This is a genomic window from Pseudobacillus sp. FSL P4-0506 (assembly GCF_038003025.1).
Classification (GTDB): Bacteria; Bacillota; Bacilli; order Bacillales; family Domibacillaceae; genus Pseudobacillus.
Genome location: NZ_JBBOOI010000001.1, coordinates 3,242,501 through 3,703,873, shown reverse-complemented (window position 1 = coordinate 3,703,873; position 461,373 = coordinate 3,242,501). Strand labels below are relative to the sequence as shown.

Annotated in this window: 440 protein-coding genes, 1 rRNA gene, 6 riboswitches and 1 other annotated feature (1 of these 448 running past the window's edge); of the genes, 373 read left to right on the top strand and 68 right to left on the bottom strand. The window is 41.9% G+C overall.

The genetic code is table 11. The annotated features are described in order from the left end of the window. On the top strand, positions 1 to 885 hold the 3' portion of the coding sequence (gene uvsE, locus MKZ02_RS18305; RefSeq protein ID WP_340855071.1) for a UV DNA damage repair endonuclease UvsE. It extends 87 nt beyond the left edge of the window; the window shows 885 of its 972 coding nt (coding positions 88-972); the start codon falls outside the window, past its left edge; the stop codon is at positions 883 to 885. A gap of 40 nt (positions 886 to 925) precedes the next feature. Here the strand turns inward: uvsE and MKZ02_RS18300 are convergent, their stop codons facing one another. Next, positions 926 to 1,117, bottom strand: a complete 192-nt coding sequence (locus MKZ02_RS18300) for a hypothetical protein (protein ID WP_120036777.1) — start codon at positions 1,115 to 1,117, stop codon at positions 926 to 928. Between the two features lie 216 nt (positions 1,118 to 1,333). Here MKZ02_RS18300 and MKZ02_RS18295 point away from each other — a divergent pair, with 216 nt between their 5' ends. The 11 genes from MKZ02_RS18295 to MKZ02_RS18245 all read left to right on the top strand — a co-directional run bounded on the left by MKZ02_RS18295 (position 1,334) and on the right by MKZ02_RS18245 (position 10,575). Beyond that, complete coding sequence (locus MKZ02_RS18295) at positions 1,334 to 2,269, top strand: cation diffusion facilitator family transporter (RefSeq protein ID WP_340855068.1); 936 nt, start codon at positions 1,334 to 1,336, stop codon at positions 2,267 to 2,269. Positions 2,270 to 2,446: 177 nt separating this feature from the next. Beyond that, a complete protein-coding gene (locus tag MKZ02_RS18290) occupies positions 2,447 to 3,220 on the top strand; it encodes a YhfC family intramembrane metalloprotease (protein ID WP_340855067.1) in 774 nt (257 codons plus the stop codon). 432 nt (positions 3,221 to 3,652) lie between these two features. After that, the gene (locus MKZ02_RS18285) at positions 3,653 to 3,919 is read left to right on the top strand and encodes a phosphocarrier protein HPr (protein WP_120036783.1); all 267 of its coding nucleotides are present in this window, start codon (positions 3,653 to 3,655) and stop codon (positions 3,917 to 3,919) included. Continuing rightward, a complete protein-coding gene (gene ptsP, locus MKZ02_RS18280; protein ID WP_340855066.1) occupies positions 3,916 to 5,631 on the top strand; it encodes a phosphoenolpyruvate--protein phosphotransferase in 1,716 nt (571 codons plus the stop codon). Before MKZ02_RS18285 ends, ptsP begins: the two co-directional genes overlap by 4 nt. Before the next feature lie 443 nt (positions 5,632 to 6,074). Continuing rightward, entirely contained in the window at positions 6,075 to 6,902 is an 828-nt protein-coding gene (locus MKZ02_RS18275) for a basic amino acid ABC transporter substrate-binding protein (RefSeq protein ID WP_120036787.1), read from the top strand. A gap of 75 nt (positions 6,903 to 6,977) precedes the next feature. Continuing rightward, positions 6,978 to 7,634 (top strand): amino acid ABC transporter permease, encoded by a 657-nt coding sequence (locus tag MKZ02_RS18270; RefSeq protein WP_120036789.1) that lies wholly within the window; start codon positions 6,978 to 6,980, stop codon positions 7,632 to 7,634. Continuing rightward, entirely contained in the window at positions 7,631 to 8,353 is a 723-nt protein-coding gene (locus MKZ02_RS18265) for an amino acid ABC transporter ATP-binding protein (RefSeq protein ID WP_120036791.1), read from the top strand. The genes MKZ02_RS18270 and MKZ02_RS18265 overlap by 4 nt, the downstream gene beginning before the upstream one ends. Before the next feature lie 170 nt (positions 8,354 to 8,523). Then, positions 8,524 to 8,946: a PaaI family thioesterase gene (locus tag MKZ02_RS18260; RefSeq protein ID WP_340855059.1), complete on the top strand. Its 423-nt coding sequence runs from the start codon at positions 8,524 to 8,526 to the stop codon at positions 8,944 to 8,946. Then, positions 8,943 to 9,707: a 3-oxoacyl-ACP reductase FabG gene (gene fabG / locus MKZ02_RS18255; RefSeq protein WP_340855057.1), complete on the top strand. Its 765-nt coding sequence runs from the start codon at positions 8,943 to 8,945 to the stop codon at positions 9,705 to 9,707. Before MKZ02_RS18260 ends, fabG (MKZ02_RS18255) begins: the two co-directional genes overlap by 4 nt. Before the next feature lie 14 nt (positions 9,708 to 9,721). After that, positions 9,722 to 10,171 carry a MaoC family dehydratase N-terminal domain-containing protein gene (locus tag MKZ02_RS18250; protein ID WP_340855053.1) on the top strand — a complete coding sequence of 150 codons (450 nt, stop codon included), beginning with the start codon at positions 9,722 to 9,724 and terminating at the stop codon, positions 10,169 to 10,171. Continuing rightward, positions 10,168 to 10,575, top strand: coding sequence for a MaoC/PaaZ C-terminal domain-containing protein (locus MKZ02_RS18245; RefSeq protein WP_340855050.1), 408 nt, complete (start codon positions 10,168 to 10,170; stop codon positions 10,573 to 10,575). The genes MKZ02_RS18250 and MKZ02_RS18245 overlap by 4 nt, the downstream gene beginning before the upstream one ends. A 58-nt stretch (positions 10,576 to 10,633) precedes the next feature. Here MKZ02_RS18245 and speD read toward each other — a convergent pair whose 3' ends face one another. The 6 genes from speD to MKZ02_RS18215 form a co-directional block, all read right to left on the bottom strand. Further along, positions 10,634 to 11,455: an adenosylmethionine decarboxylase gene (gene speD, locus MKZ02_RS18240; protein WP_120036802.1), complete on the bottom strand. Its 822-nt coding sequence runs from the start codon at positions 11,453 to 11,455 to the stop codon at positions 10,634 to 10,636. A gap of 195 nt (positions 11,456 to 11,650) precedes the next feature. Then, positions 11,651 to 12,196, bottom strand: coding sequence for a hypothetical protein (locus MKZ02_RS18235; protein WP_340855047.1), 546 nt, complete (start codon positions 12,194 to 12,196; stop codon positions 11,651 to 11,653). A 62-nt stretch (positions 12,197 to 12,258) separates the two neighbouring features. Next, positions 12,259 to 12,696, bottom strand: coding sequence for an Hsp20/alpha crystallin family protein (locus MKZ02_RS18230; protein WP_340855044.1), 438 nt, complete (start codon positions 12,694 to 12,696; stop codon positions 12,259 to 12,261). Positions 12,697 to 12,751: 55 nt separating this feature from the next. Then, complete coding sequence (locus tag MKZ02_RS18225) at positions 12,752 to 13,237, bottom strand: Hsp20/alpha crystallin family protein (protein WP_340855042.1); 486 nt, start codon at positions 13,235 to 13,237, stop codon at positions 12,752 to 12,754. Between the two features lie 21 nt (positions 13,238 to 13,258). After that, positions 13,259 to 13,501, bottom strand: coding sequence for a spore germination protein (locus MKZ02_RS18220; RefSeq protein ID WP_340855038.1), 243 nt, complete (start codon positions 13,499 to 13,501; stop codon positions 13,259 to 13,261). 176 nt (positions 13,502 to 13,677) lie between these two features. After that, a complete protein-coding gene (locus MKZ02_RS18215; protein ID WP_340855036.1) occupies positions 13,678 to 13,920 on the bottom strand; it encodes a spore germination protein in 243 nt (80 codons plus the stop codon). Positions 13,921 to 14,938: 1,018 nt separating this feature from the next. Between MKZ02_RS18215 and MKZ02_RS18210 the strand changes: the two genes are divergently transcribed. From MKZ02_RS18210 to megL, 4 genes are all read left to right on the top strand, one after another. Further along, positions 14,939 to 15,733 (top strand): NUDIX hydrolase, encoded by a 795-nt coding sequence (locus MKZ02_RS18210; protein WP_259455723.1) that lies wholly within the window; start codon positions 14,939 to 14,941, stop codon positions 15,731 to 15,733. A 30-nt stretch (positions 15,734 to 15,763) separates the two neighbouring features. Continuing rightward, the gene (locus MKZ02_RS18205; protein ID WP_340855032.1) at positions 15,764 to 16,309 is read left to right on the top strand and encodes a cysteine hydrolase family protein; all 546 of its coding nucleotides are present in this window, start codon (positions 15,764 to 15,766) and stop codon (positions 16,307 to 16,309) included. A gap of 21 nt (positions 16,310 to 16,330) precedes the next feature. After that, positions 16,331 to 17,806 carry a nicotinate phosphoribosyltransferase gene (locus MKZ02_RS18200; RefSeq protein ID WP_340855029.1) on the top strand — a complete coding sequence of 492 codons (1,476 nt, stop codon included), beginning with the start codon at positions 16,331 to 16,333 and terminating at the stop codon, positions 17,804 to 17,806. Positions 17,807 to 18,025: 219 nt separating this feature from the next. After that, a complete protein-coding gene (gene megL / locus MKZ02_RS18195) occupies positions 18,026 to 19,240 on the top strand; it encodes a methionine gamma-lyase (RefSeq protein WP_120036812.1) in 1,215 nt (404 codons plus the stop codon). Positions 19,241 to 19,371: 131 nt separating this feature from the next. Here megL and MKZ02_RS18190 read toward each other — a convergent pair whose 3' ends face one another. Together MKZ02_RS18190 and MKZ02_RS18185 are read right to left on the bottom strand one after the other, a co-directional pair. After that, positions 19,372 to 19,509, bottom strand: a complete 138-nt coding sequence (locus MKZ02_RS18190; protein WP_120036814.1) for a zinc ribbon-containing protein — start codon at positions 19,507 to 19,509, stop codon at positions 19,372 to 19,374. Between the two features lie 91 nt (positions 19,510 to 19,600). Then, entirely contained in the window at positions 19,601 to 21,160 is a 1,560-nt protein-coding gene (locus MKZ02_RS18185; protein WP_340855024.1) for a sensor domain-containing diguanylate cyclase, read from the bottom strand. A 193-nt stretch (positions 21,161 to 21,353) separates the two neighbouring features. Between MKZ02_RS18185 and MKZ02_RS18180 the strand changes: the two genes are divergently transcribed. The 3 genes from MKZ02_RS18180 (at position 21,354) to MKZ02_RS18170 (ending at position 23,877) form a co-directional block, all read left to right on the top strand. Then, positions 21,354 to 22,103: a DsbA family oxidoreductase gene (locus MKZ02_RS18180; protein ID WP_120036818.1), complete on the top strand. Its 750-nt coding sequence runs from the start codon at positions 21,354 to 21,356 to the stop codon at positions 22,101 to 22,103. Between the two features lie 220 nt (positions 22,104 to 22,323). Continuing rightward, positions 22,324 to 22,527, top strand: coding sequence for a hypothetical protein (locus tag MKZ02_RS18175; protein WP_142927243.1), 204 nt, complete (start codon positions 22,324 to 22,326; stop codon positions 22,525 to 22,527). A gap of 174 nt (positions 22,528 to 22,701) precedes the next feature. Further along, positions 22,702 to 23,877, top strand: coding sequence for a saccharopine dehydrogenase family protein (locus MKZ02_RS18170; RefSeq protein ID WP_340855017.1), 1,176 nt, complete (start codon positions 22,702 to 22,704; stop codon positions 23,875 to 23,877). A gap of 62 nt (positions 23,878 to 23,939) precedes the next feature. On the opposite strand, the gene MKZ02_RS18165 is transcribed toward MKZ02_RS18170, so the two are convergent. From MKZ02_RS18165 to MKZ02_RS18150, 4 genes are all read right to left on the bottom strand, one after another. Next, positions 23,940 to 25,106, bottom strand: a complete 1,167-nt coding sequence (locus MKZ02_RS18165) for a Ger(x)C family spore germination protein (RefSeq protein WP_340855013.1) — start codon at positions 25,104 to 25,106, stop codon at positions 23,940 to 23,942. Next, positions 25,103 to 26,620, bottom strand: a complete 1,518-nt coding sequence (locus MKZ02_RS18160) for a spore germination protein (RefSeq protein WP_340855011.1) — start codon at positions 26,618 to 26,620, stop codon at positions 25,103 to 25,105. Before MKZ02_RS18160 ends, MKZ02_RS18165 begins: the two co-directional genes overlap by 4 nt. Beyond that, the gene (locus MKZ02_RS18155; RefSeq protein WP_340855009.1) at positions 26,586 to 27,710 is read right to left on the bottom strand and encodes a GerAB/ArcD/ProY family transporter; all 1,125 of its coding nucleotides are present in this window, start codon (positions 27,708 to 27,710) and stop codon (positions 26,586 to 26,588) included. Before MKZ02_RS18155 ends, MKZ02_RS18160 begins: the two co-directional genes overlap by 35 nt. Before the next feature lie 309 nt (positions 27,711 to 28,019). Further along, positions 28,020 to 28,271, bottom strand: a complete 252-nt coding sequence (locus tag MKZ02_RS18150) for a hypothetical protein (RefSeq protein WP_340855007.1) — start codon at positions 28,269 to 28,271, stop codon at positions 28,020 to 28,022. A gap of 217 nt (positions 28,272 to 28,488) precedes the next feature. Here MKZ02_RS18150 and MKZ02_RS18145 point away from each other — a divergent pair, with 217 nt between their 5' ends. The 10 genes from MKZ02_RS18145 (at position 28,489) to thiW (ending at position 38,730) form a co-directional block, all read left to right on the top strand. Next, entirely contained in the window at positions 28,489 to 29,334 is an 846-nt protein-coding gene (locus MKZ02_RS18145; RefSeq protein ID WP_340855004.1) for a MurR/RpiR family transcriptional regulator, read from the top strand. Between the two features lie 72 nt (positions 29,335 to 29,406). Then, positions 29,407 to 30,537 carry a M20 peptidase aminoacylase family protein gene (locus tag MKZ02_RS18140; protein ID WP_340855001.1) on the top strand — a complete coding sequence of 377 codons (1,131 nt, stop codon included), beginning with the start codon at positions 29,407 to 29,409 and terminating at the stop codon, positions 30,535 to 30,537. 6 nt (positions 30,538 to 30,543) lie between these two features. After that, positions 30,544 to 31,374, top strand: coding sequence for a GNAT family N-acetyltransferase (locus tag MKZ02_RS18135; RefSeq protein WP_340854998.1), 831 nt, complete (start codon positions 30,544 to 30,546; stop codon positions 31,372 to 31,374). After that, on the top strand, positions 31,371 to 32,480 hold the full coding sequence (menC, locus tag MKZ02_RS18130; RefSeq protein ID WP_340854996.1) for an o-succinylbenzoate synthase: 1,110 nt from the start codon (positions 31,371 to 31,373) through the stop codon (positions 32,478 to 32,480). Before MKZ02_RS18135 ends, menC begins: the two co-directional genes overlap by 4 nt. Before the next feature lie 95 nt (positions 32,481 to 32,575). Continuing rightward, positions 32,576 to 33,649 carry a YkvI family membrane protein gene (locus MKZ02_RS18125; protein ID WP_340854992.1) on the top strand — a complete coding sequence of 358 codons (1,074 nt, stop codon included), beginning with the start codon at positions 32,576 to 32,578 and terminating at the stop codon, positions 33,647 to 33,649. A gap of 199 nt (positions 33,650 to 33,848) precedes the next feature. After that, positions 33,849 to 34,733 carry a superoxide dismutase gene (locus tag MKZ02_RS18120; RefSeq protein ID WP_340854988.1) on the top strand — a complete coding sequence of 295 codons (885 nt, stop codon included), beginning with the start codon at positions 33,849 to 33,851 and terminating at the stop codon, positions 34,731 to 34,733. Between the two features lie 52 nt (positions 34,734 to 34,785). Further along, positions 34,786 to 34,978: riboswitch (cobalamin riboswitch) on the top strand. A 247-nt stretch (positions 34,979 to 35,225) separates the two neighbouring features. Continuing rightward, positions 35,226 to 36,248: a FecCD family ABC transporter permease gene (locus MKZ02_RS18115; RefSeq protein WP_340856451.1), complete on the top strand. Its 1,023-nt coding sequence runs from the start codon at positions 35,226 to 35,228 to the stop codon at positions 36,246 to 36,248. Further along, on the top strand, positions 36,245 to 37,012 hold the full coding sequence (locus MKZ02_RS18110; RefSeq protein WP_340854985.1) for an ABC transporter ATP-binding protein: 768 nt from the start codon (positions 36,245 to 36,247) through the stop codon (positions 37,010 to 37,012). Before MKZ02_RS18115 ends, MKZ02_RS18110 begins: the two co-directional genes overlap by 4 nt. Before the next feature lie 15 nt (positions 37,013 to 37,027). Further along, positions 37,028 to 37,990 carry an ABC transporter substrate-binding protein gene (locus tag MKZ02_RS18105; RefSeq protein WP_340854982.1) on the top strand — a complete coding sequence of 321 codons (963 nt, stop codon included), beginning with the start codon at positions 37,028 to 37,030 and terminating at the stop codon, positions 37,988 to 37,990. A 71-nt stretch (positions 37,991 to 38,061) separates the two neighbouring features. Beyond that, positions 38,062 to 38,170: riboswitch (TPP riboswitch) on the top strand. Positions 38,171 to 38,232: 62 nt separating this feature from the next. Next, complete coding sequence (gene thiW, locus MKZ02_RS18100; protein ID WP_120036843.1) at positions 38,233 to 38,730, top strand: energy coupling factor transporter S component ThiW; 498 nt, start codon at positions 38,233 to 38,235, stop codon at positions 38,728 to 38,730. On the opposite strand, the gene MKZ02_RS18095 is transcribed toward thiW, so the two are convergent. Continuing rightward, on the bottom strand, positions 38,727 to 39,134 hold the full coding sequence (locus tag MKZ02_RS18095; protein WP_120036845.1) for a hypothetical protein: 408 nt from the start codon (positions 39,132 to 39,134) through the stop codon (positions 38,727 to 38,729). The two genes, thiW and MKZ02_RS18095, sit on opposite strands and share 4 nt — an antisense overlap. Positions 39,135 to 39,444: 310 nt before the next feature. Beyond that, positions 39,445 to 39,549: riboswitch (TPP riboswitch) on the top strand. Positions 39,550 to 39,676: 127 nt separating this feature from the next. Here MKZ02_RS18095 and MKZ02_RS18090 point away from each other — a divergent pair. The 10 genes from MKZ02_RS18090 (at position 39,677) to MKZ02_RS18045 (ending at position 49,646) form a co-directional block, all read left to right on the top strand. Then, positions 39,677 to 40,957, top strand: coding sequence for an acetylornithine deacetylase (locus tag MKZ02_RS18090; protein ID WP_340854978.1), 1,281 nt, complete (start codon positions 39,677 to 39,679; stop codon positions 40,955 to 40,957). Positions 40,958 to 41,059: 102 nt separating this feature from the next. Then, the gene (gene tenA / locus MKZ02_RS18085; protein WP_340856449.1) at positions 41,060 to 41,734 is read left to right on the top strand and encodes a thiaminase II; all 675 of its coding nucleotides are present in this window, start codon (positions 41,060 to 41,062) and stop codon (positions 41,732 to 41,734) included. Beyond that, on the top strand, positions 41,706 to 42,503 hold the full coding sequence (locus tag MKZ02_RS18080; RefSeq protein ID WP_340854975.1) for an ABC transporter ATP-binding protein: 798 nt from the start codon (positions 41,706 to 41,708) through the stop codon (positions 42,501 to 42,503). Before tenA ends, MKZ02_RS18080 begins: the two co-directional genes overlap by 29 nt. Then, complete coding sequence (locus MKZ02_RS18075) at positions 42,500 to 43,249, top strand: ABC transporter permease (RefSeq protein ID WP_340854972.1); 750 nt, start codon at positions 42,500 to 42,502, stop codon at positions 43,247 to 43,249. The genes MKZ02_RS18080 and MKZ02_RS18075 overlap by 4 nt, the downstream gene beginning before the upstream one ends. After that, positions 43,249 to 44,256 carry an ABC transporter substrate-binding protein gene (locus tag MKZ02_RS18070; RefSeq protein WP_340854969.1) on the top strand — a complete coding sequence of 336 codons (1,008 nt, stop codon included), beginning with the start codon at positions 43,249 to 43,251 and terminating at the stop codon, positions 44,254 to 44,256. The genes MKZ02_RS18075 and MKZ02_RS18070 overlap by 1 nt, the downstream gene beginning before the upstream one ends. A 90-nt stretch (positions 44,257 to 44,346) precedes the next feature. Then, positions 44,347 to 45,162 carry a uroporphyrinogen-III synthase gene (locus MKZ02_RS18065; RefSeq protein ID WP_340854967.1) on the top strand — a complete coding sequence of 272 codons (816 nt, stop codon included), beginning with the start codon at positions 44,347 to 44,349 and terminating at the stop codon, positions 45,160 to 45,162. Positions 45,163 to 45,386: 224 nt separating this feature from the next. After that, a complete protein-coding gene (thiM, locus tag MKZ02_RS18060) occupies positions 45,387 to 46,250 on the top strand; it encodes a hydroxyethylthiazole kinase (RefSeq protein ID WP_120036855.1) in 864 nt (287 codons plus the stop codon). Then, positions 46,213 to 47,034 (top strand): bifunctional hydroxymethylpyrimidine kinase/phosphomethylpyrimidine kinase, encoded by an 822-nt coding sequence (gene thiD, locus MKZ02_RS18055; RefSeq protein ID WP_340854963.1) that lies wholly within the window; start codon positions 46,213 to 46,215, stop codon positions 47,032 to 47,034. Before thiM ends, thiD begins: the two co-directional genes overlap by 38 nt. After that, entirely contained in the window at positions 47,021 to 47,677 is a 657-nt protein-coding gene (gene thiE / locus MKZ02_RS18050) for a thiamine phosphate synthase (protein WP_120036859.1), read from the top strand. The genes thiD and thiE overlap by 14 nt, the downstream gene beginning before the upstream one ends. Before the next feature lie 154 nt (positions 47,678 to 47,831). Next, positions 47,832 to 49,646, top strand: a complete 1,815-nt coding sequence (locus MKZ02_RS18045; protein WP_340854960.1) for a PAS domain S-box protein — start codon at positions 47,832 to 47,834, stop codon at positions 49,644 to 49,646. A 35-nt stretch (positions 49,647 to 49,681) separates the two neighbouring features. Here MKZ02_RS18045 and MKZ02_RS18040 read toward each other — a convergent pair whose 3' ends face one another. Further along, positions 49,682 to 50,416, bottom strand: a complete 735-nt coding sequence (locus MKZ02_RS18040) for a YqjF family protein (protein ID WP_340854958.1) — start codon at positions 50,414 to 50,416, stop codon at positions 49,682 to 49,684. 162 nt (positions 50,417 to 50,578) lie between these two features. On the opposite strand from MKZ02_RS18040, the gene MKZ02_RS18035 reads away from it, so the two are divergent. After that, positions 50,579 to 51,346 (top strand): TraR/DksA C4-type zinc finger protein, encoded by a 768-nt coding sequence (locus tag MKZ02_RS18035; RefSeq protein WP_120036865.1) that lies wholly within the window; start codon positions 50,579 to 50,581, stop codon positions 51,344 to 51,346. 2 nt (positions 51,347 to 51,348) lie between these two features. Next, positions 51,349 to 51,513, top strand: coding sequence for a hypothetical protein (locus MKZ02_RS18030; protein WP_182917114.1), 165 nt, complete (start codon positions 51,349 to 51,351; stop codon positions 51,511 to 51,513). A gap of 69 nt (positions 51,514 to 51,582) precedes the next feature. Here MKZ02_RS18030 and MKZ02_RS18025 read toward each other — a convergent pair whose 3' ends face one another. Beyond that, positions 51,583 to 53,151: a sodium/solute symporter gene (locus MKZ02_RS18025; RefSeq protein WP_120036867.1), complete on the bottom strand. Its 1,569-nt coding sequence runs from the start codon at positions 53,149 to 53,151 to the stop codon at positions 51,583 to 51,585. Beyond that, positions 53,148 to 53,519: a hypothetical protein gene (locus MKZ02_RS18020; protein ID WP_340854951.1), complete on the bottom strand. Its 372-nt coding sequence runs from the start codon at positions 53,517 to 53,519 to the stop codon at positions 53,148 to 53,150. The genes MKZ02_RS18025 and MKZ02_RS18020 overlap by 4 nt, the downstream gene beginning before the upstream one ends. 135 nt (positions 53,520 to 53,654) lie before the next feature. Here MKZ02_RS18020 and MKZ02_RS18015 point away from each other — a divergent pair, with 135 nt between their 5' ends. The 3 genes from MKZ02_RS18015 to MKZ02_RS18005 all read left to right on the top strand — a co-directional run bounded on the left by MKZ02_RS18015 (position 53,655) and on the right by MKZ02_RS18005 (position 58,212). Continuing rightward, complete coding sequence (locus MKZ02_RS18015) at positions 53,655 to 54,893, top strand: helix-turn-helix domain-containing protein (protein ID WP_120036869.1); 1,239 nt, start codon at positions 53,655 to 53,657, stop codon at positions 54,891 to 54,893. A 250-nt stretch (positions 54,894 to 55,143) separates the two neighbouring features. Then, positions 55,144 to 57,321: a malate synthase G gene (locus MKZ02_RS18010; RefSeq protein WP_340854947.1), complete on the top strand. Its 2,178-nt coding sequence runs from the start codon at positions 55,144 to 55,146 to the stop codon at positions 57,319 to 57,321. Positions 57,322 to 57,441: 120 nt separating this feature from the next. After that, positions 57,442 to 58,212, top strand: a complete 771-nt coding sequence (locus tag MKZ02_RS18005) for an IclR family transcriptional regulator (RefSeq protein ID WP_120036872.1) — start codon at positions 57,442 to 57,444, stop codon at positions 58,210 to 58,212. 76 nt (positions 58,213 to 58,288) lie between these two features. On the opposite strand, the gene MKZ02_RS18000 is transcribed toward MKZ02_RS18005, so the two are convergent. Continuing rightward, on the bottom strand, positions 58,289 to 59,785 hold the full coding sequence (locus MKZ02_RS18000; protein WP_340854943.1) for a DHA2 family efflux MFS transporter permease subunit: 1,497 nt from the start codon (positions 59,783 to 59,785) through the stop codon (positions 58,289 to 58,291). A 185-nt stretch (positions 59,786 to 59,970) separates the two neighbouring features. On the opposite strand from MKZ02_RS18000, the gene MKZ02_RS17995 reads away from it, so the two are divergent. The 3 genes from MKZ02_RS17995 (at position 59,971) to MKZ02_RS17985 (ending at position 63,757) form a co-directional block, all read left to right on the top strand. Then, positions 59,971 to 60,810, top strand: a complete 840-nt coding sequence (locus MKZ02_RS17995; RefSeq protein WP_340854941.1) for a TetR/AcrR family transcriptional regulator — start codon at positions 59,971 to 59,973, stop codon at positions 60,808 to 60,810. Positions 60,811 to 60,866: 56 nt separating this feature from the next. After that, on the top strand, positions 60,867 to 61,676 hold the full coding sequence (locus MKZ02_RS17990; protein WP_340854939.1) for a pirin family protein: 810 nt from the start codon (positions 60,867 to 60,869) through the stop codon (positions 61,674 to 61,676). A 722-nt stretch (positions 61,677 to 62,398) separates the two neighbouring features. Next, on the top strand, positions 62,399 to 63,757 hold the full coding sequence (locus MKZ02_RS17985; protein WP_340854857.1) for an IS1182 family transposase: 1,359 nt from the start codon (positions 62,399 to 62,401) through the stop codon (positions 63,755 to 63,757). 228 nt (positions 63,758 to 63,985) lie between these two features. On the opposite strand, the gene MKZ02_RS17980 is transcribed toward MKZ02_RS17985, so the two are convergent. Further along, the gene (locus MKZ02_RS17980; protein ID WP_340854937.1) at positions 63,986 to 65,242 is read right to left on the bottom strand and encodes an NAD(P)-dependent malic enzyme; all 1,257 of its coding nucleotides are present in this window, start codon (positions 65,240 to 65,242) and stop codon (positions 63,986 to 63,988) included. Positions 65,243 to 65,466: 224 nt separating this feature from the next. On the opposite strand from MKZ02_RS17980, the gene MKZ02_RS17975 reads away from it, so the two are divergent. The 5 genes from MKZ02_RS17975 (at position 65,467) to metC (ending at position 70,548) form a co-directional block, all read left to right on the top strand. Then, entirely contained in the window at positions 65,467 to 66,252 is a 786-nt protein-coding gene (locus tag MKZ02_RS17975; protein WP_340854934.1) for an ABC transporter ATP-binding protein, read from the top strand. Continuing rightward, on the top strand, positions 66,236 to 66,994 hold the full coding sequence (locus MKZ02_RS17970; protein WP_340854932.1) for an ABC transporter permease: 759 nt from the start codon (positions 66,236 to 66,238) through the stop codon (positions 66,992 to 66,994). The genes MKZ02_RS17975 and MKZ02_RS17970 overlap by 17 nt, the downstream gene beginning before the upstream one ends. A 26-nt stretch (positions 66,995 to 67,020) precedes the next feature. Next, entirely contained in the window at positions 67,021 to 68,022 is a 1,002-nt protein-coding gene (locus MKZ02_RS17965; protein ID WP_340854929.1) for an aliphatic sulfonate ABC transporter substrate-binding protein, read from the top strand. 69 nt (positions 68,023 to 68,091) lie between these two features. Beyond that, positions 68,092 to 68,195: riboswitch (SAM riboswitch) on the top strand. Between the two features lie 71 nt (positions 68,196 to 68,266). Then, the gene (locus MKZ02_RS17960; protein WP_340854928.1) at positions 68,267 to 69,373 is read left to right on the top strand and encodes a methionine biosynthesis PLP-dependent protein; all 1,107 of its coding nucleotides are present in this window, start codon (positions 68,267 to 68,269) and stop codon (positions 69,371 to 69,373) included. Between the two features lie 5 nt (positions 69,374 to 69,378). Then, positions 69,379 to 70,548 (top strand): cystathionine beta-lyase, encoded by a 1,170-nt coding sequence (gene metC / locus MKZ02_RS17955; RefSeq protein ID WP_340854926.1) that lies wholly within the window; start codon positions 69,379 to 69,381, stop codon positions 70,546 to 70,548. Positions 70,549 to 70,590: 42 nt separating this feature from the next. Here metC and MKZ02_RS17950 read toward each other — a convergent pair whose 3' ends face one another. Further along, positions 70,591 to 70,848, bottom strand: coding sequence for a GlsB/YeaQ/YmgE family stress response membrane protein (locus tag MKZ02_RS17950; protein WP_120036891.1), 258 nt, complete (start codon positions 70,846 to 70,848; stop codon positions 70,591 to 70,593). Positions 70,849 to 70,996: 148 nt separating this feature from the next. Then, positions 70,997 to 72,055 (bottom strand): FUSC family protein, encoded by a 1,059-nt coding sequence (locus MKZ02_RS17945; protein WP_340854922.1) that lies wholly within the window; start codon positions 72,053 to 72,055, stop codon positions 70,997 to 70,999. Between the two features lie 356 nt (positions 72,056 to 72,411). Here MKZ02_RS17945 and MKZ02_RS17940 point away from each other — a divergent pair, with 356 nt between their 5' ends. The 5 genes from MKZ02_RS17940 (at position 72,412) to MKZ02_RS17920 (ending at position 80,185) form a co-directional block, all read left to right on the top strand. Then, positions 72,412 to 72,654, top strand: a complete 243-nt coding sequence (locus tag MKZ02_RS17940; RefSeq protein WP_120036895.1) for a YueH family protein — start codon at positions 72,412 to 72,414, stop codon at positions 72,652 to 72,654. Positions 72,655 to 72,746: 92 nt separating this feature from the next. Continuing rightward, positions 72,747 to 74,333, top strand: a complete 1,587-nt coding sequence (locus MKZ02_RS17935) for a peptide chain release factor 3 (RefSeq protein ID WP_340854919.1) — start codon at positions 72,747 to 72,749, stop codon at positions 74,331 to 74,333. Between the two features lie 175 nt (positions 74,334 to 74,508). Beyond that, positions 74,509 to 75,885, top strand: a complete 1,377-nt coding sequence (nhaC, locus tag MKZ02_RS17930; RefSeq protein ID WP_340854917.1) for a Na+/H+ antiporter NhaC — start codon at positions 74,509 to 74,511, stop codon at positions 75,883 to 75,885. Between the two features lie 158 nt (positions 75,886 to 76,043). Continuing rightward, complete coding sequence (locus MKZ02_RS17925) at positions 76,044 to 79,133, top strand: efflux RND transporter permease subunit (protein ID WP_340854914.1); 3,090 nt, start codon at positions 76,044 to 76,046, stop codon at positions 79,131 to 79,133. A 69-nt stretch (positions 79,134 to 79,202) separates the two neighbouring features. After that, positions 79,203 to 79,305: riboswitch (yybP-ykoY riboswitch) on the top strand. A gap of 100 nt (positions 79,306 to 79,405) precedes the next feature. After that, on the top strand, positions 79,406 to 80,185 hold the full coding sequence (locus tag MKZ02_RS17920) for a TerC family protein (protein WP_340854913.1): 780 nt from the start codon (positions 79,406 to 79,408) through the stop codon (positions 80,183 to 80,185). A gap of 129 nt (positions 80,186 to 80,314) precedes the next feature. On the opposite strand, the gene MKZ02_RS17915 is transcribed toward MKZ02_RS17920, so the two are convergent. Then, complete coding sequence (locus MKZ02_RS17915) at positions 80,315 to 80,815, bottom strand: C40 family peptidase (RefSeq protein ID WP_340854911.1); 501 nt, start codon at positions 80,813 to 80,815, stop codon at positions 80,315 to 80,317. 1,238 nt (positions 80,816 to 82,053) lie between these two features. On the opposite strand from MKZ02_RS17915, the gene MKZ02_RS17910 reads away from it, so the two are divergent. From MKZ02_RS17910 to MKZ02_RS17895, 4 genes are all read left to right on the top strand, one after another. Then, positions 82,054 to 82,836, top strand: coding sequence for an extracellular solute-binding protein (locus tag MKZ02_RS17910; RefSeq protein WP_340854908.1), 783 nt, complete (start codon positions 82,054 to 82,056; stop codon positions 82,834 to 82,836). Between the two features lie 23 nt (positions 82,837 to 82,859). Continuing rightward, on the top strand, positions 82,860 to 83,324 hold the full coding sequence (locus MKZ02_RS17905; RefSeq protein WP_340854905.1) for a COG4315 family predicted lipoprotein: 465 nt from the start codon (positions 82,860 to 82,862) through the stop codon (positions 83,322 to 83,324). Positions 83,325 to 83,428: 104 nt separating this feature from the next. Then, on the top strand, positions 83,429 to 83,983 hold the full coding sequence (locus MKZ02_RS17900) for an RNA polymerase sigma factor (protein ID WP_340854903.1): 555 nt from the start codon (positions 83,429 to 83,431) through the stop codon (positions 83,981 to 83,983). Then, the gene (locus MKZ02_RS17895) at positions 83,984 to 84,730 is read left to right on the top strand and encodes an anti-sigma factor (protein ID WP_340854901.1); all 747 of its coding nucleotides are present in this window, start codon (positions 83,984 to 83,986) and stop codon (positions 84,728 to 84,730) included. 71 nt (positions 84,731 to 84,801) lie between these two features. Here the strand turns inward: MKZ02_RS17895 and MKZ02_RS17890 are convergent, their stop codons facing one another. From MKZ02_RS17890 to MKZ02_RS17875, 4 genes are all read right to left on the bottom strand, one after another. Further along, positions 84,802 to 86,553 (bottom strand): B12-binding domain-containing radical SAM protein, encoded by a 1,752-nt coding sequence (locus MKZ02_RS17890; protein WP_340854899.1) that lies wholly within the window; start codon positions 86,551 to 86,553, stop codon positions 84,802 to 84,804. A gap of 14 nt (positions 86,554 to 86,567) precedes the next feature. Further along, a complete protein-coding gene (locus tag MKZ02_RS17885) occupies positions 86,568 to 87,599 on the bottom strand; it encodes an acyltransferase family protein (RefSeq protein ID WP_340854895.1) in 1,032 nt (343 codons plus the stop codon). 197 nt (positions 87,600 to 87,796) lie between these two features. Then, entirely contained in the window at positions 87,797 to 88,228 is a 432-nt protein-coding gene (locus MKZ02_RS17880) for a hypothetical protein (RefSeq protein ID WP_120036921.1), read from the bottom strand. 154 nt (positions 88,229 to 88,382) lie between these two features. After that, entirely contained in the window at positions 88,383 to 89,903 is a 1,521-nt protein-coding gene (locus MKZ02_RS17875; protein ID WP_340854892.1) for an ATP-binding protein, read from the bottom strand. Positions 89,904 to 90,069: 166 nt separating this feature from the next. On the opposite strand from MKZ02_RS17875, the gene MKZ02_RS17870 reads away from it, so the two are divergent. Further along, positions 90,070 to 91,644: a bifunctional metallophosphatase/5'-nucleotidase gene (locus MKZ02_RS17870; protein WP_340854890.1), complete on the top strand. Its 1,575-nt coding sequence runs from the start codon at positions 90,070 to 90,072 to the stop codon at positions 91,642 to 91,644. Between the two features lie 36 nt (positions 91,645 to 91,680). Beyond that, on the top strand, positions 91,681 to 93,387 hold the full coding sequence (locus tag MKZ02_RS17865) for a M3 family oligoendopeptidase (RefSeq protein ID WP_340854889.1): 1,707 nt from the start codon (positions 91,681 to 91,683) through the stop codon (positions 93,385 to 93,387). A 44-nt stretch (positions 93,388 to 93,431) separates the two neighbouring features. Here MKZ02_RS17865 and MKZ02_RS17860 read toward each other — a convergent pair whose 3' ends face one another. Further along, positions 93,432 to 95,582, bottom strand: a complete 2,151-nt coding sequence (locus tag MKZ02_RS17860; RefSeq protein ID WP_340854887.1) for an ATP-dependent Clp protease ATP-binding subunit — start codon at positions 95,580 to 95,582, stop codon at positions 93,432 to 93,434. Positions 95,583 to 95,760: 178 nt separating this feature from the next. On the opposite strand from MKZ02_RS17860, the gene MKZ02_RS17855 reads away from it, so the two are divergent. Beyond that, positions 95,761 to 96,789: a YkvI family membrane protein gene (locus tag MKZ02_RS17855; RefSeq protein WP_340854885.1), complete on the top strand. Its 1,029-nt coding sequence runs from the start codon at positions 95,761 to 95,763 to the stop codon at positions 96,787 to 96,789. A gap of 72 nt (positions 96,790 to 96,861) precedes the next feature. On the opposite strand, the gene MKZ02_RS17850 is transcribed toward MKZ02_RS17855, so the two are convergent. Then, the gene (locus MKZ02_RS17850; RefSeq protein WP_120036933.1) at positions 96,862 to 97,470 is read right to left on the bottom strand and encodes a CPBP family intramembrane glutamic endopeptidase; all 609 of its coding nucleotides are present in this window, start codon (positions 97,468 to 97,470) and stop codon (positions 96,862 to 96,864) included. Between the two features lie 220 nt (positions 97,471 to 97,690). Next, positions 97,691 to 97,882 carry a YkvS family protein gene (locus MKZ02_RS17845; protein WP_120036935.1) on the bottom strand — a complete coding sequence of 64 codons (192 nt, stop codon included), beginning with the start codon at positions 97,880 to 97,882 and terminating at the stop codon, positions 97,691 to 97,693. 220 nt (positions 97,883 to 98,102) lie between these two features. Here MKZ02_RS17845 and MKZ02_RS17840 point away from each other — a divergent pair, with 220 nt between their 5' ends. The 3 genes from MKZ02_RS17840 (at position 98,103) to MKZ02_RS17830 (ending at position 100,536) form a co-directional block, all read left to right on the top strand. Beyond that, positions 98,103 to 98,297 carry a hypothetical protein gene (locus MKZ02_RS17840; protein ID WP_340854879.1) on the top strand — a complete coding sequence of 65 codons (195 nt, stop codon included), beginning with the start codon at positions 98,103 to 98,105 and terminating at the stop codon, positions 98,295 to 98,297. 347 nt (positions 98,298 to 98,644) lie between these two features. Beyond that, a complete protein-coding gene (locus tag MKZ02_RS17835; RefSeq protein WP_120036937.1) occupies positions 98,645 to 99,430 on the top strand; it encodes an SDR family oxidoreductase in 786 nt (261 codons plus the stop codon). A gap of 239 nt (positions 99,431 to 99,669) precedes the next feature. After that, positions 99,670 to 100,536, top strand: a complete 867-nt coding sequence (locus MKZ02_RS17830; RefSeq protein ID WP_340854875.1) for an NAD(P)-dependent oxidoreductase — start codon at positions 99,670 to 99,672, stop codon at positions 100,534 to 100,536. Between the two features lie 48 nt (positions 100,537 to 100,584). On the opposite strand, the gene MKZ02_RS17825 is transcribed toward MKZ02_RS17830, so the two are convergent. After that, positions 100,585 to 101,742 carry an aminotransferase A gene (locus MKZ02_RS17825; protein WP_120036941.1) on the bottom strand — a complete coding sequence of 386 codons (1,158 nt, stop codon included), beginning with the start codon at positions 101,740 to 101,742 and terminating at the stop codon, positions 100,585 to 100,587. Positions 101,743 to 101,833: 91 nt separating this feature from the next. Between MKZ02_RS17825 and corA the strand changes: the two genes are divergently transcribed. Both corA and MKZ02_RS17815 read left to right on the top strand, forming a co-directional pair. Beyond that, entirely contained in the window at positions 101,834 to 102,814 is a 981-nt protein-coding gene (corA, locus tag MKZ02_RS17820; protein ID WP_340854872.1) for a magnesium/cobalt transporter CorA, read from the top strand. A gap of 97 nt (positions 102,815 to 102,911) precedes the next feature. Continuing rightward, positions 102,912 to 103,814, top strand: a complete 903-nt coding sequence (locus MKZ02_RS17815) for a chemotaxis protein (RefSeq protein WP_120036945.1) — start codon at positions 102,912 to 102,914, stop codon at positions 103,812 to 103,814. Positions 103,815 to 104,014: 200 nt separating this feature from the next. On the opposite strand, the gene MKZ02_RS17810 is transcribed toward MKZ02_RS17815, so the two are convergent. The 3 genes from MKZ02_RS17810 to MKZ02_RS17800 all read right to left on the bottom strand — a co-directional run bounded on the left by MKZ02_RS17810 (position 104,015) and on the right by MKZ02_RS17800 (position 105,989). Further along, entirely contained in the window at positions 104,015 to 104,476 is a 462-nt protein-coding gene (locus MKZ02_RS17810; protein WP_340854871.1) for a YkyB family protein, read from the bottom strand. Positions 104,477 to 104,601: 125 nt separating this feature from the next. Next, positions 104,602 to 105,477, bottom strand: coding sequence for a metallophosphoesterase (locus MKZ02_RS17805; protein WP_340854869.1), 876 nt, complete (start codon positions 105,475 to 105,477; stop codon positions 104,602 to 104,604). A gap of 269 nt (positions 105,478 to 105,746) precedes the next feature. Then, the gene (locus MKZ02_RS17800) at positions 105,747 to 105,989 is read right to left on the bottom strand and encodes a glutaredoxin family protein (RefSeq protein WP_340854868.1); all 243 of its coding nucleotides are present in this window, start codon (positions 105,987 to 105,989) and stop codon (positions 105,747 to 105,749) included. Between the two features lie 172 nt (positions 105,990 to 106,161). Here MKZ02_RS17800 and MKZ02_RS17795 point away from each other — a divergent pair, with 172 nt between their 5' ends. The 12 genes from MKZ02_RS17795 (at position 106,162) to MKZ02_RS17740 (ending at position 117,957) form a co-directional block, all read left to right on the top strand. Next, positions 106,162 to 106,413: a YkuJ family protein gene (locus MKZ02_RS17795; RefSeq protein ID WP_120036954.1), complete on the top strand. Its 252-nt coding sequence runs from the start codon at positions 106,162 to 106,164 to the stop codon at positions 106,411 to 106,413. Positions 106,414 to 106,581: 168 nt separating this feature from the next. Continuing rightward, complete coding sequence (gene cbpB, locus MKZ02_RS17790) at positions 106,582 to 107,022, top strand: cyclic-di-AMP-binding protein CbpB (RefSeq protein WP_120036956.1); 441 nt, start codon at positions 106,582 to 106,584, stop codon at positions 107,020 to 107,022. A 121-nt stretch (positions 107,023 to 107,143) separates the two neighbouring features. Then, entirely contained in the window at positions 107,144 to 108,634 is a 1,491-nt protein-coding gene (locus MKZ02_RS17785; protein ID WP_340854865.1) for an MDR family MFS transporter, read from the top strand. A 27-nt stretch (positions 108,635 to 108,661) separates the two neighbouring features. Continuing rightward, complete coding sequence (locus MKZ02_RS17780; RefSeq protein ID WP_120036961.1) at positions 108,662 to 109,528, top strand: LysR family transcriptional regulator; 867 nt, start codon at positions 108,662 to 108,664, stop codon at positions 109,526 to 109,528. Between the two features lie 121 nt (positions 109,529 to 109,649). After that, positions 109,650 to 110,360 (top strand): 2,3,4,5-tetrahydropyridine-2,6-dicarboxylate N-acetyltransferase, encoded by a 711-nt coding sequence (dapD, locus tag MKZ02_RS17775; protein ID WP_120036963.1) that lies wholly within the window; start codon positions 109,650 to 109,652, stop codon positions 110,358 to 110,360. 76 nt (positions 110,361 to 110,436) lie between these two features. Then, positions 110,437 to 111,558, top strand: a complete 1,122-nt coding sequence (locus tag MKZ02_RS17770) for an N-acetyldiaminopimelate deacetylase (protein WP_340854864.1) — start codon at positions 110,437 to 110,439, stop codon at positions 111,556 to 111,558. Between the two features lie 324 nt (positions 111,559 to 111,882). After that, entirely contained in the window at positions 111,883 to 112,425 is a 543-nt protein-coding gene (gene ahpA / locus MKZ02_RS17765; RefSeq protein ID WP_120036967.1) for a biofilm-specific peroxidase AhpA, read from the top strand. Positions 112,426 to 112,517: 92 nt separating this feature from the next. Continuing rightward, complete coding sequence (locus MKZ02_RS17760; protein WP_340854862.1) at positions 112,518 to 112,976, top strand: TlpA family protein disulfide reductase; 459 nt, start codon at positions 112,518 to 112,520, stop codon at positions 112,974 to 112,976. A 158-nt stretch (positions 112,977 to 113,134) separates the two neighbouring features. Then, the gene (locus MKZ02_RS17755) at positions 113,135 to 114,466 is read left to right on the top strand and encodes a cytochrome ubiquinol oxidase subunit I (protein ID WP_340854861.1); all 1,332 of its coding nucleotides are present in this window, start codon (positions 113,135 to 113,137) and stop codon (positions 114,464 to 114,466) included. A gap of 23 nt (positions 114,467 to 114,489) precedes the next feature. Further along, entirely contained in the window at positions 114,490 to 115,509 is a 1,020-nt protein-coding gene (locus tag MKZ02_RS17750) for a cytochrome d ubiquinol oxidase subunit II (RefSeq protein ID WP_340854860.1), read from the top strand. Between the two features lie 79 nt (positions 115,510 to 115,588). Next, on the top strand, positions 115,589 to 116,251 hold the full coding sequence (locus tag MKZ02_RS17745; protein WP_120036975.1) for a potassium channel family protein: 663 nt from the start codon (positions 115,589 to 115,591) through the stop codon (positions 116,249 to 116,251). A 347-nt stretch (positions 116,252 to 116,598) separates the two neighbouring features. Further along, positions 116,599 to 117,957 (top strand): IS1182 family transposase, encoded by a 1,359-nt coding sequence (locus tag MKZ02_RS17740; protein WP_340854857.1) that lies wholly within the window; start codon positions 116,599 to 116,601, stop codon positions 117,955 to 117,957. Between the two features lie 212 nt (positions 117,958 to 118,169). Here the strand turns inward: MKZ02_RS17740 and rnjA are convergent, their stop codons facing one another. Both rnjA and MKZ02_RS17730 read right to left on the bottom strand, forming a co-directional pair. After that, a complete protein-coding gene (gene rnjA, locus MKZ02_RS17735) occupies positions 118,170 to 119,837 on the bottom strand; it encodes a ribonuclease J1 (RefSeq protein WP_120036977.1) in 1,668 nt (555 codons plus the stop codon). Positions 119,838 to 119,840: 3 nt separating this feature from the next. After that, the gene (locus MKZ02_RS17730) at positions 119,841 to 120,050 is read right to left on the bottom strand and encodes a DNA-dependent RNA polymerase subunit epsilon (RefSeq protein ID WP_120036979.1); all 210 of its coding nucleotides are present in this window, start codon (positions 120,048 to 120,050) and stop codon (positions 119,841 to 119,843) included. Positions 120,051 to 120,585: 535 nt separating this feature from the next. On the opposite strand from MKZ02_RS17730, the gene MKZ02_RS17725 reads away from it, so the two are divergent. Then, complete coding sequence (locus tag MKZ02_RS17725) at positions 120,586 to 121,356, top strand: Cof-type HAD-IIB family hydrolase (protein ID WP_340854855.1); 771 nt, start codon at positions 120,586 to 120,588, stop codon at positions 121,354 to 121,356. 166 nt (positions 121,357 to 121,522) lie between these two features. Here the strand turns inward: MKZ02_RS17725 and def (MKZ02_RS17720) are convergent, their stop codons facing one another. Beyond that, entirely contained in the window at positions 121,523 to 122,077 is a 555-nt protein-coding gene (def, locus tag MKZ02_RS17720) for a peptide deformylase (protein ID WP_120036983.1), read from the bottom strand. Between the two features lie 182 nt (positions 122,078 to 122,259). Between def (MKZ02_RS17720) and MKZ02_RS17715 the strand changes: the two genes are divergently transcribed. The 7 genes from MKZ02_RS17715 (at position 122,260) to MKZ02_RS17685 (ending at position 129,570) form a co-directional block, all read left to right on the top strand. Beyond that, entirely contained in the window at positions 122,260 to 122,895 is a 636-nt protein-coding gene (locus MKZ02_RS17715) for a YkyA family protein (protein WP_182917117.1), read from the top strand. A gap of 480 nt (positions 122,896 to 123,375) precedes the next feature. Next, entirely contained in the window at positions 123,376 to 124,488 is a 1,113-nt protein-coding gene (pdhA, locus tag MKZ02_RS17710; protein WP_120036986.1) for a pyruvate dehydrogenase (acetyl-transferring) E1 component subunit alpha, read from the top strand. Positions 124,489 to 124,491: 3 nt separating this feature from the next. Beyond that, positions 124,492 to 125,469 (top strand): alpha-ketoacid dehydrogenase subunit beta, encoded by a 978-nt coding sequence (locus MKZ02_RS17705; RefSeq protein ID WP_120036988.1) that lies wholly within the window; start codon positions 124,492 to 124,494, stop codon positions 125,467 to 125,469. A 111-nt stretch (positions 125,470 to 125,580) separates the two neighbouring features. After that, the gene (locus MKZ02_RS17700) at positions 125,581 to 126,933 is read left to right on the top strand and encodes a dihydrolipoamide acetyltransferase family protein (RefSeq protein WP_120036989.1); all 1,353 of its coding nucleotides are present in this window, start codon (positions 125,581 to 125,583) and stop codon (positions 126,931 to 126,933) included. A 4-nt stretch (positions 126,934 to 126,937) separates the two neighbouring features. Further along, positions 126,938 to 128,347, top strand: coding sequence for a dihydrolipoyl dehydrogenase (lpdA, locus tag MKZ02_RS17695; RefSeq protein WP_120036991.1), 1,410 nt, complete (start codon positions 126,938 to 126,940; stop codon positions 128,345 to 128,347). Positions 128,348 to 128,463: 116 nt separating this feature from the next. After that, positions 128,464 to 128,724 (top strand): hypothetical protein, encoded by a 261-nt coding sequence (locus MKZ02_RS17690; RefSeq protein ID WP_120036993.1) that lies wholly within the window; start codon positions 128,464 to 128,466, stop codon positions 128,722 to 128,724. 42 nt (positions 128,725 to 128,766) lie between these two features. Beyond that, complete coding sequence (locus tag MKZ02_RS17685; protein WP_340854852.1) at positions 128,767 to 129,570, top strand: polysaccharide deacetylase family protein; 804 nt, start codon at positions 128,767 to 128,769, stop codon at positions 129,568 to 129,570. Between the two features lie 143 nt (positions 129,571 to 129,713). Here MKZ02_RS17685 and MKZ02_RS17680 read toward each other — a convergent pair whose 3' ends face one another. Next, positions 129,714 to 130,580, bottom strand: coding sequence for a protein-glutamine gamma-glutamyltransferase (locus tag MKZ02_RS17680; RefSeq protein WP_340854850.1), 867 nt, complete (start codon positions 130,578 to 130,580; stop codon positions 129,714 to 129,716). Positions 130,581 to 130,881: 301 nt separating this feature from the next. Between MKZ02_RS17680 and MKZ02_RS17675 the strand changes: the two genes are divergently transcribed. Next, complete coding sequence (locus tag MKZ02_RS17675; RefSeq protein ID WP_120036999.1) at positions 130,882 to 130,998, top strand: GapA-binding peptide SR1P; 117 nt, start codon at positions 130,882 to 130,884, stop codon at positions 130,996 to 130,998. A 72-nt stretch (positions 130,999 to 131,070) separates the two neighbouring features. On the opposite strand, the gene MKZ02_RS17670 is transcribed toward MKZ02_RS17675, so the two are convergent. Continuing rightward, positions 131,071 to 132,540 (bottom strand): aminotransferase class I/II-fold pyridoxal phosphate-dependent enzyme, encoded by a 1,470-nt coding sequence (locus tag MKZ02_RS17670; RefSeq protein ID WP_340854847.1) that lies wholly within the window; start codon positions 132,538 to 132,540, stop codon positions 131,071 to 131,073. 149 nt (positions 132,541 to 132,689) lie between these two features. Between MKZ02_RS17670 and MKZ02_RS17665 the strand changes: the two genes are divergently transcribed. Beyond that, positions 132,690 to 132,962 (top strand): UPF0223 family protein, encoded by a 273-nt coding sequence (locus tag MKZ02_RS17665; RefSeq protein WP_340854846.1) that lies wholly within the window; start codon positions 132,690 to 132,692, stop codon positions 132,960 to 132,962. Positions 132,963 to 133,036: 74 nt separating this feature from the next. Here MKZ02_RS17665 and MKZ02_RS17660 read toward each other — a convergent pair whose 3' ends face one another. Continuing rightward, the gene (locus MKZ02_RS17660) at positions 133,037 to 133,657 is read right to left on the bottom strand and encodes a YktB family protein (protein ID WP_340854844.1); all 621 of its coding nucleotides are present in this window, start codon (positions 133,655 to 133,657) and stop codon (positions 133,037 to 133,039) included. A gap of 159 nt (positions 133,658 to 133,816) precedes the next feature. On the opposite strand from MKZ02_RS17660, the gene MKZ02_RS17655 reads away from it, so the two are divergent. Together MKZ02_RS17655 and MKZ02_RS17650 are read left to right on the top strand one after the other, a co-directional pair. Then, complete coding sequence (locus MKZ02_RS17655; RefSeq protein WP_120037007.1) at positions 133,817 to 134,008, top strand: hypothetical protein; 192 nt, start codon at positions 133,817 to 133,819, stop codon at positions 134,006 to 134,008. Positions 134,009 to 134,176: 168 nt separating this feature from the next. Next, positions 134,177 to 134,971 carry an inositol monophosphatase family protein gene (locus MKZ02_RS17650; RefSeq protein ID WP_120037009.1) on the top strand — a complete coding sequence of 265 codons (795 nt, stop codon included), beginning with the start codon at positions 134,177 to 134,179 and terminating at the stop codon, positions 134,969 to 134,971. 85 nt (positions 134,972 to 135,056) lie between these two features. Here MKZ02_RS17650 and MKZ02_RS17645 read toward each other — a convergent pair whose 3' ends face one another. After that, positions 135,057 to 135,242: a YlaF family protein gene (locus MKZ02_RS17645; protein ID WP_120037011.1), complete on the bottom strand. Its 186-nt coding sequence runs from the start codon at positions 135,240 to 135,242 to the stop codon at positions 135,057 to 135,059. Positions 135,243 to 135,398: 156 nt separating this feature from the next. Here MKZ02_RS17645 and typA point away from each other — a divergent pair, with 156 nt between their 5' ends. Both typA and MKZ02_RS17635 read left to right on the top strand, forming a co-directional pair. After that, positions 135,399 to 137,234 (top strand): translational GTPase TypA, encoded by a 1,836-nt coding sequence (gene typA / locus MKZ02_RS17640; RefSeq protein ID WP_340854840.1) that lies wholly within the window; start codon positions 135,399 to 135,401, stop codon positions 137,232 to 137,234. 21 nt (positions 137,235 to 137,255) lie between these two features. Beyond that, positions 137,256 to 137,567, top strand: a complete 312-nt coding sequence (locus MKZ02_RS17635) for a YlaH-like family protein (RefSeq protein WP_120037015.1) — start codon at positions 137,256 to 137,258, stop codon at positions 137,565 to 137,567. 52 nt (positions 137,568 to 137,619) lie between these two features. Here the strand turns inward: MKZ02_RS17635 and MKZ02_RS17630 are convergent, their stop codons facing one another. After that, complete coding sequence (locus MKZ02_RS17630) at positions 137,620 to 137,820, bottom strand: YlaI family protein (RefSeq protein ID WP_340854838.1); 201 nt, start codon at positions 137,818 to 137,820, stop codon at positions 137,620 to 137,622. A 132-nt stretch (positions 137,821 to 137,952) separates the two neighbouring features. Here MKZ02_RS17630 and MKZ02_RS17625 point away from each other — a divergent pair, with 132 nt between their 5' ends. Together MKZ02_RS17625 and MKZ02_RS17620 are read left to right on the top strand one after the other, a co-directional pair. After that, on the top strand, positions 137,953 to 138,423 hold the full coding sequence (locus tag MKZ02_RS17625; RefSeq protein ID WP_340854836.1) for a pyridoxamine 5'-phosphate oxidase family protein: 471 nt from the start codon (positions 137,953 to 137,955) through the stop codon (positions 138,421 to 138,423). A 289-nt stretch (positions 138,424 to 138,712) separates the two neighbouring features. Continuing rightward, positions 138,713 to 140,071, top strand: coding sequence for an IS1182 family transposase (locus MKZ02_RS17620; protein WP_340851863.1), 1,359 nt, complete (start codon positions 138,713 to 138,715; stop codon positions 140,069 to 140,071). A gap of 222 nt (positions 140,072 to 140,293) precedes the next feature. On the opposite strand, the gene MKZ02_RS17615 is transcribed toward MKZ02_RS17620, so the two are convergent. Continuing rightward, a complete protein-coding gene (locus MKZ02_RS17615; protein WP_120037020.1) occupies positions 140,294 to 140,896 on the bottom strand; it encodes a YhcN/YlaJ family sporulation lipoprotein in 603 nt (200 codons plus the stop codon). Between the two features lie 169 nt (positions 140,897 to 141,065). Here MKZ02_RS17615 and MKZ02_RS17610 point away from each other — a divergent pair, with 169 nt between their 5' ends. After that, positions 141,066 to 142,394, top strand: coding sequence for a PhoH family protein (locus tag MKZ02_RS17610; RefSeq protein ID WP_340854832.1), 1,329 nt, complete (start codon positions 141,066 to 141,068; stop codon positions 142,392 to 142,394). A gap of 72 nt (positions 142,395 to 142,466) precedes the next feature. Here the strand turns inward: MKZ02_RS17610 and MKZ02_RS17605 are convergent, their stop codons facing one another. Beyond that, on the bottom strand, positions 142,467 to 142,967 hold the full coding sequence (locus MKZ02_RS17605; protein WP_120037024.1) for a peptidyl-prolyl cis-trans isomerase: 501 nt from the start codon (positions 142,965 to 142,967) through the stop codon (positions 142,467 to 142,469). Positions 142,968 to 143,126: 159 nt separating this feature from the next. On the opposite strand from MKZ02_RS17605, the gene MKZ02_RS17600 reads away from it, so the two are divergent. The 3 genes from MKZ02_RS17600 to pyc all read left to right on the top strand — a co-directional run bounded on the left by MKZ02_RS17600 (position 143,127) and on the right by pyc (position 148,182). Then, positions 143,127 to 143,408: a YlaN family protein gene (locus MKZ02_RS17600; protein WP_049661321.1), complete on the top strand. Its 282-nt coding sequence runs from the start codon at positions 143,127 to 143,129 to the stop codon at positions 143,406 to 143,408. Between the two features lie 101 nt (positions 143,409 to 143,509). Further along, positions 143,510 to 144,661 (top strand): FtsW/RodA/SpoVE family cell cycle protein, encoded by a 1,152-nt coding sequence (locus tag MKZ02_RS17595; RefSeq protein ID WP_340854829.1) that lies wholly within the window; start codon positions 143,510 to 143,512, stop codon positions 144,659 to 144,661. An 83-nt stretch (positions 144,662 to 144,744) separates the two neighbouring features. Then, positions 144,745 to 148,182 carry a pyruvate carboxylase gene (gene pyc / locus MKZ02_RS17590; protein WP_340854828.1) on the top strand — a complete coding sequence of 1,146 codons (3,438 nt, stop codon included), beginning with the start codon at positions 144,745 to 144,747 and terminating at the stop codon, positions 148,180 to 148,182. A gap of 36 nt (positions 148,183 to 148,218) precedes the next feature. Here pyc and MKZ02_RS17585 read toward each other — a convergent pair whose 3' ends face one another. Next, positions 148,219 to 149,145 (bottom strand): COX15/CtaA family protein, encoded by a 927-nt coding sequence (locus MKZ02_RS17585; protein ID WP_340854826.1) that lies wholly within the window; start codon positions 149,143 to 149,145, stop codon positions 148,219 to 148,221. 421 nt (positions 149,146 to 149,566) lie between these two features. Here MKZ02_RS17585 and cyoE point away from each other — a divergent pair, with 421 nt between their 5' ends. From cyoE to MKZ02_RS17550, 7 genes are all read left to right on the top strand, one after another. After that, a complete protein-coding gene (gene cyoE, locus MKZ02_RS17580) occupies positions 149,567 to 150,454 on the top strand; it encodes a heme o synthase (RefSeq protein ID WP_120038167.1) in 888 nt (295 codons plus the stop codon). Between the two features lie 87 nt (positions 150,455 to 150,541). Beyond that, positions 150,542 to 151,627, top strand: coding sequence for a cytochrome c oxidase subunit II (gene coxB / locus MKZ02_RS17575; protein ID WP_340854824.1), 1,086 nt, complete (start codon positions 150,542 to 150,544; stop codon positions 151,625 to 151,627). Between the two features lie 28 nt (positions 151,628 to 151,655). Continuing rightward, positions 151,656 to 153,530: a cytochrome c oxidase subunit I gene (gene ctaD, locus MKZ02_RS17570; RefSeq protein ID WP_120037034.1), complete on the top strand. Its 1,875-nt coding sequence runs from the start codon at positions 151,656 to 151,658 to the stop codon at positions 153,528 to 153,530. Next, positions 153,530 to 154,159 carry a cytochrome (ubi)quinol oxidase subunit III gene (locus tag MKZ02_RS17565; protein ID WP_120037036.1) on the top strand — a complete coding sequence of 210 codons (630 nt, stop codon included), beginning with the start codon at positions 153,530 to 153,532 and terminating at the stop codon, positions 154,157 to 154,159. The genes ctaD and MKZ02_RS17565 overlap by 1 nt, the downstream gene beginning before the upstream one ends. Before the next feature lie 3 nt (positions 154,160 to 154,162). After that, complete coding sequence (gene ctaF, locus MKZ02_RS17560; protein WP_120037038.1) at positions 154,163 to 154,495, top strand: cytochrome c oxidase subunit IVB; 333 nt, start codon at positions 154,163 to 154,165, stop codon at positions 154,493 to 154,495. A 192-nt stretch (positions 154,496 to 154,687) separates the two neighbouring features. Continuing rightward, complete coding sequence (gene ctaG, locus MKZ02_RS17555; protein ID WP_120037040.1) at positions 154,688 to 155,599, top strand: cytochrome c oxidase assembly factor CtaG; 912 nt, start codon at positions 154,688 to 154,690, stop codon at positions 155,597 to 155,599. A gap of 81 nt (positions 155,600 to 155,680) precedes the next feature. Beyond that, positions 155,681 to 156,142 (top strand): DUF420 domain-containing protein, encoded by a 462-nt coding sequence (locus MKZ02_RS17550; protein ID WP_182917118.1) that lies wholly within the window; start codon positions 155,681 to 155,683, stop codon positions 156,140 to 156,142. Between the two features lie 45 nt (positions 156,143 to 156,187). Here MKZ02_RS17550 and MKZ02_RS17545 read toward each other — a convergent pair whose 3' ends face one another. Beyond that, entirely contained in the window at positions 156,188 to 156,547 is a 360-nt protein-coding gene (locus tag MKZ02_RS17545) for a YugN family protein (RefSeq protein ID WP_120037044.1), read from the bottom strand. Positions 156,548 to 156,854: 307 nt separating this feature from the next. On the opposite strand from MKZ02_RS17545, the gene MKZ02_RS17540 reads away from it, so the two are divergent. Next, positions 156,855 to 157,886: a CAP domain-containing protein gene (locus MKZ02_RS17540; RefSeq protein ID WP_259455731.1), complete on the top strand. Its 1,032-nt coding sequence runs from the start codon at positions 156,855 to 156,857 to the stop codon at positions 157,884 to 157,886. Positions 157,887 to 157,926: 40 nt separating this feature from the next. Here MKZ02_RS17540 and MKZ02_RS17535 read toward each other — a convergent pair whose 3' ends face one another. Continuing rightward, positions 157,927 to 158,409: a PaaI family thioesterase gene (locus tag MKZ02_RS17535; protein WP_340854816.1), complete on the bottom strand. Its 483-nt coding sequence runs from the start codon at positions 158,407 to 158,409 to the stop codon at positions 157,927 to 157,929. Between the two features lie 213 nt (positions 158,410 to 158,622). On the opposite strand from MKZ02_RS17535, the gene ylbD reads away from it, so the two are divergent. The 5 genes from ylbD (at position 158,623) to MKZ02_RS17510 (ending at position 160,666) form a co-directional block, all read left to right on the top strand. Beyond that, positions 158,623 to 158,952, top strand: coding sequence for a spore coat protein YlbD (gene ylbD / locus MKZ02_RS17530; protein ID WP_340854814.1), 330 nt, complete (start codon positions 158,623 to 158,625; stop codon positions 158,950 to 158,952). 35 nt (positions 158,953 to 158,987) lie between these two features. Beyond that, entirely contained in the window at positions 158,988 to 159,326 is a 339-nt protein-coding gene (locus MKZ02_RS17525; RefSeq protein WP_340854813.1) for a YlbE-like family protein, read from the top strand. 44 nt (positions 159,327 to 159,370) lie between these two features. Continuing rightward, complete coding sequence (locus tag MKZ02_RS17520; RefSeq protein ID WP_340854811.1) at positions 159,371 to 159,766, top strand: hypothetical protein; 396 nt, start codon at positions 159,371 to 159,373, stop codon at positions 159,764 to 159,766. A gap of 52 nt (positions 159,767 to 159,818) precedes the next feature. Beyond that, entirely contained in the window at positions 159,819 to 160,268 is a 450-nt protein-coding gene (locus MKZ02_RS17515; protein WP_120037054.1) for a YlbF family regulator, read from the top strand. A 122-nt stretch (positions 160,269 to 160,390) separates the two neighbouring features. Next, positions 160,391 to 160,666 (top strand): YlbG family protein, encoded by a 276-nt coding sequence (locus MKZ02_RS17510; RefSeq protein WP_340854808.1) that lies wholly within the window; start codon positions 160,391 to 160,393, stop codon positions 160,664 to 160,666. 30 nt (positions 160,667 to 160,696) lie between these two features. On the opposite strand, the gene MKZ02_RS17505 is transcribed toward MKZ02_RS17510, so the two are convergent. Then, positions 160,697 to 161,089, bottom strand: a complete 393-nt coding sequence (locus MKZ02_RS17505) for a DUF7147 family protein (protein ID WP_340854807.1) — start codon at positions 161,087 to 161,089, stop codon at positions 160,697 to 160,699. 233 nt (positions 161,090 to 161,322) lie between these two features. Further along, positions 161,323 to 161,898 (bottom strand): hypothetical protein, encoded by a 576-nt coding sequence (locus MKZ02_RS17500; protein ID WP_340854805.1) that lies wholly within the window; start codon positions 161,896 to 161,898, stop codon positions 161,323 to 161,325. A gap of 203 nt (positions 161,899 to 162,101) precedes the next feature. Here MKZ02_RS17500 and MKZ02_RS17495 point away from each other — a divergent pair, with 203 nt between their 5' ends. The 3 genes from MKZ02_RS17495 (at position 162,102) to coaD (ending at position 164,850) form a co-directional block, all read left to right on the top strand. After that, the gene (locus MKZ02_RS17495; protein WP_340854803.1) at positions 162,102 to 163,508 is read left to right on the top strand and encodes a stalk domain-containing protein; all 1,407 of its coding nucleotides are present in this window, start codon (positions 162,102 to 162,104) and stop codon (positions 163,506 to 163,508) included. Between the two features lie 285 nt (positions 163,509 to 163,793). Continuing rightward, positions 163,794 to 164,351 (top strand): 16S rRNA (guanine(966)-N(2))-methyltransferase RsmD, encoded by a 558-nt coding sequence (gene rsmD / locus MKZ02_RS17490; RefSeq protein WP_340854801.1) that lies wholly within the window; start codon positions 163,794 to 163,796, stop codon positions 164,349 to 164,351. Between the two features lie 13 nt (positions 164,352 to 164,364). After that, positions 164,365 to 164,850 carry a pantetheine-phosphate adenylyltransferase gene (gene coaD / locus MKZ02_RS17485; protein ID WP_340854800.1) on the top strand — a complete coding sequence of 162 codons (486 nt, stop codon included), beginning with the start codon at positions 164,365 to 164,367 and terminating at the stop codon, positions 164,848 to 164,850. 68 nt (positions 164,851 to 164,918) lie between these two features. Here coaD and ylbJ read toward each other — a convergent pair whose 3' ends face one another. Next, positions 164,919 to 166,124, bottom strand: a complete 1,206-nt coding sequence (gene ylbJ, locus MKZ02_RS17480; RefSeq protein ID WP_120037068.1) for a sporulation integral membrane protein YlbJ — start codon at positions 166,122 to 166,124, stop codon at positions 164,919 to 164,921. A gap of 200 nt (positions 166,125 to 166,324) precedes the next feature. Here ylbJ and MKZ02_RS17475 point away from each other — a divergent pair, with 200 nt between their 5' ends. After that, on the top strand, positions 166,325 to 167,119 hold the full coding sequence (locus MKZ02_RS17475; RefSeq protein ID WP_340854797.1) for a patatin-like phospholipase family protein: 795 nt from the start codon (positions 166,325 to 166,327) through the stop codon (positions 167,117 to 167,119). Continuing rightward, on the top strand, positions 167,109 to 168,161 hold the full coding sequence (locus tag MKZ02_RS17470; protein WP_340854796.1) for a SepM family pheromone-processing serine protease: 1,053 nt from the start codon (positions 167,109 to 167,111) through the stop codon (positions 168,159 to 168,161). The genes MKZ02_RS17475 and MKZ02_RS17470 overlap by 11 nt, the downstream gene beginning before the upstream one ends. 47 nt (positions 168,162 to 168,208) lie before the next feature. On the opposite strand, the gene MKZ02_RS17465 is transcribed toward MKZ02_RS17470, so the two are convergent. After that, on the bottom strand, positions 168,209 to 169,420 hold the full coding sequence (locus MKZ02_RS17465; RefSeq protein WP_340854794.1) for a nucleotidyltransferase: 1,212 nt from the start codon (positions 169,418 to 169,420) through the stop codon (positions 168,209 to 168,211). 475 nt (positions 169,421 to 169,895) lie between these two features. Between MKZ02_RS17465 and MKZ02_RS17460 the strand changes: the two genes are divergently transcribed. The 3 genes from MKZ02_RS17460 (at position 169,896) to MKZ02_RS17450 (ending at position 171,539) form a co-directional block, all read left to right on the top strand. Next, positions 169,896 to 170,426 carry a YceD family protein gene (locus tag MKZ02_RS17460; protein WP_340854792.1) on the top strand — a complete coding sequence of 177 codons (531 nt, stop codon included), beginning with the start codon at positions 169,896 to 169,898 and terminating at the stop codon, positions 170,424 to 170,426. A 59-nt stretch (positions 170,427 to 170,485) separates the two neighbouring features. Then, positions 170,486 to 170,659 (top strand): 50S ribosomal protein L32, encoded by a 174-nt coding sequence (gene rpmF, locus MKZ02_RS17455; RefSeq protein WP_041099796.1) that lies wholly within the window; start codon positions 170,486 to 170,488, stop codon positions 170,657 to 170,659. Between the two features lie 121 nt (positions 170,660 to 170,780). Then, positions 170,781 to 171,539, top strand: a complete 759-nt coding sequence (locus tag MKZ02_RS17450) for an enoyl-CoA hydratase/isomerase family protein (RefSeq protein WP_340854789.1) — start codon at positions 170,781 to 170,783, stop codon at positions 171,537 to 171,539. Positions 171,540 to 171,602: 63 nt separating this feature from the next. Here the strand turns inward: MKZ02_RS17450 and MKZ02_RS17445 are convergent, their stop codons facing one another. After that, on the bottom strand, positions 171,603 to 172,061 hold the full coding sequence (locus tag MKZ02_RS17445) for a GNAT family N-acetyltransferase (protein ID WP_340854787.1): 459 nt from the start codon (positions 172,059 to 172,061) through the stop codon (positions 171,603 to 171,605). 172 nt (positions 172,062 to 172,233) lie between these two features. On the opposite strand from MKZ02_RS17445, the gene MKZ02_RS17440 reads away from it, so the two are divergent. The 37 genes from MKZ02_RS17440 to pyrE all read left to right on the top strand — a co-directional run bounded on the left by MKZ02_RS17440 (position 172,234) and on the right by pyrE (position 214,345). After that, on the top strand, positions 172,234 to 173,130 hold the full coding sequence (locus tag MKZ02_RS17440) for a 2-dehydropantoate 2-reductase (protein WP_340854786.1): 897 nt from the start codon (positions 172,234 to 172,236) through the stop codon (positions 173,128 to 173,130). A gap of 76 nt (positions 173,131 to 173,206) precedes the next feature. Next, entirely contained in the window at positions 173,207 to 174,838 is a 1,632-nt protein-coding gene (gene bshC / locus MKZ02_RS17435; RefSeq protein WP_340854785.1) for a bacillithiol biosynthesis cysteine-adding enzyme BshC, read from the top strand. A gap of 481 nt (positions 174,839 to 175,319) precedes the next feature. After that, positions 175,320 to 175,751, top strand: coding sequence for a division/cell wall cluster transcriptional repressor MraZ (gene mraZ / locus MKZ02_RS17430; protein WP_120037084.1), 432 nt, complete (start codon positions 175,320 to 175,322; stop codon positions 175,749 to 175,751). 22 nt (positions 175,752 to 175,773) lie between these two features. After that, positions 175,774 to 176,712 (top strand): 16S rRNA (cytosine(1402)-N(4))-methyltransferase RsmH, encoded by a 939-nt coding sequence (rsmH, locus tag MKZ02_RS17425; RefSeq protein ID WP_340854784.1) that lies wholly within the window; start codon positions 175,774 to 175,776, stop codon positions 176,710 to 176,712. A 14-nt stretch (positions 176,713 to 176,726) separates the two neighbouring features. Beyond that, positions 176,727 to 177,083, top strand: coding sequence for a cell division protein FtsL (gene ftsL / locus MKZ02_RS17420; protein ID WP_120037086.1), 357 nt, complete (start codon positions 176,727 to 176,729; stop codon positions 177,081 to 177,083). After that, positions 177,080 to 179,341, top strand: a complete 2,262-nt coding sequence (locus tag MKZ02_RS17415) for a penicillin-binding protein (RefSeq protein ID WP_340854782.1) — start codon at positions 177,080 to 177,082, stop codon at positions 179,339 to 179,341. The genes ftsL and MKZ02_RS17415 overlap by 4 nt, the downstream gene beginning before the upstream one ends. A 169-nt stretch (positions 179,342 to 179,510) precedes the next feature. Further along, positions 179,511 to 181,427: a stage V sporulation protein D gene (locus tag MKZ02_RS17410; RefSeq protein ID WP_340854781.1), complete on the top strand. Its 1,917-nt coding sequence runs from the start codon at positions 179,511 to 179,513 to the stop codon at positions 181,425 to 181,427. A gap of 266 nt (positions 181,428 to 181,693) precedes the next feature. Continuing rightward, positions 181,694 to 183,172, top strand: a complete 1,479-nt coding sequence (locus MKZ02_RS17405; RefSeq protein ID WP_340854780.1) for a UDP-N-acetylmuramoyl-L-alanyl-D-glutamate--2,6-diaminopimelate ligase — start codon at positions 181,694 to 181,696, stop codon at positions 183,170 to 183,172. Between the two features lies 1 nt (position 183,173). Further along, positions 183,174 to 184,148, top strand: a complete 975-nt coding sequence (gene mraY / locus MKZ02_RS17400; protein WP_340854778.1) for a phospho-N-acetylmuramoyl-pentapeptide-transferase — start codon at positions 183,174 to 183,176, stop codon at positions 184,146 to 184,148. Continuing rightward, positions 184,149 to 185,501 carry a UDP-N-acetylmuramoyl-L-alanine--D-glutamate ligase gene (gene murD / locus MKZ02_RS17395; RefSeq protein WP_340854777.1) on the top strand — a complete coding sequence of 451 codons (1,353 nt, stop codon included), beginning with the start codon at positions 184,149 to 184,151 and terminating at the stop codon, positions 185,499 to 185,501. Positions 185,502 to 185,567: 66 nt separating this feature from the next. Then, positions 185,568 to 186,668 (top strand): stage V sporulation protein E, encoded by a 1,101-nt coding sequence (gene spoVE / locus MKZ02_RS17390; protein WP_340854775.1) that lies wholly within the window; start codon positions 185,568 to 185,570, stop codon positions 186,666 to 186,668. A 411-nt stretch (positions 186,669 to 187,079) separates the two neighbouring features. Continuing rightward, positions 187,080 to 188,174: an undecaprenyldiphospho-muramoylpentapeptide beta-N-acetylglucosaminyltransferase gene (gene murG, locus MKZ02_RS17385; protein WP_340854774.1), complete on the top strand. Its 1,095-nt coding sequence runs from the start codon at positions 187,080 to 187,082 to the stop codon at positions 188,172 to 188,174. A gap of 114 nt (positions 188,175 to 188,288) precedes the next feature. Further along, positions 188,289 to 189,137 (top strand): cell division protein FtsQ/DivIB, encoded by an 849-nt coding sequence (locus MKZ02_RS17380; protein WP_340854773.1) that lies wholly within the window; start codon positions 188,289 to 188,291, stop codon positions 189,135 to 189,137. 348 nt (positions 189,138 to 189,485) lie between these two features. Continuing rightward, complete coding sequence (ftsA, locus tag MKZ02_RS17375) at positions 189,486 to 190,775, top strand: cell division protein FtsA (RefSeq protein WP_120037100.1); 1,290 nt, start codon at positions 189,486 to 189,488, stop codon at positions 190,773 to 190,775. A 40-nt stretch (positions 190,776 to 190,815) separates the two neighbouring features. Next, the gene (gene ftsZ, locus MKZ02_RS17370; protein ID WP_120037102.1) at positions 190,816 to 191,973 is read left to right on the top strand and encodes a cell division protein FtsZ; all 1,158 of its coding nucleotides are present in this window, start codon (positions 190,816 to 190,818) and stop codon (positions 191,971 to 191,973) included. 247 nt (positions 191,974 to 192,220) lie between these two features. Further along, the gene (gene spoIIGA, locus MKZ02_RS17365) at positions 192,221 to 193,147 is read left to right on the top strand and encodes a sigma-E processing peptidase SpoIIGA (RefSeq protein WP_340854771.1); all 927 of its coding nucleotides are present in this window, start codon (positions 192,221 to 192,223) and stop codon (positions 193,145 to 193,147) included. A gap of 38 nt (positions 193,148 to 193,185) precedes the next feature. Then, entirely contained in the window at positions 193,186 to 193,905 is a 720-nt protein-coding gene (gene sigE, locus MKZ02_RS17360; protein WP_041099835.1) for an RNA polymerase sporulation sigma factor SigE, read from the top strand. Between the two features lie 426 nt (positions 193,906 to 194,331). Then, positions 194,332 to 195,108, top strand: a complete 777-nt coding sequence (gene sigG, locus MKZ02_RS17355; RefSeq protein ID WP_041099837.1) for an RNA polymerase sporulation sigma factor SigG — start codon at positions 194,332 to 194,334, stop codon at positions 195,106 to 195,108. 103 nt (positions 195,109 to 195,211) lie between these two features. Beyond that, complete coding sequence (locus MKZ02_RS17350; RefSeq protein ID WP_120037104.1) at positions 195,212 to 195,484, top strand: YlmC/YmxH family sporulation protein; 273 nt, start codon at positions 195,212 to 195,214, stop codon at positions 195,482 to 195,484. 67 nt (positions 195,485 to 195,551) lie between these two features. After that, positions 195,552 to 196,385, top strand: coding sequence for a peptidoglycan editing factor PgeF (gene pgeF / locus MKZ02_RS17345; RefSeq protein ID WP_340854767.1), 834 nt, complete (start codon positions 195,552 to 195,554; stop codon positions 196,383 to 196,385). Further along, on the top strand, positions 196,382 to 197,053 hold the full coding sequence (locus MKZ02_RS17340) for a YggS family pyridoxal phosphate-dependent enzyme (RefSeq protein WP_340854766.1): 672 nt from the start codon (positions 196,382 to 196,384) through the stop codon (positions 197,051 to 197,053). Before pgeF ends, MKZ02_RS17340 begins: the two co-directional genes overlap by 4 nt. 17 nt (positions 197,054 to 197,070) lie before the next feature. Next, positions 197,071 to 197,508 carry a cell division protein SepF gene (locus tag MKZ02_RS17335; protein ID WP_120037110.1) on the top strand — a complete coding sequence of 146 codons (438 nt, stop codon included), beginning with the start codon at positions 197,071 to 197,073 and terminating at the stop codon, positions 197,506 to 197,508. A gap of 5 nt (positions 197,509 to 197,513) precedes the next feature. After that, positions 197,514 to 197,777, top strand: coding sequence for a YggT family protein (locus tag MKZ02_RS17330; protein WP_340854765.1), 264 nt, complete (start codon positions 197,514 to 197,516; stop codon positions 197,775 to 197,777). A gap of 75 nt (positions 197,778 to 197,852) precedes the next feature. After that, positions 197,853 to 198,629 (top strand): YlmH family RNA-binding protein, encoded by a 777-nt coding sequence (locus tag MKZ02_RS17325; protein WP_340854764.1) that lies wholly within the window; start codon positions 197,853 to 197,855, stop codon positions 198,627 to 198,629. A gap of 106 nt (positions 198,630 to 198,735) precedes the next feature. Then, the gene (locus tag MKZ02_RS17320; RefSeq protein ID WP_120037112.1) at positions 198,736 to 199,245 is read left to right on the top strand and encodes a DivIVA domain-containing protein; all 510 of its coding nucleotides are present in this window, start codon (positions 198,736 to 198,738) and stop codon (positions 199,243 to 199,245) included. A 55-nt stretch (positions 199,246 to 199,300) separates the two neighbouring features. Further along, positions 199,301 to 199,520, top strand: a binding site (T-box leader). A gap of 60 nt (positions 199,521 to 199,580) precedes the next feature. Next, positions 199,581 to 202,352: an isoleucine--tRNA ligase gene (gene ileS / locus MKZ02_RS17315; RefSeq protein WP_340854761.1), complete on the top strand. Its 2,772-nt coding sequence runs from the start codon at positions 199,581 to 199,583 to the stop codon at positions 202,350 to 202,352. A gap of 140 nt (positions 202,353 to 202,492) precedes the next feature. Beyond that, positions 202,493 to 202,984 (top strand): signal peptidase II, encoded by a 492-nt coding sequence (gene lspA, locus MKZ02_RS17310; protein WP_120038175.1) that lies wholly within the window; start codon positions 202,493 to 202,495, stop codon positions 202,982 to 202,984. Continuing rightward, the gene (locus tag MKZ02_RS17305) at positions 202,977 to 203,888 is read left to right on the top strand and encodes an RluA family pseudouridine synthase (RefSeq protein ID WP_340854760.1); all 912 of its coding nucleotides are present in this window, start codon (positions 202,977 to 202,979) and stop codon (positions 203,886 to 203,888) included. The genes lspA and MKZ02_RS17305 overlap by 8 nt, the downstream gene beginning before the upstream one ends. 188 nt (positions 203,889 to 204,076) lie before the next feature. Next, positions 204,077 to 204,613, top strand: coding sequence for a bifunctional pyr operon transcriptional regulator/uracil phosphoribosyltransferase PyrR (pyrR, locus tag MKZ02_RS17300; RefSeq protein ID WP_120037118.1), 537 nt, complete (start codon positions 204,077 to 204,079; stop codon positions 204,611 to 204,613). A 239-nt stretch (positions 204,614 to 204,852) separates the two neighbouring features. Continuing rightward, complete coding sequence (locus MKZ02_RS17295; RefSeq protein WP_120038179.1) at positions 204,853 to 205,782, top strand: aspartate carbamoyltransferase catalytic subunit; 930 nt, start codon at positions 204,853 to 204,855, stop codon at positions 205,780 to 205,782. Then, positions 205,745 to 207,031 (top strand): dihydroorotase, encoded by a 1,287-nt coding sequence (locus MKZ02_RS17290; protein ID WP_340854758.1) that lies wholly within the window; start codon positions 205,745 to 205,747, stop codon positions 207,029 to 207,031. Before MKZ02_RS17295 ends, MKZ02_RS17290 begins: the two co-directional genes overlap by 38 nt. Beyond that, positions 207,028 to 208,119: a carbamoyl phosphate synthase small subunit gene (locus tag MKZ02_RS17285; RefSeq protein ID WP_340856446.1), complete on the top strand. Its 1,092-nt coding sequence runs from the start codon at positions 207,028 to 207,030 to the stop codon at positions 208,117 to 208,119. Before MKZ02_RS17290 ends, MKZ02_RS17285 begins: the two co-directional genes overlap by 4 nt. Beyond that, the gene (carB, locus tag MKZ02_RS17280; RefSeq protein WP_340854756.1) at positions 208,112 to 211,330 is read left to right on the top strand and encodes a carbamoyl-phosphate synthase large subunit; all 3,219 of its coding nucleotides are present in this window, start codon (positions 208,112 to 208,114) and stop codon (positions 211,328 to 211,330) included. The genes MKZ02_RS17285 and carB overlap by 8 nt, the downstream gene beginning before the upstream one ends. After that, positions 211,327 to 212,106 carry a dihydroorotate dehydrogenase electron transfer subunit gene (locus MKZ02_RS17275; RefSeq protein WP_340854755.1) on the top strand — a complete coding sequence of 260 codons (780 nt, stop codon included), beginning with the start codon at positions 211,327 to 211,329 and terminating at the stop codon, positions 212,104 to 212,106. The genes carB and MKZ02_RS17275 overlap by 4 nt, the downstream gene beginning before the upstream one ends. Next, positions 212,103 to 213,044, top strand: a complete 942-nt coding sequence (locus MKZ02_RS17270; RefSeq protein ID WP_340854754.1) for a dihydroorotate dehydrogenase — start codon at positions 212,103 to 212,105, stop codon at positions 213,042 to 213,044. The genes MKZ02_RS17275 and MKZ02_RS17270 overlap by 4 nt, the downstream gene beginning before the upstream one ends. Continuing rightward, a complete protein-coding gene (gene pyrF, locus MKZ02_RS17265; protein ID WP_340854752.1) occupies positions 213,016 to 213,732 on the top strand; it encodes an orotidine-5'-phosphate decarboxylase in 717 nt (238 codons plus the stop codon). Before MKZ02_RS17270 ends, pyrF begins: the two co-directional genes overlap by 29 nt. Next, complete coding sequence (pyrE, locus tag MKZ02_RS17260) at positions 213,722 to 214,345, top strand: orotate phosphoribosyltransferase (RefSeq protein ID WP_120037128.1); 624 nt, start codon at positions 213,722 to 213,724, stop codon at positions 214,343 to 214,345. The genes pyrF and pyrE overlap by 11 nt, the downstream gene beginning before the upstream one ends. Positions 214,346 to 214,405: 60 nt before the next feature. Here pyrE and MKZ02_RS17255 read toward each other — a convergent pair whose 3' ends face one another. After that, on the bottom strand, positions 214,406 to 216,115 hold the full coding sequence (locus MKZ02_RS17255; protein ID WP_340854750.1) for an Rqc2 family fibronectin-binding protein: 1,710 nt from the start codon (positions 216,113 to 216,115) through the stop codon (positions 214,406 to 214,408). Between the two features lie 120 nt (positions 216,116 to 216,235). Here MKZ02_RS17255 and MKZ02_RS17250 point away from each other — a divergent pair, with 120 nt between their 5' ends. The 17 genes from MKZ02_RS17250 to spoVM all read left to right on the top strand — a co-directional run bounded on the left by MKZ02_RS17250 (position 216,236) and on the right by spoVM (position 234,046). Next, entirely contained in the window at positions 216,236 to 218,914 is a 2,679-nt protein-coding gene (locus MKZ02_RS17250) for a cation-translocating P-type ATPase (RefSeq protein WP_120037130.1), read from the top strand. A gap of 75 nt (positions 218,915 to 218,989) precedes the next feature. Continuing rightward, entirely contained in the window at positions 218,990 to 219,865 is an 876-nt protein-coding gene (locus MKZ02_RS17245) for a YicC/YloC family endoribonuclease (protein WP_120037132.1), read from the top strand. A 44-nt stretch (positions 219,866 to 219,909) separates the two neighbouring features. Next, positions 219,910 to 220,185, top strand: coding sequence for an extracellular matrix/biofilm regulator RemA (remA, locus tag MKZ02_RS17240; RefSeq protein WP_120037134.1), 276 nt, complete (start codon positions 219,910 to 219,912; stop codon positions 220,183 to 220,185). After that, positions 220,182 to 220,796, top strand: coding sequence for a guanylate kinase (gene gmk, locus MKZ02_RS17235; protein WP_120037136.1), 615 nt, complete (start codon positions 220,182 to 220,184; stop codon positions 220,794 to 220,796). The genes remA and gmk overlap by 4 nt, the downstream gene beginning before the upstream one ends. A gap of 1 nt (position 220,797) precedes the next feature. Beyond that, complete coding sequence (gene rpoZ, locus MKZ02_RS17230; RefSeq protein WP_120037138.1) at positions 220,798 to 221,025, top strand: DNA-directed RNA polymerase subunit omega; 228 nt, start codon at positions 220,798 to 220,800, stop codon at positions 221,023 to 221,025. A 291-nt stretch (positions 221,026 to 221,316) separates the two neighbouring features. Then, complete coding sequence (coaBC, locus tag MKZ02_RS17225; RefSeq protein WP_340854746.1) at positions 221,317 to 222,537, top strand: bifunctional phosphopantothenoylcysteine decarboxylase/phosphopantothenate--cysteine ligase CoaBC; 1,221 nt, start codon at positions 221,317 to 221,319, stop codon at positions 222,535 to 222,537. Continuing rightward, the gene (gene priA / locus MKZ02_RS17220; protein WP_340854745.1) at positions 222,528 to 224,939 is read left to right on the top strand and encodes a primosomal protein N'; all 2,412 of its coding nucleotides are present in this window, start codon (positions 222,528 to 222,530) and stop codon (positions 224,937 to 224,939) included. The genes coaBC and priA overlap by 10 nt, the downstream gene beginning before the upstream one ends. A 43-nt stretch (positions 224,940 to 224,982) precedes the next feature. Continuing rightward, the gene (gene def / locus MKZ02_RS17215; RefSeq protein WP_340854743.1) at positions 224,983 to 225,468 is read left to right on the top strand and encodes a peptide deformylase; all 486 of its coding nucleotides are present in this window, start codon (positions 224,983 to 224,985) and stop codon (positions 225,466 to 225,468) included. Further along, complete coding sequence (gene fmt / locus MKZ02_RS17210) at positions 225,465 to 226,409, top strand: methionyl-tRNA formyltransferase (protein WP_340854741.1); 945 nt, start codon at positions 225,465 to 225,467, stop codon at positions 226,407 to 226,409. The genes def (MKZ02_RS17215) and fmt overlap by 4 nt, the downstream gene beginning before the upstream one ends. A 3-nt stretch (positions 226,410 to 226,412) precedes the next feature. After that, on the top strand, positions 226,413 to 227,753 hold the full coding sequence (gene rsmB / locus MKZ02_RS17205; RefSeq protein ID WP_120037146.1) for a 16S rRNA (cytosine(967)-C(5))-methyltransferase RsmB: 1,341 nt from the start codon (positions 226,413 to 226,415) through the stop codon (positions 227,751 to 227,753). Continuing rightward, entirely contained in the window at positions 227,753 to 228,844 is a 1,092-nt protein-coding gene (gene rlmN / locus MKZ02_RS17200; RefSeq protein WP_120037148.1) for a 23S rRNA (adenine(2503)-C(2))-methyltransferase RlmN, read from the top strand. The genes rsmB and rlmN overlap by 1 nt, the downstream gene beginning before the upstream one ends. Positions 228,845 to 228,850: 6 nt before the next feature. Next, positions 228,851 to 229,600 (top strand): Stp1/IreP family PP2C-type Ser/Thr phosphatase, encoded by a 750-nt coding sequence (locus tag MKZ02_RS17195; protein WP_120037150.1) that lies wholly within the window; start codon positions 228,851 to 228,853, stop codon positions 229,598 to 229,600. 7 nt (positions 229,601 to 229,607) lie between these two features. Next, positions 229,608 to 231,623 (top strand): Stk1 family PASTA domain-containing Ser/Thr kinase, encoded by a 2,016-nt coding sequence (gene pknB, locus MKZ02_RS17190; protein WP_340854738.1) that lies wholly within the window; start codon positions 229,608 to 229,610, stop codon positions 231,621 to 231,623. A 45-nt stretch (positions 231,624 to 231,668) separates the two neighbouring features. After that, entirely contained in the window at positions 231,669 to 232,550 is an 882-nt protein-coding gene (rsgA, locus tag MKZ02_RS17185; RefSeq protein WP_120037153.1) for a ribosome small subunit-dependent GTPase A, read from the top strand. A 1-nt stretch (position 232,551) separates the two neighbouring features. Next, positions 232,552 to 233,208 (top strand): ribulose-phosphate 3-epimerase, encoded by a 657-nt coding sequence (rpe, locus tag MKZ02_RS17180; RefSeq protein ID WP_120038181.1) that lies wholly within the window; start codon positions 232,552 to 232,554, stop codon positions 233,206 to 233,208. Between the two features lie 78 nt (positions 233,209 to 233,286). Beyond that, complete coding sequence (locus MKZ02_RS17175) at positions 233,287 to 233,940, top strand: thiamine diphosphokinase (protein WP_340854734.1); 654 nt, start codon at positions 233,287 to 233,289, stop codon at positions 233,938 to 233,940. A gap of 28 nt (positions 233,941 to 233,968) precedes the next feature. Next, complete coding sequence (gene spoVM, locus MKZ02_RS17170; protein WP_099098601.1) at positions 233,969 to 234,046, top strand: stage V sporulation protein SpoVM; 78 nt, start codon at positions 233,969 to 233,971, stop codon at positions 234,044 to 234,046. 175 nt (positions 234,047 to 234,221) lie between these two features. On the opposite strand, the gene rpmB is transcribed toward spoVM, so the two are convergent. Continuing rightward, positions 234,222 to 234,410, bottom strand: a complete 189-nt coding sequence (rpmB, locus tag MKZ02_RS17165) for a 50S ribosomal protein L28 (RefSeq protein ID WP_041099906.1) — start codon at positions 234,408 to 234,410, stop codon at positions 234,222 to 234,224. A 250-nt stretch (positions 234,411 to 234,660) separates the two neighbouring features. On the opposite strand from rpmB, the gene MKZ02_RS17160 reads away from it, so the two are divergent. From MKZ02_RS17160 to mutL, 126 genes are all read left to right on the top strand, one after another. After that, on the top strand, positions 234,661 to 235,023 hold the full coding sequence (locus MKZ02_RS17160) for an Asp23/Gls24 family envelope stress response protein (protein WP_120037157.1): 363 nt from the start codon (positions 234,661 to 234,663) through the stop codon (positions 235,021 to 235,023). A gap of 20 nt (positions 235,024 to 235,043) precedes the next feature. Next, entirely contained in the window at positions 235,044 to 236,714 is a 1,671-nt protein-coding gene (locus MKZ02_RS17155) for a DAK2 domain-containing protein (protein ID WP_340854728.1), read from the top strand. Between the two features lie 195 nt (positions 236,715 to 236,909). Next, positions 236,910 to 237,572, top strand: coding sequence for an L-serine ammonia-lyase, iron-sulfur-dependent subunit beta (sdaAB, locus tag MKZ02_RS17150; protein WP_120037161.1), 663 nt, complete (start codon positions 236,910 to 236,912; stop codon positions 237,570 to 237,572). A 38-nt stretch (positions 237,573 to 237,610) separates the two neighbouring features. Beyond that, positions 237,611 to 238,498 (top strand): L-serine ammonia-lyase, iron-sulfur-dependent, subunit alpha, encoded by an 888-nt coding sequence (sdaAA, locus tag MKZ02_RS17145; RefSeq protein WP_340854726.1) that lies wholly within the window; start codon positions 237,611 to 237,613, stop codon positions 238,496 to 238,498. Next, a complete protein-coding gene (gene recG, locus MKZ02_RS17140; RefSeq protein WP_340854724.1) occupies positions 238,470 to 240,545 on the top strand; it encodes an ATP-dependent DNA helicase RecG in 2,076 nt (691 codons plus the stop codon). Before sdaAA ends, recG begins: the two co-directional genes overlap by 29 nt. Positions 240,546 to 240,704: 159 nt before the next feature. After that, the gene (gene fapR, locus MKZ02_RS17135) at positions 240,705 to 241,289 is read left to right on the top strand and encodes a transcription factor FapR (protein WP_340854722.1); all 585 of its coding nucleotides are present in this window, start codon (positions 240,705 to 240,707) and stop codon (positions 241,287 to 241,289) included. Beyond that, positions 241,286 to 242,287, top strand: a complete 1,002-nt coding sequence (plsX, locus tag MKZ02_RS17130) for a phosphate acyltransferase PlsX (RefSeq protein ID WP_120037169.1) — start codon at positions 241,286 to 241,288, stop codon at positions 242,285 to 242,287. The genes fapR and plsX overlap by 4 nt, the downstream gene beginning before the upstream one ends. A 13-nt stretch (positions 242,288 to 242,300) precedes the next feature. Beyond that, positions 242,301 to 243,248, top strand: coding sequence for an ACP S-malonyltransferase (fabD, locus tag MKZ02_RS17125; protein WP_120037171.1), 948 nt, complete (start codon positions 242,301 to 242,303; stop codon positions 243,246 to 243,248). After that, complete coding sequence (gene fabG / locus MKZ02_RS17120; protein ID WP_340854720.1) at positions 243,245 to 243,988, top strand: 3-oxoacyl-[acyl-carrier-protein] reductase; 744 nt, start codon at positions 243,245 to 243,247, stop codon at positions 243,986 to 243,988. The genes fabD and fabG (MKZ02_RS17120) overlap by 4 nt, the downstream gene beginning before the upstream one ends. A 508-nt stretch (positions 243,989 to 244,496) precedes the next feature. Beyond that, positions 244,497 to 244,730, top strand: a complete 234-nt coding sequence (gene acpP / locus MKZ02_RS17115) for an acyl carrier protein (RefSeq protein ID WP_120037177.1) — start codon at positions 244,497 to 244,499, stop codon at positions 244,728 to 244,730. Between the two features lie 117 nt (positions 244,731 to 244,847). Next, positions 244,848 to 245,588, top strand: coding sequence for a ribonuclease III (gene rnc, locus MKZ02_RS17110; protein ID WP_120037179.1), 741 nt, complete (start codon positions 244,848 to 244,850; stop codon positions 245,586 to 245,588). A gap of 18 nt (positions 245,589 to 245,606) precedes the next feature. Further along, complete coding sequence (gene smc, locus MKZ02_RS17105; RefSeq protein ID WP_340854716.1) at positions 245,607 to 249,170, top strand: chromosome segregation protein SMC; 3,564 nt, start codon at positions 245,607 to 245,609, stop codon at positions 249,168 to 249,170. A gap of 101 nt (positions 249,171 to 249,271) precedes the next feature. Continuing rightward, positions 249,272 to 250,282, top strand: a complete 1,011-nt coding sequence (gene ftsY, locus MKZ02_RS17100) for a signal recognition particle-docking protein FtsY (protein ID WP_120037183.1) — start codon at positions 249,272 to 249,274, stop codon at positions 250,280 to 250,282. Positions 250,283 to 250,632: 350 nt separating this feature from the next. Next, the gene (locus MKZ02_RS17095; RefSeq protein ID WP_120037185.1) at positions 250,633 to 250,947 is read left to right on the top strand and encodes a putative DNA-binding protein; all 315 of its coding nucleotides are present in this window, start codon (positions 250,633 to 250,635) and stop codon (positions 250,945 to 250,947) included. 11 nt (positions 250,948 to 250,958) lie between these two features. Next, positions 250,959 to 252,308, top strand: a complete 1,350-nt coding sequence (ffh, locus tag MKZ02_RS17090) for a signal recognition particle protein (RefSeq protein WP_120037187.1) — start codon at positions 250,959 to 250,961, stop codon at positions 252,306 to 252,308. 233 nt (positions 252,309 to 252,541) lie between these two features. Further along, the gene (gene rpsP, locus MKZ02_RS17085) at positions 252,542 to 252,814 is read left to right on the top strand and encodes a 30S ribosomal protein S16 (RefSeq protein ID WP_120037188.1); all 273 of its coding nucleotides are present in this window, start codon (positions 252,542 to 252,544) and stop codon (positions 252,812 to 252,814) included. Positions 252,815 to 252,819: 5 nt separating this feature from the next. Continuing rightward, positions 252,820 to 253,053, top strand: coding sequence for a KH domain-containing protein (locus MKZ02_RS17080; protein WP_120037190.1), 234 nt, complete (start codon positions 252,820 to 252,822; stop codon positions 253,051 to 253,053). A gap of 264 nt (positions 253,054 to 253,317) precedes the next feature. Then, a complete protein-coding gene (locus MKZ02_RS17075; protein WP_340854710.1) occupies positions 253,318 to 253,698 on the top strand; it encodes a YlqD family protein in 381 nt (126 codons plus the stop codon). A gap of 13 nt (positions 253,699 to 253,711) precedes the next feature. Next, positions 253,712 to 254,230 carry a ribosome maturation factor RimM gene (gene rimM / locus MKZ02_RS17070; protein ID WP_340854709.1) on the top strand — a complete coding sequence of 173 codons (519 nt, stop codon included), beginning with the start codon at positions 253,712 to 253,714 and terminating at the stop codon, positions 254,228 to 254,230. After that, positions 254,230 to 254,973: a tRNA (guanosine(37)-N1)-methyltransferase TrmD gene (gene trmD, locus MKZ02_RS17065; RefSeq protein ID WP_340856443.1), complete on the top strand. Its 744-nt coding sequence runs from the start codon at positions 254,230 to 254,232 to the stop codon at positions 254,971 to 254,973. The genes rimM and trmD overlap by 1 nt, the downstream gene beginning before the upstream one ends. Positions 254,974 to 255,099: 126 nt before the next feature. Further along, a complete protein-coding gene (gene rplS / locus MKZ02_RS17060; protein WP_340854708.1) occupies positions 255,100 to 255,444 on the top strand; it encodes a 50S ribosomal protein L19 in 345 nt (114 codons plus the stop codon). A 124-nt stretch (positions 255,445 to 255,568) separates the two neighbouring features. Beyond that, a complete protein-coding gene (gene lepB, locus MKZ02_RS17055) occupies positions 255,569 to 256,105 on the top strand; it encodes a signal peptidase I (protein ID WP_340854707.1) in 537 nt (178 codons plus the stop codon). Between the two features lie 33 nt (positions 256,106 to 256,138). Continuing rightward, positions 256,139 to 256,996 carry a ribosome biogenesis GTPase YlqF gene (gene ylqF, locus MKZ02_RS17050; protein ID WP_120037200.1) on the top strand — a complete coding sequence of 286 codons (858 nt, stop codon included), beginning with the start codon at positions 256,139 to 256,141 and terminating at the stop codon, positions 256,994 to 256,996. A gap of 235 nt (positions 256,997 to 257,231) precedes the next feature. Further along, positions 257,232 to 257,996, top strand: a complete 765-nt coding sequence (locus tag MKZ02_RS17045; protein ID WP_340854705.1) for a ribonuclease HII — start codon at positions 257,232 to 257,234, stop codon at positions 257,994 to 257,996. A 27-nt stretch (positions 257,997 to 258,023) separates the two neighbouring features. Then, on the top strand, positions 258,024 to 259,910 hold the full coding sequence (locus MKZ02_RS17040; RefSeq protein ID WP_340854704.1) for a hypothetical protein: 1,887 nt from the start codon (positions 258,024 to 258,026) through the stop codon (positions 259,908 to 259,910). Then, positions 259,907 to 260,179, top strand: coding sequence for an EscU/YscU/HrcU family type III secretion system export apparatus switch protein (locus tag MKZ02_RS17035; RefSeq protein WP_340854702.1), 273 nt, complete (start codon positions 259,907 to 259,909; stop codon positions 260,177 to 260,179). Before MKZ02_RS17040 ends, MKZ02_RS17035 begins: the two co-directional genes overlap by 4 nt. A gap of 225 nt (positions 260,180 to 260,404) precedes the next feature. Beyond that, on the top strand, positions 260,405 to 261,568 hold the full coding sequence (sucC, locus tag MKZ02_RS17030; protein ID WP_120037208.1) for an ADP-forming succinate--CoA ligase subunit beta: 1,164 nt from the start codon (positions 260,405 to 260,407) through the stop codon (positions 261,566 to 261,568). 34 nt (positions 261,569 to 261,602) lie between these two features. Beyond that, entirely contained in the window at positions 261,603 to 262,505 is a 903-nt protein-coding gene (gene sucD, locus MKZ02_RS17025; protein WP_120037210.1) for a succinate--CoA ligase subunit alpha, read from the top strand. Positions 262,506 to 262,544: 39 nt separating this feature from the next. Continuing rightward, positions 262,545 to 263,468 (top strand): DNA-processing protein DprA, encoded by a 924-nt coding sequence (gene dprA, locus MKZ02_RS17020; protein ID WP_340854700.1) that lies wholly within the window; start codon positions 262,545 to 262,547, stop codon positions 263,466 to 263,468. A gap of 253 nt (positions 263,469 to 263,721) precedes the next feature. After that, positions 263,722 to 265,806 (top strand): type I DNA topoisomerase, encoded by a 2,085-nt coding sequence (gene topA / locus MKZ02_RS17015; protein WP_120037214.1) that lies wholly within the window; start codon positions 263,722 to 263,724, stop codon positions 265,804 to 265,806. 126 nt (positions 265,807 to 265,932) lie between these two features. Beyond that, entirely contained in the window at positions 265,933 to 267,237 is a 1,305-nt protein-coding gene (trmFO, locus tag MKZ02_RS17010; RefSeq protein ID WP_120037216.1) for an FADH(2)-oxidizing methylenetetrahydrofolate--tRNA-(uracil(54)-C(5))-methyltransferase TrmFO, read from the top strand. A gap of 59 nt (positions 267,238 to 267,296) precedes the next feature. Then, the gene (gene xerC / locus MKZ02_RS17005; protein ID WP_340854697.1) at positions 267,297 to 268,199 is read left to right on the top strand and encodes a tyrosine recombinase XerC; all 903 of its coding nucleotides are present in this window, start codon (positions 267,297 to 267,299) and stop codon (positions 268,197 to 268,199) included. Between the two features lie 21 nt (positions 268,200 to 268,220). Next, positions 268,221 to 268,766, top strand: a complete 546-nt coding sequence (gene hslV, locus MKZ02_RS17000; RefSeq protein WP_120037220.1) for an ATP-dependent protease subunit HslV — start codon at positions 268,221 to 268,223, stop codon at positions 268,764 to 268,766. Between the two features lie 13 nt (positions 268,767 to 268,779). Further along, on the top strand, positions 268,780 to 270,189 hold the full coding sequence (gene hslU / locus MKZ02_RS16995; protein WP_120037222.1) for an HslU--HslV peptidase ATPase subunit: 1,410 nt from the start codon (positions 268,780 to 268,782) through the stop codon (positions 270,187 to 270,189). Positions 270,190 to 270,296: 107 nt separating this feature from the next. Next, positions 270,297 to 271,076, top strand: a complete 780-nt coding sequence (gene codY / locus MKZ02_RS16990) for a GTP-sensing pleiotropic transcriptional regulator CodY (RefSeq protein WP_120037223.1) — start codon at positions 270,297 to 270,299, stop codon at positions 271,074 to 271,076. 380 nt (positions 271,077 to 271,456) lie between these two features. Continuing rightward, complete coding sequence (gene flgB, locus MKZ02_RS16985) at positions 271,457 to 271,849, top strand: flagellar basal body rod protein FlgB (protein WP_120037225.1); 393 nt, start codon at positions 271,457 to 271,459, stop codon at positions 271,847 to 271,849. A 2-nt stretch (positions 271,850 to 271,851) separates the two neighbouring features. Then, on the top strand, positions 271,852 to 272,310 hold the full coding sequence (gene flgC / locus MKZ02_RS16980; protein WP_120037227.1) for a flagellar basal body rod protein FlgC: 459 nt from the start codon (positions 271,852 to 271,854) through the stop codon (positions 272,308 to 272,310). Positions 272,311 to 272,323: 13 nt separating this feature from the next. Continuing rightward, on the top strand, positions 272,324 to 272,632 hold the full coding sequence (gene fliE, locus MKZ02_RS16975; protein ID WP_120037229.1) for a flagellar hook-basal body complex protein FliE: 309 nt from the start codon (positions 272,324 to 272,326) through the stop codon (positions 272,630 to 272,632). 63 nt (positions 272,633 to 272,695) lie between these two features. Beyond that, positions 272,696 to 274,273 (top strand): flagellar basal-body MS-ring/collar protein FliF, encoded by a 1,578-nt coding sequence (gene fliF, locus MKZ02_RS16970; RefSeq protein ID WP_340854691.1) that lies wholly within the window; start codon positions 272,696 to 272,698, stop codon positions 274,271 to 274,273. Between the two features lie 48 nt (positions 274,274 to 274,321). After that, positions 274,322 to 275,335, top strand: a complete 1,014-nt coding sequence (gene fliG / locus MKZ02_RS16965; RefSeq protein ID WP_120037233.1) for a flagellar motor switch protein FliG — start codon at positions 274,322 to 274,324, stop codon at positions 275,333 to 275,335. Continuing rightward, the gene (gene fliH, locus MKZ02_RS16960; RefSeq protein ID WP_340854690.1) at positions 275,328 to 276,104 is read left to right on the top strand and encodes a flagellar assembly protein FliH; all 777 of its coding nucleotides are present in this window, start codon (positions 275,328 to 275,330) and stop codon (positions 276,102 to 276,104) included. The genes fliG and fliH overlap by 8 nt, the downstream gene beginning before the upstream one ends. After that, positions 276,101 to 277,423 carry a flagellar protein export ATPase FliI gene (gene fliI, locus MKZ02_RS16955; protein WP_120037237.1) on the top strand — a complete coding sequence of 441 codons (1,323 nt, stop codon included), beginning with the start codon at positions 276,101 to 276,103 and terminating at the stop codon, positions 277,421 to 277,423. The genes fliH and fliI overlap by 4 nt, the downstream gene beginning before the upstream one ends. Before the next feature lie 2 nt (positions 277,424 to 277,425). Further along, complete coding sequence (fliJ, locus tag MKZ02_RS16950) at positions 277,426 to 277,869, top strand: flagellar export protein FliJ (protein WP_120037239.1); 444 nt, start codon at positions 277,426 to 277,428, stop codon at positions 277,867 to 277,869. A gap of 9 nt (positions 277,870 to 277,878) precedes the next feature. Next, entirely contained in the window at positions 277,879 to 278,499 is a 621-nt protein-coding gene (locus MKZ02_RS16945) for a MotE family protein (RefSeq protein WP_340854688.1), read from the top strand. 45 nt (positions 278,500 to 278,544) lie between these two features. After that, positions 278,545 to 279,909, top strand: a complete 1,365-nt coding sequence (locus MKZ02_RS16940) for a flagellar hook-length control protein FliK (protein WP_340854687.1) — start codon at positions 278,545 to 278,547, stop codon at positions 279,907 to 279,909. A gap of 6 nt (positions 279,910 to 279,915) precedes the next feature. After that, positions 279,916 to 280,554: a flagellar hook assembly protein FlgD gene (gene flgD, locus MKZ02_RS16935; protein WP_120037246.1), complete on the top strand. Its 639-nt coding sequence runs from the start codon at positions 279,916 to 279,918 to the stop codon at positions 280,552 to 280,554. Between the two features lie 160 nt (positions 280,555 to 280,714). Beyond that, entirely contained in the window at positions 280,715 to 281,494 is a 780-nt protein-coding gene (gene flgG / locus MKZ02_RS16930; protein ID WP_120037248.1) for a flagellar basal body rod protein FlgG, read from the top strand. 34 nt (positions 281,495 to 281,528) lie between these two features. After that, a complete protein-coding gene (gene flgG / locus MKZ02_RS16925) occupies positions 281,529 to 282,371 on the top strand; it encodes a flagellar basal body rod protein FlgG (RefSeq protein WP_340854683.1) in 843 nt (280 codons plus the stop codon). A gap of 63 nt (positions 282,372 to 282,434) precedes the next feature. Beyond that, positions 282,435 to 282,656 carry a flagellar FlbD family protein gene (locus MKZ02_RS16920; protein ID WP_340854681.1) on the top strand — a complete coding sequence of 74 codons (222 nt, stop codon included), beginning with the start codon at positions 282,435 to 282,437 and terminating at the stop codon, positions 282,654 to 282,656. After that, positions 282,646 to 283,098 carry a flagellar basal body-associated protein FliL gene (gene fliL / locus MKZ02_RS16915; RefSeq protein ID WP_120037253.1) on the top strand — a complete coding sequence of 151 codons (453 nt, stop codon included), beginning with the start codon at positions 282,646 to 282,648 and terminating at the stop codon, positions 283,096 to 283,098. Before MKZ02_RS16920 ends, fliL begins: the two co-directional genes overlap by 11 nt. 32 nt (positions 283,099 to 283,130) lie before the next feature. Continuing rightward, on the top strand, positions 283,131 to 284,132 hold the full coding sequence (gene fliM / locus MKZ02_RS16910) for a flagellar motor switch protein FliM (RefSeq protein WP_120037255.1): 1,002 nt from the start codon (positions 283,131 to 283,133) through the stop codon (positions 284,130 to 284,132). After that, positions 284,125 to 285,321 (top strand): flagellar motor switch phosphatase FliY, encoded by a 1,197-nt coding sequence (fliY, locus tag MKZ02_RS16905; RefSeq protein WP_340854678.1) that lies wholly within the window; start codon positions 284,125 to 284,127, stop codon positions 285,319 to 285,321. Before fliM ends, fliY begins: the two co-directional genes overlap by 8 nt. Positions 285,322 to 285,343: 22 nt before the next feature. Beyond that, complete coding sequence (locus MKZ02_RS16900; protein ID WP_041099994.1) at positions 285,344 to 285,706, top strand: response regulator; 363 nt, start codon at positions 285,344 to 285,346, stop codon at positions 285,704 to 285,706. A gap of 19 nt (positions 285,707 to 285,725) precedes the next feature. Then, complete coding sequence (locus MKZ02_RS16895) at positions 285,726 to 286,412, top strand: flagellar biosynthetic protein FliO (protein WP_120037258.1); 687 nt, start codon at positions 285,726 to 285,728, stop codon at positions 286,410 to 286,412. After that, entirely contained in the window at positions 286,405 to 287,070 is a 666-nt protein-coding gene (gene fliP / locus MKZ02_RS16890) for a flagellar type III secretion system pore protein FliP (RefSeq protein ID WP_120037260.1), read from the top strand. Before MKZ02_RS16895 ends, fliP begins: the two co-directional genes overlap by 8 nt. A gap of 13 nt (positions 287,071 to 287,083) precedes the next feature. Then, on the top strand, positions 287,084 to 287,353 hold the full coding sequence (gene fliQ, locus MKZ02_RS16885) for a flagellar biosynthesis protein FliQ (protein WP_120037261.1): 270 nt from the start codon (positions 287,084 to 287,086) through the stop codon (positions 287,351 to 287,353). A 4-nt stretch (positions 287,354 to 287,357) separates the two neighbouring features. Continuing rightward, the gene (fliR, locus tag MKZ02_RS16880) at positions 287,358 to 288,134 is read left to right on the top strand and encodes a flagellar biosynthetic protein FliR (RefSeq protein ID WP_120037263.1); all 777 of its coding nucleotides are present in this window, start codon (positions 287,358 to 287,360) and stop codon (positions 288,132 to 288,134) included. A 1-nt stretch (position 288,135) separates the two neighbouring features. Beyond that, positions 288,136 to 289,218 (top strand): flagellar biosynthesis protein FlhB, encoded by a 1,083-nt coding sequence (gene flhB / locus MKZ02_RS16875; protein ID WP_120037265.1) that lies wholly within the window; start codon positions 288,136 to 288,138, stop codon positions 289,216 to 289,218. A 23-nt stretch (positions 289,219 to 289,241) separates the two neighbouring features. Beyond that, positions 289,242 to 291,278 carry a flagellar biosynthesis protein FlhA gene (gene flhA / locus MKZ02_RS16870; protein ID WP_340854671.1) on the top strand — a complete coding sequence of 679 codons (2,037 nt, stop codon included), beginning with the start codon at positions 289,242 to 289,244 and terminating at the stop codon, positions 291,276 to 291,278. Next, positions 291,275 to 292,411 (top strand): flagellar biosynthesis protein FlhF, encoded by a 1,137-nt coding sequence (gene flhF / locus MKZ02_RS16865; protein WP_340854669.1) that lies wholly within the window; start codon positions 291,275 to 291,277, stop codon positions 292,409 to 292,411. The genes flhA and flhF overlap by 4 nt, the downstream gene beginning before the upstream one ends. Beyond that, a complete protein-coding gene (locus tag MKZ02_RS16860) occupies positions 292,408 to 293,283 on the top strand; it encodes a MinD/ParA family protein (RefSeq protein WP_120037272.1) in 876 nt (291 codons plus the stop codon). The genes flhF and MKZ02_RS16860 overlap by 4 nt, the downstream gene beginning before the upstream one ends. Positions 293,284 to 293,285: 2 nt before the next feature. Beyond that, positions 293,286 to 294,377 carry a protein-glutamate methylesterase/protein-glutamine glutaminase gene (locus tag MKZ02_RS16855; protein ID WP_340854667.1) on the top strand — a complete coding sequence of 364 codons (1,092 nt, stop codon included), beginning with the start codon at positions 293,286 to 293,288 and terminating at the stop codon, positions 294,375 to 294,377. Positions 294,378 to 294,393: 16 nt separating this feature from the next. Further along, complete coding sequence (locus MKZ02_RS16850; protein ID WP_120037274.1) at positions 294,394 to 296,430, top strand: chemotaxis protein CheA; 2,037 nt, start codon at positions 294,394 to 294,396, stop codon at positions 296,428 to 296,430. A gap of 29 nt (positions 296,431 to 296,459) precedes the next feature. After that, the gene (locus MKZ02_RS16845; RefSeq protein WP_120037276.1) at positions 296,460 to 296,897 is read left to right on the top strand and encodes a chemotaxis protein CheW; all 438 of its coding nucleotides are present in this window, start codon (positions 296,460 to 296,462) and stop codon (positions 296,895 to 296,897) included. 15 nt (positions 296,898 to 296,912) lie between these two features. Beyond that, a complete protein-coding gene (locus MKZ02_RS16840) occupies positions 296,913 to 297,554 on the top strand; it encodes a chemotaxis protein CheC (protein ID WP_120037278.1) in 642 nt (213 codons plus the stop codon). Beyond that, complete coding sequence (locus MKZ02_RS16835) at positions 297,547 to 298,044, top strand: chemotaxis protein CheD (protein WP_120037280.1); 498 nt, start codon at positions 297,547 to 297,549, stop codon at positions 298,042 to 298,044. Before MKZ02_RS16840 ends, MKZ02_RS16835 begins: the two co-directional genes overlap by 8 nt. A gap of 313 nt (positions 298,045 to 298,357) precedes the next feature. Next, entirely contained in the window at positions 298,358 to 299,134 is a 777-nt protein-coding gene (locus MKZ02_RS16830; protein WP_120037282.1) for a FliA/WhiG family RNA polymerase sigma factor, read from the top strand. A 28-nt stretch (positions 299,135 to 299,162) separates the two neighbouring features. Further along, on the top strand, positions 299,163 to 299,720 hold the full coding sequence (locus tag MKZ02_RS16825; protein WP_340854664.1) for a hypothetical protein: 558 nt from the start codon (positions 299,163 to 299,165) through the stop codon (positions 299,718 to 299,720). 147 nt (positions 299,721 to 299,867) lie between these two features. Further along, complete coding sequence (rpsB, locus tag MKZ02_RS16820) at positions 299,868 to 300,608, top strand: 30S ribosomal protein S2 (RefSeq protein ID WP_340854662.1); 741 nt, start codon at positions 299,868 to 299,870, stop codon at positions 300,606 to 300,608. A 111-nt stretch (positions 300,609 to 300,719) separates the two neighbouring features. After that, a complete protein-coding gene (gene tsf / locus MKZ02_RS16815) occupies positions 300,720 to 301,601 on the top strand; it encodes a translation elongation factor Ts (protein WP_120037288.1) in 882 nt (293 codons plus the stop codon). Between the two features lie 151 nt (positions 301,602 to 301,752). After that, positions 301,753 to 302,478, top strand: coding sequence for a UMP kinase (pyrH, locus tag MKZ02_RS16810; RefSeq protein ID WP_120037290.1), 726 nt, complete (start codon positions 301,753 to 301,755; stop codon positions 302,476 to 302,478). Beyond that, the gene (frr, locus tag MKZ02_RS16805; RefSeq protein WP_120037292.1) at positions 302,478 to 303,035 is read left to right on the top strand and encodes a ribosome recycling factor; all 558 of its coding nucleotides are present in this window, start codon (positions 302,478 to 302,480) and stop codon (positions 303,033 to 303,035) included. Before pyrH ends, frr begins: the two co-directional genes overlap by 1 nt. Positions 303,036 to 303,192: 157 nt before the next feature. Further along, on the top strand, positions 303,193 to 303,969 hold the full coding sequence (locus tag MKZ02_RS16800; RefSeq protein WP_340854659.1) for an isoprenyl transferase: 777 nt from the start codon (positions 303,193 to 303,195) through the stop codon (positions 303,967 to 303,969). Positions 303,970 to 304,003: 34 nt separating this feature from the next. Beyond that, positions 304,004 to 304,792 carry a phosphatidate cytidylyltransferase gene (locus tag MKZ02_RS16795; RefSeq protein WP_340854657.1) on the top strand — a complete coding sequence of 263 codons (789 nt, stop codon included), beginning with the start codon at positions 304,004 to 304,006 and terminating at the stop codon, positions 304,790 to 304,792. Between the two features lie 30 nt (positions 304,793 to 304,822). Further along, a complete protein-coding gene (dxr, locus tag MKZ02_RS16790; protein ID WP_120037298.1) occupies positions 304,823 to 305,965 on the top strand; it encodes a 1-deoxy-D-xylulose-5-phosphate reductoisomerase in 1,143 nt (380 codons plus the stop codon). 18 nt (positions 305,966 to 305,983) lie between these two features. Then, positions 305,984 to 307,243: an RIP metalloprotease RseP gene (gene rseP, locus MKZ02_RS16785; RefSeq protein ID WP_340854655.1), complete on the top strand. Its 1,260-nt coding sequence runs from the start codon at positions 305,984 to 305,986 to the stop codon at positions 307,241 to 307,243. Between the two features lie 20 nt (positions 307,244 to 307,263). Continuing rightward, positions 307,264 to 308,970 carry a proline--tRNA ligase gene (locus MKZ02_RS16780; protein WP_340854653.1) on the top strand — a complete coding sequence of 569 codons (1,707 nt, stop codon included), beginning with the start codon at positions 307,264 to 307,266 and terminating at the stop codon, positions 308,968 to 308,970. Positions 308,971 to 309,152: 182 nt separating this feature from the next. Beyond that, the gene (locus MKZ02_RS16775) at positions 309,153 to 313,475 is read left to right on the top strand and encodes a PolC-type DNA polymerase III (RefSeq protein ID WP_340854652.1); all 4,323 of its coding nucleotides are present in this window, start codon (positions 309,153 to 309,155) and stop codon (positions 313,473 to 313,475) included. A 161-nt stretch (positions 313,476 to 313,636) separates the two neighbouring features. Next, positions 313,637 to 314,107, top strand: coding sequence for a ribosome maturation factor RimP (rimP, locus tag MKZ02_RS16770; protein WP_120037305.1), 471 nt, complete (start codon positions 313,637 to 313,639; stop codon positions 314,105 to 314,107). A gap of 94 nt (positions 314,108 to 314,201) precedes the next feature. Next, positions 314,202 to 315,320, top strand: coding sequence for a transcription termination factor NusA (nusA, locus tag MKZ02_RS16765; protein WP_120037307.1), 1,119 nt, complete (start codon positions 314,202 to 314,204; stop codon positions 315,318 to 315,320). A 12-nt stretch (positions 315,321 to 315,332) separates the two neighbouring features. Beyond that, complete coding sequence (gene rnpM, locus MKZ02_RS16760; protein WP_120037309.1) at positions 315,333 to 315,608, top strand: RNase P modulator RnpM; 276 nt, start codon at positions 315,333 to 315,335, stop codon at positions 315,606 to 315,608. A 3-nt stretch (positions 315,609 to 315,611) separates the two neighbouring features. After that, a complete protein-coding gene (locus MKZ02_RS16755) occupies positions 315,612 to 315,929 on the top strand; it encodes a YlxQ family RNA-binding protein (protein WP_120037311.1) in 318 nt (105 codons plus the stop codon). A 4-nt stretch (positions 315,930 to 315,933) separates the two neighbouring features. Next, positions 315,934 to 318,111 (top strand): translation initiation factor IF-2, encoded by a 2,178-nt coding sequence (gene infB, locus MKZ02_RS16750; protein ID WP_340854648.1) that lies wholly within the window; start codon positions 315,934 to 315,936, stop codon positions 318,109 to 318,111. After that, complete coding sequence (locus tag MKZ02_RS16745) at positions 318,108 to 318,386, top strand: DUF503 domain-containing protein (protein ID WP_120037315.1); 279 nt, start codon at positions 318,108 to 318,110, stop codon at positions 318,384 to 318,386. The genes infB and MKZ02_RS16745 overlap by 4 nt, the downstream gene beginning before the upstream one ends. Before the next feature lie 13 nt (positions 318,387 to 318,399). Then, the gene (gene rbfA / locus MKZ02_RS16740) at positions 318,400 to 318,753 is read left to right on the top strand and encodes a 30S ribosome-binding factor RbfA (RefSeq protein WP_120037317.1); all 354 of its coding nucleotides are present in this window, start codon (positions 318,400 to 318,402) and stop codon (positions 318,751 to 318,753) included. A 128-nt stretch (positions 318,754 to 318,881) separates the two neighbouring features. Further along, on the top strand, positions 318,882 to 319,790 hold the full coding sequence (gene truB / locus MKZ02_RS16735) for a tRNA pseudouridine(55) synthase TruB (RefSeq protein WP_120037319.1): 909 nt from the start codon (positions 318,882 to 318,884) through the stop codon (positions 319,788 to 319,790). 20 nt (positions 319,791 to 319,810) lie between these two features. Next, complete coding sequence (ribF, locus tag MKZ02_RS16730; protein ID WP_340856442.1) at positions 319,811 to 320,758, top strand: bifunctional riboflavin kinase/FAD synthetase; 948 nt, start codon at positions 319,811 to 319,813, stop codon at positions 320,756 to 320,758. A 128-nt stretch (positions 320,759 to 320,886) separates the two neighbouring features. Beyond that, complete coding sequence (rpsO, locus tag MKZ02_RS16725; RefSeq protein WP_049661588.1) at positions 320,887 to 321,156, top strand: 30S ribosomal protein S15; 270 nt, start codon at positions 320,887 to 320,889, stop codon at positions 321,154 to 321,156. A gap of 230 nt (positions 321,157 to 321,386) precedes the next feature. Further along, positions 321,387 to 323,513, top strand: a complete 2,127-nt coding sequence (gene pnp / locus MKZ02_RS16720; protein WP_340854645.1) for a polyribonucleotide nucleotidyltransferase — start codon at positions 321,387 to 321,389, stop codon at positions 323,511 to 323,513. A 93-nt stretch (positions 323,514 to 323,606) separates the two neighbouring features. Then, positions 323,607 to 324,584 (top strand): polysaccharide deacetylase family protein, encoded by a 978-nt coding sequence (locus MKZ02_RS16715; RefSeq protein ID WP_340854643.1) that lies wholly within the window; start codon positions 323,607 to 323,609, stop codon positions 324,582 to 324,584. Between the two features lie 42 nt (positions 324,585 to 324,626). Next, positions 324,627 to 325,868, top strand: a complete 1,242-nt coding sequence (locus tag MKZ02_RS16710; protein ID WP_120037325.1) for a M16 family metallopeptidase — start codon at positions 324,627 to 324,629, stop codon at positions 325,866 to 325,868. A 103-nt stretch (positions 325,869 to 325,971) separates the two neighbouring features. After that, a complete protein-coding gene (gene dpaA, locus MKZ02_RS16705) occupies positions 325,972 to 326,865 on the top strand; it encodes a dipicolinic acid synthetase subunit A (RefSeq protein ID WP_340856440.1) in 894 nt (297 codons plus the stop codon). 3 nt (positions 326,866 to 326,868) lie between these two features. Then, positions 326,869 to 327,468, top strand: coding sequence for a dipicolinate synthase subunit B (locus tag MKZ02_RS16700; protein ID WP_120037327.1), 600 nt, complete (start codon positions 326,869 to 326,871; stop codon positions 327,466 to 327,468). Between the two features lie 186 nt (positions 327,469 to 327,654). Next, on the top strand, positions 327,655 to 328,707 hold the full coding sequence (gene asd / locus MKZ02_RS16695; protein WP_340854642.1) for an aspartate-semialdehyde dehydrogenase: 1,053 nt from the start codon (positions 327,655 to 327,657) through the stop codon (positions 328,705 to 328,707). Between the two features lie 41 nt (positions 328,708 to 328,748). Beyond that, positions 328,749 to 329,987, top strand: coding sequence for an aspartate kinase (gene dapG, locus MKZ02_RS16690; RefSeq protein WP_120037331.1), 1,239 nt, complete (start codon positions 328,749 to 328,751; stop codon positions 329,985 to 329,987). Between the two features lie 28 nt (positions 329,988 to 330,015). Then, positions 330,016 to 330,879, top strand: a complete 864-nt coding sequence (dapA, locus tag MKZ02_RS16685; RefSeq protein ID WP_120037332.1) for a 4-hydroxy-tetrahydrodipicolinate synthase — start codon at positions 330,016 to 330,018, stop codon at positions 330,877 to 330,879. A 220-nt stretch (positions 330,880 to 331,099) separates the two neighbouring features. Then, positions 331,100 to 332,767 carry a ribonuclease J gene (locus MKZ02_RS16680; protein ID WP_340854639.1) on the top strand — a complete coding sequence of 556 codons (1,668 nt, stop codon included), beginning with the start codon at positions 331,100 to 331,102 and terminating at the stop codon, positions 332,765 to 332,767. Between the two features lie 363 nt (positions 332,768 to 333,130). Beyond that, entirely contained in the window at positions 333,131 to 333,850 is a 720-nt protein-coding gene (locus tag MKZ02_RS16675) for a ClpP family protease (protein ID WP_340856439.1), read from the top strand. Then, positions 333,847 to 334,050, top strand: a complete 204-nt coding sequence (locus MKZ02_RS16670) for a YlzJ-like family protein (protein ID WP_120037338.1) — start codon at positions 333,847 to 333,849, stop codon at positions 334,048 to 334,050. The genes MKZ02_RS16675 and MKZ02_RS16670 overlap by 4 nt, the downstream gene beginning before the upstream one ends. A 101-nt stretch (positions 334,051 to 334,151) precedes the next feature. After that, positions 334,152 to 336,512, top strand: coding sequence for a DNA translocase FtsK (locus tag MKZ02_RS16665; protein WP_340854638.1), 2,361 nt, complete (start codon positions 334,152 to 334,154; stop codon positions 336,510 to 336,512). A 260-nt stretch (positions 336,513 to 336,772) separates the two neighbouring features. Beyond that, complete coding sequence (locus MKZ02_RS16660) at positions 336,773 to 337,498, top strand: GntR family transcriptional regulator (protein WP_120037342.1); 726 nt, start codon at positions 336,773 to 336,775, stop codon at positions 337,496 to 337,498. A gap of 49 nt (positions 337,499 to 337,547) precedes the next feature. Continuing rightward, positions 337,548 to 338,636, top strand: coding sequence for a BMP family lipoprotein (locus MKZ02_RS16655; RefSeq protein ID WP_340854636.1), 1,089 nt, complete (start codon positions 337,548 to 337,550; stop codon positions 338,634 to 338,636). A gap of 277 nt (positions 338,637 to 338,913) precedes the next feature. Then, positions 338,914 to 340,446: an ABC transporter ATP-binding protein gene (locus MKZ02_RS16650; RefSeq protein WP_120037346.1), complete on the top strand. Its 1,533-nt coding sequence runs from the start codon at positions 338,914 to 338,916 to the stop codon at positions 340,444 to 340,446. Beyond that, positions 340,439 to 341,482, top strand: a complete 1,044-nt coding sequence (locus tag MKZ02_RS16645) for an ABC transporter permease (protein WP_120037348.1) — start codon at positions 340,439 to 340,441, stop codon at positions 341,480 to 341,482. The genes MKZ02_RS16650 and MKZ02_RS16645 overlap by 8 nt, the downstream gene beginning before the upstream one ends. Then, entirely contained in the window at positions 341,483 to 342,442 is a 960-nt protein-coding gene (locus tag MKZ02_RS16640) for an ABC transporter permease (RefSeq protein ID WP_120037349.1), read from the top strand. Between the two features lie 754 nt (positions 342,443 to 343,196). Next, entirely contained in the window at positions 343,197 to 344,477 is a 1,281-nt protein-coding gene (gene yfmF / locus MKZ02_RS16635; RefSeq protein WP_120037352.1) for an EF-P 5-aminopentanol modification-associated protein YfmF, read from the top strand. Beyond that, positions 344,477 to 345,769 (top strand): EF-P 5-aminopentanol modification-associated protein YfmH, encoded by a 1,293-nt coding sequence (gene yfmH, locus MKZ02_RS16630; RefSeq protein ID WP_340854633.1) that lies wholly within the window; start codon positions 344,477 to 344,479, stop codon positions 345,767 to 345,769. Before yfmF ends, yfmH begins: the two co-directional genes overlap by 1 nt. Positions 345,770 to 345,865: 96 nt before the next feature. Continuing rightward, positions 345,866 to 346,588, top strand: coding sequence for an elongation factor P 5-aminopentanone reductase (gene ymfI, locus MKZ02_RS16625; RefSeq protein ID WP_120037356.1), 723 nt, complete (start codon positions 345,866 to 345,868; stop codon positions 346,586 to 346,588). 68 nt (positions 346,589 to 346,656) lie between these two features. After that, on the top strand, positions 346,657 to 346,914 hold the full coding sequence (locus MKZ02_RS16620) for a DUF3243 domain-containing protein (protein ID WP_120037359.1): 258 nt from the start codon (positions 346,657 to 346,659) through the stop codon (positions 346,912 to 346,914). 114 nt (positions 346,915 to 347,028) lie between these two features. Continuing rightward, complete coding sequence (locus MKZ02_RS16615) at positions 347,029 to 347,820, top strand: YmfK family protein (RefSeq protein WP_120037362.1); 792 nt, start codon at positions 347,029 to 347,031, stop codon at positions 347,818 to 347,820. A gap of 18 nt (positions 347,821 to 347,838) precedes the next feature. Continuing rightward, positions 347,839 to 348,711, top strand: coding sequence for a helix-turn-helix domain-containing protein (locus MKZ02_RS16610; protein ID WP_340854629.1), 873 nt, complete (start codon positions 347,839 to 347,841; stop codon positions 348,709 to 348,711). A 65-nt stretch (positions 348,712 to 348,776) separates the two neighbouring features. Continuing rightward, entirely contained in the window at positions 348,777 to 349,355 is a 579-nt protein-coding gene (gene pgsA, locus MKZ02_RS16605) for a CDP-diacylglycerol--glycerol-3-phosphate 3-phosphatidyltransferase (RefSeq protein WP_340854628.1), read from the top strand. A gap of 292 nt (positions 349,356 to 349,647) precedes the next feature. After that, complete coding sequence (locus MKZ02_RS16600; protein ID WP_120037368.1) at positions 349,648 to 350,892, top strand: competence/damage-inducible protein A; 1,245 nt, start codon at positions 349,648 to 349,650, stop codon at positions 350,890 to 350,892. Between the two features lie 88 nt (positions 350,893 to 350,980). After that, positions 350,981 to 351,091: riboswitch (SAM riboswitch) on the top strand. Positions 351,092 to 351,191: 100 nt separating this feature from the next. Beyond that, entirely contained in the window at positions 351,192 to 352,490 is a 1,299-nt protein-coding gene (locus MKZ02_RS16595; protein WP_340856437.1) for an O-acetylhomoserine aminocarboxypropyltransferase/cysteine synthase family protein, read from the top strand. Between the two features lie 299 nt (positions 352,491 to 352,789). Continuing rightward, entirely contained in the window at positions 352,790 to 353,836 is a 1,047-nt protein-coding gene (gene recA, locus MKZ02_RS16590; RefSeq protein WP_340854627.1) for a recombinase RecA, read from the top strand. Between the two features lie 239 nt (positions 353,837 to 354,075). Next, entirely contained in the window at positions 354,076 to 355,635 is a 1,560-nt protein-coding gene (gene rny / locus MKZ02_RS16585) for a ribonuclease Y (RefSeq protein WP_120037374.1), read from the top strand. Positions 355,636 to 355,697: 62 nt separating this feature from the next. After that, entirely contained in the window at positions 355,698 to 356,498 is an 801-nt protein-coding gene (locus MKZ02_RS16580; protein WP_340854626.1) for a TIGR00282 family metallophosphoesterase, read from the top strand. Between the two features lie 229 nt (positions 356,499 to 356,727). Next, positions 356,728 to 356,988, top strand: coding sequence for a stage V sporulation protein SpoVS (spoVS, locus tag MKZ02_RS16575; RefSeq protein WP_041100119.1), 261 nt, complete (start codon positions 356,728 to 356,730; stop codon positions 356,986 to 356,988). A 151-nt stretch (positions 356,989 to 357,139) separates the two neighbouring features. Then, positions 357,140 to 358,057: a dipeptidase gene (locus MKZ02_RS16570; protein WP_340854623.1), complete on the top strand. Its 918-nt coding sequence runs from the start codon at positions 357,140 to 357,142 to the stop codon at positions 358,055 to 358,057. Positions 358,058 to 358,154: 97 nt separating this feature from the next. Beyond that, on the top strand, positions 358,155 to 359,924 hold the full coding sequence (locus tag MKZ02_RS16565; protein WP_340854621.1) for a 2-oxoacid:acceptor oxidoreductase subunit alpha: 1,770 nt from the start codon (positions 358,155 to 358,157) through the stop codon (positions 359,922 to 359,924). Further along, positions 359,911 to 360,777, top strand: a complete 867-nt coding sequence (locus MKZ02_RS16560) for a 2-oxoacid:ferredoxin oxidoreductase subunit beta (protein WP_340854618.1) — start codon at positions 359,911 to 359,913, stop codon at positions 360,775 to 360,777. The genes MKZ02_RS16565 and MKZ02_RS16560 overlap by 14 nt, the downstream gene beginning before the upstream one ends. Positions 360,778 to 360,993: 216 nt before the next feature. Beyond that, positions 360,994 to 362,538, top strand: coding sequence for a tRNA (N6-isopentenyl adenosine(37)-C2)-methylthiotransferase MiaB (miaB, locus tag MKZ02_RS16555; protein ID WP_340854616.1), 1,545 nt, complete (start codon positions 360,994 to 360,996; stop codon positions 362,536 to 362,538). Position 362,539: 1 nt separating this feature from the next. After that, a complete protein-coding gene (locus MKZ02_RS16550) occupies positions 362,540 to 362,971 on the top strand; it encodes a RicAFT regulatory complex protein RicA family protein (RefSeq protein ID WP_120037381.1) in 432 nt (143 codons plus the stop codon). A gap of 195 nt (positions 362,972 to 363,166) precedes the next feature. Next, positions 363,167 to 363,706 carry an outer spore coat protein CotE gene (gene cotE, locus MKZ02_RS16545; protein WP_120037383.1) on the top strand — a complete coding sequence of 180 codons (540 nt, stop codon included), beginning with the start codon at positions 363,167 to 363,169 and terminating at the stop codon, positions 363,704 to 363,706. A 126-nt stretch (positions 363,707 to 363,832) separates the two neighbouring features. Continuing rightward, positions 363,833 to 366,418, top strand: coding sequence for a DNA mismatch repair protein MutS (gene mutS, locus MKZ02_RS16540; RefSeq protein WP_340854613.1), 2,586 nt, complete (start codon positions 363,833 to 363,835; stop codon positions 366,416 to 366,418). A gap of 27 nt (positions 366,419 to 366,445) precedes the next feature. After that, positions 366,446 to 368,383 (top strand): DNA mismatch repair endonuclease MutL, encoded by a 1,938-nt coding sequence (gene mutL, locus MKZ02_RS16535; RefSeq protein ID WP_340854612.1) that lies wholly within the window; start codon positions 366,446 to 366,448, stop codon positions 368,381 to 368,383. 46 nt (positions 368,384 to 368,429) lie between these two features. Here the strand turns inward: mutL and MKZ02_RS16530 are convergent, their stop codons facing one another. Both MKZ02_RS16530 and MKZ02_RS16525 read right to left on the bottom strand, forming a co-directional pair. Continuing rightward, on the bottom strand, positions 368,430 to 370,172 hold the full coding sequence (locus MKZ02_RS16530) for an ABC transporter ATP-binding protein (RefSeq protein ID WP_340854611.1): 1,743 nt from the start codon (positions 370,170 to 370,172) through the stop codon (positions 368,430 to 368,432). A 3-nt stretch (positions 370,173 to 370,175) separates the two neighbouring features. After that, the gene (locus MKZ02_RS16525) at positions 370,176 to 370,913 is read right to left on the bottom strand and encodes a MerR family transcriptional regulator (protein WP_340854609.1); all 738 of its coding nucleotides are present in this window, start codon (positions 370,911 to 370,913) and stop codon (positions 370,176 to 370,178) included. A gap of 232 nt (positions 370,914 to 371,145) precedes the next feature. Here MKZ02_RS16525 and MKZ02_RS16520 point away from each other — a divergent pair, with 232 nt between their 5' ends. From MKZ02_RS16520 to MKZ02_RS16435, 18 genes are all read left to right on the top strand, one after another. Beyond that, complete coding sequence (locus tag MKZ02_RS16520; protein ID WP_340854608.1) at positions 371,146 to 372,333, top strand: MFS transporter; 1,188 nt, start codon at positions 371,146 to 371,148, stop codon at positions 372,331 to 372,333. A 41-nt stretch (positions 372,334 to 372,374) separates the two neighbouring features. Next, positions 372,375 to 372,929 carry a glycerol-3-phosphate responsive antiterminator gene (locus tag MKZ02_RS16515; protein WP_120037394.1) on the top strand — a complete coding sequence of 185 codons (555 nt, stop codon included), beginning with the start codon at positions 372,375 to 372,377 and terminating at the stop codon, positions 372,927 to 372,929. A gap of 221 nt (positions 372,930 to 373,150) precedes the next feature. Beyond that, positions 373,151 to 373,972 carry an MIP/aquaporin family protein gene (locus MKZ02_RS16510; protein ID WP_340854606.1) on the top strand — a complete coding sequence of 274 codons (822 nt, stop codon included), beginning with the start codon at positions 373,151 to 373,153 and terminating at the stop codon, positions 373,970 to 373,972. 14 nt (positions 373,973 to 373,986) lie between these two features. After that, on the top strand, positions 373,987 to 375,480 hold the full coding sequence (gene glpK / locus MKZ02_RS16505) for a glycerol kinase GlpK (protein WP_340854604.1): 1,494 nt from the start codon (positions 373,987 to 373,989) through the stop codon (positions 375,478 to 375,480). Positions 375,481 to 375,641: 161 nt separating this feature from the next. Continuing rightward, positions 375,642 to 377,300: a glycerol-3-phosphate dehydrogenase/oxidase gene (locus MKZ02_RS16500; RefSeq protein ID WP_340854603.1), complete on the top strand. Its 1,659-nt coding sequence runs from the start codon at positions 375,642 to 375,644 to the stop codon at positions 377,298 to 377,300. A 146-nt stretch (positions 377,301 to 377,446) separates the two neighbouring features. Next, positions 377,447 to 378,391: a tRNA (adenosine(37)-N6)-dimethylallyltransferase MiaA gene (miaA, locus tag MKZ02_RS16495; protein WP_120037402.1), complete on the top strand. Its 945-nt coding sequence runs from the start codon at positions 377,447 to 377,449 to the stop codon at positions 378,389 to 378,391. Positions 378,392 to 378,428: 37 nt separating this feature from the next. Continuing rightward, entirely contained in the window at positions 378,429 to 378,662 is a 234-nt protein-coding gene (gene hfq / locus MKZ02_RS16490; RefSeq protein ID WP_049661654.1) for an RNA chaperone Hfq, read from the top strand. A 164-nt stretch (positions 378,663 to 378,826) separates the two neighbouring features. Beyond that, positions 378,827 to 379,762, top strand: coding sequence for a stage V sporulation protein K (gene spoVK, locus MKZ02_RS16485; RefSeq protein WP_340854597.1), 936 nt, complete (start codon positions 378,827 to 378,829; stop codon positions 379,760 to 379,762). Positions 379,763 to 379,925: 163 nt separating this feature from the next. Continuing rightward, positions 379,926 to 380,558, top strand: coding sequence for a TetR/AcrR family transcriptional regulator (locus tag MKZ02_RS16480; RefSeq protein ID WP_120037406.1), 633 nt, complete (start codon positions 379,926 to 379,928; stop codon positions 380,556 to 380,558). An 82-nt stretch (positions 380,559 to 380,640) separates the two neighbouring features. After that, the gene (locus MKZ02_RS16475) at positions 380,641 to 381,783 is read left to right on the top strand and encodes an acyl-CoA dehydrogenase (RefSeq protein ID WP_340854595.1); all 1,143 of its coding nucleotides are present in this window, start codon (positions 380,641 to 380,643) and stop codon (positions 381,781 to 381,783) included. A gap of 23 nt (positions 381,784 to 381,806) precedes the next feature. After that, positions 381,807 to 383,441: an AMP-binding protein gene (locus MKZ02_RS16470; RefSeq protein WP_406910394.1), complete on the top strand. Its 1,635-nt coding sequence runs from the start codon at positions 381,807 to 381,809 to the stop codon at positions 383,439 to 383,441. A 19-nt stretch (positions 383,442 to 383,460) separates the two neighbouring features. Further along, positions 383,461 to 384,819: an acetyl-CoA carboxylase biotin carboxylase subunit gene (locus MKZ02_RS16465; protein WP_340854593.1), complete on the top strand. Its 1,359-nt coding sequence runs from the start codon at positions 383,461 to 383,463 to the stop codon at positions 384,817 to 384,819. Between the two features lie 13 nt (positions 384,820 to 384,832). Beyond that, positions 384,833 to 385,045, top strand: coding sequence for an acetyl-CoA carboxylase biotin carboxyl carrier protein subunit (locus tag MKZ02_RS16460; RefSeq protein WP_120037412.1), 213 nt, complete (start codon positions 384,833 to 384,835; stop codon positions 385,043 to 385,045). A gap of 12 nt (positions 385,046 to 385,057) precedes the next feature. Next, positions 385,058 to 385,966: a hydroxymethylglutaryl-CoA lyase gene (locus tag MKZ02_RS16455; protein ID WP_445324331.1), complete on the top strand. Its 909-nt coding sequence runs from the start codon at positions 385,058 to 385,060 to the stop codon at positions 385,964 to 385,966. A 5-nt stretch (positions 385,967 to 385,971) separates the two neighbouring features. Further along, the gene (locus tag MKZ02_RS16450; protein ID WP_340854592.1) at positions 385,972 to 386,754 is read left to right on the top strand and encodes an enoyl-CoA hydratase; all 783 of its coding nucleotides are present in this window, start codon (positions 385,972 to 385,974) and stop codon (positions 386,752 to 386,754) included. Positions 386,755 to 386,764: 10 nt separating this feature from the next. Then, the gene (locus MKZ02_RS16445) at positions 386,765 to 388,303 is read left to right on the top strand and encodes an acyl-CoA carboxylase subunit beta (protein WP_340856433.1); all 1,539 of its coding nucleotides are present in this window, start codon (positions 386,765 to 386,767) and stop codon (positions 388,301 to 388,303) included. Positions 388,304 to 388,321: 18 nt separating this feature from the next. Further along, positions 388,322 to 389,011 (top strand): CoA transferase subunit A, encoded by a 690-nt coding sequence (locus MKZ02_RS16440; RefSeq protein WP_340854591.1) that lies wholly within the window; start codon positions 388,322 to 388,324, stop codon positions 389,009 to 389,011. 13 nt (positions 389,012 to 389,024) lie between these two features. Further along, the gene (locus MKZ02_RS16435; RefSeq protein WP_340854589.1) at positions 389,025 to 389,678 is read left to right on the top strand and encodes a CoA transferase subunit B; all 654 of its coding nucleotides are present in this window, start codon (positions 389,025 to 389,027) and stop codon (positions 389,676 to 389,678) included. Positions 389,679 to 389,723: 45 nt separating this feature from the next. On the opposite strand, the gene MKZ02_RS16430 is transcribed toward MKZ02_RS16435, so the two are convergent. Further along, positions 389,724 to 390,323 (bottom strand): trimeric intracellular cation channel family protein, encoded by a 600-nt coding sequence (locus MKZ02_RS16430; RefSeq protein WP_340856431.1) that lies wholly within the window; start codon positions 390,321 to 390,323, stop codon positions 389,724 to 389,726. A 192-nt stretch (positions 390,324 to 390,515) separates the two neighbouring features. On the opposite strand from MKZ02_RS16430, the gene hflX reads away from it, so the two are divergent. The 6 genes from hflX to MKZ02_RS16400 all read left to right on the top strand — a co-directional run bounded on the left by hflX (position 390,516) and on the right by MKZ02_RS16400 (position 396,738). Next, a complete protein-coding gene (hflX, locus tag MKZ02_RS16425; RefSeq protein WP_340854587.1) occupies positions 390,516 to 391,766 on the top strand; it encodes a GTPase HflX in 1,251 nt (416 codons plus the stop codon). Between the two features lie 18 nt (positions 391,767 to 391,784). Beyond that, positions 391,785 to 393,047 (top strand): methionine gamma-lyase family protein, encoded by a 1,263-nt coding sequence (locus tag MKZ02_RS16420; protein ID WP_340854586.1) that lies wholly within the window; start codon positions 391,785 to 391,787, stop codon positions 393,045 to 393,047. Positions 393,048 to 393,183: 136 nt separating this feature from the next. Beyond that, the gene (locus MKZ02_RS16415; RefSeq protein ID WP_120037422.1) at positions 393,184 to 393,585 is read left to right on the top strand and encodes a MerR family transcriptional regulator; all 402 of its coding nucleotides are present in this window, start codon (positions 393,184 to 393,186) and stop codon (positions 393,583 to 393,585) included. A gap of 40 nt (positions 393,586 to 393,625) precedes the next feature. Next, the gene (gene glnA, locus MKZ02_RS16410) at positions 393,626 to 394,960 is read left to right on the top strand and encodes a type I glutamate--ammonia ligase (protein WP_120037423.1); all 1,335 of its coding nucleotides are present in this window, start codon (positions 393,626 to 393,628) and stop codon (positions 394,958 to 394,960) included. 248 nt (positions 394,961 to 395,208) lie between these two features. After that, positions 395,209 to 396,285, top strand: a complete 1,077-nt coding sequence (locus tag MKZ02_RS16405; RefSeq protein ID WP_340854584.1) for a GGDEF domain-containing protein — start codon at positions 395,209 to 395,211, stop codon at positions 396,283 to 396,285. 189 nt (positions 396,286 to 396,474) lie between these two features. Next, positions 396,475 to 396,738, top strand: coding sequence for a hypothetical protein (locus MKZ02_RS16400; RefSeq protein WP_340854582.1), 264 nt, complete (start codon positions 396,475 to 396,477; stop codon positions 396,736 to 396,738). Between the two features lie 385 nt (positions 396,739 to 397,123). Here MKZ02_RS16400 and MKZ02_RS16395 read toward each other — a convergent pair. Further along, positions 397,124 to 398,274, bottom strand: a protein-coding gene (locus MKZ02_RS16395) for an IS3 family transposase (RefSeq protein ID WP_340851290.1) whose coding sequence is annotated in 2 segments (ribosomal slippage) — positions 397,124 to 398,001 and positions 398,001 to 398,274 — 1,152 coding nt in all. Because the reading frame shifts where the segments join, the coding sequence is not laid out codon by codon here. Between the two features lie 230 nt (positions 398,275 to 398,504). Next, a complete protein-coding gene (locus MKZ02_RS16390) occupies positions 398,505 to 399,284 on the bottom strand; it encodes an alpha/beta fold hydrolase (RefSeq protein ID WP_340854580.1) in 780 nt (259 codons plus the stop codon). A 589-nt stretch (positions 399,285 to 399,873) separates the two neighbouring features. Here MKZ02_RS16390 and MKZ02_RS16385 point away from each other — a divergent pair. Beyond that, positions 399,874 to 399,996, top strand: coding sequence for a hypothetical protein (locus MKZ02_RS16385; RefSeq protein WP_340854578.1), 123 nt, complete (start codon positions 399,874 to 399,876; stop codon positions 399,994 to 399,996). A 303-nt stretch (positions 399,997 to 400,299) separates the two neighbouring features. Here the strand turns inward: MKZ02_RS16385 and MKZ02_RS16380 are convergent, their stop codons facing one another. Beyond that, positions 400,300 to 401,019: a CPBP family intramembrane glutamic endopeptidase gene (locus MKZ02_RS16380; RefSeq protein ID WP_340854576.1), complete on the bottom strand. Its 720-nt coding sequence runs from the start codon at positions 401,017 to 401,019 to the stop codon at positions 400,300 to 400,302. A gap of 227 nt (positions 401,020 to 401,246) precedes the next feature. On the opposite strand from MKZ02_RS16380, the gene kynU reads away from it, so the two are divergent. After that, positions 401,247 to 402,533: a kynureninase gene (gene kynU / locus MKZ02_RS16375; protein ID WP_340854574.1), complete on the top strand. Its 1,287-nt coding sequence runs from the start codon at positions 401,247 to 401,249 to the stop codon at positions 402,531 to 402,533. A 261-nt stretch (positions 402,534 to 402,794) separates the two neighbouring features. Here kynU and lexA read toward each other — a convergent pair whose 3' ends face one another. Then, positions 402,795 to 403,412 carry a transcriptional repressor LexA gene (lexA, locus tag MKZ02_RS16370; RefSeq protein ID WP_120037435.1) on the bottom strand — a complete coding sequence of 206 codons (618 nt, stop codon included), beginning with the start codon at positions 403,410 to 403,412 and terminating at the stop codon, positions 402,795 to 402,797. A gap of 155 nt (positions 403,413 to 403,567) precedes the next feature. On the opposite strand from lexA, the gene yneA reads away from it, so the two are divergent. From yneA to MKZ02_RS16340, 6 genes are all read left to right on the top strand, one after another. Further along, positions 403,568 to 403,891 carry a cell division suppressor protein YneA gene (yneA, locus tag MKZ02_RS16365; RefSeq protein WP_120037437.1) on the top strand — a complete coding sequence of 108 codons (324 nt, stop codon included), beginning with the start codon at positions 403,568 to 403,570 and terminating at the stop codon, positions 403,889 to 403,891. A gap of 6 nt (positions 403,892 to 403,897) precedes the next feature. Further along, positions 403,898 to 404,554 carry a YneB family resolvase-like protein gene (locus tag MKZ02_RS16360; protein ID WP_340854571.1) on the top strand — a complete coding sequence of 219 codons (657 nt, stop codon included), beginning with the start codon at positions 403,898 to 403,900 and terminating at the stop codon, positions 404,552 to 404,554. A gap of 111 nt (positions 404,555 to 404,665) precedes the next feature. Further along, the gene (locus MKZ02_RS16355; protein ID WP_120038197.1) at positions 404,666 to 404,899 is read left to right on the top strand and encodes a DUF896 domain-containing protein; all 234 of its coding nucleotides are present in this window, start codon (positions 404,666 to 404,668) and stop codon (positions 404,897 to 404,899) included. Positions 404,900 to 405,042: 143 nt separating this feature from the next. After that, the gene (tkt, locus tag MKZ02_RS16350) at positions 405,043 to 407,049 is read left to right on the top strand and encodes a transketolase (protein WP_340854568.1); all 2,007 of its coding nucleotides are present in this window, start codon (positions 405,043 to 405,045) and stop codon (positions 407,047 to 407,049) included. Positions 407,050 to 407,245: 196 nt separating this feature from the next. Then, entirely contained in the window at positions 407,246 to 407,692 is a 447-nt protein-coding gene (gene sirA, locus MKZ02_RS16345) for a sporulation inhibitor of replication protein SirA (protein WP_120037443.1), read from the top strand. Positions 407,693 to 407,772: 80 nt separating this feature from the next. Further along, positions 407,773 to 407,988, top strand: a complete 216-nt coding sequence (locus tag MKZ02_RS16340; RefSeq protein WP_120037445.1) for a YneF family protein — start codon at positions 407,773 to 407,775, stop codon at positions 407,986 to 407,988. A gap of 91 nt (positions 407,989 to 408,079) precedes the next feature. Here MKZ02_RS16340 and MKZ02_RS16335 read toward each other — a convergent pair whose 3' ends face one another. Next, the gene (locus MKZ02_RS16335; RefSeq protein WP_120037447.1) at positions 408,080 to 408,271 is read right to left on the bottom strand and encodes an aspartyl-phosphate phosphatase Spo0E family protein; all 192 of its coding nucleotides are present in this window, start codon (positions 408,269 to 408,271) and stop codon (positions 408,080 to 408,082) included. A gap of 209 nt (positions 408,272 to 408,480) precedes the next feature. On the opposite strand from MKZ02_RS16335, the gene MKZ02_RS16330 reads away from it, so the two are divergent. From MKZ02_RS16330 to MKZ02_RS16320, 3 genes are all read left to right on the top strand, one after another. Beyond that, on the top strand, positions 408,481 to 409,188 hold the full coding sequence (locus tag MKZ02_RS16330) for a cytochrome c biogenesis CcdA family protein (protein WP_340854564.1): 708 nt from the start codon (positions 408,481 to 408,483) through the stop codon (positions 409,186 to 409,188). A gap of 96 nt (positions 409,189 to 409,284) precedes the next feature. Next, positions 409,285 to 409,644: a response regulator gene (locus MKZ02_RS16325; RefSeq protein WP_120037451.1), complete on the top strand. Its 360-nt coding sequence runs from the start codon at positions 409,285 to 409,287 to the stop codon at positions 409,642 to 409,644. A gap of 90 nt (positions 409,645 to 409,734) precedes the next feature. Next, complete coding sequence (locus MKZ02_RS16320; RefSeq protein ID WP_340856429.1) at positions 409,735 to 410,223, top strand: CcdC family protein; 489 nt, start codon at positions 409,735 to 409,737, stop codon at positions 410,221 to 410,223. Between the two features lie 35 nt (positions 410,224 to 410,258). On the opposite strand, the gene MKZ02_RS16315 is transcribed toward MKZ02_RS16320, so the two are convergent. Then, a complete protein-coding gene (locus MKZ02_RS16315) occupies positions 410,259 to 410,684 on the bottom strand; it encodes a DUF2621 domain-containing protein (RefSeq protein WP_120037455.1) in 426 nt (141 codons plus the stop codon). A gap of 211 nt (positions 410,685 to 410,895) precedes the next feature. Here MKZ02_RS16315 and MKZ02_RS16310 point away from each other — a divergent pair, with 211 nt between their 5' ends. The 7 genes from MKZ02_RS16310 (at position 410,896) to MKZ02_RS16280 (ending at position 419,751) form a co-directional block, all read left to right on the top strand. Beyond that, the gene (locus MKZ02_RS16310) at positions 410,896 to 412,041 is read left to right on the top strand and encodes an exonuclease SbcCD subunit D (RefSeq protein WP_340854561.1); all 1,146 of its coding nucleotides are present in this window, start codon (positions 410,896 to 410,898) and stop codon (positions 412,039 to 412,041) included. Continuing rightward, entirely contained in the window at positions 412,038 to 415,178 is a 3,141-nt protein-coding gene (locus MKZ02_RS16305; protein ID WP_340854560.1) for an SMC family ATPase, read from the top strand. The genes MKZ02_RS16310 and MKZ02_RS16305 overlap by 4 nt, the downstream gene beginning before the upstream one ends. Positions 415,179 to 415,304: 126 nt before the next feature. Continuing rightward, the gene (locus tag MKZ02_RS16300; protein ID WP_120037463.1) at positions 415,305 to 415,898 is read left to right on the top strand and encodes an SCO family protein; all 594 of its coding nucleotides are present in this window, start codon (positions 415,305 to 415,307) and stop codon (positions 415,896 to 415,898) included. A gap of 241 nt (positions 415,899 to 416,139) precedes the next feature. Beyond that, positions 416,140 to 416,319 (top strand): hypothetical protein, encoded by a 180-nt coding sequence (locus MKZ02_RS16295; protein ID WP_120037466.1) that lies wholly within the window; start codon positions 416,140 to 416,142, stop codon positions 416,317 to 416,319. Positions 416,320 to 416,556: 237 nt separating this feature from the next. Then, positions 416,557 to 417,822, top strand: a complete 1,266-nt coding sequence (locus tag MKZ02_RS16290; protein ID WP_340854557.1) for a PucR family transcriptional regulator — start codon at positions 416,557 to 416,559, stop codon at positions 417,820 to 417,822. Positions 417,823 to 417,925: 103 nt separating this feature from the next. Beyond that, positions 417,926 to 419,038, top strand: a complete 1,113-nt coding sequence (gene ald, locus MKZ02_RS16285) for an alanine dehydrogenase (protein ID WP_340854555.1) — start codon at positions 417,926 to 417,928, stop codon at positions 419,036 to 419,038. A 179-nt stretch (positions 419,039 to 419,217) separates the two neighbouring features. After that, on the top strand, positions 419,218 to 419,751 hold the full coding sequence (locus tag MKZ02_RS16280; RefSeq protein WP_120037472.1) for a hypothetical protein: 534 nt from the start codon (positions 419,218 to 419,220) through the stop codon (positions 419,749 to 419,751). A 317-nt stretch (positions 419,752 to 420,068) separates the two neighbouring features. Here the strand turns inward: MKZ02_RS16280 and MKZ02_RS16275 are convergent, their stop codons facing one another. The 3 genes from MKZ02_RS16275 to MKZ02_RS16265 all read right to left on the bottom strand — a co-directional run bounded on the left by MKZ02_RS16275 (position 420,069) and on the right by MKZ02_RS16265 (position 422,787). Further along, the gene (locus MKZ02_RS16275) at positions 420,069 to 420,800 is read right to left on the bottom strand and encodes a L,D-transpeptidase family protein (protein ID WP_340854554.1); all 732 of its coding nucleotides are present in this window, start codon (positions 420,798 to 420,800) and stop codon (positions 420,069 to 420,071) included. A gap of 104 nt (positions 420,801 to 420,904) precedes the next feature. Further along, entirely contained in the window at positions 420,905 to 422,431 is a 1,527-nt protein-coding gene (locus MKZ02_RS16270) for a solute symporter family protein (protein ID WP_120037476.1), read from the bottom strand. Beyond that, positions 422,428 to 422,787: a DUF485 domain-containing protein gene (locus tag MKZ02_RS16265; RefSeq protein ID WP_120037478.1), complete on the bottom strand. Its 360-nt coding sequence runs from the start codon at positions 422,785 to 422,787 to the stop codon at positions 422,428 to 422,430. The genes MKZ02_RS16270 and MKZ02_RS16265 overlap by 4 nt, the downstream gene beginning before the upstream one ends. Before the next feature lie 251 nt (positions 422,788 to 423,038). Between MKZ02_RS16265 and MKZ02_RS16260 the strand changes: the two genes are divergently transcribed. From MKZ02_RS16260 to MKZ02_RS16210, 11 genes are all read left to right on the top strand, one after another. Next, entirely contained in the window at positions 423,039 to 424,601 is a 1,563-nt protein-coding gene (locus MKZ02_RS16260) for a hypothetical protein (protein ID WP_340854551.1), read from the top strand. Positions 424,602 to 424,805: 204 nt separating this feature from the next. Next, the gene (locus tag MKZ02_RS16255; RefSeq protein ID WP_340854549.1) at positions 424,806 to 426,314 is read left to right on the top strand and encodes a glycine betaine uptake BCCT transporter; all 1,509 of its coding nucleotides are present in this window, start codon (positions 424,806 to 424,808) and stop codon (positions 426,312 to 426,314) included. 126 nt (positions 426,315 to 426,440) lie between these two features. Then, complete coding sequence (locus MKZ02_RS16250) at positions 426,441 to 427,028, top strand: lytic transglycosylase domain-containing protein (RefSeq protein WP_120037484.1); 588 nt, start codon at positions 426,441 to 426,443, stop codon at positions 427,026 to 427,028. 22 nt (positions 427,029 to 427,050) lie between these two features. After that, entirely contained in the window at positions 427,051 to 427,842 is a 792-nt protein-coding gene (locus MKZ02_RS16245) for a thermonuclease family protein (RefSeq protein WP_340854547.1), read from the top strand. 95 nt (positions 427,843 to 427,937) lie between these two features. Next, positions 427,938 to 428,126 carry a hypothetical protein gene (locus MKZ02_RS16240; RefSeq protein ID WP_120037488.1) on the top strand — a complete coding sequence of 63 codons (189 nt, stop codon included), beginning with the start codon at positions 427,938 to 427,940 and terminating at the stop codon, positions 428,124 to 428,126. A gap of 210 nt (positions 428,127 to 428,336) precedes the next feature. Next, a complete protein-coding gene (locus tag MKZ02_RS16235) occupies positions 428,337 to 429,386 on the top strand; it encodes a YeiH family protein (RefSeq protein ID WP_406910391.1) in 1,050 nt (349 codons plus the stop codon). Between the two features lie 58 nt (positions 429,387 to 429,444). Next, on the top strand, positions 429,445 to 430,344 hold the full coding sequence (locus tag MKZ02_RS16230; protein WP_120037490.1) for a selenium metabolism-associated LysR family transcriptional regulator: 900 nt from the start codon (positions 429,445 to 429,447) through the stop codon (positions 430,342 to 430,344). Positions 430,345 to 430,497: 153 nt separating this feature from the next. Beyond that, positions 430,498 to 431,223 carry a GntR family transcriptional regulator gene (locus MKZ02_RS16225; protein ID WP_120038201.1) on the top strand — a complete coding sequence of 242 codons (726 nt, stop codon included), beginning with the start codon at positions 430,498 to 430,500 and terminating at the stop codon, positions 431,221 to 431,223. A gap of 335 nt (positions 431,224 to 431,558) precedes the next feature. Then, the gene (locus MKZ02_RS16220) at positions 431,559 to 432,923 is read left to right on the top strand and encodes an aspartate aminotransferase family protein (protein WP_340854542.1); all 1,365 of its coding nucleotides are present in this window, start codon (positions 431,559 to 431,561) and stop codon (positions 432,921 to 432,923) included. Positions 432,924 to 432,967: 44 nt separating this feature from the next. Next, entirely contained in the window at positions 432,968 to 434,737 is a 1,770-nt protein-coding gene (gene xsc / locus MKZ02_RS16215) for a sulfoacetaldehyde acetyltransferase (protein ID WP_340854540.1), read from the top strand. 242 nt (positions 434,738 to 434,979) lie between these two features. Continuing rightward, positions 434,980 to 436,401, top strand: coding sequence for an amino acid permease (locus MKZ02_RS16210; RefSeq protein ID WP_445324330.1), 1,422 nt, complete (start codon positions 434,980 to 434,982; stop codon positions 436,399 to 436,401). A gap of 93 nt (positions 436,402 to 436,494) precedes the next feature. Here the strand turns inward: MKZ02_RS16210 and MKZ02_RS16205 are convergent, their stop codons facing one another. Further along, positions 436,495 to 438,240, bottom strand: coding sequence for an AAA family ATPase (locus tag MKZ02_RS16205; RefSeq protein WP_406910388.1), 1,746 nt, complete (start codon positions 438,238 to 438,240; stop codon positions 436,495 to 436,497). A gap of 340 nt (positions 438,241 to 438,580) precedes the next feature. Here MKZ02_RS16205 and MKZ02_RS16200 point away from each other — a divergent pair, with 340 nt between their 5' ends. The 4 genes from MKZ02_RS16200 to tlp all read left to right on the top strand — a co-directional run bounded on the left by MKZ02_RS16200 (position 438,581) and on the right by tlp (position 440,832). After that, positions 438,581 to 438,850, top strand: coding sequence for a sortase (locus tag MKZ02_RS16200; protein WP_340854538.1), 270 nt, complete (start codon positions 438,581 to 438,583; stop codon positions 438,848 to 438,850). A 124-nt stretch (positions 438,851 to 438,974) separates the two neighbouring features. Then, positions 438,975 to 439,724: an ABC transporter ATP-binding protein gene (locus MKZ02_RS16195; protein WP_259455739.1), complete on the top strand. Its 750-nt coding sequence runs from the start codon at positions 438,975 to 438,977 to the stop codon at positions 439,722 to 439,724. Between the two features lies 1 nt (position 439,725). Next, on the top strand, positions 439,726 to 440,484 hold the full coding sequence (locus MKZ02_RS16190; protein ID WP_120037498.1) for an ABC transporter permease: 759 nt from the start codon (positions 439,726 to 439,728) through the stop codon (positions 440,482 to 440,484). A 111-nt stretch (positions 440,485 to 440,595) separates the two neighbouring features. After that, positions 440,596 to 440,832, top strand: a complete 237-nt coding sequence (gene tlp, locus MKZ02_RS16185; protein WP_120038209.1) for a small acid-soluble spore protein Tlp — start codon at positions 440,596 to 440,598, stop codon at positions 440,830 to 440,832. 75 nt (positions 440,833 to 440,907) lie between these two features. Here tlp and MKZ02_RS16180 read toward each other — a convergent pair whose 3' ends face one another. Further along, a complete protein-coding gene (locus tag MKZ02_RS16180) occupies positions 440,908 to 442,161 on the bottom strand; it encodes an MFS transporter (RefSeq protein WP_340854534.1) in 1,254 nt (417 codons plus the stop codon). Positions 442,162 to 442,403: 242 nt separating this feature from the next. On the opposite strand from MKZ02_RS16180, the gene MKZ02_RS16175 reads away from it, so the two are divergent. Together MKZ02_RS16175 and MKZ02_RS16170 are read left to right on the top strand one after the other, a co-directional pair. After that, positions 442,404 to 442,844, top strand: coding sequence for a ferritin-like domain-containing protein (locus MKZ02_RS16175; RefSeq protein WP_340854533.1), 441 nt, complete (start codon positions 442,404 to 442,406; stop codon positions 442,842 to 442,844). Positions 442,845 to 443,215: 371 nt separating this feature from the next. After that, complete coding sequence (locus tag MKZ02_RS16170) at positions 443,216 to 444,127, top strand: NAD(P)/FAD-dependent oxidoreductase (protein ID WP_340854532.1); 912 nt, start codon at positions 443,216 to 443,218, stop codon at positions 444,125 to 444,127. Between the two features lie 299 nt (positions 444,128 to 444,426). Here the strand turns inward: MKZ02_RS16170 and MKZ02_RS16165 are convergent, their stop codons facing one another. Beyond that, entirely contained in the window at positions 444,427 to 445,362 is a 936-nt protein-coding gene (locus MKZ02_RS16165) for a YitT family protein (protein WP_340854530.1), read from the bottom strand. A gap of 440 nt (positions 445,363 to 445,802) precedes the next feature. Here MKZ02_RS16165 and MKZ02_RS16160 point away from each other — a divergent pair, with 440 nt between their 5' ends. From MKZ02_RS16160 to MKZ02_RS16105, 12 genes are all read left to right on the top strand, one after another. Further along, positions 445,803 to 446,615: a TrmB family transcriptional regulator gene (locus MKZ02_RS16160; protein ID WP_340854529.1), complete on the top strand. Its 813-nt coding sequence runs from the start codon at positions 445,803 to 445,805 to the stop codon at positions 446,613 to 446,615. A 63-nt stretch (positions 446,616 to 446,678) separates the two neighbouring features. Next, positions 446,679 to 447,557 carry a DMT family transporter gene (locus tag MKZ02_RS16155; protein ID WP_340854527.1) on the top strand — a complete coding sequence of 293 codons (879 nt, stop codon included), beginning with the start codon at positions 446,679 to 446,681 and terminating at the stop codon, positions 447,555 to 447,557. A gap of 422 nt (positions 447,558 to 447,979) precedes the next feature. After that, on the top strand, positions 447,980 to 449,971 hold the full coding sequence (locus MKZ02_RS16150; protein ID WP_340854526.1) for an alkyl/aryl-sulfatase: 1,992 nt from the start codon (positions 447,980 to 447,982) through the stop codon (positions 449,969 to 449,971). A gap of 326 nt (positions 449,972 to 450,297) precedes the next feature. Next, entirely contained in the window at positions 450,298 to 451,536 is a 1,239-nt protein-coding gene (locus MKZ02_RS16145) for an MFS transporter (protein ID WP_340854524.1), read from the top strand. Between the two features lie 122 nt (positions 451,537 to 451,658). Further along, positions 451,659 to 452,564, top strand: a complete 906-nt coding sequence (locus MKZ02_RS16140; protein WP_120037508.1) for a LysR family transcriptional regulator — start codon at positions 451,659 to 451,661, stop codon at positions 452,562 to 452,564. 177 nt (positions 452,565 to 452,741) lie between these two features. After that, the gene (locus MKZ02_RS16135) at positions 452,742 to 453,914 is read left to right on the top strand and encodes an acyl-CoA dehydrogenase family protein (RefSeq protein WP_340854522.1); all 1,173 of its coding nucleotides are present in this window, start codon (positions 452,742 to 452,744) and stop codon (positions 453,912 to 453,914) included. Between the two features lie 26 nt (positions 453,915 to 453,940). After that, entirely contained in the window at positions 453,941 to 455,515 is a 1,575-nt protein-coding gene (locus MKZ02_RS16130; protein ID WP_340854520.1) for a class I adenylate-forming enzyme family protein, read from the top strand. Between the two features lie 102 nt (positions 455,516 to 455,617). Continuing rightward, the gene (locus tag MKZ02_RS16125) at positions 455,618 to 456,448 is read left to right on the top strand and encodes a sulfite exporter TauE/SafE family protein (RefSeq protein ID WP_340854517.1); all 831 of its coding nucleotides are present in this window, start codon (positions 455,618 to 455,620) and stop codon (positions 456,446 to 456,448) included. 196 nt (positions 456,449 to 456,644) lie between these two features. After that, complete coding sequence (locus MKZ02_RS16120; RefSeq protein WP_340854516.1) at positions 456,645 to 457,826, top strand: iron-containing alcohol dehydrogenase; 1,182 nt, start codon at positions 456,645 to 456,647, stop codon at positions 457,824 to 457,826. 131 nt (positions 457,827 to 457,957) lie between these two features. Continuing rightward, positions 457,958 to 458,734, top strand: coding sequence for an enoyl-CoA hydratase/isomerase family protein (locus MKZ02_RS16115; protein ID WP_340854515.1), 777 nt, complete (start codon positions 457,958 to 457,960; stop codon positions 458,732 to 458,734). 66 nt (positions 458,735 to 458,800) lie between these two features. Next, a complete protein-coding gene (locus MKZ02_RS16110) occupies positions 458,801 to 459,193 on the top strand; it encodes an acyl-CoA thioesterase (RefSeq protein WP_120037519.1) in 393 nt (130 codons plus the stop codon). A gap of 429 nt (positions 459,194 to 459,622) precedes the next feature. Beyond that, positions 459,623 to 461,176, top strand: a 16S ribosomal RNA gene (locus MKZ02_RS16105). Positions 461,177 to 461,373: the final 197 nt, after the last annotated feature.

The window sequence follows — 461,373 nt, the reverse complement described above, 5'->3', positions numbered from 1 at the left end:
ATCAAGATAAAGGACAGGGAAGCGGCTATTAGAAAGCTCGAAAGAATTGCGGCTTCGAATATAATGAACTGCTTGCGGCTTCTGAGGCACAATGCGGCAAATGATATCCACTTTTTTCGACTTAGCTCCAAATTAATCCCACTCGCTAATCATCCGGATTTGCCGGATTGGAATTTTATAAAGCCTTTAAAAGAAAATCTAGCAGCTATTCGTGATTATTTAGATGAACATCCGACTATGCGGATTGACTTTCATCCCGAACATTTCGTCGTCTTGAACACACAGAATACGGAAGCTTTTCAAATGGCTTTAAAAACGCTTATTATGCATAAAAAGTTATTAGAAGGAATGGGAATCGATCCTGAACATCGCTGTGTTCTTCATGTTGGCGGAGGATATAAAGATAAAGAAAAAGCACTTGAACAATTTATCCATAATTGGGCACTCATCCCTCCGTCTTTGCAAAAGATGATTATGCTGGAGAATGATGATACTACTTTTACCGTAAAGGATGCGTTATATCTTTGTGAAAAAATAGGCATTCCTTTTGTTTTTGATTACCATCATCATCGGGCGAACCATGAAGAAGGAGAAACCTGGGAAGAGGATTGGCAGCGAGTTGTTAGCACCTGGACAAGTGCCAAGCTTCCACTGAAGATGCATATTTCTAGCCCGAGGTCAGAGAAAGACTTCAAAGCCCACGCGGATTTCATTAACAAGACGGAATTACTTGAATTTTTGCGGAAAGTAAAAGGAAGCATTTCTCAAATAGATATAATGATTGAAGCAAAGAGAAAAGATGACGCTTTGTTTACGTTAATAGAAGCGGTCAGAGGTGAGCCGGATATAACAATCATGGATGGGTCCAGCTTTTATATTACCTAACAGAAAGGCCAGACACCTCTTGAAGTGTCCGGCCTTTCGCCTATTCGTTCTCACGCATAGTATCGTCAACAATGGCTCTTAAATCCTTATGAAACAGCTCATCGCTGCATACAAAGCTGTCTTCATGGCCGTTACCGACAATTCTCTTTAGCTCTCCTTCATCACCTTTAGCATTAATAATCTCAAAAATTTGATTTAATCCTTCTGATATTTGTTTATCTTCGTCCTTCAAACAGACCAACCTCCTTTTTAGTGTTTATTCTTCCCGCAAAAAGAGTGTTAAATCCTGTTTATCCAAAAAGGGGAGGGGTACTATACTTTTTTAAAACAATAAATAACCTGTTCTTGTAATAATTTTTGAATATTTTAACAAAAAGCTTGAACAAAAGAGGTATGTCTGAAATAATATAAGTATATGATCATATATTCATATAAAGGAGCGTATGTAATGGGACACTCACACAGTCACGGTCACAATCATGGCCATAGCCATGGGCACGGACATCACCATCACTCAACAAATAACAAACAAGCGTTAAAACTATCATTTATGTTAATCGCGACGTACATGGTCGTAGAAGTGGTGGGAGGAATTTTGACAAACAGCTTGGCATTGCTGTCGGATGCGGGGCACATGCTGAGCGACGCGGCAGCCTTGGGCCTCAGTTATTTGGCTTTAAAATTTGGTGAAAAAGAAGCCACACTATCGAAGACATTTGGCTACAAGCGGTTTGAAATCCTGGCTGCTTTTATTAACGGCCTCACCTTGCTTGCTATTTCGGTTTATATTTTTATTGAGGCGTACAAGAGGATTATGACTCCTCCAGAAATAATGAGCATTGGCATGCTGATTGTTTCGGTCATTGGTCTGTTAGTGAATATTGGAGCGGCTTATATTCTAATGAGAGGCGACAAAGACGAAAACTTAAATGTTCGCAGTGCTTTTTTACACGTTCTTGGAGATCTGCTCGGTTCGGTAGGAGCGATAGCCGCTGCTTTAATGATTATGTTTTTTGGCTGGAATTTGGCTGATCCAATTGCGAGTGTTATTGTTGCTATATTGATTATTATAAGCGGCATCCGGGTCACAAAGGATTCTTTCCACATTTTAATGGAAGGGGCACCGGAAAACATTAATGTTTTGCAAGTGAGGGAGGCCCTGCTTAGTTTGCCTGGGGTCAATGATGTTCATGATTTGCACGTATGGGCGATCACTTCTGACTTTCCTGCATTAAGCTGTCACGTAGTCACTAGTCCAGATATAGAAGGACAGCCGCTGCTCAAGGAAATCCAAAAGAAACTACATGATGACTTTCATATTGAACATACAACGATTCAAATTGACTTTTCTGATTATCCATGTAAAGGAGATCACTGCAACTAAGAAAGGCGGTTCCTATAGAACCGCCTTCTTAATTACAAAGAGTTTCATCGTGTATCAATAGCATATGTTCGCTTTTTTCTTACAAGATGATGAATAATTTTCTAAAAGAGGATTGATCTTTATATCAGATTATTTTATTATCATTATTAATAATGATAATAATAAGGAGTGATATATATGGTTGGATCCTATGCATTTGCGGGAATGATTTTTCAGTTACTCATTTCGATCTTACTGCCGACAGCTCTACTTATTTATTGGCGGATAAAAGGAAAGTTTTCTTGGAGAGTGTTTTGGGCGGGAGTAGGAGTATTTATCATATTTGCACAAATACTCGAAGGAGGACTGCATGCGATGATGATTGATCCTTCGGGCCCTTCCTTGAAAATGACGGATAATCCTTTTGCCTATGCTTTGTATGGAGGACTTGCAGCTGCATTGTTTGAGGAACTAGGACGCTATTTTGTTTTTTTATTGGTATTAAAACGCAGCCGTGAATTTGGCGATGGCGTGTCACTTGGCATCGGCCATGGAGGAATAGAAGCAGTGCTAATTGGTGCCGTCGGAGCAGTTAATGCACTTGTATATGCAATCATGATTAATAATGGCACATTTGAAACTAATCTTAGTGTACTGCCTTCACAGCAGATAAGCCAGTTGAAAATGCAGATAATCGAAACCAATTTTGGATCGTATTTGCTGGCTGGTATAGAGCGGGCAGGAGCCATTGTTATGCAGATTATGTTTTCGGTGATGGTACTGCTTGGAGTACGGAGCGGCAAGTTTAAGTATGTATTATATGCCATCGGCCTTCACCTTTTCATTGATTTCTTCGTTGCGCTTTACCAGGTAGGTACGATTACAAGCATTTGGATTATTGAAGGGTTAGTAGCAGCCTTTGCTTTGCTGTCTATTTATATTATTCGCCAGTTGAAGTTGCATTTTAAGTAAGAAGAAGTAAATGGACGGGGAGCTTCACCCAATCGGTGTGAGAAAATAGAACAAATAATCGTTAATGAGCCTATCAAATGAGTAAAAAGCTGCCCAATATACGCCAGGTTTGTTTTTATAGGACTTGTAAAGCCAGATTTGATCATACTAGTGGAAGAACTCTAAGTGCGTGGCACTATAAAAAATAAATGTACCCCTGAATCACCGGGAAAGAAGGCGATGATTGACAAGCGATGCTTTATAAGGAGGATGAAGGATGCTCGTATTGGATGATTTTACTGTTATCCGGTATGAGTCTGTGCCTCAGGGGGAGTACATATATAAAGTATTTATAAAATTAGAAAATTTTTTATGCGAGTGCTAATTGTTTTGACAAAATAAAAAAAATGGTATGATTTAATTTACATTAACTGTGTAAAGGAGATTGATGAGATAATGGAAAAAACATTTACAATTATAGATGAAGCAGGAATTCATGCACGTCCGGCAAGTATTTTGGTACAGGCTGTGAGCAAATTCTCGGCGGATGTCAGTCTTGAATATAACGGAAAAAGTGTAAATTTAAAGTCTATTCTCGGTATTATGTCTCTCGGTATCCCTTCTGGTGCTGAAGTGAAAATAACTACATCTGGTGCGGATGAAGCAGAAGCTATGCAAACAATCACAGAAGTATTGGAAAAAGAAGGATTAGCTAAATGAATCAATGGTTAACAGGAATCGGAGCCTCTGCAGGAATTGCGATTGCAAAGGCTTTTCGTTTGGAAGAACCTGATCTGGTCGCAGAAAAGAAGGAAGTACTTGACAAAGGATCAGAAGTTCAACGTTTTGATCGTGCAATTGAGAAATCAATAGGTGAACTGCAAAAAATTAAAGAACACGCGGCAGGAACGCTCGGCGAAGATAAGGCTGCTATTTTTGAAGCGCATACACTTGTTTTAAATGATCCTGAACTGCTTAATCCAGTAAAGGATAAAATAAACCAAGAAGGTATTAATGCTGAATTTGCCATGAAAGAAGTATCGGATATGTTCGTCTCCATGTTTGAATCCATGGACAATGAATATATGAGAGAGCGCGCGGCAGATATCCGTGATGTAACAAAGCGGGTTATCGGGCATTTGCTTGGAGTAGAGATACCGAATCCGAGTTTAATTTCTGAAGAAGTCATTATTGTAGCAGAGGACTTGACACCGTCAGATACGGCTCAATTAAACAGACAGTTTGTCAAGGGCTTTACAACTAATATTGGTGGGCGCACTTCCCATTCAGCGATTATGGCACGTTCCCTCGAAATTCCAGCCGTTGTCGGTACAAAAACAGCGCTGAATGATATTGAAAATGGCATGATGCTGATTATTGACGGTCAAGAGGGAAAGGTAATTATTGATCCAGAGTTGACTGTTATTAAAGAGTATGAAGAGAAAAAGGCGGCATATGAAGCATATAAAGCAGAGCTTGCTGAGCTTGTAAATGTGCCAACAGCTTCCGCAGATGGCTGTCGAGTGGAGTTGGCTGCTAATATTGGCACACCTGAGGATGTAGACGGTGTTCTTCAAAATGGGGGAGAAGGGATTGGCCTCTACCGTACTGAATTTCTCTATATGGGACGTGACCAGTTGCCAACGGAAGAAGAACAGTTTACAGCTTACAAAAAAGTCCTTGAACGCATGGAGGGAAAACCGGTTGTTGTCCGGACTCTTGATATTGGCGGGGACAAAAAATTGCCGTATTTAGATTTGCCGAAAGAAATGAATCCGTTTTTAGGCTTTCGGGCTATTCGCTTGTGTCTAGAGATGCAGGACATGTTCCGTACACAATTGCGTGCACTTCTTCGTGCCAGCGCCTATGGCCATTTAAAAATCATGTTTCCGATGATTGCCACGCTTCAAGAATTTCGGCAGGCGAAGGCAGTTTTGTTAGAGGAGAAAGAAAAGCTGCAACAAGAAGGAATCACTGTTTCTGATAGCATCGAAGTCGGAATGATGGTAGAGATTCCTTCATCTGCTGTAATGGCAGATATTTTTGCGAAGGAAGTTGACTTCTTCTCCATAGGCACCAATGACTTAATTCAATATACTTTGGCTGCAGATAGAATGAATGAGCGGGTAGCTTACCTATATCAGCCATATAATCCAGCTATCCTTCGTTTGATTAAAATGGTAATTGATGCTGCGCATAAAGAAGGAAAATGGGTAGGCATGTGCGGAGAAATGGCAGGAACAGAAGCGGCTATCCCAATTTTGCTTGGTCTTGGCCTTGATGAGTTCAGTATGAGTGCGTCATCTATTTTACCAGCTAGAAGCATTATCTCTCGCTTATCAAAAGCATCCATTAGTGAGAGAGTGGAAGAAGTGCTGCAAATGGATACAGCCGAAGAAGTAGAACAGTTTGTAAGAACCCATTTTTTATGAGAAAAGAAAGTTAACTAAAAAGGAGGTTGCCCTTTCCGGCAACCTCCTTTTTAGTTTGGAGGGTTTTCTCTGTTGTTTCTATTTGTGCTAATCCTATTTTCCATCTGACTGCCGCTCATTTTATCAGGAGTGAAAATTTAAAATATATAGAATATTATAAATGATGAATTATTATGCATGTATAGATTTATTTCCATTAAATTTTTCGAGAATAGAGCATAAAGAATAGATTTTCTATATTATTATTATTTAAATAATGTGCATGAAAATAAGAGAAATTGTGTTAATATAATTATCAGAAAGAGTTAAAATGTAAAAATAGATTGAAAATTGTCGTTGTAAACGCTATTATTTTACTAGATAACAAGAACAAGAACTGAGCAAATTATTATTCTTGGTTTATCAAAAAACAGAAAAAGAAAAATATTTAGGGGGTCAGCAACATGAATATTTCAATTAAAAAGTCTCTTTTGTCTGTAGCAGCTGGATGTGCACTTTTACTATCTGCCTGTAGCGGGGGACAGGAAGATTCTGCAGGAAAAGAAAAATCAGAAGACAAAAAAGTATTACAAGTGGGAACAGAAGCAACTTTTGCCCCATTTGAATTTATGGATAAAGGGAAGGTAAGCGGCTTTGATGTAGACCTTTTAAATGCTGCGGCTGAGGAAGCCGGTTATGAAGTGAATATTGAAAACACTGGTTGGGATGCCATGTTTGCCGGCCTTCAAAGCAAACAGCTTGATATTGGTATGGCGGGTGTGACGATTAATGATGAGCGTAAGAAATCCTATGATTTCTCTGTTCCTTATTTTGAGTCAACAAGCATGATTGCTTTCAAAAAAGGCACCTCTATTAAAAATGCTGATGATTTAAAAGGAAAGAAAATTGGTGTTCAAAATGGAACGACTGGACAATTTGCTGCCGAAGCAGTAGTTGGAAAGAATTCTTCTTCGATCTCTAAATATGAAACAGCAGCGCTCATGTTCCAGGCTTTGCAAAGCGGCGATGTTGAAACAGCTGTTACAGATATTGCAGTCGCGCTGGAATATGTGAAAAACAATCCGGACAGCGGTGTTGAAACAGTTGGAGATGAAAAGAAATTTAAGCCAGAATATTACGGTATCGTCTTCCCTAAAGGCAGCGAATACAAAAAAGACTTTGACAAAGCACTGAATGAGATATACGACAATGGGAAATATGCTGAGATTTATAAAAAATGGTTTGGTAAAGAGCCAAACGTAGATTCCTTAAAAGAAGCAGCGAAACAATAAGGAATGAATTGCGGCTGTCCGCTGTAGGCTTGGGCCTAAGGACAGTCGTTTTTGTCTCAGAAAGGGGGAAGTAAAATGAATTTCCGCACAGATATTATCGTGGATTATATGCCATATTTCATTAAAGGCACACTGTTAACTTTAGGACTATCATTCGCTGGAATTTTAATCGGCCTCATTCTTGGTTTGCTTATCGGGTTAGGGAAGATGTCGACAAACAAACTGGTGAAATTTCCGTTCGTCTGGTATGTGAACTTTTTTCGGGGGACTCCGTTACTCGTACAAATCTTATTGATTCACTTTGGGGTCGTGCCGCTGTTCATGTCTCCGTCTAATCCGATCGTTTCTGCCATTATTGCCCTTTCGCTGAATGCGTCTGCTTACATTGCAGAAATCTTCCGCGCAGGCATTCAGTCTATTGATAAGGGACAAATGGAAGCTGCTCGGTCGCTCGGCATGAGTCATGTCCAAGCGATGAAGCTCGTTATCTTGCCACAGGCTGTCAAACGGATGATCCCGCCGCTTGGCAATGAATTTATTGTGTTATTAAAGGATTCATCGCTGGCAGCAATTATTGCTGCCCCAGAGTTAATGTATTGGGGACGTGCAGCCCAAGGACAATACATTAGGGTGTGGGAGCCGTATATCACGGTTGCAGTCATTTACCTTATATTAACTTTGTCGCTGACCTATTTAATGAACTACATTGAAAGGAGAATGAATACACAATGATCTCCGTCAAAAGCCTTAAAAAGTCATTTGGTGACAATGAAGTATTGAAAGATATCTCCCTCGAAGTGAAGCCGCAGGAAGTAGTGGTGGTTATCGGTCCGTCCGGTTCCGGAAAATCAACCTTTATCCGCTGCTTGAATTTACTTGAGTCGGTTACTGGCGGTCATGTATATGTAACTGGAAAAGATTTAACTGATAAGAAAACAAATATTAATGAAATTCGCAAAGATGTCGGCATGGTGTTCCAGCACTTTAACTTATTTCCTCATAAAACCATTCTTGAAAACATAACACTTGCTCCAATCAACGTAAGAGGAATGAAGAAGAAGGAGGCTGAAGAAAAAGCAATCGCTCTTCTGAAAAAGGTGGGGCTTGCAGACAAAGCCAATGCTTATCCCGATTCTCTATCCGGCGGCCAAAAGCAGCGGGTGGCGATTGCCCGTGCGTTGGCAATGGAGCCGAAGGTCATGTTATTTGATGAACCAACGTCTGCCCTTGACCCCGAAATGGTCGGTGAAGTGCTTGAAGTAATGAAGCAGCTGGCCAAAGACGGAATGACGATGATTGTAGTTACACACGAAATGGGATTTGCAAGAGAAGTCGGCGATCGAGTCATTTTTATGGATAACGGCTATATCATTGAAGAGAATGAACCGGTGGAATTGTTTTCTAATCCACAGCATGAGCGTACAAAAGCATTTTTAAGTAAAGTACTGTGAGTAAAAAAGAGCATTCTGTGCATACAGAATGCTCTTTTTTACTCCTTGTTTTTAGCTTCTAGAAAAATCAGATGAGATAAGGAGGAAAAGGGTAAGAGCAAGCCAATTATTATAGAGAGAGGAGATTTAAAGTTTTCATGTAATCAGATTGATTGAAAGGAGGATATGGTTTGCTGCTTGAAGACATTTTGAAGGAATTTGAAGAATGTCCCTTTCTTCACCATTTAGGCTTAGAAATTGTGCGATTTGAAGAAGGGAATGTCCAAATTAAGCTGAGTATGAAAGACTATTTGCTGAATACGAACCATACTTTGCACGGCGGTGTATATGCCTCTATTCTTGACTTTATCCAAAGCATGCATTTACGTTCGGTAACGAAGACGCGGTGTGTGACCACGAGTTCAACGGTCCATTTTGTTGCTCCAGTAACGGGCGGAGAGATTCTCGCTGAAGCGGAGGTCATTTCCAAAGGACACAAAATGGCATTCGTTGAAGGAACCATGAAAGATAGGGAAGGAAAGCTGATAGCTAAGGGAACGGGAACATTTAAGTTGATTCAGCCTGCAAGTCTAGATAAGGGGGAGAGGGCATGACGGGAAGGTTTAAAGGAAGAACAGCCTTTGTAACAGGCGGAAGCCGGGGAATTGGTAAAGAAATCGTTAAGCGATTTGCAGAGGAAGGAGCCAACGTAGCTATTATTGATGTGAATGAACAGGCCGTCGTAGAAACGGAAAAAGAGCTTGCAGAAAAAGGATTTCCCATTTATACAAAAATAGCGAGCGTGACAGAGCAGGAGCAAATAGAGCAGGCAATGAAGGAAGTTTATGGGGCATTTGGCGCCATTGATATTCTAGTTAATAATGCAGGGGTCCTTCGGGATAATTTATTATTTAAAATGACAGATGATGATTGGCTGACCGTTATGGATGTCCATTTAAAAGGAGCTTTCTACGCATGCCGTGCCGCCCAAAAGTACATGGTAAAGCAACAATATGGAAGGGTCATCAACATTTCCTCAACATCTGCTCTTGGCAACCGTGGACAGGCAAACTATGCAACAGCTAAAGCTGGAATCCAGGGCTTAACCAAAACATTAGCTATTGAGCTTGGCCCATTCGGCGTTACAGTGAATGCTGTAGCTCCAGGATTTATTGAAACAGATATGACAAAAGCAACAGCTGAAAGAATTGGTGTCCCATTTGCGGAATTAGCGAAAGCAAAGGCCAATGAAATTCCCGTTGGGAGGATTGGAAGGCCAGAAGACATTGCTCAGGCAGTCGCCTTTTTTGCTGACGAGCGTTCCTCCTTTATTAATGGACAAGTTCTTTATGTAGCGGGCGGTCCTGAAAATTGACAGGAGGTGGAGCTGTGCTGCGTCACAGTATTGGCAAGAAATCAGGAAAAATAAAAAACGATGTGGAAAGAGGGGCAGTCAGGAAGTTTGCCGAAGCAATTAACGACCCTCACCCTCTCTATACAAATGAAGAAGTGGGAAAACAGTCAAGATACAAAGAAAACCTGGCGCCTCCCACCTTTCCTGTTACATTTAATTATGGGACCATTGCTGATTTTCAATTGCCGGATAAGGGACTTATTCATGGAGAACAAACCTTTTGCTATGAACGGCCGCTTCTTGTTGGAGAAACGGTGTATTGTTGGATGGAAGTGAAAAACTATGTAGAAAAAGCAGGAAATAATCAAAGGTTGGGCTTTTTATTTTTAACTAAATATGGAGAAGATGCTGTGGGGAATCCTCTTTTTACCGCTAAGCAAATTATCATTCTTAATGAGTCGGTCAGAAAGGGGATGCTTCCTTGAAAAGATTAACTGATTACTCAGTAGGTGAACTGCTGGCAGATGTGCAGCTTTCACCTGTCACAAGGATGGACCTCATCCAATATTCCGGTGCTTCAGGAGATTTTAATCCGATTCATACTATCGACAAAGAGGCAGAGAAAGCAGGTCTGCCGGGCATTATCGCTCACGGCATGTGGACAATGGGAAATCTGTCAAAGATATTTACCCCTTATTATGAGGAAGGATTTATTCAGGAGTATTCTATTCGATTCAAAGAAATGGTGAGGCTGGACGATATCTTGACATTGCGAGCAAAGGTAGCGAAAAAGTCTGAAAGTAGGCGATTTTTTGATACGGTAGCTGTTAATCAAAATCAAAAAGAAGTGATTAAAGGACAGGTTATTTTTCGCTTGTATCATGAGTAGGAAAAAATGATTAAATAACTAATAAGCAGCCGCTTTGTTAAGAAGAGCGGCTGCTTATTTATGGATTGTTTGGCTGCCGGATATTTTGTCCGTAAAAGATTTCATCCATCTCAATCTTTAATTTCTCCGTAATTTCCTGCACTTGCTGAGGGGAAAGTTCGTCAGGTGAGTGGCCAAACAAATAGTTGTCTAAGTCAAAATCTCTTAGTTTGCATTTTGTATGAAAAATGTTTTGCTGATAGACATTGACATCGATCATATCGTATTGCTGTTTGACTTCCTCTGGAATGTAATTTTGAATGGAATTGATATCATGGTCAATGAATAGCTTGTGACCATTTTTATCACGTGTAAATCCGCGTACCCGATAATCAATAGTCATGATATCGGTATCAAAGGAATGAATTAAATAATTGAGCGCTTTAAGCGGTGAGATTTCTCCACAGGTGGACACATCAATATCTGCACGGAACGTGCTAATCCCTTCATATGGATGAAACTCAGGATAAGTGTGAACAGTAATATGGCTTTTATCAAGATGCATTGCAACCGAATCGGGCAGCGGGCCGGGGGATTCATCCAGGGATTCAGCCGGCACTTCAACGACTGGTCCTTCAGAAACAAGTAAAGTGACGCTCGCTCCTTGCGGGACATAATCCTGTTTGGCAATATTGAGAACATGAGCCCCAATCATATTAGCTACTGTTTTTAAAATATTTGTCAAGCGTTCCGCGTTATATTGCTCATCGATATATTCAATGTAAGCATCCCGTTCTTCCTGGGTAGTCGTATAGCAAATATCATACATATTAAAGCTTAGTGTTTTTGTTAAGTTGTTAAAGCCGTGTAATTCAACGCGCTGCTCGGGTGTGAGGGACATAAGTGTAAGCTCCTTACCTATTAATAATCAATGCTAAACCGCCTAATCGGCAATTAAAGTGTACTCTCGTCCTCATTAAATTACCCTTTTTCATGTAAATAAAACAGTATTTTTCCTAAAGCCAATTGACGAGACTGTTCTTTAGGTAGAGGGACAATTTTTTTGTTTGCCTAATAGCTTAGCAAAGCGGTCAAGTTATCCCTCAGACCGGTCCTCCTCTTTCGTTGTTTTCGCCTGTTCGCTATCTTCAGCATTTTTTTCAGTCTCGAAATGAGGAGGATAAACAGCGCCAATATGTAGCTTTCCATTTAACTCTCTAATGCCTAACTGACCTAAGTTGTTTGTTTGTTCATACTTATCCAAAAAAACTCGATCAATAGAAAATTCCTGAAAAACAATAGGCTGTACAGCGGACATTGATGAATAATATTTTTGAAAGAGGGATAATTGATCTTCCAACGCCTGTATTTTACTTTGCAGGTGGGGGATTGTTATGTTTTCTAGTTCAACCAATCGCTGTTGTGTCTGTTTTAGCTGCTCGGTTAATAAAAGGTTATTCTCCAACTGTTTCTCTTTCACCTTTGCAGCAATAAGCTTTTCCCAGCTATTAGGTAGAGAGTGGGATATGATAATAGGGTCGTTTGTGCGCTGTTTGATTTTTTGCACTTGGCTTGTGACATGTTGTATTTTCTGATCAAGTTTTTGGATCATATTTAAGAGTTCATCAGATATATTTGTCACATAAAATCCCCACGCTTTTTTTGTAGTAAATTATCTCATAAAGGAGCAATTGTTAAAAAGAGCTATTCGATAAAAATTCTTTCTTGTTTGATCCGGGTACGAAAGTAGCTTAAAAACAGCAGGCCGTTGTGAAATCTGGCAGAAATATTTTTGCCTTCAACTGGTTCGGGGAGCTGAAGGGTTCTCTTAAACTCACCCTGGTAACGTTCGGTTATAGCCGGCTTCATATCAAAGGCAGGGGAGGAGGTTCCTTCAATGGTTAAAGTGTTCCCTGAAACGAGCAGACGTACTTCTTCTTGTGTGAAGCCCGGCAGTTCAATGACTAATATGACCCTCGATTCATCAATAAACATATCGACAGGCGGAAATTTTTGCGTAGGGTCAACAGGTTCTCTACTCATTATATCTGCCTTAGAGGGATCCAAGACAGAATTCCAAAACTCTCCGGTTTGATAATTCTGGGCAAACTCCATCCATTGTTTAAATTTTTCAAAGTCCAAAGTATCCTTCCTCCTTGTTTCTTATTGAGGAATAGTAAATGATCAGTAGGATTGGTCAATCCAAATGACGGACATCTATCTCTGTATATTGAAAGTCAACTTCTTTAGGAAGCATAATTTGTAAAATCCCGTCTTTGTAATTAGCGGCTGCACCTTTTTTCTTTACGATAGCTGGGAGGATAATTACTTTTTTGTTATGGGGTGCAGGCAAGCCCTCCAGAATTGTCTGATTAGATGTATGGAAAATTTTTAAATGATCAAAAATAGAAGGATCAGGAATAGAGATCTTCACATAGACCGCCTCATGAGTTTCAAAAACAGCCTCCCGAAGTGAAGGTGCTTCTGCACTTGAAGAAGAGCGATACGAATAGTTATCCTCATCTTTTCTAAAGTCCTGCATTTTTTCATTCGTTTGCCATGATGACGGTAAAGAAGATGATAAAACGTTTTGCACATACTTTTCAACGTCTTTCTCATTTAAATGATTGAGCCATTTTTGCCATTCATTCATTGCAGGAAAGGGGGATTGAAAAGGAAACATAACAGCGCTCCTTTCTTTTGGTTAAAACTGATTAGCCACTGGCATAGATGGATTAGCAATTTGGTCTTGATCGCTTAGGTCGCTATCGAGCACTCCATTGCCCATACAGGAAGAAGAAGGTGAAAAATCACCTAGTGAAATATTACCGCCAACAAATTTAGTATTCGCTGTGTGGCTGTTATGAACAGTACCGCCGACATCAATGTTTCCGTTCTGTGTCACTCCGTTTGTTTTAATGTTAAAAATATTGATTACAAAGGGCATCAATTTTCCTCCTTTGTGAGTCTACTAATCACTATATGAGAAGGGAATAAAAGAGGAACAGAAAAGAAAATACAGAATACTTACACCGAAATATGACAAACACTCCCTTTTTGTTGCTACTCGTTCTCTTATTCTCGACAGACTTCGCACTTCGAAAAATCAATAAACCAAATCTATTACATTTGAGAGGAATTGACGTTAGCTGGGTTTGCGATATCTCCCATATCGTTTACATCGGGATCGATAAACACATTTTCCATAGTGGATTCTGTAGGAGAAATATCACCAAAGGATGCATTGGATCCTTGGGATTTTGTATTGGCTGTGTGGGCGTTATGAAGAGCATCTCCAATATTGATTGATCCGTTGTTGGAAACGTTATTAATTTTTAAGCTGTAAATATTAATAATAGAGGGCATAACAACTCCTCCTATTTTTAAATTTTACTTATCTTATGCATCAGCAAGACAGAGTATGATAAACAGCCGCCTCATAAAGAAGGCCAAGCAGGAAAAATAGACGATAGAATAAAGCAATTGTTCGCTCGACCTGACAGCTTTAACAAAACGAAAAAAGCACACTCCATTCGGAGCATGCTTTTCTCGTCCCTGTGACAGGGAGTTGCACGCGGAAAATTTTATCCGTTGAACAGTCTTTAAAATTTGTTCATCCCGACGAGAAGACTCATCGCCAGATCAACTTACATTTACCGATGCAGTTTGTTCATCCGGTGAAGGTATTTGTAAACAATCGTTTACTATTCTCTTCGGTGGATTCCCATTAACCTGCATTCCACTTGCACTTTTGCAAAAAACTACACTTACTGATTGAACGCTTACCGGTGGAACCTAAATATATCGGTTCCTGACGAGTGTGCCTTTCGTCAGCAAAGCAAATTTTCCGCCAAGGCTGTGCAATTCATCCTGTGAAGTCGCTTGTAAACGCATGTTTACCAGTCCCTTCTTTCGGTAGTTCCGCCTTGTGGTTTTTATTTACCCGTCCTGTTTCTTAATAAACCTATTTTTTTGAAAAATAAATTTTTTGCGGATTTTAGTCATTTTTTGAGGAACGAATTTTGTTTTATTTTTACTGAAAAACGGTAATTATAGAATAAGAGGAGCAAACAGCCATCACATGAATAATGGATTATAAAATATTTCAACATCATATAAAGGTGGGATTCAACATGAAAATCAAAGTAAAAAGTTGGAGAATGTTAACCGCTCAAGATAAGATGTCAATATTAAAAGCTATTAGCCAACGGCCAAGGGTTAAAAAAGGAGCATAAATTACAGGCAGTATCAGGGGCATAAGAGCCTCATTTTTTTTGTCTTTTTATAAGAAATGTTGTATTAGCTGCGTATTTCGTGTATATTTTGATTAACGATTGGTTAATCATTAATAAATTGAAAGTAATTATTGAGGTGAAAAAAGAAAGTGGACAAATTTATCTCCCACAGAGAGGCGCTAAAGGAGTATGATAGTAGACAGTATCGTACTCCAGATGGTTATACGAGCGATATTGTTATTTTTACGATTAAACAAGATGAGAAAGCAGAATTTTCCGGTTCCCTTCATCTTCTCCTTATTAAGAGAGCTTTGCAAAATAGTGAAGGACGGCCTAATATTGAAGGCGGAAAGTGGGCGCTGCCTGGAGGCTTCGTAGCGCCGAATGAAACAGCCCTTGACGCAGCGATGCGAGAACTGGAAGAAGAAACAGGTCTGAACGGCATCTATTTGAAACATTATGCCGTGTATGACAAGGAAGGTCGTGATCCGAGGGGTTGGATGATTTCTAATGCTTATTATGCTGCCGTTCCGGAATATTTGTTAGAGGGGAGAAAAGCCGGTGATGATGCGATGGACGTCCAGTTATTTAATGTCCAAGAAGCGCTTAATTTACCGCTTGCTTTTGACCATAAACTCATTATTAAAGACGCCTTGGAGAAAATTCAATTAGAGATGTTGCAAACGACATTGGCGAAAGAATTTCTTCCAGCGGAATTTACCTTATCTGAGCTTCGGCACATCATTCTATGTGTATCGGGAGATCTCGTCGAAGAAGTAGTTAAATCAGAACCATTTTTTTGGCGAAAAGCACCCAAGTTTCCATTTATCGAGAAAGTGCTGAACGAAGATGGCAGTCCAAAAACGACACAGAGAAATTCTAAATTTAAAACTACACTTTATCGTTTTAATGAATATAATCCAATTAAGAGCATTTATAAGTGAAAAACATCACATAAGGAGGAATGAGGAAGGATGGGCAAAAAAGCACTAATCAATGTGGATTATACGATTGATTTTGTGAACGGAGCACTGCCAGTTGGCCAGCCGGGGATGGATATTGAAGAGGCAATTGTCTCGCTGACAGAACAATTTTTGGCAAATGAAGATTTTGTTGTGCTGGCAATTGATGTACATAAAAAGGATGACCCCTATCATCCAGAAACGAAACTGTTTCCGCCCCACAACATCGAAGGAACAGAAGGGCGAGAGCTATATGGACGACTGGAAGCTGTCTATCAGGAAAATAAGAATACGGAACAGCTTTATTATATGGACAAAACCCGCTATTCGGCTTTTGCAGGAACCGACTTGGATATTAAACTCCGGGAACGAGGAATTACTGAGATTCACTTAGTAGGTGTATGTACAGATATTTGTGTGTTGCATACAGCAGTTGATGCCTACAATAAAGGTTATTCTATTGTTGTTCACCAAAATGCAGTTGCAAGCTTCAATCAGACGGGCCACGAATGGGCATTGCGTCATTTTCAAGATTGTTTAGCGGCAAAAGTGATTTAATTGTGGAGGGAACGAGCAGACATGAACAAACATTTTGAAGATGACAGCATGGCCTTGCATACAGATTTGTATCAAATTAATATGGTAGAAACCTATTGGCATGATGGCATTCACAATAAAAAAGCCGTGTTTGAATTATACTTTAGAAAGCTTCCTTTTGGTAATGGATATGCCATTTTTGCAGGTTTGGAAAGAATTATAGAGTATTTGAAGAACTTTAGCTTTTCGGAAAGTGACATTGCCTACTTGCGGGATGAGTTGGGGTATGCAGAAGACTTTCTTGCCTACTTAAAAGAAATGACTTTTACGGGCACATTAAAAGCGATGCGTGAAGGAGAGATGGTTTTTGGCAACGAGCCGATCTTAAGATTGGAAGCTCCACTCGCAGAAGCGCAAATTATCGAAACGGCTTTATTGAATATTGTTAACTATCAAACGTTAATCGCCACGAAAGCTTCCCGTATTAAACAAGTGGTTGGCGAGGAATTAGCGATGGAATTTGGAAGCCGGAGAGCTCATGAACTAGACGCTGCTATTTGGGGAACGAGAGCGGCTTACATTGGTGGATTCGACGGAACTAGTAACGTAAGAGCTGGCAAGCTATTCGGCATTCCTGTTTCCGGTACGCACGCGCATTCACTCGTTCAGACATATAAAGATGAATATACAGCTTTTCATAAATATGCAGAGCGTCATAAAGACTGTGTTTTTCTAGTTGATACTTATGACACGCTTAGATCAGGGGTTCCGACGGCAATTAAGGTAGCGCAAGAACTGGGGGACCAAATTAATTTTGCCGGCATTCGACTGGATAGCGGGGATTTAGCTTATTTGTCTAAAAAAGCGAGAAAGATGCTGGATGATGCTGGGTTTTACGATACAAAAATTATTGCCTCAAATGATTTAGATGAGTATACGATCATGAATTTAAAAGCACAAGGCGCAAAAATTGACAGCTGGGGAGTCGGTACAAAACTAATTACTGCGTTTGATCAAGCAGCTTTAGGGGCTGTATATAAGCTGGTATCCATCGAAAACGAGGAAGGCGTAATGGAGGACACAATTAAGATTTCAGGCAATCCTGAAAAGGTAACGACGCCTGGCTTAAAACGCCTGTATCGAATTATCAATAAGCAAAACGGCAAGTCAGAAGGCGATTATTTAGCTATGGAGTATGAAAATCCATCAGAGGAAGACCATTTAAAAATGTTTCATCCGGTGCATACATTTATCAGTAAATTTGTTACTAATTTTGAAGCTCGGGAACTACATGAATGCATTTTTCAAAAGGGCCAATTAGTTTACGTTCAGCCGGATGTCCAAGAAATACGGGAGTTCGCCAGAGAAAATCTCCAATTGTTATGGAAAGAGCATAAACGATCCCTTAACCCTGAAGAATATCCTGTCGATTTAAGCCAAGCTTGTTGGGATAATAAAATGAAAAATATTGCTGAAGTACGAGAAAAAGTAAAAGCGATGAATCATAGAACTGTTTAAATAATGACAGGGCCTTGGTAGCCTGTTTAGTGAAGAAATGGAGCAAACGAAGAGTTCCGAAAAATTAGACGCAGCACTTATACAGTGCTGCTTTTTCTGTTAAATTAACTAGTTGTCATTTTTACTAAGTGGAAAACACTGTCAAAATTCTCATTTTATTATAAAATGGAAGAGAAAGAGATGATAGAAACGTATGATTAATTAAGGGAGCGTAATAAGATGGCAGAAAAGTTTAAAAATATGGAAACAGCGATCATCCATGCAGGCTATGATGCGAAAGAACATTTAGGCAGTCTCACTCCCCCTATTTTTCAAACCTCTACTTTTACATTTGACAGCGCCGAACAGGGGGAGCAGCGCTTTGCGGGAGAAGAAGAGGGATTTATTTATTCCAGACTTGGCAATCCCACAGTAAGGGCTTTGGAGGAAAGAATAGCAGAACTTGAAGAAGCGGAAGCAGGGCTTGCCTTTGGTTCGGGAATGGCAGCAGTGTCTGCTGTACTAATGGCTTTGACTAAGAGTGGCGATCACATCTTATGCTCACAGGGCGTTTATGGATGTACATTCGGTTTTCTTGAGTTGATGAAGGAAAAATATCAAATCACTCATGACTTTTGCGGGATGGAAACGGAAGAACAAATGGAGCAGCTGATTCGTGAAGAAACGGCTTGTATTTACGTAGAAACCCCCATTAACCCAACCATGAAATTAATTGACCTAGAGCTCGTTTCAAAGGTTGCCAAAAAGTATGGCATTCCGGTAGTGGTTGATAATACCTTTTCCTCTCCGTATCTGCAGCAGCCTTTACAAGCAGGGTGTGACATTGTTCTGCATAGTGCCACAAAATATATTGGTGGGCATGGAGATGTCATTGCTGGGCTTGCAGCCGGAAAAAAAGAGTTGATCCAAACGATTGCCAGAACGACATTGAAAGACGTAGGAGGAGTGATTTCACCTTTCGATGCCTGGTTGTTATTGCGAGGAATGAAAACGCTTCCGGTTCGCATGGATCGTCACTGTGAGAATGCGGAGTATATTGTCGAACAGTTAAAAGAACATCCTATCGTGAAAAAAGTATTTTATCCAGGTGATCAAGCAGGCGGAGACTATCACATTATGCAAAAACAGATGAGAAAGGGCGGAGGGTTAATTTCCTTTGAAATTAACGGCAGCAAACAACAGGCTCAGCAGTTACTTAATCATCTGTCATTTATTAAAATCGCAGTAAGTCTAGGTGACGCAGAAACATTGATTCAGCATCCAGCAACTATGACACATTCGGGTATCCCGGAACAAACGAGAAGGGAAATGGGGATTTCTGACCAGCTCATCCGCCTGTCTGTTGGTTTGGAAGCGAAGCAAGACATTTGGGAAGATTTACAGAAAGCACTTGACCAGCTCAAAGAAGCAGCAGAAATGGCTCAGTCTTCCTGAATATGACCAGGCTTTAAGAAACGAGGAGAGGTTGAGGACGGGAAGAGAACGGCAGCATAAGAAAAGTAAAAGGACAGCTTGACAAAGATAAAGCCTCACCCGCTAAAAAATAAGGAGTGAGGCTTTACCGATTACACTGCTTCAAATTCGGTGTCATGGCATTCCGGACAAGGAGGAAGGCGGTCTTTATCCTCGTCGAGCGTCAGGACCTGTCCGCATTTTTCGCATTTATACTCACCTTTTCCGGGTGTTTCTCCTGTGTGTGGCATACAAGCACCTCCTAAATAAATCGTTGCTTTGTGTATACCCGGATAATGAAGGATGAAACAATATAGACCAGCGTTGCTTCTTTTGTGACAGTTAACGTTTACCATGTGAAGCGATGACTTTATTTCTTCCGGCTTGCTTGGCTTCATAGAGGCATTGATCAGCTAAATGGATCAGTTCATTAGGGACAACCGCATCGTCCGGAAAGAGGGCTACTCCTGCAGAGAGAGTAAGGGGCTTGCCGGTAGGGCTGTTTGTTTCTGCTAAAGAGCTTCGCAATTTTTCCGCTATGTGCTTAGCTAATTTAAGATCCGCATTTGGCAGAATAATTAAAAACTCTTCTCCTCCATAGCGGCAGCAAATATCTTCTTCGCGAACTGTTCTTTTGATGAAATCGGCAAGAAAGACAAGCGCTTCATCGCCAACCATATGACCGTATACATCATTGACGACTTTAAAATGGTCAATGTCTAAAAGAATAATAGAAAAAGGAGTTTTATTTGCAGCCAATTGGACAAGATGTTCATTCATAGCTCTGCGATTATATAATCCGGTTAACGGATCCGTCGATGACTGCTGTTGGAAGTCACTGACTCTTTCATGAAGAACGTGGAAGCCACTCAATAATGCCTTTTTTAACTGAATCGCTTTATAATACCAAGCGTGAATTTTTTTGATATCTTGTGGTTGGCGGCTGTCCGAACAATTTTCTGCCAGGTAAGCAAGCTGCTGTAAAGGACGAGTTATCTTGATTAGGATCCACCAAATAATAACCAGAGAAATAAGAATAGGCGGTAGAGATGTGAGAAGCATCCGTTGTATCATCTTATTTGAAGGAGATAGAACAGCAGAAGAAGGGCGTTGTGATACCACTCCCCACTCAGCCACAGGGATGGCTGCATAGCCGGCTATCATATCTTTTCCTTGTGTATTAGTCACCCGCTGAGCCCCGCTTTGTCCGTTCATTAATTTTTGAACGACAGGGTTTTTAGAGACCATGTCGTTGATCCGGTCCGGAGATTGGTGATAAATAACCCGGCCATCGCCGTCCACCACGTAAACATAGGAGCCATCATGATAAAAGTGTTCACCAAGCAATTGATTGAGAATGCTTCTTTCTTTTAAATAAATTGTCCCGCCCACGAAACCAAGATACTCTTCACTTTCACTAAAAATAGGATAAGAAATCATAATAATTAAACGCCCGGTAATTGAGATAAATGGCTTGGAAATGAGTGGTTTCTTTTCTTTTAGCGCCTGCACAGCGCCCGATGCGCTGAATAATTTGTCTTTCAGGTTAAGGTGTTCTGGCGAGACAGCTAAAATCTTACCGGTTTGATCCACTACGGCAACAGAATTGAACATATCTGACTGGCTTTTCAGACGATTGACTTCATTTAAAAGGGCTTCCTCATTTCCCTTCATGGAAGGGGCAACCGTTTGAGCACTATTCTGTAAAACTTGCAAGGTGGATTTTAAATAATCCTCTGTTGTTCGCGCCAGCTTTTCAGCGTACACGCGATTAGTTTCCAAAGCATTCTTCACGAGCGTTTCTCTTTCGAGACGATAACCTGAATACAGACTGACAGAAAGAGTAAACAATACAGAGGCAAGAGTAACAAATAAAATTAAATGTTTGAAAGATACTTTCATAAAAATAGTTCCTTCTTTTTATAGTAAAATGCCTTGTTTTTGATGTCTAAAATAACTATAATAATGGATTACTTTTACCTTGCCAAGAGGAACTTTCTTAAAATGGGAAAATAGTCAAACAACCCCACTTTTTGTTACGAACTCTGTCGGTTATGATAAAGAAGTGAAAATTTAAAAAAAGAGGAGTAAAAAGATGGAGATTGTTATATGGTCAGATTTTGTTTGTCCATTTTGTTATATCGGTAAGCGTCGCTTGGAAGAAGCATTAGATAAGTTTCCATACAGGGAACGGGTAAACGTCCGGTTTAAAAGTTATGAGCTTACCCCCCATGCACCGAAAGAACCTTCCAAAGTCATTCATGAAATACTTGCTGAAAAATATGGAATGAGTATTGAGCAGGCAAAGGCGGCTAATGTTAGTATTGGTGAACAAGCAAAAGCAGCCGGTTTGCTATTTAATTTTGAAAATATGAAGCCGGTGAATACGCTGGATGCCCATCGCCTAGCTAAATTTGCTGCAGAAAGAGGCAAGGGAGCAGAGATAACAGAGAGACTATTGAAGGCTTATTTTACTGATTCATTGCCTATAAGTGATGGCAATGTATTAGCGGAAATTGCCAGTGAAGTGGGGTTGAACCGAGAAGAAGTGACTTTGTTCCTGAAGGGAAATTGTTTAACCGAGGAAGTAAGAGCTGATGAAGAAGAAGCACGCACACTTGGTGTGCAGGGTGTCCCATTTTTTGTGTTTAATAGCAAATATGCAGTTTCCGGTGCACAGCCGGTTGAAGTGTTTGCATCTGTTTTGCAGAAGGCATGGGAAGAAGAGCTTGAAGAAAAGCTTAGGCCGCAACAATCATCCGAAGTCATTGAAAAGGGAACGGTTTGCACAGAGGAAGGCTGTGAGGTAACAGGGAGTACTAAAAACGCACAGTCAAACAAATGAATGGAATAAAAAGAAGGGATGAAAGAAGAGCATGTGAAACCTTAATGGGTGACATGCTCTTTTTATCAGGCCAATTATGTATATTTACAACATTGTATAAGGATTCAGCATTTTTCAGTAAGATACTAAGAAAGAGTGTGTGCTATAAGCGGATGGGACAGGTGGCATAGCGATAAGTAAAGAGAAGATTTCTTTCCTTCCATCGACATTTGTAATGATCATGGTGGTAATTACGCGATGGGTATGGCTATTAAGTGAGCGGCAAGGATGGCTGACGTACTCGGAGATCACTGTTCGCCAAGAGCTGATACAACTATTCTTTCTTCAACCAGGCGAGCTGCCATCATTGTCAGCGTTGGTTCATATTGTTCTTCGACGAATAGAGAGCACGCTTCTTGGAATTGTGACTACAATGATTGAATGATCCTTATTTGTCTTTATTTTAAGAAAGAGAAAAATAAGAAAAGTAATAGCAGAGGGTCCGGCAGCGAATTCATACAGGGCTGAATAATTGTCTTGTTTATAATGTTCCAGGGCAAGAAATGGATTCTAACTCATATACTGTGGTGTAAAAAGTAAAAATGAGGAGGAACCAAACATGCGCGTCTTAGTATTAGGATCCGGACTAATGGGCAAAGAAGCCGCGAGAGACTTGGTGCATTGTAAAGAGGTGGCCGAAGTTACGCTGGCTGATTACGATATCCAAAAAGCAAAGCAGACATGTGAAATCTTACAATCTTCAAAGTTAACTGAAGCTTTCGTGGATGCCTCTAATAAAAGCCAGCTTATTCATTTAATGAAAAAGCATGATGTTGTTATTAACGCGCTTTTCTATTCGTTTAACGTATCTGTAGCAGAGGCAGCCATTGCAGCCGGTGTGCACTCAGTTGATTTAGGTGGTCACATTGGCCAGGCAACGGAACGGGTGTTGGAAATGTCAGAAGAAGCGAAGACAGCTGGTATTACACTTATTCCTGATCTTGGTGTGGCTCCAGGAATGATTAACATTTTATCAGGATACGGTGTGAGTAAACTTGATAAGACTGAATCGATCAAGCTGTATGTAGGAGGCATTCCGCTGCGGCCGGAACCACCCCTTGAATATAATCACGTATTTTCAATGGAGGGGGTATTTGATCATTATACGGATGCTTCTTTTATCATTAGGAATGGGAAGAAACAAGAAATTCCTTCTTTGTCAGAAGTGGAAACCGTTTATTTTGATAAGTTCGGTCCTTTAGAAGCATTTCATACTGCAGGGGGAACGTCGACGCTTTCCTATTCCTATCCGACCCTTGACTGTCTGGAATATAAAACGATACGTTATCCAGGGCATGCAGAAAAATTCAAATTACTTGTTGATTTGAATTTGACACGTTCAGATTACGCCGTAAATGTGAATGGTACGCAAATCAAACCACGTGATGTGTTATTGAAAGCTCTCGATCCAATTGTGAATTTGAGAGATAAAGAAGATGTGGTATTGTTAAGAGTCGAAACAAAAGGGATAAAAGGAGACCATAAGACCAGCTGTACGTATGAAATGATCACATACAAGGATACTGTTAACAATGTAACCGCCATGGCGAGAGCAACGGCCAATACAATTTCCGTTGTTGCTCAAATGATTGGAAATGGAACGATTAATAAACCGGGTGTCTATCCTCCAGAGCAAATTGTTCCTGGTGGCAAGTACATGGAGGAAATGGCAAAGCGTGGCGTTATCATTAAAGAAATGATCGAAAGACAAGAGTCATCCATACAATCGTCATGAGGAAAGAAGCTGTCATGAAGCCAACTAAATAGTCGGTTTTACGACAGCTTTTTCACTAATCTTTATTTTAAAGTAGGATACTTACGCTGTTTTTCTCCTTCGACAATCTTAACTCCGACATGTATGCTTTCAAGCGATTGTTCTGTTAATGGAATCGAGCCTTGCTGCTGCACTCTCTTCCATGCTTGCACATTTTTTCTGTATAAAACTTCCGATAAGCGCAGTACGTCTGCATCAGCCTCCAGCCCTGTCTTGAAGGTGTTCCTTATCTCCAGTGCCATCACTTTTGCTGCCTCGCGTTCCAGCTCTGCAAGGTTTGCAAGCTGATCTAATTCCCTGAGGTCTCCCTTCGCTTTCACTTTTATTGTGAAGCGAATACCTTCCTTCCTGACAATAGGCTTTATATGCACATCCAAGTGATTAATTAAAATGCTCGTATGCTTATATTTTCCTTTTCTTATTCGTAAGTCTTCTCGATTCAAATCTTTATTGACCCACTTTAGTCCTGCTGATTTTTCCAGTGGCAAAACTTTTTTTAAGGAATTTGCTGTGACGATAGCGGTTCCTTCTAACTGAATAGATTTTCGCTTCCCGCTATCTGTTCGCCAGTTATTTTCGTTTGTGCCGACTAATGGAATGATCGCTTCATGTGGAGGTTCATTTAAAAATATGAGCAGTTCCCTCATATCTACCGGTTTTAATATGGAACGTTGATCGTAGGAGGCGTATGGATCAACCAGCCTGGAAAGAGCCGTAGAGAGCTGCATGACAGGCACTGTGGTTAATAATTTGTCAAGCGGCTCTCTTGTTGCGTACATCCACATCCGATACCGGGTTTCACGATACCTGTCAAATAAGTCCACTGCATGACTTACGGCTTGCGCTCGCAGGGCTTCTTCTGTGAAAATAATGGCGGCTAAATGCCCCCAGAAAACACGGCGCTGGGAAGATTCATACAAATTAAATATCGCTTGATCTATTGTTTTGCCTGATGCCTTTCCAACCTCTACTTTTGTTTCATCACTGCCTGACCCGGACTCTTGTTTAGCGAGTATCCCTAAATTAAGAAGCTGCAGGTAAATGGTATAATAGCCATCTTTATAATCAATCCCTATGGCATGGGCATAAACCATGCGATCAGGCTCATAGGAATCCCAGCATCCTGTTAGCAAAAGAAGGAGCAGGGCCGACAATCCGGTGTACGAAAATCGTCTCATTTTTTTCTTCATCGCCGCCCATCCTTTTTAGTAGCATCGATGGGATCAAGCATGCTTGCTCGCTTATCGTCTTTTTGTGCAGGCAAACGCATCATCGCTTTAAGAATATTCTTCCAGCTTAAGCGGGTCGCGAGCTCTAAATAAGGGACACCAAAGGTGCGAATTCGTGCTGCGTAAATACCAATGAGGAAGATTGCAGCAAAGAAACCGAAAAAACCAAATAGCGCCACGAGAATAATAACGAAAAAGCGAAGAAGCGAGATAACCCCGATAAATGACTGATTAACAAGCGTAGTCATGGCCACAAAGGAACCGGCGATAACGACAAGCATAGAGGGGCTCGTTAAGCCGGCGCGAATGGCTGCATCCCCAATAATTAAGCCGCCAACAACGCTCAGTGTTTGTCCGATGGCAAGCGGCATTCTTAAGCCAGCTTCCCGGAACAGCTCAAATAACAGCATCATTAAAATGGCTTCCAACGCTGTTGGAAAGGGAACGCCGCTTCGAGATTCCACCACTGTTGCCAGCAGGGTTAAAGGAAGTTGGTTTTGATGGAAGGAAGTGAGCGCCACCCAGAAGCCGGGAAGAAAGGTTGCGATTGATATGCCTGCCACTCTTAGTAAGCGTTCAAATGAATTAAAGGCATAGGGATATTCCATATCTTCTGCGCTTTTCAGCAAAAAGAATAAATTGACGGGAGTAATATATGCGTAGGCTACACCATCAATTAAGATGATAAACCGGCCTTGCAATAAGGATTGAACAGCAAAATCTGGTCTTCCAGTATAAGAGTGGCGTGGGAAAAAGGCGTAAGGGTCATCATTCATTAATTCTCCCAGCTGTGTGCCGCTTACTAATGCATCAATGTCGATCTTCTCTATCTGCTGTCTAATTTGTTCCAAAGTCGCCTTATCGGATATATCGTCCATATACAAAACTAAAACTTTTGTCTTTGATCTTCTTCCGACTTCAAACGACTCGCTTGCCAATGAAACCGTTCTTAGCCTCTTTCTGATCAATGCGTGATTGATTGTAATATCCTCAATGAAATTATCCCGCGGACCTTTAATGCTGACTTCTGTATTTGTTTCTTCGGGTTTTCGCTGCGGCCGATCAGCAATATCTATGGAAACAACCAGCTTGTCGGCAGGAAAAACAATGAGAAGCATGCCGGAAAAAATATCCTCTGCCGCTTTTTCTTTTTCCGTTACTATTTGCAGGGAAGGGACATGCAACGAGTGAATGTTCTCTTTTGTTGCCCCGTTATGGACTGCAAAAAATTTTTCTAGCCTTTTTGGGATCGTTGATTTAAGAAGATCAGCATGGACTAATCCGCTGCAATAGACAAGCGTAATGGGATCGTCATTAAAAGCTAATTCTGTAAATTGAACGTCTTTATTTTTTTGGAACAAATCTTTTAAAGAGCTTACCGTAAGCGAAGAGTGTTGAGCTGACGGCGTTCGCTCCTTCTTTTTCTGTTTCACTAATTCTTCAACGTTTTTCAGTCGAATTTTCTTTGTTTTCATTTGTAGACCCCCGTTTTTTACTTCCGAAAAAAATGGCGAGTAAGACGAACAAAACAGTAAACGCGGAGAAAAACCAGAAACTGGCCGGCAAAGCAATAAAAATGAGCCATTTGGAAAAGGTGAAATCAGTTATCGGGATTAGAACCAGCCCTGTCACAGCAAGAGCGATGAATAGGAGCGTTATATTTTTCTTTTTTTCTGATTCTAGAGGAAGAATTTCTTTCATTAAAATAAAAATAAGTGATATTCGGATAAATGAACCGGACATCCATTGATAGATAGATAAAAAATCGACGTGTTCAATAAATGTACCAAGCGACACAAGTCCCCATTCTTCATAGGCTGGAAAGCGCTGTTTAGCCGCCTCGACCGGACCGAATTCTATGATCGCCCCGATGAGTGGCCCGGTCGTAAGCACGGTTAAAATAATGATAATGGCTGCATAGTGACGAAAACGGAGCGGGGCATTTATTTTGTGTTGCAGCAGCAAAAAGATAAAAATTTCAGCAAGCCCTGATGCTTGGAAAATGAGGCTTTTCATTATCGGATCATAGCCATGTTCCAATATCGGCAGCAATAAAGAGTAATTTTTATGTTGAATATTTGCAATGGCGACAAAGAAGCCAAAAATGACAATGAAAAACAATAGAAATATATTGAGGATATTTAATGTTCTTAAATTGGTTGTGGCCATTACCCAGCAAACGAAGCTACATAGCACAATGAGAAAAAAAGCGGGTGTTTCAGGCAAAAACATAATGTTTGCCCATGTAATCGTTTCCCGCGCAGTAACAGCTGCCATTAAAACCAAGTAACCGATAAAGATAATGGCAAGGACTACAGTCGCTTTATTGCCGATTTTTGTTCCTAGCCATTTAAATAAAGGCTGCTTATCCGTTCTTTTTTGTATGTATAAAAAAAGTGGGATCCAAATAAAAGCAAGGACCATTGTAATCACTACAGCAATCCATGCATCGCGGCCTGCTGTTTGAACTAAAGGGGAAATAGCAAATACATGGTTCTTTAAACCGATCGCCGTCATCGCCAGTAAAATAAGTTGAAAAGGAGTAATGGAATCGGCTTTGTACATAGGACCACCTTTATTTCCGTATATTAGTTGACCTCTAGGCTAGTTTTTCTTTTCTTCCCTTTTTTATACTAAGGCTCTGTTAAAGATGAATATTGTTTTTTCCATCGTTGATTGCAACGGAAGGCAGCGACTCCAGCGGGAAAAGAGCGTCCTGGTGAGAGCCCGCAAGCGCGCATGCGACGAGGAGGGTCACAGACTGCCCGCGGAAAGCGTCCGCCTGCAGTGAAAATCAACACGCAAGTATAACAGAGCCTGTACTAAAAAAGCTCTGCACCGTATTTTAGTAAAATACGGTGCAGAGCTGTTCTGTTAATTTCCGTCCATTTTTGTATCTTCCTTATCAATACCTGGATCTTCTTCTCTTTCATCTTCCTCAGAATTGCCATCATTTTCGGCATTTTTTTCAGTGGAACCACCTTGATTATCTTCATCTTCCTCAACTTTATCCGTCGGCTCCTCCATTACTGGTTTTTCTTCTTCTGATTCATTGCCGCTGCATGCTCCCAGAAGCATGACAGTAAGGAAGGGTCCAGCTGCTAGTTTTACCCACTTTGACTGCATATTTTCTCTCCTTTCTAGCGAAGTTCATTGCTTTCTCTTTTCCCTGATTGTCTAAAAATATTCTTCGTTTTTTTAGGAAGTGTGTTTTTACGAAATTATCTGAAAAAAAATCCCTTGTTAATAAACAAAAATTGTGATAATTTATATTCTATTATGAAGCATAAGCTTCACCGAAAACAAAAATGTTGTTTACGCTTCAATTTAGGGAGAAGTGGACATGGAAATATTAGCTAAAGTAAAAGAAAGATATGCTTCCTTGTCAAAAGGTCAGCAAAAGGTAGGGAAATACGTTCTTGATTTTCCTGAAAAAATTGCTTTATTGTCTGCGAGTGAAGTGGGCAAACAAATTGCTGTCAGCGAAACAACAGTTATTCGTTTTTGTTATTCGCTCGAGTTACAGGGCTATGCTCATCTGCAATCCATTATTCGCGAATACCTTATTCAGCATAAAAGCAGCTTAAACCGCTATTATTCTTCCAAGATGGAAATGGCTCAGGAGCCTCATTTCTTCGCTCAAGTGATGGAAAAGGATGCGGAGAACATCCAAAGAGCTATTGATACTATTAAGGAAGAAGACGTTCAGCTGGCTGTTAGCAGGATAATGGAAGCAGGCAAGCTTTTTTTGACAGGAATGAGAACCTCCTTTGCTCCCGCTCAATGGCTTGCTTTTACATTGGGCCTTGTACGGGATGAGGTGAAGTTAGTGCAGCCTGGGATTGATGACCTTGTAACTGTCCTACAAAGTATGAATGAACATTCGGTTTTTATTGCCATCACTTTTCATAGATATGTGAAGGAGACGGTTCAAATAGCAGAGAAGGCAAAGGAACGGGGAGCGTTTGTTATAAGCTTGACCGATTCTGGACTAGCACCGATCACTGAATTCAGCGACCTAACTTTTGCTATAGGAAGCCAGGAGCGATCGACTCTGGATGTTTTTCCTCCGCTGTTTTCCTTGCTTAATGCCATAATGGCAAGCTTGTATGTTCAATACCCAGAGGAAGTAAAGGAGCGACAGCGAAAATATGAACAGGTAAATGCCGATCATCTATTTTATTATTGATCGATCATTAATTACTTAAAATAGAAAAAACTGAATATTCATTGTTTTGTATCGGTAGAAAGGAAGTTTTTTATGAAAAAGCAGCTTGAACAACTAAAACCAGCTATACGGCAATTATATGATTATTTGCATTCTCATCCGGAAATTAGCTGGCAGGAAGTCAACACAACCGCTTTTTTAACCAATTATTTAACAAATGAAGGGTTCACGGTAAGAACGTTTGATGACTGTCCAGGTCTCATTGTAGAAATGGGCCAAGGGAAACCGGCAGTTGGACTACGCTGTGATATTGATGCTCTCTGGCAGGAAGTCAACGGCCGATTTCAAGCCAATCATTCGTGTGGCCATGATGCCCACATGACAATGGCTGTTGGTGCCTTATTATTACTGAAAAAAATAAATTATTACTTTCCTGGACGATTAGTCGTTATCTTTCAACCAGCTGAGGAAAAAGGAACCGGAGCCTTAAAAATGATAGAGAAGGGACTTATTGATGGCTTGGATTTTCTTTACGGTGTTCATCTGCGGCCCATTCAAGAGTTATCCTTTGGACAGGCTTCTCCGGGAATTCGGCATGGAGCAGCCAAGTTTATTGCTGGGGAAATTATTGGAGAAGATGCTCATGGTGCCAGGCCACATCTCGGAAAGAATGCCATTGAGATCGGTTCCTCGCTCATTCAAGCCATGCAGCAAATCCATATGGATCCGTCTATTCCTTATTCAGTGAAAATGACGAAATTTCAAAGTGGCGGTGAATCGAGTAATATTATTCCAGGAAAAGCGACCTTTTCAATTGATGTTCGCGCACAGACTAACGAAGTGATGGCAGCACTGACAGAGAAAATTGTTCAGGCATGCAAAGGAATAGAAGTTGTTCACGGAGCGTCTATTCATTTAGAAACAAAAGCCGAAACGGCAGCGGCTATCGTTTCAGAAGAAGCCTCTAATATAATGGAGAATGCGATCAGCAGAGTGCTGGGGGAAAAAAATGTCGTCCCGCCTATCGTGACAACTGGAGGAGAGGATTTTCATTTTTACACAGTGAAGCGGCCGGAAGTAAAGGCAGCGATGCTCGGATTAGGCTGTGATTTAAGCCCGGGTCTGCATCATCCTGAAATGACTTTTCAGATAGACGCTCTTTATCCAGGAATTGAGATATTGGCTGAAACAATTATACAAACGTTTGAACGGATGAAAGGGTGAAGAAACGTGCAAGATTACCATATTCGGTTATTTAATGATCGAACAGACTTTGAAAAAATGCAGCAGCTGGAAAGAGACACGTGGAATATGGAGCCGATTCCGATCCATCAAACGCTCACCGCCCATAAAAATGGCGGTTTGTTAGTAGGTGCTTTTCAAGAAGAACGATTAATTGGCTTTAGTTACAGCTTTGCTGGTTTTTCAAATGGCTCTTCTTACTTATGTTCGCATATGCTTGGCATCCATCCTGATTATCAAAAGCAAGGAATTGGTGAAGCGTTGAAAAACGCCCAAAAACAAGAGGCTTCTCGTCTTGGATATGAGCAGGTAACATGGACGTTCGATCCGCTCGAAAGCGTAAACGCTTATTTAAATTTAACGAAGCTTAAAGCTGTTTGTTCCACATATGAAGTGAATTGTTACGGTAAAATGGAGGATGGATTAAATGCCGGTCTTCCAACGGATCGATTGAAGGTGGATTGGTGGATTCAAAGTGATTACGTGAACACCTCCTTTACTTTTACAGAAGAAAAGGCAAAAGTTTTCGCAGAATATGAAAGAACAACAGAAGGATGGCCGAAAATGTCCCTCCATCATCCTGATTATTTAGAAAGAGAAGAGGCATTGCTCGTCCCGATTCCTCGAAAATTTCAAGAGATTAAAAGCCAATCATTTGATTTAGCTTTGGATTGGAGAATGAATACACGGAAAGTTTTTCTACAACTATTCGCTAACGGATATACAGCTGTAAAACTCATTCAACGTCCGCAAGAACTGGTGAACTATTATCTATTCATAAAGAATATTCAATTTGCAGGAAAGGAAGAGGAAAAATGAAATTAACAGAAATTATTTTACGTCATTTACAGATGGAAATGAAATTTCCTTTTACTACTAGCTTCGGAACCATCGAAAACAAAGAATTTATTCTCGTAGAGGTAAAAGATGAAGAGGGAGTATCCGGCTGGGGAGAATCTGTTGCTTTTGTCTCTCCTTCTTATAATGAAGAAACGCTAAAAACAAACTGGCATATGATAGAAGATTTCTTGATTCCTTTATTAAAAGGCAAAGAAATTTCTCATCCCGATGAAATTTCAGAGATATTTGAGCCGATCAGAAAAAATAACATGGCGAAATCGGCCATTGAAGGAGCGGTGTGGGATTTGCACGCTAAACGGGAAGGAATCCCGCTTTATGAGGCCCTAGGAGGAGACAATACAACGATTGATGTGGGGATTAGCATCGGTATTCAAGATACGGTGAATGATCTTTTAGCTATTATTAAAGAGCATGTTGAAGAGGGCTATAAACGAATCAAAGTGAAAATTAAGCCGGGCTGGGATGTTGATGTCATCAGAGAGATCCGTCGCTCTTTCCCAGATATCCAACTTATGGCTGATGCCAATTCAGCTTATCGTCTCGAGGACCTGCCAGAATTGAAGAAGCTAGACGAATTCAATTTAACAATGATTGAACAGCCGCTTGCATCGGATGATATCATTGACCATGCGGTTATTCAAAAAGAATTAAAAACACCGATTTGTCTGGATGAAAGCATTCATTCCTATGAAGATGCCAGAAAAGCTTTGCAGCTCGGCAGCTGTAAAATTATCAATATTAAAATTGGCCGTGTCGGTGGATTGACGGAATCTAAACGGATTCATGATTTATGCAAGGAGAACAATATTCCTGTTTGGTGCGGAGGAATGATTGAAGCGGGTGTAGGACGAGCGCATAATGTGGCATTAACTACCTTAAGTAATTTTACACTCCCGGGTGATACGGCTGCTTCTTCCCGTTATTGGGAGAAGGATATTGTCACACCAGAAGTAACAGTGCACGATGGGGTTATTCAAGTTCCGAACAAGCCAGGAATCGGCTATGATATTGATCTCGAAGCGGTGAAGCAATTTACATTGAAAGAAAAAGCCTATTCACTGTAATTTGGCGAGTATGACATTTAAGAAAACCTGGCATCAACAGGTTTTCTTGTCCACACCTAGTGAATTCAGAATATTCAAACGAAAGAGGGAGAAGAATGAAAAAAGCTTTTCAAATTGCAGGCGCATACATCGGAGTCATTGTAGGGGCAGGATTTGCTTCCGGACAGGAAATATTGCAATTTTTTACGAGCTTTGGATGGATTAGCATAGCAGGAACATGTATGGCTACTCTTCTATTTGCTTTTTTAGGCATGCAATTGCTGCAAATCGGCTCTCGTCTTAAAACCGATTCTCATAAAAATGTTATTTATTTAATTTGCGGGAAATGGATAGGGATGTTTGTTGATGCCCTTATCACCTTTTTCTTATTTGGCGTTGCGGCAGTAATGATTGCCGGCAGCGGATCGATTTTCGAACAGCAATTTGGTATCGCTCCTTTGTATGGAAGTCTTATAATGACGGTATTAACTGCTGTCACTCTATGTTTCAATTTTCAAAAAGTTATTTCGGCGATTAGTTTGATGACTCCCTTCCTATTTATCATGATTTTTATCGTTTTTATTTACTCTGTTTTCCGTTATGAAGGGAATGTTTCGGATATTTTTCAAATCAGCCAAACAGAAAATACGGCAGCCTCTCATTGGCTGATAGGAGCCATCTTATATGTATCGTACAACATTGCGGCTGGAGCAGCTATTTTGACATTGATGGGAGGAGCTGAAAAGAATGAGAGAACGGCTGGGCTTGGAGGTATTTTTGGAGGCATTGGCCTTGGCTTATTGATCTTATTAATTAATTTGACAATGCTTTTAGATTTCGGAGCCAGTCAGCAGGCCGCTATGCCGATTGTTCACATTGCCAATGATATTTCGCCAATCACAGGTTATTTTATGTCATTTGTATTGTTAGCGATGATTTATAATACGTCTGTCGGAATGATATATGCTTTTGCTGCGCGAATCGTACCGGCCCATCGTAAGTCTTTTACTCCGGCAGTAGTTATTTCTACATTGGCCGCTTTTCTGGCAAGCTTCGTCGGATTCGTTAAATTAGTAGGCACCTTGTATCCAATTGTTGGCTACCTCGGTTTGATCTTAATTATCGGTGTTATTTTCGCCTGGCTTAGATTTAAGCAACCATTTAAGAATGAAATGAAGATATCAAGCTAATAAGAAAGCTATCCACCAGTTAAGTGAACACCAACTGGTGGGCAGCTTTTTGTTTTGCCAAGGGATTGCATAGCCCCTCTTTCTTTTTTGATAACGGTCCTCTTCATTTGCTTTGTTAGGCAGAGGGAAGAGTATGAAAGAAGAACGCATATAAAAACAATGCATATGTTGAAATTACGAGCTGAAAGGAGGAGGGCAGATGGAGATATACCGCAGTTATTTAAAGGAAGCTAAAAAATGGTGTGAGGCTTTATGTGCTTTGCAGCATGAATTAATTGACCTTAATCAGGTGGAAAAGTGGAAAAACCAGGTAGAGAAGATGGATAATCGTTTATCGAATATGAAAGAAGAAGAGATTCATTTAATCCAAAGTGAGATTTTGGGATTAGATCAGGAGTGGCGCCAGCTTCATGAAGGGCTGTTTGCTGAAGAAAACGAAAAAGAGAAGGAGGAAGAGCGAGAAAGAGCTGAACAGGTTCCTATTGGCCGCCACAAACTTCCCCCTCTCCCCTATGCGTACAATGCTTTAGAGCCTTATATTGATGAAGAAACAATGAGGCTTCATCATGACCGGCATCATCAAAGCTATGTAGAAGGTTTGAATAAAGCAGAGCTGGAGCTGCAAAAGGCACGAAAAAATAATGACTTTGAGCTCGTCAAGCATTGGGAGAGAGAGCTTGCTTTCAATGGTGCCGGGCATTATTTACATTCGATCTTTTGGAGAATCATGTGCCCAAACGGAGGGGGAAAGCCTTCAAGTGAATTAAACCGAGAGATTTCCCGGTCGTTTGGCAGCTTCGATGGGTTTAAGAGACACTTCTCCAAAGCCGCCGAGAAAGTAGAGGGAGGGGGATGGGCCATTCTCGTATGGTCGCCGCAAGCTCAGCGATTAGAAATATTGCAAGCTGAAAAACATCAAAACTTAAGCCAATGGGATGTAGTTCCTTTACTTGTACTTGATGTTTGGGAACATGCTTACTACTTGAAATATAAAAATAAGCGTGCGGAGTATATTGATAATTGGTGGAACATTGTTTGTTGGGATGAAGTAGAGGGACGCATGAGAAAAGCGAGAGGGCATTGAAAAGGCATTGCCTATTCATGGAAACTATATTACACTGGTAAGCAATGAAAAACTTTATATAAGAGAACCGGGTGCCTTTGCAACAGACAGCAAAGGGTAACAGGGAATCGGGTGCAAATCCCGAGCGGTCCCGCCACTGTAATCGGAAAGTTTTTTTTTCATTGATGTCACTTGAGAAATCAGGGAAGACGAAAAAAGCGCGCAGATCCGTAAGCCAGGAGACCTACCCAGGTTTGATCCCCTATGATGCCTTCGCGGAAAGGAAAGGTGGCCGAAGACAAAGCAGTCTCTGTTGCTTTTTTGTGCTGTTTTCACACACCCAAGCCTTGTTCTTAGCGATAAGAACAGGGCTTTCTTTCTGTGCTGATAAAAAAGAGAGGAGATGGAACATTGAAGCTAGCGTTTGCAGGATGGATAAGAAAGAAAAGAGGATCATCCTTTGTTTTCTCAGCTGTTTTCCGCGCGAACAAGCAGGGTTATTTGTATTTACTCATGGGACTTGCTGTCTTCCTTTTATTTTCTATTACATGGTCTATTACTCTAGGGCCGGTTAATATGCCAGCTGTTACAGCATGGAAGATCATCCTTTCACATGCACCTTGGGTGGGCAATTACATAGAGGCAGACTGGAATAAGGCTCAGGAACACATAATTTGGAACATTCGGGTGCCGCGTGTATTGCTCGGAACTGTAACAGGAGCGGGTCTTGCAGTAGCAGGAGTTGTCATTCAGGCATTGGTACGAAATTCACTTGCCGATCCTTATATCTTAGGCGTATCTTCAGGTGCTTCAGTAGTAGCAACGCTCGTTATTTTATTTGGCGCTCTGCCTGTCTTTGGACAATATGCCTTAACTACTGGCGCTTTTACCGGTGCCATGATAGCAATGGGAGCCGTGTACATAATCGCCCAGGAAGGCGGAAAGATTCTCACGACACGCCTATTGCTGGCCGGTGTAGCTGTTTCGATGACGCTGTCCGCTGTAACCAATTTTATTGTGACATTAGCACCGAAAGAATCGGGGATTCGAGAAGTCATGTTTTGGATGATGGGTAGCCTTGCTGGAGCCAAGTGGGAACACTTAGCGATTCCGACGCTAATAATTGCTGGCAGTGTCCTCTTTTTATTATCTGCCTCTTCATCGTTGAATGCTTTGTTAATGGGGGAAGAAGCGGCAGGAACACTTGGAGTAAATACAGATGTTTTTCGAAAGATCCTTATTGTTGTTGCTTCTTTAATTACCGGTGCAGTAGTGGCAGTGAGTGGTTCTATTGGCTTTGTAGGATTAATGGTGCCTCATCTAGCCCGGCTATTGCTCGGTTCCGACCATAAGCGTGTGATTCCAGTTAGTGCACTGCTTGGCATGCTCGTTGTGATTTGGTCAGATACAGCAGCCCGCTTGCTGCTTGCGCCAGAGGAGCTGCCGATTGGTGTAGTTACCGCTTTTTGTGGAGGGCCATTTTTTATTTGGCTCTTGCGGCACAGCTCCTATTCGTTTGGGGGAGGCGGCCGATGAAACTACTCGTTGAGAATGTTAGTTATTCAGCAAACGGCAAGTTTATCATTGACGATATTTCACTACAAGCGGCTGATAAACAGTTCATTGGCGTTATTGGTCCTAATGGAAGTGGGAAATCCACTTTATTGAAGAACGCTTCTCGGATTTTAACACCAGATAGCGGAAAGGTATGGCTTAATGGCAAAGGGCTGCATGAAATGCCGGCAAAGCAAGCAGCAAAACAACTGGCTGTCGTAAGTCAAGAGGCTGCTGTGCCATTTGATTTTACCGTTGAAGAAATCGTAGCAATGGGCCGTCACCCTTATAAAAAATTTTTTCAACATGAAACAGAAGAGGACCGACAGATTATTCACGAATCTTTAGCTTATGTAGACATGGTCGAGTATGGCCAAAGTAGCTTTCAGCAGTTATCTGGGGGAGAAAAACAGCGGGTGTTTATTGCGAGAGCACTTGCTCAGAAGGCGGGCATGGTTATTCTTGATGAGCCAACCAACCATTTAGACATCAGACATCAGCTGCAACTGCTCGACCTTGTCAAAAAGCTGCCGATTACTGTTTTGGCTGCTCTGCATGATTTAAATCTGGCCGCGTTCTATTGCGACTATATATACGTTATGAATGGGGGACGCATGATTTGTTCTGGAACACCCTCAGCGGTTTTAAGCAAGGACATGCTGAAAGAAGTGTTTGGAGTAGATGGAGAGATCCAGATACATCCGCGGACAAACAAACCGCATATTACATTTTTGGCTCATGTGTGAAAAGGGGGAAACAAAATGATTAAAAAAAATATATGGATTTTAACTGGAGTTATTTGCATAGCTGCACTATGGGTCTTTGCGAGCTTCAATCATGAGAGTTCGAGTTCGGCCAGCAAAACGGCGGAGAAGATAACAGATGAATGGGGAACGGCAGCTGCACCAAAGAGAGCGGTAGCATTGAATCAGCATGCAACTGAAATCATGCTTGCGCTTGGGCTTGAAGACTCTATGGTAGGCACAGCTTATCTGGATGATCGCATTCTTCCCGAATTGGAGGAGGCGTATAGAAAAGTGCCAGTATTGGCGGCACAGTACCCGTCCAAAGAAGTGTTTTTTGCTGCTGAACCTGATTTTGCTTATGCCGGGTGGAAAAGTGCCTTCACAGAAAAGACTCTCGGCACCCCGGAAGAGCTGGAGGCCGCAGGTATTCCTGTTTATGTTCAGCAGTCTTCTAGCAAAACATCCCCGACATTGGAAGATGTATATACCGACATTAAAAATATCGGAAAGATTTTTCACATCGAAAAGCGAGCGGAAAATCTTGTTAGTTCAATGAAAAAAGAAATAGACGAAACAGTTCAGCAAATTGGGACTGTTAGTCTGCCATTAAAAGTATTTGTCTATGACAGCGGAGAAGACAAACCGCTTACTGCTGCCAATACCTATTTAACAAAATTGATTGAAAAGGCGGGGGCAAAAAACATTTTCCAGGATGTGAATAAGGGGTGGACGAGTGTGAGCTGGGAAGCGGTAATCGAGCGCAATCCAGATGTTATTGTCATTATGGATTACGGGGATCAAACGGCAGAGCAAAAGAAAAAATTTCTGCTCTCAAAAAAAGAATTGGCTGATGTAGAGGCTATTGAAAATAACCGAATTATAACTATGCCTTTGTCGGCTGGTGCGGAAGGCATACGTGCACCATTAGCACTGAAGACATTAGCAGAAGGCCTTTATCCGGAAAAGTTTTCAAAATAAAAAGAGAATCTTACTGACGCCTCTTTCCATTTTCATCATTTCCATCTATAATAAAAGAGAAGTTAATATTAAGAAGCTACTAGAGGTGCCTGTTAGAGGCTGAGAGAAAAGCACATGGCTTTTCAACTCTTTGAACCTGATCTGGTTGATACCAGCGTAGGAAAGTAGATTATTTATCACTATTTTACTTACTGCAGCCGTATCCAGATGAGGATGCGGCTTTTTCGTATGGGGGAATGCGAATGAATCGAGTACAAAAAATGGCTTATATGGCTTTATTTACTGCGATTGCCACCTTCGGCTCTTCGCTAGTCTGGTTTCCCGCCGGTGTAGCGAAGGCTTACCCTGTCCAGCATGCGGTAAATGTCATTGCCGGTGTGCTGCTTGGCCCGGGGCCGGCGGTAATGATCGCCTTTGTTACTGGTTTATTAAGAAATTTAATGGGAACCGGTTCACTTCTAGCATTTCCGGGAGGCATGATTGGTGCATTTCTCGCCGGCTATATTTATCAAAAAACAAGCCGAACATGGGCCGCTTCTATCGGAGAAATGACTGGGTCAGGAATCATTGCTCCTTTATTTGCCGTTCCCTATGCAAAGATATTGATGGGAACAGCGGCTGGTGCTTTTTTCTTCTTGCCAGCTTTTCTCGTCAGCAGCTTGTCAGGATCAATTATCGGTCTCTTGCTCGTAAGGCGACTAGTTAAATTGAACGCATGGAAATATCGGTTAGAGCCTTAACGCCACCGAAGGGCAATAGCCAACTTGCAGCATTCTAAGTTTGCTGCAGTGGTTCTGAGCTCAATTCGGAAGGAATCAGGGTTAAATGAAATATTTGTTTTTCTTGATATACCAGCTGATCGCACCAGCCGTTCCACTTCTTGCCGATTGGCAGCCTGGGCAGCAGTCATTAATCGAAGAGCAAAGTCGCTGCTATCTGTTAATTTATTTAACAGCAAATTTGTTTCATTCAGCAGCTGCTTGATTGATTGAGCGGATTGTTTAAATAAAGCAGGATTCACTTCAGGATAAGGCCTTAAGGACGGAGGATGACATGAGGCCACTGGTTGAAGGGCTCGATGGTGAGGATAAGTGCCTGCAAACGGGGCCATGTAAAGATTTTGAAACGGATAAGAATAATACAACCCGGTGTCACTCCTTCCTAAAAAGTAAGACTTCTCAGCCATTAACAAATGCTTGCTTTCTTCGTTATCTGTTTTACTGTAGAACTCATGACCCGATGGCCACTTCGTTCCGTATGAGGTGACGGTCCTTGCAAGATGATTTTTTCCAATTAGCCTGATGTGTACAGAGGAGTCTTTATCTTTAGCCTCTTCTATTAATATACGGCTATTGGGAAAAATAAATGATCAATACTATCTATTTAAATAGCATAAATTTTATTGAAAATTACTGGTGATTACGATCAAGCTAACAGCAGAATCTAATTGAATAGTTGGTCCTTGGGGGTGCTTGCAAAAGCTGAGAGAGGTAAATGGCCTCAACCCTTATTACCTGAACTGGATAATGCCAGCGGAGGGAAGAGGTCGTATCCTGATATTGAACTGCAGTCTTTCTAATCCTGCAGCAAGATAAAAAATTATACAGCCGCTTCCCTTGATGAGGAGCGGTTTTTTTACGTGTAGGTAATAATATTAGTCTACATGTCAATAGAGAGGGGATGGCTATGGAAAAAAAGCTAGATATACTCCTGGAACAAGTGGAGCGCCGTCAGGAAGAGATCGTTCATTTATTGAAGAAGCTGATCTCTTTCGAAACGCCTGCTCCTCCGGCACGAAATACTGCAGAAGCCCAGTCGTTTATAGCTGATTTTTTAAAAGGCTTAGATTTTTCGGTAGATAGATGGGACGTGCACCCAAATGACCCGAATGTTGTTGGAAGATGGCCAGGGACAGATGCTGAGAAGTACCAAAGTTTAATTATTAATGGACATATAGACGTGGCAGAAATACATGAAGATGAGGGGTGGGAAGCCGATCCATTTCAGGCTGTTGTCAAGGAGGGATCAGTGATTGGACGCGGGGCCGCTGACATGAAAGGAGGGCTTGCTGGTGCTTTATTCGCTTTACAGCTGCTCCATGATGCAGGAATGACGCTTCCGGGGGACGTGCTTTTTCAATCGGTTATCGGTGAAGAGGTAGGTGAAGCTGGTACGCTGGAGTGCTGCAAACGGGGCTATAAAGCGGACTTTGCGGTAGTTGTTGATACGAGTGATCTACATATACAAGGGCAGGGAGGCGTGATTACAGGCTGGATTACTTTAAAAAGCAACCAAACGTATCACGATGCGACTCGAAGAAATATGGTACATGCCGGCGGAAAGTTGTTTGGAGCCAGTGCTATAGAAAAAATGATGAAAATCATTGAAGGGCTGCAGGAATTGGAGCGCCACTGGGCGGTAACTAAAAGCTATCCAGGATTTTCGCCGGGGACAAATACAATTAATCCCGCTGTTATTGAAGGCGGGAGACACGCCGCTTTTATTGCCGACGAATGCCGGCTTTGGATTACTGTTCACTATTATCCCAATGAAACCTATGAACAGGTAGCTAAGGAGGTGGAAGATCATATTCGTCATGTAGCAAACGGAGATGTATGGATGAGGCATAACCCTCCTTCATTTAAGTGGGGTGGCACATCAATGATTGAAGAAAGGGGAGAAGTGTTTCCTTCTTTTGAAGTAGATGGGAGTCACGCTGCTGTACAAATTCTCACCCAGTCTCACTCAGATGTGCTTGGTAAGGCTCCGATGATTGATATTTCCCCAACTGTTACAGATGGGGGATGGCTTGCTGATTCCGGTATTCCTACCGTTATCTATGGACCGGGGGATTTAATGAATGCTCATTCGATCAATGAGCAGCTGTCGATTGAACAGCTTGTCGATTACACGAAAGTGATTTTGTCGTTTATCTACACTTGGTGTCACACACCGAAGCATGGATAGGTAAGATGAATACTCTGGGTTGTGAACAGCTATAGGCACAACAGAAATATGTATAGATGATCTTTAGAGGAGGAATCACATATGAAAGTGAGTAGCACGAATATAAAGTTCAGTGAAAGGCTTCATGAAAAACTTCAGCCGATCTGGAGAAAAAATCATCATCATCCTTTCGTGAGAGGAATTGGGGACGGCACGCTCGACCAGCGGAAGTTTCGTTTTTATATGGTTCAGGATTATTTATATTTAATTGATTATTCTAAGGTATTTGCCCTTGGAGCAGTCAAAGCAACAGATGTAGAAACGATGGGGAAATTCGCTTCATTGCTGAATGAAACACTTAATTTTGAAATGGCACTTCACCGCCAGTATGCAGCCCGTTTTGGCATTTCTGAGGAAGAGCTTGAACAGGCCAAGCCGTCTCCAATTACGCTTGCTTATACGCATTACATGCTTCATGTCAGTCAGAATGGCACGCTTGCCGAGTTGATTGCCGCTCTTCTTCCATGTGCGTGGAGCTATTGGGAGATCGGCAAAGAGCTAAATGAAATTCCAGGAGCCAGCGAGCATGAGTTATATGGTGGCTGGATCAAAATGTATTCATCTAAAGAGTTTGGTGAACTCGCCACATGGTGTATTGAGCTTTTAGATGAGCATACAGCAGGAAAGAGTGAAAGAGAGCTTGCGAGACTGGAAGAAATTTTCTTAAATACAACCCGTTATGAGTATATGTTCTGGGAGATGGCGTTTCATGAGCAAATGTGGCCGGGAGAAGAATAAAAAAGTTCTTGAATTTCAACATGTTACCTTTTCCTATAAAGACAAAAAAAACAGGCACGTTGTTCCTATTTTGCAGAGGATAAATGCGGAGGTTTATGAGGGCGAATTCATTTCTATTATCGGAGCAAGCGGATCAGGGAAAAGTACACTATTCCGGTTAATTACCGGGCTTGAAAATCAGGATGAGGGACGAATTTTAATCAATGGGGAAGAGCAGGAATCACGTCTTGGAAAGGTCGGTTACATGCCTCAGCAAGATCTGCTCATGCCGTGGCGGACAATTATCGAAAATGCCGCCCTTCCTCTTGAATTGAGAGGAATCCGGAAAGAAGAAGCACGCAGGCAAGTTCATCTTTTGCTGAAAGAATTTGGTTTAGAAGGAACAGAGGGGCGGTACCCTCATGAGCTATCTGGAGGCATGAGACAGCGCGTTTCTTTCTTGCGGACATCATTGAGCGGATCAAACATTCTTTTGCTTGATGAACCTTTCAGTGCCCTGGATGCGATTACAAGGCTGGCTATGCAGGAGTGGCTCATGGCCCAGTGGGAAAAACGAAAAGCAACCATTGTATTGATTACTCACGACGTCAGTGAAGCGCTTTTTCTGTCGGATCGCATTTTTATTTTTCAAGAAAGACCGGTTCGGGCGTTTCAGGAAGTGACTGTTCCGATTGACCGGCCAAGAAGCTTAAAAGATTTGAACAAGCCAGCCATGATTGAATGGAAGGACTATTTGCTGGAGGAGCTGAGAGGGAAGGTGATTCTATGAAAAGCAACAGGGGCACATGGCCAGCTGCTTTGACAATTTTAGCATTTTTCCTGGCTTGGGAAATCACGGCACGAATGGTCAATATGCTATTTATTCTCCCGCCTCCGACCGGCATTCTCAGTAAGCTGTGGGAATTAAGAGAACCGCTGTTCATTGAACACTTGCCAATTACGCTAGTCATTATTTTAATTGGCTTAACTATCTCCATTTTACTAGGCGCCGGAATGGCTGTTTGGATGAGTGTGAGCCCAGCCGCTGAAAAAGTGATTTACCCGCTGATCATTTCTTCACAAATGATCCCGATTATTGCTCTGGCCCCCATTTTTGTTCTTTGGTTCGGTTACTCAATTTGGAGCAAAGTAGTTGTGACTGTTTTGATCACATTTTTTCCTATCACGGTGAATACATATGATGGGCTGCAATCAGCCAGTAAAGAGTTGAAAGAGCTAATGATGACAATGGGGGCAGGGAAGAAAGAGATATTTACCAAGCTAGTTGTTCCTTCCGCCTTGCCTCATTTTTATTCAGGACTGAAGGTAGCTGTTACATTAAGCGTGATTGGAGCTGCCATCGGAGAATGGCTTGGAGCACAGGCTGGTCTCGGTTATTTCAGCCGACGAATGATGACTCAATTTGATGGGGCGGCTGTTTTTGCTCCGATTGTATTGCTGTCGGCGATCGGCATTGTTCTATTTGTCATTGTAAAATTCATTGAGCAAAAATCATTAAAATGGAGGAAGTCATAATGAGAAAATGGTTACTGGCATTGTTTGTGATAGTGCTTGCCGGCTGCAGTTCTAACGATGCAAGTGAAAAGAAAACAGCGGCAGGAGCCGGAGAGAAACAGAAAGAAAAAGTGACAATTATGCTTGACTGGTATCCCAACGCCGTTCACAGTTTCTTATACGTAGCGGAAGAAAAAGGCTACTTTAAAGAGGAAGGAGTTGACGTGGATATTCAGTTTCCAGCCAGCCCGACTGATCCCATCAATCTAGCTGCTACTGGAAAAGTAACACTTGGTATTTCTTATCAACCCGACGTTATTATGGCGCGGACAGAACAGGGAGTGAACGTAAAATCTATCGGTGCTATCGTCCGATCCCCATTAAATCGAGTGATGTTTTTAAAGGACAGCCCAATCAAGGCTCCCAAGGATTTAGAGGGAAAAACAGTCGGATTTACTGGTATTCCTCTAAATGAAGCGATCGTTGGCACAATGGTGGAAAAAGATAAAGGGGATCCAGAAAAAGTAAAAATGATTGATGTTGGTTTTGAACTAAACTCGGCTGTTGTGACGAAAAAAGCCGATGCAGTGGTCGGAGCCTATATTAACCACGAAGTGCCGCTGTTAAAGCATGAAGGATATGAAACAAGTAATTTGGACCCAACAAAGTATGGCGTACCTAATTTCTATGAGCTGGTGGCAGTTACGAGTGACGAAACGTGGGAGAAACAGCAAGATGCCATCAAAGCCTTTTGGCGGGCGGCAGAAAAAGGATTTAATTATACCGAACAGCACCCTGATGAAGCCTTGCAAATTTTATTAAGCAAGCAGGATGAGGCTAATTTTCCGCTTATAGAAGAGGTGGAAAAACAAAGTCTTAAGATTCTTCTTCCAAAAATGAAGTCAGAGAAAGGCTTTGGAAGCCAAACGAAAGAGCCGTGGATAGAAACAGCCGAATGGATGAAGAAAACGGGCTTGATTAAAAAAGAGCCTAAATTAGAAGAGCTGTTTATAAACATTGCTGAGTGATCAAACTTGCTAAAACATAAAAAGTCTAGCGATTTAGTTGGTTTTTTGTGTTAGGATGAAGAAAAGGCAAGTTTGAAAGGGGAAGCAGGCGTGGGAAAAGGACTGGAAGGAAAAAGAATTGTCATTGCGGGCTCAAGGAAAACAGAAGAAATGAGTATGATCATTGAAAAGCAAGGCGGTCTGCCTCTCGTCCGCCCCTTACAGGGAACGGTATTTTTAGCAGAGGAAGCAGTTGGACCTGAAATTAAAGAACTGATCAGCCAGCCGGCGGATTGGATTATTTTCACGACAGGTATCGGCACGGAAGCGTTAGTAAATGCTGCTGATCAGTTGGGAATAAGGAACGAATTTTTGCAGGTGGTGCAACAGGCAAAGGTAGCTACTAGAGGCTATAAAACGGTAGCCGCTTTAAAGAAAATAGACATAAGCCCTGTTGCAGTAGATGATGACGGGACTACAGCCGGATTGATTCGGGCACTCGAAAAAGAAGATTTCATAAAGAAACGTGTTGCTGTTCAACTGCACGGTGAAAAAGCACCGTCATTGACGAAGTTTTTACATGAGAAAGAGGCACACGTTCAGTACTTATTGCCTTACCGTCATCACGCACCTGATGAGGAAGTAGTAGAGAAAACACTGAATGAAATCTTAAACAAAGAAATAGAGGCCATTTGTTTTACAACGGCGATTCAAGTGCGTTCGCTGTTTGAACATGCCAAGCAAAAAGGCAAGGTAGAAGAACTGCTTGCTGCCTTTGCCTCTGGGCCATTAGCTGGCGCGGTCGGAAAAGTAACGGCTGAAGCGCTGGCAGAAGAAGGCGTTACCCGTATGATTGTGCCGGAGTTGGAAAGAATGGGAGCCCTGATTATGGAGCTGTCACGGTATTATCAGCACAGAGATCGATAAGAAAGTAAAAGCTATTAAATAAGCTAAAGAATAAATGCCATGAAAAGAATATTGGAAACCGGGAGCTGGCGGATGCCGGCTGAGAGTACAGCTATGCCGCTGCAGACCGTGTGAACCTGTTGGATAATGCCAGCGCAGGGAAGTGTGGAGATCAAAAGAGCACGGGCGCCGGTTCCGTGCTTTTTAGTTTGATTTTTACTAGTAATTTCGGAGGGAGCGAAAAAATGAATCATCGAGTCGTCAGTCAAACACTTGCACAAGTAAGAGCGCAAAGCCCGCTTGTACACAATATTACGAATGTAGTTGTTACAAATTTTACAGCCAATGGATTGCTCGCTCTCGGGGCTTCTCCTGTCATGGCGCACGCAAAAGAAGAAGCGGCAGATATGGCAAGGATCGCCGGGGCGCTCGTGATAAATATTGGTACATTAGATGAAGAAAAAGTAGCATCTATGATCATAGCAGGAAAAGCAGCCAATGAGGCAGGAGTGCCGGTTATCTTCGATCCCGTGGGAGCAGGGGCAACGGCTTACCGGACAGCAGCTGCTTCTCGAATTATCAATGAGGTAAAGGTCGATGTGTTAAGAGGGAACGCGGCGGAAGTTGCAAATGTGATCGGGAAGAAATGGGCGATTAAGGGGGTAGACGCTGGGAAAAACCAGGGGAACCTGATAGAGCTTGCTAAAGAGGCAGCGGCGAAATGGCAAATGACCACGGTTATTACAGGGGAGGCAGATATTATCGCCGGCCAGAATTCGCTTTTCGTTGTCCGTAATGGCCATCCGATGCTTACGAAAGTGACTGGCACTGGCTGTTTGTTAAGTGCGGTGATCGGTGCATTCTGTGCCGTGGAGAAAAATATAGGAATTGCGGCAGCTAGTGCCGTCGCAGTATATGGAGTAGCAGCAGAAGCGGCTATGAAGATTCGCGGTGAGGAAGGGCCCGGAAGTTTTCAAATAGAATTTTTAAACCAGCTGGCTAAGGTCGAAGAAAAGAATATTGAAGCCTTTGCCAAAATAGAAACCCTTTTAACTAATGGAGGTGGAGAAAATGGAAGTGAGCAAAGCACTGACGATCGCCGGTTCTGACAGCGGAGGGGGCGCAGGGATTCAAGCCGACTTAAAAACCTTCCAGGAACTTGGCGTATACGGCATGTCTGCACTGACCGCGGTCACGGCACAAAATACACTCGGTGTGCATGGTGTTTACCCAATGACCCCGAAAGCAGTAGAGGCACAAATTGAAGCAATCGGTGAGGACATGGGAACGGATGCTCTGAAGACCGGAATGCTATTCAGCGACGAGATTATTCAAACAGTAGCTCGCGGGATTGAGAGATTTGGCTGGAAACAGGTTGTCGTTGATCCGGTCATGATTGCTAAAGGAGGGGCTTCTCTATTGCAGACAGACGCCATCAGAGCAATGAAAGAGTATTTGATCCCGCTTGCTATGGTTGTGACTCCCAATATTCCAGAAGCAGAGGTGCTGACAAACATGATGATTCGATCTCTTGATGATCGCAAGCGGGCTGCCGAGAAGCTGCATAAGTTAGGAGCCAGACATGTAGTCATTAAAGGAGGACATGCAGAAGATGACGAGAAACTAATAGATCTTCTGTATGACGGTAAAGACTTTTTTTACTTCACAAATAATCGCATTTTAACTGAAAACACGCATGGGACGGGCTGTACATTTGCTGCAGCTATGACTGCAGAGCTTGCTCGGGGACAAGCGATAAAAAAGGCAGTTGATGTGGCTGTCAACTACGTACAAGCGGCCATTGAGATGGATTTGAAAATTGGAAAAGGACATGGCCCAACCAACCATTGGGCATTTAAAAGAAAAGGGGTGCCTACCGATGCGGCCTATTAGTGAAGAGCGCATAAAAGAATTTCTTCAAGTTTATTTTATTATGGGCAGCGCTAATTGTTTGATAGATCCGATAAGGACCCTGAGAGAGGCCATTGCCGGGGGCATTACTTTTTTTCAGTTTCGTGAAAAAGGCTCTAATGCCTTGATTGGTGAGAAAAAACTTGAATTGGCAGCTGAACTTCAGAAGGTTTGCCGTCATCATTCTGTACCCTTTATCGTGAACGATGATGTCGAGCTGGCTGTTCAACTAGAGGCCGATGGCATACATATCGGCCAGGAGGATGAATCTCTTTCAGTTGTCCGTAAAATAATGCCCGAAAAGATTATTGGAATTTCAGTCCATACAATGGAGGAAGTTGAAAAAGCCATTGAGGATGGGGCAGATTATTTAGGGGTTGGTCCAATATTTCCTACCTCTACTAAAACTGATACAAAACCGGTTCAAGGAACCAGTCTAATTGAAGAAATAAGGGCTGCGGGCATATCTATACCCATCGTAGGGATTGGCGGCATTCATGCAGGCAATGCAGCTGAAGTAGTAGCAAATGGAGCGAATGGAGTATCAGTGATCACGGCCATTAGCCAAGCGCCATCGCCGAAAGAGGCAGCAGAGCAATTAAGAAGAGCTATTTCAAGAAAGTAGATAAACGACACTCCTGCTTTGAATAAGAAAATTAATTTTCTTATTCAAAGCATTTTTTATATGAAAAATTAAAGGATTATGTATAATTTTGTCGAATAATTTTTGCTGATATCGAATAGTAACTCCTACATAATAAAGGAAAAAGGGAGCGGTGATGGATGAAATGTGTACAGAACAGGCTGCTGCGAATAAAACAGTAAAATGGTTCGCAGAGAAGGCAAGAAATATATTGCTCTTACTAGATGAACAAGGGAATATCAAGTACGCTAATCAAGCTTTTCAAAGGCTGATGGCTCTTTCTCTTTCAGACAGAACGAATCAGTCCTTTTTCCATTTCATTCATGAAGAAGATCGAGAGGAGGCAGCTAGTCGGCTTTTATTTTTAGAGAAAAGCACTTCATTTACTCCTTTCACGAGCCGTTATTCTTATAAAAATGGGAGGTATGGACATTTATTTTGGCAAGAAGCGGAGAAAACAGAGGAAGGATGGATACGAGTGATCGCTGAACCTATTGAAGAAGAGAATGAGGGCAGCTGGCTGTACTTTCTGGCCAATCATACAGAGGACCCGGGATATATCATTGATCTATACGGGCGAGTTCTTTTGATAAATGAAGCATTCGAACAGCTATATGGCTGGAAAAAAAAGGAGATCATCGGACGCCCTTCTCCAGTTATACCCAAAGACCATTGGCATGAATGGCACGAGAAAATTGAGGAAGTGCGTAAAAGTAAAAAGCCTGTTACCTTTCAAACAGTCAGAAAAAAAAGAGACGGAACTACTTTTCCGGTGTCTGCCACTATATCTCCTATTTATGAACGGACTGGCCGTGTGTTTCTCTGCTTAATTTTAACGAAAGACTTAACTGAGTATTATGAAACAAGGCGGCTTGTTGAACTGCAAAATAAAGTCATTGCTGAGCGAGAAAGATTGCTTTTAGATATTACAGAGAATATTACTGAAATGATCAGCCTTTTTGATTTGAAGTTAAATAAGTTTCTCTATATTAGTCCTTCCCACGAAAAGTTCTTTAATATTAATATAGAGACGTTGTACGAAAAGCCGGAGATCATATTGGAAAATTGTCACCCGGAAGACCTGCCAAATGTCGTTGAATTTTTTTGTAAACCGACGAACGGGACAAAGGAGCTTGAATATCGGGTACTAAAGAACAAATCAGGAGAGCCAGGGTGGATGACGACAAAAGTGACACCGATTGCGGATGAGGATGGAACTATTAACCGCTGGATTAACATTAGCAGGGATATTACCGAATTAAAGAAAAGAGAACAGATGATCCGGAAGTGGGATAAGTTAAGCGCGGTCGGCCAACTAGCGGCAGGCATTGCCCATGAGGTTAGGAATCCGCTTACATCTGTAAAAGGATTTATGCAGCTGCTCGCTCAAGAAACGAATAATAAGTATACAGATATTATTTTGTCCGAGTTAGAAAGAATTGAATTTATTATGAATGAATTTTTAATACTGGCAAAGCCTCATCAGGATGTACAGATGAAGCTCAGTAATATTAATGAAGTACTGAGTGAGGTTGTAGTCTTCATGAAACCGGAAGCGCTTTTATACAGTGTGGATATTCATCAGGATTTTGATAAGAATCTTCCTTTTGTACAGTGCGAGCCTAAACAGATCAAACAAGTCATTATAAATTTAATAAAAAATGCCATTGATGCCATGCCTTCAGGAGGAAATATCTATTTAACTACCAGCATAACGAGTGACAGCCAAGTAGCGATTGAAGTGAGAGATGAAGGGGCTGGCATGCCGATCGAGCGTCTAGAACGTTTAGGTGAACCCTTTTATTCAAACAAAGAAAAAGGAACAGGGCTGGGGCTAATGATGTGTTACAAAATTATTGAAAATCATGAAGGCACCATTCATTTTACAAGCAGGGAAGGAGATGGGACCACCGCACGTGTGCTTCTCCCTTCCACTTACAATCTTTCATAAAGAAGTGGCGAGCAAGTACATGTTTTCTTTTATCCTTACATCTTTTGCAAAGGCCAAAAAAATGCCTTTTTCTCTTTGGAAAAATGAAGAATAGGCTGCTGCTGAAAATAATGATGTGTAAGGAAAGAGGCCATCGTATTACGAAAAATTGTTGCTTCTGCTTTTTGCAAGGCCCATCTTGTATGGTGAATATCCCCCCGATACAGCTTATTTCTCCTTTCTGTAAAGAGGCAGTAGCGCTCCGATGCCCAATAATCAAATGTTTCTTTCTCTGCTGAATAAGAGGGAGACACAGGCTTGTAAAAAACATCAAGCTCTTCCCGGTTTTGTCCAACAGAATAAGAACTTTGAAAATGGCAGCTGTTATTTACAACGGCTGCCATGTTTGATTGGCGAAAAGGCAGTGAATAAAAAAGACGGGCCCCAATAACAGAAGGCAAATGATTTACGTCCAAATTAAAAAAATAAACTCCTGGAACGCCTTTGTGCATGACATATGTGCGAACATTTAGTTGCAAAAAAGAACGCAGCAACGGAATGGGGGGCAATCCATGAAAACGCATGCTGGATACTTGGAATGGAACGATACCCAGCCATGCCATGCCTCCATATAAGTCAACCTGAAGAAAAGGAGGGAGCAGGTTTTTCATAGTGACTGGATGAATAGGCCAGTGCATAAATAATACGTTGGACCACGTTTGCGTCATCACCCAATGGGAAGGAGGCAGAGGGAGCGGCCGGTGTTTTAAATGCAGGAAGGCTTCATTCAAATTAAGCTCTCCTTTCATTGAATGGTGTTTTACTTTATTATTTCCTTATTTTTATTGTTCAAACGCTACTTCTCCTTTACGCTCTCTTCAGCTTTTTGATTAAGTTATTTGTTTTTACTCATACTACATAATGAGTCGACATTTTAAAGAAGGGGGTGCGATATGCTAACAGCAGAACAATTATCTAAACTGCGTCTTCAGTTGGAAAAAGAAAAGCAAGAGCTGGAAGAGCGCTTTGAGGGAAATGAACATTTTGGATTGGAAAGAGCTCATTCTCATGAATCAACGGGCGAGCTGTCTTCTTATGATAATCATCCGGCTGATGAAGGAACGGAATTATTTGAAAGAGAAAAAGATATAGCGCTTAATGAACATGAAGAAAACCAATTGAAAAATGTGGTAAGAGCCCTTGAGGCAATAGAACGTGGCGAATACGGCAAATGTGAGATTTGCGGAGAAGAGATTCCGCTAGAGCGTCTTGAAGCACTCCCTGCCACGGCTTACTGTATTGATCATTCACAGAATAAAATCATATCCCATGACCGTCCAGTAGAAGAAGGGGTGCTTATGCCACCATTTGGTAAGTTTGACTTCGATGATAGTGCGGATGAATCGGTTGTTTTTGATGCAGAGGATGCGTGGCAGGACGTGGCCAGATGGGGGACATCTGAATCTCCGTCCGATTTCATCGATCCGCCTGATCATTACAATGATATGTATATCGAATCGGATGAAAATGTTGGCTACGTAGAGGATTATGAAAACTTCGTCGGTGTAGATATTAACGGAAGGGATATTATCATTTATCCCAATGAGCAACATGAAAAATATGAGGAAGATTTAGATGAGGAAGGAATCATGACGACCTTTGGTGACTTGCCAGCATTTGAACATGATCCTTACGTAGAAGAAAGAGAGGAGAGGGAATAACGGTGAACTGGGATTTTGAATCATTTAGAAAGCAGCAAGCAAAACACAAATCTGTATATGTCGGTAGCACAAAGAAAAGGCCGACAATCAATGATGAAGATGCCAATGGCCAAGGAAACACAGACATGGCGCCTGGTGCTACGGGCAGAGAGATTGGAAAAGAGTAAACAATAACAGGACTGTCCAGAAAACAGTAAGATAGATGCAGGGATGGACAGTCCTTTGTGTTTTCCAATTTAAGCGACTTCACTTTCCTTTGAGTGGACTTTTTTCATAAAGGCATTCACATCGGCAGGAACTTTCCGATCGAATTTTGAAACGACGTATACTGTTAGGAAGCCAATCGGCACTGTGATAATCCCTGGTACCTTAAATTGTAAAGCCTCAGGAAGAATAGGGGAGCAGAAGATCATAATCATGGAAACAGCCAATCCAACAAGGAGACCAGCAATCGCTCCCTTTTCTGTCATGCCCCTCCACCAGATTCCAAACAAAAAAATCGGTGTAAAAGTGCTAGCTGCTACTGTGAAAGCGAGAGCAACAAGGTGGCCAATAGAGGCTTCCTTTACTAATAGGCCAAGCACCCCATATAAAACGCCAAGAATTAAAATAGCGATTTTTCCAGCTGTTACGCGCTGTTTCTGTGACAGTTCTTTCTTAGAGAAGGAAGCGTATAGATCATGGGCTAAAGCGCCAGAGCTAGCAATAAATAATCCGGAAAGATTAGAAAAAATAGCCGCAAATGCTCCTGCAATTACAAGGCCGAGCAGCCATTTGCCCCCGAGCACTTCTGCAATGGAAGGAACGACCATATTGTCTCCACCGGTGACAAGGTTTTTCATTACTTCAGCATTTAAATTTCCTTCGAGGAAAAGGGCTCGGCCGACAACCCCCAAGTAGACAGCGAATAAAAAAAAGACACTGGCAATTCCAATAGCCATTAAAGCCGATTTACGTGCTGCTTTTGCACTAGGATTTGTATAAAAGCGTAATAAAATGTGAGGAAGTCCGATGGTTCCAAGTGACAGGCCGACAATTAAGGAGACGGTATGCAGAAAATTAGGTGTTAATACTCCAGAAGTTGCCCATGCTTCTCCGTTAGCCACCACCTCTTTTCCATCTTCAGTGAAAGCAGCCGTATTGGCTACTGAGCCGCTGAAGTTTGTAATAGCAGAAAGAATTTTATCATAATGCAAACCGCCATAAATAGCTGCACCGACCATTAAAATGAAGGCACCGAGGCGGATCCAAAGCTCAAGAGCCTGATTTAAAGTAGTTCCTTTCATACCGCCGACCCCGACATACAGGATCATTACAGCACATGTGAAAATAATGCCGAATTCATAGGAAGTGCCAAAGAACATGCTTAAAATCTGTGCTGCACCGAGCAGCTGAGGAGCAGCATAAAAGCCAGAAATAGACAGAACGACGAGCACAGCTACCAACCGGGCACGTTTGCTGTGAAAACGGTAAGCCACAAAATCTGCTACCGTGTAAGCACCGAAACGTCTAAGCGGACCTGCAACAAAAATAGCGAGCAACGTTAAACCAATGGAAAAGCTGAACGTATAAAAAGCCCCGTCATAACCAATGGAGAAGGTCAAACCGGCGAGCCCGAGGAAGGTGGCTGCACTCAAATAGTCCCCTGCTATAGCTGAACCATTTGTAAACCAGCCGAACGAACGCCCACCGACGAAGAATTCGCTGGCATTAGAATTTTTCTTCGATAAATAAGTAATGTAGACAATCGTACCCATTAAGAGGAAGGTGAAAAAATACTTTGGTTCCAATAGTGCTTCCATCATGCGCTATTTCCTCCTTTATTATCTGCCTTTTCCTTCTGTAATTCTGAAGATGTATCATAGCGGGCCAGTCTTTTTTCATAGCGTTTTGTATGAACATAAGCGATCACAAAGGCCATCACCATTCCAACGATAGTAGTCAGAAACCATGTAACAGACATGCCGCCCCAAAATTTGCTGAAGGCGAAATCCTCTGCATACCAGTTAATGACCGGTATAAAAAAAATAAAAGCATAGTAAGCCGTTGAAAGTCCTATTCCTGTTTGAAGTTCAGATTTCATGATGTGTCGAGTTTCTTTATCAAGCGGCTGAAGGTTGTCTACATCAATGGTTCCCATTGAACGGTCTGTCATCTCATATTCTTTTTTCAAGAGCCATCCCTCCTTACCACTAGTATACTAAGCGAGGAAGTGTAAGCCCTTACAAAATAATGTCTGAATATTATAAAAAATTGCTTGTTTTAGCTAAATGCGGATGTTAAAATATGGGAGGAAAGGAGGTAGCGAATGAAATACACGGTTTGTCTGAAGAATGTTAAACCAACATCTTATGCCTTGTTAAAAAAGTGGATTGACGAAAAATACGAACAGCAATTTTTTATTCAGAGCCCATTCTGTAATGATGAAGAAGCCCATATCAAAGTTTGCCAAATAAGTGAATTAAGCGATTGGTTGAAAGTATCCCGTTTAATGAAGCGCCAAAACTGTTTTTACATAGTACTTTTAGATCGAAACTACTATCATACCTCACCATTAGCCCTCAAGCTGCAAGTTCATTCTCTCCTCCTGCATCCTATGAAAAAATCTGCTTTTATCCGCAGCATAGATGATGTGTTAAGGCTGTTGAAAAAAAAGCCGGCTGTGTTTTTTCAGTTGGAAGGAAAGAAAGTGATTCCTGCGTACGATGGAGAGAAGAACGAATCGCTGGAAAATTACGTGCTAAGACAACTCTTGCACCAAAACATTCAACAGGAAAACATAATGATAGATGCTCTGTCCGTTTTTAAAGAGAATACTTTCCCAAATGCCGTTTGTTATGTTGAGGGGTTTTCTCATCTAGATTGTACTCCCGCTGATGAAAACCTCTCAGCTCAGCTGATTTGCTCGTATTTTAACAAAGCGTTCGCAGGCAGAGTCTCTCGCCTGTATTTCATTCCTTTTCGTAAATCTATGCTTGTTTTGTTTCGACAGCCGGAAAGTGTTTGTTCTTTGAAGGACTGGGATGAAGGAAGGATAATATTTGAGAAGATTATAAAGAATCTGCTGATACAGCACCGAATTCAAATCTATATAGGGGTCGGTTCTCTATATAATGATCCTCATCTTCTCCATCATTCCTTTAAAGAAGCAGAACTTGCGAGAAGCCTGCCGCCCTTTCGCGAAGTTTCCCTCCGCTATTACGAAGAGATATCTACAGAGGAGGATATCAAAAAAAGCACACAATTCATTCATAATCGTTTTGGAGAAGAGATGACGGCAAGAGATGTAGCGAAGCATGTCAATTTGAGCTATTCCCACTTTATTCGGCTATTTAAAAAAGAAACAGGTAATACTTTTTCAGAGTACGTTACCTTCGTGAGACTAAGAAATGGAGTGCGAATGCTGAGGCAAACCAATTATACAATAGAAGAGATTGCTGATTTAACCGGCTTTAATACCCCTAATTATTTTAGTTCAACTTTTAAGAAGTTTGTTGGAGCTACTCCAAGAGAATTTAGAATGACGAAGGAGATTGTTTTCGTTTAAAACCAACCAGTCGGTTTATGATTTGTTGTTTAATAGAGCCTTCTAGCGGGTATTTTAGCAGTACGATAAGATTTTATGGTTGGAAGCCATCGTTAATAAAAACGATGGCTTTTTAGTGTCTTATCATCAAGCATGATTACTCACCCGATTCTGATTTTCAAAATAACTAATTGTAATTTTCAGACTTTTGTGTTAATCTTTTTTTAGATATTTAAGAAACGCTGTTGCGTAATAAGAAACAAAGGGCGGGATGAAAATGAATTATGTAAAAGCAGGGACTTTACAAGTTGATCAGCAATTGCTTCAGTTTATTAATAATGAGGTATTGCCGGGAACAGACATAGAAAAGGAGCAATTCTGGGACGGATTTAGCGCCATTGTCGCTGAATTAACACCCAAAAATCGTCAACTGTTAAAAAAACGCGATGAACTTCAGGAAAAAATTGATAAATGGCACAGGGAAAATTTATTTGATTTTAATCAATACAAATCCTTTTTACAAGAAATTGGTTACATAGAGCCGGAGGGAGAAGATTTTGAAGTATCGACAGAAAATGTGGATGAAGAAATTGCCTTGCAGGCTGGTCCTCAGCTCGTTGTACCGGTGAATAACGCCCGCTATGCAATCAACGCGGCTAATGCCCGATGGGGAAGCTTATACGATGCGCTCTATGGAACAGACGCTATTCCCGAGACAGACGGCGCTGAGAAAACCGGGGGTTACAATCCTATACGGGGAGAAAGAGTGATCGCTTTTGCACGGGATTTTCTTGATCAGGCGGTGCCGCTTGAAAAAGGTTCCCACAAAGAGAGTGTAAAATATGCCATTGAAGGTGGAGAATTAATCGTTACACTAGAGAGCGGCGGACAAACGAGGTTAAAACACAAAGAACAGCTGCAAGGCTTTTGTGGAGAAGCAGGAGCTCCTTCTGCTGTCCTTCTGAAAAATAACGGTATCCATTTGGAAATCCAAATCGACAAAAATGATCCAATTGGAAGAACGGATACAGCGGGAGTGAAAGACGTACTAATGGAGGCTGCGCTTTCAACCATTATGGATTGTGAAGATTCGGTGACTGCTGTCGATGCGGAAGATAAAGTGCTTGTTTACCGCAATTGGCTTGGATTAATCAAAGGGAATTTGAGTGCTTCATTCAAGAAAAACGGAAAAACCATCACCCGCCGGATGAATGAGGACCGCTGCTATACAGCATTGGACGGAAGTACATTAAAATTGCCTGGCCGCTCCTTGATGTTCGTTCGCAACGTCGGTCATCTAATGACCATCAATGCCGTTCTGGATGAAAATGGAGAGGAGGTATTTGAAGGCATTTTGGACGGGGTCGTTACAAGTGCTATTGCTAAGCATTCGATTTCTGGCGGTTCAAAGCTTGCCAATTCGCGCCAAGGGTCGATTTATATAGTCAAGCCAAAAATGCATGGATCGGAGGAAGTAGCGTTTGCTTGTGAATTGTTCGACCGGATCGAGAATTTATTGGGCTTACAACGAAATACATTAAAAATTGGTGTAATGGACGAAGAACGTCGGACGTCTCTTAATCTGAAAAACTGCATTCGGGCCTCTAAAGAGCGGATTGCTTTCATTAACACAGGCTTCCTTGACAGAACTGGAGACGAGATACACACGTCTATGGAAGCAGGACCTGTTATTCGCAAAGGGGATATAAAATCCTCTGTCTGGCTGACGGCTTATGAAAAGTCAAATGTTGCTGCCGGACTGGAAACAGGTTTGCAGGGGCATGCTCAAATAGGTAAAGGAATGTGGGCAATGCCGGATATGATGGCAGCTATGCTGGAGCAGAAAATTGGCCATGTCAAAGCGGGAGCTAATACGGCATGGGTGCCATCACCGACTGCTGCTGTTCTTCATGCTCTTCATTATCACCAGGTAAATGTCCAGCAGGTACAAAATGAAGTGAAACAAAATAAACAAGAGTACACAGACGAGATTTTGCAAATCCCGCTCGAAAAGAAGGCAAGCTGGAGTAAGGAAGAGATTCAGCGGGAGATGGATAACAATGCACAAGGCATCCTCGGCTATGTTGTCCGCTGGGTAGAGCAAGGCGTTGGTTGTTCAAAAGTGCCAGATATTAACAATGTTGGCCTAATGGAAGATCGGGCGACCCTTCGCATTTCCAGCCAGCACATTGCTAATTGGCTGCGCCATGGCATCTGTACGGAAGAGCAGGTGATGGAAACGATGAAGCGGATGGCAAAAGTAGTGGATGAACAGAATGCAGGAGATGAGGATTATCGTCCAATGGCACCGGATTACGAAGAGTCGGTGGCATTCCAGGCTGCATGTGAACTTGTATTTAAAGGATGTGAACAGCCGAATGGATACACAGAGCCCATTCTGCATAAACGGCGTCTTGAGGCAAAAGAGAAATACAGTGTTACTCAATAAAGTCTGTAGGGTTTATTATTTTTTTCTAATAAGAGATAATACAAAGAGGCTGGCCGATTGGAGGCTAGCCTCTTCGGCGATAAATAAAATTATTTATTTTCATTGAAAGGGGCCTGTCAATTGGAAAGGGATAATATGGTGAAGTCAGTTGCACGGGCGCTTGATATTATCAAACTTGTAGGCGATTCCAGACAAGGGCTCGGTGTAACAGAGATTTCCAGACAAATGGATATCAACAAAAGTTCAGTGTTTCGTATATTGGCTACGTTGAGTCAGTACGGTTATATTGAACAGAATGAGACCACAGGAAAATACCGGATCGGTTATATGTTTCTTGATATTAGCTCCAAATTGCTCGACTCTCTTGACGTCCGGACTGAAGCGCAGCCTGTACTGAAAGAACTTGAGTATGAAACAAATGAAGTCGTTCATCTTGTTGTTTATGACCAAGGAGAAGTAGTATATATTGAAAAGCTTGATGGCAACGAAACGTTGCGCATGCATTCAAAGGTCGGAAAACGAGCGCCTGTTCATTGCACGTCAGTCGGCAAAGCCATTCTTTCTCATTTATCTGCGGCAGATGTGCTCGCTATTATGGAAAGAAAGGGCCTGCCAGCCCATACACCTTCTACCATTGTGGAGAAGGACGCTTTTCTAGAAGAGTTGTCTAAAGTGAAAGAGAACGGCTATGCGCTGGACCTTGAGGAAAATGAGATAGGGATTCGCTGCATAGCTGCTCCTGTATTTGATCATACAGGCAGTGTAGCGGCAGCGGTAAGCATCTCTGGCCCGACGTTGCGAATGACCGATGAAAGAATGCGCTCGTTAAGTAGCCGGATGATTCAAGCAGGACAAGCCATCTCAAAACGGCTTGGTTATAAGGGCCAATAAGTTAAAAACAGGGCATCCGGAAACTTAGATTTCCAGATGCCCTGTTTGCTTTTTTATTAAACAGCTATATTTCAAATCAGCGATCTGCTGCGCCAAGCTCTTTTGCCGGTTTAACACGTTTTATAAAGAAAGAGAGAATGAGAGCAATGAGGGCAATATAAACAGATACTGAAAAAGAGAAATTAATGCCGTTAAGCATGGCTTCATTCATAATATGTGTCTTCATCTCAGCTATTTGAGCAGGGTCAGGCTGGGCACCGGCAGTTAAATTTTTCGCTGCGGCATCAGCCAATTTTTCTGCTTCCGATTCTGTGCGATTTTGCATCAAAGTGACGAGAAAAGCAGAGCCAACCGCACCTGAAACCTGTTGAAGCGTATTGTTCATCGCTGTACCGTGCGGATTCATGCTTTGAGGCAGCTGGTTTAAGCCATTTGTCATGACAGGCATCATAACCATGGACATTCCGAACATGCGCAATGTATATAGCATCATTAAATAGCCATAAGATGTTTCGAGTGTTAAGTCACTGAACAAGTGTGTTGTGTAAATCGTAACGATCAAACCAATAACAGACAGAATACGGGCGCCGAATTTGTCAAACAGCTTGCCGGTAATCGGTGACATAACACCCATAACAAGTGCCCCAGGCAACATTAATAGTCCCGAATGAAGCGGGGAAATGCCACGTAAAGATTGCACATAGATAGGCATTAACAACATAGCAGAAAACATGGCCATAGCTAAGACCACCGATATAGCCGAAGAAAGTGCGAACATCGGATAGCGATAGATTCGAAATTCTAAAAGCGGTTCATCCAAGCGAAGCTGGCGGATAATAAATAACAATAGGCTAATGAAGCCCACAGCAATCGGGATATATACATATACGGAGCCCCAGCCTTTTTCTCCTGCAGAGCTGAAACCGTACAGCAGGCCGCCAAAACCGATGCTTGATAAAATGAGTGAAAGAATATCAAGTTTGATATCACGCTGCGGTGTAATGTTTTTCAATTTAAAGATAGCAAGCAAAAGTGTAATGGCTGCGATCGGAAGAACGACATCAAATAATGTGCGCCATGAATAATGCTCAATAAGCCAACCGGATAACGTAGGTCCGATGGCCGGCGCGGTAATCATGACGAGGCCAAACAGTCCCATTGCAGCGCCGCGGCGCTCGACCGGAAAACTAAAAAGCATCACATTCATTAAAAGCGGCATCATGATAGCAGAGCCAGCTGCTTGGATCATTCGGGCAGCAAGAAGTATGCTGAGCGACGGAGAGAAAGCGGCCAGCAATGTTCCGGCTGTAAACAGGCTCATGGCCAAAATAAACAGTTTTCTATTTGTAAACTTCTGAATAAAAAAAGCACTGGCGGGAATTAACACACCGTTAATTAGCATATAACCGGTTGTCAGCCATTGTACAGCTGATGCAGATGCATCGAATTCCTTCATGATAGATGGAAGAGCTACATTTAAAAGAGTTTCATTTAAAATAGAAACAAAAGCCCCGATAAATAAAATCGCAATCATGCCATAAGGCGGCTTTTCTACAGCTCCTTGTGTATTCATATAAATTCCTCCCATACAAGGTGTATAGTTTTTGAACTCTAGTTCTAACAATTTTTAATCATATACCGATGGTATAAAAAAATCAATAAAAAAATATCGTTTTGTTCATAAGTTTGATTCTTATAACAATATGAGCTACGATTAACTTGTACAGGCAGTATAAACAATAACATTCAGGTGATGAAATGAACAATCGTAAACGCCAGGTTATGATGGCAGCGCACTCTCTTTTTGTAGAAAAAGGGTTTGCCGCTACTTCCATTCAAGATATTTTAGATGAAAGCCATATATCTAAGGGAACTTTTTACAATTATTTTTCTTCTAAAAGTGAATTATTAATTAATATTTTCGAGAACATTAAGTCAGAAATAAAAAAGCAGAGAACAGCCGTGCTTGCCGGTCGGCCAGTAGCTGATCGTGAAGGGTTCAGTGATCAGCTGGCTATGACGATGGAGGTTAATAAAAGAAATAATTTGTTTGCCTTGTTTCAGGGGGTATTTGCCTCTGAAGAAGAAGAACTCAAACAGCTTGTCAAGCAGCATTACTTAGAAGAATTGAAGTGGATGCAAGGCCGTATTATTGAGCTTTATGGCGAGCAGGCAAAGCCATACTCTTTGGATCTTACGCTTGTTTTTTTGGGGACTATTCAACAATTCATTCATTTATCAATGGTTACGGAAAAAGAAACGATAGATCTGAAAAGAATCATTGCTTATGGACTGCGCCGAATGGATACAGCGGTAGAAGATGTGCAAAGAAATAAAGATATTCTCCTTGGGGCGCGATTTCTTGAAAAATGGTTTCCTGAATCTACGTTATCCAAGGAAAAGAAGAAAAGTGCCATTATGCAAGAAATCAGCTCTTTGCAAAAAGAAGCCAGTCCTAATCAAAGTGAGCTTCTGACTTTTTTGCAGAATGAAATAAGTAGCGCAGAGCCTCGCATTGCTATTATAGAAGCTGTGGTCCGGGCAATTGATGACAGGGAAGAACTGGACGATCTGATTGCTCAATATTTAAAAAGCTAAATGTCTAGTGTGAGTAACTTTCTATATTAAAATAAAGCAAAGGAAGGGAATGTATCATGCGCAGCATACTTGACTCATGGAAGGTAAAGTTTAATGAGAGAGGATTTCCTCATATTCAGCAGGCTTTTGTTCTGCCGCCGGAGAAAATGCATGAATTAGATCCGTTTATCATGCTGGCCGAAGATTGGTTTAAACGAGGAACGTTTGCTGACCATCCCCATAAAGGCTTTCAAACTGTGACATATGTAATGGATGGCCGACTTGAACATATAGATAATAAAGGTGGAAGAGGCATTCTTGGGCCAGGTGATGTACAATATATGAACGCAGGCGCTGGAGCTCGGCATGCTGAAGAAGCAGTAGATGATGACATTGTTCACTCCCTTCAGCTATGGCTCAACTTACCGGCTAAGCTGAAAAACTCCACTCCTTTTTACCAGGACATTTACGCAGAGGATGTTCCCGTAAAAAAAGTAGGTTCTGCAATGGTGCGTGTGTTTGCCGGTGACGGAGGACCGATGAAGCCGCTCATTCCTTTTTCGATGGCTGAAATTTTGCTTCCGGCAAAGGAGACATACATTCACGAATTGCCGGTCGATGACACTGCCTTTATATACGTTCTTGCCGGACGGGCAGCATTTGGTGAAACCAGCGTCATTCTTGAGCAAGGATATGCTGCTACTTTAACAAAAGGCTCGTCCTTCCGTGTGGAGTCAGCAGAACGCACAAAAGTGCTCATTTATTCTGGCCAGGCACAAGGAGATCCTATCGTATCCTATGGGCCGTTTGTGATGAATTCCCGTGAGGAAATTCGTCAGGCTCTTCAAGATTTTCAGGAAGGAAAGTTTGGGCCTGAGGCGAAATAAAGAGGCTTGTTGATAGAGGTAATAAGTAAGCCATTATAAAAGGAAGAAACGAGAGAACGCAGTAAAAAAGTGAGTTCGGTTTTTTTGTGTACTGTAAACAGTGGAGGGGACAGAAGAAAATTAATAAATGGTATAGATTTTCATAAGGCAATATTAATGATAGTTGGTATATTCATGGAGAGCCTTATAATTAAGAGGGGATCTAAAGAGGAAAGGCCTTACCGTTGCAGGGGAAAGAACAGCCAATCATACTGTGGACCTAAAATCTTTCATTAGGGAAGATTCAGAAACACTGAAATGTAAGCGTTCAACCATTAAGCAGCAGTTAGATGAGCCACACTTTCAATAAAAAACATCGTGACAAGTAAAAGAATGACCGTATTATGGGCTGTTATCAGTATAAGGAAATAACAAAAAAGAGAAGCACCGAGGTGCTTCTCCAGACTGTAGACAAACTCAATGAAATTCTAGAGTTTGTCTACAGTCCTTTTTATTTTGCTTGTGAATGGGGGCTGTTGATTTCCATTCCAGGCGCTTCGCTTTCCGCGGGGCGGGCGGTGAGCCTCCTCGCCGCGAAAGCGCCTGCGGGGTCTCACCTGTCCCGCTGATCCCGCAGGAGTCTTTGCGCCATCCATTTCAATCAACAGGGGTTACAAAGTTAGAGTAGCCGTACAACCATACCTGTTTTAAAATAAATAGATCAAACACTTGAGGTGAGAAAGATGCTTTCGAAAAACAATCCAATCCAACGGAATCAAATAGAAATGATCGCTCTAGACCAGCTTGTACCAGAGAATCACCTGGTCCGTAAAATGGAGGCAGCGATGGATTTCTCTTTTATTTATGACTTGGTGGAAGGATTGTATGCGGAAGTGGGCCGCCCAAGCATTGATCCAATTATTTTAATTAAACTAACATTTATCCAATATGCCTTTGGCATTCGATCCATGCGCAAGACGATCGAGGAAGTGGAAACGAATATGGCCTACCGCTGGTTTCTCGGTTATGGATTCCATGATAAAGTGCCGCATTTCTCTACCTTCGGTAAGAACTACGAGCGTCGCTTTAAAGATACCGACCTGTTTGAACAGATCTTCTATCGTATCTTAAAAATAGCTGCCGAGAAAAAGCTCATTAGTGCGGAGCACGTTTTTGTGGATTCCACTCATGTAAAAGCTAGCGCGAATAAGCGTAAATTTGAAAAGAAAATGGTTCGCAAAGAAACACGCGCGTATCAGGAACGCCTCCAAGAAGAGATTAATCAGGACCGAGAGGATCATGGAAAAAAGCCGTTCCCGCCAGATAAGTTCGATAAAGAAGAAACGAAAGAAATCAAGGAAAGTACAACCGATCCGGACAGTGGCTACTACGTTAAAGACGAACGAACCAAACAATTTGCCTATTCCTTTCACGCGGCCGCAGACCGTAAGGGATTCGTAATTGGCACAATGGTCACACCAGGCAACACACATGACAGCCAAATCTTAGAGCCGTTAATGGAGAAAGTGATAGAAAAGGTAGGAAAACCTAAAGCTGTTGGTGCAGACGGAGCTTACAAAACACCTGCCATTGCCAGTTATTTAATGGAAAACGGCATGACACCTGCTTTGCCTTATACACGGCCGCGCACAAAAGAGGGCTTCTTCAGAAAGCATGACTATGTGTACGATGAACATTTTGACTGTTACCTTTGTCCGACAGGGGAAGTATTGAATTACTCAACGACGAATAAGGAAGGCTATCGTGAATACAGATCACCCAAACAGGTTTGTACCTCCTGCCCTTTTTTAGCTAAATGCACGGAAAGCAGAAATCATCAAAAAGTGGTGACACGCCATATTTGGCAGAAATATATGGAAGAGGCCGACCATCTTCGCCACCACGAAGAAGTTAAAGCGATTTATGCGGAGCGAAAAGAAACGATTGAGCGTGTATTCGCAGATGCAAAAGAAAAGCATGGCATGCGTTGGACAACGTTAAGGGGACTTAAAAAATTGTCGATGCAAGCGATGCTTACTTTCGCTGCCATGAATCTCAAGAAAATGGCCAGCTGGACTTGGCGAGAACCAGAAATGGCTTAAATGATGACCTCGGAGAGGTCTATCTTTCTCTCGAATGGCTTTAAAACTACCGAAAAATCAAAAGGGGTTCGGAATAAGACTATTCCGAACCCCTTTTGTCGACAAACTGAGAGAAGCACCGAGGTGCTTCTCTTTTTTATGCACTTTCTTAGACAAATACCATTTCTTCTTTTCAGCTTCTGCCTATATAGTGGCTCACGAATGTTTTGCCGGGTTGAGCGTATAGAGTTAAAAAACAACTTCGGCCGGCTCTACTTGAATCGCCGAAAGCTGATACGTTTTAGTGCGTAAGGAATCAATATCAATATGTTTACGGGCAATACCTGAACTGATGGCAGCTTGTGCCACAGCGGCAGCCACTTCAGGAGCGACACGTGCATCAAAAGGAGAAGGAATAATATAATCTGCTGACAGTTCTTGTTCGGAAACAAGAGAAGCAATAGCGTAGGCAGCAGCTGCTTTCATCTTTTCATTGATGTCTGAGGCTCTCGTATCAAGCGCCCCTCTGAAAATCCCTGGAAAAGCAAGAACGTTGTTTACCTGGTTAGGGAAATCTGATCGGCCTGTACCGATCACCGCTACACCGGCTGCTTTTGCTTCAGCAGGAGTAATTTCTGGATTAGGATTAGCCATCGCAAAAACAATTGGATCTCTTTCCATCGTACGAACCATTTCAGGTGTTAATACCCCAGGAGCGGAGACACCGATAAAAACATCACTATTTTTCACGATCTCTTCTAACGGTCCTTCTGCCTTTTTGGCATTTGTAAAGGAGGCGACATCCTTTTTGATCGGATTCATTCCGCATGGGCGGCCTTGATAAATAGCTCCTTTTGTATCGCACATGATGATTTCTTTTACACCGAAATTATTTAGAAGCTTTGCAATGGCGATGCCAGCTGCACCTGCCCCATTAATAACAATTTTTATTTCGTCGAAAGTCTTATTCACAAGTTTAAGGGCGTTAATCAAACCAGCTAGTGTGACGATCGCTGTACCATGCTGGTCATCGTGAAAAACAGGAATGTCCAGTTCTGCCTTTAAGCGCTGTTCGATAAAAAAGCAGTGGGGTGCTTTTATATCTTCCAGATTAATTCCTCCAAAAGATGAAGTGAGTAACTTAACAGTTTTAATGACTTCTTCGGGATCTTTCGTATCAAGGCAGAGAGGAAAAGCATCCACACCGGCAAAGTTTTTCAGCAGAATCGCTTTGCCTTCCATAACCGGCAAAGAGGCGTCTGCTCCAATATCTCCAAGCCCTAATACGGAAGTGCCGTCAGAAATGACAGCTACAGTATTCGCTTTCATTGTATAATCATAAATCTTTTCGCTGTTTGCTTGAATGGCGAGACAAGGCTCGGCGACTCCAGGAGAGTAAACCAGGCTTAAATCTTTTAAATTTTTAACATTTAATTTAGCCTTTGTTTCTAGCTTTCCTTGGTGGCTTCGGTGAATTTCCAGTGCTTCTTGTTTTAAGTTTTTCATAATCTCCTCTTCTCCTTAATTAATCACGCTCATGCTACAGTTACGCTACGAAGTAATGTTTTTAATTCTATAACATCCTAAAAAGATAATCAACAGAAGAATCAGAAAATTTAATTAACTAAAAGAAAAAATTTTTAGTAAACAATTGACTTTCCAAGCATAAAGTATATAATACAAATAAATCCGATTAGATAAATATGATTAATAAAAAAGATGGTGATTACATGTTTTTACACATAGACCATGTCAATAAACAGTTTACGAATAATAAAGTTACAAATGATGTATTAGTTGATGTGAGCGCTGTAATAAATGAGGGTGAATTTGTTTCGATACTTGGGCCTTCCGGCTGCGGAAAATCAACATTATTATCTATGGTCGCAGGATTAAGTGAAGCTTCATCCGGTGAAATTAAGCTCGAGGGAAAAACAATCAAAAAACCCGGAAAAGACAGAGGCATGGTGTTCCAGCAGGCAGCTTTATTTCCTTGGCTGAATGTTGAGGAAAATGTCATGTTCCCTCTTAAAAAAGAAATGAATAAAAAAGAAGCGAAAGAAACAGCTCGCCAGTTTTTGCAAATGGTCCAACTTTCCCATTATGCTGGCCATTATCCACATGAACTGTCGGGAGGAATGCAGCAGCGGGTAGCGATTGCCCGGGCACTTGCCATGAATCCAAAAGTATTGCTTATGGATGAGCCGTTTGGTGCATTGGATGAACAGACAAGGGCACGCATGCATGCAGAGCTTGAAAAGATTTGGACAGAAACACAAAAAACAATTCTATTTGTTACCCATAGCATCTCTGAATCTATTAAGCTATCTGACCGCATCATTGTTATGGGAACACAGCCAGGGACGATCATTGCTGACATTCCAGTGGATATACCAAGGCCACGGAAATTTGATCAGAAAGAAGTTATCCAGCTTGAAAAGCAAATTAGCCTGTTGTTGAAAAATGAAATCGATAAAGTAGTAAAAGAGGAACTGGCCTATGCAGCGAATCATTAAACAGCTTGTTTTTTTTATCGTATTGTTTATTGCCTGGGAAGGAATTGTGCGAGCTGGCGGCTGGACACCGGATGTAATGCCGAAGCCGACGGATGTTTGGCAGGCACTTGTTCGCGGCTTTGAAGATAAAACTTTGATTTTTGACTTAGTTGCCAGCTTTGAGCGCTTGTTCGTCGGCCTGCTTATTTCTTTAGTACTGGGAGTGGGCATCGGTATTTTGCTTGCCAAATCAAAAACTGCTGATGAAACACTCGGTTCACTTATTTTAGCTCTTCAAAGCGTACCGAGTATTGTCTGGCTGCCGCTTGCTATTATGTGGTTTGGATTGAATGAAAAATCCGTTATTTTCATTGTTGTTCTTGGCGGAACGCTCGTTATGACAATTAATATGCGAATGGGAATCAAAAGTGTGGCTCCGCTCTATATTCGGGCTGCACAAACAATGGGCTCAAGAGGAATCGATTTATTCATAAGAGTTATTTTTCCAGCGGCCATCCCTTATGCGGTTACAGGGGTTCGGCTAGCATGGGCGTTTGCATGGCGCGCTCTAATGGCTGCTGAAATTTTGAGCACAGGACCAGGATTAGGATACACACTAAAATATGCTTCTGATTTTGGAGACATGAGCCTGGTTATTGCTGTCATGATTTTGATTGGTATTATCGGAAGCATCGTAGATTATGCGTTTTTCCAAAGAGTAGAGAAAAATGTTATGCGGCGCTGGGGACTTGAAACAAATTAACATTCTTAGTTAGTGAGGGAGAGAATATGAAAAAGAAGCTTGGTTATTTTGGCTTCATTCTGCTTTTGTTGGCGAGTGTACTGGCCGGCTGCAACTCAGCGGAAGAAGGAAAATCTGGAGAGAAAAAGAAAGTCGTCATTGGATATTTTCCCAACCTTGACCACGTGCCGGCAATGATTGCCCGGGAAAAGGGGTATTACGAGGAAGCGCTTGGTAAGGATGTAGATGTTGAATATAAATCCTTCCCGGATGGCGGGGCATTTATGGTTGCCCTGAAAACAGGAGACGTTCAGGCAGGGCTTGTCGGGCCTGGACCGGTAATGAACAACTTTACTAATGGAGCGGACGTGAAAATTGTCGCCGGCAGTTCTTCAGGTGGCACAGTGATCGTTGCCCGGAAAGGCAGCGGAATTAATTCTGTTAAAGATTTTGCAGGCAAAACATTTATTACTCCAGGTGTTGGCTGTACACATGACGTCCAAATGGAAACATTCGTTAAAGATTTCGGTCTTGAATCAAACCGGATTGGTGGTAGCATGAAGCATACAACAGGCAAGCCGGCCCAATATGCAGGTCTGTTTGAATCAGGCAAAGTAGATCTTGCTGCTGTTCCTGAACCATGGGGTTCCTTGCTTGTTAAAGAAGAGGGAGCCAAGATTATTGTGGATAGTGATGAAATTGCCTTCGGTACGACATTGCCTAACTCCGTACTCGCCACGAGCGGTAAATTAATAAAAGAAGATCCTGAACTTGTGCAAGATATTGTAGATGCTCATAAAAAAGCGATTGATTTTATTAACAATAATCCAGAAGAAGCGAAAAAGTTAACGATTGCAGCGATTAAAAAAGATACAAAACAAGAATTGGCAAAAGATGTGGTTGATAGTGCATGGAAAAGAATTACGTACACAGCTGACGTAAATGAAAAAGTTGTGCAGGAATTTGCTGACTCTTCATATGACTTGAAATTCCTAAAAAAACAGCCTGATTTCACTGCTTTGATTGATAATCAATTTGCCAAAAAATAAAATATTGAAAAAACTCTTGTCATTTCTATCTTTTTACTGTACATTTAAAAAAAGTTAAAATTTCATAGGTTCTTATCAAGAGAAGCGGAGGGACTGGCCCGATGATGCTTCAGCAACCGGCTACGTAAAGTCAAGGTGCTAACTCCAGCGGGTTTCATCCCGGAAGATGAGAGGAAGATAATCAAAAGCCTTCTTCTTAAGAAGGCTTTTTTATTTTTCGCGCATACATAAAGGAGAGAAGAACATGTCACATACACACATTGATACATTGCTAGCACAAATTGGGAATCGCAGCGAAACAGCAACGGGAACAGTGAATGCACCTGTCTATTTTTCAACTGCTTATCGTCATGAGGGAATTGGCCGTTCAACCGGCTATGATTATACACGCACAGGAAATCCAACACGACAAATTGTCGAACAAGCGATTGCTGATTTGGAAGGCGGGGATGCAGGCTTTGCTTTTGCCTCAGGCATGGCGGCCATCCAGACACTTCTTGCATTGGCTGAACCTGGGGATGAGTGGCTCGTCTCTGCTGATCTATATGGAGGCACATATAGGTTATTTGAGAAAGGATGGAAAAAATTCGGCTTATCTTTTGTATATGACAGTTTTCAGGATATCAGTGAAGCGAAAAAGAAAATAACAGAAAAAACAAAAGTGATCTTTTTGGAGACACCGACTAATCCGCTTATGCAGGAAGTAGATATTGAACTAGTGGCAGCATTGGCAAAAGAGCATGACTTGTTGTTGATCGTTGACAATACGTTTTACACGCCGCTTTTGCAGCGTCCGCTAACTCAGGGAGCTGATATTGTCATTCATAGTGCAACGAAGTATTTAGGAGGCCATAACGATTTGCTGGCCGGCTTGATCGCAGTAAAAGGAGAGAAGCTGGCGCTTTCAGTGGAAGAGATGCAAAATGCTGCCGGAGCTGTTTTAGCCCCGCTGGATTCCTGGCTGTTAGTACGGGGGATGAAAACGCTGAGCCTGCGTATGAAACAACATGAGCAAAACGCAAAGCAAATTTCGGAATTTCTGCGATGTTGCCCGGAGGTCACTGATGTTTTATATCCGGGACGGGGGGGAATGCTCTCTTTTCGGTTAGAATCAGCAAAATGGGTGGACGACTTCTTAAGAAATCTGAAGCTTATTACATTCGCTGAAAGCCTTGGGGGAGTCGAGAGTTTCATTACTTATCCGGCAACGCAGACACATATGGATGTGCCTGAAGAGGTTCGCATTCAAAATGGTGTTTGTAACCGCCTGCTCCGCTTTTCAGTAGGAATTGAACATGCAGACGACTTAATTGATGACTTGACACAAGCTTTCAAGAACATGAAGGGGTGAAAAATATGAGTGATAATTATTCTTTCCAAACAAAACTATTGCATAACAGCCATAAATTCGATGAAGGAACCGGAGCGGTCAGTGTACCGATTCAGCATGCTTCTACATTCCATCAAAAGGACTTTGATCAATTTGGCAGTTATGATTACAGCCGTTCTGGGAATCCGACGCGAGAAGCGTTAGAAACTGCCATTGCTGAACTTGAGGGCGGCACGCGGGGCTTTGCCTTTTCATCAGGCATGGCAGCCATTTCTACGGCCTTTCTTTTGCTTTCTAAAGGAGACCATATATTAATTACAGAAGATGTATACGGCGGCACGTATCGCATGGTCACAAGTGTCTTGAACCGTTTCGGTATTGAACATACATTTGTGGACATGACGAATCTGCATGAAGTGGCCTCAAACATAAAAGAGAATACGAAATTAATTTATATGGAAACGCCGTCCAATCCATTGCTGAAAGTAACGGATATAAAGGGAATTGTTAAATTGGCTAAAGCAAATAATTGCCTGACATTTGTGGATAACACATTTCTTACACCAGCTTTGCAGCGTCCGCTTGATCTTGGTGTAGATCTTGTTCTGCACAGCGCTACTAAGTTTTTATCGGGACATAGCGATGTACTAGCTGGCCTGGCTGTAACAAAAGACAAAGAACTGGGTGATCGCTTGTATGCTTTGCAGAATTCATTTGGAGCCGTTCTTGGTGTGCAAGATGCCTGGCTTGTGCTGAGAGGCTTGAAAACTCTTCATGTCCGGCTTGAACAGTCTTCTAAATCCGCACAAAAATTAGCTGAGTTTTTACAAAAACATGAGCTTGTAGAAAAAGTTTATTATCCAGGATTATCTGATCATGAGGGACACGTCGTTCATTCTTACCAGTCAACTGGTCCGGGAGCTGTGCTCTCCTTTGAATTAAAAGATGAAGAGGCTGTGCGTAAGTTCGTTAATCAGGTGAAGATTCCCGTGTTTGCTGTCAGCCTCGGAGCAGTAGAGTCAATCTTGTCTTATCCGGCAAAAATGTCTCATGCCGCTATGCCGAGGGAGGAACGGTATAAGAGAGGGATTACAGACGGACTGTTAAGGTTGTCGGTCGGCCTGGAATCTGTGGAGGATTTAATCAATGACTTTGAAGAAGCCTTGCAAGTTGTGAAATTACCTATTTCTTTGTAAAATAAAAAACGGAAAGCGTTAGCTTTCCGTTTTTTATTAGAATTAAGCACGGCCACGACTCATGCTCTTCATAATAAAGCTTACAACGAATACAAGAATGATCGCACCAATTAAAGCTGGGATGATCGCCATACCGCCGATGTCAGGACCCCAATCTCCAAGAAGTGCACCACCAATCCAAGCGCCGATGATACCAGCAATGATGTTACCAATAATGCCACCTGGAATGTCCTTGCCTAAAATAAGTCCGGCTAACCAGCCGATGATTCCTCCAACGATTAAAAACATTATAAAGCCCATTTTGTTTCCTCCTTACTTTTTTTATGTTCCGTGCTTGCTTTATTTATTCCCGGATTCATTCATATAAAACATAAAAAGTCAACTAAAAAAAGAAAAAAAGTTTCCAAAATTGGTTTATAATTTCACAAAGTGGGAAAAAGCAACAAGCTTATTTCCTATAATCATACAAAGGAGGGGATGATTGCTTTTGCAGGAAGATAGAGTGTGACTCCAATTCTTCTGCTAATTCAAAAATAGCAAGCAATTCATAAAGAAGAGAGATTTCAATGGAAAAAAGTCTGTTCATTTCTTCAGATTCTGCACCTGCTTCCGCTTTAGCATACCAGAACTCTTCTATAATAGGCTGCATACACTCATGTAATGGGCGCTCTAACTGTTTAGATGGATCTTCAATAAAAGAGGCTAGTATCAATACAGACTGACGAATACGTTCTTTTTGCGTGTAATTCCAGAAGAGAGGCTCAGGATCAAGAGTGAGTAAATTTCCAAGATGAAAATGAATTTGCCGCAGTGTCTCTAGTTTTTTTACGTGAAAGTGAACTTTTCGGCGCTCTTCTTGTGTAGAACGGTGATAGCGCCATTCTTCTCGTTGAAAATGACAAAGTGTTTCAGTTTTCTCAAATAAATGTTGGTCTGACTGATAAATGAACTTAAAGCTATCTGCATGTTTCTCTTCTAAAAGAGCATCAACTGTATCGATTAATAACCGTGACGTTTTCGTATGAAGTACATGTAGCTTCTTTGAAATCTCGGCTGAATAATCAGGAGGCATAATAAATAAATTCACCAGTGTCGAAACAATCAGGCCAATGCTTGTGGTGCCAAGACGTGTAAAGAAAGCCTGTGCAAAGTGGGCCTCTGTTACTTCAATCATCGCTATGGCCGATAAGGTAGCAACGAGCAGACCGGCATCAAGTTTAAGTTTTGAGCAAGTAAAGATAGTCAACACGGCTGCCAGTGTAAATGTCAGTGCGCTGTGCCCAAATAAATAGGTAAACAGCATAGCGTAAGCTGCTCCAATGATAGAAGCAGGAAAACGAATAAGTCCTTTTTGAATGGAAGCAGCGACTGTCGGTTCAATTGTAACAATCGCGGTGATGACAGCAAAAACGGGAGGCCAGTTAAGGGCTTCACAAATAATAGCTGTGATAAAAACAGCCGTCCCTGTTTTTATAATACGGCTGCCGGGAAGTCGGAAAATATGCATAAAACCACCTGAATTTTTTCATTTTGTCGTACAACCGAGTATACCATATACCGTAAACGCTTTTGGAGGGAAAAAAGGCGGTATCAAAAGCTGTCTATAAAGGACTGATTGCTCAGATGAACACCATGACCATTGAAGGTTTTCATTCCTTCTAAAAGAAGGGGAAGAGAAGAATAGCAACAAAGTCGAGAACTCTCCAAAGATCATGTATACTTTTTCTCTCTTCATCTTTTCTTGTCAGCCTTGCAAGTGTATAGTTTATAATGGAATGATTAGATAGACAGCAAGAGGGTAACTCATTAAATGGATAAAATGTCTAAGTATATGTATATAGTCTTAAATAAGGGTGATTCAACGTGAAAATCAGAAAAAGCTATTCAAACGGTGAAGAAATAAAAGTATTTATTTATGAGAATAAAAAAGAGGAAACATTTGTTATCGCTGTTCCTTCTATTGAATGGTCGAATTCTTTTACTTATGAAGAGTCAGGAGAGCAATTGGTAGAGCGACTTACAGCTTCTTTGAATCGCACGTCTTTGGATGAACAGGCGGCTTTGGAAATAGCCCAGCGCATTTATCAATGGACATGCGAAATGTAATGGACGTAAAATACTTTTTCCGCTATATTAATTTCTTGTAGAAAGTGAACAACAGGCGAACGGATTTTATTTTTGAAAGGATTGGCTACCATATGGCTTCATTAAAAGAAGAAGTTCTCTCCAGGAGAACATTTGCAATTATTTCCCACCCAGATGCGGGGAAAACGACATTGACTGAGAAACTGCTGCTGTTTGGAGGCGCAATCCGCGATGCCGGGACAGTAAAAGGAAAGAAAACTGGAAAGTTTGCTACATCAGACTGGATGGAAATCGAAAAGCAACGGGGAATTTCCGTTACCTCTTCCGTTATGCAATTCCATTATCAAGATTGTCATGTGAACATTCTTGATACACCGGGGCATGAGGATTTCAGTGAAGATACGTATCGTACGCTTATGGCGGTGGATAGTGCCGTCATGATTATTGATGCGGCTAAAGGGATTGAAGCACAGACAAAGAAACTATTTAAAGTATGTAAAATGAGGGGCATCCCAATTTTTACGTTTATTAATAAATTAGACCGTCAATCGAAACCGCCACTTGAACTGCTGGCAGAGCTTGAAGAGGTGCTCGGTATTGAATCCTATCCGATGAACTGGCCAATCGGCATGGGAAAAGAGTTTTTCGGTATTTACGACCGCTTCAACGAACGGATCGAACAATTTCGTACGGAGAAAGAAGAAGACCGCTTTCTTCCTCTCAATGACGAGGGAGAATTAGCAGTGGACCATGAAATTAAAAAATCTGCTTTATATGATCAAATGCTTGAAGAAGTTATGCTGTTGGAAGAAGCGGGCAATGAATTTTCTAAAGAAAGAATCGCAGAAGGAGAACTGACACCTGTCTTTTTCGGCAGTGCCTTAACTAATTTCGGTGTTCAGACGTTTTTAGAAACATACTTGCAATTTGCTCCTCCTCCTCAGCCGCGTCAGTCCGACCAAGGGGAAATTGATCCTGCCGGCGAACAGTTTTCTGGATTTATCTTTAAAATCCAGGCTAATATGAACCCGGCCCATCGTGATCGAATTGCTTTCTTCCGTATCTGTTCAGGGAAATTTGAGCGGGGGATGAGTGTTACGCTGACAAGAACAGGCAAGACATCAAAAGTGTCACAGTCAACACAGTTTCTAGCAGATGACCGCAGTACCGTGAACGAAGCGGTTAGCGGGGACATTATTGGTTTGTACGATACAGGGAACTATCAGATTGGCGACACACTAGTGGGTGGAAAGCCACTCTTCCAATACGAAAAGCTGCCGCAGTTTGCTCCTGAGCTATTTGTCAAAGTGAGCGCTAAAAATGTAATGAAGCAAAAAAGCTTCCATAAAGGCATTGAACAGCTTGTTCAGGAAGGAGCTATTCAGCTCTATAAAACACTGCATACCGAAAACTATATTCTCGGTGCGGTCGGCCAGCTGCAGTTTGAAGTGTTTGAACATCGGATGAAAGGTGAATACAATTCCGAGGTGATCATGGAGCCGATGGGATCTAAAATTGCCCGCTGGGTGGAAAATGAAGAGGCAGTGAAAGAAAGCCTGTCCAGTTCACGAAGCTTACTCGTGAAAGACCGACAAGGAAAGCTCGTCTTTTTATTTGAGAATGAATTTGCGCTCCGCTGGTTTCAGGATAAAAATGAACAAATTAAGCTTTATCATCCACTGGAAGAAGAAACACATTAATTGCAATAGTTGTATAAAAAATAGTCTGTCCTCAGGACAGACTATTTTTTTAAAAGTTATTATTTTAAAAAAACGATTGACAGTAAAATCATCGTCGTTAATAATGAATAGAGTTACTTCAACGCATAAAAGCGTTCAAGCAAAAAAGTTAGGGACAACATTTGAGGTGGACATAATGTTTAGAATTGAATCAAAGGCAAAGCCTTCTTTGTCGGCTGCACTTATTTTAACGATAATGATCGTAGCATTGATCAGCTTCTCGATCATCAAACTTGAATCTGTGCCGCATATTCCTATTCTGCTTGCTATTTTTGTGTTGCTTACGTATGGTGCTTTTAAAAAAATCCCGTTAAGAGCAATGGAAGAGGGGATGATTGACGGGGCAAAAAGCGGAATGGGTGCTGTTTTTATTTTCTTTCTTATTGGTGTGCTAATTAGCAGTTGGATGTTGTCAGGTACAATTCCTACAATGATCTATACAGCTTTCGACCTTGTTACCCCGCACTTTTTTTATAGCATTGTTTTTATTGTGACAGCGATCGTCGGACTAGGAATTGGAAGTTCGTTAACCACTGTTGCTACGATTGGTGTTGCTTTTCTAGGGGTAAGCCAGGCTGTGGATGCTTCAGCCGCCATTACAGCTGGAGCTATTGTATCCGGCGCTTTCTTTGGAGACAAAATGTCCCCGCTTTCAGATACGACGAACCTGGCAGCATCCATTGTCGGTGTGGACTTGTTTACGCACATACGTAATATGTGCCGGACAACCGTTCCCGCTTTTTTTATCACACTTGTTTTATTCGGTGTTATTTCACCGCAAGTGGAACAGACACAATTTCCGAAAGTAGAGGCCATTAAGGTGGCATTAGAAAAAATGGATCTCATTCATTGGTATGCATGGCTGCCTCTCTTGCTGCTTTTCGTCTTATCGTTGAAGAGGGTGTCGCCAATTGTTACACTTGCCCTCAGCTCCGTATTCGGCGTGCTGCTATCTTTTTTCCATTCTGGGAAATCTTTTGCTGAAGTATGGACCATCCTATTTTCTGGCTTTGTGTCAAAGACAGGAAATGCGGATGTGGATGCTTTGCTGACAAGAGGGGGACTTGACAGCATGATGTTTACTGTTTCCCTTGTCTTGCTCTCTTTAGGATTGGGTGGACTTTTATTTTCGCTTGGCATCGTGCCTCGCTTATTTGAAGCCATTGAGCAGTATTTACGAAAAGTGGGCAGCACAGTGGCAGCCGCCGCTTTTTCTGCGATCGGCATTAACTTTATTATTGGTGAGCAATATTTATCGATTCTACTAACAGGAGAAGCTTTTAAACATCAATTCGAGAAAGTCGGATTGGCGCGAAAAAATTTATCGAGAACATTAGAAGATGCCGGCACAGTTATTAATCCACTTGTTCCTTGGGGCGTATGTGGTGTATTTATAACGAAGATGCTTGGCGTGGCGACTATCGATTATGCACCATTTGCTTTTTTCTGTCTATTAAGTCCAGTGCTTACTATTTTGTATGGGATGACTGGGTGGACATTAACAAAAAAGTAGTCACATAAAAAAGAAGAACGCACTGTGCGTTCTTCTTTTTTATGGATTTTTCTTTAGTTGTATGAATCTGCCATTAAAGTTGAACAGTATATAGCAGTGCATTATAGTTAAAAGGACAAATCATTTAAAAGTGAAAACTAGCCGAAAGGAGATTTATTTTGAGAATCAGCAACTTTTCTATCAAGAGACCTGTTTTTACGACCGTAGTTATGTTTTTAATAATCATTCTCGGCGTAGTTTCTTTATTAAAAATACCATTGAAATTGATTCCTGATATTAATCCTCCGATTGCCGTTGTTGTCACCTCTTATGAAGGGGCAAGCCCGGTAGAGGTTGTTGAAAAAGTAACAAAACCGCTGGAAGGGAGCTTATCGACCCTTCCAGGGATCAAGAACATTACATCGACAACGAGAGAAGGTTCTAATTTGATTCTCATGGAATTTTCCTGGAGCACAAACATTGATGATGTTCAATCGGATGTTCTCCAGCGAATTGATCGGACGCCTCTTCCGAAAGATGTAAGCAAGCCTCAATTTATGAAGTTTGACCCTTCTCAATTTCCTATTATTCAATTATCTCTGCAGTCCGTTGGAAATGAAAAAGAGTTGCAAGAGCTGGCTGATCAGTTGGAGAAAGATTTAATGACAGTCGAGGGGATCGCTAGTGTAAACGTTTCCGGCACGCTTGATGAGGAGATTGTCATTCAATTGGATGAGAAAAAGCTGAAACAATACCATTTAGCACAGTCTGATATTGTGCAATTAATCCAAGCGAATAATATTTCTCTTCCGGGCAGTCCTGTTGAATCAGAGGGCATGTCGCTGACCACGAGAATTGTCAGCCAACTGACAGATGTGGAAGAAGTGAAAAATCTAGTAGTGACAGTTAATCCACTTAGTGGAGAAGAGATTACGATTGGTGATGTGGCTGCTGTCCAATCAAAGAAAAAAGAAACAGGCAGCTTTACGAGAGCCAATAAGCATCCTGCTGTTCTGTTAAGCGTCTTGCAGCAAGCTGATGCCAACACAGCAGAAGTATCTAAACAATTCCAAGAGAAGCTTGACCAATTGATGGGAGAAAAGCGCTACGAAAGCATTAAAGCGGATATTTTGTTTGACCAGGGGGATTACGTTCGTCTAGCTATTGGAAACATCGGCAGTTCGCTTCTTTTGGGCGGAGTGTTAGCCATGCTTGTTTTGTTTGCTTTTTTAAGGAATGTGAAGAGCCCTCTTATTATTGGAGTAGCCATTCCTTATTCGGTGATCGTTACATTTGTACTTATGTATTTCGCCGACTTTAATTTGAATATTATGACTCTTGGAGCACTCGCCTTGGGGATCGGCATGCTTGTTGATAATGCCATTGTGGTCATTGAGAATATTTACCGTCACTTATCGATGGGGAAAGATTCCCGACAGGCGGCCCGCGATGGAGCGAAGGAAGTAGGAGCAGCCATTACGGCTTCCACATTAACAACAGTGGCTGTCTTTCTACCGGTTGTTTTCATTTCGGGAATTCTCGGTCAAATCTTTAAAGAATTTGCCTTGACCATTTCTTTTAGCCTGGCAGCCTCCCTCATCGTCGCCTTGACCGTTATTCCGATGATGGCCAGCCGGTGGCTGAAGCTTCCCGAGTCCCAGAAAAACATAAAAAAAGAACCAAAGATTGCCGAGCGGTATGAGTCGGCCATTCGCTGGTCATTGCGCCATCGGCTGCTCGTCATTCTGATATCGCTTGTTATGCTTGTTGTCGGTGGATGGGGGCTGACAACGGTTGGCTCCCAATTTCTCCCGGCAACCGATGAGGGCTTTTTTAACATTCGAATGGAAGTGGAGCAGGGAACTTCTTTACAAGAGACAAATAAAGTTGTTGAAGCGATAGAAAAAGAATTAGGAAAAGAGAAGGATGTAGACGTCTATGTTAGCCTTGTAGGCTCGACTCAGGAAGATTCCTTTAGAGGCACCGGTTCTTCCAATAAGGCCGAGCTATATGTAAAATTAAAGCCGCTTGAAAAAAGAGAACGCTCTGTTTTTGCGTTTGTTGATGACGTGAAACCGGATGTCGAGAAGGCTGCCCGTCTTGTTAACCGGACGGCGGAAGTCACATTCGAGATGCAGTCGGCATCAGGCTCCAGCCCGCAAACATTAACGTTTAACGTACGTGATATGAATCCGGAACGGCTTGATCACACAGTTAAAAAAGTAGAGAAAGCCGTTGCCAGCATCAATGACATTACAGAAGTATCAACGAATAGAGAAGAAACTGTAAAAGAAATACAAATAAAGATCAAGCGAGATCAGGCACTGGCAGCAGGGCTGGCTCCGGCGCAAATTGCTTCCATTGTTAATGATGCAACGAGAGGGGTCACTGCTACACAAATTATCAATAAAAACTCTGCCGTCCAAACGGTAGTTGTCCGCTATAATGAACAAGTAACGAAAAATGTAGATAAGCTAAAAAAATTGCTCATAAAGACTCCGGCAGGCAACTTTTACCCATTGGAGACATTGGCAGATATTAAAGTGCAACAAGGGCCGGTAGTGATTCAGCGCATTAACCAACAGGAGGCTGTACAGTTTACAACGAAGTATACAGCCGGTACGAACTTGGGAGCTGTTTCTGAAAAGGTAGATGAAAAGATAGCTGGACTTGATCTACCTGAGGACACAACGATTACATTTGGTGGCGATCGGGATTTATTGGAAAGCTCTATTAATGATATGATTCTTGCGCTTGTATTGGCCATTGTCCTAATTTACATTGTCATGGCTGCACAGTATGAATCATTTAAGTATCCATTTGTTATCATGTTTACTGTACCGCTTATGGTCGTTGGCGTCGCTCTTGCCCTGGTAATGACGAGAACACCAATAAGTATACCGGCCGTAATTGGTATACTTATTCTCGCCGGCATTGTCGTTAATAATGCCATCGTGATTGTGGATTACATTATCCAAAGAAAGAGAAGCGGGCTCAACAGTTATGAGGCGATTATAGAGTCGGCGAAAGATCGGGCGCGTCCAATTCTAATGACGGCTTTAACAACCATCCTTGGTCTTGTTCCGCTGGCAGCAGGGCTTGGAGGGGGTACGGAGATTAACCAGCCGATGGGAATTACTGTGATCGGCGGCCTATTGTCGAGTACATTGTTAACTCTATTCGTTATTCCTGTTGTCTATAGTTTCTTTGACAAAGAAACCAGAAACCTAAATAAGAAAAAAGGCAATGAAATAAAAAAAGACAATTAAAATAAAAAAATGTTTACAAGCTGCCTAGGAAGATTTATACTGAAGATACAAACAACAGAATCTTCAGTGACGCAAGTCAAAGGGGAGTAGCGTTAGGTATCTTACCTAAAACAAAGTCGTCAATTCATGGATGGTATCCATCGGCTTTGTTGACATGAGTAGAAGCATGTCCAGCAAGACCTTTGCCTATTAAAGGCAAAGGTCTTTTTTGTTGTTTAAATTTGAAGAAATTGGAGAAAAATACTAAAGGATTACAGGAGGAGATTTTATCAATGGATGCAGCAATGTTATTGGAGTACGGCTGGGTACTACTCGTACTAGTGGCGCTTGAGGGGATTCTTGCCGCTGATAATGCCGTGGTTATGGCGGTTATGGTTAAGCACTTGCCAAAAGAGAAGCAAAAGAAGGCTTTATTCTATGGGTTGGTCGGAGCTTTTATTTTCCGCTTTATCGCTTTATTTCTCATTACGTTTCTAGTGAAAGTGTGGCAAGTACAGGCCATCGGTGCCCTTTACCTGTTTTTCATCTCTTTTAACCACTTGTATAAAACATGGAAGAACAAAGGAAAGGGTGAGGAGGAAGAGCATGAAGTGAAAGAATCAAAAGGCTCTTCTTTCTGGGTGACAGTATTAAAGGTAGAAATAGCAGATATCGCTTTTGCGATTGATTCCATGCTGGCAGCTGTAGCTTTAGCCGTTACTCTGCAGCCGACTGGATGGTTCCATATTGGCGGAATTGATGCCGGACAGTTCATTGTTATGTTCCTTGGTGGATTAATTGGTGTAGTTATTATGCGTTTTGCTGCTACGTGGTTTGTTAAGTTGCTGCAAAATTATCCAACATTAGAGACAGCAGCCTTTATGATTGTAGGCTGGGTCGGTGTAAAATTAGCAGTCTTTACCTTATCCCATCCGAAAGTGCATATTCTTGATGAGCATTTCCCTGAATCTACTCCATGGAAATTAACATTCTGGATTGTTCTTGTGGCTCTTGCTCTCGGAGGTTATATCTTTGCCAGAAAAAAAGGACCAGTTAACATATCCGAGCAATAAATCATGACGTCAACACTTAAATGAATGATAGTTGAAGATAAATTCTATCTACAAACTAAAGCGCAGCCACCGGCTGCGCTTTAGTTATGTGAGTTCAGAAATAATGAAAATCATCGAATAATAGAGAGGTTATTTAATGATTCTCTTGGCACCTACATATTTTGTTTTCCAATAGCTGTTGTTCATATCGATAATAGATACTCCGTTTTTAGTGGAAACACCGATCATTTGACCCTTATCTAAATAAATGGCTACAAAGCTAATTGTGTTGCCTTTCTTTCCCGTTGTGTTATAGAAAACCAAATCGCCTTTTTTAAGCTGATCTTTAGCAACTGGACTTCCTTTTTTATAGATTTCTGCTGAGTTGCGTGGTAATTTTACCCCATATTTTCCGTAGACATGTTGAACATATCCGGAAGAATCGAAACCTTTAATTGTCGTTCCCCCCGCTTTAAAAGGCACACCTTTCAGCTTAAGAGCATAATCGGTAATATTTTTAACTTGTTGCTGGGGTGTGAGTTTTTGAGCCGTTTGTTGTGAAGGTGCAGCAGGAGATGAAGCGAATACTGAAGTACCCGCAGAACATACCATCATTGTTGCTAATCCGAAACCAACTATTTTCTTTTTCATTTTACATTCCTCCATTGTCATCATTAAAGTAATTGTAGCTTCACATGAATGGTCCAGCTAGTTTGTTAAGGAGCAGCTGTCTGCATTAGACTGGATAAGCCCCGTTCCGCTTTGCTATTCATTGCTACTGTTCTCTCTTTCTAGGCGAGTTTCATAAAAAGAGAGCCTGCTTCTATAGGTTTTCAATTTTTTCTGGATACACGCCGATAGCAAACACTATTCCTTTTTTAAAAGAGAGAGTCCTTGATAGTTCTCTGATCTTCCAGCCTGCCGGCATCCCTCTTGCACGTCTCAGCAGCTGTCATCCAGCTGATATTGTATCTATTACCCTCTTTTCCTATCTTTTCTCCCTGTTCCTTCTTTTTTACATATGAACAAATAGAGAAGAGGGGGCATTGTTTTATAAACAACGAAGAGCTTATCCATTCCACCTCTCTTAAAGACAATTGTTTAGATTGCTTGTCTCCCTACAAGTTCTATCGGCGTCACAATAACCGCCTCAGAAGACAAGAAGGGGGAGAATGGAAAAGAGCTTTCATTAGCTTCTGCTGCTTTTGTGACTTGCAGTGCCTAAATTAAAATGGCTGGGTCAGGCAAAAGGTTGCATCCGCTCAGAGAAGATATAAGAGTATAGATATCGTAAATGTTTTTCTACACCCAGTTGCCATTCACCTCCTTTTATTGGATGCCCTTCATAATTTTACTATACAAAATAAAGAGGAGAAAAGTATAATAAAAAGCTTAAAAATCATTACATAATAGCTGCACTGAAAGAAAGAGTTTAGCCTGAGTTTCGTGTGCTAGTTCGCTGTCTATTTTCAGCATCCTATCGTACCAATGAAGAATCTCTTGGAAAAGAGCAAGTCTAAGACTACTGTTTTTGAAGCCCCTGTAAGTTTATTACAGGAATTCTGGCTCTTATATTAATAAGGGGGATTAACCCTGCCTGGATAAAATTTAAAAGAATTGCGCAGTAACACGGATGTCCTCGTGAAAAACAGTTTCTTAGGTTTAGTAATATCCAATTTTTGATAAATATCAATGAGTTTTGAAGAGTCTGGTTAAGAAGTTTTTCATACCAATACAGCTGTTTCTGACGATTTATGCAATAAAAAGAATCTATTTATCGGACTATAGAAATAGCTGCATTTTTTGAAATAAGCAATGAATAAAAACCGTTCTTTGTTTTTAATCGTTATTTAATGTAAAGGAGCAAAGCGATAAGGAGGAGGGCAAAAATGAAAAAAGGTGTGTGGTTAACAGGATTGTTAGTTATGTTGCTTGCTTTATTTGGGATCATTCCCTCAGCTGTACTTAAAAAAGGAGAGGCCATGAACAAAGAAAACAGCGTAAAAGTCTATGGACCGGGTGGCCCCTTTGGTCCAATTGATGAACTTGCCACTCGATTTGCGAAAGAAACGGGAATAAAAGTAGAAGTAACGAGCGGGCCGGAAGAAAAATGGATCGATCAAGCCAAGGAAGATGCGGATATCATTTATGGCGGTTCAGAGTATATGCTCACCAATTTTATGCTGAGCTACCCTAATATAATTGACGAAAAAACAAGGACAGAGCTTTACACACGTCCGGCAGGAATTTTAGTTAGAAAAGGTAACCCTAAGAATATTCAGTCGCTGGACGACTTAACGAAAAAAGGCATTCAAATCATTGATGTAAATGGAGCAGGCCAATTTGGGCTTTGGGAAGACTTAGCGGGGAGAAAAGGATTAATTCCAGGTATCAGAAAAAACATCAGGATATCCGTTAAAACAAGTGCGGAAGCGATTGAATTATGGAAAAAGAACTCTAAGTACGATGCATGGATTACTTATGAATCGTGGCATTATCGGCTGAAAGATGCCACCGATCTAATACAACTTCCCGAGCAAGATAAGCTGTACAGAGGGACACCAATTAGCATGGCTAAGAGAGCAGATAACAGGAAAGAAGCCCGATTGTTTATTAACTATTTAAAGACTGAAGAGTCCCATCAAGTGTTTCAAAAATGGGGATGGAAATAAGCAATGAAAGGAGAGGGGAAAGAATGAATAAAAAACGATGGCTCCTATGTATATTTTCAGCCTTAGTCGTTTTGTCAGCATGTGGAAAAGCAGAAAACCCGAGTGAATCAGCAACGGTCAAAGATGCCCCGGTAAAGGAAGCACCAGAGTTAAGGCTACTTGAAGATCAATCGGTTGGTGAATATCTCGCTGATTCTAAAGGGATCACTCTTTATTATTTTAAAAAGGATAAAGAGGGGACAAGCAATTGCAGCGGTGAATGCTTAAAAAAATGGCCGCCATTTACAGAAAAGGAGTTTGAAGTGCCAACAGGATACAAGAAAGAAGATTTTGGGTCTATAACAAGAGAGGATGACGGGCAAGAGCAAGTAACATATAAAGGTTATCCGCTTTATTACTTTGCCGGAGACAAACAGGAAGGAGATAGAAAAGGACAGGGAGTAAAGGGCGTTTGGTATATTGTAAATAAAAATATTAATTTTCAGTAGGGAAAGATAGATTCATAGAACGGCCGCAGGAGCGGCGGTTCTTTATTGTATAGGGAACTTAATGAACCGGGAATAGTTGGCTACTGTAAGGAGGGTGGGATTAATTGAAGGGGAAAAGCGACGAGGAGTTAATGAGGCTGGTGATGAACAAACACCGGCCTGCCCTGGAGGAGCTGTATGACCGTTATTCAAAATTGATTTATAGCTTCGCGTTTAAATTTTCAAATAGGAATGCAGACTCGACTAAGGAAATGGTTCAGCTGGTTTTTCTCAAGCTATGGACGACAAAGAGCAGCTATAATTCTACGAAAGGAAAATTTACTAGTTGGCTTTTGACGATTACACGGAATGTGTGTGTGGATTACATTCGAAAAGATAGTCTACATATTAAAAATAATGAGCAAATTTATGAGCATACTTTTATAAAATGGACTAATCCTGTGGATGAAATAGAACAAAGATTAACTTCCAACGCGGTATCAGCTGCGAAAAACAAGCTAAATGCGGCACAACAAAGATTAATTGATTTATTTTATTGGAAAGGTTTTTCCTTAACAGAAATCGCTCAAATGGAGAATGAACCAGTCGGGACGGTGAAGAGCAGGTTGCATCAGTCTTTAAAACAATTAAAAAAGTATCTAGAAGTGGAGGATTTGTAGATGGACAGGGAATGTGACTACCTGCTTTCATTTATTGCCAATGATCTGGACAAAAGGAAAAAGAGAAGATTCAAAGAGCATTTGCAGCGCTGCCCTGACTGTTTAAAGGAGTATGAGCAAATGACCGATGTCTGGCATTCCTTATATTTAGACATAGAGGAACAAGAGGTACCGGAAACGTTAAAATCAGAAGTGATGGACTTTATTTTTGATGAGAAAGAAAAAAATGAAAAGAAAACAGGGAGGGCTTATATAAATGAATGGACAAATGCACTTTTTAAACAGTTCCCGCCCGCAGCTAGTATAACCGTTCTTTTATTAACAGGGCTTGTCATTGTTTTAGTATTTGCCAATAGTCATTTGCGCAATGAAATGGCTCAAAGCAGCCGAAACAATGAACAGCCTGCGAGAGTAGTATCTACATTCTCTCTCCAGGCTGCGGAGGTTGGAGTTAAACATCTAAACACCGATGGCTCTGCTGTTATATTGCAGCAGGGAAAGACAAGGAGCCTGGTTGTGCAAGTGAACCATTTGCCGCAGTTGGCCGGGTCAGAAGTTTACCAAGTATGGCTGCTAAATAACGGCAAGAGGGAAAGCGCTGGCATATTTAAACCGGATGAAAGTGGAGCCGGAATATTGACATATCAGCTTGCGCAGGATTTGAAGTTTGATCAGATTGGCATTACAGTCGAGCCTGATCAATACAGTATCGAGCCACGTGGGGAAAAAATTGTTGGCTCCTCCTAATTGCGAAAAAAATCAGGCTGATTTTCCTGACAAGAGGAAATCAGCCTGATGGCATGAAGGAAAGTTTATTATTAGATTGCCTTTGTTGCTGCTTCGTTTTCCATGAAGAAAATGGTTGGCTGGCCAGTTGTTGGTTCAAAATAAGCCACAAGATAATTAGGACGCTTCAACCAGCTGCCGTCTACGAAGGACATCGTTAATGGTTCAATCATCGTATGTTTATATATGTCTCTCTCTGTCAGACCGAGCTTGGCAAATTCAGGGCCGAGGAGGAGAGGATTTTGTAAGATTTTTTGATAAAGAAAAGAACGTTCCTGTTTTTTTAGTGCAGGTTCCCACCAAGGCTTTCTAGGTTTGTACCGCTGGTTCATTAAATAATCGTATTTCATCATGCTTTCAATTTCTAGATAACGCTCTGGATGGACAGCAAGCAAAAACTTTTGCAGACGTTTGAACAAGTCCTCTAACTGATGGCCAATTCTGCCCCAGCTTTGTTCTTCCCAATAAGCCCCAAAAGACTGAAAAAAGTCAAAGGGTGTATCAAAGAAATGGGTCACGAGATATTCAATTGTTTCATTCATGCGGTGATCATTCCAGTACTTTTCAAGCACATCTTCAACCTGCTTAATTTTTACAATATCTGAAAAAGATAAGAGATTATTACCTAAAATCTCATATGGTGCATGATCCATATAAACATAATCATGTTCAGCTGCCCGTATACGCAGGCCAGTGCCTCGCAGCATCTTCAGAAAGCCAAGCTGCAGTTCTTCTGGCCGGAGTGCAAAGACATCATTAAATGTTTTACGGAAAGAGTGATAGTCTTCTTCAGGCAAACCGGCAATCAAATCAAGATGCTGATCAATCTTTCCGCCTTCTTTCACCATCGTGACCGTGCGAACGAGCTTGGACCAATTTTGCTTGCGCATGACAAGCTCATTGGTTGTGTCATTCGTTGACTGTACTCCAATCTCAAACCGGAACAATCCTTTAGGTGCGTTTTCGTTAAGGAATTCAATTACTTCGGGCCGCATAATGTCAGCGGTAATTTCAAATTGAAAAACGGTTCCGGGAACATGTTCGTCAATAAGAAACTGAAACATTTCCATCGCATAGCTGCGGCTAATGTTAAATGTTCGATCGACAAACTTGATGGTTTTTGCTCCATTGGCCATTAAATAGCGAATGTCCTCTTTAATAGCCTCACGGTTAAAATAACGGACGCCCACTTCAATGGAAGAAAGGCAGAACTGGCAGCGGAACGGACAGCCGCGGCTTGTTTCTATATACGTAATTCGCTTGGATAGTTGTGATTTGTCTTCTTCAAACCGAAAGGGCGAAGGCAAGTCACGTAAATCTAACTTATTTCGTTGTGGATTAATCTTCGGTTGTCCATTTTCCAGGTAACCGATTCCGCTGACACCACTCCAATTTTGCTTCCCGTCTATTTCACTGAGCAGCTGTTTGAACGTTTCTTCCCCTTCACCAATGACGATAAAGTCGGCTTCAGGAATCCGCTCAAGCCAATAGGGCACATCATAAGTAACTTCTGGTCCTCCAAGAATAATCGTTGTTTCAGGAAGCACCTTTTTGATCATTTTAATGACAGTGAGTGTTTCTTCTATGTTCCAAATATAGCAGCTGAACCCTAATATGTCGGGTTGGCGCTTATACAGATCTGTGACAATGTTAATGGCAGGATCCTTGATTGTGTATTCAGCCAGCTCCACCTGATAGTCTGGTTCTGCGAAAGCTTTTAAATAGCGGATGGCCAAATTCGTATGAATATATTTCGCGTTTAATGTGCTGAGAACGACGTTCATTAATAAAATTCTCCTTATAGCTTTTCTGATATATTACTTTCCTCATATCGATTAGAAAATACTTTTTTTAGCTTGGACCATCTTGTTTCTATAAATGGTTGCGCCACAGTTGTCACTACTGATGAAGAGAGCAGCATAGTTAAAAATAAAGAAGCGATTAACAGCAGGACGATGGATTCAGCTGATTCTTTCACTTCACTTTCACGGAAGGTTTTGATTACAAAGCCGTGCAATAAGTAAACATACAGTGTATTTCTACCCCAGTCGGTAAAAAAGAATTTCTTTTTTGGCACAAAAGTGAAAAAAGCAGCGATCATGATAAAGCTTAACACATAAATACCGATCCGGTAGAGCATTCCAGTTGCATTGGAACTTCCTAAATCTGCAAAGGAGAAAGAACCAAGCAGCCATCTCTGGTCAAAATCTGGGAATTGAAGAGCCGTATAGAAGACGGCAAGCGCTCCGAGAAATAAAACAGCACGAACAGATTTATGAGCGAGAAGGTTGAAATGTTCCTTTTTCAAATAATACCCGATTAAAAAGAACGGGAAGAAAATAAACGTACGGGCAAAGCTTAACACGTCCAGCTGGCCGTCAATGCAGCCGATAGCAATACCAACAACGAAGGAGGCAGTAATCAGAACCGCGGGCTTTATTTTTAGCCATTTAACCGAAATGACGAGCAATAGGTTCCAAAAGAACAAGCTCAATAAAAACCATAAGGACCAATGAGGTACGAGCAAGTCGAGATGGAGCGCTTTATCCTCGTATAAGTAAAAATAAAAAAAGGAATAGATAATTTGGAAAATAAAAAAGGGCAATAGAATTTTCTGGGCCGTTTTTTTCACGTAGCCCTTTTTGTAAAAGCTTTTAGCAAAAAAACCTGATACTAAAATAAACCCTGGCATATGAAACAAGTAGATGGTTGTATACAAAGCGAAGATGACAGGATTATCACCGATATACGAGCGAATAAAATGACCGAACACGACAAAAACAATTAAAATAAATTTTGCGTTATCAAAATAATAATCTCTTTTAGACATAAATTCCACCTAATTAAAAGTATTATGTAACCATCGGCTGCCACATCATTTTAAATACAACATAGCATTATACAGGAAAACTGTTTAAATCGCCATGATGCAAAAAGGAAGCATGCAGCCAAATATAAACATCTCTATGGGAAAAGGCAAATGAATAAAACGAAAAAGTGATAAATCTTTTAAAAAAACGCCGGCTATCAAGCCCGGCGTTTTAAGCTTTCTCCTATATTAAAATAATCTTCAATTTTGATAGATAAGCGGATTGCTTCATGGTAAATATCCGTTTTTATCCCATTAATTGATTGAGATTTCTTTCCTGCTTCCAATAAATGATCAAGCAATTCTCTGGAAAATGGAGAATAGGAAAGCATTTTCTTTAATCGACGAGACTCTCTCTCAAGCTTTGCAATGAAAATCTGCGTTTCTGTATAGGTTGCGCGTACTGCTGCCATAGACAAGGCATAAATCGCAGCAGCTGTACGAATAAAAGGCTCTGAGGATTGTTTAATCAATTGTTTTGCTTCATCAAGAGAACGAATTTTTCTATATGTGTGAATAGACGGGTCATAAATTTTTAAAAAATCACTGTGCCATTCCAATGCCGCTTCATTCCATCCTATCTTAGTCATGTCTCTTTCTCCTTTATTTCTCTTAAGTGTTTTTCTGAAGGAGGTATCCCTATGCTATATAACCTGTTTCGAGAGAACATAAACATAAAAATTACATAAATAATTAAGAGACCATTGCAAGTATAGCTTGCAATGGTCTCTTATTAAAAAGCATTTATTCAGCAAGACAAGGAGGTTGAAGAGGAAGAATAATGTTTACAACAGTACCAAAACCAAATTCGCTTTCTACTTCAATGACGCCGTCAAACGATTCAATAATTCTCTTACAAACGACAAGGCCGAGTCCCGTCCCATTCTCCTTTGAAGTGAAAAATGGTTTGAAAATTAATTCCAAATCTTCTTTTGTAATACCAGACCCTGTATCGGCAATAGTAATGTAACAATTTTCTTCTCCTTTTAAGACATTTAAGCTCAATTTTCCTCCCTCTTCCATCGCTTCAAAGGCATTTTTTGTAAGATTCAGGAGGACTTGCTTCATCTGATCGGTGTTCACTCGTACCCAAAGTTCTTGCTCGGGAAGCGTTAATTCATACTCAATACAATACAAATTAGCTTCGGAACGAATTAGCGGGTTTAGGTCAAAAATAATTTCTCTCATATCAACAGTCTGGATTTTTTGGGCAGTTGGCTTACCTAAAATCAAAAATTCACTGACAATCTGGTTGATGCGTCCAATTTCTTTATTAATTACATCAAAGTAAAATTCATCTTCTGGATGGTTGTATTTTTCATTTAACAGCTGGACGAGTCCTTTAATTCCAGTTAGTGGATTGCGTATTTCATGAGCTGTACTCGCGGCTAACGTTCCAATCAACTCCAGTTTTTGTGCTTCCTGCTGCATTCTTTCAAACTTTGTTTGTCTTTTTAACATCATATACTTTACAAGTAAAAAGATGATATGAAGAAGGACAATAATGGCTACACCAAATAGTAGAGTAAGAGGAAGCAGATGATTTTCATCAGATTTATTAGTCTTGACTATTAAATTCCAAGGCAGTTGGGCGAGAGGGTACTCGACGGTCTGTTCGATCTCTTCGGAATTCAGTCTTTCGTTAACAGCAAAAATAGGTATTTGCTTTGCGTTCTCGATAGAAACGGAATACTCGGGTGTTAGCATTCTTATAATATTTTTCAAATAATCGAGCCGGATATGAGACACGAGAATCGCCTCTACATGTTCATCTTTCATTACTGGTGTGGCAATAGCAATCACAGGCTGATTATTAGACAATGTTTCCGCTTCATCGGAAACAGCTGTGTCTTTCGTTAATAGGGCTTCTTTGATATATGGTTTGTTTCTGAGGTTGTATTGTTTTAGTAAATCGTTTGTTCCGATGAGCAGATTACCTTCAAAATCCAGTATATAAATGCCTCCGTAACGCGGGTCCTTTCCAACCATTCTTTTTAATATGGTTTGCACTTTATCTGATGCTTGTATTTTTTTACCTAAAGTTTGAACTTCCTCTTCGGTACTGACGGCGAGAATATCCATGCTGACTTTTGTTTCGTTAATGAATTGGTCCAGCTGATTCCGATGAAGGGTGGCCGCCCACTCTAGTTTTTCCCGCTGCTGTTCAACAGCACGTTCAGCGAGAAAGTGATAACAGCCAATGATAGATAGAATCGCTGGGAGCACCACAATAAAGAAATATATCGATCGTTCACGTTTATTCATTCGGTTTCGTCCTTTTAAGAAAGTCATTGCTGTTTCATTATAGCAAACTATTATTATTTTCTCTTCTTTACGTGAAGGAAAAATTTTCATCAGGCGACTCTTTTAAAATGGAAGAAAAACGTGTAAGTTGAATAAAAGAATAAATAACGGTTGTAGGGGGAGAAGAATGAAAAAGATTCAGCTGAAGATCCTTGAGACAAGTGATGTACACGGAGCGATTTTTCCCATCCATTACGGAACGAATGAGCCAGCTGCTCACGGTCTGGCGCGGCTCTCCACTGCTATAAAAAAAGTACGGAAAGAAAGCGATGATGTGCTTTTAATAGACAATGGAGATTTTCTTCAGGGAACACCACTAGCTAGCTTTTATTTCCGTTCATTGCGCCGCGGTATTCATCCAATGATTAAGGCGATGAATGCTCTCCAATATGACGCAGCGGTATTAGGCAACCACGAATTTAATTACGGATTGGAAATTTTAGATAAAGCTTCACAAGACGCCAATTTTCCCTTTTTAAGTGCAAATACTTTACATAAAAAAACACATCAGCCTTATTTCGGACAGCCTTATATTATAAAAAGCTTTGCTGGCGGCATCAAGGCTGCTGTACTTGGCATTACCACAGGATATATTCCTAACTGGGAAAAGCCTGAACATATTTCTGAATTGATTTTTACCGATGCAGTTGCTGCTGCCGATAAATGGGTTCGTTATATTCGAGAAGTAGAAAAGCCGGACATGATGATTGTTTCTTATCATGGCGGCTTTGAAGTAGATCTTTCGAAGAAAGAAAGAATTGAAATGAAAGAAAAGGGAGAAAATCAGGCTTATCGTATTTGCACAGAAGTAGAGGGGATTGATGTGCTGCTCACCGGGCATCAACATCGGATAGCTGCTGAGTTCGTAAATGGCGTGGCTGTCGTTCAGCCTGGATTTAGCGGAACAGCTATTGGCCAAGTAACCGCTGAGTTTCATGTATCGCAAGAAAAAATAGAACTGGGGAACGTTTCGATTGAGATTATAGAAGCCAAGGACTTTGAAGCTGACCGAGCGATCCTTGAATTAGCCCAAGAAGAAGAAAAGCAAGCACAGCAATGGCTCGATGAGGTGATCGGCACAATAGAGGGGGACATGCAGATTGATGATCCTTTTCAAGCAAGATTGAAGGAACATCCGCTTATTGAGCTGGTTAATCGAGTACAGATGGAGGCGGCACAGACGGATATTTCTTGTACGGCGCTCTTCCATAATGAAGCCAAGGGTCTTCCATCCAAGGCTACAATGAGGGACATTGTCTCAAACTATATTTACCCTAACTCATTAGCTGTTATCGAGATTACTGGTGAGGAGATGAAGAGGGCGTTGGAGCGTTCTGCTTCTTACTTTACTATACTGCCAGACGGAAGAGCCGGGGTGAGCTCGAAATTTTCTTACCCTAAGCCGCAGCATTATAATTATGATATGTGGGAAGGAATTAATTATACGATTAATGTCCATCAGGCCCCAGGCAGCCGAATTGAGAAATTGACCTACCATGGGGAACCTGTTGAGGCAGACCGTCTCTACCGGGTAGTGATGAATAATTATCGTGCAGGCGGGGGTGGTGACTACTTTATGTTCAAAGGGAAAAAAGTAATTAAAGAAATCCAAGACGATATGGCAGAATTGCTCGCTAATTATATAAAAAGCCATGGAACAATTAAAGCAGAGGTTAATCACAATTGGAGAGTCGTTTATTAAATATAGAAGAGCAAAGAATAAAAGGAGGCAACAAGTATGAAATTTAGTGAATACACGTATGAACGTCCTGATATTGAACGAGCGGAAAAAGAGATTGATCAAAGTCTTGAACAATTTAAGGAAGCAAAGGATGTGGAAGAGCAAGTAGATGCCTTACATAAAATGAATGAGATCCGCAGCCATCTCAGCACAATGATGGATCTTTGCCATATCAGACATACAATTGATACGAATGATTCATTTTACAAGCAGGAACAAGAGTATATGGACGAAATCTCTCCAAGGATGGAAGGGATTTCCTCGCGGATAAATGAAGCCCTTTTGGCTTCCTCTTTTCGAGATGAACTTGAGAACATTTTTGGCAGACAGCTTTTTCTCTTAGCTGAAGCACAAGTGAAAACTTTTTCACAAGAGGTATTGCCGCTGCTTGAAAAAGAGAACAAGCTGTCTTCGCAATATACACAGCTTGTTGCTTCTGCTCAAATTGATTTTCAGGGAAAAACATTCACTCTTGCCCAAATCGAACCTTTTACAGAAGCTGCGGATCGTTCTGTACGAAAAGAGGCGACAAAAGCTCGCTTTGATTTTTTTGCTCGTCATGAAGCCCAATTTGATGCCATCTATGATGAATTAGTAAAAATCCGTACAGAAATTGCCCGCAAGCTGGGCTTTCAAAATTTTGTAGAGCTTGGCTATTTTCGTTTAAATCGAGTGGATTATGATGCAAAGATGGTAAAAGGCTACCGCGAGCAAATCAAGAAATATATTGTTCCGCTTGCTACAAGGCTAAGAAAGGCTCAAACAGACCGAATTGGTTTAAAGGAATTAAAGTTTTACGATGAGGGCTATCAATTCACGACGGGAAATGCCAAGCCGAAGGGGTCAGCAGAGTGGATTGTAGAAAATGGCCGTAAGATGTATCAGGAACTTTCTCAGGAAACGGACGAATTTTTCCAGTTTATGCTTGATCATGAGTTGATGGATCTTACAGCAAAAAAGGGAAAAGCAGGCGGAGGATATTGCACATATATTCCTGGATACCGCTCTCCATTTATTTTCTCTAACTTTAATGGAACTTCGGGGGATATTGATGTATTGACGCATGAAGCGGGGCATGCCTTTCAAGTCTATTCGAGCCGGGACTTTACCGTTCCAGAATATTTATGGCCAACTTATGAAGCGTGTGAAATTCACTCAATGAGCATGGAGTTTTTCACTTGGCCGTGGATGGAATTGTTTTTTAAGGAGGATACAGATAAGTATCAATATGCTCACTTAAGCGAAGCTATTTTGTTTCTTCCTTATGGAGCAGCCGTGGATGAATTTCAACATCGAGTATACGAAGAGCCAGATTTGACTCCTGAAGAGAGAAAAGCCGTGTGGAAAGAGATTGAGGAAGCATACTTGCCACACCGTGACTACGATGGCATTTCATATTTAGAGAAAGGGGGCTTCTGGCAGCGCCAGGGGCACATTTATGAAGTACCGTTTTATTATATTGATTATACTCTTGCTCAAGTGTGTGCTCTCCAATTTTGGAAGCGGATGAGAGAAGACCGCAAGGAAGCGTGGGAGGATTACGTGGAAATTTGCCGGGTTGGGGGCAGCTTGTCTTTCACAGAGATAGTCAAACTAGCTGGCTTAATCTCTCCGTTTGAAGAAGGCTGTATTGAAAGAGTCATTGAACCGATTGAAAAGTGGCTTCACCAAGCAGGGGAACAGTTAATAGCTAATCACAAATAAATATAAAAAAAGCGTCTGAAGGAGCTTCAGACGCTTTTTGAGTTTTAAGCAGCGATGATATAAATATCATTGTCTTTTAATACAGCTTTTAATTGTTTTGTTTCTGGATGGTCAAGGATAAAGTCGGTAATTCCGTCCTCAAGCTGTTCTTGAATCACACGGCGAAGCGGGCGGGCTCCGAATTCTGGATGGTAGCCTAATTCACCTAGCCGTTCTTTGACCTCTTCTGTGACTTCGAGTGTAATAGACTGTTCCTCCAAAGTAGCGTTCAATTCAGCGAGCATCAAATTAACAATTTGACGTAAATCGGCTTTTTCAAGTGATTTAAATTCGATGATATTATCGAAACGGTTCAAAAATTCTGGTTTAAAGAAGCTGCCAAGTGAATCTAAAATAGAGCTTTCTTTTACTGCATTATTTTTCTCAAAACCGACAGTAATAGTTTTTTGCGCTGTTCCAGCATTGCTTGTCATGATGATAACCGTGTCTTTAAAGCTGACTGTACGTCCTTGGCTGTCAGTAAGCCGGCCGTCTTCGAGGATTTGCAGGAACATATGTTGTACATCGGGATGAGCTTTTTCAATTTCATCCAACAAGATGATGCTGTACGGATTGCGCCGCACTTTCTCTGTCAGCTGCCCTGCTTCTTCATGGCCAACATATCCTGGAGGGGAACCAATTAATTTAGACACGCTGTGTTTTTCCATAAATTCACTCATATCAAGACGGACCATGGCCTCTTTAGAGCCAAACAATTCTTCAGCGAGCGATTTTGTTAGTTCTGTTTTCCCCACACCAGTCGGACCGACGAATAAGAAGGAACCGATGGGACGGTTTTGTGATTTCAAGCCGGCACGGCTGCGGCGGATCGCTTTGGCTACTTTCTGAACAGCTTCTGCTTGTCCAATGACTTTTTTTGCTAAGTTTTTCTCTAAGTGCTTCATAGCTTGTTGTTCGTCCTCTTGAAGCTTGCCGACAGGGATACCTGTTTTTTCTTCAATTACTTGTTGAATATGTTCAACTGTTACGACTGGACGTTCAACTGTTTCTTCCGCTCCTTGCAGTTTTTCTTCTAATTTTGTTTCTTCATCACGCAGCTTTGCTGCCTTTTCGTAGTCTTCATGTTGTAAGGCCGCTTCTTTTTCTCTTCCAATTTGAGCAAGGCGTTCATTGATTGATTCTTTATCTTGAGTATCAATCGTTAAATTCAGTTTTGAGCCAGCCTCATCGAGCAAATCAATTGCTTTGTCAGGCAAGAAGCGGTCTTGGATATATCGATGGGACAATTTTGCGCAAGCTTCCAGCGCTTCTTTTGCAAAGGTGACTTCATGGAAGTCCTCATAGCGTTTTTGCAAGCCAGTCAAGATTTGGATCGTTGCTTCTACTGTTGGTTCACTTACTTGAACTGGCTGGAAGCGGCGTTCTAACGCAGCGTCTTTTTCAATTTGACGATACTCCTTCAGAGTAGTTGCGCCGATCAATTGCAATTCGCCGCGAGCAAGAGCGGGTTTCAAAATATTGCCGGCATCCATCGAGCCTTCAGCAGAGCCGGCACCGACGATTAAGTGGATCTCGTCAATAAATAACAAAACATTTTTACGTTGCTGCAACTCCGCAATTAATTGCTTCATTCTTTCTTCAAATTGTCCGCGAATCCCTGTGTTAGCCACAAGAGAAGCTACATCTAGCAAGTACACTTCTTTTTCTTTTAATTTAGCTGGCACATCGCCCTCTGCAATTTTGACGGCTAGGCCTTCCGCAATGGCTGTTTTCCCTGTACCTGGTTCACCGATCAATACAGGGTTATTTTTATTGCGGCGGTTCAATACTTCAATAATACGGCTGATTTCTTTATCGCGACCGATCACTGGATCAATTAAACCGCTCTTGGCCATGTTTGTTAGGTTACGTCCAAACTGGTCCAGAAAACCGTTTCCGCCATTGCCACCCGTTTGTTGTGTCGGCATTTTTGGTGAAGGGGCTGCTTGACCATTCATCTGAGAAAAACCGAAACCTTTCATTAAATCGTCAAAGGGAAATCCTCCAAATTGTTGAAAGTTCATCGCACCATCTCCCATTTGTTGTTTATTTTTTTGATAACAGTTTGAGCATAAATAAAGTTGTTTTGTTTTTCCGTTAATATTCATACGGAATTGAACATTAGCTTGATGTTGATGACAATTTTGACACAACATGCACTTCATTCCTTTCCGTTTATTATTTTTATAAGTGAAGTAGCTTTTGACTTTGACTAACTTTGACTTTATTATACTCTGACCTTTTTTGACTTTCAACTATTTTGTTAAAAAATATTTTTTTCTTCTTGAAAGCTGAAGACAAGCATAAGGTGAACTAACACGTTTAAAGTGGGGGATGCTTTTGAAGTCGTGGATTGGAGCCTGCCAAATAGCGGCAGTTTACATAGGGACCATCATTGGAGCGGGGTTTGCGACTGGAAAAGAGATCGTTCAGTTTTTTTCTCAATTTGGTTTTTATGGACTGCTTGGAATCATGGTGAGTGGTGGTCTGTTTATCTTTCTGGGAGCCAAAATTATGCTGGCAGCCATTGATGTGCAGGCAAAGTCCTTTGAAGAGTTTAATGCTTATCTTTTTGGTGAGAAGCTTGGATTAGTGGCCACTTTTGTTCAATTCTTTATGCTGATTGGAGTCACAGGGGTTATGCTTTCAGGAACAGGAGCATTATTTGAGGAAAGATTCGAAATCCCGGCTAATATAGGCATCCTGTTAAGCATAGCCGCCGGTTTTTTGATTATGAAAAAGGGAATATCAGGATTGCTTGCTGTCAATGTATTCGTTGTCCCGCTTATGGTAATTTTTCATATATATGCGGCTGGAAAAGCTGTAGAGCAGCCGGACTTCTGGCAAACCATTTTTAAGGAGGGAACAGCCGATCACTCGTGGAAGCTGTGGACTTCTCCATTCAGCTACGCTGCATTTAATTTAGCCTTGGCTCAAGCTGTTCTTGTGCCGCTAGCTTTTGAGATAAAGGACAGGCAGACGATCAAAAGAGGAGCGTTTCTTGGAGGGGCAATATTAACTTGCTTAATGCTCGCAAGCCATGTGAGCTTAATTCAATTAGTCAACGTTGCCAATTATGAGATACCTATGGCACAGATTGTTGAATGGCTCATTCCAGCGTTTCATTTTGTTTATGCCTTTCTTATTTACGGAGAAATTTTTACATCTGTAATCGGAAATGTGTATGGATTGAAACAGCAGTTACAGGTCCATCTTTCATGGGCGCCGGCTATTCTATTAGTTATCATATTTTCTGCTGGCTTTTTGCTTAGTCAAATTTCATATGGTGCATTGCTTGGGTTTTTATATCCATTATTTGGGTTCATCAGTTTAGTTTTTCTTGTATTGCTCTGGAAGAAATAAAACGGACTGTTACAGTCCGTTTTATCACAGAAAGCAGCTGTTTTCCTTATTGCCTGCTGATGTGGCTATTTATTATAAAAGCGGAAACAGCACAATTAATAGCACATCAAACACAAGATGAGAGATGATAAGCATTGGAATGCTGCGTTTCCACACATACAAAGACCCCCAGAACAAGCCAGCAACAAAGGCTGCCAGAACCCAAATGAATTTATCTGAGTAGAGGAAAATGGAAGCATACAGCATGGAAGCGGCAATGATTGCTGTCAAATCATTGAAATAGACTGAAAGGCGTTTTTGAATAAATCCGCGCCAAAACAGCTCTTCACCGGGAATAAAAACTAGTATTAATACAATATAATGCCAGGAGAACTGGGGAGAGTACCACTTGTACATACTGGCTACTTGTTTTTCCCATGAAAAAGGAAGGACCGGCAGAAGGAGATGCCCCACAAAGAAGAGAGCATATAACAGCAGTCCGGATAAAACACCATATTTTAAATAACTGCGTGTCTTTTGCTTATCATCTATCTTTTCGCTAATAATGGCAAAGCTAATGAAGAAAAGATTTGCAGCTGTATATAAATACCAAAATATATCACGATCTGAGAATGTCATGTAGAGCAGCACATGCGCAAGAATGATACTCAAAAGTAGCCGCCAATCCTTAATAAGTGCCATCTTTCTGAACTCCTTTCTTTTCATACAGCACTTATTTTAACAAAAGGATGTAAAAAATAGAATGAAAATCCCTTGAAATGAAGAAAAGAGGAAGATTGATAGGGGCGGATGGAGCCCAAAAGAGAATAGCTGTACAATCAGGGCCTAGAAGATTGACAATGTGTAAGAAAAATGCAGGATGCTTAAAAAAGCAGCCGTATACTTATATACGGCTGCTTTTTTAAGCGTTTACAGAAGATTGGATAATTGTATAGTTTTTATGGTTGACCACTGTCTTTTCTTCCATTTCTAATTCTCTGAAGTTCTCCATAATCGTTAGATCAACGATCACTGAGTTTTCATTTACTTTTTCAACAATTCCTTGTAACCCATTTTTAAATTTAATCACATTCCCCACTTCTGCTTTCGTCATTTTTATCTCTCCTTCACAGATTAAATTAAAAAGCTTTCCTTGTTGTTTCTCGGTTGTATTTATATTAAGCTTTTGAAAGTAAGGCCTAACAGGAAAAGATGTCAATCATTTTTGCATTATAATAAATGGTAAAAAGAATTACTTTACAGTTTGCCTTATTTTTGTAAAAGAGTAAAGTATTTTGCCCAATAAGATGAAAAATTCAGAAAGAAGGGAAAATATGACGGCCACTGATGCAAAAAACCTGATGGATCAATTGAAAAACGGTGAAATTAATGAGTGTCACGTAAGCAACGAGCACTTTCTGATTTTTCAACGAGAGCTGGTAAAAAGAGAAGATTTTAAACACTTTAGGGGAGTGGCACAACGGGGGGGGTCTGTTATATATTATTATATGAAAGAGCCAAGAAGCTGATGAATCGCTTTTCATTAAATAAAAATATCAAAAAAATGTTTAAACCGAAGAAGACGGGTAATAATAAGTAACAGTACATGATAGGATTTACTCAAGCCTTTTCATTCTCATTTTTCCCCCCATTTTAATCCGGACAAATTACTGTCCGGATTTTTTTATTGTTCACACCCCCTTTTTTACGTGCATGAATCTTCTTAGAGAAAGTAGATCATTTTACATTTTTATAAGTGCACAACGTACTGCCCACATGATTCATTTACACTTTTTCTGATTATCTTAGGAGACAACAAATGAAGGAAAATTCGAAATATACTATAATAATAGAGAGAAGAAGGGAGGCTGTTAAGATGGATGGATCTTTTCAAGGAAAAACAGCATTAGTTCTTGCCTCAAGCCAGGGGCTTGGGAAAGCCATTGCTACAAAATTGGCGGAAGAAGGGGCAAATGTTATGCTTGCCAGCAGAAACGGCGGTAAATTGGAAGAGGTAAAACGGCAGCTGCAGAGAGAGAATGTGAGCCAGGTTGATTATAGTGTTTGCGATATTACAAAACCAGAGGAAATTAAGTCATTAGTAAACAAAACGATTGAGAAATTTGGGACGATTCATATTTTAGTTAATAATGCAGGGGGACCACCAGCCGGATCATTTGTCGACATGACAGATGAGCAATGGCAACAGGCATTTGAGTTGAATTTATTATCGTACATACGGACAATACGAGAAGCGTTGCCTTACTTGAAAAAACAAGGAGGCAAGATTATTAATATTGCTTCTTCTTCAATTAAAGAGCCGATTTCCGGATTGGTTTTATCGAATACATTTCGTACAGGAATTGTAGGCCTTTCTAAAACGCTGGCAGAAGAGCTGGCTCCTTATGGAATTTTAGTTAATACAGTGGCACCAGGACGCATTGCTACAGATCGTCTGAAATATCTAGATGAGATTAATGCTGAGAAGCAAGGAATTTCCGTTGAGCAATTGGGTGAGCAGATAAAGAAAAGAATACCGCTTGGCCGGTATGGAAAACCGGAAGAGTTTGCTAATGTAGTCGCTTTCTTAGCCTCTGATGCGAACACCTACATGACAGGCAGCAGTTTCTTGGTGGATGGCGGCATGATTCGATCCATTTAACAACAAAAAAATTTCTTTTTATGGTTTAATTCGGCAGGATAGTGGGAAGTATATAACCAAGCATGATCAATTGGAGATTCTCACTCACAACCCCCTTTTCTTGGGACCTGCTGAATGGCAGGTCTTTTTTTTGTTGTATATCCGTAGAACATATATGTTTGAAATAATTATTCGTTAGTAAAAGTTGCCTGCCTAACATTAGGTAGGTGCTGGTTTTTTAATATAAAGGTGGGAAAATGATGCAGACAATGAAAATTGGGTTTATCGGTACAGGAGTAATGGGAAAAAGCATGGCGCACCATTTGCAGGAGGCAGGACACCAATTATTTCTTTATACGCGTACAAAAGAGAAGGCGGAGGAATTGCTCACTAAAGGGGCTGTATGGTGCCAAACGCCAGCTGAAGTGTCCGGTCAAACAGATGCAGTATTTACGATTGTCGGCGAGCCTCATGATGTAGAGGAAGTATATTTAGGAGCAGAGGGGATCCTGGCAGGAGGAAGGAAAGGCCAGGTGGTGATCGACATGACCACTTCGCAGCCTAGCCTTGCTCGAAAAATCTATGAACAAGCAAAAGCAAAAGGAATAGATGCTCTGGATGCACCAGTTTCGGGCGGAGATACAGGTGCAAGAAATGGAACGCTTGCTATCATGGTCGGTGGGGACAAAGCTGCATTTGAAAAAGTGTTGCCGCTCCTTCAAACGCTCGGGAGTAATATCATCTATCAAGGAGAAGCGGGAGCAGGGCAACATACAAAGATGAGCAATCAGATAGCTATTGCAACAAATATGATTGGTGTTTGCGAAGCGCTCCTCTATGCACAAAAGGCTGGACTTGATTTGGATAGCGTGTTAAAGAGCATTTCTACAGGGGCAGCAGGCAGTTGGTCTTTATCTAATCTGGCCCCGCGAATGATCCGGGGAGACTTTGCACCGGGTTTTTATGTAAAGCACTTCATAAAGGATATGAGAATAGCGATCGAAGAATCAGAAAAAATGGGATTGGAGCTGCCGGGCCTATCGCTGGCTAAAAAGATGTATGAAGAGCTGGCTTCAAGAGGGGAGGAAGCCAGCGGAACACAAGCACTGTTTAAATATTGGGGATAGGTGGAAAAAGTGCTCGGAGGCGGCTTGACCGGCCGGCTCCAAGCGCTTTTAATTTTTTGTTTTGTTTAAAAATGCCTCGATGCGATCAAGTCCTTTACGTAATTCTTCCATTGAGCAAGCAAAAGAAAGCCGGAAATACCCTTCACCGAACTCGGAAAAGGCGCTGCCGGGAACAACAGCTACTTTTTGTTCCATTGCCAGTTTGTAACAAAAGTCGAAAGAAGAATCTTGCACCCAATCAGGAATAGCAATAAAGAAATAAAAAGCCCCGTCTGGCTTTACAATGTCCAACCCCATATTGGAAAGCCTATCGAATACATAATCCCGCCGCTTTTTATACTCAGCTTGCATCGGTAGAGCATCATTGATGCCAGTTGTCACAGCTTCTAACGCAGCCATTTGTGAGACAGAGGAAGCACAGGATACATTGTATTGATGGACTTTCAACATATGCTTGGCGATCTCTTCAGGCGCAAATAAGAAGCCGATCCGCCAGCCTGTCATTGCATGTGACTTAGACAGCCCATTTAATACGATGGTTTGCTCTCTTAAAAAAGAAGCAATAGACACATGGGAAGCGTCAAATGTTAATTCGCTATATATTTCATCTGCGATAACAAAAATATCTTTTCCTCTTAAAAGGTCAGCGATCTCTTTTAATTCCGCTTCTGTTAAACTCACACCGGTTGGATTAGACGGATAGGGCAAAATCACTGCTTTTGTTTTATCTGTTAGGGCTCCTTTTATCAACCCTGCAGTTAATTTAAATCCACTTGCCCGTGTATCAACTGTGCGTACAGTTGCTTGGCACATCTGGATAATTGGTTCATAGCCAGGATAAACGGGACCTGGTAAAATTACTTCATCACCCGGTGACAACAGCGTGCGCAGGGTAATATCGATTGCTTGGCTAGCTCCAACGGTCACAATGACTTCTGATTCGGGAGAATACGATAAATGGTATTTACTATGTACATAATCGGCTGCCGCTTTTCGCAATTCAAGGAGACCAGCATTATGAGTGTAGGTTGTAAAGTTATCAGCGATTGCTTCTTTGCCCGCTACTTTTACGTGTTCTGGCGTAAGGAAGTCAGGCTGGCCAATTGTAAGAGAGACCATGTCATCAACACCGCCGACCAGATTAAAGAACTTGCGGATTCCAGAAATCTGAATGTTTTTTACTTGTTTATTAATAAGGTGTTCCAATGAGGTTTCCGCCTTTCTGTATGGATATAATATATTGTAGCATTGAACGAGACAGACACCAGTGAAAATGAAGAAAACAATGGAGAAAAATATGATTAAAATTTGTATCTTAAAAACAGACGGTCAACTTGTCTTTGATTCCTCTCTAGAAGAGGTAAAAGCGCAAGATACAGTTTGGTATTGGGTAGACTTCTTCAATCCAGATGAAGAGGAAGCAAAAGTGCTAAAACGTTTTTTTCGTTTTCACCCTCTGGCGGTAGAGGATTGCCTTGACAATCAAAGTGGCCGGCCTAAATTAGACTTTTATAAGGATTACGCTTTTTTTCTTATCCATGCTCTTGATCAGCAAACGCTTGAGGGAAAAGAAACTGGCGTGTTCATGAATAAAGAAATGATGGTAACTGTTCATTTGCAGCCTATAGCCGAAATAAATGAAGTGTGGAAAAGTCTGTTGGAAAATGAGAGACTGCAACAGGGCCCAGTCGCTATTTTGCATAGATTGATTGACCGATTCGTGGATGAGTACTTTCCGCTGATTTATCATGTGGAGGATGCCTTAAACAGCATAGATGAAGAGCTGGATACCAATCCAGGGAATAATTTAATTGACCAATTATTTGATATCCGACATGATATGTCAAAACTGAGACGGACCATTATCCCAATGAGAGACCTTCTTTATCGGCTGCTGAACTCAACCCGGCTCGAATATATAGAGGATCGGCACATCTATTTTGGTGATATTCATGATCATTTAATGAAATTGGTGGAGATGCTGGAGTCATACCGCGAATTTTCTTCAGACGTTCGTGACAGCTATTTGTCCGTAAACTCGGATAAAATGAATAACATTATGATGACATTGACGGTCATCACAACGATTTTTATGCCTTTAACATTTATCGCGGGGATTTATGGCATGAATTTTGATCATATGCCTGAATTACACACTTCTTACGGGTATTTTATTGTTCTTGCCGTTATGGGTGTAATTGCCGTATCTATGTTTTTTATATTTGTAAAAGCAGGATGGCTTCAGTTGCATAAAAAGAAAAAGAAGCGATTTAAATAAGGATTTGTGATTGTTCTATAGGATCTGTCTAAATATTCCCCGAAAGAAACCGACATTATTAATGATAAGATAAATTGAAATATAAGGGGATAAATGAATGAATAGCGAAAATGGAATTCTATTAAAAAGTGGAACAAACGAACTGGAAATCGTTGAATTTGAAGTGCATGGCAATAAATATGGAATCAATGTTATTAAAGTAAAGGAGATTATTCAGCCGGTAGCTGTCACTTTTATTCCACATGCCCATGAGCATATTGAAGGAATTATCCAGCTGCGCGGGGAAGTGCTGCCGCTAGTAAACATGGCAAAAGTTTTGGGATTATCTGGTCAGGAATCAGGGCAGACGGATAAGTATATTGTTACTGAATTTAACAAGCAAAAAGTCGTTTTTCATGTTCAGAATGTCACCCGAATTCACCGAATCTCGTGGGAAGACATTGAAAAGCCATCTGACATGTACCAGGGAGGCGGCAACCAAGTAATCGGCGTTATTAAAATAAATGGTGAAATGGTCTTACTGCTCGACTTCGAGAAAGTCATTGTAGACATTAACCCGCAATCTGGTATTCATGTTGGGCAAATCAAGCAACTTGATAAAAGGGAGCGTTCGGGCAAAAGACTGGTTGTAGCAGAAGATTCTCCGCTATTAAGAAAACTGATCAGTGATACACTTGCTGAAGCGGGATATGATGCTGTAGAATTTTTTGAAAATGGCAAGCTAGCTTTGTCATACTTGGAGAGTCAGGCAGATGAAGTAGCTGCCGGAAAAGGGACACAGCTTTTAATTACAGACATCGAAATGCCGCAAATGGATGGTCACCATTTAACTAAACGGGTAAAGGAACATACCCAGCTGAAAGATCTTCCAATTGTGATTTTTTCTTCGTTAATTACTGAAGACTTGCGCCACAAAGGAGACGAAGTAGGGGCTGATGCCCAAGTAAGCAAACCAGAAATCGCAGAACTCATCAAGCATATTGATCGACTCGTTCTCTAAACATATAACATAAAAAACACCAGGGTCATCACGCCCGGTGTTTTTTGTTATATTCACTATATAAAGTTCTTTGGCAGCATGCTTTTCTAATGGGGAATCACAGGCATCTTTTAGGATAGAGGCTATTCTCATCCATTCAGGGTTTCCCAAAAAAGAAAGAGTTAGTTGAAAACTCTGAATGGAGAAGCTTAGACCCTATGCTAGTAAGATTGGCCGAGCGGTTTAAATACCGGTTTATGGTATTGTTTTTTGCGGGGAACAGAGGGCTCATTTTTTTCCATAAAGCCGGTATATAATTGTAAGAGTTTCTTTGCCTCTGTTAAATTCATATAAGTTTTCGGGTTCCGCTTTTTCTTATCCAAACTACCGAAATGAGGAAGAGTCGCAAAGTCTTCTTTGCAAGGCGGAATGTGAAACGTATAGTCGCCGCATACGACAAGGACATCGGACTGCTGCTGACTATTTTTTGGATTATTGGAAAAGTGAAGGCCGGCTTTCTCCGCCCGTCCTTCCTGTATCATCTTCAAAAGTGCTTTTTTCTTTAATAAATATAAATATTTAGGGTTTATAGCTGTCTTAGCATGCCGGTTGACAGTAAAGATTGCTTTAGCGAGGTTTGAAGTAGATGGAGAATGGGCAGGAGATTCTCTATGAGTACTCAATGAAAAGACTCCTTTCAGACTAATTTTAACCCATTATAACCTTTTTTTAGTTGATTGAAAAGTATCTGAATAATTTTAATTTTGTTATATAAAAGAGGAGAAAGCGGTAGAAATAGCTTTCTCCGTTACCTTATAGACTTTAACGTAAATACGGTAATCTCCGGAATAGATAAGAAACGGAAAGGAAGCCTTGTTGTACCTAAGCCGCGATTCACATAGAGAGTTAGGGGGGGATTACCTTTTATCTTGTATAGTCCTTCTTTATAAATTTCCGCATAGGGAGGAGTGTACAATGCTCCATACCAGGGCAGCTGGATTTGCCCACCGTGGGAATGGCCGCTCAATTGCAAATGAATGCCGGCATCTGCCGCCTCATCGGCAAGGTCTGGTGCGTGGGAAAGCAGAATAAGATACTGGTCTTTTTTGACTTTCTTTGTAGTTTGACTAAAGCTAGGTTGTCCCAGCGAAGCATCGTCTATGCCAAGTAGATAAATCGTTTCATTAAGATGTCTTAATTCCACCGAGTTATTTCTTAAAAGTGTAAATCCTGATTTCTCCATAATTGACTTATACAAATCAGTTCCATATCCGCCATGATCATGATTCCCGTAAACAGCAAATTTGCCTAAAGGGGCTTTTAGTTTGCGCAAAATAGAGATGACTTCCTTTGTCTTTGATGATTGATAGTCATCCGGTCTATCCAACAGGTCACCAGTAAAGAAGATGAAGTCTGGATCGAGTGAATGAATGGTTTGGACGTGCTCCTCTAATTGTTGCAACGTATATTGGAAGCCTAGGTGAGTATCACTGAATTGTACAATCCGTTTATTATGAAAAGCTCGTGGAATTAATTCGTGGGAAATATCTAATTCAATGATTTGCAGACGTTTCGGTTCAATAAATCTAGCATAGGAATAGCCGCCTCCTGCCAGTCCGAATAGAGAGAGTAAGAATGCAAGAGATTGTTTTAAAAATGACCGGCGAGAAATTTTTTTTGCCATATAGTTTCACTCTTTCAACTGAAGTTCGACCTCTTTATAGTAGTGAAAAAAAGAGATTTAATAAATTAATTTGCATTAGGCGGTTGAACAATGTCCGTTCTTTTGTTCGCTCATTGCTTGTTCTTTCATATAGGGAGACAGTGCTATTTTACATGAAATTGGTTTGTCCATCTTTATCACTTTACTATATTCCTTGATTGTCAGTGAAATAACTGCAAGAAAAAAGGATGAAACAGAGAATTATCACTGCCATCCTTTATGAAGTGTCCTTACATTCCGTGCTTTTCTAACAAATTCGTTAACTTTTCAAGGTCAAAGCCAGTCACTGCTTCGTCGTGAACGACTACCGTAGGGGTGGAGGAAGCATTCCATCTAATTTCCCACTCCTGCCTTGCCAGGTGGTCCTCAGAAATATTTTTCTCCTCATAGCCCACTCCGCGATCCTTTAGAAATAGTTTGATTATTTGACATGGCGGACAGTCAGGCTGGGTATATAAAATAATGGGCTTCATTCAGTTTCTCCTTTATTTCTTTTGAATACAATATTAAAAATAAAATAGTTGGATATAAAATAGATGTATGGTATATTTCTTTTGCCTATTTATTTTATATCAAACAGATACGGGACAGTCAAAACCAAAATAAATATCGAATAGTACAAGGTGAAAGGGGCCGATCAATTTTATGTCACAATTAACAGGCATTATTCAACGATTAAAATCATTGCAAGAGGGCGGAGAAAACGGAGAGGTGCAACAGCGTTTGTTCGAGGTAAACGGCAAGACGCTTTGCCAGGTTAAGTTTTTCCCGGGAAAAGATACATTTGAACTGGAAGTATATGATAAAGACGGAAAGGGCAATAAGTATCCTTTTGATGACATTGACATGACTGCTATTGAAATTTTTGAACTTCTCCAGGAAGAAAAACAGCAGTAATAGTCATACTCTAGCCCTGCTTACATTTAAGCGGGGCTTTTGGCAATCATGGAAATGTATGGGGAGAATTTGCTATAATTAAAGAAAGCGCCTTGAACGAATGGGAGTGCCATCAGCATGACCATAAAAAAGACATCTCTCAGAAAAGTGTAAAGGGGTAGTAATCAGATGATTTCTTTTGAAAGTAAAGATGTCCTTCATACGAACATTATGGATTATATTATTCCTGCCGAAAAAGTTGCCCATGTACAACCTGGGAATAATTTAGAGCATGCTTTGTTGATCTTAACAAAAAGCGGATATACAGCTATTCCAGTACTAGATGCTAAATATAGGCTTCAAGGGCTAATTAGCTCACCGATGATTACCGAAGCGATCCTTGGGTTGGAGAGAATTGAGTTTGAGAAGCTGGAACATATGAGAGTGGAGGAAGTGATGGCGACAGATAAGCCATGGCTTACTATTCATGATCATTTTCGAAAAGCGCTTGGACTATTAATCAATCACCCTTTTTTATGTGTAACCAATGAGGAAGGGGAATTTCAAGGCATATTGACCAGAAGAGTGATTCTCAAGCAGTTGAATTACCATGTGGATCAGCTTAAATAAATAAAACTTTATTTCTGACCGGATTCCCTTCAGGCAGAGAAGCATGAGAAATGCGAAAGCTTCTCTGCTTTTTCTCGTGAAGGCCCGGTTTTTTTGTAGGTCTGTAAGGAGGATAGGGAAGTTGGATAATGTCCTACGTAAAGAAAGAAAATTGACAAAGCGGCCCTTGGTGTTAGCGGCAGTTATACTCGCTATGTTCATGGGAGCGATTGAGGCGACAATCGTCTCTACGGCTATGCCTGATATCGTGGCGGATTTGGGTGGTTTTTCTCTCTATAGCTGGGTGTTTTCTTCCTATTTATTGATGAACGCAGCTACCGTGCTTATTTACGGGAAGCTGTCTGATATTTTTGGGCGCAAGCCGGTACTGATTATCGGTATTTTAATTTTTCTTATAGGCTCTTTTTTATGCGGCTTGGCCGATTCAATGGGACAGCTTATTTTCTTTCGTCTTGTTCAAGGAATTGGAGCCGGGGCTGTCATGCCAATTGCCACAACGATTGTTGGCGACATTTATACGAAAGAAGAGCGTGCGAAGGTGCAAGGATATCTTTCTAGTGTATGGGGAATTTCGGCAGTGACTGGTCCTGCACTTGGCGGGCTGCTCGTGGAATTTATTAGCTGGCGCTTTGTATTTTGGATTAACCTACCGTTAGGTGTATTGGCGATTGCCGGTTTATGGCTATTTTTACATGAAAACATGGAAAAGAAAAAGCCGGAAATTGATTACGCTGGTACTTTCGTATTTTTAATTTCAATTTCTGGCCTCATGTTTTTATTAGTAGAAGGCGGCTCCAAGTTTCCTTGGGTTTCAGGAAAGAGTGTTCTATTGTTTGCTATTTCAGCGCTAGCTTTTATCCTATTTATTTGGGTGGAAAGACGAGCTTCCTCCCCGATGATGCCTTTCAACCTATGGAAGGTCCGTTCAATATTAATCGCTAATATTGTCTCCTTAACGACCGGTGTGATGCTTATCGGCATTTCTAGTTTTCTGCCTACCTATGTGCAGGGAGTTATGGGGGAGAGTGCCACAGTAGCTGGCTTTACGTTGACGGCGATGTCTATTGGGTGGCCGATTGCTTCAACGCTCTCAGGGAAGATGCTTTTGACTATCGGTTATCGCCAAACAACAATTATTGGTGGCTTGTCCCTTATTTTAGGCAGCGTCTTGTTTATCTTCATGAATGCAGAAAGCGGCCCTTGGTGGGCGGCTGTTTCTTCCTTCTTTGTTGGGGTAGGGATGGGACTTACATCAACTGCTTTCATTGTCTCCATTCAAAACTCCGTAGAGTGGGATCAGCGTGGGGCAGCCACTGCTGCCAATATGTTTATGAGGAACTTAGGAAATACTGTAGGGGCTGCCTTGCTCGGTGGTGTTTTAAACAGTCGGCTGCAATCATTCTTACACAATCAGCCGGATGAAGAGATGAGGTCCCTTTCCGTTGATTCTATTAATGAACTGCTGGGCGGCAAGGAAAGCCAGCTTTCAGATAAAATGTTCCACATGCTTCAGGAAGGATTGGCGGGTTCGTTGCATGCTGTTTATGTAGTGGTATGTATCTTTGCTGTATTTTCTTTTCTCTTCCTATTATTGTTAAAAAAGGGTGAATGATTCGTTCGTTGTTCGGAGGGAGACAATATGCTATTTTCGGAATTTCAATTATTAAAGGTTTTAGCAGAGGAAATGAATATGAGAAAGGCAGCGCAACGGCTTTTTGTTTCACAGCCGGCGCTGTCCCAGCGGCTGCAAACGATTGAAAAAGAGTGGGGAGTGAAAATTTTTAATCGCTCGACGAAAGGTTTGTCTCTAACGCCGGCTGGAGAAATCATTGTTCAATTTGCTGCAGAAGTCGTAGAAAAAAGGGAGAAAGTGCTTGAAAATATTCACGCATTAGAATCGGAAGTCCACGGTACATTAAAGATTGCCTGTGCGTCCATTGTTGGTCAAAAGTGGCTGCCAAAGGTATTAAAACGCTTCGTAAAAAAATATCCCCATGCCAAAATTTCTTTAATGACAGGCTGGAGCAGTGAAATCTCCAAAGCTCTTTATGAAGGGGAAGTACATATTGGCATTATCAGAGGAACGCCCGAGTGGAAAGGGCGAAAAATTCATCTATTTGAGGATAGCCTGTTCTTAGTAGATAAAGAAATCCGTAATGTAGAGGAGATATTAACCTCGGATAAGCCTTTTATTCAATTTAAAAGCGATTCCACCTATTACCAAGAGATTCAAGAATGGTGGCATCGTCAGTTTCAAATGGCGCCGAAGCAATCGATCATTGTTGACCAGATAGAAACGTGCAAGCAGATGGCGTTTAATGGAATTGGCTATGCGATTTTACCGGCAATTACGTTGGATGAAGCTGAAGGAGATGTATATAAACTGCCTTTGCTTGATGAAGAACAGCGGCCTCTTCGCCGAGACACATGGCTTCTCGGGTATGATGCGGCTTTTGAATTAAAGCAGGTACAAGCATTTATTGAGATCGTGGAAGAGTGCAAATGAAGGGACAGCGTGTAAAAATATTCTTGTGAAATGTTCTTTACTCTGATAAATTAAGAAGAAATGCGAAGCAAAATTTTAAAATTTTTCGCAGTACATATGATTAGTAGGAGGAATACATAGCATGAAAATGATGGATGCACATGAAATTATTTCTTTTATCAGCAATAGCACAAAATCAACGCCAGTAAAAGTATATGTAAAAGGTGAACTCGAAGGCATTAACTTTGGTTCTTCTTCCAAAACATTTATCGAAGGCCGTTCAGGTGTAGTATTCGGTGAGTGGTCAGAAATTTCTGAAGCCATTCAACAAAATGAAGGCAAAATCGAAGAGTATGTAGTAGAGAATGACCGCCGCAACTCAGCGATTCCTTTGCTCGATTTAAAAGGGATCAAAGCGCGTATTGAGCCGGGAGCAATCATTCGCGATCAAGTAGAAATTGGTGACAATGTCGTAATTATGATGGGCGCTTCTATTAACATCGGCTCAGTTATTGGTGAAGGTACGATGATTGATATGAATGCGGTGCTTGGCGGACGTGCTACTGTTGGGAAAAACTGTCATGTAGGTGCTGGGGCAGTGCTGGCAGGAGTTATTGAGCCGCCTTCTGCACAACCGGTTGTTCTGGAAGACGATGTGTTAATCGGTGCAAATGCAGTAGTATTAGAAGGTGTAAGAATCGGACAAGGATCTGTTGTTGCGGCAGGAGCAATCGTTACAGAAGATATTCCGCCGTTTTCAGTAGCAGTCGGGGCACCGGCAAAAGTCATTAAACAAATTGACGATAAAACAAAGTCAAAAACAGAAATCATGCAGGAATTACGCAAACTGTAAGCAGCATGTAGGAGAAATTCAAGAGAAGCACGGGCTGCAGCCCGTGCTTCTTTATTAAAGAAAGTGAGTGAAGAAAGTGGGAAGCAGTCCGTTTATAAGTATCCGAAGAGACCTCCATCAAATTCCTGAGTTAGGGTTTAATGAGTATAAGACACAAAGCTATATCCTTCAGTATCTGAACTCTCTTCCACAAGAGCGATTAGAAGTTAAGACATGGAAAACTGGCATCCTTGTTAAAATCAAAGGCAAAACAAGCCACCGGATAATTGGTTACCGAGCGGATATGGATGGCCTGCCGATTGAAGAGCAGACAGGCCTCTCATTTCGCTCCTCACATCCGGGGATGATGCATGCTTGCGGTCATGATGTGCATATGAGCATTGCTTTAGGGGTACTTACTTATTTTGTTCATAATGAAATTGACCCTGATCTGCTGTTTGTGTTCCAGCCGGCTGAAGAAGGACCCGGAGGAGCAGAGCCGATGATAAAAAGTGAAGAGATGAAAGCGTGGATGCCAGATGAAATATATGCCTTGCATATTGCTCCTGAATACCCGGCAGGGACAATCGCGACGAAAGAGGGCTTATTATTCGCAAACACTTCTGAGTTATTTATCGATTTAACTGGAAAAGGAGGACATGCGGCGTTTCCACATGAGACAAAGGATATGGTCGTTGCAGCGGCCCATTTAATTACCCAGCTGCAAACGGTTGTGTCGAGGAATGTGAATCCACTCGACAGTGCAGTAGTTACAGTCGGAAAGCTGACTGGCGGAACCGTTCAAAACGTGATTGCGGAAACCGCACGCATCGAAGGAACAATTCGCACTTTGTCCGCGGAGTCAATGCTCAAAGTAAAAAAACGGATCGAAGCTCTTGTAAAGGGGATCGAAATGGGCTTTGAATGCACAGCTACCATCGATTATGGCAGTAACTATTATCAAGTAAATAATGACTCTCATGTCTCCGAACGTTTTATTTCCTTCATGGAACGCCAGAAGGACATTGAACTCGTTATTTGCACAGAGGCGATGACAGGCGAGGATTTCGGCTATATGCTGAAAGAGATTCCGGGATTAATGTTTTGGCTTGGGGTAGGCTCTGAACACGGACTTCATCACGCAAAGCTGAATCCGAATGAAAAAGCGATTACAGTTGGAATTGATGCGCTTACGAATTATTTTAAAACGCTTACTTAACAGCCGCTCCATTCTCCCTACTCTTGTCGATAAGGCCTCCAGGATAGCTGTAGAGGGGTTATTATTTGGTTGTAAGGAAAGAACATGATACACTGGATATAAATGATAGCGTTAAAAAAAGCGTGGCAGGGAACAACAATAGAGGGTGTTTTTTTAGAAAGCCTGCAGAATTTTTTTGTATTAATTTCTTTTTTAAAATTATTATAAACAGTTGTTGACGCCGATATTTGCATCTATTATAATAACTGTGATAAGGAAAGTAATTGAGAATAATCTTTTACTTTCTCATTTATAATTGAATTCTATTTTGGAGGGATTTTAGAAATGGCAGAACGCATGGTAGGAAAACAAGCTCCACGTTTCGAAATGGACGCAGTATTGGCTAATAAGGAGTTTGGAAAAGTAAGTCTTGAAGAAAACATGAAAAATGACAAGTGGACAGTATTATTCTTCTACCCAATGGACTTTACTTTCGTATGTCCAACAGAAATCACTGCTGTATCTGACCGCTATGATGAGTTCGAAGATTTGGATGCAGAAGTAATTGGTGTTTCTACTGATACAATTCATACTCACTTAGCATGGATTAATACAGACCGTAAAGACAATGGTCTTGGCGATCTGAAATATCCACTTGCTGCTGATACAAACCACACAGTATCCCGTGAATATGGCGTATTAATTGAAGAAGAAGGCGTAGCACTTCGCGGGTTATTCATCATCAATCCAGAAGGCGAACTTCAATACCAAGTAGTAAACCACAATAACATCGGCCGCGATGTAGATGAAACTCTTCGTGTGCTTCAAGCGCTTCAAACAGGCGGACTCTGCCCTGCAAACTGGAAGCCAGGTCAAAAAACTCTGTAAGATCTTTTACAGAGAAATAACTGAGCGTAACAAACAAAAAGGCCTAACTTATTCGTTAGGTCTTTTTTAGAAATAAGAGGGAGGCTATTTAAATGAAATTAAGAGAACCAATGCCGGAATTAAACGGTGCAACTGCCTGGTTGAATGGCGAAGTGACAAAAGATGAATTGGTTGGTGAAAAACCAACACTTATCCACTTTTGGTCTATCAGTTGTCATCTATGTAAAGAAGCAATGCCAAAAGTAAATGAATTCCGCGATGAATACAGCGACAAACTGAATGTCGTGGCTGTACATATGCCCCGCTCTGAAGATGATCTTAACCTTGAAGAAATTAAATCTGTAGCAGAAGAGCATGGAATTACACAGCCGATTTTTGTAGACAGTGAGCATAAATTAACAGAAGCATTTGAAAACCAATATGTTCCTGCTTATTATGTGTTTGATAAAGACGGCAATCTCCGCCATTTCCAAGCCGGAGGAAGCGGCATGAAAATGCTGGAAAAGCGTGTGAATCGCGTATTAGATGAAACAGAGAAAAATGCACAATAAAAAACGAACCAGCTGATGAGCTGGTTTTTATTTATATAAATTTGTGAAAAAAATCACAAAATCTTTGGTAAGATTCCTTCATTTTCTTGTGCCCGGTGTTTAGAATGAAAAGAAGAGGTAAAATAAATTCAATAGTGTAAAAATAAGGAGGTCTCTTAATGGAACTGGATAGTGTCATGCTCAGCCGGATGCTGACCTCAATGACATTAGCATTTCATATTATTTTTGCCACAATTGGTGTAGGGGTTCCTGTAATGATTGCTATTGCCGAATTTATTGGAATTAAAAGAAATGACCCCTATTATCTACTGTTGGCAAGACGTTGGGCTCGGGGATTTACCATTACAGTGGCTGTTGGTGTTGTAACAGGAACAGCGATTGGATTACAATTGTCGCTTCTTTGGCCGAGTTTTATGGAGGTAGCCGGGCAAGTGATTGCGCTGCCTTTATTTATGGAGACATTTGCCTTTTTCTTTGAAGCTATCTTCTTAGGGATTTACTTATACACATGGGATCGATTCAAAAACAGAATGACACATTGGGTATTAACCATTCCAGTTATGATTGGATCTTCCGCTTCAGCTTTGTTTATTACCACCGTTAATGCATTTATGAACACACCTCAGGGATTTGAACTTGAGGATGGAAAAGCCGTTAATATTGATCCGATCGCTGCCATGTTAAACCCGGCTACTCCTTCCAAGGTCTTCCATGTATTAACGACTTCTTATATGACGGCTGCTGCTGTGCTGGCAGCTATCGCGGCTGTTGCGATTATTAAAGGGAAAAGAGGACAGTATGAGAGAAAGGCTTTACGTTTAACACTTATTTGTACATTTATCTTTTCTATACTTACAGCGCTTGCTGGAGATGTATCGGCGAAATTCTTAGCTGAAGAGCAACCTGAGAAACTGGCGGCTGCAGAATGGCACTTTGAGACAGAGAGAGGCGCCGATCTTATTTTGTTTGGCACACTCGATGAAAACAACGAAATAAAGAATGAGATTCGCCTTCCAGGGTTTTTAAGCTTTTTAGCCGGCAGCTCATTTGACACGAAAGTAATCGGGTTGAATGAGTTTCCAGAAGATGAACGTCCGCCGTTATGGGTGCACTATATGTTTGACCTTATGGTTTCAATCGGCTTTTTTGTCCTGGGGGTTTCTGGCGTATATATATTGATGGATAGAATTAAACGGTTTAATGAACTGAATAAACCGCTGTTATGGTTGGTTACAGCCGGTGGGCCACTCTCTATGCTGGCAATTGAATTTGGCTGGATTTACGCGGAGGTAGGGCGTCAGCCATGGATATTAAACGGATATATGAAGGTGTCAGAAGCTGCGACGACAGGCGATGGGGTGGGGCTCACGTTTATCCTATTTGCTCTTCTTTATTTGGTGCTCGGAGTTATTTGTGTCTTTGTGTTAATTCGTATGTTTAAACATACACCGGCAGAAGCCGAGTTGGAACAGCGTTTCCCAAACCTTTGATCAGTTAGAGGAGGATGAGAGCCATGAATTTAGAACTTCTTGGTATTACTGTTCTATGGACATTTTTATACGGTTATTTGATCGTTGCGTCCATCGATTTCGGTGCCGGCTTTTTCGCTTATTATGGAAAAATAACGAAAAAAGATCACTTGATTAATGATTTAATTTCCAGATACTTATCGCCCGTATGGGAGGTAACGAATGTCTTTTTTGTCTTTTTCTTTGTCGGGATCGTAGGTTTTTTCCCAAGCACGGCTTATTATTTTGGAACAGCCTTGCTGATCCCCGGCAGCATAGCGATTATTTTGTTAGCAATCCGTGGATCGTTTTATGCATTCAATAATTATGGCTCCAGGAGCAGTACGGCTTATTTATTCTTATACGGAGCGACAGGGCTGTTAATTCCTGCCTCACTCTCAACGGCTTTAACCATTTCTGAAGGGGGCTTTTTAAAAGTAGAAGGGGATAAGGTTACTTTTTTGGCAAAAGAATTGTTTGCAAGTCCCTATTCCTGGAGTGTAGTAATCTTGTCTATCGTTTCTGTTTTATTCATTAGTGCTGCCTTTTTAACTTATTATGCAGACCGGGCAGATGATAGAGGGGCACGGACGATCTTGCGTAAATTTGCCTTGCTGTGGAGCCCGCCGACAATTGTGGCCAGCTTCCTTGTGTTTGTTTCGCTGCGGGAACATAACCCTGAACATTTTCATAAGGCAGTGAGTGAGTACTGGTGGATGTTTGCGTTATCGCTGCTTTGCTTTATCATTGCCTCTTGTCTGATCTATATAAGGAGAAATTTCGGCACGGCGTTTATTTTAGTTATGCTGCAATTCTTTTTTGCTTTCTTTGGTTATGGAGCATCCCATTTACCATATATTTTGTATCCGCACGTTGTCCTGCATGAAAGTGTAACGAATGAAACAATGGCTGTTGCGCTGGTTATTGTTTTTGTGCTAGGGCTGCTGCTGTTAATTCCCTCTCTCTATTTGTTAATGAAGCTATTCCTATTCGATGCGGAGTATGTAAAGGGGAAAAAACAATAAGTACACTATCGTATCGCTCTATCTTCTGTGATAGAATGGTCAGGTAATGAAACTTCGATGAACTAGTGGGGGAATTCATGTGAAAAAAGAGTTTGTGGTAATAGGCCTTGGTCGCTTTGGCGGCAGCATTTGTCGGGCGCTTTCAGAACAAGGAATGGAAGTGATGGCGATCGATGTTGACGAGGACCGCGTCAATGAATTTGCTGCTATTGCCTCACACGCTGTTGTAGCGGATACAACGGATGAGTCGGTGTTGAAAAGTCTTGGCATTCGCAATTTTGATCATGTCATTGTAGCGATTGGTGATGACATTCAGTCGAGCATTTTAACGACGTTAATGTTAAAGGAAATTGGCGTCAAGAAAGTGACAGCAAAAGCGCAAAATGACTATCATGAAAAAGTGCTTAGAAAAATCGGAGCGGATCATGTTGTTCATCCGGAGAGGGACATGGGCCGGAGAATCGCCCATAATATGATTTCTAATAATGTGCTTGATTACTTGGAATTATCTGATGAGCATTCCATCATGGAGATCGTGGCAAATAAGGTCTTGTCAGGAAATTCATTGATTGATTTAGATATCCGAGCAAGATATGGCATCAACATTGTGGCTATTAAAAGAGGAAGAGAAATCCTCGTTTCCCCCCAGGCTGACGAGAAGATAGCGGAAGGGGACATCCTGATTGTCATTGGCGCTGATTCCGATATTAATCGTTTTGAGCAGAAAGTAATGAACGCGTAACCACTACAAACATAAAAACATAAAAGAGTAAATCAAACAAAAAGATGCAGCCAATAGCTGCATCTCAGACTGTAGACAAACTCAATGAAATTCTAGAGTTTGTCTACAGTCCTTTTTATTTTGCTTGTGAATGGGGGCTGTTGATTTCCATTCCAGGCGCTTCGCTTTCCGCGGGGCGGGCGGTGAGCCTCCTCGCCGCGAAAGCGCCTGCGGGGTCTCACCTGTCCCGCTGATCCCGCAGGAGTCTTTGCGCCATCCATTTCAATCAACAGGGGTTACAAAGTTAGAGTAGCCGTACAACCATACCTGTTTTAAAATAAATAGATCAAACACTTGAGGTGAGAAAGATGCTTTCGAAAAACAATCCAATCCAACGGAATCAAATAGAAATGATCGCTCTAGACCAGCTTGTACCAGAGAATCACCTGGTCCGTAAAATGGAGGCAGCGATGGATTTCTCTTTTATTTATGACTTGGTGGAAGGATTGTATGCGGAAGTGGGCCGCCCAAGCATTGATCCAATTATTTTAATTAAACTAACATTTATCCAATATGCCTTTGGCATTCGATCCATGCGCAAGACGATCGAGGAAGTGGAAACGAATATGGCCTACCGCTGGTTTCTCGGTTATGGATTCCATGATAAAGTGCCGCATTTCTCTACCTTCGGTAAGAACTACGAGCGTCGCTTTAAAGATACCGACCTGTTTGAACAGATCTTCTATCGTATCTTAAAAATAGCTGCCGAGAAAAAGCTCATTAGTGCGGAGCACGTTTTTGTGGATTCCACTCATGTAAAAGCTAGCGCGAATAAGCGTAAATTTGAAAAGAAAATGGTTCGCAAAGAAACACGCGCGTATCAGGAACGCCTCCAAGAAGAGATTAATCAGGACCGAGAGGATCATGGAAAAAAGCCGTTCCCGCCAGATAAGTTCGATAAAGAAGAAACGAAAGAAATCAAGGAAAGTACAACCGATCCGGACAGTGGCTACTACGTTAAAGACGAACGAACCAAACAATTTGCCTATTCCTTTCACGCGGCCGCAGACCGTAAGGGATTCGTAATTGGCACAATGGTCACACCAGGCAACACACATGACAGCCAAATCTTAGAGCCGTTAATGGAGAAAGTGATAGAAAAGGTAGGAAAACCTAAAGCTGTTGGTGCAGACGGAGCTTACAAAACACCTGCCATTGCCAGTTATTTAATGGAAAACGGCATGACACCTGCTTTGCCTTATACACGGCCGCGCACAAAAGAGGGCTTCTTCAGAAAGCATGACTATGTGTACGATGAACATTTTGACTGTTACCTTTGTCCGACAGGGGAAGTATTGAATTACTCAACGACGAATAAGGAAGGCTATCGTGAATACAGATCACCCAAACAGGTTTGTACCTCCTGCCCTTTTTTAGCTAAATGCACGGAAAGCAGAAATCATCAAAAAGTGGTGACACGCCATATTTGGCAGAAATATATGGAAGAGGCCGACCATCTTCGCCACCACGAAGAAGTTAAAGCGATTTATGCGGAGCGAAAAGAAACGATTGAGCGTGTATTCGCAGATGCAAAAGAAAAGCATGGCATGCGTTGGACAACGTTAAGGGGACTTAAAAAATTGTCGATGCAAGCGATGCTTACTTTCGCTGCCATGAATCTCAAGAAAATGGCCAGCTGGACTTGGCGAGAACCAGAAATGGCTTAAATGATGACCTCGGAGAGGTCTATCTTTCTCTCGAATGGCTTTAAAACTACCGAAAAATCAAAAGGGGTTCGGAATAAGACTATTCCGAACCCCTTTTGTCGACAAACTGAGATGCAGCCAATAGCTGCATCTTTTTGTTTGATAAGAAAAAGTAAAAGGACTGGCTCCGGCGCATTCGTTTCGAGCCAGTCCTATAAGCGGGCTTTATTTCATTATACTTCCATGATAATTGGAAGTATCATCGGACGCCGTTTTGTTTTCTCATAGAGGAAAGGAGCGAGCGTATCGATAATTTCATTTTTGATCTCAGACCATTGAGTGGTTTTCTGGTTGAGCATGCGGTGAATGTGTTTGTTTAACATGCTTTGTGCTTCATAAATCAAATCACCTGATTCACGCATATAGACGAATCCGCGCGAAATAATGTCGGGGCCTGCTTCTACCTTGTACGTTTCCATATTGATACTAACCACGACAATAACGAGCCCTTCTTCAGAGAGGATGCGGCGGTCGCGCAACACGATGTTGCCAATGTCCCCAATTCCACTTCCGTCAATATAAACAGAGCCTGAAGGGATTTTTCCAGCAAGCTGGGCAGAATCTTTGCTAAGGGCAAGGACTTCCCCGTTATCCATGATAAAGCAATGATCTTCAGGAACCCCGCAGTCAACAGCTAGCTGAGCATGCATTTTCTGCATCCGGTACTCCCCATGAATCGGCATAAAGAATTTAGGTTTAATCAGGCGCAGCATCAGTTTCTGCTCTTCTTGGCTGCCGTGACCAGATGTGTGAATATTGCTTAATGAACCGTGAATAACTTCCGCTCCTGCACGGAAGAGAGCATTGATGGTCCGATTCACGCTGATCGTGTTGCCAGGAATAGGTGACGAGGAAAAAACAACTGTATCGCCTGGCTGAATTTGAATTTGGCGATGGGTGCCGTTAGCGATTCTGGATAGAGCAGCCATTGGCTCTCCCTGGCTGCCGGTACAGAGGATCGTTACCTTATCAGCCGGCAGGCGGTTAAGTTGCTGATTATCGACAAAAGTGTCTTTTGGACAACGAATATAGCCTAAGTCCTGGCCGATGTTAATTGCTGCTTCCATGCTTCTGCCAAATACAGCTACTTTTCGGCCGTTTTCTACAGCTGCCTCTACGACCTGCTGTAGACGGTGGATATTGGAAGCAAATGTAGCAAAAATAATGCGTCCCTCTACTTTTCTGAAAATGTCCTGAATGCTTTCACCGACCCGGCGTTCAGACATGGTGAAATTTGGAACTTCACTATTTGTACTGTCGGATAAGAGGCAAAGCACACCTTCTTTGCCGATCTCAGCCATTTTAGTTAAGTTAGCCGGTTCACCGACTGGTGTAAAATCAAACTTAAAATCACCTGTGTGTACAATGTTACCTGGAGGAGTCTTGACTACAATACCATAGGAATCCGGAATACTGTGAGTTGTACGGAAGAAAGTCACAGACGTTTTTCTGAACTTAATCACATCATCTTCATGGATTTCATGCATTCTCGTTTGGCGCAGCAATCCATGTTCTTCCAGCTTGTTTTTGATTAAGCCAAGGGCTAGCTTGCCGCCATAGATCGGTACATTTACTTGGCGAAGCAAATAGGGAATGCCGCCGATATGGTCTTCGTGTCCGTGGGTAATAAACAACCCTTTAATTTTATCGGCATTTTTCTCTAAATATGTGTAATCGGGAATGACGTAATCAATACCCAGTAACTCATCTTCCGGGAATTTAATTCCAGCATCAATCAAGATAATCTCATCTTGAAATTGTACCGCATAGGTGTTTTTTCCGATTTCACCCAAACCGCCAAGGGCAAAAACAGCTGTTTGATCATTTTTAACGGCTTTCATAAATTAAAGCTTCTCCAATCGGTAATTTGGCGATTGTTGTTCATAAGCTAAGTATGGTCCTTCAATCGCTTGGATGTATTCAATATTATAAGGGCGGTTTTTTAGTGACTGACGTACTTCCCGTTCCGAAGCCGCTTCTGTATAGAGGGATTTTGTATTTTCACGTATAGTCACTTCATTTCTGTTTTCTTGATAGTACACTTTAAAGATCATTTGTTTCTCTCCTTGTCCGATTAATATATCAAAACTGCACACCTGAAAAGCTTCAGGGACAGCTCCTCTCGTGTTATCATGACTGCCTTTGGCAATCAGTCCGCTTTTCGCTTTTCTTTATTATAAAGAATGTTTAATTTTTTTTCATGTTTTTCATATCTTTGCTTTTGTTTAAATAGAAATAGATGAAATTTTTGTATTTATACACAAAGACAGCCCTTCATAAAGGAAGGGCTACACCATTCTTTATTATGCGATTGATTTTCTTCTGAGCATGTCTCTCCACTGTTTGGCAAGCTTCTTCTTTAGCTTCTTTAACATAGTGGATCACTCCTTAGGGTTATTTTAACATAAGTTGATTTAAATAAAAAGAAAAATGGAAAGATACTGCCCGTCACCTGTTAGTTAGTATGGATAAAGCTATGTCTAATTAGGCGTGGTAAAAAACGCCAAAGGGCATGGTTCGTTGACTTTAACAGGGAGTTAAGGTAGCTTTGAGAGGGAAAAGATGTGAAAAGGAAAAGGGGCTGTTTGTGTGACGAAATTAGTATTTTTTGATATAGATGGAACCTTGCTGGATCATAATAAACAGTTGCCAGCAAAAACAAAAGAAGCGTTACAATTACTCAGAGATAAAGGCGTGTACACAGCGATCGCCACAGGACGGGCGCCGTTTATGTTCGCCGATTTGCGGAAAGAGCTCGATATTCATTCATTTGTCAGCTTTAACGGCCAATATGTAGTGTTTGAAGATGAGGTGATTTATATTAATCCTCTGGCGACTGACTCACTGGACAGGCTAAATAAGTATGCGAGTGAGCGAGGGCATTCACTTGTTTATATGAATGAAAAAATGATGAAGGCCAGTCGCTCCCATGATACGTATGTGGAGGAAAGCCTCGCTAGCTTAAAATTTCCTTATCCAGAAATCCATTCTGATTTTTATAAAGGCAGCGACCTATATCAAACGCTAATTTTCTGTGGGAAAGAAGAGGAGGAGAGTTACCGGGAGCAGTTCCCGGAATTTACTTTCATTCGCTGGCATCCTCATTCTCTTGATATCCTGCCGGCAGGAGGATCGAAGGCTGAAGGGATCAAAAAAATGATGGAACGGTTAAACTTTAAGATAGAGGATGTCTATGCTTTTGGTGACGGATTAAATGACATTGAAATGCTGAAGCTTGTTGGCACAGGGGTAGCTATGGGAAATGCGCTTCCGCCTGTAAAAGAAATTGCTGACATGGTGACAAGCGATGTAGCAGAAGACGGCATTTATCTTGCTCTAAAAAAATTAGAGCTTATATAGCAGACAGGGAAGCGGCTGTTTTGAAAAGGAGCTTTATTGTTAAATAGTCAGTCCGGCCTGAAAAAATTCAGGCCGGACTGACTATTTTTATGGTACTTATACGGTCCGTTTCTTTAAAGGGGACGGCTTAGTTTTTTGCTGTTAAGCGGGGCAGCCCGCTTGGTTATTAGCGTTCAATGGGAGTCGATCCTTCAATAACGGAAAAAGGATTGTTTGGATCGATATGATCGTAGAACATGACACCGTTTAAATGATCAATTTCATGCTGGACCACAATAGCGGGCATTCCTTTTAAGCGTAATTTTATTTCTTTTCCATCGAGATCAACAGCTTTTACTGTTACCCGTGCATATCTGTGCACATATCCGGGCACATCTCGATCTACTGATAAACAACCTTCCCCGGAAACTAGGTAAGCCTTTTCTACAGAGTGGCTCACAATTTTTGGATTGATTAAAGCATGGCTAATTAATTCTCCATGATCATCGTTTACTTGAATAGCAATCATGCGTTTGGATAGACCAATTTGTGGAGCAGCAAGCCCAACACCAGGCCGAAGACCGAATTTTTTTGCTGTTTCCGGATCTTGGCTGTTTTGAACGTACTCCAACAGGCTTTTAGCTATTTCTTTATCTTCCTCGCTTGGCGGCAACGCTATATCAGCCGCTTTTTCTCTTAATACTGGATGTCCTTCCCGAACAATGTCTTTCATTGTAATCATAATGTGTACCTTCTTTCTGTGGGGCGATCTTTAGGGAATAGTTTATCAAAAAAACAGCAGATTGTTAACGAAACAGCTGGATGTTTCGGCAGAAGAAAAAAAGGATATGTAAGGAAAACAGCAAGACCGCTCTGGATACATATGAAGAAAAGTGTGAACGTGATTGAATGGGGGAGGCTGAAATGAAAAAACAGCGCATGATTTCCTATGGACTAGCTATTATTTTGTTAACAGGCTGCGGGGGATCAACCGAGAAACAGATTTCTGCTGTTTTAAAAAAAACAGCAGAGGCAGAAGAAGAGTTTGTTAAGCAGCAGCAGCCATTAAAAGAGCTAGAGAAGAAAGAAATGAGCATTTACAAAAAAATGATGACTAGCAGCGGGAAAGAGAAAAAGCGGTGGTCAGCTCTGCAGGAAAAGGCAGAAAAGAATTTAAATGACCGTAAAGAAAAAGTTTTTGCTGAACAGGAAGCGATGAAAAAAGCAGCGGATGAATTTTCTAAATTGGATGAATTAAAGAAAAGACTGGAAGACAAACAAGTGAGAGGGGAGCTAGACGGATTAATTAAAACAATGAATGAAAGGTATAAAGCGCACCAGGATGTAGCGAAACGGTATAATGAAGTTTTGCGATTAGACAAGAAGCTCTATTATATACTCGGGAAAGAAACAACCACATTGTCAGATGTGGAGGAACAGCTTGACAAAATTAATAAAGAAAATGATAAGTTGAAAATGTCCAATGAGCGGTTTAACAAACTAACCCGTACATTTAATAAACAAAAAACTGCACTAGAGAAGTCTATAGAGAGTAAATAACTGTGACAGAATGAGAGGGGAGAAGGAAGGGAATACTGCCTGCTACTACTTCCATCCAATTATTGAAACAAGCCGGGATACGTAAATTTCCCGGTTTTTTTTCTTTTTCAAAGGGAAAGGATATACATGTATAAACGAAGGAAAAGATATCCCGCAAAAACTAATCTATAACAGTTTGGAGAAAAGGGTTTTTTTATAGTACAGATGATTTGGTGCAGTAATACAGTTTTGGTAGGGGGGATTAGGGGAAAACAACAACTTCCTTTTGAAAAAGGTAATTTTGTTTGACTTTCAGTTAAATGTTATTATAGACTTATGTCTGTAAACAAGTTGTTGTACTAGTGCACATTGGATTTCTACTAGTACAGAGCTGACCATAAATCACCCCATCTGAAACATTTGTGCGATACAGAAGATTGAAGGATGGCTTGTTGAACAAGAAAACTATGCACAATAAAAAAGAAAGGATAGGTGGCTTTCATGAGTGCTAAAAAGAAGGCACAATTCGATGCAAAAAAGACACTTGAAATGATTGAAGACCAATTTGAAATGGTCCAGGTTTTAAATGAAGAAGGGAAAATTGTTAATGAAGAGGCGATGCCTAAATTAACTGATGAGCAGTTGGAAGAATTAATGACGCGTATGGTCTACACGCGGATTCTTGATCAACGTTCTATTTCATTGAACCGTCAAGGGCGCCTTGGATTCTATGCACCGACTGCTGGACAAGAAGCATCACAAATTGCTTCTCACTTCGCTTTAGAGAAAGAGGACTGGATTTTACCAGGATATCGTGATGTTCCGCAAATCGTTTGGCACGGCCTTCCTTTATATCAAGCCTTCTTGTTCTCCCGCGGACATTACCACGGAAATCAAATGCCTGAAGGTCTTAACGTACTTGCTCCACAAATCATTATCGGAGCTCAATACATCCAAAATGCCGGTGTGGCACTTGGTTTGAAAAAACGAGGCAAAAAAGCGGTAGCGGTTACATATACAGGAGATGGCGGCTCTTCACAAGGTGACTTCTATGAAGGTATTAACTTTGCTGGTGCGTTTAATGCTCCTGCGATTTTTATTGTCCAAAATAACCAGTTTGCCATCTCAACTCCACGTGAAAAACAAACAGCGGCCAAAACAATCGCGCAAAAAGGGATTGCAGCAGGCCTTCCAAGCGTGCAAGTAGATGGAATGGATCCGTTAGCTGTTTATGCTGTTACCCATGAAGCCCGGGAGCGAGCTTTAAACGGAGAGGGACCAACTTTAATTGAAACGATTTGTTATCGTTACGGTCCTCATACGATGGCAGGGGACGATCCAACACGCTATCGTACGAATGATATGGATACTGAATGGGAGAAGAAAGATCCACTTGTTCGCTTCCGTAAATACCTGGAAGGTAAAGGCCTGTGGAATGAAGAAAAAGAAACGGCTGTAATTGAACGGGCAAAAGAGGAAATTAAAGCAGCCATTAAAAAAGCGGATGAAACACCAAAACAAAAAGTAACAGACTTAATGGCTCATATGTACGAAGAAATGCCTGCAAACTTAAAAGAACAATATGAAATTTATAAAGAGAAGGAGTCGAAGTAAGCCATGGCGCAAATGACAATGATCCAAGCTATTACGGACGCTCTGCGCACAGAACTAAAGAACGACGAAAATGTGTTGGTCTTTGGGGAAGACGTTGGAGTAAATGGAGGAGTTTTCCGAGCAACGGAAGGCCTTCAAAAAGAATTTGGTGAAGATCGTGTATTTGATACACCGCTTGCTGAATCAGGGATCGGCGGTCTTGCTGTTGGACTTGCTCTTGAAGGATTCCGTCCAGTACCTGAAATCCAATTTTTTGGTTTTGTCTATGAAGTAATGGATTCTATCAGCGGTCAGTTAGCCCGCCTTCGTTACCGTTCAGGCGGCAGCTATTCTGCTCCAGTTACGATCCGTTCTCCGTTTGGTGGTGGCGTGTATACACCAGAGCTTCATGCGGACAGCTTAGAAGGACTTGTTGCTCAACAACCAGGTTTAAAAGTTGTAATTCCGTCCTCACCTTACGATGCAAAAGGACTCTTGATTTCTGCGATCCGCGACAACGATCCGGTTATTTTCCTTGAGCACATGAAATTATATCGTTCTTTCCGCCAAGAAGTGCCGGAAGAAGAGTATACGATTCCTCTTGGAAAAGCGGAAGTGAAACGTGAAGGAACAGACCTTTCGATCATTACTTATGGAGCAATGGTTCATGAATCAATCAAAGCGGCGGAAGAGCTGGAAAAAGAAGGACATTCTGTAGAGGTGATTGATCTTCGCACTATTCAACCATTGGATATTGATACGATTGTAGCCTCTGTTGAGAAAACAGGACGTGCCATCGTTGTTCAGGAAGCTCAAAAACAAGCAGGAATTGCAGCTAATGTGGTAGCGGAGATCAATGAGCGCGCTATTTTAAGCTTGGATGCACCAGTGCTACGTGTAGCTGCTCCGGACACAGTTTATCCATTTTCACAAGCAGAGCCAGTCTGGCTTCCAAACTTTAAGGACGTTATTGAAACAGCGAAGAAAGTACTCGATTTTTAATAATCGGTATCGCACAGGGCAGATGATCTCAGGTCTCTTTGAGGCAGGTCTGAGATCTCTCCTAATGTAACGATTGTTGAGAGGATTAACTTAATTAGGAGGGTGAAGACTTTGGCATTTGAATTTAGATTACCTGATATCGGTGAAGGTATTCACGAAGGCGAAATTGTAAAATGGTTCGTAAAAGCGGGCGACAAAATTGAAGAGGATGACATCCTCTGTGAAGTGCAAAATGATAAAGCCGTCGTTGAAATTCCTTCTCCTGTTACAGGAACAGTAGAAGAGGTTTTAGTCAGTGAAGGAACAGTAGCGGTTGTTGGGGACGTTCTTGTCAGAATTGATGCTCCAGGCTATGAGGATTTGCAGTTTAAAGGGCACGGAGACGGAGAAGAAAAGACCGAAGCTCAAGTGCAATCGACAGCTGAAGCAGGCCAGGATGTAAAGAAGGAAGAAGTGCCTGTGCAAAAAGAAGAAGAGGCTACTGGAGCGGGAGCACAGCCAGCCGCAGCAGAAGTAGATCCGAACCGCCGTATCGTAGCGATGCCGTCTGTTCGTAAATATGCACGTGACAATGGCGTAGATATTCGTCAAGTAGCTGGCTCTGGTAAAAATGGCCGCGTATTGAAGGCAGATATCGATAGCTTTGTTGCTGGTGACCAGAAATCTGCAGAAGAACCGGCAGCTAAGCAGGAAGCGGTAGATGTAGAACAGCAAACGAATAAGCAGGAAAGCGCAGCTGCACCTGTTATTCCTGAAGGTGAATTCCCAGAAACACGTGAGAAAATGAGTGGTATTCGCAAAGCGATCGCCAAGGCGATGGTGAATTCTAAACATACAGCACCACATGTTACATTAATGGATGAAGTAGAGGTGACCAAGCTTTGGGCTCACCGCAAGAAATTCAAAGCGATCGCTGAAGAAAAAGGCATTAAGCTGACTTTCCTTCCTTACGTGGTAAAAGCCTTAACAAGTGCACTTCGTGAGTACCCGGCTTTAAACACATCGCTTGATGATAGCACAGACGAAATCGTTCATAAGCATTATTACAATATTGGTATTGCTGCTGATACGGATAAAGGCCTTCTTGTACCAGTTGTAAAAAATGCGGATCGAAAATCAATGTTTACTATCTCAAATGAGATTAATGAACTGGCAAATAAAGCACGCGATGGAAAGCTCTCTCCAGCAGAAATGAAAGGCGCAAGCTGCACAATTACGAATATCGGCTCTGCTGGCGGGCAGTGGTTTACGCCGGTCATTAACCATCCGGAAGTAGCTATTTTAGGCATTGGTCGAATTGCAGAAAAACCGATCGTAAAAAATGGTGAAATTATAGCCGCACCTGTGTTAGCATTATCATTGAGCTTTGACCACCGAATGATTGATGGCGCAACAGCTCAAAATGCGCTTAATCATATCAAGCGTTTATTAAATGATCCAGAACTTTTATTAATGGAGGCGTAATACAATGGTAGTAGGAGATTTCGCAATCGAAACTGATACGATAGTCGTCGGAGCAGGCCCTGGTGGATATGTGGCAGCTATTCGTGCTGCACAGCTTGGACAGAAAGTGACCATCGTTGAAAAAGGAGAACTGGGCGGCGTCTGCTTAAACGTCGGCTGTATCCCTTCTAAAGCGTTACTCACAGCAGCTCATCGTTTTGAGCAGGCTAAACATTCAGATGACATGGGAATTGTAGCTGAAAATGTTACAGTTAACTTTGAAAAAGTTCAAGAATGGAAAGCCAGTGTCGTTAAAAAACTGACTGGCGGAGTAGAAGGACTTTTAAAAGGCAACAAAGTAGAAATTGTCCGTGGGGAAGCTTATTTTGTTGATGCGAATACACTCCGTGTAATGGATGAAAATTCTGCCCAAACATATAAGTTTAAAAACGCAATTGTAGCAACTGGTTCTCATCCAATTGAGATCCCTAATTTCAAATTTTCTGAGCGTGTTATTAATTCAACAGGTGCTTTGGCACTGAAAGAAGTACCGGCTAAGATGGTTGTTGTCGGCGGTGGATATATTGGTGCTGAGCTTTCTACAGCTTATGCAAACCTCGGCACGGAAATAACTATTCTTGAAGGAGCTAACGAGATCTTAAACGGCTTTGAAAAGCAAATGTCTGCTCTCGTTAAACGCAACCTGAAGAAAAAAGGCGTAACGATTGTTACAAAAGCAATGGCTAAGTCAGCCGAAGAAACAGAAAACGGTGTAACCGTTACTTACGAAGTTGGCGGAAAAGAAGAAAAAGTAGAAGCTGATTATGTACTGGTTACAGTTGGCCGCAAGCCAAACACAGATGAACTTGGTCTTGAACAAGCTGGTGTTAAAATCACAGATCGCGGTTTAATCGAAATTGACAAGCAGTGCCGTACAAGCGTATCCAATATTTATGCGATCGGGGATATTGTACAAGGTCCTCCATTAGCTCATAAAGCTTCTTATGAAGGAAAAGTTGCAGCGGAAGCTATTTCAGGCGAGCCTTCTGAAATTGATTATATGGCTATTCCAGCTGTGTGCTTCACTGAGCCTGAATTGGCGACTGTTGGCTACACAGAAGCAGAAGCGAAAGAAGAGGGAATAGAAGTGATTGCAGCTAAGTTCCCATTTGCAGCTAACGGCCGTGCATTGGCGCTTAACAGCACAGACGGATTCGTGAAGCTTGTTACACGCAAGGAAGACGGATTAATTGTCGGTGCTCAAATTGCTGGGTCTGGCGCATCTGATATGATCGCTGAATTAGGACTTGCTATTGAAGCAGGCATGACAGCAGAAGATATCGCTATGACAATTCATGCACACCCAACTTTAGGGGAAATTTCTATGGAGGCAGCTGAGGTTGCTCTTGGCACACCTATCCATATTGTAAAATAAAGATAAAAAATAGAACTGCCTGTGGGCAGTTCTATTTTTTATGTCTATTTAGTTAAGAATTTGTCCCTGCAGCCATAAACTGTATTAGGAAACAATAAGAGATAGGCGGAGGGACTATGAATTACTATATTATATTTATTTTCCATTTAATGATTTGGAGCTTTTATACGTTGGCTTCTTGGCTATCCAATGGAGATTCAAAAACATTTCAAGGACTGTTGTTCATTGTTTTTTTCTATATTTGCATGTCAGCCGCCCAAAAAATATTGCATTCCCAGCGAAAAGGGTTTTTTATGACGGTTACTACTTTGCTTTGTTATTGGACAGGCAAACTTACTATTGATCAGCTGCTTCATATCTTTTCTGCTTCTTTTTAAACTTTGTTACACTGAAAGAAACAAATGGAAAGAAGGGAAAAGATGAGAAAATTAACCATTTTAATACTTCTTTTAGTTTTGTCTGGATGCAGCGGACAGAGTGATAAAGAGCAGAAGGAGGCACCACTTGTAGAAAAGAAAGTGATGGGCCAGCCGGCCGAGAAGCAGAAAGATGAAAGGGAAATGAAAGCCAAACAAGAGGCACCACTTTATCGGGTCAACCAGAACAATTGGACAATCGAACCTATCGGCTCAGCCAATCCTAAAGTTGTGCTGCTTACTATTGACGATGCACCAGACAAATACGCATTGGAAATGGCTAAAATATTTAAAAGCGAAAACGTTTCTGCTATCTTTTTTGTAAATGGACAGTTTTTGGAGAACGAGGAAAATAAAAAAATGCTGAAGGAAATAGATCAAATGGGGTTTATGATCGGCAATCATACTTATTCTCATAAAGATTTAAAAAGTTTGTCAGAGGAAGAACAGAAAGAGGAGATTTTAAAAGTGAATGAAATGGTTGAAAAAACTATTGGCAAACGCCCTGTCTTTTTCCGCGCTCCATTTGGCAGTAACACAGATTTTTCGAGACAGCTAATCCGAAAAGAAAAGATGAGTATTATGAATTGGACATATGGCTACGATTGGGAAAAGGAATACATGACCAAAGAAAGCTTATCAGATGTGATGGTGAATACACCAATGTTAACGAACGGAGCAAATATCCTGATGCATGATAGGCAATGGACCAAAGAAGCATTAAGTGTAATGGTTACGGGCCTGCAGGAAAAGGGCTATGAGATCATTGATCCTAAAATGATTGCAACAGAGCAAAATCAAGAGTAAATGGCGGCGGGGGGCCATTTTCGACTTTTATTGCCAGGACTTCCGCAGGCTAATCTGTTTCTGCGCAGAAACAGATTAGCCTGCGGAAAAAATAGATTTTCAGCCGGACAGTGGCTCACCAGTTACAGCTTTATTTATCCCCATTACATAAATGGATATATATGGGGCGCTTGCTGATAGGCCTTATTCAAATAGAGTAGATATCGTTCCATTGAAATAGAGCTTTTATTGTGAAAGATGATGAGCTGTTTTGGATGAGTATTATAGCCACGTGGCAGAAGTGATAATTTTTCTAACTGTTTAAAAGAGGGTCTTGTAGCTGATTGTTTGAGGTAGGCGGATTGACTGCTTCCTGGTTTTCTTCTTTTGTTTAGGGCATGAATGATTTGCGAGGGAGTTTCTATCCCTAAGCCGTGTCCAAAGCATGTGCCATCTTCAAGAACGACAGCATTTTCTCCTCTCCACCAGGAGGTGTTTGGATCAAAGTCAGGATTATTAAAATAAACAACATCTCCGGGCAGGAAATAGTTTGTCTTCACTGTTTCTATTCCAAGAGCAGGATTAGCATGCCAGCTGTATAAATAAATGTTTTGGAAGAAACGGTTAAAAGAATAGTCTCCGATGCTATGTAAAACGGCATGATAATAGATAATCATCTTGGCTGTAGCGCATTCAAATGCATAGAGTGAACTATTCCGATAAATGTCCCGAATAGCTTCGGAGGGCAGTGCGCCGCGCTTTAACTGAAAACCCCCGACTGCTGTCAAATACCAGTACTGAGGATTGCACCGAGATTTTTCAAAGGGCTCAAATTGTGAATCGCCGTCATTCATCTTTCGTGCGCTAGCTATGATGTTTTTTCGTAAACGGATTTCAAATAATAACTCGCTAATAGATTGATAAGAATAAACGTCCGGAGCATCGTTCATTCGTTGAAAAATAATGCTTTCAATCCGATCGGCCGGCCACATGGTGTTTTGGTAAAATGGCATTCCTGATAACTGTATCATGCTCTCCCTCCTTCCCCATTTCCCTATTACTTATACTATTACCTAATGTATTTAGGCTTTATTTTAATATGTCTGCCATTTTTTCTGCGCTGATTTTTATAGGGGAGAGCTAATTATGTATAAATAGCAAAGTTTTTTTGAATAAACGTCCTGCCATTCCCAGTGACGCTATGCCTGTTTAATAAAAGTATATAAAAGGCGAATGTGCCATACAATTTAGGCTTGAAAAATGAAATGTGTTATATTATTATTTATTTAAATTATAAAAGCGCATACAAAATATTTGAAGGGGATGTGTAACATGGGCACAATTATTTGCAAAGCGTGTATGAGCACAATAGAATATTTTGAAGACGAAAAAGTTTCTGTTGCTTATTCTTACTGCGGCTGTGACGAAGAAACTGAGCTGGAGGACTAATTGACGGACAGACCCATTTAATAGATGAAAAAACACCGAAAGCAGCTGCTTTCGGTGTTTTTTCATCTATTATTAAATAATCGCTTTTCGCTCTTTGATGACTCTTAATGTCTTTAATTCAGAATCTTCGGGTCCCTGGACTGGTAGACCTGCCTCCTGGTTTTTCTGAATATACGTGAGGTTTTCTTCTGTAATAATTTCCCCAGGAATAAAAATCGGGATTCCAGGCGGATAGACCATCACAAATTCAGCGATAATCCGGCCGGCTGACTCCTCAAACGGCACTACTTCAGTTTCGGCATAAAAGGCATCCCTCGGCGATAATGCCAGTAATGGAATATCAGGAAGAAGGACTTTTGTGCGCATCTTTTCTTCGGTTCCTTCAAATACATCAGCCATGTGAGTAAGAGCGCGAAGCAAAAGGTTTGCTTCTTTTTCCGTATCTCCCGGTGTCACAATACAAAGAATGTTATATAGATCTGAAAGCTCTACTTCAATATTATAATTTTCTCTTAGCCAATTCTCTGCTTCGTGTCCTGTAATACCTAGTTGTTTTACATAAATGATCAATTTGGTCGGGTCAAAATCATAAGTTGCTTTTGATCCGAGTATTTCAGCCCCTACACAGTATAAGTTAGGGATTTCATTGATTTGCTCACGAATCGAGTGGGCAAGTGAAAGAGCTTCATCAATCAATTTTTCTCCTTCAGTGGCAAGACGCCTCCGTGCAGCATCAAGAGAAGAAAGCAGCAAGTAAGAAGTGGAAGTTGTTGTTAACATGCTTAAGATAGTTTGAACACGCTTCGTTGGGATAAGCCCTTCTTTTACATTTAAAACAGAGCTTTGTGTTAAAGAGCCGCCAAGCTTATGCACGCTTGTTGCTGCCATATCTGCTCCCGCTTGCATAGCAGACATTGGCAGTTCGTCGTGGAAATGAATATGAACCCCATGTGCCTCATCAACAAGAACAGGTACATTAAATGAATGAGCTATTTCAACAATTTGTTTTAAATCGCCAGAAATGCCAAAGTAGGTTGGATTGATCACAAGCAATCCCTTAGCATCGGGGTGTTCGGTTAATGCTCGGAGAACTGCATCCGTTGTAATGCCGTGGGAAATTCCGAGATCCGGGTCAACTTCCGGGTGGATAAAAATTGGTACAGCGCCAGAAAAGACAATAGCTGTCATGACAGATTTATGAACGTTTCGGGGGACAATAATTTTATCTCCAGGTCCGCAAACGGTCATCACCATCGTCATAATGGCTCCGCTTGTACCTTGGACGGAGAAAAACGTATGATCCGCTCCAAATGCCTTTGCCGCCAAGTCCTGAGCCTGCTGGATCATGCCTTGAGGATGATGAAGATCGTCAAGGGGTAATATATTAATCAAATCGATAGAAAGAGCATTCTCTCCAATAAATTGGCGAAATTCAGGGTCCATTCCACTGCCTTTCTTATGGCCTGGAATATGAAACTGCACCGGGTTTTTTGCTGCGTGAGCCTTTAAGCCGGTGAACAATGGTGTATCAAATTGTGACAATTTACTTTTCACCTCATTTATTATAACGTATCTAATTGTGCAAGAGCTTTAAAAGCACAAGAAATTATAGCATGTTCATAAAGCTTTGCCTAGCGACCTGGGGAATATGCAATAAGAAATAAAAAAGAATAACGAGGAGGGAGCCGTCGATGGAATATTCATATCCATTTTCACCAGATTGGTCCACAGAGGAAGTGATTGACGTGATTAAATTTTTTGAAGCAATTGAGCGCGCGTATGAAACGGGAATTAGTAGAGAAGAGCTGATGACTGTCTACCGTCGGTTTAAAGAGATTGTGCCGAGCAAGTCAGAGGAAAAGCGGCTGTGCAATGAATTTGAAGAAATAAGTGGATATTCCTCTTACCGCACCATCCAGCAAGTGAAGTCTGCCTCTGCAGATCAAAAAATAAAAATGAGATAGAAACACGTTTTATCTAAAGAATATGTAGCAAAAAAGGCCCTTCTGAAAATGTATTTTAGAAGGGCCTTTTTTGTTTAAGACAATTTATATAGGGGTATTAATTTTACAAATACATCATGAATAAAAGCCACTAACTCGGGGCCGGTCAACTGAATGGCTTTTTCCCTTGGCAAGTGGACACCACAAAGAATTTCCGATTTCTTGATGGATTGGAGGCGCTGGAACAAATGGAGTAATTGCTCATCAGACAAATCTTTCATCTTGGTCGCTTCCGGTTTTCTGTGATCGTCGGACCAGAGAAATTCACCGGGGATGTGTTTTCGCAAATAGGATATTTTCTCCTCAAGAAGAGCACCGATATCTGCTTTATTCGGAGACTCGTCTATCACAGCATACCAAATAAATAAATGTGATTGCCACAATCCAATTTGAAAGTGAGGGTGTTTCTTGTACCCGCGTTTATTGTCAGCAAATGCAACCCATGTATCATTTGGCGGATTTACTGTTCTACGGGCATGCCTAGCGACATGTGGAAACATTTCATTTCCCACCAGGACACTTAGTTCTCCGGAGAACTGATCGCCTAAAAATTCTAGTTTAGGCCGAATCAATGCTTTCAAGGCTGTCATTCTTTCATCTAAGCCAGCGATTTGGAAAACATCAAAATCGGCCTGAGTAAAACCAGTGAAATTCATAAAATATCCTCCTAATGCTTGTTGAAGATATTTTATCATAAAAAAATAAGCAAATAGAAATACTATGCAATAGAAACAAATAAAGCAAAGTGACTTATTAGTTGAGGGAAAGGACTTACTGAAGTATAAATAACAGAAAAATAAAAGGAGTGCTTACAAATGAAACAAGTAATGAATGGGATGCAAACATACACGCAATCAAAGGAGAAATTAGCAGTTATTCGCTTGGAGCTGGACTATGAGCTGGCTGTACTTTACGAGGCGATGAAAGCAAAGAATGACGATCAAATGGAGAAATCAAAGGAGAAGCTGAACATTCTTCGTGAACAAATGCTGAAAATGGAAGCGTAATGAAAAGTAGTTTTATGGGTGAAATGATAATTGATAACGATAAATAAAGAACGGACTCGCTATAAATATTGTGCGGGGCCGTTTTTGTTTTGCAAAAGTAAAGAGATATACTATAATTCTATGTAGGTAGAGGCACGTTACATAATTTTCCACGGTGGAGGAATAGTTATGGTAAATTGGACGGAAGTGGATCAGCAGGTAAAGACGTGGATTATGGAAGCAGGCGCTTCTATACGTGAATCTTTTAAACATTCTTTAAGCATTCACACAAAATCGAATCCGAACGATCTAGTAACAAACATTGATGAAGAGACAGAACAGTTTTTTATTTCCAACATTCGCAAGGCCTATCCTGGCCATTCTATCTTAGGGGAGGAAGGGCAGGGGGATCAGCTTGCTTCCCTGCAAGGGATTGTCTGGATGATTGATCCGATCGATGGAACGATGAATTTTGTGCATCAGCAGCGTCATTTCGCCATTTCAATTGGCATCTATGAAGACGGCATTGGGCGTTTAGGCTATATTTATGATGTGGCTCATGATGAGTTGTATTATGCGGAACGTGGAAATGGAGCTTACATGAATGGAGTAAGGTTGCCTTCTCTAAAAGAGGTGCCGCTCGAGAAAGCGCTTATCGCTGTTAATGCTACCTGGCTCGTAAAGAACAGGTATTTTGACGAAAAGAAGCTTGTGGAGCTAGCGACAACGGTGAGGGGAGCACGTTCCTATGGATCCGCTGCGTTAGAGCTTGCTTATGTTGCATCAGGGAGGCTAGATAGTTATTTATCCATGAGGTTATCTCCTTGGGACTTCGCTGCCGGGAAAATCTTGGTGGAAGAAGTTGGGGGCATAGTAACGAATTTATCTGGAGACAAGTTGAATATGATGGGAACAAACAGTGTTTTTGCGGGAGCTCCGATACTTCATGGACGAATACTAAACGAGTTTTTATTAAAAAAATGAGAATCAAAAAGGATGCAGCTGAGGCTGCATCCTTTTTGATTTATAGAATATATGAGGAGGATGATAGACATCCAGTTAATTAAGGCTATAGTTTTCCGGCTCTTCTCATTTTTGCTTTTGTGGAGAAGCCAAATCCCATAACTGCAACAAGAGCTACTATGCATAAAGCCAGACCTAGTATACTTTGTTCTCCTATAGCAATTCCCATGCCGATCATGCAGGCTGCAGCAGCAACGGCAAAGAATACAAAAATCCATTTAATCTCTTTCACAACAGGAGCCTCCTTTTTCTTTATTGTACAAGATTTTTTGAGGGAGAGAAACCTTTAATATCAATTAGGATTTTAATACAACTTGTGATATAATAATCCAGTTACAAAAGCGACTTTTATGATTTGAAGGTTTTTTATTAGTCAGGAGGAACTAATTTGAATACAAGAAATGATTTAAGAAATATTGCGATCATCGCCCACGTTGACCATGGGAAAACGACTCTTGTTGATCAGCTTCTTAAACAATCGGGTAGTTTTAGAAGCAATGAGCACGTAGAGGAACGCGCGATGGATTCAGGTGATATTGAGAGAGAACGCGGAATCACAATCCTTGCAAAAAATACAGCTATACAATATAAAGATACAAAAATTAATATATTAGATACGCCTGGGCATGCCGATTTTGGTGGCGAAGTAGAGCGTATTATGAAAATGGTGGATGGTGTTTTGCTCGTTGTGGATGCTTATGAAGGGTGCATGCCGCAAACGCGTTTTGTTTTGAAAAAAGCACTTGAACAAAATCTGCGTCCGATTGTTGTAGTGAACAAAATTGACCGTGATTTTGCTCGTCCAGAAGAAGTAGTTGATGAAGTGCTTGAGCTGTTTATTGAACTTGATGCCAACGACGAACAGCTTGAGTTTCCGGTTATTTATGCTTCGGGTATTAATGGAACAGCCAGCACGTCTCCGGATAAGCAAGACGAAAATATGGAGTCTTTATTCGAAGCTATTATTGAGCACATTCCTGCACCGATTGACAACAGCAGTGAACCGCTTCAATTTCAAGTGGCTCTGCTCGATTATAATGACTATGTTGGCCGTATTGGAATTGGAAGAGTATTCCGAGGAACGATTAAAGTTGGCGAACAAGTAGCGTTAATGAAAACCGACGGAACAGTCAAGCAATTTCGTGTAACCAAGCTATTTGGCTTCATGGGGCTTAAGCGAATTGAAATTCAAGAAGCCAATGCTGGTGACTTAATTGCTGTTTCAGGAATGGAAGATATTAATGTGGGTGAAACAGTATGTCCGGTTGATTACCAGGAAGCTCTTCCTATCCTTCATATCGATGAGCCGACACTGCAAATGACCTTCCTAGTAAATAATAGTCCGTTTGCCGGCCGTGAAGGAAAGTTTGTTACTGCGCGGAAAATTCAAGAACGACTTGAAGCTCAATTGGAGACAGATGTAAGTCTTCGGGTGGAAGACACGGATTCACCTGACGCCTGGATCGTTTCCGGACGCGGAGAACTGCATTTATCGATTTTGTTGGAAAACATGCGCCGGGAAGGCTTTGAAATTCAAGTTTCTAAGCCACAGGTTATTGTGAAAGAGGTTGACGGGGTACGTTGTGAGCCGGTTGAACGAGTTCAAATTGATGTGCCTGAAGAATATACTGGTGCTGTTATTGAATCATTAGGCTCGCGCAAAGGTGAAATGCTTGATATGATTAATAATGGAAATGGCCAAGTTCGTTTAATCTTCATGGTTCCTGCCCGTGGATTAATTGGCTACACTACAGAATTTTTAACAATGACCCGCGGTTATGGAATTATCAACCATACATTTGACAGTTATCAGCCAATGCAGCCGGGACGTGTAGGCGGACGCCGTCAAGGTGTACTTGTCTCCATGGAAACCGGAAAAGCTTCTCAGTATGGAATTATGCAAGTTGAAGACCGTGGAACGATCTTCGTAGAACCTGGAACAGAAATTTATGGCGGAATGATTGTTGGCGAACATACGCGCGAAAACGACTTAACTGTAAACATTACAAAAGTGAAACAAGCAACCAACGTGCGATCTGCCACAAAAGATCAAACAACTACAATGAAAAAGCCTCGCATTATGTCGCTTGAAGAAGCACTTGAGTATTTAAACGATGATGAATATTGCGAGTTAACGCCACAATCTATTCGTTTGCGTAAAAAAATTCTGGATAAAAATGAACGGGAGCGGGCAGCGAAAAAGAAAAAATACGAAGAAATTTAACTTGTAAGGGAGAGATAGGGAGTGGAAGGATTAGAACACGTCAGCCCGCTGCTAGGAGCCTTGATTAAAGGGGTTGGAGGAACCTATTGGGCGGTAAGAATTTACTGGCTGGCTATTATATTGCTTTGTGTTCTTGTCTATAACCTCGGTTTTGCTAAGAAATTATCCTTGGCAAAAAATATTGTTGTGTATGTATCGCTCATTATCGGGTCGCTGCTGTTGCTCATCCTGTCTTACCAGCTGCCTGTTGTAGAGAGTCTAATTGTTGCCGCCCTTGTGCTCGGTATCTATAAGTTCAGACTCAAGATGCATAAGGAAGAGAACCAAAATTAAAAGGACCAGCTGATGCGGTCCTTTTTTTATTTGTCGCGACTGAAAAACCTGCTTATAAAATTTCCTGCTCCTTGCCTGAACGATAAATATGAAACTTGCCGGTAGCGATCCGTGCTCTTGTCCTCTCAGCGATCCGTTCGTTACATTCAATACACATATACGTATGAATGGGCCGGTTTCTTAACCGTTTGGCAACGGGGAGCTGATCATCAATTGTTTCAATTTTTTCGCATAAAATACATTTAACTCTCACTTCAGCTACCTCCAGCTTTTTTTGTTCATTATATCATGAGTGGCATCCGAGCGTCTCTTCAGGGGCGGAAAAGGAGAGATATAAATTCGGCAGGGAGAACCGGGTCATGTATAATAAAGAGAAAGGGAGGGGATGAATGTGGCTAATCGAGTAGAAACTTATTTAATACCGGCCTTATTTGAAGCGTTGCAGGAAGACCGGCTCGTTACTATTGCTACTATTGACGAGGAATCCGGTCATCCAGCTGTTCACGCCATTTCCTGGATTCGTGCATTAGATGAACATACTTTGCGCATTGCAGTGCACAGCCACTCACGTATGGTGAGAAACCTTAAGCATCATCCTGCTGTTGCGGTTCATTTATTAGCAAATGAATCGGCCTATGCTATATCAGGAACAGGAAAAATCCTTACCGAAAAAGCAGCAGGCATACCTGTTCAAACAGCGATAATTGAAATTTCCGTATCGGAAATCCGGGATGTAATGTTTTATGGATCAAAAGTTATCTCGGAACCAAGACATGAAAAAACATACGACGAACAAGCGGCAAAGAAGTTAGATAACCAGGTGCTGGAGGCATTACAAAAAAGAGCTGATTTATAAATCAGCTCAGACTGTAGACAAACTCAATGAAATTCTAGAGTTTGTCTACAGTCCTTTTTATTTTGCTTGTGAATGGGGGCTGTTGATTTCCATTCCAGGCGCTTCGCTTTCCGCGGGGCGGGCGGTGAGCCTCCTCGCCGCGAAAGCGCCTGCGGGGTCTCACCTGTCCCGCTGATCCCGCAGGAGTCTTTGCGCCATTCATTTCAATCAACAGGGGTTACAAAGTTAGAGTAGCCGTACAACCATACCTGTTTTAAAATAAATAGATCAAACACTTGAGGTGAGAAAGATGCTTTCGAAAAACAATCCAATCCAACGGAATCAAATAGAAATGATCGCTCTAGACCAGCTTGTACCAGAGAATCACCTGGTCCGTAAAATGGAGGCAGCGATGGATTTCTCTTTTATTTATGACTTGGTGGAAGGATTGTATGCGGAAGTGGGCCGCCCAAGCATTGATCCAATTATTTTAATTAAACTAACATTTATCCAATATGCCTTTGGCATTCGATCCATGCGCAAGACGATCGAGGAAGTGGAAACGAATATGGCCTACCGCTGGTTTCTCGGTTATGGATTCCATGATAAAGTGCCGCATTTCTCTACCTTCGGTAAGAACTACGAGCGTCGCTTTAAAGATACCGACCTGTTTGAACAGATCTTCTATCGTATCTTAAAAATAGCTGCCGAGAAAAAGCTCATTAGTGCGGAGCACGTTTTTGTGGATTCCACTCATGTAAAAGCTAGCGCGAATAAGCGTAAATTTGAAAAGAAAATGGTTCGCAAAGAAACACGCGCGTATCAGGAACGCCTCCAAGAAGAGATTAATCAGGACCGAGAGGATCATGGAAAAAAGCCGTTCCCGCCAGATAAGTTCGATAAAGAAGAAACAAAAGAAATCAAGGAAAGTACAACCGATCCGGACAGTGGCTACTACGTTAAAGACGAACGAACCAAACAATTTGCCTATTCCTTTCACGCGGCCGCAGACCGTAAGGGATTCGTAATTGGCACAATGGTCACACCAGGCAACACACATGACAGCCAAATCTTAGAGCCGTTAATGGAGAAAGTGATAGAAAAGGTAGGAAAACCTAAAGCTGTTGGTGCAGACGGAGCTTACAAAACACCTGCCATTGCCAGTTATTTAATGGAAAACGGCATGACACCTGCTTTGCCTTATACACGGCCGCGCACAAAAGAGGGCTTCTTCAGAAAGCATGACTATGTGTACGATGAACATTTTGACTGTTACCTTTGTCCGGCAGGGGAAGTATTGAATTACTCAACGACGAATAAGGAAGGCTATCGTGAATACAGATCACCCAAACAGGTTTGTACCTCCTGCCCTTTTTTAGCTAAATGCACGAAAAGCAGAAATCATCAAAAAGTGGTGACACGCCATATTTGGCAGAAATATATGGAAGAGGCCGACCATCTTCGCCACCACGAAGAAGTTAAAGCGATTTATGCGGAGCGAAAAGAAACGATTGAGCGTGTATTCGCAGATGCAAAAGAAAAGCATGGCATGCGTTGGACAACGTTAAGGGGACTTAAAAAATTGTCGATGCAAGCGATGCTTACTTTCGCTGCCATGAATCTCAAGAAAATGGCCAGCTGGACTTGGCGAGAACCAGAAATGGCTTAAATGATGACCTCGGAGAGGTCTATCTTTCTCTCGAATGGCTTTAAAACTACCGAAAAATCAAAAGGGGTTCGGAATAAGACTATTCCGAACCCCTTTTGTCGACAAACTGAGCTGATTTATAAATCAGCTCTTTTTAAAAAAGTGATAGGAAAGCCAGCGAGTGTTAGGGCTCCAAGATTAGATAACAAAAAAGTAAGAGGCGCAAATCAAATAGCCTACTCTTTATTTGTGGTGATTCGATTGTTCCTCCTGCTGCTTTTCTAACTCACGGGACTCAGAAGGGGATAATTTTTTCTTTGGTTGTTCCGTTGATTGGTCGGCCCTATCATCTACTAAATTTCCAGGCACTTCAGGCATAGCTCGTCCGGCAATGTCAGCTAACTCGTTGGCAAGACCTTGCAGAGGCCGGCCATCTTCGATATCTTGACCGATTTCTTTTAAGCGTGCATATAAGTCAGGGTCAGCGACAACAACCGACTCGGCCCCATAAGGCTGGTTTTTCAGACCTTCAGCAACTGTGTATTTAATCGAACCAACTTCTGAGCGATCCAAATTAGCGTCCACGTCAATTCCAACAATGGCATATCGTCCCCAAGCTACCGCGGTTGCGTCATTTACTCCTGGCATAGTGCGTGCGGTTGCTGCCAATCGGCGTGACGCTTCACCCATAGAAATACGATCGTTGTTATTTGCTTCACTATTATTGACCTGTGCTTTATAACGTGTTTCATCAGTTGCTTGTTCTTCCATATTTAGCCCTGCATCTTTTTGGGCGGTACATCCGAAAAGAAGAGCAATTGTCAGAAAGGGAAGAATCCATTTCATTTTTGTCACCTCTTTAATTAATGAATAAGACGGCTCTTTATATTTTGTGATCCTCTTCTATTCTTATTCATACAGACATATATTTTTATCAGCCTTTGCCTTATCGTTGAACCTGGTGCCATCTATTCTCATATAATAAAAAAAGATGAACAAAGCAGGAGGCGTATCGTTGAGTAAAATTTATGTGCTGGATACCAATGTCTTGTTACAGGACCCACATGCTATTTTCGCCTTTGAAGAAAATGAAGTTGTCATCCCGGCAGTGGTATTAGAAGAATTAGACTCCAAAAAAAGGTATATGGATGAAATAGGAAGGAACGCCAGACTTGTATCAAAGCTCATTGATAAAATGCGAGAGATCGGCAAGCTGCATGAACGGATTGAATTAGAAAATGGCGGAAGCCTAAGAATTGAATTGAATCATCGCTCTTTTCAAAAGCTTCAAGAAGTATTTGTTGAGAAGACAAATGATAACCGTATTCTGGCAGTAGCAAAGAACTTATCAATAGAAGAGGAAGAGAAAAAAGGCGGCCGATCTGTAATTTTAGTGAGTAAAGACACGCTCGTAAGGGTAAAAGCAGACGCAATTGGTTTACAAGCAGAGGACTTCTTGAGTGACCGTGTCATCGAGATGAGTGATATATATAAAGGTTTTTTAGAAATATATGTGCCCAAAGAGTTGCTTGATTTATTCTATAAAAAGGGTGAGCTGCCTCTCTCTGAAATTGCCCATCACCCTTTTTACCCTAATCAATTTCTTATACTAAAAGATGCACTTGGCAGTTCAGCGTCCGCTGTTGGCATAGTAGATGCCCAAGGAAGAATGCTAAAAAAACTTGTGCATGATGAAGATATCATCTGGGGAATTAAACCGCGCAACGTCCAGCAAATGATGGCGATTGAACTGTTAATGAGGCCTGATGTTCCATTGGTCACTATGGCAGGAAAAGCGGGAACCGGAAAGACACTCATCGCCCTTGCGGCAGGACTTCTACAGACGGAAGATTTACAGCTTTTTAAAAAATTACTTGTCGCTCGGCCGATTGTTCCTGTCGGGAAAGATCTCGGTTACCTTCCTGGTGAAAAACAGGAAAAACTGCGTCCGTGGATTCAGCCTATTTATGATAATCTGGAGTATTTGTTTAATACGAAAAAACCAGGAGAAATTGATCAAATTTTAGCAGGACTCCATTCAGTGGAAGTGGAGGCTTTAACTTATATACGCGGGAGAAGCATCCCTGAGCAATACATCATTATTGATGAGGCACAAAATTTAACGAAGCATGAAGTGAAAACAATATTAACCAGGGTCGGAGAACGAAGCAAAATCGTTTTAATGGGTGATACCGCTCAAATAGATCACCCTTATTTAGACGAATATAACAATGGATTAACATATGTAATTGAAAAATTTAAAGACCAGGCAGTTTCAGGCCATATTAAATTAATGAAAGGGGAACGGTCAGGTCTTGCACAACTGGCAGCTGATATTCTTTAGCCGTATAAAAAGCCAGGCACCCTTCAGCATGCTGAAGGGTGCCTGGCTTTTCTGTTATACCCATACTTTAGGTTAGGAGATCCGAAAGGCAGTCACTTTCCTAATAGGATTGTCCCGATTTGACCCATCCTTAAAAAGGACATGGACAGGACCATCTTCGCGGAGCGGCTTGCCCTCTTTAGAGAAAGCCAGAATGATTTCCTCTGCTCGTTCCAGCGGCAGGGTGATTTCTTCATCATCTGTTTCGATGATAAGAGACTCGGCTCCCGGCTCGGGCTCGGCATTTTTTAAAAATGGTTCGAAAGGTATAGCAAATGTGCCTGTTAATACCTTTTCCTTTTCATATTTTCTTTCGGATTTAATCGTTGGCGGAAATACAGCTCCTTCTCTGATTTCTTTATCCCAGAACTTGGATACATTCTTTGTGTACTCTTCATCTTTAAGAGCCTGACTGTCTTCTTCAGTGTCGAAATATGTATTCAAGTCGATACGCCGGTCATCAAAGATCCATACGCCTGAATCCAAAGTGATTGGAAATTTAACTTTGCCTTTAATGCTCATGATTGTATTCACAGGGGGTCCCCCTTATTTAAATTAGCGTTCTAAATAAATTATAACGCTAGAATTCTTTCTTGTCAGGGATAAATTCAAAATTCCTTGCAAATTAGTCGAATTAACGATAGAATTTTATAAGATACAGTCAATTATTGTGCTGAACAGGGGGAGTTCGATGTGGCATCTGAATTAAAAGTCAATCACAGGGAAAAGGCCTACTCTCTATTAGAAGCAGATGCGGGAAAGATCTTGCGGCTCATAAAAGTTCAAATGGACAACTTAACGATGCCCCAGTGTCCTCTTTATGAAGAGGTGCTGGATACCCAGATGTTTGGCTTATCCCGTGAAATAGATTTTGCGATTCGTTTAGGTCTGGTTGATGAGAAAGATGGGAAAGAACTGATTGATTCACTTGAACGGGAACTGTCAGCTCTCCATGAAGCATCTACTCGAAAATAAACGGCAAAAAACTCAAACACCTTATATCGATGTTTGAGTTTTTTTACATAAAAGGATGCAATTTCAGCGTGCTCCAAGATTTAAGAGATAGGAAGATTAATATGTGGAAAAAAATAATTAGATCATATGATTACTCACTCATAGTCGCGTTTTTTCTTCTCTGTTTGTTTGGGTTGATGATGGTTTATAGCGCCAGCTCAGTAACAGCAGTGCAGCGCTATGAAGTGGCAAGCGACTACTTTTATAATAAGCAAAAGATTCATATTATCATTGCCTCTTTTTTCTTCTTGGTAGCGGCTCTCTTTCCGTATAAGGCTTATAAAAACAGTAAATTTTTATTCTTTATGATAGCGGGGATTGTCGGGCTTCTAGGAATATTGAGTTTTTTTGGTACGATCTCAAACAATGCGAGAAGCTGGATACGTCTCGGGGGATTTTCACTTCAGCCCTCTGAGTTTGCCAAGCTTGTTATCATTATCTATATGTCAGCTATTTACGCTAAAAAACAAAAATATATTAACTCATTCAATAAAGGGGTTACACCACCGGTCATTTTGTTAGTCTTTTTATGCATGCTCATCGCAAGTGAGCCGGATTTTGGTACAGCGTTCATTATATTTATGATCGGTTGTACGATTATTATCTCTTCTGGGATGAGATTTAAGAGCATGTGGAAGCTTATTGTCCTCGGTATAATGGCGGCTTTAATTCTGTCACCACTTATTCTTTATAAAAAAGACGAGATTTTTACAGAAGGAAAAATGAGCCGGATCAATGGGTATCTTGATCCTTTCGAGCACCAAGAAGGAGATGGGTATCAGCTTGTTAACTCTTACTTGGCAATCGGCTCAGGCGGGGTATTAGGAAGAGGGCTTGGTCAGAGCATACAGAAGCTAGGGTATTTGCCTGAACCGCACACAGATTTTATTATCTCTGTCATTTCGGAAGAGCTTGGAGTTTTAGGCGTCTTCATTGTGTTGGGAGGACTAAGTTTCATCGTTTTGAAAGGCATTTATATCGCTATCAAATGCCGTGATCCATTTGGAACGATGATGGCTGTTGGTATCTCAAGTATGGTTGCCATTCAATCGGCTATTAACCTCGGCGGGGTAACTGGGGTCATTCCGATTACAGGCGTACCGCTTCCACTGATCAGCTATGGGGGATCTTCACTTATTTTGCTAGCAATTTCACTTGGCATTCTTGTTAACATTTCTATGTTTGCTAAGTATGAACAGCTTTATAAAAAGTAATGCTCATTTCAGTAATAAAAAGGTTCAGTTAAATGAGCCTTTTTATATATATTTTTACTCGCACAACAGGGGAGAGATGGAAAATGAGAAAAATCAGTAAAGTGCTGGTGGCAAACAGGGGAGAAATCGCTATTCGCGTATTTCGTGCTTGTACAGAACTTCACATTCGTACAGTAGCTATTTACTCAAAAGAAGACTCAGGTTCTTACCATCGTTACAAAGCGGATGAGGCTTATCTTGTCGGCAAAGGCAAAAAGCCTATTGACGCCTATCTTGATATTGAAAATATTATCGAGATTGCCAAGCAGGCAGAAGTGGATGCGATTCATCCAGGCTATGGTTTTTTGTCAGAAAATATAGAATTTGCTAGACGTTGCGAGGAAGAAGGAATTATTTTTATCGGCCCTAAATCCCAGCATTTAGATATGTTTGGTGATAAAGTAAAAGCGAGAGTTCAAGCTCAACGGGCAGATATACCTGTGATCCCGGGTACAGACGGTCCTGTCTCCGATCTTGAAGAGGTAGTAGCTTTTGGAAGAGAGCACGGCTTTCCGATTATAATTAAAGCAGCGCTTGGCGGTGGCGGGCGTGGTATGCGGATTGTCCATAGCGTTGAAGAAGTGAGAGAAGCCTATGAGCGGGCAAAGTCAGAAGCAAAAGCGGCTTTTGGCAATAGTGAAGTGTATGTAGAGAAGTTTGTTCAAAATCCGAAACATATTGAAGTGCAGATTCTTGGAGACCATCAACGAAATATCATTCATCTTTACGAGCGCGATTGTTCGGTACAGCGTCGCCATCAAAAGGTAGTAGAAGTCGCTCCATGCGTCTCACTGTCTGAAAAGTTGCGCAACGACATTTGTAACGCAGCAGTTAAGTTAATGAAAAACGTCGACTATTTGAATGCAGGTACAGTAGAATTCCTTGTTGCTGACAATCAATTTTATTTTATTGAAGTAAATCCACGTGTTCAGGTGGAACATACGATTACAGAAATGGTGACGGGAATTGATATTGTTCAATCACAAATCCTGATTGCGGAAGGCCATTCTTTACACAGTGAAAAAGTCGGCATTCCTGCACAGGAGGATATTACGATTCATGGCTATGCGATTCAATCACGAGTTACAACAGAAGATCCGCTGAATGACTTTATGCCAGATACAGGAAAAATCATGGCGTATCGTTCTGGTGGCGGCTTTGGCGTCCGGCTAGATGCAGGGAACGGCTTCCAAGGATCCATCATTACTCCGTATTATGACTCGCTGCTTGTGAAGGTATCTACACAGGCGCTCACTTTTGAGCAGGCTGCATCCAAGATGCTGCGCAACCTAAAGGAATTCCGAATTCGGGGCATTAAAACAAATATTCCATTTTTAGAAAATGTCATGCGTCATGAGAATTTCATTACAGGTAATTATGATACGTCGTTTATTGATACGACACCGGAGCTATTCATCTTCCCGAAAAGCAAAGACCGCGGAACAAAAATGCTAAACTATATCGGCAATGTGACGATTAACGGCTTTCCAGGCATTGAGAAAAAGAAGAAGCCTCTGTTTGACCAGCCACCTGTTCCCAAAGTCAACCGCCTACAATCGGCTGCCTCTGGTACTAAACAGATTTTAGATGAAAAAGGAGCAGAGGGGCTCGTTGAATGGGTGAAATCCCGGTCCGAAGTATTGCTGACAGACACAACTTTCCGAGACGCTCATCAGTCCTTGCTCGCTACTCGCGTGCGGACCAATGATTTGCTCCGCGTTGCTGAACCAACAGCAAAATTGTTGCCGGATGTGTTCTCTTTAGAAATGTGGGGCGGAGCCACCTTTGATGTTTCCTACCGCTTTCTGAAAGAAGATCCGTGGAAACGTCTGATCTCGTTAAGAGAGCAAGTACCAAATGTCTTGTTCCAAATGCTTCTCCGGGCTTCCAATGCAGTGGGCTACACAAATTATCCAGATAATGTTATCCGCGAGTTTGTTGAGCAATCTGCTGCTACCGGTATTGATGTATTCCGCATTTTTGACAGCTTAAACTGGATCAAGGGAATGGAAACAGCGATCGATGCTGTTCGTCAAACCGGAAAGATTGCAGAGGCTTCCATTTGTTATACAGGGGACATTGAAGATTCAACCCGCCCGAAATACAATATTCAGTATTACAAAGATATGGCGAAGGAACTTGAAAATCAGGGGGCACATATTCTAGGCATTAAAGATATGGCCGGATTGTTAAAGCCGCAATCCGCTTATCGATTAATTTCAGAATTAAAAGCGACCGTCGATCTTCCGATTCATTTGCATACCCATGATACGAGCGGCAACGGCATTTACATGTATGCCAAAGCGATTGAAGCCGGCGTTGATATTGTGGATGTAGCGGTCAGTACGATGGCTGGGTTAACTTCACAGCCAAGTGCCAATACGCTTTGTTACGCACTAAAAGGAACGGAGCGGGAGCCTTCCGTCAGCATCGATGCTTTGGAAGAGCTGTCCCATTATTGGGAAGGGGTCAGAAAGTATTATCAAGATTTTGAGAGTGGAATGGTCGCTCCTCATACAGAAATTTATAAGCATGAAATGCCGGGCGGTCAATACAGCAATCTCCAGCAGCAGGCAAAAGCCGTCGGGCTGGGGGAACGCTGGGAAGAAGTTAAGGATATGTACAGCCGTGTAAACCTGATGTTTGGAGATATTGTCAAAGTAACGCCTTCTTCGAAGGTCGTTGGCGATATGGCGCTCTTCATGGTACAAAACAACCTAACGGAAGAAGACGTACTGGAAAAAGGGGATAAAATTGACTTCCCGGATTCTGTTATTGAACTGTTTGAGGGATATTTAGGCCAGCCGTACGGCGGATTCCCGAAGCAATTGCAAAAGGTCATCCTAAAAGGAAAAGAGCCGCTTACCGTCCGTCCGGGCGAGCTGCTAAAGGATGTGGACTTTGAGGCTCTGCGGGAAGAGTTATCTAAGGAACTGGACCGACAAGTCACAGATCATGATGTGATCGCTTATGCTTTATATCCAAAAGTGTTTAAGGAATATGTGAGAACGATCGATCAGTTTGGCGACGTATCCGTACTGGATACACCGACATTCTTATATGGAATGAGATTAGGGGAAGAAATTGAAATTGAGATTGAAACAGGAAAAACATTGATTGTGAAGCTTGTTTCTATCGGTCAGGCGCAGGCAGATGGCACCCGCATTGTCTACTTTGAATTAAATGGTCAGCCACGTGAAGTAGTGATTAAAGATGAAAGCATCAAATCTTCCGTTGCTTCCAAGATCAAAGCAGATCCAAAAAATGAAAGCCATTTGGCAGCGACTATGCCTGGAACGGTGATTAAGGTGCTCGTCGAAAAAGGTGAAAAAGTCGTTCAGGGCGACCATTTATTGATTACGGAAGCGATGAAAATGGAAACAACAGTTCAGGCACCATTTTCAGGCATTGTAACCAATATACATGTTCAAAACGGTGAAGCGATCTCTACAGGAGACTTGTTAATAGAACTAGAAAAGTAAATAAAAAAAGAAGCAGGCCCAGACCTGCTTCTTTTTTTATGAAACTTTCGAAATATTGTCGGCATTCATTTTGCTTCTGGAAATGAGAAGAATAAAATAACATAGCAGGCCAAACAAACAAGAGATAAATAGAGCATGCGCTAATGCTATGTAGAGATTAAGCTTGGTAAAGATGATCGTGGCACCTGATAAGACCTGCAAAGAGACAAGGAAACAAGCAATGATCCATCCCCAGTAAATCACTCGCTGCTGCTTATAATATTTCACAGCAATAACCGTGATGTAGACGATCCACAAAAAGATGAGACCGGCAGCAAGACGATGCCCCATTTGAATCCATTGATAAGTATTCAGTGGCATAAAAGGATTGCTATTCAGGCAAAAGGGCCAATCGGAACAAGTTAAACTGGCGTTGGTATGCCGTACAAGAGCTCCGGTGTAGACAACTAAGTAACTATAAAGTGTTACACAAATAGTATGCCATTTCATTCGTTTGTCAATAATTAACGAAGAAGCATCGAACTTTTGATCAACTTCAAAGATCAAAAGAGTTAACAACAGAACAGCAGAAAAAGAAATGAGCGAAATGCCAAAGTGAAGAGCGAGAACAAAGTCGCTTTGCCCCCATTTTACTGCCGCTGCTCCGATCAAGGCTTGCGCAATTAAAAAGAACAGAGACATGACAGCTAAGAACTTGGTTTCCCTCTTGTGGCCTATTAGCCGCCAGGAGAGAATAGACAATGCGGCTACGAGCAAGCCGGCAACACCAGAGACAACCCGATGGGATAATTCGATAATTGTTTCTATCGTAATATCCTCAGGAATCAGTTGTCCGTGGCACAGCGGCCATTCATTCCCGCATCCAAGTCCAGAGTCGGTTTTTGTCACTAAGGCACCGCCCAGTAAGACAAGAAGCATGACGAACGTTGTCAAAACCGCTAGCCATTTCAAAGAGCGTTGCATGTTTTTCACCTACTTATATATAGTGCAAAAAGGAGATTATAAAAGAGTTCATCTTCTCGATAATACAGAAGATGAGATAAAAAGACAACTTGTAAAATTATTTGTAAATGTTATGCTTATACGTAGAAGATACGAGTAGACTGATTTCTTTGAAAACGCGAACAAATAAGCTTTTGCAGCTTTTGTTATTATTATCCTATAAAACTAAATCGATAGGAATAGCGCTTTTTCAGCGGACACAAATTCGACATAATTAGTTCATTATGTGTTCACAAAAAAACAAGCTGATATGATTTAATATGGAATGAACAGTGGTTTTTGGTGCCCTTTGGTAAAAAAGCTAAGGCCTCACCAGCTATTCAAAAGACAAACCGCTTGTTTTTAGAGAGGGGGGAAAAAGGTGTCACGTGCCACAACTACGATGGGGAATACTGAACTTCCAGAAACGACAGCCCTGAAGGATTTCCTTGCTTTAATTAAAATCGGTATCGTTAATTCTAACTTGATTACTATTTTCACAGGGCTGTGGCTGGCAATCGTTTTTAACGGCCTGCACTTTCTAACTCAGCTGGATACAGTTTTTTACACGCTTATCGGATCATCCCTGATTATTGCAGGTTCAGCCAGTTTAAATAACTTTATTGACCGGGATATTGACCCGCTTATGGAGAGAACGAAAGGGCGTCCTACAGTTACAGGGAAAATAAGCTATCCAAAAGTAATGTTAATTGGTGTCGCTTTCATTATTATTGGGACAGCTTTTTTGTTCCTCACAACATTTACAGCCGGCCTTATTGGCTTAATCGGCGTATTTAGTTATGTTGTCGTTTATTCCATGTGGTCTAAGCGTCGCCATGTTAGCAACACAGTAGTGGGCAGTATTTCTGGAGCTGTGCCGCCGCTAATTGGCTGGGCAGCTATTGACCCTAATCTGGATATTGTTGCCTGGATGTTATTTTTAATTATGTTCATTTGGCAGCCGCCGCATTTTTATGCGTTGGCTATGAGACGATGTGAAGAATATCGGGCTGCTGGCATTCCTATGCTGCCGGTAGTGAAGGGGTTTGCTGTTACAAAACGTCATACAATGATTTGGGTGCTGGCTCTCTTGCCGCTTCCATTCTTTATGACATCATTGGGCACTGCCTTTGTTGTTTTAGCAACAGTTTTGAATATAGGGTGGCTTGCTCTTGGGGTATCTGGGTATAGAATGAAGGATGATCTCAAATGGGCAAAGCTGATGTTTATTTATTCGTTGCAGTACTTAACTGTCCTGTTTGTAGCGATGGTTATTTTTACTGTTATTTAATTCACAGGAATTCTTTCTTGTTAAAGAAATCCATATATAGCTCATATCGCTGCAGAAATTCATAAGAAAGAGGGGTTTAATTAAGCTATGAAAGATAGGCTAACTAAATGGCGTCTTTTATCAGTCTTTGCCGTGTTGGCACTCGTGTTGTCAGGCTGTGGTGAACCATTCCTTTCCACGCTCAAACCTGCCGGAGAAGTGGCTAAACAGCAATATGATCTGATGATTTTAAGCACAATCATCATGATAGGGGTTATTGTTGTAGTTACTGTCATTTTCGTTCTTGCCATTACTCGCTTCCGCCGGAAAAAAGGTGACGAAAACAAAATTCCTAAGCAAGTGGAAGGAAGTCATTTGCTTGAAATCATTTGGACAGTTATTCCTATTATCCTTTTGCTGATCCTTGCTGTGCCGACTGTTGCAGCTACATTTGAACAGGCTAATGTAAAGGAAATGGATAAGAAGCCAAATAAAGACGGAGTGCGTGATGCACTTGTTGTTAACGTACGTGCAAATCTTTACTGGTGGGAGTTTGAATATCCTGACTATAAAGTGATCACGTCTCAGGAACTGGTCGTTCCAACAGATCAAAAGGTATATTTTAATTTGATTTCATCTGATGTAAAGCATTCATTCTGGATTCCTGCTGCGGGAGGAAAAATGGATACGAACACAGATAACGTGAACAAATTTTGGCTGAAATTTGATGGCGATAAAGCGCAAGAAGCCAATAACTTGTTCTATGGAAAATGTGCGGAGCTTTGCGGACCGTCCCATGCTTTGATGGACTTCAAAGTGGAAACAAAATCACAAGATGATTTCAAAAATTGGTTGAGCGCTATGCAATCTGCTAAGGCAGCTACGCCAACTGATACAGCTGCAGCGCAAGGTCAAAAACTCTTTGAACAAAATTGCTTAAGCTGTCACGCAACAAGCCCTGACGACGCACGTCCAGAGCAAGCTAGACTTGCACCGAACTTAGCTACATTCGGTGAGCGTTCACGTGTTGCCGGAATACTGGATCATAACGAAGAAGAGTTGAAAAACTGGATTCGTAATCCTGAAAAGTATAAGCCGGGCAATAAGATGTCAGGTACTTATAAACAATTGAATGAGCAAGAACTTGATCAATTAGCAGCATACTTGATGAGCTTGAAAGTAGAAGAACAATAAGGATTAGAAAAAGAAGGAGGTAAAACCGTTGAGTACCATTGCACAAAAACGAGGTTTCGCAAGTACGGTATGGGACTATTTAACAACAGTCGATCATAAGAAAATTGCGATTCTTTATTTAATCGCGGGTGGAATCTTTTTCCTAATGGGCGGTATAGAGGCAATGATGATACGGGCTCAGCTGGCTGTACCAAATAATGACTTTGTCAGCGCAGGCTTGTACAATGAATTGCTTACTATGCACGGTACAACAATGATTTTCTTAGCAGCGATGCCTTTGCTGCTCGGCTTTATGAATGCTGTTATGCCGCTGCAAATTGGAGCGCGTGACGTAGCATTCCCGTTTATTAACGCACTTGGTTTTTGGCTATTTTTCTTCGGAGGATTATTCTTAAACTTATCATGGTTTCTAGGCGGAGCTCCTGATGCAGGCTGGACTTCATACGCCTCTTTATCACTTGCTTCAGAAGGCCATGGAATTGATTTTTATGCTTTGGGGTTACAGATCTCAGGGTTTGGTACGTTAATGGGGGGGATTAACTTCCTCGTTACGATCATTAACATGCGCGCTCCTGGCATGACTTATATGAGAATGCCATTGTTTACATGGACAACATTTGTTGCTTCTGCATTAATTTTATTCGCGTTTCCTCCACTGACTGCTTCAATCTTTATGTTAACGTTCGACCGTATGTTCGGCGCTAACTTCTTTAACGTAGCAGCAGGGGGTAATACAATTATCTGGGAGCATTTCTTCTGGATCTTCGGACATCCGGAAGTATACATTTTGATTTTACCGGCTTTCGGTATTTTCTCGGAAATTTTTTCAACGTTCTCAAGAAAACGCCTGTTTGGATATTCATCCATGGTATTCGCAACCGTATTAATCGGCTTCCTAGGATTCATGGTATGGGCCCACCATATGTTTACAGTGGGACTTGGCCCGGTAGCAAACGCTATTTTCGCAGTTGCGACAATGGCTATTGCGGTACCTACAGGTATTAAGATCTTTAACTGGCTTCTCACCATTTGGGGAGGAAGCATTAAATTTACTGTACCGATGCTTTACGCTGTTGCCTTCATTCCGTCTTTCGTGGCTGGTGGGGTAACAGGAATTATGCAGGCCGTAGCGCCAGCAGATTATCAGTATCATGATACTTACTTTATCGTTGCGCATTTCCACTACGTTATCGTTGGTGGGGTAGTATTTGCTCTGTTAGCTGGAGTACATTTCTATTGGCCAAAAATGTTTGGAACCATGCTAAGTGAAAAAATCGGGAAATTTACGTTTGTCTTTTTCTTTATTGGTTTCCACTTAACATTCTTTATCCAGCACTTCCTTGGTCTAATGGGGATGCCTCGTCGCGTGTGGACGTTCCTTCCGGGTCAAGGACTTGATACTGGAAACCTAGTCAGTTCCATTGGAGCGGCTTTCATGGCAATCTCTGTTATTTCATTGTTAGTGAATGTAGTAATCACTTCTGTCAAAAATGAAAGAGTGGGCAATGATCCATGGGGAGATGGCCGTACGTTAGAATGGGCAATCCCTTCACCGCCTCCATTCTATAACTTTAAGCAATTGCCACTCGTACGTGGTCTGGATGCTTATTGGCTAGAGAAGATGGAAGGCAAACAAACGTTAACACCGGCTGAGCCAATTGGTGATATCCATATGCCAAACGGTTCATTTACACCGTTTGTGATCTCTCTTGGCTTATTCATTGCTGCTTTTGGAGCTATGTACCATGTAGATGATAAAGCATGGGCAATTCCAGTATTAATTGGTGGATTAGTGATCACTTTTGGTGCGATGATCTATCGTTCAATTAAAGACGATCATGGCTTCCATATTCATAAAGAAGATTTAATTGAGGAAAATGATGATAAGGGGGTTAAGGCGTAATGCAAGCTGAAGAAAAATACACACCCCAAACATGGCCTGAATCACCTGAAAAAGCAACCCTTGAAGGAAAAAACAAATTTTTAGGTTTCTGGTTATTCCTAGGCGGAGAGACGGTATTGTTTGCCTCTCTCTTCGCTACCTACATTGCATTGAAAGATAAGGTACCGAGCCCAGATCATATGCTGGCAAAAGATTTATTTGAACTGCCATTGGTATTCGTCATGACAATGCTCTTGTTAACAAGCTCATTAACAAGCGTATATGCCATGTACCATATGAAAAACTACAGCTTTAAGAAAATGCAGCTCTGGCTGTTAATTACGGTTATTCTTGGCCTTGGTTTCCTAGGCTGTGAACTTTACGAGTTCCATCATTACTATACTGAATACAACCATACGTTTACTAGCAGTGCATTTGGCTCCGCTTTTTATACGTTAACTGGTTTCCATGGTGCCCACGTTATCTTTGGATTAGTGTGGATCACTTTGTTAATGGTTCGGAATGCAGGCCGTGGATTGAATCTTTACAATGCGCCTAAATTTTACTTGGCAAGCCTTTATTGGCACTTTATCGACGTTGTATGGGTATTTATCTTTACGGTAGTATACTTAATGGGAATGGTGGGATAATTGATGGTAAATAATCAATCGAATTCAAACAACCCAAGACTCAGTTATGATTACCGCCGCAAAAAGAATGCAGAAGGTATGAGAATTCAGGTAGCAACATTTACCTTAATGATCTTTTTCACTGTTGTTTCTTTTGTAGCAGTAGGAGCAGATTTCTCTAAATGGTTTGTCATTCCATTTATTCTACTCTTGGCAGTAGTACAAGTGGGCTTCCAGCTTTATTATTTCATGCATATGAGTGAGAAGGGCCATGAAGCACCATCCCTGTTTATGTGGTCAGGTGTTACAGTTGCCTTCTTGACCATATTAGCTTTTATGACGATCATTTGGTGGTAATTGTTCGCAAGCGTTAAGGTTTGCAAATTCTTCTCGTTACACAAAAGCCGGCTCTTTTTAGAGCCGGCTTTTTTTGTGATCGATCAGCTTTATCGCGTTGTCATGAACTTGTCAATTCGGAACATTGCTAGGGAAAATAGGGAACGTTATAATGTAAGCAGGGCATTGAATATGATATCGAGGTGAAAGGGAATGCCGATTAGTATCTTTGGATCTCAAGCGCTATGGAGTCCTTATTTTCTCGTGCTGTTAATATTGCTAACCGTCCTTTACTTCTTAGGAACAATGAAATGGAGAAGTAAGTTCGAAGGCAAGGAGCCGTTGATGAAACATCAGGCCGCTTTATTTGTGACAGCCATGGTAGTGTTGTATGCAGTGAAGGGTTCGCCAATTGATCTGTTAGGTCATATTATGTTTACGTATCATATGATTCAGATGGCCGTTCTTTATTTGGTGGTTGTTCCTCTATTTTTAAGAGGTGTTCCTTGGTGGGTATGGAAAAAAATAATTGACCATCGTATGGTCAAGCCCGTCTTTAACTTTTTCACAAAGCCGCTGATCGCTTTAATTTTGTTTAACGGTCTATTTTCAATTTATCATTTGCCAATCGTTTTTGATTATATTAAGATGAGCATGCTTCTCCATAGTTTGTACACGATTGGATTGTTTGTTTTTGCTCTCTTTATGTGGTGGCCATTAGTAAATGACATGCCAGAAGGTAGAAAATTGAGCGGTCTTAAGAAAGTGGGCTATATTTTCGCTGATGGGATTCTATTGACACCTGCATGTGGGCTGATTATATTTGCTTCTGCTCCAGTATACGCTACTTACAGCGATGCAGGTGCTTGGCTTCAAGCAATGGAGCTTTGTGTCCCAACTTCTACTCTGCAAGGATTGAGCCTAAGTGGCCCTGAGCTTTTCTCGAGTATGCCTGTGATGGAAGACCAACAGCTTGGTGGAGTCATCATGAAAATCATTCAAGAGATTGTGTACGGCTGTATGCTTGCCTTCGTATTTTTTGAGTGGGTTCGCAAGGAGAAAGAAGAAACGGAGGAAATGAGTGCCTCTGCTTTGATGAATCATCAGGCAGATTACACAAAATAATGGTGGAAAGGAAAGGGAAACCTTCCTTTCCTTTTCCTGCATAGTTATCTGAAAGATTACAAATGGGAAAGAGGAATAAAGATGTCACTACCTATTTTGCCCACAATTAGCACAACCTTTATCGTGTTAAGCGCAATTACCGTTGCCATTGGATGGGCGCAAATAAAACAAAGAAAAATCGAGCAGCACAAAAAAACAATGCTTTTGGCCGCTGTTTTTGCTATTGTTTTTTTTGTTATTTATGCTAGCCGAACGGTTTTTATCGGCAACACAGCTTTTGGCGGTCCGGAAGATATTAAGATTTACTACACCATCTTTTTAATTTTTCATATCACATTAGCCACTGTGGGAGCTGTCTTAGGAATTATCACTATTATTTTAGGGCTGAAAAATAATCTAGAAAAACATAGAAAACTTGGACCAATTACGAGCATTATTTGGTTTTTTACAGCTATAACTGGCGTAGCCGTTTATTTGCTGCTGTATGTATTTTATAAAGGTGGAGAAACAACTTCAGTTATTAAAGCTATTCTTGGGTTTTAAAGGAAAGAAAAAGCGCATGAAATGATTCATGCGCTTTTTAGATTATTAAAAAGTGAACTGTTCCACTTCGTTTTTAAGATCACTTAGAATTTTTTCACATGTTTCCACTAGAGATGCTGGGAAGTTTTCATCTTCTCCGTATTCTACACCGTGTGGATAATAATATTTACCAAGTACAGGAGACATTAATTGGATAGTTGCATCCGAGGAACCAACATCACCTTCAACAGCATATCCAAAAACACGTAGATAGTATGTACCTTCTTTAAGATCAAACCTGCGGTCGAACGTAACCCGTTCGTAATCCCATTGTCCTGCAAGAACTAGTTTGTGTGACCGACAGATATAGTTCAATCGATCAAAATCAATCCGTAAATTCTCTAAACCCGTATTTTCAAATTTCATGAAAAATCCCTCCTGAATATCTTAGCGTACCTCTAATCTATTTCCGCGCTTTTAATCTACCGCTCCAATAATAATAATAGTCGAAAAAAGTGTTTCTTGCAATGAAATGAGGAGAAACAGACAAATCTTTTCCACCAAATAATGGAGCAATTTCATAGAAAATAGCAGAATATTTTTTAAATTATTTGCAGTGAGTGATACAAGATGAGCATAGTGTTATAATGTGAGTAATATATGGCAATAATGCCTGCACAGGAACAAAAAAGGGGGGAGTCTTCTGCGATCAGTCATCAGAATTCTGGTGGTAATGTCTATCATTTTAATAGGCGGAATTTATTTTAACCAGGCGAGAGAAGAAAATGAAGTCCTGCACAATTCCGCTACAACCAATCCTGCAAAACATGACATGAATATGCAAAAGGAATTGGAAGATAGAAATAAGCCAGTCCGAGCGGTGGAAAAGCCAGCATCCGGCGCTGGATTTTATATTGGGAAAGAGTCGGCGTTATTAAGAAAAGCCATGGGAGAACCTATTCGCAAAGATCCTTCCGCCTACGGGTATGAATGGTGGATTTATAATAGCAATCATCAATATGTACAATTTGGTGTGGAGAATAATCAAGTAGTCACAGCCTATGCCGCTGGCGACACGGACGTTTCTCCATTTAAAATGGATCAGCCTGCCAAAGATCTTTTTCAAATGTATGACCTTCGCATGGATATAGTGGTTGAGAATAATTCTGGTACTTATCGTTTTGAGTTGTCAGAAGAAGATTATAATATGAGACCAATGGTTAAGGTTGGAGATATATATGCCCAGTTGTATATGGATAAATTCTCTGGTACGTTGTCTAGCGTGCGTTACTTAACGAGGGATTACTTAATTAAACAAAGGCCCTATGAGATGGTGTATAGAGGAGAATTGCCAGCCGATCCGGAGCTCTCTGACTCTGCATGGCAGCAGATTGAAAACGGGAGTGAAAAGCAAATATTTGATCTTACCAATATTATTAGAGAGAAGCATAACTTAAATGGATTGTCATGGGATGAAGAAACAGCTAAAGTAGCAAAACAGCATAGTAAAGAAATGTATGATAAACAATATTTTGCTCATGAATCTCCTTCCTCAGGAGATCTGGGGGATCGGCTGAAAGAAGCTAAGATTGACTATGAGCTCGCTGGCGAAAATATAGCAGCGAATTATACAGATGGACCGTCTGCTGTAGAAGGATGGCTAAATTCCAAAGGGCATCGAGAAGCTTTACTACAAAAAGAATTTACATCTCTAGGCGTAGGTGTTTACCAGAAATATTATACTCAAAATTTTATTGCCAAATAATTAAAAAAGCAGCTGTTCTAGCAAACAGCTGCTTTTTTAATTATTTTTTCTTTAAGAGGAAAAAGGTACCCGTTGCATGGGCTACTTTTTTTCCATCTGCTCTCAAAGCTTCTCCCTCTACAACGATTGTTTTTGAGCCTTTGTGCAGCACGCGAGCTTTTACAGTAAGTTCATCGCCTGTTCCGGGAGCAATGTAATGAATATTTAAGTTAGACGTAACGGTTGCATAGCCTTCAGGAGTGGCGGTGTAGGCAGCTGAACCCATAGCTGAATCCAATACCGTAGCCGTCACCCCTCCATGGACAATATTGAGAGAGTTATTCGACAAGTCAGTAATTGGCATCCGGACGACACATTCATTCTCCTCGATTTCTCTCTCTAATTGAAACAGTCTTCCTATGTAAGTACCGTTTCCTTCTCTTTTCTCCAAATAGCCTTTCAGCAGTTGCTCCAATACCTCTAGATCTTTTTTGGTTGCTTTCTCCAGACTTTGTTCAATCAACGAGTAAATTTTTTCTTTCATTTAAATTTCTCCCTTTCTCCCCGGTTTATCTATCAGAAAGGCTAAAGAACGCCCCTTCAGCCGGTATGTCTTCTGCCTGCCATCCAAGGCATCCAACTCTGTTTTTATTATCATATCACTTTTTGCAAATATAAACATTTCTTCACTTTTTGGCGGTTGTTCCATAATGTATTAGTAGCAAATCAGTTGGGCGGGGATACGGAGGGGAAATAGTTGTTACATCCACGAGTAAAGGAGTTCAAAGAGTTTATGGAGGAGAGGCCGGATTTAAGGCGGATGGTGCGGAAGCGGAGTGTTACATTACAGGAGCTTTTTGAGGAGTGGCATTTATCAGGAACTGTCACCTTCAAGGAAGAAGAGGACAGTCGCAATAAATCGGAAACAAATTTTCAGTCAGCGGACTGGACAGTTAAATTAGCAAAAGTGCTGTCTTTATTTGAAGGGATGAAATGGAGCAATATTTTATCCGACGTACAAGGAATGTTAGAGATGGCACAAATTTATTTAGCTGATTTAGCAGAACAGCAAAAAGAGAAAAAATAAATAAAATGAGCTCATACGTTTACAGGAGGGATAGGATGAGACAGGAGATTATGGAAAAAATAAGAACAAATAAAGAATGGCGCAATTATTTACGAAAAGAACCGTCCTGGTACCGGCTGTTAAGTCGCAACCCTTATCAAATAGAGGAATTTGAAAGGGCCAGTCTACAATTTTACAAAAAGACTTTCCCTGATCGGTTAGGCCGTTTAAACGATGGAATACAGATGGCTTCGGCTTTAATGTATATGATGCAATCGCAATTCTTTCAACCTGCACCTCAAGCAGCCCCCCAACCTGAAGAAGCGTCCGAGACAGCGGAGCAGCCAGAAGGAGCGGCGGAACAGACGGGAGAAATGAGCGGAAACGAGCAATAAAAATCGCCGAATATGCACACACTACCTGAAAAGGAGTGTGGGCAATGAAGTGGTTAATCGTCATTTTTACAATGATTACCTTGTCAGGATGCAGAACAAATATTCCTGAACCAGAGGCAATTTCTCCCTCTGCTTCAATAGGAGAAGCAGAGGCCCAGACAACTGAGAAAACTTGGACTGTGAGGCATTTATTAAGAGGGAATAACGTATTTGTCGAATTAATTGTGCCTGGTGTTTCTTTCTCAAATAATGGGACAAATTCACAACAGAAGGGGCAGGTGTCTGTTTACGTGAATGGCCAACATTATCAAACCTATCATACTGCTGCTTTTATTGTAAAAGGGTTGCATTCAGGCAGCCATCAAATAGAGATTAAATTAACCGATGAAGCGAATCGTCCGCTCGGTTATGAAAAATCGTTTGCTGTATCCATTCCGTAAATAGTTTTATTTAACAGATAATATGTTAAAATAGGGAATGGAGGTGGGCTAAATGCTTACAGCTACAATTGAAAAGATTAAAACTGTAGAACAAGCTGAGGAGCTTGCACATATGATTCTTAAATCGGAGGTAGCTCAACATTATCAGTCATGCTACTTTCTTTTATATACAAACCCTGTCACAAAAGAAAAAATCAATCGGTTTAGCCGGCTGAAAGATCAATATGAAGAAGTACAACGATTTGGACGTTATCATCCGGATTATAGCAGGGTCATGAAAGAAGTGAGGGAAGCAAAGAGAGAAATGGATTTAGATGAAAATGTCGCTGCTTTCCGGGTGGCTGAAAATGAATTACAAGCCTTGCTTGATGAAATTAGCGTCGTAATTGGCCGGGCTGTATCAGAAGGAATTAAAGTTCCAACAGGCAATCCATTTTTCTCATCGGGCTCTAGTTGTGGTGGCGGCTGTGGTTCTGGCTCAAGCTGCGGCTGCTCCGCTTAATAGCCGGCTGTTTATCTCTATAAGCGGACTTGCTCTTAGGCAAGGGGAATGATCTATTCGCAATCGAGTGCCGACCAAGCAACCTTTTGCGTTTTTATCACATTGATTCAGAGGGAGATATTATGTTTATTGATCGACAAGCTGTCATTGTCTGGCTTCACAATACAAAGCCAGTCAAATCGTTGCGAAAATATGGGAATGTTCATTACGTATCGAAGCGCATGAAATACGCGGTAGTTTATTGTAATCAGGATGAAATTGAAGAAATGACGGAAAGATTGAATTCATTATCGTTTGTTAAGAAAGTGGAGCCATCTTTTAAGCCGTTTTTGAAAACAGAGTATGAAAACTCAAAACCCGATAAAGCAAAAGAATATGATTACAAAATCGGCGTATAAAAAAGCAGGGGACTCCCCTGCTTTTTGTTTTTATCGGCCTAGCGGTGCAAGAAGATGGTTGAGCCGCAGAATACCGATCAGGTGCTGGAAGTAAAGCTCCGTCTCTGCAAAAGCAGAGGAAGGTTTTACATCCATTTCTATAAGGGGCCGATTTAACGATTCAGCCGTCTCCTTAAATAGATCAAAGCGCTTGTTTGGCGTGCTGTGCGGGTAAGGAATCCCTTCACGGCATATGTAAATAGGCTGGAAATCCCCCGGGTCTGTTGGTGAAAGAACCACTGCCAGAGAAGTCATCTGGCGACCTTCCTCTGATGAGTGGAAAGCAATCATATGTGTAAGGCGATGGTGATTATTACGGACAATTTCAAGAAGCTCATATACATCTGAATATCCTTCTCCAAGTTCGATAAATCGCTGAACCAAGCTAAAACCTCCATTTCTGTAATAGGGACTGATGAAAGCCTTCTTATTGTACCTTTACAGGGAGAGAAGCTCAAGTTGCAAAAAGAGCGCACTAACTTATATGCTGGGCTATCTAACATTCCGATTTGAAAAAAGATTACTCCAAACGAAAGTAGTTTCTCAAGTGAAAAGGATAATTTTGTAGGTAAGTTAATCAGGTTGATGAAAAGCGAAAAGCATGCTGCTTCCTTCATTCATTGTTCATTTATATTTTTCATTAATAGGTTAAGTTCTTCTTCCAATGATGTGCCATTTCTTTTTTGAGAAATCTCGAAAGGTTTGTTGTAAAGACAGGCGTGTTTCAAAGCCAGAAATCCATCAAGCGGAAATGTATCGTTTTGCCATTCTTGGCGATACCCTAAAATACCCCGTTGTTTTATTATCCGATCTAACTCTTTTACTATACAAAAAACAAACTCATCAAAGTTACACTTTGCCTTTAACACTTTTCTAGGCAAATCTGTATTCTTTATTCTATCTACAAGTGGATTTTGAATTTCTGTAATTATAATTTCTAAGTTTTCAAAATCGCGCTTGAATTCCCAACGCAATAAAAAAGGGCCGGTCTGCCACTCAATACCGCCATTCCTTTTATGAAAAGCCCCTTCTTTCCAACTTAGTTTACACAAAGGATGAACAGAGGCTAAATATGTAACCAGATCACCAAGAGCGTCTGAATGAAAAGTAGGGTAAAACTCAAGCCTTTGATCATTAATTTCCAGTACACATGTGGCACTGCCACTTTTAATGTTTGTATAGGCAAATTTCAAGTTAGGTCACCTCATTATTTATACAGTAGTCTTACATGTATTTCTTTAACCTAATAAAGAAACCCTTCTTTCTTCTGCATGCAATGGCAAGTAAACGACTACAATATGTGCTGCGTACATAAAACTGTAGATTTTCGGCTGTTTACAGGACTAATTTGCTATTTTATAATTGGGTTGAATTAACTAGAGAAGGCGAGAATTATATGCTAAAAAAATCCATGTTGTTTATCTTTTTTTTGATAGTTATTTCCGGAACCGTACTGCTTATTCAATGGATAGGCTATGAAAAAACGTCTATGGCCTCTCAAGAAGCAAGAGTAGATCAGGAAATTCATGTAGAGCATAAAGAGGCAGGATTGTTTGTTAAACATACATTTACACGTTTAAAAGCGGAGGAACCTTTGTCTATCATCATGCCGCCTAATGCTTTAAAGGCGTCCTATAACAAGAAGGAAGGAAAATGTTCTTTTAGGGGACAAAGTGCCAATATCATTCCAGCAGGAGAAACGTTCTCGATTACTTACTCAGTGAAGCTCCCTTCCTTTGGAACGACCCTTCTATTATCCGACTGGTCGATTAAATTAAAAGAAGCAAACGCAGAGAATACAATCATCCACTTTACAGAGGAACAAATGAGAGAAGGTATGTGGTTTTCAGGCTTGGGATCTTCGAAGATGAAGAAGCTAGACTTGATTGATTATTATCTATTTCAAGGAAAAGGCCAGCCCGGAGCGTTGTATTGGCAACTAAAACCATTAAAACAATGGAAAAATGAGAAGCTCGTTGTTTATGGAGAGTCTGAAAGCGGGCTTGATCATCAGCAGCTTGATCTTATAGGAAAATCATTGGTTGATGGGGCCACCATTATTTTTACAGGTCAACATCCTTCTTATCTGTCCGACCGCTTGATCATAGTAAAGGACAATCAACAGCTTTCTCGGCTGGCAGAAAGTTTTATCACGAGCGAAGTGGGACAGAACTATCATTTTAAAGAAAGCGAGGAGTGGCTTGCATTTTTAATTGCTTCTTATAAGATTGGCCGACCAACTGGCTCTGAAAAAATAAGAAGAATGTATAATCAGTTAAATGAGCAATTGACAGAGGAGGAGGAGGCCCAGTGGAAAAAGCAACTTTTCGGTTTAACGAAAGAGCCAATTACAGCTGAGCAGCTGGATAACATTCTTTCAGAGGTGAAAGGAGCTAATACAGCTTTTTTCGTGAAAAATAAAAATGAAAACAAGCCTCTTCAATCATTATTTTTTTATGATTCCCGCTCAATCGAAGTAAATGGGTCTGAAACTGAGATGCAAGCAATTGTTCAGAACGGTCAATTGTTTTTTCCACTCACTGAAACACTTCAGTCGCTTGGATACGAGGTGAAAAATTTAACAGGTGAAAAATCGTTGCTCGTTAAACGAAAGTATAACACATACCGTTTTTATCCTAGCCAACACCGCTTTATCTTAAACGAAGAGAAGTATGGGTTATATGAAAATGCCTTGCAAACATATGAAGGTCGGCTTTACATTAATCAAAAGTGGCTGCAAAAAATATTTTTAGTAGAAGTACAAAATAAACAGAGCATCTATATTCAGGATCTTGATCTATAAAAAATGCCCTGCTGAACTGTTCAGCAGGGCCCTTCTATGTCTATAGTAGACAGAAGGCAAAGGGAGAGGAGAAACTGGAGAAAGAACTCATGGGGAATATAAGTCTTCTCCGTGATCGACAACATCCCGAGTGATGTTGTTATTAGTAGTATGAACCATTTGGGAAGGTTTTAAACGTTATTTATTAGAAAATATGCAGGATAATTATCAAAGAAACCTGCTGGATTCACCTAATGAGTTATGGTAACATGAGAAAGAAAATCTTTGTGAATGGTGAATATATATATGAGAGTCATATCAGGGACACAAAAAGGCATGCCGTTAAAAGCTGTTCCAGGGAACAGCACTCGGCCGACAACTGATAAAGTAAAAGAATCGATCTTTAATATGATCGGCCCTTATTTTTCAAGTGGCATCGGCCTTGATCTCTATGCCGGTAGCGGCGGCCTTGGAATAGAAGCATTGAGCAGGGGCTTTTCGAAAATGATCTTTGTTGATAGAGATATGAAAGCGATTCAAACTGTAAAGGCCAATTTAGCTGCTTGCCGTTTTTCCGATCAGAGCGAAGTGTACAGAAATGATGCAGAACGGGCACTGAAGGCAGTTGCCAAACGGGGTCTTGTTTTTGATGGTATTTTTTTAGACCCTCCCTATGCAAAGCAGCAATTAGAACGTTTGTTAAAGCGGATTGATGAGCAAGAACTGCTGGAGCAAAATGGTTTTATCGTATGTGAGCATGGTTCTGACCATACCTTGTCAGAGGAGATCGGCAGACTGCGACAGGTGAGAATGGAAACATATGGCATTATCCGCGTGTCAATTTTTAAATGGGGGAAAGAATAAAGGGGGAGTATCAATGGCAAGCATTGCCGTTTGTCCGGGCAGCTTTGATCCGATCACGAATGGACATTTAGATATTATTCAAAGAGGCGCTAAGATCTTTGATAAAGTATATGTAGTTGTATTAAGCAATTCATCTAAAAAACCGTTATTCTCTGTTGAGGAACGAAAAGAATTAATTAGTGAAGTGACCAAACATCTGCCAAACGTAGAAGTAGATAGCTATAACGGATTGCTGGTAGATTATGCAAAAGAAAGAGAAGCAAAGGCAATCCTGCGTGGGCTGCGAGCAGTTTCAGATTTTGAATATGAAATGCAAATCACTTCTATGAACAGGGTACTCGATGAAAGCCTGGAAACATTTTTCATGATGACTAACAGTCAATATTCCTTTCTTAGCTCCAGCATCGTAAAGGAAGTGGCGAAATACAATGCCGATATTTCCGATTTGGTGCCGCCAGCTGTGGAAGCAGCTTTAAAAGGTAAGAGAAAAAGTAAATAAACGTTATAAGACGGTTGAATATATTCAGACGGAAAAACACCCTCACTTAACAGAGGGTGTTTTTCTAATTATTTCTTAGCAGTGGCATAATAAAAGAATAGATAAGCGATCAGCATCCCAATAGTGAAAATCGGCCCAATTTGCTGTAAATAAAGCAACAGTTTCTCCCAGATTGTTTTTTCATAAAGAAAAACAGGTATAGCAGGCTGAGTAACTTCGGGATTGAAAGATTGCTCATACACCGGCTTCCATAAGAGGAAGGCAAAAATGGCTGCATATATGCCATGAAGAAAGCGAGCAAATAAAAATTGCCGAAAGCGTATATCTGTATCTGCCAGAATACTGGCTACCTGGGCATGGACACTAAGGCCACTGAAGGCGAGAACGAAGCTGACAACAATTACCTGCTCCATCAGATTAGCAGGTTGGACTTGACTGATCATTTGGCTGCCGAGGGTGATTTCGAATAAGCCGGCGATAAAAGGCACACTCAACTCAGACGGCAAGTGAAGAAAGGACAGAAGTTGAGCTGCTCCTGTTGCAAGAAAAGAAGTAATATTCATATGAAAAAGAATCTTATTGAGTACGGAAAAAAGAATAATAAATCCGCCGATCATAAGCAACGTATGAATGGAAGAGAGAACGGCATCCCCCATCAGCTTTCCAATGGGTCGTTGATCTTGGCTTCGGGCTTTGTGCATGGCAGCAAAAGCCGAAGAGACTGAAAAGGAAGAAGAGGAATCTGTTTTTTTCTCGTTTTTTGCTCCGTAAAATCTCATGGTTAGCCCTACAAAAAAGTTTCCCCCATAATGAGCAGCGGCCAGCAGAAGCCCTAAATGAGAATTATAGAAGAAGCCGACTGAAACGGCTCCGAAAATGAAAAGAGGATTGGATGAGTTGGTGAAACAAACGAGACGTTCTGCTTCAAGCTGGGACAGTTCGCCGTTTTGTCGAAGGCGTGCCGCCAACTTTGCACCGGATGGAAAGCCTGAAGCCATCGCCATCGCCCATACAAATCCGCCCGCTCCAGGCACTCTGAAAAGTGGGCGCATAAGCGGCTCCAGCAAAACACCGATAAGATTGACGACCCCGAGGCCAATCATCATTTCAGAAACGATGAAAAAGGGAAGTAGCGAAGGAAAGACGATTTCCCACCACATATTTAATCCTCGAATGGATGCTTCAAATGAAATTTCGGGAAAGATAATTAATGAACCAGCAAAAGCCGTAACGCCCATAGCTAAAAGAATGGTTTTTACCTGGGTAGACGTCAACTATTCATACCTCCTGTTCTTCAAAAGCCAGGCTCTATTCTAGGATTCGTTTGATGTTTCAGGTAAAATAGCATTAGTGAGCAGATGGATAGGAGTCTGGAAATAATAAAGAAACTTGTCCTGTTTTTAATCAATATACTCATACAATCGAGAAATAGACCATAGCTTAAAAGAGAAATCTGCACACGGGAGGGAATACATTGACTCGTCCGAAAATAGGTGTGGCTCTGGGAGCAGGAGGGGCGAGAGGCTTTGCTCACATTGGCGTATTAAAGGCACTTAAGAAAGCCGACATTCCCATTGATATGATTGCTGGTAGCAGCATGGGTTCTTTTGTGGCCGCTTTATATGGGACTGGCCACGATATGGAGCAGCTTCATAAGCTTTCTACAGCATTTCGCAGAAAATATTTTCTGGATTTTATGATTCCTAAAATGGGTTTTATCGCTGGGAAAAAGATAAAAAATTTTATCCGATTGTTTACTCATGGAAAAAATATTGAAGATTTAAAAATTCCGGTAGCCATTGTAGCAACTGACATTAAAAATGCCGAAAAAGTCGTCTTTAAAAAAGGACCGGTTGCGGATGCTGTTCGAGCCAGCATTGCCATTCCTGGTATTTTTGTCCCGGAAAAAGTAAACGGCCGTCTGCTTGTGGATGGCGGTGTTATTGATCGGGTACCCGTGTCTGTTGTTAAAGAAATGGGAGCCGATATTATTGTTGGGGTTGATGTATCATCTGTAAAAAAGAGCGCTGAAATTCAAACAATTTTCGATGTCATTATGCAAAGCATTGATATTTTGCAAATGGAGATTGTAGCCAATCGCCAGACTGCTTCTCACGTAATGATTCGCCCGCCTGTGGATATGTATAGCTCGAAAGCTTTTACTCATATTGATGAGATCATCACTGCAGGCGAAGAAGAAACCCAACGGCGAATACCGGAAATTATAGCAGAGATGGAACACTGGAAGGAGAAGCCGCATGAGAAATAAACGCACGAGAAATAAATGGCTGCCGCTTGTTTATGTTTTGGTACTTTTGTTAATTGGAGCGTCTTTTATCAATTTACCTTATTATGTGATGAAACCAGGGGAGGCCCATGAATTAAAACCAATCGTCGAGGTAGCTGGAGGGGAAAAAGATCCTGGCACCTTGATGCTCACGACGATTAAAATGGGAGAGGCAAACTACCTTTCCTACGCGATTGCTTCACTTCGTGATTATGAGGAGATCGTGCCTGTTGAAGAGGTGCGCAGTCCACATGAAACGAATGATGAATACAACGTCCGCCAGCAATATTTAATGACCAATTCACAGCAAAATGCGATTACTGTGGCGTTTGACGCAGCGAAGAAGCCCTATCATTTTCTCTATCAAGGAGTGTATGTGTTAAACGTGTTTCCGGGGATGCCAGCAGAAGGGGTACTGCAGGCGGGCGACCGTATCATTGCTATAGATGGCAAGGCGTTTAAATCTTCTCAGATGTTCACCGACTATATCCAGACGAAGCGGCCTGGCGAGAAAGTAACGATTACATTTATTCGAAATAAGGAAAAGTTGGAGAAAGATATTGCACTCAAAAAGTTTGAAGGAAATAATAAGAAAACAGGGATTGGCATTGGACTGACAGATCAAAAAAAATTAATCAGCACTCCAAAAGTAAAATTAAAAGCCGAGTCTATAGGTGGCCCGTCTGCTGGTTTAATGTTCAGTCTTGAAATATACAATCAGCTCGTAAAAGAAGACATAGCTAAAGGCAGAAAAATTGCCGGTACTGGAACGATTGCACCCGATGGAACAGTGGGAAGAATCGGAGGGATTGCTCAAAAAGTGGTTGCGGCCGATCGAGCAGGCGCAGAAATCTTCCTGGCACCAGACGATGAAATTTCACCTGAATTAAAAAAGCAAGTGCCTGGCATTGTATCTAACTATAAAGAGGCATTGCGCACCGCTAAAGATATTGGAACAAAAATGAAGATCGTACCCGTGCATACATTTGATGAGGCGTTACATTATTTGCTTACAGAAACATAAAATGAAAAGTTCCTTAAAGAAAGGTCTTTAAGGAACTTTTTATAAGCTTAAGGCAAAATTACTGGATGTTCGTTAAATTCGCTGTGAAGAAGGGAATGAGAAGAGCAGGCGGACAAGCCTAATGCATAAATTTCGGTTGCTTTTAAGTCAAGAGCAAGCATTTCTTTGAAGGCAGCTGGCTTAGTAATTAGCGGAAGAGACATACTCTTTTTTATTTTGCTCAGATAGGTGCGTCCCTGTTTGTTCATTCCGAGGAGACGAACATATCGTACTGCCTCCATAGCTGTTGCCATTTCTTCTTTTGAGACATGCAATAAAATGTGGACAAGGGCACGCTGTATTCGTGTCCAGGTATACCGTTTTGTTTTAACCGCCTGCATAAATTCAGTAAAATTAGTCGCTTGGCGAGCTGTCTCTTTTAAACGATATTCAATTCCTTCTGAGACATCATACATTTGTGCCAGTTCTTCTGTGGAGCTGGATAACAGACGATACTGAAGGAGCGGCCAGTACATGTTCCACTCATGAAAATGGCTATAGGTGTTTAAATAGCGATGTAATTCATCAAATGTAGTGGCGGGAACATACGGTTTAATCGTCTGAAGCTGGCCTTGCTGTTCAGCAATAGCCTTGCGAATGCCAGTGGCGCTCGCAATGGACTGGTTCCCCAATGTAGCCTCGTGAAAATCGGCTTGCTGGCGTTTAATGGTAAGCGGCTCCATTGGCTGCGAAAGGATTTTGTTTGCCCGCACATAATGAAACCCCAGAATGTTGTTAGGCTTCGATAAGTCGAGCGGCAGCTGCTGGCCAAAGAAGGACTCTCTTGCCAAGGTCTGCGCCTTGGGGAAGCTAAAACCCTCATTCATGTATTTATGAACGAGCGGATTAAGCTGCTCAGCAGACTCTTCCATTCGATGGATTGTCTCTACAAAAGGAGCAAGCTGCCCATTTTCACTGCCAAAGCAAAATGAATCACAAAACAGTTCATGGAGAATCGAAATGGCTCCTTTAGCGAAATATTCCGCTTTTTGAACCGAAAAAACATAGGGTAATTCGACCACGATATCTACACCGTTTTGCAGAGCCATTCGTGTCCTGGTCCATTTATTGACGAGAGCTGGTTCACCTCGTTGCAGGAAATGCCCGCTCATGACTGCAATCACTACATCTGCCTGGGCTGATTCACGCGCTTTTTGAGCATGATATAAATGTCCGTTATGAAAAGGGTTATATTCAACGACAATGCCAACTGTTTTCATTAGAATGTTCCTTTGTTATGGTTAGTGTTAGTATTATTGTTAGTTAGTACAAGGCGAATGTCAATATGTATTGTTACTAAGTTTTCTTTCTTAGCTATTAAGGGAAGAGGTGTTTTTCCAATCTGCTGTTGCACAGAGCGAGCACCTTTCGCTTTTCTCGTGTCCAGCTGTAGCGGCTAGACTCTCGGTCATAAGCCGTCACGCCGGTGTGGCAAAAAGCATCACTTTGGCGGTCCGCCTTATGTCTGCCGAGTCTAAACAGCCGCTTCCGCTTTTCGTGTCCAGCTGCAGGTGCTTGTGCGTACGGAGATTTCGCTCGCTCTGTCAGAGTTTGAAAAGGCAACTCCTCGTCGAGAGCTCCAATCTGCTATCGCACAGAACGAGCACCTTTCGCTTTTCTTTAATGTCAAGAAAATATATTGACAAACGTTTTTGTGAAAGCTATAATTACTTTTGTTGCCTTGAGGTGATAACGATGATGAAATGGTCAATTATTCAATTACAAAAATCTCGTGATACAGGCTTGCAGATTGACGAAATGGTAGATATGAGCCATTTAGAAGCCCGGAATACGGAGATTAGACATTTGCCTCCAGTTCATGTGACGGGACGAGCGGATATTGGATCAGACAAAGTAACTTTTCAATTAGATGTAAAAGGAAAGATGATCCTGCCGTGTTCACGTACACTTGTTGATGTGGAGTATCCATTTGAATTCTCTTTGTTGGAGACATTTATTTTAAAAGCTTCTTCGTTCAGTGAATATGAGGAAAACGAAGATGTTCATTTAGTAGAAGGCGATGTTGTTGACTTGAATCCGGTTCTAGAGGAGGCAATTCTTCTCGAAGTGCCGATGCAGGTGATTAGCGATGAAGCAGATGAACACACGATTTCTGCCGGAAAAGGGTGGGAATTCCAAAGCGAAGAGCAAGCTTCAGAAAAAGAAACTAAAGTGGATCCGCGATTAGCAGGGCTGGCAGACTTTTTTAAATCGGATAAAAATTGAGAAGTACCAGCTAATTCTGGCTTCACATACTTACATTTTCTTTTAAGGAGGTGGAAATAATGGCAGTACCTTTTAGAAGAACATCTACTACGAAAAAAAATAAACGCCGTACACACTTTAAATTGCAAGTACCTGGTATGACAGCATGCCCAAATTGCGGTGAAATGAAACTTGCTCACCGTGTATGCAAAAATTGTGGAACATATAAAGGAAAAGAAGTAGTAAGCAAATAATTGATTCGCCTACCTGGCGATCCTATTTGTGAAAAACGCGAAGAGACCATGGCTCTTCGCGTTTTTTATATTGAAGACAGAAGTCGGGAAAAGCTACAATAAGAAGAAAAGGAGGGGGACAATGGAGTATCTGATCGAGCAGCTACCTAGCGGGATATTGGTCTTTAAAATAACGCGTCCTGATAAAAGAAATGCTGTTAATTTTAAGGTGATGGAAGGATTGGAAGAAGCGATCGAACGTGCTAAATTAGCAGATGTTCAAGCACTCGTCATTACGGGGGAGGGAGAACAGGCCTTTTGTTCAGGTGGCGATCTGTCTGTATTTCACGCATTACGCACAGAGGAAGAAGCACATGAAATGCTGTCGAGGATGGGAGAGATCTTATATAACCTGGCTGTGCTTCCGAAGCCAACGGTTGCATTAATTAATGGCACAGCGGTAGGCGGAGGCTGTGAAATTGCTACAGCATGCGATTTTCGTATAGCAAAGATAGGGGCTAAGTTAGGGTTTATCCAGGGCAGTCTGGCGATAACGACCGGCTGGGGAGGCGGCACTCTTCTCTTTGAACGAATCGATGCCGCACATGCATTAAAGCTGCTAACCGAGGCATCTATTTACCGTGCGGAGCAGCTTGACCATATTGGGATGATTAGCCAAGTAGTTGACGAAGTAGACATCACGGTGGCAGAACGTTTTTTAAAAGAAGAACGATCTATACAAAGTGAAGTCTTATCAGCATATAAGCAGATTCAAATCCGCAAATGGCAAGCGAGTGGTTTATATGAACGGATGATGCAGGAGGTACGGCAATGTGCTGTCCTTTGGGCAAGAGAAGAGCACCATCAGGCTGTGGATGTGTTTTTGAATAGAAAAAAGTAAGAAAAAAGAAACCTGCCGCATTTTATAGAGCTAAACATGCGGCAGGTATATAGCAAAAGCTAATCAGCTGATTTTTTGGCTTGTTGTAGCAGCGGGATTCCAAATTAGCCGTGAGCTGTTTTCCGAAAGAGGAGTAAAGTCCATTTTTTCCCAAAAAGAATGCGACTTCACTTTTGGTTTTGTTAGAATAGGCAGGCTGAATGACTTGGCGAACTCTACAAGCTTTAAACCAAGCCCTTTATGCTGATATTGAGGAAGGACTTCTAGCTTCCAGATTTCCAAGTATTGTTCAGGCCCGTTTTCAAACAAGGCGGAACCATCTTTCTTTACATAAAGACACATCCGGGCAACGAGCTTGTCACCATAGTAAATACCGTAAAACGGAGAGGTGGCATTGTCTTCAACCATATATATTTGGAACTCTTCAAGCATGGAAAGTTCCTCTAGCCCATACTCTTTGAAGCTTTTAAATTCATCCATGGTCTTAAAATTCATTTTAAGGTTCTCAACTGTTATTGCCATATTTCTTACTCCTCCTCTGTCTATATAGAAAGTATAGAATTTTATTAAGCTTATAGTTACATTCATTATATAATAGAAACAGACAGAAATGAATACCCCCTCTGGGAACGCTTTCAATTTTGGGGATTTACTTAAATAATGGTTCATTTCTTGTGAAAGGGGCAAAAATGAGGTGAAAATTGGAGTAGTCGGCGGTGGAGCGGTCGGGATGTTCTTTGCAGCAAGCTTGGCCGAGTGGTTTCCTGTTACTCTTTTTACGCGAACGAAAGAGCAGGCGGATAAGGTTAATCAACAGGGGATTATCATAGAAGAGAGGGGAACTGCATCTGTTCATTTTGTTCAAGGGGCCTCTATTGATGAGCTTCCTGAATGTGGATTAGACTGTCTAGTTGTCGCTGTAAAGCAATACACGCTACCGTCCATCCTGCCGCTGTTAGAAAAAACAGGTCCATATCCTGCGCTCGTATTCTTGCAAAATGGGATGAGCCATATAGAAATGATTAAAAGCCTTCCTCAGAAGCAAATATACGTGGCTGCTGTTGAGCATGGCATCCTCAAATCTGATCTTGTGCGCATTAATGTTCGTGGGAGAGGAAAAACAAATATAGCCGTATTCCGGGGTGATCAACAAGCGGTTAAGGGCATGACAGAGCAGGCTAAAATCAGTTTTCCTTTTCAGTGGTGGGAAGATTATGAGACTATGCTGCTCGGAAAATTGGCGGCTAATACGGTAATCAATCCGCTAACAGCTATTTTAAGAGTGCCGAACGGGGAGCTCATAAGCAATCCTCACTATTTAAAAATGGCTGAAACGGTTTACCAGGAATTCACTGCTGTGTTTGGCAAGAAGCTGAACGAAGGGGCTTGGGATGAAATTATGCACATATGCCGAACGACTGCTGCAAACCATTCATCTATGTTGAAGGATATCGAGTCTAAGCGCCCTACCGAAGTTGATGCCATCCTCGGCTATGTTCTCTCACAGGCAGAAGAAAAGGAAATCGCTCTTCCGGTATCAGCGGCTTTATACCATATGATTAAGGGAATAGCTTACGGGAAGAAAGAGTGAAGCGCAACGTTGTTTCTTTTTTCGGAGAAATGATATACTCAAACAAGTAAAATGCGCGAAGAAAGGAAGTACATATATGGAGTTGGAATCACTTTCCGTTCCTGCAATCAACCGGTTTGCCTCCCTCTACTTAAAACAGGAAGCACCGGTAACGGACTTTTTTCATTATAACTTATCAGATAGAAGAAATGCTTATAAAGAAAGAGCCGTAGATTTGCAGGCACGCACTTATAGAAGGGCGTCCCTTGCTGCATGCATTGAGACGTATATGAAGCCTTTTTCCTTTTCGGAAGAAGTGAGGGTTTCGCTAGAGAAATTAAAAGATGAACGTTCCGCTGTTGTAATTGGAGGCCAGCAGGCTGGTCTTTTAACAGGCCCTCTTTACACTGTTCATAAGGTCATTTCAATTATTAAATTGGCCCAGGAAAAGGAAAAAGAATTAAATATTCCTGTCGTCCCAGTCTTCTGGATTGCCGGGGAAGACCACGATTTTCTCGAGGTTAACCACGTGTATGTTGAAAGTGAATTCTCTATGGAAAAAATGTCTTACCCTGAGCGAGTCATCGGGAAAAGAATGGTTTCAGATATTCAATATGATAAGCAACAGATGAACAGCTGGGTCCAAAAAATTTTCTCTATGTTTGGAGAAACTGATCATACGAAAGATCTATTGGAGCATGTTCGTGAAGAAGCTGAAAAAGCGGAGACAGTGACCGGTTTTTTCAGCCGGCTGATCCATTCTCTGTTTAACCGCTACGGGCTATTGCTTATCGATTCCGCTTATAAACCATTGCGGGAATTAGAAAGGCCTTTTTTCAAACAATTAATTGAACAGGCAGAGGAGGTCACTAGAGCCGTTCGCGATGGACAAAAAATTATATCTGATCAGGACTTTAATCCATTGATTGAGTTAGCTGATTCTGCTGCTAATTTATTTCTTTATGAAAATGAAGAGAGGGTTCTGTTGGAATATGATCCGCAGACACAGATTTTTTTCAGTAAAAATGGTGATACCCAATATACGAAGGCGGAGCTTCTCGCTCTTCTTGAAGAGGAACCAGAAAAATTCAGCAACAATGTCGTTACCCGCCCTCTTATGCAGGAATGGCTGTTTCCAACGCTTGCCTTTATTGCAGGTCCTGGGGAAATTGCTTACTGGGCAGAACTTAAAGGGGCGTTTGAACAGCTTCACATGAAGATGCCGCCGATTGAAGCACGCTTAAATATGACTCTCATAGAAAGAGGAATCGTCCGGAATTTAGAAGAGCTTCAGCTCTCACTCCCTTCAGTCGTTCAAAAGGGAGTGAAGGAACAAAAAGAGAAATTTTGGAATTCTGTCAGAGATGATCACTTTCATGAGTTGATCGCTGGTGTTCAACAATCTTTGATGGACCAATATGCTGAGATTGAAAATCGCGCCCGTCATCTTCATAAAGAAACAGTGCCTATTGTTTTAAAGAATCGTGACTTTCATTTAAATCAGCTTGCTTTTTTGACTCGCAAAACAGATGAAATGATTCAAAGACGACACGCTATTGTGTTGAACAAGTATGACAAATTACAAAATGCCCTTAGACCACTCGATTCTCCTCAAGAACGCATACGGAATGTATACGAGTATTTAAATAAATATGGCTTGGAGTTTATTGATGAACTAATGGCACTTGATTTTACGTTTACTGGTGATCACTATTTAGTAAAGATATGAACGCTTTGAGCCAAATGAGCTATTTCAAAAATAGAATAGATTCGTTTTAGACTGTCGACAAACGTGTGCTTTCGTTGTTGCTCGTCTGATTGTAGGGCTCGTGAACTTTCTAGTCATTTCGCTCCCTGTCAAACTGTGCACTTTGAGAGTCAAAGGCTGAGAATGTGCAGAATAGACTGTGTTTACATTTTAGAACAGCTGCCTTAGAAGGCAGCTGTTTTTTTTATTGCCCGGGAAAATCCTTCAATTTTCATAAAAACTATGTCGTTTTTGAAAGCATATGTTTAGTGGTGCAGAAATTTTTCCTCCATGTTCCCCATCCTTAAATGACTATGTAGAAATAAAGCTTTTCTCAGGAGAAAGTATCGAACGAAAATGGCTGAAGCGAAGAAGGGAATTCTTCACTTCTGGAGAAATGAAAAATAGTGGAGATAAGTGGGGGGATGTGGTACAGTTAGGATTGGAAGTGGAGGGAATAGGTATGTTCATGGGTGAATACCATCATCATATTGATGCGAAAGGCCGTTTGATCATACCTGTTAAATGGCGTGAGCGTTTAGGAGAAAATTTCGTGCTTACGCGAGGGCTTGACCAGTGTTTGTTTGGTTATCCATTAGAAGAATGGCAAGCGCTGGAAGAAAAATTGAAAGCTCTGCCATTAACAAAGAAGGATGCTCGCGCTTTTATGCGTTTTTTCTTCTCAGGGGCCAATGATTGCGAACTTGACAAACAGGGCAGAGTCAACATTCCATCGACACTCTCTAACTATGCCCGGCTTGAAAAAGAATGCGTGATTCTTGGAATATCCAACCGTATTGAGATTTGGAGCAAGCCAATATGGGAAGACTACTTTATGAAATCGGAAGAGTCATTCTCTGAAATAGCCGAAAAAATGATTGACTTCGATATTTAGAATTTGAATGGAATGGTGACAGATGAATTTCGAACATACAACGGTACTGTTGAAAGAAACAGTAGAAGGGCTGAACATTCGACCAGATGGAGTTTATGTCGATTGCACGCTGGGTGGTGCAGGCCACAGCGAGTATTTGCTGTCGCTGCTTGGAGATCAAGGGAAGCTGTACGCCTTTGACCAGGATGAAACGGCGATTCGTCATGCTGCAAAAAGACTGGACCGGTTCGGGGACAGGGTAACCTTTATCAAGAGTAATTTTAAGTATATAAAGGAAGAACTTGCGCGATTACAGGTTGATAAAGTAGACGGTATTTTATATGACCTCGGTGTTTCTTCCCCTCAGCTTGACACACCGGAAAGAGGTTTTAGCTACCATCACGATGCGCCGCTTGACATGAGAATGGATTTGACTGGCGGTCTTAGCGCTTATGAGGTAGTGAACCATTGGGAGTATGCCGACCTGGTGAGAATTTTTTTCCAGTATGGGGAAGAGAAATTCTCTAAACAAATTGCTCGTAAGATTGAAGCAGCCAGGGAGACAAAATCTATTGAGACAACTGGAGAACTGGTGGAGTTGATTAAGGAAGGAATCCCAGCTCCCGCCCGCAGAAAAGGGGGGCATCCGGCTAAGCGTGTTTTCCAGGCAATTCGCATTGCAGTAAACGATGAATTGCGCGTGTTTGAAGAGTCTTTAAAAACAGCTATCGGATTATTACGTCCCAAGGGAAGGATTAGTGTCATTACTTTTCATTCACTTGAGGATCGCATTTGCAAATCTATTTTCAAAGAAGCAAGCCAAGGGCCAGATTTACCACCTGGATTGCCAATGATACCAGAAGAGTATGAACCTGAGTTAAAACTCATTACACGCAAGCCGATCTTGCCGACAGAAGAGGAATTAGAGGATAACAATCGAGCTCGGTCCGCGAAGCTGCGTATTGCTGAAAAAATAAAATAAACAGGGGTGAAAAAATGAGCAATCTTGCGAGAAAACAACAAATTAGACACGAAGAAAAAACGCTATCCAAGAGTAAAAAACAGCAGATTAAAAAGCGCCTGTTTACACCGGGGGAAAAAGTGTTGTTCCTGCTTTTTGCCTTAATGATTTGTTTTTTAGGCGCAAAGGTGGTTTCGACACAGGCAGCTCTTTATGAGGTAAACAGGGACATTCAAGATGTCGAGCAGCAGATTAAGGAGCAGAAAAAAATTAATCACGACCTCGAAGCACAAGTCAGCGAAGAAAGTACATACGAAAGAATCTGGAAGCGTGCGAAGGAGCTAGGGTTAAATTTAAGCGAACAAAATATTAAGGTTGTGCAGCCGCAATGAATGAAAATCGAATGAATATGAAAAGAGGAGCAGCGATATTATTTGTAATATTCGCCCTGCTCTTTTTTGTCTTATTTGCCCGTTTTCTCTTTATACAAATATCGGGAAAAGCAGACGGACACTCATTAAAGAGTGAAGCTCTGCAAAAGTATTTGCGAACAGATGTGCTGGAGTCAAACAGAGGAACGATTTATGATCAGCATGGAGCAGTGATTGCCGAGGATGCCACCTCCTTTACACTTGCCGCTATTTTAGATCCTTCGATGACAACGAATCCAAAAAAGCCAAAGCACGTAACGGATCCGGAAAAGACCGCAACTGTGTTGGCCAAATATATTGATATGGACAAAAGTGAAATTGAAAAGCGTTTGGAGAAAAAAGGGGCTTTCCAAGTAGAATTCGGAAAAGAGGGCCGAGATCTGTCAAACAGTGTAAAAAAGAAAATTGAGGCAGAAAGACTACCGGGGATTATCTTCTTAAGGGATTCAAAACGTTTTTATCCGAATGGTAAATTTGCTTCTCATTTAATTGGTTTTACGCAAAAGCTTGAAGAGAAAAAAGGCAATCAAGTGATTCAGCGTACTGTTGGACAAATGGGAATTGAAAAAACTTATGAAAAATATTTAAAAGGAAAAGATGGGAAAATCCAATATAAAAGCGACTTATGGGGATACTTGCTTCAGGATAAGAAGGAGATGATTCAAGAACCCGATGATGGGGATCACATTTATTTAACGATCGACACAAAAATTCAAACCTTTTTAGAAGATGCGTTGAATGAAGTAGAGAAGGAATATAAGCCAGGAAAAGCTTTTGCGATTGTGGCCGATGCTAAAACTGGGAAGATTCTTGCTATGGGCCAGCGGCCGTCTTTTCACCCGGATACACGAGCAGGTCTTGGAGACAACTGGAGCAATGATCTTGTGGAATACTCATTTGAACCAGGTTCAACAATGAAAATCTTTACACTTGCTTCGGCCATCGAGGAAGGTGTTTTTCATCCGAATGAGCTTTACAAGTCAGGCACGTATAAAGTGGGCCGAGAGGCTATTCGTGATCATAATGGAGGAGCAGGCTGGGGGCCGATTACTTATTTAGAAGGAGTGCAGCGTTCTTCAAACGTTGCTATGGCTAACTTGTTGGAAAAAATGGGACCGGATGTTTTCAGACAGTATTTAGATGATTTTCATTTCGGGCAAAGAACAGGCATCAGGCTGCCGAACGAAGCAAAAGGACAAATTCTCTACAACTATCCGCTGGAAAAAGTAACGACAGCTTTTGGCCAAGGCACGACGGTTACAGCCTTGCAATTAATCCAGGCTGCGACTGCTGTTGCTAACGATGGAAAGATGATGCGTCCTTATGTAATTGATAGAATAGTAGATGATAAGACAAAGAAAGCTCTTGTGGAGAACAAGCCTGAAAAAGTAGGAGAACCGATTTCAAAGGAGACAGCTCAACAGGCAAGAGAAGTATTGAAAAGTGTAACAACTGCCGAACATGGCACCGGACAAATGTATCAAATTCAGGGGTACGAAGTGGCAGGAAAGACTGGAACGGCTCAAATGCCAAACCCTCAAGGCGGTTATTTACATGGAGCAAATAACTATATTTTCTCCTTTTTAGGTATGGCCCCTGCGAAAGACCCTCAGCTTGTCGTTTATGTAGGTGTTGCCCAGCCGAATCTTGATGGGGAAGCAGGCTCTGTTCCGGTCTCGAAAATATTTAATCCAGTTATGCGTAACAGCTTGCAATATTTGAACATTGAACCGAAGCAAACGCCAGCAGCCAAATCTATTAAACTGGAGAATTTTAAAAATAAGACTGTAAACCAAGTAGTTCAGGAGTTGAAACACAATAAGATTGAACCGATCGTTATGGGAACAGGAACAAAAGTAGTTGGTCAGTCCCCAGAAGCGCGGTCGACACTTTTGCAAGGCGAAAAAGTAATCTTGCAAACAGATGATACTGTTACGATGCCGGACATGGAAAACTGGTCACTGCGAGATGTAATGAAAGCAGCGAATCTTGCCGGTTTAAAAGTCAGCTATACAGGAGAAGGATATGTTGCCAGCCAGAACATTAAGCCAGGGGCGCCTTTAAAAAAGGGACAAAAACTAATTTTAAAGTTAATGAAACAAGAAGAAAAATTACAATTTGATCAGCAACAGAAAGAACAGCAAGAAGAAGAAAGCCAAAACGAACAAGAAGAGCAACAATCGGAAACATCAGAAGCAAGTGAGGAAACAACAGGCTGAGGGAGTATGCGTCAGGCTTGATGATCCTTTGTAGAAAGCTGCTACAGGCAGCTTTCTTTTTTTGTATATATCTTGCTCTGTCTCTTTAATAAGGACACTCTTGTTTTCTTATAATCATAATCCCCTCCTTATTACATATATTGAATGAGAATGGAAGGAGGGGACATGCTTGAGAAGAGTTTCAGCTGTCACGATTAGAAAACGGCTTGTGTTCGCGTTGCTCGCCGGCATTACCATATTTATGATTATCGGGCTGAGGCTTGGGTATGTACAGTTCGCTTTAGGCGATGATTTGACGGACAAGGCACAAGATTTATGGAGCCGCAATATCCCTTTTGAACCGGAGAGAGGAAAGATTATCGATCGAAATGGAACGGCTCTAGCAGAGAATAAAAGTGCACCCACTGTTTATGTTGTTCCACGACAAATAGAGAACCCGGAGGAAGCGGCCAAGAAGCTGGCATCCGTCTTAAATATTGAAGAGAAAAAAGCCTATCTTCACTTAACGAAAAAGTCATCTATTGAAAGGATCCACCCAGAAGGGAGAAAAATCTCATTTGAAAAAGCCGAGGAAATACGAAGGCTTGGCATTAAAGGGATATATATCGCGGAGGATTCGAAAAGACATTATCCCTTTGGAAAAAGCTTAGCTCACGTCCTTGGTTTTGCTGGAATTGATAACCAAGGGCTTATGGGCTTGGAAGCCTATTATGATGCGGAATTAAGTGGACAGAAAGGTTCTATGAGGTTCTTCTCAGATGCAAAAGGAAAAAGGATGCCGCAAATGCCGGATGGTTATGCAGCACCGGTGGATGGCCTGGACTTAAGATTGACCATCGATTCAAATATCCAAACAATCGTGGAAAGAGAGCTTGATATTGCTGAAGCAAAATATGAGCCGGATGGAGCCATTACCATTGCGATGAACCCAAATAATGGAGAGATTTTGGCGATGGCAAGCCGTCCTTCGTTTAACCCAGAGCAATTTCAAAACGTCTCTCCGGAAATTTATAACCGCAATTTACCGATTTGGAGCACATATGAGCCAGGATCGACCTTTAAGATTATTACGCTGGCAGCTGCTCTCGAAGAAAAGAAAGTGGATTTGTATAAGGACCATTTTCATGATTCTGGTTCGGTGGAAGTTGGTGGAGCAAGGCTACGCTGCTGGAAAAAGGGAGGCCACGGGCATCAGTCTTTCTTGGAAGTGGTGGAAAACTCTTGCAACCCAGGATTTGTAGAACTCGGCGAGCGTTTAGGAAAAGAAAAATTATTTCAGTACATCCGTAATTTCGGCTTTGGCGAGAAAACAGGTATTGATCTGCAAGGGGAAGGCAAGGGGATTCTTTTCAACATGGGGAGAGTCGGCCCAGTGGAGCAGGCTACCACTGCTTTTGGACAAGGGGTAGCAGTGACGCCGATTCAGCAGGTCACAGCTGTTTCTGCAGCCGTCAATGGAGGGATTCTCTACCAGCCATACGTAGCCAAGGAACTTATTGACCCAACGACAGGAGAAGTAGTCAAACGAAAGGCACCCGTTGTAAAAAGACGTGTAATTTCAACTGAAACGTCAGAAAAAATTCGCTTTGCACTTGAAAGTGTGGTGGCCAAAGGGACAGGAAGAAACGCATTTATCGAAGGGTATCGTGTAGGAGGGAAAACCGGGACGGCTCAGAAAGCAAAGGACGGTCGCTATCTTGAAAACAATCATATCGTTTCTTTCATCGGTGTAGCACCCGCCGATAACCCTCAAATTGTTGTTTACACAGCCATTGACAATCCGAAGGGAACTGTCCAATTCGGTGGAACTGTAGCAGCGCCGATTGTAGGGAAAATTATGGAGGATAGCTTGCAAGTGCTTGATGTCAAACCTCGCAAAAAGCAGATCGAAAAAGAAACGCAATGGAATGACCCTCAAATTGTAGCGGTGCCTGATTTTAAAGGAATGGATAAAAAAGACCTTTCCCAGCAGCTATATAATTTTAAGCTTGAGATTGAAGGAAACGGGCAAAAGATTGTTCAGCAATCTCCCGAAGCTGGCACTAAAGTGGAAGCCGGCTCGACCATTAGATTATTCATGAATTAACCGTTAGATATGGGGCTTTTCAAAGATCCAGCCGACCAAAAGTTTATTTCCCGCCGCTTTTTATCGGCGGGTCTTTCATTTATTGGGAAGGAAATAACAAAATCATGACTAAAAAATCATGCAAAAAATTTAATTTGTGATAATATGGTCGTTGTGATTTTTTCTGAAAAGAAGTCGCATCCTTCTCTCTTTTTAGTTAAAATAGTAAAAGGCTTTGCTTAAACAACAATACATATACAGAAGCTGTACGGAAAGGATTGAAAAAAGTGAATCTATCAGACTTATTAAAGTCTCTCCCTTTTTATAAATTATCTCATTCATCAAATCCGGAGATTTTATCTTTAGAGAACGACCATAGGCAAGTGCAAGAAGGGTCTTTATTTATTTGCATTAAAGGCTATACATTTGATGGTCACACGGTTGCACAGGAGGCGGTTAACAGAGGGGCACGGGCTATATTGGCGGAACAGCCGGTTAAAGTGGAAGGTGCGCCTGTTATTACCGTAACGGATACAAAAAAAGCAATGGCTATTCTCGCTGATTTTTACTATGGATCGCCAACTTCCAAAATGAAGCTTGTTGGGATTACTGGTACAAACGGCAAGACAACGACGAGCCATCTTTTAACAGAGATTTATAAAGAAGCCGGCGAAACAACCGGTTTGATCGGAACGATGTACATGAAGATTGGAGAAGAAGTGATCAACACGAAAAACACAACTCCAGAAAGCCTGACACTACAAAAAACTTTTAAGAAAATGAAAGATAACGATGTGACAGCTGCTGTGATGGAAGTTTCTTCGCATTCGTTAGTTGAAGGCCGAGTGTGGGGATGTGATTATGATGTCGCTGTTTTTACAAATCTAACGCAAGATCATCTCGATTATCATCATACAATGGAAGAGTATCGGCGGGCAAAGGGTCTGCTATTTGCTCAGCTAGGCAATACCTATTCAACTGACAAGCCGAAATTCGCTGTGTTGAATGAGGATGAAGAAGCAACTGTCTTTTACAAGAAAGAGACAGCTGCTCATATTGTGACTTACGGGATTGATCATGAAGCTATGTTTCGGGCTACGGATATCAAGTTGACATCTAAGGGAACAGAATTTCTTCTTTGTTATCCGGAAGGGAGTAGAAAGGTTGAAACGAAGCTTGCCGGAAAGTTTAACGTTTATAACGTTTTAGCTGCTCTTGCTGCTGCTTATGCGGGAGGAGTAGAGGTTGAAACGGCGGTGCGGGCGATTGAGCGGATAGAGGGAGTAGCAGGTCGATTTGAGCTGGTAACCAATGATCAGGGAATTGCTGTTATCGTTGACTACGCCCATACGCCTGATAGTCTCGTTAATGTATTAAAAACTGTTCAGCCATTAACTGAAGGGCGGATGTTTGCGATCGTGGGCTGTGGAGGCGACCGAGATCGGACAAAGCGCCCAATCATGGCTAGCGTAGCATGTAAATATGCAACGAATGCGATCTTTACATCAGACAATCCACGAAGTGAGGACCCGGCCACTATTTTAAATGATATGGAAGCTGGGGTCACAGGAGAATTATACGAAGTCATACCCGATCGGAGAGAAGCGATCTTCTATGCTATCGAACATGCCCAACCAGGGGATGCTGTTGTTATAGCCGGGAAAGGGCATGAAACCTATCAGATCATTGGCGATAAAGTTCTGGACTTTGATGACCGGGAAGTTGCCAAAGAGGCACTCAGCAGCCGAAAGAAAGAGGCGAATTAATATGCTGGAGAGAGATGTATTTTTAACAATGTTTATGGCTTTTTTCGTTACCGTTATTATAGCGCCGATGTTCATTCCGTTTTTACGGAGATTGAAGTTTGGCCAAAGTATTCGTGAGGAAGGGCCTGAATCGCACCAAAAAAAATCCGGTACACCGACGATGGGCGGCATTGTTTTCCTGCTCGCTATCATTGTGACCGTTTTGTTTATGTCCCAGGTTTATGCAAGTATTGGAGCAGAAACGATATTGCTGCTGCTTGTAACGATTGGCTTTGGCCTGCTCGGTTTTCTTGATGACTTTATCAAAGTCGTTATGAAGAGAAACTTGGGATTAACGTCCAAGCAAAAGCTTGCAGGGCAAATTGTTATCTCTGTTCTGTTTTACATTATCTACACGAAAAATAATTTATCTACAGAATTAACCATTCCTTTAACAGATATATCATTTGATGCTGGCATCTTATATGCTGTATTCGTTATTTTCTGGCTTGTTGGTTTTTCCAACGCCGTAAATTTAACTGATGGGCTTGACGGACTCGTGTCCGGAACGGCTGCTATCGCTTTTGGTGCTTTTGCTGTACTTGCATGGAATCAAGGGCTCAATGAGACTGCCATCTTTTCCTTTGCTGTAGTCGGAGCAGTGCTTGGTTTCTTAGTATTTAATGCTAACCCTGCAAAAGTATTTATGGGAGATACTGGATCGCTGGCTCTTGGTGGCGCCATCGCGGCTATTTCTATCCTGACTAAGTCTGAATTTCTCCTGCTTGTTATTGGCGCTGTTTTCGTGGCTGAAACATTGTCGGTTATCATTCAAGTTATCTCTTTTAAAACAACAGGTAAGCGTGTGTTCCGCATGAGTCCGCTCCATCATCATTTTGAACTGGGCGGATGGTCAGAATGGCGGGTAGTAGTTACATTTTGGACGGTCGGTGTACTGTGTGCGATGATCGGAATTTATATCGGAGCGTGGATCTAATTGAAAACAATAACAAACTTTCAGCATAAAAAAATTCTTGTCTTAGGGCTTGCAAAAAGTGGAGTCAGCGCGGCTTTACTTTTACATAAACTAGGTGCTTTCGTGACGGTAAACGATCGGCAGCCCTTAAATGAAAATCCGGAAGCGCAACATTTACTTGAACAGGGAATTAAAGTGATTTGTGGAAGCCATCCGATTGAATTGCTTGATGAAGGGTTCGAGATCATCGTGAAAAACCCAGGAATTCCTTATCATAATCCGCTTGTTGCCGGGGCGGCTGAGAGAGGGATTCCTGTATTGACAGAAATCGAGCTTGCTTATTTAATCTCTGAAGCGCCATTTATCGGAATTACCGGTACAAACGGAAAAACGACCACAACCACACTGATCTATGAAATGTTTAAGGCGGACAAGAAAAGTGCAGTACTTGCCGGGAATATTGGACAGGTTGCTTCAGAGGTAGTGCAGGAAGCGCAGCCGAAGGACCATGTAATCATTGAATTGTCGTCTTTTCAACTGCTTGGCATAGACAAGTTCCGCCCACATATTGCGGTTATTACTAATTTGTATGAGGCTCATCTTGATTACCATGGAACGAAGGAAGAATATGCGCAAGCAAAGTTAAATATTACGAAGAACCAGACAGAGAATGATTTTTTGATAGTGAATGCGGACCAGGAGCATTTGCTACAGCTTACAGAAAAGACGGAAGCAGCACTCGTCCCTTTTTCGACAAAGGAATTGAAAGCAACAGGTGCATGTGTGCAGGATAAGTATATAGTCTTTCGAGGCGAAAGAATTATAGCTCTTGCAGAGGTTGCCCTGCCAGGTGCTCATAATTTAGAGAATATCCTGGCAGCTGTGTCTGCAGCTAAATTGGCTGGGGTGACGAACGAAGCGATTAAGGAAGTGCTGACTACTTTTTCTGGTGTAAGACATCGAACACAATTTGTTCGCGAATGGAACGGCCGGAAATTTTATAACGATTCAAAAGCAACCAATACGCTTGCTACCAAAAGCGCGTTGGCCGCATTTGACCAGCCGATCGTGTTACTGGCAGGCGGATTGGACAGAGGGAATGGATTCGATGATTTAATTCCGTATATGAAGAATGTAAAGGCATTAATTACGTTTGGTGAAACAGCAGGAAAGCTTTCGGAAACAGCCGAAAGGGCTGGGGTAGAGAAAGTGGTAAAAACGGAAAATATGCAGCAAGCTGTGCAAGCGGCCTATGAGTCTTCCGCGGAAGGAGACATCATTTTATTGTCACCGGCTTGTGCGAGCTGGGATCAATATAAAACTTTTGAGCAGCGTGGAGATATATTTATCGAAGCTGTGCATACATTGAAATAAAGAGCTTGTCTTCTTAAGCAAATTGTCGGGGCATGCTCTGGATTCTTGAATTAGAGGTGTATGCCATTGCCGGTAAAAAAATTTGCTCCTGATTACGTCCTGCTAATTTTGATTTCAGTTCTGCTCACTATTGGAATCACCATGGTGTACAGTGCAAGCGAAATATGGGCTGAATACAAATTTCATGACGCGTTCTTTTTTGCTAAAAGGCAACTTTTATTCGCGGTTGTTGGATTTGTTGCCATGATTACCATTATGAACGTGGAGTATTGGACATGGCGCCGCTTTTCAAAATCAGCATTGATTGTCTGTTTTGTTCTGCTGATCCTTGTGTTAATACCGGGGGTTGGGATGGTAAGGAACGGCTCTCAAAGCTGGATCGGAGCAGGGGCATTTTCTATTCAGCCTTCCGAATTTATGAAGCTGGCGATGATTATCTTCTTAGCTGGGTATTTATCTGAAAACCAAAAGTATATGATTTATTTTAGAAAAGGACTGCTGCCGGCGCTTGGACTGGCCTTTACTGCTTTTGGATTAATTATGCTGCAGCCGGATCTCGGAACAGGAACGGTCATGATAGGAACGTGTCTTGTGATGATTTTTTTATCCGGTGCTCGGATTTTCCACTTTGCTCTTATGGGGTTCGCTGGAATTGCTGGTTTTGCAGCGTTGGTGTTGTCAGCGCCTTACCGAATCAAGCGGATTACCTCCTTTCTGGATCCGTGGTCGGATCCGTTAGGAAGTGGGTTTCAAATTATTCAATCGCTTTATGCCATTGGACCTGGAGGACTGTTTGGTCTTGGGATCGGTGGAAGCCGTCAGAAATATTATTATTTGCCCGAGCCGCAAACTGATTTTATTTTTGCGATATTAGCAGAGGAGCTTGGTTTTATCGGAGGGATTTTCATCCTCTTGCTCTTCTCATTGCTCTTTTGGCGGGGCATCAGGATTGCTCTTAATGCCCCTGATTTATTTGGTAGCTTCCTTGCAGCGGGGATTATTTCGATGCTGGCCATACAAGTCATCATTAATATCGGTGTAGTCACCGGCTTGATGCCTGTCACTGGTATTACTCTCCCTTTCTTGAGCTATGGAGGGTCGTCTTTAACGCTCATGCTCGCAGCGTTTGGTATTTTACTTAACATCAGCCGCTACGCCAAACGTTAAAAGCGCCTTCTGTCAGATCAGCTGCTAATTTTTTAAGATATATTATCCCTACGACAGCTTGAAACCTGATTATTCAGGTTTCTTTTTTTTTTTGAAAAACCTTGATTTTAACCTGATATCATTTGATTCTCGCTATCTATTGATTTAATATGAGATTGCATTAAGTGAAATCGACAAGAATAAGATTATTGCTTGAGTCAGAAATGTAACAATTAGGTGAGAATTGCTACATTTTTTTTGTTTCCTTTTCAAATAAGCAAAGTTATATTTATATAATGGGTGATTGTAGTATGATAAAGGACAGCGACCTATCTCTGCTTTTATGGAGAGAAGGCAAGAAACCTTTTGATTTAACTATACATACACTTATAGAAACAAGACGTGCAGTGATTAATTTGAGGTGAAAAGAAAATGAAAATAGTGGTCAGCGGCGGAGGAACTGGTGGACATATTTATCCAGCTCTCGCCCTTATAAGGACAATAAAAGAAAAATATCCTGAAACTTCATTTTTGTATATCGGTACGGAAAAGGGTTTGGAATCTAAACTCGTCACGAGAGAAGATATTCCGTTTCGCTCCATTGAGATAACGGGATTTAAACGCAGCCTTTCCATGGAGAATGTAAAAACAGTAATGCGCTTTCTAAAAGGTGTAAAAGAATGTAAAAGAATGATAAAAGAATTTAAGCCTGATGCTGTGATTGGTACGGGTGGATACGTATGCGGGCCTGTCGTCTATGCTGCTGCCAAGCTCGGCATTCCGACTGTTATTCACGAGCAAAATAGCGTACCTGGGCTGACGAATAAGTTTTTGAGCAAATATGTAGATAAGGTAGCTATCTGTTTTGAGGAGGCAGGCAGCTTTTTTCCTGAAAACAAAGTGGTGCTAACCGGAAATCCGCGCGCTTCAGAAGTCGCCAACGCCAAGCGGTCTAATGCTTTAAAAAACTTGGGTTTATCTGAGAAAGAGAAAACTGTGCTCATTTTCGGAGGCAGCAGGGGCGCGCGTCCGATTAATGAAGCCGTTGTGGAGTCGCTTGCCCAATTCGCTGACAGGCCCTATCAAGTTCTCTATATAACAGGTGAGGTCCATTTTGAGCAAGTTCAAAAAGAAGCGGAAGCTGCAGGCAAGCCTGAAAATGTAGTCGTCGTCCCATTTATTCATAACATGCCTGAGGTACTCGTTGAATGCGACCTTGTTGTTTCAAGAGCCGGAGCTACCACCTTAGCTGAACTAACCGCTCTTGGTGTTCCCAGCATACTCATACCGAGTCCGTACGTGACAAATAATCACCAGGAGAAAAACGCCCGTTCACTGACAGACCATGGGGCTGCTATCATGCTTGGAGAAAAAGAGCTGACTTCTGACTCGCTGCTAAAAAATCTTGATCATGTTTTGTTAAATGAAGATGAATGGCATCGAATGAAGGAAGCTGCGGCTCATTTAGGCATTAAAGACGCATCAGAGCGGTTGTTTGCAGTCATGCTTGAGCTAGCCAATAAATAACAAATGAACAATTTCTAAACGCAGAATTAATAGGAAGTAAATAAAAGAGTGGTTTTTTCTTTTATCCTCTTTCTCTCTGCATTACAATAAGTGTAATAGGGGGATGCGGCATAGATGTTTAGCCGCTCTTCTACTTATTATTTAATCGGACAGATCGGTGAACCTGGAGGAAAGGATATGGAAAAAGGAAAAATCGTCTCCATTGAAGAGAGAATTCCAAAGCTGAAAAAGTTGAGAAAAAGAAAAACAAACCGGCGGCTCATCTTCATTATTTCCTTGTTTTTCCTGATCGTATTGGCTGTTGGTTACCTTCAGTCGCCACTCAGCAAAGTTTCATCTATTAAAGTAGAAGGAAACGAGCTGTCCTCAAATGCTGACATCATTGCCCAAAGCGGCATTAAAGAAGGAGACAGCATCTGGAAAGTAGGAATGAACCGATCAGAGAAAAAACTTGAAAGTGATCCGAAAATTCATCAGGCCGATGTGTCAATTGTTTTTCCTAACAAATTAAAAATCTCTGTGAAAGAACAACAAAAGCTCGCTTATCTGGCAAAAGGGAAAAAACTATTCCCAGTGTTGAACAATGGAACAATACTCAGAGACGCAGCAGACGGCACACCTGAACAATTACCAGTTCTGTATGATTTCAAGTCGGGCAAAGAATTGAGTCGGCTGATGAGATCATTGGAACAGTTGCCGAGTGAAATAGTAAATTCCATCTCAGAAATTTACTATGCGCCTAAAAAAACGGACTCTCTTCATATTCAACTATTCATGAACGATGGATTTGAGGTTTCAGCTACCCTTAAAACCTTTTCTGACAAGATGGTTTATTACCCTGCGATTGTCAGCCAGCTTGATCCCAACGTCAAAGGGATTATTGATTTGGAAGTGGGCTCATACTTTAAAGCCTATGACTCAGAAAAAGGAAAAAAGGCTGAAGAACCAACCCCTCAACAGTAATTGTAACTATCTCGAATTTAAAAGGTCAATTAGTTAATGGTAAAAAATGTTTGAAACCCCTTTATTTAGAAGGAAACAATCGCTTTCTTTCAGTAAAATTGGCTTTTCTAGGGTCGCAACTTGGTGTAGACTTGTAGATAGCGGTTCTGTAACACTTTAGATATTTTTTATCTTTAACAGTTTTCCAATTAATCTATGAAAAAAGCAAAATAACAAAAAATATTAAATTTTAAAAGGGAATTATGTTGAAAATGACGAATGTTTTCTATTATATAAATAATTCGACCAAAAGAGAAAAAATTGTTGTTCGGACAATGAGTTTTTCAGAGCCAAGGGAGGTGCCACAGAATGAACAGCAATGAAGTATTAGTAAGTCTTGACATCGGTACGTCCGCTATAAAGGTAATAATTGGTGAGATGGTAAATGAATCGTTAAATATTATCGGTGTCGGGAACGTAAAATCGAAAGGAATTCGAAAGGGTTCAGTCGTAGACATTGATGAAACCGTTCATTCAATAAAAAAAGCAATTGAACAGGCAGAAAGAATGGTAGGGATAGAAATTAAACAGGTGGTTGTCGGCATCGCCGGCAATCATGCTCTTCTACAGCCATGCAGTGGGGTAGTGGCTGTCTCTAGTGAAAACCGAGAAATTACTGATGTCGATGTAGCCAGAGTCATTGATGCGTCACAGGTAATGTCTATTCCTCCAGACCGGGAGATTATCAATGTGATCCCAAAGCAATTTATCGTGGATGGTTTAGATGAAATTACTGATCCGCGCGGTATGATTGGCGTCCGGCTGGAAATGGAAGGAATCATTGTTACAGGCTCTAAGACCTTTTTACATAATACATTACGTTGTGTAGAGCGTGCTGGTCTTGAAATAATGGACATTGTTTTTCAACCGCTGGCAGCGGGAGAAGTTGCTTTATCGAAAGATGAGCAAAATTTAGGAACTGTTCTTATTGACATTGGAGGAGGTTCTACTACTGTAGCCGCATTCAGTCAAGGGAATATAAGGGCAACAGCCGTCTTTCCAATTGGCGGCGACCATATTACAAAAGATTTATCTATTGGATTACGGACGACTACTGAAGATGCAGAGCAAATTAAATTAAAGCATGGGCATGCTTTTTATGACATGGCCTCTGAAGAAGAAGTGTTTAGTGTTCCTATTATTGGCAGTGATCAGCATCAGCAATTTAGTCAATTGGAGATCTCCGATATTATCGAAGCGAGGTTAGAAGAAATATTTGAGATGATTCTTGACGAGTTAAGACATCAGGGGGTACAGGATGTGCCTGGTGGATTTGTTTTAACGGGCGGAACATCCGCTCTACCAGGAATACTGGATTTAGCTCAAGATGTTTTCCAAAACCGCGTTCGCATGGCGATTCCTGATTATATTGGAGTAAGGGAGCCGCAATATACGGCATCGGTTGGCTTAATCAAATATGCTTATAAAAACGCTAAATTGCAAGGAAGAAAAGTTAATGCTGTCCAAGAACCAATTATGGTGCCTGAATCGCGGCATGAAGAACCTTTGCCGCCTAAAAAAGCAAAGCCCGAGAAGCAGCCGGAACAGAAGCTGACTTCAAGAGTAAAGAAGTTTTTCGGATACTTTTTCGAAGAATAAGTCATCGTAGAGAAATAACGACGAATTAGGAGGATTTGTCATGTTGGAGTTTGATACTAATTTAGATTCATTAGCGACTATAAAAGTTATTGGCGTAGGCGGCGGCGGAAACAATGCTGTTAACCGTATGATTGAACACGGGGTGCAAGGGGTTGAATTTATTGCGGTTAATACCGATGCCCAAGCACTTAATCTATCAAAAGCTGAAGTGAAAATGCAGATCGGTTCAAAGCTTACACGTGGACTAGGTGCAGGTGCAAATCCGGAAGTAGGAAAGAAAGCAGCAGAAGAAAGCAAAGAACAAATTGAGGAAGCGTTGCGTGGAGCCGATATGGTATTTGTTACAGCCGGAATGGGCGGTGGAACAGGTACGGGGGCCGCTCCGGTTATTGCCCAGATTTCTAAAGATCTTGGTGCGTTAACGGTTGGCGTTGTGACCCGTCCGTTTACATTTGAAGGACGCAAACGGGCCACACAAGCAGCTAGTGGTATTGAAGCAATGAAAGCATCGGTCGATACGTTAATTGTTATTCCGAACGACCGATTGCTAGAGATCGTTGACAAAAGCACACCAATGCTTGAAGCATTCCGAGAAGCGGATAATGTTTTACGCCAAGGGGTTCAAGGGATATCGGATTTGATCGCTACTCCTGGTTTAATTAACCTGGATTTTGCCGATGTAAAAACAATTATGTCCAATAAAGGATCCGCCCTTATGGGAATCGGGATTGCTTCCGGCGAAAACCGTGCAGCGGAAGCCGCGAAAAAGGCGATTTCGAGCCCATTGCTTGAGACATCTATCGATGGAGCGCAAGGTGTAATCATGAATATCACAGGTGGAACGAATTTAAGCCTTTATGAAGTACAGGAAGCCGCTGATATTGTCGCTTCTGCTTCAGACCAGGAAGTAAATATGATTTTCGGTTCCGTGATTAATGAAAATTTAAAAGACGAAATTGTTGTAACTGTTATTGCGACTGGCTTTAAAGAGTCGGATTTACAGCAGCCGAAGCAGCCACGAGCTGGTTTTGGCCAAATGAAGCAGTCTGTTCAAGCACCTGTTTCTCCACCGAAGCGCGAACTGAGACAAGAAGAGGCACCTCCACAACAAGAGATGCCATCAAGACAGCCGTCTCAGCCAGCTGAAGAGACCTTAGACATACCGACATTCCTTAGAAATAGAAATAGACGCCGCTAATAAACAGGTAAGCGACAAAGATAAAGGCTGTTCCATTGGGACAGCCTTTATCTTTTTTTATTATAGAACATCTGTTCTTAAAGCGCAATTCTTTCCTCTCTCTAATCTGACAAAAACCGGAATTTTCCTTTAAAAATTGTTTCATTTCCCTTCTATATTGTGACACACTTCTTTTTTATTGCCCGATATACTTTTAATAAATACTCTTATTAAATGCAAGTGAACCTAAAAGGAGGATAGGGTACGTGTGGTTTTATATTTAGACGCGCTATGGCTATTGAATCTACTTGCGGACAGCTTGTTATTGTGGATGACGGCTATCTTTCTGAAAAGATCTGTAAAATGGTATCGCCTCCTAATTGGAGGAGGGATCGGTTCCATTAGTATTTTGTTGATGGTTACACCCTTTGCAGGAATTGCAGGACACCCATTTGCAAAACTCTCTTTATCAGTAGCGATGGTGTTAGCCGTATTTGGCTATCGGCGATGGAAATACTTTTTTGTTAATTTAATGGCTTTTTATTTCTCTACATTTTTAACCGGGGGCATGCTGTTGGGGGCCCATTATTTTATTCAATTTGATATGCAGATGGAGTCGGAATTTTTTCTGGCGGGATTAAAGGGATTTGGAGACCCTATCAGCTGGGTATTTGTCATGTTCGGTTTGCCAATTGCTTTCTATTTTGCCAGGAGCCGGGCAGACGATTTCGAGACAGCAAAACTTCAGCATGATCAACTGCTTGATGTAAAGATCATGATTAACGGCGCAGAATTTCTTTTAAAGGGACTTGTTGATACAGGGAACCAATTACACGACCCTCTTTCTAAAGCGCCTGTTATGTTGGTTTCTATTACTGGTTTAGAGGAACAGTTGCCTAAAGAAGTGATTAAAGCCGCAGATCAGCCAGAAATTTTGCTTTTCCAGGATGAATATTTGCCAGGAGAATGGCTTGATAAAATGAGATTAATTCCAGCTAAGTCTGTCGGAAAGGCCCATCAGCTACTACCAGCTTTTAAACCCGATTATGTAGAGATTAGCAATGGTCAGAAAAAAGCAGTCGTGTCAAAAGCGCTTGTTTCTTTTACATCTATGAGTTTATCATCTGACAATCAGTTTTCATGTATTCTGCACCCCAAAATGGCCTTGTCTTTGTCTTATGAAGAAGTATCATAACTTGCGATATTTATTCTTATTAATGAGGAGGTTGCTTTATGAGGAGTTTGCGATTAAAAATCACTTATTATTGGTACAAGCTGCTTATTAAATTGAAGCTGAAAACGGATGAAATTTATTATATTGGCGGAAGTGAGGCGCTTCCCCCACCTTTATCACGGGACGAAGAGGAAAAACTGCTTATCAAGTTGCCGAAAGGCGATCAGGCAGCCAGAGCGCTGCTGATTGAAAGAAACCTGCGGCTTGTTGTCTACATTGCAAGAAAGTTCGAAAACACGGGCATCAATATTGAAGACTTAATTAGTATCGGCACGATTGGTTTAATTAAAGCGGTGAATACGTTTAACCCGGAAAAGAAAATTAAACTAGCCACGTATGCATCCAGATGTATTGAAAATGAAATTTTAATGTACTTGCGTCGCAACAATAAAATTCGTTCAGAGGTATCATTCGATGAACCGTTGAATGTCGACTGGGATGGGAATGAATTGTTGCTTTCGGATGTTCTTGGCACAGATGACGATATCATCACAAGAGACATTGAAGCAGGAGTAGACAGAAGTCTTTTATTTAAAGCGATGGAACATCTGTCTGATAGAGAAAAACAAATCATGGAGCTGCGCTTCGGTCTAAAAGGAGAAGAGGAAAAAACACAGAAAGATGTGGCGGATTTATTAGGAATTTCGCAATCTTATATTTCCAGACTAGAAAAAAGAATTATTCAGCGGCTGCAAAAAGAATTTAATAAAATGGTTTGACTGACTCGTATTCCCCATTTGCAAATGAATGGCTAAGCGCCTAACAGAAAGCAGACAAAATGGGGAATTTTTATTATTTATGAACGAAAGTAACTGTGTGCATATTTCAAATTATACTTATAAGCTGGAACAGGGGCTCTTTAAAGTTAGAGTTTGTTTACGAATCAACATCGTTATTTATTTAGTGTAGTGCTCCTCCTGCTTCTGACTGAGCCGCTTCTGCTTTTCTTTGTCCAGCTGCAGGCGCTTGCGCGTACACGGATTTCGCTCTCTCAGTCGGAGTTTGGAAAGCAACTCCTCGTCGAGAGCCCCAATCCGCTATCGCGCAGAACGAGCGTCTTCCGCATTTCTTTTATGCATAGTTTTCTTTTTGTGGGGAGATACTGTTGGTTGTACAGCAGTTCCTGCGAGGAGGGAAATTTCATAATGGCGCGTAATAAAGTGGAGATATGCGGTGTGGATACTTCGAAGCTTCCCGTGTTAAAAAATGAAGAGATGCGAGATTTATTCCGTCGTCTTCAGGGAGGAGAACTGAGTGCACGGGAAAAGCTTGTAAATGGAAATTTGCGGCTCGTGTTAAGCGTAATTCAACGGTTTAATAATCGCGGTGAATATGTAGATGACTTATTTCAAGTCGGCTGTATTGGACTAATGAAATCGATTGATAATTTTGACTTAAGCCATAATGTCCGTTTTTCTACATATGCTGTGCCTATGATTATCGGCGAAATTCGGCGATATTTGCGTGACAACAATCCAATCAGAGTTTCTCGTTCGCTGCGGGATATTGCCTATAAAGCCCTGCAGGTGAGGGAGAGGTTGATTGCTGAAACATCAAAGGAGCCGACGGCTGAAGAGATCAGCAGGGAGCTTGATGTACCGAAGGAAGAAATTGTATTCGCCCTCGATGCGATTCAAGATCCGGTTTCTTTATTTGAGCCAATTTATAATGATGGCGGTGATCCGATTTTTGTTATGGATCAATTAAGTGATGATAGTCATAAAGATACGCAATGGATCGAGGAGATCGCTTTAAAAGAAGGATTGAAAAGGCTGAATGATCGAGAGAAAATGATTATCCGTAAACGATTTTTTCAAGGAAAGACACAAATGGAAGTTGCTGAAGAAATTGGTATTTCGCAAGCTCAAGTATCCAGGCTTGAAAAAGCAGCTATTAAACAAATGAATAAAAATATTAATTAAAAGTTGAAATAAGACTCTTCCAGGGCGGCCGCCTAAGAGTCTTATTTTTTTGTTTCTGCATATAGTAATATATCGGCAACTAAGCATTAAAGGGGGCAAGGCATTGGGAAGAATATCTGATTTTCAGCTGAAAGATATTGTCAATGTAGCCAACGGCAAGAAACTTGGAAACATTTCTGATATTCATTTGAATTTAACAGCGGGAACGATCGACTCTATTGTCATTAGTAGTTCCGGAAAAATATTTGGGCTTTTTGGAAAAGAAGAAGAAATTGTTATTCCTTGGTCACAGATTGTTAAGATTGGAGAAGATGTTATTCTTGTCCGTTATTCTGGGAACTCATTATCTGCAGAGGGCGGATCAAGAGAGGAATAATTTGTTTTTCAGTGACGTTTCCTGTTTGATTATGTTACACTAAAAGAAAATGCTCGGGAGTAGAAAAATGACGGAACCCTTTGTTTCTGCGCATGACAGCTTTTATATAATTAAAGATTGGCACGAGGCAGTACCCGGCCTCGTCGCAGGTTTTTCTACCAAAGCAGGCGGCGTGAGCACCGGGGATTTTGCCAGTTTGAATACCGGTTTTCATGTGAATGACCGCCCGGAAGATGTAAGAGCCAACCGAGTGAAGGTTGGCCGGCTTCTAGGTTTATCAGCAGAGTCATGGATTGGCGCCTGCCAGACACATGGAAACCGTATTGCTTGCGTAACCGGAGCAGACAGCGGAAAAGGTGCCCTCGATTATGAGTCAGGCTTTTCGGATACAGATGGTTTTTACACGGAGGAAAAGGGCATCCTGTTAACGCTTGTTTTTGCTGACTGTGTCCCTCTTTACTTTTTATCTAGAAAGCATAAAAGAGTGGGAACGGCTCATGCGGGCTGGAAAGGAACCGTGCTTGGCATTGGAGCCAGCATGGTAGAACAGTGGAAGAGAGATGGAATTAAGCCGGGGGAGATAGAAGCGGTGATCGGTCCGTCGATTTGCCAGAGTTGCTATAAAGTGGACAGCAGGGTGATCGATAAGGCGCGCCAGTGGCTGGACGATTGTTATCCTCTGCCGTTTTCACCGGTCGCTGGGGAAGCGGGACAGTTCTATCTTTCATTACAAGAGCTGAATAAGCTGATTTTAATGAAAGCTGGAGTTCCTCCGGAAAATATTCGATCAACGATGCAATGTACAAGCTGTGGTGCAGAGTTTTTTTCGCATCGCCGCGATAAAGGAAAAACAGGAAGAATGCTAGGGTTCATTGGATGGAAGGAAGGAGTTTCAACGTGAAAGTAGCAGAAAAGTTGCAGGGTGTACAGCTGCGAATTCAAGAAGCCTGCGAAAGAGTGGGCAGACAAACAGATGAAGTAAAAGTGATTGCTGTAACTAAGTATGTATCGGTGGAGAGAGCGCAGGAAGCACTCGAGGCCGGACTCGTTCATCTCGGTGAAAACCGTGATGAAGGGTTGCTGGAAAAGTGGGACAAGTTAAAAGGAGAGCCTATATGGCACTTCATTGGCAGCTTGCAGTCCAGAAAAGTTAAAAATATCATTGATAAAGTGTCATACATACATTCACTCGATCGTCTTTCGCTAGCTAAGGAAATTAATAAACGGGCGGAAAAGCCGATTAATTGTTTCATTCAGGTGAATGTATCAGGAGAAGAGTCAAAGCATGGATTGTCGCCTGCAGAAGTAATTACATTTGTAGAACAGCTTGCCAATTACGAGAAAATTGTCCTGTGCGGACTAATGACGATGGCGCCGTTAACAGATGATGAGAAGGTGCTGAGAACTTGCTTCAAACAGTTAAAACAGCTTCAGGAGGAAATTCAAAATAAGCAGCTGCCTTATGCCCCATGCACGGAGCTATCAATGGGAATGAGCAATGATTATCAAATTGCCATCGAAGAAGGCGCAACAATGGTGAGAATTGGAACGGCACTTGTTGGTGAATAAGCCCAGGAGGTGGAGTAATGGGAATCAAATCGAAGTTTAAAGCTTTCTTTCTGTTAGATGAGGATGACTATCAGCTAGTGGAAGAAACTGAGTCTGATGAAGAGGAAAGAACAGCAAAGAGCCCAAAATCCGCAAAGAAAAATGTAGTAAGCCTGCAAAGTGTGCAAAAGTCCTCCAAAGTGATTCTCAGTGAGCCGCGGGTATTTGCGGAAGCACAAGAAATTGCCGATCATTTGAAAAGCAGACGGGCTGTCATCGTTAATTTGCAGCGCATCCAGCATGATCAGGCAAAGCGGATCATTGACTTTTTAAGCGGAACGGTTTATGCAGTCGGTGGAGACATTCAACAGCTTGGCCAGAAAATCTTCCTTTGTACGCCGGATAATGTGGAGGTGGATGGCAACATTACACAGTTTATAACAGAAGACGATACTAATAATACGGGGTGGTCATAAGCAATATGTTAATCGTAGTCGATTTGCTCGTTAGACTGATTGAGCTCTATTCATGGGCTCTTATTATCTATATTTTAATGTCTTGGTTTCCGAATGCCCGCGAAACATCCATTGGACGCTTCCTTGCCAGAATTTGCGAGCCGTATTTAGAACCTTTTCGGAAGATTGTTCCCCCGCTTGGCATGATTGATATTTCGCCACTTGTTGCTTTCTTAGTGTTAAACCTGGCAGTGAGAGGATTGCATCAGCTTGCCATTTGGGTAATTTGATAACTTGATTGGATTGCAAGGGGAAGCGATGGCTTCCTTTTTTGCTTTTTATTTATTATGGAAGGAGAGCAGACTATGTCATCCATTTATCAGCATTTCCGCCCGGAGGAAAGAGAATTTATTGACCAGGTGCTTGAATGGAAGAGAGAAGCGGCTGAAATGTACGCGCCAAAGCTGACAGACTTCCTTGATCCGAGAGAACAGGAAATCGTTCAGTCGATTGTTGGAGGGCATGATGACACGGCTGCTTTCTTCTTCGGAGGAACGGATCAATCGGAGAGGAAAAGAGCTTATATTTGTCCCGGCTATTTTACCCCCCAAGAGAAGGACTTTGATGTTGTTCTATATGAAATTAAATATCCTGATAAATTTGTCTCTATTACCCATCCTCAAGTGCTTGGCAGTTTAATGGGACTTGGGTTGCGCCGTGGGAAGTTTGGCGATATCCTAACTGATGGAAGAAGGATTCAATTTTTAGCTGCAGAAGAAGTCAGCCATTATATTGAGCTGAATTTTAGCCAGGTTGGAAAAACAGCTATTGCACTGGATAGAAGAAGCTATGAGGAAGCTGTGGTGCAAGAGGAGAGCTGGAAGGAAATGAGCACGACTGTTAGTTCGTTGCGTCTCGATGCAATTTTATCCGCTTTTACAAAGCAGTCAAGACACAAAATACAACTTGCTATCAGAGGAGGACTTGTAAAAGTAAATTGGAAGCAGCAAGAGAATCCGGCTTTTGAATGTACAGAAGGAGATGTATTTTCTGTCAGAGGAGCAGGGCGAGCCAAGCTGTTAGCCATTGAAGGAAAAACAAAGAAAGAAAAGTGGCGAATTATACTCGGAATGGTAAAATAAATTCTCAAAATTAGAGGAATTTTACCACAAACTGTTGAAAAACCTTTATAATATTAAGCAGTGGACAAAAAAATGTGAATGAGAGATTTGCAATGGAGGTGGGCTTATGCCTTTAACGCCGTTAGATATACATAATAAGGAGTTCAGCAGAGGGTTTCGCGGATATGATGAAGATGAAGTAAATAATTTTTTGAATCAAATTATTAAAGATTACGAATTAATTATCCGAGAAAAAAAAGAGCTAGAAGAGCAGCTTAATAGCCAAAGCGAAAGACTTGGATATTTTTCGAATATCGAGGAAACACTAAATAAATCTATTGTTATTGCCCAGGAAACAGCAGAGGAAGTTAAAAGAAATGCTCACAAAGAAGCCAAGCTTCTTATTCGGGAAGCGGAAAAGAATGCAGACCGCATTGTAAATGAGTCGCTGGCAAAAGCGAGAAAGATTGCTATCGAAATCGAAGAGCTGAAAAAACAATCGAAGGTGTTTCGCACACGCTTCAAGATGTTAATGGAAGCGCAGCTTGATTTGCTTAATAATGATGATTGGGATGCACTAATGGAGTTTGAAGTAGATAATGATGAACTTGAGAAACTAAGTGAAGAAAAATTGTAAGCTTGACGAACCGCTAGACAATTTTTATAATTGAAACATTAGAAAAGCGAATAACATACATGCGATGATAGGGAGAGTACATTTTTCAATTTTTTAAGCGAGTCGGGGAACGGTGTGAGCCTGATATAAGCGAAAAATGGAAAATCACCCTGGAGCGCTCTTTTCGAACGACGGATCAAGTAGGGAAGAGCGAGTCATTCACGATACGAATGCTTGAGTGAACACATTTTTGTGTTAAGCAGGGTGGCACCGCGGGAAACCTTCTCGTCCCTTTTTTAGGGATGAGAAGGTTTTTTTGTTTAAAGCCACAGCTGTAAAAAAAGGAGGAGCTATGAATGGAGTATAAAGATACGTTATTAATGCCAAAGACAGAATTCCCAATGCGCGGCAATTTGCCAAAGCGTGAACCGGATATGCAGAAAAAATGGGAAGAAATGGATATTTATAAAAAGGTTCAAGAGCGGACGAAAGGGCGGCCGATGTTTATCCTGCATGATGGCCCTCCATATGCGAATGGTGATATTCATATGGGACATGCGCTTAATAAGATTTTGAAGGACTTTATTGTCCGTTATAAATCAATGAGCGGCTTTCAGGCACCATATGTGCCTGGTTGGGATACGCATGGACTGCCGATTGAGCAGGCGCTGACAAACAAAGGGGTAAAACGGAAAGAAATGACAATCGCGGAATTCCGTAAGCTATGTGAAGAGTATGCCTATGAACAAATAGCTAACCAGAAAGAACAATTTAAGCATTTAGGCGTACGCGGAGACTGGGACAACCCTTATATTACGTTAAAGCCAGAATATGAAGCACAGCAAATTAAAGTATTCGGTGAGATGGCGAAGAAAGGATATATTTATAAAGGATTGCGACCTGTATATTGGTCTCCATCCAGTGAGTCTGCTCTTGCTGAAGCTGAAATTGAATATAAAGATAAGCGTTCTCCATCTATTTATGTTGCTTTCGATGTGAAAGACGGAAAAGGCGTGTTGGAGGAAGGTACAAAAATTGTTATTTGGACGACAACACCGTGGACGATTCCTGCCAACCTCGGAATTTCCGTTCATCCTGAGTTAACGTATGCAGTGATCGAAGCGGACGGAGAACGATACGTCGTAGTGGAAGATTTAGTGGAAGAAGTAGCTTCTAAAGTAGGTTGGGAATCCTATCAAGTAGCGAAAACAGTAAAAGGAGCAGAGCTAGAATATATCGTAGCGAAGCATCCACTATACGGAAGGGATTCTCTCGTGATGCTTGGAGAACACGTAACGACAGATGCGGGAACAGGCTGTGTACATACAGCACCAGGCCATGGGGAAGATGACTTTATCATCGGTAAAAAATATGGGCTGGACGTTCTTTGCCCGGTTAATGATCGTGGGGTTATGACAGAAGAAGCAACAGGCTTTGCTGGTCTATTCTACGACGAGGCAAACAAACCGATTACCGAAAAACTAGAAGAGGCCGGTGCTCTTTTAAAACTAGAGTTCTTTACGCATTCTTATCCACATGATTGGCGGACGAAAAAACCGGTTATTTTCCGAGCCACAGCACAGTGGTTTGCATCGATTGACAAATTCCGCGACGAACTTCTTAAAGCAGTAAAAGAAACAAAGTGGGTACCTGCATGGGGAGAAACACGCCTATTCAATATGGTGCGTGACCGCGGAGACTGGTGTATTTCTCGTCAGCGTGCATGGGGAGTGCCGATCCCGGTTTTCTATGCTGAAAATAACGAGCCAATTATCACAGACGAAACAATTGCTCATGTATCTGAATTGTTCCGCGAGCATGGTTCAAATGTTTGGTTTGAAAGAGAAGCAAAGGACTTGCTTCCAGAAGGCTTTACGCATCCAGGCAGCCCGAACGGCCAGTTCACAAAAGAAACGGATATTATGGATGTGTGGTTTGATTCAGGCTCTTCTCATCAGGCTGTACTTGAAGAGCGCGAAGATTTGCAGCGTCCGGCTGATCTCTATCTTGAAGGATCAGACCAATATCGCGGCTGGTTTAACTCATCATTAACAACAGCGGTAGCTGTTACTGGCAAGGCTCCTTACAAAGGGGTGCTCAGCCATGGTTTTGCGCTTGATGGTGAAGGCCGCAAAATGAGTAAGTCACTAGGAAATGTTGTTGTCCCTTCCAAAGTAATGAAGCAGCTCGGAGCTGATATTTTACGCTTGTGGGTAGCATCAGTGGATTTTCAGGCAGACGTTCGTGTATCCGATGCGATTTTGAAGCAAGTAGCAGAAGTTTACCGGAAGATCCGTAATACATTCCGTTTCTTGCTTGGTAACTTGGCTGATTTTGAACCAGCTCGTGACACAGTCACGTACGAAAATCTACGAGAAGTGGATCAATTCATGCTCGTAAAACTGAATGGTCTAATTAAAGAAATTCATCATCATTATGAAAACTATGAGTTTGCGGCCATTTATCATGCGGTTAATAATTTCTGCACAGTCGACTTGAGTGCGTTCTATCTTGATTTTGCTAAAGATATTTTATATATTGAACCGGAAAGCCATAAAGATCGTCGTGCGATTCAAACGGTTCTTTATGAAACATTGCTTGCCTTAACGAAGCTTTTATCGCCAATTCTATCGCATACGGCTGATGAAGTTTGGGCACATGTACCAGGAGTATCGGAAGAAAGCGTCCAGCTGACAGATATGCCTGAGTGGAAAGAATTAACCGGCGCAGCAGAACTAACAGATAAATGGACTAAGTTTATGAATCTGCGCGATGATATTTTAAAAGCACTTGAAGCAGCACGAAATGAAAAAGTGATTGGAAAATCATTAACGGCGAAAGTCACCGTTTATACGGATAATGAAGCAGGTGCCCTGCTTGACTCTATCCAGGAAGATGTGAAACAACTGTTAATCGTTTCTGGTTTTGAACGGGAAGGAACAAAAGCCGAAGCCCCTGAAAATGCCCTTCATTTTGATCATGTAGCGGTTGTGGTTGAAAAAGCAGAAGGAGAAACGTGTGAGCGCTGCTGGATCGTTTCTACTGAAGTAGGAGAGGATTCGAAGCATCCGACACTCTGTCCACGGTGTGCGGAAGTTGTTTCAGAGCATTATTCAGAAGTAAAGTAAGATGGATAAAGGAAAGTCGGTAATATCGGCTTAAATGGGAGGTTGTCCTGCAAGTGTCGGTTCTGATAAATTATGCCTTACGGGTAATTATCGGAAACGCCTGTTGCTTGCAGGGCAGCTTTTTTAATGGATCGAAAAAGATGGGCAAGAATGGAGGAGTTTCCTTGTACTATTTATTAGCATTGCTAGTAATTTTGCTTGATCAGTGGACAAAGTGGTTGGTTGTAAAGGGTATGGAAATCGGTGAAAGCGTAGAAATTATTAAAAATTTCTTTTATATTACTTCCCATCGTAACCGGGGAGCTGCCTGGGGGATGTTGGAAGGGCAGTTTTGGCTGTTCTATGTCATTACGGTTGCTGTGGTGGCAGGAATTGTTTATTATATGCAGACAGAGGCAAAAAACAAACCGCTCATGAAGAGTGCTCTGGCTTTTTTGCTTGGAGGAGCGATTGGAAATTTTATTGATCGTGTATTCCGTAAAGAAGTTGTTGATTTTGTGAACACGTATATTTTCAACTATGATTTCCCAATATTTAATATTGCTGACGCAGCGCTGACAATCGGTGTGATTTTGCTGCTCATCGCCGTATTTATTGAGGACAAGAAAGAAAAGAGGAAGTTGAATGGATAGCATAGAATATATTGTCCGTGAAGAGGAAGAGAATGTAAGGATAGACAAAGTAGCCGCGGGCATTAATGAAGAGTGGTCACGTACCCAGGTGCAGGACTGGATTAAAGCAGGATTAATAAAAGTAAACGGCAAACCTGTCAAATCAAATTACAAATGTTTGACGGGAGATGAATTGCTCATTGAAATCCCTGACCCTGAGCCGCTCGATATTGAAGCTGAGGATTTAAATCTGGACGTTTACTATGAAGATGAGGATGTATTAGTTGTCAATAAACCGCGTGGAATGGTCGTCCACCCGGCTCCTGGGCATTTGTCGGGTACGCTTGTTAACGGGTTGATGGCTCATTGTAAGGATCTGTCGGGAATTAATGGTGTTATGCGTCCGGGAATTGTTCATCGGATTGATAAAGATACATCCGGTTTATTGATGGTCGCCAAAAATGATATGGCACACGAAAAGCTTGTTCAGCAGCTTGTAGATAAGTCGGTCACTCGAAAATATCAAGCCATTGTTCATGGAGTTATACCTCATGACCATGGGACAATTGATGCGCCAATTGGCCGTGACACAAAGGACAGGCAAAGCATGGCCGTCGTTAACGGTGGCAAGCATGCTGTTACGCATTTCCATGTGCTGGAGCGGTTCAAAGACTTTACGTTCGTTGAATGTGTGCTTGAGACAGGCCGTACTCATCAAATCAGGGTGCATATGAAATATATTGGCTACCCGCTTGCTGGTGATCCTAAATATGGACCGAAGAAGACGCTTAATATCGATGGCCAGGCACTGCACGCAGGTGTGCTCGGTTTTGTTCATCCGCGCACGGGTGAATATATGGAGTTTGAGGCACCGCTTCCCGAAGAATTTCAGCGGCTTTTGAAATTATTGTCCCAAAACAATTGACAATCACTAAAAGAAGCAGTAAGCTTAGAACAGTTGAATAAGACCTTTAAAAACAGTCCCGTGAGGCTGGGAAGGTGACGGATCATATGCAGGGAGAAGCTATGTCTTCCTCGCATATTTACACGCATCTATCCTCTCGTCTACGCGGCGGGAGGATTTTTTTATGATCAACGTCATGAGGTGATGGAATGGAAAAAGCGACAGTTATGGATGAACAGGCCATACGACGGGCACTGACACGAATTGCCCATGAAATATTGGAGAAAAATAAAGGCATTGCCAATTGTGTGTTAATCGGGATCAAGACAAGAGGGATTTATTTAGCTCAAAGGCTGGCAGAACGCATTAAACAAATAGAGGGCCAAGACATACCAGTAGGTGATCTTGATATCAGTTTGTACAGAGATGATCTGTCCATCAAGACAGATAATAATGATCCTGAAGTAAAAGGCTCTGATATCCCTGTAAGTGTAACAGATAAGGTGGTTATTCTGGTTGATGATGTGCTTTACACGGGCAGAACAGTTCGGGCTGCCATGGATGCCCTTATGGATGTTGGACGTCCGTCCCATATCCAAATGGCTGTACTAGTTGACCGTGGCCATCGCGAGCTGCCGATCCGGGCAGATTATATCGGTAAAAATATTCCTTCAGCTAGCAGTGAACGAATTGTCGTTGAACTTGAAGAAGTCGACGGAACAGACCAAGTAACTATTCATGAATAAAATCAATGCTCTTTAATCGCTGTCCAGAGAGACAGTCAAAGAGGAAGCTAGCGTTGAAGTGTATAAAATATACAATAAACATGCATAACTTCATAGGAACCTTTTAAAAATGTCCAGAGAGGCATTTAAGGGTGTAGGACAATCGTGTGCATGGCGTTGCCGCCAAAACATTGTCTAAATGCTAAACACCCTTGAAAATGGGTGTTTTTTTTATGAAAAATGGAGGCGGAAAAACAATGATGCAAAATTTAGTTTCAATTAAGGATATGAATAAAGATGAAATTCTGTTAATATTAATGCAAGCAGAAAAATTTTCTCAAGGTGAGATCTGGCATGCTGGTCAACAAACATTTGTAGCTAACTTGTTTTTCGAGGCAAGCACGCGTACGAAGACGAGTTTTGAAGTAGCTGAGAGAAAATTAGGCCTTGATGTCATCCCATTTGAAGCAGGTAGTTCCAGTGTTTTAAAAGGAGAAACACTATATGACACTGTACGCACGCTTGAGTCGATCGGCGTCAATGCGGTCGTCATCCGCCATGAAGAAGATCGATATTACGAGCAGCTTGTCAATAAAGTGAATATTCCTGTGATTAACGCAGGGGACGGCTGCGGACAGCATCCTACACAGTGCCTGCTTGATTTATTCACCATTCAGCAGGAGTTTGGACGATTTGAGGGGGTAAAAGTAGGAATCGTCGGCGATATTCGCCACAGCCGAGTAGCTCGTTCAAATGCGGAAGCTCTCCGTAAGCTTGGTGCGGATGTGCGTTTCTCTGGCCCACCTGAGTGGTTCGCTGAGGATTATTTAACGGCTGGCGACTACATGGACTTGGACCGCCTTGTCGAGGAAGTCGACGTTTTAATGCTTCTCAGAATTCAACATGAACGCCATGGCGGTAAAGCAGCTATGACAAAAGAAGAATACCATAACTTGTATGGTTTAACTCTAGAAAGAGAAAAACGCATGAAGGCAGGAAGTATCATCATGCATCCGGCTCCCGTCAATCGAGATGTCGAGATTGCAGATAGCCTCGTAGAATGCGACAGATCACGTATTTTCAAACAAATGGAGAACGGTGTATTCATCAGAATGGCTGTTTTAAAACAAGTGCTGGAAGGGAGATTATCAAATGAACTGGCTAATCAAAAATGGCAATATTCTTGCTGAGAACGGGGAACTGAAAAAACAGGATATACGGATAGAAGAAACGAAGATCGCGGAGATAGGAGAGAACTTGACGGCGAACGGAGAAAATATCCTGGACGCAGAGGGACAGCTTATTATACCGGGCCTAATTGATCTGCATGTTCATTTGCGCGAGCCGGGCGGTGAACACAAAGAAACAATTAAAACAGGCACTATGGCAGCGGCAGCAGGCGGCTTTACTACGATTGCAGCTATGCCGAATACGCGTCCTGTGCCAGATACAGTTGAAAACCTAACTAACTTAAATAACCGTATTGAAGAAACAGCACATGTTCGGGTGCTTCCATATGCTTCTATTACGATTAGAGAAGCAGGAAAAGAGTTGACAGATTTTGCAAGTTTAAAAGAAACAGGAGCATTCGCTTTCACAGATGACGGGGTCGGTGTACAGCAGGCTGGGATGATGTACGAAGCTATGAAAAAGGCCGCAGCGATTGATGCAGCAGTTGTCGCTCATTGTGAAGATAATTCGCTCATTTATGGAGGAGCGGTTCATGCCGGCGAATTTGCAGCGGAAAATGATATTCCTGGTATTCCTTCAATCTGTGAATCTGTACATATTGCACGGGATGTACTGATCGCTGAAGCGGCAGGATGTCACTATCATGTTTGTCATATTAGTACCGAGGGGTCTGTTAGAACAGTAAAAGATGCAAAAAGAGCAGGCATTCGCGTAACAGCCGAAGTAACACCGCATCATTTGCTGCTTTGTGATGAAGACATTCCAGGAATGGATACAAACTTTAAAATGAATCCACCGTTACGTGGCAAAAAAGATCAGCAAGCCTTAATCGAAGGATTGTTAGATGGAACGATTGATTTCATTGCGACTGATCATGCTCCGCATACAGCTGAGGAAAAAGCAGCTGGCATGCAGACCGCTCCATTTGGCATCGTTGGATTGGAAACGGCGTTTCCACTTCTATACACGCATCTGGTACAAAAAGGGTTGATCACGCTAAAACAATTGGTAGATTGGATGACGATTAAACCAGCACAAGCTTTCGGACTGCCTTATGGCAAGCTTGAAGAAGGAGCAGTTGCTGATATTGCCCTAATTGATTTACAGGCTGAAAAAGAAATTAATCCAGAAAAGTTTTACTCAAAAGGAAAAAACACCCCATTTGCGGGTTGGAAATGCAACGGCTGGCCAACAGCCACCATCTCAGAAGGTAAACTCGTATGGCAGGAAGGAAAGGTGCAGGCATGAAAAAACAGCTGATTTTAGAAGATGGGACAGTCTTTGCTGGCAAGGGATTTGGCAGTGACAAAGATATCATTGGAGAAGTGGTCTTTACAACAGGAATGACTGGCTATCAGGAAATATTATCTGATCCGTCCTACTGTGGCCAAATTGTTACTTTTACGTATCCTTTAGTCGGAAACTACGGGATTAATCGCGATGATTTTGAAACAATCAACCCTGCTGTAAAAGCATTAATCGTTAAGGAAGCAGCTGATTTTCCATCAAATTTTCGCAGCGAAATGTCACTTGATGAGTATTTAAAAATGAAACAAATCCCAGCTATCTCCGGAGTAGATACAAGGAAATTAACAAGAATTATTCGTCAGTACGGAACATTAAAAGGCGCTATCGTTTCCATGGAAGAAAAAGCAGAGGACGTGATTCATCGCCTGCGGGCAGCTGTCTTGCCTACAGATCAAGTGGATCAGGTGTCTACGAAATCCGCTTATCCGAATCCGGGACGTGGCTACCGCGTGGTTCTTATGGATTTCGGTATGAAGCACGGCATCTTGCGCGAATTAAACAACCGTGATTGCGATGTGATCGTCGTTCCGCACGATACAACAGCTGAGGAAATCCTGCAATTGAATCCTGATGGGATTATGCTGTCCAACGGACCTGGAGATCCGAAAGATGTACCACACGCCATTGAAACAGTAAGAAAGCTGATTGGGAAAACACCGATCTTCGGCATCTGTCTTGGCCATCAGCTGTTTGCTCTTGCATCTGGTGCAGATACGTTCAAATTGAAATTCGGGCATCGCGGTTCCAATCATCCGGTGAAAGATCTAGCTACAGGAAAAACAGCTCTTACCTCTCAAAACCACAGCTACGCAGTAGATGAGGAGACGATTGCCAATACAGAATTAGAAGTCACTCACATTGCGTTAAACGACGGAACAGTTGAAGGTCTTGCTCATAAAACATATCCGGCCTTCACGGTTCAATATCATCCGGAAGCATCGCCAGGACCAGAGGATGACAACCACTTATTTGACCGCTTTATCAACATGATGAAAGAACATGCTGGGAAGGAGCTTCAACATGCCTAAACGTACAGATATTGAAAGTATACTAGTAATAGGATCAGGTCCGATTGTGATTGGCCAAGCTGCGGAGTTTGATTATGCTGGAACACAAGCCTGTTTGGCTTTAAAAGAAGAAGGTTACCGTGTAATCCTTGTTAACTCGAATCCAGCGACGATCATGACAGATACTGAAATCGCTGATGCTGTTTATATCGAACCGATCACATTAGAGTTTGTTAGTCGGATTATTCAAAAAGAGCGCCCGGATGCGATCTTACCAACACTCGGTGGGCAAACAGGCTTAAATATGGCTGTAGAACTTGCCAAAGCAGGTGTTTTAGAAGAGTACGGCGTGAAAGTGCTTGGAACAGAATTGTCAGCGATTGAGCAGGCAGAAGACCGTGATCTATTCCGACAGCTCATGAATGAATTGAATGAGCCGGTACCGGAGAGTGAAATTATCCATACGTTGGAAGAAGCCTATACGTTTGTTGAACAAATTGGCTATCCGGTTATTGTGCGTCCGGCTTATACGCTTGGCGGTACAGGCGGCGGAATCTGTACGAACGAAGAAGAGCTGATTGAGACGGTAACGAGCGGACTTAAGTACAGCCCTGTAACACAGTGTTTATTAGAGAAAAGCATTGCTGGTTTTAAAGAAATTGAGTATGAAGTGATGCGTGACTCCAATGACAATGCAATCGTCGTTTGTAACATGGAAAATATTGATCCGGTGGGAGTTCATACAGGCGATTCCATTGTTGTGGCGCCAAGCCAGACGCTAAGCGACCGTGAGTATCAAATGTTGCGGAATTCCTCCTTGAAAATCATTCGTGCGCTTGGTATTGAAGGCGGATGTAATGTGCAGCTTGCGCTTGATCCGTACAGCTTCCAATATTACATCATTGAGGTCAATCCGCGCGTCAGCCGTTCATCTGCCCTCGCTTCAAAAGCGACAGGCTATCCAATTGCCAAGCTTGCTGCAAAAATTGCTGTCGGCTTAACGTTAGATGAAATGAAAAACCCGGTAACAGGAAAAACATACGCTTGCTTCGAGCCAGCCCTTGATTATATTGTTTCAAAAATTCCAAGATGGCCGTTTGATAAATTTGAGTCTGCGAACCGTACACTTGGCACGCAGATGAAAGCAACAGGGGAAGTGATGGCCATCGGCCGCACGCTTGAGGAATCTATTCTGAAAGCTGTTCGTTCTCTTGAGAGCGGTGTGTATCATTTGGAGCTTGAAGATGCGAAGGAAGCAAGCGATGCGTTGATTGAAAAGCGTATTAGAAAAGCAGGAGACGAAAGACTCTTCTATATTGGTGAAGCGCTGCGCCGCGGTGTAACCATTGAAGCGATTCATGAGTGGTGCCAAATCGATCTATTCTTCTTAAAGAAATTCTCAAATATTGTCGAGTTTGAGAAAGAAGTAGCAGCGAACCGATTTGATGCAGAAACAGCACAAACAGCTAAAGAAATGGGCTTTGCTGACTCTACTATTGCTGCGCTTTGGGGCGTCAGAGAAAAAGAAGTATATGACTGGCGCAAAGAAAATCAAATTATCCCAGTGTATAAGATGGTAGATACATGTGCGGCTGAGTTTGAATCTGCAACGCCATATTATTATGGAACGTATGAAGAAGAAAACGAGTCCATCGTAACGGACCGCAAAAAGGTAGTTGTACTTGGTTCTGGACCGATCCGTATCGGTCAGGGGGTTGAGTTTGACTATGCAACGGTTCACTCTGTCTGGGCGATTAAAGAAGCTGGATATGAAGCGATCATTATCAATAACAACCCAGAAACCGTATCAACAGACTTTAGTATATCTGACAAGCTGTACTTTGAACCGCTTACGATTGAAGATGTTATGCATATCATTGATTTAGAACAGCCAGAGGGCGTTGTTGTTCAATTTGGCGGCCAAACAGCGATTAATCTAGCAGAAAAATTGATAGAACACGGAGTGAAAGTTCTAGGCACAACGGTTGAGGACCTGGATCGAGCAGAGAACCGTGATAAATTCGAACAAACACTTCAATCCTTAGACATTCCACAGCCGCTTGGAAAAACAGCTTTCTCTGTAGAAGCCGCTGTAAAAATTGCTGAAGAGATTGGTTATCCGGTTCTCGTTCGTCCGTCTTATGTACTCGGCGGCCGGGCTATGGAGATTGTGTATAAAGAAGCTGAGCTGCTTCACTACATGAAAAATGCCGTGAAAGTCAATCCAGATCATCCAGTACTCATCGACCGCTACTTAACTGGAAAAGAAATTGAAGTAGATGCCATTTCTGATGGTACAGATGTTGTGATCCCAGGCATTATGGAACATATCGAGCGGGCTGGTGTTCACTCTGGTGACTCGATTGCAGTATATCCGCCGCAGCAATTGACAAAAGAACAAAAAGAAACGATTGTGGATTATACGATCCGATTGGCGAAAGGCTTGAATATTGTCGGTTTATTAAACATCCAATATGTGGTTTCTAGAGGAGAAGTATTCGTGCTGGAAGTCAATCCACGTTCAAGCCGTACGGTTCCTTTCCTTAGCAAAATTACGAACATCCCAATGGCGAACATTGCGACGAAAGCGATCCTTGGACACTCCCTGCAAAGCCAGGGGTATGAAACAGGCCTTGTAAAAGAAGAGAAAGGCGTGTTCGTGAAAGTGCCGGTGTTCTCATTCGCTAAATTGCGCCGTGTAGATACTACACTTGGACCTGAGATGAAATCAACAGGTGAAGTAATGGGGAAAGACACAACAGTTGAAAAAGCTTTGTATAAGGGGCTTGTGGCAGCTGGCATTAAGATTCCTACAAAAGGCACCGTCTTAATGACAGTAGCAGATAAAGACAAAGAAGAAGCACTAGACTTAGCAAAACGCTTCTATAATATCGGCTACAAACTACTGGCTACGCACGGCACGGCGCAATATCTTAAAGAAGCTGGAGTGCCTGCAGAAACAGTGGCTAAAATTGGCGCAAAAGGACCCGACATTCTTGACACCATCCGCTCTGGTGAAGCCCAATTTGTTATTAACACATTAACAAGAGGCAAACAGCCTGCGCGTGATGGATTCCGTATTCGCCGCGAAACAGTAGAAAACGGCATTCCATGTCTAACGTCCTTGGATACAGCAGAAGCCATTCTGCGTGTGTTAGAATCAATGATTTTCTCTGCGGAATCTATGCCGAAGGCCGAGACTTCAAAAAAGTCTGAGGCGGTGTTTATATGATTAAAAAAGAATGGATGACGGTTGTTTCGCAACAAAACATTGCTAAAAATATATATGAGCTCACTCTTCAAGGTGAGCTCGTACAAGAGATGAACGAACCTGGCCGGTTCGTTCATCTTAAAGTAAGCGGACAAACGATGCCGCTGCTTCGCCGGCCTATCAGTATTGCAAATATCGATCAGGTGAACTCACGCTTTACAATGATTTACCGGGCAGAGGGCGAAGGGACAAAACTGCTTGCTGAAAAAAAGCCAGGGGATCAAGTTGATGTACTTGGCCCGCTTGGCCATGGTTTCCCAGTGAATGAAGCACAAGCAGGAGAAACGGCTATTTTAGTCGGAGGCGGCATCGGAGTGCCACCGCTGTATGAATTATCTCAACGGTTAAACGAAAAAGGTGTAAAGACAATTCATGTGCTAGGTTTTCAATCAGCAGATGTTGCTTTTTATGAAGATAGATTTGCTGAACTAGGCGAAACATATGTCGCGACTGTTGATGGTTCACTCGGTACAAAAGGATTTGTAACAGATGCGATCCGTGAGTTTAATTTACAAGGGGATATCTTGTACTCCTGCGGTCCAGTTGTCATGTTGAGAGCACTCGAGGAGCTGCAATTAACGAAAAAAGGATTTATTTCATTAGAGGAACGGATGGGCTGCGGCATCGGCGCTTGCTTTGCCTGTGTGTGCCATACACAAAATGACCCAACTGGCACGGAATACCGCAAAGTCTGCAGTGATGGACCTGTATTTCCAATGGGAGAGGTGGCTTTATGAGTAGATTAGAAACGAAACTGCCTGGTTTAACATTAAAAAATCCTATCATGCCTGCATCGGGCTGCTTCGGTTTTGGTCGTGAATTTAGCCAACTTTATGACCTGGATGTTCTGGGGGCCATCATGATTAAAGCAACAACTGAAGAACCGCGCTTTGGCAATCCGACTCCGCGTGTAGCGGAAACACCGGCAGGAATGCTAAATGCCATTGGTTTGCAAAACCCAGGGCTAGAAAAAGTAATGGAAAGAGAACTGCCTTGGTTAGCGCAACATAATGTGCCGATCATTGCCAATGTAGCTGGTTCCCAAGTAGAAGATTATGTAGAAGTAGCCCGTACGATTTCAAGCTCTCCCCATGTTCAGGCGCTAGAGCTAAACATCTCTTGTCCAAATGTAAAAACAGGTGGAATCGCTTTTGGAACAGTGCCAGAAACAGCAAAACATTTGACGAAGAAAGTCAAGGAAGTATCTGAAGTTCCAGTTTATGTGAAACTGTCTCCAAATGTATCAAATATCGTAGAAATGGCGAAAGCTGTAGAAGACGGCGGAGCCGATGGCTTAACGATGATTAACACGCTGCTCGGCATGCGCATTGATTTAAAAACAGGCAAGCCGATACTCGCTAATCGGACAGGCGGCTTATCAGGACCAGCTATCAAGCCAGTTGCGATCCGGATGATTTACGAAGTAAGCCAGCAGACGAACCTGCCGATCATTGGTATGGGCGGTATCTCTACGGTAGAAGATATTATTGAATTTTATCTGGCTGGTGCCGATGCCGTTGCGATTGGCACAGCGAATTTTTCCAATCCATACATTTGTCCTGAGCTCATTAAGGAATTGGATGAGTATTTGAGTGTGAATCAGATTGATCATATAAGCGAATTAACAGGAAGGAGCTGGGCTGAAGATGGAAAAAGAACCTATTATTGCTCTTGATTTTCCGACATGGGAAGATACAGAACATTTTTTGCAGCTTTTCCCTAAAGAATCATTGTATGTAAAAGTGGGAATGGAGCTTTACTTGCAAAATGGCCCTGCTATTATTGAGAAGCTAAAAAAGATGAATCATCGAATTTTCTTAGATTTAAAACTTCACGATATCCCTAATACCGTACAACAAGCAATGAAGGGGCTTGCCAACCTCGGCGTCGATATGATCAATGTGCATGCAGCAGGCGGAGAGAAAATGATGGCAGCTGCCAGGGAAGGATTAGAGCAAGGAGCAGCAGGGAACAGGCCGTTGCTTTTAGCAGTTACCCAGTTAACCTCCACTTCCGAAAAACAAATGCATAGTGAACAGCTTATACCGGTTTCTTTGGAAGAATCGGTGCTTCATTATGCCAAGCTGACGAAGGCAGCTGGCTGTGATGGTGTCGTCTGTTCAGTCCATGAAGCAGCGCGTATCGGTGAAGTATGCGGAGCGGAATTCTTACGAGTGACACCGGGGATACGGCTGAAGGAAGATGAAGCGAACGACCAGCAAAGAATTGCTGCCCCAGCAGGCGCGAGAGTGCTTGGTTCTTCAATGATTGTGGTAGGACGTTCCATTACGAAGGCGACTGAGCCGCTTAAAGCTTATCAAAAAGTAAAGCAGCAGTGGGGAGAGATGACGAATGTTAAATAAAGAAATTGCAGAAAAGTTATTAGATATTCAAGCGGTCTTTTTACAACCAAGCGAGCCATTTACGTGGTCTTCCGGAATCAAATCACCAATCTATTGTGATAATCGCTTGACATTGTCTTATCCAGAAACAAGAAAAACGATCGCTAAAGGGCTCGTTTCGTTAATTGAGGAACATTATCCGGAAGCGCAGCTGATTGCTGGCACTGCGACAGCAGGTATTCCGCATGCTGCTTGGGTCAGCGACCTCATGGACTTGCCCATGTGCTATGTCCGTTCAAAAGCGAAAGGACACGGCAAAGGAAACCAAATTGAAGGCAAAGCAGAACCGGGAACAAAAGTAGTCGTCGTTGAAGATTTAATCTCTACAGGTGGAAGTGCCATTACAGCAGTGGAAGCTCTTCGTGAAGCGGGATGTGAAGTGCTCGGCGTCGTAGCAATCTTTACATATGAGCTGCAAGCAGGAAAAGACAAGCTGGAAGCAGCGAACGTGACCGCTCATAGTCTAAGCAGCTATTCTACCTTAATTGAAGTAGCAGTTGAAAAAGAGTATGTCAAAGAAAGCGAGCTGGAAACACTTCGCGAGTGGCAAAAGAATCCTGCTAACTGGAAATAAGAAGATAAAAGGGGCGGCCCGAAAAGTTAGTTGCATACTAATTTTTCGAGCCGCCCTTTATTATGATTTCTTCATTTTTATTACGAGATCTTCATTAGGTGTGACATACACCGTTTGCTGATTGTCATAAATGACGAACCCTGGCTTGGCTCCACTCGGTTTTTTTACATGCCGCACTTTCGTGAAATCGACTGGGACCGAACTGGATGATTTTGCTTTGCTGAAATAGGCTGCAAGGTTGGCAGCTTCTAAGATCGTACTTTCTGGCGGATCTTCGCTGCGAATGACCACATGAGATCCTGGAATATCTTTCGTATGAAGCCAAATTTCATCCCGTCGAGCAAATTTATTCGTTAAATAATCATTTTGCTTATTGTTTTTACCAACAAAAATAAGAGTGCCGTCACTTGCTTCATAGGTTTCCAGTTCAGGCTTGCTAGTTACAGGTTTCTTTTTCTTAGATGATTTTGCTTTCATATAGCCTTCATCTATTAATTCTTCACGAATTTCCTCAATGTCTTTCGGTGAAGCAGATTCAATCTGTTGCAGGAGGTGATCAATATAAGTAATTTCTTCTTTCGTGCTCTCAATCTGATCAGTTACAGCTAAGATGGCGTTTTTGGCTTTTTGGTATTTTGAAAATAACTTTTGCGCATTTTCTGATGGTGTTTTCTGTGGATCCAAAGGAATGGTAATTTTGCCGCCGCTTTCATCATAGTAGTTTACGACTTCTATTTCCTTCATTCCTTTTTCAACTGCATATAAATGAGCGGTTAACAATTCCCCGTATAACTGAAAGCGATCAGCATGTTCAGCTTCTTCTAACGTGTGTGCGAGTTTGAGCAGCTTGGTTTCATTTTTTTCTTTTTCATTTTTTAACAAGCGTTCAATATCATTCGCCTGCTGTTTTACCCGATCGCGGTCTGCTTTCCCAACGTAGAAGCGATCCAGCAATTCGCTTAATGATTGAAACACTTTTCGCTCGCCTGGCAAATGCTGCAGATCTTTAAAATAAAAAGCAGATTTTTGGTCATGTTCAATAAGCGTCGGGGTATAGTGATGTTCCCTTATCGGCCTCATTTCTTCCATGAACGTATGAGGCAGTGTTTCTCGGTTTGCCAGGCCGCTTTGGTAGACAATTTCCTTAGCGATTAGCGGAGAAAGCCCGGAAAATGCGGAAACGAGCTGGCGGTCGAGACGGCCGCTATTAAAATCCAGCTGTCGAAGAATATCTTCTCTGTCACAAGTAAGGGGATTCATCTTATTTTGTGCAGGAGGATAAACGTAATCATAGCCTGGCAGCACGGTCCGATAGCTGTTCACTGCCGCTGATATGTGCTTGATGCTGTCTATGATTGTTCCTTTTTGCTGATCAACGAGAACAATATTGCTGTGGCGTCCCATAATCTCAACAAACAGCTGTTTATAGGCAATATCGCCGATTTCGTTTTTTCCTCTGAAGTGAAAAATAACGAGCCGGTCGAGCTCCACCTGTTCAATAGCTTCTAACACAGCCCCTTCTAAATGCTTGCGCATCATCATACAAAAAAGAGGAGGCTCTTTTGGGTTCTCATAACTTTCTACGGTTAGCTGTACCCTTGCATAGGAGGGATGGGCGGAAAGTAAAAGTTTATGATTTTTACCTTTTGCCCGGATGATTAAAATAATTTCATTTTTATAGGGCTGGTGAATTTTGTTCACTCGTCCCCCCTGAAGACTCTCAGATAATTCTTTTGTAATCGCTCTTGTAAATAAACCGTCAAATGACATAGGCTGTCTTCCTTTTCCTTAACTTTAGTTAAAACTTAACTAAATGATAACATGTTTTGACCTGCGACTGAATAATCATGCTATGAGAAGGACAAGTTTGTCCATTAAAGGAGTGAGGAGATGAATTTTCACGAGCTGAGACAAGAGGAAGTAGAGACGAAGCTTCAGACAAGCATTCAGCGCGGGTTAACAACAGAAGAAGCCGAAAGGCGAAAAAACCAATATGGCAGCAATGAGCTGACTGAGGGAAAGCTACCTTCAGCCTGGCTGGTTTTTATTCGTCAGTTTAAGGATTTTATGGTTCTTGTGCTCATTGCAGCGACTGTCATCTCCGCTTTAATGGGAGAGTATATTGACTCCGCTGCAATCTTTGCCATTATTATTATTAATGGTGTACTTGGATTCCTGCAAGAAAGAAGAGCAGAGAAGTCCTTGCAGGCATTAAAAGAATTGTCCGCTCCGCAGTCGCTCTCTTTGCGTGATGGAGAATGGAAAAAAATACAGTCTGCCGATATTGTTGTGGGGGATGTATTGAAATTTTCCGCTGGAGATCGGATTGGGGCAGATATCAGGCTGCTTGAAGCGACTAATCTGGAAATTGAAGAATCTGCTATGACCGGAGAATCTGTTCCTGTTGAAAAGCATGCCTCTCCGCTGAAAGGAGAAAATCCGGCTCTTGCTGATATGAAAAATATGGCATTCATGGGTACGCTCGTTACACGTGGAAGCGGGATTGGTATAGTGACAGCGACGGGCATGAAAACAGCGATGGGAAATATCGCGTCTATGCTACAATCAGCCGAACGATCAGAAACACCATTGCAACGCCGATTGGAGCAGCTTGGAAAAATACTAATCGCTGCTGCCTTGTTTTTAACTGTTCTTGTGGTGGGGATTGGTATTGTTCAAGGGCATGAACTCTATACGATGCTATTGACAGGTGTGTCCCTTGCTGTTGCCGCTATACCGGAAGGGCTGCCGGCTATCGTTACCGTTGCATTGTCACTTGGTGTTCAGCGCATGATTAGGCAAAAAGCGATTGTCCGACAGCTAGCTGCTGTAGAAACACTTGGATGTACAACTGTCATTTGTTCAGATAAAACCGGTACCATGACTCAAAATCAAATGACGGTTACTGACGCATGGGGTGGCGGAAAACATTGGATGATTAGCGGGAAAGGCTATGAACCAAAGGGGAAATTTTTTGAAGAAACGACAGAAATCACTCCCTCAGCAGAGAAGAGTCTGTATCAGCTGCTCACATTTGGACTGTTATGCAACCACGCGGAATTAAAAAAGAAAGAGAAAGAATATGTGGTTCAGGGAGATCCGACAGAAGGAGCGCTTCTAACAGCAGCATTCAAAGCTGGATTGAGTCGCGAACAGCTTGCAAAGACTTTTACAGTGGAGCAGGAGTTTCCCTTTGATTCGAAAAGAAAAATGATGACCGTAATAATTAAGGATGCACAGGGCCAGCGTTTTACGGTTACAAAGGGAGCGCCGGACGTTCTAATGGGAAAGAGTGATTATATCTTATGGGAAGAAAAGAGACAGGTCTTCTCCAAATTATATAGAAAGAAAACGGAAGAAATGTTGCAAACCCTTGCAGGCAGAGCTCTGCGGGTTATCGCTGTTGCTTATAAGCCGCTGCGTGCGACAGACACAATTAATGATGCCGCACAAGCTGAGTCCGGCATGACATTTATCGGAATGCAGGGGATGATTGATCCACCGCGACCAGAGGTTAAGCAGGCAATCACAGAATGTAGACAGGCCGGCATCCGGACTATTATGATTACCGGGGATCATAAAGAAACGGCAGCAGCCATTGCCGGCGACTTAGGGCTTGCTGATCGTCAATCAGATATTCTAGACGGACAGGCGCTCAGTGAGATGACGGAGGAAGAAATGGAAAAAGCAGCGGAACATACAGCTGTGTATGCACGAGTTTCTCCGGAGGATAAGCTAAAAATTGTTAAAGCTTTGCAAAAGAAAGGGCACATTGTAGCCATGACTGGAGATGGGGTGAACGATGCTCCGGCGATTAAGGCGGCTGACATCGGGATAGCCATGGGGATAACGGGCACTGATGTCGCCAAAGAAGCTTCCTCATTAGTTTTAGCAAATGATCATTTTGCCACTATTAAAGCCGCTGTAGAAGAAGGCCGAAACATCTATGAAAATATCCGCAAGTTTATCCGGTACTTGCTGGCATCTAATGTCGGTGAAATTTTAGTGATGCTATTTGCGATGATTTTAGGTATGCCTCTGCCGCTCGTTCCGATTCAAATTTTATGGGTAAACTTAGTAACAGACGGCCTGCCAGCACTGGCTCTTGGCCTTGATAAGGCAGAGGAAGATGTGATGAAAAGACCGCCTAGGCACCCGAAAGAAGGTGTGTTTGCGAGAGGGCTTGCATGGAAAATTGTTTCCCGTGGATTTTTAATCGGTGCAGCGACACTTGTTGCTTTTATTATTGCCTATCAGCAGCACTCTCACAATTTGGTTTATGCTCAGACGGTGGCGTTTGCTACACTCGTAACGGCTCAATTGATCCACGTATTTGATTGCCGAAGTGAAAAATCGGTACTAGCGCGCAATCCATTTGGCAATATGTATTTGATCGCAGCGGTTATCTCTTCCTTCTTGCTGATGGTTGCCGTTATTTATATACCTCAGCTTCAGACAATTTTCCATACAGTTGCTCTCGCACCAAGAGAATGGCTGCTCGTCTTTGGAATTGGAGCTATCCCGACATTTTTACTTGCAGGATCATTTTTTGCAAGAAAAAGAAAATAGAATATGGTACAATATGAAAGGTAGTAGAGTAAACTCTATTGCCTTTTTATTATGTCGACAGGATGTGAGTGGCTGATGGTAACGAGCATGACAGGATTTGGCAGAAGCAAAATAAAATCAGCCGATTGTGCGGTGATTGTAGAGATGAAGTCGGTCAATCATCGGTTTAGCGAGTTTCAAATAAGAATGCCGAGACAATTAATAAAAATTGAAGATAAAATAAAGAAAGAGCTATCAAAATACATACAAAGAGGCCGGGTTGAGCTATTTGTTACCATTGAAGGAGGAGGTCTCGTTCATCGAACACTGCAGGTCGATTGGCAGCTGATGGGGGAGTTTGTCAGCTTGATGGAACAAATAACCGAAAAGCATGGGTTATCAGGAAAGCCAGATTTGAAAGATTTGCTGCAGCGCTCGGATTTTATTACAATCGAGGAAAGCGAAGAAGAAAACTCAGCATTGGAAAGTCTTGTTTTAGAAACGGTTGCTTCTGCAGCAGCACGGCTGTATGAAATGCGCCGTGTGGAGGGAGAGGAATTAAAGAAGGATCTTCTTCTTTTGTTAGCGGATTTGGAACAAAGACTGTTTCAGATCAAAAAGAGAGCGCCGATAGTCATTGAAGCATACAGTCAGCGGCTTGAGCGCCGAATGAAGGAAATAGTATCGGGTGCATTCGATCCGGACCGGCTGGCAACAGAGGTGGCGGTATTTGCCGATAAATCGGATATACATGAGGAATGCATCCGTCTTGAAAGTCATATCCAGCAATTTCGTCAGGCCCTTGAACAGGAAGGATCTGTTGGCCGCAAATTGGATTTTATGATTCAGGAAATGAACCGCGAAGTGAATACGATTGGTTCGAAAGCGAATGATTCTATGATTAGTTCAGGTGTTGTTGAGTTAAAGACAAGTCTTGAAAAAATGAGAGAACAAGTGCAAAATATCGAATAAAACAAAGCTTGCTTTATTAAAGGCTGTTATATTGGAGGAACTTTATGTCCATTCGATTAATTAATATCGGATTTGGCAATATTGTATCTGCGAATCGGATCATCTCTATTGTCAGTCCGGAGTCGGCACCGATCAAGCGCTTTGTGCAGGAGGCAAGAGAAGCAGGCACGCTGATTGACGCTACTTATGGAAGAAGAACAAGAGCGGTGCTCGTGATGGACAGCGACCATGTCATTTTATCTGCTGTCCAGCCGGAAACAGTTGCCCAGCGAATTCTCTCCAAAGAAGAAGTAACTGAAGAAGGGCAGGGAAAGGCATGAAAGAAAAAGGTTTACTGATTGTTTTATCAGGACCTTCCGGAGTGGGAAAAGGAACGGTAAGAAAAGAAATTTTCTCGCAGCCGGATGTGAAGTTTGAATATTCTATTTCAATGACCACGCGTGCTCCGCGTAAAGGAGAAGTGGACGGCGTCGATTATTTTTTCAAGTCCAGGGAAGAGTTTGAACAGTTAATTGCTGAAGGCAAGCTGCTCGAATATGCAGAATTCGTCGGCAATTATTATGGCACTCCTGTTGATTATGTACGGGAAACGCTTGATGATGGCCGTGATATTTTTCTGGAGATTGAAGTGCAGGGGGCTCGCCAAGTACGGGAAAAATTCCCGGAAGGACTATTTATTTTTCTGGCACCGCCGAGCTTGTCAGAACTTCATAGCCGAATCCTGACACGTGGAACGGAAAGCGATGAAGTAATTAAAGGCCGAATGGAAAAAGCCCGAAAAGAAATTGAAATGATGAATCTATATGATTACGTCGTGGAAAATGATGAAGTTGAAAAAGCGTGCAGCCGTATACAGGCTATTATCGTGGCTGAGCATTGCCGTCGGGAACGTGTGCAGCATCGCTATAAAAAAATGTTGGAGAGTGATTGAGATGTTATATCCGTCTATTGATAATCTGTTAACAAAAATTGATTCTAAATATTCTTTAGTCAGCATTGCGGCGAAACGTGCCCGCAGCCTTCAGGAAAATGATTCTACGCAAATGCTCGATTCTTACGTTTCTCACAAATATGTCGGTCGCGCGCTTGAAGAGATCTATGCCGATAAACTAAAAATGAAAGAAAAAGATCAAGATCAAATTTACGATGATGAAGTGTAAAACGGCTTCAGGAATAACAACCTTTGGAAGGTTGTTATTTTTTTACATGAAAAGAGATGTAAGTGAAGAAAGTCAATACTCATATAACTGAAATAGCCGTATATGCGCTTATAAAGTAGACAAAAGCTGTTTTAAACAATGTTGGCCTAAATGAAAAGCCCTTGTCTTTTAAAGAACGGAACCTGATGAGAAACAGAGTAGGCTGAGGGGATCATCACGGAGGACAAGAGTCTGTCAATCAGCTTGCAGTAGCTGGCCGCTTTGTTTGAACAAAGAATTGGAGGGTTCATTGTGTTAAGTGAAAAGAAGATTCTGCTGTGTGTAACTGGAGGAATTGCTGTTTATAAGGCAGCCGCATTAACGAGTAAAATGGTACAGGCCGGTGCAGAGGTAAAAATAATTATGACTGCCTCTGCCTGTGAATTTGTCACCCCGCTCACTTTTCAGGCACTGTCGCGCAATGAGGTATATACAAATACATTTGATGAAAAACATCCAGAAGTCATTGCGCATATCGATTTGGCGGACTGGGCGGATTTAATTCTTGTAGCCCCTGCTACGGCCAATATGATAGGGAAGCTTGCCAATGGAATTGCTGATGATATGATTTCCACTACTTTACTTGCTTCAACAGCCCCTGTTTGGGTGGCTCCAGCTATGAATGTTCATATGTATGAGCATCCAGCGGTGAAGAAAAACCTTGCAACGCTAGCTGATTTCGGCTGGCAGTTTGTTGAGCCGGGGGAAGGTTTTCTTGCCTGTGGCTACGTTGGTAAGGGACGTTTAGAAGAACCTGAAAAAATCGTCGATCTCATGGAGAAATTTTTTCGCCAGAAAGAAGAGCAGCCTTTAAAAAATAAAAAAGTGATGATCACTGCTGGCCCAACGCGGGAAATCATTGATCCAGTCCGTTTTTTGACGAATCGCTCGACTGGAAAAATGGGATATGCCTTGGCGGAAGCGGCACGTGATATGGGGGCGGATGTATATTTAATATCGGGACCCGTTTTAATCACTCCGCCGGTGGGAGTGGAAATAAAATATGTCCAAAGTGCCGAAGAGATGTATGAAGCCGTTATGGAAAGATTTGCTAATAGTGATATTGTCATTAAAGCGGCAGCCGTGGCAGATTACCGGCCAAAGCTAGTTCATAGAGAAAAATTGAAAAAGCAAGAAGGCGATTTAACCATTGAAATGGAACGCACAAGAGATATTTTAAAAACACTGGGACAAGAAAAAACACATCAAATGCTTATTGGCTTTGCTGCTGAAACAACTAATATTGAAGAATACGCGCGTAAGAAGCTGAAAACGAAGCAAGCAGACATGATTGTGGCTAACAATGTTAAACTTGATGGAGCAGGATTTGGTGCTGAAACAAATATCATTTCAATTTTTAAAAAAGACGGCACTCAAAAAGATTTTGACTTAATGACGAAGAAAGCAGCAGCGCGAGAAATCTTGTTAGAAGCAGCAGTCGATTTAAAAAAGGGTGAACATGCATGCAAGTAGCTAGCGTCATCGTAGATGTAGCGGCGATGCAGACAGATAAAGAGTTCGATTATACAATTCCAGAAAAATGGGAAGGGTTAATCCAGCCGGGAATGAGAGTCATCGTTCCATTTGGTCCACGAAAAATTCAAGGGTTTGTCACCGCACTCAAGAGCAAATCCAATGTCAAAAAAATGAAGGCTATTATTGAGCCGATGGATTTACTGCCGGTATTAAATGAAGAACTTCTCCAGCTTGCCGATTGGCTTACAGAAACAACGCTCTGCTTTAAGATATCTGCTTATCAGGCGATGCTTCCAGCTGCGATGAAAGCAAAGTATGAAAAAGTTTTTCACATAAGAGAAGTAGAGCAGCCGATGAATGAGGAGCTTGCGCGCTTATTTAACCAGCACGGTGAAATGACTTGGGAAGCAGCAGCAAAAGCAGGACTGCTCAATTCCTTGCGTCAGGAAGTAAAAGCGAACCGGGCAGAACTGGTTTATAAAGTGAAAAGCAGAGAAAAGAAAAAGAGTATTCGGATGATCAGGCTTGCTCTAGAGGAGAAGGAGCTAGCTGACCGTTTAGAGGCTCTTCCAGTCAATGCCCGCAAACAAAAGGATGTTTTACATTACTTATCAGCAGCTGAACAGTCTTTGCTTACAGCAAAAGAAGTGATGGAACAAACAGATACCTCGAATAGCACCTTGAAAAGCTTAATTGAAAAAGGTTTGATCATTGAACACTATCAGGAAGTTTACCGTGACCCTTACGAAAATAGACAATTTGAGCAAACAGAGCCGCTTCCACTTACTCATCAACAGCAAAAAGCTATCGCTCCTATTCTTGACTCGATAGAGGATATTCGTCATGAAACTTTTCTTCTTTATGGGGTAACCGGCAGTGGAAAGACGGAAATTTACCTTCAATCGATTCAGCGTGTGTTGGAGAAAGGAAAAGAGGCGATTGTGCTTGTTCCAGAAATCTCGCTAACCCCACAGATGGTTCACCGTTTTAAAGGTCGTTTTGGGGATGATGTTGCCGTTTTGCACAGCGGTTTATCGACCGGTGAGAAATATGATGAGTGGCGGAAAATTCAGCGTAAAGAAGTAAAGGTAGTCGTTGGTGCTCGTTCTGCTGTCTTCGCTCCCTTTGAAAACCTTGGTATTATTATCATTGATGAAGAGCATGAAACAAGCTATAAACAAGAAGAAAATCCTCGTTATCATGCAAGGGAAACAGCGATAAAAAGAGCGGAGTTTTATCAGTGCCCTGTTATCTTGGGCAGTGCGACGCCTTCTTTAGAAAGCTTTGCTAGAGCGCAAAAAGGTGTATACCACCTCTTAACCCTTCCAAAGAGGATGAATAATCAACAGCTTCCAGATGTAGAAATTGTTGATATGCGCGAAGAGTTACGCGGTGGCAATCGATCGATGTTTTCACGTACGCTATTCGACAAGCTGACAGACAGGCTTGAAAAGGGAGAACAAACGGTTCTTTTCCTAAATCGGCGGGGGCATTCTTCCTTTATTATGTGCCGAGACTGCGGTTATGTGGCAGGCTGTCCGCATTGTGATATTTCCTTAACGTATCATCGGCATAGTCATCGAATGAAATGCCACTATTGCGGCTTTGAAGAGCCTGTTCCTTCTAGATGTCCAGAATGTGAAAGTGAACACATTCGTTATTTTGGCACTGGTACGCAAAAGGTAGAAGATGAACTTGGCAAGCTGCTGCCGCATGCAAGAGTGGTGCGTATGGATGTCGATACGACGAGCCGAAAAGGAGCGCATGAAAAACTGCTGCAACAATTTGCAGAAGGAAAAGCCGATATTTTGCTCGGTACACAAATGATTGCTAAAGGACTTGATTTTCCTAATATTACGTTGGTTGGAGTATTGAGCGCAGATACGATGCTTCATATTCCGGATTTTCGTTCTGCTGAGAAAACGTTTCAGCTGCTTACTCAGGTTAGCGGCCGGGCTGGAAGACACCAGCTTCAGGGCGAAGTGGTTATTCAGACGTATACGCCGGAACATTACAGTATTCAGCTCGCTGGAAAGCAAGACTATGACCAATTTTATAAAGAAGAAATGATCATGAGAAAGTTAGGGAACTATCCGCCATTTTATTACTTGGCGCTCGTCACCGTCAGCCACGAGGACATCATGACGGCGTCGGGTGTAACAGAGAAAATTACCCAATATATTCAAGCTCGATTATCAAATGAAGCGATCATTCTTGGCCCTGTTGCTTCACCAATCGCCCGGATCAATGATAGATATCGTTATCAATGTTTGATAAAATACAAACGGGAACCAAAGTTAAACGAAGTTTTAAAAACAGTGATGGAACATTATACAAAGCAACAAAAAGATAAGAACTTACAAGTTGCTGTAGATGTGAATCCATTTATTATGATGTAAAATAAAGAGTTGCTTGATTTATCGACAACTAGGGAGGATTATTTTGGCACAATTACCCATTGTATATTATCCGGATGCTATTCTCGAAAAAAAATGCGAGCCGGTTACACAATTTGATAAGAAGTTAAAAAAGCTTGTAAAAGACATGCACGAAACGATGATTAAAGCGGATGGAGTTGGACTTGCAGCTCCTCAAATTGGAAAGGACATGCAGCTTGCCATTGTTGATATTGAAGATGAGCATGGCCTGATTACGCTTGTAAATCCTGTAATTGAAGAAGTAAAGGGGAGTGACACCGACGTTGAAGGATGTTTGAGTTTCCCGGGGCTGTACGGACATGTCACACGCCCTTCTTCAGTGAAAGTAAAAGCCCAGGATGTAAAGGGACGTTTTTTTACACTGAAGGCAGAAGGATTTTTGGCGCGGGCTATTCAGCATGAAATTGATCATCTGCAGGGCGTCTTATTTACGTCAAAAGTAGAGCGGTATATATCAGAGGAAGAATTAGAAGTGGAGGAGATGTCATGACCAAGGTCGTTTTTATGGGGACACCCGACTTCTCTGTCCCGGTCTTAAGAACATTGATTGAAGAAGGTTACTCTATTCAGGCAGTGGTTACACAGCCGGATCGTCCGGTTGGAAGAAAGCGGACGCTAACGCCGCCCCCAGTAAAAGTAGAAGCGCTAAAACATGATCTTCTGGTTTTGCAGCCTGAAAAATTAAGAAATTCAGAGGAACTGCAGCAAATTATTGATTTGCAGCCAGATGTGATTGTCACAGCAGCTTATGGTCAGATTCTGCCGAATGAGTTGCTTGCAGCTCCTAAATTTGGCTGCATTAATGTCCATGCCTCTTTGCTGCCGGAATTGCGCGGCGGTGCTCCTATTCATTATGCCATTTTGCAAGGCAAAGACAAAACGGGCATTACAATTATGTATATGGCGGAAAGATTAGATGCAGGGGATATCATCAGTCAAGCGGAGGTTATAATAGAAGAGACAGATCATGTCGGCAGTCTCCATGATAAATTAAGTAAAGTTGGCTCCAAGTTGTTAGCAGAGACTTTGCCAAAGCTTATCGCAGATGAAGTCTCTCCGCGTCCACAGGATGAATCACAAGCTACCTTTGCTTCCAATATTAAAAGGGAGCAGGAACAGATTGATTGGTCCAAAACAGGAGAAGAGATTTATAACCATATACGTGGCTTGCATCCATGGCCTGTTGCCTATACGACCCTTGACGGCCAGGTGATGAAAGTTTGGTGGGGAGAAAAAGTGAGAACAACCGTAGAAGCGAAGCCTGGAACAATCATTGAATTAACAACAGATGGCTTTGTTGCAGCTACAGGAAACCATACAGCTATAAAGATTACAGATGTGCAGCCTTCTGGCAAAAAACGCATGTCTGCTGAACAATATTTAAGAGGAGCCGGCTCTGGCTTAGCCATCGGCAAAACGTTAGGGGAATAGTGAATGAAGCAAAATAAGAAGCGAGTGCGTGAAATTGCCCTTGACTTACTTGAATCAGTAGAGAAGAACCAGTCCTATAGTAATTTACTGCTCCATTCAGCTATTGAAAAATATGAGTTAACGGGCAGAGACGCGGGCCTATTAACTGAGATTACGTATGGAACGATCCAAAGGAAGCTGACGTTAGATTTTTTCCTAGCTCCTTTCATTAAGAAAAAGTTAGAGCCATGGGTCCAGCAGCTGCTTCGTCTTTCCCTTTATCAAATGGTGTATCTTGATAAAGTTCCGGAACGAGCAGTCATTCATGAAGCAGTTGAAATTGCTAAGAAAAAAGGACATAAAGGAATTTCTGGCCTTGTGAATGGTATTTTACGTTCTGTACAGAGAAATGGCTTGCGCAGTTTTTCAGAAATAAAGGATGAAGCAAAACGAATTTCCATTGAAACGAGCCATCCTCTTTGGCTTGTGAAACGGTGGCTTGCGCAATTTGGCATGGAGAAAACAAAGGAAATGTGTGCTATTAACTTAACTGCTCCTATGCAGACGATTCGCGTCAATACAACAAAAGCCAGCCGGGAGGAAGTTTTGCATAGGCTGAAGGCGGAAGGATTTGAAGCGGAACCGAGCGAGGTCTTGCCGGAAGCCATCCGCATTTTAAAGGGGAATGCCGCTCGCTCATCCGTATTTGAAAGCGGGATGGCAACGATTCAGGATGAGAGCTCTATGATTGTCGGTTATGCCCTTGGAGCCGAACATAATGAAACCATTTTGGACGCTTGTGCAGCTCCAGGCGGTAAAACAACACATATCGCAGAGAAGTTAAACAATAGTGGTTCTGTTGTAGCGCTTGATTTACATGAGCATAAAATTAAGCTGATCAAACAAAATGCCGCTCGATTAGGATTAATCAACATTGAGGCGAAAGCATGGGACAGCCGCAAAGCAGGAGAGATCTTTGAAGAAGAGAGCTTTGATCGCATCTTAGTAGACGCTCCTTGCTCAGGGCTCGGTGTCTTGCGAAGAAAGCCGGATATTAAGTATACCAAGGAAGAGAAAGACCTTTCTGTCCTGCAAAACATTCAGCTGGACATCTTAGATGCTGTAGCTCCCCTTCTGAAAAAAGGGGGCGTGCTTGTTTATAGCACTTGCACGGCAGATAAAGAAGAGAATGAAGGGACAGTTAAAAAATTTATAGAAACCCACACTGATTTTGAACCGACAGCACTGACAGATTTGCCGCCCGTTGTTCAGGCATTGACAGACGATTATCTGCTTCAAGTTCTGCCGCAGGACTTCGGCGGGGATGGCTTCTTTATCAGTAAATTACGAAAGAAGGTGCAGTAATGGAGCAAGCAACAACATCAAAAGAAAAAGCAGGGGACAAGCAGCAGCTGCCATCCATTTATTCACTGCAATTGCAGGATTTAAAAGACTGGCTGAAAGAGCAAGGAGAGAAGCCGTTTCGGGCAGAACAAATTTTCGACTGGCTTTACAAAAAGCGGGTGACATCCTATGAGGGAATGTCCAACTTGTCAAAGCAGCTTCGGGAAAAGCTTGCTGCTCATTTTGCAATCACTACATTAAAAACGCTTATCCAGCAAGAGTCTTCTGATGGAACAATTAAATTCTTATTTGAGCTTCATGATGGGTATTCGATTGAAACGGTTTTGATGCGTCATGACTATGGAAACTCTGTCTGCGTAACGACGCAAGTCGGCTGCCGCATCGGCTGCACATTTTGTGCTTCGACACTTGGCGGTTTAAAGCGTCATCTGGAAGCAGGAGAAATCGTAGCTCAAGTCGTAAAAGTACAACAGGCACTTGATGAGAAAGAAGAGCGGGTTAGTTCGATTGTCATTATGGGGATTGGGGAACCATTTGATAACTATGATCAAATGATGGCTTTCCTTAAAATTGTTAATCATGAAAAGAGTTTAAATATTGGCGCCCGGCATATTACGGTATCAACAAGTGGAATTGTGCCGAAAATCTACAAATTTGCAGACGAAGAGATGCAGATTAATTTTGCTATTTCACTTCATGCTCCCAATAATGAGCTGCGTACGAAGCTCATGCCGATTAACAAAGCCTATAAGCTGCCGGACTTAATGGAGGCTGTTCGTTACTATATTAACAAAACAGGTCGCCGAGTCAGTTTTGAATATGGATTATTCGGTGGAGAGAATGATTCCGTTGAACATGCGATTGAGCTAGCTGAATTGATTAAAGACTTAAAGTGCCATGTAAATTTGATTCCGGTTAACTATGTGCCGGAGCGCAACTACGTACGTACGCCGAGGAAGAAAATTTTTGAATTTGAAAAGACGCTCAAAGACCATGGTGTAAATGTAACGATTCGACGTGAGCAAGGTCATGATATTGATGCGGCCTGTGGACAGCTGCGTGCGAAAGAACGGTCAGAAGAAACGAGGTGAGCCCTTATGGACTCTGTTTTTCGGACAGATAAAGGCCGGATTCGTCCTCATAATGAAGACAACGGCGGAGTATTTGTAAATGTGGCTGGTGATCGCCTGGCTATCGTTGCTGATGGCATGGGCGGTCACAATGCCGGTGATATTGCCAGTCGCCTCGCTATTGAGACGATGAAGTCACTGTGGATAGAAATGGAAGAAATTCGAACAGCCAGCCAGGCAGAAAGTTGGTTGAAAGCAGCTATCCTGCAAAGCAATAAAAAAGTATTAGAGCATTCTAAAGACTTCCCTGAGTGCAGCGGAATGGGAACCACGCTTGTAGCAGCTATATGCACAGCCAGCTTTTGTACGATTGCCAATATCGGAGATAGCCGAGGGTACTTATTTAGTGAGAGCGGCCTTGTGCAAGTAACAGAAGATCATTCTCTTGTAAACGAGCTTGTAAAGTCAGGGGAGATTACGAAGGAAGATGCAGAGAATCATCCTCGAAAAAATGTATTAACCCGTGCACTAGGAACAGAACGGGGAATAATAGCTGATTATTACACAGTGATGTTTGAACAAGGAGATTCGCTCCTCCTATGTTCAGACGGCTTATCCAACAAATTGGCACAGCAAGAAATGCAGCGGATTTTAGAAACCAAACTTTCCATTGAGGAAAAAGCCGAGTCTCTCATCCGAATGGCAAATGAAAATGGCGGGGAAGACAATATTACGCTTATTATTCTCGAACATTCTGCTGGCCTCGAAAGCGGGTGAGGGCAGAATGTTAATTGGAAAGCGACTGGGTGGCCGCTATAAAATCATTAAAATGATTGGCGGCGGGGGAATGGCCAATGTTTATTTGGCACAGGACATGATTTTAGAAAGAGAAGTCGCCCTGAAAGTTCTGCGTCTTGATTTTGTGAATGAAGAAGAGTTTATCAGACGTTTTCAAAGAGAAGCGCAGTCTGCCACAAGCCTTGTTCATCCTAATATTGTGAATATTTATGATGTGGGAGAAGAAGAAGGCATCAATTACATTGTGATGGAATATGTCGATGGGATGACGCTGAAACAGTACATTCAGCAATACTCCCCTATTCCTGTTGAAAAAACGATCGACATTATGAAACAACTGGCATCGGCCATTGCTTTTGCTCATCATAATTCAATCATTCATCGGGATATCAAGCCGCACAATATATTAATGGACCAGGAAGGTAATGTGAAAATTACTGACTTTGGTATTGCCATGGCGTTAAGCGCCACTTCTATCACACAAACGAATGCCGTTCTTGGATCTGTTCATTATATTTCTCCTGAACAGGCAAGAGGCGGAATGGCTACAAAGAAATCTGATATTTATGCTTTAGGTATTGTCATGTTTGAATTGCTGACGGGGCAGCTGCCGTTTTCCGGTGAGTCCGCTGTATCTATTGCTCTTAAGCACTTGCAGGCTGAAACACCGTCTGTGAAAAGGTGGAATCCAGATATCCCGCAAAGCGTGGAGAACATTGTCTTAAAGGCTACCGCTAAGGATCCATTTCACCGATATTCAAGCCTTGAAGAAATGGAGCAGGATTTGTCGACTGCTCTTGATCCAGAAAGAGCACAAGAAGAAAGGTTTTCCATTCAAGAGGACGATGAAAAAACAAAAGCGATCCCTGTCATCAAGGATAGTGAACTCTCTGAAGGATCGGATACGACAGTTGTGCATCCTGTTGACCAGCTGGAGGATACACAGCAGCCGGAGAAAGAGAAGAAAAAGAAAAAGCGAAAACGATGGCCGATTTTTGTGCTTGTCTCCATTTTATTAATTGCTTTAGCCATTGGAGCCATTACACTCCTTCCATCCTTGTTAGGACCGAAAGAGGTAAAGATCCCTGACGTTAGTGGCAAGCAGCTTGATGAAGCGGTGTCCAAGCTTGTGACTGACGGCTTTAAAGTTGGAGAAACGAAAAAACAATTTAGCGATCAAGTACCTGAGGGGATCGTCATCAAAACCGATCCGGCAGCTGGACGAACAATGCAAGAAGGCGACACGGTGAACATTTATATTAGTTCAGGAAAAGAGGCCATTGCTGTGGCGGATTACAGTGGCAAGTCTTTTGATGATGCAAAAGAAGAGCTTGAAAAAGCAGGTTTCAAGAGCGTGGAACAAAAGACCACACATGATGATAGCGAAGCAGGAACCATCATTGATCAAGATCCTGAGCCGGAAAATAAAGTGATCCCTGAGGACACAACTGTAACATTGACCGTGAGCACGGGTCCGGAAAAAATTCCGCTGATTGATTTAACTGATTACAATGAAAAAAGTTTAAAAGATTATGCGGAATCAACTGGATTAAACATTGAGGTTGCGCGGGAGAATTATTCAGATTCTGTATCAAAAGGTTTGGTAATCTCTCAATATCCAAGCAGTGGCACAGAACTTAATAAAGGAGATAAAGTACAGGTGACCATCTCCAAAGGCAAAAAGGAAATTCCGCCGAAGACTGTAACAAAAGAGATTACCATCCCTTATGAACCAGATGAAGAGGGAGCACCTCAGGAAGTGCAAATCTATATAGAAGACATGAATCACAGCATGACCGAGCCGTTTGAAGTGTTGACGATCCAAGAAGATTTAAAGAAAACCTTGGAGTTTGTTTTAACAAAGGGCAGTAAAGCAGGTTATAAAGTGATCCGAGATAAAAGAGTAATTATTGACGAAACAGTTCCGTATCCAGAGGATGGCGAAGAGGTTCAAGCAGAAACAACTAGCGATTCTGAGAATGAAGAAGAGGAAGGAACATAGAGTAACGATGAACTAAAAACAAATCTCTTAAATAGGAGGAATGGGATGCCTGAAGGAAAAATAGTGAAAGCACTGAGCGGGTTTTATTATGTCTCAACTAACGGCCAGACCTTCCAGTGTCGGGGCAGGGGCGTTTTTCGAAAGCGAAAAGTGTCTCCGCTTGTTGGTGATTTTGTTGAATTCCAGGTAGAGAATGACTTGGAGGGTTACATTTTAGCAATTGAAGAAAGAAAAAATGAACTTATCAGACCGCCGATTGCGAACGTCGATCAGGCTATTCTAGTTTTTTCTGCTGCCCGACCGGATTTTAGCACAGCGTTGCTTGACCGCTTTCTCGTTTTAATTGAATCAAAGCAGATAGAGCCGCTTATTTGCATCACAAAAATAGATCTTTTGGACGCAGAAGGAGAAGCGGCTATTAAACAGTATGCAGCTAATTATCGCTCATTCGGATACGAAGTAATTCTGACCTCTTCAGAAAATTTAGCTAATCTTGAAATATTAAAAGAGCATTTGCAAGGAAAAACATCGGTATTTGCCGGGCAATCCGGTGTCGGCAAGTCCTCCTTGTTAAATGCACTTAAACCTGAACTGGAGTTAAAAACAGACGACATTTCAGATTCTCTCGGCCGGGGGAAACATACAACGCGGCATGTCGAGCTAATTAATGTGGAAAATGGCCTCGTTGCTGATACTCCAGGCTTCAGTTCTCTTGAATTAACAGAAGTGGAAGCAGAAGAGCTGCCTCAATATTTTCCTGAAATGATGGAAAGAAGCCATGAATGCAAATTTAGAGGCTGCCTGCATATTAACGAACCGAAATGTGCCGTTAAAGCGGCGGTTGATGCTAAAGACATTCCGGCTTACCGATACGAGCATTATTTACAGTTCATGGATGAAATTAAAGAAAGAAAGCCGAGGTATTAATATGGTAAAGATTGCCCCATCGATTTTATCAGCTAATTTCGCTAAGCTAGGGGAAGAAATTCAAGAAGTAGAAGCTGGCGGTGCTGATTGGATTCACGTAGACGTTATGGACGGACACTTTGTTCCAAACATTACAATTGGACCGCTCATTGTTGAAGCTGCACGTCCTGTTACAAAGCTTCCTTTAGATGTTCATTTGATGATTGAAAATCCGGACCTCTACATCGAAGCGTTCGCCAAAGCGGGTGCCGATTATATTACTGTGCATGCTGAAGCTTGTCCGCATTTGCATAGAACAATCCAATTGATCCGTTCATTTGGAGTGAAGCCTGGAGTTGTTTTAAATCCGGCAACGCCTGCCTCCGTGTTAGAGTATATTATAGAAGATATTGATCTTGTTCTTTTGATGACAGTGAACCCCGGATTTGGGGGCCAGTCTTTTATTCATTCGGTTGTGCCTAAGATCCGGGAAGTGAAACAAATGATTACAGCTAAAGGGCTTGACGTCTTAATAGAAATCGATGGCGGCGTCAACACCGAAACGGCCAAGCTATGTACAGATGCAGGGGCAGATGTATTAGTGGCTGGTTCAGCCATATATAATAAAGATGATCGAAAGCAGGCAATCGCAGATATTAAGTTATCGACAACCATGTGAACAGGAGGAGAATGGAGCCGTGCGAAACGGCTCCATTTATTTCTAGAAACAAGTCTTTATCTAGGAGGTGACAGGGGATTGCAAATTATATTAGTCGCTGGAGGGCCAGAAAAAGAATTGCCTGATTTAAGGGGCTTTCATGAGACAGATACATACTGGATAGGCGTGGACCGGGGAACCGTGTATTTGCTGAATCGAGGGATTAAACCCCAAGCCGCATTCGGGGACTTTGACTCAGTTTCTGAAGAAGAATGGCAGTTCATCCAACAAGAAGTAAAAACTATACATACATTCCCGGCTGAAAAAGATGAGACAGACCTTGAGCTTGCTTTAAGGTGGTCGATTTCACTACAGCCTAAGCAGCTAACCATTTTAGGTGCAACAGGGGGCAGAATCGATCATTTCTTTGGCACAATCAGCTTGCTTACAAGCAATCAAATGAATTTCCGTCATATAGAAGTGGAGATCATTGACCGCTCGAATCGATTATCGGTTTGCCATGGGCCGATGAAAAGGAAAGTCAGGAAGGATTCATCTTATAAGTATTTCTCTTTTTTTCCTATTACTAAAGAAGTGAAAGGATTTACGCTTGAGGGATTTAAATACCCGCTTACAAATCATACTGTCCAATTAGGGTCTACATTATATGTAAGTAACGAATTGATAGGCGAAAGTGGTACTTTTTCCTTCACCAATGGCATATTAATGGTGGTAAGAAGTTCTGATGATTGAGCAGCTTTAAATTGGAGGGGTGGCAATCATGAAATTTTATACCATTAAACTGCCTAAATTTCTTGGCGGGCTCGTCCGAGCAATGCTTGGAACACTGAAAAAATAAAGGCAGGCCATAACAGAAGATAGATAGATACAAGCAAAGCGGGGCGCCTGTGTAACTGCAGGCGCAAGCGCATACACAAATTTTGCCTATGAGTGTCCATCATGAGGTGGCTTATAGTTTCTCAATAGAAAAAACCGGCTGGTAACCAGCCGGTTTTTTTCCGTTTGGAAAATTATTATACGCGCTCTACTTTTCCGGATTTTAACGCTCTTGCAGAAACCCAAACACGTTTAGGTTTGCCATCTACTAAAATGCGAACTTTTTGCAGGTTGGCCCCCCAAGTACGCTTATTGGCGTTCATAGCGTGGGAACGAGTGTTGCCGGAACGAGCTTTACGGCCTGTTACAACACATTTTTTTGGCATATTATTCACTCCTCACCATTGAAGCTGAAAAGATGGTTTCAATACTTCATGATATTCTGAAAGATACTTTAATAATTTACCATACAACCTTTTCAATTGCAACTGTTCTTGTAAAGTCTTTCAAGAAAAAAACCTTGACATCCTCCTCCCCCATTTGAAATGATATAATGCGGGTAAGTGTTTCTTTTAAAACAAGAGCAAGTATAGTAAAATGTCTGTAGCTTACAACCAATTTTAAGGGGGGGTCCTTGTGGCCATTGAGCTTAGAACAAAATACGGACAAATTGATATTTCAAATGATGTGATCGCTATGATTGCCGGTGGAGCAGCCATTGATTGTTATGGCATTGTCGGCATGGCATCGAAAAAACAAATAAAAGATGGACTTACCGAAATCCTGCGACGGGAAAATTTTGCCCGCGGCGTTGTAGTACGTCAGGAAGAAGACCAGGTATTTATCGATATGTACATCATTGTCAGCTATGGAACAAAAATATCGGAAGTAGCCAATAACGTGCAATCGAAAGTGAAATATACGCTTGATCAGACTGTTGGTCTATCTGTTGACGCAGTGAACATTTTTGTGCAAGGGGTTCGAGTAACGAACCCATAGTGTGTGAGGAGGAAAGATTTGTGTCTATTACTTCATTGGATGGAAAGCGGTTTACCGACATGGTTCAAGCGGGAGCCGCTCATTTGTCAGCCCATGCCGATATGGTCGATGCGCTGAACGTGTTTCCTGTTCCTGACGGAGATACGGGGACAAATATGAATTTGTCCATGACTTCTGGAGCAAAGGAAGTTCAGCAGAACGTGAGTGATCATTTTGGTAAAACAGCAGCAGCCTTATCTAAAGGGCTGCTTATGGGAGCGCGTGGAAATTCAGGTGTCATTTTGTCCCAGTTGTTCCGCGGGTTTTCTAAGGCGGTAGAACAGCAGCAGGAAGTGACGAGTAAAGAGTTGGCTCAAGCTTTCGAGGCGGGAGTGGAAACTGCCTACAAGGCGGTGATGAAACCGGTGGAAGGAACCATCTTAACCGTTGCGAAGGATGCGGCAAAAAAGGCGGTTGCTTCTGCTAAAAAACAAACAGATATTATTACGGTTATGGAGGAGCTTGTAAAAGAAGCAAGAGCTTCTTTAGCTCGGACACCGGATTATTTGCCTGTGCTTAGAGAGGTTGGCGTAGTTGATAGTGGAGGACAAGGGCTGTTGCTCGTATATGAGGGCTTCCTTGCAGAATTAAAAGGAGAGAAGCTTTCTGAGGCCGTGGGCATTGCTCCGAGTATGGACGAGCTTGTTAATGCCGCCCATCATAAAAATGTCCAAAGTTTTATGGATACGTCAGCCATTGAATTTGGTTATTGTACAGAATTTATGGTTCGTTTTGAAGAAGATAAGTTGAAGAATCATCCATTTTCTGAAGAGAAATTCCGGGCGGATTTAAGTGAGTATGGGGATTCCTTGCTTGTAATAGCAGATGAGGAATTAGCCAAGGTGCATATCCATTCTGAACAGCCGGGGAATGTATTAACTTACGGTCAGCGTTACGGCAGTCTAATCAATATGAAAATTGAAAACATGCGTCAGCAGCATAGCAATATTGTGGATGCTCCAGCTAAAGGACCTGCTGTTGCACAAAAGGAAAAGCAGGAGATCGGTATTGTCACTGTCTGTATGGGTGAGGGCATCGCTCAGTTGTTTGAAAGCATTGGCGCTTCTGTAGTAATTGAAGGCGGCCAAACGATGAACCCGAGTACAGAAGATATTGTAAAGGCGATTGAAGAGGTTAATGCTAATAAGGTCATCATTCTACCGAACAACAAAAATATCATTATGGCTGCTGAGCAGGCCGCTGAAGTAGTGGAGATGGAGGCGGTTGTTATCCCTTCAAAGACTGTTCCGCAAGGGATGTCGGCTTTGCTTGCTTATAACTCTGAAGCAAGCCTTGAGGATAACCAATCAGCTATGACAGCCGCTCTTGCCCATGTAAAGACTGGGCAAATCACTTTCGCTGTTCGCGACACGAATATCGATGGTGTTGAAATTGCTAAAGATGATTTCATGGGAATTGCTGACGGAAAGATTTTGCTAACCGATAAAAATAAAGTGGCCGCATCAAAAGAGCTGCTTCAGACAATGATTGATGAAGAGACAGAAATTATCACCGTTATTTACGGAGAAGATGCTTCTAAAACAGAGGTTGAGGAAGTAGTGGACTTTATTGAGGAGAATTTTGAAGAAGTGGAAGTAGAGGTTCATGAAGGCAAACAGCCGCTCTATTCTTTCATCTTTGCAGTAGAATAACCAGAAGGAAGGGCTCATCCCTTCCTTCTTCTTTATGTGCATTTTTAGCGGAATCATAGTAAAATAGAGAAGATAAGCTACGGTTAAAACGGCTTATAACCTTGTTTTGATTTTTACGAGAGCAAAATGGAAGAACATATAAATTAAGGCTGGGCGGCTGTCTTATAAACAATCAGTATTAAAGGAGGCGGCAGGGTGAAGTATAAAAGTGTATTTGACATTATTGGACCAATTATGATTGGCCCTTCAAGCTCCCATACAGCAGGAGCGGCAAGAATCGGCCGAGTGGCCAGAAGTTTATTTGGAAGAGAACCGCAGTGGGCGGTTATTTCTTTTTATGGATCATTTGCTGAAACATTTAAAGGGCATGCGACGGATGTAGCCATTGTCGGAGGGCTCCTTGACTTTGATACATTTGATGAGCGTATTAAACATGCGCTGGACATTGCTAAGGAACGGAAAATAGATATACAGTTTGTGAAAGAGCAAAGCATTCCGGCTCATCCAAACACGGCAAAAGTTCGCATCGGGGACGACCGATCAGAAATGGAGCTTGTTGGGATTTCCATTGGGGGCGGAAAAATCGAAATTACTGAATTAAATGGCTTTGAATTAAAGTTAACAGGGCACCATCCTGCTATTCTCGTTGTCCATGATGACCGATCCGGAGTTATTGCAACGGTTTCTAATGAGTTGGCAAAGCATGATATTAACATTGGTCATATGCAGGTTTCCCGCAAAGGGGTCGGAGAGATGGCTTTAATGACAATCGAAGTAGATCAGACAGTTAGTGAAGAAGTTCTTGATCAAATCCGGCGTTTGCCTCATATTACGCAAGTAGCAAGAGTGGCTGACTAATCGGTCTTTAAATCCAGCTAAGAAGAGGAGTGGTCGGTTTGTTTAAAAATGCAGCAGAGCTTGTAAAATTAGCTGAAGACAAACAAAAAAAGATTTCTGATATTATGATTGAACAGGAAAGTGAACTGTCAGGAAAATCCCGTGAAGAAATTATGGGGTTAATGGAAAAAAACTTAGATGTAATGGAGCAAGCGGTAGAACGCGGTTTAAAAGGAGTGCGTTCTCTCTCAGGATTGACCGGAGGAGATGCAGTGCTTTTGCAGCAATATATTCAAAAAGGGAATACATTGTCAGGTCCGCTCTTGCTCGATGCCGTCAGTAAAGCGGTAGCCACGAATGAAGTAAATGCAGCGATGGGAACAATTTGTGCAACACCGACTGCGGGCAGTGCAGGCGTTGTGCCAGGCACATTGTTTGCCATACAGGAGAAGCTTAAGCCTTCCCGGGAGGACAAAATCCGCTTTTTATTTACAGCTGGTGCATTTGGTTACATTGTTGCCAACAATGCATCCATTTCTGGTGCAGCAGGTGGTTGCCAGGCTGAGGTAGGCTCTGCATCTGGCATGGCAGCGGCAGCCATTACAGAAATGGCTGGCGGCACACCAGCACAATGTGCGGAAGCTATGGCTATTACGCTGAAAAATATGCTCGGATTAGTTTGTGATCCTGTGGCGGGGCTTGTGGAAGTGCCATGTGTAAAAAGAAATGCCATGGGAGCAGCCAATGCTATCGTAGCAGCAGATATGGCTCTTGCGGGTGTAACGAGCCGAATTCCTTGTGATGAAGTGATTGATGCTATGTATAAGATTGGTCAAACGATGCCTTCTGCCTTGAGGGAAACAGCCGGTGGTGGTTTGGCGGCCACACCTACCGGGCGAAAATTGGAGGCGAAAATTTATGGTGTACCACTCCAATCCCGGGATTGATTCATCCCCTCTCTTGCAGCCGGTAGATGTCCTGAAGGGGATCGGAAAAGAAACGGCATTAACATTAAATGAGCTTGGCATTGAAAAGATAAAAGATTTGATTGAATATTTTCCGTCCCGCTATGAGGATTACCGCCTTAAAGACTTGGCTGATGTCGGACATGAGGAGCGAGTAACAGTAGAGGGGAAAGTTCATAGCCAGCCTTCTGTTATGTTTTATTCAAAGAAAAAGTCACGCTTAACTTTTAAAGTGCTCGTTGGTCGATATTTAGTAAATGTGATTTTTTTCAATCAGCCGTACTTAAAAAGCAAGATTGACATAAATGATACGGTAACGATTACAGGGAAATGGGATAAACATAGACAAACGATTACCGGACAGCAATTTGAAGCGGGACCGCATAACCGGCAGGGAGACTTTGAAGCAGTTTATCCATTGAGGGGGGCGCTCTCGCAAAAGCTATTTCGCAAATATGTAGGACTTGCTCTATCGCAGTATGGTGAATACCTGGAAGAAACTCTACCGACAAGAACGCTTCTTCAGTATAAATTAATAAGCCGCCGGGATGCACTTCGATCTCTCCATTTTCCAGCTTCTGAAGGAGAAATGAAGCAGGCGAGACGGCGTTTTGTTTTTGAAGAGTTTCTGTATTTCCAGTTGAAGATGCAGGCTTTGCGTAAATTTGAGAGAGAACACTCGGCAGGCATTTCGCAAGCTTATGACATTCACAAGCTTAAACGTTTTATCGACTCTTTGCCGTTTACTATGACAAATGCTCAAAAAAGAGTAGTGAACGATATTTGTGCTGATATGAAATCTCCGTACCGAATGAACAGGCTCTTGCAGGGGGATGTCGGCAGCGGAAAAACAGCGGTAGCAGCTGTGTGTCTTTATGCCAGTGTTACAGCAGGGTTTCAAGGAGCATTAATGGTGCCGACGGAAATTCTTGCTGAGCAGCATGCTGAATCACTCAGCCAGCTGTTTGAACCGGTGGGCGTAAATGTAGCTTTGTTGACGAGCTCCGTCAAAGGGAAGCGTCGCAAAGAATTGCTTGCACGCTTGGAATCTGGAGAAATAGATATTATAGTTGGTACGCATGCGCTCATTCAGGAAGAAGTTAGTTTTTATCGGCTTGGTCTTGTGATTACTGATGAACAGCATCGGTTTGGCGTTAATCAACGGCGGGTTCTTCGGGAAAAAGGAGAGAGTCCGGATGTTCTTTTTATGACGGCTACACCTATTCCGCGTACGTTAGCGATCACGGTGTTTGGAGAGATGGATGTTTCCATCATCGATGAAATGCCGGCGGGAAGAAAAGAAATTGAAACATACTGGGCAAGAGAAGAAATGCTTGACCGTGTCCTCGGTTTCATGGAGAAGGAATTGGTCAAGGGGCGGCAAGCTTATGTGATCTGTCCGTTAATCGAAGAGTCTGAAAAACTTGACTTACAAAATGTGCTGGATGTTCACGCTCAGCTTGTTCAGTACTTTGATGGCCGTTACCGGGTAGGTTTAATGCATGGCCGGCTTCCATCAGAAGAGAAAGAAGGCGTGATGAAAGCTTTTACAGAACAGCAGGTCGAGGTGTTAGTGTCTACTACGGTGGTTGAAGTCGGTGTGAATGTACCGAATGCGACTATGATGGTCATTTACGACGCGGAACGATTTGGTCTTTCCCAGCTTCACCAGCTGCGCGGCCGTGTCGGGCGGGGAAGTGAGCAGTCGTACTGTATTTTGCTTGCTAATCCAAAGACAGAAATTGGCCAAGAGCGCATGAAGATCATGACCGAAACAAATGATGGTTTCGTCTTAAGTGAGAAAGATTTGGAGTTAAGGGGGCCGGGCGACTTTTTTGGGAAAAAGCAAAGCGGCCTGCCAGAATTCAAAGTAGCTGATATGGTTCATGATTACCGGGCGCTTGAAGTAGCCAGGGAAGATGCCAAACAATTGATTGAATCAGAGGCTTTCTGGAGAGAAGATGAATATGTGGCACTTCGCCGCCACCTAGAGGAATCTGGTGCCCTCTCAGGCGAGAAATTAGATTAAAGCCAAGACGTTGTTAGCAGACCGTTGTCTCAATCAGTAGAAAAGGCTTAAATTCGTTTGAGTTGTCATTTGAAGAATGCAAGTTTTTCCTTGCATTCTCTTTTTTTTGCTTTTATACTACTGTTAGTACCTAGTCCTAATATCGGATGGTGTGAAACGATGAGACGTACAAAAAAAGAGAGACAAATTCAGCTTCAGGAAACAATTGCAGATAATCCATTTGTGACGGACGAAGAATTAGCCGAACAATTTCAAGTAAGCGTGCAGACGATTCGATTGGATAGAATGGAACTGGCAATTCCCGAGCTTCGTGAAAGAATTAAGCATGTAGCAGAAAAGAAACTGACTAATGAAGTCCGGTCGCTGCCGATTGAAGAAGTGATTGGTGACATTATTGATATTGAACTGGATAAGAGTGCGATTTCTATTTTTGATGTCAAGAGGGAACACGTATTTGCAAGAAATGGAATTGCCCGTGGCCATCATTTATTTGCGCAAGCGAATTCTCTTGCGGTCGCTGTTATTAATGACGAGCTTGCTTTAACTGCCAAAGCGAATATCCGGTTTAAAAGATCGGTTCATGAAGGAGAACGAGTGGTGGCAAAAGCGAAGGTTATCGATATTAAAGCAGCGAATGAGCGGACGATCGTTGAAGTGAACAGCTATGTCGGACAAGAGCTTGTTTTTCAAGGAGACTTTACTATGTACCGTTCCAATACAACAGCAGAGGATGAAGGACAATGAAAATAGCAATAGATGCAATGGGCGGCGATCATGCCCCAAAAGAAATTATTTTAGGTGCGAATAAAGCTTTAGCAGAAATGCCTGGGTTGGAACTGCTTATTTATGGGGATGAAAAGCTGATCCAGCCATTGTTGGAGACAACTAACCGGGCGAAAGTTATACATACTGATGAAGTGATTCTTGGAACAGATGAGCCGGTGCGTGCGGTTCGCCGCAAGAAAAATGCCTCCATGGTTATGATGGCACAGGCGGTAGCTGACGGAGAGGCAGCTGCCTGTGTATCAGCTGGGAATACAGGTGCTTTAATGGCCGCTGGTTTATTCGTTGTTGGCCGCCTGGATGGAATTCAGCGCCCGGCTCTCGCTCCGACGCTGCCGACTGTTGATGGCAAAGGATTTGTTATGCTTGATCTTGGAGCTAACGTCGATGCTAAACCTGAACATTTGCTTCAATATGCAATTATGGGTTCAATTTATGCGGAAAAAGTAAGAGGAATAGAAAACCCTCGTGTTGGCCTCTTGAATATTGGCACAGAAGAGAAAAAAGGAAATGACTTAACGAAAGAAGCATTTGGGCTGCTCAGCGGACAAAAAAGTATTCATTTTGTCGGCAATGTAGAATCCCGCGATTTATTAAATGGGGTGGCAGACGTCGTAGTGACGGATGGGTTTACTGGCAATATGGTGTTAAAAACAATTGAAGGTACAGCTTTATCAGTCTTTTCAATGCTAAAGTCAGCCTTGACTTCTTCTTTAAAAGCAAAGTTGGGCGCTGGTTTGCTTAAAAATGAACTTTATAGTTTAAAAGATAAAATGGATTACACCGAATATGGAGGAGCAGGGTTATTCGGTTTAAAAGCGCCTGTTATCAAAGCGCATGGCTCATCAAATGCCAATGCCTTTTATAATGCGTTAAAGCAAGCCTATATGATGGCGGAAGCTGATGTCCCTTCCAAGATCGCAGGAGCGGCTGGGATTGTGTCATCAACAGAAAAGTAAGGAGGAATGGAAGATGGGGAAAATTGCATTTGTATTTCCGGGGCAGGGATCACAAGCAGTCGGTATGGGAAAAGCCTTGGCGGAGGAGCATCAGGAAATCCGGGAATTGTTTGAATCAGCAGATCATAAATTAGGCTTTTCATTAAGTGAGCTTATGTTTGACGGACCGGAAGAAAAGCTGACACTAACCATGAACGCCCAGCCGGCGATTTTAACAGCAAGCATGGCGGCACTAAAAATCTTTGAAAAAGAAGGCATTACACCCGACTTTGTGGCCGGTCACAGTTTAGGAGAGTATACAGCGCTTACTGCTGCGAATGCACTGACATTTGAGGATGCTGTCTATGCTGTTCATAAACGAGGACAATTCATGGAGCAAGCTGTACCAGCTGGCGAAGGAACAATGGCTGCCGTTCTCGGAATGGATCGGAGCCTTTTGCAGGAGGTAACGGAAGAGGTAACAGCATCCGGCGAAACCGTAGGCCTGGCTAATTTAAACTGTCCAGGACAAATTGTTATTTCAGGAACGAAAAATGGAGTAGCAAAAGCCGGCGAGTTGGCGAAGGAGAAAGGCGCAAAACGGGTCATTCCGTTAAATGTAAGCGGCCCCTTCCATTCTTCATTAATGAAACCGGCTACGGAGCAGCTTGAGCAAGTGCTCGACGAAGTAGAAATAAAAGACTGTGACACGCCGCTGATTGCCAATGTTGACGCAAAGGCTGTTACGAAGGCCGAAGATATTCGCGCTAAATTACTCCAGCAACTGTACTCTCCAGTTCTTTGGGAAGACAGTGTAGAAACGCTGATTGAGGCGGGAGTCGACACATTTATTGAAATAGGCCCGGGGAAAGTTTTGTCAGGTCTTATTAAGAAAGTAAATCGGAAAGTGACTACGTATGCTGTGCAGGATGGAGCATCTATTCAGGAAGCAGTAAAAGCATTAAAGGAGGCAGCACAATGAAACTAGAAGGAAAAGCCGCTTTAGTAACGGGTGCATCGCGTGGAATCGGGCGTGAGATTGCTCTTGAATTGGCCCGTGCGGGGGCGGATGTTGCTGTTAATTATTCCGGAAGTGAGGCAAAAGCAAACGAGGTTGTTCAGGAAATTCAAGCGCTTGGCCGCAAAGCTTTGGCGGTACAATGCAACGTTGCTGACAATGACTCTGTAGCAGAAATGGTAAAGCAGACGACAGAAGCATTCGGAAAAATTGATATCCTTGTTAATAACGCAGGCATCACCCGTGATAATCTGTTAATGCGCATGAAAGAGCAAGAATGGGATGATGTCATTGATACAAATTTAAAAGGTGTATTTCTTTGCACAAAGGCAGTTACTCGTCCAATGATGAAGCAGCGGAGTGGCCGTATTATTAACATCGCCTCCATTGTTGGGGTGAGTGGAAATCCTGGACAAGCGAACTATGTTGCCGCTAAAGCGGGTGTTATCGGCTTAACGAAGACTACAGCAAAAGAGCTAGCTTCCCGCGGTATTACAGTTAATGCTTTGGCTCCGGGCTTTATTACAACCGACATGACAGACGCCCTGCCAGAAGAAGCAAAAGAAGCTATGCTTAGACAAATACCGCTCGCTCAGTTTGGTGAGCCTGCTGATATTGCAAAAGCGGCTCTTTTCCTTGCATCAGAAGACGCTAAATATATTACCGGCCAAACCATTCACATCGACGGCGGCATGGTGATGTAATAAGAAAAGCGGAAGCGGCCTGATCAGCCCGATAGGAGGTTGGAGGGCCCGACAAGGAGTCGTTCTTCAGACTCCGATAGAGAGACCGAAACCGCCGTACGGGCTGGCCGCTGAAGCTAGATAACAAGAAAAGCAGAAGGCGCTCGTCCTGCGCGATAGCGGATTGGAGCTCTTGACGAGGAGTTGCTTTTTTAAACTCTGACAGAGAGAGCGAAATCTGCGTACGCGCAAGCGCCTGGAGCTAGATAACAAGAAAAGCGGGGCCGACTGTACTGCTCCGATAAGCATAAGCCGAAATGGCGAAGTGGCGTCTTTCAGCCGCATAGCCAGATCGGCTTATGACCTCGAGGGGGAAGAAGGCGAAGCTGGACAAGAAAAGCGGTAAGCGCTCGTTGGACTTCGAGAAAGGGTTGGAGGTCTACGCAAGTTTGTGCCCTGTATGAAGCAGAAAATTTATTTTATCTTTACCGAAAATCGTCTATAATGACTTGAGGGGAGGTGAATGAGTATGGCAGAGGTATTAGAGCGTGTAACAAAAATCATTGTAGATCGTCTTGGAGTAGAAGAATCCCAAGTAAACCTTGAAGCTTCTTTTAAAGAAGATCTTGGAGCAGATTCTTTAGACGTAGTTGAACTAGTAATGGAATTAGAAGATGAGTTCGACATGGAAATTTCTGACGATGATGCAGAAAAAATCGCAACAGTGGGCGACGCTGTGAATTACATAAACAGCAAAAATTAATCGTTCGAAGAATACAAGCTCCGTTCTTGAAACGGAGCTTTCTTCTTTTGCGATTTTTTTCAATTTCGACTACACTGTGTGTGGGTGCAAATTAGTTTAATTACCGGAGGAAATCCAATGAAGAAACCACATAGAGACTTCAAGAGGCCTTTAACTAAAAGAGAACAGCAATTTAATCAGCTGCAAGAAAATTTAGGCATTCATTTTCATGACGAAAATTTACTAAAGCATGCCTTTACCCATTCATCCTATGTGAATGAGCATCGGAAAAAGCCATATGAGGACAATGAACGACTTGAATTTTTAGGGGATGCGGTGTTGGAGTTAACCGTTTCTCACTACCTATTTAAAAAATACCCGCTCATGTCAGAGGGAGATTTAACGAAATTGCGGGCTGCCGTAGTCTGTGAGCCATCACTTGTCACCTTCGCTAACGAGTTGAATTTCGGGAAATATGTTCTTCTTGGAAAAGGCGAAGAAATGACTGGAGGCCGGATGAGGCCGGCTCTTTTGGCAGATGTATTTGAAGCGTTTATGGGCGCTTTGTTTTTAGATCAAGGGATGGATGCTGTCCTCCTTTTCTTGGAAAAAATGATCTTTCCTAGAATTGATTCCGGTGCTTTTTCTCATATGATGGATTATAAGAGCCAATTGCAAGAGCTTGTGCAGCGTCAGACAAAGGGATTACTTGAATATAAAATATTGCAGGAAAAAGGCCCGGCTCATAGTAAAGAGTTTGTTTCTCAAGTTTCATTAAATGGAGAAGTGCTTGGAAGTGGACAAGGAAAATCGAAAAAAGAAGCCGAGCAGCTGGCTGCTCAGATGGCTTTGACAGCTTTGAAACAACATACAGAGTAGAAGGCAGGGGAAAGGAACATGTTCCTGAAGAAACTGGAAATTGCCGGGTTTAAATCATTTGCTGAACGCGTTTCTGTCGAATTTGTTGATGGGGTAACAGCTGTAGTCGGTCCGAATGGTTCGGGGAAGAGCAACATTACGGATGGGATACGCTGGGTACTTGGAGAGCAGTCAGCAAAGAGTTTGCGCGGCGGTAAAATGGAAGATGTCATTTTTGCTGGCAGCGATAGCCGCAAGCCGCTGAATTTTGCCGAAGTAACCCTAACTTTAAACAACGAAGCACAAACACTCCCGATTGAATACAGTGAGGTCAATGTAACAAGAAGGGTCTATCGTTCCGGGGACAGTGAATACTTTATTAATAAAAGGCCGTGCCGTCTCAAAGACATCGTTGATTTATTTATGGATTCGGGTCTTGGTAAGGAGGCTTTTTCTATCATCGGCCAAGGCAAGGTAGAAGAAATATTGAATAGCAAACCAGAGGAGCGCCGGGCAATTTTTGAAGAGGCAGCTGGGGTGTTAAAGTATAAAAACCGGAAAAAGAAAGCGGAGAAAAAACTGGATGAAACACAAGAAAATCTTCTGCGTGTTCAAGACATTCTCCATGAATTAGAAGGGCAAATAGAGCCTTTGCGCATGCAGGCATCGATTGCGAGAGATTATCTTGACAAGAAAGAAGAAATGACCAGCTATGATATTGCGGTGATTGTTTATGAAATTGGCGAACTGCATACTCAATGGGAACAGTTAAAAGCAAGCCATGCTGAGCATGCACAAGAAGAAACTGCGCTTTTTTCGAACCTTCAACAGAAAGAGGCAAAAGCAGAAGAACTGCGAACGCAAATTACAGCCCTTGATGAGTCAGTGAATGATTTACAGGCGGTGCTTTTAGCTGCCAGCGAGGAACTGGAAAAGCTGGAAGGCCGTAAACAAGTGTTGCAGGAACGAAAAAAGAATGCGATCCAAAATGAGGGACAGCTGGCTGACAACTTAGCGGAAATCAAAGAAAAGATCCAACAGCTTTCTGTGCAGGCAGAGGATTTAAGGAGAAAGACGGAAGCAGATAAAAAAGAAGAAGTTGAATTAAAGCAGCTGCTAGCAGTTAAGCAAGAAGAAATGAAGCAGCTTTCCAAAAACTTAGAAGAGGAAATTGAGTCGTTAAAAGCCGATTATATTGAGAGTCTGAACGTGCAAGCCTCTGCTAAAAATGAACGCCAGCACGTAAAACAGCAGATCGAACAATTGGTGCACAGAAAAGAGCGGCTCGATGCTGAAAATAAAAAATATCTTGCCGAAAGACAGGAGATAGAGGCTAGAAAATCTGCTATTGATGAAGCACTTGCTTCTGAGCAGGAGCGTGCAGCTATCCATGTAGACGCTTTGCATCGAGAGCAACAGCTTCTTGAAACAATGAAATCGAAATATGAAAAGCAGGAATCTAGTCTTTATCAAGCTTATCAAATTCTTCAGGATGCCAAATCGCGCAAAGAGATGCTTGAATCCTTGGAAGAGGACTATTCTGGCTTTTTTCAAGGCGTGAAGGAAATATTAAAAGCGAGAGACCGACAACTTTCAGGGATTGAAGGAGCGGTTGCTGAAATTATTGATGTGCCTAAAAAATATGAAACGGCCATGGAAGTGGCTCTTGGCAGCAGCATGCAGCATATTATTACGGCTGACGAGCGGGCTGCCCGTGAAGCCATTGGTTATTTAAAGAAGCATCGATTTGGGCGGGCTACCTTTTTGCCGTTAACTTCGATAAAGGAAAAAATATTCCCAGCCACCCTTTCTGCTCAGCTGGAAAATGACGATCGTTTCATCGGCATAGCGTCCAACCTTATCAGCTTTCCAGAAGCATACAGCCCAGCTATAACCAATCTCCTTGGTCATACAGTAGTTGCTGCTCATTTAGAAGGAGCCAATGAGCTGGCTAAGCTCATGAATTATCGTTACCGGATTGTAACGCTTGATGGAGATATTGTGAACCCCGGCGGTTCCATGACTGGAGGCGCTTTGAAGCAAAAAGGAAACTCATTGATTAGCCGAAAAAACGAGCTCGAGTCCTTGAAAGTGAGACTTGCTTCAATGGAAGAAAAGACGATAGCTGCTGAACGTGAAGTGAAAAAATTAAAAGAGAGTATACTCTCCAAAGAAGCTCTCCTTAAAGAGATGAGAGAGCAGACAGAACTAATAAGAGCCAACGAGCAGGAGCGGAAAAACGAACAGCTTGAATGGCAATTTGCCTACCAAACCATTAACAGTCGCTTATCTATCTATGATTCAGAAAAGCAAGAGTTCGAAACGGAGCATCAAAGGCTTCAAGCGCTTTTAGAAAATGCGGAAAAACAATTAGCCATCAGTCAGCAGGAAATTGAGGAGCTCGATGTAAAAATCAAGAAGTTAACAGAACAAAAGGCTCATGAAAGCACGCTGAAGGAAACAATCATGCAAACAATAAGCGAGCTTAATTCCAAGCTTGCCGTCAAGCAAGAGCAGTTGACATCAAGAAAAGAACGCCTTGAACAAGTGCTTGCTGAGTTGGCTGCTTCTGAACAAAAACATAAACAGTGGCATGAAGATATGAACTGGCTAAAAACAGAAATGTCAGCAAGCGGGCAGGGAGAAGAAGAATTGGACGAGGCTGCCCGGAAAAAGCGGCAGGATAAAGAAGAAATAAGCAAGCTTATTACTATGCGTAGAAATGAACGTATGGATAAGCTAGGCCGGCTGGAGGGCGAGGAAAGGGAGCTTAAAGAAGCGAGAAGGCTTCATAAAGCAATGAGCGAAGCTGTCCAGGATGAAGAAGTGAAAATCAATCGCCTGGATGTGGAGCTTGATAACCGCCTGGAACAGTTAAATAAAGAATATGCCCTGACATATGAAGCGGCAAAAGAGAAGTACCCACTGCCTTTTCCGATCGAAGAGGTGCGTAAAAAACTTCATTTGATCAAGCTGTCTATCAAGGAATTAGGCAGCGTAAATCTAGGAGCTATCGAAGAATATGAGCGGGTATCTGAACGGTACACCTTCCTTGAAGAGCAGCGAGCTGATTTACAAGAGGCCAAAGATACACTATCTCAAGTTATACAGGAAATGGATGAAGAGATGACGAAGCGATTTAAGGAAACCTTCCAATCGGTGAGCACACAATTCCTTCCGGTTTTTCAGTCGTTATTTGGCGGTGGGAGAGCTGAATTGAGATTAACAGATCCGGACCATTTGCTTAGCACGGGGGTCGATATCGTTGCGCAGCCGCCTGGAAAAAAACTGCAGAGCCTCAGTCTTTTATCGGGAGGGGAACGAGCACTTACGGCTATTGCCCTTCTATTTGCCATTCTAAAAGTACGTCCTGTTCCTTTCTGTGTACTTGATGAAGTAGAGGCAGCTCTAGATGAAGCGAATGTTTTTCGATTTAGTCGGTACTTAAAGCAATTTAGCCAAGATACACAGTTTATCGTTATTACTCATAGAAAGGGAACAATGGAAGAAGCGGATGCTTTGTATGGCATCACTATGCAGGAGTCAGGGGTATCTCGATTGGTTTCTGTGACAATGGATAAAAAAGCAGAAACCCCTGTTTAATTCGTGTATTATTTATGAGCCGAATAGAGTGGAGGCTGTTCCTTCATCCTATTTGGCTTATCAAATATCAGTTTAGGATATTAAATATAGGAGGAAAGCGGATGAGCTTTTTTAAGAAATTAAAAGAAAAATTGACAACTTCCACAGACCAGGCAACAGAAAAATTTAAAACGGGCCTGACGAAAACACGTGATAACTTTTCCAGCAAAGTAAACGACCTCGTGGCGCGTTATCGCAAAATTGATGAGGATTTCTTCGAAGAGTTGGAAGAGATTCTGATCGGTGCCGATGTGGGATTTGATACAGTTATGGAATTAATTGATCAATTGAAACATGAAGTAAAACGGCGCAATACGAAAGATCCGGCAGAAGTACGTGATATTATCACAGAAAAACTCGTCGATATTTACCAGAACGGTGAAGAAGCACCAAATGCATTGAATATACAGGAAAACGACCTTACAGTCATTCTCTTTGTTGGCGTCAACGGAGTAGGGAAAACAACAACAATCGGTAAGATGGCTCATAAGTTTAAATCAGAAGGCAAAAACGTGTTGCTAGCCGCTGGAGACACTTTCCGTGCCGGAGCGATTGAGCAGCTTGAGGTCTGGGGAGAACGAACAGGCGTGGAAGTAATTAAGCAGGGGGAAGGCTCTGATCCGGCTGCGGTGATGTATGATGCTGTTCGGGCGGCTAAATCACGGAAAGCGGATATTTTGTTGTGTGACACAGCCGGACGACTGCAAAATAAAGTGAATTTAATGAAGGAATTGGAAAAAGTAAAGCGAGTCATTGAACGAGAAGTTCCCGGAGCCCCTCATGAAGTATTGATTGTCTTGGATGCGACCACGGGACAAAATGCCATGGTTCAGGCAAAAACCTTTAAAGAAGCAACAGACGTAAGCGGAATCGTTCTTACAAAGCTTGATGGAACAGCTAAAGGGGGCATCGTGCTCGCTATCCGCAAAGAACTCGAAATTCCGGTTAAATTTGTCGGTTTAGGTGAAAAGATGGATGATCTCCAGCAATTTGATGCGGAAAAATACGTGTACGGCTTGTTTTCTACTGCCTTCGAAGAAAAAGAGGAAGACACAGAAGAAGAGGAAGAATGATTTAATCTTCCGGCAGGGCGGAGTTTATCTTACTGTTAGAGAATAGCACTTACTTTACTGACTTGCCGAATGTGTCACTTTCTTGGCCAGTTGTCTGTATTAACTGGCCATATACTTAAATAGAAGCAGCGTCTTGCGCTTTTCTATTGGCCAGTCCGTACGGTAGAGTTTCGACCTCTCTGTCGAAGGAGTCTAAGCAACAACTCCTCGTCAGGATCTCCAGCTTCCTACCGGGCTAATCAGGCTACTTTTGCTTTTCTTAGACGTAAAGATATTTTCTTGACATTGCTATTTAAAATGAGTAGACTATTTTTATGTAAAGGTTTTTAACTTAACAAGGGGGGCTGTCCATGCTTGAAAAGACAACAAGAATGAATTTCTTGTATGATTTCTATCATTCTTTGTTAACAGATAAGCAGCGCAGTTATATGTCCCTTTATTACCTAGATGATTTCTCTCTTGGTGAAATCGCGGAAGAGTATGAAGTGAGCCGCCAGGCGGTTTACGATAATATTAAACGCACGGAAGCAATGCTCGAAGAGTATGAGAGCAAACTACTGCTATTTAAAAAATTTCAAGAGCGCAGCCGCTTGCTGAAACAGTTAAAATCACTTGTTTCGGCTGACGGACAGTCTATTATTGAATCGCTCGAGAAATTAGATTAGGAGGCGGCAACATGGCATTTGAAGGATTAGCCGACCGACTGCAAAGCACAATGCAAAAAATCCGCGGCAAAGGGAAAGTGACAGAGGCGGATGTCAAAGAAATGATGAGAGAAGTGCGTCTTGCCCTTCTTGAAGCGGATGTTAACTTCAAAGTCGTCAAAAGCTTTGTTAAAAAAGTTAGCGAACGCTCTGTCGGCCAGGAAGTAATGAAAAGCTTAACGCCTGGTCAGCAGGTCATTAAAGTGGTTAAAGAAGAACTAACCAACCTGATGGGTGGCGAACAAAGCCAAATTGCGGTAGCAAAGCGGCCACCAACAGTAATCATGATGGTTGGTCTTCAAGGGGCCGGTAAAACAACGACTACTGGCAAGCTGGCTAATTTGTTGCGGAAGCGTTATAACCGCAAGCCGCTGCTTGTAGCGGCGGATATTTACCGTCCGGCAGCTATTAAGCAGTTGGAAACACTCGGCAAACAACTAAATATGCCCGTTTTTTCTTTAGGAGACCAGGTGAGCCCGGTGGAAATTGCCAAGCAGGCGATTGAAAAAGCAAAAGCAGATCATCATGATTATGTCTTGATTGATACGGCTGGCCGTCTACACGTAGATGAAGACTTAATGGGTGAGCTAAAAGATATCAAAGAATTGACTAATCCTGACGAAATCTTCCTTGTAGTAGATGCAATGACTGGTCAAGACGCGGTGAATGTTGCAGAAAGCTTCAATGAACAGCTTGGTGTGACGGGCGTTATTTTAACGAAGCTTGATGGTGATACGCGCGGAGGGGCAGCTTTATCTATTCGTGCGGTAACTGAAAAGCCGATTAAGTTTGCTGGTATGGGTGAAAAACTCGATGCTCTTGAACCTTTTCATCCGGAGCGAATGGCTTCCCGGATTTTGGGCATGGGCGATGTATTGACGCTGATTGAAAAGGCGCAAACGAACGTGGATGAAGAAAAAGCAAAAGAGCTTGAGCAGAAAATGCGGACAATGTCCTTTACATTTGATGACTTTCTCGAACAGCTTGGCCAAGTCCGTTCCATGGGTCCATTGGATGAGATTATCAAAATGCTTCCCGGAGCTAATAAAATTAAAGGTTTAAGCAATGTTCAGGTGGATGAAAAGCAAATTTCTCACGTTGAAGCTATTATTCAGTCGATGACGAATGAGGAAAAGCAGCATCCAGAAATTATTAGCTCAGGCCGAAAAAAGCGTATTGCCAAAGGAAGCGGAACCTCTATTCAAGAGGTCAATCGTCTTCTTAAGCAATTTGAAGAGATGAAAAAGATGATGAAGCAAATGTCTGGCATGCAGCAAAAGGGCAAGAAAAAAGGAATGCCGTTTAAGTTTCCATTTATGTAAGGGAAGCGAAAGCGGCCCGATTAGCCCGATAAGAGGTTGGAGGGCTCGGCGAGGAGTCTCTGACAGAGAGGCTGAAACCGGCGTACGAGCTGGCTGCTGCAGCTAGACAAAGAAAAGCAAAATTCGCTTTTTTATAGCAATAAAATAAAATGTAAAGAAAAAAACCTTTACAAACAACCTTATTATTTGTTATTATTCTATCTTGTGTAAAACTATTCGGAGGTGCTTTAAAAATGGCAGTAAAAATTCGTTTAAAACGCATGGGTTCTAAAAGAGCTCCATTCTATCGTATTGTAGTAGCAGATTCTCGTTCTCCACGTGACGGACGCCAAATCGAAACAGTTGGAACATACAATCCAATTTCTCAACCAGCGGAAGTAAAAATCGATGAAGAGCTTGCACTAAAATGGCTTCAAAATGGTGCGAAACCATCTGATACAGTACGTAATCTTTTCTCTAAGCAAGGCATTATGGAAAAATTCCACAACGCTAAAATCAGCAAATAAGAGAAATGGAAGAGTTAATCTTAGCAATTGTTAAACCACTTGTCGACCATCCCGATCAAGTCTATGTGAAAGAGAAAGCAGAAGAAAGCAAGGTTACTTACCGCCTTTCTCTTCATCCGGAGGATATTGGGAAAGTCATCGGGAAGCACGGCCGCATTGCTAAGGCGGTTCGAACCATTGTAATGGCAGCGGCAAACGTTGCTCATCAGAAAAAAGTGTATGTAGAAATAGCCGAATAGGGAGGGATAACCTCCCTTTTTTCATATAAATTTTTAATAAGTAAAGCGGAAGCGGCCTGATCAGCCCGATAGGTGGTTGGAGGGTTCGATAAGGAGTCGTTCTTTGACCTCGACAGAGAGCGAAATTAGCGTACGTGCTAGCCGCTGGAGCTAGACAAAGAGGGAATGACGGCTAAAGGCGTGACATCGTGTCGCAGCGCCCTCACTAGCACATCATGTGCGTCGAAGCGGAAGCATATCTGGCATAGAAAGGAAGGCGGAGGCATGCAAGTTTTGCGGACAGTAATTGTTAAGCAAGTATTAACAGAGACGCTGAAACAATCGTTGCTTTCATCTTATCAGGATAAAAAAAGCCAGCTTGAAAAAGAATATGAGCAATTACGCTTTGAGTTAAAAAAAACTGAACGACAGCAAAAAGGTGTCGGCCAGCAATCGACAGCCTTTTTTCAGAAGGAGATGAAGCAGCGTCAGCAAAAAATTGAAAATATTAATTTTCAACAAAGCCAGCTGGAGCTGCTTCCTCTTGGCAGTGAGTTGAAAGAAAAAGAAATGCAGACACTAGTCGATGTAAAAATTGGAGATCGATGGGAAGAAACAGAAAAGACAATTGTCATTAAAGATGGCATTGTCGTCGAGATTCGTTAGAGGTGAGCCAACAATGGAGAAATGGTTTAACGTGGGAAAAATTGTGAATACACATGGAATTCGTGGCGAAGTAAGAGTGATTTCGAGAACGGATTTCCCTGATGAGCGATATAAAGTAGGAAACACACTTTATTTGTTCATGCCCGGTGAAACGGAAGGAAAACCTTTAATCGTCTCATCGCATCGTAAACACAAATCATTTGATTTACTCACATTTGAAGATGTGGATGGATTAAATGCCGTAGAGCCGTTCAAAGGCGGGCTTTTAAAAATAAAAGAGTCGCAGCAGGGTGAGTTAAACGAAGGAGAATACTACTTCCACGAAATCATCGGTTGTCTAGTTAAAACAGTCGATGAGGAGGAAGTTGGTAAAGTAACCGAAATTTTAACGCCGGGAGCTAATGATGTGTGGGTAGTTAAGGGGAAAAATGGCAAAGATTTTTACATTCCGTATATTGAGCAAATTGTAAAAAAGGTAGATGTGAAAGAGAAGCTCATCTTTATTGAACCGATGGAAGGGTTATTGTCATGATGAAAATTGATATTCTTTCTCTTTTTCCTGAAATGTTCGAAGGAGTTCTCCGCTCTTCCATATTGAAGAAAGCGTCTGAAAAAGGAAAAGTTGAGTACAATGTGATTAATTTCCGGGAATTCGCCGAGGGAAAGCATAAAACGGTTGATGATTATCCATATGGTGGCGGAGCGGGAATGGTGTTGAAGCCGCAACCGGTTTTTGATGCGGTCGAGCAGGCAAAGGCATCCTCTCCCTCTTCTCGTCCACGGGTGATTTTAATGTGTCCCCAAGGAGAGCGCTACTCACAGCAAAAGGCCGAAGAATTGGCTGCAGAGCAGCATCTTATTTTTATTTGTGGCCATTATGAAGGCTATGATGAGCGGATTCGTGAGCAGCTTGTAACAGACGAAATCTCGATTGGTGACTTTGTCTTAACAGGCGGTGAGCTAGCAGCTATGGTTATTACAGATAGTGTGGTCCGTCTCTTGCCGGATGTGCTTGGCAATGAGGAATCTCCTATACTCGATTCATTTTCCTCCGGGCTTCTTGAACATCCTCACTATACGAGGCCAGCTGAATTTCGGGGCTTGAAAGTGCCAGACGTTCTTCTTTCAGGGAACCACCGATTAATAGAGGAATGGAGAGAGAAAGAGTCCTTAAGACGGACATGGGAAAGGCGCCGGGACTTACTAGCGAATTATCCTTTATCAGAACAGCAGAAAATATGGTTAACAGAGTGGGAAAAAGAAAGAGATTCTTGATTTGTTATTTTAAATGTGATAAAATTTTTTCGTGGTTTGTGACAACAGTCCAAGCCCATTATAACGGTGTTCCGCTGCGACTCAATAAAAGTTGTATTGAGCATCGGTTAGAAGGAGAGGAATAATATGCACAAATTGATTGAAGAACTTACTAAGGAACAACTTCGCACAGATCTTCCGGCTTTCCGTCCTGGAGATACAGTACGCGTACACGTAAAGGTCGTTGAGGGCACACGTGAACGTATCCAGGTTTTTGAAGGGGTTGTAATCAAACGTCGCGGTGGCGGAGTAAGCGAAACATTTACTGTTCGCAAAATCTCTTATGGCGTAGGCGTTGAACGTACGTTCCCGCTTCATACACCGAAGATCGAAAAAATCGAAGTAACTCGCCGTGGTAAAGTTCGTCGTGCTAAATTGTACTACTTGCGTAACCTTCGCGGTAAAGCAGCTCGTATTAAAGAAATTCGATAATAATAGGCATTTTTGTGAGAGGAGCTTGGAAACAAGCTCCTTTTTCAAATGAAAGAGTCCTTTCTTTTCTCAATAACGCCCAAGATGATATGATGATTACATAATAAATTAGGTGGTGACGAATTTGGCAAAGGAAAAAAACGAATTCTGGGAGTGGACGAAAGCTTTTTTAATCGCAATCGGGTTGGCAGCAATTATTCGATATTTTATCATTGCCCCTATCGTTGTAGACGGAGAGTCAATGATGCCGACGCTGAATGACGGCGACTGGATGATCGTCAATAAAATGGGGGAACCTCAACGTTTCGATATTGTAGTGTTTCATGCACCGGAGCACAAAGATTATATTAAACGTGTGATCGGACTTCCGGGTGATACGGTTGAGTATAAGAATGATAAATTATATATTAACGGAAAATATTATAAAGAGCCTTACCTGGACAAGTATAAGGCGCAGGAACCTGGTCCGCTTACGCCTGACTTTACTCTAAAAGATATCACGGGAAAAGAAACAGTCCCTAAGGGTGAAATCTTCGTGCTCGGAGACAATCGGTTATACAGCAAGGACAGCCGCCACATCGGGACAATTAAAATTGATGAAGTGGTAGGCGATACGAGCCTTGTTTTCTGGCCATTAAACAAAATGCGCATAGTAGACTAAACAGGATCATTTTAATAGAACGGAGGTGAAGCCATGACAATTCAATGGTTTCCCGGCCATATGGCTAAAGCGAGAAGGGAAGTAACAGAGAAACTGAAATTAGTGGACATCATCTTTGAATTGGTTGATGCTCGCCTGCCAATTTCTTCACGTAACCCGATGATTGATGAAATCATCCAGCAAAAGCCGAGATTAGTGCTTTTAAACAAAGCCGACATGGCGGATCCAGCGGTTACTAATCGCTGGCTTGCTTACTTTAAACAGGAGGGGATTCCCGCATTAGCGATTAACTCTCATGCAGGGAACGGCTTGGCGGCTATTAATAAAGCGGCCAAGGAGATCCTAAAGGAAAAATTCGACCGAATGAAATCCAGAGGGATAAAGCCTAGGGCTATCCGGGCTATGATCGTCGGTATCCCGAACGTAGGGAAGTCTACATTAATCAACCGGCTGGCTAAAAAGAACATTGCTAAGACTGGTAACATGCCTGGTGTCACAAAAGCCCAGCAGTGGATCAAGGCAGGGAAAGAAATGGAGCTTCTGGATACCCCTGGCATTCTTTGGCCAAAATTTGAGGATGAAGAAACCGGCTTTAAGCTGGCTTTGACCGGAGCGATTAAAGACACCATCCTTAATTTGCAGGATGTGGCAATTTTTGCTCTCCGCTTTTTGGAAGATCATTATCCAGACCGTCTTAAAGAGCGCTATCAGCTCGAGGACATTCCGGAGGACGTAGTGGACCTTTTCAATAATATCGGCACGCTGCGCGGCTGTTACGCAGCACGCAACGAAATCGATTATGATAAAACAACGGAAGTTATTATCCGTGATATCCGTGGAGAAAAGCTTGGAAAGCTAACGTTTGACTTTCCGGAAGCACAAATGAAATAACAAAAAGCAAAGGCCCTTTCTTAGGGTCTTTATTTTGTTTAAACAAAGTCGATATAAAAGAAAAGAAGGCGGGAAATGAGATGGCGTTTTGACTAAGCCTTTTAAAAATGAATAAAGCATGATTAAAATAAATAAGGCTGCCAGTGGCATGAGGTTTCCGCATATATTTTACTAAAAACAACATGTGCAAAATTCAAAAAATATCTGTTAACAAGAAAGTAAACAAAAGGAGTTAATGATGGTCCAGTCAGTAAGTGAGATTAAAAAGGAACTAAAAAATATTCAAACAGAAAATCATCCGCAATTTCAGGAGTGGCTGAAAGATTCTCGAAAAGGAGTCCAGCAGGCAATTGCCCAATGGTACCGCCGACAAAATCAACGGGAGCAAGAACGATTAAACTATGAGAGAATGCTCACTTTTGAAAAGCAACTCATAGAGAAAGGAGTAACATATATTGCGGGAATCGATGAAGTGGGACGAGGACCACTCGCAGGGCCGGTTGTCGCAGCAGCAGTTGTGCTACCAGAAGATCTTGAGCTAGTAGGAATTAATGATTCTAAAAAAATCAGCAGAATGAAAAGAGACTATTTCTATGAAGAACTTATAGAAAAAGCAGACGTAGGTATCGGGATTGTTGAGGCTTCTGAAATTGATGAAATAAATATATACGAAGCCACAAAAAAAGCGATGAAAGTAGCGGTAGCAGGCCTTTCACGGGTCCCAGAGCATCTGTTGATCGATGCAATGACACTAAGCCTTCCCATTCCTCAGACATCTATTATTAAGGGGGATGCAACAAGTGTATCGATTGCAGCAGCGTCGATCGTAGCAAAAGTGACCAGAGACAGGTTAATGTGTGACTATGCTCTCGTTTATCCACAATACGGTTTTGAAAGAAATATGGGATATGGAACAGCAGAGCATTTGGAAGGTTTGAGTTCAAGCGGTCCCTGCGAGATTCACCGAAGGAGTTTTTCTCCAGTAAAGGAAATAGAATAACAGCAGAAAAAGTAAGGGGGGAAAGAGATGATTATCCAGCAAGCTGCTCTCGCGCAAGGTCTTCTCGGCAAGGAAAAAACAGCTCAGTTACGAGAAGGGGAGATGTTTCCCGCCAAAGTAGTAAAAATGTTACCGAATGGCATGGCTGAGCTATCGACTGGAACGACTACAATGGTTGCAAAGCTGGAAGTGCCGCTTCAATCAGGGGAAAGATATTGGTTCCGAGTAGCATCGAATAATGAAGGAATACACCTGCAAGTGATTACATCGCCAATGTCAGAAAATGAAAGTCTATCAAAAATGGCAAGGGATTTACTCATGCAGTTGTCTTTACCGATCACAAAAGAGAATAAAGCATTTGTCGAAATGATGATGAGAGAGAAGATGCCGCTGACGAAAGAGTTGATTATGAAGGCGGGAGAATGGCTGGCGAAGGGACCGCTGTCTGATGGGTTGCAAGCAATCAAGATGATGACCGAGCATTCTCTCCCAATAACTAAAGCTATCTTCCAACCTTTGATGACAGCTTACTCTTCAATTTCTCTTGGTCAATTAACAGAAGATCTGGCTGCAAAGCTTCAGCAGATGAATCAGCCACCGACCTCGGCCGATGCATTAATAAAATTGTTAAAAGACTGGCAGACTCCTCTGGAGAAGCATACTGTCCAGAAAATTGCAGCCGCCATAATGGAAAAGCTGTTTTCACCTGAAAAGCTATCAGCCTCTAAGTCAGCAGCTATTGATTTAGTTAAATCATGGGGAGTTATTTCAGAGTCTGGAGACAGCGTCGATGATTCGCTCGTTCAAATCATGCGCCAATGGAAAAGAGAAACAAGCTCACCTGGGGCAACGAACCAGGCGGTCTTTGAAAATAAACCGCCTTCCATAAAGCAGGCGGTCAGCCAGTTTATCCAGCAACCAGCTGATAGGGAGTCTCTGCAGCGATTAGAGCAAGCATTGATTAACAATGCCAAAGCGGCGGGGAAGAGCGCTGTAGGGCCTTTAACAGCTGAAATTAAGTCATTAATAGAGGGACTAAAGACTACAGACCTAACCAATGAGCAAATAGCGGCTGTTTTTAAAACCGCTGCAAAAGTAAGTATCCAGCATAATGAGCCATCGGAAGCGATTCGCCAATTGGCTGCTCTCTTTAATAAAGAGGCAGAAGAGTTTGTTGGCCTTATAAAAAATGAAACAGCAAAAATTCATTCTTCGTCATTGGCAGCGCTATCCAGAAAGGAATTGTTGTTTCAACAAATTGCACTTGCGGTAGAGAATGATATGCAGCTTCATTTATCTGCCAAGGAAGCTCATTCATTGATCAAGGATACGTTCCGATGGTTAGGGATTGACCTGGAAGGAATGCTCGGAACAAGTTTGCCTGAAGAGGCTGAGCTTGAGAAAATGCTAAAGCCCCAGCTGTTGCGCCTTCTTAGTGAAAACCTGCCTGTTCATATTAAAGAATCTGCAGAACAATTGCTGGGACGGATGAATGTACAGCCCCTGCTGTCTGCTGAAAATGGGCCTATTCAGCAGCTGATTATGCAAGTGCCGATTAATCTGTTCGGTTTTCATACGGAGCTGACTTTACAATGGTCAGGAAAAAAGACGGAAGATGGTCAACTAGATTCCGATTATTGCCGAGTACTATTTTATTTAGAACTCGAACATATAAAAGAAACGGTAATAGATATGCAAGTACAAAATCGGATTATCCAATTGCAAATATTTAATGAAACGCCTGGTCTAAAGTCAACCGCAGCGGCTCTTCTTCCCTCACTGAAGGCAGGGATAGAAGAAAAAGGGTATCAGTTATCGAGCATTCAGTTCAAGCAGTCCGGGAAAAGCGAGCTGCCTCCGCTTGTTCAGGTAATGGAAACACAGCCTTATGAGGGAGTGGATATCCGCATATGAATAAAGAGACAAAAAGAAAACAGGCGGCCGCTCTCTCTTACCGCGCTGAAAAGAACCAGTCCCCTCTGTTAATTGCTAAAGGGAAGGGCAAAGTGGCCGAAAACATCCTTGAAAGAGCTAAAGAGCATAATATTCCTATCCAGGAAGACCCAAGCCTGGTCGAGCTGTTGGGGAAGTTAGAAATTAATGAAACCATCCCCGAAGAACTCTATCAAGCCGTAGCGGAAGTGTTTGCCTTCATTTACCGGCTTGACCAGCTAAAAAAATAATTTGAATGAGGTTTATCATTTGAGGGTAGGGTAATTGTGTAGAAGGGGCTGCGAAAGGACATCCATTTTTTCCATAAAAAGCGCTTACGAGTGTTGGAATAATCGCAAAAATCTATAAAAAAGCCGAACAATAACAAAATTAGGTCCAATATCTAGACAGAAATTCCGACTTTATATACAATGGAAACGCAGTCTACTTTTTTGAGATTGATAGGAGGATGAAGTATGAATATCCATGAGTATCAAGGCAAAGAAATCCTCAGAAATTACGGGGTAGCCGTTCCAAACGGTAAAGTTGCTTTTTCCGTTGAAGAAGCAGTTGAAGCAGCAAAACAACTTGGCACTGACGTTTGTGTCGTAAAAGCGCAAATTCACGCAGGCGGCCGCGGAAAAGCGGGCGGAGTTAAAGTTGCAAAAAATATTGATGAAGTGCGTACATATGCTGAAGAAATTTTAGGTAAAACGCTTGTCACTCATCAAACAGGTCCAGAAGGAAAAGAAGTCAAGCGTTTATTGATTGAAGAAGGCTGCGATATTCAAAAAGAATATTACGTTGGTCTTGTTCTAGATCGCGCTACGTCTCAAGTCGTATTAATGGCTTCTGAAGAAGGCGGAACAGAAATCGAAGAGGTAGCGGCAGCTACTCCAGAAAAGATTTTCAAGGAGTACATTGATCCAGTAACAGGCTTAATGCCTTACCAAGCTCGCCGTATCGCTTTCAACATCAATATTCCGGCAGAACTTGTGAACAAAGCAGTGAAGTTTATGATGGGTCTTTATACAGTATTTATTGAGAAAGACGCTTCTATTGCTGAGATTAACCCGCTTGTTGTAACAGGTGACGGTAATGTTATGGCGCTTGATGCGAAAATCAACTTTGATTCTAACGCATTGTACCGCCATAAAGATATTATGGAATACCGCGATTTAGAAGAAGAAGATCCAAAAGAAATCGAAGCTTCTAAATATGACTTAAGCTATATCTCTCTTGATGGCAACATTGGCTGTATGGTTAATGGGGCAGGCCTCGCTATGGCAACAATGGATATCATTAAGCATTACGGCGGCGATCCGGCTAACTTCCTTGATGTTGGGGGCGGCGCGACAGCTGAAAAAGTTACAGAAGCATTTAAAATTATTCTTTCCGACAAAAATGTTAAAGGTATTTTCGTTAACATTTTCGGCGGAATTATGAAATGTGACATCATTGCAACTGGTGTGGTAGAAGCTGCGAAACAAGTCGGCTTATCTGTGCCACTTGTTGTTCGTTTAGAAGGAACAAACGTTGATTTAGGTAAGAAAATCTTAAGTGAGTCTGATATTGACATTGTTGCGGCTGAGTCTATGGCTGATGGCGCACAAAAAATCGTTGAGCTTGTAAGCAAATAATCCCAGAGTTGACCAGAGAAAGGCAGGTATAGGCATGAGTGTATTTGTTAATAAAGACACAAAAGTAATCGTTCAAGGTATCACTGGTAAAACAGCTCTTTTCCATACAAAACAAATGTTGGAATACGGTACAAAAATCGTTGGTGGTACATCACCGGGTAAAGGTGGAACAGAGGTAGAAGGCGTACCGGTATTTAATACTGTTAGTGATGCAGTAAAAGCAACAGGTGCTAACGCTTCTGTTATTTATGTTCCTGCTCCATTCGCTGCAGATGCAATCGTAGAAGCAGTAGATGCAGAGCTTGATCTTGTTATCTGTATTACTGAACATATCCCAGTATTAGATATGGTAAAAGTAAAACGCTATATGCAAGGCAAGAAAACTCGCTTAGTTGGGCCAAACTGCCCGGGTGTTATTACACCTGATGAATGTAAAATTGGTATCATGCCTGGTTACATTCATACTAAAGGCCATGTCGGTGTTGTTTCCCGCTCCGGTACATTAACTTATGAAGCGGTACACCAATTGTCACAAGCTGGCATCGGCCAATCAACAGCTGTTGGTATTGGTGGAGACCCAGTAAACGGTACGGACTTTATTGACGTATTAAAAGCGTTTAACGAAGATCCAGAAACAAAAGCTGTTATTATGATCGGTGAAATCGGCGGAACAGCTGAAGAAGAAGCAGCTCAATGGGTAAAAGCAAACATGACAAAACCTGTTGTCGGCTTCATCGGCGGCCGTACTGCACCTCCAGGAAAACGCATGGGCCATGCCGGTGCCATCATTTCTGGCGGAAAAGGGACAGCTGATGAAAAAATCCGCGTAATGAACGAATGCGGAATTAAAGTAGCTGAAACTCCATCCGTTATGGGTGAAACTTTGATCGAAGTGATCAAAGAAAAAGGCATTTACGAAGAGTGCAAAACGCATTAATCTAGTTAAATAAACAACGAAGAGGCTGCTCCGAAAGCAATGCAAAAGGCATTTCGGACAGCCTTTTTCTTTACAAAGGAGGCAGTCAAACTGGACGTGCTAACGGAAAAAATCATCCACTTGCAACATTGTCATGGCATCGGCTGGAAAGCCATTTATTCACTTTTGAGGCAAGAAAATGACCTGAAGAATTTATATAACTATTCCCCTGTCTATCTCTCCCGCATACTTGCCATTTCACCTTCCCGCTCTGCGGCTGTTGTCGAACAGCTGAAGCATCAAAAGGACCGCCCTCTACTCAAAATGTACAAAGCTCAAGGGTTTCAATCGATCCCCATTTATAGTCCCTCCTATCCGCCCCTTCTAAAAACCTTGCCGCAACCTCCATGGATCCTCTATACAGCAGGAGATGTGTCTTTGCTTACGTGTGAGCGAAAAATAGCGATTGTTGGCGCGCGAACAGCCAATGAATATGGACGGAAGGCTGTACAACTGTTGGTGCCAGAACTCGTCGAATATGGTTGTATTATCGTCAGCGGACTGGCAAAAGGAGTGGACGCTTTTGCCCACGAGGCAGCTTTGGCTGAAGAGGGGGGAACGATCGCCGTTATTGCTGGCGGATTTCATCATATATATCCGAGAGAGAATTTGTCTTTAGCTCAAAAAATCATGAAATCCGGCCTGATTGTTTCTGAATACCCGCCAAACACCCCACCTAGAAAGTGGCATTTTCCTGCTAGAAACCGAATCATTAGTGGCTTATCTCTCGGTTCTGTTATAGTACAGGCGGGAAAGAAAAGCGGCTCTTTAATTACCGCTTACTGTGCTTTAGAGCAGGGGAGAGAGGTATTTTGTGTTCCGGGAAGGATTGATGAACCGTTGTCTGAAGGAACAAATGAGCTAATTAGTGAGGGAGCCAAAATAGTGCGGACAAGTGCAGATATTTTAGAGGAAATTATGTAAAAAACGATACAAATATGGAAGAAAAATCAATTAATTTTTCCGTCTTTGATAAAAAAAGGTTGCTTTTATTCGCAAACTGTATTAAATTTTGCAAAAGAATCAATGATTTTAATGATGAAAAAAATAACTTAATGAATAGAGAAAAACAAATAGAAAAACATAATTAAAATGCAATTGATTGACAATTGTCATCAAACCGGCTAATAATGTGTGTTACATCTATTTATTTTCACCTCTAGGGGGAGGTTTATGCATGTCAGAGTACTTAGTAATAGTCGAGTCCCCTGCAAAAGCGAAAACAATTGAACGTTACTTGGGGAAAAAATATAAAGTAAAAGCATCTATGGGCCATGTGCGCGATTTGCCTAAAAGTCAAATGGGTGTTGATATAGAAAATAATTATGAACCGAAATATATTACCATCCGTGGAAAGGGACCCGTGCTGAAAGAATTAAAGACAGCCGCCAAAAAAGCGAAAAAAATCTATCTGGCGGCTGACCCCGACAGAGAAGGGGAAGCGATTGCCTGGCATTTGGCTCATAGTCTTGACCTTGATACGTCATCGGATTGCCGGGTTGTGTTTAATGAAATTACAAAAGATGCCATTAAGGAATCATTCAAGCATCCAAGGCCGATTAATACGGATCTTGTGGATGCCCAACAAGCGCGCCGTATTTTGGACCGTCTAGTCGGTTACAATATTAGCCCGCTCCTTTGGAAGAAAGTTAAAAAAGGACTGAGCGCAGGGCGCGTGCAATCAGTCGCTTTGCGACTGATTATCGATCGTGAAAAAGAGATCACTCAATTTACACCGGAAGAATATTGGACAATTGAAGCCCAGTTTTCAAAAGGAACAGATTCTTTTTCAGCCTCCTTTTATGGAAAGGGCGGGAAGAAAACGGCTTTGAAATCTGAAGAAGAAGTAAAAGCGGTTCTTTCAGCTATTAAAGGAAACAGCTTCGAGATTGCCAGTGTGACAAAAAAGGAACGCAGAAGAAATCCTGCACCGCCATTTACAACATCTTCTCTCCAGCAGGAAGCAGCCCGCAAGCTGAACTTTCGAGCAAAGAAGACGATGATGCTCGCTCAGCAGCTATACGAAGGAATCGATTTGGGCAAAGAAGGAACAGTCGGGTTAATTACGTACATGAGAACGGATTCAACGAGAGTCTCTGAGGTTGCTCAAAAAGAGGCGCATGAATTTATCGAGTCGATTCATGGCAAAGAATATACAAAAGAAGCTGAAGCCAAAGCGAGGAAAGAAAAGAAACCGTCAAATGCCCAGGATGCGCATGAAGCTATACGTCCAACAAGTGTATTCAAGGAACCGGGGATGCTAAAAGAATTTTTGTCGCGCGATCAGTTACGGCTATACAAATTGATATGGGAACGTTTCCTTGCCAGTCAAATGTCAGCAGCGGTGATAGATACGGTCAGCGCAGACCTTGTAAACGGCGAGGTGACATTTCGGGCTACCGGTTCGAAAGTGAAATTTCAAGGTTTCATGAAAGTGTATATAGAAGGATCAGATGATGGGCAAGAAGAGAAAGAAAAACAGTTGCCTAACTTGGAAAAAGGGAACAAAGTAATTTCCGAGACCATAGAGCCGAAACAGCACTTTACTCAACCGCCGCCTCGCTATACAGAAGCACGGCTTGTAAAAACGCTGGAAGAGCTGGGGATTGGTCGGCCGTCCACGTTTGCTCCTACGCTTGACACAATTCAAAAACGCGGCTATGTAGCTCTTGATAATAAGCGCTTTGTACCAACAGAATTAGGCGAAATTGTGCATGAGCTGATGATGGAATTCTTTTCAAATATTATTGATGTTGAATTTACAGCAAAGATGGAAAAAGACTTAGATAATATAGAAGACGGACAAGTAGAATGGGTCGAGGTAATCGATGAATTCTATCAGGGGTTTGAAAAACACTTAGTTAAAGCGGAAGAAGAAATGGAGAAAGTTGAAATTAAGGATGAACCTGCTGGCGAGGATTGTGAAAACTGTGGCAATCCGATGGTATTTAAAATGGGCCGTTATGGAAAGTTTATGGCTTGCAGCAACTTTCCTGATTGCCGGAATACAAAAGCGATTGTAAAGGAAATCGGCGTGAAATGTCCGAAGTGCAAGGAAGGAAATATAATAGAAAGAAAAAGTAAAAAACGCCGTATTTTTTATGGGTGCGATCGCTTTCCAGAATGTGACTTTTTATCATGGGATAAACCAATTGAGCGAAAGTGTCCAAAATGTGAACAGATGCTTGTTGAAAAGAAACTGAAAAAAGGCGTGCAAATTCAATGTACAGGCTGCGATTATAAGGAAGAAACACAGGTATAAAAGCGGGAATTTCCCGCTTTTTTGCTTGTTTTTGCACATAATACTTTTTTTATGGGAACGTCTGTTGTACAATGCTTTAGGGACATAGATGTACGTACCATTATTTATTCAGGAGGCAAAAAAACAATGGAACCAGTCGTGAATGTGATCGGAGCAGGGTTAGCCGGAAGCGAAGCAGCTTTTCAAATTGCTGAACGGGGCGTGAAAGTACATCTGTATGAAATGCGGCCCGTCAAACAAACACCGGCTCATCATACAGATAAATTCGCTGAGCTCGTTTGCAGCAATTCATTGCGGGCTAACGCACTCACCAATGCTGTCGGCGTGTTGAAAGAAGAAATGAGAGCTTTGCATTCCGTTATTATTTCTGCAGCAGACCATTGTTCTGTTCCAGCAGGAGGAGCCCTTGCCGTTGACCGCCATGAATTTGCCGGTCTAGTGACTGAACGGGTGAAAAATCATCCGAACGTTACGGTCTTTAATGAAGAGATGACAGACATCCCCGAGGGAATTACTGTCATTGCTACCGGACCGTTAACAAGCCAAGCCTTATCGCAAAAGTTGAAGGAACTAACGGGAGAAGATTATTTATACTTTTATGATGCTGCCGCTCCTATTATTGAGAAGGACAGCATAGATATGAGTAAAGCCTATTTAAAGTCCCGTTATGATAAAGGAGAAGCCGCTTATTTAAACTGTCCAATGACAGAAGAAGAATTTGACAGGTTTTATGAAGCGCTGATCTCTGCGGAAACCGTTCCCCTTAAGGAATTTGAAAAAGAGATTTTCTTTGAAGGCTGCATGCCAGTGGAAGTTCTAGCAAAGCGCGGAAAGAAAACGCTTCTGTTTGGACCGATGAAACCAGTCGGATTGGAAGATCCGCGCACAGGAAAAAGACCTCATGCGGTTGTGCAGCTGCGTCAAGATGATGCCGCCGGGACGCTCTATAACATTGTTGGTTTTCAAACGCATTTAAAATGGGGGCCTCAAAAAGAAGTCCTGCAATTAATCCCTGGACTGGAAAAGGCAGAGATTGTCCGATATGGAGTTATGCACCGTAATACGTTTATTAATTCGCCGAAAGTTTTGCAGCCGACTTATCAGTTCAAGGAACGGAGTAATTTATTCTTTGCCGGCCAAATGACGGGTGTGGAAGGATATGTAGAATCCGCAGCAAGCGGTTTGATTGCCGGGATCAATGCAGCGCGTCTAGCCCTTGGAAAAGATCCTGTGGCTGTACCGGCAGAAACAGCGATTGGTAGCATGGCTCATTATATTACTTCAACAAATGAAAAGAATTTTCAGCCAATGAATGCTAATTTTGGTTTGTTTCCTGACCTTCCGGTTAAAATAAGAAACAAGAAGGAAAGATACGAAGCCCATGCTCAGCGGGCATTAGAAACAATTCAAACTTTTGTGAAAAGTTTGTAAACTTCTTGCAAGGGCTGCTTGATTGTGATACTATTTAGTAGCCCTATGGGGGTGTTTAAATGTCTGAACCTTTTAATAAGTATTTACAATCGTTCATCGAGTTCTTGCGAGTCGAAAAACACTATTCAAATTACACGATACAATTTTATCGCTACGATATTGAAGAATTCTTTAAGTTCATTACTGAGCAAAGCATTAAGAACTTAGAAGATGTGGAATACTTGGATGCACGGTTGTATTTAACAACGCTGCACGATAAACAACTGTCCCGCTCTACTATTGCTAGAAGAGTTTCTAGCATGCGCAGTTTTTTTCGCTTCTTATCCAGAGAAAAGGTCATAACGGAAAATCCTTTTGCGCTCGTGCAGCAGTCAAAAGGGGCAAATAAGCTCCCCTCCTTTTTTTATGAAGAAGAGATGGAAGAGCTTTTTGCTGTGTGCGAAGGGGAAGAGCCTTTGAACCTCCGTAATAAAGCAATACTTGAGCTGCTCTATGCAACGGGTATCCGTGTGAGTGAATGTACAGGAATTAAAATGAAGCATATTGATTTTGATTTTTCCGTGTTACTTGTTAAAGGAAAAGGGAATAAAGAGAGATATGTGCCTTTCGGAACTTTTGCCCATGAAGCAATCGAGCGATACATAGCAACAGCGAGAAAGTTCTTAATGAAGTCTACAGACAACCACTCTTTTTTGTTTGTTAACCATCGTGGCAAACCGCTGACTTCAAGAGGCGTCCGTCACATTTTAACTACACTGATTGAGAAAGCGTCGTTAACAAGAAAAATTCATCCCCATATGCTGAGGCATACCTTTGCTACTCACTTGCTGAACAATGGGGCGGATTTGCGGACGGTCCAAGAACTGCTTGGGCATGATCATCTTTCTTCTACACAAGTATACACTCATGTGACAAAAGAACATTTAAGAAAGACGTATTTAACTCATCATCCCCGTGCGTAAGTAAAGGAGGAATCAGAATTTATGGATCAGTTTCATGCTACTACAATTTTTGCTGTTCAGCACAAAGGCGGGTGTGCAATGGCCGGAGACGGGCAAGTGACATTTGGAAATGCTGTTGTCATGAAACACACGGCCAGAAAAGTGCGCAAGCTGTTCAATGGAAAAGTACTTGCAGGCTTTGCTGGATCTGTCGCTGATGCTTTCACGTTGTTTGAGTTGTTTGAGAGTAGGCTGGAAGAGTATAACGGAAATCTGCAGCGTGCAGCAGTCGAGCTTGCGAAAGAATGGCGTTCTGATAAAGTGCTGCGCCGTTTAGAGGCCATGCTAATCGTAATGGACCGCTCGAATATTCTATTAATCTCCGGAACAGGAGAAGTCATTGAACCGGATGATGGCATTTTAGCTATTGGATCGGGGGGCAACTTCGCCTTAGCCGCAGGACGCGCTTTAAAAACTTATTCAGGCGATCATCTATCCGCGAGAGAAATTGCTAAAGCTGCTTTAGAAATCGCAGGAGAGATATGCGTCTATACGAATGACCAGATTATTTTGGAAGAACTTGAGTAAAGGAGTGAAGAGCTTGGAGAAGAAATCATTGCAGTTGACGCCGAGACAAATTGTAGAACGGCTTGACCAGTATATTGTCGGTCAGAAAGATGCTAAAAAAGCAGTAGCTGTTGCTTTACGTAATCGTTACCGACGCAGTTTGTTAAGTGATCAAATTCGGGATGAAGTCATTCCTAAAAATATATTGATGATCGGTCCGACAGGGGTTGGGAAAACGGAAATTGCCCGTCGTGTCGCAAAACTCTCGGGCGCACCCTTTATTAAAGTAGAGGCAACGAAATTTACAGAAGTAGGTTATGTCGGCCGGGATGTAGAATCTATGGTGCGCGATTTAGCTGAAACATCTGTAAGAATCATCAAAGAAGAAAAAATCCAATCTGTGCAAGAGCCGGCAAGAGAAGCAGCCAATCGGCGGCTCGTAGAATTGCTTGTTCCGACAAGAAAGAAAGCAGCCAGTATGAAGAATCCATTTGAAATGTTATTTGGCGGCAGTGGACAAGAGCAGGTGAGCCAGGAGGATTCTCATGAGGAGTCTTCTATTCGAGAGCGAAGAAAGTTGGTTGCAGATCAGCTTGCGCGCGGCGAAATGGAAGAGGAGATCGTTACAATCGAAGTGGAAGAGCAGCCGCCTTCCATGTTTGATATGTTTCAAGGGTCGGGCATGGAACAAATGGGTATGAGCATGCAGGATGCACTCGGTGGGCTTTTGCCGAAGAAAAAGAAGAAAAGGAAGTTATCGGTTAAAGAAGCACGAGAAGTATTGACCAATGAAGAAGCTCAAAAGCTAATTGATATGGATGATGTTACACAAGAGGCGATCAGACGGGCCGAGCAGACAGGTATTATCTTCATTGATGAAATTGATAAGATAGCAGCTAAAGGTGCAGCTTCTTCATCGGCCAGCGTGTCGAGAGAAGGCGTGCAACGTGACATCTTACCGATTGTAGAAGGTTCGACGGTTGTAACAAAATATGGTTCGGTAAAGACCGATCATGTTTTATTCATCGCAGCAGGCGCTTTTCATATGTCGAAACCATCCGATCTTATTCCGGAATTACAAGGGCGTTTTCCAATTCGCGTAGAACTTGGGAAACTGTCAGTGGAAGATTTTGTTCGCATTTTAGTGGAACCAGATAATGCTTTAATAAAACAATATATAGCTTTATTAGAAACGGAAGGTATAGAAATTGAATTTTCTGACGATGCTATAAAACGTATAGCAGAAATTGCCTTTGAAGTCAATCAAAGTACTGATAACATAGGTGCTCGCCGCCTTCATACCATCCTAGAAAAGCTATTGGAAGACCTATCATTTGAAGCGCCTGATATCACGATGGAGAAAATTACGATTACTCCGCAATATGTAAATGAGAAGTTGGAAGCTATTTCACGTGATAAAGATGTGAGTCAGTTTATCCTATAGAGTTTCAACTCAATGGATAAAAGGGTAGAACGGGAAGTAGAAAATAAAGTAAAAAATAATGCATTGACCGGTAACAGATAGACTAGTCATTGTAGGAGGATTTTATTATGAATTTGTTAGAGAAAACAAGAAAGATTAACAAGTTGTTGCAAGATGCAGCAGGCAAACATGTCAATTTCAAAGAAATGGCAGAGTCCCTGTCTGGATTAATTGAAGCGAATGTATATGTAGTGAGTCGTCGAGGAAAGTTACTAGGCTTCGGGGTGAATCAGCAAATCGAAAACGAGCGGATGAAACAAATGCTTGCTGAACGACGTTTCCCTGAAGAGTACACAAAAAACTTGTTTAACTTAGAAGAGACTTCTTCTAACCTGGATGTAGATAGCGAGTATACTGCTTTCCCGGTTGAGAATAAAGAGTTGTTTAAAAATGGTCATACGACGATTGTTCCAATTAAAGGGGCAGGTGAACGTCTTGGTACGCTAGTGTTGGCTCGTTTAGAAGAGAAGTTCCATGATGAAGATTTAATTTTAGCTGAGTACGGAGCAACCGTAGTAGGCATGGAAATTTTACGTGAGAAGACAGAAGAGATTGAAGAGGAAGCAAGAAGCAAAGCGGTTGTCCAAATGGCGATCAGCTCTCTTTCCTATAGTGAGCTGGAAGCGATTGAACATATCTTTGAAGAATTAGACGGAAAAGAAGGCTTACTTGTCGCCTCAAAAATTGCTGACCGTGTCGGCATTACTCGCTCTGTTATCGTGAATGCGCTGCGAAAGTTGGAGAGTGCTGGTGTCATTGAGTCTCGTTCTTTAGGGATGAAAGGCACATACATTAAAGTATTAAATGATAAATTCCTCATTGAATTAGAAAAATTAAAATCAAATTAATTTCTTTATAAGTAAAAAACCGCCTGTTTTCGACAGGTGGTTTTTTTGTTGTTTATTCCCAAAATAGGAATTTTGTCATTTGTTATGGTTGGGAAATTGTGATTAAATGTGTGGTAGTGATTTCTAGTTGTGTTATTAAGTAAGTAAAAATGCCTACGTTTGTCAATTTAGTTAAAAATGTATTATTTTTTTAGCGAAATTGTAAACTTAAGTGAAATTTAAATAAGAATTATGTTATAGTTTCTAACGTGAGATTGAAAATAAATCCAAATAGGGCAAAAGGTTCTTTCCTTTTAAAATAAAGCAAATATAGGAAAAAATGTTTCAAAACGTTTTCATTCGAGTAAATATTACTAACACATCAAGCGGAGTGGTGATAAATGAAGATATTTTCAGATTCATTCAGTAACATTGAAAAAGGATTGGATTATTCTGCGCTGAAGCAAAAAGTCATTGCTAATAATATTGCAAATGCAGACACACCAAACTATAAGTCGAAAGATGTCAGCTTTAAAAAAGTATTTGACGAAACACTAGCTAATGAATTGAATGCTTACCGAACAGATTCCCGTCATTTTTCTTTTCAGTCAAGTCAAAGCCACCCTGCGGTTGTGACGAATCGCAACCTCTCATTTAATCAAAATGGCAATAGTGTCGACACGGATAAGGAAATGTCGGACCTTGCGACCAATCAGATTTATTATAATGCCCTTGTCGATCGAATGAGCAGCAAGTTTAATTCTTTAACAAATGTCATTAAAGGAGGAAGGTAAAGGTGTCCATATTTCATAGTATGAATACGACTTCATCAGCTTTGACTGCCCAGCGTTTGCGCATGGATGTTATCTCTTCCAATATGGCTAACATGGATTCTACTCGTGCCCGTCAGGTTGACGGGAAATGGGAGCCGTATCGCCGTAAATCAGTTGTTCTTCAACCTGGACAAGGCGATTTTTCTTCCTATTTAAATCAAGCAATCGGCCGTCAAAGCGGTGGAGCGGGAGATGGAGTCAAGGTTACCAACATTGTAGAAGACGATTTGACACCTTTTAAAATGGTTTATGATCCAACGCATCCTGATGCGAATGAGGAAGGATATGTGCAGATGCCTAACGTTGATCCTTTACGGGAGATGGTAGATTTAATGGCTGCCACGCGCTCCTATGAGGCAAATGTAACAGTCTTTAACGCATCGAAGTCTATGATGACAAAAGCTTTAGAAATTGGTAAATAAAGGAGATAAATAAATGGCTATTCAATCTGTGCAAGCAGTCACACCATTTTCAAAAGCTGAAAGAGCTGAATTGAAGCCTGAAGTAACCCCTTATAAAGCTCAACAGAATTTTGCCGACTTTTTAAAAGAGTCGCTTAATCAAGTGAGTCAAGCGGATGCTACATCTAATGATATGACAAGTAAGCTCATCCGCGGGGAGAATGTAGATCTTCATCAAGTGTTGATTGCCGGACAAAAAGCAAGCGTAGCGATGCAATTAACGATGGAAGTGCGCAACAAAGCTGTAGAAGCTTATCAGGAAATTATGAGAATGCAAATGTAAATGTAAAAAGACAAACTAGTGAAACACCCTTTGAATCAGAAGCAACTTAACCGGGGGATTGTAATGAATGAAACGATACGCCAACAATTAACAAGAATACGAGAATATTGGAACAGCCGTACGAAAAGGCAAAGATGGATAGGCATAGGCGCTTTTCTGCTGTTCGTTATAGCCATTAGCGCTCTTGTTTTATTTATGACAAGAGACAAGATGGTACCACTTTACAGTGAGCTTGCTCCTACGGAGATAGGAGCTATTAAAGAAAATTTGGACGGCCGGGGAATCAAGTATGAAATTACTGAAGGAGGAACCGGTATACTCGTTCCTGAGGAAACGGTAGATTCATTGAAGGTTGATTTAGCGGCAGAAGGTCTGCCTAAATCGGGAAGCATTGATTACGGCTTTTTTAGTGAGAATGCTGGCTTCGGTATGACCGACAATGAATTTAATATTTTAAAACTGGATGCTATGCAAACAGAGCTTGCTCATTTAATGACAGGCATTGAAGGTGTAAAAGATGCTAAAGTCATGATCAATCTTCCACAAAAAGAGGTATTTGTGAAAGACGATGAAGAAAAAGCCTCTGCGTCTGTTGTGCTGAAAACAGAGTCTGGCTATCAATTTGATGAAAAGCAAATTAAATCACTTTACCATCTTGTTTCGAAAAGTGTGCCCAACTTGCCAGAAGAGAATATCGTTATTATGAATCAGAATTTTGAGTATTATGACCAGCAGGATAGCGGCTCTCTCTACGGTAATGAGATGGTTCAGCAGATGGACATTAAAAAGAAAATTGAACGGGATATTCAGCGACAAGTTCAAAGTATGCTCGGCACGCTGATGGGTCAAGACAAGGTTGTAGCATCCGTTACTGCCGATGTTGACTTTACCCAGGAGAATAGAGAAGAAAACCTCGTTACACCTGTAGATGAAGAAAAGATGGCTGGTATCCAAATCAGCGCTCAAAGAATTAATGAAACCTTTACGGGCGACGGGGCAGCTGGTGGTATTCCTCAAGGAGAAGATCCGGCCGATTCACAAGGTTCCACCTATATGGGAGGGACCGGCGGTTCCGGTGACTATGAGCGTTCCGAAGAAACAATTAATAATGAAGTAAATCGCATCCGCAAGAAAATTAAAGAAAGCCCTTATAAGATTCGAGATTTAGGGATTCAAGTGATGGTTGAGCCGCCAAAGGCTAACAATCCAGATTCTTTGCCTCAAGAACGAGTGGACGATATTCAACAAATGCTTGGTACAATCGTTCGGACATCTATTGATAAAGGATATAATCAAGAGCTAACTGACCAGGATTTAGAAGGAAAGATTTCTGTTTCTGTTCAGCCATTTAAAGGAAAAGCGACGTTTACTGAAGAAAAGCAATCCTCTATACCTTGGTGGGTATACGTAGTTGGAGCCGTATTGCTTGTCATTATCGGAGTACTAGTATTCTTGATTTTGCGCGGTCGCCGTCAAGAGGAAGAAGAGTTCGAAGAAGAGTTAGAACCAGAAGAGCCGCTTGCTGATATTAACGAAATAGAAACAGAAGGATCGGCCCGCAGAAAACAATTGGAGAAAATGGCGAAAGAAAAACCCGAAGAGTTTGCCAAACTCCTCCGGTCTTGGTTATCTGAAGAATAAAAACCGATGGCATATACAAGATAATGTGTTGAATAGGAGGAATTCAGTATGGCTGTTAGAGAGAAAAAGTTAACAGGGAAACAAAAAGCGGCCATTCTTCTTATTTCCCTTGGTCCGGATGTATCAGCTTCTGTATATAAGCATTTGTCGGAAGAAGAGATCGAACGACTGACACTGGAAATATCAGGCGTAAAAAAAGTAGATACAGAGGCAAAAGAGGAAGTATTTGAGGAGTTTCATAATATTGCTCTTGCCCAGGATTATATTGCCCAAGGCGGAATTGGTTATGCCAAGACGGTGCTTGAAAAAGCGCTTGGCAAAGATCAAGCGCAAAATATTATTAACAGGCTTACTTCGTCCTTACAAGTTAGACCTTTTGACTTTGCGCGCAGAGCAGAAGCCAGTCAAATTCTAAATTTTATCCAAAATGAGCATCCGCAGACGATCGCTTTAATTCTTTCTTATCTTGATCCACAGCAGGCAGGTCAGATTCTTTCCGAGTTGCCTCAGGATGTACAGGCAGATATTGCAAGAAGAATTGCCATTATGGATAGCACTTCTCCAGAGATTATTAATGAAGTGGAGGCAATTCTCGAGCGTAAATTAAGCGCTACAGTTACCCAGGATTACACGCAAACAGGCGGAGTGGAAGCTGTTGTGGAAGTATTGAACGGGGTAGACCGGGCAACAGAGAAGACAATCCTTGACTCTCTGGAAATTCAAGATCCCGAACTCGCTGAAGAAATTAAGAAGCGGATGTTCGTCTTTGAAGATATCGTTACATTGGATAACCGCTCGATTCAGCGGGTCATTCGAGATTGTGAAAATGAAGACTTGCTATTGTCACTGAAAGTTTCAAGCGAGGAAGTAAAAGAAGTGGTTTTCCGAAACATGTCCACACGGATGGTAGAAACTTTCAAGGAAGAAATGGAGTTTATGGGGCCTGTGCGTTTGCGTGATGTGGAAGAGGCGCAGTCACGGATTGTAAGCACAATTCGCAGATTGGAAGAAGCCGGTGAAATTATTATCGCCCGCGGTGGGGGAGATGACATTATTGTCTAGAATTATTAAATCTCACCGAACGGAAGGTAACGGCAATAAAGAAATTAAAGTGAAAGTGTTTCATTCTCGGTCGCATTCTTTGGATAATGAGGAAGAATTGCCTAACCAAGCTCTTTATTTTAAAGAAGAGAAGGAAAGGGCAATAAGAGAAGCCGAAGAAGCCGCCTATACGATTATTGAACAGGCTGAACAACGCCGACGGGAAGTACAGCAGGAAATTGAAAGTGAAAAACAATCGTGGCAAACAGAGAAACAATCGCTAACCGAGCAAGCTTACGAAGAAGGCTTTCGTGCAGGGCAGGAGCAAGGGCACAAAGCAGGCTATGATGATTACATGGAGCTGATTGAAACAGCCAAGGAAACGATTGAATGCTCAAAAAAAGAGTATGAAATGAATGTTCAGCGATCGGAAAAGCTCATGTTAGATATTGCAGTAAAAGCGGCTGAAAAAATTATTAGCCAAAAGCTCGAGGAGGATGAGCAAGCTTTTCTGGGAATGGTTCAACAAGCGTTAAAGGATATGCCAGAACAGAAGGAATTGCAGATACATGTTCACCCGGTGCACTATTCATTAGTTGTTAGTCAAAAAGAAGAAATAGACGCCATGTTTCCGATCGATACGCTCTGTTACATCTATCCGAACGAAAAATTGGAGGAAGACGGCTGTTATATTGAAACGAGCCAGGGCCGAATTGAAGTAGGCCTTGACAGTCAACTCCAGCAGCTGAGAAAACAGCTATTCGAACTTCTTGAAGGTGAGGAAAAGTGAAATTAACCCAGATTGCTCAGCAAATTAGCAGCCTTGATACGTATAAACGATATGGTCGTATAAAACGAGTAGTTGGTTTAATGATCGAGTCTCAAGGACCCAAATCGTCTATTGGCGATGTATGTGTAATTTACCCGGATGGAGCAGGGAGTGGCCGGGCCATCCGAGCAGAAGTGATTGGTTTTAAAGATGAAATGGTTGTACTTATGCCTTATAGTGACATAAGCGACATTTCGCCTGGCAGTCTTGTCGAGTCTTTAGGTCATCCGCTGGCTATTAAGGTCGGCCCTTCACTTATTGGAAAAGTAATTGATTCGATGGGAGAGCCAATGGATGGAACATCCCTTCCAAAAACGCTCACTTCTGTCGGTACCGAACAAAGTCCACCTAATCCACTCACCCGACCGCCAATTAATGACCGGCTAGAGGTAGGTGTGCGAGCGATTGATAGCATGCTTACAGTTGGCAAAGGACAACGGATCGGAATTTTTGCGGGGAGCGGCGTAGGTAAAAGTACGCTCCTCGGAATGATCGCCCGCAATACAAAAGCTGATCTAAATGTTATTGCCTTAATTGGTGAACGTGGTAGAGAAGTAAGAGAGTTTATTGAACGGGATCTCGGTCCAGAAGGGCGCTCCCGATCGATTGTCGTAGCAGCCACGTCGGATCAGCCGGCTTTAATGAGAATTAAAGGAGCATTTACAGCGACGGCCATTGCTGAGTACTTCAGAGATAAAGGTTTAAATGTCATGCTGATGATGGATTCCGTTACGCGGGTAGCCATGGCGCAGAGGGAAGTCGGCTTGGCAGTCGGAGAACCACCGGCAACGAAGGGATACACTCCTTCTGTATTTGCCATTTTGCCAAAGCTTCTAGAGCGCACAGGAACAAATGAACTGGGGAGTATCACCGCTTTTTATACAGTGCTTGTTGACGGGGATGATATGAATGAACCAATCGCTGATGCAGTGAGAGGGATACTGGACGGCCACATTGTACTTGATCGTGCATTAGCTAATAAAGGACAGTACCCTGCTATCAATGTTTTAAAAAGTGTCAGCCGCTTGATGAGCCATCTCGCATCAGAGGAACACAAGCAGGCAGCCATTCAAATTAGAGAGATGATGAGCACATACTTAAATTCAGAAGATCTTATTAATATTGGTGCTTACAAAAAAGGCTCATCCGTTGAAATTGATCGTGCCATTGAATATTACCCTAAAATTATCTCTTATTTAAAGCAGCGAACAGATGAAAAAGTTTCCTTGGAAGAAAGCGTAGCGTCTCTTATTCAGTTAGCTGAGAAGGGAGAATATTAAGCATGGCATATAACTATAAATTTCAAAAGATATTGCAGTTAAGAGAACGGGAAAAAGAAGAGACACAAACTCTTTATAATGAATCGCTAAAGCAGTTCGAGGCAGCAGCTGAAAAATTATATTCTTTATTAAAAAAGAAAGAGAGCTTAATTGATTTTCAAGAAGCAAAGATGGTTAGCGGTTTCTCCATTCATGAAATTCAGCACTACCAGCTATTCGTTTCTAACCTTGAGCAAACGATTGAATACCAGCAGCGAGTAGTTATTAATGCCCGTAATAAAATGCAATGGCATGAGCAGCAGTTGCAGGAAAAAAATATAGAAGTTAAAAAGTATGAAAAGATAAAAGAAAAAGATTTTGAGAAATTTAAAGAAAGTTTGCTGGAAGAGGAAAATAAACAAATGGATGAAATTTCAACCATTCAATTCATGAACCGTGGAAAATAGGTGAGAGTCTTGGCAAAGAAAAAGAAAAAAGAATTCGTGGAAATAGAAGAAGAAAAAGGATATGGCGTATTTCAATGGATTCTTTTTGTTCTTGTGATTCCATTGCTATTCGCAATTACTGTCGCACTCATCGTTATGACAGTTGCCGGGGTGAATGTATTTGAAAAAGTAAAAGAGGTAGGGGAGCACGTTCCTCTCATTTCAAACATGATAGACGGTGGAGCAGATGATAAAGGCGGCCAAACAGATAAAGAGAAAGTCGTTTCTTTGCAAGCGGAGATAAAAAACAAAGAAGCAAAGATCGAACAGCTTGAGAAAAAGCTAAAAGCATCCGATAAGAAAGTGGAAGAGTTATTGACAGAAAAGGACCGTCTGAAGATCGAACTAGAGAAGTTAAAGAAAGAAGAAGAGTCAGCTGTTACTACTGACAAACAAGATAATAAATTAATTAACACATATGAAACAATGGCACCAAAAAACATTGCTAATATTTTAGTGAACTTGTCAGATAGGGAAGCGGTAAAAATTCTGGCAGAAATGAGCACGGAAAAGCAAGCTGATATTTTGGAAAAACTTCCTCCGGAAACAGCTGCTAAATATACGAAACTACTTTCCGGTACTTCTCAGTAAGGATAGCCGGTGATTGATTATACAAGCAGGGGGATGGCTAGAATCATGATGCAATTGGTAAACGCGCTCTCAGCACAAAAGAATATACAGAAGGCATCTGCAAGTGAGCAGGCCGCTTCAACAGGGGATTTTAAATCAATCCTTACCGGCCAGCAAGACAGTGCTGCTGTTCAGGAAGCGGCTGTTCATCCGTCACAAACGAGACTGGCTGAGGAAAAGCAACTGGCCGGAGCAGTCAGCGTAGAAGAGCTGCTAAATATACCGGAAGCTGTTAAAGCGATCGTTAAGGAATGGATGGGAGATGGAAAGCAGCCTTCCTTTGAAGAGCTTGCTGCCTTTTTGGGAATGAGCACGGAGCAGCTGCAGAAAAGCATCAAAGATTTAACTGAACAGCTCACTGCTTTGGCTGGCACGGAAAAAACAGGTGAATTTATAGAAGCATTCACGGACCCGGATGAGAATCAGTTGCAGGAAGAAACATTAGACCGACTAACTGGAGACGAGGGGATAGCTGCTTTATTGCAAGTGATTGAATTATTAGCAGCCGTTCCTGCAAAGGAATGGATAAAACTTGACGAAAAGACTGTACAAGCGGTTCTACAGACAGGAAAGCTTTGGCAGTTGATGAGCGAACAAGCCGATGGCAATTTAAAAGCTCTGTCTTCGCAGGAGGCAATGAGAGATTTTATGAAAGAGATCGTCGGCAAGTTAGACAAACTGCTGTCGCCGCAGACAGACAATCGGACCGCCATTTTGAAAAAAGCATTTCAAAACTTTTTATATTCCCCATCGACAAATACAAAAGTAATCTCCGCCAATCAAACTAGTGCTCTCCAGCAAGGAACAGCAACTGAGTTAGTGGACGGAGAAGGAGCGCAAAAAGCGCCACTTCTGTTATCAGGAAAAGAAGGAGTCAACCACATTCAGCCGTTTTTCCATCCCCTTGGCCGAACAGAAACATTTTCTATGAGTGTTCAAACCAATCCGCGGCCGATGAATATGGAACAATTTATGGAGAAGTTTTCACAAATTCTTGGGAATTCAAATTTAGCAAAGATGCCGAATGGAACAAAGCTGCTGATCAGGTTATATCCAGAACAGCTTGGCAGTCTGCGAATTGAATTGCTGCAGCAAAACGGTGTAATGACAGCTAAAATTCTCTCCTCGACGTCTACGGTGAAGGACTTATTTGAGCAGCATGTAAGCAGCTTAAAGCACGCGTTTAATCAGCAAAATATCAATGTCGATAAAATCGAGCTGACATTCAGCCAGGCAGAACCGCAGAAATTTGACCGCCAACAACAACAGCAGCAGTCCCGCCAGCCGCAGCAACAGGACCGAGAGCTAGCGGAAACGGATGACGAGCCAACGGAGAACTTTCAAGACTTATTACTGAATATGGAGGTTTAAATATCTATGGCTAAAATTGATCCAAGTTTGTATTTGGAAAATAATAGGCAGCAGCCGAAAACAGGAAACAGCTCTCTTGGAAAAGATGAATTTTTAAAGATCTTAATGACGCAGCTGCAAAACCAGGACCCGCTTAGCCCAATGGAAGATAAGGATTTTATTGCACAAATGGCGACATTCTCTTCATTGGAGCAAATGACAAATATGGCTACTTCTTTTGACCAGTTTCTGCAAATGCAGCAGGCTTCACAAATGATCAGCTATAACTCCTTTGTCGGTAAAGAGGTTACTTGGCATAAACTTGTGGAAAGTACAGATCCAGAAGCTGAACCGGAAGTGAAAACGGGAACTGGAACTATCGTTTCCATCCAGTATAAGGGCAATGGCGTTCAATTTTTAATGGCAGACGGAACCATTCTTGAGCCTGCCAATATTTCAGAAGTGAAAGGCGGAGGGGCCTCTGGCAGCAGCCATTCGCTCGTTGATGCTAGCCATTTAATTGGGCACAAAGTCACCTGGAATAAAGACGGAGTTGATCAAACGGCGACAGTGCAGTCTGTATCGATGAAGGATGGGGCGATCTGGCTCCAGCTTGATAACGGCGAGAAAGTCAGCCCATCAGCTCTTACAAAAATCGAAAAGTAAGGAATAACTTTTTCTTTAAAATTGATAAATTTCACAAAAAAGACCTAATCATACGGACCTATGAGCCGATAATAATGAGGAAGCAAAAGGATGGTCAGTCCATAGTAAATAACGAATGGGGTCTTATTAAGTAGATCCTTTCGAAAGGGGAAAATAATTCATGTTACGTTCAATGTACTCAGGAATTAGCGGAATGAAAGGTTTTCAAAATAAATTAGACGTTATTGGCAACAATATTGCCAACGTTAATACATTTGGCTTTAAAAAAGGCCGCGTTACCTTTAAGGATATGGTAAGTCAGCAGATTTCAGGGGCCAGTGCAGCCGCTGGTGGGCTAGGCGGAACAAATCCTAAACAGGTGGGTTTAGGTTCTCAAATTAGCTCAATTGATACGATTCATACACAAGGAAGCTTGCAAACTACTGCAAGACCATTAGATCTTGGTATTTCTGGAGATGGGTTTTTTGTTCTCAAAAAGGGAAATGACACAGTATATACTCGGTCAGGAAACTTTTACCTCGATGCAACAGGAAATGTAGTGAACAGTGACGGATACTATTTACAAGGAGCGGGAGGCAATATAAATATACCTTCTACTGCTGAAAGCTTCAGTATCGGGGCAGATGGAAGTATTTCAGTTGTAGGGGGGAATGCAACTGGCGGAGCCATACAGTTAGCAAAATTCCCAAACCCTGATGGTTTAGAAAAAGTAGGAAGTAACTTGTACCGGGTTTCTAACAACTCTGGAGCGGCAACAAATTCTGCTCCAGGTTCAGGAGGAGCAGGTAAACTTGTATCGGGAACGCTAGAGATGTCCAACGTTGATCTCTCTGAAGAGTTCACAGAAATGATCGTCGCTCAGCGCGGGTTCCAGGCAAATACACGCATCATTACTACCTCTGATGAAATTTTGCAAGAGCTTGTCAATTTAAAACGATAATAGTTGGCAACTTGTTTAACAGAGGGGGAAGACGATGCTTCGGTCGATGTATGCGGGAATTAGCGGGATGAAAAACTTCCAAACCAAGCTGGATGTAATTGGGAATAATATAGCGAATGTTAATACATTTGGTTTTAAAAAAGGAAGAACAACATTTAAAGATATGGTAAATCAACAAATAGCAGGTGCCAGCGCGCCAGGAGCTTCTATAGGTGGTGCTAATCCAAAACAAATAGGCTTAGGATCACAATTATCAACTATAGATACCATTCATACGCAAGGAAGTTTGCAAACAACCGGAAGAGTATTAGATCTTGCTATTTCAGGTGATGGTTTCTTTATGACAGGTAACAAGGACAGCAGTGGAAAAATAGTTAACCAGAGATATACTAGAAACGGTAATTTTTATCTTGATAAAAATGGGGAAGTAGTAAATAGTGAAGGGGACTTTTTAGTAAAGGCTATTCCAGATCCTAATGATCCGTTTAAAGCTATTCTTTTTATCCCTATAACTATTCCACCAACTGCAAAAAGTTTCGGTATAGGAAGTGACGGCCTCATCAGTTATGTTGATTCTTCAGGAAATATTTTTAAAGAGGGATGGGTACCATTAGCTAAATTCACAAATCCAGACGGATTGCAAAAAAGTGGTTCTAATTCATTTGTAGAAACAGCTAATTCAGGAGAACCAATTTATAACTATGCAGGGCAGGGAGGAGCCGGCACAATTGTCCCCGGAACATTAGAAATGTCCAACGTCGACCTTTCCGAAGAGTTCACAGAAATGATCGTCGCTCAGCGCGGGTTCCAGGCAAATACTCGTATTATTACAACGTCGGATGAAATTCTTCAGGAACTTGTGAACTTGAAGCGGTAATAACTCATTTGTAAATGAAGGAGGTGTCAGGGTTGGAGCTGCCGCTTCAGCCCTGAAAATCTATTGATCAGTGTAACGAGATTAAATGGCAAGTCTTTTTCGCTAAATGCCCTTTATATTGAAACAATTGAGAGTTTTCCAGATACAACTATTACTCTTTCAAATGGGAAAAAGTATCTTGTACGCGAGTCGGAGGACGAAGTTAGGAAGCGGATGGAGGAGTTTTATCGCCGGGTGCACATATTGGGGAAAATGGAACAGGGAGAGATGAAAGATGGAGACTGAAGCAAAGGCTGGAAAGGGCAATAATAAGCTGCTAACAGTCATGATTGTAATGCTGACGGTTATTTTGTTGATCGGCACAGCAGCCATTGTTATTATTTTAAAGTCTTCTAAAGAAGGCAAGGCCGAAGCGCCAAGCATTGATGAAGTTATTGAATCAACTGTAGATATTCCAGAGATGACGACGAATCTTGCCTCAGATGATTATATTCGTATTTCTTTTAAAATCCAGACAGATAGCAAGGAAGCGAAAGAGGAAATGACTAAACGCGATTTCCAAGCGAAGAACATTATTATCGAGCAGCTTTCTGAAATGAAATCCCAGGATTTAAAAGGAAAAAAAGGCAAGGAACAATTGACAAATCGGCTGAAAGATCAGTTTAATGAAATTATGCAGGATGGAAAAGTGCTTGACGTTTACATCACCTCTTATATTATCCAGTAATACACGACAATTTATTTAACGGAGGTGACTTCATGGCGGGAGAGGTTTTATCGCAAAATGAAATTGATGCCCTGCTGTCCGCTCTTTCTACCGGAGAGATGGACGCTGATGAACTGAAGAAAGAAGAACAGGAAAAGAGAGTCAAAGTTTATGACTTTAAAAGGGCTCTTCGTTTTTCAAAAGATCAGATTCGTAGTTTAACACGGATGCACGATAACTTTGCTCGTATTTTAACAACTTTTTTTTCGGCTCAACTGCGGACATTCGTACAGATTTCAGTCGCATCAACGGATCAAATTCCTTATGAAGAATTTATTCGCTCGATCCCAAATATGACGGTGTTAAATGTATTTGAAGTACCGCCGCTCGACGGTCACGTGCTGATGGAGGTAAACCCTAATATTGCATATGCAGTTTTGGACAGGCTGCTCGGCGGTCGCGGGGCAAGCGTGAATAATGTCGAGGGATTGACAGAAATAGAAACGAAAATTATGTCTAGCGTATTTGAACGAGCATTTGAGAATTACCGCGAGGCTTGGTCAAATGTGGCGGACATCGATCCGCTTATGACAAATTTTGAGGTAAATCCTCAATTTTTGCAGATGGTGTCTCCGAATGAAACAGTAGTTGTGATATCATTAGATACAACAATTGGCGAAACAACAGGGATGATAAATATTTGTATTCCTCACGTTGTTCTGGAGCCGGTTATCCCAAAACTTTCTGTTCATTACTGGATGCAGAATCCAGATAAAAAGGAAAGACAACCAGGCGAGTTTGAAAACTTACAAAAACGAATTAAAAAAGCAGAGGTTCCAGTTGTGTCTGAGCTTGGCGGAACAAGCATTACGATAGAGGACTTTTTGGCTCTTTCTGTCGGAGACGTGATCGAGTTGGAAAAGCGCATTGATGAGCCTTTGCTCGTAAAAGTTAGCGGCATTCCGAAATTCACCGCACAAGCTGGAAAAGTAAAGAAAAAAATGGCAATTCAAATTCTTGACGATTTCAAGAGGGGAGATGAGGATCATGGGTGATGGCATGCTTTCTCAAGAGGAAATAGACGCCTTGTTAAAAGGCACAGCAGATGTAAATGAAGAAAGCGAAGAAATAACAGAACCGGCTGCGGCAGATACAGAAGTGTATGTAGACTCTTTTGAGCAGGATACCCTCGGCGAAATCGGTAACATCTCATTTGGAAGTTCGGCTACAGCGCTTTCTAGCTTATTAAATCAAAAGGTGGAAATTACGACTCCAACAGTTAGCGTAATTGATCGTCAAAATTTAAAAGATGAGTTTCCGCATCCTTATGTAGCGATTGAAGTGGAATACACAGAAGGGTTCAAAGGAGCGACCAACCTCCTTGTCATTAAGCAGACAGATGCGGCAATTATTGCTGACCTAATGCTGGGAGGAGATGGAAGAAACCCTGACGAAAACTTAGGCGAAATTCAATTGAGCGCGGTGCAGGAAGCGATGAACCAAATGATGGGATCGGCTGCCACGTCCATGTCGACCATTTTCAATAAGCGTGTAGATATTTCTCCACCTGCTATTGCTTTAATGGATCTTAATTTGGGAAAAGGAGAAGAGGCGTTGAAACAGCAAGAGCTGCTTGTGCGCATTTCTTTTCGCTTAACTATTGGTGATCTCATTGATTCTAATATCATGCAGCTTGTTCCATTAGAGTTTGCTAAAGACCTTGTTCATGAATTAATGAATCCTTCTGATGAAACTGCGGCAACTGCGACTGTTGAAGCACCTCCTGTTCAGCCTGAGCCCATTCAAACAGCAGAAAAAGCTGAACAGACAACGGCTTACAGTGCGCCTGTTCCATCCCAAGACAGACAACAAGCCGTTCAATCAAATAGACAAGCGCCGAATACTACTGTTCAACAGCCGCCTGTCAACGTTCAACCTGCTTCATTCACTTCATTTGAACCGGCTTCACTTCAAGAGCATGAAGCACGTAATTTAAATATGCTGTTAGATATCCCATTGCAAGTTACTGTGGAGTTGGGTCGAACAAACCGATCGGTAAAAGATATCCTGGATTTGTCTGCCGGCTCTATTATTGAATTGGATAAATTGGCAGGGGAACCTGTCGATATTCTCGTTAACAGCCGCTTAATAGCTAAAGGTGAAGTAGTCGTAATTGAAGAAAATTTCGGCGTTCGGATTACAGATATTTTAAGTCAGAGCGACCGTTTGAAAAATTTAAATTAATTTATTCTGGGGGTTAGTGACAATGGGAAATCGTATTTTAGTTGTAGATGATGCGGCATTTATGCGCATGATGATTAAAGACATTCTAACTAAAAATGGCTTTGAAGTAGTTGGAGAAGCATCCGATGGAGCACAGGCTGTTGAAAAATATAAAGAACTGAAGCCTGATTTAGTAACAATGGACATTACCATGCCCGAGAAAGATGGCATTTCCGCATTAAAAGAAATTAAGGCTGATGATCCAAATGCCAGAATTATTATGTGTTCTGCGATGGGACAGCAGTCAATGGTTATCGATGCGATTCAGGCAGGCGCAAAAGACTTTATCGTAAAGCCATTCCAGCCGGATCGTGTCATCGAGGCAATTTCCAAAACATTAGCATAAGCTTAAGAAGGTGCGTCAGTTGATTAAACAACTTTTTAAGCCTTTCGCTTTCATCCTCTTCAGTATGGCTCTGTTTGCAGGCAATGTTTCTGTTGCGCAAGCAGAGCCATTTGACAATAATGTGAAAGACTGTTTAGAAAGCCCTAAGAAATGTGGGCAAGAAACAGGAAAAACGAAGGAGGAAAAGCAGGGCAGCCAAACTCAACAGCTAGAAGCAGAAAAAACAGTCGGTGTAACGATTTGGGACTTTCTAAAAATGATCGGAGCACTTATTTTTGTTTTGGCTCTTATTTATTTTTTGCTTCGCTTCATCAATCAAAAAAGCCGCTCTTACCAGCAGACCAAGTTAATTCATCATTTAGGAGGTACTCCGCTCGGGGGAAACCGCTCAGTTCAGATGGTGAAAGTTGGCGACCGGATTCTCATTCTTGGAGTCGGTGAAAATATTGAATTGCTTAAAGAAATCGATGATGAAGAGGAACTCGCCCGTTTTATTGATCATTATGATAATCAGATGGACCAGCTGCTTCAGCCTCAGGATATCATGACAAAAATGATCGGTAAGTGGAAGGGGAAAGAACCATCAAAAAGCGAGAAGCAGGATCCTTTTAAACAAATGTTTGAGAGTAAATTAAGTGAGATGAAACAATCGCGCAAGCAAGTCATCTCCAAAATGAACAACAGGGAGAAGAGTCAAGATGAATGAGTTTATGGAGTTTTTTAACAATAGTTCTCCTGATAATGTATCTACTTCAGTAAAGCTTTTCCTGCTGCTCACTGTGTTATCGCTCGCGCCGAGCATTTTGATTTTAATGACTTGTTTTACACGCATCATTATCGTGTTGTCCTTCGTAAGATCCGCACTCGCGACTCAGCAAATGCCGCCGACACAAGTTTTAATCGGGCTTGCTTTATTCTTAACTTTCTTTATTATGGCGCCTGTATTTCAACAAATAAATGATGAAGCCCTCACGCCATTATTTAATGAAGAAATTAATCTTGAGCAGGCATATGACAAGGCAAGCGTCCCGTTAAAAGATTTTATGAGTGAACATACGAGGCAGAAAGACTTAGAGCTGTTTTTAAATTACTCAGGGGCTGAGCGTCCAAAAACGGTTGAAGACATTCCGCTAACTTCGCTCGTTCCGGCGTTCGCTTTAAGTGAAATCAAAACAGCGTTTCAAATTGGCTTTATGATTTTTATTCCTTTTCTCGTTATTGATATGGTGGTAGCCAGTATTTTAATGTCAATGGGGATGATGATGCTTCCGCCAGTTATGATATCTCTTCCTTTTAAAATCTTGCTGTTCGTTCTTGTAGATGGCTGGTATTTAGTCATTGAATCTTTGCTGAAAAGCTTTTAAGTAGGTGGAATAAATGAATTCTGAAATGGTGATCTCTCTAGCTGAAAAGGGTGTTTACACGACAATCATTGTGTGTGGTCCCCTTCTTTTGATCGCTCTTGTCGTTGGTCTTGCAGTCAGTATTTTTCAGGCAACGACGCAAATTCAAGAGCAGACACTCGCCTTCATTCCGAAGATTGTTGCTGTCCTCGTCGGGTTGATTTTCTTTGGACCGTGGATGCTGAGTAAAATGCTTTCTTATACAATTGATATATTTGCGAATTTAACAAGATTTGTAGGTTGATTGAATGGAAGAAATAGTGCCTGATTTTTCTGTCTTATTATTAATTATCGTCCGCGTTTCTACTTTTTTTATAACAGTGCCGTTACTTTCCCACAGGTCCATACCGGCGATGCATCGGATTGGGCTCGCCGTTATGCTTTCCTGGACAATGTACTACACGATAGATGTGAGTCCTCTTGAAATCGATGGCCGCTACTTCTTATTAATTTTAAAAGAAGCGCTTGTCGGTCTCCTTTTGGGGTTATCTGCTTATATGATGATAGCCGCTATACAAATTGCCGGAGGGCTAATCGACTTTCAGATGGGTTTTGCTATCGCTAATGTCATCGATCCGCAAACTGGGGCGCAGAGTCCGCTAATGGGACAATACCTTTACATGTTTGCGCTGCTATTACTGTTGTCACTGAATGGCCATCATCTAATATTGGATGGTATCTTTTACAGCTATCAGTATGTCCCTTTAGACCAGCTTTCACTGCATTTTGGCAATGGGAGCCTCGCTGGATATATGAGCCGGGCTTTTAGTTCTATGTTTTTGGTTGCTTTTCAAATGGCTATGCCGGTCGTTGCTACCTTATTCTTAGTGGATGTGGCTTTAGGGATCGTAGCAAGGACTGTTCCGCAGCTTAATATCTTTGTAGTCGGTTTTCCAATTAAAATCGGTGCAGCATTTATCGTTATGACGGTGGTCATTGGAATGATGTTTACAGTACTCCAAAAGCTGTTTGAACTTATGATTTATACAATGCGTGACGTAATGACATTATTAGGAGGGGCATAAATTGGAACATTTGCAGTTGGACCTCCAATTTTTTGCCGGAGAAAAAACCGAAAAAGCTACGCCGAAAAAAAAGCAGGACTCTCGTAAAAAAGGCCAAGTTGCGAAAAGCCAGGATGTAACTACAGCCGTCAGCCTGTTATCATTGTTTGGTTTTCTGTTTGTAGGAGCTTCCTTTATAGGGAAAGAAATTCTTCATTTATTTCAACATTCACTGCAGTATTATTTGATCATGCCGGTCACCGAAGCTAACTTGAAAGTAATTGTTCTTGAGATTATGCAACAGCTCATCTATATACTTGGGCCGGTTATGCTGGTGGCTCTTCTGGCAGGAGTGGCAGCGAATTATTTGCAAGTGGGCTTTTTACTGACGGGAGAGCCTTTGAAGCCTAAGTTAGAAAAATTGGACCCGATCAAAGGGTTTAAACGAATTTTTGCTGTTAGGGCGCTCGTGGAACTACTAAAGTCCATGTTGAAAATTTCATTTGTCGGAGCCGTTACCTTTTTTATTCTTTGGTCCAATATTGAAGAGGTATTGAAGCTTTCCTTTAAGTCAATTGCCGATGCATTAAGGACAATCGGAATGCTGACGCTACAAATGGGAGCAGCTGCTTCTGCCGCCCTTCTTTTTCTAGCCCTGCTCGATTTTTTATATCAGAAATATGATTTTGAAAAGAGTATTCGCATGTCGAAGCAAGATATCAAAGATGAATATAAAAATATAGAGGGCGATCCACTCATCAAATCAAAAATTAAGCAGCGCCAGCGGGAAATGGCGATGAGCCGGATGATGCAAGAAGTACCGCAGGCCGATGTGGTCATTACAAACCCGACCCATTATGCTATCGCTCTAAAATATGATGAAAAGCAGGCGGATGCTCCTGTGGTTGTAGCAAAGGGAGTGGATTACCTTGCCCAGAAGATTAAATATATTGCTGGTGAGAATGAAATTGAATTAGTTGAAAACCGGCCGCTGGCAAGAGCGCTTTATGATCAGGCAGAAGTTGGCCAGCCAATTCCGGAAGAGTTCTTTAAAGCGGTAGCTGAAATTTTAGCTTATGTATACCGGATAAAAAATAAATTGTAAGTTTGTTGTTAGGAGAGAGAGAAATGAAAGCAAGAGACGTCTCCGTATTGTTAAGTGTAATTCTAATAGTGGCTATGCTAATCATTCCGCTGCCGTCGTGGCTGCTGAGTGTGTTAATTATTATAAATATTTCTCTCGCGCTTTTGGTTCTGCTAATTTCAATGAACATGAGAGAAGCACTGGAGTTCTCTGTATTTCCATCCTTACTCCTATTATTAACGCTATTTCGGCTCGGGCTAAATGTTTCGACGACGCGTTCGATCTTAAGTAAAGGTGAGGCAGGCGGCGTAGTTGAGACGTTTGGAACGTTTGTTGTCGGTGGGAATATCGTTGTCGGGATGGTTGTTTTCCTTATTTTAATTATTATTCAGTTTATTGTTATTACCAAGGGGTCGGAGCGTGTGTCTGAAGTAGCTGCTCGTTTTACGCTTGATGCGATGCCAGGAAAACAAATGAGTATTGACGCCGATTTGAATGCCGGGATGATCTCTGAACAGGAAGCGAGAGAGCGGCGGGAAAAGGTAAGCCGTGAATCAGACTTTTACGGAGCAATGGACGGGGCGACTAAGTTTGTCAAAGGAGATGCCATTGCCGGTATTATTATCGTTATCATCAATCTGATTTTTGGGATGATCGTCGGTGTGGTTCAGCAAGGCCTTCCAGCGGCTGAAGCAGCTGCTCGTTATTCTTTGCTCACAGTCGGCGATGGAATTGTCTCTCAGGTTCCCGCTCTTTTGATTTCGACTGCAACGGGGATTGTTGTAACCCGTGCAGCTTCCACAGGCAATCTGGGAGAAGATATCATGTCTCAGCTTCTGGCTTTTCCGATGATGCTTTATGTGGCAGGCGGGACCATCTTTTTGCTCGGTATTGCTACCCCGATTAACGATGTACTAACCATACCGATTGCTGGAGCGCTGGCTTTGGGTGGTTATATGCTTGGGCGTACACCGGAAAAAGAAGAGATCGACATGTTCGAGGCAGAAGAAGAAATGGAGACGGAGGAATTGAAAAAGCCGGAAAGTGTCGTGAATTTATTAAATATTGATCCGATTGAATTTGAGTTTGGCTATGGCCTGATTCCGCTGGCGGACGCAAGTCAGGGAGGAGATTTACTAGATCGGGTCGTCATGATCCGTCGTCAGCTTGCTATTGAGCTTGGCCTTGTCATTCCAGTTGTCCGTATTCGAGACAATATTCAGCTTCAGCCGAATGAATACCGAATTAAAATAAAAGGAAGCGTTATGGCTTCTGGCGAATTGCTGCTCGATCATTATCTTGCCATGAGTCCGGGAGAAGACGACGATACAATTGAGGGGATTGACACAATTGAACCGTCTTTTGGATTGCCAGCGAAATGGATTACGGAGGAAATGAAAGAGCAGGCTGAAATTTTAGGGTATACGGTTGTTGATCCTCCGAGTGTTGTTTCAACTCATTTAACAGAGGTAATTAAAACGAACGCTCATGAGCTGCTTGGCCGTCAGGAAACACAGCAGCTTATTGATCATTTGAAAGAGACTTATCCAATTTTAGTAGAGGAAGTCACTCCAAATCCTTTGACAGTGGGAGAAGTTCAAAAAGTATTGGCCAAGTTATTGAAAGAAAATATTTCTATAAGAAATTTGCCGGTTATTTTTGAAACACTAGCTGACTTTGGCAAGATGACCTCCGATACGGATTTGCTGACAGAGTATGTTCGTCAGTCATTAGCAAGACAAATTACCGGCCAATACGCTGAGGCGGGAGAACCTTTACGAGTTATTACGCTGTCAGGCCAAGTTGAAAAACGGGTAGCGGACAGCGTGCAGCAGACAGAGCATGGAAACTTTTTGTCACTTGATCCGATGGATTCACAGCGCATCTTGGAAGCGATGGCTGCTCAGGTGGAACAAGTTTCTTTTATGCAGCAGGCGCCGATTATTCTATGCTCACCTGCCATCCGGATGTATATTAGGCAGCTTGCTGAGAGGTATTTTCCACAGCTGCCAATTTTATCTTACAATGAACTCGAGCCTAGCGTCGAAGTTCAAAGTGTAGGGGTGGTGAATCTAGATTGAAAGTAAAAAAGTATACAGCTGCATCTATGCCGGAAGCAATGAAAAAGATTCGTGCGGAGCTTGGAGAGCAAGCTGTCATTTTGCAATCAAAAACAGTATATACCGGGGGTTTTTTAGGTTTATTTAAAAAAAAGCTAATTGAAGTGGTAGCGGCCATTGACCCAAACCCGATGCACGAAGCAGTCCGTCCAAAAGAACTGGACCTCTCTAATTCCCGTCAAAGTCGGCCCTCTCCTTCATTGTCGGTAGAGAAAAACAGTGAGGAGTCTTTAAAAAAGGAACTAAATGAATTAAAGGAGATAGTCAAGCAATTTTCAAAGGTGGATCAGCTATCGCTCGACACTTACCCTGAGGAGTTAAAGCTGCCTATTATAAAGTTAAAGAAGCAAGAGGTGGCAGATGATTTAATTAAAGAATTAAAGCAGTTTCTCTTAGAGAAGTGGAAAGAGGAAAAGGGACAAGTCAATGAGGAAATGGCTGACCAATGGAGCAGAGGATGGTTGATAGAGAAAATCGAACCATTGCAAGCGGACCAGCTACTGCTCTCCAAAAAGTTTATTAATGTTATTGGACCAACTGGAGTAGGCAAGACAACTACCCTGGCAAAAATGGCTGCTGAAAGTGTATTGGAGAAAAATCTTAAGACCGCTTTTATTACTACTGATACGTATAGAATTGCAGCAATTGAGCAGTTGAAAACATATGCAGATTTACTGAAGGTACCGGTAGAAGTGGCCTATAAGCCGGCTGATATGAAGCGGGCAATTGAACGATTTAAAGATTACGATGTCGTTTATATCGACACAGCCGGGCGCAATTACTTGGAGGAACAGTTTGTGAATGAATTGAAAGCAATGGTTCCTTTTGAAAAGATGAAAAATTATTTAGTGCTGTCCCTTACTGCTAAAGAGCGGGACATCCATGCGGTAATTGATCAATTTTCAACTGTCCCGGTTCATCAGTTTATTTTCACAAAGATGGATGAAACAACGAGCCGAGGAACGATTGTAAATATGATGTGCCAATATAATAAGGGAGTGGCTTTTTTAGCGAATGGGCAAAATGTACCAGATGATCTAATTCAACCTGATTCGAAGGAAATGGCTGATATTATTTTGGGTGATCATCTATGACAAATAATGACCAAGCAGCGTCACTGCGGAAAAGGCTGAATCGCCTTGCGGGGAAACAAGCAAAAACTCTCGCTGTAGTGAGTGGAAAAGGCGGGGTTGGAAAATCAAATATTTCATTAAATTTTGCTATTAATCTAACCCAAAATGGGAAAAAAGTGCTAATATTTGATATGGATATCGGTATGGGGAACATTCATGTGTTAACAGGGCAGACGGCAGAGCACTCTATTGCTGATTTTTTTGAGAAAAATCTCTCGCTCGCTGACTTAGTGTATAGAGATAAGGAAGGTGTTTCCTACATTCTAGGCGGTTCGGGGCTGAACCAATTAATAGAATGGAACAGCAGCCATCTGAGCCGGTGGTTGGATGATATAGAGGAGCTTCAGCATCAATATGATTATTTATTGTTTGATATGGGGGCGGGAGCGACAAAGGAGACACTTAATATTCTCATGTCAGTAGACGATATTATTGTTGTAACCACTCCCGAGCCAACCTCTATAACAGATGCGTATTCCATGATGAAATATATTCACTTTCAAGGTGGAGAAAACGCCTTTTATCTTTTGTGTAATCGGGCCGATTCAGAGAGAGAAGGACAGGAAGCTATAAAGCGGCTCCAGCAAGCTGTCCGCAAGTTTTTAGGTAAATCAAGTTTTGAGCTTGGGGTATTGCAGGAGAGCACAGCTGTGAAAAAAGCTGTGAGCGCTCAGACTCCATTTTTGATTGCTTATCCAAATGCAAAGATATCCCGGGCGTTACGAGAAGCCGTAAGACTGTATAAAGAGGGATATGGGTATTCACCAGATCATTCAGAATCAGACAGCTTTATATTCAAGCTTCGTCACTTCTTTGTGAAAGGCAGGCACTAGTAATGAGAGAAAAAAAAGTCGTTGTGGTTGATGACTCTGCATTTATGAGAAAACTAGTTACCGAGTTTTTGTCTTCACATCCGGAACTAGAAGTTGTAGCGACCGCCCGCAATGGCAAAGACGCTATCGAGAAGATTAAACAGTTTAAGCCGGCCGTTATTACGATGGATGTAGAAATGCCCGAAATGGACGGGCTTGATGCCCTCGGATACATTATGGAACATATGCCCACTCCAATTGTTATGTTATCCAGTTTAACAGGGGCTGGCGCAGAAACGACATTTCAAGCAATGGAAAAAGGCGCAGTTGATTTTGTCAGAAAGCCTTCGGGAACCATTTCACTTGACCTCCATAAAATTAAAGATGAACTAATAGAAAAAGTACTCGCTGCCAGTAAAGCTAATCTGCGGCCTATGATTCCCACTGCTCAAGCGGCTCCTCCCAAACCGGCAAGAGTAGAACAACCACCGGGGAAGAGAGAAGTAAGGGTTAGCAGTAGGAATACAAGAAAGCCGAAAAATAGCCAGAGCATTGTTGTTATTGGCACTTCAACAGGGGGGCCGAGAGCTCTTCAAAAAGTGCTGACGAAACTACCAAAAGATTTGAAGGCACCAGTACTTATTGTCCAGCATATGCCGCCAGGATTTACAAAATCACTGGCTCAAAGATTAGATTCTTTATCTGCCATCCATGTCAAAGAAGCTGAGGATGGGGAAACTCTTCAAAAGGGAACCGCTTATATTTGCCCGGGAAGCTATCATTTAAAGATAAAAGAAAATGGGGCGCTGCTCGCCATAGATCTTGATCAATCGCCTCCAGTTAACGGACACCGTCCGGCGGTGGATGTCATGTTTGAATCTGTCAGTGAAGCAACGGGCTTTGATAAAGTAGCAGTGATTATGACTGGAATGGGAGCAGATGGGGCAAATGGACTAATCAAATTAAAAGAAACAGGGAATGTACAGGCCATTGCAGAGTCTGAGGAGTCGTGTGTAGTATTCGGAATGCCACGAGCCGCTATTGCCACTCGTCTAATCGATTGCACGGTTTCTGTAGAACATATCGCTGAAAAAATTTTAGAGTATATAGGATAGAAAGGGTGAGCGGCTGATGGAAGTGAATCAATATTTAGAAGTTTTTATTGATGAAAGCAAAGAGCATTTGCAGGCAATCAATGAAAACTTGTTAGAGCTGGAAAAAAATCCCGAGGATCTTGCAATTGTCAATGAGATTTTCCGGTCTGCCCATACATTAAAAGGAATGTCTGCTACGATGGGATATGAAGATCTGGCTAATTTAACACATAAAATGGAAAATGTTCTTGATGCCATCCGCAATCATAAACTGAAAGTTACAGCTGATATTTTGGACGTGGTCTTCGCTTCGATTGATGATCTGGAAGCAATGGTCCAAGACATTGCGGCCGGCGGTGCAGGGAAGCGGGATGTATCCGATATTGTTGATAAGCTGTTGAAAATTGAAAATGGCGAAATGGTGAGTGAAACAGCTTCTTCTGTACAAATAGAGGCTTCTCCTTCTGTCAGTCCTTCTTCAACTATCAAGTATGATGAATTTGAATACACGGTCATTCAACAGTCAAAAGAGCAAGGTTTTACTTGCTTCGAGATAGCCATTGAATTACGCAGCGACTGCGTATTGAAAGCAGCGCGTGTATTTATGGTATTTGAAGTATTAGAAAAGTGCGGAGAAGTGATTAAGTCAACTCCTTCTACGGAAGAACTGGAAGCAGAACAGTTTGATGAACGCTTTGTAGTTACTCTTATTACTCAAGAGTCTTCTGATGATATCGAAAGTAAGGTGAAAAAGGTATCAGAGGTTGAGCGCGTAACCGTTTCGGAATTTATTGTACCATCAACAGAAATTGAAGAAGCGACAAAAGAAGTAGCAGCTGCAGTTGTACCAGATTCACCAGCTCCTCCTCAGGAAAAAACAGAAAAGAAAGAGGAGCCGAAATCTAGTAATAAGCAACAATCTGTATCTAATAAAACCATTCGCGTCAATATTGAACGGCTTGATATTTTAATGAATCTTTTTGAAGAGCTCGTTATTGACCGGGGAAGACTAGAGCAAATCTCAGGCGAACTAAATAATCCTGAGCTGAATGAAACCGTTGAAAGAATGGCAAGAATCTCGGGGGACCTGCAAACTATTATTCTTAATATGCGGATGGTGCCGGTAGAGACCGTATTTAATCGCTTTCCAAGAATGGTACGTCAGTTAGCCCGTGACTTAAATAAAAAAATCAACTTAGAGATCATCGGTGCTGAAACGGAGCTGGATCGGACAGTAATCGATGAGATCGGCGACCCGCTCGTTCATTTGATTCGTAATGCACTTGACCATGGAGTGGAAACACCTGAAGAACGCAGAGCCAAGGGGAAACCTGAAGAGGGAACTGTTAAGCTAAAAGCTTATCATAGCGGAAATCACGTGTTTATCGAAATTGAAGATGATGGAGCAGGCATTAATAAGGAAAAAGTACTTAATAAGGCACTGTCAAAAGGCATAGTAACAGAAGAACAAGTAGCCTCTATGACAGATAATCAAATTTATGAGCTGATCTTAGCTTCAGGATTTTCTACTGCTGATACGATATCTGATATTTCTGGCCGCGGGGTCGGCTTGGATGTAGTAAAAACAACGATTGAATCTCTCGGAGGTTCCATCAGTATTGAGGCAACCGAGGGAGCGGGCTCAGTATTTCTTATTCAATTGCCATTAACGCTATCAATTATTTCGGTCATGTTAGTGGAAGTGGAAAAAGAAAAATATGCTATTCCTTTATCATCTATTATTGAGACAGCCATCGTGAAAAAAGAAGATGTCTTAAATGCTCATACACAACAAGTCATTGATTTCCGCGGGAAGATTGTCCCGCTTGTCTTCCTCGAAAAAATATTCGAAGTGCCAAGAGAAAGCAAGGAAGATGAGTTTTATTCCATTGTAATCGTGCGCAAAGGGGATAAAATGGCAGGATTAGTCGTAGACTCCTTCATCGGTCAGCAAGAAGTTGTGTTAAAATCACTTGGCAATTATTTATCAAATGTGTTTGCTATCTCAGGTGCTACCATTCTCGGAGATGGTCAAGTAGCTTTGATTGTAGACTGCAATGCCCTGATCAAATAATAGGCAGAGGGGAAAAGGAGGGAAAACCTATGAGTGAAATCACAGCTCCGTCAATGATTAAAGTGATTGCTTTCCAATTAATGGATAAAGAATATGCATTTCCTGTTCACCAAGTTCAGGGGATTGAAAAGTTGATTCACATAACGCGTGTGCCGGGAACGGTTTCTTTTATTAAAGGTGTGATCAATCTAAGGGGAGTGGTTACTCCAATTATTGATCTGCGTAATCGCTTTAGTCTGCCGGAAAAAGAGTACGATGAGCAGACCAGAATTATTATTGCGGCGTCTGATGATATTGAAGTCGGTTTAGTGGTAGATAGCGCCAATGATGTTCTTGATATTCCAAAAAGCATCATTGAACCTCAACCAGACATCGTCGGTGCCGTAGAAGCGGAATATATTACAGGCGTGGCTAAACTAGAAAAGAGACTGCTTATCTTATTAAATTTAGAAAGAGTTTTTAAATAATAGGGGCATATGGCCATGAATTATATCGAAAAGATTAATACGACCCATTTAGATATTTTAAAAGAATTCGGCAATATTGGTGCCGGACATGCAGCTACTGCTCTTTCTACTTTACTGAACAAACAAATTGATATGAAAGTGCCTAGTGCCCGTATCGTTTCATTTAACGATATGATGGAGATGGCGGGCGGTGCAGAAGAGGAAGTAGTGAGTGTGAGTCTTAGGATTGAAGGAGAAGTTACAGGGAATATGTTCTTTGTTCTTTCCTTAAGGCAAGCGGAAAGCTTTATTAGCAATATGACCGGGGACAGAGCTTTTTCTTTTAAGGAAGCGGGAGAGAAAAGTATCGGTCTCTCTGCCATGCAGGAACTTGGAAACATTTTATCAGGCTCTTACTTATCAGCCCTTGGGGACTTTACTCGCTTACAGATTTATCCTTCCGTTCCAGAACTGGCCATAGATATGTTTGGCGCTATTATTAGCTATGGATTGGTCGAGTCTTCTCAATATGGGGATTATGCGATTGTTATTGAAACAATATTAAAGGAAGTCCAGGCAGGATATACAGACGAAATGAAAGGGCATTTCTTTCTGCTTCCTGATCCTTTATCGTTTGGTCCAATTTTTGAGGCCCTTGGAGTCGGGTTAAATGAGTAGTATTGGACAAATCGTAAAAGTAGGGATTGCTGATTTAAATATTGTTCGTCCACCAAATGCCATTCGCACATCGGGGCTAGGATCTTGCGTTGGAGTGGTGATTTATGATGACCGGACATCTGTCGCTGGGATGGTACATGTTATGCTGCCAGACTCATCGCTTGCCAAAAATGGCCATATGAATAAAGCTAAATATGCAGATACAGGCATCAATGAATTGGTCGCTCTATTAAAAGCTGAAGGCGCACAAGTCTACAGATTGAAAGCAAAGATTGCTGGTGGCGCTCAAATGTTTCAATTTAGTTCGCAAAACAGCTCATTCAAAATTGGACCTAGGAATGTTGCAGCTGTGAAGCAAGTACTAGAGGCCCATCATATACCGCTCATAGCGGAAGACACAGGTGGAAACAGCGGCCGTACAATAGAATTTGATCCGCATACTTGCGATCTTCATATAAGAACAGTTAATAAAGGCAATCACATAATATAAAGGGGACATACAAGTGTCCCTTTCGTTATGTAACGAAGTTTACCGTTGAAGCATCAAACAATTTTTAAAAGATAAAACGCTTAAAGAGAACAGAGTAGAGAAGTGTAAATAGAAGATTATAGAGAAAGTAAATGGGTTATTGTTAGAGTGATGGAATAATATACATATTTTCCCTTTGTCGTATTTTGAAAATTTATTTGCGTTTTGGCGGTATTTTCTAATAAAATGTGGAAGATAAAGAATAAATTAGCCTGACCGTTTTTTTCAGAAAAACTTCTCTGAGAGGTCAATCCGAGGAGGAGAAACGTCAAATATGGCCAAACAGAACAGATATGATGAACAAAAGTTGTGGGCTGCCTGGAAAGAGTCAGAGGATCCAGAGGCAGGCAATCTGCTTGTAGAAAAGTACATGCCACTTGTATCCTTTCATTCTCAACGGATATCAGCAAGCTTGCCGAAAAGCGTCAATAAAGAAGATATTAAAAGTCTTGGATTGATGGGTTTGTACGATGCGTTGAAAAAATTTGATCCAACCCGCGATTTAAAGTTTGATACGTATGCTTCTTTTCGCATTCGTGGAGCGATTTTGGATGGGCTTCGAAAGGAAGACTGGCTCCCGAGAGGAACGAGAGAAAGGGCAAAAAAGATTGAAGCAAAGATTGAGGAATTGGAACAAAAATACCTTCGAAAAATCACCGCAGCGGAAGTTGCAGAACAACTTGACATTTCGGAAGAAGAAGTTCATCAGACGATGACGGAGCATTTATTTTCCAATGTCCTATCGATGGACGAACAAGTACATGATAATGAAGATTCGGAAGGAAAGAGATTTGTATTAAAAGACGAGAAGGCAGATCTGCCGGAAGATGTTCTTGTGAAGGGTGAGCTGATTCAGGAGTTGACGGAGGAAGTTTCTAAGCTGTCTGAGAAAGAACAGCTCGTGCTCAGCTTATTCTATCATGAAGAGCTGACTTTAACTGAGATCGGTGAGGTAATGAATCTTTCGACTTCAAGAATCTCCCAAATTCATTCAAAAGCATTGTTTAAGCTGAAAAATCAGCTTGTAAAAATCAACGGATCGGTACATTAAGAAAAAGTTTCATCTTTAAGGAGATCTAATGGCTACTCTATTTATTTTTATTTCATTTATACTTAATGCTGTTGCTCTATTGGCAATTATTTTATTGTTTACAAGACAAAATCGTCTGTATGAAGTAAAGAGACAACAGGAGAAGCTAGTGGCGGATATGGAAGAAATGATGGCTGCTTACTTGCTGGAAATGAAAGAAGAGAATGAGAGGTTTATTAAAGAGTTTTCATCTCATCCTACAGCGGAAGATACTTTTTCAATAAGAACACCTTCTCCGCCAAAAGCTGCCAGCGAACAGACTTCTGCGGACAACATACAGGCGGATTCGCTAACTATCTCTGCTCCTTCTATGCAACGGGTGCGGGCTGCTCAGGTATATAATGTAACAAATAAAACACCAAATGAAGATGGAAAAGAACAAATAAAAGAAAATATCGCGTTGCCGGACGAGCAGAAGGCATCAGAGGATATTTTCTCATTGAATGAGCAGGGACTTAGCATAGGAGAGATCGCTAAAAAATTAAATAAAGGAAAGACGGAAGTAGAATTAGCATTGAAATTTGCTAAGACCGGTAAAAATAGTTGATTGCATTGCCTGGCTATGGTATAGTTACTAACGGTGTTATTACACACGCTCCCTGATTTGCTCAGATGGTGCTGTCTTTTAGGACAGTTTCTGATCGAAAATGATGAGAGCGGAGGAAAAATTAAAACCATTAGGAGGAACTAAAACATGTCAGTTATTTCAATGAAGCAATTGCTTGAAGCTGGTGTTCACTTCGGTCACCAAACACGCCGTTGGAACCCAAAAATGAAAAAATATATTTTCCAGGAGCGTAATGGAATCTATATTATCGACCTTCAAAAAACAGTAAGAAAAGTTGAAGAAGCTTATAAATTCGTTAGAGAATTAGCTGAAAACGGCGGAAAAGTTCTTTTCGTTGGAACGAAAAAACAAGCTCAAGAATCTGTAAAAGAAGAAGCAGAACGTTCAGGAATGTACTATGTAAACCAACGCTGGTTAGGTGGTACATTAACAAACTTCTCAACTATCCAAAAACGTGTACAACGCTTGAAAAACATCGAGAAAATGGAAGAGGACGGCACATTTGACGTACTTCCTAAAAAAGAAGTTGTACAATTGAAAAAAGAGCATGAACGTTTAGTGAAATTCCTTGGTGGAATTAGAGATATGAAAGACCTTCCTGATGCCCTTTTCATCATCGATCCTCGTAAAGAGCGTATTGCTGTGGCGGAAGCTCGTAAATTGAATATTCCAATCGTTGGTATCGTTGATACGAACTGTGATCCGGATGAAATCGATTATGTTATTCCAGCAAATGATGATGCGATCCGCGCTGTTAAACTTTTAACAGGCAAAATGGCTGATGCTATCCTTGAAGCAAAACAAGGTGAAGAAACAGCAGAAGTTGAAGAAACAACAGAAGTTGAAGAAACAGCAGCAGCTGAGTAAAAGCTGATAAAAAGGTGATAAGTAGACCTTCTCTTATCACCTTTTTTTAAAAAGAAAAAAGTAAAACTGTGCATCGTAAAGAAGCATATGACTCAAAGGAGGAAATAAATTATGGCAATTACTGCTCAAATGGTTAAAGAACTACGTGAAAAAACTGGCGCTGGTATGATGGATTGTAAAAAAGCGCTAACAGAAACTGATGGTGATATGGAAAAAGCAATTGATTTCCTTCGCGAAAAAGGCATGGCTAAAGCTGCCAAAAAATCTGACCGCATTGCAGCGGAAGGTACGACTTTTATCAAGAGCGAAGGCAACACTGCTGTTATTTTAGAAGTAAACTCAGAAACAGACTTCGTTGCAAAGAACGAAGGTTTCCAAGTGCTTGTAAAAGAATTAGCTGATCATTTGCTTGCTAAAAAGCCTGCAAACGTAGAAGAAGCACTTGAGCAAAAAATGGATAACGGCCAAACAGTTAGTGATTTCATCAATGAAGCGATTGCGAAAATTGGTGAAAAATTAACTCTTCGCCGCTTTGAAATTAAAACAAAAAGCGACAATGCTGCCTTCGGTGAATACTTGCATATGGGCGGGCGCATTGGTGTTTTAACTGTTCTTGAAGGAACAACTGATTCAAGTGCAGCAAAAGATGTAGCCATGCACGCAGCTGCTTTAAATCCTAAATACATCTCCCGTGATGCAGTTTCTGAAGAAGAAGTGGCTCGTGAGCGTGAGGTATTAACTCAACAAGCATTGAACGAAGGCAAGCCAGAGAATATCGTAGCAAAAATGGTTGAAGGCCGTCTTGGCAAATTCTTTGAGGAAATTTGCTTAGTTGACCAGCCATTTGTTAAAAACCCTGATGAAAAAGTGGGCAAGTTCGTTCAATCTAAAGGAGCAGAAGTGACTGCACTTGTGCGCTATGAAGTGGGCGAAGGCCTTGAGAAGCGTCAAGACAATTTCGCTGAAGAAGTAATGAATCAAGTGAAAAAATAATTCTTTTCTATTGAGTGAAGATAGAAAGAAATTGTTATTGTTAGATGGGAATCCCTTGCCGGTTATTGGTGAGGGATTTCATCTAGAGTTTGGCAATTTTCCATAAGGTTAAGGCCGAGGCAAACCAATAACCATACATACGGAGGTTTACATGAGCGTTCCAAAATATAAACGGGTAGTATTAAAGTTAAGCGGGGAAGCGCTGGCAGGAGAGGCCGGATTTGGCATTAATCCAGCTGTTATTAAATCAATTGCTGAGCAAGTCAAAGAAATTGCTGAACTCGATATAGAGGTGGCAGTCGTAGTAGGCGGCGGCAACATCTGGAGAGGAAAGATCGGCAGTGAAATGGGTATGGACCGCGCAACAGCTGATTATATGGGCATGCTTGCTACTGTGATGAACTCAATGGCTCTACAGGATAGCCTAGAGCAGCTTGGGATTGAAACACGTGTTCAGACTTCTATAGAGATGCGGCAGGTAGCAGAACCTTATATCCGCCGTCGGGCAATCCGCCATCTCGAAAAGAAGCGAGTGGTTATTTTTGCTGCAGGCACAGGTAACCCTTACTTTTCTACAGATACAACAGCTGCGCTTCGGGCCGCTGAGATTGAAGCAGAAGTTATTTTGATGGCTAAAAATAATGTAGATGGCGTGTATTCAGCAGACCCACGCGTTGATAAAAATGCCGTTAAGTATGATCAATTGTCTTACCTTGATGTCATTAAAGAAGGGCTTGCTGTTATGGATTCAACGGCCTCATCATTATGTATGGACAATGACATACCGCTTATTGTTTTCTCTATTACAGAAAACGGCAATATTAAACGGGTAGTTATGGGTGAAAATATCGGAACAATTGTGAGGGGGAAGGAATAATGGCAAATCAAACAATTGAACAGATGAAAGAAAGAATGTCTAAAGCAATTCAAGCGTATACGAGAGAGCTCGCCTCCATTCGTGCTGGACGTGCGAACGCTTCATTGTTAGACCGGATAACGGTCGATTACTATGGGGCACCAACACCGATTAACCAGCTTGCTTCTGTATCTGTGCCGGAAGCACGTCTTCTCGTTATTCAGCCTTATGATAAAACAGCGATGGGTGACATTGAGAAAGCTATTTTAAAATCGGATCTTGGGCTAACGCCATCTAACGATGGATCGGTTATCCGTCTTGCATTCCCTGCTTTAACAGAAGAGCGCCGCAAGGAATTGGCTAAAGTAGTGAAAAAAGAAGCGGAAGACGCAAAGGTAGCTATTCGCAATATTCGCCGTGATGCGAATGAAGAGCTGAAAAAATTGGAGAAAGCTGGCGACATTACTGAGGATGAGCTGCGTGGCTTAACGGATGATGTGCAAAAGCAAACGGATGATTTCATTAGCAAAATCGACGGTATTTCCAAGGATAAAGAAAAAGAAATTATGGAAGTCTAATGTAAAAACCCTCTTCGCTGTAAGAGGGTTTTCTTCTTTTTTTTATTGAATAAAAAAATACATCCATTTCTACAAAGTAATCAACAAACAATTTTGGTATTATAATAGATAATGATTTGTTTATAATTTGGTGATGCTACATCGTGGAGGATATTTTATGATCAATAAGAGAAAATTATGGAAAACAGCAGATGACCATAATATCGAAGATCGAATAGAAAGAATTAAAGAGGAGTTAGTGCCGGAGCATATTGCAATCATTATGGACGGCAATGGCAGATGGGCAAAAAGAAGAGCCCTTCCCCGAATTGCTGGTCACCATGAAGGAATGAAGACGGTAAAAAAGATAACTAAACTTGCTAATAAGTTGGGTGTCAAAGTATTAACACTCTATGCCTTCTCAACAGAAAACTGGAAGCGGCCGAAACATGAAGTGGATTTTTTAATGAAATTGCCTGAAGAGTTTCTTGGCACGTTTTTACCGGAATTGATTGAAGAAAATGTCCAGGTACAAATGATGGGAGAGAGAAATCAAATACCGAAACACACGCTCAGTGCGGTAGAAAAAGCGATGGAACAAACGAGTGGCAATGATGGATTAATATTAAACTTTGCTTTAAATTACGGAAGTCGTGCGGAGATTTTAACGGCTGTAAAAAATATTATTCATGATGCAAAAAATGGTATACTATTAGAGGAAAATTTAAATGAAGAGCTTTTTTCGAGCTATCTTATGACAGAGCATTTAAAAGATCCGGACTTGCTTATCCGGACGAGCGGAGAAATTCGTTTGAGCAATTTTATGCTTTGGCAGCTGGCCTATACTGAGTTTTGGTTTACCGATACTAATTGGCCTGATTTTAAAGAAACAGATTTGCTCGAAGCAGTGGAAGCTTTTCAGCGCCGTTCCCGTCGGTTCGGTGGTTTGTCGTAATTATTCATCAGGACAAGAGTTAGGAGTTTGAGACATGAAACAACGTATTTTGACCGCTGTTATTGCGGCGGCCGCTTTTTTGCCGGTCGTGCTGTACGGCGGCTGGCCTTTTATTATATTGGCTTATTTAATGGCTATCATTGGCCTAACGGAAGCATTAAAAATGAAAAAAATTGCTCCTGCTTCGATGCCCGGGCTGCTTTCTATCATACTTCTCTGCATTGTGTTAATGCCGGAACGCCTGACTGTTGCTATCGAACAAGTGGGCTACGATAAGCTGCAGCTATCTGCCTTGTTCGTGTTATTGATGCTAGCATACACGGTTGTTTCAAAAAATAAGTTTCATTTTGAAGATGCAGGGTTTTGCGTTCTAGCTGCGCTTTATGTCGGCTTTGGTTTTTATTATTTCATAGAAACGAGAGAAGCGGGCGCTATATTCGTCTTTTTTGCCCTTCTAATTACGTGGGCGACAGACTCGGGTGCTTATTTTGTAGGCCGGTCGCTCGGAAAGCGCAAACTATGGCCGGAAATTAGTCCGAACAAAACAGTAGAAGGTTCAGTTGGTGGTATTTTTGCAGCAGTAATCGTCGCTTTGATTATTGCCCTGCTAGCGGATATGGATATACCGTTGTTTAAACTGTTAATTGCTACAGCTGTGCTGTCTGTATTTGGACAGCTTGGCGACTTGGCAGAATCAGCTCTTAAGCGCCATTACGAAGTAAAGGATTCAGGGACTTTATTGCCGGGCCATGGCGGTATTTTGGACCGTACAGACAGCTGGTTATTTGTTTTTCCGCTTGTTCATTTACTGCATCTAGTGTGACAGCAGAGTTTGTTTGAGGAGATGAAAGATGTGAAGAAATTAAGTCTTTTAGGTGCAACTGGCTCGATCGGCCGCCAGACACTGGATGTGATCCGGGAGCATCGTGATGATTTTGCGCTGGTTGCTTTTTCAGCCGGTCGAAATATTGAAGAAACACGGAACATTATTAGTGGGTTTCAACCTGAATTAGTATCTGTCGAGCTTCGGGAGGACGCGGAGAAACTAAAGTCAGAATTTCCTTTTTTAAAAGTGGTGTACGGACAAGAAGGACTTGTTGAAACGGCTGTTTATCAAAAGGCGGACATTCTTGTGAATGCTGTGCTTGGGAGTGTCGGCTTACGCCCGACACTGCAGGCGATTGAAGCAGGTAAGACAATTGCTATCGCAAATAAAGAAACACTTGTAACGGCCGGGCATTTAGTTATGGCAGCCGCTGAAAAGCATAATGTGGCTCTTTTGCCGGTAGACAGTGAGCATTCTGCGATTTTTCAATGTCTGCAAGGGGAAAAAGAGAAAAACATTGCACGCCTCATACTGACCGCTTCGGGAGGTAGCTTCCGTGACCGGACACGAGAAGAATTAAAAAATGTAACTGTACAGGAAGCGTTAAATCATCCAAATTGGTCAATGGGCGCAAAGATCACGATTGATTCGGCTACAATGATGAATAAAGGCTTGGAAGTTATTGAAGCACACTGGCTTTTTCATTTGCCATATGAGCAAATAGATGTTATTTTACATCGAGAAAGTATTATTCATTCGATGGTCGAATTTCAAGATAGTTCGGTAATCGCTCAATTAGGTACCCCTGATATGCGCGTGCCAATCCAATATGCGCTTTCTTATCCAGACCGGCTCCCTTTGCCTTCTGCTCGGCGTCTCAATTTGCTGGAAGCGGGCAAGCTTCATTTTCAGCCGATGGATCAAAAGCGTTTTCGGATGCTTGCGCTTGCTTATCAGGCGGGAAAAGCGGGCGGCACAGTTCCCACTGTGTTGAATGCTGCTAACGAGGCGGCTGTTGCTGCTTTTCTTGACGGGAAAATAACATTTTTGCAAATTGATGAAATGGTAGAGCGGGCTCTTGAAAAACATCAGTCCATTATGCAGCCCGATCTGGAAACGATACAGCAAACCGACAAAGAAACACGGAATTTCGTCCACTCACTTTTATAAAAAAGGTGGTTATCTATATTGAATACTGTTATAGCGTTTATCGTTATATTTGGCGCCCTCGTTTTTTTTCACGAGCTAGGTCACTTTATTTTTGCCAAGCGGGCGGGGATTCTCTGTCGAGAGTTTGCCATCGGTTTCGGACCAAAAGTGTTTTTTCATAAAAAAGGAGAAACCATATATACTCTTCGGCTTCTTCCTCTAGGGGGATATGTCCGCATGGCTGGGGAAGACCCAGAAATGGTAGATTTAAAAGCCGGTCATCGCATCGGTGTTCTGTTTAATGAGCATGAAGAAATTGTCAAAGTTATCGTTTCTGGCAAAGACCGTTATCCAGAAGCTCGAGTAATTGAGGTAGAGACCGCCGATCTCGAACATCAGCTTATTATTAGAGGCTATGAGGACGGAGAAGAAGAAATTAAAACGTTTCCGATCCATCGGGAGGCCGTTATTTTAGAGGATGGGGTGGAGAGCCAGATCGCGCCATGGGACCGACAGTTCGCCTCGAAAACGCTAGGACAGCGATCGATGGCTATTTTTGCAGGTCCGCTCTTTAACTTTATTTTAGCTTTTTTTGTTTTTATTCTCATTGCTATGATGCAGGGAATGCCTACAAACGAGCCCGAGCTTGGCAAGCTGACCTCCGATGGAGCAGCAAAAGAAGCGGGCTTAATGGAAGGCGACAAAGTTATTAGCATTAATGGACAAGGGGTAGCAAGCTGGAATGATATCGTTACTGTCATTCAGAAAAACCCCCAGTCTGAGATTGACTTTACAGTAGAAAGAGACAATAAAACACTAGATATTCCAGTAACACCGAAGGTCCGTGAGGTGGAAGATCAAAAGATTGGAGTAATCGGTGTACACAGTCCAGTAGAAAAATCGTTCTTCGGTTCCATCGCCTATGGCGCGAAAGAAACGTATTTTTGGACAGTAGAAATTATTCGGTTGGTCGGCAAGCTCGTCACTGGGCAATTTTCGATCGATATGCTTTCGGGTCCTGTTGGCATCTATGTATCCACTGACACAGTAGCTAAGTCAGGCATTATGAACTTGATGAAGTGGGCCGGCGTGTTAAGCATTAACCTAGGCATTATGAATTTACTGCCGCTTCCAGCATTGGACGGCGGGCGCCTATTGTTTTTCCTCGTTGAAGCGCTCAGAGGCAAGCCGATTGATCGCCAAAAAGAAGGAATGGTTCATTTTGTTGGTTTCGCCTTGTTAATGCTTTTAATGATCGTGGTAACATGGAATGATATTCAACGATTCTTTTTACAATAAAATAGTCTGAGGTGTATGTGATGAAACAAAGCCAAACGTTAATACCCACATTAAGAGAGGTACCGGCTGATGCGGACGTAAAAAGCCATCAGTTGCTGTTAAAAGCGGGATTTATCCGTCAAAACGCCAGCGGAGTATACAGTTATTTGCCGCTTGGTAAAAAAGTGCTTCGCAAGGTAGAGGAAATTGTTCGTGAGGAAATGGACAACGCTGGAGCTGCAGAACTTTTGATGCCAGCTTTACAGCAGGCTGAGCTGTGGCAGGAATCTGGACGCTGGTACACGTACGGCCCAGAGCTTATGCGCTTGAAAGATCGACATGAACGCGAGTTTGCCCTTGGAGCAACTCACGAAGAAGTGATTACAAGCCTGGTTCGTGATGAAATAAAATCGTACAAGCGTTTGCCGTTAACCTTGTATCAAATCCAAACGAAATTCCGGGATGAAAAGCGGCCGCGGTTTGGCCTGCTCCGCGGGCGGGAGTTTGTTATGAAAGATGCTTATTCTTTTCATACCTCTCATGAAAGCTTAGCGGAAGTATATGACCGGATGTACACGGCTTATTCAAATGTATTCCGTCGCTGCGGATTAGATTTTCGAGCTGTTATTGCTGACTCAGGAGCGATGGGTGGCAAGGACACACATGAATTTATGGTTCTTTCTGAGATCGGTGAAGATACCATTGCCTACTCTGATTCTTCTGATTATGCAGCTAACATTGAAATGGCTCCGGTTGTTACTGCCTATGAAAAGAGCGGGGAAGCGGAGCGCCAAATGGAAAAAGTGGAAACTCCGGATGCTAAAACAATCAGCAGTGTAGCAGAGCTCTTGAATGTTTCTGCGGAGCAATGTTTAAAAACGCTTCTCTTTAAAGTGGATGGAGAATATGTCATCGTTCTCGTTCGGGGCGATCATGAAGTGAATGAAATTAAATTGAAAAACTTATTCCAGGCAGGTGTCGTTGAGCTTGCCGAGCATGAAGAAGTGAACGAAGTGCTTGGCTGCACGATTGGTTCTCTTGGACCGGTAAACGCCAAAGAAGGTGTGAAAGTAATTGCGGACCATGCGGTGAAAGCTATTACGAATGGTGTGTGTGGAGCGAATATAGAAGGCTATCATTTTATAAATGTAAATGCGGAAAAAGATTATCGTGTAGATCAGTATGCGGACTTGCGCTTTATTCAAGAAGGAGATCTTTCTCCGGATGGAAAAGGAACCATTAAGTTTGCTAAAGGAATCGAAGTAGGCCATATATTCAAATTGGGCACACGCTACAGTGAAGCGATGAATGCCACATATTTGGATGAAAACGGCCGGACGCAACCAATGATCATGGGCTGTTACGGAATTGGGGTTTCACGGACGTTGGCTGCCGTAGCTGAACAATTTAATGATGAACAAGGATTTATTTGGCCGAAGGCCCTCTCTCCTTTCGATATTCACTTAGTGCCAATCAATATGAAGGATGAAGGTCAGCGTACACTTGCTGAAGAGCTTTACAGTCTGCTTCGAGAGAACCGTTATGATGTATTGATGGATGACCGAGCAGAGCGTCCGGGCGTGAAGTTTGCCGATAGTGATTTAATCGGTTTGCCTATCCGAGTAACAGTAGGCAAAAAGGCAGCAGAGGGAATTGTTGAAGTGAAGGTTCGCAAAACCGGTGAAATGATAGAAATTCAGCGAAATGAGCTTGTCTCTAAGCTGCATGAGATTTTTCAAGCCATCTAATTGTCAATGTTATCGGCTGATTCTCCTGCAGAGACTTAGCTAAGTTAATAATTTTAGAGCGGTAATTTTGTTGCTATCTAAGTTTGTGCAGCATAAATATTTAAAGTCACCTGAATCAGGTGGCTTTTTCTTTCTGAATTTCTGTTAAAATAGAAGAGAACAATCAATTGGGAGGCATGCAAATGAGTGAAGAATCCCAGGGAAGACGACAGCGGTTCCAGCTGCTCTTACAGCAATTGAAATTGACAGAAGATGCAGTCGTCCGCCATTTTGAGGGAGCTGAAATTGCAAAGTTAACAGTAGAAAGACAGACCAAACGTTGGCATTTTTCTTTTGTCACCGAAACTATTATTCCTTGTCAGCTTCTTGAAACTTTTACAAATGCGCTACATTATGCATTTAAAGAGATTGCGCAGGTTACTTTTTCAATAAAAGCAAAAAATACAGCTGTGACAGAAGAGTTGATCAGTGAATATTGGTCCTTTTGCGTAAGTCAGCTAGAGGGAATCTCTCCTCCGATGCTTGCGCTGTTAAATAGACGTACACCTACTGTGAAAGGAAATAAATTAATCGTTAGTGTTGGCAATGATACAGAAGGCATGACATTAAAAAATAAATATGGCGAATGGATTTGCCGTACTTATCAAAACTATGGCTTTCCACCGGTAGCATTTGATATAGCAGTTGCAGAGGCAGAAACAAATGATGAATTCCAACAGTTTTTGGAAGCCAAACAAAAGGAAGATGCGGAGAGAGCTATGCAGGCAGTAGCTGAAATGCAGAAACGGGAAGAAAATGCAGGAGACGATCAAGAGGTGGCTAGTGGTCCTCTTATGATTGGCTTAACCATCAAAGAAGATGCCGAGTTTAAAAAGCTGGAGGAAATTCAAGATGAAGAGCGCCGAATAGCGATTGAAGGATATGTTTTTGATGCGGAAACGAAAGAACTTCGAAGTGGCCGTACGCTGCTAACATTTAAAATTACTGATTATACGGACTCTATATTAGTAAAAATGTTTTCTCGTGACAAAGAGGACGCAGCTCTTTTCGGCCGTTTGAAAAAAGGCATGTGGGTAAAGGCAAGAGGGACTGTGCAAAATGATACGTTTGTCCGTGATCTTGTCATGATTGCCAATGATGTCAATGAGATCGCTCCAGTTATGCGCCAGGATACAGCTCCCGAAGAGGAAAAGCGTGTGGAGCTTCACCTGCATACACCAATGAGTCAAATGGACGCCGTCTCACCAATAGGCGATTTGGTAGCCCAAGCAGCTAAATGGGGACACAAGGCTATCGCCGTTACCGATCATGCAGTAGTTCAATCGTTTCCAGACGCCTATAGTGCCGGGAAAAAGCATGGCATAAAAGTGCTGTATGGCTTGGAAGCTAATTTGGTAGATGACGGCGTTCCGATTGCTTACAATGACGTTCATCGCTTGCTTGCGGATGAAACCTACGTGGTGTTCGACGTAGAAACGACAGGGCTTTCAGCTGTTTATGATACGATTATTGAATTGGCCGCAGTGAAAATAAAAGACGGTGAAATTGTGGACCGTTTTGAATCATTTGCTAATCCGCACCATCCTCTTTCTGCGACTACAATTAATTTAACGGGCATCACAGATGATCTTGTTCAAAACGCCCCTGAAGTCGAAGAAGTACTAAAAAAATTCAAAGATTGGGCAGGAGATGCCATTTTCGTTGCCCATAACGCTTCCTTTGACATGGGCTTCTTAGATGCCGGCTACGTTCGGTACAATCTTGGCAAGTCGTCGAATCCAGTTATCGATACGCTTGAATTGGCGAGATTTTTATACCCGACTTTAAAAAACCACCGGTTGAATACGCTCGCCAAAAAATTCGATGTCGAGCTTACCCAGCATCACCGGGCGATCTATGACGCCGAAGCGACGGGTTATTTGTTTTTAAGAATGCTCAAGGATGCGAATGAAAAAGGGATTGTTTATCATGATGATTTAAACACCCATATGGGGGATGGCGGTGCTTATAAACGAGCTCGCCCTTATCACTGTACAATTTTGGCACAAAACGATGCTGGTCTGAAGAATTTATTTAAGCTTGTTTCGATTTCACATATAGATTATTTTTACCGGGTACCGAGAATTCCGAGATCTGTCCTCCAAAAGCATCGAGAAGGACTCATTGTCGGTTCGGGCTGTGATAAAGGCGAAGTATTTGAAAGCATGATGCAAAAGGGGATGGAGCAGGCAGAAAAAGCGGCTAAGTTTTATGACTATCTTGAGGTTCATCCAAAAGAAGTGTATAGCCACCTGCTTGAATTGGAGCTTGTTCGCGATAATAAAGCGCTTGAAGACATTATCAAAAAAATCGTAGAGCTGGGGGAGAAAATGCAGCTTCCTGTAGTAGCTACAGGGAATGTTCACTATCTAAACCCAACGGACAAGATTCACCGTAAAATCCTGGTTAGTTCTCAAGGAGGGGCGAATCCGCTTAACCGCCATGAGTTGCCGGATGTCCATTTCCGCACGACGAATGAAATGCTTGATGCCTTCAGTTTCCTTGGAAAAGAGACAGCAGAAAAAATTGTGATTAAGAACCCTAATGAAATAGCAGAGAACATTGCTGAAATTAAGCCGATCAAGGATGATCTTTATACGCCAAAAATTGAAGGGGCCGATGAAGAAATTCGCCAGATGAGCTATGACATGGCAAGGCGGATTTATGGAGAAGAACTGCCGGAAATCGTTGAAGCACGATTAGAAAAAGAGTTAAAAAGCATCATCGGACACGGATTCGCTGTTATTTACCTTATTTCTCATAAGCTCGTAAAAAAATCACTCGATGACGGCTATCTTGTTGGTTCCCGTGGATCCGTCGGCTCCTCGTTTGTGGCTACCATGACAGAAATTACAGAAGTGAACCCATTGCCGCCACATTACGTTTGTCCGCAGTGTAAAAGATCGGAGTTTTTTAATGACGGTTCTGTTGGCTCTGGATTTGATTTGCCTGATAAAAATTGTCCGGACTGCCAGGTCAGATACAAAAAGGATGGGCATGATATTCCGTTTGAAACATTCCTTGGGTTTAAAGGAGACAAGGTTCCGGATATCGACTTGAACTTCTCCGGAGAATATCAGCCGAGGGCCCACAATTATACGAAGGTACTATTCGGGGAAGAGTATGTATACCGGGCGGGAACGATTGGTACAGTGGCAGATAAAACAGCATTCGGTTATGTGAAAGGTTATGCTTCAGATAATAATCTGCAGCTCCGGAACGCAGAAGTGGACCGGCTGGCAAAGGGCTGTACTGGGGTTAAACGGACAACGGGTCAGCATCCTGGCGGAATTATCGTTGTACCAGATTATATGGACATTTATGACTTTTCGCCGATCCAATATCCGGCGGACAGTGATAAATCAGAATGGCGCACGACACATTTTGACTTCCATTCTATTCATGATAATTTGTTAAAGCTCGATATTTTAGGACACGATGATCCAACGGTTATTCGGATGCTGCAAGATTTATCCGGCATCGATCCAAAAACGATCCCGACGGATGATCCCGAAGTGATGAAAATATTCAGCGGCACGGAATCGCTCGGTGTAACAGAGGAGCAAATCATGTGTAAAACCGGTACACTTGGCATTCCGGAGTTTGGAACGCGCTTTGTCCGTCAAATGCTTGAGGACACGAAGCCAACAACATTTTCGGAACTCGTCCAAATCTCAGGGCTGTCCCACGGAACAGATGTATGGCTCGGAAACGCCCAAGAGCTCATCCATAATGGCATTTGTGAACTAAGTGATGTAATTGGCTGTCGGGATGATATTATGGTTTATCTGATTTATCAGGGACTTGATCCTGCTTTCGCTTTTAAAATTATGGAGTCTGTCCGTAAAGGTAAAGGCTTAACTGATGAGATGGAAGAGGAAATGCGCAATAATAAAGTGCCGGAATGGTATATCGATTCCTGTAAAAAGATTAAATATATGTTCCCGAAGGCCCATGCTGCAGCTTATGTATTAATGGCTGTACGGATTGCTTATTTTAAAGTTCATTTGCCCCTTCTGTATTATGCAGCATACTTTACGGTGCGGGCAGAGGATTTTGATATTGATTCGATGGTCAAGGGATCGGCTGCTATCAAATCACTTATTGAGGAAATTAACGCTAAAGGATTAGAAGCGTCTCCTAAAGAAAAGAGTTTATTAACGGTATTAGAGCTAGCGCTGGAAATGTGTGAGCGCGGCTTTACCTTCCAAAAAGTAGATTTATACCGCTCAAGTGCGGACCAATTTGTTATTGATGGTGACTCGTTGATTCCGCCATTTAATTCGATTCCGGGGCTTGGCACCAATGCTGCTTACAATATCGTAAAAGCCCGGGAAGAAGGAGAGTTCCTGTCTAAAGAAGACTTGCAGCAGCGCGGGAAGGTATCTAAAACGATCATCGAGTATTTAGATAACCATGGCTGTCTTGTCTCTCTGCCTGATCAGAATCAGCTCTCGCTGTTCTAAGGCAAATTGCCGACGAGTTGCATAAAATAAAGGGATATGGTATATTTTAATGGAAATACTAATTGATAACTCTCTTTGAAAGAGTGGGGCATCCCCACTCTTTCGTCTTTGTAAAGGAGTTTCATTCTTGGTCAGGAATTTTATTCAACCAGGGGGTATATATGAGCAAAGTAGTTGAGACAGTCGAACAGCTAGTAAAACCAATTACTGAAGAGCTGGACCTAGAATTAGTCGATATCGAATATGTAAAGGAAGGGAAAAGCTGGTTCCTTCGTGTTTACATTGACAAAGAAACAGGAGTAGATATTGAGGAGTGTGGAATGGTCAGTGAGCGGCTGAGTGAAAAGCTGGATGAGACAGATCCCATTCCTTATAACTACTTTTTGGAAGTTTCTTCTCCAGGAGCAGAGCGTCCGCTTAAGAAAACTCGTGATTATGAGCGGGCGGTCGGAAAGCGTGTGCACGTAAAAACCTACGAGCCGATTGATGGAGAAAAAACATTTGAAGGCACTTTGTTATCGTTTGAACAAGAAGAGCTTGTCATCGAGTATTTAATCAAAACGAGAAAGAAGCAAGTGACTATTCCATTGGAAAAGATTGCGAAAGCCCGGCTGGCTGTTTCATTTTCTTAAATGAAAGGAAGACAGCCGAGCTTTCGGCCTAGCTTGGTTCATCTCATGAAGCAAAGTTGACAGTTTATTATTATGTAAGGGGGCGGAACGTCCGATGAGCACTGAATTATATGATGCTCTTTTATATTTGGAGAAAGAAAAAGGGATCGAGCGCAATTTAATTATTGAAGCGATCGAAGCAGCGCTGGTTTCAGCATATAAACGAAACTTTAACCAGGCGCAAAATGTCCGTGTTGATTTAAATCTTGAAACAGGAACAATGCGAGTGTTTGCCCGGAAAGAAGTGGTAGATGAAGTATTTGATTCCCGTCTTGAGATTTCCGAAGCGGAGGCGCGAGAAATCAATCCTTCTTATGAGCTGGGAGACATTGTGGAACTTGAAGTGACACCGAAGGATTTTGGACGGATCGCTGCACAAACAGCTAAACAGGTCGTTACCCAGCGTGTGAGAGAAGCAGAAAGAGGCATTATCTATTCAGAATTTATTGACCGTGAAGAAGATATTATGACGGGGATCGTCCAGCGTCAAGACTCCCGTTTTATCTATGTCAGTCTTGGCAAAATCGAGGCCCTTCTTCCTCTTTCTGAGCAAATGCCAAACGAGAGCTATAAGCCACACGACCGCATAAAAGTCTATATCACCAAAGTAGAGCGGACAACGAAAGGACCCCAAATTTTCGTTTCACGGACTCATCCAGGGCTGCTAAAGCGGTTATTTGAGATTGAAGTACCGGAAATTTTTGATGGCACAGTAGAGATTCGTTCGGTTTCTCGTGAAGCGGGCGACCGTTCTAAAATTTCTGTATATGCAGAAAACCCTGAGGTCGATCCGGTCGGTGCTTGTGTGGGACCAAAAGGAAGCCGTGTGCAGGCGATTGTTAACGAACTAAAAGGTGAAAAGATTGATATCGTCAAGTGGTCTGAGGACCCAGTTGTTTTCGTTGCCAATGCATTAAGCCCATCGAAGGTAATTGATGTACAAGTGGATGAAGAAGCAAAGGCGACAACGGTAATTGTCCCGGATTACCAATTATCTCTCGCTATTGGCAAGCGGGGACAAAATGCCCGTCTAGCGGCAAAATTAACAGGTTGGAAGATTGATATTAAGAGTGAGACAGACGCCCGGGAAGCTGGAATCTATCCGCGTGATCATGCAGCATCTGCTGTTGAAGACGAAGGCGCCTATGACTTTTCCTCCGAAGAAATCGAATAAGAGGTGAAGAAAATGAATCGCCCAAAGAAGGTTCCGTTAAGAAAATGTGTAGCTACAGGTGAAATGAAAGCAAAAAAAGAAATGGTACGTGTAGTTCGTTCAAAAGAGGGAGACGTATCGGTCGATTTAACCGGGAAAAAATCCGGTCGCGGTGCGTATGTGTCAAAAACGAAAGAAGCGGTAGAGCTGGCAAAAAATAAAGGCATTCTATCAAGACAACTGAATGCCGATGTGCCAGACAGTGTATTTGAAGAACTCCTCTCTTACGTAGAAAAGGAGACGAAATAGCTGATGAATGAACCTCAGTGGGCCAAACTGCTGGGATTAGCCAATAGAGCACGAAAAATTATCTCAGGCGAAGAGCTGACAGTAAAAGAAATTCAAAAAGGCCGAGCGAAGCTGGTTCTGCTTTCAGCAGACGCATCACCCAATACGAGAAAAAAAATACAGGACAAAGCAGCCTATTATCAAGTGCCGTTAAGGTGGGTTGATAATCGGCAAGTCCTTGGCCAGGCCATTGGCAAAGAGGCGAGGGTAGTCGTAGCTGTTGTAGACGTGGGGTTTGCTAAAAAGCTTTCCACTCTCCTCGATGATACTATGCGGGGGTGAACATATGAGTAAGCAAAGAGTACATGAATATGCAAAAGAAAAAAACGTGTCAAGTAAAGTAGTCATTGAAAAACTCAAAGAGTTGAATGTAGAAGTCTCTAACCATATGACTGTTATTGACGAGGAGGCTATACAAAAATTGGAAAAATCTTTCGAAAACACAAACAAACAAACTAAATCTAATCAATCTAAACCAGGTACGTCCACTAAGCCAGCTGGCAGTTCCCAGGGAGCAGGACGAGGAGCATCTGCGAGCAAAGGAAAGCCAGGAAGCAAAGGGCCAGGCGGACAGAAAAATTCTCAGCAAAAAGGATTTAATCAAGGAAAAGGGAACAATAAAAATCAAGGGAGAGGCAAGCAGCAAGGAAACAAACAGCGACAAGTAAAACCAGTCGCTGCTCCACAGCCGCCAAAGGTAAAAGAACTCCCTGAAAAAATTACGTTTGCAGGCTCATTGACGGTTTCAGAATTGGCCAAGAAACTACATCGAGAGCCATCTGAAATTATCAAAAAGCTGTTTATGCTAGGCGTGATGGCAACGATTAACCAAGAGCTTGACAAAGATGCAATTGAGCTCATAGCAAGCGAATACGGCGTAGAAGTAGAAGAAGAAATTTTAATTGATAAAGCAGATTTAGAGGTTTACTTTGAAGAAGCAAATGAGGAAAGCGAGAAAACAGAACGGCCAGCGGTTGTGACGATCATGGGGCACGTTGACCACGGGAAAACAACCCTGCTTGATTCAATTCGCCATACAAAGGTAACCGAAGGAGAAGCTGGCGGAATTACTCAGCATATCGGTGCTTACCAGATTGAGGCCAATGATAAGAAAATCACTTTCCTCGATACTCCAGGACATGCTGCATTTACAACGATGCGTGCCCGCGGAGCGAAAATTACCGATATTACGATCCTTGTTGTGGCAGCAGATGACGGCGTTATGCCGCAAACAATCGAAGCGATTAATCATGCGAAAGCGGCTGAAGTGCCAATTATCGTAGCGGTAAATAAAATCGACAAGCCGACAGCTAATCCTGATCGCGTCATGCAGGAATTAACGGAGCAAGGGCTTGTTCCAGAAGCCTGGGGCGGCGATACGATCTTTGTTCCGCTTTCCGCGAAAACAGGAGAAGGTATTGAACAGCTTCTTGAAATGATTCTGCTCGTAGCAGAAGTAGCGGAACTCGAAGCTAATCCGAACCGCCGGGCAATCGGCACGGTGATTGAGGCTGAGTTGGATAAAGGCCGCGGCTCTGTTGCTACACTGCTTGTGCAAAACGGCACATTAAACATCGGAGATCCGATTGTTGTCGGAAATACATTCGGCCGTGTACGGGCAATGGTGAATGACCTTGGACGCCGTATTAAAACTGCTGGTCCTTCTACACCAATTGAAATTACCGGTTTAAATGACGTTCCATTAGCTGGAGACCGTTTCGTTGTATTTGAAGATGAAAAAACAGCGAGACAAATTGGTGAAGCTCGTGCCCAGGAAGCGTTGCAAGCACAACGCAGCGAGAAATCACGTGTCAGTCTTGATAATTTGTTTGAACATATGAAACAAGGGGAAATGAAAGACTTAAATATCGTTTTAAAAGCTGACGTTCAAGGGTCGCTTGAAGCGGTAGCAGCAGCTCTTCAAAAATTAGAAGTGGAAGGCGTAAATGTAAAAATCATTCACACAGGCGTCGGTGCGATCACCGAATCTGATATTATCCTTGCTTCCGCATCCAACGCTATTGTCATTGGCTTTAACGTTCGTCCAGACGTGAATGCGAAACGGGCAGCGGAAACAGAGGAAGTGGATGTTCGTCTACACCGTATTATTTACAAAGTGATCGAAGAGATTGAAGCGGCGATGAAAGGTATGCTCGACCCTGAGTTCCAAGAGAAAATTATTGGCCAGGCGGAAGTACGCCAAACATTTAAAGTATCTAAAGTTGGAACAATTGCTGGCTCTTATGTAACAGAAGGAAAAATCACTCGCGATAGCGGTGTTCGCTTAATCCGTGACGGCATTGTTATTTTTGAAGGGGAAGTCGATGCGCTCAAACGCTTTAAAGATGATGCGAAAGAAGTCAGCCAAGGGTATGAGTGCGGTATTACGATTAAAAACTTTAATGATGTGAAAGAGGGCGACATTATCGAAGCCTTCATCGAGGAAGAAATTGAGCGCAAATGATCGGTTATGCTGAGGTAGAATATTTGATTTATGACTCGCACTCTTTAAAGGAAAAGCGGGCAGTGCTACAGCGTACAGTTACACGCTTAAAGCAAAAATTAAATGTTTCCGTAGCAGAAATTGATCATCAAGATGTTTGGCAGCGTACGAAACTAGCTGTTGTCACTGTCGCTTCATCCAAGAAAGCGGCGGAAAGGGAGCTGGCGAATGCCTTGCATTTTCTTGACTCTTTCCCTGAGTGGGAACGGCTCGCTGTTTCCTATGAATGGCTATAGTGAGGTGAGAAAGATGAGTCTTCGTTCGAATCGTGTCGGTGAACAAATGAAAAAAGAGCTGACGGATATATTGAACCGGAAAGTAAAAGATCCGCGCATTGGTTTTATAACTGTCACTGACGTTGAAGTGACTGGCGATCTTCAACAGGCTACCGTGTATATTACGGTGCTTGGCAATGAAGAAGAGCGTGAGGGTACTTTGAAAGCTTTAACCAAAGCAAAAGGTTTTATCCGTTCGGAAGTAGGACAGAGAATTCGCCTGCGTAAAACTCCAGAGCTGCTCTTTGAAATGGATGCATCGATCGAATATGGCAACCGTATCGATACTTTATTAAGAGAAATCAACAGCCCTTCCACAGATCATTGATAAACAATAAAGGATCATAAGGTTCTGGCCTCTTCAGTGAATGAGATATAGACGCTTTTTCTGAGCTATATTCATTTCTTCTTAAGGGGCCAGACCTTTTTTTATGCCTGAAAAAGGAGAGAGACCGAATGGATGGAATACTTCCACTTTGGAAAGAAAAAGGAATGACTTCCCATGACTGTGTGTTTAAAGTGCGTAAAATTTTGAAGATGAAAAAGGTGGGGCACACTGGAACCCTCGATCCTGATGTAGAAGGAGTGCTGCCTATTTGTCTCGGACGGGCAACAAAGCTTGCTGAGTACATAATGAATTCAGGAAAGATATATGAAGGGGAAGTGACGGTTGGTTTTTCCACAACTACAGAAGATGCTTCTGGAGAAATAGTGGAACAACAACCCATACGTTCAAAAATTTCACGAGCCGAAGTCCTCTCGGTGTTGCAATCACTGACTGGGGAAATCACGCAAACACCGCCTATGTTTTCCGCTGTGAAAGTAAAGGGGAAAAGGCTGTATGAGTATGCTCGTCAAGGAATTGAAGTGGAAAGACCGTCAAGAAAGGTAACCATTCACGAGCTGGAATTATTGGACGACAGAGAATGGTATGAGGGAGAGGTCATTCGGTTTTCTTTTCGGGTGGCTTGCAGCAAAGGAACATATATCCGGACGCTGGCTGTTATGATTGGCGAACGACTTGGTTATCCAGCGCACATGTCTAAGCTCGTACGGACGGCGTCCGGCGGATTTAATAAACAGCAATGCGTCACATTGGAGGAACTGAGGAAACTTCAGGAAGAAGACGCCGCTTCCTCCATTCTTCAGCCTCTTGAAAAAGGGGTCAAGCATTTGCCGAAATGGGCAATAAATGATACATTAGCAAAGAAAGTAATCAACGGCTCTGTGTTGGATACTCCGACAGAATGGCCTGAAAAGGCACAAGAAGCGGCAGTATTTCATGAAGAGAGTCTACTGGCAATTTATAAGCTTCACCCGGATAAACCGGGGAAGGTAAAGCCAGTTAAAGTGTTAGCTGACTGACAGGAGGACAGGTGAGAACGGTGAAAGTGTATATGTTGCATCATCCCCATAACTTAGACAAAAATAATTTGCCCCCTTTAGTGATGGCTCTTGGTTTTTTTGATGGAGTCCATACCGGGCACCAGCAAGTCATTCGTGCGGCGGTAGAGAAAGCAAGGAATCAGGGCATAAAAAGTGCGGTGATGACATTTGATCCTCATCCGTCCGTCGTCCTTGGAAATACACATAAACCAATAAAATATATTACTCCAATGGATGAAAAAATTAAAAAAATAGAGTCACTAGAGGTAGATTATTTGTTTATTGTCCGATTCACCTCTGATTTTGCAGCACTCGAACCCCAGCAATTTGTTGATGAATATATTATTGGTCTCCATGTGGAGCATGTCGTTGCCGGATTTGATTACACATATGGCCGCCTTGGGAAGGGCACAATGGAAACTCTTCCTTTTCATTCGCGTGATGTCTTTACTTCAACAACGATTGATAAATGGGAGTATGAGCAAGAGAAAGTTAGTTCCACAAAAATTCGCCACTTTCTTGGGGAAGGAAATGTGGAAGAGGCAGCCCGTTTGCTCGGAAGGCCTTATGAGGTAAAGGGCACAGTCATTCATGGAGACAAGCGTGGCCGCAAAATTGGATTTCCCACCGCAAATGTGGAAGTGGATGAAGATTATCTCATCCCTGAAACGGGCGTCTATGCAGTGAAATTAAAAGTGAAAAATGAATGGTATGAAGGAGTTTGCAATATCGGCTACCGTCCGACATTCAAGCATCCCGATGAGCACAGTCTGTCGGTAGAGGTTCATATTTTTGATTTTGACCACTCGATATATGGAGAAGAGGTTTCTGTTAAATGGTATGCCCGGCTGCGTGGGGAACAGAAATTTGATGGGATCGATGCCCTTGTGGCTCAAATTGACAAAGACAAGCAGGCGGCTGTTACGTATTTTGCAGCGGAAAGGTAAAGAGGTTGCATTTTTTCTTAAGATAAGCTATGATTAAAAATGCATTATTTGAACCTTTGCTCAGCATCGCGCCGCTCCAACGCATGCTTGGTAACAGGGGATTTTATAAAAACTAAGGAGGAATTACAATGGCTTTAACTCAAGAACGCAAGAACGAAATTATCAACCAATACAAAACTCATGAAAGTGACACTGGTTCTCCGGAAGTACAAATTGCTGTGCTTACAGAGCAAATCAATACACTTAACGAGCATTTACGCACTCATAAAAAAGACCATCATTCACGTCGCGGTTTGTTGAAAATGGTTGGACGTCGTCGTAACCTATTAACTTACCTTCGTAACAAAGATGTTCAACGTTACCGTGAATTAATTCAAAAGCTTGGCTTGCGTCGCTAAGCCGTTCAGAAAGCGGGATTTGTTCCCGCTTTTTTATTAGGAGAAAAACAGTTGGGATTTAATTCCAAAAGAAAATAAAAAGTGAATGAGTAACTTATATTTTTCAGCAGAGAATATATAAGATAGATAAATTCAATGATATAACTTTGCATGGATCATCCCGAGTGTTATGCTAATAGTTAGGATGATACGCAATCACAACATTTATTGGTACAGAGAGGGGTTCATTTATGGAGCAAGGGAAACAAACATTTTCCATAGAATGGGCAGGTCGTGAGCTAACTGTTGAAGTTGGCCAGGTCGCTAAACAAGCTAATGGAGCGGCGTTGATCCGCTATGGAGATACAGTCGTACTAAGTACAGCTACTGCTTCAAAGGAAGCAAAGCCTTTTGACTTCTTTCCGCTAACAGTTAATTATGAGGAACGCTTATATGCTGTTGGGAAAATCCCAGGCGGTTTCATTAAGAGAGAAGGCCGTCCAAGTGAAAAAGCAACACTGGCAAGCCGGCTGATTGACCGTCCAATCCGCCCATTATTCGCGGATGGTTTCCGCAATGAAGTACAAGTAATCAGCATAGTGATGAGTGTGGACCAAAACTGCTCCTCCGAAATGGCGGCTATGTTTGGTTCATCATTGTCATTAAGTATTTCTGACATTCCATTTGAAGGCCCGATTGCCGGTGTCATCGTTGGCCGTGTAAACGAAGAGTTTATTATTAATCCATCTGTTGAACAGCTTGAAAAGAGTGACTTGCACTTAACTGTAGCTGGAACAAAAGACGCGGTTAACATGGTAGAAGCAGGAGCAGATGAAGTACCTGAAGAGGTCATGCTTGAAGCCATCATGTTCGGCCATGAAGAAATTAAGCGTTTAATCGCTTTTCAGGAGGAAATTGTCAAGGCGGTAGGAAAAGAAAAAATCGAAATCGATTTGTACGAGCTTGATGCGGATCTTGAACAGCAGGTTCGTTCTATCTGTGAAAAGGAAATGGTCGAAGCGATTCAAGTGCAGGAAAAACATGCACGCGAAGATGCGATTAACGCCGTAAAAGCAACCGTTGTTGAGAAGTTTACAGCCGAAGAGGCAGAGGAAGAAACAATAAAGCAGATCGGACAAATCTTGGACAAGATCGTCAAAGAAGAAGTCCGCCGCCTTATTACAGTTGAAAAAGTAAGACCAGATGGCCGAAAAATCGACGAAATCCGTCCGCTATCTTCTATGGTCGGTTTACTGCCCCGTACACATGGTTCTGCTATGTTCACAAGAGGACAAACACAAGTACTAAGTATTTGTACTCTCGGTGCACTAGGCGATGTACAGATTTTAGATGGACTTGGCATCGAGGAGTCCAAGCGCTTCATGCACCATTATAATTTCCCTTCCTTCAGCGTAGGAGAAACTCGTCCATTACGAGCGCCAGGCCGTCGTGAAATCGGTCATGGAGCGTTAGGAGAACGGGCTTTAGAGCCGATCGTTCCAAGTGAAAAAGACTTCCCATACACGATTCGCCTCGTATCAGAAGTGTTGGAGTCAAATGGTTCTTCTTCTCAGGCGAGTATTTGTGCCAGCACGATGGCGATGATGGATGCCGGTGTTCCGATCAAGGCACCAGTAGCCGGTATTGCGATGGGCCTTGTAAAATCCGGCGAACATTACACTGTTCTATCGGATATCCAAGGAATGGAAGACCACCTTGGAGATATGGACTTTAAAGTGGCCGGTACAGAAAAAGGTGTTACAGCCTTACAAATGGATATTAAAATTGAAGGCTTGAGCCGTGAAATTTTAGAAGAAGCTCTTCAACAAGCGAAAAAAGGCCGTATGCATATTTTAGATCATATGATATCTGTCATTGCTGAACCGCGCAGCGAGCTGTCAGATTACGCACCGAAAATCTTAACGATGACTATTAATCCGGATAAAATCCGTGATGTAATCGGACCAAGCGGCAAGCAGATCAATAAGATCATTGAAGAAACAGGCGTTAAAATTGATATCGAGCAAGATGGCACAATCTTTATTTCTTCAGTGGATGCCCAGCAGAATAATGCTGCAAAGAAAATCATCGAAGATATTGTTCGTGAAGTCGAAGTAGGGCAGCTATACGATGGTACAGTCAAGCGCATCGAGAAATTTGGCGCATTTGTTGAGTTGTTCCCTGGTAAAGACGGGCTTGTTCACATTTCAGAGCTAGCTGAAGAGCGTGTTCGCAAAGTGGAAGATGTTGTGGCACTTGGTGATAAACTTCTCGTCAAAGTCATTGGTATTGACGATCAGGGCCGGGTAAATCTTTCGCGTAAGACTGTATTAAAAGAACAAAAAGAAGCGGCTGAAAAACAAGGCCAACAGTCATAATCAAAAACCAGAGGATGCTCCTCTGGTTTTTTCGCATGTTCTATAATCCCCCTATTTTTCATAATTTTAAAACAATGGGGGGAGGCATGGACAATGGGAAAAATAAAACATATGATTAGTGTATTAATCATTGGAATGATTATGTTCTTTTTCGTTGAAAGCAAATTGATCAGCGGTTATCTTGAGGAATTAAAGAACGAGGCGCAATTCGCCCATCAAAGCGGACCATCATTGCTTCAACAGATCCAACAAGAAGCGAAAGATCGCTATGTTTCACCTCAGAATGCCAAGATTGATCGAGTATGGAAAGCAATACCCGGTTATAATGGACTGAAAGTAGATGAAAAGAAGTCCTACCAATTGATGAAAAAAGATGGAAGGTTTCAAGAGAGCCGTTTAATATATAAACAAATACCACCTAAGGTCCATTTAAAGGACTTGCCCCCCGCTCCAATTTATCGTGGACATTCTGACAAGGCAATGGTAAGCTTGGCTATTAATGTAGCATGGGGGGAAGAATATTTACCGGAAATGTTAGAAGTGTTGAAAAAGCATTCAATTCATGCTACCTTTTTCTTCGAAGGGCAATGGGTAAAAAAACACCCTGATCTTGCTAAAATGATTATAGATGCTGGACATGAAGGAGGAAATCACTCTTACACTCATCCGGATATGGCACGCCTAAGCAAGGCGCGTGCCAGAGAAGAGATGGAAAAGACAAATAAAGTTATTGAATCAGCAACAGGAACCCGTCCGCTGCTGTTCGCTCCTCCAAGCGGCAGCTTTACTGACGCGACAGTAGAAACTGCTCATCAGCTCGGAATGAATACAACTTTGTGGACAGTAGACACGATTGATTGGAAGAAACCTACGCCCGAAGTTCTTATTAATAGGGTCATAAGCCGTGTGCATCCAGGGGCGATCATTTTAATGCATCCGACTGAATCATCGTCCGCTTCTTTAGACACATTGGTTAGAAAGCTAAAGGCTAAACAATTAAAAGTGGACACTGTATCCAACTTGCTAAGCGAAACTAGAATTATTTCACATACATCATCATCTAGTCATTAACGAACTCGGCTTTTTTACAGCGGCTGAAATAGGAGGATTACATTGATAAAAAAGTTTACTTGTGACAATGGGGTTAGAATAGTAATGGAAGAAATACCGACTGTGCGGTCAGCAGCTATTGGTATCTGGATCGCGACAGGTTCAAGAGATGAAACACCTGAAAATAATGGTATTTCCCATTTCTTAGAACATATGTTTTTTAAAGGGACGGATACAAAATCAGCAAAAGAGATTGCCGAAAGCTTTGACAGCATCGGTGGACAGGTCAATGCGTTCACTTCGAAAGAGTATACTTGTTACTATGCTAAGGTGCTTGATAATCATGCGACTTATGCTGTGGATACGCTGGCTGATATGTTTTTTAATTCGGCTTTTGCTGAGGAAGAAATGAATAAAGAAAAAAGTGTAGTGTCAGAAGAAATTAAGATGTATGAAGATACACCAGATGACATTGTCCATGATTTACTGAGCAAGGCTTTTTATAAAAGTCATCCGCTTGGTTATCCGATACTTGGCACTGAGGAAACATTGGCTTCTTTTACAAGGGAAAAACTAAAACAATACATGCATGATATGTATACACCTGATCGCGTTGTTATTTCTATTGCAGGCAATGTCAGCGAAGAGCTAGTTCAGCATGCAGCGAAGCTTTTCGGCTCTTATCAAGGGGGACAACGTCCAGATCATGCGATATCGCCTGAAACATTTACGGAAAAAGTAGCCCGGAAAAAAGAAACTGAGCAGGCGCATCTTTGCCTCGGATTTGAAGGATTGCCGATTGGCCATAAAGATGTGTACAATTTAATTGTTTTGAATAATATTTTAGGAGGAAGCATGTCTTCCCGGCTCTTCCAGGAAGTACGCGAACAGCGTGGGCTTGCTTATTCGGTCTTCTCTTATCATTCTTCTTTTAGAGATAGCGGCCTTGTCACGATATATGGCGGCACTGGAGCAGAACAGCTAGACGAATTATTTGAAACAATCCAGCAAACGCTAGCTACGTTGAAAGCGGACGGAATCAGCGGTAAAGAGCTGCATAATAGCAAAGAGCAACTAAAAGGCAGTTTAATGCTCAGTCTAGAGAGCACCAATAGCCGCATGAGCCGCAATGGTAAGAATGAGCTATTGTTAAAGAAGCATCGTACGCTTGATGAAATCGTCAGTTTAATTGATGAAGTAACGATGGAGAAGGTGAATAATCTCGGTAATAAAATCTTCAACAATGATTATTCGGCGGCTTTGATTAGTCCAGACGGAAAGTTTCCAGGGGCCGTTACTATATAATTAGAAAATCTCTTGCATATAGCAAGAGATTTTTTTATTCATTTCACCGAAATTCTATTTTTTCATACAATGTAGAAGCGAGAAGAAAGGGATGGTGAAAACGATGCTGACAGGGCTCCAGGTGGCTGTGTTAGGCGGAGATGCCCGCCAGCTTGAAATCATCAGGAAATTAACAGAACTTGATGCAAAAGTGTATCTAGTTGGGTTTGACCAACTCGAACAAAGCTTTACGGGGGCGGTAAAGGAGAAGCTGGCGGAACTGCCTTTTAACGAGTTAGATGCCATTATTCTACCGGTAGCTGGCTTGCAACCAACAGGTGAAATTGAAGCAATCTTTTCATCTCATCATCTCCGTTTAACGAAAGGCATGCTTGAAAAAACGCCCGATCACTGCATTCTATTTACAGGCATTAGTCCTCCGGTACTGACGAAGCTTGCTGCACAAACAGGAAAAACACTCATTCGCCTATTCGACCGGGATGATGTATCGATTTATAATTCCATACCAACTGCGGAAGGTGCAGTAATGATGGCAATCCAGCAAACGGATTTTACCATACATGGCTCTTCTGTTGCTGTTCTTGGCATGGGCAGAGTAGGAATGAGCGTGGCTAGGACATTTGACAGCTTAGGGGCAAATGTAAAGCTTGGTGCAAGAAGGAGCGAACATTTAGCGCGAGCAATTGAAATGGGGCTGACACCGTTTTCCATTGACCAGCTCCCTAAAGAAGCAGAGTCGCTAGATATCATTATTAATACAATTCCCTCTTTAGTCATTACCGCACAATCCATCGCCAGGATGAAGCCTCATATGTTAATTATTGATTTAGCTTCCAAGCCAGGAGGAACAGACTTTCAATTTGCCAAAAAGCGAGGCATCAAAGCAATCCTTGCTTTAGGGTTGCCGGGAATTGTGGCCCCAAAAACCGCCGGACAGATTTTAGCGAGCGTGATTGCGGACTTGTTAGGAGACATAAATACTACGAAAGGAGATTAGAAGATGTCATTAAAAGGGAAGCGAATTGGATTCGGCATTACGGGCTCTCATTGTACGTATGAGGAAGTGTTTCCGCAAATTAAGAAGCTTGTCGAACTTGGAGCAGACGTAGTTCCAGTTGTAACAGCTACGGTAAAAGGAACAGGCACACGCTTCGGTGAAGTGGGAGAATGGGTAGAGAAGATTGAAAAAGTGACAGGGAAAAAAGTGATTGATTCCATCGTGGCAGCCGAGCCGCTCGGCCCAAAAATCCCACTCGATTGCATGGTGATTGCTCCAATTACCGGCAATTCACTTAGCAAATTTGCCAATGCCATGACAGATTCACCGGTATTGATGGCGGCTAAAGCAACATTGCGGAATTTGAAGCCTGTCGTTCTCGGAATTTCAACCAATGATGCCCTCGGTTTAAATGGAATGAACATTATGAGGCTTATGCCTGTAAAAAATGTGTATTTTGTTCCGTTTGGTCAGGATGACCCGATAAAAAAACCAAATTCTATGGTAGCGAGAATGGACAGTCTGACAGAGACAATCGAATCCGCTCTAGAAGGAAAGCAACTACAGCCGGTTATTATTGAACGGTTCCGCTACGGGAGTTAATTTCTCCCCTTTTTTCTCTTTTTTTAAGAACTCAGCATTTTATTGCTCTTTTCGAACTTTAATATGATAAAATAGTAGCTATTAAAAGTGCTATTCTATTTTTTTTACTATTTAATATTGTTTAAAAACTATTACATATGCACAAGTCTATTTGTTCATAGGGAATTTGAAAGGGGAAAAAGAAGGATGAATACAAAAGGATTTCATATTGCTCTTGTAGGCGCAACTGGAGCAGTTGGCCAACAAATGCTTCAAACATTAGAAGAAAGAGAATTTCCAATCCGTAAATTAACATTGCTTTCATCTGCACGCTCTGCAGGAAAAGCGATTCTTTATAAAGGGGAAGAAGTAATTGTACAAGAAGCAAAGCCCGAGAGCTTTGAAGGAGTCGACATTGCTTTGTTCAGTGCCGGGGGCAGCATTTCTAAACAGCTTGCTCCAGAAGCAGTGAAACGGGGAGCGATTGTTGTGGATAACACGAGCGCTTACCGCATGGACGAAGATGTTCCGCTCGTTGTGCCGGAAGTAAATAAAGAAGATTTAAGAAAACATAATGGAATCATTGCTAACCCGAACTGTTCAACGATTCAAATGGTGGCTGCTCTTGAACCCATCCGCCAATCGTACGGTTTAAAAAAGGTGATTGTATCGACTTACCAGGCTGTATCTGGAGCAGGAGCGAAAGCCATCAATGAAATGTATAGCCAAACACAAGATATTCTTGATGGCAAAGAAGTAACGCCAGAAATTTTGCCAGTAGGCAGTGATAAAAAGCATTATCAAATTGCTTTTAATGCCATTCCTCAAATTGACAAATTTCAGGAAAACGGCTTTACGTTTGAGGAAATGAAAATGATCAATGAAACAAAGAAAATTATGCACATGCCAGAGCTTAGTGTAGCAGCTACGTGTGTACGCCTTCCTGTAGAAACTGGGCACTCGGAGTCTGTTTACTTTGAAGTGGACACTAAGGGATTGTCAGCAGCTGATATTAAACATAAACTGCAGGATGCACCAGGGGTAGTTTTGCAAGATAATCCGGATCAACAAGTGTATCCAATGCCTGCGCATTGCATCGGAAAGAAAGAAGTATTTGTTGGACGGGTGCGCAAAGACCTGGATGAAGAAACAGGCTTCCATATGTGGGTTGTTTCTGATAACCTGCTCAAGGGAGCTGCCTGGAATTCTGTTCAAATTGCTGAAACATTGATTGAGATGGAGCTTGTAAAAGAAAAGTGATCGTAGGATGATCTCATCACGGAAATGCAGAGGTGTTTATAGTGAAAGTTATCGTACAGAAATTTGGCGGCACATCCGTCCGCAGTGAAGAATCACGCCGCCACGCTAAGCGGCATATTGAATCAGCGATCAAAGAAGGATATAAAGTTGTAGTGGTTGTTTCTGCGATGGGACGACAGGGAGATCCTTATGCAACAGATACACTCTTATCTCTAGTTAATGGAACAGAGATGAAACTGACAGCGAGAGAGCAGGATATGCTTTTGTCTTGCGGTGAAGTTATATCCAGCCTCGTCTTTACAAATATGTTATTAGAGAGCAACATAACTGCCTGTGCCATGACTGGGGCTCAGGCAGGATTTATAACAAATGATGACCATACGAATGCTAAAATCCTTGAAATGAGATGCGACAGGCTGCTAAAAGCCCTTCATTCGCATGATGTAGTCGTCGTAGCTGGTTTCCAGGGAGCTTCTAAAACGGGTGACATTACAACAATTGGACGCGGAGGAAGCGATACGTCGGCTGCTGCTCTCGGTGCTGCCCTACAGGCAGAATGGGTAGATATCTTTACAGATGTCGAAGGAATCATGACAGCCGATCCTCGTATTGCTACGAAGGCGCGGCCGCTTTCTGTTGTTACTTATACTGAAGTGTGCAACATGGCTTATCAGGGAGCGAAAGTCATTCATCCCCGTGCTGTGGAGATTGCTATGCAGGCCAAAGTGCCAATGCGTATCCGCTCTACTCAGTCTGACGGCGTTGGGACGCTTGTTACTTCGATTACGAAGCCGAATCAAGGGCCGGACGTTCGTGAGCGCCTCGTTACAGGAATTGCCCATGTGAGCAATGTAGCACAGATTAAAGTACAGGCGAAAAAAGATCAGTATAACTTGCAGGCGGAAGTATTTAAAGCCATGGCCAACGAAAAGATCAGTGTGGACTTCATCAATATTTCTCCAACAGGTGTAGTTTATACGGTTGCAGGAGAGATGGCTGATCGTGCTATTTCTGTTTTAAGAGAAATGGATTATGAGCCTGACGTGGAGAAAGACTGTGCAAAAGTATCAGTCGTCGGTGCTGGTATGACAGGCGTACCGGGTGTGACATCTAAAATTGTTACGGCCTTGTCGGAACAAGGAGTCGGTATTTTGCAATCCGCCGACAGTCATACAACTATATGGGTGCTCGTTAAAAACGAACAGCTCGTAACGGCGGTTAACGCGCTTCATGATGCTTTCCTTTTGCACGAGGATCAGTTTGAATATGAAAATAACTAAGCCGGCTGTTTGAAGGAGGAAAAGGAGTATGACTTCTTTCGGACGGGTGTCAACTGCTATGGTGACACCGTTTGACTCAAAAGAAAATGTTGATTTTGAAAGAACGACCCAACTGGTGAATTATTTAATAAATAATGGAACAGACTCACTTGTTATTGCTGGAACTACTGGAGAATCTCCAGTTCTGACGGCGGAAGAAAAGGTCGCTTTGTTCCGCCATACAGTTAAAGTAGCCAATGGACGAGTACCTGTTATAGCGGGTACTGGTAGCAATAATACGCGACAGTCTATTGAGTTGACAAAGAAAGCTGAAGAGGCGGGCGTGGACGCTATTATGCTTGTTGCCCCTTATTATAATAAACCGAATCAGGAAGGGCTCTATCAGCACTTTAAGACGGTTGCCGAAGCGACTTCTTTACCCGTGATGCTCTATAATATTCCTGGACGTTCGAGTGTGAATATCGAGCCTGAAACGATTATTAGATTGTCTAAATTGCCTAATATTGTGGCAGTGAAGGAGGCGAGCGGAAATCTAGACGCCGTCACTGAAATCATTGCTGGCACAGACGATGACTTTCAGGTGTATAGTGGCGATGATAGCCTGACACTTCCGATCCTTTCAATTGGAGGAGTTGGTATCGTTTCTGTCGCTTCACATGTTGCAGGTAATGAGATGCAACAAATGGTTTCAGCCTTTTTAGATGGCAATTACAAGGAAGCAGCAAAACTTCATCAACAGCTTTTGCCGCTGATTAAACAATTATTTGCTTCTCCAAGTCCAGTGCCTGTAAAAACGGCCTTGCAGTTAAAAGGCATGGATATGGGGTCTGTACGTTTGCCGCTCGTTCCACTTACAGAAGCTGAACGTACCGCTTTACAGAAATTAGTGTAAACGAAAAAAATTCCCGATAGGTTGAGGTCTCCTGGCTGATACAGCTGCAGAAAGCTTTTTCTGCCTCATTTCAGCAGGAGCCCGCTTGTCGGGATTTTTTTGTTAAAATCAGATAAAAGCTTTCCCAGAGACAGATAGTATTGGCTTTACTTTCCTTCATCCCTTATAATAAACATAATGTGATGGGACGGGTGTTCTTAAGTATAGGAGGAAATTTATAGTGAGTAAGAAAAAAAACGAAACGATTAAAGTGATTCCGCTTGGCGGAGTAGGTGAAATTGGAAAGAATATGACGGTAGTCGAAGTGGATGAAGAGATTTTTATAATTGACAGCGGGCTCATGTTCCCGGAAAATGAAATGCTCGGAATCGATATCGTCATCCCTGATATTTCTTATTTAATTGATAATAAAGAACGTATTAAAGGGATCTTTTTAACGCACGGACATGAAGACGCCATCGGCTCGTTAGGCTATGTGCTGCAAAAAATTAAAGCGCCTGTGTATGGAACGAAGCTGACAATTGCCTTGGCAAAAATGCGTTTACGTGAGGAGAACGTAAAGGAAGAAGTAAAGTATTATACGGTGCATTCAGATACGCGGCTCCGTTTTGATAGTGTGGAAGTAACATTTTTCCGCACAACTCATAGCATTCCGGATTCTGTTGGTGTAGCCATTCACACTTCCGAAGGAGCCATCGTGCATACGGGGGAATTTAAGTTTGATCAGGCCGCAAAAGGTCTTTATTCACCTGATATTGGAAAGATGGCTCAAATTGGCCAGAATGGGGTGTTTATGCTCTTATCTGATTCTACAGAGGCAGAGCGCCCGGGCCACACAACGTCTGAAGAAGTGATTGCTAGCCAGTTATCGGATGCTTTTCATATGGCAAAAGGACGTATTATTGTCGCTTCATATGCCTCTAATTTAATTCGTATCCAGCAAGTATTTGACGCTGCTTACGAGAATGGCCGCAAAGTGGCCGTCAGCGGTAAAAGCTTGCAGCGTGTGAACGATGTGGCGATCAAGCTAGGCTATTTAAATGTTCAAGAAGATGTATTGGTTAGCCTGCAGGAAATTGCTGAATATCCGGAAAATGAAATTGTAATTTTAACAACGGGCGTGCAGGGAGAACCAATTGAAGCACTGCAAAAAATGGCAAAAGGAACGAACAAGCTCGTAAGAATTAAAGAGGGAGATACAGTTTTAATTACGGCTACGCCTTCTCCGGGATTAGAGCTGCTTATGGCAAAGACAGTGAATCTTCTTTATCGTTCCGGGGCAAATGTGGTAACAGGCAGCCGTAAAGTGCATGTTTCTGGTCACGGCTTCCAAGAAGATTTAAAGTTTATGCTCAATCTCATGAAACCACGTTATTTTATTCCTATTCAGGGTGAATACCGCATGTTGAAAGCCCATGCCAAGCTAGCTGCTCAAACAGGCGTACCCGTGGAGAACATTTATATCCCTGAAAAAGGGGATGTGATTGAATATAAAAACGATAAATTGCGCGTCAGCTCTAAAGTATCTGCAGGCAATGTCCTGATTGATGGAATCGGCGTAGGAGATGTAGGCAACATCGTCTTGCGAGACCGTAAGCTTTTGTCACAGGATGGAATTTTCATTGTCGTCATTACGCTAAGCAAAAAACAAAAACGGATTGTCTCCGGTCCAGAGATCATATCGCGTGGTTTTGTGTACGTACGAGAGTCCGAGAAACTGATGGAGCAATCGACGAAATTAATCACTGATATCGTAGAAAAAAATATGGCTGGCGAATCTTTTGATTGGTCAAGCATTAAGCAAGATATTAGAGATCAACTGAATTCATTCCTATTTGAAAAAACGAAACGCCGTCCAATGATCCTTCCCATCATCATGGAAGTCTAGAAAAGCGGAGGCGCTCGTTCAGCGGCGACAAGCATAAGACAAGCCAGCTGGAAGGTTGTTTTTTAATCTTCTGGCTGGATGGGCTTATGACCTCGAGCCGCTAGCGCCTGCAGCTGGACAATAGAAAAGCGGAAGGCGCTCGTTCAGCGGCGGAAAAGCCTTTTTTATTCCACCGATAAAAAGAAGATACTCTACGAATGATAAAATTAAAAATAAGCCTTCGGGCTTATTTTTTTGTTTATTGTTCTCTGGAGCTTTTGAATAATATCAGTCAGGATGAAGAGAATATTCATATACAAGTTAGGCGTTAGAATGCGTCGCCTTCGAAAGGAGAAATTGGATATGGATATAGAAAAGAAAACAATGGAAGAAACAGAGCCGGAAGAACAGAATGAGAAACCCCAATCTTCTTTAATGGAGAAAATTCAACAGCTCGGACAGACAAATGTCCCCCAGCTTTCAAGTGATTCTCCTGTACATTGCCTCACTATTATTGGCCAAATTGAAGGGCACTTGCAGCTCCCTCCGCAAAATAAAACAACAAAATATGAGCACGTCATTCCGCAAATTGTGGCCATTGAACAAAACCCCTCAATCAAGGGGCTGCTCATTGTTTTAAATACTGTGGGAGGAGATGTTGAAGCAGGGCTCGCTATTTCTGAGATGCTTGCTTCATTGTCAAAGCCAACTGTTTCCATTGTTCTTGGAGGAGGGCATTCTATTGGTGTACCGATTGCTGTTTCCTGTGATTATTCCTTTATTGCTTCCACGGCTACTATGACCATTCATCCAATCCGGCTGACTGGTCTCGTGATTGGTGTTCCGCAGAGCTTTGAGTATTTGGATAAAATGCAGGAAAGAGTAGTCAATTTTGTTACAAAGCACTCAGCTATTTCAGAAGAAAAGTTTAAGGAACTAATGTTGGCAAAGGGGAACTTAACAAGGGATATAGGTACAAATGTAGTTGGCAAGGACGCTGTCCAGTACGGCTTAATTAAAGAAGTAGGCGGAATCGGGGAAGCGATGAGGAAGCTAAATGAATTGATTGCTGCTAAAGAGCAAGGCGGGGCGATGATCCAATGATTTTATATACAGTCATGCCGTATGAGCATATTTACCCCGAAGATACTCAAGGGAATAATCTGGAATTTATTTCGTGGAACGGTATTCCACTTTTTGCAGAGCGTGAGGAAAATCGCTATAAAGTTGTCCGTATTCTCAGTACCGATCCGTCCCACTATTTAAACCAGCAAGTAACACCCGGCCAATTCATTTCCCTTTAAACATCCTTAGATAGATACGAACAAATATGCTATAATATAGAAAGCAGCCCCATCGGCTGCTTTCTTGCTTTTTGTTTTAATCCAATGATTAGGTGGGAGCTATGGCAAATAAAAAGAAGAAAAAATCGTCCAAGCGGACAAAAAAGTCAATGCAAATCAAAGAAGCGATTAAGCTGGAGTTAATTGGGATCATCACCATTGCCTTGAGCCTCATCGGCATCATAAGACTCGGCGCAGTAGGCAATGCTTTCGTTTATTTTTTTCGATTTTTCCTCGGCGAATGGTATATGATTGGCTTCATCGCTGCGATCCTTTATGGAATTTACATAATGGCAAAACGTAAGAGGCCTCTTCTGTTTCGCAGGAAACAGGTGGGACTGTATGTTATTTTGATGAGCGTATTACTTTTAAGTCATGTAAAGCTGTTTGAGCTGCTTGGAAACGGTCGGTCGTTTAATGAGCCGAGCGTCTTAATTAACACATGGGATCTTTACTGGCTGGAGGTAAAAGAAGGAACGGCCAGCAGCCACGACCTGGGAGGCGGGATGATCGGTGCCACGCTATTTGCTGTTTCCTACTTTTTATTTGATACGCTTGGCACAAAAATTTTGAGTTTCGTTCTTATCATGATTGGTTTGATTTTAATTACCGGCCGATCGTTTGGAGAAATTTTTAACAAACTATTTGCAGCCGGACAGAAAAACTTTAAAAAGCAGTGGGCTGTATTTCTCCAAGATATGAAAGAGTGGAAGGATGAGAGAAAGACAAGACGGGCTGATCGGGTGGAAGAGGATGAAAAAATACCTGAAAGAGCATCTGAAAGAACAGTAGAGCCACATTCCCCATTGACTAATAATGAAGACAATTATTCGGCTCCGGAGCCGATTATTTCAAGTTTTACCGAGCGTGCTTATCAGGAGGAAGCGGAGCCCGTTCTAGAACGGGGAAAAGAAGAAAAGGCAAGGCCAGCCCAGGCCGCTGAAAAAGAAGAGGATGATCGAGCACCTTCTATGACTTTTACAGAGGTAGAAAACAAAGATTATCAGCTTCCTTCGATTAACCTGTTAACAAGGCCCCAGCAAACGGACCAAAGCAGAGAATACAAACAAATCCATGCAAATGCAGCGAAGTTAGAAAGAACATTCCAAAGCTTCGGTGTGAAAGCGAAAGTCACCCAGGTTCACCTAGGGCCTGCTGTGACTAAGTATGAAGTGCATCCTGATGTGGGGGTAAAAGTCAGCAAGATTGTTAGTTTAAGTGATGACCTCGCCCTGGCGTTAGCCGCAAAGGATATCCGGATGGAAGCGCCAATCCCCGGAAAATCGGCTATTGGAATCGAAGTGCCTAATTCGGAGGTAGCTATGGTCTCGCTTCGGGAAGTATTAGAAGCAAGTGCTAATGAAAAACCAGGATCCAAGCTAATGATTGCTTTTGGACGCGACATTACCGGAGAGGCAGTATCGGCTGAATTAAACAAAATGCCCCATTTACTCGTAGCTGGAGCTACAGGAAGTGGGAAGAGTGTTTGTATAAATGGGATTATTACTAGCATCTTAATGCGGGCAAAACCGCATGAGGTTAAGCTCATGATGATTGATCCGAAAATGGTGGAATTAAATGTTTACAATGGCATTCCTCACCTGCTGGCGCCGGTTGTAACAGATGCAAAAAAAGCTTCCCAAGCACTGAAGAAAGTCGTAGGAGAAATGGAGCGTAGATATGATCTGTTCTCTCACAGCGGAACGAGAAACATTGAAGGGTATAACACCCATGTGAAACGCCATAACGAAGAGACAGGAGAAAAGCAGCCGCTTCTTCCTTATATTGTTGTTATCGTTGATGAGCTGGCTGACTTGATGATGGTCGCCTCGGGCGATGTAGAAGATTCTATTACAAGGCTTGCCCAAATGGCACGAGCAGCAGGCATTCATTTAATCATTGCCACTCAGCGACCTTCTGTCGACGTCATTACTGGTGTGATCAAAGCAAACATTCCGTCAAGAATTGCTTTTGCCGTATCTTCAATGACAGACTCGAGAACCATCCTGGATATGGGAGGAGCGGAAAAACTTTTAGGCCGTGGGGATATGCTTTTCTTTCCTTCAGGCGCCTCCAAGCCGATCCGCGTTCAGGGAGCGTTTTTATCTGATGAAGAAGTAGAAGAAGTTGTTGATTATGTGATTTCTCAACAAAAAGCGCAATATCAAGAAGACATGATCCCTGACGATACACCGGAAACGACGAGTGAGGTGGAGGATGAGCTATATGAAGAGGCAGTTCAGCTGGTAGCAGATATGCAAACTGCTTCTGTCTCTATGCTGCAAAGAAGATTTCGTATTGGCTATAGCCGTGCAGCACGGTTGATCGATGAGATGGAAATGCGAGGAGTTGTTGGCCCATATGAAGGCAGCAAACCACGAACAGTTTTAATTTCTAAACAGGCAGAGGAGCATATGCAATAATGACAAAGCCGCCGAGTTTCCTATCCGGCGGCTTTTATGATGAATGTCCTTTTCGCGTCGAGCTAATAATTATAAAGTTAAATATAGGCTTAATCAAGGGGTTTTTCATAATTATGCGAGGGAATTGTATACATAAAAAACAAATAACATGAATCATTGATTTTATCTTTTCAATCTGGACAAAAAGTGCTATCTTAAACTTAAATTAGTAGAAATGTTATACATCAGAGGTCTGACGTTGTAAGAAAGTGGGTGGTTACATGACAATAAAGTCGGATAGCCGGCATTTATACCTTCAAGTAATTGATCGTTTGAAAAGAGATATTGAAGCAGGGGTTTATAAGGAGAGAGAAAAGCTTCCTTCCGAGTTCGAACTAGCCAAGCAGCTAGGGGTGAGTCGTGCTACCCTAAGAGAGGCCCTGCGTATTCTTGAAGAGGAAAATGTCATTATCCGCAGGCATGGAGTCGGAACATTTGTAAACGCAAAACCGCTGTTTACCTCAGGCATTGAGCAGCTGAAGAGTGTAACGGACATGATCATTCAAGCAAATATGGAGCCGGGAACGATCTTTTTAAATTCGGGTATACAAAACCCGACTGAAGAAGATATGCGGCGGTTTGACTGCGGACCGGACGAAGAAATATTTGTAATCGAACGGGTGCGCACAGCTAACGGGGAACCGGTTGTCTATTGTTTGGATAAGATTCCGGTTAACTATTATCCGGAGAGTTATAACTATGGCGATGAATCACTTTTTTCACTGCTTGATCGGACAAGCAGTCGGAAGATCTCCCACGCGGTCGCCCAAATTGAACCGTTTGGCTATCATGAGAAAGTGTCACCCATTCTTCAATGCGATCCTGAAACTGCTCTGCTCATCTTAAAACAATTGCATTTTGATGAAACAGATCAGCCGATTCTTTACTCCGTGAACTACTTCAAAGCGGATAAATTCAGTTTCCACGTCTTGAGAAAGCGGTTCTAGCTTTTATGGAAACATTTCTACTAACTTTAAATTTTAGGAGGTTATCTTGATGACAAAACGCAAGTTTGGTCTTGCCATGTCCCTTGTTCTTGCAGCCGGTACGATCCTTGGTGCATGCGGTGGCGGCAATGATGATGGAGAGAAAAGCCAAAAGGGCAACAACAAGAAAGATGATCAGTTTACGGTAGCTATGGTTACCGATGTAGGTGGAGTGGATGATAAATCCTTTAACCAGTCTGCCTGGGAAGGATTACAGGAGTTTGGCAAGGATAACAACCTGGAAAAAGGAACAAGCGGCTATGACTATATCCAATCAAAGTCAGATGCTGACTACAAAACGAACTTAAATACAGCAGTTCGTAATAAATTTGATCTGGTTTATGGAATTGGTTATAAACTTAAGCCAGCTATTGAAGAAGTAGCAAAACAGCGCAAAGACAGCCACTTTGCTATCGTTGACGATGTGATCGAAGGCCAAGATAACGTAGCAAGCATTACATTTAAAGAGCATGAAGGTTCTTTCCTTGTCGGTGTAGCAGCTGGATTGACTACTAAATCCAATAAAATTGGCTTCATCGGTGGAACTGACAGTGACTTAATTAACAAATTTGCAGCTGGCTTCCAGGCTGGTGTGAAAGCGGTTAATCCTAAAGCAACTGTGAAAATTGAGTATGCTGGTGCGTTTGATAAAGCAGACAAAGGACAGCAAATGGCTTCTGCTATGTATGGATCAGGCATCGATATTATTTACCATGCAGCTGGTGCGACAGGTAATGGAGTATTTACAGAAGCGAAAAACGAAAAGCAGAAAAAACCTGATAAAGATGTTTGGGTAATCGGTGTTGACCGTGACCAAGCTGAAGAAGGAAAAGTGACAGTCAATGGAAAAGAAGAAAATATCACATTAACTTCTATGGTTAAGCGTGTAGATATCGCTGTAAAAGATCTAGCTACAAAAGCAAAAGAAGGAAAGTTCCCAGGTGGGGAATTACTTGAATACGGTCTTGAAGACAACGCTGTAAGCATTGCTCCAACTCAAGATAATTTAAGTGAGGACGTAAAGAAAGCCGTTCAAGAATGGACAGAAAAAGTTAAAAACGGTGAAGTGAAGGTTCCTTTAAAGCCTGAAGGAAAATAATCTAGCCACTCTGCAATAACGTAGTACTCCCGGGGTAAATCAGAGAATTAAGAAGATTTGCCCCGGCTTAAAAATGGTAACAAGAATGCAGCACGTCTGTATGTTTGTTAGGATTTTTAAGCTGGCGCTTTTGCTTGTCTGCAAAATGCCGGGAAGCTCTGTGTTCTGCAAAAATCCTAGTGATAGAAGGTCAGACATCCTACTTGCAATCATTAATTCGTTTATCTACACGATAGCCTGTGCGGCAAGAAAAGACCTTAGATGAGGAGTGAGTCAGGTGGAATATGTTATTGAAATGCTCGGCATTCGCAAAGAGTTCAATGGATTTGTTGCCAATGATGATATAACGCTTCAATTGCGCAAGGGAGAAATTCATGCGTTGCTTGGGGAGAATGGTGCAGGCAAGTCCACGTTGATGAATGTTTTATTTGGGCTATATCAGCCTGAAAAAGGTGAAATCAAAGTTCATGGCGAAACAGTTCACATTTCCAATCCCAACGTGGCAAATGAACTGGGTATCGGCATGGTCCATCAGCACTTTATGCTCGTTGATACATTTACAGTCACCGAAAATATTATTCTCGGAAAAGAGCCTAAGTCAGGTGGGAAAATTGACATCAAGCAAGCGGAGCAAAAAGTTAGAGAAATTTCTGAACAATATGGACTGGCTGTAGATCCGACAGCGAAAGTGTCAGACATTTCCGTTGGAATGCAGCAACGTGTCGAAATTTTAAAAACTCTTTACAGGGGTGCAGAAATACTAATTTTTGATGAACCGACGGCTGTATTAACTCCGCAGGAAATTAAAGAGCTCATCCAAATCATGAAAACCCTTATTAAAGAGGGAAAGTCTATTATTCTGATTACACATAAATTGAAAGAAATCATGGAAGTGTGTGATCGTGTAACGGTTATCCGCAAAGGAAAAGGGATCGGTACAGTGAATGTATCGGAAACGGACCCTAACCACCTAGCCAGCTTAATGGTCGGAAGGGAAGTTACATTCAAAACGGATAAACAGGAAGCGCAACCGAAGGACAGTGTGTTGGAAATCAAAAGTTTATTCGTCAAGGATACAAGAGGCATTCCGGCAGTAAGAGGATTAAATTTAACTGTCCATGCTGGAGAGATTGTCGGTATTTGCGGGGTAGACGGCAATGGACAGAGCGAGCTGATCGAGGCCATTACCGGGCTTCAAAAAGCCGAAAGCGGTTCAATTCTTGTCAGCGGTCGGGAAATTACGAATCTCAAGCCGCGGAAAATAACAGAGCAAGGGGTAGCGCATATTCCTCAAGATCGCCATAAACATGGACTTGTACTTGATTTTCCGATAGGGGAGAACATGGTTTTACAAACGTATTATCAGCAACCTTATTCTAAAGCAGGCGTTTTAAATTATAAAGAGATCTATAAAAAGGCCGGCCGATTGATCAAGGAATATGATGTGCGGACGCCATCGGAATATACACCGGCTCGCGCATTGTCAGGCGGAAACCAGCAAAAAGCGATTATTGGCCGGGAAGTAGACCGTGATCCCGATCTTCTTATTGCCGCTCAACCAACCCGTGGACTGGATGTTGGTGCGATTGAATTTATTCATAAGCGACTCATCGAGCAACGGGACAAAGGAAAAGCGGTATTGCTAATCTCCTTTGAATTAGATGAAATCCTTAACATTAGCGACAGGATCGCTGTTATTTATGAAGGAGAGATTGTGGCTATTGTTAATCCAAAAGAAACAACCGAGCAAGAGCTTGGATTGTTGATGGCTGGCTCCAAACGAAAGGAAGCAGGTGAGATGAATGTCTAAACGGTTTTCTAATATGGCAGTCCCTGTTGTATCTGTATTGTTAGGATTAATTACAGGAGCCATTATTATGTTAATCAGCGGCTACAATCCGATCAGCGGTTATGTTGCACTTTGGAATGGCGCATTTGGGGATACCTTCTATCTCGGTGAAACGCTTCGGCAAATGACTCCGTATATATTTGCCGGTCTAGCTGTGGCATTTGCATTTCGGACAGGCCTGTTCAATATTGGTGTGGAAGGCCAGCTGTTAGTTGGCTGGTTGGCTTCAGTTTGGGTTGGGGTAGCTTTCGATTTGCCGAAAGCCATTCACTTACCGCTCTCTCTTTTGGCAGCGGCAGCGGCCGGTGCACTTTGGGGACTGATTCCAGGGTTGTTAAAAGCTCGTCTCCATGTCCATGAAGTTATTGTGACAATTATGATGAATTATATTGCTTTGCACGTGACAAATCATTTAATAAGAAATGTTATTAGTGATCAGTCTGATGCAACGGAAGCAGTGAAAGAAACAGCTAGTTTAAAATCTCCGTTCTTCGAATCGATCACAGATTTTTCTTCCCTTCATAACGGAATTTATCTTGGAATTATTGCCGCTATTATTATGTGGTTTGTTCTTGAAAAAACAACGCTCGGATACGAGCTTCGTTCAGTTGGTTTTAGTCAGCATGCTTCCCAGTATGCCGGTATGAATGTCAGTCGCAATATTGTTCTTTCAATGGTCATTTCAGGTGCGTTTGCTGGTCTTGGAGGAGCGATGGAAGGGCTAGGGACGTTTGGAAATGCCTTCTTGCACTCTGGATTTTCCGGCATAGGCTTCGATGGAATCGCTGTAGCACTTCTTGGTGGAAATGCAGCTATTGGTGTTGTGCTCGCTTCTTTACTATTCGGTGCTTTAAAAGTTGGAGCATTAAATATGCCAATTGAATCAGGTGTGCCGAACGAGCTTGTTGAAATCGTTATTGCTTTAATTATTTTCTTTGTTGCTTCCAGCTATATGATAAAATGGCTTCTCAGCCGATTCAAAAAGGAGGAGAAATAAGTGGATACATTAACGATTTTATCCATTATTATTTCATCGTCTCTTTTCGCAGCCGCCCCGCTTATTTTCACTGCATTAGGCGGTGTTTTCTCCGAGCGTTCCGGTGTCGTTAACATCGGTCTTGAAGGGCTGATGATTATTGGGGCGTTTACAGCTATTGTATTTAATCTAACATTCGCTTCAACCTTTGGAGCGGCTACCCCGTGGGTGGCTCTGATTGCAGCGATGATCGTCGGCGGATTGCTATCGCTTCTTCATGCGCTAGCTTCGATCACTTTCCGTGCCGATCAAGTTGTCAGTGGAGTGGCAATTAACTTTCTAGCTCTCGGTGTATCATTGTTTTTAGTGAAAATGCTTTACGATAAAGGTCAGACAGATATTATTAAATTCAACTTTAAAAAAGTGGATATCCCAGTTTTAAGTGATATTCCGGTGATTGGTCGGTTAATCTTTTCAAATATCTCTTACCCGGCTATTGTAGCGATTGCCCTGGCTTTCGTTTCTTGGTATGTGCTATTTAAAACTCCATTTGGTTTGCGTTTGCGAGCGGTAGGAGAGCATCCGATGGCAGCAGATACAATGGGTGTAAATGTAACGAAAATGCGCTACATTGCTGTTTTCATTTCTGGTTTGCTCGGTGGTTTGGGCGGAGGCGTGTATGCCCAGTCTATTTCACTCGACTTTAGCCATGCGACAATTACAGGCCAAGGCTTCATGGCTCTGGCAGCAATGATTTTTGGAAAATGGCATCCGCTCGGAGCGATGGGGGCAGCGATCTTCTTTGGGTTCGCTCAAAGCTTAAGTATCGTCGGATCAAGTATTCCATTTTTAGAGGATATTCCGGCAGTCTACTTATTAATCGCCCCTTACGTGCTGACAATTCTAGCCCTTGCTGGATTTATTGGTCGGGCCGATGCACCAAAAGCGTCCGGAACCCCATACATCAAAGGCAGCAGGTAACAAACAAGAAAAGCGAAAGGCGCTTGATTAGCGCGATAAGGGGTTGGAGGAATTTCTGTGGGAGACGTTCTGTGGCTCCTGCAGAAAGGCCGAAACCGCCCTACGCGCTAGCGCCTGCAGCCGGACAAAGAAAAGCGAAAGGCGCTTGATTAGCGCGCTAGCGGATTGGAGCTCCCGACAAGAAGTCGATTTTCAGACTTCGATAGAGAGAGCGAAATCAGCGTACGCGCTAGCGCCTGCAGCTGGACAATAAGAAAAGCGGAAACGGCCCGTTTAGACTTGTCAGACATACGCCGGACCGTCGAAGTGGCGCTCTTTGCCACACAGGCGTTCCGGTTTATGACCGAGAGTCTGGCCGTTGCAGCTGAACAAAAGAAAAGCGAAAGTACCACAATGTATTAATAAGCAAATCCCCTCTCTATCAAGAAGTGTTTCTTGATAGAGAGGGGATTTTTCTTTAAACACAGGAAGGAAGAATACTGACGTTTATTTTACAGATGTAAAATAGGAAGGCTTGTGAACTATAAGGTAAAAGAGTCGGATAGATATTTCTTGTCAGCCGCACAATCGTTTGTGTAAAAACTGAATCTACATTAGCCAGATTTTGAAGAATTTTACTCGGATGGTACGTTTCAATTTTCAATTAGGCGCCTCTCATGTATAGTGAAATTAAGTTTTTCATAAATATGGGCATGAATTATAGGATAAACGGATAAAAATATAGACATAGCTGCTGGAAAAGGAGGGTATTTTAGTGACATTAGTCAATGAAAATATTATAAAAAAAGAAGGGTACACATTACACATCGTAAAGACTGATAAATATAAGACAAATACGATTGTCTTTAGGATGAAAGCTCCGCTTGAAAAAGAAACTGTAACGAAGAGGGCTTTGCTTCCTTATGTTCTTCAAAGCAATTCGGAAAAGTACCCAACATCCACACATCTGCGTTCATATCTTGACGATTTATATGGTGCTGGCTTTTATGTAGATGTAGCAAAAAAAGGAGACTTTCATGTGATGAGCTTTTCATTGGAAGTAGCGAATGAGAAGTTTCTAAAAGCAGGAGAGCCGCTGCTCGAAAAAGCGTTGCAATTTATGCATGAAATCTTGCAGAGACCGAAAGTGAGCAATGGAGCGTTAGATAAAGATACGGTACAAGATGAAAAGCGTAATCTAAAACAAAGAATTCAGTCCATCTATGATGATAAAATGCGTTTTGCAAGCGCTCGTCTCCTCGAAGAAATGTACAAAGGAGATCCTTATGCTCTTCAGGCAAACGGCCTGTATGAAGCAGTAGATGAAATAAATGAAACCGATTTATATAAGTATTATGAACAAGCATTTTCGGAAGATGAAATGGATATGTATATCGTTGGAGATGTGGAAGCTGATCAAGTGGAAAAAATAGCTGGCCGCTTATTTCAGTTCAACAACAGAAATCCCCGATCTCCCCAATCAGCGAAACAAACAGCCTCACCTTCTGAGCCCAAAGAAGTTGTAGAAAAGCAGGAAATCAATCAAGGAAAACTTCATATTGGCTATCGCACTCATATTACTTTTGGTGACGATGACTACTTTGCTTTGCAGATGTTTAACGGGATTTTTGGTGGATTTTCTCACTCCAAATTGTTTATGAATGTGAGGGAAAAAGAAAGCCTAGCCTACTACGCAGCGAGCCGCTTGGAAAGCCATAAAGGCTTCTTGATGGTTCTTTCAGGAATTGACAGCAAAAATTACAGCAAAGCTGTAAAGATCATTGCTGAGCAGCTTCAAGCGATGAAAAAGGGAGAAGTTTCTGAAAGAGAGCTGGAGCAAACAAAAGCCGTCATCCGCAACCAGATACTTGAGACGCTTGATACAGCGAGAGGTACTATTGAAATGCTCTATCATAATGTTATAGGCAAAACGGCAGTCACGATTGATAATTGGCTGGAGGCAGCAGAGCGAATGACAATAGAGGAAGTTGTAGCGGTTGCCAATAAAGTGGAAATAGATACGGTGTACTTTCTGTCGGGAACGGAGGAAGAATAATGGAGAAAATTCTGTTTGATCAGCTGCAGGAAGAATTGTATTTTGAGAAAATGGATAATGGATTAGATGTGTATGTACTTCCGAAAAAAGGCTTTAATAAAACATACGCTACCTTTACGACAAAGTATGGGTCCATTGACAATCAGTTTATCCCACAGGGAGGGAGCGAGTATGTCCGGGTACCAGATGGGATTGCTCACTTTTTGGAGCATAAAATGTTTGAGAAAGCAGATGGCGACGTGTTTCAATATTTTAGCCGTCAAGGCGCCTCAGCGAACGCTTTTACTTCTTTTACGAGAACAGCCTACCTGTTTTCCAGCACAGACAAAGTAATGGACAATCTAGAGACACTTATAAACTTTGTCCAAGATCCGTATTTCACTGAACAGACAGTGGAAAAGGAAAAGGGCATTATTGGTCAGGAAATACGTATGTATGATGATAATCCAGACTGGCAGGCTTATTTTGGCCTTATTGAGAATATGTACCACAACCATCCAGTAAAGATTGATATTGCTGGTACGGTAGAATCCATCGCAGAAATTACAAAAGATCACTTATACGAGTGTTATCGCACGTTTTATCACCCGAGCAACATGCTTTTGTTTATAGTTGGCTCGGTTGATCCCGAGAAAACCATTGGGTTCGTTCGCGAAAATCAAGCAAAAAAAGAGTATCAAAAGCAAGAGGAAATCAAACGTTTGATAGAGCAGGAGCCAGAAGAGGTTAACGAGAAAAAACGAGTTCTTAAAATGAATGTTCAATTACCGAAGTGTCAAGTTGGTATCAAAGCAATCGATACTGAATTGCAGGGAAAAGAATTACAAAAGCGGGAACTGACGATGAATATATTGCTTGATATACTTTTTGGAAAAAGTTCCCCGCTCTATTATCCGCTTTATCGAGAAGGGCTAATTGATGAAACATTTTATTACGACTTTACCCAGGAGAAGGGCTTTGGTTTTGCGATGGTCGGTGGAGATACAACCAAGCCGGAGGAGCTGGGAGAACGCATTCGTACTATTTTGCTTGAAGCGAAAGAAGGAAAACATCTAACAGAAGAGGCCGTACAGCGGTCTATTCGAAAAAAGATCGGTTCTTTTTTACGATCGGTTAATTCACCAGAATATATTGCCAATCAATTTATTCGTTATGCCTTCAATGAAATGGATTTATTTGAAGTAGTGCCACTCTTGGAAGCAATTACGCTGGAAGATGTAAAGAACACTGCCGAACGAATGGTGGCAGAAAACCGCCTGACCGCTTTTTATATCTTGCCTAAACAGGCATAAATAGGTAGCAGGGCAGCTGGATTCTCTTTTTTCATGACATCATGGGGAAAGGGAGTCCAGCTGCTTCCTTGTGTAGAGAGAATGGGGGAGTAAACAGTGAAGAAGTATGCGCTTGTTACAGGAGCGAGCGGAGGAATAGGAGAAGAAATTTCCAGGAAGCTAGCAAAAGAAGGATGGAACTTGTATTTGCAATACTATAAAGGAAAAGAAAAAATAAAGTCGTTACAAAAAGAGCTGGAAAACATGGGAGCAGAGGTGATCCCGATCCAGGCAGATTTAACTTCTGCTGCAGGTGCTCACTTTCTGTCGAGCCAGTTATTTGCCCTGGAGGCTGCCGTATTTGCAGGAGGAACGGCTCACTACAGCTTATTTCAAGAGATTGAAGAAGAGGAAATGGATAAGCTTTGGCAGCTTCACGTCAAAAGTCCTATGATCATTGTGCAAAAGTTAATTCCAAAGCTTCGCAAAGCAATTTCACCCTCAGTTGTTTTAGTTTCTTCGGTGTGGGGACAGACAGGGGCCGCTTGTGAGGTAGCTTATTCGACGGTAAAAGGCGCCCAAATTGCATTTGTGAAGGCATTAGCAAAAGAGTTAGCTCCTTCCAATATTCGTGTGAACGCGATTGCTCCGGGAGCGGTTAATACACCTATGATGGAAAAATTTACAATGGAAGAAAAAGCAGAAATAGCAGCTGATATTCCAATGGGGCGTCTTGGTGCTGCAGCCGAAGTAGCTGAAGCGGTTTACTTCGTCTGTTCACCTGCAGCTTCTTACATAACAGGTCAAGTGCTTGCTGTAAATGGCGGCTGGTACACATGATTCATATGCATAATTTTTCTCTCGGGGAACAAACTAATGTTGCAACTCAATAAAGGAGGGACAACGACATGTCAGTACTCGAAAATTGGCACGAATGGAAAAACTTCTTGGGAGACAAATTAAATCAAGCCACAAACTCAGGAATGAACAATGATGTAATCAATAATATGGCTTATCAAGTTGGTGATTATCTTGCCAACAAAGTCGACCCGAAAAACGAGCAGGAAAGAGTATTATCTGATTTGTGGTCCGTTGCTTCAGAAGAAGAACAAAGAGCAATTGCAAGCATGATGGTAAAATTAGTTCAAAATAATGGTAGTCGCTAAGAGAGGGAGCTTTTCCCTCTCTTTTTTCTTTCATTACAGAGATAAATCATATATGATAGTACCTAGACATTATCATTAATGGGCTTTTTGATGAAGCCGCTAGGAGCGTTATCTATGTCCAAAAAAGAATGGTATTTAGAATATAAAATTGTTAAAAACCGTCCAGGGCTGTTAGGAGATGTTGCTTCGCTACTCGGTATGCTTTCCATTAATATTGTAACAATTAATGGCGTGGATGAGGCGAGCCGCGGCCTTTTAATGTTGGCAGAAAGCGAAGACCAAATCAGAAGGCTTGAATCCATTTTAATGACGATGGACACGATTCAAATTATTAAATTAAGGGAACCTAAACTAAGAGACCGAATGGCTGTCCGCCATGGCCGCTATATCCAAAGAGATGCGGACGACAAAAAAACATTCCGTTTCGTTCGGGATGAACTTGGACTTCTCGTTGATTTTATGGCAGAATTGTATAAAATGGAAGGGCACAAATTAATTGGCATTCGTGGCATGCCAAGGGTTGGAAAAACAGAATCCATTGTAGCGGCAAGTGTTTGTGCCAATAAGAGATGGTTATTCGTTTCGTCGACAATGATTAAGCAAACTGTTCGTGATCAGTTAATTCGGGACGAATACAATCCAAATCACCTTTTTATTATGGATGGGGTTGTATCGATAAAGAGAGCCAATGAAAGACATTGGCAGCTCGTTCGGGAAATTATGAGACTGCCTGCCGTTAAAGTAGTGGAACATCCAGATATTTTTGTACAAAATAGCGAGTACAGTTTAGAGGACTTTGATTATATTATTGAACTTCGCAATCATCCTGATGAAGAAATTACATACGAGCCGGTGGAGAAGAACAACTTATTCCAGGATATGGACTTTGGTGGTTTTAACTTTTAATTATGGAAGGTGTTATGGGTGACAGAATTAGGAAACCGCTTAAGAGAAGCACGGGAGGCGAAAGGGCTATCCTTAGCAGATGTGCAGGAAATGACAAAGATTCAGAAAAGATATTTAAAGGGCATAGAAGAGGGGAATTATGAGCTGATGCCCGGCAAATTTTATGTACGGGCGTTTATCAAGCAATATGCTGAAGCGGTTGGGCTTGACCATGAGCAATTGTTTGAAGAATATAAAAATGAAATTCCTTCTTCCTATGAAGATGAAATTCCTCAAAGAGCGACAAAAGTAGAGAAAGTACGGACGACGGCGCCAGCTGAACCGTCCAAGCTTCTTGAGTATTTACCGAGGATTTTAGTGACGGCTTTTGTTGTCGGAGCACTTTTTCTAGTTTGGTTTCTTATCCCTAAGAGTGATTCTAATGACAAAGCGGTGAAGGAAGAAACCGTTGTTGAACAGCCGAAAGACCAGACGGATGATAAGAAAGAAGCCAAGGAGCCAAAAAAAGAAACGAACAAAGAGCCTAAAAAAGAAGAGAAAGTCGAAGAGCCTGCTAAGCCTGCACAAACCTTAACTGCAGCAGGGGCGAGCGGCAGAAAAGCCACATACGTTCTTCAAAATGCAGAGAAATTCGAGGTAACTATTCTATCTAAAGGGGAGACATGGATAGGAGTAACTGATGGAAGCGGAAAAAGCTATTATAATAATATGTTGGCAAAAGGACAGTCGCAAACATTTAATTTAACAGGACAGACAGAAGCGAAAATTGTCGTTGGCTTTGCACCGGATACGGAAATTAAAGTAAACGGCGAAACGCTGGCGTATCAGCTTCCGGCTGCCAAACAGGTAAGACAAGACATTATTATTCAGGCGAAACCTGCCGGACAATAATTTGGCAGTTTTTTGGATAGCTTCTTTGTAAGTTGTCTGTCGATAGAATAGTTGGAGGGTCGACTGTGAATTTACCGAATAAAATTACTGTTTCAAGGATTTTAATGATCCCGCTCTTTTTGGTGATCATGTTAGTTGAGTTTAATTGGGGGGACCTTACAGTATTTGGTACCACCATGCCGGCTGCCCACTTTTGGGGAGCCATGCTATTTATTTTAGCCTCAACGACTGACTGGGTTGATGGCTATTATGCGAGAAAATTAAACCAGGTCACAAACTTGGGGAAATTTTTAGATCCGCTCGCTGATAAGTTACTTGTATCAGCAGCCTTAATCGTGCTTGTTGATTTTAATTTAGCTGCTTCCTGGATTGTCATTCTTATTATCAGCAGGGAGTTTGCGGTAACGGGCTTACGGTTAATCTTAGCTGGAGAAGGCGAAGTGGTTGCGGCTAATATGCTTGGGAAAATTAAGACGTGGGCGCAGATTATTGCCATTGCGGCTTTATTGCTTCATAATGCGCCATTTGAAGGATTAGGAATTCCATTTGCAGATATCGCCCTTTGGATAGCGGCATTCTTTACCGTTTGGTCCGGCTGGGATTACTTCTATCTTAACCGTGGCGTGTTTAAACATTCAAAGTAAAAGAAAAGGTTGCTCCAAAGTAAGCCCCGTTGTGTTTATAGTATTTAAAATTTACCACGATACTATATAAAATAAGGCTGCTTATGGAGCAGCCTTATTTTTAATAAAGGCCCCTGTTCCATTACTTGCTTGTTGATTTATACTGCAGGCGGACGCTTTCCGCTGGCGGTCTGTGCGCCATCTTACCAGGACTCACTTTCTCCGCTAAAGACACTTTCTTCTGCTACAATCAACTATCGAAAAAACAATATTCATCTTTAACAGGGCCTGAATAAGAGAAGGGATGACAAAAATGAATGCAGAAATTATTGCAGTTGGTTCCGAGTTGCTGTTAGGGCAAATTACAAATACAAACGCCCAGTTTCTCTCTCAGCAATTAGCGGAAATTGGGGTGAATGTGTACTATCATACGGTTGTTGGGGACAATAGTAGCCGTGTGCTCGATGCAATAAAGGAAGCGGAAAAAAGAGCGGACTTGCTAATCTTTACAGGTGGGCTTGGTCCTACGAAGGATGATTTAACAAAGGAAGCAATTGCCGCTCATATTGGTCGTCCGCTTGTTTATAACGAAGAGGCCTTAAAAAGTATTGAAAACTACTTTGTAAAAACGAAGCGCCCGATGACACCAAACAATAAAAAACAGGCCCTGGTCATGGAGGGCTGTCTCGTTTTAGCGAATGATCATGGCATGGCGCCAGGGATGATGGTAAAAGGAAAGAATCATTTCTATATGCTTTTGCCTGGGCCACCCCGGGAAATGCAGCCGATGTTTGTCCGCTATGGAAAGCCGGCGCTATTAGATGTGCTTGAAAAAGTTGAAAAAATAGAGTCACGCGTATTAAGGTTTTTTGGTATTGGAGAATCTGCTTTAGAAACAGAAGTAGAGGATTTGTTACTCGCACAACAAAATCCGACGATTGCCCCGCTTGCTGGTGATGGAGAGGTAACACTGCGAATCACTGCTAAACACGAATCGGAAGAAACCGCCTTACAGATGATACAAGAAGCAGAGGAGGAAATTCTTCGCCGGGTCGGGGAATACTTTTATGGCTATAATGATACGTCCATTGCCCGTGAGCTAGCGGAGCGCTTAAAGGAAACATCTCATACGTTAGCAGCAGCTGAAAGCTTAACAGGGGGATTGTTTCAAAGTGAAATGACAGCTATTCCCGGAGCGAGCATTTTCTTTAATGGCGGGATTGTTTGCTACTCCAATGAAGCAAAGGAAAAACTCGTGCAAGTGAAGCCAGAAACGCTTGAAAGTTATGGTGCCATTAGTGAACAGTGTGCTATTGAATTAGCGGAAAATGTCCGCAGTCTTTTGAATGCTGACTTCGGTATTAGCTTTACCGGAGTGGCGGGACCGGATAAATCGGAAGGACACTCGCCTGGTACTGTATGGATTGGTCTTGCTTCAAAGCACAGGGAAACAAAAGTATTTAAACTCCAATTAGTAGGCAGCCGCGAAGGAATTAGAAAGCGCTCAGTTAAGTATGGGTGTCATTATTTGTTGGCTGAGCTTGCTGGAGATAAGTGAAAACATTCGGAATATTATTGACTATTCTGATCGCTATGCTATATAATAAAAACCAAGAGATTATGAGTTACGCAATTAAATAGAAGTACTCTTATTGAGAGCGGTGGAGGGATTAGGCCCGATGAAGCCCGGCAACCTTCAGACAAATTGTCTGAAACGGTGCTAATTCCTGCAGGCGTATGTGCCTGAGAGATAAGAGGAGGATCCTATAATAAAGCCCTCTTCTTACAACAGAAGAGGGCTTTTTAGTTATTCTTCAGGTTACTAGCGCTTTATTTAATAATTGGGAGGGATTAATGATGACAAACGAACAGTGGAACAAAGAAACAATTTTACTTCATGGAGGACAAGTGCCGGATCCGGTTACTGGCGCCCGTGCCGTTCCGATTTATGAAACGACTTCTTATGTATTTGAAGATACAGATCATGCTAACGCCCTATTTGCTTTGCAAAAGCCAGGAAATATTTATACGCGTATTACCAACCCGACAGTAGATGTGTTTGAAAAGCGTGTGGCTGCATTGGAAAAGGGAGCAGCAGCAGTGGCGCTCTCATCAGGAATGGCTGCCATTTCCTTTTCAATTCTTAATCTGGCTCACGCGGGCGATGAAATTATAGCGGCAGCTAATTTATACGGAGGCACCTATAACCTTTTTGCCAATACGCTTCCTAAATACGGGATTAATGTAAAGTTTGTTGATTCTACTGATCCGGAAAATTTCCGCAAAGCGATCACTCCAAAAACAAAAGCTCTGTTTGGAGAAATTATCGGAAATCCTTCCTTGAATGTGCTTGATGTGGAAAAGGTGGCAGATATTGCTCATGAAAATGGTATTCCGCTCATTGTAGATAATACGTTTGCTTCTCCTTACGGAGCTAATCCGCTTGTTCGAGGGGCCGACATTGTCGTTCATTCCGCTACGAAATGGATCAGCGGCCATGGAACAGTCATCGGTGGTATAGTAGTAGATGGAGGAACATTCAATTGGAACAGTGAAAAGTTTCCTGGCTTTACGGAGCCGGATGAATCTTATAATGGTTTAAGATTTGCGGACCTGGAAGGCCCAGCCTTTGCTATCAAATTACGCGTACAGTTGTTACGGGATTTTGGCCCTTCCTTGAGTGCCCATAGCGCTTTCTTGTTGCTTCAAGGGCTGGAAACGTTGCATTTACGTATTCAGCGCCATCATGAAAACACGCTTGCTATCGTCGATTATTTGAAAAATCATCCGGCAGTAGATTGGGTATCTCATCCAAGCTTGGAGGATCATCCATCTCATGAATTAGCGAAGAAATACTTGGCTAATACGTTTGGTTCTATTGTTGTATTTGGCATTAAAGGCGGCCGCGAAGCAGGTAAAAAAGTGATTGATAACATTAAACTGTGGTCACATGTTGCCAATGTGGGGGATGGCAAGTCACTCATTATTCACCCGGCTTCTACCACACATCAGCAATTAAGCAGTGAAGACTTAGCAAAATCGGGTACGAAAGAAGAAATGATCCGTTTATCCATCGGACTGGAGTCAACTGAGGACCTGATTGCTGACTTGAATCAGGCGATTGAAAAAGCGACTGGCGTAGCTGTAGAAGCTTAACGCTTTTCCTTATTAAATAAAGAATATGACAGGCTTAAAATTATCCTCTCCTGCTTTTTTATGATAAAATAAAAAAGCAGGAGTTACTTTTTTTTTCTTCTTTTTTTCCGCTATTTCTTCTACTACTTTTCTAGTTTCTTATCCATTCTTCTTCTCAGGAGGAAAAATAAAAAAACCGAATAAATGTTCGCTTTTTACTTGAAATTGTCTCAATAAAAAGGTATAGTTAGTATAGATTATGAAACAACATGTCACTGTGCATTTACTTAATAGATTGTTAATTTTAAGGAGGAATTTTAGTGAACGATCGTCAAGCAGCATTGGATATGGCCTTAAAGCAAATTGAAAAACAATTTGGTAAAGGGTCTATCATGAAATTAGGAGAACAAACAGACCGGAAAATTTCCACTAGTCCAAGCGGCTCGCTTGCTCTTGACGCAGCCCTTGGTGTAGGGGGTTATCCACGCGGTCGGGTCGTTGAGATCTATGGGCCGGAAAGCTCTGGTAAAACTACCGTGGCTCTTCACGCTATTGCTGAAGTACAAGCTGCCGGCGGTCAAGCTGCTTTCATTGATGCAGAGCATGCGCTTGATCCTGTATACGCTCAGAAATTAGGAGTCAACATTGATGAGTTGTTGCTTTCTCAGCCGGATACAGGCGAGCAAGCACTTGAAATTGCCGAAGCTCTCGTACGAAGCGGTGCTATCGATATCCTGATTGTTGACTCGGTTGCAGCCCTTGTTCCAAAGGCTGAAATTGAAGGAGAAATGGGCGACTCCCATGTCGGCCTGCAGGCACGTTTAATGTCACAGGCGCTTCGCAAGCTGTCTGGTGCTATTAATAAATCTAAAACAATTGCAATCTTCATTAACCAAATTCGTGAGAAAGTCGGGATTATGTTCGGTAACCCGGAAACAACGCCTGGAGGCCGTGCGCTCAAGTTTTATAGCTCCGTCCGCCTGGAAGTTCGCCGTGCTGAAGCACTGAAACAAGGAAATGAAATTGTAGGAAACAAAACAAAGATTAAAGTAGTGAAAAATAAAGTGGCTCCTCCGTTCCGTGTAGCAGAAGTCGATATCATGTATGGAGAAGGAATCTCCAGAGAAGGTGAAATCATCGATATGGGATCAGAGGTAGATATTGTTCAAAAGAGCGGTGCTTGGTATTCATATAATGAGGAACGCCTTGGTCAAGGGCGTGAGAATGCAAAGCAGTTCTTAAAGGAAAATCCGGCTGTTCGTCAGGAGATTATGATGAAGATCCGCCAGCATTATGGTCTTGATGCTGACTTTGTAGAAGTAGAGGAAGCAGAAGAGACAGAAGAATTCAGTTTGCTTGACGAATAATAAACAGGAGCGGTGTCAGGAGACATCGCTCCTCTTGTTTTTTATTAGTCTCGAAGAAGACTGTTACCGTGATGAAACTCTTGACAAGAAATTTTCACAACTATAAAATTGAGATGTATATTTTACATTTTTTTCTCTTAAAAATGGAAATGAGAAGCTGTATATTGAAATGATAACACAATGTATCAGCCGACATGTTAAAAGCATGGCAAAAGTTCATAGCAAGAGGAGGTGAAAGGATGGAACCCATTACAATCATCTTCATTTTGCTTGGCCTAATCGTCGGTGTAGTTGTTGGCTATTTTGTTCGAAAGTCCATTGCAGAATCAAAGATTGCAGGAGCTAAAAGTGCTGCAGAGCAAATTATTGACGACGCAAAGCGTGAGGCAGAATCGCTAAAGAAAGAAGCCCTGCTTGAAGCAAAGGATGAAATTCACAAGCTTCGTACAGACACGGAGTTAGAACTTCGTGAACGAAGAAACGAATTGCAAAAACAAGAGAATCGTTTGTTACAGAAGGAAGAGAACCTCGACCGAAAAGATGAATCGCTGGATAAACGCGAATTACAGCTCGAGAAAAAAGAGGAGATTCTTGCTGAGAGACAACAACATATTGAAGAGATGGACAGCAAAGTGGAAGAGATGATCAAAAAGCAGCAGGCGGAACTAGAACGAATCGCCAGTCTTACTCGGGACGAAGCCCGCTCGATTATCTTGGATCGAACGGAGCAAGAGCTTGCGCACGATATTGCTGTAATGACAAAAGAGCAAGAAAACCGAGCGAAAGAAGAAGCAGACAAGAAAGCGAAGTCAATCCTTTCTCTTGCCATTCAGCGCTGTGCGGCCGATCATGTGGCAGAAACAACTGTATCAGTTGTTACTTTGCCAAATGATGAAATGAAAGGTCGTATCATTGGACGGGAAGGACGAAACATCCGTACACTGGAAACGCTGACAGGTATTGATTTGATTATTGATGATACACCGGAAGCAGTAATTCTCTCTGGATTTGATCCAATTCGTCGGGAAACTGCCAAGATTGCTCTTGAAAAACTCGTACAGGATGGACGTATCCATCCAGCGCGTATCGAAGAAATGGTAGATAAAGCGCGCAGAGAAGTAGATGAGCATATCCGGGAGGTCGGTGAGCAGACAACTTTCGAAGTAGGTGTTCATGGATTACATCCGGATTTGATTAAAATTCTTGGTCGATTGAAATATCGTACAAGCTACGGCCAGAATGTGCTGAAGCATTCCATGGAAGTTGCTTTCCTTACTGGCTTGTTGGCAGCAGAGCTTGGGGAAGATGAAACACTTGCCCGCCGTGCCGGCTTGCTTCATGACATCGGTAAAGCTGTCGATCATGAAGTGGAAGGAAGCCATGTAGAAATTGGTGTGGAACTCGCGACAAAATATAAAGAGCATCCAGTTGTTATTAATAGTATTGCTTCTCACCACGGAGACACTGAGCCAACTTCTATTATTGCTGTACTCGTGGCTGCAGCCGATGCACTGTCCGCTGCCAGACCGGGTGCCCGCAGTGAAACGCTGGAAAACTATATTCGCCGCCTGGAGAAACTCGAGGAAATTGCCGAATCTTATGAGGGCGTAGAGAAATCTTTTGCTATCCAAGCTGGACGCGAAGTGCGGATTATCGTTAAGCCTGAACAGGTGGATGATTTGCAAGCGCACCGACTGGCACGTGATATTCGGAAACGAATTGAGGGAGAGCTTGATTATCCAGGTCATATTAAAGTAACAGTCATAAGAGAAACGCGTGCTGTGGAATATGCGAAATAAAGCGGTGTGAGTGATCACACCGCTTTCCCTATGGGGAAATAAAGGTAAGGAAAGGAATTTATATGAGGATATTATTTGTAGGCGATGTTGTCGGGTCTCCAGGGCGCGACATGATTAATCAGTATTTACCAAGACTTAAAAATAAGTATCGGCCAGAGCTGACAATCGTTAATGGAGAAAATGCTGCTTCAGGACGGGGGATTACCGAAAAAATTTACCGCCAGTTTTTAGTAGACGGGGCTGACGTGGTTACGCTTGGCAACCATGCTTGGGATAATAGGGATGTTTTCGAATTTATTGATGAGGCCAATGCACTCGTTCGGCCGGCTAATTTTCCAGAAGGCACTCCAGGAACTGGATTGTTATTCATTAAGCGTGCCGGTGTAGAAGCGGCAGTGATTAATCTTCAAGGGCGTACATTTATGCCCGCTCTTGATTGTCCCTTTGAAAAAGCCAAAGCACTCGTCGCCAAAGCACGTGAACGGACGCCGATTGTTTTTGTTGATTTTCATGCGGAAGCGACAAGTGAAAAACAGGCAATTGGCTGGTTTTTAGATGGAAATGTGTCTGCTGTGATAGGAACACATACTCATGTGCAAACAGCGGATAATCGCATTTTGCCAAAAGGCACAGCGTACTTATCAGATGTTGGAATGACAGGACCATATGATGCGATTCTTGGTATGGAGAAGGAAGCAGTTTTAAAGAAATTTGTCACAGGGCTGCCGGTGCGGTTTGAAGTGCCGAAAAGTGGAAGAACACAATTAAGCGCTTGTTTGATTGAAGTTGATAAAAAAACAGGAAAAGCCAAAGCTATTGACCGTATTCTCATTAATGAGGATACACCATTTATTGCTGAGTAGCCTGGTGTCCCCTTTTGTTTAACGAGTGATCCGAGCAAGATAAGCCTGCTAAAGCGCGCTCTGCTTTTTCTCTAGCTGAAAAGGCTACTATGTGAAGTTCCTAGGGTTTCTTAGTTGAAGTCTGTAATACAGGAGCCTGTCCTCGAATATAGTAGAAATGGAAGGATAGCGAGCAACTATGTTCACTTAAATGAGCATTCGGTATCGTTTAACAAAAGGAGGACAAGAAATGGAGATATTAAAAGTTTCGGCAAAATCTAATCCTAATTCTGTAGCTGGTGCACTTGCCGGTGTTCTTCGGGAAAGAGGGGCGGCTGAAATTCAGGCAATTGGGGCTGGTGCGCTTAATCAAGCGGTCAAGGCAGTAGCGATTGCACGAGGATTTGTTGCTCCAAGCGGGGTAGATTTAATTTGCATCCCAGCTTTTACAGACATTATGATTGAAGGAGAAGAACGAACTGCAATCAAATTGATTGTCGAACCTCGATAACATCATAAATATGGATAAAAACCGGCCTTTTGATAGTACAGGAGAAGAAGGATTAGTCTTCTGCTCTGCTTTCTTAAGGCGGGTTTTTCTTTTTTTACGCTTTGTTGTTTCGCCTTTATGAATCAGAAACATTTCTGAAAGGATGAGAAAAATGGTGTTTGATGCACACTGTGACGTCTTATATCAATTACAAAAAGATCCAAGGAAAAATTTTGATGATCCTTCCTTGCATGTGACACACAAAAGACTTAAACGAGCGAAAGCCAAGGTTCAATGTTTTGCGATCTTTCTTCCAACTTCAGTGAGGCCAAACGATCGGTTCCGCTCGGCATTAGAGCAAATTGATTTATTTTACAAGAAGGTGATTGATCCCTATCCAGATATGAAAGTGATTACAACTAGGCGGGAATTGGAAGAGCTGAAAAACGGAGAAATTGGCGCCGTACTTACGCTCGAAGGCGGTGAGGCAATTGAAGAAGACCCATTAAAGCTATCGACCCTATACCGGCTCGGTGTAAGGTCCGTCGGTTTAACGTGGAATCACACTAATGCTTTGGCAGACGGTGCTATGACTAAAAGGGGAGCGGGTATAACTGAATTTGGAAGTCGCGTTGTCCGTATGCTGAATGAATGGAAGGCTTGGACAGATGTATCTCATTTGTCGGAGAAGGCCTTTTGGGATGTAATGGAACAGGCTGATCATCCAATTGCTAGTCATTCAAATTGCTACACCCTTTGTCCGCATCCGCGCAATTTGAAAGATGATCAAATTCAAGCATTAATTGAAAAGGATAGCGTGGTCGGCCTCTCCTTTGTACCGTTTTTTATTAAGGAACATGGAAAGGTATATGCTCAAGACTTGCTGAAGCACGTAGAGCATATTTGTGAACTGGGGGGTGAAAACCATCTTGGTTTCGGCTCGGATTTTGATGGCATTGACGAAATGATTCAAGGTTGGGATTCATATGAGGCCTACGAGCAATGGACAGAGATTCTTCAAAAGTACTATTCCGCCAGCCAAGTAGAAAAGTTTCTTTGGACGAATTTTTCAAGTCGATTTCCGGGATGAGGGTCACGTTTAGCTATAGTGATTCAACTGTAAAAGTGATAAACTAAAAAAGTAATAGTTTTGAAGATCCGAATGTACTGAAGGAGTTGTATATTTTATGATAAATCAGCTTTCCTGGAAAGTCGGAGGACAACAGGGGGAAGGGATTGAAAGTACCGGGGAAATCTTTTCTACCGCTTTGAACCGTCTTGGGTACTTTCTCTACGGGTACCGCCATTTTTCATCCCGAATTAAAGGCGGCCATACCAATAATAAAATTCGTGTGAGCACGACTCCTGTCCGTGCGGTCGCGGATGATTTAGATATTTTAGTGGCATTTGACCAGGAAACCATTGATGTCAACTATGGGGAGCTTCACGATCAGGGAATCATCATCGCAGATGCTAAGTTCAATCCAGTGAAGCCAGATCAGGCAAAGGCAGAATTGTATGTCGTTCCTTTCACAGAAATCGCGGCTGAACTGGGTACGTCGTTGATGAAGAACATGGTAGCTGTAGGGGCCACGTGCGCTGTTATTAATTTAGATGTACATGTGTTTACCAATGTAGTAGAAGAAATTTTTGGCCGCAAGGGAGAAGCCGTTGTCCAGAAGAACATGGAAGCGATTCAACAAGGCTATCAATATATGTGTGACCAGCTTGGCAGCAAAGTAGGAGCCATGCAGCTTGAAGCGGCAGATGGACATCAGCGGATGTTCATGATCGGCAATGATGCGATCGCACTCGGTGCCCTGACGGGCGGTGTCCGTTTGATGGCGGCTTACCCGATTACGCCAGCTTCTGAAATTATGGAATACTTGATCGACAAGCTGCCGAAGGTCGGCGGAACGGTCATTCAAACAGAAGATGAAATTGCGGCAGCCACGATGGCGATCGGTGCCAATTATGGCGGCATTCGTTCCTTTACCGCTTCTGCGGGACCGGGTCTCTCTTTAATGATGGAAGCGATTGGCCTGGCGGGGATGACAGAAACGCCGCTCGTTGTCGTTGATACTCAGCGGGGGGGTCCATCTACCGGCTTGCCAACAAAACAAGAACAGTCCGACTTACTGGCGATGATTTACGGAACCCATGGCGAAATCCCGAAAATCGTGATGGCGCCAAGCACGGCAGAAGAAGCCTTTTATGATACGGTGGAAGCCTTTAATCTCGCAGAAGAATATCAATGTCCGGTGATTCTTCTATCTGACTTGCAGTTATCTCTTGGCAAACAAACCGTCGAACCGCTGGACTACAGCCGAGTAGAAATCCGCCGAGGCAAACTTGTTCAAGAAGAGCTGCCGGAGCTGGATGGAAAAGCTTACTTTAAACGCTATGAAGTGACAGAGGACGGAGTTTCCCCTCGAGTGATCCCTGGCATGAAGCATGGCATTCACCACGTAACAGGGGTGGAGCATGATGAGACCGGCAGGCCGTCCGAAGGAGCGGCTAATCGCCAGGCTCAAATGGACAAGCGGATGAGAAAACTGGAGCAGATCCGCTTTGATACACCGATCTATAAAAACGCTCAGCATGAAGAAGCTGATTTATTGTTGATCGGATTTAATTCCACTCGCGGGGCGATTGAAGAAGCGATGGAACGGTTAGAGCAGGAGGGGGCAAAAGTCAACCATGCTCAAATTAGACTCATTCATCCGTTCCCGTCAGAAGAAATCTTGCCGCTGATCGAGTCAGCGAAAAACGTGCTTGTCGTAGAAAATAATGCGACTGGCCAATTGGCGAATATCATTAAAATGAATGTAGGCCACATTCAGAAAGTGAAAAGCCTGCTAAAATATGACGGCAATCCATTCCAGCCGCATCATATTTACCATGGCAGCAAAGAACTTTTCCCATTACAAGGAGCGGTTACAAATGGCAACGTTTAAAGATTTTCGAAATGATGTAAAACCAAACTGGTGTCCAGGCTGCGGTGACTTTTCTGTCCAGGCGGCGATTCAGCGGGCGGCGGCCAATATCGGCTTGACGCCGGATCAGCTCGCGGTTATTTCCGGCATCGGCTGTTCGGGACGTATTTCAGGCTACATTAAATCATACGGCCTTCATGGGATTCATGGGCGATCACTGCCGATTGCTCAAGGAGTGAAGATGGCCAATAAAGACTTAACGGTGATTGCTTCTGGCGGAGACGGCGATGGATTCGCCATCGGCATGGGGCATACGATTCATGCGATGCGCCGCAATATTGATATGACTTATATTGTGATGGATAATCAGATTTACGGGTTAACAAAGGGGCAAACCTCTCCTCGCTCTGCTCAGGGATTTGTAACAAAGTCCACTCCGAAAGGAGCGATTGAAGGAACGGTCTCTCCCATGGAGCTGGCGCTGACAAGTGGTGCTACATTTGTCGCTCAAAGCTTCTCTACGGACCTGAAGGACTTAACGGCCATCATTGAAGCGGGCATCAACCATAAGGGCTTTTCTATTATTAACGTGTTCAGCCCATGTGTGACCTATAATAAAATTAACACCTATGATTGGTTTAAAGAAAACTTAACGAAGCTTTCTGCGATTGAAGACTATGATTCTTCCAATCGGGAGATGGCGATGAATACGCTGATGCAACACAACGGTCTCGTAACAGGGATCATTTATCAGGATAAAGAAAGAGCTTCTTATCAAGAGCTTGTGCATGGCTATGCAGAAGAACCGCTGGCCAGCCAAGACCTGCAGCTTGGTGATGAAATGTTTAATAATTTTGTGAAGGAATTTATGTGATAAAAAAACCGCCATTGGCGGTTTTTTTATTTCAAAATAGGATTAATAAGAAAAAATAATGCTTTATTCTATCTAGTGAAATTGTTAGTATTCATCTATTGTTTAATCAAATGGAAAGCTATATACTAAAATAATGTGTACCACTTAACAAAAGATATTTCTCACTTTAAATATGGTTTATTGTCGTTTTTGCTAGAAAAGAAAGGAGTTTTTCTGATGAATGAAGAGCAACGTCTTCAGGGACAGCAAGTAAAAGAGAAAAATCCAACGGACAAAAAATCCGAAAAGGATTACAGTAAATATTTTGAAACCGTCTTTTTACCGCCTTCTTTAAAGGAAGCAAAAAAGCGGGGGAAAGAAGAAGTAGCCTACCATAAAGATTTTAAGATCGAAGAACAGCTTCGCGGCATGGGAGACGGGAAGAAGTTTTATATACGCACGTATGGCTGCCAGATGAACGAACATGACACAGAAGTAATGGCGGGCATCTTCATGGCTCTTGGCTATGAAGCAACGGATACAGTAGAGGATGCGAACGTTATCTTGCTCAACACGTGTGCGATTCGTGAAAATGCAGAAAATAAAGTGTTTGGTGAGCTTGGTCACTTGAAGCATTTAAAACAGCAGCGACCTGATCTATTGTTAGGTGTGTGCGGGTGTATGTCACAAGAAGAGTCTGTCGTAAATAAAATTTTAAAAACCTATAATCATGTTGATATGATTTTTGGCACACATAACATTCACCGCCTTCCACATATTTTAAATGATGCCTACATGTCGAAGGAAATGGTTGTTGAGGTATGGTCAAAAGAAGGGGACGTAGTAGAAAACCTTCCAAAAGTACGTCGGGGAAATATTAAAGCATGGGTAAATATTATGTACGGCTGTGATAAATTCTGTACGTATTGTATCGTTCCTTATACACGCGGAAAGGAACGGAGCCGACGCCCAGAGGACATTATTCAAGAGGTGCGTCATTTAGCTGCTCAAGGCTATCAGGAAATTACACTTCTTGGCCAAAATGTTAATGCTTATGGAAAAGATTTCGAAGACATAGAATACGGTCTCGGTGATTTAATGGACGAAATGAGAAAAATCGATATTCCGCGCGTTCGCTTCACAACGAGTCATCCGCGTGACTTCGACGATCATCTGATTGAAGTGTTAGCGAAAAAGGGCAATTTAATGGATCATATTCATCTGCCAGTTCAGTCAGGATCTACAGATGTATTAAAAATTATGGCACGCAAATATACGCGCGAACAATTCCTTGAGCTTGTTCGCAAAATCAAAGCAGCCATCCCGGATGTTGCGTTAACAACTGATATTATCGTCGGCTATCCGAATGAAACAGAGGAGCAATTTGAAGAAACCATTTCTCTGTACCGTGAGGTGGGCTTTGAGTCCGCTTATACGTTTATTTATTCTCCACGTGAAGGCACGCCTGCTGCTAAGATGAAAGACAACGTTCCGATGGAAGTGAAGAAAGAGCGGCTGCAGCGCCTAAATGCGGTAGTAAACGAATTGTCAGCTGAAGCATTAAAGAAATATGAAGGACAAGTTGTTCCTGTGCTCGTTGAAGGGGAAAGCAAGAACAATCCGGACATTTTGGCCGGATACACGAACAAAAATAAATTAGTTAATTTCAAGGGGCCGAAAACGGCAATCGGCAAAATTGTAAATGTAAAAATAACTGATGCAAAAACTTGGTCCTTAAACGGAGAAATGATTGAAGAACATCAATTGGCTGAGGTGGAGTAAAATGGCAAAGTATACAAAAGATGATATTCTCGCACAAGCAACAGAGCTGGCTAAAATGATTGCAGAAACCGACGAGGTTGCATTCTTTAAAGAGGCAGAAGCAAAAATTCATGAAAACCAAAAAGTGCGTGAAAAAATTGCCAGCTTAAAAAGCTTGCAGAAACAAGCGGTGAATTTTCAGCATTACGGCAAGACAGAAGCGTTAAAAATGGTCGAAGAAAAAATGTTGAAAATTGAACAGGAATTAGATGAGATTCCTGTTGTCCAGCAGTTTAAAGAATCACAGGTAGAAGTAAATGATATTTTGCAAATCGTTACATCCGCTATCTCCAACACAGTAACAGACCAGATTATTGAATCAACTGGCGGCGATTTGCTTCGCGGTGAAACAGGAGCCCAAGTTAGAAACAGCACGCCAGGAAGCTGCAGCTAATAAGTAGGCAAACGAAAGACATCAGCTCTCTATGCTGGTGTCTTTTTTATGACTAGAGAATATGAAAATCCACTTTCTCGGCAGTAGAGTTTTAGAGGAGTTATCTTTGCTTTTCTAACTTTTTATATGTTCTAGGCACATGTCTCGCTCTTGGTGCATATGATAGATAGAGAACAAGCGAGGAGGGACGCTCGGATGGCAGAATATAGAGAGATTATTACAAAGTCGGTTGTTGCTAAAGGCCGAAAATTTACCCAGACGCATCACACCATTTGTCCGCCACATCACCCATCGAGCATTTTAGGTTGCTGGATTATTAACCATGAGTATAAAGCAAAAAAGATGGGGAAAAAGGTAGAGGTTCATGGAACATACGATATTAACGTATGGTATTCGCATCATGACAATACGAAAACTTCAGTCGTAACGGAAAAAGTAAGTTATAAAGATGTTATTAAGTTGAAATATCGCGATGAAAATTGTTTTGATGATAATGAAGTGATGGCTCGGGTGCTGCAACAGCCAAATTGCTGTGAAGCGGTATGTTCGCCAAAGGATAATAAAATCATTGTTCAGGCTGAGCGCGAATTCTTGGTTGAAGTGGTCGGGGAAACAAAAATTTGCGTAGCGGTCCACCCTTATGGATGTGAGGATGAAGATTGGGACAGCGACATTGATGACGAAGACTATGAAGAATTAGATACAGCTTTTATAGAGAATAAAAAAGAAGATTAACGTAATGAGCAGGCTCTGAATACAGCCTGCTCATTTTTGTGGACTGCGTACGGCAGAGGGAGGGGAAATATGATATAATGTAAAGTTGAAAATAGACAGGTTTTCTTGAAAGGGATTGGACAATATATGGAACAATATACGCCGATGATCCGGCAATATTTAGCGATAAAGGCACAATATGAGGATGCCTTTTTGTTTTTTCGTTTAGGAGATTTCTATGAAATGTTTTTTGAAGATGCAACTAAAGCCAGCCAGTTGCTTGAAATTACGTTAACGAGCAGAGATGGCGGATCGTCTGCACGTATACCGATGTGCGGGGTGCCCTACCATTCGGCGGTTGCTTATATAGAACAGTTAATCGAACTTGGCCATAAGGTCGCTATTTGCGAACAGACTGAAGATCCAAAGCAAGCAAAAGGTGTCGTTAAACGCGAAGTCGTACAGCTTATCACCCCTGGCACCGTCATGGAAGGCAAGGGGCTTCATGATAAAGAAAACAATTATATCGCGGCTCTTTTCTGTGAAAATGAGGATATATACAGCCTGGCCTTTTGTGATTTATCTACTGGTGAAAGTCGAACGACAGCTTTAACGACACTCGATGAAGTACTGAATGAACTATCTACTTTACGGGCAAAGGAGGTAGTGACGAAGCAGGATTTGGATGAGAATGTAAGAAAGGCGTTAAAGGAGCGGCTTGGTGTTACGCTTTCTTATGAAGAGCAAACAGCTGCAAGGGATGAATTCGTGTCTTTAACCGAACAGATTACTGTTTCCGGAATGCAGCAGGCCGCCCATCTGCTGTTTCATTATCTGCACCGCACGCAAAAGCGGAGTCTCACTCACTTACAGCCAGTTGAAGTCTATGAAGTCCATCAATTTATGAAGATCGATTTTTATTCCAAACGCAATCTTGAGCTAACGGAAACGATCCGTTCGAAAAACAAAAAAGGCTCATTGCTTTGGCTTTTGGATGAAACGATGACGGCGATGGGCGGCCGGATGCTGAAGCGTTGGATTGACCGTCCGCTGATCAACCGACGACAAATTAATGAACGTTTGTCAATGGTGGAGAAATTGATACAATCTTTTTTTGAGCGCCAGGAAATCCGGGAGATGTTAAAGGAAGTGTATGACCTGGAGCGCCTTGCTGGACGGGTCGCTTTCGGAAATGTCAACAGCCGCGATTTGATTCAGTTAAAGAAATCCTTGCAGCAGATTCCACTGCTGAAGGATTTGCTGCTTAAAATTCAAAACGATGAAATTCAAGCACTCTCGAAAAATATGAATCCGTGTGAAGAGTTGACCGACCTTCTCGAACAAGCTTTTGTTGATAATCCGCCGTTATCTGTTAAAGAAGGCGGCATGATCAGAGACGGCTTTCATGCGGAGCTTGATGAGTATAGAGATGCAAGCCGCAACGGAAAAGATTGGATTGCCAACTTGCAGCAGGAAGAGAGAGAAAGAACAGGCATCAAGTCATTAAAGATTGGCTATAATCGCATCTTTGGCTATTACATTGAAATTACAAAAGCGAACCTTCATTTGCTTCAGGACAGCCGCTATGAACGCAAACAAACATTAGCAAACTGTGAGCGTTTTATCACGCCGGAATTAAAGGAAAAGGAAACGCTGATTTTGCAAGCTACAGAAAAGATTATTGACCTGGAATATGAGCTGTTCCTTGAAATCCGTGAGCAGGTGAAATCATTTATTCCTGAGCTTCAGGAACTTTCCAGACTTGTGAGCGAATTAGACGTGCTGCAATGCTTCGCTGAAGTCAGTGAGAAGCGAAAATATATAAGACCGGAATTAACGGAAAGCCGGGAGCTTTTCATTAAAGAGGGGCGCCATCCTGTCGTGGAAAAAGTCATGGATTCCCAGGAATACGTTCCGAATGACTGTTTCATGAACGGCGAGAGGGAAATGCTTCTTGTCACCGGTCCGAATATGTCAGGGAAAAGCACGTATATGAGACAGGTCGCTTTAACAGCCATTATGGCTCAAATTGGCTGTTTCGTTCCTGCACAGGAAGCTAAGTTGCCTGTTTTCGATCAGGTGTTTACAAGAATCGGAGCAGCGGATGATTTGATCTCGGGCCAAAGTACGTTTATGGTGGAAATGCTGGAGGCTAAAAATGCTATTACCCATGCAACGAACCAATCTTTGATTCTCTTTGATGAAATTGGCCGCGGCACATCAACCTATGATGGAATGGCGCTTGCTCAAGCGATCATTGAGCATATTCATGAGCATATCCAAGCCAAGACGCTGTTTTCTACCCATTATCATGAATTAACTGTTTTAGAGGAATCCCTTCCTCAGTTGAAAAATGTACATGTCAGTGCAATTGAACAAAATGGCCGTGTGGTTTTTCTTCATAAAATAAAAGAAGGAGCGGCCGATAAAAGCTACGGCATTCATGTGGCACAGCTGGCTGAGCTTCCTCGTGAGCTCATTGAGCGAGCAAATGAGATCCTGACGGAATTAGAACAGAAAGAACAGCCTGATTTACGAAAGCAGCCGAAGGAAACAGCAGAAGCAGCCGGCCAGCTCTCTTTCTTCAGCGAACCTGTTGCTGCTCCTCCTACGCCGCAGACAGATAAAGAGAAAAAGATTATTGAAGAGTTAAAGTCCTACGATTTACTGGAAATGACTCCTCTTGATGCAATGAATGCCCTCTATGCGCTTCAAAAGAAAATAAAGAGGTAGTCAGACAAAGAAAAGCAGGTGAAGCAAATGGGAAAAATTATTCAGCTGGATGATACACTTTCGAATAAAATTGCTGCCGGTGAAGTAGTAGAACGCCCTGCTTCTGTTGTGAAGGAGCTCGTCGAGAATTCAGTCGATGCTGGAAGTTCAGTTATTGAGGTTGACGTGGAAGAAGCAGGGCTGGAAAGCATCCGTATTCTTGACAATGGAGCAGGAATAGAGCCGGATGATGTATTGAAAGCTTTTTCCCGTCATGCGACAAGTAAAATCAAAGATGAAAATGATTTATTTCGCATTCGGACGCTAGGCTTTCGAGGCGAAGCGCTGCCGAGCATTGCTTCTGTATCCGAGCTTTCGATGACGACCGGAACGGGGGAAGGTCCGGGAACAGAGATCATTCTTTCGGGAGGGATTGTTCAGAAGCACGGTCCGGCAGCCAGCCGCAAAGGAACGGATATAAAAGTGTCTGGGTTGTTTTTTAACACCCCGGCACGTTTGAAATATATGAAAACGATTCACACCGAGCTTGGTAACATCACAGATGTAGTCAATCGGCTCGCTTTGGCCCATCCGGAGGTAGCCATAAGACTGCGCCACAATGGGAGAGAGTTGCTGCAGACAACAGGAAATGGAGATGTCCGCCAAGTACTTGCGGCGATTTACGGGTTAAATACGGCCAAAAAGATGATTCCTGTGGCAGCTTCCTCCTTGGATTTCCAAGTAGAAGGCTGGATTTCGTTGCCGGAAATTACTCGCGCTTCCAGAAACTATCTTTCTGTCATGGTGAACGGGAGATTCATTAAAAATTACAGCCTGGCAAAAGCGATTCAGGAAGGTTACCATACACTGCTTCCAATTGGGCGGTATCCCATTGCTTTAGTGAATATTGTCATGGACCCGATACTAGTCGATGTCAATGTTCACCCTGCCAAGCTAGAAGTGCGTTTTAGCAAAGAACAAGAGTTACAGGAAGTTATTACAACTGCTATCCGTGAAGCTTTCCAAAAAGAAACGTTGATTCCTTCGGCAGCACCAGCAGTGAAGCAAGCAAAACCGCTTTCCCGGCAAGAGGAATTTTCGTTTGATGACAGCCGGAAGCAAGTGAAAACAGAAACTAGCTTTGAAAAAAAGTTTCGCCCTACTACATTGTCCCAGCGCGAATCGTTACTGCCGACGGATAAAATGAAAGAGTTGTATACGAAAGAGCTTTACGAAGTAAATGCTGATCAAGCGGACGATGACCATCCGGTGGAGTCGAAAGAAACAGAAGAGATCATTCAACAGACCGAATTTATACCTTCCACACCGACAGATCTCGTAGCAGAGACCTTCTCAGAAGAAATTGAGTATGAAACACACGAGATACATGAGACAACAGAAAGCAGATTGCCGCCTCTTTATCCAATTGGGCAAATGCACGGCACATATATTTTTGCCCAAAATGAAAGAGGTTTGTACATGATTGATCAGCATGCCGCCCAGGAAAGATTGAAATATGAATTTTTCCGGGAGAAAGTGGGACAAGTAGAAAAAGAATTGCAAGATATGCTTGTGCCCATCACGCTGGATTATTCAGCCGATGACTGTATTAAAATTACTGAACATCTGCACGAATTGGAAAGTGTCGGCGTGTTTTTGGAACCATTCGGTGAGAGAGCTTTTATCGTCCACTCCCATCCGCAATGGTTTCCTAAAGGAGAAGAACAGCAAATGATCGAGGGCATCATTGAGCAAATGCTGTCCATGAAAAAGGTTGATATTAAAAAGTTACGGGAGGAAGCTGCGATTATGATGAGCTGCAAAGCCTCCATCAAAGCGAATCATCATTTACGGAACGATGAGATCCAGCAGCTGCTTGATGATCTGCGACATAGCAGCGATCCATTCACTTGTCCGCACGGCCGGCCGATCATCATTCACTATTCCACCTATGAAATAGAGAAAATGTTTAAACGCATTATGTGATCGAAAAAAGGTCAGCCTCCCGAAAGGCTGACCTTTTTTTAATGGCTCAAGAAGAAAACTGTTGGCTTGCCAATTTTTGATAGAGTGAATGAGTTTGAGACAGTGTGTCATGCGTGCCAATGCCTGTAATTTTCCCTCGTTCGATGACGACGATTTGGTCGGCGTTTACGATGGTGGATAAGCGATGCGCTATGACAAGGGTCGTCCGGCCAGTCATTAATTGGTCGAGCGCTTTTTGGACAAGCCGTTCTGAGTCACTGTCCAAGTTAGAAGTCGCCTCGTCAAGAAGCAAAATTTGCGGGTTACGCATAAAGGCCCGGGCAATCGCTATCCGCTGCCGCTGGCCACCTGATAGTTTGATTCCTCGTTCGCCGACTTCTGTGTTATATTGATCGGGAAACCCCTCAATAAACTCAGCGGCATTAGCTAGCTTTGCGGCTCTTTTTATCTCGTCCTCTTTAATCGGGCCCTCCATGCCGTAACAAATATTATCGCGAATGGAACCCGACATAATGGGACTTTCTTGGGAAACATAACCGATGGATGTGCGCCACGAACGAAGGTCAAATTCGCTGATGGGATGCTCTCCCAAGAAAATTTCTCCTTGCACAGGTTGATAGAAGCGCTCAAGCAAAGCAAAGAGAGTGGTTTTGCCGCTGCCGCTCGGGCCGACAAAGGCCGTTGTTTTTCCGGTTGGAATATGAAGATTCATATTTTTGAGCACAGCATGATTTTCCTCGTAACCAAAAGTCAGGTCTTTAAGTGATAGATGCTGTGCTGGCTGAACGACAGGCAAGCCGGCTGCTTCTGATTCTTTTTTCAGTGTTAGAATGGATTGAATTCTTTCTGTCGCTCCCATGGCTTTTTGAAAAGCTGTAAAGAATGAAGCCATTTGGCTAAAGGGGATGACAATCTGGAACATGTAAATAATAATAGCAACGAGTGAACCGGCTGTAAGGGCTCCAGAGGCAACGCGGACACCGCCGTAACCGATTAATACGACAAGGACGAGCATCATGATCACTGTCATAAAAGGAGAAATGACAGCCTGGACCCGCGCTTCTTTCAATCCATAACGAAAAAGCTCCTGAATGCGGTAGAAACCTTTTTCTCTTTCCGCCTTTTCAGCGCTGTACGCCTTAACGAGTCGGATATCTGTGAGCACCCTGCCGAGATCAGCAGAAAAGCCGGCCATTTCGGTTTGAGTATCCTTGGAAATGCGATACATTTTTCTGCCGAGCGGCATAATGATCAAAATAGAAACTGGGGCAGCGAGAAGCATAATGACGGTCATTTTCCAATCAATGAAAAGCAAAATAACAATGGCGCCAAGGATGGAGATGATCCCAGTGACAAATGAGACGAGGTGCTGGACGATCAAAGTTTTAACCGTGTTTGTATCCTGAGTAATCCGGCTCATCGTTTCTCCAGATTCATGCTCATCAAAGTAAGAAACGGGCAATTCAAGGACTTGGTTCCATACTCTTCTCCGCACAGAAGAAACGACTGCTTCCCCAATATAGCTCATCAAGTAGTAGGAGAAACCACCTGAAACAGTCTGAACGAGAAAGCTGCCAGCAAGGAAGAGAATAACGGATGTTTGCAGTTGATTGTGGGCAAGTTGATCAACGAGATCTTTCGTAAATAAAGGAACGACAAGCCCGGCGAGTGTTTCGGCTATACTTAACAGGATGGCCCCGGCAATGATCCACTTTGACAGGCGGGCTTTTGTAAATAAGTGTACAAAGGGCTTCCATTGTTGGAAATTTGTTTGTTCAGTTTTTTCCATTTTCTATTCCTCCTTTTCTTTATAATAAGTCATCGCTTGTTCGAGCCACTTCTCTTCTTCAGGACTAAATGGGTAAGGAAACAGCCATGGATCTTCTTCCAGATCGGTAGCAAAATAAGTTTCCAACGTATGGAAATCATCGCCGGCTACTTCTGCTGCCAGCTCTATTAATTCCGTCACTAATTGTTCAACAGCGCTTCTTTTTGGATCTGAAAAGGCCAGTTCCTTTATGCGTGAAAACAAGTCCATCGCTCTTTTCTCGATCTCTTCTTGGTTATTCTTTATTCGATCGAATAATTCATCAATGTATGGCGATGGTACAACGGATTTCATCCAGCTTTTATGATCATCCTCCATCTGAACATTATTAATCATTGAAACAAAGATATCGGTATGCAACGTGCCGCCTCTTTCTATTTGATCAATGGCAAGGCTTAGTAGCCGGATAGCGTCATTTAGCTGTTCGCGCTTTTTTTTCATAAGGTCGCGCTGAAAGATAAGAGAGTCTTTTTCATTCCATGTGTCTTTACGAATAAAGTCAGCAATCTCTTCCAGTGAAAACCCTAAAAATTTAAGAGAAACAATTTTTTGAAGTATCCACAAGTCACTTTCTTGGTAATAACGATGTCCGCTTGATGTCCGTTTAGCTGCTAGAAGGCCAATTTCATCATAATATTGCAAGGTTCTCGCTGTCAGGCCGCTCATCTTTTTAAATTGGCCAATAGTAAATGTTTTCGCCATTTTGCTTTCCTCCATCCACTTAATAAGTCCATTCTAAAACATTACGTTACGTAAAGTGCAAGGTGAAAAAACCAGATTTTCCACATACATTTAAAATGTAGAACTTCTCGTATTTATCTCTCTATACGTTCTAAACGAAATAGCCTAATATAGAAAAGGGAGAAGTACTTTTAATCTGTTGATGGGATGGAGACGGTTCTTCGGAATCTACAAGAGGTGAATAAGAGTTGTTATGGTGAACACAAGAGAGAGTTTTCGATTACGCATACTTGTTAGTATTATAGCGATTTCCGGATTTAGTCAGGGAATGCTGCTGCCGCTGATCGCTGTTTTGTTTGAGAGGGAAGGGATGTCGGCTTCGTTAAATGGATTAAATGCAACTGGTTTATATATTGGAATTTTGCTTGTTTCACCGTTTATGGAAAGACCGCTGCGGCAGTTCGGTTATAAGCCGGTCATCATCGGAGGCGGGCTGCTCGTTATTGTCGCTCTTTTTTCTTTTCCTTTATGGAAGTCCTTTTGGTTTTGGTTTATTTTGCGGCTGCTGATTGGAATCGGTGATCATGCGCTTCATTTTGGCACCCAGACATGGATCACCTCTTTTTCGTCACCGGAGCGGCGCGGGCGAAATATTTCGCTCTATGGATTATTTTTTGGCTTAGGTTTTGCCACTGGTCCGCTCATGACCGGTCTTATCCATTATAGCGAATCTTTGCCGTTTATTGTTTCGGGGGTGCTTTGTCTTATTTGTTGGGTCTTTTTATTCTTCCTGAAAAATGACTTTCCAGAACAGCAGGTGGAAACCAATTCGACGTGGGAAACTCTGAAGCGCTTCAGAGAAGCGTCTCGCTATGGATGGATTGCCTTTTTGCCGACATTTGCTTATGGATTCTTAGAAGCTTCTTTTAATGGCATTTATCCAATTTATGGGGTTCGAACCGGATTGTCTGTTCAAGAAATTTCTGTCATTTTGATGTCATTTGCTATCGGAGGAATTGTTTTCCAGTTCCCGCTAGGTGTATTGAGCGATAAGTATGGACGGAAAAGAGTGTTAGCGGTTGTATTGTTAGCGGGTACGGTTTTGTTTTTTAGCGCCGCATTGATCGACCACTTATATTATTTACTGTTAGTGAGTATTTTTCTTGCTGGCATGCTTGTTGGTTCCACTTTCAGCCTGGGAATCAGCTTTATGACCGATCTAATGCCTAGACAATTCCTGCCGACAGGCAATCTTCTGTGCGGCATGGCCTTCAGCATCGGTAGTTTAACCGGTCCATACTTGGGAGGGATGGCTTTACAGTTGTTTGAGAGCATCAGCTTTTTCACAGTTATTAGCGCTATTTTTGCACTCGTTACCATGATCTTTTTTTGGTATGGAGGGAAACCTTTAAAGAAAGACAACATACTCCCCCTTGACTGATAAGCAGATGAAGAAAGTTTAAATGAAAAGGAGTGTAGCGGATGAATTTTCACGGACAAAAAATTTTGCCGGCTGTCCGGACAATGAAGGATTTTGATAAAATGCTGGACACTCCATTCGAGTATGGTGTGTTTTTAGATCTTCATATAGGCATGGTAAAGAGTGTTTTTGACTATGCAAAGCAGCACGGAAAGAAAATGTTCCTGCATCTCGATCTAATTCACGGACTAACAAGTGATGAATATGCGGCCGAATTTGTAGCACAATATGCCAAGCCATATGGAATTATTTCAACAAAAGGCAGTGCCATTGTCAGAGCGAAGCAAAAAGGAATGCTGGCGACACAGCGGGCATTCATTATCGATTCAAGCGCCCTCGAGCGCAGTGTGAAATTAATTGAACGGACAGACCCTGATTATATCGAGGTGCTGCCGGGCGTCGTACCGAAGATTATTAAAGAGCTGCATGAAAAAACAAAAAAGCCAATCTTCGCCGGCGGATTGATTGAAACGAGAGAGGAAGTAGAAGAGGCCCTGCAGGCGGGGGCATGCGCCATCACAACCTCTGATCGAGAGCTGTGGAAATTATATTATTAAAAGTTAGGTTGTTGTAAATTAGTTGATGGCGCTTTCAAAACATGTTATCTTAAAAATAAGTTAATAATTTGTGAGGGAGAACAAAGAGATTCACAACACACGCTATTTCAGGCGGTTGTTTGTTGTGAATTTTTTTGTTCTCTTTTTTTATTTAACGTTCCTGTTAACGAGTACAACACTCTTTAACATCGGTAAATTCATAGAAAAAAGGGAGTGGGGAAATGTCACCGTTTTGGGGAGAGCTTTTCGGCACAGCTCTGTTGATTGTATTCGGAGCAGGAGTTTGTGCAAATGTAAATTTAAAGAAATCTTTTGCTTTTGGTTCGGGCTGGATTGTGATCGCCTGGGGCTGGGGTCTGGCTGTTGCGATGGCTGTGTACGCAGTTGGGCGATTTAGTGGGGCCCATTTAAATCCGGCTGTCACGCTGGCTCTGGCATTTGCTGGAGATTTTGCGTGGGGAGATGTCATACCTTATATCATTGCACAAATAATTGGCTCTATAATCGGTGCAGCGGTGGTTTACTTGCATTTTCTACCCCATTGGAAAGCAACGGAGGATCCGGCAGCAAAGCTAGGGGTTTTTGCTACTGGGCCAGCGATTGAGCATGCGTTTTCTAACTTATTAAGCGAAATTATCGGGACTTTTATTTTGACGGTTGGAATATTATCGATTGGAGCGAATCAATTTACGGAAGGGCTGAATCCGTTTATTGTAGGATTATTGATTGTGGCCATCGGCTTATCTTTAGGTGGAACAACTGGTTATGCCATTAATCCAGCTCGGGATCTTGGCCCGCGCATTGCTCATTTTTTATTACCGATTGCAGGGAAAGGTTCTTCTAATTGGAAATACGCCTGGATACCTGTAGTGGGCCCGCTGCTTGGCGGTTCAATTGGTGGATTGTTTTACCGAGCTTTCTTTATAGGAGAGAAAGGGCCGGCATTGTGGATAGTATTAGCTATTACTTTTTTTGCTTTACTCGTTATACTTATTTGGGGAAAGAGAAATCATACAGCTTCAATCAATATAGATGTTCGTTAAAGGGAGGAGAAACGATGGAACAATTTATTTTATCACTTGACCAGGGCACTACCAGTTCAAGAGCGATCTTGTTTAATAGAAAAGGAGAAGTGGCTTACGTTGCCCAAAAAGAATTTACTCAGCATTTTCCGCACCCTGGCTGGGTGGAGCACAATGCCAATGAAATATGGGGAACGATTCTTGCTTGCATTGCAACCGTGTTATCTGAAAACAATATTAGTCCTGAGCAAATTGCTGGTATCGGAATTACGAACCAACGGGAAACAACAGTAGTTTGGGAAAAAGAAACAGGGAAGCCGATTTACAATGCGATCGTCTGGCAGTCACGGCAAACGGCCGATATTTGCAATGAACTAAAGGAGCAAGGATATGATTCGTTGTTCCGAGAAAGAACGGGGCTGCTAATTGATGCCTACTTTTCGGGTACGAAAATAAAATGGATTCTTGATCATGTAGCAGGCGCACGGGAGCGGGCAGAAAGAGGAGAACTCCTGTTTGGAACAATTGATACGTGGCTCATTTGGAAGCTATCGGGCGGGAAAGCCCACGTGACTGATTATTCGAATGCTTCAAGAACCTTAATCTATAACATTCATGATTTAGAATGGGATGATGAGCTGTTAAAGATCTTGGATATTCCGAAAGCCATGCTTCCTGAGGTTCGGCCTTCGTCTGAAATTTACAGCCATACAGTGCCTCACCATTTTTTTGGAAAAGAGGTACCGATTGCCGGGGCAGCTGGTGATCAGCAGGCTGCTTTATTTGGGCAGGCGTGCTACGATGAAGGAATGGCGAAAAACACATATGGCACCGGTTGTTTTATGTTAATGAATACAGGCGAAAAAGCGGTTTCTTCTCGTCACGGTTTATTAACGACCATTGCCTGGGGAATAGATGGGAAAGTTGAATATGCTCTTGAAGGAAGCATCTTCGTAGCAGGATCGGCGATTCAGTGGCTACGTGACGGCTTGCGTATGGTAAAGGACGCCGTGGAGACAGAGGAATATGCAACTAGAGTGGCCTCTTCTGAAGGCGTGTATGTGGTCCCAGCTTTTGTCGGACTGGGAACTCCTTATTGGGATAGTGACGTACGCGGCTCAGTCTTCGGCTTAACGAGAGGCACTTCCAAAGAGCATTTTGTCCGTGCTACACTTGAATCGCTTGCTTATCAAACGAAAGATGTGTTGGATGCAATGGAAGCTGATTCTGGTATTTCATTGAAAACCTTGCGTGTCGATGGCGGGGCTGTTAAAAATAATTTTCTTATGCAGTTCCAGAGCGATATGCTGCAAGTGCCTGTGGAACGACCGATTATTAATGAAACAACGGCGCTCGGGGCAGCCTATCTTGCTGGGCTGGCGGTGGGGTTCTGGCAAGACCGGAAAGAGATTGCCTCTAAGTGGCAAGTAGAAAAATTGTTCCAGCCGAAAATGGATAAAGAGGAACAAATACGTTTGTATGCCGGTTGGAAAAAAGCAATCGAGGCCGCTTTAGTGTTTAAAGTTTGAAATCTGCTGAATAGTCCTATATAATAAAAGTAAGTTAATAAATTGTCTGGAGAAACAGAGAGACCTGTCTTCATAGCGATGATCCATCGTTATGCTTTGACGGGTCTCTTTTTCGTTTTCTTCCCATAAAGATGAGGTATTTAACAACTGGAGGCGAAATTATGAAGTTTTCAAATGTAGAGCGAGAGCAATGGCTTGACCGTTTACAAGCAGAGGAGTTTGATCTTCTTGTCATTGGTGGCGGAATTACAGGAGCAGGTATTGCCCTCGATGCGTCAACACGTGGAATGAAGGTAGCTCTTGTGGAAATGCAAGACTTTGCTGCCGGTACATCCAGCCGCTCAACAAAACTTGTTCATGGCGGCTTGCGCTACTTAAAACAGTTTGAAATTAAAATGGTGTCTGAGGTAGGAAAAGAGCGTGCAGTAGTTTATGAAAACGGCCCGCACGTTACAACACCAGAGTGGATGCTGCTCCCCATGCATCGAGGAGGGACTTTTGGCAAGTTTACAACAGGGATTGGCTTGCGTGTCTATGACTTTCTTGCTGACGTAAAAAAATCAGAACGAAGAACGATGCTCACTGCTGAAGAAACTCTTCAAAAAGAGCCGCTCGTAAAAAAAGAAGGGTTAGTTGGTGGCGGCTACTATGTAGAGTACCGGACCGACGATGCTCGGCTAACGATAGAAGTGATGAAAAGAGCAGTTGAAAAAGGGACAATTGCTGTTAACTATATGAAAGCAGAGAAGTTCGTCTATGAAGAGCAAAAGGTAATCGGGATTGAGGCTAAAGACGTTTTAACAGGGAAAACCATTGAGGTGAAAGCAAAGAAAGTCGTCAATGCAGCAGGCCCTTGGGTAGATAATGTCCGAAAGAAGGACTATTCGGTTAATAATAAACACTTGCGATTGACAAAGGGCATTCATATCGTTATTGATCAATCTATTTTTCCGCTTAAGCAAGCTGTATATTTTGACTCGCCCGATGGCCGAATGATCTTCGCCATTCCGCGAGATGGCAAAGCATATGTCGGCACAACCGATACGTTCTATGGAGAAGATCAGGACATAGCCAATCCGAAGATGCTAGAAGAAGATCGAGACTATTTATTAAAAGCTATTCGTTATATGTTCCCTGATGTGAACGTAGGACCCGCAGATGTTGAATCGAGCTGGGCAGGTGTGCGGCCGCTTATTTACGAGGAAGGAAAGGACCCTTCAGAAATATCAAGGAAGGATGAAATTTGGGAAGGAGAGAGCGGATTAATTACGATTGCTGGCGGTAAACTGACAGGATACCGGAAAATGGCTGAAATCGTTGTAAACCTTGTTTCTGAAAGACTGAGCGCTGAAACAGGTAGACAATTTAAAAGCTGTCAAACGCGCCATTTGCCAATATCTGGAGGTGACGTTGGTGGGGCTGCTCAACTGGAATCATTTATTAAGAAGAAGGGAAAAGAAGCTGTTTCCTTTGGGTTATCTGAGCAAGAAGGAGAATACTTGGCTCATATGTATGGAACAAATGTAGATCATGTATTTACCTTTGCACAACAAGCTTCAGTGAATGATCTCCCTAAAGTGCTATATGCCCAATTGCTATATGCAGTCAATCATGAAATGATTTGGCGGCCGGTCGATTTCCTTATTCGCCGAACCGGAGCATTATTTTTCCGAATGGATGAAGTGAAGCAGTACAAAAAACGAGTTATCGCAGTAATGGCAGATTTGTTCGGGTGGTCCTCTTCTCATACCGAACAATATTTAGAAGAGCTGGACAAAGAAATACGGGATGCACAAATCCCTGTTGATGTACAGCAATAACCGAAATCCGGCTGTAATAATAAGCAGCCGGATTTTTTTGATAGCACGTATAAAATAAAAAAAAAGGGTGAGAATAGAGTATTAGCTTTAATAACTGATTGTACGTATGGTACGATAAGAGAAAATCGGTAAAGGCAGTGAAAAGATTGCATCAGCAGGAAAAACTTATCGTGATCATCGGGCCGACAGCAGTCGGTAAAACAGCGCTAAGCATCCATTTAGCTAAGCGATTTAGGGGAGAGATCATCAGCGGGGATTCCATGCAGGTTTATAAAGGAATGGATATTGGTACCGCCAAAATCAGCCCCGAAGAGATGGAAGGAGTTCCCCATCACTTAATCGACATTAAAGAGCCTGATGAATTATTTTCGGCTGCCGAGTTCCAACAGCTTGTCAGGAAAAAAATAACAGACATTACTAATAGAGGGTCCCTGCCTATTATTGTGGGCGGGACAGGCTTATATGTTCAATCAGTTATTTATGATTATCAATTTTCCGAGACTGGTGGGGACCCGCAGTTGCGTGAAGAGTTAGAAGAAGAAGCAGCCCAGGCGGGAAAAGAGGCACTTCATGGAAAACTGAAACAAATTGATCCAGAAGCGGCAGCCAGCATTCATCCAAATAATGTGAGAAGAGTGATTCGCGCATTGGAGATCTTTTATACAACCGGAAAAAGGATGTCTGAGCAACAAAGTCAACCGCCTGATAAATTGTTATATGAGACAGCGTTAATCGGCCTCACCATGGAACGGGAACAGCTTTATCACCGCATTAATCAGAGAGTGGACAGCATGATGGCAACTGGTTTGCTGGAAGAGGTAAAAATGCTTTGGGAAAAGGGCATCCGCAGCGGTCAGGCTGTACAGGCCATTGGCTATAAAGAGCTATTTAGTTATTTAAGGGGGGAAGAGACGTTAGAGTCGGCTGTCGAGCAATTAAAACAAAATTCGCGAAACTATGCTAAGCGCCAGTTGACTTGGTTCCGAAATAAAATGGCCGTAGATTGGTTTGACTTATCAGATGAGGAAAAGCGGCCGCAAAAAATAAAAGAAATTTCCGATTTTGTAGCAGGAAAGCTGCATTTAAAATAGAATTAATTAAGTATAGATAGAAAGAGGAGGAAAAGATATGAAACAAGGGATCAATATCCAAGACCAATTTCTAAATCAGCTTCGAAAAGACGGAACGCTCGTCACTGTATTCTTACTAAATGGATTTCAATTGCGCGGTTACATAAAGGGTTTTGATAATTTCACGGTTTTATTTGAATCAGACGGAAAACAGCAGCTCGTTTATAAGCATGCTATCTCTACATTCGCTCCTCAACGAAACGTTCAAATTTCTTTGGAAGAACAAGAATAATATAATTCAAACGTGTACAAATTTTTGTACACGTTTTTTATATGCAGAAAGACGTATGTTTATTTTGAGCATGAATAGACTGTAAAGAGGGAAATTATTTCTCGGGAAAGCGCAAAAAAAGACAATATGCGACGGCCTACGTCAAGCTTGATGGGGTGATAGAGATGAAGCAGCCAATCCGTATGAAAGACAACGGTCAAATCAATGTTGTGCTGCACACCAAAAATGACCGCATCCAGCAGCCAGTCCGCGAAGAGCCGCTATATACGTGGTCCAATGCTTCTGAGCATGCGGTATTAAAGAGGGTAGAAAGTGAGCTGGATGCTTTAGTTGGACTCGAAGACTTAAAGAAAATGATCCGGGAAATTTACGCCTGGATCTTCATTAGTAAAAAGAGAGAAGAAAGCGGCCTGAAAGCTGGAAAGCAAGTGTTGCACATGATGTTTAAAGGGAATCCGGGAACGGGAAAAACAACAGCTGCCCGCATTATCGGGAAGTTGTTTTTTGAAATGAAAGTATTATCAAAAGGTCATTTAATAGAGGCGGAACGTGCAGATCTTGTTGGTGAATATATCGGACATACGGCGCAAAAAACGAGAGATTTAATTAAAAAAGCCATGGGCGGCATTTTATTTATTGATGAAGCCTATTCATTAGGCCGGGGAGGGGAAAAAGATTTTGGAAAGGAAGCCATCGATACGCTTGTCAAGCACATGGAGGATAAACAAAATGACTTTATTCTTATATTGGCAGGATATCCGAGGGAGATGAATCATTTTTTTACGCTCAATCCTGGATTGGAGTCCCGCTTTCCGCTCGTCTTCCAATTTCCTGATTATCGGCCTGAACAGTTAATGTCTATTGCAGAAAAAATGGCTGCAGAAAAAGAATACCAGTTTAGCAAAGAAGCAAAAATGAAGCTGCGTGAACACTTTGTTAAAGTGAGAGAAGGGAACTACCAAACATTTTCAAATGGAAGGTATGTTCGCAATTTAATTGAAAAAGCGACACGCGCTCAAGCTGTTCGCTTGCTCAATGAAAATAACTATAAATATGAAGAGTTAATGTTAATCGAGTCAAAGGACATCCAATTGAAATAACAGAAGATGGGTTAAAGTAAGAAAAATAAACCGCCATTATCATGGGCGGTTTTCTTTCAATCTAAAAGGACAAGCCGCGTCGTTAAATTATTTTCTATTTTCTGATAAAAAAATTGTCAATCCAGTTTTTTCTATGATACTATTTATTCAAAGGTGGTCAGTTATGAAAAAGAAAGCGCTAAAAGAAAGAATTATAGAAACATCACTTATTATGTTTGAAAAACACGGCTATCATGGAGTGACGGTCGATCAAATTGTGGCGGAAAGCGGTACTTCCAAGGGGGGGTTTTACCACAATTTCAAGTCGAAAGATGAATTATTATATCACATTCACGACGTTTTTATTTCCTACGTGCTCGACCGTGCCAAGGAAGCATATGCTAGTTATGACACACCTGTCTCTCGGCTTTGTGCGATTGTTTTGTCATTTACTAAGGTGTTTGATTTGTATAAGCCGCATATTACTGTTTTTTATCAAGAAAGCACGTACTTAAAAGGGGATTTTCAAGAAAAGATTAATGAAAAGCGCGACGAGTATCGAAAGATCATTTTACAAATCATTTGCGAAGGCCAAAAGAGCGGTGATTTTCGGCCGGAAGTATCGGCTGAGATTACGACGATGGCAATTATTGGCATGGTGAACTGGACGTACAAATGGTTTAAAAAAGAAGGGAAGCTGTCAATCGAGGATATTGGAGGAATATTTAACGATCTGCTTGTGCATGCACTAATTACAGAAAAAGGGATGGAGAATCAAGATATTCAATCATATTTTATTAAACAGTCAGCCAATTAACCATTAAGCTGGCTATTATAATAACCTTCAAAGACCGACTAGTCTGTCTCTGAATTAAAAAGGAAAACAAGGGGGATTTTACATGAATTTTGAATTAACGAAAGAACAGCAAATGCTAAAGGAAATGGTAAAAAGTTTCGCTGAAAAAGAGATTAAGCCGTACGCCCAGGAACTTGATAAAACGTCAGGGTTTAATGAACAGGCATTTAAAAAGATGGGGGAGTTAGGGTTACTTGGCATTCCATTTCCAGAAGAATATGGGGGATCTGGCGGGGACACTGTCTCTTATGCAATTGCAGTGGAGGAAATCGGCAAAGCGTGCGGCGGCACAGGGTTAAGCTACGCAGCAGCTATCAGCCTGGGAGCAAGCCCGATTTTTTATTTCGGAACGGAAGAACAAAAGCAGGAATGGCTCGTTCCAATGGCGAAAGGAGAAACATTGGGTTCTTTTGGTTTAACTGAGCCAAATGCCGGCTCTGATGCCGGGGGCACAAGAACGAAAGCAGTCCTGGATGGCGATGAGTATGTAATTAATGGTGAGAAGTGCTGGATTACAAATGCAGGTTTTGCTCGACAAATTATTGTAACCGCTGTCACAGGAAAAAGAGAAGACGGAAAGAACATTATTTCAGCTATTATCGTACCTGCTGATGCACCGGGTGTGACCATTTCGTGCAACTATGACAAAATGGGTGTCCGTGCATCTAACACGTGTGAAATTATACTCGAAAATGTGCGGGTGCCGAAAGAAAATTTACTTGGAGACAGTCAAAAAGGTTTCAGTCAGTTTTTATATACGCTTGATGGCGGTCGTATCTCCATTGCCGCTTTAGCGGTGGGTATTGCGCAAGGGGCTTTAGAGAAGGCGCTTCAATACTCGAAGGAGCGTATGCAGTTTGGCCAGCCAATCTCTAAATTCCAGGCCATTCAGTTTAAATTGGCAGATATGGCGACCGAAGTGGAGTTAGCCCGCAACCTTGTGTATAAAGCTGCCTGGCTGAAAGATCAAGGAAAACCATTTGGCAAAGAAGCAGCTATGGCCAAATTATTTGCTTCAGAAACGAGCTTTCGCACGAGCAATCAAGCTATTCAAATACATGGCGGCTACGGTTATATGCACGAATATGATGTAGAAAGATTTTTGCGCGATGCAAAACTGCTTGAAATCGGGGAAGGTACTTCGGAAATCCAGCGTCTGGTTATCGCACGCCACCTTGGCTGTTAAAAGATAATAGGGGGAAGGGTGTTATGAGCGAATTGATCCATGAAACAATAGGGGAACTATTAGCCAATAAGGCCGAACAACTTCCACATCATGAAGCACTTGTCTATCCAGATCGAGGTATTCACTACACGTACAGCGAATTTAATCGGCTATGCCGAAAAGTAGCGCGAGGCTTAATGGCGCTTGGGGTTGATAAAGGAGAACATCTAGCTATTTGGGCAACGAACGTTCCTGAATGGGTCACACTGCAATTTGCCACAGGTAAAATGGGAGCGGTTTTAGTAACAGTTAATACGAATTATCGTGCCGCTGAATTGGAATATTTATTAAAGCAATCAGAGAGTCGTACACTCGTTTTAATAGAAGATTACCGCGGAAATTCCTATATCGATACGATTTATGAAATCTGTCCGGAGTTACATTCCTGTGAGCCTGGAGAATTGTCGTCTAAGCGACTGCCCTTGTTAAAAAATGTCATCGTTCTCAGTGAACAGCAGTACAGCGGTACGTATAGCTGGTCGGATATTTTAGAAATGGCGGACCGAGTGACAGAAGAACAGCTGGATGCACGAACAGAGGAGCTTGCGCCAGATGATGTGATCAATATGCAGTATACATCCGGAACAACAGGTTTTCCTAAGGGAGTCATGTTGACACACAGCAATTTAATAAATAATGCTTTTCATATTGCTGGATGCATGGAATTGATGAAAGAAGATCGTCTCTGTATTCCGGTTCCATTTTTTCACTGCTTTGGGTGTGTGATTGGAACGATGGCGTGTGTGACTGTCGGGGCTACAATGGTACCTGTGCAGGAATTTGATCCAGAGACCGTGCTAGCAACGGTAGAGCAGGAGAAGTGCACAGCGCTGCATGGCGTGCCGACGATGTTTATTGCTGAACTGAATCATCCGAATTTTCAAAAATACAACCTGTCTACTCTCCGTACAGGAGTAATGGCAGGATCGAATTGCCCAGTCGAAATCATGAAAGCAGTAATGAATAAGATGCACATGGAGGAAATAACTATATGCTATGGCCAGACAGAGTCCTCGCCAGTGATTACCCAAACACGAACAGATGACCCTGTTGAACTGCGTGTAGAAACGGTAGGCCGGGCACTTCCAGAGGTGGAAGTGAAAATTGTGGAACCTGGGTCATCAAGGGAACTGCCGTTTAATAAGCAAGGGGAGCTATGCACGCGAGGGTATCACGTAATGAAAGGGTATTATAACAATCCAGATGCCACAAAAGAAGCGATTGATGAAGAGGGATGGCTCCACACAGGTGATCTGGCTGTCATGGATGAGAATGGTTATATAAGGGTGACTGGCCGTTTAAAAGACATGATCATCCGGGGCGGGGAAAATATTTACCCGCGTGAAATTGAAGAGTTTTTGTATACTCATCCCAAAATACTCGACGCACAGGTGATTGGGATACCAGATGAAAAGTACGGTGAGGAATTGATGGCTTGGATCATTCTTAAAGAGGGAGAAATCGCATCTGCAGACGAAATTAAAGAGTACTTCAAGGATAAAATTTCCCGCCATAAAATTCCGAAGTACATTCAATTTACGAAGGAATACCCGATGACCGCTTCAGGAAAAATTCAAAAGTTTAGACTGCGCGAACAATCGATGAGCTTATTGAAGTAAACAGAAGGAGTGATCCAGTTTGTTTTCCAAAATATTAATTGCTAATCGCGGAGAAATTGCTTCGCGTATTATTCGCACATGTAAAAAGATGGGAATAAAAACGGTAGCTATATACTCTGAAGCGGATGAGCAGGCTCTGTTTGTCCGTCAGGCAGATGAATCTTATTGCATAGGTAAGCCGCAAGTAAACCTTAGTTACTTAAATGCTGATGAAATTATCCGGACAGCAAAGGCGAGTGGAGCAGAGGCTATTCATCCGGGTTATGGCCTGCTTTCAGAAAATGCTGCTTTCGCGCAAAAATGTCTCGATGAGGGGCTTGCCTTTATCGGCCCTGCCCCCGATATTTTAGCAGCTATGGGGAGTAAGATTGAAGCGCGCAAAACGATGAAGGAAGCGGGAGTCCCTATCATTGAAGGGATTAATATCCCGCTTCAGGATGAAGAAGAGGCGAAGGCGGCATCCGCCTCTGTTGGCTACCCGTTAATGTTGAAAGCTTCAGCGGGGGGCGGCGGCATTGGGATGCAGCTTGTTCACTCTGAAGAGGAACTCGTTAAGGCGTTTGCTGGAAATAAAAAGCGAGCAGAATCTTTTTTCGGCAACGGTGATATGTTCCTGGAAAAGTATATTCAAGAGCCGCATCATATTGAAGTCCAAGTATTGGCAGACTCTCATGGTCAAGTGATTCCACTATGGGAGCGGGAATGTTCCATTCAGCGCCGCAATCAGAAAGTAGTGGAAGAAGCGGTGTCCCCGTTTATTAGCGAGGAAACGAGAACAAAGATGCTGGATGCTGCAGTTAAGGCTGCTCGTCATATTGGCTATACGAATGCCGGCACGATTGAATTTTTAGTGGATAAAGAAGAAAATTTCTATTTTTTGGAGATGAATACACGTCTGCAAGTAGAGCATCCAGTAACGGAGGAAATCACTGGGCTTGATCTTGTGGAGCAGCAATTAAAAGTGGCTGCCGGCGAGAAGCTCGAATTAACACGAGAGGCCGTTAAGCGAAACGGCCATGCAATTGAAGTCCGGATTTACGCTGAAGATCCAAAAACCTTTTTCCCTTCACCTGGCCAAATTACCGCCTTTGAACTGCCTCAAGGAGAGGGGATACGAAATGAATGTGCGGTCGAGGAAGGCTCAACTGTAACTCCGTTTTATGACCCGATGATCGGTAAGTTGATCACCTGGGGAGCAACGAGAGAAGAAGCCTGCGCCCGCATGAAGGGAGCGCTAGAGCAGTACAAAATTGAAGGCATCAAAACGAACTTGCCGATGCTTAGAAAAATTATCAGCCATCAGCAATTTTTAAAAGGAACAACAACAACTCATTTTGTGAATGAATACTATTTGCCGGAGTTAACCACAACGAAGTAAAGGAGAGATTATATTGACAACAGTACAAGCAAGCATGGCAGGGAACGTGTGGAAGGTTCTTGTAGCAGAGGGAGAAGAAGTAAAGGCTGGTCAGGATGTCATCATTTTAGAATCAATGAAAATGGAAATCCCCATTGCTGCTGAGGAAGATGGCACCGTTCAAAAAATTCATGTGAATGAGGGAGACTTTGTCAACGAAGCGGATGCACTCGTTGATATGGAATAGGAGGGTTCCCTGTTGAAACTTCCTGAAAAAGTGACCATTAAAGAAGTGGGACCCCGTGATGGTCTGCAAAATGAGCCGCATCAGGTAGGCACCGAGAATAAGGTAGCCTGGATTAACCGGCTCTCAGACAGCGGGCTATCCTATATTGAAGTCACCTCTCTCGTTCATCCGAAATGGATTCCGCAGCTGGCAGATGCGGTAGAAGTACTTTCTTCTATCGATAGAAAGCCAGGCATCACCTATGCAGCCCTCGTTCCAAACATGCATGGACTGCGAAGGGCGCTGGAAGGTAATGTCGATGAAGTGAGCGTCTTCATGTCTGCAAGCGAATCACATAATCGAAACAATATTAACAAGAGCATTTCGGATACACTTCCAGTCTTGAAAGAGGTCGTTACAGAGGCGAAAGCAGCTGGAAAAACAGTGCGAGGATATTTATCGACTGTGATCGCTTGTCCATATGAGGGAGCTGTGCCAGCTGAACAGGTAAAAGAAATCAGTGCCCGGTTGTTTGATATGGGCATTGATGAATTGTCGCTTGGTGAAACGATTGGCGTCGCTGTCCCTACAGAGGTGGAACGGCTGCTTGAACAGCTTCTCTCTGAGTTTTCCGAAGAGCGTATTGCTATGCACTTTCATGATACAAGAGGGACAGCACTTGCAAATATTTCGAAAGCTTTGGAAATGGGGATCCGCACATTTGATAGTGCTCTCGGAGGATTGGGTGGCTGTCCTTATGCTAAAGGGGCATCTGGAAATGTAGCAACAGAGGACCTGGTTTATATGCTTGAGGCTATGGGGATTAAAACAGGCGTTCGGTTAGAAGGGCTGATTGAAGCTGGTGAATTGATGGAATCTATTTTAGGCAAGCCGTTAAACAGCAGGCAAATGGAACTATACCGCAAAGTGGAGAGAGGGTGAGTTGTTTGGGAAAAACAGTTGAAGTGACGAAGCTTGAACAAGGAGTGACTGTTTTGGCACTTCACCGCCCCGAAGCAGCTAACGCCTTGTCTCAAGCCCTTTTGTATGATCTTCACGATGCCCTCTATAACCTTAAACATGATCCGGAAGTTCGGGTGATCATTTTGACGGGCAAAGGTGAGAAAGCTTTTTGTGCAGGGGCTGACTTAAAAGAAAGAAGAGGAATGAACGAAGCGGAAGTAAGGAAAATTGTCAGTTTGATTGGTTCGGTTATTAACGAGGTGGAAGCGTTGCCGCAGCCGGTTATTGCGGCTATAAACGGCGTTGCTTTCGGGGGAGGATTAGAATTGGCTTTAGCCTGTGATATCCGAATTGCCTCCAGTCACGCGAAAATGGGATTAACAGAAACCTCTCTTGCCATCATTCCAGGAGCTGGAGGAACACAGAGGTTGCCTCGATTGATCGGAACCGGAAAAGCAAAAGAATTAATTTTCACAGCCAGACGCATTGCCTCTCACCAGGCAGAACAAATTGGTCTTGTCGAGCATATTGCTACTCCGGAAAATTTACTGGAAACAGCCATCCATTTGGCGAGGGAGATTGCTGCAAATGCCCCGTTGGCATTATTTCAGGCAAAAACAGCCATCAATCAGGGGATGCAGACCGATATTGCAACCGGCTTGCAAATTGAACGGCTGGCTTATAATACCTTAATTCCGACAGAGGATAGACTGGAGGGATTGCGGGCGTTTGCAGAAAAGCGGCCGCCAACATACAGAGGAAAGTGAGGAGACAGCAGTGAATGAAACGGGAGTAAAAACAGACTATCAGCAGAAAACAGAAGCCATCTTGAAAGGCGGACAGGAAAAGTATCATGAAAAAAATAAGGAGCAAGGAAAGTTATTCGTTCGTGATCGTCTGGAACGACTTTTTGACGAGGGTCTTCAGACAGAGGACGGATTATTCGCCAATATGATGGCTGGGGATTTGCCGGCAGACGGAGTGGTTACCGGCATCGGAAAAGTGAACGGACGCACAGTGTGCGTGATGGCGAATGATTCAACGGTTAAAGCTGGCTCGTGGGGAAAGCGGACAGTAGAGAAGATTATTCGCATTCAAGAAACAGCCGAAAAACTGCGCTGCCCGATGCTCTATCTTGTTGATTCAGCAGGGGCACGAATCACAGATCAGCTTGAAATGTTCCCAGGGCGCAGAGGAGCGGGCCGTATTTTTTATAACCAAGTGAAGCTATCTGGAAAGGTGCCGCAAATTTGCCTGTTATTCGGCCCTTCTGCTGCAGGGGGTGCCTACATTCCAGCTTTCTGCGACATTGTTGTAATGGTGGAAGGAAATGCTTCGATGTACCTTGGATCACCGCGTATGGCAGAAATGGTGATTGGCGAAAAAGTCACACTTGAGCAAATGGGCGGAGCAAAAATGCACTGTTCTGTTTCGGGTTGTGGCGATGTGCTTGTCAAAACAGAAGAGGAAGCTATTGCATATGCGAAAAAGTATTTAACGTATTTTCCGGATAATTATACGGAGAAACCAGTTCCAAGAGAGCCGAAAGCACCTGCAGCCTTTGAAAAGTCAATCGAAGAACTTATCCCTCAAAACCAAAACGCACCCTTTGACATGTATCAGCTGATTGAACGCTTGATCGATGAAGACAGCTTCTGTGAAATTAAAAAATTATTTGCAGCTGAGTTGATTACTGGTCTAGGCCGGATCAATGGACAGCCGGTTGGTATTATTGCTAATCAGCCTCGAGTAAAAGGTGGCGTGCTGTTTCATGATTCAGCTGACAAAGCAGCTAAATTTATCAGTTTGTGTGATGCTTTTCATATTCCGCTTTTGTTCTTGGCGGATGTGCCTGGATTTATGATCGGAACAAATGTAGAAAAAGCTGGCATTATCCGTCACGGGGCAAAAATGATTTTTGCAATGAGTGAAGCAACGGTGCCTAAGATGACAGTGGTTGTGCGTAAAGCCTATGGAGCTGGCCTCTATGCTATGGCTGGGCCGGCATTTGAACCGGATTGCTGTCTGGCACTGCCGACAGCGCAAATTGCGGTTATGGGTCCTGAGGCGGCAGTCAATGCTGTCTACGCCAATAAAATTGCTGCGTTGCCGGAGGAAGAAAAAGCCGCGTTTATCAATGAGAAGAGGGAAGAATATCGCCAGGATATTGACATCTATCGTCTGGCGTCAGAATTGATTATAGATGATGTAGTAGAGCCAAACCGACTGCGTGAAGAACTCTCTGCCCGGCTCAATGTGTATATGTCTAAATATATGGTGTTCACAGACCGTAAACATGGGGTGAATCCTGTCTAATAAAAGGAGGGGAACGGGATGAAAGAAATCTATACTGATTTCCGAGAGGCAGTATCGGGAATTAAAGATGGAATGACGATCATGGTTGGCGGCTTTGGTTTGTGTGGCATACCTGAAAACTTAATCAAAGCACTGGCGGATTCGGGAGTAAAAGAGCTAACGATCATTTCTAATAATTGTGGAGTCGATGATTGGGGACTCGGGCTGCTATTAAAAAATAAACAAATCAAGAAAATCATTGGTTCCTATGTTGGTGAAAATAAAGAATTTGAACGGCAGATGCTTGCCGATGAAATAGAAGTGGAATTAACTCCACAAGGAACGCTGGCTGAAAAAATCCGGGCAGGTGGGGCAGGGATTCCGGCGTTTTTTACACCGGCTGGCGTCGGTACTCCCATTGCCAAGGGAAAAGAGATTCGAGAATTTAATGGGAAAGAGTATTTACTTGAGGAAGCCCTAACAGCTGATTTCAGTCTTGTAAGGGCCTGGAAAGCAGATAAAAAAGGGAATCTCGTCTATAATAAAACCGCCCGAAATTTTAACCCGATGATCGCCGCTGCTGGTCAAATCACCATCGCTGAGGCGGAAGAGATTGTAGAAATAGGGGATCTCGATCCGAACTATATTCATACACCAGGTATTTACGTACAGGCATTGATCCAGGGAAGTCAAGAAAAGCGGATTGAAAGAAAAACGGTTCGTCAATGAAGGAGGGATACTAATGGATACAAGAGAGAAGATTGCAAGACGGGCAGAAAAGGAGATTGAAAGCGGCAATTACGTGAATTTAGGCATTGGCATGCCGACGCTTGTTGCTAATTTCATTTCTGAAAACAAAGAAGTCGTACTGCAGTCGGAAAACGGTCTGCTTGGTATAGGTCCCTACCCAAGCGAAGAGGAAATGGATGCTGATTTGATCAATGCCGGAAAAGAGACGGTTACAGCTATTCCTGGCTCTGCTTACTTTGACAGTTCCGAATCTTTTGCTATGATACGCGGGGGGCACATTGATGTGGCCATTCTCGGGGGAATGGAAGTCTCTCAGAATGGTGACTTGGCCAATTGGATGATTCCAGGAAAAATGGTAAAAGGAATGGGTGGGGCAATGGATCTTGTTCATGGTGCCCGCAAAACCATTGTGATTATGGATCATGTAAATAAGCATGGCCAGTCAAAAATTTTAAAAGAATGCAAGCTTCCGTTAACCGGTAAAGGCGTCGTCCAACGCATTATTACCGACAGGGCTGTCATGGATGTTACATCAAAGGGTCTCATGCTTATGGAAGTAGCAGAAGGGTATTCGGTAGAGGAAATTATCGAGTGCACAGAGGCTGACATGACTGTTTCGGAAGAGGTAAAGCTGGAGGCATTTTAATATAATAAAAGCCTTTCAAATAAACTTTGAAAGGCTTTTATATTGTTAATGGAGGGCCCTTTTTGGGAGTCTCCATTTTAATTTATAAGATGCTACACGAAGGGCTGCAATCGCAGTAAAAAGGATAATTAATTCGACAGGTGTAGTTGTTATGTTCAACCCAATAAGCAAACCGGCCAACGCAGCCCATAAGCCATACACTTCATTATGCAAAAGAGCTGGTTTCCGTCCTGCCAGCAAGTCGCGCACAAGGCCTCCGCCGCTTCCGGTTAGAACAGCAGCCACAATGACCGCACTGATCGGATGATTCATTCCGACTGCATACAGTGCACCTTGAACAGCAAAAGCTGACAAACCGATGGCATCAAAGAAATTTCCCCATACCGGCCAATGCTTTAGCATATTGTGAGGGAAAAGAAGTGTCGCTGTGATAGATAGCAGGGCAATTTGAAAAAAAGCCTCTTGTTCCCACAAAGCAGAGACGGGTACACCAATCAATAAGTTACGGATCGCTCCGCCGCCAAAAGCGGTAATCATTCCTAATATATATACACCGAATACGTCATACTCTTCCTCCATCGCCACAATCGCACCAGAAATAGCAAAAGCAATTGTACCGATGACTGTAAAAATGTCCCAAGTGATTTCCATGGATGTCACCTCTTACTAAAATGTTCCCGGCAATCTATTATAGTACCGGAAGGCCTAAAGAACCAGCCTAACTTTTAATAAAGAAAAAATTTTTTAAGTTTCGTATGCGGTTGCAGAGTTATTAGTATTTTATCTGCCTTTTTGATAAGATGATGGAAGAAAAATCTAAGGAAAGAAGGAAACTAATTGACAAATGTGGAAAAAGAAAAAGTCATTCTGGCTGGTTGCCAGTTAACGGACGATACGGAACAGTTTCTGTACTCCATGCAAGAGTTGAAATCACTAACAGAAACGGCGCAAGGTGAGTCCTTAGCCATGATCACACAAAAAAGAGAGCGAATCCACCCAGGCACATATATTGGCAAAGGAAAGGTAGAGGAATTAAAAAGATTAGAGGAGGAACTGGAGCCTGATATCATTATTTTTAATGATGAGCTGTCTCCGAGTCAAATTAGAAATCTTTCTGCCGATCTATCTGCCAGGGTGATTGACCGGACACAATTAATTCTTGATATTTTTGCCCGCCGTGCCCGGTCGAGAGAGGGACAACTGCAAGTAGAACTCGCTCAGCTGCAGTACTTGCTGCCGCGGCTGGCTGGACAGGGAACAGCTCTTTCTCGTCTTGGCGGCGGAATCGGAACGAGAGGACCCGGGGAAACAAAGCTTGAAAGTGACCGTCGTCACATTCGTCGGCGCATTGATGAAATCAAGCGGCAGCTTCAGACGATCGTTCATCACCGTGAGCGGTATCGAAGTCGCCGAAAAAAGAACAAAACATTTCAAATAGCGCTGGTTGGCTACACGAATGCCGGAAAGTCCACTTTATTCAACAGGCTGACTGCTGCTGAGTCACTGGAAGAAAACCAGCTGTTTGCTACACTCGATCCTTTAACTCGGAAACTAGTTTTGCCGAGCGGCTATCAGGCGATTCTCACCGACACCGTTGGCTTTATTCAGGATTTGCCGACAACGCTCGTTGCAGCATTCCGGTCTACCCTTGAGGAAGTGAGTGAGGCAGATTTATTATTGCATGTTGTTGACAGTTCAAATCCTGATTTTGTCCAGCACCAACAGACTGTGAGAAGCCTGATGGAGCAGCTTGAGATGGACCATTTGCCAGAATTGACGGTTTATAATAAAAGCGATCAACAACACGAGGAATTCGTTCGCTCCTCGGATGCAGAAACAATACTCATCAGTGCTCTTGATGAAGAAGACCGCCTGAAATTGAAGGAAACGATCGAGAGCATGATGAAAGAGCAGATGGTGCCATACAACGGGCGGATTCCATCCTCTGCCGGCAAGCTGCTCGCCCAGTTGAAGACAGAAACCATTGTAGATTCCATCTCGTTTGATGAAGACGATCAATTTTATCGTGTGCAAGGATTTATGTTTAGGGATCATCCAATTGTCGGTGAAATGATAAAATACACATAATACAGAGGGAGAACAGTTATGTTTGAATTATTGACACAAGGAAAAACTATTCAGCCGATTGCCGAGGAGGCTGAGGCCCAGATTGCCGATGTACATCGAGGGATTGAAAAAACGGCGGAATTAAACCAATTTCGGGTGCTTGAAAGCTTTAGAAAGCACCGGGTAAGTGAATTTCACTTTACTCCTTCCACCGGATATGGCTATGATGACAGCGGTCGTGATACACTTGAGAGCATTTATGCTGATGTGTTCGGAGGAGAGGCAGCGCTTGTCCGGCCGCAGATTATTTCCGGGACGCATGCAATTTCGATCGCTTTGTTCGGTATATTGCGCCCAGGAGATGAGCTTCTTTATATTACGGGTGACCCTTATGATACATTGGGAGAGATTGTTGGAATTTCCGGCAAAGGAAATGGATCGCTGAAAGAATTTGGTATTTCTTATCAAAGCGTTCCGCTTGCTGAAGGGGGACGGCCGGACTATTCAGCTATTCGGGCAGCCATTAAGCCAAATACAAAAATGATTGGCATTCAGCGTTCTAAAGGGTATGCTGTCCGCCCTTCGTTTACCATGACGGATATTAAAGAAATGATTGAATTTGTTAAAAAAGTAAAAAGCGATGTTGTTGTCTTCGTTGATAACTGTTACGGGGAATTTACGGAAGAGCAGGAGCCTTGCCATGTGGGAGCTGACCTAATGGCTGGTTCATTAATTAAAAATCCGGGAGGCGGCCTTGCAAAAACAGGCGGTTACATAGCAGGGAAGGCAGAATACGTGGAAAGCTGTTCTTATCGGATGACTTCACCAGGGATTGGTGCCGAGGCAGGCGCGAGTCTGTACAGTCTGCAGGAGATGTACCAGGGTTTCTTTCTTGCTCCGCACGTGGTAGCGGAGAGTTTAAAAGGAGCCATCTTTACAGCAGCGATACTAGAAAAAATGGGAATGAATACGACTCCTAAATGGCACGAGAAAAGAACTGATCTCATCCAGGCTGTCCAATTTGATGACCGCGAGAAGATGGTCGCTTTCTGTCAGGCGATTCAAAGTGCTTCTCCGGTTAATTCCCATGTGACTCCTTATCCTAGTTACATGCCTGGTTATGAAGATGATGTGATTATGGCAGCCGGGACGTTTGTGCAGGGAGCAAGCATTGAACTGTCTGCAGATGGGCCGTTACGCCCACCCTTTGCCGCTTATGTACAAGGAGGGTTAACGTACGCCCACGTAAAAATTGCGGTCTGCTACGCATTAAATGAGTTAATCGAGAAAAAATTGTTATAAAAAATGGCTGCAAGTAGCAAATGCTCTTGCAGCTGTTTTTTATAACAATTTTTTCATGTTAGAAAACCTAACATGTGTTTGACATATAAAGTAACAGGGTATAAAATAAATAACATAAAGAAAGGAGAGATCATTGATGAGCAGCAAAATCAGGCGTTCGATGCCATTATTCCCAATGGGAACAGTGATGAAACTAACAGATTTATCCGCCAGGCAGATACGCTACTATGAAGAACATCAATTGATTCGTCCAGAACGGACTGCAGGCAATCGCCGGCTCTTTTCTTTGTATGATATTGACCGTTTGCTCGAAATTAAAGATCTGCTTGATGAAGGTGTCAATATGGCAGGTGTGAAAAAAATCTTATTGAAGGAAGATGAGAGCATACATAATCAAGTTAAGAATGAATTGAGCAAAGAGAAAAAGATTTCCACTGATGAAGAAGTAAGGAAATTGTTGCGCAAGGAATTTATTAATGCTGGTCGTTTTTATCGAAACGATCTTCCGCCCGGAGATCGCTTTCGTTATTTTCATTAAAAATAAACACAACGTATGATCTTGAGGAGGAATTATTTGTATGGGCAAGTATACAAAAGAAGACATTATGAATTTGGCGAGGGAGGAAAACGTTAAATTCATCCGGCTGCAATTCACCGATATTTTAGGAACCATTAAAAATGTGGAAATCCCAGTGAGTCAATTGCCGAAAGCACTGGATAACAAAATGATGTTTGATGGATCCTCTATCGAGGGATTTGTGCGTATTGAAGAATCTGATATGAATTTATATCCGGATCTTGACACATGGGTAGTATTCCCTTGGACAGCGGAAAAAGGAAAAGTAGCTCGTTTGATTTGTGACATTTACATGCCAGATGGCACCCCTTTTGCCGGAGATCCGCGCAGCAACTTAAAGAGAATTTTGAAGGAAATGGAAGAACTCGGTTTTTCTAATTTCAACTTAGGGCCTGAGCCAGAGTTTTTCTTGTTTAAATTGGATGCGAATGGCGAACCTACATTAGAGCTTAATGATAACGGTGGCTACTTCGACTTGGCACCGACAGATCTTGGAGAAAACTGCCGCCGGGACATCGTGCTAGAGCTGGAAGAAATGGGCTTTGAAATCGAAGCTTCCCACCATGAAGTGGCGCCGGGACAGCATGAAATTGACTTTAAATATGCCAATGCCTTAACTGCTTGTGATGAAATCCAAACATTTAAGTTGGTTGTCAAAACGATTGCGAGAAAACATGGATTGCACGCAACCTTTATGCCGAAGCCGCTATTTGGTGTAAGTGGATCAGGCATGCACTGCAATATGTCATTATTCAAAGATGGCAAAAATGCATTTTATGATGAAAATGGCGAGTTGCAATTAAGTGAAACAGCTTATCAATTTATCGCTGGTACCATCAAGCACGCGAAAGGATTTACAGCTATTACAAACCCTACTGTAAACTCCTACAAGCGGCTTGTCCCTGGCTATGAAGCGCCTTGTTATGTTGCTTGGTCTGGTCAAAACCGCAGTCCGCTGATCCGTATTCCATCTGCTCGCGGCATGAGCACACGTGTGGAAGTGCGCAGTGTAGACCCGGCAGCAAACCCATACTTAGCAATGGCTGTCCTTCTGCAAGCAGGACTTGACGGCATTAAAAACAGCATGACACCGCCGCCTGCTGTTGATCGCAACATCTACACAATGAACGAAGAAGAAAGGGAACGTGAAGGTGTAGAGGATCTGCCGGGTACATTAGCAGAAGCACTTCGCATGTTAAGAAAAGATGAAGTTATTCAAGCAGCCCTCGGCGAACATATCCTTGAACACTTCATTGAAGCAAAAGAGATTGAGTGGGACATGTTCCGCACACAAGTCCACCCTTGGGAACGCGAACAATATTTACAAATGTATTAATAGTGAAACCCCTTGAGCCACTTGGCTTCAAGGGGTTTTTGTTTGAAGGTAAACCTCATATAGTATCAGCTTTTTGATTCTTGCCCCCTTTTCTGCCCCGGACATAATAGTTGCTGTATATTCTTCAAAACGCTCAATAGCATCTGTTTCAATTTTTTATAAAAGAAATAGAATTAATTGAGCTGATTTTATTGGCTCCTGGTTTTAACTTTCCAGTAAATGTGATAAATTTCCTTAAGGTGATAAAAATGATTATTAAAGATCTCTTTGCGAATTTGACTATAATTATTTCTCTTTTATTTATATATGCCCATCTCACAAAAAGCTCTCCTCTTCGTTCTAGTCCCTCCATTAAAAGAAAGATACTTGTGGGGGCAGCGGGAGGGCTTGCTAGCAATGTATTGATGCAATACAGCATAGAGATTGGAACAACGATTATTGATTTACGGCATATTCCGGTTATTTTATTAGCCTCCACTGGTGGAGCATTGCCTACAGCTATTTCTGTAATGTTCGTGATGATAGGTAGGTTTTTGATTGGGATTAATCTTTCATCCTATGTTTCTATCATGTTTATCGTTTCTGTTGCGATATTTTCCATATGGATTTCAAAAATTCAGTTGACCAGAAATACAAAAATATTATACATGTTAACTTTTTCTAATATCTCTTTTTCTTTTACTGTTATTTATTTAATTGAAGATATTTCTTTTCTTTTATATTTAATCCCACTGTATTGGACTATCTCCTATGCGGCTGGGTATCTTGCTTTTTATATCCTTGAATTTTTACGTGATAGTCAGATGCTGCTGGAAAAGTATAAAGAGGAGGCCAAAATAGATGGACTAACAGGTTTGAACAATGTACGGCGATTCGATGAAGTGTTTAATAAGCTAACTACTGATGCTAAAACAAATAACAAACCTTTATCCCTTCTTTATATTGACGTTGACTTTTTTAAAAGGATAAATGATACATATGGACACGCCGAAGGGGATGCTGTTTTAAAACAATTAGGTTTACTTCTACGGAAAGGCACAAGAAGCTTTGATTTGGTGAGTCGTAATGGAGGAGAGGAATTTACAGTAGTGTTAATAGATTGCCAATTGAATAGGGCAATTGAAATAGCTGAAAATATAAGAAAAGCAGTAGAGAAAAACACGTTTTCATTGAATGATGGTCAAAAAATCACATTGACAATTTCCGTTGGAATTGCAAGTTATGGAGATACTACCAATAATATAAACATGTTAATTGAAGAGGCGGACAGAGCATTATACCAAGCAAAAAAATCGGGGCGTAATAAAATTTGTGTAGCTGACTGAATTTGTTTTTTCTTAATAGCCGAGCCGTTAAGCATCTAATAAGATGGAGGTGTTTTTAAATGAAAAAAACAGTACATTGTACTTATTATGACTACCAGTCTCAAAAGCGTAATCAATGCGTTGTAACTATTTACCGAATAAGGGGTTATAAGGTAATTCATTAGCAAGTGTTGTTAATAGGAGGAGCATATGAGATTTGTTTCGAGAGCATTTTGGATTTCGATTATCTGCTTAGTATTAGAGGTCTTAATTTGCGGTGTGATTTCTGGAACAGCAGAATATAAAGGAAGTACTTATCAGGCAGACTTTTTCTTCCGATTAGGTATTAATCTGGGAGTATTTTTTACTTTGTTATCAATGGTTATGGGGGGGTTGGCTAATTATGAAAATGACTATGAGAAGAGCTTGAGACTTGTGGCTACAGGTCTCTTTTTTATGCAAAAAGTAATATAGGTTATGAGACCTGCTTGCACCGATCATCCTAGCGCTGGTAGAGTTGTTTAAGAGAACAAGTATGATCAAAAAATAATTTTCTTCCATTATTGGCGCTGTTCGTTAGACTAGTCATAGTATTGGCAGCCACGTCCCTTACTGATTTAGAGTTAGGTTATCGCTTATGGGCGAGTGGCTTATCCAGACTCCCAGCAGTTGAATTATTTAAGTTAGGGAACAAAAGAGAAGAACATTCAAAGGGGATAGACTTATGACAAAAACCGCTGATCTATCACATCATTAAGGCATCATCGACTGGAGCAAGGCAGCAAAAGAATAGTAGAATAAAGCCCCTGTCCTTAGTTGTGGACTGACCCCTATTTTTGAGACAGGGATCAAAACACCTTTAAGCAGCCAGCTGCCGATATTTGACCGGTGGCTGGTTGTTTAGTTTCGCTTGAATACGGATATGGTTATAATAGTGAATATAGCTTTCGACAGTTTGCTCTACGATAGCCGTCGTAGTGCTTGTCAACTCGTCGAGATAGAACGTTTCAGACTTTAGCGAGGAATGAAACGATTCGATGGAGGCATTATCAGAGGGTGTCCCTTTCCGGGACATACTCATGGTAATGCCTTTTTCTTTGACTGCCTGCTGATAAGCATAAGATGTGTACACAGATCCCTGATCGCTGTGCAGAATGCATCCCTCTGGGAGGGGTGGCAGCTGGGCCAGCGTATGTAGCACAAAATCTGTATTCTGGCAGCTTCCTAAAGAATAGGCAATGATTTCGCCGTTAAATAAATCCTGAATACTTGAAAGATACAGCTGTTTCTGGCCAAAAGGCAAGTATGTAATATCTGTGACGAGCTTTTGAAGAGGCTGATTTGCCTGGAAATCTCCTTTTAACAGGTTATCGGAAATATGACAGGGCTGTCCTGTTCGTTTGCGTTTCTTCACTTTTACCCGGCACTGCCAGCCATACTTCTGCATTACACGCTGTACCGCTTTATGGTTAATCGACATCTCTCGTTTTAATAAGGCCGTGATTTTACGATAACCATATCGAAACTTAAGGTCCCGGCACAACGTGCCGATTTTTCGTTCAACGATCTGCCTGGCTGTTTCTTTCCGGCTCCTGCTCTTCCAGCGATAATAAGTGGATCTAGCAATGCCGAGATGCCGGCATATTTCCCTGACGGGCATGCTGGTTTGGAGTTCTTTTACTAATTCTACAGCTGTTTCTGGGACCACTTCCTCTCCAATTCTTTGTACTTTTTTAGTACTTCAATCTGCTGTTTCAAATACCGATTTTCTGCCTTCAGTTTCTCTGTTTCACTTTCATACTCAGCCCCTTTTCCGAAGGAATACTGCTTGCCCACTGGCTGTTCAAATCGATGAAACTCGCCTGCTTTGTACCATTTCATCCATGTTTTAAGCTGTGTCTTATTTCGAATGTTTAATTCCTTTAAGACTTCTTTGACCGGCACCCCAGCTAATCTCATTTTTACAGCCTTCATTTTTACTTCCGCTGGATAACTGACTCTTGTCCCCATAGAAAAACACCTCCAAGTTATTTTCGAGTATCCCATACTCGTTTTCAACTTAAAGGTGTTTTTTATTTGTCTCACTTTATGGGGTCAGTCCACTTAGTTGGATGAGTGCTTTTATTTAGATGGATTAATTAATATGGTTGATTTTTTATTTGAAATACACAAAACGCAGGATTTTATAATGATTAGAACTTTTATTTTTTACTAATCATACAGGCAATATCAAACAAACATCAGCTTATCACTATACAATCCTGTGGTAAACTATCCTCATTTATCCATGTTTCTACCATGCGATTAAAGAAGTCGGGCATTGCCAAAGGCGCTCCATGTCCAATATTAGGTATAACTATACCTATGCAATGAGAATTAGCATCTACAATATCCTTTGCGGATTTTTTCATGATGGCTTTTTCCTTCTCGCCTACAGTAACTAATATTTTTCCATTTGCCTTTTTAAAATCTGCGGGTATCCCAAACGATATGTTTTCTTCTAATACTCTCACAAGAGTGTCAGGCTTCATTTGACAACTTTCTTCATAATATTTTTCAAAGTAGTCTTTGCTTATATATAATGGTTTTGCTTGTAATTGTGAAAACCATCTATTTTTAATTAATGGAAAGGATAATCTGATAGTAGGTCGAATTAGTTTTTTAGCGTATGGAATGGGTCTGACAACAGCGCTATTTATTACGGCAAAATCAATTAAATCTGGTTTCATACTTAATAGTTGAATGATAACTTGAGAACCCAGAGAAAACCCAATTAAAATTACTTTCTTCGTTCCTGCTTTTTTCTCGATTAATTGGATCAATTCTACTGCACTAGTCTTTATGGAGAAATTAATTTTGTGATTGTTTAGCCCGTGTTCAGGTAAATCTGGAACAATGCAATGATAATGGGCGAAGTATTGAACTTGTTTATCCCACATCCAACCACTTACCCCACCACCATGTAAAAATAGCATCAAAGGAGCACTCTCATCGCCATGTTCTTGATATTGTAAGGCCAAATCATCCACCTCTCTTATCTAGGAATGTAAGTTTTGTTAAATGCTGTTAATCTATTATCCGATAAAACTTTTTGAAAAGTTAGTAATTAGCTTATGAAACAGCTTTTTATTGTTATTTTTTGGAGGATTATAATTTGATGTAGGAGTATAGCTATTAACGATAAAAATGAGGAGAGTAGAGTGGTTCGTTCACTAGAAGGTGTAAGCACGTTTGATGAACTAGAGGGTTGGATGGTTAAACAAGGAGATGAAACTGAATGTAGAAATAACGGTTGGTGGTAGTTTATGTTTTTTTGAATAGGAACAGGGAAAACATAAACCAAAAAGATCGGAGGGATGGAACAAAACACTAATTTTTTCTAGCTGTCTGTTTGGCAATCATTCAGAGGAATTACCCGAGCGTAGGAAGAGTAATTTTTTGGTCCTTTTTCTTCGATCTTGCCGTACATTTCTTATTATTTTTAGCGCTCTAGCGAGAAGTGGCCATACGCTTTTCGACAGTATGGCCTCTTGTGATGCTGACTTTTTGAGGAGTCTATTCCTGCCAGGTGTAGAAGCAAATTCAATAGAAATAAAGGAGGCGTAATGAATGAATCTTCTTTGCATCAAAGCGATGGAAGCATTTAAAAAAGATGCTGAACGTCAGGGGCAGAATAAAATCCAATTGGAAAGGATGAATGGCAAAAAAAGGACGGCAAAAATCCCTAAATAATGATTTGAAGAATCGTTAGATAGGGCAACACTGCTTTTAAGGTATGAGCGTATTAAAAAAAGGGCATGTCAGGTTTGCTCGGAGCCCTTATTTTTCCGAATTAGTTGATAGTAAAAATAAAAGCCCTGGCCCTATTATTCATGGAGGACCAAAAAGCATATTTAAGAAAGCAAAGAAAAGCAGATTTACAAAGTTTAAGCCATCTACGACAGATAAGCTCACCGAGGAAGAATGCCGATATATTGAAAATACATTAATCTTTTTAGCCCTTGATACAGACAAAATCAAGGGCTTTTTGTACAGTTAAATGTTTCTTGTAAAAGTTGTTTGGTTTTCTTTAGGCAAGGGCTTAACAAATAAAAAAGACCGCATGTCGATGACGATGTGAAGAAGGATTGGGAATAAAAGGGAGCCAGTAGCTAAATAAGTACGGGCAAAAATAAAACCAATGAACCCGGTAAGCAAGAGGCCTTTCCAGCCTTGATAAATGTGCCCAAATCCAAAAATAACGGCTGAGATAATGATTATATACATTGGTTGAATGTCAATTGGCAGACTCGACAGGTAATGAATAACAAACCCCCTGTAAATAATTTCCTCGCAAACACCTGCCGTTATAGCAACGAAGATAGATAATCTTCTTTCTTGTTTAGTTGTGGGCAATAAGTAGTCGATGTCTGCTGTTTGCTTGTTTAAGCGTTGTTGATAAGCCGGTATTTTCATTAGAACAAATAGTAAAATAAAGAGGCCTGCCAGAAAGCCGAAGATCATGCCGAGCGCTTCTGAATGGGGTTGCTGCGGAAGGGTTATTCCCATATCTTTAAACGTTATTTTTGTCATTACTATCATGAGAAGGATTGCTGCTACAATCGTCCATTCTGAATAAATGACAAATTTAAAGAATCTTACTCTCGAAAGGGTATCTTTTTTCTCCTTTAACGACTTTGTGTATTTAACGTCGAAGAAAGGATAAATTAAAAGAAGGAAAGCTAGTAATAAAGACTCTAAAATTAGTATTGACATATAAATTTACTCCTGTTTTACCTCCATTATCTCATGAGGATGGAAATTTATGCAACTAATGACCTAAATAACCTATCTTACTTTAGAGTAACTTAAAATTATTTTATTACTCTTTATTGCTTAATACACAAAGGTTTTTATGTTTTTAAGAATAAGTGACGGGCTAATCATTTATCGTTATAGTAGAAATTGGAAGAATGAATATAGAGAATAGAGGGGATGGACAAATGGGTAAAAAGCAGTTTGATTCTTCTCGGGAATATGCCTGCAAGCTTGATCAACAGGATGAGCTGGCATCCTTTCGCAACGAATTTTATATTCAAGAAGGAATCATTTATCTCGATGGTAATTCGTTAGGATTACTGTCCAGACGATCAGAGAAATCGTTGTTAGAGTTGCTAGATTCGTGGAAGCAGTTCGGAATTGATGGGTGGACAGAAGGGGGTTATCCTTGGTATGACCTCTCGGAGCGGCTTGGTGGGAAGCTGGCATCGTTAGTTGGGGCACGGCCTGAGGAGGTAATAGTGACTGGTTCCACAACAACGAATCTGCATCAGATGATTGCCACCTTTTATGAGCCGGAAGGCAAACGAACAAAAATACTGGCAGACGAACTTACGTTTCCTTCTGATATCTATGCGCTACGAAGCCAGATTCAGCTGAAAGGCTATCATCCGGAGGATCACTTGATTCGCGTACAAAGCCGCGATGGGCGTCTTATTGAAGAAGAAGATGTGATTGAAGCAATGACAGAAGAGGTGGCTTTAATCGTCTTGCCGAGCATCCTTTACCGGAGCGGGCAAATTCTTGACATAAAGCGCATAACGAAAGAAGCCCATAAACGCAATATTTTAATTGGCTTCGACCTGTGTCATTCAATTGGAGCAATTGAACACCAATTGAACGAATGGGAAGTAGACTTTGCGGTTTGGTGCCATTATAAATATTTAAATAGCGGTCCGGGCAGTGCCGGTGGATTATATGTAAATAAAAAACATTTTGGCAAGCTGCCAGGTCTTGCCGGATGGTTTGGTTCGAACAAAGAGAAACAATTTGATATGGAGCATACGTTCATGCCGGCAGAAGCGGCAGGAGCCTATCAGATCGGCACACCTCATATATTAAGTATTGCTCCATTGATCGGTTCACTCCAACTCTTTGAAGAGGCGGGTATAGAGAACCTCCGAAAAAAGTCTTTATGTATGACGCGTTATATGATCGAGCTCACTTCAGAAGAACTGAGCGAAGCCGGTTTTAAGATAGGGAATCCCTTGGAAGACAAGAGACGGGGCGGACACATTTATTTGGAGCATAAAGAAGCTGCACGGATTTGTAAAGCGTTAAAAGTGAATGGAGTTATTCCAGATTTTCGAGCTCCTCATGGGATCAGGCTTGCTCCAGTCCCTTTATATAACACGTATGAAGAAGTGTGGAAGGCGGTGCAGATTTTAAAGAAGATTATGAAGGAGGAACAATATAAACAGTTTGAGAATGAACGTGGCATTATTGCGTAAGTGGGGAACTCAATCATCAATTTTTTCTGCCTCTGGCCTATAAAGGTCCAGGGGTTTTTGGTGGTTGAAGAGACTCTGACTCTCTTGCTTTTAATCTAGCAATGGAACTTTCGATTGTTGTTCGGTGAATGGCTTTTCTCATTAAACAATCATATCTTCTTTAGGCTCGTCATATGATAGGTTAACTGCTATTCTATTACTCTTGCAAAAAAGTTAAAACTCCTTTCCGCACAATAGAGCAGAAAGGAGTTTGTCCAGCAGTTAATGGATATCCCGGTAGACGCCAATCACTTTGCCAAGGATAGTAGCAGACGACAGAATAATTGGTTCCATGGATGAATTTTCAGGTTGAAGGCGAATAAAGTCTTTTTCTTTAAAAAAGCGTTTAACGGTGGCTTCGTTTTCCTCGGTCATCGCTACAACTATTTCGCCATTTTTGGCTGTCTGTTGCTGGCGTACGACGACATAATCACCATTTAGAATGCCGGCTTCAATCATACTGTCGCCCATGATTTCCAGCATAAATACATTGTCATCGGCAGGTGCAAGCCGCTCCGGTAAAGGAAAATATTCTTCAATATTTTCGATGGCGGTAATAGGCATTCCGGCTGTTACTTTCCCGATTAATGGCACACTTACTACTTTTTGTCTCGGTACGCTTTCTTCCAATTCCAATATTTCGATCGCGCGTGGTTTCGTTGGATCGCGGCGGATCAGTCCTTTGCTCTCCAGACGAGAAAGATGGCCATGGACAGTGGAGCTGGATGCCAATCCAACTGCTTCCCCGATCTCGCGCACGGAAGGAGGATAGCCTTTTGCTTTAACTTCAAGCTTGATGAAGTCCAAAATATCTTGCTGCCTCTTCGATAATTTTGTCATTTGTCTGCACCTCTTAGATTATCTCTTTTCTGTATTATAACATGTCACTTTTTAGGATACAAACATAAGTTCGAATGAAATCTTGACTCAAACAAATGTTCCTATTAAAATAAAGATAAATATACGAACGAGTATTCGCTTGAAGGGGATGTTGAATGATGAAAGTGTTTGTTAAAAAGAATTCTTTTGTTCTGTTATTTATGGCTGTTACAATTATGGCAGGAAGCATGCTGATCTTTAATGTGAGTGAGAAACGTCTTCCTTACGAAGAAATCACCGTACGGGAAGGGGACTCTCTCTGGAGCATTGCCAGACAGTATAATAACAGCAAGGAAATGGAAGAAGAGGACTTTATCATGTGGATACAAAAAGAGAACAAGCTGCATTCCGTTAAAATATTACCGGGAGACACTCTCGTTATTCCCATTACTTCGCATTCATCTCATACTGGCGGCCAGATCGCTTTTAAAGGAGAGTAATTTCAAGTGAAAGCTATTATATATTGCCGTGTAAGCACAAAAAAAGAAACACAGGAAACGTCGCTTCAACGGCAAGAGGAAGAACTGCTCAGCCTTGCCTTCCGAAAAGGATATGAAGTGGCAGCGGTGATTAAAGAGCAAGTGAGTGGCTATGAATTAGATCGGCCGGGAATGCTTGATTTGCTAGATCTAGTGAAAAAGGAATCGATTGATGCTGTACTGATTCAGGATGAAACACGAATTGGACGAGGCAATGCTAAAATTGCTTTGCTGCACTGCTTGTTTAAAGAAGGAGTAAAAGTATTTAGCATCGCTGATGATGGAGAGCTGCAGCTGTCAGAATCAGATTCAATGGTTATTCAAATTGTTAGCATGGTAGAAGAATACCAGCGGAAGATTCATAATTTAAAAATCAAGCGAGGAATGAAACGGGCGGTAGAAAACGGTTTTCGACCTGAAGACAATTTAAAGAATAGAGGAAACCCAGCCGGAAGAGAGAGGAAGGAAGTGCCGATGGAAGAAATTGTCCGTCTACGCCGCAATAACCTTACTTTCGAAGAAATAGCTGCTACTTTAAACGGCTTTGGTTATCGGGTATCTAAGGCGACAGTTCACAGACGATTTAAAGAGTATGCTGAACAGGCGGATAAAGATCTTGAATAGGCATCTTTCTTGTTTATTCCTTTCCCTTTTAATAAAATAAAGGCAAGAATATATTAAAGAAAAAGAAAGGAGAGTCTGCTGATTTATAACGAATTGGCAGTAACCCCATCTATGCTTTCTCAAGATAAACTAGCTCGTATTAATGAGCTTTCCAAGAAATCAAAAACTGAAGGGCTGTCCGCAGAGGAACAAGCAGAGCAGACAAGCCTGCGCCAAGAATACTTACGTGCTTTTCGCTCGTCCATGAAAAATACAGTGGAATCGGTGCGTATTTTTGATCCTGAAGGCAATGAAGTGACACCTGAAAAAATTAAAGACATTCAAAAACGTAAAAGAATGCATTAATGAGCCGGCAAACGCTGGCTTTTTTATATGGAGTAAACGGAAAAGAAAATGACAAATAATAGATCTTCTCAGACATCTTGTATATTTTGATAAAGACCTATATATTAAGAAGGAACAATATTTGTAAGGAAAGGGAGTTTTCCATGTTTGATACAGTTGATCAATTAGCAGTGAATACGATCCGCACACTTTCTATAGATGCGATTGAAAAAGCGAATTCTGGGCATCCGGGTCTGCCGATGGGAGCTGCTCCAATGGCTTATACATTGTGGAGCCGTTACATGAACCACAACCCGAAAAATTCAAAATGGTTTAACCGTGACCGTTTCGTTTTGTCAGCAGGACACGGGTCTATGCTGTTATATAGCCTTCTGCATTTATCGGGCTATGATTTATCAATGGATGAAATTAAAAATTTCCGCCAATGGGGCAGTAAAACACCAGGACATCCAGAATACGGACACACGGACGGTGTAGAAGCAACGACCGGACCTCTTGGCCAAGGGATTGCCATGGCAGTTGGAATGGCAATGGCGGAGAGACACTTAGCTGCCGTCTATAATAAGGACCAATATAGCGTAGTCAACCATTATACATACACACTTTGCGGTGATGGAGACTTAATGGAAGGTGTGGCTTCCGAAGCTGCTTCCCTTGCAGGTCATCTAAAGCTCGGCCGGTTAATTGCTTTATATGATTCCAATGATATTTCTCTTGATGGCGATCTTGATAAGTCCTTCTCTGAAAGTGTGAAAGACCGCTTTAAAGCCTATGGGTGGCAGTATCTCCGTGTTGAAGATGGAAATGACATGGAAGAGATCTCCAGAGCGATTGAAGAAGCGCAAAAAGACGAATCACGGCCAACACTGATTGAAGTAAAAACAGTTATCGGATATGGCTCACCTAATAAATCCGGTAAGTCAGACGTACATGGAGCGCCGCTTGGCGAAGATGAAATGAAGCTGACAAAAGAGTATTACAAATGGACATTTGAGCAGGATTTTCACGTGCCTGAGGAAGTATACGGCCGTTTTGAAGAACTGATTGTTCAAAAAGGCCAAGCTGTTGAGCAGGATTGGAACCAGCTGTTTGAAGAATATAAAAAGCAATTCCCTGAACTTGGCCAGCAGCTTCAGGCTGCGATAAACGGAGAGTTAGCCGAAGGATGGGACAAAGATATCCCATCTTACGAAGAAGGTAAATCGTTAGCAAGCCGGGCTTCATCAGGAGAAGTATTAAATGCGATTGCAAAGAACCTTCCAACTTTCATCGGCGGATCTGCTGATTTGGCCGGCTCTAATAAAACAACCATAAAAAATGAAAAAGACTTCTCGCCTGTTGCTTATGAAGGCCGCAACATTTGGTTTGGCGTACGGGAATTTGCAATGGGAGCGGCGATGAACGGAATGGCGCTTCACGGCGGTCTGCAAGTGTTCGGCGGAACATTCTTCGTATTCTCCGATTACGTACGTCCGGCGATCCGTCTATCAGCTTTGATGGGGCTGCCTGTTACTTATGTGTTTACTCATGATAGTATTGCGGTGGGAGAAGACGGACCGACGCATGAGCCGATTGAGCATTTATCCGCTCTTCGCTCCATGCCGAATCTTTCGGTTGTCCGCCCGGCGGATGCGAATGAGACAGCTGCTGCTTGGAAGTTAGCTGTTTCTTCGGAATCAACACCGACTGTGCTTGTGCTGACTCGTCAAAACTTGCCGACTATTCGAGGCACTTCCGAAACAGCGACAGAAGGAGTGTCAAAAGGGGCTTATGTTATTTCAGCAGCCGAAAAAGAGCAGGCAGACTTGCTGTTGCTGGCTACCGGATCGGAAGTGAGCTTAGCGGTGGAAGCACAAAAAGCTCTCCAGCAGGAAGGCATCCATGCGTCTGTTGTCAGCATGCCGTCATGGGATCGCTTTGAGAAACAAAGTCAGGAATATAAGCGCTCTGTTCTTCCAAAAGAAGTGAAAAAGCGCCTTGCGATTGAAATGGGCTCTTCCCTTGGATGGGAACGTTACACAGGAGATGAAGGCGAGATTATCGCTATTGACCGATTTGGCGCTTCCGCTCCTGGAAATAAAGTAATGACTGAATATGGTTTTACAGTTGAACATGTAGTTTCACGGGCAAAAGAACTGTTCAATAAATAAGAAGATACATGAGAAAGGCTGGGGTAGCTGTAAAGCAACCCCGGCTTTTTTTGTGTTGAAAAGTGAGTATAGATTTGAATCGCGTGCCATTCTGATCCAATCGACAAAACTAGTGAACGTTTTTTCCAAAATTCAACAACCTTGACGATGGTTCTTTCTTATAATAAGGAAAAGGACAAGCAGGAGGTAAAAGTAAATGAGAAGCTATCAAATTTACTGGATTGGAGAAGAATTCGCTCATTATTTTTACGGGCGTGAACAGAACTTTTTTCAGTTATTTTTTGAAAGCTCTATCGGACAAAAAAGTGAGAAGAATATAGTGGAAAAACAAATTCAATATATTACAAAAGAATTTTCGATGCGATCCCTCGCCTCTATTTTGAAAGAAGCATTAATGGGTAAAGACAGCTTTGCGGTTGAAAAAAACAACCTTTTTACGATTGAACTTCCAGAAAAGAAGGGGAAAGCCGTTTTGTCCGCTGAGGCGAAATGCCTTCACTTGAAGGCACGGGGAAGTTACGAAGCGGAGACCGTTTTCTTTTATTCCTTAAAAAAGTTGAATGCTTGTCTCTTCGCTGTTGATTTCGAACGAAAGAATTATGGCTGGCTCGAGCCGATCAGGAAAGAAAATTTATTTAAGTAAAGAAAATTTCTCTTTCATGTTGTATAATATCCTTTGGTTTAGTAAACTTTTAGTAGACGACATGAAGGAGGAAGTAGTATATGTGGTATGTACTCGTCGGGATTCTGGCTCTGATTGCCGGAGTTGCGCTTGGATTTTTTATAGCCCGTAAATACATGATGGACTATTTAAAAAAGAATCCGCCAATTAATGAACAAATGCTGCGAATGATGATGATGCAGATGGGCCAAAAGCCTTCGCAGAAAAAAATAAATCAAATGATGGCACAAATGAACAAGCAATTTGATAATAAATAAACGGCGCTCGGTTATTGAGTGCTTTTATTTTTTAGATTTTGTAAAAATAAGCATAAAAATGAGCAGATGTTTTTGGGACTCTGCTCATTTTTTAATTAGGTACTTGTTTTTGATAAAGAGGGACCGAAGAATGAACGTATTTGCGATCGTAGTCATTTAACAAAAGATCAAGCTCTTGGCTGCATTTAACGGCAAGCGGAGAGTTTAATCCTTTAACAGTGACAATGTGAAATAGCTCCAACCGCTTTTTCTCTATAGCATCCAATAAGTCGTCTTTATGCACGGCGGAAAGTCCTTTCTATGCAATAATAGGTCAGTGTTCGTTGGTTTCTCTAGTATACCCAATCTTTTACTTTTTTTCAAAAACAAAGTTACTTTAAATTGAGGGATTTCCTTTTTCCGGAAGGATGAGGACACAAATTATTCATATCTCTTTCTTTCGATTCCTGCTTGAAACTTTGTTACAATATCAATGAAAGGCAGGAGGTTTGATTGAACGATCTTAACTTTTTATTAGCTTTTGGAGCAGGGTTTCTCAGTTTTATTTCACCATGCTGCTTGCCTCTCTATCCCGCATTTCTTTCTTATATTACGGGCATGAGCGTTAGTGAATTAAAAAATGAGAATAAAATGCTGCAAAAAAGAAGTTTGCTGCATACGTTGTTTTTTCTGCTCGGTTTTTCTTTAATATTTATATCATTGGGGTTTGCTTCGACTGTTATCGGCAATATACTGGCGCAGTACCAGGATTTAATTAGACAGATTGGTGCCATCTTTATTGTATTTTTTGGTTTAATTGTGACGGGTATTTTGCAGCCGAAATTTTTGATGACAGAACGGCGGCTTGAATTCAAAAATCGTCCGAGCGGCTATCTGGGCTCCTTGTTAATCGGCCTCGCTTTCGCTGCAGGTTGGACACCGTGTACTGGGCCTATTTTATTGTCAGTTTTTGCTCTTGCGGCAAGCAATCCGGGATCAGGACTTTTATATATGATTGCTTATACGCTAGGATTTTCTATTCCGTTCTTTATACTTTCTTTCTTTATCGGCCGCATGAAATGGATTCGCACCCACAGTGGAATCATTATGAAGGTTGGCGGTTATATTATGATTGTCATGGGAGTCGTACTTTTCTTTGATTGGATGACAAAAATTATTATTTTCTTAAGCCCGTTGTTTGGCGGCTTTACTGGATTTTAACTTTATCTATTGATTGCCTTCTTTTGTGTAAACAGGTATATTTAGGATAAAGACATATGTTACATTATTTTCCAGACAAGAGGGGGCATCAGGCCAGTGGCAGGGGTATTAGTTGTGGACGATACAAAATTTATGAGAGTGACACTGATAGATATGTTGACGAATTTGCGCCATCAGGTTTTAGGGGAGGCTGAAAACGGGGAAGAAGCGGTACGACAATATCGAAAACTAAGGCCAGACATCGTTATTATGGACATTACCATGCCTATTATGAATGGTATTAAAGCATCGAAACGAATCTTATCAGAATTTCCTCAAGCAAAAATTATCATTTGCTCAGCGATGGGGCAGCAAAAGATGGTAATGGAAGCGATTGAAGCGGGAGCAAAAGACTTCGTTACTAAGCCCTTTGATGAGGTTCGGGTAAATGAGGCATTACGCCGTTTAATAGATTAAGCTGTTTTGAACGGAGGCGGCTTTTGTCTTTTCCAAAAAAATTGATTATAATAACTAAGCAAATGTAAAAGATAAGGAATGATGAAGATGATGCTTGTTGCTTCATCCGTTTTAGCAGTAATCATGGGAATTACAGTGATATTTGTTCGTATGAAGGCCTCTAAGAAACCGACATCGGCCAATAAAATTATGCTCCCTCCGCTCTTTATGAGCACAGGAGCGCTTATGTTTGTTATACCGGAGTTTCGGGTCACGTTTATGGAGTTGTTGGAAGCCGTAGTTGTAGGGATGTTATTTTCGATCTTATTAATTAAAACTTCAAATTTTGAAATTCGTAATGATGATATTTATTTAAAGCGCTCAAAAGCGTTTCCTATTATTTTAATTACCCTGCTAATCGTTCGGATCGTCGGCAAGGTTGTGCTGAGTTCAACGATTCATCTTGGCCAATTAAGCGGAATGTTTTTCCTTCTTGCTTTTTCAATGATCATCCCATGGCGCATTGCTATGTACAGACAATATCGAAGCTTGCGGACTAAATTAGATCAAGATTCACTTGGTGGAAATCCGCTTTCATGAAAAAAAGAGCTTGCGTTTGATGCCGCAAGCTCTTTTTAAAATAAATGTTCGTAAGGAGTTAAATCCATCTTCATTTCGTTTAATTTCTTACGCAAAAACTTATGATCCCTCTTTGGAGTAGCAATGATATAACCTCGTATTACTAAATCCTGCGTAATCTTTCCCGCTTTTTCTTTTAATGCTAATTCACCGATTTTTCCAGCGATTTTTTGACGAGCCACATCCCGGAAAAGTTCAGGAACGGGACTGACGAGTTCTTCCAATAGTTCTTTTTCCGGCTTCTTCCACATGCTTCTTGTCTGATCAACATAATATTCTTCCCAGTCCATATCTGATTTTCCATCTGCTTTTGGCAGCCGTTTTAAAAACTTGCGAAACATAAAAAATCCGCCGATCGCGAAACTGCCGACCAGAATAATTACCCACAAAAGGATGAAATAAGAAAACCAACCTTGCAGCATGATGCCAACCTCCAAGTCTTTCTTCTATCGCTACTAATTATAGACAAAGGAGAAAATGGATACAACAGTTAATGATGATCCTATCATTTTAGCGTAAAAAGGCTTCATAATAATTAAGATTTACTATTTAGCTATTTGTAAAGAAAAGCAATTTGCTTTCTTTATAATTTCCTATACTATGAAAAGAGAGACTTTATTAGAGGTGACAGAAGTGAAATTTATACATACAGCAGACTGGCACTTAGGCAAGCTCGTTCATGGAGTCTATATGACAGAAGAGCAGCGTGAGGTTTTACATCAGTTTGTAAAAATAGTAGAAGATGAGAAGCCGGATGCCGTTGTCATAGCCGGTGACCTATATGATCGATCTGTACCGCCAACAAGCGCTGTAGAGCTGTTAAATGAGATGCTTTTCAAAATTAATGTGGAGCTGGAGACACCGATTGTAGCCATTTCTGGGAACCATGATAGTTCAGAACGTCTTTCATTTGGTTCCTCCTGGTTTCAGAATAGCCAGTTTTATTTGAAAGGAAAGGTGGACGATCAATTTTCACCTGTCCGGATTAATGGGGTTAACTTTTACTGTGTTCCTTATGCAGAACCGGGCACAATCCGGCAGCTGCTTGGTGACAGTTCGATTCATACCCATCAAGATGCCATGAAGTGCCTAATAGGCAAGCTGGAAAAAGAGATGGACTATAGAGAAGTGAACATATTTGTCGGCCATGCCTTTGTTCTCGGTGGAAAGACAACAGAGTCGGAAAGAACGTTGTCGGTGGGCGGATCCGGCTGTATAGATGCTGGATTGTTTGCTCCTTTCCATTATACGGCGCTCGGTCATTTACATAGTCCGGATGCGATAAAACATGAGAAGGTACGCTATTCGGGCTCTCTGCTGAAATATTCGTTTTCCGAGGTAAATCAGCGCAAGAGCATTTCGATTGTGACTGTTGATGAAAAGGGAGCGCTCTCTATAGAAGAAAAAACACTCCGTCCAAAGAGAGATATGCGCTCATTGGAGGGAACGATGGAGGAGCTGCTTGACCCTGCCCGCGTTCAAAAGGAAGCGGCAGAAGATTATTTAAAAGTGACTCTTCTTGACCGTGGAGCAATTATTGACCCGATGGGCAAGCTTCGGCAAGCTTATCCAAATATTCTTCATTTAGAGAGGCAAATTGATGTGATTGATCAGCGCAAAAAAGAAAGCTATGGAATGAAACGGGAAGAGAAAAAGTCTGATCTTGCCCTTTTTGCTGATTTTTACAGTCAGATGACAACAGATAGTTTCACAAATGAAAAAAGAAAAGTGATAGAGAGAGTTATTCATGAGGCACAGCTGGAGGCGAATCAAAAATGAAGCCAGTCAAATTAATCATGCAGGCATTTGGCCCTTATGCGGGAAGGGAAGAGATTGATTTCAGGCAACTGGAGAATCGGACCATGTTTGTCATTTCAGGAAAAACCGGCTCAGGAAAAACAACTATTTTTGATGGGATTAGCTTTGCCATATACGGCCGGGCAAGTGGAGAAGAGAGAACGGGAAGCGATCTGCGCAGCCAGTTTGCCGCAGACAGCCTGTTAACAGAGGTATCGCTCGAATTCTCTTTGAAGGGACGCAATTATCTGATTTACCGCTCTCCCCAGCAGGAAAAGAGAAAAGAGCGCGGGGAAGGGTTTCGGACTATTACTGCAAAAGCAGAACTCTATGAAATCGATGACAGTGGAGAGAGAAAACTGATTGCAGCAAATGTCCGAGAAGTGGACGAAAAGGTAAAAGAAATTATCCAGCTTGATGCGAATCAATTTAGACAAATATTGATGATTCCCCAGGGCGAGTTCAGAAAGCTGCTCGTTTCCGACAGCAAAGAGAAGGAGAAAGTGCTGCAACGCTTGTTTCACACTCAATTTTATAAATTGATAGAAGACAAGTTAAAGCACCAGGCAGATGAATTAGCGAAGAAAGTGGAAAGTGGGCAAAAAGAACGAGCGCAATTATTGGACAGCATCGAACCCGCCACCGACAAAATGAGCGAACTGCTTGAGCAAGATCCTCGAAACGAGGCAGCCATTCTTTCACAATTAAAAGTAGATATTGATTTTCTGTCGGAAAAGTTAGTGGGAATGAAAGAGGAAATTGAACAACAACAAAATGCACGCGATGAATTAACCCGAAATATTCATCAGACAAAGCACATTATCCAGCAAATCGCCCGCAAAGATGAGCTGGAGGAAGAGAAAAAAGGATTAGAAGCTAGAACGCCTGAAATCGCCGAAAAAACAAAAGAAATTGAATGGGCAGAGAAGGCAAAGAACTTAGGGCACCAGGAAGACTTGTGCATGCAGTTAAAGAAACATCTGGATGAAGATGTAAAAAGGGCAGAAGAATCAAGCATAACATTTATCAATCATCAAAGAGCCCTGGAAAAAGCTGAACAGCAGTGGCAAGAGGAAAATGGCAGAGAAGCAGAGCGGAAAGAAGCGGCCGATAGGCTGAACAAGCTGATTGCGCTTAGAGAATCGGTCTATTCCCTGGATGCGGAAAAAGCGATGTTAAACCGCTTGAATGCCCAAGTGAAAGCATGTGAAAAGAAGCGGGAAACACTCTCTGCACAGTCCGTACAAATAGAAACAAGAATAGAAAAGCTGGAAGAGGAGCTGTCTTCCCTCGATCGCTGGCAGCAAATTGTTTACGATGAAGAGAAGAACGGCTATCAGGCTGAAGCCCAAATAAAGCTGATTGAGAAGATTAGTAAAATAACTGAGCGGATCAAACATTTGAAAGAGCAGGAGCAAAACCAGCAACATCTAACTAAGGAAAAAAAGGAAGGGCTAGAAGCTGCCGCGATGAATGTGAAAAAGCTTGAAGAAAGCTGGCAGAAACAACAGGCAGGCATGTTGGCGCAGTCTCTTATTGCTGGAGAGCCATGTGCTGTTTGTGGTTCCACTCATCATCCATCTCCGGCAAAAGCTCATGCTGATGCTCCGGAGAAAGAAGAAATTGAAGCGGCCAAAAAGGTGTCAGCACAAGCTGAAAAAGAACAGCATGAAGCTGCCCGTGAGCTGGCTCGTATTCAAATTCATTTACAGAAGGAAGAAGAAGTATTAAACGAGCTCTTGCAGGAAACGAAAGAGCTTCATTTAAAAGTGGATTGGTCAAATATAGACGGCCAAAAAGCACAGCTGGTTTCTATTCAGGCAGCTGCCGAGCGAGCTATTCAGCAAGCGAATGAAAAGCTGCAGCAAAAGAAGGCATGGACTGAAGAACGAAACCGTCTGAATGTACAATGGAAAGAGCTGCGTGCTGAGTTAGCAGCATGTCAGCAAGAAGAACTAGAAGCGCGTGAATTATATGCTGGCAAGCAGTCACATGTAGACGAATTGTTAAAGAACATTCCGGTGCCGCTTCAGCAAAAAGAAGCGTATGAACAGGCGGTCGAGCAAGCTGAAGAAACGAGGCAGCGTTTGGAGGAACAGTTGGCGGCAGCCTTAAAAAGAAAGCAGGCTGCAGAAACAGCGCTTGCAGCTGTTGAAGCAGGCTTACAGGAGATACAAAGTACAATTGCTCAGCAAAAAGAACGCTTAGATGCTGAACGAGCGCGTTTTAAACAATTGATGGAGCAAAATGGATTTGCTGATTTTAAGCACTATTCAGCAAGCAAAAGGACGGAAGCAGAATTAAAGAAATTGCAACAGGAGATCCATTCCTTTCACGAGCATTTTCGCTCCGTATCCGATCTATTGAAGGAATTTACAGAAAGCCTAATGGGCATTGAAAAGCCGGATCTTGCCTCATTAATCACAAAAAAAGCTGAAATTGAGGAGCAGATAGCTGCGAAAGATAAGGAGCGGCTTGCTCTTAACCATTTAATCAGCAGCTGTCAGCGCATCGTAGGAAGAGTGGCAGCTGTGAATGAGCATTTACAAGATTTGGAGAAAGACTATAGCTTAATCGGTCATCTTTATGAGATCACGCACGGCAAAAATGTGCATAAATTAACATTTGAACGATATGTGCTAGCTGCTTTTCTTGATGATATTCTTGTTGTGGCAAATGAGCGGCTCGTAAAAATGACTGGTGGGCGTTACACGATGCACCGCAAAACAGATCGGGCAAAAGGAAATGCTCAAAGCGGTTTGGAGTTGTTAATTTTTGACCAGTATACTGGCCAGGAACGGCACGTAAAAACATTGTCGGGGGGCGAAAGCTTTAAGGCGGCACTTGCGCTTGCTCTCGGCTTGGCGGAGATCGTCCAGCAATATGCAGGTGGGGTATCGTTGGAAACAATGTTTATTGATGAAGGGTTTGGTACGCTTGATCCCGAATCGTTAGACCAGGCGATTGAAGCGTTAATGGAGATTCAGGACTCCGGACGGCTCGTTGGTGTAATCTCTCATGTGCCCGAGCTAAAGGAAAGAATTGATGCCCGGCTCGAAGTTATATCATCGCAAAGTGGCAGTCATACACAATTTCAATTAGCGCTCTCCTCCACATAACTAGCATAAATAGGCAGGCGTGTTCATAAATTATTCAAGATAACCAATCGCCTGCCGTTGTATTTGTTGGATATATACAATAACATTATTTTAGATTTACTAGACTATTGCAGGAGGGAAAATAAATTGAATTATTCGCGCTCTTTTTTAGTGATTGCAGCGCTTTCGGTTATTTTGCTCGTAGCTGGCTGCGGCAAAAGTAATTTTGAAAGCAACATGGATGTCGAAATGCAAGACTTTGAGCATACGAACCAAAACAATAAAAAAGTCAGCTTAGAGGACTTAAAGGGAAAAGTATGGCTCGCTGACTTAATTTTTACTAGCTGCACAACGGTTTGCCAACCGATGACAAAGAATATGGCGGATCTGCAAAAGATGCTTAAAAAAGAAGGTGTAGAGGACTATCGTATCGTATCGTTTAGCGTCGATCCAGAGGTTGATACACCTGATAAGTTAAAAGAATACATTTCTCATTTTGAGGTGGATGAAAAGAAATGGGACTTGCTGACGGGGTATGATCCAGAATACATCCGTGATTTTGCGGAAAAGAATCTGCAAACATTGGCCGTTCCCGATCCTAATTCCAATCAAGTCACTCACGGTACAAGCTTTTATTTAGTGAATAAAGAAGGAAAAGTAGTAAAAAATTATAGCGGAGCAGAAGAAGTTCCATTTGAAGAAATTGTTCAAGATGTTAAGACGCTGGTTGACGAAAAATAAGATCTTTTAGGTAAAGAAGGATGTTCTAGCGATTAGAGCATCCTTTCGTTTTTCCTCACTCCTTTTATTTGTTGGTAAGTGAAACGATAAATGGGTAAAAAGTAAGGAATAAAATAAAAACAAGACTTGACTTTAAAAAATTAACAAAAAATTCACAATCATTTAATTGATTTTTTGGTCTTTTTTGGGTAAGATAATTACACAGAAGTTTTTCTGAAAATTTAAAAAAGGGGTGAATTTTATGAACTACGGTATTTACAAGTTCGGATCTTTCAATCAAATCAAGTGCGAATGCGGGTGGGAAGGAGTCCGCGCTGACTTGAAGAAAGCATTTGTTGTTCTCGAACAAACGAAGTGCGGCTCCATTTTTGATGCAGAAGATGTGTATATTTGCCCGAACTGCGATTCTCGAAAATATTAATAATCTCCCGATCACTAGCCTTCTAGTATTCATTTCCCATTTGCCTGCCAATTTAGTAGATTGTCTGCTAATCTTATAATTTCAGCCTTTTAAACGGAGTATGCCAATTCCCGGCAGCTCCGTTTTCCTGTTAAAGGAGAAAATATATTGTTAAGCACAGTTTTCTGTCAGTTAATGGACAATAAATTAAAAATAGCTTTCAAGCAACGCGGTCTAATAATATAATGTTGGTACAGAATGAAATTAAAGAAAGAAAGTGGTTATATGGAAAAAGTAACTGGAAATTTCTTCTCCAAGGAATATGAATCCCTTGAAGTGCTTGCTGATTTAATTAGTGAAGAACTGGAATGTCCGATTACAATAGAAGATGACAATCACCGTATCATTGCCTATAGCCGACACGAAGATGAAGTTGATCCTGTCAGGATTGCAACCATTATGCGCAGGCGTGTGCCGGAAAATGTTATTAATAGCTTGTGGAAAGTAGGAGCGATACCAAAGCTGTTCGAAACAGAGGAGCCGGTTACAGTTCCTAGGATTGACCAGGTGGGGATCAGGGAGCGCGTGGCGATTTCAGTGCGTAAGAATAAAGAAGTTGTCGGCTTTATTTGGGCGCATCCGCGTAAGCCGTTCAATGAAGAGAAAATCATGATTTTAAAGGAAGCAGCAAAAGCGGTAAAAAATCAGCTTATTCAGCGCCAGAAACAGAAAACGGAAACTGAAAAGAATTATGAAGAACTTTTTTGGAAACTGCTGACCGGTCACTTTACAAGGCTTAGAGATTTAGAACAAGTAAATGAACGTTACAATTTAGTGCTGAAGGGTGCGTTGGCAGTCGTGATTTTAGACTTTTTACAGCCAATTAGCCAGCCAGTCGAACGCCAAACCAGTTACTTAGTAGAAACCATGCAACAGCTGCCCATCATAGCAAGGACCTTTGATAACGGGCAGTTAATTCTGCTAGTGAGGCTGCCAGAGAAAGAGACAGAACAGGCCATTGGTGATTTTACCAATAATCTCATCAACAAAATCAAAGAACGTCAGCAAATTACAGGGATTATTGCCGCTTCAGGAAGCGTAACTAATAATCCGCTGGAGCTTGCCCGAAGCTATCAGGAGGCACTTTATGTACTGAAGGTGAAACAGCAGTTCTCATTAGCTGCCGCTTCTATTTTTAGCTACGATAAGCTTGGCGTGTTTCAATTTATCGAAGATTTGGCTGCGATCAGAAAACAATCTGGTTATACCAATCCGGCCATTGAAAAATTAAGCCAATATGACCGCGATCATCATGCCAACTTGCAGGAAACTATTTTTGTGTTCCTACATCATGATGGAAACATGAATGATGCAGCTAAAGCGTTACATATTCATGCCAATACGCTTGCTTACCGACTGAAAAGGATATCTGAAATAGCTGGGATCAATTTAAAAGATGCAAACCAAAAAATTACTTTGTATCTAGATTTACTCATTAAACAATTAGAGGAGGAAAGTTTGTAAAAAATCACAAAAACATCTCTTTGAATTTTTTATTTACAATGATGAATTGACCGGGAAATTAGCATAATATAGACGTATATTGAAAAGAAGAGGAGATGTTCAAATGATTATTGGTATTCCTAAGGAAATTAAAAACAACGAAAACCGTGTTGCGATCACTCCAGCTGGCGTTACTACTTTAGTTAGAGCAGGACACAAAGTGTTAGTGGAAAAGGATGCAGGGCTTGGAAGCGGTTTCACTAATGGAGAGTATCAAGAACTCGGTGCACAGTTGATTGATTCAGCAAAAGATGTATGGGATCAAGCTGAGATGGTTTTAAAAGTCAAAGAGCCAATCGAATCGGAATACCAATATTTCCGTAAAGACTTACTGTTATTTACGTACTTACACCTTGCAGCAGAGCCAGCTTTAACAAAAGCGCTTATAGAAAACGGTGTAACAGGCGTTGCTTATGAAACGGTATCAGTGAACCGTACCCTTCCTCTGCTTTCCCCAATGAGTGAAGTAGCAGGCCGCATGGCCGCACAAATTGGTGCACAATTCCTTGAGAAGAATCAAGGCGGAAAAGGTGTTCTTCTCGGTGGAGTACCAGGAGTAAAGAAAAGTAAAGTAACAGTAATCGGTGGCGGCATGGTAGGAACAAATGCAGCAAAAATCGCTTCCGGCCTCGGAGCTGAAGTAACAATTATTGACTTGAGTGCAGATCGTCTGCGCCAGCTTGAAGATATTTTCGGATCAAGTGTACAAACACTGATGTCCAGCCCGTTCAATATCGCTGAAGCAGTGAAGGAATCTGATCTTGTCATTGGAGCGGTATTAATTCCAGGTTCAAAAGCGCCTAAGCTTGTAACAGAAGAAATGGTTAAATCGATGTCTCCGGGATCTGTTATTGTAGACGTAGCGGTTGACCAAGGCGGTATCTTTGAAACAGTTGACCATGTAACAACACATGACAATCCAACATATGAAAAGCATGGCGTTGTTCACTATGCTGTAGCTAACATGCCTGGAGCAGTTCCACGCACTTCTACGGTAGCGTTAACAAATGTGACTATTCCTTATGCTTTACAAATGGCTAATAAAGGATTTAATCAAGCAATCCAGGACAACCCTGCATTAAAGCTTGGAGTCAATACGTATAAAGGTCATGTAACATATGAAGCGGTAGCAAAAGACCTTGGATATGAATATAAAGCGGTAGAGGAATTAATTTAATCGTCAAAAACCTGTCATCGTTTGACAGGTTTTTTCATGGTTACTTACAAATATATCAATTCTGTTAAATACTGTAAACTTCCATTTTTTATTGGAGATTCTATGATATAATTTCTGCAAGGCAAGCTTAAAAATAATAAATGAGCTTAGTAAAACAGTAAAGGGCCAGGTGATAATAAATGGTTGTTAGACGCTCCTCCATAAAAACGAGCTATTTTGCAAAGTCTCTCCTATTGATTGTTTGTGGTACCTTACTGTTTACGGGCCTATCATTTTATTATTTTAAAGAGTATAGAAACGAACAGGCTTATGCGAAGCAGATAAAAGTGATTTATGAGCTGATGGATAAAAATGCCTATAAGGCGGAGTCTATTGTTTCTAGCTATGCGAATGACCAAGGAGTGGTTAGCCGCTATGGCGAAGGAATAGTAGCAGGGAGCAACAGCTCTTTCCGGTATGACAATATGGTGAAGACATTAAGACAAGATTCAGAAAAATGCCGCGACTTGTTATTTGAGCTATCGGAACCGCCAGAAGAAATGACAGAGGTGTACGCCATTTTACTTGATGCTCATATTACCTATAAGCAATATATTCAGCTGGCCTTGCGTTCGCAGGAGCCAACAGCTAATTTTGCCAAGAAAGAACAAGTCCTAAGAGAAGAGCTTAACAATGGTTTAGCACTTGTGAAAAATAGAATAGAACAGATGTAAGTAAGCTTTAAAGGACATCATTTATTACGGTGATGTGCTTTTTTGTTTCTTAAACTTTTTAAATCTTTTGTGTGAGTCTAGAAAGAGGAGGATACACAAGCCTCCAAGTCTACAACATGAATGTGGGCAAATACATATTTGATGGGGAATGGAATACATTCTTTTAATAGGCTCTAAAAAATTAAGCAGCTTTTAGAGGGATTGGAGAGACATTCGACAAGGTCAACTGCAAGAGGGATAGAAAAGAGGGACGGCCTTTTCTATCCTTCATCCTCTATCTTTTAACCAAACAGTGAGTTTTTGAATGGATGACATAGTCACTTGGCAGAATTCTTGTAGTTTTTAAGCTGAGTGACGATGGAAGATTGATCGCCAATCACGATTTTAGGCTGCTTGGCCGGCACGATCCAGCGCATCACATTTAACAGGTGATTCTCATTAAGCGCTACGCATCCAGCTGTCGGACTTGTCGATTGTCGCCATCTATGAAGAAAGATGGCACTCCCTTTTCCTGTAATAATAGGCTTTTCATTATATTTTATGATAACTGCATACTTATACAAAAAGTGATTCAGCCGTTCATAGGACTTCCAGCGCTTATTGGGGTTGCCTCTATAATATATCCACTGATTGTAGTCTGGTGAAGACGGATCGTCTATCCAATAATGATAGTTATTCGTTTGTGTATACCGTATGTTTAGATTAGCTGGTTTTGGAGCAAATCCAAAGCCTTCACCAATGGGAAATAAACCAACAGGGGTGCGGCCATCCCCCTCTCTTTTTGACTGAGACAGGCCATTCTTACCAATCACAGCGGCAGTTTTGTACGTTTGCACCCAGGTATCGCCTCTTTTTTCGTATGTTCTTAATACGGCTTGGTAATGATTTGTCTTTCCTTCTACAACGATAAACTGGCTGCTGTCTGTAATAGCTGATAATTGGGCAGCTACTTTTTTCTCGAAAGAGGCAGTCTCTGCAGCTGTTGAGAAAGAAGGGGACAAAAAAGCGGCACAAAAAATGAATAGGGTAGATACAAATATCTTTTTCATCTTTATCTCCTGTTTTTAAACCATTATACTCTTATCTGGATGGAAAAGGCACTAAAAGTGGAACAAAAAACAGCAGCCGATTCTGGCTGCTGTTTCATATAGACTTACCCTTTAAATCCAGTATTTGCTTTTACAGAGACTTCAGCAAATTTACGGGCATCTGCTTTAGCAGAAAGTACCGTACCGACATACCCGGCAAGGAAACCGGCTGGAATAGAGATAACTGCTGGATTGGTAAGAGGGAACAGCGGGCTGCCGACAAAAATGGCTGTGCCTTCAGGGCCTAATACGTTCGGGCTGATGGCTACCAACATTAACGCAGAAAGCAATCCAGTTAACATAGCAGAAATGGCGCCGATGGTATTAAAGCGCTTCCAATAGATCGTGTACAAAATAACAGGAAGGTTTGCACTGGCCGCTACGCAAAAGGCGAGAGAAACGAGAAAAGCTACGTTCATTTTTTGAGCAAACAGAGCGAGCAAAATAGAAAAAATAGCAACCGAAATGGAGGCATAGCGCGCAGCGAGCATCTGCTGTCTTTCCGTCACCTTTCCTTTCTTAATAATCTCTCCGTAAATATCATGGGCGAAGGCGGATGCTCCTGATAAAACGAGACCAGCTACTACTGCAAGAATCGTGGCGAATGCCACGGCGGATACAAATGACATCAGCATGTCGCCGCCTAATGCTTGAGCAAGCAAGGGAGCTGCCATATTTCCAGCCGCGTTGGCAGAGATAATTTTATCGGAACCAACAAAAGCGGCAGCACCGAAGCCAAGGAAGATGGTAAGAATATAAAAAACACCAACAATCCATGTGGCATAAACGACGGAGCCTCTTGCCGTTTTTGCATCTTTTACAGTAAAGAAGCGCATAAGGATATGCGGAAGACCAGCGGTCCCAAATACGAGAGCCATCGTCATAGAAAGCGTATCGATAGGATTTTTGTATTTCACACCAGGATTTAAATAATTTTCCCCGTGTGAAGTGGCGGATTTCATGTCAGAGAACATTTCAAAGATGTTAAAATGAAATTTCATTAATACGAGAAAAGAAATAATAACAGTACCGATCATAAGCAGAACAGCTTTAATAATTTGCACCCAGCTCGTCGCTGTCATACCGCCAAACAATACATAAACAGTCATCATCACACCGACAATTAAGACGGCAATCCAATAATCAATCCCCAACAGCAATTGGATAAGAGCACCGGCTCCTACGAGTTGGGCAATCATGTAAAAAATAACAATTGTAATGGTACTCAGAGCCGCGGTAGCTCTTACCTTTTTCTGGTCAAAGCGGGCATTAATCATATCTGCCAGCGTATATTTACCCAGATTGCGCAATGGTTCAGCGACCAGATAAAGTACGACCAAATAGGCAACGAGATAGCCGATGCTGAAAAAGAAGCCATCAAAGCCATTTAAGGCGATAGCCCCGGCTATTCCAAGAAATGAGGCTGCCGACAAATAGTCTCCCGCAATAGCCAGTCCGTTTTGCCAGCCTGTCAGCCCGCCACCCGCTGTGTAAAACTCACTTGCTGTATTTGTACGCTTAGCGGCAAAGTACGTAACGACAAGCGTGAGTCCGACTATTCCAACGAAAAACGCTAACCCAATGACACTCATAACGGTTGATCTCCTTTTTTCTCTACTTGTAAATCGTTTAAGATATCATCAGACATTTGATCAAACTGATTGGCTTTTTTTACATAGATCATACTTAGCGCCCAAGTCATGATAAATTGGGCAAAAGCAAAAATCCAAACCCATGAAATCGAACCGATCGCCGGCTTATTTAAAATGGTTGAGTAGGATGTAAGCAGTGGCAGTGAAAAATAAAATAGCAGAAAGAAGATTGAAAGAGGGACAAGAAATTTGGTTTTACTTTTCACCATTTGTTTAAACTTCGGGCTTTCGGCAATGCTTTCATAAGTAGTTTTTTCTGCTCCAAGCGGTGGGGGTTTTAGCTTTTGATTTCCCATGAACATCCTCCTAAAATGAATTTCCTGAAATTACATAAATTTCAGAATTATATACCAATCTTAAAAAATATTTCCTTATTTTGCAATGGTTTGGGAAAAAACCGACTGATTAGTTTTAGACAAAATTCGACGGTTAGATTAAGAAAAGCGATTTTCTTTGCGCAAATACCTTCTTCTGTTATTTTGATATATAATGATATACAAATAATTTGAATAGATTGGACGGATTGCTTATGATAGAAGGCCGGCAATTGGCACATTCGCTCGTGTCTCTAAAAGGGACTCACTTACGGTTTGTATATGTCATGCTGCATGATTTAAACTTTTGGGATCTTGTTTCTTCTAAAACAAAAGATTTAGTTTCAAAAGAACAGTCTGCTCATTTTTATGAATGGCTTAAAAAGGAAGCTGATAAGCTAAACGTAGTAGAAGATCAGGAACTGCAGCTTGATTTGTTGCTGGAGTTAAGTAAAACACTTAAACTGCCTATGCGTCTGCTTGATGACCCATACAAGGTTATGAAGCAATGTGAAGAAATAATTGACGAAGCTTTTCTACAGCTTCAGAAACAATATAAGGATTTTGCCAAAGCATTTGATCGCTTTCCTGAAAAAAATAAAGTGAAGTTTCTTGTTCACTGGGAAATGGCGCAATTATATACGCATATGAATGCCCAGCAGTCTAAGCCTGAAAAAGGAACGGAGACAGCTATTTGGGTAGACGAAATTCTGATGTTTGTTGAACATTTGCCTTCTTACCAACAGGAACAAATTAAGGAGCAGATTCATTTATCAGAATGGACAGCAGAAGAATTGCAAATAGCGCTATTGGAGGATGCTTTTGCTGTTTTTACCTCCATCGTGGAAAAGACGGGTTTTGGCTTTTACAAATATTTGCTTCAATGCTTCTCAAGGGAGCGTCCTGCTGCTGCTTTTGCCCCGCAGGAAGCTGCTTATTTTTCATGGATGACAAACCCTGACTTACTGTTGTCACTCATTTTTAAAGGCGGAGGTATCCTTTACCGTTATCAAAATTTATTATTTAATAAGGGTCTGCTGCCGATGGTTCTGCTTGAGACAATTCTTCCTTATTTAGCGGATGGTGCGCCGGAGGAAGAGGAGGACCTTGCAGTAATTACTCATTCCTGGAACCAGCGGTTTGTTGATTACCGCAAGATGCTTCGTTCAGTAAATGAAATGGTGCAAAAGCAAAATGATTGGAAAAAGGGATTGGACATTCTCAGAGAAGAACTAAAAGAGGAAGAAGCTGTGTTTCGCCAAACAGAAGCGTACAATCTACAGCTGCGAGAAAAACTGATACAGATGTTAAAGCAAGACCCGGCACGGCCCTATTTTGGCGAACTTAGCGTCAAGAATAACAGGCTGCAAGAGGATTTGAAGAAAGTGGAAGCTAAATTGGCTAAACAGGAAAATGCGAAAAAAGGGATCGTTCGGTCCGTTACCACTTTTATTAAATCAAGCTATCATCAGACGGAAAAAGCCCAGATTGAAAAGAAAATTGACAAAGTGTTCAATGAAATCAGCGATTTAGTATTGGAAAAATATCATGACTATGAACCGCAGCTAATTGAAGAAATCCATCGTTCCAATGATGAACTTGCACAATTGAACCTGAATAAGCAAGAGATTCAGCGTAAAATTGAAAAATTCACGGAAAAGTTGGCAGAGGTAAAGCAACAAGAAAAGCAAATGAGAGCCGCGATCTCGGATGCAGAAAAGCGGACATATGGCTTATCGCAATTATACAAAAGTGAAATGGAAAAAGAAACCAATCCATATATGAATGAACTATAACGATATCACTTCACTCTGTCGGTTCCTCAATACCGGCAGGGCTTTTTTATGACAAGAATATTATAGGAAAAGGCCCCTTTACTTGATGGACTTCCGGTTATTTGTTAGGGTAATAGAGGTTGTTAAATAAGCGCAGAGGCATCTGCGGATATACTGCCCATTCCCATATGCATTAGTCAGTTGAAATAAAGAAAGGAGAATTTTGTGCAAAAAATTTCAAATGTGTTTTGGATTACAATTGCATTAGTACTTGCTTCTGTCGTCTTTGGCGTAGCAGCGCCGAAAACATTCGAGCAGGTAACAGGCAACATTCAAACGTTTATTACCTCAGCTTTTGGTTGGTATTATTTAATTTTGGTCTCAGTCATTGTGTTATTTTGTTTATTATTAATCTTTAGTCCTGTAGGGGCTATCAGGTTAGGAAAGCCTGGAGAGAAGCCAGACTATTCCACCCCTACATGGTTTGCTATGCTGTTTAGTGCAGGTATGGGAATAGGCTTAGTATTTTGGGGGGCAGCAGAGCCATTGAGCCATTTTGCGATTGATCCTCCTCTAGCTAAAGCAGGATCGGACGCAGCGGTAAAAGAATCCATGCGTTATACATTTTTTCACTGGGGCATTCATGCCTGGGCTATTTATGCGGTTGTAGCACTGGCATTGGCTTATTATCAGTTCCGTAAAGAGGAACCGGGCTTGATTAGTGCAACGCTTGTCCCTATTTTGGGAGAGAGGGCAAGAGGGCCACTTGGCACAGCCATTGATGTGATGGCTGTATTTGCAACAGTAGTAGGAGTAGCTACTACGCTTGGCTTTGGCGCGGCCCAAATTAACGGGGGGCTTTCTTACTTATTTGATATACCAATTAATTTTTTTGTTCAACTGCTCATTATTATTGTAGTTACGATTTTATTTATAGCCTCTGCGGTTAGCGGACTAGGCAAAGGAATTAAAATATTGAGTAATACGAATATGCTTTTAGCTATTGTGTTGCTAGTGCTTATGCTTATCCTCGGCCCTACTCTGTTTATTATGAATCTATTTACCGATACAATTGGCACCTATCTTCAAAACTTGGCGACGATGAGTTTTCGGATTGCTCCTTTAAATGGAGAGCACCGCGCCTGGATTAATGGTTGGACTATTTTCTATTGGGCATGGTGGATTTCCTGGTCGCCATTTGTCGGTATTTTTATCGCTCGTGTATCCAAAGGAAGAACGATCCGTGAGTTTTTAGTTGGCACATTGATTATGCCGGCGCTCGTCAGCTTTTTATGGTTTGCTGTATTTGGAGCTTCAGCAATAGACTTGCAAATGTCAGGAGCTGTAGATTTAACAAAGAATGCGACAGAAGAAGTGTTGTTCGCCATTTTCCATGAGCTTCCATGGTCTTCTGTTCTATCGGTAATAGCTGTCGCTTTAGTTGGCATATTCTTTATTACCTCTGCTGATTCAGCCACTTTTGTATTGGGAATGCAAACAACCTATGGTTCACTTACCCCTCCGAATCGTGTAAAATTAACATGGGGTATTGCTCAATCCCTGATAGCCGTTATTCTTTTATATAGCGGGGGGCTTCAGGCATTGCAAAATGCTCTTATTATCGCCGCCCTTCCGTTTTCGGCGATCATGATATTAATGATACTATCCTTGTACAGGTCACTTGCAAAAGAAAGAAAAGACATGATGAAGGCGTTCCGTTCTCCTAGAAAATAATAATTTAGGTTGGCCGTTCTGCCGAATGCAGGACGGCCTTTTTAGGTGAGCATCGTTATTGCTTGCAGATTTTTCTACAGTTATCTAATATAGATGCGAACCGACTTTCTAATTGAGGAGAACACCATGAAAAAAAGAAAGCTAAAAAAATCGGTAAAACGAAAATTATTTTTTTTACTATTTATAATTGCAATGGTATATGTGGCGTTCCATCAGGGAAACGCTCCTAAAGACACTGTTATTGAACCGTCTATCCCAAAGGAATATGTCCCTATATATAAAGCTGCAGAGAAGGAGTACGGCGTGCCCTGGCAGCTGTTAGCCGCCCATCATCGGGTAGAAACCAAGTTTTCAACAATGGAATCGATGATATCACCAGCCGGCGCAGAAGGGCCTATGCAATTCATGCCATGCACCTTTGTCGGATGGAGTCATCCTACGTGCAGCGATCTTGGAAAAGGAAATATTTCAAGCAAAGACAAAGTGAACCCGGCCATTATAAAAAAATATGGGGGATACGGAGTGGATGCGAATGGAGATGGAAAAGCGGATCCTTTTGATCTTGAAGACGCTGTTTTTAGTGCAGCTGCCTATTTAAAAGCCCATGGGGCAGCTGATGGACAGTTGAAAAAAGCTATTTATTCCTATAATCACAGCGAGCAATATGTAGATGATGTACTACACTATTTTTATGCATACACATCTAAAGAATAGAATCGAAGAAAAGGTGTTTGTTATGAGTAAGATTAAATTAATTTTATTGACAGCTATTTTTTTAATGGTTAGTGGCTGTGCAATAGAAGAACAACAGGGAAGCACAGAAAATCAGCAGTCTGACAATGCAGGAAAAGTGCAAGAAACAGATAAGTCCGCGGCCTTTAACAGCAACGATGAGACCGACAGTGATAAGGGCTTGGCAGGTACTGTCGTTTATGTAGTTGATGGTGATACTTTCGATGTTCAATTAGCAAATGGAAAGAAAGAGCGGGTTCGAATGACATTGGTCGACACGCCAGAAACAAAGCACCCGCGGCTTGGCGTTCAGCCTTTTGGCCCGGAGGCTTCTGCTTATACTAAGACGCTATTGACCGATAAGAAAGTATCGTTGGAAATGGATGTACAAGAGCGTGACCGCTATGGCCGGGTGCTTGCTTACGTGTGGCTTAACGACAAGCTAGTGAATGAACAGCTGATTGCAAAAGGGCTGGCTCGTGTGGCGGTTTTTCCGCCGAATACAAAATATGTTGATCGCTTTGAACGAGTACAACAGAAAGCACGTGAACAGCGATTGGGCATTTGGTCAGTGGAGGATTACGTAACGGATCGCGGATATAACACAGAATCAGTAAAACAAGAAAAGAGGACTGCTCCAGCGGACGATTGCAAAATTAAAGGCAATATCTCAAGCTCGGGTGAAAAAATCTACCACATTCCTGGAAATCAATCCTATGACATAACAAAGCCGGAGCAAATGTTTTGCACAAAAGCAGAAGCGGAAGCAGCTGGGTTTCGAGCAGCTAAAAGATAACGGGTGACTTATTTATCTAAGAGGTTGATCCCTGCACCTTTTTCTCCACAGCGCATAAGATGTTATGACAAAATAACATGCGGAAGGAGTTTAACATGAAAAACAAGCACCATAAGCCGGATCATAAAATGGCAGGGGAAGAGCGCGAGGAACGCATGGAACGTGAAGAACATATGCGGCGCGTTCATGAGTTTTGGTGGGGAAGACGGCCTTCTGGAAAAGAGGAAAGCAGGGAAGAAAACAAAGAAGAAAATAGAAGTGAAAACCGAAGAGATAAGAAATAAGTATTTAGCAAAACGGCCTTTTACAGGTCGTTTTTTTGTTTGCTTGATAAAAGTGTCGGTTAGGAATGCAAACTGACTCCTGTAAGGTGACTAGTAGCAGCTAACCATCTAAAACGGCTACTTTCCATGAAAGAATACAATAACACTTATCACATAATCAAAATAATGATCAGGCAAAACTGTGATACGTTTAATTTAACTAATACGGAGGTGGTCAGGTTGGAAGCACAAAGAATGCAATCCTATGCACAGGAGAGACCGAAAAAACAAAGCAAGCCCCATAGAGTGGCAAAAGGAGTGGCGTTAACTTTTCTTATTGCAGTGATTGCGGGCTTCATTGCCAAACTTCCTTTTTTTCAAATCATGGGGATTATGATTTTGTCTATTTTAATCGGCATGATTTGGAAAAATACTGCTCACGTCAAGGCTGACTATCAGGAAGGCATTCAATTCAGCAGCAAGGTATTGCTGCGCGCGGGAATTATTTTATTGGGCTTTCGACTGAACTTGCTGGATATTGCCGCAGCTGGTTATGCTGTGTTAGCAACAGATGTGCTTGTCATCGCTTTTACAATGACATTTATCCTGCTTTTAGGAAAGGTATTCAAATTAGACAAACACCTATCAATGTTGATTGCGGCAGGCACAGCGATTTGTGGGGCTGCTGCTATTATTGCGGTAGCACCCATCATTAAGAATAAACAAGAGCACACAGCCATCGCTGTTTCATGTATCGCTATTTTGGGAACGATCGGTGCACTTCTTTATATCTTTTTATTCCCCCATTTACCAATCAGTAAGTATGAGTATGGTGTATTGACAGGAGCGACACTGCATGAGCTGGCCCATGTTGTCGCTGCAGCTGTACCAGGAGGGGCAGAAAGCAGCCAGGCAGCTATCGTAGTGAAGCTTGGAAGAGTGCTTTTATTAATACCGGTCGCTTTAATCATCAGCTTGATCATCAATAGAAAGGAATTGACGGAGAAAGGATTGAAAAGTCTGCCGATCCCATGGTTTATTTTTGGTTTTTTATTCGCCAGCTTTATTAACACTCTTGATTTCATACCGGAGAGTGTTGTCACCTATTTGCTTTTGTTAAGCACATACTTGCTTGCAATGGGGATGGCGGGGCTTGGATTAAATGTTAATTACAAAGACTTTGCGAGAGAAGGGATGAAGCCAGTAGGAGTTGCTATTGTTGGTTTTGCTGGTCTGTTGGCGCTTTCTCCTCTGGTTTTATTCATCTTCCGCATGATTTGAGTGAAAAGTTCCTTCTGCTTCATTTATAATGAAAGAGGAAACAGAGGGGAGAAGACAAATGAACTTAGAATATTTACGGTTATTTTACGCGGTAGCAAACAATAAAAACTTTTCACAGACGGCGAAAGAGCTGCATATCTCCCAGTCATCTGTCAGTCTACAAATTAAACATTTAGAAGATATGCTTCAAACGAAGCTATTTGAACGTACAACCAAAAAGGTAGATTTAACACCGGCAGGTCAAATATTATATAAAAAAGCGGAGAAAATGCTTTTTTTAATGAACGAAATCCAAAATGAACTGCAAGAATTAAAGGGAGAGGTCGCCGGCAGTTTAAACATTGGAGCCAGCCTGACAATTGGCGAGCATGTGTTGCCGTTTTTAATTGCAAACTATAAAAAGCGCTACCCGCTCGTCGATGTTCATTTAAAAATGTGCAACTCGGAGCAAATTATTGAGAAATTGTATAAGCATGAATTAAACCTCGGATTTATTGAATCTATGCTATCCTATCCTAATTTGAAACAAATCCCATTTCAGGAAGACGAATTAATCCTGATTGCTTCTAGCTCTTCACAAATTATTATTAGCGATAGCATATTGAAAGAAGAGCTCACTTCCCTTCCATTCATTATTCGGGAGAAAGGTTCTGGCACCAGACAAGTTATTGAAGGCAGTTTAAGAAAAAATCAAGTGGACCCCAACGAGTTAAAGACGGTATTGGAGTTAGAACATACAGAGTCTATTAAAAGCGCTGTAGAAGCGGATATTGGTATCTCAATCATTTCAAAATCAGCCGTGAAAAAAGAGCTGCAGCTGGGGACATTAAAAGAAGTAAAGATTGATGGTGTAAAGTTAACAAGGCAATTCTACATGGTCTATTTTGAAGAGGCTCTACAGCTGACAAGCAAAAAATTAAAAGACCTTGTTTTCTCACAATCTAGTAAGATTCATTAAGAACAGGTGTCGATAGAATTCTATATTGAATTCTGTTGATACCTGTTTTTTAATAATGTGTTACAATTTTATAAAATCATCTCAAGATGAGAAGAAGGAAGAATCACCGCTTTTTGGCAAGGCTTAAAAAATGATGGAGAAAGGGGTATGTATGTGGAGAAGCTAAATCCTAAAGATCCGGTGCCGCTTCATATTCAGTTAAGGAACAAGATAGAAGGATTAATTCATGAAGGAAGGTACCAGAGCAAGATTCCGAGTGAGCGTCAGCTGATGGATGAATATGAAGTGAGCAGAAGTACGGTGAGAGAAGCGGTTGCCCACCTTGTTCGAGAAGGGCTTGTTGAAAAAGTCCATGGCAAAGGAACATTTATCTCTTCTAAAGCTATTCAAGATTGGCTCGGTTCATTAACAAGTACGACAGAAACGATACGGAAAATGGGGATGGAGCCGGGAGCTAAGCTCGTTACACATGGGGTAATTAATCCACCAGCCGATATCATCGAAGCCACAGGCTTTAAAATCGCTTATTTTATCAAGAGAGTTAGGTATGCTAACGACATTCCACTCGCTATTGAACTGCAATATTATCCTGTCGATATTGGTAGTAAATTAGCTGAATTCGATATTGATAAAGGGACTCTTTTTGATTTAATGGAAGAAAATCTTGGCATTCAGTTAGCGGAGGCAGAGCAATTGCTTACGAGCGGCTTTTTAAGCGCCGAAGATGCCGAATTGTTAGATGTGCCTGATTTGTTCAATGTGTTAAATACGGAGCGAAAGCTTTGGGATCACTCTGGCAGGCTGGTTGAATACTACGTGGCCTCTTTCCGCTCTGATATGTACTCATTTCGTATGAAGCTAAGTAAAAAGAACAATTGAAGAGGGGACGGCTAGATAAGGGGAAGAGCTGTTTCTTGATAGGTATTCTGTCGTTCCCTGTCTATTAAAAATGCAGATAAGCATAAATAGAATTTGCAATAAATAATATATTTAGAATTGATTGAATATTTTCAAAACGTATGATTTAATATAAATAACAACAGAGAGGTACACAAACTGGTACGGACGACCTGACGACATGATATGACAAAGAGAAGAGCAGAGGAGGAGAACGAAAGAAAGTAAAAGCTTTTTCTTGTAAATTCGCTGCGGCAGCAGCTGAGTTTAATAGATGATTAGCTAGTTATTAATACTTGTTAAAGGGGGCAAACAGGATGGCTCAATTGGAAGTGAAAGATAATCAAAAGCTGGTGAAACAAGATAACGACCACTTGTGGCACGCGATGAGCCGCCATGTAGAAGGCGGACAGCCAATGATTGCTGAATCAGGCGATGGTGCATGGTTCACAGACCTTGAAGGAAAACGTTATCTGGACGGAGTTTCAGGGCTCTGGTGCTTAAATTTAGGGCACGGTCGCGAGGAAATTGTAGAAGCTGCTGCAGAACAAATGAGAAAGCTTTCCTATTTTCCGCTGACGTTAAGCCATCAGCCGGCGATTGAATTATCTGCGAAGATAAGCGAATTACTGGGAGATTCCTATAAAACCTTTTTCTCGAATAGCGGTTCTGAAGCAAATGAAACCGCCTTCAAGATTGCGAGACAATATCATCAACAAAACGGAAATCCAGGAAAATATAAATTTATCTCCAGGTACCGGGCCTATCATGGATCAACTCTCGGTGCATTAAGTGCAACGGCGCAAGCAAACAGACGAGTGAAGTACGATCCGGGCGTGCCGGGCTTCCTGCATGTTCCACCTCCGTACAGCTATCGTTGCCCGTTTGGTGAAGAAGTAACAAATTGTGATAAGGTAGCAGCGGATCAAATTGACCAGATGATTACGTGGGAGGGAGCCGAATCAGTCGCAGCAGTGATCATGGAACCATTTATTTCCGGAGGTGGCGTGATTGTCCCTTCGAGCGAGTATTTGCAGCGAGTAGCTGACATTTGCAAGAAGCATGATGTATTGCTCATTATCGATGAAGTGGTTTCCGGTTTTGGGCGTACAGGCAAGATGTTCGGCTTCATGCATTCAGCAGGTGTACAGCCTGACATCGTTACAATGGCGAAAGGACTGACAAGTGGATACTTGCCGCTTGGGGCAACAGCCGTTCATTCCCGCATTTATGAAAAGTTCAAGGAAAAAGGAACAGACAACCACCTTCGCCACGTTTCAACGTACGGAGGACACCCAGCAAGTTGCGCGGTTGCTCTGAAAAATATTGAGATTATTGAGCGAGAAGGCATTGTAGAAAGAGTAGCCCGGCTTGGAGAACTAATCTTAGGTAAATTAAATGAGCTAGCGAGCCATCCATATGTAGGGGAAGTAAGATCAAAAGGGTTCCTATACGGCTTAGAGCTCGTAAAAGATAAGGATACAAAGGAGCCGATTTCTGATGAAATCATCGGCAGCATCATTGCCAAGTGTAAAGCAAAAGGACTGATTATCGGACGAAACGGTGATACAGTTCCCGGATTCAACAATGTGCTCATTGTAGCACCACCGCTTTCTTCTACAGAGGAAGATCTTCACTTCCTTGTTAATACCATGTTTGAGGTTTTTAATGATACTAAATAATTTTAACGATAAAAGTGAATCAAAAAAGAGAGGATGAGGGGTAAATGGTTAAAGCAGAAAAAGAATTAGAGGTTATGCAAGGAAAAAAATTAAAGATGACACCGAGTGAGGCAATTGTTGAAACATTGCTTGCTGAAGGCATCGATCAAATGTATGGGATTTTAGGGTCGGCTTTCATGGATATGCTTGATTTGCTGCCAACAGCGGGGATCAAATTTATCCCAGTACGTCATGAACAAAGTGCGGCTCATATGGCAGATGCCTTTACACGGGTGACAGGAAAAGCGGGAGTCGTCATCGGACAAAATGGACCAGGGGTTACGAACATGGTTACTTCAGTAGCAGCTGCTAATATGGCGCATACACCAATGATCGTGATTGCTCCATCAGCTGGTACGAAAACAATCGGCTGGGATGGTTTCCAAGAGTGTGATGAAGCTTCTGTATTCGACAAAATTACAAAAGCAACAGTAAAAGTAACACATCCAAGCCGCGTGGCAGATTGTTTGCGCACAGCTTTCCGTCTTGCTTATGCAGAACGCGGCCCAGTTCTTTACCATATTCCGCGTGACTATTTCTACGGCGAAGTAGAAGACTATATTTTAAAACCATCCCAGTATCGTGTAGAGAAAAAAGGATTTGGCGATTCTGCAGCAGTCGATCGAGCAGTGGAACTATTAAAAACAGCTAAAAACCCTGTTATCATTTCCGGAAGAGGAGCTGTGGATGCGGATGCCGTTGACTTGGTAAAAGATTTGGCGGAAAAATTAAGTGCACCGGTAGCTGTTTCTTACATGCATAATGATGCCTTCCCAGCTGATCATCCGCAAGCGGTTGGACCGATTGGTTATATGGGATCAAAAGCAGCAATGCATTCTTTACAGGAAGCAGATGTGCTGTTAGCGATCGGTACAAGATTGTCTGTATTTGGAACTCTTCCATGCTATGATATTGATTATTTCCCTAAAAATGCGAAGATTATTCAAATTGATATCAACCATCGCAATATCGCAAGAACACATCCAGTCGAAGTAGGGATTCTTGGTGATGCTTATGATTCAACAGCAGAAATCTTAACGCGCTTGGAAAACAGCGGGGCTTCTTTCGAGCCAAACAAGGAGCGCCTGCAAAAAATTGCAGCAGAGAAAGAGAAGTGGGAGCAAGAGCTTGTTGATTTAGCCATGGTTCCAGGTAATCCAATGAATCCACGAAGAGCCTTGCTTGAAATTAACCGTGCGCTTCCAGATAATGCAGTCGTTGCTTCTGATATTGGCAATACATCGTCTACGTCCAATGCCTATTTAACATTCAATCAGCCGCGCAAGCATTTGGCTGCGTTAACGTTCGGTAACTGCGGATTCGCTTATCCGGCTGCTATGGGGGCTGTTCTTGCTGATCCATCTTCTCCAGCGTTTTGTATTGTTGGTGATGGCGCTTGGGGCATGAGTCTTCATGAAGTGAGCACAGCCGTAGAACAGAACCTACCTGTTATCGCTTGTGTATTTAATAATGGGGCTTGGTGCGCTGAGAAGAAAAACCAAGTGGATTTCTATAACAATCGGTTTGTCGGGGCAGACATCGAAGGCCCGAACTTTGCTGAAGTGGCGAAGAGCATGGGGGCAGAAGGCATCCGTGTGGATAATCCAGAAGATTTACAAAAAGCAATTCAAACAGCGCTAGCTTCCAAGAAGCCAACAGTTATTGATATTCTTGTAGACGGTACACAGTTGGCACCGCCATTCAGAAAAGATGCATTGCAAATGCCGACTCGTCTCCTTGAAAAGTATGCACATCTTGATCATAAAAACTGGTAAAAAACAAAAGGGGCTTTTCCGAAAAAAGCCCCTTTTTTTAAAAAAATGTTTTCTCTAGTTTAAAAAAGGTTATTTAAACTATTACCGTTGCTTGCTTGCTGCCTTTCAAAAGACAGATTCACCTAGTAAAAGGGGAAATAAACAATATGTTAAGCTGGGTTTTAGTCAAATACTTACTAAACCCATTTGTAAACGCTTACTAATAAGCATTCACGGAAAAATATTGAAAGTTGGTGGATAACTTGGAGCATCAACAAGAAGAATTAAAAGCGGGCCTTAAACAAAGACATTTAACCATGATATCTCTAAGTGGAGTTATTGGTGCCGGATTATTTGTGGGGAGCGGCATTATCATTGGTAAAACTGGACCAGGGGCGATTGTATCTTATGCACTGGCAGGTCTCATCGTCGTTCTAGTCATGAGAATGCTAGGAGAAATGGCTACAGTGAACCCGAGCACAGGATCGTTTGCTGTGTATGCAAGAGAAGGGATTGGAGAGTGGGCAGGTTATGCGACAGGTTGGTTATACTGGTTCTTCTGGGTGATTGTTATTGCCTTAGAGGCAGTCGCTGGCGCAGCGATTATCCACGAGTGGCTTCCTTCTGTGCCGGTGTGGCTAATAAGTCTTGCTTTAATTGTTTTATTGAAACTTACTAATATTTTCTCTGTGAAATCATTTGGTGAATTTGAATATTGGTTTTCCATCATTAAGATAGTAAGCATTATTTTATTTTTAGGTTTAGGAGCAGCAGTTATTCTTGGGTTTGTGCCAAATGTTAAACCGCCGGGCACATCTAATCTGTTAAATATAGGCGGTTTCATACCTAATGGAATTGAGTCGGTCATTGTTGGTATTGCCATTGTTTTTCATGCTTTCGTAGGTGTGGAAATCCCAGCTATTGCAGCGGGTGAAACGTCTGATCCAGTGAAATCTGTGAGAAAAGCATTAAATAGTGTAGTATGGCGTATCCTGATTTTCTATATTGGTTCCATTGCTGTATTGGTGACCATCTTGCCTTGGAGTTCAGCGACATTACTAAAAAGCCCTTTTGTTTCTGTTCTTGAAATGATGGGAATTCCTTATGCCGCTCTTATTATGAACATAGTGGTTTTGACAGCTTTGCTTTCCTGCTTAAATTCTGGGCTGTACACGAGCTCCCGTATGCTATATTCGCTCGCTCAAAAAGGGGATGCTCCAAAATTATTTGCAAAGATAAGTAAAAATGGAGTGCCTGTTTTTGCTGTTGTAGGAAGCACGTTATTTGCTTTCATCAGCACGATATTTAGTTATACCTCCCCAGATAAAATATTTTTCTTTTTGGTAAATTCTTCCGGAGGCGTCGGAATTCTTGTCTACCTAGTCATTGCCATTTCTCATTTGCGTCTGAGAAAAAGGGCAGAAAAAGAAAACCCTGGAGTTCTAAAAGTGAAAATGTGGCTTTTCCCATATTTAACCTACGCGACCATCTTTGCAATGATTTTTGTGCTCATTTTAATGGCAATTGTTGATTCGCAACGGCCGCAGTTTATTTTTACATCTCTATTTAGCATCATAGTTATTTCTTCTTTCTTTGTAGTAAGAAGAAGAAGGGAGAAGAACAGAGAAGAAGAAATAACTATGATATCGCCCATTCCCAATCCGGAAAAAGTAAAAGATATCTAGGACAAGCCTGTTCTACCGAAGCGAAATTTAAACAATAAAAACCTGGATCGTTTGTCGATCCAGGTTTTTATTGTTTATTTCTAGAAGGAAGATCTAAGCAAGCACCAATTCCTTATTATCAGAGGCGGGCACACCATTGACGATTTGTTCTACTTCCCAGCCTTCTAATGTTTCTTTCTTTAGTAAAGCGTCTACTAATTGATGGAATTGTTCTTCGCGTTCTGCAATCAATTGTTCTGAAATAGAGAGAGCTTTGTCAAATAACTGTTGCATTTTTGATTCCCGTTCCATTTTAACAAAGGTTAATGTAAAGCCATCTTGCAGCACACCCATATCTACCATTTGTTCAATGATTTGTTTGGCCTGCTGAACGTCACCACTGACTCCGATGCTATGTTCACCAAGAAATTTTCGTTCTGCTGTGCCGCCTGACAGAATCATGGCGACTTGATCAAGCAGCTCACTGGCGGTGGATAGATGCAATTCTTTTGGGATAGGAGCGACATAACCGAGCGCCTGTCCTCTTGGAATAATAGTGGCTTTTCTTACCGACCCCGGTTTGGTAGCTGCAGCAACTAAAGCATGGCCTGCTTCATGAATCGCTACCCGGCGCTTTGTTTCAGGGTCTTGCAGCGTACGTGAAGTGCTTCCAAGAATTGTACGATCTAACGCATAGTCAAGATCGCTCTTTTCAATGATGCTGCGGTTGTTACGAATCGCACTTCGGCTAGCCGTCTCAAATAGTGAACTTAACTCCGCACCTGAAAACCCAGACGTACTTTCTGCTAAATCACCGAGTGAGGAGAGCACATTTTCAGCGAGTTTTTTTCCTTTAATGTGAATGTCGATAATTTCTCGTCTGCCTTTTGTGTCTGGCAATGGAACGAGGAAAGAGAAATCAATCCGTCCGGGACGAAGGAAGGCTTCATCAAGCATGTCTTTTCTGTTGGTAGCAGCTATAAAAAGGATATCATCATTGGAGTGGCCGCCATCGAGTTGAACAAGAAGTTCGGTTAGCGTCTTTTCAGATTCCTCTCCGCCATGAGCCTTGCGGCGGCCGGCTAGAGCATCCACTTCATCGATGAAAATCACGGCTGGTTTTTGTTTTCTTGCTTGTTCGAATAAACTGCGGACACGAGAAGCTCCAACCCCGACAAATAACTCGGTAAAAGCCGATCCGCTTGCTGAAAAGAAGTTGGCATTCAGTTCTTTTGCAATCGCTTGAGCGAGCAATGTTTTACCAGTCCCAGGAGGCCCGTATAACAAGATGCCTCTTGGAGCTTTGACGCCAATTTCAGCGGAACGCTCGGGATTTTTTAGGATAGACAAGGTTTGCTTAATCTCCGCTTTCATTTCTGCTGATAGTCCACCTACATCATTTAACGTGATGGAAGGAAGGGGGATCGCTTTCGATAAACTGTTTTTCATCGCTTTTGTTGAAGAAGTGGTACCGCTTCTTCCCTTTTTATAAAGAACAGCAGCAGCAGCGACGATTACTAATAGCACACCCCCGATTATTAAATTGTCATAGGGCCCTTTATTTGAGTAAGAATAACGAATATTATAGGTTTCAACCAATCGGTCTACCGAAGTGCTTCCGGGAGAAGTATAGGAGACGTATTGGTGATCTTTAGTAGTGAGATAAAGAGCGCCGTCAGGCTTTTCTTGTAAAGAAACAGGAGCTCCTTTTTGTTCCTGTATAATCTTTTCCATTGACGAGAAGGAAATAGTGACTGCCTTATCAACGTCTTTCAATGACCAGGAAATCGCTGCTACAGCGATGGCGATTAAGGCGAACAGCGGAAAAAGCTTTTTCATTAAACTGGACTTAGCTTCCACTCAATTCAACTCCCTAAATAATATATATATCTATTATAAGTATTTAAACTTATATATAAATAGGTAAAAAGTAATGTATATTTTGTCAAATTAAAGAAATATGACCATAATGCTCGCTTGGTAAATGGCTAGAAGTGGGTAAAAAGATTTAAAAGCATCTATAGATGATTTATAAAGAATTGTATAAATAGTAGCAATCATATGTCTATATTTTTGCTTGGAATTTATCAAAAAGCTACACCAGTATATGGTGCCTCATTCTCTCTTGTAGAGAGAACAGGTAAGAATGTGTATGTTTTAATAAATAATGTTTATCGTTTAGATGAACCCGGAAAGCAAGATGGAAGCTTTGCTATTGCAGGGCACCGCCCCGCTGTGTTTGGCAAGTTTTTTTAACAGACTAGGGGAACTGAAGAGCGGCAGCTTAGTCAAACTGGAGACAGAAGATCGACAAATGATGTTTAAAGTATTTGATAAGAAAATTGTTGCACCTGAAGAGGTAAACGTACTGCAGGCGCAAAGGGGAAAGTTGCTGCTGTCACTGGTAACTTGTCATCTGCAACATTCATCAAAGTATCGTCTGGTCATACAAGCAAAACGGATTCAATGAGAGGCTGTCTCAAAAATTGCGTATCGCAATTTTTGAGACAGCCTTTTTGAGACTAAGGCTATATAATGGAAAAGAACTTATATAATATAAGGATCAGCGAGGAGGGAATGGAACAAGGAATAATATGGTTCAATTAAAGACGATGATTCAATTCAAACAGGCTGGAAAGTTTCAGGTAAATGGCAAAGAAAAACGCATGGTACTAAAGAATGTGACAGCAGAGGTACCCGAAGGAGCGATTATTACGCTGGTGGGGCCTTCTGGTTCAGGGAAAAGCACGCTTCTGTCTCTTTGCAATCTGTTGCTGACTCCGGATGAGGGGGAAGTATGGATACAGGGAAGAGAAGTAAGAAACTGGGATGTAAATAAGCTGCGACAACAGGCAGCGCTGGCTTTTCAGACAGCCCCGATGATCCCAGGAACAGTGCATGACAATTTGCTACTGGCAGCGCGAATTCATGGTACTGCGCTCTCCTCCCCTGAAGAATTGCTTCGTTATGTAGGTCTTTCAAAAGATTTACTGCAAAGAAGCGCAGAGGAAATTTCAGGAGGCCAGAAACAAAGAGTGGCACTTGCAAGAACGCTTGTAAATGAATCTTCTATATTAATGCTTGATGAAATTACTTCGGCTTTAGACCCTTCAGCAGCCAGAGAGATAGAAGAATTAATAATGAAAATACATAAAGATGAGCACAAAACGATCTTATGGGTGACTCATGATCTAGAGCAGGCACGAAGAATTGGACACTACACGTGGCTGCTTGTAGAGGGGCAGCTGATTGAAAAGGCAGATACAGAGTCATTTTTCCACCAGCCAAAAGAAGAGTTAACACGCCGATTTTTACGGGGCGAACTAAGTGGAGGCAGAGCATAACATGAGTTTGTTTACACTATCTTTAGCCGTTATATTTGTTGGGGTGGCTGTTCTACTGTCAAGCGGATTAAAGCTTGGATTAGAGAAGGACATCATTATTGCAGCTGCCCGCTCTGCTATCCAGTTAATGGCCATCGGTTACGTTCTAACCTTTATCTTTTCCGCAGATAACCCTGTTTTTATGCTTATTATGATTGTTTTAATGATTGCCGTTGCTACTCTCAATATTGTCAAACGAAAGGCCGAGATTCCGGGGATCAGCTGGCGAATAGTTATGACTTTGTTTGTTATTGAGGCAGTGTCCATGCTGTTTTTAATTGGGTTGAAGATTATTCCTCCAGCCCCAAGGTACGTTATCCCATTTAGCGGGATGATCATCGGGAGTTCGATGATCATAGCGAGCTTATTACTGAACAGGATGAAAGCCGAAATTATTTCAAGAAAAGCGGAAATAAATGTTATTCTTTCGCTCGGAGGCACACCTAAACAAGCGGTACAGATGATTTTAAAAGATGCGGTCCGTGCCAGCATGATTCCCAGCATTGACAGCGCAAAAACCATTGGGCTTGTACAGTTGCCAGGGATGATGACAGGACAAATTATTGCGGGTGCTGATCCGGTCCAGGCCGTTCGTTTTCAGCTAATTATTGTCTTTTCTTCTTTAGCAACAGCAGCTTTAACCAGCATAATTTTGGCAAGACTTGTTTATCCGGCTTTGTTTAATCAATATCAACAGTTATCTTTTAAAGAATCATCATAAAAATAAATGTCATGATGTGTGCAATTCAAACAACCCACAAATTACCACATTAAAGATCCTCTAAATAGGAGAAGCTACTGTATGTACAATCACCAAAAGGAGGATTATGGGATGAACAACAGACCAAAACCAGATGACAGATCAAACAATGTGGAAAGATTGCAGGAGATGGTAGAAAATACAATCGGAAACATGGAAAGAGCAGAAGAAACCATGATGAATGCTGAAGCGGAACAGCGTGAAGCGATTGAAGAGAAGAACGCACGCCGAAGAGAAAGCATTGCGGGAATGCGGGCGGAAATTAAAGATGAAGCAAGCGACCGTGAAAACGGACAGATCAATGGTTAATAAAAAGGACGCAGATTTGCGTCCTTTTTATTAACGTACAACTTTACATAATATATTTATGATTAACTATAGCATTTAGAAATTTTCTTTGGTATTCCTCAATGTCTCATTCATCCTCATAGCTGTGATCATCCCTGCTGCTAAAGGCAAGCATGCCACTAAACCAATCGCCCAGCTTACATTTAGCCTATCAGAAATGATACCGGCCATCAGTGCGCCAAAGACATAACCACTGTCACGCCAGAAACGATAAATACCTGTAGAGGTAGCTCTCCAGCTTGAAGGGACAATGTCGCTGATGGATGCTATCAAAGTTGGATAGACCATAGCTGTTCCAATTCCTAACAAGGCTGCTCCTATAATCCATAAGGAATAGGTATCGATGAAGAGGAGTGACCAAAGAGAAAAAGCCTGCAGCCACATGCCGACGGTAATTAACCATTTACGGCCAATCTGATCACTCAGGGCCCCTGTAAAAAGCTGAAAAACTCCCCATGCTGCGGGATAAATAGCCGTAATTAATCCAATCTGTCCGATGGTCAATCCCCTTGAAGAAAAAAATAACGGGAATAACCCCCAGGCCATACCATCTTTTAAATTGGTTGCCAATCCAGCAAAACTGGCACTTGATAAATTCTTATCTTTCCAAGTTGTTTTCCAAAACACAGTTTTTAAATTATTTGTTTGTACATCGTCTATCTTTAAATTTTTAATATGTTTTTCTGTGTCAGTTATCACTAATGAAAGCAAAAAGCCAAAAACGGCAATACCGATGCCAATGTAAAATGGTTCGGGGCGCAAAGAATAGTTGGATGCCGTGTATCCTGAAATCATAGCAAACAAGGCCACCCCAATGTAACCGGCAAATTCATTTAATCCGATAGCTAAGCCACGCTGTGTCTTTTTTGACAAATCAATCTTCATATTTACGGTCATGGACCATGTGAGTCCTTGATTAATTCCTAACAGGATGTTAGCAAATACAATCATCCACCAAAATTGAGCAAAAATAATGATTAATGGAACGAATAATCCAATAAACCAGCCTATTAACAGCACTTGTCTTCTTCCGATCCGGTCTGCTAAATTTCCGGCAAAGAAGTTAACAATCGCTTTCGAAAATCCAAAGCTGATAATAAAAGACAGGGCGGCACTGGCTGAAGCAATGCCAAATTGCTCTTCCCCTATGAGAGGAAGAATGGTTCTTTCAAGGCCGATCATGGAGCCTACAAATAAATTAATAACGACTAATAATGAAAATGGCAGAAGGTTTTCCTTTATGCCAATCGTATTCAAATTACTCACCTCTTGAAAAGGATATTTTTTCATAAGGACACTTTTTTGAAAGACTGTTTTCTATGGTTATAAATGCTTAGCAATAGAGATTATTTATTACAAACTATTGAGCTGGTTAAAACTATTATACCCATACGGGTATGAAAGTGTAAATGGGGTTTTAAATTCAAACAAAAGGTTTTCATATTTATAGAAGAAACGAGCGGAACGTTAAATGTTGCACCTCTCTGTTTTGTTTTCCGTAAGATAAAGTGAAGGGGATAGGGGGGAAGCATATGCATAATGCGTATCATTATTCTATTGTAAGCAGGCAAACTAATCAGTTGATTGCCAATGTTGAAAAGGCGATCAATGGAGAATATACGGCCATTCAATGCTATGCAAAACTGGCGGAAATGGCTCCAAGTAAGGGAGTGAAAAAACAAATTCTTGAAATTCGTCGAGATGAAAAAAGGCATTTCCAGCAATTCATGCAAATGTATATTCAATTAACCGGACGTCAACCACAACCGCAGCTTTTAGAACGCTGCCCTAACAAATATATTAAAGGCCTGGAATTCGCTTTAAAAGATGAACAAGAAACAGTGGATTTTTATTTAGACATTGCGGACGAAGCACCTAGCCAATATATCAAGGAAACGTTTCGCAGAGCAGCAGCAGATGAACAAAACCACGCTGTTTGGTTCCTTTATTACTTTGTCAAAGGGAGAGATTGAGAGGGAAAATTGAGCACAAGAATACTTGCTTTCAACAGGTATTTTTATGCTTTGCCGCGTGGTTTTTAAAGCCAAAAGGGTTTCCGCGATTACAGAACAATCAATAATATTGGCAAAAATATTTATGTGAAAAATTCAAATAACATTTCAAAATCCTTCTATTAAAAACCATGTAAATAGGAAACGCTAGTGCTTGTATTCACTGTGAAAATAAAAAACAAATTGAAAACACTCGTAAAATTCATCAGAAGAATGCCGTTTTATCATTTCTTTCGCCTTCTGTGGGAGGAGAAAATTTGCATGTTTCTTCTTTTTATGAAAGGGAAATGAATGATGTCAAGAAATAACAGTGGAATCAGCAGGAGGGAACTATGATTAGTGGAGTGATAGATGTAGCCATTTTAGGCGGAGGCCCAGGCGGGTTAAGCGCAGCTCTCGTATTAGGAAGATCCTTAAAGAAAGTAATAGTAATCGATGAGGGAAAGCCGAGAAACCAGGTAACCGTTAAAGCACATGGATTCTTAACGAGAGACGGAGTAAGTCCCTCTGAAATTAGAGAAGCAGCTCATGAACAAATGAAGGCGTATCCTAATGTCCAGATATGGAAAGACGTTGTTGAAAGTATTAATAAAAACAATGGAGTTTTTGTCATAAAAACAAAAAAGGGGAACACCGTATTGAGCAGAAAGGTGATCGCTGCTATGGGGATGAAAGATCATTTGCCAGATATTCCAGGAATAAAGGAAGTGTACGGGAAAACATTATTTCATTGCCCTTATTGTGATGGGTGGGAACGGAAGAATGAATCGCTCGCTGTAATTGGCAATGGGAAAGCATTGATGCCTTTTATAAAAATTATTTATAACTGGAGCAAAGATCTAATTGTATTTACAAATGGAGAGGCCAATATCAGTGATGAAGAAAAGCAGCAGCTTGTGCAGCACCACATCCAATTAAAAGAGTCTCCGATCCGAGCAATCACATCGAGCAATGGAAAAATGGAACGGCTAATTTTGGAAAATGGAGAGTCGATCCCAAGAAAAGGGGGATTTATGACAACGACTGGGGAAAAGCAAGCTTCTATGATTCCTGCCACGCTAGGTGTTCCGCTAAATGAAAAGGGAGAATATGAAACTGATGAACACGGGCAGACAAATGTCAAAGGGCTATTCGTTATCGGTGATGCCAAAAACACATTTACGAGTCTGATTGGCGCTGCTAGTCAGGGATATGAAGCGGGTGTCATCATCAATAACGAGTTTGCAGAAGAAGAATGGGACTAAAATAAATTTTTCCCATTATTCCTTTCAGACAAACAGCACACATAAGTAAGAGCGTGTGCATCCTTCTCCCTCTTTGAGCTGAACGGTTGTGTAATTAACCGGACATAAAAGAAGAAAAAGGCTTATATTGCAAATTTTAAAGAGAAGTGTATTAAAGCTAATACAATCATGTTAATACCAAACAGTTATTTAAAAAACGATCTCCTGATTGCATGGTTTTTTAAATAGCTGTTTAATATTAATATGACTTCACTTCAAATTTTAATTTCTTGCAGCCCGTACCTGTGATCATATGTGGATTAAAACCTTTCAATGATTACATCCATCATTTTAGATGCAATGTAATAGGCTATTAATGAATATAACGCTCTATCCCAGCTAAAGATAAAACCTGCACTGCAAAAAATGAAGAAATTTATAAACATAATGATCTTGCCAACAGAAAAAGAGATTCTTTGGTTAAGCAAAATCCCCAAAATTTCTGTCCCATCAAGAGATCCACCGTACCGGATTACTACTCCAACACCAATCCCTAGGAAGGTTCCTCCCAGAACCGATGCTAACAATAGATTTTCAGTTGGAACAGGTACATTGTAAAGAAAAAACGTTCCGAACGATAATATACCTATCCCTAATAAGGTTGTTAGTACAAATTTTTTACCGATTTTTTTATAGCCTAGATAGAGAAAAGGAAGGTTTAAAATCAATAGAAGCAATTCTAATTTCAAATCTGTTAAATAGGATATAATGATTGAAATACCGACGATCCCACCATCAATAATATGATTCGGCACTAAAAAAATCTTTAATCCGAGAGATACAAAAAAAGCACCTAACGCAACAAACAAGGCGTGCATCATTCGTTCGGCTTTTGGTAACTTGCTTCGTTCCAACTGACCATCTTCCAGCGGCACATACTTTATCAGTATAAGTGCTGGTAATAAAAATCCAACGCTCCCCTCAAAAAAAGCGACCAATCTAGACCAGCCAATTGGAACGATGCCTCCATAGACACCGTAGAATAAGGTCGTTGCACTTAATTGCAGGGAGTTCAATAATTTTTCCAAGAGTAGTTTCTTATGATCGTTGAATGGAAAGGGGGCGATTAATGATCCTAAACCCAAGAGATCTAAGAGGAAGTAGATAAAACTAAATGTGACTAAAACATTTATATAAAGAAATAAAAAAATGATTAATATATAAATTTTTCCTTCTCTTTGTATATGTGAGAACATCTAGTCGCTTTCCCCTCTCATTTGATAGACAAGTCATTGTAAATTCTATGATAGAATTTTTATTCCTAATACTAGGATTGATGAGAGGAAATTCTCTGCAATTGGAGGGAAGCCTTAATGTGTTTTTCTAACCTGTTCTCCAATGGCTTATGATGTTTAATAAAGTCTGTATGAATTTTTTACTAAATGAAATAATTTATCTTTTTTAATAAAAGAATCAAGCAATTATATAGAAATAAAGCGTATTTTGAGCCAGCTTTTTTAAAAATACGCTTTTTTTCTTGCGTTCTTTTATCCATATTTATAATAGTTTCTTCATCAAACCTTATTAGAAAGTACAACCGTTTTGAATAAAAAATCCATTAACTATCTGAAACTATAGACTTTTCTGTATAAAGAATTTATAGTAGTTTTAAGACTAACTACTAACGGGAGGGTTTATGGAAGAAAAAGCGATTGTTGAATTGCAAAAGCTCGGATTTTCAAAATATGAGTGTAAGGCCTATATAGGCTTATTGAAATCACCTGCGATAACTGGCTATGAATTAAGTAAGCGTTCGGGCGTTCCGCGGTCAATGATTTATGAGGTGTTGGGGAAATTACTTGATAAAGGAGCTGTTCAAACAGTTCCTTCGGATCCCATTGTCTATCAACCTGTTGATCCGAAACGGTTGCTTTCTCGTCTGAAAGAAGAGATGAATACATCGTTTGAATGGTTAGAGTCTTCTCTTACAGTGTTAGAGAGTGATCAAAAGATGGATGTGGTCACTAGAATTGTCCAATACGAGCATATCGTTCAAGAAATGCTTTCGATGATTCAATCAGCGAAAAAAGAGATCTGGCTGTCCATCTGGGCTCCACTTGTGAAAGAGATTGAAAAGGCTGTTCGGGAGAAAGAAGGAACGATACCGATTTTTACGGTTTTGTTTGGGGCGGAAAATAAGACATTAGGACACACGTATCACCATAACTATATGGCTCCAGGCATTGTCAGTAAACGCATGAATGGCTATTTAACTATTCTCATTCGAGATGAAGAGGAAGCTCTCATTGCTAAGTTTAGCGACAAAGGTTCAGAGTGGGCGGTGAAGTCGACAGATCCAGCTCTTGTTCTTGTAGCTACCGAATATATTCGGCATGACATTATGGTGGAAGAAGTCACAAATGCGTTCGGCCCTGAAAAGCTAGAAGCGCTGTGGAAATCGCGAGAGGATTTGATTCATGTAATGACAGGAAAAAACAGCTTAACATAAAGCTGTTTTTTCATCACAAAAATAATAGTCGTTATGCTTATAACGACTTAAGGGACGGATTAGATGTATGCAAAATTAAAGTTTGCCAGCTCTATGGCTATATTTGGTTCAATTGGTCTATTTTCAGAAAAAACCGGTCTGCACTCGATAGAGTTAGTTTTTGTGCGTTGTCTTTGTGCAAGCATTCTTTTAGGAGCAATATGGGTTTTTAGCAAACGAAAAACAAAACAACAAAAGCAAGCGCCTATCCCTCGTCGAGAGTATCTACTTGCCTTATTATGCGGGCTATTTCTTATCATAAATTGGGTCTTTTTCTTTCGTTCTTTAGAATTGATGCCTATTACTGTAGCAGTGTCCATTTATCATTTAGCACCGGTTATTGTGCTCCTTTTAGGCTCTGTTATTTTTAAAGAAAAAATAACTAAAATAGGATTGCTCTTTTTCTTTGTTTGCTTTTTTGGCACATTATTAGTTGGAGGAATCCATCAACATACTACTCTTGATGGTTTCTTCGCTACCGGTATTTTATGGGCATTTGCAGCGGCTTTTTTCTACGCCCTTACTTCCATTACGGGAAAGGGAATTCAAGTACTTAGTCCAGTGTCAACAACGGTTATTCAAACAAGTTTAGGTGTTTTATTGTTGATGCCGTTAGTAGATTGGACAAGTTTTATACCTCTTACCTTCACAAACTGGTGTTATATCCTTGTGACAGGATTTATTCATACTGGATTTGTGTTTTACTTATTTTTCAGTAGTTTGCGTGAATTAAAGGCTCAAACCATCGCTCTTTTAGTCTTTGTAGATCCGGTTGTTGCCATCTTGCTTGATGTAACCCTTTTACACTATCGTCCGGATGCTTACCAGCTGCTTGGAATCATTCTGGTATTTGTGGGAATCAGTTATTCTCCTAAAAAAGAAGAAGAGTTAGAAAAAGCGTAAATGTGTTCGCTCAAACTATTAATCCAGCGCTTGTGGTGGAGTGAGTTGAAGTGATAAGGGCAAGGAAGAGATAGGCAAAATGAAGAGGAACGCGATCGTCATAATTCATGCGTTCAGAGCAAAAACTTTGATGAAAGCCTTAAGGGGGACAAACCTTAAGGCTGAATTTGTTGAGAGTGTTATTTTGGGCGACACTTTAAGCGGAGATGCAATCAGCTATTCACTTCATTAATAAGCATGAGTTCTGACAGATATATTTAGCTCATGTATCAGTAAAACTGAAGTCACCATTAAAAATAGTAATTTTACTTAAGGGTAATTCAATTATAAAATTAGTTACAATTATTAGAATAGTCTAAAAATAGCTTTGCGTTTAAAAGAACAAAGAGGTGCTTGCTGATTAAACAAGAAAGGGGAATAAAATGCTTGGAAAATCTTTTGTCAAGGGGATTGTTTCCGTTCCAATTGTTTTGGTTTTATTAGCCGGATCTTCCGTTATAAAGGCTGCATCTGATCAGCCGCTGCCGGCAACTCATTCAACTATTTTAGCAAATAAGGGCGTTTATAAACAGTTGGATTTTGCGGATAAGGAAGATTTTAAGAATGCACATAAAGGATTTATTGCACCTTTAAATAAGAATCCTATTAAAAACTCAAAAGGTAACGTAGTATGGGACAGCAATCAATATTCATTTATTAAAGAGAACCAGCCAGCGAGCTCTACCGTAAATCCGAGCTTGTGGAGACAGGCTCAATTACAAAATATTTCAGGCTTATTTAAAGTAGTGGATGGCGTTTATCAAGTTCGGGGACAGGATTTATCGGTGCTTACCATTGTGGAAGGAAAAACCGGATTAATCGTTTTGGATGCGCTTTCTACAATTAAAACAGCTAAGGCAGCCATGGAACTGTATTTCGAGCATCGCCCCAAGAAAACAGTAAGTGCCATTGTTATCAGTCATAGTCATGTGGATCACTTTGGCGGTATAAAAGGCATTGCCCAATACGCGGAAAATCCAGCAAAAGTGCCTATTATTGTCCCAGCAAAATTTAACGAAGAAGCGCTGAGTGAAAATGTTCTCTTAGGTAATATCATGTCTCGGCGTGCAGGTTATATGTTTGGCAACCTTTTGCCTGCTGGTGAAAAAGGGTTCGTTACTTCCGGTATTGGCCCGGGGCTAAGTAACGGAACTTTTAGTTATTTGCCTCCAACAATGGAAGTAAAGAAAGATATTCAAACGGTAGAGATAGACGGAATAACGTTTGAATTTCTGTTGACTCTGGACTCAGAAGCTCCATCCGAAATGCATTATTATATTCATGACTATAAAACGCTGGTGACAGCCGAAAACACAGGGCATACATTACACAATATTTACACATTAAGAGGGGCTAAAACGAGAGATGCCTTAAAATGGGTAGAAGCATTGGATAAAACAGTGGACCTATACGGAAGTAAAGATATAGAGGCTATGGTTACCGCTCATTCTTGGCCTGTATGGAATAAAGAGCGCATTTTAGAACAGTTGAAAAGCCAACGTGATTTATACAAGTATATTCATGACCAAACTATCCGATTGGCTAATTTGGGCTTTACGCCGGATGAAATTGCCGAAAAGCTAAAGCTTCCTGAAAAGTTAGACAAATCCTGGGCTAATCGAGGTTATTATGGAACGCTGAAACATAATGTTAAGGCTGTATATAACTATTATTTAGGATATTTCAACGGTAATCCGTCCGACTTAGATCCCTTACCTCAAGAGGAATCGGGAGAGAAATATGTGCAATATATGGGCGGGGAAAAGAAGGTTCTTAAGCAGGCAAAACTTGATTATAAGAAAGGAGAATACCGCTGGGTAGCTCAAGTCTTAAAGCATGTAGTCATGGCGAATCCCAATAATATAGAGGCAAAAAACTTATTGGCTAAAGCTTATGAGCAGCTAGGATATATGGCTGAATCCTCTGTTTGGCGTAATTTCTATCTTACCGGCGCCGAGGAGTTAAGGAATGGTGTAGCAGACTCGAAGGGAACGGGTGGAATGATGAATCTGGATACACTGCTCAATATGCCAGTGGATGATTTTCTTAAATTTTTGTCGATTAAATTAAATGGAACAAAAGCAGAAAATAAAAATATGGTGTTTAACATTACATTTACAGATTCACAAGTTAACTATGTAATGAATCTAGAAAACTCCGTGTTAAATTTCAAAAAGGGGAAGGTAGCATCCAAACCTGATACAACATTAGTGTTAGATAGAGTAACCTTCTACATGATTGCTTTAGGGAGAGAGAATTTGTCTGAAATGGAAAAAGCGGAGAAGGTTTCTGTTTCTGGCAGTAAGGAACGCTTCGAAAATTTCTTGTCTTTACTCGATCAATTTCACCCTAAAGTTAATATCGTTACCCCATGATGGCGGCTGCTTTAGATTATTTATAAAAAATAGCTTACATTCGGTAAAAAGGATGGATGACCACTATTGATTCCCGCGAGTTTAATTCTTAACCTCGTGGGCTTGAATTTAATCGTTAATTCTGCAGCCATCCATCCCTGTTTTCATAAATCCACTCACCGTTCTTTAATTAAATCATCCTGCTTGATAACAGAATTGAAAATCAATAAGGTGAAAAAATATTCAACCTTTGACAATTTGAAAGCAATTGTAAGCGCTTCCTGTGAAGGCTTGAAACAGCGCGTTGCCAATATAGATAGAAGTCTTTAAAACTGGAGGGATGAGGAATGCAGTTGTATGTAAGCAAGAAACGAAAATTTATTATCAGTGGTCTCTTATTTATTGGGATGATTTTAAGCTTTTTTGATCGAGTGGCCATAAATGTCGGTATTATTCCTATTACAGATGAGTTCCATCTCAATACGTCTCAAACGGGTTTGCTAATCAGCATATTTTTTGTTAGTTATTCTCTAATGCAGCTGCTTGGTGGGTGGATGACCGATAAATATGGAGCTCGAGTGATGATTACGGTCTCTTTATTTAGCTGGTCTGTATTCACGATGATGACAGGGTTTGCGTGGTCATTTCTATCTTTATTATTCGTTCGTTTTCTGTTCGGATTAGGAGAGGGGCCTTTCTATCCAGCCAGTATGTCCACGATAAGAGAGAACTTTCCAGAAGAAGAACGGGGCCGGGCCAATTCCTTTTTCTTGTCTGCTCAAAATATTGGGGGAATATTAGGTACTGCTCTTGCTGCTTCCATGGTAGCTGCGTTCGGCTGGAGAGGCATGTTTACTATTGCGGGGGTTTTAGGGATTTTAATTTCTTTTGGTATTTGGTTTGTTCTCAAGCCTCAAAGCACAAAAGAGGTTAAGCAATTCAATAAAATACAAAATAAAGTTTCTATTAAGTTATTGTTTAAAACCGAAAATATTTGGAAACTCATTACGTTCAAATTTCTATCTAATATTATTAACTATGGTCTAATATCATGGATGCCTATCTATTTAGTTAAGGAAAAAGGGGTCGAGTTGGTAGCCGCCGGAGGATTGTTGGCGATTCCTTATATTTTTGGGTTTTTAATGTTTAATGTCAGCGGGTGGCTGCTGGATAAATATATGGCTAATCGTGAAAAATATCTTGCTGCTGCAGGCGCCTTATTATCGGCAATTTTTCTCTATTTAATGTCTAACGCCACATCTATAGCACTTATCATCACCTATCTTACTCTTAACTCCATAGCGCTCTCTTTCTTTGGAACCGTTCTTTATACAATTATTATAAAATATGCTCCGAAAGAAGTTACCGGTTCTGCCTCTGGACTTGTAACTTTTGCCGGGCAAATTGCCGGTGGTGTTTCGCCTTTGGCTATTGGCCTAATTATTCATCTATTTAATAACTCCTACAATGCAGCTTTTTGGTTTTTAATGATCGTAGCGTTACTCGGAACAGCAGTGGCCATATCTATCAAAAACAATCCAACTCAACCGGCAAAACCATACGAAAAAACAACTACCATAGTATAAAACTAGAAAGAGTATCCTATTTAGCGTAGATGGTTTAAACTGTTCTAATCTTCTTCTCTAAAATTGAAAGGGTTTTCCGTTAGAGATATGATATTGGTAGCAGGATAGAAGGAGAATGAGCCATGAATATTGAACAATTAGAATACATTATAAAGGTAGCCGAGGTAAATTCAATTTCCACAGCTTCAGAAAAACTCCACATTTCTCAGTCTGGAATCAGCATGGCTATTACAAGTCTCGAAAATGAATTAGGTATCAAAATCTTCAAGCGATCACGATTAGGAACCATACCTACAGAAGACGGAAAAGAAATTATCCAAAAAGCTCATGAGGTATTGAGCAAGCTGGAGGAAATTAGAGACAGTGCGCAAATGCACTCGGATACAATGGAAAAAGAGCTGCGTCTATCATCCACACAAGGTTTATTTCTTACGATTTTGCCCAAATCCTTAGCCTTATTTAAAAAAAAGTACCCTGAAGTAAAAATTATGATTGAAGAAAAAGGGGGACAAGAAATCATCGAAGATGTATTAAATGATAAAATTGACATCGGCCTATTAAATATTCCACCGCTTAAACCAAAGGAAAGTGAGTTGGAATTTCAACCTTTAATGGAAGCGAAAGTAATTGTGTCAGTCAGCAGGAACTCTTCTTTAGCAGGCCGAAAAAGTATAAGCCCCGAAGAACTGCTGAACGAAGACTTAGTCGTCTACAATGGACCAAAAATGAAAAGGTTTATTAAAGAATTTTTTGCTCGTTACGGCGAAATGAATGTTTTGTTTTTCACAAATAATACAGAGATTATCAAAAAAACAGTCGCTGAGGGATTAGCCATTTCCTTTTCTTATGATATTGGAATGAATAGTGATCCCTATTTTCTAGGCGGAGAACTGGTAGCTATTCCTTTAATAAATCTAGAAAACAATTCAATGGAACTGGGCTACGTTCGCTCGAAGAAGCAATATTTTTCAAAGGCTGCTAAGGAATTTATCAAATGTCTCGAATTTTATACTACTCTTAAATATTAGTTTCCTATGTTGAAGGGAAACTAATATTTTTTTATCTTTCATCAATATTTTTTATGTACTTATCATATTTTGTTATTTTACTTAAATGAAATTTATATTTAAAATTAATTATTATAATATTTAAAACTTTTAAATAGTTGGTAGATTCTACAAAATAAAAATCGAAAGGGGAAGCCTATGTTAACGACGCGGGAAGAAGAATTAGAGATACTTCAAACAAAGTTGCAGCATTTTATTCAAAATGAATTGCTTCCGTATGAAAAGAAGCAAGGGTTAAATGCTGAAGAGGATATTCCGATGGAGGCTATTCAGTGGGTAAGAAAGCGATCAAGGGAATTGGGCTTTTACGGCATTAATCTTCCTGAAAAGTATGGAGGGCAGGATGTTAGTTTAAGAGGGTTATGTATGCTTAAGGAAGAATTGGCGCGTTCTGGAGCTGTTTTATGGGGGCAAGTGATTGGCGAGATTGGTGGACCACTAAGAATCGGCCAGATGTTGGAAAGCTTTACAAAAGAGCAGATCGAAAAATATGTGTTGCCCGTCGTATCTGGAGAAGCTAGCTGCTGTTTTGCACTGACAGAACCAAATGCTGGATCGGATGCTTTTGCTATTGAAACAACAGCTGTTAGGGACGGTGGCGATTATATAGTAAATGGGAAGAAGCACTTTATTAGTGCAGCTCCTTATGCTGACTTTGCTATTGTCATAGCCAAAGAATTGCAGGAAGGAGAAAAAGCAAGGATTACCGCTTTCTTGATAGATAAAAAAACATCCCAGCATTCAGGGTTTGAACTGGGAGATATTCAAGTTCCCCTATCAGGAGAACGAATACATGCTGAATTGATTTTCAAGCAATGTCGAGTACCTGCCGCTAATATCATCGGAGAACCAGGAAAAGGGCTGCTGCTCGGATTGAAAAGAATAAACACCAATCGCGTTTCACATGCAGCGGGTTTTGTTGGAATGGCTCAACGTCTTCTCGATTTATCTATTGATCATGCTAAAACGAGAGTGCAACACGGACGGCCTATCAGTGATTTTCAAGCAATTCAGCACATGCTCGCGGAAATGGCAACGGAGATCTACGCAGCGAGGTGTATGGTCTATGATGTGGTTGAAAAAATTGACAGAGGAGAGGAAGAGAGAGCCGGTGCATCTATGGCTAAGTTGTTTGCTTCAGAGGTGAATAGTCGTGTGGCTGATAAAGCTATCCAAATTCTTGGCTCTAAAGGATTAGTGAAAGGGCATCCGGTAGAAAAAATGTATAGAAGTGCGCGGATGTATCGAATTTTAAGTGGAACCTCAGAAATCCAAAAAAATACGATTGCTAAGGCACTATTGAAAAATTAAGAGCTCTTTTATGGAGGGGATAATGAATGTGGGATAAGGTAACATTTCAATCACTGGTGTATAAAGGAATAAAGCGATTTGGCGAACTGCCAGCCATTACTTTGCTACCGAGTGGAGAAACGATAACTTATAAAGAGCTATGGAACAAGATAGAACGGATTTCTTCTTACTTACTTCGCTTAGGTGCCGGAAGAGGTATTCACATAGCGACTATTATTCCAAATAGCTTGGAAAGTGTGATGTTTGGTTTGGCTGTTCAGCAATGTGGTGCTACTTTGATACCAATAGGTGAAAAGCTAGGAAAACGAGAAATAAATTTTATTTTAAAAGAAACAAAACCCAAACTGGTGATAATAGCTGCACAGACACACTTTGATACCTTCCTCGAATATTTAGAAGAAGCAAAAGAAGAAGGTGTTCATATCATTGGCCTTCCTGAATTTGGTCATCATTATCCGGAAGGGTTTGAACAGTTCCAATGGCCCGAAGAAATCAAAGATGTAGACTTGCCAATTGCTAAGGAAGAAGATATCGCTCTTCTATCCTATACAGGCGGGACAACCGGTACGCCTAAAGGAGTAATGCATTCTCAGCAAGGATTGGGTGCTGCCATCATTTCCGCTGCTATCGAGGATCCGCTTGACGACCGGGACCGATTATTGCTGAGCACGCCAATTGTTCATTCGGCCGGTTCGTTGCTTTGGAGATCTCTTGTGTCAGGAGTGCATATTTATGTGATGCGATCATTTAATGCGGAAACGTTCATACAAGCCATAAAAGACCATGAGATTACGACCACCTTTATGGTGCCGACTATGTTATATAGGCTTCTCGATCAGGCAAGGAAGATTGACTATGATATGAGCTCGATGCGCAGCATCTTCTATGGAGCGTCACCAATTTCGCAAAAGCGTTTAAAAGAAGCTTTCGAGGTATTTGGACCAATTATGCGTCAGCAATACGGAATGACAGAATGTAATATTGTCATTACAAGACTATCGAAAAGCGCTCATATTTGGGCTTATCATAACAATGCAGAGGTGTTGAAGAGCTGTGGGAAGCCATGCCTATTTACTGAAGTTCGTCTGATTGACGATAAAGGAAACGACGTAAAGCCGTTCGAGCTTGGAGAAATTATCGTAAAATCACCAGCGATGATGGTGGGTTACTATCAAAGACCTGACCTTACCCAGGAATCCATTCGTGACGGCTGGTTCTACACCGGGGATATTGGCAGGTGGGATGAAAACGGTTACCTTTATATTGTAGATCGGAAGAAAGATATGATCATTACAGGTGGAATGAACGTATATTCTTCAGAAGTGGAACGAGTAGTGAATCAGCACCCCTCTATTGCATTAAGTGCGTGTATAGGTGTTCCCCACCCAGATTGGGGGGAGGCGGTATGTATAGTTGTATCACTGCGAGAAGGATTGACCTGTACTAGCGAGCAATTAATTGATTTCTGCAAACAAAGAACCTCCAAATATATGATACCTAAAGTCGTCCATTTTCTTGATAAATTTCCATTAACACCGATTGGGAAAATTGATAAAAAGGCATTAAGAAAGATGTTTGCAGAAGGTATTTTAACTATCTAGGGGAGTTTTCTTAAAAGAAGGTTTGACTAAGCGATATGATGACTGCCTCTCTCGGAATATTTTGTTTTGGTTAGATCTTTACTCTGTTTAAGGAGAGAGAATATGGTTACTACAACAAGCTTGTTGCTTTTCATTATTGGAATCATCGCCGGGGGATATGGAACAATTGTTGGGGCTGGAGGGGGATTTATATTTGTTCCCGTGCTGTTAATTGTCTTTCAAATGGAACCTACAGTTGCAGCAGGTTCTGGCTTGGTATTGGTATGTATTAATTCCATAGCCGGAGCAATAGGATACGCGAAAAAAAAGATGATTCATTACAGAATAGGGGCTGCTGTGGGAATGGGCGCGTTGCCTAGTTCTATTGTGGGTGTCTGGTTCCTGCAATCCTATCCTTCTAACTTTTTTTATATCCTTTTTGCCAGCATTTTAATTGCATTAGGCTTGTTTTTATTAGTTAAAAATGTGCCAATTCGACTCAACAGAAAAGAAGCTCTAGTAGCTAGCTCCAAGGGGAAATCCGAACACTTATCTATACGAAATAAAAGCATGGAGCCTTCCTTGCAAAACCCCGCTCGTTTAATGATTATACAATTACTAACAGTGGGTTTTTTTATCGGAGTATTATCCAGCTATTTGGGAATAGGCGGCGGCTGGCTTCTTGTTCCAGTCTTAATTTATTTATTTCATATTTCACCTCACCAGGCAGCTGCAACCTCCGTCTTTTCTATATGTTTATACTCTTCGATTGGGGGGTTCTTTCAATTCTTATATGGTCATGTAGATTGGGAGATAGTTATTTGGGGAGGGATAGGAGTGACCATTGGAGCGCACCTTGGAGTAATTTCAGCCCAGAAACTGCCAAGTAAAATGATTATCCAAATGTTATCCATATTGCTAATAGTTATCGGGTTTCGTATGTATTTAAATTAAAGGTGCATAGGCTAGTCGCTTAGTAAAAGAGAAGAAATAAAAAGTGGCTCCTTTGCCTTGGAGATTTCGTGCGATTGGCGAAGGGCAGCCTAAAAGTCGGTGGCTTCCATCTTACGGAAACGGCTTTGTTGTAGTTTCTTTATTAGAAAATTTTATCCTGGAATGGTTGCGTATGATAAAAGAGGTGAGGGAGTTTATGCCAAAGCAGTATAGCTTTATTTCTCCTATCGAAATCCATTTTGGAGAGAAATCGGTACAAAAGCTCGAACGGATTTTTCGAGAGCTCAAGAGCAAAAGCGTATTTTTAATTTGTGATCCTGTTGTTTTAAAGTTAGGGCTTGTTAAAAGTGTAATAGACATCGTTATGAGAAACAACATTGCTGTTAAAGTTTGTGATCAAGTAGAGCCAGAACCATCTATAACACTAGCGCAACAATTTCTTGATGAGATACACCAAGATCGTTATGACCTTGTAATTGGGATAGGCGGTGGCAGTGCACTAGACTTAGCTAAGTCGGTAGCGGTGTTGGCTGCTCACGAAGGAAGGGCAGAGGAGTATTTAAACTTAACACAGCAAAGAAAGATTTCAAAAAAAGGCATTAAGAAAGTGCTGATTCCTACTACCGCTGGAACGGGTGCGGAGGTAACGGACATTGCGGTATTTAGCGTGAATGAGACAAAAGATGTTATTACTCATAAATATTTACTTGCGGATTACGTAATTGTTGATCCCGAACTAACATATTCACTGCCACAGCAAGCTACTGCTGCAAGTGCTGTAGATGCATTTACTCATGCCATTGAGTCCATTACTTCAAGGTTTTCTAATCCGCTATCCAATGCTTTTGCGAAAAATGCGCTAGAGCGGATTTACCAATGGATCCGAGTAGCTGTTTGGAATGGGGATGATAGACTTGCTCGTCAACAATTATCACTCGGCAGCCTGGAAGCAGGATTAAGTTTTTATAACGCAGGAGTAGCAGGAGTACATGCTTTAGCTTACCCGTTAGGAGGACAGTTCAAAGTAGCGCATGGAGAAGCGAATGCGGTGTTGCTGCCATATGTATATGCGAATATTTGGCCGTCATGCGTGAGGCAGTTAGCCGAGGTAGGCCAGATAATTGGATCTTATTCAACTGGGAAATCTGAACGTGAAAATGCCAAAAAAGTTGTACAGTCGCTATATGATTTGGTTAAGGATTCAGGCTTGCCACTTTCTCTTTCTGCTTATGACGTGAGGGAAAAGGATTTAAAAAATTTAACAAGACATGCACTTTTACAAGAACGATTATTAGAAAGAAGTCCTAAAAAGTTAACAGAAAAGGATATTTATGAAATTTATACAAACGCATATACTGGAAGGTTAATTTTAGAATAAGGGGTTAAGAAAGGTTTGTATCTAACAACTCAGATTACGAAGAAGACCGTTAAAAAGCAAAAGAAATCCTACGATAGAAAAACTGCTCAAGACTTTTATTTCGATAGTAAATAATCAAGGGGGGGATTATTTTGTATCAAAACATTCAAGTATACATACAGGAGCAAATTGGAGTTATTGAAATTTATCGAGAGGAGGTTTTGAATGCTTTAAATAATGAATGCATTCTCGATATTCGTGATGCGCTTTATTCCTTTAAATATGACGATGAAGTGCGTGTTGTCATTATTAAAGGTAGCGGAGACAAAGCATTTGCCGCAGGGGCAGATATAGAAGAACTTCAACATTTAGATCATCTTGACGTCATGACTAATGAAGGTATCCACGACCTCCTAAACGAGCTTGAAACATTTGAAAAACCGACTATCGCGATGGTAAATGGTTTTGCTCTAGGGGGAGGATGTGAATTAACACTAGCCTGTGATATTCGAATCGCTTCAAATAATGCAAAGTTCGGGTTGCCAGAATTAAATCTTGGCATTATACCGGGAGCTGGAGGCACACAAAGATTATTACAGCATATAGGACTCGGAAACACACTTTATTTGATTTTTACAGGAAACATGGTCGATGCGGCAACTGCACAACAAATGGGTTTAGTAAGCGCTGTAGTAAACCAGCAGGAGCTTGAAAAAGAAACATTTAACATAGCTAAAAAAATAATAAGTAAAGGACCGGTAGCCACGAAATTTGCAAAATTGGCCATTAAATCTCAATCTCGAGCAGCATTGCAAAATAGTCTCCTTATTGAAAAACTGGCACAGTCGGTGTTGTTTGCTACTCAAGATAAGCAGGAAGGTATGGAAGCATTTTTTAAAAAGCGTAAGCCAGAGTTTAAAAATCAATAAGATGAAACGGTACATAGTAAGACAATGCGAGTAGAGGAATGAATAATAAATAAAAGAGAGATAAATATGTATACAACAACGCTTACTCCCCGAATTTCTGAAACAGATGCTGTAGGGCATATTAATAACACTACTATTCCAATCTGGCTAGAAGCCGGGCGTCATCAAATCTTTGCTTTGTTTAACCCGGATCATAAATTTCACGATTGGAAAATGATCATTGTTAAGACAACGATTGAGTACAAGGAGCAAATCTTTTTTGGGGTGGATATTGAAGTTTGCTGTTGGGTAAAAAGGGTTGGCCATACTAGCTTGGAGCTGTATGAGGAAATTTGGCAGGCAGGGAAAAAGTGTGTAATTTCTTCTACTGTTTATGTGAATTTTAATAAAGAACATCAGCGGAGCGAAGCAATTCCTTCTTCACTTCGCATGGAATTAGAACAACATTTACTTATATGAAAGCATGTAAAATAAATAGTGAATTTTTTCAATAAAACGAAGTAGCTTATAAAGATAAATTTACCGGGGGAGGGCTTTTTATATTACTAATGATTGGCCCTATTTTTTGTAGGGCTTGTGTGATTTTTGCCCTATCTTTATCGGAATGATTGCTACCATTTGCTCTAAATCAGCCATAAAAATCTATTATATGGATATTTAAAAAAGTTGTTGACTGCGTATTTAAGAGAATGATATATTAATATTTGCTGTTAAAGCAGCTGATTTGGTAGAAAATATTTTTTTGAAAGTCATTGACATTATGTTGGATAAATGTTAAGTTAAATAGGTCGCTAAAAACGACTCAGATGAAATTGATCTTTGAAAACTGAACAAAATACATGCCAGTAAGTTAATTCTTATTTTTAAAACATGAGCAAGTCAAACATCTTTTTGGAGAGTTTGATCCTGGCTCAGGACGAACGCTGGCGGCGTGCCTAATACATGCAAGTCGAGCGGACTTGACGGAGCTTGCTCTGTTCAAGTTAGCGGCGGACGGGTGAGTAACACGTGGGTAACCTGCCTGTAAGACTGGGATAACTCCGGGAAACCGGGGCTAATACCGGATATTCTTTTTCTTCGCATGAAGAAGAATGGAAAGGCGGCTTTTAGCTGTCACTTACAGATGGACCCGCGGCGCATTAGCTAGTTGGTGAGGTAACGGCTCACCAAGGCGACGATGCGTAGCCGACCTGAGAGGGTGATCGGCCACACTGGGACTGAGACACGGCCCAGACTCCTACGGGAGGCAGCAGTAGGGAATCTTCCGCAATGGACGAAAGTCTGACGGAGCAACGCCGCGTGAGTGAAGAAGGTTTTCGGATCGTAAAGCTCTGTTGTCAGGGAAGAACAAGTACCAAAGTAACTGTTGGTACCTTGACGGTACCTGACCAGAAAGCCACGGCTAACTACGTGCCAGCAGCCGCGGTAATACGTAGGTGGCAAGCGTTGTCCGGAATTATTGGGCGTAAAGCGCGCGCAGGCGGCTTCTTAAGTCTGATGTGAAAGCCCACGGCTCAACCGTGGAGGGTCATTGGAAACTGGGAGGCTTGAGTGCAGAAGAGGAGAGCGGAATTCCACGTGTAGCGGTGAAATGCGTAGAGATGTGGAGGAACACCAGTGGCGAAGGCGGCTCTCTGGTCTGTAACTGACGCTGAGGCGCGAAAGCGTGGGGAGCGAACAGGATTAGATACCCTGGTAGTCCACGCCGTAAACGATGAGTGCTAAGTGTTGGAGGGTTTCCGCCCTTCAGTGCTGCAGCTAACGCATTAAGCACTCCGCCTGGGGAGTACGGCCGCAAGGCTGAAACTCAAAGGAATTGACGGGGGCCCGCACAAGCGGTGGAGCATGTGGTTTAATTCGAAGCAACGCGAAGAACCTTACCAGGTCTTGACATCCCGCTGACCGGTCTGGAGACAGATCTTTCCCTTCGGGGACAGCGGTGACAGGTGGTGCATGGTTGTCGTCAGCTCGTGTCGTGAGATGTTGGGTTAAGTCCCGCAACGAGCGCAACCCTTGATCTTAGTTGCCAGCATTCAGTTGGGCACTCTAAGGTGACTGCCGGTGACAAACCGGAGGAAGGTGGGGATGACGTCAAATCATCATGCCCCTTATGACCTGGGCTACACACGTGCTACAATGGATGGTACAAAGGGCTGCAAGACCGCAAGGTTTAGCCAATCCCATAAAACCATTCTCAGTTCGGATTGCAGGCTGCAACTCGCCTGCATGAAGCCGGAATCGCTAGTAATCGCGGATCAGCATGCCGCGGTGAATACGTTCCCGGGCCTTGTACACACCGCCCGTCACACCACGAGAGTTTGCAACACCCGAAGTCGGTGGGGTAACCCTTACGGGAGCCAGCCGCCTAAGGTGGGGCAGATGATTGGGGTGAAGTCGTAACAAGGTAGCCGTATCGGAAGGTGCGGCTGGATCACCTCCTTTCTAAGGAAATTGTGAACCGTGCCAGGCTTTTAGCCGCACGTAGTAGCAACAGAGAACGCTGTTCTCACAAACGAATTAACGGCATTGTTTTTTGTTCAGTTTTGAAGGATGAATTCCTTCTCTATAGGTAAGCAACTTTGTTCTTTGAAAACTGGATAATATCGTATAAAAGTAACCAAGCAATAACCGAGTAATCG

What these genes read in the sequence shown, in the direction of transcription:
- MKZ02_RS17465 (WP_340854794.1), bottom strand. Translation starts at nt 169,420, where the DNA reads ATGAAAACAGTTGGCATTGTCGTTGAATATAACCCTTTTCATAACGGA.
- MKZ02_RS17040 (WP_340854704.1), top strand. Translation starts at nt 258,024, where the DNA reads ATGATTATCCAGCAAGCTGCTCTCGCGCAAGGTCTTCTCGGCAAGGAA.
- MKZ02_RS18290 (WP_340855067.1), top strand. Translation starts at nt 2,447, where the DNA reads ATGGTTGGATCCTATGCATTTGCGGGAATGATTTTTCAGTTACTCATT.
- sigE (WP_041099835.1), top strand. Translation starts at nt 193,186, where the DNA reads ATGAGGAGTTTGCGATTAAAAATCACTTATTATTGGTACAAGCTGCTT.
- MKZ02_RS17285 (WP_340856446.1), top strand. Translation starts at nt 207,028, where the DNA reads ATGAAAAAACAGCTGATTTTAGAAGATGGGACAGTCTTTGCTGGCAAG.
- pyrH (WP_120037290.1), top strand. Translation starts at nt 301,753, where the DNA reads ATGAGCGTTCCAAAATATAAACGGGTAGTATTAAAGTTAAGCGGGGAA.
- MKZ02_RS17975 (WP_340854934.1), top strand. Translation starts at nt 65,467, where the DNA reads ATGTTTTTACACATAGACCATGTCAATAAACAGTTTACGAATAATAAA.
- MKZ02_RS17970 (WP_340854932.1), top strand. Translation starts at nt 66,236, where the DNA reads ATGCAGCGAATCATTAAACAGCTTGTTTTTTTTATCGTATTGTTTATT.
- flgG (WP_120037248.1), top strand. Translation starts at nt 280,715, where the DNA reads ATGTTACGTTCAATGTACTCAGGAATTAGCGGAATGAAAGGTTTTCAA.
- MKZ02_RS17915 (WP_340854911.1), bottom strand. Translation starts at nt 80,815, where the DNA reads ATGAAAAAGAAAATAGTTGGTTTCGGATTAGCAACAATGATGGTATGT.
- MKZ02_RS17335 (WP_120037110.1), top strand. Translation starts at nt 197,071, where the DNA reads ATGGGAATCAAATCGAAGTTTAAAGCTTTCTTTCTGTTAGATGAGGAT.
- MKZ02_RS18025 (WP_120036867.1), bottom strand. Translation starts at nt 53,151, where the DNA reads ATGATGGAAGCACTATTGGAACCAAAGTATTTTTTCACCTTCCTCTTA.
- MKZ02_RS16615 (WP_120037362.1), top strand. Translation starts at nt 347,029, where the DNA reads ATGTCCAAAAAAGAATGGTATTTAGAATATAAAATTGTTAAAAACCGT.
- metC (WP_340854926.1), top strand. Translation starts at nt 69,379, where the DNA reads ATGAGTGATAATTATTCTTTCCAAACAAAACTATTGCATAACAGCCAT.
- MKZ02_RS18215 (WP_340855036.1), bottom strand. Translation starts at nt 13,920, where the DNA reads ATGCCCTCTATTATTAATATTTACAGCTTAAAAATTAATAACGTTTCC.
- mraZ (WP_120037084.1), top strand. Translation starts at nt 175,320, where the DNA reads ATGTTCATGGGTGAATACCATCATCATATTGATGCGAAAGGCCGTTTG.
- MKZ02_RS18225 (WP_340855042.1), bottom strand. Translation starts at nt 13,237, where the DNA reads ATGTTTCCTTTTCAATCCCCCTTTCCTGCAATGAATGAATGGCAAAAA.
- speD (WP_120036802.1), bottom strand. Translation starts at nt 11,455, where the DNA reads ATGTCCCTCACACCCGAGCAGCGCGTTGAATTACACGGCTTTAACAAC.
- MKZ02_RS17705 (WP_120036988.1), top strand. Translation starts at nt 124,492, where the DNA reads ATGGCGCAAATGACAATGATCCAAGCTATTACGGACGCTCTGCGCACA.
- MKZ02_RS17195 (WP_120037150.1), top strand. Translation starts at nt 228,851, where the DNA reads ATGGACTCTGTTTTTCGGACAGATAAAGGCCGGATTCGTCCTCATAAT.
- MKZ02_RS16580 (WP_340854626.1), top strand. Translation starts at nt 355,698, where the DNA reads ATGAGGATATTATTTGTAGGCGATGTTGTCGGGTCTCCAGGGCGCGAC.
- MKZ02_RS17830 (WP_340854875.1), top strand. Translation starts at nt 99,670, where the DNA reads ATGCAGACAATGAAAATTGGGTTTATCGGTACAGGAGTAATGGGAAAA.
- MKZ02_RS17660 (WP_340854844.1), bottom strand. Translation starts at nt 133,657, where the DNA reads ATGAATTTCACTGGTTTTACTCAGGCCGATTTTGATGTTTTCCAAATC.
- MKZ02_RS17980 (WP_340854937.1), bottom strand. Translation starts at nt 65,242, where the DNA reads ATGAAAAACTTAAAACAAGAAGCACTGGAAATTCACCGAAGCCACCAA.
- MKZ02_RS17805 (WP_340854869.1), bottom strand. Translation starts at nt 105,477, where the DNA reads ATGGCAAAAAAAATTTCTCGCCGGTCATTTTTAAAACAATCTCTTGCA.
- MKZ02_RS16305 (WP_340854560.1), top strand. Translation starts at nt 412,038, where the DNA reads ATGAAGCCAGTCAAATTAATCATGCAGGCATTTGGCCCTTATGCGGGA.
- mutL (WP_340854612.1), top strand. Translation starts at nt 366,446, where the DNA reads ATGGGAAAAATTATTCAGCTGGATGATACACTTTCGAATAAAATTGCT.
- ffh (WP_120037187.1), top strand. Translation starts at nt 250,959, where the DNA reads ATGGCATTTGAAGGATTAGCCGACCGACTGCAAAGCACAATGCAAAAA.
- coxB (WP_340854824.1), top strand. Translation starts at nt 150,542, where the DNA reads ATGAAAGATAGGCTAACTAAATGGCGTCTTTTATCAGTCTTTGCCGTG.
- pgeF (WP_340854767.1), top strand. Translation starts at nt 195,552, where the DNA reads ATGACGGAACCCTTTGTTTCTGCGCATGACAGCTTTTATATAATTAAA.
- MKZ02_RS16435 (WP_340854589.1), top strand. Translation starts at nt 389,025, where the DNA reads ATGGATACAAGAGAGAAGATTGCAAGACGGGCAGAAAAGGAGATTGAA.
- fliE (WP_120037229.1), top strand. Translation starts at nt 272,324, where the DNA reads ATGGCTATTCAATCTGTGCAAGCAGTCACACCATTTTCAAAAGCTGAA.
- MKZ02_RS16155 (WP_340854527.1), top strand. Translation starts at nt 446,679, where the DNA reads ATGTATGCAAAATTAAAGTTTGCCAGCTCTATGGCTATATTTGGTTCA.
- infB (WP_340854648.1), top strand. Translation starts at nt 315,934, where the DNA reads ATGAGTAAGCAAAGAGTACATGAATATGCAAAAGAAAAAAACGTGTCA.
- MKZ02_RS16525 (WP_340854609.1), bottom strand. Translation starts at nt 370,913, where the DNA reads ATGGCGAAAACATTTACTATTGGCCAATTTAAAAAGATGAGCGGCCTG.
- MKZ02_RS18110 (WP_340854985.1), top strand. Translation starts at nt 36,245, where the DNA reads ATGAAACTACTCGTTGAGAATGTTAGTTATTCAGCAAACGGCAAGTTT.
- MKZ02_RS16265 (WP_120037478.1), bottom strand. Translation starts at nt 422,787, where the DNA reads ATGGGAAATCAAAAGCTAAAACCCCCACCGCTTGGAGCAGAAAAAACT.
- rlmN (WP_120037148.1), top strand. Translation starts at nt 227,753, where the DNA reads ATGGAGCAAGCAACAACATCAAAAGAAAAAGCAGGGGACAAGCAGCAG.
- fabG (WP_340854720.1), top strand. Translation starts at nt 243,245, where the DNA reads ATGAAACTAGAAGGAAAAGCCGCTTTAGTAACGGGTGCATCGCGTGGA.
- MKZ02_RS16400 (WP_340854582.1), top strand. Translation starts at nt 396,475, where the DNA reads ATGAGATTTGTTTCGAGAGCATTTTGGATTTCGATTATCTGCTTAGTA.
- MKZ02_RS17525 (WP_340854813.1), top strand. Translation starts at nt 158,988, where the DNA reads ATGAGACAGGAGATTATGGAAAAAATAAGAACAAATAAAGAATGGCGC.
- sigG (WP_041099837.1), top strand. Translation starts at nt 194,332, where the DNA reads ATGGCGCGTAATAAAGTGGAGATATGCGGTGTGGATACTTCGAAGCTT.
- fabD (WP_120037171.1), top strand. Translation starts at nt 242,301, where the DNA reads ATGGGGAAAATTGCATTTGTATTTCCGGGGCAGGGATCACAAGCAGTC.
- MKZ02_RS17245 (WP_120037132.1), top strand. Translation starts at nt 218,990, where the DNA reads ATGGTAACGAGCATGACAGGATTTGGCAGAAGCAAAATAAAATCAGCC.
- MKZ02_RS17675 (WP_120036999.1), top strand. Translation starts at nt 130,882, where the DNA reads ATGGGCACAATTATTTGCAAAGCGTGTATGAGCACAATAGAATATTTT.
- MKZ02_RS16645 (WP_120037348.1), top strand. Translation starts at nt 340,439, where the DNA reads ATGTCTAAACGGTTTTCTAATATGGCAGTCCCTGTTGTATCTGTATTG.
- MKZ02_RS17985 (WP_340854857.1), top strand. Translation starts at nt 62,399, where the DNA reads ATGCTTTCGAAAAACAATCCAATCCAACGGAATCAAATAGAAATGATC.
- kynU (WP_340854574.1), top strand. Translation starts at nt 401,247, where the DNA reads ATGGGTAAAAAGCAGTTTGATTCTTCTCGGGAATATGCCTGCAAGCTT.
- MKZ02_RS17795 (WP_120036954.1), top strand. Translation starts at nt 106,162, where the DNA reads ATGTCACAATTAACAGGCATTATTCAACGATTAAAATCATTGCAAGAG.
- MKZ02_RS16500 (WP_340854603.1), top strand. Translation starts at nt 375,642, where the DNA reads ATGAAGTTTTCAAATGTAGAGCGAGAGCAATGGCTTGACCGTTTACAA.
- smc (WP_340854716.1), top strand. Translation starts at nt 245,607, where the DNA reads ATGTTCCTGAAGAAACTGGAAATTGCCGGGTTTAAATCATTTGCTGAA.
- MKZ02_RS17615 (WP_120037020.1), bottom strand. Translation starts at nt 140,896, where the DNA reads ATGAAATGGATTCTTCCCTTTCTGACAATTGCTCTTCTTTTCGGATGT.
- MKZ02_RS16440 (WP_340854591.1), top strand. Translation starts at nt 388,322, where the DNA reads ATGAAAGAAATCTATACTGATTTCCGAGAGGCAGTATCGGGAATTAAA.
- gmk (WP_120037136.1), top strand. Translation starts at nt 220,182, where the DNA reads ATGAAAGAAAAAGGTTTACTGATTGTTTTATCAGGACCTTCCGGAGTG.
- xsc (WP_340854540.1), top strand. Translation starts at nt 432,968, where the DNA reads ATGGTTAAAGCAGAAAAAGAATTAGAGGTTATGCAAGGAAAAAAATTA.
- rpmB (WP_041099906.1), bottom strand. Translation starts at nt 234,410, where the DNA reads ATGCCAAAAAAATGTGTTGTAACAGGCCGTAAAGCTCGTTCCGGCAAC.
- ftsL (WP_120037086.1), top strand. Translation starts at nt 176,727, where the DNA reads ATGAGCAATCTTGCGAGAAAACAACAAATTAGACACGAAGAAAAAACG.
- MKZ02_RS16775 (WP_340854652.1), top strand. Translation starts at nt 309,153, where the DNA reads ATGAGTGAAGAATCCCAGGGAAGACGACAGCGGTTCCAGCTGCTCTTA.
- pyrR (WP_120037118.1), top strand. Translation starts at nt 204,077, where the DNA reads ATGGAAAAAGCGACAGTTATGGATGAACAGGCCATACGACGGGCACTG.
- MKZ02_RS16315 (WP_120037455.1), bottom strand. Translation starts at nt 410,684, where the DNA reads ATGCTGCAAGGTTGGTTTTCTTATTTCATCCTTTTGTGGGTAATTATT.
- MKZ02_RS17800 (WP_340854868.1), bottom strand. Translation starts at nt 105,989, where the DNA reads ATGAAGCCCATTATTTTATATACCCAGCCTGACTGTCCGCCATGTCAA.
- MKZ02_RS16125 (WP_340854517.1), top strand. Translation starts at nt 455,618, where the DNA reads ATGGTTACTACAACAAGCTTGTTGCTTTTCATTATTGGAATCATCGCC.
- MKZ02_RS16135 (WP_340854522.1), top strand. Translation starts at nt 452,742, where the DNA reads ATGTTAACGACGCGGGAAGAAGAATTAGAGATACTTCAAACAAAGTTG.
- yfmH (WP_340854633.1), top strand. Translation starts at nt 344,477, where the DNA reads ATGGAGAAAATTCTGTTTGATCAGCTGCAGGAAGAATTGTATTTTGAG.
- flgG (WP_340854683.1), top strand. Translation starts at nt 281,529, where the DNA reads ATGCTTCGGTCGATGTATGCGGGAATTAGCGGGATGAAAAACTTCCAA.
- MKZ02_RS17895 (WP_340854901.1), top strand. Translation starts at nt 83,984, where the DNA reads ATGGACAGGGAATGTGACTACCTGCTTTCATTTATTGCCAATGATCTG.
- MKZ02_RS16405 (WP_340854584.1), top strand. Translation starts at nt 395,209, where the DNA reads ATGATTATTAAAGATCTCTTTGCGAATTTGACTATAATTATTTCTCTT.
- MKZ02_RS18140 (WP_340855001.1), top strand. Translation starts at nt 29,407, where the DNA reads ATGAAAAAGCAGCTTGAACAACTAAAACCAGCTATACGGCAATTATAT.
- MKZ02_RS16570 (WP_340854623.1), top strand. Translation starts at nt 357,140, where the DNA reads ATGGTGTTTGATGCACACTGTGACGTCTTATATCAATTACAAAAAGAT.
- MKZ02_RS17960 (WP_340854928.1), top strand. Translation starts at nt 68,267, where the DNA reads ATGTCACATACACACATTGATACATTGCTAGCACAAATTGGGAATCGC.
- MKZ02_RS16530 (WP_340854611.1), bottom strand. Translation starts at nt 370,172, where the DNA reads ATGGAAAAAACTGAACAAACAAATTTCCAACAATGGAAGCCCTTTGTA.
- MKZ02_RS17890 (WP_340854899.1), bottom strand. Translation starts at nt 86,553, where the DNA reads ATGAACGTCGTTCTCAGCACATTAAACGCGAAATATATTCATACGAAT.
- MKZ02_RS16140 (WP_120037508.1), top strand. Translation starts at nt 451,659, where the DNA reads ATGAATATTGAACAATTAGAATACATTATAAAGGTAGCCGAGGTAAAT.
- MKZ02_RS16385 (WP_340854578.1), top strand. Translation starts at nt 399,874, where the DNA reads ATGAATCTTCTTTGCATCAAAGCGATGGAAGCATTTAAAAAAGATGCT.
- pdhA (WP_120036986.1), top strand. Translation starts at nt 123,376, where the DNA reads ATGAGTGCTAAAAAGAAGGCACAATTCGATGCAAAAAAGACACTTGAA.
- MKZ02_RS18125 (WP_340854992.1), top strand. Translation starts at nt 32,576, where the DNA reads ATGAAAAAAGCTTTTCAAATTGCAGGCGCATACATCGGAGTCATTGTA.
- MKZ02_RS18080 (WP_340854975.1), top strand. Translation starts at nt 41,706, where the DNA reads ATGAGCAAATGTGGCCGGGAGAAGAATAAAAAAGTTCTTGAATTTCAA.
- MKZ02_RS17865 (WP_340854889.1), top strand. Translation starts at nt 91,681, where the DNA reads ATGAAATTTAGTGAATACACGTATGAACGTCCTGATATTGAACGAGCG.
- acpP (WP_120037177.1), top strand. Translation starts at nt 244,497, where the DNA reads ATGGCAGAGGTATTAGAGCGTGTAACAAAAATCATTGTAGATCGTCTT.
- MKZ02_RS18270 (WP_120036789.1), top strand. Translation starts at nt 6,978, where the DNA reads ATGAATTTCCGCACAGATATTATCGTGGATTATATGCCATATTTCATT.
- fliF (WP_340854691.1), top strand. Translation starts at nt 272,696, where the DNA reads ATGAATGAAACGATACGCCAACAATTAACAAGAATACGAGAATATTGG.
- MKZ02_RS17655 (WP_120037007.1), top strand. Translation starts at nt 133,817, where the DNA reads ATGAAACAAGTAATGAATGGGATGCAAACATACACGCAATCAAAGGAG.
- rnjA (WP_120036977.1), bottom strand. Translation starts at nt 119,837, where the DNA reads ATGAAAGCCGTTAAAAATGATCAAACAGCTGTTTTTGCCCTTGGCGGT.
- hfq (WP_049661654.1), top strand. Translation starts at nt 378,429, where the DNA reads ATGAAACAAGGGATCAATATCCAAGACCAATTTCTAAATCAGCTTCGA.
- MKZ02_RS17275 (WP_340854755.1), top strand. Translation starts at nt 211,327, where the DNA reads ATGATTAAAAAAGAATGGATGACGGTTGTTTCGCAACAAAACATTGCT.
- MKZ02_RS17905 (WP_340854905.1), top strand. Translation starts at nt 82,860, where the DNA reads ATGAATAAAAAACGATGGCTCCTATGTATATTTTCAGCCTTAGTCGTT.
- MKZ02_RS17845 (WP_120036935.1), bottom strand. Translation starts at nt 97,882, where the DNA reads ATGACGAAAGCAGAAGTGGGGAATGTGATTAAATTTAAAAATGGGTTA.
- MKZ02_RS17965 (WP_340854929.1), top strand. Translation starts at nt 67,021, where the DNA reads ATGAAAAAGAAGCTTGGTTATTTTGGCTTCATTCTGCTTTTGTTGGCG.
- MKZ02_RS18120 (WP_340854988.1), top strand. Translation starts at nt 33,849, where the DNA reads ATGGAGATATACCGCAGTTATTTAAAGGAAGCTAAAAAATGGTGTGAG.
- MKZ02_RS18200 (WP_340855029.1), top strand. Translation starts at nt 16,331, where the DNA reads ATGAACAAACATTTTGAAGATGACAGCATGGCCTTGCATACAGATTTG.
- rpsP (WP_120037188.1), top strand. Translation starts at nt 252,542, where the DNA reads ATGGCAGTAAAAATTCGTTTAAAACGCATGGGTTCTAAAAGAGCTCCA.
- MKZ02_RS17035 (WP_340854702.1), top strand. Translation starts at nt 259,907, where the DNA reads ATGAATAAAGAGACAAAAAGAAAACAGGCGGCCGCTCTCTCTTACCGC.
- MKZ02_RS18035 (WP_120036865.1), top strand. Translation starts at nt 50,579, where the DNA reads ATGCTAACAGCAGAACAATTATCTAAACTGCGTCTTCAGTTGGAAAAA.
- MKZ02_RS16510 (WP_340854606.1), top strand. Translation starts at nt 373,151, where the DNA reads ATGTCACCGTTTTGGGGAGAGCTTTTCGGCACAGCTCTGTTGATTGTA.
- fliL (WP_120037253.1), top strand. Translation starts at nt 282,646, where the DNA reads ATGGAGACTGAAGCAAAGGCTGGAAAGGGCAATAATAAGCTGCTAACA.
- MKZ02_RS18010 (WP_340854947.1), top strand. Translation starts at nt 55,144, where the DNA reads ATGAAAATGAATTATGTAAAAGCAGGGACTTTACAAGTTGATCAGCAA.
- MKZ02_RS17535 (WP_340854816.1), bottom strand. Translation starts at nt 158,409, where the DNA reads ATGAAAGAAAAAATTTACTCGTTGATTGAACAAAGTCTGGAGAAAGCA.
- MKZ02_RS16940 (WP_340854687.1), top strand. Translation starts at nt 278,545, where the DNA reads ATGATGCAATTGGTAAACGCGCTCTCAGCACAAAAGAATATACAGAAG.
- rbfA (WP_120037317.1), top strand. Translation starts at nt 318,400, where the DNA reads ATGAGTCTTCGTTCGAATCGTGTCGGTGAACAAATGAAAAAAGAGCTG.
- spoVK (WP_340854597.1), top strand. Translation starts at nt 378,827, where the DNA reads ATGAAGCAGCCAATCCGTATGAAAGACAACGGTCAAATCAATGTTGTG.
- dapA (WP_120037332.1), top strand. Translation starts at nt 330,016, where the DNA reads ATGACTTCTTTCGGACGGGTGTCAACTGCTATGGTGACACCGTTTGAC.
- MKZ02_RS17295 (WP_120038179.1), top strand. Translation starts at nt 204,853, where the DNA reads ATGCAAAATTTAGTTTCAATTAAGGATATGAATAAAGATGAAATTCTG.
- hslV (WP_120037220.1), top strand. Translation starts at nt 268,221, where the DNA reads ATGGATCAGTTTCATGCTACTACAATTTTTGCTGTTCAGCACAAAGGC.
- MKZ02_RS17565 (WP_120037036.1), top strand. Translation starts at nt 153,530, where the DNA reads ATGCAAGCTGAAGAAAAATACACACCCCAAACATGGCCTGAATCACCT.
- MKZ02_RS17755 (WP_340854861.1), top strand. Translation starts at nt 113,135, where the DNA reads ATGGAACTGGATAGTGTCATGCTCAGCCGGATGCTGACCTCAATGACA.
- MKZ02_RS16200 (WP_340854538.1), top strand. Translation starts at nt 438,581, where the DNA reads ATGGAAGCTTTGCTATTGCAGGGCACCGCCCCGCTGTGTTTGGCAAGT.
- MKZ02_RS18075 (WP_340854972.1), top strand. Translation starts at nt 42,500, where the DNA reads ATGAAAAGCAACAGGGGCACATGGCCAGCTGCTTTGACAATTTTAGCA.
- MKZ02_RS18000 (WP_340854943.1), bottom strand. Translation starts at nt 59,785, where the DNA reads ATGAATACACAAGGAGCTGTAGAAAAGCCGCCTTATGGCATGATTGCG.
- MKZ02_RS17730 (WP_120036979.1), bottom strand. Translation starts at nt 120,050, where the DNA reads ATGATCTTTAAAGTGTACTATCAAGAAAACAGAAATGAAGTGACTATA.
- MKZ02_RS18265 (WP_120036791.1), top strand. Translation starts at nt 7,631, where the DNA reads ATGATCTCCGTCAAAAGCCTTAAAAAGTCATTTGGTGACAATGAAGTA.
- rnc (WP_120037179.1), top strand. Translation starts at nt 244,848, where the DNA reads ATGAAGAAACCACATAGAGACTTCAAGAGGCCTTTAACTAAAAGAGAA.
- MKZ02_RS17650 (WP_120037009.1), top strand. Translation starts at nt 134,177, where the DNA reads ATGGTAAATTGGACGGAAGTGGATCAGCAGGTAAAGACGTGGATTATG.
- MKZ02_RS17855 (WP_340854885.1), top strand. Translation starts at nt 95,761, where the DNA reads ATGCTTTTGAAGTCGTGGATTGGAGCCTGCCAAATAGCGGCAGTTTAC.
- MKZ02_RS17305 (WP_340854760.1), top strand. Translation starts at nt 202,977, where the DNA reads ATGGATAGCATAGAATATATTGTCCGTGAAGAGGAAGAGAATGTAAGG.
- remA (WP_120037134.1), top strand. Translation starts at nt 219,910, where the DNA reads ATGTCCATTCGATTAATTAATATCGGATTTGGCAATATTGTATCTGCG.
- menC (WP_340854996.1), top strand. Translation starts at nt 31,371, where the DNA reads ATGAAATTAACAGAAATTATTTTACGTCATTTACAGATGGAAATGAAA.
- ctaG (WP_120037040.1), top strand. Translation starts at nt 154,688, where the DNA reads ATGCCGATTAGTATCTTTGGATCTCAAGCGCTATGGAGTCCTTATTTT.
- ftsZ (WP_120037102.1), top strand. Translation starts at nt 190,816, where the DNA reads ATGTTGGAGTTTGATACTAATTTAGATTCATTAGCGACTATAAAAGTT.
- pknB (WP_340854738.1), top strand. Translation starts at nt 229,608, where the DNA reads ATGTTAATTGGAAAGCGACTGGGTGGCCGCTATAAAATCATTAAAATG.
- MKZ02_RS17445 (WP_340854787.1), bottom strand. Translation starts at nt 172,061, where the DNA reads ATGGCAATAACAGTTGAGAACCTTAAAATGAATTTTAAGACCATGGAT.
- MKZ02_RS16170 (WP_340854532.1), top strand. Translation starts at nt 443,216, where the DNA reads ATGATTAGTGGAGTGATAGATGTAGCCATTTTAGGCGGAGGCCCAGGC.
- MKZ02_RS17920 (WP_340854913.1), top strand. Translation starts at nt 79,406, where the DNA reads ATGGATGCAGCAATGTTATTGGAGTACGGCTGGGTACTACTCGTACTA.
- MKZ02_RS17380 (WP_340854773.1), top strand. Translation starts at nt 188,289, where the DNA reads ATGTTTAGCCGCTCTTCTACTTATTATTTAATCGGACAGATCGGTGAA.
- MKZ02_RS16595 (WP_340856437.1), top strand. Translation starts at nt 351,192, where the DNA reads ATGACAAACGAACAGTGGAACAAAGAAACAATTTTACTTCATGGAGGA.
- xerC (WP_340854697.1), top strand. Translation starts at nt 267,297, where the DNA reads ATGTCTGAACCTTTTAATAAGTATTTACAATCGTTCATCGAGTTCTTG.
- MKZ02_RS16180 (WP_340854534.1), bottom strand. Translation starts at nt 442,161, where the DNA reads ATGAAAAAATATCCTTTTCAAGAGGTGAGTAATTTGAATACGATTGGC.
- lpdA (WP_120036991.1), top strand. Translation starts at nt 126,938, where the DNA reads ATGGTAGTAGGAGATTTCGCAATCGAAACTGATACGATAGTCGTCGGA.
- flhA (WP_340854671.1), top strand. Translation starts at nt 289,242, where the DNA reads ATGAAAGCAAGAGACGTCTCCGTATTGTTAAGTGTAATTCTAATAGTG.
- MKZ02_RS16150 (WP_340854526.1), top strand. Translation starts at nt 447,980, where the DNA reads ATGCTTGGAAAATCTTTTGTCAAGGGGATTGTTTCCGTTCCAATTGTT.
- MKZ02_RS18175 (WP_142927243.1), top strand. Translation starts at nt 22,324, where the DNA reads ATGGTGGTAATTACGCGATGGGTATGGCTATTAAGTGAGCGGCAAGGA.
- thiM (WP_120036855.1), top strand. Translation starts at nt 45,387, where the DNA reads ATGAATCATCGAGTCGTCAGTCAAACACTTGCACAAGTAAGAGCGCAA.
- MKZ02_RS17760 (WP_340854862.1), top strand. Translation starts at nt 112,518, where the DNA reads ATGAAATTAAGAGAACCAATGCCGGAATTAAACGGTGCAACTGCCTGG.
- MKZ02_RS18045 (WP_340854960.1), top strand. Translation starts at nt 47,832, where the DNA reads ATGGATGAAATGTGTACAGAACAGGCTGCTGCGAATAAAACAGTAAAA.
- truB (WP_120037319.1), top strand. Translation starts at nt 318,882, where the DNA reads ATGGATGGAATACTTCCACTTTGGAAAGAAAAAGGAATGACTTCCCAT.
- MKZ02_RS17415 (WP_340854782.1), top strand. Translation starts at nt 177,080, where the DNA reads ATGAATGAAAATCGAATGAATATGAAAAGAGGAGCAGCGATATTATTT.
- MKZ02_RS18185 (WP_340855024.1), bottom strand. Translation starts at nt 21,160, where the DNA reads ATGAAAGTATCTTTCAAACATTTAATTTTATTTGTTACTCTTGCCTCT.
- MKZ02_RS16415 (WP_120037422.1), top strand. Translation starts at nt 393,184, where the DNA reads ATGAGCAGCAAAATCAGGCGTTCGATGCCATTATTCCCAATGGGAACA.
- cotE (WP_120037383.1), top strand. Translation starts at nt 363,167, where the DNA reads ATGGCAGAATATAGAGAGATTATTACAAAGTCGGTTGTTGCTAAAGGC.
- MKZ02_RS17075 (WP_340854710.1), top strand. Translation starts at nt 253,318, where the DNA reads ATGCAAGTTTTGCGGACAGTAATTGTTAAGCAAGTATTAACAGAGACG.
- MKZ02_RS18070 (WP_340854969.1), top strand. Translation starts at nt 43,249, where the DNA reads ATGAGAAAATGGTTACTGGCATTGTTTGTGATAGTGCTTGCCGGCTGC.
- dapD (WP_120036963.1), top strand. Translation starts at nt 109,650, where the DNA reads ATGAAAATGATGGATGCACATGAAATTATTTCTTTTATCAGCAATAGC.
- fliM (WP_120037255.1), top strand. Translation starts at nt 283,131, where the DNA reads ATGGCGGGAGAGGTTTTATCGCAAAATGAAATTGATGCCCTGCTGTCC.
- MKZ02_RS17460 (WP_340854792.1), top strand. Translation starts at nt 169,896, where the DNA reads ATGATGAAATGGTCAATTATTCAATTACAAAAATCTCGTGATACAGGC.
- ald (WP_340854555.1), top strand. Translation starts at nt 417,926, where the DNA reads ATGATTATTGGTATTCCTAAGGAAATTAAAAACAACGAAAACCGTGTT.
- mutS (WP_340854613.1), top strand. Translation starts at nt 363,833, where the DNA reads ATGGAACAATATACGCCGATGATCCGGCAATATTTAGCGATAAAGGCA.
- MKZ02_RS16160 (WP_340854529.1), top strand. Translation starts at nt 445,803, where the DNA reads ATGGAAGAAAAAGCGATTGTTGAATTGCAAAAGCTCGGATTTTCAAAA.
- fliY (WP_340854678.1), top strand. Translation starts at nt 284,125, where the DNA reads ATGGGTGATGGCATGCTTTCTCAAGAGGAAATAGACGCCTTGTTAAAA.
- MKZ02_RS17835 (WP_120036937.1), top strand. Translation starts at nt 98,645, where the DNA reads ATGGATGGATCTTTTCAAGGAAAAACAGCATTAGTTCTTGCCTCAAGC.
- MKZ02_RS17540 (WP_259455731.1), top strand. Translation starts at nt 156,855, where the DNA reads ATGTCTATCATTTTAATAGGCGGAATTTATTTTAACCAGGCGAGAGAA.
- MKZ02_RS16165 (WP_340854530.1), bottom strand. Translation starts at nt 445,362, where the DNA reads ATGTTCTCACATATACAAAGAGAAGGAAAAATTTATATATTAATCATT.
- MKZ02_RS17935 (WP_340854919.1), top strand. Translation starts at nt 72,747, where the DNA reads ATGGCTTCATTAAAAGAAGAAGTTCTCTCCAGGAGAACATTTGCAATT.
- mraY (WP_340854778.1), top strand. Translation starts at nt 183,174, where the DNA reads ATGCTGGAGAGAGATGTATTTTTAACAATGTTTATGGCTTTTTTCGTT.
- MKZ02_RS16145 (WP_340854524.1), top strand. Translation starts at nt 450,298, where the DNA reads ATGCAGTTGTATGTAAGCAAGAAACGAAAATTTATTATCAGTGGTCTC.
- MKZ02_RS16780 (WP_340854653.1), top strand. Translation starts at nt 307,264, where the DNA reads ATGAAACAAAGCCAAACGTTAATACCCACATTAAGAGAGGTACCGGCT.
- MKZ02_RS16220 (WP_340854542.1), top strand. Translation starts at nt 431,559, where the DNA reads ATGGCTCAATTGGAAGTGAAAGATAATCAAAAGCTGGTGAAACAAGAT.
- flgB (WP_120037225.1), top strand. Translation starts at nt 271,457, where the DNA reads ATGAAGATATTTTCAGATTCATTCAGTAACATTGAAAAAGGATTGGAT.
- spoVM (WP_099098601.1), top strand. Translation starts at nt 233,969, where the DNA reads ATGAAATTTTATACCATTAAACTGCCTAAATTTCTTGGCGGGCTCGTC.
- pnp (WP_340854645.1), top strand. Translation starts at nt 321,387, where the DNA reads ATGGAGCAAGGGAAACAAACATTTTCCATAGAATGGGCAGGTCGTGAG.
- rsmD (WP_340854801.1), top strand. Translation starts at nt 163,794, where the DNA reads ATGAGAGTCATATCAGGGACACAAAAAGGCATGCCGTTAAAAGCTGTT.
- MKZ02_RS17860 (WP_340854887.1), bottom strand. Translation starts at nt 95,582, where the DNA reads ATGTTGTGTCAAAATTGTCATCAACATCAAGCTAATGTTCAATTCCGT.
- MKZ02_RS16480 (WP_120037406.1), top strand. Translation starts at nt 379,926, where the DNA reads ATGAAAAAGAAAGCGCTAAAAGAAAGAATTATAGAAACATCACTTATT.
- MKZ02_RS18145 (WP_340855004.1), top strand. Translation starts at nt 28,489, where the DNA reads ATGGAAATATTAGCTAAAGTAAAAGAAAGATATGCTTCCTTGTCAAAA.
- carB (WP_340854756.1), top strand. Translation starts at nt 208,112, where the DNA reads ATGCCTAAACGTACAGATATTGAAAGTATACTAGTAATAGGATCAGGT.
- pyc (WP_340854828.1), top strand. Translation starts at nt 144,745, where the DNA reads ATGAGAAAAATCAGTAAAGTGCTGGTGGCAAACAGGGGAGAAATCGCT.
- rsgA (WP_120037153.1), top strand. Translation starts at nt 231,669, where the DNA reads ATGCCTGAAGGAAAAATAGTGAAAGCACTGAGCGGGTTTTATTATGTC.
- MKZ02_RS16830 (WP_120037282.1), top strand. Translation starts at nt 298,358, where the DNA reads ATGGCCAAACAGAACAGATATGATGAACAAAAGTTGTGGGCTGCCTGG.
- thiE (WP_120036859.1), top strand. Translation starts at nt 47,021, where the DNA reads ATGCGGCCTATTAGTGAAGAGCGCATAAAAGAATTTCTTCAAGTTTAT.
- MKZ02_RS16745 (WP_120037315.1), top strand. Translation starts at nt 318,108, where the DNA reads ATGATCGGTTATGCTGAGGTAGAATATTTGATTTATGACTCGCACTCT.
- MKZ02_RS16295 (WP_120037466.1), top strand. Translation starts at nt 416,140, where the DNA reads ATGAACTACGGTATTTACAAGTTCGGATCTTTCAATCAAATCAAGTGC.
- MKZ02_RS17595 (WP_340854829.1), top strand. Translation starts at nt 143,510, where the DNA reads ATGTGGAAAAAAATAATTAGATCATATGATTACTCACTCATAGTCGCG.
- MKZ02_RS16275 (WP_340854554.1), bottom strand. Translation starts at nt 420,800, where the DNA reads ATGAAAAAGATATTTGTATCTACCCTATTCATTTTTTGTGCCGCTTTT.
- MKZ02_RS16245 (WP_340854547.1), top strand. Translation starts at nt 427,051, where the DNA reads ATGAGTAAGATTAAATTAATTTTATTGACAGCTATTTTTTTAATGGTT.
- MKZ02_RS16520 (WP_340854608.1), top strand. Translation starts at nt 371,146, where the DNA reads ATGGTGAACACAAGAGAGAGTTTTCGATTACGCATACTTGTTAGTATT.
- MKZ02_RS16655 (WP_340854636.1), top strand. Translation starts at nt 337,548, where the DNA reads ATGACAAAACGCAAGTTTGGTCTTGCCATGTCCCTTGTTCTTGCAGCC.
- MKZ02_RS17550 (WP_182917118.1), top strand. Translation starts at nt 155,681, where the DNA reads ATGTCACTACCTATTTTGCCCACAATTAGCACAACCTTTATCGTGTTA.
- pyrE (WP_120037128.1), top strand. Translation starts at nt 213,722, where the DNA reads ATGTTAAATAAAGAAATTGCAGAAAAGTTATTAGATATTCAAGCGGTC.
- MKZ02_RS16320 (WP_340856429.1), top strand. Translation starts at nt 409,735, where the DNA reads ATGCTTGTTGCTTCATCCGTTTTAGCAGTAATCATGGGAATTACAGTG.
- sucC (WP_120037208.1), top strand. Translation starts at nt 260,405, where the DNA reads ATGAATATCCATGAGTATCAAGGCAAAGAAATCCTCAGAAATTACGGG.
- MKZ02_RS17325 (WP_340854764.1), top strand. Translation starts at nt 197,853, where the DNA reads ATGTCATCCATTTATCAGCATTTCCGCCCGGAGGAAAGAGAATTTATT.
- MKZ02_RS16715 (WP_340854643.1), top strand. Translation starts at nt 323,607, where the DNA reads ATGGGAAAAATAAAACATATGATTAGTGTATTAATCATTGGAATGATT.
- cbpB (WP_120036956.1), top strand. Translation starts at nt 106,582, where the DNA reads ATGATTTCTTTTGAAAGTAAAGATGTCCTTCATACGAACATTATGGAT.
- MKZ02_RS17625 (WP_340854836.1), top strand. Translation starts at nt 137,953, where the DNA reads ATGAATGTGGCTAATCGAGTAGAAACTTATTTAATACCGGCCTTATTT.
- MKZ02_RS18155 (WP_340855009.1), bottom strand. Translation starts at nt 27,710, where the DNA reads ATGTACAAAGCCGATTCCATTACTCCTTTTCAACTTATTTTACTGGCG.
- MKZ02_RS16835 (WP_120037280.1), top strand. Translation starts at nt 297,547, where the DNA reads ATGAGTAGTATTGGACAAATCGTAAAAGTAGGGATTGCTGATTTAAAT.
- def (WP_120036983.1), bottom strand. Translation starts at nt 122,077, where the DNA reads ATGATTACAATGAAAGACATTGTTCGGGAAGGACATCCAGTATTAAGA.
- MKZ02_RS16355 (WP_120038197.1), top strand. Translation starts at nt 404,666, where the DNA reads ATGCTTTCTCAAGATAAACTAGCTCGTATTAATGAGCTTTCCAAGAAA.
- MKZ02_RS16120 (WP_340854516.1), top strand. Translation starts at nt 456,645, where the DNA reads ATGCCAAAGCAGTATAGCTTTATTTCTCCTATCGAAATCCATTTTGGA.
- dpaA (WP_340856440.1), top strand. Translation starts at nt 325,972, where the DNA reads ATGCTGACAGGGCTCCAGGTGGCTGTGTTAGGCGGAGATGCCCGCCAG.
- MKZ02_RS16665 (WP_340854638.1), top strand. Translation starts at nt 334,152, where the DNA reads ATGGCAAATAAAAAGAAGAAAAAATCGTCCAAGCGGACAAAAAAGTCA.
- rimM (WP_340854709.1), top strand. Translation starts at nt 253,712, where the DNA reads ATGGAGAAATGGTTTAACGTGGGAAAAATTGTGAATACACATGGAATT.
- MKZ02_RS16470 (WP_406910394.1), top strand. Translation starts at nt 381,807, where the DNA reads ATGAGCGAATTGATCCATGAAACAATAGGGGAACTATTAGCCAATAAG.
- fabG (WP_340855057.1), top strand. Translation starts at nt 8,943, where the DNA reads ATGACGGGAAGGTTTAAAGGAAGAACAGCCTTTGTAACAGGCGGAAGC.
- MKZ02_RS17450 (WP_340854789.1), top strand. Translation starts at nt 170,781, where the DNA reads ATGGAGTATCTGATCGAGCAGCTACCTAGCGGGATATTGGTCTTTAAA.
- MKZ02_RS17950 (WP_120036891.1), bottom strand. Translation starts at nt 70,848, where the DNA reads ATGGGCTTTATAATGTTTTTAATCGTTGGAGGAATCATCGGCTGGTTA.
- rnpM (WP_120037309.1), top strand. Translation starts at nt 315,333, where the DNA reads ATGAATCGCCCAAAGAAGGTTCCGTTAAGAAAATGTGTAGCTACAGGT.
- MKZ02_RS17945 (WP_340854922.1), bottom strand. Translation starts at nt 72,055, where the DNA reads ATGCATATTTTCCGACTTCCCGGCAGCCGTATTATAAAAACAGGGACG.
- bshC (WP_340854785.1), top strand. Translation starts at nt 173,207, where the DNA reads ATGGAGTTGGAATCACTTTCCGTTCCTGCAATCAACCGGTTTGCCTCC.
- MKZ02_RS17045 (WP_340854705.1), top strand. Translation starts at nt 257,232, where the DNA reads ATGATGGTCCAGTCAGTAAGTGAGATTAAAAAGGAACTAAAAAATATT.
- MKZ02_RS18115 (WP_340856451.1), top strand. Translation starts at nt 35,226, where the DNA reads ATGGGACTTGCTGTCTTCCTTTTATTTTCTATTACATGGTCTATTACT.
- MKZ02_RS16675 (WP_340856439.1), top strand. Translation starts at nt 333,131, where the DNA reads ATGGAAGAAACAGAGCCGGAAGAACAGAATGAGAAACCCCAATCTTCT.
- nhaC (WP_340854917.1), top strand. Translation starts at nt 74,509, where the DNA reads ATGTTTAGAATTGAATCAAAGGCAAAGCCTTCTTTGTCGGCTGCACTT.
- glnA (WP_120037423.1), top strand. Translation starts at nt 393,626, where the DNA reads ATGGGCAAGTATACAAAAGAAGACATTATGAATTTGGCGAGGGAGGAA.
- MKZ02_RS16845 (WP_120037276.1), top strand. Translation starts at nt 296,460, where the DNA reads ATGAGTGAAATCACAGCTCCGTCAATGATTAAAGTGATTGCTTTCCAA.
- MKZ02_RS17715 (WP_182917117.1), top strand. Translation starts at nt 122,260, where the DNA reads ATGAAAAAACAGCGCATGATTTCCTATGGACTAGCTATTATTTTGTTA.
- MKZ02_RS16175 (WP_340854533.1), top strand. Translation starts at nt 442,404, where the DNA reads ATGCATAATGCGTATCATTATTCTATTGTAAGCAGGCAAACTAATCAG.
- MKZ02_RS17330 (WP_340854765.1), top strand. Translation starts at nt 197,514, where the DNA reads ATGTTAATCGTAGTCGATTTGCTCGTTAGACTGATTGAGCTCTATTCA.
- yneA (WP_120037437.1), top strand. Translation starts at nt 403,568, where the DNA reads ATGATGAAAGTGTTTGTTAAAAAGAATTCTTTTGTTCTGTTATTTATG.
- MKZ02_RS18150 (WP_340855007.1), bottom strand. Translation starts at nt 28,271, where the DNA reads ATGCAGTCAAAGTGGGTAAAACTAGCAGCTGGACCCTTCCTTACTGTC.
- MKZ02_RS16340 (WP_120037445.1), top strand. Translation starts at nt 407,773, where the DNA reads ATGTGGTATGTACTCGTCGGGATTCTGGCTCTGATTGCCGGAGTTGCG.
- MKZ02_RS18160 (WP_340855011.1), bottom strand. Translation starts at nt 26,620, where the DNA reads ATGAAAACAAAGAAAATTCGACTGAAAAACGTTGAAGAATTAGTGAAA.
- miaB (WP_340854616.1), top strand. Translation starts at nt 360,994, where the DNA reads ATGAATGAAGAGCAACGTCTTCAGGGACAGCAAGTAAAAGAGAAAAAT.
- MKZ02_RS16290 (WP_340854557.1), top strand. Translation starts at nt 416,557, where the DNA reads ATGAAATTAAAGAAAGAAAGTGGTTATATGGAAAAAGTAACTGGAAAT.
- rpe (WP_120038181.1), top strand. Translation starts at nt 232,552, where the DNA reads ATGGTAAAGATTGCCCCATCGATTTTATCAGCTAATTTCGCTAAGCTA.
- trmFO (WP_120037216.1), top strand. Translation starts at nt 265,933, where the DNA reads ATGGAACCAGTCGTGAATGTGATCGGAGCAGGGTTAGCCGGAAGCGAA.
- MKZ02_RS16130 (WP_340854520.1), top strand. Translation starts at nt 453,941, where the DNA reads ATGTGGGATAAGGTAACATTTCAATCACTGGTGTATAAAGGAATAAAG.
- rpoZ (WP_120037138.1), top strand. Translation starts at nt 220,798, where the DNA reads ATGTTATATCCGTCTATTGATAATCTGTTAACAAAAATTGATTCTAAA.
- MKZ02_RS17840 (WP_340854879.1), top strand. Translation starts at nt 98,103, where the DNA reads ATGACGGCCACTGATGCAAAAAACCTGATGGATCAATTGAAAAACGGT.
- MKZ02_RS16475 (WP_340854595.1), top strand. Translation starts at nt 380,641, where the DNA reads ATGAATTTTGAATTAACGAAAGAACAGCAAATGCTAAAGGAAATGGTA.
- MKZ02_RS16670 (WP_120037338.1), top strand. Translation starts at nt 333,847, where the DNA reads ATGATTTTATATACAGTCATGCCGTATGAGCATATTTACCCCGAAGAT.
- MKZ02_RS16110 (WP_120037519.1), top strand. Translation starts at nt 458,801, where the DNA reads ATGTATACAACAACGCTTACTCCCCGAATTTCTGAAACAGATGCTGTA.
- MKZ02_RS18165 (WP_340855013.1), bottom strand. Translation starts at nt 25,106, where the DNA reads ATGAAGAAAAAAATGAGACGATTTTCGTACACCGGATTGTCGGCCCTG.
- MKZ02_RS16550 (WP_120037381.1), top strand. Translation starts at nt 362,540, where the DNA reads ATGGCAAAGTATACAAAAGATGATATTCTCGCACAAGCAACAGAGCTG.
- megL (WP_120036812.1), top strand. Translation starts at nt 18,026, where the DNA reads ATGGCAGAAAAGTTTAAAAATATGGAAACAGCGATCATCCATGCAGGC.
- asd (WP_340854642.1), top strand. Translation starts at nt 327,655, where the DNA reads ATGAATACAAAAGGATTTCATATTGCTCTTGTAGGCGCAACTGGAGCA.
- rpmF (WP_041099796.1), top strand. Translation starts at nt 170,486, where the DNA reads ATGGCAGTACCTTTTAGAAGAACATCTACTACGAAAAAAAATAAACGC.
- MKZ02_RS17885 (WP_340854895.1), bottom strand. Translation starts at nt 87,599, where the DNA reads ATGTCTAAAAGAGATTATTATTTTGATAACGCAAAATTTATTTTAATT.
- rplS (WP_340854708.1), top strand. Translation starts at nt 255,100, where the DNA reads ATGCACAAATTGATTGAAGAACTTACTAAGGAACAACTTCGCACAGAT.
- MKZ02_RS16860 (WP_120037272.1), top strand. Translation starts at nt 292,408, where the DNA reads ATGACAAATAATGACCAAGCAGCGTCACTGCGGAAAAGGCTGAATCGC.
- rpsB (WP_340854662.1), top strand. Translation starts at nt 299,868, where the DNA reads ATGTCAGTTATTTCAATGAAGCAATTGCTTGAAGCTGGTGTTCACTTC.
- tkt (WP_340854568.1), top strand. Translation starts at nt 405,043, where the DNA reads ATGTTTGATACAGTTGATCAATTAGCAGTGAATACGATCCGCACACTT.
- lspA (WP_120038175.1), top strand. Translation starts at nt 202,493, where the DNA reads ATGGGCAAGAATGGAGGAGTTTCCTTGTACTATTTATTAGCATTGCTA.
- MKZ02_RS17270 (WP_340854754.1), top strand. Translation starts at nt 212,103, where the DNA reads ATGAGTAGATTAGAAACGAAACTGCCTGGTTTAACATTAAAAAATCCT.
- trmD (WP_340856443.1), top strand. Translation starts at nt 254,230, where the DNA reads ATGAAAATTGATATTCTTTCTCTTTTTCCTGAAATGTTCGAAGGAGTT.
- MKZ02_RS17780 (WP_120036961.1), top strand. Translation starts at nt 108,662, where the DNA reads ATGCTATTTTCGGAATTTCAATTATTAAAGGTTTTAGCAGAGGAAATG.
- frr (WP_120037292.1), top strand. Translation starts at nt 302,478, where the DNA reads ATGGCAAATCAAACAATTGAACAGATGAAAGAAAGAATGTCTAAAGCA.
- MKZ02_RS16195 (WP_259455739.1), top strand. Translation starts at nt 438,975, where the DNA reads ATGGTTCAATTAAAGACGATGATTCAATTCAAACAGGCTGGAAAGTTT.
- murG (WP_340854774.1), top strand. Translation starts at nt 187,080, where the DNA reads ATGAAAATAGTGGTCAGCGGCGGAGGAACTGGTGGACATATTTATCCA.
- ftsA (WP_120037100.1), top strand. Translation starts at nt 189,486, where the DNA reads ATGAACAGCAATGAAGTATTAGTAAGTCTTGACATCGGTACGTCCGCT.
- tsf (WP_120037288.1), top strand. Translation starts at nt 300,720, where the DNA reads ATGGCAATTACTGCTCAAATGGTTAAAGAACTACGTGAAAAAACTGGC.
- rny (WP_120037374.1), top strand. Translation starts at nt 354,076, where the DNA reads ATGGAACCCATTACAATCATCTTCATTTTGCTTGGCCTAATCGTCGGT.
- MKZ02_RS18105 (WP_340854982.1), top strand. Translation starts at nt 37,028, where the DNA reads ATGATTAAAAAAAATATATGGATTTTAACTGGAGTTATTTGCATAGCT.
- MKZ02_RS17815 (WP_120036945.1), top strand. Translation starts at nt 102,912, where the DNA reads ATGAATAGCGAAAATGGAATTCTATTAAAAAGTGGAACAAACGAACTG.
- fapR (WP_340854722.1), top strand. Translation starts at nt 240,705, where the DNA reads ATGAGACGTACAAAAAAAGAGAGACAAATTCAGCTTCAGGAAACAATT.
- MKZ02_RS18205 (WP_340855032.1), top strand. Translation starts at nt 15,764, where the DNA reads ATGGGCAAAAAAGCACTAATCAATGTGGATTATACGATTGATTTTGTG.
- MKZ02_RS17585 (WP_340854826.1), bottom strand. Translation starts at nt 149,145, where the DNA reads ATGCAACGCTCTTTGAAATGGCTAGCGGTTTTGACAACGTTCGTCATG.
- MKZ02_RS16800 (WP_340854659.1), top strand. Translation starts at nt 303,193, where the DNA reads ATGATCAATAAGAGAAAATTATGGAAAACAGCAGATGACCATAATATC.
- MKZ02_RS16250 (WP_120037484.1), top strand. Translation starts at nt 426,441, where the DNA reads ATGAAAAAAAGAAAGCTAAAAAAATCGGTAAAACGAAAATTATTTTTT.
- MKZ02_RS17740 (WP_340854857.1), top strand. Translation starts at nt 116,599, where the DNA reads ATGCTTTCGAAAAACAATCCAATCCAACGGAATCAAATAGAAATGATC.
- MKZ02_RS16825 (WP_340854664.1), top strand. Translation starts at nt 299,163, where the DNA reads ATGGCTACTCTATTTATTTTTATTTCATTTATACTTAATGCTGTTGCT.
- MKZ02_RS17545 (WP_120037044.1), bottom strand. Translation starts at nt 156,547, where the DNA reads ATGAAATTTGAAAATACGGGTTTAGAGAATTTACGGATTGATTTTGAT.
- rimP (WP_120037305.1), top strand. Translation starts at nt 313,637, where the DNA reads ATGAGCAAAGTAGTTGAGACAGTCGAACAGCTAGTAAAACCAATTACT.
- MKZ02_RS16240 (WP_120037488.1), top strand. Translation starts at nt 427,938, where the DNA reads ATGAAAAACAAGCACCATAAGCCGGATCATAAAATGGCAGGGGAAGAG.
- MKZ02_RS17250 (WP_120037130.1), top strand. Translation starts at nt 216,236, where the DNA reads ATGAATTTTCACGAGCTGAGACAAGAGGAAGTAGAGACGAAGCTTCAG.
- priA (WP_340854745.1), top strand. Translation starts at nt 222,528, where the DNA reads ATGCAAGTAGCTAGCGTCATCGTAGATGTAGCGGCGATGCAGACAGAT.
- ahpA (WP_120036967.1), top strand. Translation starts at nt 111,883, where the DNA reads ATGGCAGAACGCATGGTAGGAAAACAAGCTCCACGTTTCGAAATGGAC.
- plsX (WP_120037169.1), top strand. Translation starts at nt 241,286, where the DNA reads ATGAAAATAGCAATAGATGCAATGGGCGGCGATCATGCCCCAAAAGAA.
- MKZ02_RS16840 (WP_120037278.1), top strand. Translation starts at nt 296,913, where the DNA reads ATGAATTATATCGAAAAGATTAATACGACCCATTTAGATATTTTAAAA.
- MKZ02_RS17680 (WP_340854850.1), bottom strand. Translation starts at nt 130,580, where the DNA reads ATGATACAGTTATCAGGAATGCCATTTTACCAAAACACCATGTGGCCG.
- codY (WP_120037223.1), top strand. Translation starts at nt 270,297, where the DNA reads ATGAATTTGTTAGAGAAAACAAGAAAGATTAACAAGTTGTTGCAAGAT.
- MKZ02_RS16190 (WP_120037498.1), top strand. Translation starts at nt 439,726, where the DNA reads ATGAGTTTGTTTACACTATCTTTAGCCGTTATATTTGTTGGGGTGGCT.
- MKZ02_RS17255 (WP_340854750.1), bottom strand. Translation starts at nt 216,115, where the DNA reads ATGTCATTTGACGGTTTATTTACAAGAGCGATTACAAAAGAATTATCT.
- MKZ02_RS17875 (WP_340854892.1), bottom strand. Translation starts at nt 89,903, where the DNA reads ATGAATAAACGTGAACGATCGATATATTTCTTTATTGTGGTGCTCCCA.
- MKZ02_RS16515 (WP_120037394.1), top strand. Translation starts at nt 372,375, where the DNA reads ATGAATTTTCACGGACAAAAAATTTTGCCGGCTGTCCGGACAATGAAG.
- MKZ02_RS16560 (WP_340854618.1), top strand. Translation starts at nt 359,911, where the DNA reads ATGGCAACGTTTAAAGATTTTCGAAATGATGTAAAACCAAACTGGTGT.
- tlp (WP_120038209.1), top strand. Translation starts at nt 440,596, where the DNA reads ATGAACAACAGACCAAAACCAGATGACAGATCAAACAATGTGGAAAGA.
- lexA (WP_120037435.1), bottom strand. Translation starts at nt 403,412, where the DNA reads ATGACAAAATTATCGAAGAGGCAGCAAGATATTTTGGACTTCATCAAG.
- MKZ02_RS17290 (WP_340854758.1), top strand. Translation starts at nt 205,745, where the DNA reads ATGAACTGGCTAATCAAAAATGGCAATATTCTTGCTGAGAACGGGGAA.
- MKZ02_RS17750 (WP_340854860.1), top strand. Translation starts at nt 114,490, where the DNA reads ATGAATTTAGAACTTCTTGGTATTACTGTTCTATGGACATTTTTATAC.
- MKZ02_RS18295 (WP_340855068.1), top strand. Translation starts at nt 1,334, where the DNA reads ATGGGACACTCACACAGTCACGGTCACAATCATGGCCATAGCCATGGG.
- MKZ02_RS18015 (WP_120036869.1), top strand. Translation starts at nt 53,655, where the DNA reads ATGAAATACACGGTTTGTCTGAAGAATGTTAAACCAACATCTTATGCC.
- fliP (WP_120037260.1), top strand. Translation starts at nt 286,405, where the DNA reads ATGAATGAGTTTATGGAGTTTTTTAACAATAGTTCTCCTGATAATGTA.
- rpsO (WP_049661588.1), top strand. Translation starts at nt 320,887, where the DNA reads ATGGCTTTAACTCAAGAACGCAAGAACGAAATTATCAACCAATACAAA.
- MKZ02_RS17995 (WP_340854941.1), top strand. Translation starts at nt 59,971, where the DNA reads ATGAACAATCGTAAACGCCAGGTTATGATGGCAGCGCACTCTCTTTTT.
- MKZ02_RS16620 (WP_120037359.1), top strand. Translation starts at nt 346,657, where the DNA reads ATGTCAGTACTCGAAAATTGGCACGAATGGAAAAACTTCTTGGGAGAC.
- MKZ02_RS16565 (WP_340854621.1), top strand. Translation starts at nt 358,155, where the DNA reads ATGATAAATCAGCTTTCCTGGAAAGTCGGAGGACAACAGGGGGAAGGG.
- MKZ02_RS16850 (WP_120037274.1), top strand. Translation starts at nt 294,394, where the DNA reads ATGGAAGTGAATCAATATTTAGAAGTTTTTATTGATGAAAGCAAAGAG.
- glpK (WP_340854604.1), top strand. Translation starts at nt 373,987, where the DNA reads ATGGAACAATTTATTTTATCACTTGACCAGGGCACTACCAGTTCAAGA.
- MKZ02_RS18275 (WP_120036787.1), top strand. Translation starts at nt 6,075, where the DNA reads ATGAATATTTCAATTAAAAAGTCTCTTTTGTCTGTAGCAGCTGGATGT.
- MKZ02_RS16420 (WP_340854586.1), top strand. Translation starts at nt 391,785, where the DNA reads ATGTTTGAATTATTGACACAAGGAAAAACTATTCAGCCGATTGCCGAG.
- MKZ02_RS17520 (WP_340854811.1), top strand. Translation starts at nt 159,371, where the DNA reads ATGAAGTGGTTAATCGTCATTTTTACAATGATTACCTTGTCAGGATGC.
- MKZ02_RS17880 (WP_120036921.1), bottom strand. Translation starts at nt 88,228, where the DNA reads ATGACTAAGATAGGATGGAATGAAGCGGCATTGGAATGGCACAGTGAT.
- rsmB (WP_120037146.1), top strand. Translation starts at nt 226,413, where the DNA reads ATGAAGCAAAATAAGAAGCGAGTGCGTGAAATTGCCCTTGACTTACTT.
- fliJ (WP_120037239.1), top strand. Translation starts at nt 277,426, where the DNA reads ATGGCATATAACTATAAATTTCAAAAGATATTGCAGTTAAGAGAACGG.
- MKZ02_RS17690 (WP_120036993.1), top strand. Translation starts at nt 128,464, where the DNA reads ATGAATTACTATATTATATTTATTTTCCATTTAATGATTTGGAGCTTT.
- MKZ02_RS18170 (WP_340855017.1), top strand. Translation starts at nt 22,702, where the DNA reads ATGCGCGTCTTAGTATTAGGATCCGGACTAATGGGCAAAGAAGCCGCG.
- MKZ02_RS17320 (WP_120037112.1), top strand. Translation starts at nt 198,736, where the DNA reads ATGCCTTTAACGCCGTTAGATATACATAATAAGGAGTTCAGCAGAGGG.
- topA (WP_120037214.1), top strand. Translation starts at nt 263,722, where the DNA reads ATGTCAGAGTACTTAGTAATAGTCGAGTCCCCTGCAAAAGCGAAAACA.
- MKZ02_RS17665 (WP_340854846.1), top strand. Translation starts at nt 132,690, where the DNA reads ATGGAATATTCATATCCATTTTCACCAGATTGGTCCACAGAGGAAGTG.
- MKZ02_RS18190 (WP_120036814.1), bottom strand. Translation starts at nt 19,509, where the DNA reads ATGCCACACACAGGAGAAACACCCGGAAAAGGTGAGTATAAATGCGAA.
- spoVS (WP_041100119.1), top strand. Translation starts at nt 356,728, where the DNA reads ATGGAGATATTAAAAGTTTCGGCAAAATCTAATCCTAATTCTGTAGCT.
- sucD (WP_120037210.1), top strand. Translation starts at nt 261,603, where the DNA reads ATGAGTGTATTTGTTAATAAAGACACAAAAGTAATCGTTCAAGGTATC.
- thiW (WP_120036843.1), top strand. Translation starts at nt 38,233, where the DNA reads ATGAATCGAGTACAAAAAATGGCTTATATGGCTTTATTTACTGCGATT.
- MKZ02_RS17910 (WP_340854908.1), top strand. Translation starts at nt 82,054, where the DNA reads ATGAAAAAAGGTGTGTGGTTAACAGGATTGTTAGTTATGTTGCTTGCT.
- sirA (WP_120037443.1), top strand. Translation starts at nt 407,246, where the DNA reads ATGAGAAGCTATCAAATTTACTGGATTGGAGAAGAATTCGCTCATTAT.
- corA (WP_340854872.1), top strand. Translation starts at nt 101,834, where the DNA reads ATGATTAAAATTTGTATCTTAAAAACAGACGGTCAACTTGTCTTTGAT.
- rsmH (WP_340854784.1), top strand. Translation starts at nt 175,774, where the DNA reads ATGAATTTCGAACATACAACGGTACTGTTGAAAGAAACAGTAGAAGGG.
- MKZ02_RS16230 (WP_120037490.1), top strand. Translation starts at nt 429,445, where the DNA reads ATGAACTTAGAATATTTACGGTTATTTTACGCGGTAGCAAACAATAAA.
- MKZ02_RS17095 (WP_120037185.1), top strand. Translation starts at nt 250,633, where the DNA reads ATGCTTGAAAAGACAACAAGAATGAATTTCTTGTATGATTTCTATCAT.
- MKZ02_RS17685 (WP_340854852.1), top strand. Translation starts at nt 128,767, where the DNA reads ATGAGAAAATTAACCATTTTAATACTTCTTTTAGTTTTGTCTGGATGC.
- MKZ02_RS16600 (WP_120037368.1), top strand. Translation starts at nt 349,648, where the DNA reads ATGAATGCAGAAATTATTGCAGTTGGTTCCGAGTTGCTGTTAGGGCAA.
- MKZ02_RS17515 (WP_120037054.1), top strand. Translation starts at nt 159,819, where the DNA reads ATGCTTACAGCTACAATTGAAAAGATTAAAACTGTAGAACAAGCTGAG.
- nusA (WP_120037307.1), top strand. Translation starts at nt 314,202, where the DNA reads ATGAGCACTGAATTATATGATGCTCTTTTATATTTGGAGAAAGAAAAA.
- MKZ02_RS16380 (WP_340854576.1), bottom strand. Translation starts at nt 401,019, where the DNA reads ATGTCAATACTAATTTTAGAGTCTTTATTACTAGCTTTCCTTCTTTTA.
- ptsP (WP_340855066.1), top strand. Translation starts at nt 3,916, where the DNA reads ATGAATCAATGGTTAACAGGAATCGGAGCCTCTGCAGGAATTGCGATT.
- MKZ02_RS17510 (WP_340854808.1), top strand. Translation starts at nt 160,391, where the DNA reads ATGTTTATTGATCGACAAGCTGTCATTGTCTGGCTTCACAATACAAAG.
- fliG (WP_120037233.1), top strand. Translation starts at nt 274,322, where the DNA reads ATGGCTGTTAGAGAGAAAAAGTTAACAGGGAAACAAAAAGCGGCCATT.
- cyoE (WP_120038167.1), top strand. Translation starts at nt 149,567, where the DNA reads ATGGGGAATACTGAACTTCCAGAAACGACAGCCCTGAAGGATTTCCTT.
- dprA (WP_340854700.1), top strand. Translation starts at nt 262,545, where the DNA reads ATGCAAAAGGCATTTCGGACAGCCTTTTTCTTTACAAAGGAGGCAGTC.
- MKZ02_RS17470 (WP_340854796.1), top strand. Translation starts at nt 167,109, where the DNA reads ATGAGAAATAAACGCACGAGAAATAAATGGCTGCCGCTTGTTTATGTT.
- MKZ02_RS16660 (WP_120037342.1), top strand. Translation starts at nt 336,773, where the DNA reads ATGACAATAAAGTCGGATAGCCGGCATTTATACCTTCAAGTAATTGAT.
- MKZ02_RS16900 (WP_041099994.1), top strand. Translation starts at nt 285,344, where the DNA reads ATGGGAAATCGTATTTTAGTTGTAGATGATGCGGCATTTATGCGCATG.
- MKZ02_RS17620 (WP_340851863.1), top strand. Translation starts at nt 138,713, where the DNA reads ATGCTTTCGAAAAACAATCCAATCCAACGGAATCAAATAGAAATGATC.
- MKZ02_RS17495 (WP_340854803.1), top strand. Translation starts at nt 162,102, where the DNA reads ATGCTAAAAAAATCCATGTTGTTTATCTTTTTTTTGATAGTTATTTCC.
- MKZ02_RS16795 (WP_340854657.1), top strand. Translation starts at nt 304,004, where the DNA reads ATGAAACAACGTATTTTGACCGCTGTTATTGCGGCGGCCGCTTTTTTG.
- thiD (WP_340854963.1), top strand. Translation starts at nt 46,213, where the DNA reads ATGGAAGTGAGCAAAGCACTGACGATCGCCGGTTCTGACAGCGGAGGG.
- flgD (WP_120037246.1), top strand. Translation starts at nt 279,916, where the DNA reads ATGGCTAAAATTGATCCAAGTTTGTATTTGGAAAATAATAGGCAGCAG.
- MKZ02_RS16855 (WP_340854667.1), top strand. Translation starts at nt 293,286, where the DNA reads ATGAGAGAAAAAAAAGTCGTTGTGGTTGATGACTCTGCATTTATGAGA.
- MKZ02_RS16755 (WP_120037311.1), top strand. Translation starts at nt 315,612, where the DNA reads ATGAATGAACCTCAGTGGGCCAAACTGCTGGGATTAGCCAATAGAGCA.
- fliR (WP_120037263.1), top strand. Translation starts at nt 287,358, where the DNA reads ATGGAAGAAATAGTGCCTGATTTTTCTGTCTTATTATTAATTATCGTC.
- MKZ02_RS18180 (WP_120036818.1), top strand. Translation starts at nt 21,354, where the DNA reads ATGGAGATTGTTATATGGTCAGATTTTGTTTGTCCATTTTGTTATATC.
- pyrF (WP_340854752.1), top strand. Translation starts at nt 213,016, where the DNA reads ATGGAAAAAGAACCTATTATTGCTCTTGATTTTCCGACATGGGAAGAT.
- MKZ02_RS16700 (WP_120037327.1), top strand. Translation starts at nt 326,869, where the DNA reads ATGTCATTAAAAGGGAAGCGAATTGGATTCGGCATTACGGGCTCTCAT.
- MKZ02_RS16280 (WP_120037472.1), top strand. Translation starts at nt 419,218, where the DNA reads ATGGTTGTTAGACGCTCCTCCATAAAAACGAGCTATTTTGCAAAGTCT.
- ctaF (WP_120037038.1), top strand. Translation starts at nt 154,163, where the DNA reads ATGGTAAATAATCAATCGAATTCAAACAACCCAAGACTCAGTTATGAT.
- ylqF (WP_120037200.1), top strand. Translation starts at nt 256,139, where the DNA reads ATGACAATTCAATGGTTTCCCGGCCATATGGCTAAAGCGAGAAGGGAA.
- MKZ02_RS18220 (WP_340855038.1), bottom strand. Translation starts at nt 13,501, where the DNA reads ATGCCCTTTGTAATCAATATTTTTAACATTAAAACAAACGGAGTGACA.
- fmt (WP_340854741.1), top strand. Translation starts at nt 225,465, where the DNA reads ATGACCAAGGTCGTTTTTATGGGGACACCCGACTTCTCTGTCCCGGTC.
- MKZ02_RS17990 (WP_340854939.1), top strand. Translation starts at nt 60,867, where the DNA reads ATGCGCAGCATACTTGACTCATGGAAGGTAAAGTTTAATGAGAGAGGA.
- MKZ02_RS17850 (WP_120036933.1), bottom strand. Translation starts at nt 97,470, where the DNA reads ATGGCACTTATTAAGGATTGGCGGCTACTTTTGAGTATCATTCTTGCG.
- fliQ (WP_120037261.1), top strand. Translation starts at nt 287,084, where the DNA reads ATGAATTCTGAAATGGTGATCTCTCTAGCTGAAAAGGGTGTTTACACG.
- MKZ02_RS18090 (WP_340854978.1), top strand. Translation starts at nt 39,677, where the DNA reads ATGGAAAAAAAGCTAGATATACTCCTGGAACAAGTGGAGCGCCGTCAG.
- ileS (WP_340854761.1), top strand. Translation starts at nt 199,581, where the DNA reads ATGGAGTATAAAGATACGTTATTAATGCCAAAGACAGAATTCCCAATG.
- coaD (WP_340854800.1), top strand. Translation starts at nt 164,365, where the DNA reads ATGGCAAGCATTGCCGTTTGTCCGGGCAGCTTTGATCCGATCACGAAT.
- recG (WP_340854724.1), top strand. Translation starts at nt 238,470, where the DNA reads ATGGTGTACCACTCCAATCCCGGGATTGATTCATCCCCTCTCTTGCAG.
- ftsY (WP_120037183.1), top strand. Translation starts at nt 249,272, where the DNA reads ATGAGCTTTTTTAAGAAATTAAAAGAAAAATTGACAACTTCCACAGAC.
- MKZ02_RS16270 (WP_120037476.1), bottom strand. Translation starts at nt 422,431, where the DNA reads ATGAGTGTCATTGGGTTAGCGTTTTTCGTTGGAATAGTCGGACTCACG.
- MKZ02_RS17080 (WP_120037190.1), top strand. Translation starts at nt 252,820, where the DNA reads ATGGAAGAGTTAATCTTAGCAATTGTTAAACCACTTGTCGACCATCCC.
- MKZ02_RS17870 (WP_340854890.1), top strand. Translation starts at nt 90,070, where the DNA reads ATGAAAAAGATTCAGCTGAAGATCCTTGAGACAAGTGATGTACACGGA.